437 protein-coding genes and 4 tRNA genes (2 of these 441 cut by a window edge) are annotated in these 456,364 nt (G+C 61.7%); 211 read left to right on the forward strand and 230 right to left on the reverse strand.

What is annotated here, in order from left to right; all coding sequences use genetic code 11:
- Window positions 1-155, reverse strand: the 5' end (the start) of a protein-coding gene (locus EP165_RS00545) for an RT0821/Lpp0805 family surface protein (RefSeq protein ID WP_127519615.1). It extends 298 nt beyond the left edge of the window; only the first 155 of its 453 coding nucleotides appear in the window; it begins with the start codon at window positions 153-155; its stop codon lies beyond the left edge, outside the window.
- Between the two features lie 41 nt (window positions 156-196).
- Here EP165_RS00545 and pdxH point away from each other — a divergent pair, with 41 nt between their 5' ends.
- The gene (gene pdxH / locus EP165_RS00550; protein WP_127519616.1) at window positions 197-811 is read left to right on the forward strand and encodes a pyridoxamine 5'-phosphate oxidase; all 615 of its coding nucleotides are present in this window, start codon (window positions 197-199) and stop codon (window positions 809-811) included.
- A 190-nt stretch (window positions 812-1,001) separates the two neighbouring features.
- Here pdxH and EP165_RS00555 read toward each other — a convergent pair whose 3' ends face one another.
- From EP165_RS00555 to EP165_RS00575, 5 genes are all read right to left on the reverse strand, one after another.
- Window positions 1,002-2,717, reverse strand: coding sequence for a pilus assembly protein TadG-related protein (locus tag EP165_RS00555; RefSeq protein ID WP_127519617.1), 1,716 nt, complete (start codon window positions 2,715-2,717; stop codon window positions 1,002-1,004).
- Between the two features lies 1 nt (window position 2,718).
- Window positions 2,719-3,153 carry a TadE/TadG family type IV pilus assembly protein gene (locus EP165_RS00560; protein ID WP_127520745.1) on the reverse strand — a complete coding sequence of 145 codons (435 nt, stop codon included), beginning with the start codon at window positions 3,151-3,153 and terminating at the stop codon, window positions 2,719-2,721.
- A gap of 168 nt (window positions 3,154-3,321) precedes the next feature.
- Window positions 3,322-4,071: a helix-turn-helix transcriptional regulator gene (locus tag EP165_RS00565; protein WP_127519618.1), complete on the reverse strand. Its 750-nt coding sequence runs from the start codon at window positions 4,069-4,071 to the stop codon at window positions 3,322-3,324.
- A gap of 264 nt (window positions 4,072-4,335) precedes the next feature.
- Window positions 4,336-5,085 carry a crotonase/enoyl-CoA hydratase family protein gene (locus EP165_RS00570; protein ID WP_127519619.1) on the reverse strand — a complete coding sequence of 250 codons (750 nt, stop codon included), beginning with the start codon at window positions 5,083-5,085 and terminating at the stop codon, window positions 4,336-4,338.
- A gap of 14 nt (window positions 5,086-5,099) precedes the next feature.
- Entirely contained in the window at window positions 5,100-6,863 is a 1,764-nt protein-coding gene (locus tag EP165_RS00575) for an acyl-CoA dehydrogenase family protein (protein WP_127519620.1), read from the reverse strand.
- Between the two features lie 128 nt (window positions 6,864-6,991).
- Here EP165_RS00575 and EP165_RS20605 point away from each other — a divergent pair, with 128 nt between their 5' ends.
- A complete protein-coding gene (locus tag EP165_RS20605) occupies window positions 6,992-7,195 on the forward strand; it encodes a hypothetical protein (protein WP_127519621.1) in 204 nt (67 codons plus the stop codon).
- An 18-nt stretch (window positions 7,196-7,213) separates the two neighbouring features.
- On the opposite strand, the gene EP165_RS00585 is transcribed toward EP165_RS20605, so the two are convergent.
- The 3 genes from EP165_RS00585 to purD are packed head-to-tail and all read right to left on the reverse strand — an operon-like array spanning window position 7,214 to window position 9,079.
- On the reverse strand, window positions 7,214-7,555 hold the full coding sequence (locus EP165_RS00585) for a type II toxin-antitoxin system PemK/MazF family toxin (RefSeq protein WP_127519622.1): 342 nt from the start codon (window positions 7,553-7,555) through the stop codon (window positions 7,214-7,216).
- The gene (locus tag EP165_RS00590; RefSeq protein WP_206075844.1) at window positions 7,542-7,769 is read right to left on the reverse strand and encodes a DUF8778 family protein; all 228 of its coding nucleotides are present in this window, start codon (window positions 7,767-7,769) and stop codon (window positions 7,542-7,544) included. Before EP165_RS00590 ends, EP165_RS00585 begins: the two co-directional genes overlap by 14 nt.
- Window positions 7,770-7,789: 20 nt before the next feature.
- Entirely contained in the window at window positions 7,790-9,079 is a 1,290-nt protein-coding gene (gene purD, locus EP165_RS00595; RefSeq protein ID WP_127519624.1) for a phosphoribosylamine--glycine ligase, read from the reverse strand.
- A 185-nt stretch (window positions 9,080-9,264) separates the two neighbouring features.
- On the opposite strand from purD, the gene ubiA reads away from it, so the two are divergent.
- Window positions 9,265-10,248: a 4-hydroxybenzoate octaprenyltransferase gene (gene ubiA, locus EP165_RS00600; RefSeq protein WP_127519625.1), complete on the forward strand. Its 984-nt coding sequence runs from the start codon at window positions 9,265-9,267 to the stop codon at window positions 10,246-10,248.
- A gap of 5 nt (window positions 10,249-10,253) precedes the next feature.
- Here the strand turns inward: ubiA and EP165_RS00605 are convergent, their stop codons facing one another.
- The 3 genes from EP165_RS00605 to EP165_RS00615 form a co-directional block, all read right to left on the reverse strand.
- Window positions 10,254-10,817, reverse strand: a complete 564-nt coding sequence (locus EP165_RS00605; RefSeq protein WP_127519626.1) for a DUF6101 family protein — start codon at window positions 10,815-10,817, stop codon at window positions 10,254-10,256.
- A gap of 180 nt (window positions 10,818-10,997) precedes the next feature.
- Window positions 10,998-12,428 carry an FAD-binding oxidoreductase gene (locus EP165_RS00610; RefSeq protein WP_127519627.1) on the reverse strand — a complete coding sequence of 477 codons (1,431 nt, stop codon included), beginning with the start codon at window positions 12,426-12,428 and terminating at the stop codon, window positions 10,998-11,000.
- Window positions 12,429-12,437: 9 nt separating this feature from the next.
- Window positions 12,438-13,415: an L-threonylcarbamoyladenylate synthase gene (locus EP165_RS00615; protein ID WP_127519628.1), complete on the reverse strand. Its 978-nt coding sequence runs from the start codon at window positions 13,413-13,415 to the stop codon at window positions 12,438-12,440.
- A 181-nt stretch (window positions 13,416-13,596) separates the two neighbouring features.
- Between EP165_RS00615 and EP165_RS00620 the strand changes: the two genes are divergently transcribed.
- Both EP165_RS00620 and EP165_RS00625 read left to right on the forward strand, forming a co-directional pair.
- Window positions 13,597-14,160 carry a hypothetical protein gene (locus EP165_RS00620; protein WP_127519629.1) on the forward strand — a complete coding sequence of 188 codons (564 nt, stop codon included), beginning with the start codon at window positions 13,597-13,599 and terminating at the stop codon, window positions 14,158-14,160.
- Between the two features lie 59 nt (window positions 14,161-14,219).
- Window positions 14,220-14,666, forward strand: a complete 447-nt coding sequence (locus EP165_RS00625) for a hypothetical protein (protein WP_206075845.1) — start codon at window positions 14,220-14,222, stop codon at window positions 14,664-14,666.
- Window positions 14,667-14,708: 42 nt separating this feature from the next.
- Here the strand turns inward: EP165_RS00625 and glyS are convergent, their stop codons facing one another.
- Complete coding sequence (gene glyS / locus EP165_RS00630) at window positions 14,709-17,120, reverse strand: glycine--tRNA ligase subunit beta (RefSeq protein WP_127519630.1); 2,412 nt, start codon at window positions 17,118-17,120, stop codon at window positions 14,709-14,711.
- 202 nt (window positions 17,121-17,322) lie between these two features.
- On the opposite strand from glyS, the gene EP165_RS20345 reads away from it, so the two are divergent.
- Entirely contained in the window at window positions 17,323-17,493 is a 171-nt protein-coding gene (locus tag EP165_RS20345; protein WP_164742914.1) for a hypothetical protein, read from the forward strand.
- A 25-nt stretch (window positions 17,494-17,518) separates the two neighbouring features.
- Here the strand turns inward: EP165_RS20345 and EP165_RS00635 are convergent, their stop codons facing one another.
- The 3 genes from EP165_RS00635 to EP165_RS00645 form a co-directional block, all read right to left on the reverse strand.
- Complete coding sequence (locus EP165_RS00635; RefSeq protein ID WP_127519631.1) at window positions 17,519-18,457, reverse strand: glycine--tRNA ligase subunit alpha; 939 nt, start codon at window positions 18,455-18,457, stop codon at window positions 17,519-17,521.
- Window positions 18,458-18,532: 75 nt separating this feature from the next.
- Window positions 18,533-20,467, reverse strand: a complete 1,935-nt coding sequence (locus tag EP165_RS00640) for a tetratricopeptide repeat protein (protein ID WP_245439887.1) — start codon at window positions 20,465-20,467, stop codon at window positions 18,533-18,535.
- A gap of 160 nt (window positions 20,468-20,627) precedes the next feature.
- Window positions 20,628-21,644: a polyprenyl synthetase family protein gene (locus EP165_RS00645; protein ID WP_127519633.1), complete on the reverse strand. Its 1,017-nt coding sequence runs from the start codon at window positions 21,642-21,644 to the stop codon at window positions 20,628-20,630.
- 134 nt (window positions 21,645-21,778) lie between these two features.
- Between EP165_RS00645 and EP165_RS00650 the strand changes: the two genes are divergently transcribed.
- From EP165_RS00650 to moaB, 6 genes are all read left to right on the forward strand, one after another.
- Window positions 21,779-22,000: a putative signal transducing protein gene (locus EP165_RS00650; RefSeq protein ID WP_127519634.1), complete on the forward strand. Its 222-nt coding sequence runs from the start codon at window positions 21,779-21,781 to the stop codon at window positions 21,998-22,000.
- A complete protein-coding gene (locus EP165_RS00655; RefSeq protein ID WP_206075869.1) occupies window positions 21,988-22,776 on the forward strand; it encodes a methyltransferase in 789 nt (262 codons plus the stop codon). Before EP165_RS00650 ends, EP165_RS00655 begins: the two co-directional genes overlap by 13 nt.
- A 39-nt stretch (window positions 22,777-22,815) precedes the next feature.
- Window positions 22,816-23,712 carry a S49 family peptidase gene (locus EP165_RS00660; RefSeq protein WP_501981641.1) on the forward strand — a complete coding sequence of 299 codons (897 nt, stop codon included), beginning with the start codon at window positions 22,816-22,818 and terminating at the stop codon, window positions 23,710-23,712.
- A gap of 86 nt (window positions 23,713-23,798) precedes the next feature.
- On the forward strand, window positions 23,799-23,984 hold the full coding sequence (locus tag EP165_RS00665; RefSeq protein WP_127519636.1) for a hypothetical protein: 186 nt from the start codon (window positions 23,799-23,801) through the stop codon (window positions 23,982-23,984).
- A gap of 4 nt (window positions 23,985-23,988) precedes the next feature.
- Window positions 23,989-24,864, forward strand: a complete 876-nt coding sequence (locus EP165_RS00670) for a 4-(cytidine 5'-diphospho)-2-C-methyl-D-erythritol kinase (protein ID WP_245439892.1) — start codon at window positions 23,989-23,991, stop codon at window positions 24,862-24,864.
- A 1-nt stretch (window position 24,865) separates the two neighbouring features.
- Window positions 24,866-25,423: a molybdenum cofactor biosynthesis protein B gene (gene moaB, locus EP165_RS00675; RefSeq protein ID WP_127519637.1), complete on the forward strand. Its 558-nt coding sequence runs from the start codon at window positions 24,866-24,868 to the stop codon at window positions 25,421-25,423.
- 3 nt (window positions 25,424-25,426) lie between these two features.
- On the opposite strand, the gene EP165_RS00680 is transcribed toward moaB, so the two are convergent.
- A complete protein-coding gene (locus EP165_RS00680; RefSeq protein WP_348629549.1) occupies window positions 25,427-26,032 on the reverse strand; it encodes a glycosyltransferase in 606 nt (201 codons plus the stop codon).
- 45 nt (window positions 26,033-26,077) lie between these two features.
- Here EP165_RS00680 and EP165_RS00685 point away from each other — a divergent pair, with 45 nt between their 5' ends.
- Window positions 26,078-27,229, forward strand: coding sequence for a PA0069 family radical SAM protein (locus EP165_RS00685; protein WP_127519638.1), 1,152 nt, complete (start codon window positions 26,078-26,080; stop codon window positions 27,227-27,229).
- A gap of 139 nt (window positions 27,230-27,368) precedes the next feature.
- On the forward strand, window positions 27,369-28,049 hold the full coding sequence (rnhB, locus tag EP165_RS00690; RefSeq protein ID WP_127519639.1) for a ribonuclease HII: 681 nt from the start codon (window positions 27,369-27,371) through the stop codon (window positions 28,047-28,049).
- A gap of 59 nt (window positions 28,050-28,108) precedes the next feature.
- On the opposite strand, the gene EP165_RS00695 is transcribed toward rnhB, so the two are convergent.
- From EP165_RS00695 to EP165_RS00730, 8 genes are all read right to left on the reverse strand, one after another.
- Window positions 28,109-28,600: a F0F1 ATP synthase subunit B gene (locus EP165_RS00695; protein WP_127519640.1), complete on the reverse strand. Its 492-nt coding sequence runs from the start codon at window positions 28,598-28,600 to the stop codon at window positions 28,109-28,111.
- Window positions 28,601-28,611: 11 nt separating this feature from the next.
- Complete coding sequence (locus EP165_RS00700) at window positions 28,612-29,205, reverse strand: F0F1 ATP synthase subunit B (RefSeq protein ID WP_127520749.1); 594 nt, start codon at window positions 29,203-29,205, stop codon at window positions 28,612-28,614.
- 100 nt (window positions 29,206-29,305) lie between these two features.
- Entirely contained in the window at window positions 29,306-29,533 is a 228-nt protein-coding gene (locus tag EP165_RS00705; RefSeq protein ID WP_075995725.1) for a F0F1 ATP synthase subunit C, read from the reverse strand.
- 74 nt (window positions 29,534-29,607) lie between these two features.
- Window positions 29,608-30,372: a F0F1 ATP synthase subunit A gene (locus EP165_RS00710; protein WP_127519641.1), complete on the reverse strand. Its 765-nt coding sequence runs from the start codon at window positions 30,370-30,372 to the stop codon at window positions 29,608-29,610.
- Between the two features lie 38 nt (window positions 30,373-30,410).
- Window positions 30,411-30,755 (reverse strand): AtpZ/AtpI family protein, encoded by a 345-nt coding sequence (locus EP165_RS00715; RefSeq protein ID WP_245439901.1) that lies wholly within the window; start codon window positions 30,753-30,755, stop codon window positions 30,411-30,413.
- A gap of 280 nt (window positions 30,756-31,035) precedes the next feature.
- Window positions 31,036-32,214, reverse strand: a complete 1,179-nt coding sequence (locus EP165_RS00720; protein WP_501981642.1) for a cell wall hydrolase — start codon at window positions 32,212-32,214, stop codon at window positions 31,036-31,038.
- A 99-nt stretch (window positions 32,215-32,313) separates the two neighbouring features.
- Window positions 32,314-33,732, reverse strand: a complete 1,419-nt coding sequence (der, locus tag EP165_RS00725; RefSeq protein WP_127519643.1) for a ribosome biogenesis GTPase Der — start codon at window positions 33,730-33,732, stop codon at window positions 32,314-32,316.
- 26 nt (window positions 33,733-33,758) lie between these two features.
- Window positions 33,759-34,424: a tetratricopeptide repeat protein gene (locus EP165_RS00730; RefSeq protein WP_127519644.1), complete on the reverse strand. Its 666-nt coding sequence runs from the start codon at window positions 34,422-34,424 to the stop codon at window positions 33,759-33,761.
- Between the two features lie 171 nt (window positions 34,425-34,595).
- Here EP165_RS00730 and EP165_RS00735 point away from each other — a divergent pair, with 171 nt between their 5' ends.
- Window positions 34,596-35,603 (forward strand): polysaccharide deacetylase family protein, encoded by a 1,008-nt coding sequence (locus EP165_RS00735; RefSeq protein WP_245439907.1) that lies wholly within the window; start codon window positions 34,596-34,598, stop codon window positions 35,601-35,603.
- 3 nt (window positions 35,604-35,606) lie between these two features.
- On the opposite strand, the gene sbmA is transcribed toward EP165_RS00735, so the two are convergent.
- The 9 genes from sbmA to EP165_RS00780 all read right to left on the reverse strand — a co-directional run bounded on the left by sbmA (window position 35,607) and on the right by EP165_RS00780 (window position 46,368).
- A complete protein-coding gene (gene sbmA, locus EP165_RS00740) occupies window positions 35,607-36,905 on the reverse strand; it encodes a peptide antibiotic transporter SbmA (RefSeq protein ID WP_127519645.1) in 1,299 nt (432 codons plus the stop codon).
- Window positions 36,906-37,027: 122 nt separating this feature from the next.
- A complete protein-coding gene (locus tag EP165_RS00745; RefSeq protein ID WP_127519646.1) occupies window positions 37,028-38,191 on the reverse strand; it encodes a YbfB/YjiJ family MFS transporter in 1,164 nt (387 codons plus the stop codon).
- Window positions 38,192-38,305: 114 nt separating this feature from the next.
- Window positions 38,306-39,895 (reverse strand): BCCT family transporter, encoded by a 1,590-nt coding sequence (locus EP165_RS00750; protein WP_127519647.1) that lies wholly within the window; start codon window positions 39,893-39,895, stop codon window positions 38,306-38,308.
- 374 nt (window positions 39,896-40,269) lie between these two features.
- Window positions 40,270-41,280 (reverse strand): ABC transporter ATP-binding protein, encoded by a 1,011-nt coding sequence (locus tag EP165_RS00755; protein WP_127519648.1) that lies wholly within the window; start codon window positions 41,278-41,280, stop codon window positions 40,270-40,272.
- A gap of 4 nt (window positions 41,281-41,284) precedes the next feature.
- Window positions 41,285-42,334: a Gfo/Idh/MocA family protein gene (locus EP165_RS00760; protein ID WP_206075846.1), complete on the reverse strand. Its 1,050-nt coding sequence runs from the start codon at window positions 42,332-42,334 to the stop codon at window positions 41,285-41,287.
- Complete coding sequence (locus EP165_RS00765; protein ID WP_127519649.1) at window positions 42,331-43,170, reverse strand: carbohydrate ABC transporter permease; 840 nt, start codon at window positions 43,168-43,170, stop codon at window positions 42,331-42,333. The genes EP165_RS00760 and EP165_RS00765 overlap by 4 nt, the downstream gene beginning before the upstream one ends.
- Window positions 43,171-43,179: 9 nt before the next feature.
- Window positions 43,180-44,106, reverse strand: coding sequence for a carbohydrate ABC transporter permease (locus tag EP165_RS00770; protein WP_127519650.1), 927 nt, complete (start codon window positions 44,104-44,106; stop codon window positions 43,180-43,182).
- Window positions 44,107-44,170: 64 nt separating this feature from the next.
- On the reverse strand, window positions 44,171-45,427 hold the full coding sequence (locus tag EP165_RS00775) for an ABC transporter substrate-binding protein (protein WP_127519651.1): 1,257 nt from the start codon (window positions 45,425-45,427) through the stop codon (window positions 44,171-44,173).
- A 47-nt stretch (window positions 45,428-45,474) separates the two neighbouring features.
- Window positions 45,475-46,368, reverse strand: coding sequence for an N-acetylmuramic acid 6-phosphate etherase (locus EP165_RS00780; protein ID WP_127519652.1), 894 nt, complete (start codon window positions 46,366-46,368; stop codon window positions 45,475-45,477).
- A gap of 186 nt (window positions 46,369-46,554) precedes the next feature.
- On the opposite strand from EP165_RS00780, the gene EP165_RS00785 reads away from it, so the two are divergent.
- The 4 genes from EP165_RS00785 to nagA are packed head-to-tail and all read left to right on the forward strand — an operon-like array spanning window position 46,555 to window position 50,433.
- Complete coding sequence (locus EP165_RS00785) at window positions 46,555-47,445, forward strand: glucosamine kinase nucleotide-binding domain-containing protein (protein ID WP_164742915.1); 891 nt, start codon at window positions 46,555-46,557, stop codon at window positions 47,443-47,445.
- The gene (locus tag EP165_RS00790) at window positions 47,442-48,212 is read left to right on the forward strand and encodes a GntR family transcriptional regulator (protein WP_127519654.1); all 771 of its coding nucleotides are present in this window, start codon (window positions 47,442-47,444) and stop codon (window positions 48,210-48,212) included. The genes EP165_RS00785 and EP165_RS00790 overlap by 4 nt, the downstream gene beginning before the upstream one ends.
- 23 nt (window positions 48,213-48,235) lie before the next feature.
- Window positions 48,236-49,246 carry an SIS domain-containing protein gene (locus tag EP165_RS00795; protein ID WP_127520753.1) on the forward strand — a complete coding sequence of 337 codons (1,011 nt, stop codon included), beginning with the start codon at window positions 48,236-48,238 and terminating at the stop codon, window positions 49,244-49,246.
- Window positions 49,243-50,433 carry an N-acetylglucosamine-6-phosphate deacetylase gene (gene nagA, locus EP165_RS00800; RefSeq protein WP_127519655.1) on the forward strand — a complete coding sequence of 397 codons (1,191 nt, stop codon included), beginning with the start codon at window positions 49,243-49,245 and terminating at the stop codon, window positions 50,431-50,433. The genes EP165_RS00795 and nagA overlap by 4 nt, the downstream gene beginning before the upstream one ends.
- Window positions 50,434-50,451: 18 nt before the next feature.
- On the opposite strand, the gene EP165_RS00805 is transcribed toward nagA, so the two are convergent.
- Together EP165_RS00805 and EP165_RS00810 are read right to left on the reverse strand one after the other, a co-directional pair.
- Window positions 50,452-51,234 (reverse strand): helix-turn-helix domain-containing protein, encoded by a 783-nt coding sequence (locus EP165_RS00805; RefSeq protein ID WP_127519656.1) that lies wholly within the window; start codon window positions 51,232-51,234, stop codon window positions 50,452-50,454.
- Between the two features lie 32 nt (window positions 51,235-51,266).
- A complete protein-coding gene (locus tag EP165_RS00810; RefSeq protein WP_127520754.1) occupies window positions 51,267-52,076 on the reverse strand; it encodes a ferredoxin--NADP reductase in 810 nt (269 codons plus the stop codon).
- A 129-nt stretch (window positions 52,077-52,205) separates the two neighbouring features.
- Here EP165_RS00810 and EP165_RS20350 point away from each other — a divergent pair, with 129 nt between their 5' ends.
- The 3 genes from EP165_RS20350 to fdxA (EP165_RS00825) all read left to right on the forward strand — a co-directional run bounded on the left by EP165_RS20350 (window position 52,206) and on the right by fdxA (EP165_RS00825) (window position 54,204).
- Window positions 52,206-53,066 (forward strand): nitroreductase family protein, encoded by an 861-nt coding sequence (locus EP165_RS20350; protein ID WP_164742916.1) that lies wholly within the window; start codon window positions 52,206-52,208, stop codon window positions 53,064-53,066.
- Window positions 53,067-53,078: 12 nt separating this feature from the next.
- Window positions 53,079-53,771 carry a nitroreductase family protein gene (locus tag EP165_RS00820; RefSeq protein WP_127519658.1) on the forward strand — a complete coding sequence of 231 codons (693 nt, stop codon included), beginning with the start codon at window positions 53,079-53,081 and terminating at the stop codon, window positions 53,769-53,771.
- Window positions 53,772-53,877: 106 nt separating this feature from the next.
- Complete coding sequence (gene fdxA / locus EP165_RS00825) at window positions 53,878-54,204, forward strand: ferredoxin FdxA (protein ID WP_127519659.1); 327 nt, start codon at window positions 53,878-53,880, stop codon at window positions 54,202-54,204.
- Between the two features lie 61 nt (window positions 54,205-54,265).
- Here the strand turns inward: fdxA (EP165_RS00825) and hutU are convergent, their stop codons facing one another.
- Genes hutU through EP165_RS00845 form a run of 4 tightly spaced genes read right to left on the reverse strand, consistent with a single transcriptional unit; the run spans window position 54,266 to window position 58,933 of the window.
- Window positions 54,266-55,930 (reverse strand): urocanate hydratase, encoded by a 1,665-nt coding sequence (gene hutU / locus EP165_RS00830; RefSeq protein ID WP_127519660.1) that lies wholly within the window; start codon window positions 55,928-55,930, stop codon window positions 54,266-54,268.
- Entirely contained in the window at window positions 55,927-57,132 is a 1,206-nt protein-coding gene (locus tag EP165_RS00835) for a CaiB/BaiF CoA transferase family protein (protein ID WP_127519661.1), read from the reverse strand. The genes hutU and EP165_RS00835 overlap by 4 nt, the downstream gene beginning before the upstream one ends.
- Window positions 57,132-58,109 carry an NADPH:quinone oxidoreductase family protein gene (locus EP165_RS00840; protein ID WP_127519662.1) on the reverse strand — a complete coding sequence of 326 codons (978 nt, stop codon included), beginning with the start codon at window positions 58,107-58,109 and terminating at the stop codon, window positions 57,132-57,134. The genes EP165_RS00835 and EP165_RS00840 overlap by 1 nt, the downstream gene beginning before the upstream one ends.
- Window positions 58,109-58,933, reverse strand: coding sequence for an IclR family transcriptional regulator (locus EP165_RS00845; protein ID WP_127519663.1), 825 nt, complete (start codon window positions 58,931-58,933; stop codon window positions 58,109-58,111). Before EP165_RS00845 ends, EP165_RS00840 begins: the two co-directional genes overlap by 1 nt.
- A gap of 123 nt (window positions 58,934-59,056) precedes the next feature.
- Here EP165_RS00845 and EP165_RS00850 point away from each other — a divergent pair, with 123 nt between their 5' ends.
- The 10 genes from EP165_RS00850 to EP165_RS00895 all read left to right on the forward strand — a co-directional run bounded on the left by EP165_RS00850 (window position 59,057) and on the right by EP165_RS00895 (window position 68,571).
- Window positions 59,057-60,034, forward strand: a complete 978-nt coding sequence (locus tag EP165_RS00850; protein WP_127519664.1) for an ABC transporter substrate-binding protein — start codon at window positions 59,057-59,059, stop codon at window positions 60,032-60,034.
- 101 nt (window positions 60,035-60,135) lie between these two features.
- A complete protein-coding gene (locus EP165_RS00855; protein WP_127519665.1) occupies window positions 60,136-61,041 on the forward strand; it encodes an ABC transporter permease in 906 nt (301 codons plus the stop codon).
- Window positions 61,038-61,832, forward strand: a complete 795-nt coding sequence (locus tag EP165_RS00860; RefSeq protein ID WP_127519666.1) for an ABC transporter ATP-binding protein — start codon at window positions 61,038-61,040, stop codon at window positions 61,830-61,832. Before EP165_RS00855 ends, EP165_RS00860 begins: the two co-directional genes overlap by 4 nt.
- A 23-nt stretch (window positions 61,833-61,855) precedes the next feature.
- On the forward strand, window positions 61,856-62,461 hold the full coding sequence (locus EP165_RS00865) for a carboxymuconolactone decarboxylase family protein (RefSeq protein ID WP_127519667.1): 606 nt from the start codon (window positions 61,856-61,858) through the stop codon (window positions 62,459-62,461).
- Window positions 62,442-63,479, forward strand: a complete 1,038-nt coding sequence (locus EP165_RS00870) for a pyridoxal phosphate-dependent aminotransferase (protein ID WP_127519668.1) — start codon at window positions 62,442-62,444, stop codon at window positions 63,477-63,479. Before EP165_RS00865 ends, EP165_RS00870 begins: the two co-directional genes overlap by 20 nt.
- Window positions 63,466-64,917, forward strand: a complete 1,452-nt coding sequence (locus EP165_RS00875; protein WP_127519669.1) for an FAD-binding oxidoreductase — start codon at window positions 63,466-63,468, stop codon at window positions 64,915-64,917. Before EP165_RS00870 ends, EP165_RS00875 begins: the two co-directional genes overlap by 14 nt.
- Window positions 64,914-65,216 (forward strand): DUF1330 domain-containing protein, encoded by a 303-nt coding sequence (locus EP165_RS00880; RefSeq protein ID WP_127519670.1) that lies wholly within the window; start codon window positions 64,914-64,916, stop codon window positions 65,214-65,216. The genes EP165_RS00875 and EP165_RS00880 overlap by 4 nt, the downstream gene beginning before the upstream one ends.
- A gap of 209 nt (window positions 65,217-65,425) precedes the next feature.
- Entirely contained in the window at window positions 65,426-66,844 is a 1,419-nt protein-coding gene (locus tag EP165_RS00885; RefSeq protein ID WP_127519671.1) for a hypothetical protein, read from the forward strand.
- 44 nt (window positions 66,845-66,888) lie between these two features.
- Entirely contained in the window at window positions 66,889-67,212 is a 324-nt protein-coding gene (gene fdxA / locus EP165_RS00890) for a ferredoxin FdxA (RefSeq protein ID WP_127519672.1), read from the forward strand.
- 48 nt (window positions 67,213-67,260) lie between these two features.
- The gene (locus tag EP165_RS00895; protein ID WP_127519673.1) at window positions 67,261-68,571 is read left to right on the forward strand and encodes an aspartate aminotransferase family protein; all 1,311 of its coding nucleotides are present in this window, start codon (window positions 67,261-67,263) and stop codon (window positions 68,569-68,571) included.
- Between the two features lie 87 nt (window positions 68,572-68,658).
- Here EP165_RS00895 and amaB read toward each other — a convergent pair whose 3' ends face one another.
- From amaB to EP165_RS00935, 8 genes are all read right to left on the reverse strand, one after another.
- A complete protein-coding gene (gene amaB, locus EP165_RS00900) occupies window positions 68,659-70,167 on the reverse strand; it encodes an L-piperidine-6-carboxylate dehydrogenase (RefSeq protein ID WP_127519674.1) in 1,509 nt (502 codons plus the stop codon).
- A gap of 126 nt (window positions 70,168-70,293) precedes the next feature.
- Window positions 70,294-71,211, reverse strand: coding sequence for a LysR substrate-binding domain-containing protein (locus tag EP165_RS00905; RefSeq protein ID WP_127519675.1), 918 nt, complete (start codon window positions 71,209-71,211; stop codon window positions 70,294-70,296).
- Window positions 71,212-71,299: 88 nt separating this feature from the next.
- On the reverse strand, window positions 71,300-71,749 hold the full coding sequence (locus EP165_RS00910; protein ID WP_127519676.1) for a gamma-glutamylcyclotransferase family protein: 450 nt from the start codon (window positions 71,747-71,749) through the stop codon (window positions 71,300-71,302).
- Window positions 71,746-72,810, reverse strand: a complete 1,065-nt coding sequence (locus tag EP165_RS00915; RefSeq protein WP_127519677.1) for an ABC transporter ATP-binding protein — start codon at window positions 72,808-72,810, stop codon at window positions 71,746-71,748. Before EP165_RS00915 ends, EP165_RS00910 begins: the two co-directional genes overlap by 4 nt.
- A complete protein-coding gene (locus EP165_RS00920; RefSeq protein ID WP_127519678.1) occupies window positions 72,807-73,667 on the reverse strand; it encodes an ABC transporter permease in 861 nt (286 codons plus the stop codon). Before EP165_RS00920 ends, EP165_RS00915 begins: the two co-directional genes overlap by 4 nt.
- A gap of 33 nt (window positions 73,668-73,700) precedes the next feature.
- A complete protein-coding gene (locus EP165_RS00925) occupies window positions 73,701-74,672 on the reverse strand; it encodes an ABC transporter permease (RefSeq protein ID WP_127519679.1) in 972 nt (323 codons plus the stop codon).
- Window positions 74,669-75,679, reverse strand: coding sequence for an oligopeptide/dipeptide ABC transporter ATP-binding protein (locus EP165_RS00930; protein ID WP_127519680.1), 1,011 nt, complete (start codon window positions 75,677-75,679; stop codon window positions 74,669-74,671). Before EP165_RS00930 ends, EP165_RS00925 begins: the two co-directional genes overlap by 4 nt.
- 52 nt (window positions 75,680-75,731) lie before the next feature.
- Window positions 75,732-77,345, reverse strand: coding sequence for an ABC transporter substrate-binding protein (locus tag EP165_RS00935; RefSeq protein WP_127519681.1), 1,614 nt, complete (start codon window positions 77,343-77,345; stop codon window positions 75,732-75,734).
- 388 nt (window positions 77,346-77,733) lie between these two features.
- Here EP165_RS00935 and EP165_RS00940 point away from each other — a divergent pair, with 388 nt between their 5' ends.
- On the forward strand, window positions 77,734-78,459 hold the full coding sequence (locus EP165_RS00940; protein ID WP_127519682.1) for a GntR family transcriptional regulator: 726 nt from the start codon (window positions 77,734-77,736) through the stop codon (window positions 78,457-78,459).
- A gap of 11 nt (window positions 78,460-78,470) precedes the next feature.
- Here the strand turns inward: EP165_RS00940 and EP165_RS00945 are convergent, their stop codons facing one another.
- The 3 genes from EP165_RS00945 to EP165_RS00955 are packed head-to-tail and all read right to left on the reverse strand — an operon-like array spanning window position 78,471 to window position 81,919.
- Entirely contained in the window at window positions 78,471-78,914 is a 444-nt protein-coding gene (locus tag EP165_RS00945) for a GNAT family N-acetyltransferase (protein ID WP_206075847.1), read from the reverse strand.
- A 23-nt stretch (window positions 78,915-78,937) separates the two neighbouring features.
- Window positions 78,938-80,209, reverse strand: a complete 1,272-nt coding sequence (gene ertE / locus EP165_RS00950; RefSeq protein WP_206075848.1) for an N-carbamyl-l-glutamate amidohydrolase ErtE — start codon at window positions 80,207-80,209, stop codon at window positions 78,938-78,940.
- Between the two features lie 9 nt (window positions 80,210-80,218).
- Complete coding sequence (locus EP165_RS00955; RefSeq protein WP_127519684.1) at window positions 80,219-81,919, reverse strand: thiamine pyrophosphate-binding protein; 1,701 nt, start codon at window positions 81,917-81,919, stop codon at window positions 80,219-80,221.
- Window positions 81,920-82,022: 103 nt separating this feature from the next.
- Between EP165_RS00955 and EP165_RS00960 the strand changes: the two genes are divergently transcribed.
- A complete protein-coding gene (locus EP165_RS00960) occupies window positions 82,023-82,784 on the forward strand; it encodes an IclR family transcriptional regulator (protein ID WP_127519685.1) in 762 nt (253 codons plus the stop codon).
- Between the two features lie 37 nt (window positions 82,785-82,821).
- Here EP165_RS00960 and EP165_RS00965 read toward each other — a convergent pair whose 3' ends face one another.
- The 4 genes from EP165_RS00965 to EP165_RS00980 are packed head-to-tail and all read right to left on the reverse strand — an operon-like array spanning window position 82,822 to window position 86,878.
- Window positions 82,822-83,547, reverse strand: coding sequence for a GntR family transcriptional regulator (locus EP165_RS00965; protein WP_164742918.1), 726 nt, complete (start codon window positions 83,545-83,547; stop codon window positions 82,822-82,824).
- Between the two features lie 56 nt (window positions 83,548-83,603).
- Entirely contained in the window at window positions 83,604-84,455 is an 852-nt protein-coding gene (locus tag EP165_RS00970) for a DMT family transporter (RefSeq protein WP_164742919.1), read from the reverse strand.
- A 60-nt stretch (window positions 84,456-84,515) separates the two neighbouring features.
- Entirely contained in the window at window positions 84,516-85,535 is a 1,020-nt protein-coding gene (locus EP165_RS00975) for a histone deacetylase family protein (RefSeq protein WP_127519688.1), read from the reverse strand.
- A 35-nt stretch (window positions 85,536-85,570) separates the two neighbouring features.
- On the reverse strand, window positions 85,571-86,878 hold the full coding sequence (locus tag EP165_RS00980) for an MFS transporter (protein WP_127519689.1): 1,308 nt from the start codon (window positions 86,876-86,878) through the stop codon (window positions 85,571-85,573).
- Between the two features lie 343 nt (window positions 86,879-87,221).
- Here EP165_RS00980 and EP165_RS00985 point away from each other — a divergent pair, with 343 nt between their 5' ends.
- From EP165_RS00985 to EP165_RS01020, 8 genes are all read left to right on the forward strand, one after another.
- Window positions 87,222-87,959, forward strand: a complete 738-nt coding sequence (locus tag EP165_RS00985; protein ID WP_245439916.1) for a FadR/GntR family transcriptional regulator — start codon at window positions 87,222-87,224, stop codon at window positions 87,957-87,959.
- Window positions 87,952-89,103: a PLP-dependent transferase gene (locus tag EP165_RS00990; RefSeq protein ID WP_127519691.1), complete on the forward strand. Its 1,152-nt coding sequence runs from the start codon at window positions 87,952-87,954 to the stop codon at window positions 89,101-89,103. The genes EP165_RS00985 and EP165_RS00990 overlap by 8 nt, the downstream gene beginning before the upstream one ends.
- 46 nt (window positions 89,104-89,149) lie before the next feature.
- Window positions 89,150-90,409, forward strand: coding sequence for an ABC transporter substrate-binding protein (locus EP165_RS00995; RefSeq protein ID WP_127519692.1), 1,260 nt, complete (start codon window positions 89,150-89,152; stop codon window positions 90,407-90,409).
- Entirely contained in the window at window positions 90,358-91,341 is a 984-nt protein-coding gene (locus EP165_RS01000; RefSeq protein WP_127519693.1) for a carbohydrate ABC transporter permease, read from the forward strand. The genes EP165_RS00995 and EP165_RS01000 overlap by 52 nt, the downstream gene beginning before the upstream one ends.
- A 9-nt stretch (window positions 91,342-91,350) precedes the next feature.
- A complete protein-coding gene (locus EP165_RS01005; RefSeq protein ID WP_127519694.1) occupies window positions 91,351-92,190 on the forward strand; it encodes a carbohydrate ABC transporter permease in 840 nt (279 codons plus the stop codon).
- Between the two features lie 4 nt (window positions 92,191-92,194).
- Window positions 92,195-93,274: an ABC transporter ATP-binding protein gene (locus EP165_RS01010; RefSeq protein WP_127519695.1), complete on the forward strand. Its 1,080-nt coding sequence runs from the start codon at window positions 92,195-92,197 to the stop codon at window positions 93,272-93,274.
- A gap of 45 nt (window positions 93,275-93,319) precedes the next feature.
- Window positions 93,320-94,549: an AGE family epimerase/isomerase gene (locus EP165_RS01015; RefSeq protein WP_127519696.1), complete on the forward strand. Its 1,230-nt coding sequence runs from the start codon at window positions 93,320-93,322 to the stop codon at window positions 94,547-94,549.
- 158 nt (window positions 94,550-94,707) lie between these two features.
- A complete protein-coding gene (locus tag EP165_RS01020; RefSeq protein WP_127519697.1) occupies window positions 94,708-95,337 on the forward strand; it encodes a TetR/AcrR family transcriptional regulator in 630 nt (209 codons plus the stop codon).
- 10 nt (window positions 95,338-95,347) lie between these two features.
- Here EP165_RS01020 and EP165_RS01025 read toward each other — a convergent pair whose 3' ends face one another.
- On the reverse strand, window positions 95,348-96,970 hold the full coding sequence (locus tag EP165_RS01025) for an AMP-binding protein (RefSeq protein WP_164742920.1): 1,623 nt from the start codon (window positions 96,968-96,970) through the stop codon (window positions 95,348-95,350).
- 110 nt (window positions 96,971-97,080) lie between these two features.
- Here EP165_RS01025 and EP165_RS01030 point away from each other — a divergent pair, with 110 nt between their 5' ends.
- Complete coding sequence (locus EP165_RS01030; protein ID WP_127519699.1) at window positions 97,081-98,016, forward strand: NAD(P)H-dependent flavin oxidoreductase; 936 nt, start codon at window positions 97,081-97,083, stop codon at window positions 98,014-98,016.
- A 6-nt stretch (window positions 98,017-98,022) separates the two neighbouring features.
- Here the strand turns inward: EP165_RS01030 and EP165_RS01035 are convergent, their stop codons facing one another.
- The 8 genes from EP165_RS01035 to EP165_RS01070 form a co-directional block, all read right to left on the reverse strand.
- The gene (locus EP165_RS01035) at window positions 98,023-98,517 is read right to left on the reverse strand and encodes a cupin domain-containing protein (protein ID WP_127519700.1); all 495 of its coding nucleotides are present in this window, start codon (window positions 98,515-98,517) and stop codon (window positions 98,023-98,025) included.
- Window positions 98,518-98,555: 38 nt separating this feature from the next.
- Window positions 98,556-99,365, reverse strand: coding sequence for a 2-oxo-hept-4-ene-1,7-dioate hydratase (gene hpaH / locus EP165_RS01040; RefSeq protein ID WP_206075849.1), 810 nt, complete (start codon window positions 99,363-99,365; stop codon window positions 98,556-98,558).
- A 16-nt stretch (window positions 99,366-99,381) separates the two neighbouring features.
- Entirely contained in the window at window positions 99,382-100,107 is a 726-nt protein-coding gene (locus tag EP165_RS01045; protein WP_127519701.1) for an ABC transporter ATP-binding protein, read from the reverse strand.
- On the reverse strand, window positions 100,104-101,864 hold the full coding sequence (locus tag EP165_RS01050) for a branched-chain amino acid ABC transporter ATP-binding protein/permease (RefSeq protein ID WP_127519702.1): 1,761 nt from the start codon (window positions 101,862-101,864) through the stop codon (window positions 100,104-100,106). Before EP165_RS01050 ends, EP165_RS01045 begins: the two co-directional genes overlap by 4 nt.
- Window positions 101,861-102,904: a branched-chain amino acid ABC transporter permease gene (locus EP165_RS01055; protein ID WP_127519703.1), complete on the reverse strand. Its 1,044-nt coding sequence runs from the start codon at window positions 102,902-102,904 to the stop codon at window positions 101,861-101,863. The genes EP165_RS01050 and EP165_RS01055 overlap by 4 nt, the downstream gene beginning before the upstream one ends.
- Before the next feature lie 54 nt (window positions 102,905-102,958).
- Window positions 102,959-104,083, reverse strand: a complete 1,125-nt coding sequence (locus EP165_RS01060; protein ID WP_127519704.1) for an ABC transporter substrate-binding protein — start codon at window positions 104,081-104,083, stop codon at window positions 102,959-102,961.
- Between the two features lie 37 nt (window positions 104,084-104,120).
- The gene (locus tag EP165_RS01065) at window positions 104,121-104,954 is read right to left on the reverse strand and encodes an alpha/beta fold hydrolase (RefSeq protein ID WP_206075850.1); all 834 of its coding nucleotides are present in this window, start codon (window positions 104,952-104,954) and stop codon (window positions 104,121-104,123) included.
- A 235-nt stretch (window positions 104,955-105,189) separates the two neighbouring features.
- Window positions 105,190-106,113: a DODA-type extradiol aromatic ring-opening family dioxygenase gene (locus EP165_RS01070; RefSeq protein WP_127519706.1), complete on the reverse strand. Its 924-nt coding sequence runs from the start codon at window positions 106,111-106,113 to the stop codon at window positions 105,190-105,192.
- A gap of 134 nt (window positions 106,114-106,247) precedes the next feature.
- On the opposite strand from EP165_RS01070, the gene EP165_RS01075 reads away from it, so the two are divergent.
- The 14 genes from EP165_RS01075 (at window position 106,248) to EP165_RS01140 (ending at window position 119,667) form a co-directional block, all read left to right on the forward strand.
- Window positions 106,248-106,607 carry a non-heme iron oxygenase ferredoxin subunit gene (locus EP165_RS01075; RefSeq protein WP_127519707.1) on the forward strand — a complete coding sequence of 120 codons (360 nt, stop codon included), beginning with the start codon at window positions 106,248-106,250 and terminating at the stop codon, window positions 106,605-106,607.
- Between the two features lie 32 nt (window positions 106,608-106,639).
- A complete protein-coding gene (locus EP165_RS01080) occupies window positions 106,640-107,212 on the forward strand; it encodes a 3-phenylpropionate/cinnamic acid dioxygenase subunit beta (protein ID WP_127519708.1) in 573 nt (190 codons plus the stop codon).
- Window positions 107,213-107,224: 12 nt separating this feature from the next.
- Window positions 107,225-108,019: an SDR family NAD(P)-dependent oxidoreductase gene (locus tag EP165_RS01085; protein ID WP_127519709.1), complete on the forward strand. Its 795-nt coding sequence runs from the start codon at window positions 107,225-107,227 to the stop codon at window positions 108,017-108,019.
- A gap of 29 nt (window positions 108,020-108,048) precedes the next feature.
- Window positions 108,049-108,513, forward strand: a complete 465-nt coding sequence (locus EP165_RS01090) for a PaaI family thioesterase (protein ID WP_127519710.1) — start codon at window positions 108,049-108,051, stop codon at window positions 108,511-108,513.
- Window positions 108,514-108,529: 16 nt separating this feature from the next.
- A complete protein-coding gene (locus EP165_RS01095; protein WP_127519711.1) occupies window positions 108,530-109,843 on the forward strand; it encodes an aromatic ring-hydroxylating oxygenase subunit alpha in 1,314 nt (437 codons plus the stop codon).
- Window positions 109,844-109,857: 14 nt separating this feature from the next.
- Window positions 109,858-111,081, forward strand: coding sequence for a CaiB/BaiF CoA transferase family protein (locus tag EP165_RS01100; RefSeq protein ID WP_127519712.1), 1,224 nt, complete (start codon window positions 109,858-109,860; stop codon window positions 111,079-111,081).
- Window positions 111,082-111,118: 37 nt separating this feature from the next.
- Complete coding sequence (locus EP165_RS01105; protein WP_127519713.1) at window positions 111,119-112,117, forward strand: FAD-binding oxidoreductase; 999 nt, start codon at window positions 111,119-111,121, stop codon at window positions 112,115-112,117.
- A gap of 648 nt (window positions 112,118-112,765) precedes the next feature.
- The gene (locus tag EP165_RS01110; protein ID WP_127519714.1) at window positions 112,766-113,674 is read left to right on the forward strand and encodes an ABC transporter permease; all 909 of its coding nucleotides are present in this window, start codon (window positions 112,766-112,768) and stop codon (window positions 113,672-113,674) included.
- The gene (locus EP165_RS01115; RefSeq protein ID WP_127519715.1) at window positions 113,671-114,462 is read left to right on the forward strand and encodes an ABC transporter permease; all 792 of its coding nucleotides are present in this window, start codon (window positions 113,671-113,673) and stop codon (window positions 114,460-114,462) included. The genes EP165_RS01110 and EP165_RS01115 overlap by 4 nt, the downstream gene beginning before the upstream one ends.
- A 73-nt stretch (window positions 114,463-114,535) precedes the next feature.
- A complete protein-coding gene (locus EP165_RS01120) occupies window positions 114,536-115,567 on the forward strand; it encodes an extracellular solute-binding protein (RefSeq protein ID WP_164742921.1) in 1,032 nt (343 codons plus the stop codon).
- A 97-nt stretch (window positions 115,568-115,664) separates the two neighbouring features.
- Window positions 115,665-116,846 (forward strand): ABC transporter ATP-binding protein, encoded by a 1,182-nt coding sequence (locus EP165_RS01125; protein WP_245439919.1) that lies wholly within the window; start codon window positions 115,665-115,667, stop codon window positions 116,844-116,846.
- A complete protein-coding gene (locus tag EP165_RS01130) occupies window positions 116,833-117,567 on the forward strand; it encodes a maleate cis-trans isomerase family protein (RefSeq protein ID WP_127519717.1) in 735 nt (244 codons plus the stop codon). Before EP165_RS01125 ends, EP165_RS01130 begins: the two co-directional genes overlap by 14 nt.
- A gap of 316 nt (window positions 117,568-117,883) precedes the next feature.
- Window positions 117,884-118,663: a DeoR/GlpR family DNA-binding transcription regulator gene (locus EP165_RS01135; protein WP_164742922.1), complete on the forward strand. Its 780-nt coding sequence runs from the start codon at window positions 117,884-117,886 to the stop codon at window positions 118,661-118,663.
- 320 nt (window positions 118,664-118,983) lie between these two features.
- Window positions 118,984-119,667 carry an HAD family hydrolase gene (locus tag EP165_RS01140; protein WP_127519719.1) on the forward strand — a complete coding sequence of 228 codons (684 nt, stop codon included), beginning with the start codon at window positions 118,984-118,986 and terminating at the stop codon, window positions 119,665-119,667.
- A gap of 1 nt (window position 119,668) precedes the next feature.
- Here EP165_RS01140 and EP165_RS01145 read toward each other — a convergent pair whose 3' ends face one another.
- The 15 genes from EP165_RS01145 to EP165_RS01215 all read right to left on the reverse strand — a co-directional run bounded on the left by EP165_RS01145 (window position 119,669) and on the right by EP165_RS01215 (window position 134,421).
- The gene (locus tag EP165_RS01145; RefSeq protein ID WP_127519720.1) at window positions 119,669-120,850 is read right to left on the reverse strand and encodes an amidohydrolase; all 1,182 of its coding nucleotides are present in this window, start codon (window positions 120,848-120,850) and stop codon (window positions 119,669-119,671) included.
- Window positions 120,851-121,180: 330 nt separating this feature from the next.
- Window positions 121,181-122,380: a mannonate dehydratase gene (gene uxuA / locus EP165_RS01150; RefSeq protein ID WP_127519721.1), complete on the reverse strand. Its 1,200-nt coding sequence runs from the start codon at window positions 122,378-122,380 to the stop codon at window positions 121,181-121,183.
- The gene (locus EP165_RS01155) at window positions 122,377-123,624 is read right to left on the reverse strand and encodes a mannitol dehydrogenase family protein (protein WP_127519722.1); all 1,248 of its coding nucleotides are present in this window, start codon (window positions 123,622-123,624) and stop codon (window positions 122,377-122,379) included. The genes uxuA and EP165_RS01155 overlap by 4 nt, the downstream gene beginning before the upstream one ends.
- A gap of 125 nt (window positions 123,625-123,749) precedes the next feature.
- Window positions 123,750-124,760: a zinc-binding alcohol dehydrogenase family protein gene (locus EP165_RS01160; protein WP_127519723.1), complete on the reverse strand. Its 1,011-nt coding sequence runs from the start codon at window positions 124,758-124,760 to the stop codon at window positions 123,750-123,752.
- 10 nt (window positions 124,761-124,770) lie between these two features.
- Window positions 124,771-125,109, reverse strand: a complete 339-nt coding sequence (locus EP165_RS01165) for a hypothetical protein (RefSeq protein ID WP_127519724.1) — start codon at window positions 125,107-125,109, stop codon at window positions 124,771-124,773.
- Window positions 125,109-125,963, reverse strand: a complete 855-nt coding sequence (locus tag EP165_RS01170) for a DUF6772 family protein (protein ID WP_127519725.1) — start codon at window positions 125,961-125,963, stop codon at window positions 125,109-125,111. Before EP165_RS01170 ends, EP165_RS01165 begins: the two co-directional genes overlap by 1 nt.
- 46 nt (window positions 125,964-126,009) lie before the next feature.
- On the reverse strand, window positions 126,010-127,074 hold the full coding sequence (locus EP165_RS01175) for an ABC transporter ATP-binding protein (protein WP_127519726.1): 1,065 nt from the start codon (window positions 127,072-127,074) through the stop codon (window positions 126,010-126,012).
- A gap of 9 nt (window positions 127,075-127,083) precedes the next feature.
- The gene (locus EP165_RS01180; RefSeq protein ID WP_127519727.1) at window positions 127,084-127,782 is read right to left on the reverse strand and encodes an SDR family NAD(P)-dependent oxidoreductase; all 699 of its coding nucleotides are present in this window, start codon (window positions 127,780-127,782) and stop codon (window positions 127,084-127,086) included.
- Window positions 127,782-129,200, reverse strand: coding sequence for an aldehyde dehydrogenase family protein (locus EP165_RS01185; protein ID WP_127519728.1), 1,419 nt, complete (start codon window positions 129,198-129,200; stop codon window positions 127,782-127,784). Before EP165_RS01185 ends, EP165_RS01180 begins: the two co-directional genes overlap by 1 nt.
- Window positions 129,201-129,228: 28 nt before the next feature.
- Window positions 129,229-130,056, reverse strand: coding sequence for a carbohydrate ABC transporter permease (locus EP165_RS01190; RefSeq protein ID WP_127519729.1), 828 nt, complete (start codon window positions 130,054-130,056; stop codon window positions 129,229-129,231).
- On the reverse strand, window positions 130,049-130,915 hold the full coding sequence (locus EP165_RS01195) for a carbohydrate ABC transporter permease (protein WP_127519730.1): 867 nt from the start codon (window positions 130,913-130,915) through the stop codon (window positions 130,049-130,051). Before EP165_RS01195 ends, EP165_RS01190 begins: the two co-directional genes overlap by 8 nt.
- A gap of 70 nt (window positions 130,916-130,985) precedes the next feature.
- Window positions 130,986-132,254, reverse strand: a complete 1,269-nt coding sequence (locus tag EP165_RS01200; RefSeq protein ID WP_127519731.1) for an ABC transporter substrate-binding protein — start codon at window positions 132,252-132,254, stop codon at window positions 130,986-130,988.
- Window positions 132,255-132,299: 45 nt separating this feature from the next.
- Window positions 132,300-133,211 (reverse strand): NAD(P)-dependent oxidoreductase, encoded by a 912-nt coding sequence (locus EP165_RS01205; protein WP_127519732.1) that lies wholly within the window; start codon window positions 133,209-133,211, stop codon window positions 132,300-132,302.
- A 6-nt stretch (window positions 133,212-133,217) separates the two neighbouring features.
- The gene (locus EP165_RS01210; RefSeq protein ID WP_127519733.1) at window positions 133,218-133,550 is read right to left on the reverse strand and encodes a hypothetical protein; all 333 of its coding nucleotides are present in this window, start codon (window positions 133,548-133,550) and stop codon (window positions 133,218-133,220) included.
- A complete protein-coding gene (locus EP165_RS01215) occupies window positions 133,543-134,421 on the reverse strand; it encodes a DUF6772 family protein (protein WP_348629550.1) in 879 nt (292 codons plus the stop codon). Before EP165_RS01215 ends, EP165_RS01210 begins: the two co-directional genes overlap by 8 nt.
- Window positions 134,422-134,789: 368 nt before the next feature.
- On the opposite strand from EP165_RS01215, the gene EP165_RS01220 reads away from it, so the two are divergent.
- Window positions 134,790-135,659 carry a MurR/RpiR family transcriptional regulator gene (locus tag EP165_RS01220; RefSeq protein ID WP_127519735.1) on the forward strand — a complete coding sequence of 290 codons (870 nt, stop codon included), beginning with the start codon at window positions 134,790-134,792 and terminating at the stop codon, window positions 135,657-135,659.
- An 82-nt stretch (window positions 135,660-135,741) separates the two neighbouring features.
- Here EP165_RS01220 and guaA read toward each other — a convergent pair whose 3' ends face one another.
- Together guaA and EP165_RS01230 are read right to left on the reverse strand one after the other, a co-directional pair.
- The gene (gene guaA / locus EP165_RS01225) at window positions 135,742-137,295 is read right to left on the reverse strand and encodes a glutamine-hydrolyzing GMP synthase (RefSeq protein WP_127519736.1); all 1,554 of its coding nucleotides are present in this window, start codon (window positions 137,293-137,295) and stop codon (window positions 135,742-135,744) included.
- A gap of 58 nt (window positions 137,296-137,353) precedes the next feature.
- A complete protein-coding gene (locus EP165_RS01230; RefSeq protein WP_245439934.1) occupies window positions 137,354-137,803 on the reverse strand; it encodes a MarR family winged helix-turn-helix transcriptional regulator in 450 nt (149 codons plus the stop codon).
- Between the two features lie 87 nt (window positions 137,804-137,890).
- On the opposite strand from EP165_RS01230, the gene EP165_RS01235 reads away from it, so the two are divergent.
- The gene (locus tag EP165_RS01235; protein ID WP_127519737.1) at window positions 137,891-138,211 is read left to right on the forward strand and encodes a hypothetical protein; all 321 of its coding nucleotides are present in this window, start codon (window positions 137,891-137,893) and stop codon (window positions 138,209-138,211) included.
- Here EP165_RS01235 and EP165_RS01240 read toward each other — a convergent pair.
- The 5 genes from EP165_RS01240 to katG all read right to left on the reverse strand — a co-directional run bounded on the left by EP165_RS01240 (window position 138,201) and on the right by katG (window position 143,473).
- Complete coding sequence (locus EP165_RS01240) at window positions 138,201-138,848, reverse strand: 5'-methylthioadenosine/S-adenosylhomocysteine nucleosidase (protein ID WP_127519738.1); 648 nt, start codon at window positions 138,846-138,848, stop codon at window positions 138,201-138,203. The two genes, EP165_RS01235 and EP165_RS01240, sit on opposite strands and share 11 nt — an antisense overlap.
- Window positions 138,845-139,309, reverse strand: coding sequence for a PaaI family thioesterase (locus EP165_RS01245; protein ID WP_127519739.1), 465 nt, complete (start codon window positions 139,307-139,309; stop codon window positions 138,845-138,847). Before EP165_RS01245 ends, EP165_RS01240 begins: the two co-directional genes overlap by 4 nt.
- A 75-nt stretch (window positions 139,310-139,384) precedes the next feature.
- Entirely contained in the window at window positions 139,385-139,837 is a 453-nt protein-coding gene (locus tag EP165_RS01250) for a TspO/MBR family protein (protein WP_127519740.1), read from the reverse strand.
- Window positions 139,834-141,129, reverse strand: a complete 1,296-nt coding sequence (locus EP165_RS01255; RefSeq protein ID WP_127519741.1) for an RsmB/NOP family class I SAM-dependent RNA methyltransferase — start codon at window positions 141,127-141,129, stop codon at window positions 139,834-139,836. Before EP165_RS01255 ends, EP165_RS01250 begins: the two co-directional genes overlap by 4 nt.
- Before the next feature lie 127 nt (window positions 141,130-141,256).
- A complete protein-coding gene (katG, locus tag EP165_RS01260) occupies window positions 141,257-143,473 on the reverse strand; it encodes a catalase/peroxidase HPI (RefSeq protein ID WP_127519742.1) in 2,217 nt (738 codons plus the stop codon).
- Between the two features lie 217 nt (window positions 143,474-143,690).
- On the opposite strand from katG, the gene EP165_RS01265 reads away from it, so the two are divergent.
- On the forward strand, window positions 143,691-144,683 hold the full coding sequence (locus tag EP165_RS01265; protein WP_127519743.1) for a hydrogen peroxide-inducible genes activator: 993 nt from the start codon (window positions 143,691-143,693) through the stop codon (window positions 144,681-144,683).
- On the opposite strand, the gene EP165_RS01270 is transcribed toward EP165_RS01265, so the two are convergent.
- A complete protein-coding gene (locus EP165_RS01270) occupies window positions 144,582-145,001 on the reverse strand; it encodes an MAPEG family protein (RefSeq protein ID WP_127519744.1) in 420 nt (139 codons plus the stop codon). The genes EP165_RS01265 and EP165_RS01270 overlap by 102 nt on opposite strands.
- A gap of 98 nt (window positions 145,002-145,099) precedes the next feature.
- Between EP165_RS01270 and EP165_RS01275 the strand changes: the two genes are divergently transcribed.
- Both EP165_RS01275 and EP165_RS01280 read left to right on the forward strand, forming a co-directional pair.
- Window positions 145,100-145,561 (forward strand): Rrf2 family transcriptional regulator, encoded by a 462-nt coding sequence (locus EP165_RS01275; RefSeq protein WP_127519745.1) that lies wholly within the window; start codon window positions 145,100-145,102, stop codon window positions 145,559-145,561.
- Window positions 145,554-146,450, forward strand: a complete 897-nt coding sequence (locus EP165_RS01280) for an NAD(P)/FAD-dependent oxidoreductase (protein ID WP_127519746.1) — start codon at window positions 145,554-145,556, stop codon at window positions 146,448-146,450. The genes EP165_RS01275 and EP165_RS01280 overlap by 8 nt, the downstream gene beginning before the upstream one ends.
- Window positions 146,451-146,463: 13 nt before the next feature.
- On the opposite strand, the gene guaB is transcribed toward EP165_RS01280, so the two are convergent.
- Entirely contained in the window at window positions 146,464-147,960 is a 1,497-nt protein-coding gene (gene guaB / locus EP165_RS01285; RefSeq protein WP_127519747.1) for an IMP dehydrogenase, read from the reverse strand.
- A gap of 232 nt (window positions 147,961-148,192) precedes the next feature.
- On the opposite strand from guaB, the gene EP165_RS01290 reads away from it, so the two are divergent.
- The 3 genes from EP165_RS01290 to EP165_RS01300 all read left to right on the forward strand — a co-directional run bounded on the left by EP165_RS01290 (window position 148,193) and on the right by EP165_RS01300 (window position 151,867).
- Window positions 148,193-149,293 (forward strand): YjgN family protein, encoded by a 1,101-nt coding sequence (locus EP165_RS01290; protein ID WP_127519748.1) that lies wholly within the window; start codon window positions 148,193-148,195, stop codon window positions 149,291-149,293.
- Window positions 149,283-150,353: a M48 family metallopeptidase gene (locus EP165_RS01295; protein WP_245439936.1), complete on the forward strand. Its 1,071-nt coding sequence runs from the start codon at window positions 149,283-149,285 to the stop codon at window positions 150,351-150,353. The genes EP165_RS01290 and EP165_RS01295 overlap by 11 nt, the downstream gene beginning before the upstream one ends.
- Before the next feature lie 116 nt (window positions 150,354-150,469).
- The gene (locus EP165_RS01300; protein ID WP_127519749.1) at window positions 150,470-151,867 is read left to right on the forward strand and encodes a DHA2 family efflux MFS transporter permease subunit; all 1,398 of its coding nucleotides are present in this window, start codon (window positions 150,470-150,472) and stop codon (window positions 151,865-151,867) included.
- Here the strand turns inward: EP165_RS01300 and EP165_RS01305 are convergent.
- On the reverse strand, window positions 151,851-152,543 hold the full coding sequence (locus EP165_RS01305) for an RlmE family RNA methyltransferase (RefSeq protein WP_127519750.1): 693 nt from the start codon (window positions 152,541-152,543) through the stop codon (window positions 151,851-151,853). The two genes, EP165_RS01300 and EP165_RS01305, sit on opposite strands and share 17 nt — an antisense overlap.
- A complete protein-coding gene (locus EP165_RS01310) occupies window positions 152,543-153,898 on the reverse strand; it encodes a Ppx/GppA phosphatase family protein (protein ID WP_501981643.1) in 1,356 nt (451 codons plus the stop codon). The genes EP165_RS01305 and EP165_RS01310 overlap by 1 nt, the downstream gene beginning before the upstream one ends.
- Window positions 153,899-154,106: 208 nt before the next feature.
- On the opposite strand from EP165_RS01310, the gene EP165_RS01315 reads away from it, so the two are divergent.
- Both EP165_RS01315 and EP165_RS01320 read left to right on the forward strand, forming a co-directional pair.
- Window positions 154,107-154,180: transfer RNA gene (locus EP165_RS01315), tRNA-Gln, on the forward strand.
- A gap of 74 nt (window positions 154,181-154,254) precedes the next feature.
- Window positions 154,255-154,527, forward strand: a complete 273-nt coding sequence (locus EP165_RS01320; RefSeq protein WP_127519752.1) for a hypothetical protein — start codon at window positions 154,255-154,257, stop codon at window positions 154,525-154,527.
- Between the two features lie 80 nt (window positions 154,528-154,607).
- Here EP165_RS01320 and EP165_RS01325 read toward each other — a convergent pair whose 3' ends face one another.
- The 8 genes from EP165_RS01325 to EP165_RS01360 form a co-directional block, all read right to left on the reverse strand.
- A complete protein-coding gene (locus tag EP165_RS01325; protein WP_127519753.1) occupies window positions 154,608-155,336 on the reverse strand; it encodes an SDR family oxidoreductase in 729 nt (242 codons plus the stop codon).
- A 32-nt stretch (window positions 155,337-155,368) separates the two neighbouring features.
- A complete protein-coding gene (locus EP165_RS01330) occupies window positions 155,369-156,430 on the reverse strand; it encodes an ABC transporter ATP-binding protein (protein ID WP_127519754.1) in 1,062 nt (353 codons plus the stop codon).
- Complete coding sequence (locus EP165_RS01335) at window positions 156,411-158,045, reverse strand: FGGY-family carbohydrate kinase (RefSeq protein WP_127519755.1); 1,635 nt, start codon at window positions 158,043-158,045, stop codon at window positions 156,411-156,413. Before EP165_RS01335 ends, EP165_RS01330 begins: the two co-directional genes overlap by 20 nt.
- 20 nt (window positions 158,046-158,065) lie before the next feature.
- Window positions 158,066-159,508 carry an FAD-dependent oxidoreductase gene (locus tag EP165_RS01340; protein ID WP_127519756.1) on the reverse strand — a complete coding sequence of 481 codons (1,443 nt, stop codon included), beginning with the start codon at window positions 159,506-159,508 and terminating at the stop codon, window positions 158,066-158,068.
- A 104-nt stretch (window positions 159,509-159,612) separates the two neighbouring features.
- Window positions 159,613-160,911: an ABC transporter substrate-binding protein gene (locus EP165_RS01345; protein WP_127519757.1), complete on the reverse strand. Its 1,299-nt coding sequence runs from the start codon at window positions 160,909-160,911 to the stop codon at window positions 159,613-159,615.
- A 26-nt stretch (window positions 160,912-160,937) separates the two neighbouring features.
- Complete coding sequence (locus EP165_RS01350) at window positions 160,938-161,771, reverse strand: carbohydrate ABC transporter permease (protein WP_127519758.1); 834 nt, start codon at window positions 161,769-161,771, stop codon at window positions 160,938-160,940.
- Window positions 161,764-162,636 (reverse strand): carbohydrate ABC transporter permease, encoded by an 873-nt coding sequence (locus tag EP165_RS01355; protein ID WP_127519759.1) that lies wholly within the window; start codon window positions 162,634-162,636, stop codon window positions 161,764-161,766. The genes EP165_RS01350 and EP165_RS01355 overlap by 8 nt, the downstream gene beginning before the upstream one ends.
- 42 nt (window positions 162,637-162,678) lie before the next feature.
- Window positions 162,679-163,782, reverse strand: a complete 1,104-nt coding sequence (locus EP165_RS01360) for a LacI family DNA-binding transcriptional regulator (protein ID WP_127519760.1) — start codon at window positions 163,780-163,782, stop codon at window positions 162,679-162,681.
- 256 nt (window positions 163,783-164,038) lie between these two features.
- On the opposite strand from EP165_RS01360, the gene EP165_RS01365 reads away from it, so the two are divergent.
- The 8 genes from EP165_RS01365 (at window position 164,039) to EP165_RS01400 (ending at window position 174,138) form a co-directional block, all read left to right on the forward strand.
- Window positions 164,039-165,271 (forward strand): ROK family transcriptional regulator, encoded by a 1,233-nt coding sequence (locus tag EP165_RS01365; RefSeq protein WP_164742923.1) that lies wholly within the window; start codon window positions 164,039-164,041, stop codon window positions 165,269-165,271.
- Window positions 165,272-165,292: 21 nt separating this feature from the next.
- Window positions 165,293-166,636 (forward strand): ABC transporter substrate-binding protein, encoded by a 1,344-nt coding sequence (locus tag EP165_RS01370; RefSeq protein ID WP_127519762.1) that lies wholly within the window; start codon window positions 165,293-165,295, stop codon window positions 166,634-166,636.
- Between the two features lie 87 nt (window positions 166,637-166,723).
- Entirely contained in the window at window positions 166,724-167,641 is a 918-nt protein-coding gene (locus EP165_RS01375) for a carbohydrate ABC transporter permease (RefSeq protein WP_127519763.1), read from the forward strand.
- Window positions 167,638-168,465: a carbohydrate ABC transporter permease gene (locus tag EP165_RS01380; RefSeq protein ID WP_127519764.1), complete on the forward strand. Its 828-nt coding sequence runs from the start codon at window positions 167,638-167,640 to the stop codon at window positions 168,463-168,465. Before EP165_RS01375 ends, EP165_RS01380 begins: the two co-directional genes overlap by 4 nt.
- Before the next feature lie 48 nt (window positions 168,466-168,513).
- Window positions 168,514-169,596 carry an ABC transporter ATP-binding protein gene (locus EP165_RS01385; protein WP_127519765.1) on the forward strand — a complete coding sequence of 361 codons (1,083 nt, stop codon included), beginning with the start codon at window positions 168,514-168,516 and terminating at the stop codon, window positions 169,594-169,596.
- Window positions 169,597-169,613: 17 nt separating this feature from the next.
- Entirely contained in the window at window positions 169,614-171,095 is a 1,482-nt protein-coding gene (locus tag EP165_RS01390; RefSeq protein WP_127519766.1) for a sulfatase family protein, read from the forward strand.
- Window positions 171,096-171,163: 68 nt separating this feature from the next.
- Window positions 171,164-172,648: a mannitol dehydrogenase family protein gene (locus tag EP165_RS01395; RefSeq protein ID WP_127519767.1), complete on the forward strand. Its 1,485-nt coding sequence runs from the start codon at window positions 171,164-171,166 to the stop codon at window positions 172,646-172,648.
- Between the two features lie 503 nt (window positions 172,649-173,151).
- On the forward strand, window positions 173,152-174,138 hold the full coding sequence (locus EP165_RS01400) for a LacI family DNA-binding transcriptional regulator (RefSeq protein WP_164742924.1): 987 nt from the start codon (window positions 173,152-173,154) through the stop codon (window positions 174,136-174,138).
- A gap of 110 nt (window positions 174,139-174,248) precedes the next feature.
- Here the strand turns inward: EP165_RS01400 and EP165_RS01405 are convergent, their stop codons facing one another.
- From EP165_RS01405 to EP165_RS01470, 14 genes are all read right to left on the reverse strand, one after another.
- Complete coding sequence (locus tag EP165_RS01405) at window positions 174,249-175,316, reverse strand: ABC transporter ATP-binding protein (RefSeq protein ID WP_127519769.1); 1,068 nt, start codon at window positions 175,314-175,316, stop codon at window positions 174,249-174,251.
- A 10-nt stretch (window positions 175,317-175,326) separates the two neighbouring features.
- Window positions 175,327-178,497, reverse strand: a complete 3,171-nt coding sequence (locus EP165_RS01410; protein ID WP_127519770.1) for an alpha-mannosidase — start codon at window positions 178,495-178,497, stop codon at window positions 175,327-175,329.
- 4 nt (window positions 178,498-178,501) lie between these two features.
- Window positions 178,502-179,329 (reverse strand): carbohydrate ABC transporter permease, encoded by an 828-nt coding sequence (locus tag EP165_RS01415; protein ID WP_127519771.1) that lies wholly within the window; start codon window positions 179,327-179,329, stop codon window positions 178,502-178,504.
- Window positions 179,326-180,219: a carbohydrate ABC transporter permease gene (locus tag EP165_RS01420; RefSeq protein WP_127519772.1), complete on the reverse strand. Its 894-nt coding sequence runs from the start codon at window positions 180,217-180,219 to the stop codon at window positions 179,326-179,328. The genes EP165_RS01415 and EP165_RS01420 overlap by 4 nt, the downstream gene beginning before the upstream one ends.
- 138 nt (window positions 180,220-180,357) lie before the next feature.
- Window positions 180,358-181,677 carry an extracellular solute-binding protein gene (locus tag EP165_RS01425; RefSeq protein ID WP_127519773.1) on the reverse strand — a complete coding sequence of 440 codons (1,320 nt, stop codon included), beginning with the start codon at window positions 181,675-181,677 and terminating at the stop codon, window positions 180,358-180,360.
- Window positions 181,678-182,139: 462 nt separating this feature from the next.
- On the reverse strand, window positions 182,140-183,183 hold the full coding sequence (locus EP165_RS01430; protein ID WP_127519774.1) for a TRAP transporter substrate-binding protein: 1,044 nt from the start codon (window positions 183,181-183,183) through the stop codon (window positions 182,140-182,142).
- Window positions 183,184-183,375: 192 nt separating this feature from the next.
- Window positions 183,376-184,656 (reverse strand): TRAP transporter large permease, encoded by a 1,281-nt coding sequence (locus EP165_RS01435; RefSeq protein ID WP_127519775.1) that lies wholly within the window; start codon window positions 184,654-184,656, stop codon window positions 183,376-183,378.
- A gap of 2 nt (window positions 184,657-184,658) precedes the next feature.
- Window positions 184,659-185,162, reverse strand: a complete 504-nt coding sequence (locus EP165_RS01440) for a TRAP transporter small permease (RefSeq protein ID WP_206075851.1) — start codon at window positions 185,160-185,162, stop codon at window positions 184,659-184,661.
- Window positions 185,162-186,262, reverse strand: a complete 1,101-nt coding sequence (locus EP165_RS01445; protein WP_127519777.1) for an alanine racemase — start codon at window positions 186,260-186,262, stop codon at window positions 185,162-185,164. The genes EP165_RS01440 and EP165_RS01445 overlap by 1 nt, the downstream gene beginning before the upstream one ends.
- Window positions 186,263-186,266: 4 nt before the next feature.
- A complete protein-coding gene (locus tag EP165_RS01450) occupies window positions 186,267-186,905 on the reverse strand; it encodes a TetR/AcrR family transcriptional regulator (protein ID WP_127519778.1) in 639 nt (212 codons plus the stop codon).
- A gap of 25 nt (window positions 186,906-186,930) precedes the next feature.
- Window positions 186,931-188,016 carry an ABC transporter ATP-binding protein gene (locus tag EP165_RS01455; protein ID WP_127519779.1) on the reverse strand — a complete coding sequence of 362 codons (1,086 nt, stop codon included), beginning with the start codon at window positions 188,014-188,016 and terminating at the stop codon, window positions 186,931-186,933.
- Window positions 188,017-188,024: 8 nt separating this feature from the next.
- Window positions 188,025-188,855, reverse strand: a complete 831-nt coding sequence (locus EP165_RS01460) for a carbohydrate ABC transporter permease (protein ID WP_127519780.1) — start codon at window positions 188,853-188,855, stop codon at window positions 188,025-188,027.
- Window positions 188,852-189,667 (reverse strand): carbohydrate ABC transporter permease, encoded by an 816-nt coding sequence (locus EP165_RS01465; RefSeq protein ID WP_501981650.1) that lies wholly within the window; start codon window positions 189,665-189,667, stop codon window positions 188,852-188,854. Before EP165_RS01465 ends, EP165_RS01460 begins: the two co-directional genes overlap by 4 nt.
- A gap of 178 nt (window positions 189,668-189,845) precedes the next feature.
- Complete coding sequence (locus EP165_RS01470; RefSeq protein WP_127519782.1) at window positions 189,846-191,099, reverse strand: ABC transporter substrate-binding protein; 1,254 nt, start codon at window positions 191,097-191,099, stop codon at window positions 189,846-189,848.
- Window positions 191,100-191,323: 224 nt separating this feature from the next.
- Here EP165_RS01470 and EP165_RS01475 point away from each other — a divergent pair, with 224 nt between their 5' ends.
- The 6 genes from EP165_RS01475 (at window position 191,324) to EP165_RS01500 (ending at window position 198,239) form a co-directional block, all read left to right on the forward strand.
- Window positions 191,324-192,490 carry an amidohydrolase/deacetylase family metallohydrolase gene (locus tag EP165_RS01475; protein ID WP_245439940.1) on the forward strand — a complete coding sequence of 389 codons (1,167 nt, stop codon included), beginning with the start codon at window positions 191,324-191,326 and terminating at the stop codon, window positions 192,488-192,490.
- Entirely contained in the window at window positions 192,490-193,941 is a 1,452-nt protein-coding gene (locus tag EP165_RS01480; protein ID WP_127519783.1) for an aldehyde dehydrogenase family protein, read from the forward strand. Before EP165_RS01475 ends, EP165_RS01480 begins: the two co-directional genes overlap by 1 nt.
- Before the next feature lie 17 nt (window positions 193,942-193,958).
- Entirely contained in the window at window positions 193,959-194,435 is a 477-nt protein-coding gene (locus EP165_RS01485) for a RidA family protein (RefSeq protein ID WP_127519784.1), read from the forward strand.
- Window positions 194,436-194,450: 15 nt separating this feature from the next.
- A complete protein-coding gene (locus EP165_RS01490) occupies window positions 194,451-195,287 on the forward strand; it encodes a fumarylacetoacetate hydrolase family protein (RefSeq protein ID WP_127519785.1) in 837 nt (278 codons plus the stop codon).
- Entirely contained in the window at window positions 195,284-196,939 is a 1,656-nt protein-coding gene (locus tag EP165_RS01495) for a GMC family oxidoreductase (protein WP_127519786.1), read from the forward strand. The genes EP165_RS01490 and EP165_RS01495 overlap by 4 nt, the downstream gene beginning before the upstream one ends.
- 151 nt (window positions 196,940-197,090) lie before the next feature.
- Window positions 197,091-198,239: a muconate cycloisomerase family protein gene (locus EP165_RS01500; RefSeq protein ID WP_127519787.1), complete on the forward strand. Its 1,149-nt coding sequence runs from the start codon at window positions 197,091-197,093 to the stop codon at window positions 198,237-198,239.
- A gap of 2 nt (window positions 198,240-198,241) precedes the next feature.
- Here the strand turns inward: EP165_RS01500 and EP165_RS01505 are convergent, their stop codons facing one another.
- Window positions 198,242-199,138, reverse strand: a complete 897-nt coding sequence (locus EP165_RS01505; protein ID WP_127519788.1) for a LysR family transcriptional regulator — start codon at window positions 199,136-199,138, stop codon at window positions 198,242-198,244.
- Window positions 199,139-199,241: 103 nt separating this feature from the next.
- Window positions 199,242-200,108, reverse strand: a complete 867-nt coding sequence (locus tag EP165_RS01510; protein WP_127519789.1) for a dioxygenase family protein — start codon at window positions 200,106-200,108, stop codon at window positions 199,242-199,244.
- A gap of 238 nt (window positions 200,109-200,346) precedes the next feature.
- On the opposite strand from EP165_RS01510, the gene EP165_RS01515 reads away from it, so the two are divergent.
- Both EP165_RS01515 and EP165_RS01520 read left to right on the forward strand, forming a co-directional pair.
- The gene (locus EP165_RS01515; protein ID WP_127519790.1) at window positions 200,347-200,730 is read left to right on the forward strand and encodes a hypothetical protein; all 384 of its coding nucleotides are present in this window, start codon (window positions 200,347-200,349) and stop codon (window positions 200,728-200,730) included.
- Window positions 200,727-201,569, forward strand: coding sequence for an alpha/beta fold hydrolase (locus tag EP165_RS01520; protein WP_127519791.1), 843 nt, complete (start codon window positions 200,727-200,729; stop codon window positions 201,567-201,569). The genes EP165_RS01515 and EP165_RS01520 overlap by 4 nt, the downstream gene beginning before the upstream one ends.
- Before the next feature lie 13 nt (window positions 201,570-201,582).
- On the opposite strand, the gene EP165_RS01525 is transcribed toward EP165_RS01520, so the two are convergent.
- Genes EP165_RS01525 through EP165_RS01550 form a run of 6 tightly spaced genes read right to left on the reverse strand, consistent with a single transcriptional unit; the run spans window position 201,583 to window position 207,717 of the window.
- The gene (locus EP165_RS01525; protein ID WP_127519792.1) at window positions 201,583-202,464 is read right to left on the reverse strand and encodes a LysR family transcriptional regulator; all 882 of its coding nucleotides are present in this window, start codon (window positions 202,462-202,464) and stop codon (window positions 201,583-201,585) included.
- A 44-nt stretch (window positions 202,465-202,508) separates the two neighbouring features.
- On the reverse strand, window positions 202,509-203,510 hold the full coding sequence (locus EP165_RS01530; RefSeq protein WP_127519793.1) for a ferredoxin--NADP reductase: 1,002 nt from the start codon (window positions 203,508-203,510) through the stop codon (window positions 202,509-202,511).
- 8 nt (window positions 203,511-203,518) lie between these two features.
- Window positions 203,519-204,121 carry an aromatic-ring-hydroxylating dioxygenase subunit beta gene (locus tag EP165_RS01535; protein ID WP_127519794.1) on the reverse strand — a complete coding sequence of 201 codons (603 nt, stop codon included), beginning with the start codon at window positions 204,119-204,121 and terminating at the stop codon, window positions 203,519-203,521.
- A complete protein-coding gene (locus tag EP165_RS01540; protein WP_245439949.1) occupies window positions 204,118-205,455 on the reverse strand; it encodes an aromatic ring-hydroxylating oxygenase subunit alpha in 1,338 nt (445 codons plus the stop codon). Before EP165_RS01540 ends, EP165_RS01535 begins: the two co-directional genes overlap by 4 nt.
- Complete coding sequence (locus tag EP165_RS01545; RefSeq protein WP_127519795.1) at window positions 205,455-206,195, reverse strand: type 1 glutamine amidotransferase; 741 nt, start codon at window positions 206,193-206,195, stop codon at window positions 205,455-205,457. The genes EP165_RS01540 and EP165_RS01545 overlap by 1 nt, the downstream gene beginning before the upstream one ends.
- 40 nt (window positions 206,196-206,235) lie before the next feature.
- Window positions 206,236-207,717: a glutamine synthetase family protein gene (locus EP165_RS01550; RefSeq protein ID WP_127519796.1), complete on the reverse strand. Its 1,482-nt coding sequence runs from the start codon at window positions 207,715-207,717 to the stop codon at window positions 206,236-206,238.
- Between the two features lie 301 nt (window positions 207,718-208,018).
- Between EP165_RS01550 and EP165_RS01555 the strand changes: the two genes are divergently transcribed.
- On the forward strand, window positions 208,019-208,456 hold the full coding sequence (locus tag EP165_RS01555) for a YqaA family protein (protein WP_245439950.1): 438 nt from the start codon (window positions 208,019-208,021) through the stop codon (window positions 208,454-208,456).
- 39 nt (window positions 208,457-208,495) lie between these two features.
- Here EP165_RS01555 and EP165_RS01560 read toward each other — a convergent pair whose 3' ends face one another.
- Together EP165_RS01560 and EP165_RS01565 are read right to left on the reverse strand one after the other, a co-directional pair.
- Entirely contained in the window at window positions 208,496-209,389 is an 894-nt protein-coding gene (locus tag EP165_RS01560; protein WP_127519798.1) for an ROK family protein, read from the reverse strand.
- Complete coding sequence (locus EP165_RS01565; protein WP_127519799.1) at window positions 209,386-210,249, reverse strand: cupin domain-containing protein; 864 nt, start codon at window positions 210,247-210,249, stop codon at window positions 209,386-209,388. The genes EP165_RS01560 and EP165_RS01565 overlap by 4 nt, the downstream gene beginning before the upstream one ends.
- A gap of 83 nt (window positions 210,250-210,332) precedes the next feature.
- Here EP165_RS01565 and EP165_RS01570 point away from each other — a divergent pair, with 83 nt between their 5' ends.
- From EP165_RS01570 to EP165_RS01670, 21 genes are all read left to right on the forward strand, one after another.
- Window positions 210,333-210,956, forward strand: a complete 624-nt coding sequence (locus EP165_RS01570) for a TetR/AcrR family transcriptional regulator (RefSeq protein WP_127519800.1) — start codon at window positions 210,333-210,335, stop codon at window positions 210,954-210,956.
- On the forward strand, window positions 210,946-212,061 hold the full coding sequence (locus EP165_RS01575) for an ABC transporter substrate-binding protein (RefSeq protein ID WP_164742925.1): 1,116 nt from the start codon (window positions 210,946-210,948) through the stop codon (window positions 212,059-212,061). Before EP165_RS01570 ends, EP165_RS01575 begins: the two co-directional genes overlap by 11 nt.
- A 5-nt stretch (window positions 212,062-212,066) precedes the next feature.
- Complete coding sequence (locus EP165_RS01580) at window positions 212,067-213,143, forward strand: ABC transporter ATP-binding protein (RefSeq protein ID WP_127519802.1); 1,077 nt, start codon at window positions 212,067-212,069, stop codon at window positions 213,141-213,143.
- Window positions 213,140-213,997, forward strand: a complete 858-nt coding sequence (locus tag EP165_RS01585; protein ID WP_127519803.1) for an ABC transporter permease — start codon at window positions 213,140-213,142, stop codon at window positions 213,995-213,997. The genes EP165_RS01580 and EP165_RS01585 overlap by 4 nt, the downstream gene beginning before the upstream one ends.
- Window positions 213,994-214,773, forward strand: a complete 780-nt coding sequence (locus EP165_RS01590) for an ABC transporter permease (protein WP_127519804.1) — start codon at window positions 213,994-213,996, stop codon at window positions 214,771-214,773. Before EP165_RS01585 ends, EP165_RS01590 begins: the two co-directional genes overlap by 4 nt.
- 156 nt (window positions 214,774-214,929) lie before the next feature.
- A complete protein-coding gene (locus EP165_RS01595) occupies window positions 214,930-215,586 on the forward strand; it encodes a TetR/AcrR family transcriptional regulator (protein ID WP_127519805.1) in 657 nt (218 codons plus the stop codon).
- A 57-nt stretch (window positions 215,587-215,643) separates the two neighbouring features.
- Window positions 215,644-216,708, forward strand: a complete 1,065-nt coding sequence (locus EP165_RS01600) for a C4-dicarboxylate TRAP transporter substrate-binding protein (RefSeq protein WP_127519806.1) — start codon at window positions 215,644-215,646, stop codon at window positions 216,706-216,708.
- Window positions 216,709-216,746: 38 nt separating this feature from the next.
- Window positions 216,747-217,256, forward strand: coding sequence for a TRAP transporter small permease (locus EP165_RS01605; RefSeq protein ID WP_127519807.1), 510 nt, complete (start codon window positions 216,747-216,749; stop codon window positions 217,254-217,256).
- On the forward strand, window positions 217,249-218,556 hold the full coding sequence (locus EP165_RS01610; RefSeq protein WP_127519808.1) for a TRAP transporter large permease: 1,308 nt from the start codon (window positions 217,249-217,251) through the stop codon (window positions 218,554-218,556). Before EP165_RS01605 ends, EP165_RS01610 begins: the two co-directional genes overlap by 8 nt.
- An 8-nt stretch (window positions 218,557-218,564) precedes the next feature.
- Window positions 218,565-219,560, forward strand: coding sequence for an MBL fold metallo-hydrolase (locus tag EP165_RS01615; protein WP_127519809.1), 996 nt, complete (start codon window positions 218,565-218,567; stop codon window positions 219,558-219,560).
- 2 nt (window positions 219,561-219,562) lie between these two features.
- Window positions 219,563-220,312 (forward strand): glutathione S-transferase family protein, encoded by a 750-nt coding sequence (locus EP165_RS01620; protein ID WP_127519810.1) that lies wholly within the window; start codon window positions 219,563-219,565, stop codon window positions 220,310-220,312.
- 24 nt (window positions 220,313-220,336) lie between these two features.
- A complete protein-coding gene (fahA, locus tag EP165_RS01625) occupies window positions 220,337-221,608 on the forward strand; it encodes a fumarylacetoacetase (protein WP_127519811.1) in 1,272 nt (423 codons plus the stop codon).
- Window positions 221,609-221,785: 177 nt separating this feature from the next.
- Window positions 221,786-222,673 (forward strand): SDR family oxidoreductase, encoded by an 888-nt coding sequence (locus EP165_RS01630; RefSeq protein ID WP_127519812.1) that lies wholly within the window; start codon window positions 221,786-221,788, stop codon window positions 222,671-222,673.
- 65 nt (window positions 222,674-222,738) lie between these two features.
- Window positions 222,739-223,533 carry a cyclase family protein gene (locus tag EP165_RS01635; protein WP_127519813.1) on the forward strand — a complete coding sequence of 265 codons (795 nt, stop codon included), beginning with the start codon at window positions 222,739-222,741 and terminating at the stop codon, window positions 223,531-223,533.
- Between the two features lie 83 nt (window positions 223,534-223,616).
- Window positions 223,617-224,126, forward strand: a complete 510-nt coding sequence (locus EP165_RS01640) for an OsmC family protein (protein WP_164742926.1) — start codon at window positions 223,617-223,619, stop codon at window positions 224,124-224,126.
- Between the two features lie 27 nt (window positions 224,127-224,153).
- A complete protein-coding gene (locus EP165_RS01645) occupies window positions 224,154-225,929 on the forward strand; it encodes an AMP-binding protein (RefSeq protein ID WP_127519815.1) in 1,776 nt (591 codons plus the stop codon).
- Complete coding sequence (locus EP165_RS01650) at window positions 225,919-227,118, forward strand: CaiB/BaiF CoA transferase family protein (protein WP_127519816.1); 1,200 nt, start codon at window positions 225,919-225,921, stop codon at window positions 227,116-227,118. Before EP165_RS01645 ends, EP165_RS01650 begins: the two co-directional genes overlap by 11 nt.
- A gap of 192 nt (window positions 227,119-227,310) precedes the next feature.
- On the forward strand, window positions 227,311-228,279 hold the full coding sequence (locus EP165_RS01655; RefSeq protein WP_164742927.1) for an ABC transporter substrate-binding protein: 969 nt from the start codon (window positions 227,311-227,313) through the stop codon (window positions 228,277-228,279).
- A complete protein-coding gene (locus EP165_RS01660) occupies window positions 228,279-229,064 on the forward strand; it encodes an ABC transporter ATP-binding protein (RefSeq protein ID WP_127519818.1) in 786 nt (261 codons plus the stop codon). The genes EP165_RS01655 and EP165_RS01660 overlap by 1 nt, the downstream gene beginning before the upstream one ends.
- The gene (locus tag EP165_RS01665) at window positions 229,065-229,832 is read left to right on the forward strand and encodes an ABC transporter permease (protein WP_127519819.1); all 768 of its coding nucleotides are present in this window, start codon (window positions 229,065-229,067) and stop codon (window positions 229,830-229,832) included.
- Window positions 229,829-230,599, forward strand: a complete 771-nt coding sequence (locus EP165_RS01670) for an ABC transporter permease (RefSeq protein ID WP_206075852.1) — start codon at window positions 229,829-229,831, stop codon at window positions 230,597-230,599. The genes EP165_RS01665 and EP165_RS01670 overlap by 4 nt, the downstream gene beginning before the upstream one ends.
- A 22-nt stretch (window positions 230,600-230,621) precedes the next feature.
- Here the strand turns inward: EP165_RS01670 and EP165_RS01675 are convergent, their stop codons facing one another.
- On the reverse strand, window positions 230,622-231,251 hold the full coding sequence (locus EP165_RS01675; RefSeq protein WP_127519820.1) for a TetR/AcrR family transcriptional regulator: 630 nt from the start codon (window positions 231,249-231,251) through the stop codon (window positions 230,622-230,624).
- A gap of 523 nt (window positions 231,252-231,774) precedes the next feature.
- Here EP165_RS01675 and EP165_RS01680 point away from each other — a divergent pair.
- From EP165_RS01680 to EP165_RS01730, 11 genes are all read left to right on the forward strand, one after another.
- Window positions 231,775-233,028, forward strand: a complete 1,254-nt coding sequence (locus EP165_RS01680; RefSeq protein ID WP_127519821.1) for an acyl-CoA dehydrogenase family protein — start codon at window positions 231,775-231,777, stop codon at window positions 233,026-233,028.
- A gap of 137 nt (window positions 233,029-233,165) precedes the next feature.
- On the forward strand, window positions 233,166-234,242 hold the full coding sequence (locus EP165_RS01685; RefSeq protein WP_127520763.1) for an ABC transporter substrate-binding protein: 1,077 nt from the start codon (window positions 233,166-233,168) through the stop codon (window positions 234,240-234,242).
- Window positions 234,243-234,345: 103 nt separating this feature from the next.
- On the forward strand, window positions 234,346-235,470 hold the full coding sequence (locus EP165_RS01690) for an ABC transporter ATP-binding protein (protein WP_127519822.1): 1,125 nt from the start codon (window positions 234,346-234,348) through the stop codon (window positions 235,468-235,470).
- A 4-nt stretch (window positions 235,471-235,474) separates the two neighbouring features.
- Complete coding sequence (locus tag EP165_RS01695) at window positions 235,475-236,362, forward strand: ABC transporter permease (protein ID WP_164742929.1); 888 nt, start codon at window positions 235,475-235,477, stop codon at window positions 236,360-236,362.
- A gap of 4 nt (window positions 236,363-236,366) precedes the next feature.
- Window positions 236,367-237,200, forward strand: a complete 834-nt coding sequence (locus EP165_RS01700) for an ABC transporter permease (protein ID WP_164742930.1) — start codon at window positions 236,367-236,369, stop codon at window positions 237,198-237,200.
- Window positions 237,193-237,702, forward strand: coding sequence for a flavin reductase family protein (locus EP165_RS01705; protein ID WP_127519825.1), 510 nt, complete (start codon window positions 237,193-237,195; stop codon window positions 237,700-237,702). Before EP165_RS01700 ends, EP165_RS01705 begins: the two co-directional genes overlap by 8 nt.
- A gap of 1 nt (window position 237,703) precedes the next feature.
- Window positions 237,704-238,816: a M24 family metallopeptidase gene (locus EP165_RS01710; protein WP_127519826.1), complete on the forward strand. Its 1,113-nt coding sequence runs from the start codon at window positions 237,704-237,706 to the stop codon at window positions 238,814-238,816.
- A gap of 10 nt (window positions 238,817-238,826) precedes the next feature.
- Window positions 238,827-239,975: a M24 family metallopeptidase gene (locus tag EP165_RS01715; RefSeq protein ID WP_127519827.1), complete on the forward strand. Its 1,149-nt coding sequence runs from the start codon at window positions 238,827-238,829 to the stop codon at window positions 239,973-239,975.
- An 8-nt stretch (window positions 239,976-239,983) separates the two neighbouring features.
- Window positions 239,984-240,652, forward strand: a complete 669-nt coding sequence (locus EP165_RS01720) for a GntR family transcriptional regulator (RefSeq protein ID WP_127519828.1) — start codon at window positions 239,984-239,986, stop codon at window positions 240,650-240,652.
- 60 nt (window positions 240,653-240,712) lie between these two features.
- Window positions 240,713-240,994 carry a DUF1330 domain-containing protein gene (locus EP165_RS01725; protein ID WP_127519829.1) on the forward strand — a complete coding sequence of 94 codons (282 nt, stop codon included), beginning with the start codon at window positions 240,713-240,715 and terminating at the stop codon, window positions 240,992-240,994.
- 22 nt (window positions 240,995-241,016) lie between these two features.
- Window positions 241,017-242,180 carry a M20 family metallopeptidase gene (locus EP165_RS01730; RefSeq protein ID WP_127519830.1) on the forward strand — a complete coding sequence of 388 codons (1,164 nt, stop codon included), beginning with the start codon at window positions 241,017-241,019 and terminating at the stop codon, window positions 242,178-242,180.
- An 83-nt stretch (window positions 242,181-242,263) separates the two neighbouring features.
- Here EP165_RS01730 and EP165_RS01735 read toward each other — a convergent pair whose 3' ends face one another.
- Both EP165_RS01735 and EP165_RS01740 read right to left on the reverse strand, forming a co-directional pair.
- Window positions 242,264-243,178: a ribokinase gene (locus EP165_RS01735; protein WP_127519831.1), complete on the reverse strand. Its 915-nt coding sequence runs from the start codon at window positions 243,176-243,178 to the stop codon at window positions 242,264-242,266.
- 41 nt (window positions 243,179-243,219) lie between these two features.
- Window positions 243,220-244,065, reverse strand: coding sequence for an AraC family transcriptional regulator (locus EP165_RS01740; protein ID WP_127519832.1), 846 nt, complete (start codon window positions 244,063-244,065; stop codon window positions 243,220-243,222).
- A 131-nt stretch (window positions 244,066-244,196) separates the two neighbouring features.
- On the opposite strand from EP165_RS01740, the gene EP165_RS01745 reads away from it, so the two are divergent.
- From EP165_RS01745 to EP165_RS01785, 9 genes are all read left to right on the forward strand, one after another.
- Window positions 244,197-245,009: a phytanoyl-CoA dioxygenase family protein gene (locus EP165_RS01745; RefSeq protein ID WP_127519833.1), complete on the forward strand. Its 813-nt coding sequence runs from the start codon at window positions 244,197-244,199 to the stop codon at window positions 245,007-245,009.
- Between the two features lie 133 nt (window positions 245,010-245,142).
- Window positions 245,143-245,853: an ECF transporter S component gene (locus EP165_RS01750; protein ID WP_127519834.1), complete on the forward strand. Its 711-nt coding sequence runs from the start codon at window positions 245,143-245,145 to the stop codon at window positions 245,851-245,853.
- Between the two features lie 67 nt (window positions 245,854-245,920).
- Window positions 245,921-246,775, forward strand: coding sequence for an energy-coupling factor ABC transporter ATP-binding protein (locus EP165_RS01755; RefSeq protein WP_127519835.1), 855 nt, complete (start codon window positions 245,921-245,923; stop codon window positions 246,773-246,775).
- 1 nt (window position 246,776) lies between these two features.
- Window positions 246,777-247,655 (forward strand): energy-coupling factor ABC transporter ATP-binding protein, encoded by an 879-nt coding sequence (locus EP165_RS01760; protein WP_127519836.1) that lies wholly within the window; start codon window positions 246,777-246,779, stop codon window positions 247,653-247,655.
- 13 nt (window positions 247,656-247,668) lie between these two features.
- On the forward strand, window positions 247,669-248,562 hold the full coding sequence (locus tag EP165_RS01765; protein WP_127519837.1) for an energy-coupling factor transporter transmembrane component T family protein: 894 nt from the start codon (window positions 247,669-247,671) through the stop codon (window positions 248,560-248,562).
- A 17-nt stretch (window positions 248,563-248,579) separates the two neighbouring features.
- Complete coding sequence (locus tag EP165_RS01770; RefSeq protein ID WP_127519838.1) at window positions 248,580-249,368, forward strand: nucleoside phosphorylase; 789 nt, start codon at window positions 248,580-248,582, stop codon at window positions 249,366-249,368.
- Window positions 249,365-250,111 (forward strand): nucleoside phosphorylase, encoded by a 747-nt coding sequence (locus EP165_RS01775; RefSeq protein WP_127519839.1) that lies wholly within the window; start codon window positions 249,365-249,367, stop codon window positions 250,109-250,111. The genes EP165_RS01770 and EP165_RS01775 overlap by 4 nt, the downstream gene beginning before the upstream one ends.
- A complete protein-coding gene (locus EP165_RS01780) occupies window positions 250,102-251,418 on the forward strand; it encodes an MFS transporter (RefSeq protein WP_127519840.1) in 1,317 nt (438 codons plus the stop codon). Before EP165_RS01775 ends, EP165_RS01780 begins: the two co-directional genes overlap by 10 nt.
- Before the next feature lie 13 nt (window positions 251,419-251,431).
- Window positions 251,432-252,352, forward strand: a complete 921-nt coding sequence (locus EP165_RS01785; RefSeq protein WP_127519841.1) for a nucleoside hydrolase — start codon at window positions 251,432-251,434, stop codon at window positions 252,350-252,352.
- Window positions 252,353-252,389: 37 nt separating this feature from the next.
- On the opposite strand, the gene EP165_RS01790 is transcribed toward EP165_RS01785, so the two are convergent.
- The 7 genes from EP165_RS01790 to EP165_RS01820 all read right to left on the reverse strand — a co-directional run bounded on the left by EP165_RS01790 (window position 252,390) and on the right by EP165_RS01820 (window position 259,362).
- A complete protein-coding gene (locus EP165_RS01790) occupies window positions 252,390-253,091 on the reverse strand; it encodes a class I SAM-dependent methyltransferase (protein WP_127519842.1) in 702 nt (233 codons plus the stop codon).
- A gap of 32 nt (window positions 253,092-253,123) precedes the next feature.
- Window positions 253,124-254,764, reverse strand: a complete 1,641-nt coding sequence (locus tag EP165_RS01795) for a class I adenylate-forming enzyme family protein (protein WP_127519843.1) — start codon at window positions 254,762-254,764, stop codon at window positions 253,124-253,126.
- Between the two features lie 2 nt (window positions 254,765-254,766).
- The gene (locus EP165_RS01800; RefSeq protein WP_127519844.1) at window positions 254,767-255,543 is read right to left on the reverse strand and encodes an enoyl-CoA hydratase/isomerase family protein; all 777 of its coding nucleotides are present in this window, start codon (window positions 255,541-255,543) and stop codon (window positions 254,767-254,769) included.
- Window positions 255,543-256,331, reverse strand: coding sequence for an ABC transporter permease (locus EP165_RS01805; protein ID WP_127519845.1), 789 nt, complete (start codon window positions 256,329-256,331; stop codon window positions 255,543-255,545). The genes EP165_RS01800 and EP165_RS01805 overlap by 1 nt, the downstream gene beginning before the upstream one ends.
- Window positions 256,332-256,335: 4 nt before the next feature.
- The gene (locus tag EP165_RS01810) at window positions 256,336-257,181 is read right to left on the reverse strand and encodes an ABC transporter permease (RefSeq protein ID WP_127519846.1); all 846 of its coding nucleotides are present in this window, start codon (window positions 257,179-257,181) and stop codon (window positions 256,336-256,338) included.
- A 62-nt stretch (window positions 257,182-257,243) separates the two neighbouring features.
- Entirely contained in the window at window positions 257,244-258,305 is a 1,062-nt protein-coding gene (locus EP165_RS01815) for an ABC transporter substrate-binding protein (RefSeq protein WP_127519847.1), read from the reverse strand.
- A gap of 22 nt (window positions 258,306-258,327) precedes the next feature.
- Complete coding sequence (locus EP165_RS01820) at window positions 258,328-259,362, reverse strand: ABC transporter ATP-binding protein (protein ID WP_127519848.1); 1,035 nt, start codon at window positions 259,360-259,362, stop codon at window positions 258,328-258,330.
- On the opposite strand from EP165_RS01820, the gene EP165_RS01825 reads away from it, so the two are divergent.
- The 4 genes from EP165_RS01825 (at window position 259,354) to EP165_RS01840 (ending at window position 263,874) form a co-directional block, all read left to right on the forward strand.
- Window positions 259,354-260,124, forward strand: coding sequence for a TetR/AcrR family transcriptional regulator (locus EP165_RS01825; protein ID WP_206075853.1), 771 nt, complete (start codon window positions 259,354-259,356; stop codon window positions 260,122-260,124). The genes EP165_RS01820 and EP165_RS01825 overlap by 9 nt on opposite strands.
- A 16-nt stretch (window positions 260,125-260,140) precedes the next feature.
- Entirely contained in the window at window positions 260,141-260,665 is a 525-nt protein-coding gene (locus EP165_RS01830) for a MaoC/PaaZ C-terminal domain-containing protein (protein ID WP_127519850.1), read from the forward strand.
- Between the two features lie 238 nt (window positions 260,666-260,903).
- Window positions 260,904-263,045 carry a methylmalonyl-CoA mutase gene (scpA, locus tag EP165_RS01835; protein WP_127520764.1) on the forward strand — a complete coding sequence of 714 codons (2,142 nt, stop codon included), beginning with the start codon at window positions 260,904-260,906 and terminating at the stop codon, window positions 263,043-263,045.
- 385 nt (window positions 263,046-263,430) lie between these two features.
- Window positions 263,431-263,874 (forward strand): hypothetical protein, encoded by a 444-nt coding sequence (locus tag EP165_RS01840; RefSeq protein WP_127519851.1) that lies wholly within the window; start codon window positions 263,431-263,433, stop codon window positions 263,872-263,874.
- Between the two features lie 24 nt (window positions 263,875-263,898).
- Here the strand turns inward: EP165_RS01840 and EP165_RS01845 are convergent, their stop codons facing one another.
- Both EP165_RS01845 and EP165_RS01850 read right to left on the reverse strand, forming a co-directional pair.
- Entirely contained in the window at window positions 263,899-264,180 is a 282-nt protein-coding gene (locus EP165_RS01845; protein ID WP_127519852.1) for a MoaD/ThiS family protein, read from the reverse strand.
- Window positions 264,181-264,213: 33 nt separating this feature from the next.
- Window positions 264,214-265,296 (reverse strand): WD40/YVTN/BNR-like repeat-containing protein, encoded by a 1,083-nt coding sequence (locus EP165_RS01850; protein ID WP_127519853.1) that lies wholly within the window; start codon window positions 265,294-265,296, stop codon window positions 264,214-264,216.
- 109 nt (window positions 265,297-265,405) lie between these two features.
- Between EP165_RS01850 and EP165_RS01855 the strand changes: the two genes are divergently transcribed.
- Complete coding sequence (locus EP165_RS01855) at window positions 265,406-265,852, forward strand: MarR family winged helix-turn-helix transcriptional regulator (protein ID WP_127519854.1); 447 nt, start codon at window positions 265,406-265,408, stop codon at window positions 265,850-265,852.
- Here the strand turns inward: EP165_RS01855 and EP165_RS01860 are convergent.
- From EP165_RS01860 to modA, 4 genes are read right to left on the reverse strand one after another with little or no spacing between them, the layout of a single operon-like run.
- Window positions 265,842-266,189 carry a winged helix-turn-helix domain-containing protein gene (locus EP165_RS01860; RefSeq protein ID WP_127519855.1) on the reverse strand — a complete coding sequence of 116 codons (348 nt, stop codon included), beginning with the start codon at window positions 266,187-266,189 and terminating at the stop codon, window positions 265,842-265,844. The two genes, EP165_RS01855 and EP165_RS01860, sit on opposite strands and share 11 nt — an antisense overlap.
- Before the next feature lie 13 nt (window positions 266,190-266,202).
- Window positions 266,203-267,300, reverse strand: coding sequence for a molybdenum ABC transporter ATP-binding protein (modC, locus tag EP165_RS01865; RefSeq protein WP_127519856.1), 1,098 nt, complete (start codon window positions 267,298-267,300; stop codon window positions 266,203-266,205).
- The gene (gene modB, locus EP165_RS01870) at window positions 267,297-268,001 is read right to left on the reverse strand and encodes a molybdate ABC transporter permease subunit (protein ID WP_127519857.1); all 705 of its coding nucleotides are present in this window, start codon (window positions 267,999-268,001) and stop codon (window positions 267,297-267,299) included. The genes modC and modB overlap by 4 nt, the downstream gene beginning before the upstream one ends.
- 6 nt (window positions 268,002-268,007) lie before the next feature.
- Window positions 268,008-268,808, reverse strand: coding sequence for a molybdate ABC transporter substrate-binding protein (modA, locus tag EP165_RS01875; protein ID WP_127519858.1), 801 nt, complete (start codon window positions 268,806-268,808; stop codon window positions 268,008-268,010).
- Between the two features lie 149 nt (window positions 268,809-268,957).
- On the opposite strand from modA, the gene pcaD reads away from it, so the two are divergent.
- Genes pcaD through EP165_RS01905 form a run of 6 tightly spaced genes read left to right on the forward strand, consistent with a single transcriptional unit; the run spans window position 268,958 to window position 277,121 of the window.
- Window positions 268,958-269,740, forward strand: a complete 783-nt coding sequence (gene pcaD, locus EP165_RS01880; protein WP_127519859.1) for a 3-oxoadipate enol-lactonase — start codon at window positions 268,958-268,960, stop codon at window positions 269,738-269,740.
- Window positions 269,741-269,771: 31 nt separating this feature from the next.
- Complete coding sequence (locus tag EP165_RS01885) at window positions 269,772-271,862, forward strand: 3-hydroxyacyl-CoA dehydrogenase NAD-binding domain-containing protein (protein WP_127519860.1); 2,091 nt, start codon at window positions 269,772-269,774, stop codon at window positions 271,860-271,862.
- Window positions 271,863-271,866: 4 nt separating this feature from the next.
- Window positions 271,867-273,534 carry an AMP-binding protein gene (locus tag EP165_RS01890; protein ID WP_127519861.1) on the forward strand — a complete coding sequence of 556 codons (1,668 nt, stop codon included), beginning with the start codon at window positions 271,867-271,869 and terminating at the stop codon, window positions 273,532-273,534.
- Window positions 273,535-273,549: 15 nt separating this feature from the next.
- Complete coding sequence (locus EP165_RS01895) at window positions 273,550-274,731, forward strand: acetyl-CoA C-acyltransferase (protein WP_127519862.1); 1,182 nt, start codon at window positions 273,550-273,552, stop codon at window positions 274,729-274,731.
- A 12-nt stretch (window positions 274,732-274,743) separates the two neighbouring features.
- Entirely contained in the window at window positions 274,744-275,943 is a 1,200-nt protein-coding gene (pimC, locus tag EP165_RS01900; RefSeq protein WP_127519863.1) for a pimeloyl-CoA dehydrogenase large subunit, read from the forward strand.
- Between the two features lie 32 nt (window positions 275,944-275,975).
- Window positions 275,976-277,121 carry an acyl-CoA dehydrogenase family protein gene (locus EP165_RS01905; protein WP_127519864.1) on the forward strand — a complete coding sequence of 382 codons (1,146 nt, stop codon included), beginning with the start codon at window positions 275,976-275,978 and terminating at the stop codon, window positions 277,119-277,121.
- A 13-nt stretch (window positions 277,122-277,134) separates the two neighbouring features.
- Here the strand turns inward: EP165_RS01905 and EP165_RS01910 are convergent, their stop codons facing one another.
- Window positions 277,135-277,473: an ArsR/SmtB family transcription factor gene (locus EP165_RS01910; RefSeq protein WP_127519865.1), complete on the reverse strand. Its 339-nt coding sequence runs from the start codon at window positions 277,471-277,473 to the stop codon at window positions 277,135-277,137.
- Window positions 277,474-277,542: 69 nt separating this feature from the next.
- Between EP165_RS01910 and EP165_RS01915 the strand changes: the two genes are divergently transcribed.
- From EP165_RS01915 to EP165_RS01935, 5 genes are all read left to right on the forward strand, one after another.
- The gene (locus tag EP165_RS01915; RefSeq protein WP_245439951.1) at window positions 277,543-277,974 is read left to right on the forward strand and encodes a YeeE/YedE family protein; all 432 of its coding nucleotides are present in this window, start codon (window positions 277,543-277,545) and stop codon (window positions 277,972-277,974) included.
- Between the two features lie 2 nt (window positions 277,975-277,976).
- Window positions 277,977-278,420: a DUF6691 family protein gene (locus EP165_RS01920; RefSeq protein WP_127519866.1), complete on the forward strand. Its 444-nt coding sequence runs from the start codon at window positions 277,977-277,979 to the stop codon at window positions 278,418-278,420.
- 22 nt (window positions 278,421-278,442) lie between these two features.
- On the forward strand, window positions 278,443-279,333 hold the full coding sequence (locus EP165_RS01925; RefSeq protein ID WP_127519867.1) for an MBL fold metallo-hydrolase: 891 nt from the start codon (window positions 278,443-278,445) through the stop codon (window positions 279,331-279,333).
- A gap of 33 nt (window positions 279,334-279,366) precedes the next feature.
- On the forward strand, window positions 279,367-279,699 hold the full coding sequence (locus tag EP165_RS01930; RefSeq protein WP_127519868.1) for a protein tyrosine phosphatase family protein: 333 nt from the start codon (window positions 279,367-279,369) through the stop codon (window positions 279,697-279,699).
- 100 nt (window positions 279,700-279,799) lie between these two features.
- Window positions 279,800-281,551: a SulP family inorganic anion transporter gene (locus EP165_RS01935; RefSeq protein ID WP_127519869.1), complete on the forward strand. Its 1,752-nt coding sequence runs from the start codon at window positions 279,800-279,802 to the stop codon at window positions 281,549-281,551.
- On the opposite strand, the gene EP165_RS01940 is transcribed toward EP165_RS01935, so the two are convergent.
- The 4 genes from EP165_RS01940 to EP165_RS01955 form a co-directional block, all read right to left on the reverse strand.
- A complete protein-coding gene (locus tag EP165_RS01940; protein ID WP_127519870.1) occupies window positions 281,520-282,842 on the reverse strand; it encodes a TRAP transporter large permease in 1,323 nt (440 codons plus the stop codon). The genes EP165_RS01935 and EP165_RS01940 overlap by 32 nt on opposite strands.
- A complete protein-coding gene (locus EP165_RS01945) occupies window positions 282,839-283,369 on the reverse strand; it encodes a TRAP transporter small permease (protein ID WP_127519871.1) in 531 nt (176 codons plus the stop codon). The genes EP165_RS01940 and EP165_RS01945 overlap by 4 nt, the downstream gene beginning before the upstream one ends.
- Before the next feature lie 158 nt (window positions 283,370-283,527).
- A complete protein-coding gene (locus EP165_RS01950; protein ID WP_127519872.1) occupies window positions 283,528-284,577 on the reverse strand; it encodes a TRAP transporter substrate-binding protein in 1,050 nt (349 codons plus the stop codon).
- A 101-nt stretch (window positions 284,578-284,678) separates the two neighbouring features.
- Window positions 284,679-285,152 carry an Lrp/AsnC family transcriptional regulator gene (locus EP165_RS01955; protein ID WP_127519873.1) on the reverse strand — a complete coding sequence of 158 codons (474 nt, stop codon included), beginning with the start codon at window positions 285,150-285,152 and terminating at the stop codon, window positions 284,679-284,681.
- A gap of 125 nt (window positions 285,153-285,277) precedes the next feature.
- Between EP165_RS01955 and hppD the strand changes: the two genes are divergently transcribed.
- On the forward strand, window positions 285,278-286,390 hold the full coding sequence (gene hppD / locus EP165_RS01960) for a 4-hydroxyphenylpyruvate dioxygenase (RefSeq protein ID WP_127519874.1): 1,113 nt from the start codon (window positions 285,278-285,280) through the stop codon (window positions 286,388-286,390).
- 40 nt (window positions 286,391-286,430) lie between these two features.
- Here hppD and EP165_RS01965 read toward each other — a convergent pair whose 3' ends face one another.
- The 6 genes from EP165_RS01965 to hmgA are packed head-to-tail and all read right to left on the reverse strand — an operon-like array spanning window position 286,431 to window position 291,886.
- Entirely contained in the window at window positions 286,431-286,628 is a 198-nt protein-coding gene (locus EP165_RS01965) for a DUF2783 domain-containing protein (protein WP_127519875.1), read from the reverse strand.
- The gene (locus tag EP165_RS01970; protein ID WP_127519876.1) at window positions 286,625-288,247 is read right to left on the reverse strand and encodes an FAD-dependent oxidoreductase; all 1,623 of its coding nucleotides are present in this window, start codon (window positions 288,245-288,247) and stop codon (window positions 286,625-286,627) included. The genes EP165_RS01965 and EP165_RS01970 overlap by 4 nt, the downstream gene beginning before the upstream one ends.
- Window positions 288,247-288,555: a hypothetical protein gene (locus EP165_RS01975; RefSeq protein WP_127519877.1), complete on the reverse strand. Its 309-nt coding sequence runs from the start codon at window positions 288,553-288,555 to the stop codon at window positions 288,247-288,249. The genes EP165_RS01970 and EP165_RS01975 overlap by 1 nt, the downstream gene beginning before the upstream one ends.
- 3 nt (window positions 288,556-288,558) lie before the next feature.
- Window positions 288,559-289,509 (reverse strand): MBL fold metallo-hydrolase, encoded by a 951-nt coding sequence (locus EP165_RS01980; protein ID WP_127519878.1) that lies wholly within the window; start codon window positions 289,507-289,509, stop codon window positions 288,559-288,561.
- Between the two features lies 1 nt (window position 289,510).
- Complete coding sequence (locus tag EP165_RS01985) at window positions 289,511-290,527, reverse strand: fumarylacetoacetate hydrolase family protein (protein WP_127519879.1); 1,017 nt, start codon at window positions 290,525-290,527, stop codon at window positions 289,511-289,513.
- Window positions 290,528-290,569: 42 nt separating this feature from the next.
- Window positions 290,570-291,886, reverse strand: coding sequence for a homogentisate 1,2-dioxygenase (gene hmgA, locus EP165_RS01990; protein WP_127520766.1), 1,317 nt, complete (start codon window positions 291,884-291,886; stop codon window positions 290,570-290,572).
- An 87-nt stretch (window positions 291,887-291,973) separates the two neighbouring features.
- Here hmgA and EP165_RS01995 point away from each other — a divergent pair, with 87 nt between their 5' ends.
- Window positions 291,974-292,426 (forward strand): MarR family winged helix-turn-helix transcriptional regulator, encoded by a 453-nt coding sequence (locus EP165_RS01995; RefSeq protein ID WP_127519880.1) that lies wholly within the window; start codon window positions 291,974-291,976, stop codon window positions 292,424-292,426.
- Window positions 292,427-292,436: 10 nt separating this feature from the next.
- Here the strand turns inward: EP165_RS01995 and EP165_RS02000 are convergent, their stop codons facing one another.
- Together EP165_RS02000 and EP165_RS02005 are read right to left on the reverse strand one after the other, a co-directional pair.
- A complete protein-coding gene (locus EP165_RS02000; protein WP_245439953.1) occupies window positions 292,437-292,955 on the reverse strand; it encodes an HPP family protein in 519 nt (172 codons plus the stop codon).
- A gap of 49 nt (window positions 292,956-293,004) precedes the next feature.
- Window positions 293,005-294,192 carry a glycine C-acetyltransferase gene (locus EP165_RS02005; RefSeq protein ID WP_127519881.1) on the reverse strand — a complete coding sequence of 396 codons (1,188 nt, stop codon included), beginning with the start codon at window positions 294,190-294,192 and terminating at the stop codon, window positions 293,005-293,007.
- Between the two features lie 126 nt (window positions 294,193-294,318).
- On the opposite strand from EP165_RS02005, the gene EP165_RS02010 reads away from it, so the two are divergent.
- Window positions 294,319-295,302: an isopenicillin N synthase family dioxygenase gene (locus EP165_RS02010; protein ID WP_127519882.1), complete on the forward strand. Its 984-nt coding sequence runs from the start codon at window positions 294,319-294,321 to the stop codon at window positions 295,300-295,302.
- A gap of 62 nt (window positions 295,303-295,364) precedes the next feature.
- Here EP165_RS02010 and EP165_RS02015 read toward each other — a convergent pair whose 3' ends face one another.
- On the reverse strand, window positions 295,365-296,570 hold the full coding sequence (locus EP165_RS02015; protein ID WP_127519883.1) for an acyl-CoA dehydrogenase: 1,206 nt from the start codon (window positions 296,568-296,570) through the stop codon (window positions 295,365-295,367).
- Between the two features lie 170 nt (window positions 296,571-296,740).
- Here EP165_RS02015 and mutL point away from each other — a divergent pair, with 170 nt between their 5' ends.
- Window positions 296,741-298,516 carry a DNA mismatch repair endonuclease MutL gene (gene mutL, locus EP165_RS02020; protein WP_127519884.1) on the forward strand — a complete coding sequence of 592 codons (1,776 nt, stop codon included), beginning with the start codon at window positions 296,741-296,743 and terminating at the stop codon, window positions 298,514-298,516.
- Between the two features lie 103 nt (window positions 298,517-298,619).
- A complete protein-coding gene (locus tag EP165_RS02025) occupies window positions 298,620-298,853 on the forward strand; it encodes a DUF2093 domain-containing protein (RefSeq protein WP_127519885.1) in 234 nt (77 codons plus the stop codon).
- A gap of 11 nt (window positions 298,854-298,864) precedes the next feature.
- On the opposite strand, the gene EP165_RS02030 is transcribed toward EP165_RS02025, so the two are convergent.
- The 6 genes from EP165_RS02030 to EP165_RS02055 all read right to left on the reverse strand — a co-directional run bounded on the left by EP165_RS02030 (window position 298,865) and on the right by EP165_RS02055 (window position 304,313).
- Window positions 298,865-299,317 (reverse strand): hypothetical protein, encoded by a 453-nt coding sequence (locus EP165_RS02030; protein ID WP_127519886.1) that lies wholly within the window; start codon window positions 299,315-299,317, stop codon window positions 298,865-298,867.
- Window positions 299,318-299,352: 35 nt separating this feature from the next.
- Entirely contained in the window at window positions 299,353-300,381 is a 1,029-nt protein-coding gene (locus tag EP165_RS02035; protein WP_127519887.1) for a tetraacyldisaccharide 4'-kinase, read from the reverse strand.
- Window positions 300,382-300,429: 48 nt separating this feature from the next.
- Window positions 300,430-301,749, reverse strand: coding sequence for a 3-deoxy-D-manno-octulosonic acid transferase (locus EP165_RS02040; RefSeq protein ID WP_127519888.1), 1,320 nt, complete (start codon window positions 301,747-301,749; stop codon window positions 300,430-300,432).
- A 67-nt stretch (window positions 301,750-301,816) separates the two neighbouring features.
- Complete coding sequence (locus tag EP165_RS02045; protein ID WP_127519889.1) at window positions 301,817-302,074, reverse strand: DUF4170 domain-containing protein; 258 nt, start codon at window positions 302,072-302,074, stop codon at window positions 301,817-301,819.
- 105 nt (window positions 302,075-302,179) lie between these two features.
- Window positions 302,180-302,983 (reverse strand): 3'(2'),5'-bisphosphate nucleotidase CysQ, encoded by an 804-nt coding sequence (locus tag EP165_RS02050; RefSeq protein WP_127519890.1) that lies wholly within the window; start codon window positions 302,981-302,983, stop codon window positions 302,180-302,182.
- Complete coding sequence (locus tag EP165_RS02055; RefSeq protein ID WP_127519891.1) at window positions 302,970-304,313, reverse strand: TldD/PmbA family protein; 1,344 nt, start codon at window positions 304,311-304,313, stop codon at window positions 302,970-302,972. The genes EP165_RS02050 and EP165_RS02055 overlap by 14 nt, the downstream gene beginning before the upstream one ends.
- Before the next feature lie 166 nt (window positions 304,314-304,479).
- On the opposite strand from EP165_RS02055, the gene EP165_RS02060 reads away from it, so the two are divergent.
- Window positions 304,480-305,907 (forward strand): MATE family efflux transporter, encoded by a 1,428-nt coding sequence (locus EP165_RS02060; RefSeq protein WP_245439954.1) that lies wholly within the window; start codon window positions 304,480-304,482, stop codon window positions 305,905-305,907.
- On the opposite strand, the gene EP165_RS02065 is transcribed toward EP165_RS02060, so the two are convergent.
- The 5 genes from EP165_RS02065 to EP165_RS02085 all read right to left on the reverse strand — a co-directional run bounded on the left by EP165_RS02065 (window position 305,908) and on the right by EP165_RS02085 (window position 311,496).
- On the reverse strand, window positions 305,908-306,768 hold the full coding sequence (locus EP165_RS02065) for a patatin-like phospholipase family protein (protein ID WP_127519892.1): 861 nt from the start codon (window positions 306,766-306,768) through the stop codon (window positions 305,908-305,910). It lies immediately after the preceding gene.
- A gap of 34 nt (window positions 306,769-306,802) precedes the next feature.
- Window positions 306,803-308,164 carry a M16 family metallopeptidase gene (locus tag EP165_RS02070; RefSeq protein WP_245439958.1) on the reverse strand — a complete coding sequence of 454 codons (1,362 nt, stop codon included), beginning with the start codon at window positions 308,162-308,164 and terminating at the stop codon, window positions 306,803-306,805.
- Window positions 308,164-309,522, reverse strand: a complete 1,359-nt coding sequence (locus tag EP165_RS02075; protein ID WP_127519893.1) for a M16 family metallopeptidase — start codon at window positions 309,520-309,522, stop codon at window positions 308,164-308,166. Before EP165_RS02075 ends, EP165_RS02070 begins: the two co-directional genes overlap by 1 nt.
- A 71-nt stretch (window positions 309,523-309,593) precedes the next feature.
- A complete protein-coding gene (gene rsmD, locus EP165_RS20610) occupies window positions 309,594-310,148 on the reverse strand; it encodes a 16S rRNA (guanine(966)-N(2))-methyltransferase RsmD (protein ID WP_245439960.1) in 555 nt (184 codons plus the stop codon).
- On the reverse strand, window positions 310,129-311,496 hold the full coding sequence (locus EP165_RS02085) for a pseudouridine synthase (protein ID WP_245439961.1): 1,368 nt from the start codon (window positions 311,494-311,496) through the stop codon (window positions 310,129-310,131). The genes rsmD and EP165_RS02085 overlap by 20 nt, the downstream gene beginning before the upstream one ends.
- Before the next feature lie 75 nt (window positions 311,497-311,571).
- On the opposite strand from EP165_RS02085, the gene EP165_RS02090 reads away from it, so the two are divergent.
- Window positions 311,572-312,036, forward strand: a complete 465-nt coding sequence (locus EP165_RS02090; RefSeq protein WP_127519895.1) for a nucleoside deaminase — start codon at window positions 311,572-311,574, stop codon at window positions 312,034-312,036.
- Here EP165_RS02090 and EP165_RS02095 read toward each other — a convergent pair.
- From EP165_RS02095 to EP165_RS02120, 6 genes are all read right to left on the reverse strand, one after another.
- The gene (locus EP165_RS02095; protein ID WP_127519896.1) at window positions 312,033-312,677 is read right to left on the reverse strand and encodes a hypothetical protein; all 645 of its coding nucleotides are present in this window, start codon (window positions 312,675-312,677) and stop codon (window positions 312,033-312,035) included. The two genes, EP165_RS02090 and EP165_RS02095, sit on opposite strands and share 4 nt — an antisense overlap.
- A gap of 130 nt (window positions 312,678-312,807) precedes the next feature.
- Entirely contained in the window at window positions 312,808-315,744 is a 2,937-nt protein-coding gene (gene ileS, locus EP165_RS02100; protein ID WP_127519897.1) for an isoleucine--tRNA ligase, read from the reverse strand.
- 253 nt (window positions 315,745-315,997) lie between these two features.
- Window positions 315,998-316,759, reverse strand: coding sequence for an SDR family NAD(P)-dependent oxidoreductase (locus EP165_RS02105; RefSeq protein ID WP_164742932.1), 762 nt, complete (start codon window positions 316,757-316,759; stop codon window positions 315,998-316,000).
- Window positions 316,747-317,445 carry an SDR family NAD(P)-dependent oxidoreductase gene (locus EP165_RS02110; RefSeq protein ID WP_127519899.1) on the reverse strand — a complete coding sequence of 233 codons (699 nt, stop codon included), beginning with the start codon at window positions 317,443-317,445 and terminating at the stop codon, window positions 316,747-316,749. Before EP165_RS02110 ends, EP165_RS02105 begins: the two co-directional genes overlap by 13 nt.
- A gap of 47 nt (window positions 317,446-317,492) precedes the next feature.
- The gene (locus tag EP165_RS02115; protein WP_127519900.1) at window positions 317,493-318,485 is read right to left on the reverse strand and encodes a bifunctional riboflavin kinase/FAD synthetase; all 993 of its coding nucleotides are present in this window, start codon (window positions 318,483-318,485) and stop codon (window positions 317,493-317,495) included.
- Between the two features lie 15 nt (window positions 318,486-318,500).
- Window positions 318,501-319,361 (reverse strand): TIGR01459 family HAD-type hydrolase, encoded by an 861-nt coding sequence (locus tag EP165_RS02120; RefSeq protein ID WP_127519901.1) that lies wholly within the window; start codon window positions 319,359-319,361, stop codon window positions 318,501-318,503.
- Window positions 319,362-319,536: 175 nt separating this feature from the next.
- Between EP165_RS02120 and EP165_RS02125 the strand changes: the two genes are divergently transcribed.
- The 8 genes from EP165_RS02125 (at window position 319,537) to hisG (ending at window position 330,025) form a co-directional block, all read left to right on the forward strand.
- Window positions 319,537-320,742, forward strand: a complete 1,206-nt coding sequence (locus EP165_RS02125) for an EAL domain-containing protein (RefSeq protein ID WP_127519902.1) — start codon at window positions 319,537-319,539, stop codon at window positions 320,740-320,742.
- Between the two features lie 108 nt (window positions 320,743-320,850).
- Window positions 320,851-322,752: a VWA domain-containing protein gene (locus EP165_RS02130; protein ID WP_127519903.1), complete on the forward strand. Its 1,902-nt coding sequence runs from the start codon at window positions 320,851-320,853 to the stop codon at window positions 322,750-322,752.
- A 176-nt stretch (window positions 322,753-322,928) separates the two neighbouring features.
- Window positions 322,929-324,881, forward strand: a complete 1,953-nt coding sequence (locus EP165_RS02135; RefSeq protein ID WP_127519904.1) for a pilus assembly protein — start codon at window positions 322,929-322,931, stop codon at window positions 324,879-324,881.
- A 56-nt stretch (window positions 324,882-324,937) separates the two neighbouring features.
- On the forward strand, window positions 324,938-325,483 hold the full coding sequence (locus EP165_RS02140) for a hypothetical protein (RefSeq protein ID WP_127519905.1): 546 nt from the start codon (window positions 324,938-324,940) through the stop codon (window positions 325,481-325,483).
- A gap of 81 nt (window positions 325,484-325,564) precedes the next feature.
- Complete coding sequence (locus EP165_RS02145; RefSeq protein WP_127519906.1) at window positions 325,565-326,197, forward strand: LysE family translocator; 633 nt, start codon at window positions 325,565-325,567, stop codon at window positions 326,195-326,197.
- Between the two features lie 357 nt (window positions 326,198-326,554).
- Window positions 326,555-328,045: a histidine--tRNA ligase gene (gene hisS / locus EP165_RS02150; RefSeq protein ID WP_501981651.1), complete on the forward strand. Its 1,491-nt coding sequence runs from the start codon at window positions 326,555-326,557 to the stop codon at window positions 328,043-328,045.
- A gap of 184 nt (window positions 328,046-328,229) precedes the next feature.
- The gene (locus EP165_RS02160; RefSeq protein WP_127519909.1) at window positions 328,230-329,336 is read left to right on the forward strand and encodes an ATP phosphoribosyltransferase regulatory subunit; all 1,107 of its coding nucleotides are present in this window, start codon (window positions 328,230-328,232) and stop codon (window positions 329,334-329,336) included.
- Window positions 329,333-330,025: an ATP phosphoribosyltransferase gene (hisG, locus tag EP165_RS02165; protein WP_127519910.1), complete on the forward strand. Its 693-nt coding sequence runs from the start codon at window positions 329,333-329,335 to the stop codon at window positions 330,023-330,025. The genes EP165_RS02160 and hisG overlap by 4 nt, the downstream gene beginning before the upstream one ends.
- On the opposite strand, the gene EP165_RS02170 is transcribed toward hisG, so the two are convergent.
- The 4 genes from EP165_RS02170 to EP165_RS02185 all read right to left on the reverse strand — a co-directional run bounded on the left by EP165_RS02170 (window position 330,022) and on the right by EP165_RS02185 (window position 333,898).
- Complete coding sequence (locus tag EP165_RS02170) at window positions 330,022-330,420, reverse strand: DoxX family protein (protein ID WP_127519911.1); 399 nt, start codon at window positions 330,418-330,420, stop codon at window positions 330,022-330,024. The genes hisG and EP165_RS02170 overlap by 4 nt on opposite strands.
- 97 nt (window positions 330,421-330,517) lie before the next feature.
- Entirely contained in the window at window positions 330,518-330,904 is a 387-nt protein-coding gene (locus EP165_RS02175; RefSeq protein WP_127519912.1) for a DoxX family protein, read from the reverse strand.
- A gap of 106 nt (window positions 330,905-331,010) precedes the next feature.
- Window positions 331,011-332,396, reverse strand: coding sequence for a class II fumarate hydratase (fumC, locus tag EP165_RS02180; RefSeq protein WP_127519913.1), 1,386 nt, complete (start codon window positions 332,394-332,396; stop codon window positions 331,011-331,013).
- Between the two features lie 104 nt (window positions 332,397-332,500).
- Complete coding sequence (locus EP165_RS02185; protein ID WP_127519914.1) at window positions 332,501-333,898, reverse strand: MATE family efflux transporter; 1,398 nt, start codon at window positions 333,896-333,898, stop codon at window positions 332,501-332,503.
- A gap of 322 nt (window positions 333,899-334,220) precedes the next feature.
- Here EP165_RS02185 and EP165_RS02190 point away from each other — a divergent pair, with 322 nt between their 5' ends.
- Window positions 334,221-335,708: a tetratricopeptide repeat-containing protein gene (locus tag EP165_RS02190; protein WP_127519915.1), complete on the forward strand. Its 1,488-nt coding sequence runs from the start codon at window positions 334,221-334,223 to the stop codon at window positions 335,706-335,708.
- A 220-nt stretch (window positions 335,709-335,928) separates the two neighbouring features.
- On the opposite strand, the gene groL is transcribed toward EP165_RS02190, so the two are convergent.
- The 3 genes from groL to EP165_RS02205 all read right to left on the reverse strand — a co-directional run bounded on the left by groL (window position 335,929) and on the right by EP165_RS02205 (window position 338,750).
- On the reverse strand, window positions 335,929-337,572 hold the full coding sequence (gene groL, locus EP165_RS02195) for a chaperonin GroEL (protein WP_127519916.1): 1,644 nt from the start codon (window positions 337,570-337,572) through the stop codon (window positions 335,929-335,931).
- A 65-nt stretch (window positions 337,573-337,637) separates the two neighbouring features.
- Window positions 337,638-337,934, reverse strand: a complete 297-nt coding sequence (gene groES / locus EP165_RS02200) for a co-chaperone GroES (RefSeq protein WP_127519917.1) — start codon at window positions 337,932-337,934, stop codon at window positions 337,638-337,640.
- Window positions 337,935-338,114: 180 nt separating this feature from the next.
- Window positions 338,115-338,750 (reverse strand): DNA-3-methyladenine glycosylase I, encoded by a 636-nt coding sequence (locus tag EP165_RS02205; protein ID WP_127519918.1) that lies wholly within the window; start codon window positions 338,748-338,750, stop codon window positions 338,115-338,117.
- A gap of 219 nt (window positions 338,751-338,969) precedes the next feature.
- Between EP165_RS02205 and EP165_RS02210 the strand changes: the two genes are divergently transcribed.
- Together EP165_RS02210 and EP165_RS02215 are read left to right on the forward strand one after the other, a co-directional pair.
- Entirely contained in the window at window positions 338,970-339,776 is an 807-nt protein-coding gene (locus tag EP165_RS02210; RefSeq protein WP_127519919.1) for a L,D-transpeptidase, read from the forward strand.
- Between the two features lie 185 nt (window positions 339,777-339,961).
- Window positions 339,962-340,825 carry a bile acid:sodium symporter family protein gene (locus EP165_RS02215; RefSeq protein ID WP_127519920.1) on the forward strand — a complete coding sequence of 288 codons (864 nt, stop codon included), beginning with the start codon at window positions 339,962-339,964 and terminating at the stop codon, window positions 340,823-340,825.
- Window positions 340,826-340,828: 3 nt separating this feature from the next.
- On the opposite strand, the gene glcF is transcribed toward EP165_RS02215, so the two are convergent.
- The 6 genes from glcF to EP165_RS02245 are packed head-to-tail and all read right to left on the reverse strand — an operon-like array spanning window position 340,829 to window position 345,988.
- Window positions 340,829-342,145: a glycolate oxidase subunit GlcF gene (gene glcF, locus EP165_RS02220; RefSeq protein ID WP_127519921.1), complete on the reverse strand. Its 1,317-nt coding sequence runs from the start codon at window positions 342,143-342,145 to the stop codon at window positions 340,829-340,831.
- Window positions 342,146-342,160: 15 nt separating this feature from the next.
- Window positions 342,161-342,538 (reverse strand): DUF4870 family protein, encoded by a 378-nt coding sequence (locus tag EP165_RS02225; protein WP_127519922.1) that lies wholly within the window; start codon window positions 342,536-342,538, stop codon window positions 342,161-342,163.
- A gap of 38 nt (window positions 342,539-342,576) precedes the next feature.
- Entirely contained in the window at window positions 342,577-343,779 is a 1,203-nt protein-coding gene (gene glcE, locus EP165_RS02230) for a glycolate oxidase subunit GlcE (protein ID WP_127519923.1), read from the reverse strand.
- On the reverse strand, window positions 343,776-344,183 hold the full coding sequence (locus EP165_RS02235) for a type II toxin-antitoxin system VapC family toxin (protein WP_127519924.1): 408 nt from the start codon (window positions 344,181-344,183) through the stop codon (window positions 343,776-343,778). Before EP165_RS02235 ends, glcE begins: the two co-directional genes overlap by 4 nt.
- Entirely contained in the window at window positions 344,180-344,434 is a 255-nt protein-coding gene (locus tag EP165_RS02240) for an AbrB/MazE/SpoVT family DNA-binding domain-containing protein (RefSeq protein WP_127519925.1), read from the reverse strand. The genes EP165_RS02235 and EP165_RS02240 overlap by 4 nt, the downstream gene beginning before the upstream one ends.
- Window positions 344,435-344,491: 57 nt before the next feature.
- Window positions 344,492-345,988: an FAD-linked oxidase C-terminal domain-containing protein gene (locus EP165_RS02245; RefSeq protein WP_127519926.1), complete on the reverse strand. Its 1,497-nt coding sequence runs from the start codon at window positions 345,986-345,988 to the stop codon at window positions 344,492-344,494.
- A 124-nt stretch (window positions 345,989-346,112) separates the two neighbouring features.
- Here EP165_RS02245 and EP165_RS02250 point away from each other — a divergent pair, with 124 nt between their 5' ends.
- From EP165_RS02250 to EP165_RS02265, 4 genes are read left to right on the forward strand one after another with little or no spacing between them, the layout of a single operon-like run.
- Entirely contained in the window at window positions 346,113-346,883 is a 771-nt protein-coding gene (locus tag EP165_RS02250; RefSeq protein ID WP_245439962.1) for a (Fe-S)-binding protein, read from the forward strand.
- 6 nt (window positions 346,884-346,889) lie between these two features.
- Window positions 346,890-348,326: a LutB/LldF family L-lactate oxidation iron-sulfur protein gene (locus tag EP165_RS02255; protein ID WP_127519927.1), complete on the forward strand. Its 1,437-nt coding sequence runs from the start codon at window positions 346,890-346,892 to the stop codon at window positions 348,324-348,326.
- A complete protein-coding gene (locus tag EP165_RS02260; RefSeq protein ID WP_127519928.1) occupies window positions 348,323-349,000 on the forward strand; it encodes a LutC/YkgG family protein in 678 nt (225 codons plus the stop codon). Before EP165_RS02255 ends, EP165_RS02260 begins: the two co-directional genes overlap by 4 nt.
- On the forward strand, window positions 348,997-349,740 hold the full coding sequence (locus tag EP165_RS02265) for a metallophosphoesterase family protein (RefSeq protein WP_245439964.1): 744 nt from the start codon (window positions 348,997-348,999) through the stop codon (window positions 349,738-349,740). Before EP165_RS02260 ends, EP165_RS02265 begins: the two co-directional genes overlap by 4 nt.
- On the opposite strand, the gene EP165_RS20730 is transcribed toward EP165_RS02265, so the two are convergent.
- Window positions 349,721-349,852, reverse strand: a complete 132-nt coding sequence (locus EP165_RS20730) for a hypothetical protein (RefSeq protein WP_281039985.1) — start codon at window positions 349,850-349,852, stop codon at window positions 349,721-349,723. The two genes, EP165_RS02265 and EP165_RS20730, sit on opposite strands and share 20 nt — an antisense overlap.
- Window positions 349,853-350,096: 244 nt before the next feature.
- Here EP165_RS20730 and EP165_RS02270 point away from each other — a divergent pair, with 244 nt between their 5' ends.
- Window positions 350,097-350,750, forward strand: a complete 654-nt coding sequence (locus EP165_RS02270; RefSeq protein WP_127519929.1) for a hypothetical protein — start codon at window positions 350,097-350,099, stop codon at window positions 350,748-350,750.
- Here EP165_RS02270 and EP165_RS02275 read toward each other — a convergent pair.
- Window positions 350,747-351,307 (reverse strand): hypothetical protein, encoded by a 561-nt coding sequence (locus EP165_RS02275; protein WP_127519930.1) that lies wholly within the window; start codon window positions 351,305-351,307, stop codon window positions 350,747-350,749. The genes EP165_RS02270 and EP165_RS02275 overlap by 4 nt on opposite strands.
- A 217-nt stretch (window positions 351,308-351,524) precedes the next feature.
- Here EP165_RS02275 and EP165_RS02280 point away from each other — a divergent pair, with 217 nt between their 5' ends.
- The 3 genes from EP165_RS02280 (at window position 351,525) to EP165_RS02290 (ending at window position 354,662) form a co-directional block, all read left to right on the forward strand.
- A complete protein-coding gene (locus EP165_RS02280; RefSeq protein WP_127519931.1) occupies window positions 351,525-352,265 on the forward strand; it encodes a 16S rRNA (uracil(1498)-N(3))-methyltransferase in 741 nt (246 codons plus the stop codon).
- A gap of 100 nt (window positions 352,266-352,365) precedes the next feature.
- Entirely contained in the window at window positions 352,366-353,739 is a 1,374-nt protein-coding gene (locus EP165_RS02285) for a glutamate--cysteine ligase (protein ID WP_127519932.1), read from the forward strand.
- Window positions 353,740-353,816: 77 nt separating this feature from the next.
- Window positions 353,817-354,662 carry a DUF937 domain-containing protein gene (locus EP165_RS02290; RefSeq protein ID WP_127519933.1) on the forward strand — a complete coding sequence of 282 codons (846 nt, stop codon included), beginning with the start codon at window positions 353,817-353,819 and terminating at the stop codon, window positions 354,660-354,662.
- 102 nt (window positions 354,663-354,764) lie between these two features.
- Here the strand turns inward: EP165_RS02290 and EP165_RS02295 are convergent, their stop codons facing one another.
- Complete coding sequence (locus tag EP165_RS02295; protein WP_127519934.1) at window positions 354,765-355,064, reverse strand: DUF1127 domain-containing protein; 300 nt, start codon at window positions 355,062-355,064, stop codon at window positions 354,765-354,767.
- A gap of 175 nt (window positions 355,065-355,239) precedes the next feature.
- Between EP165_RS02295 and EP165_RS02300 the strand changes: the two genes are divergently transcribed.
- On the forward strand, window positions 355,240-356,196 hold the full coding sequence (locus EP165_RS02300) for a LysR substrate-binding domain-containing protein (protein WP_127519935.1): 957 nt from the start codon (window positions 355,240-355,242) through the stop codon (window positions 356,194-356,196).
- Window positions 356,197-356,229: 33 nt separating this feature from the next.
- Here EP165_RS02300 and EP165_RS02305 read toward each other — a convergent pair whose 3' ends face one another.
- Window positions 356,230-356,673 (reverse strand): GNAT family N-acetyltransferase, encoded by a 444-nt coding sequence (locus EP165_RS02305; protein WP_127519936.1) that lies wholly within the window; start codon window positions 356,671-356,673, stop codon window positions 356,230-356,232.
- Between the two features lie 213 nt (window positions 356,674-356,886).
- Here EP165_RS02305 and xseA point away from each other — a divergent pair, with 213 nt between their 5' ends.
- Window positions 356,887-358,452, forward strand: coding sequence for an exodeoxyribonuclease VII large subunit (gene xseA, locus EP165_RS02310; protein ID WP_127519937.1), 1,566 nt, complete (start codon window positions 356,887-356,889; stop codon window positions 358,450-358,452).
- A 5-nt stretch (window positions 358,453-358,457) separates the two neighbouring features.
- Here the strand turns inward: xseA and EP165_RS02315 are convergent.
- Window positions 358,458-358,534 (reverse strand) — tRNA-His (locus EP165_RS02315).
- Between the two features lie 220 nt (window positions 358,535-358,754).
- Entirely contained in the window at window positions 358,755-359,216 is a 462-nt protein-coding gene (locus EP165_RS02320) for a phasin (protein ID WP_127519938.1), read from the reverse strand.
- 234 nt (window positions 359,217-359,450) lie between these two features.
- On the opposite strand from EP165_RS02320, the gene EP165_RS02325 reads away from it, so the two are divergent.
- The 3 genes from EP165_RS02325 (at window position 359,451) to EP165_RS02335 (ending at window position 366,463) form a co-directional block, all read left to right on the forward strand.
- Window positions 359,451-363,407, forward strand: a complete 3,957-nt coding sequence (locus EP165_RS02325; protein ID WP_127519939.1) for a PAS domain S-box protein — start codon at window positions 359,451-359,453, stop codon at window positions 363,405-363,407.
- Between the two features lie 208 nt (window positions 363,408-363,615).
- Window positions 363,616-364,671, forward strand: coding sequence for a Fe(3+) ABC transporter substrate-binding protein (locus tag EP165_RS02330; protein WP_127519940.1), 1,056 nt, complete (start codon window positions 363,616-363,618; stop codon window positions 364,669-364,671).
- An 88-nt stretch (window positions 364,672-364,759) separates the two neighbouring features.
- On the forward strand, window positions 364,760-366,463 hold the full coding sequence (locus EP165_RS02335; protein WP_127519941.1) for an ABC transporter permease: 1,704 nt from the start codon (window positions 364,760-364,762) through the stop codon (window positions 366,461-366,463).
- Between the two features lie 258 nt (window positions 366,464-366,721).
- Here EP165_RS02335 and EP165_RS02340 read toward each other — a convergent pair whose 3' ends face one another.
- Complete coding sequence (locus EP165_RS02340; protein ID WP_127519942.1) at window positions 366,722-368,680, reverse strand: acetoacetate--CoA ligase; 1,959 nt, start codon at window positions 368,678-368,680, stop codon at window positions 366,722-366,724.
- Between the two features lie 216 nt (window positions 368,681-368,896).
- On the opposite strand from EP165_RS02340, the gene EP165_RS02345 reads away from it, so the two are divergent.
- Window positions 368,897-370,726: an AsmA family protein gene (locus EP165_RS02345; protein WP_245440049.1), complete on the forward strand. Its 1,830-nt coding sequence runs from the start codon at window positions 368,897-368,899 to the stop codon at window positions 370,724-370,726.
- A 3-nt stretch (window positions 370,727-370,729) separates the two neighbouring features.
- On the opposite strand, the gene EP165_RS02350 is transcribed toward EP165_RS02345, so the two are convergent.
- The 7 genes from EP165_RS02350 to EP165_RS02380 form a co-directional block, all read right to left on the reverse strand.
- Entirely contained in the window at window positions 370,730-371,554 is an 825-nt protein-coding gene (locus tag EP165_RS02350; RefSeq protein ID WP_127519944.1) for an ABC transporter permease, read from the reverse strand.
- 8 nt (window positions 371,555-371,562) lie between these two features.
- Window positions 371,563-372,525, reverse strand: a complete 963-nt coding sequence (locus EP165_RS02355; RefSeq protein ID WP_127519945.1) for an ABC transporter permease subunit — start codon at window positions 372,523-372,525, stop codon at window positions 371,563-371,565.
- A gap of 11 nt (window positions 372,526-372,536) precedes the next feature.
- A complete protein-coding gene (locus tag EP165_RS02360; protein ID WP_127519946.1) occupies window positions 372,537-373,679 on the reverse strand; it encodes an ABC transporter ATP-binding protein in 1,143 nt (380 codons plus the stop codon).
- 60 nt (window positions 373,680-373,739) lie between these two features.
- Entirely contained in the window at window positions 373,740-374,837 is a 1,098-nt protein-coding gene (locus EP165_RS02365; protein WP_127519947.1) for a polyamine ABC transporter substrate-binding protein, read from the reverse strand.
- Window positions 374,838-374,946: 109 nt separating this feature from the next.
- Window positions 374,947-376,305: a glutamine synthetase family protein gene (locus EP165_RS02370; RefSeq protein WP_245440050.1), complete on the reverse strand. Its 1,359-nt coding sequence runs from the start codon at window positions 376,303-376,305 to the stop codon at window positions 374,947-374,949.
- 180 nt (window positions 376,306-376,485) lie between these two features.
- Window positions 376,486-377,178 carry a hypothetical protein gene (locus tag EP165_RS02375; RefSeq protein WP_127519948.1) on the reverse strand — a complete coding sequence of 231 codons (693 nt, stop codon included), beginning with the start codon at window positions 377,176-377,178 and terminating at the stop codon, window positions 376,486-376,488.
- Between the two features lie 255 nt (window positions 377,179-377,433).
- On the reverse strand, window positions 377,434-378,882 hold the full coding sequence (locus EP165_RS02380) for a helix-turn-helix domain-containing protein (protein WP_127519949.1): 1,449 nt from the start codon (window positions 378,880-378,882) through the stop codon (window positions 377,434-377,436).
- A 217-nt stretch (window positions 378,883-379,099) separates the two neighbouring features.
- On the opposite strand from EP165_RS02380, the gene aceA reads away from it, so the two are divergent.
- Both aceA and EP165_RS02390 read left to right on the forward strand, forming a co-directional pair.
- Window positions 379,100-380,389: an isocitrate lyase gene (gene aceA, locus EP165_RS02385; RefSeq protein ID WP_127519950.1), complete on the forward strand. Its 1,290-nt coding sequence runs from the start codon at window positions 379,100-379,102 to the stop codon at window positions 380,387-380,389.
- A gap of 60 nt (window positions 380,390-380,449) precedes the next feature.
- On the forward strand, window positions 380,450-380,695 hold the full coding sequence (locus EP165_RS02390; protein WP_127519951.1) for an SMc00767 family acetate metabolism repressor: 246 nt from the start codon (window positions 380,450-380,452) through the stop codon (window positions 380,693-380,695).
- 60 nt (window positions 380,696-380,755) lie between these two features.
- Here the strand turns inward: EP165_RS02390 and EP165_RS02395 are convergent, their stop codons facing one another.
- Window positions 380,756-381,391, reverse strand: coding sequence for a DUF1062 domain-containing protein (locus EP165_RS02395; protein WP_127519952.1), 636 nt, complete (start codon window positions 381,389-381,391; stop codon window positions 380,756-380,758).
- 382 nt (window positions 381,392-381,773) lie between these two features.
- On the opposite strand from EP165_RS02395, the gene EP165_RS02400 reads away from it, so the two are divergent.
- The 5 genes from EP165_RS02400 (at window position 381,774) to EP165_RS02420 (ending at window position 387,009) form a co-directional block, all read left to right on the forward strand.
- The gene (locus EP165_RS02400; RefSeq protein WP_127519953.1) at window positions 381,774-383,207 is read left to right on the forward strand and encodes a glutamine synthetase family protein; all 1,434 of its coding nucleotides are present in this window, start codon (window positions 381,774-381,776) and stop codon (window positions 383,205-383,207) included.
- Between the two features lie 264 nt (window positions 383,208-383,471).
- On the forward strand, window positions 383,472-384,743 hold the full coding sequence (locus EP165_RS02405) for an NAD(P)/FAD-dependent oxidoreductase (RefSeq protein ID WP_127519954.1): 1,272 nt from the start codon (window positions 383,472-383,474) through the stop codon (window positions 384,741-384,743).
- Between the two features lie 102 nt (window positions 384,744-384,845).
- Window positions 384,846-385,217, forward strand: a complete 372-nt coding sequence (locus EP165_RS02410; RefSeq protein WP_127519955.1) for a YciI family protein — start codon at window positions 384,846-384,848, stop codon at window positions 385,215-385,217.
- Window positions 385,214-386,476, forward strand: coding sequence for an RNA polymerase sigma factor (locus EP165_RS02415; RefSeq protein WP_127519956.1), 1,263 nt, complete (start codon window positions 385,214-385,216; stop codon window positions 386,474-386,476). The genes EP165_RS02410 and EP165_RS02415 overlap by 4 nt, the downstream gene beginning before the upstream one ends.
- A gap of 68 nt (window positions 386,477-386,544) precedes the next feature.
- Window positions 386,545-387,009: an SRPBCC family protein gene (locus tag EP165_RS02420; RefSeq protein ID WP_127519957.1), complete on the forward strand. Its 465-nt coding sequence runs from the start codon at window positions 386,545-386,547 to the stop codon at window positions 387,007-387,009.
- 3 nt (window positions 387,010-387,012) lie between these two features.
- Here the strand turns inward: EP165_RS02420 and EP165_RS02425 are convergent, their stop codons facing one another.
- The 5 genes from EP165_RS02425 to EP165_RS02445 all read right to left on the reverse strand — a co-directional run bounded on the left by EP165_RS02425 (window position 387,013) and on the right by EP165_RS02445 (window position 391,753).
- Window positions 387,013-388,779 carry an SLC13 family permease gene (locus tag EP165_RS02425; protein WP_127519958.1) on the reverse strand — a complete coding sequence of 589 codons (1,767 nt, stop codon included), beginning with the start codon at window positions 388,777-388,779 and terminating at the stop codon, window positions 387,013-387,015.
- Window positions 388,780-388,843: 64 nt separating this feature from the next.
- Window positions 388,844-389,593, reverse strand: coding sequence for an SDR family oxidoreductase (locus tag EP165_RS02430; RefSeq protein WP_127519959.1), 750 nt, complete (start codon window positions 389,591-389,593; stop codon window positions 388,844-388,846).
- Complete coding sequence (locus EP165_RS02435) at window positions 389,594-389,947, reverse strand: HepT-like ribonuclease domain-containing protein (protein WP_127519960.1); 354 nt, start codon at window positions 389,945-389,947, stop codon at window positions 389,594-389,596. It lies immediately after the preceding gene.
- Window positions 389,937-390,233, reverse strand: a complete 297-nt coding sequence (locus EP165_RS02440) for a nucleotidyltransferase family protein (RefSeq protein WP_127519961.1) — start codon at window positions 390,231-390,233, stop codon at window positions 389,937-389,939. Before EP165_RS02440 ends, EP165_RS02435 begins: the two co-directional genes overlap by 11 nt.
- A 44-nt stretch (window positions 390,234-390,277) precedes the next feature.
- Window positions 390,278-391,753, reverse strand: coding sequence for an aldehyde dehydrogenase family protein (locus tag EP165_RS02445; RefSeq protein WP_127519962.1), 1,476 nt, complete (start codon window positions 391,751-391,753; stop codon window positions 390,278-390,280).
- 215 nt (window positions 391,754-391,968) lie between these two features.
- Here EP165_RS02445 and zwf point away from each other — a divergent pair, with 215 nt between their 5' ends.
- From zwf to EP165_RS02465, 4 genes are all read left to right on the forward strand, one after another.
- Complete coding sequence (zwf, locus tag EP165_RS02450) at window positions 391,969-393,438, forward strand: glucose-6-phosphate dehydrogenase (RefSeq protein WP_127519963.1); 1,470 nt, start codon at window positions 391,969-391,971, stop codon at window positions 393,436-393,438.
- Window positions 393,435-394,142, forward strand: coding sequence for a 6-phosphogluconolactonase (pgl, locus tag EP165_RS02455; protein WP_127519964.1), 708 nt, complete (start codon window positions 393,435-393,437; stop codon window positions 394,140-394,142). The genes zwf and pgl overlap by 4 nt, the downstream gene beginning before the upstream one ends.
- A 15-nt stretch (window positions 394,143-394,157) precedes the next feature.
- Window positions 394,158-395,972, forward strand: coding sequence for a phosphogluconate dehydratase (gene edd, locus EP165_RS02460; protein WP_127519965.1), 1,815 nt, complete (start codon window positions 394,158-394,160; stop codon window positions 395,970-395,972).
- A gap of 131 nt (window positions 395,973-396,103) precedes the next feature.
- Window positions 396,104-397,711, forward strand: coding sequence for an EAL domain-containing protein (locus EP165_RS02465; RefSeq protein ID WP_127519966.1), 1,608 nt, complete (start codon window positions 396,104-396,106; stop codon window positions 397,709-397,711).
- A gap of 188 nt (window positions 397,712-397,899) precedes the next feature.
- Here the strand turns inward: EP165_RS02465 and EP165_RS02470 are convergent, their stop codons facing one another.
- On the reverse strand, window positions 397,900-399,669 hold the full coding sequence (locus tag EP165_RS02470; RefSeq protein WP_127519967.1) for a VWA domain-containing protein: 1,770 nt from the start codon (window positions 399,667-399,669) through the stop codon (window positions 397,900-397,902).
- 222 nt (window positions 399,670-399,891) lie between these two features.
- Between EP165_RS02470 and EP165_RS02475 the strand changes: the two genes are divergently transcribed.
- Both EP165_RS02475 and EP165_RS02480 read left to right on the forward strand, forming a co-directional pair.
- Window positions 399,892-400,908, forward strand: a complete 1,017-nt coding sequence (locus tag EP165_RS02475; RefSeq protein WP_127519968.1) for an ATP-binding cassette domain-containing protein — start codon at window positions 399,892-399,894, stop codon at window positions 400,906-400,908.
- Window positions 400,905-401,714, forward strand: a complete 810-nt coding sequence (locus tag EP165_RS02480) for an ABC transporter permease (protein ID WP_127519969.1) — start codon at window positions 400,905-400,907, stop codon at window positions 401,712-401,714. Before EP165_RS02475 ends, EP165_RS02480 begins: the two co-directional genes overlap by 4 nt.
- 55 nt (window positions 401,715-401,769) lie before the next feature.
- Here EP165_RS02480 and EP165_RS02485 read toward each other — a convergent pair whose 3' ends face one another.
- The 5 genes from EP165_RS02485 to EP165_RS02505 all read right to left on the reverse strand — a co-directional run bounded on the left by EP165_RS02485 (window position 401,770) and on the right by EP165_RS02505 (window position 406,922).
- Window positions 401,770-402,834, reverse strand: coding sequence for a TRAP transporter substrate-binding protein (locus EP165_RS02485; protein WP_127519970.1), 1,065 nt, complete (start codon window positions 402,832-402,834; stop codon window positions 401,770-401,772).
- Window positions 402,835-402,855: 21 nt separating this feature from the next.
- Window positions 402,856-404,400, reverse strand: a complete 1,545-nt coding sequence (locus tag EP165_RS02490) for a TRAP transporter large permease (protein WP_127519971.1) — start codon at window positions 404,398-404,400, stop codon at window positions 402,856-402,858.
- Complete coding sequence (locus EP165_RS02495) at window positions 404,397-404,918, reverse strand: TRAP transporter small permease subunit (RefSeq protein WP_206075854.1); 522 nt, start codon at window positions 404,916-404,918, stop codon at window positions 404,397-404,399. Before EP165_RS02495 ends, EP165_RS02490 begins: the two co-directional genes overlap by 4 nt.
- A 57-nt stretch (window positions 404,919-404,975) precedes the next feature.
- The gene (locus tag EP165_RS02500) at window positions 404,976-405,938 is read right to left on the reverse strand and encodes a GlxA family transcriptional regulator (protein WP_127519972.1); all 963 of its coding nucleotides are present in this window, start codon (window positions 405,936-405,938) and stop codon (window positions 404,976-404,978) included.
- A gap of 84 nt (window positions 405,939-406,022) precedes the next feature.
- Entirely contained in the window at window positions 406,023-406,922 is a 900-nt protein-coding gene (locus EP165_RS02505) for a bifunctional methylenetetrahydrofolate dehydrogenase/methenyltetrahydrofolate cyclohydrolase (protein ID WP_127519973.1), read from the reverse strand.
- A gap of 169 nt (window positions 406,923-407,091) precedes the next feature.
- On the opposite strand from EP165_RS02505, the gene proC reads away from it, so the two are divergent.
- Window positions 407,092-407,901 (forward strand): pyrroline-5-carboxylate reductase, encoded by an 810-nt coding sequence (proC, locus tag EP165_RS02510; RefSeq protein WP_127519974.1) that lies wholly within the window; start codon window positions 407,092-407,094, stop codon window positions 407,899-407,901.
- A 78-nt stretch (window positions 407,902-407,979) separates the two neighbouring features.
- Here the strand turns inward: proC and EP165_RS02515 are convergent, their stop codons facing one another.
- Window positions 407,980-409,296, reverse strand: a complete 1,317-nt coding sequence (locus tag EP165_RS02515) for an NAD(P)H-dependent oxidoreductase (RefSeq protein ID WP_127519975.1) — start codon at window positions 409,294-409,296, stop codon at window positions 407,980-407,982.
- 211 nt (window positions 409,297-409,507) lie between these two features.
- Between EP165_RS02515 and EP165_RS02520 the strand changes: the two genes are divergently transcribed.
- Both EP165_RS02520 and EP165_RS02525 read left to right on the forward strand, forming a co-directional pair.
- Window positions 409,508-410,266, forward strand: coding sequence for a WecB/TagA/CpsF family glycosyltransferase (locus tag EP165_RS02520; protein WP_127519976.1), 759 nt, complete (start codon window positions 409,508-409,510; stop codon window positions 410,264-410,266).
- Window positions 410,267-410,269: 3 nt separating this feature from the next.
- Window positions 410,270-411,412 (forward strand): glycoside hydrolase family 5 protein, encoded by a 1,143-nt coding sequence (locus EP165_RS02525; RefSeq protein ID WP_127519977.1) that lies wholly within the window; start codon window positions 410,270-410,272, stop codon window positions 411,410-411,412.
- On the opposite strand, the gene EP165_RS02530 is transcribed toward EP165_RS02525, so the two are convergent.
- From EP165_RS02530 to EP165_RS02540, 3 genes are read right to left on the reverse strand one after another with little or no spacing between them, the layout of a single operon-like run.
- Entirely contained in the window at window positions 411,406-412,974 is a 1,569-nt protein-coding gene (locus tag EP165_RS02530; RefSeq protein WP_127519978.1) for a glucosamine inositolphosphorylceramide transferase family protein, read from the reverse strand. The genes EP165_RS02525 and EP165_RS02530 overlap by 7 nt on opposite strands.
- Entirely contained in the window at window positions 412,971-414,170 is a 1,200-nt protein-coding gene (locus EP165_RS02535; RefSeq protein WP_127519979.1) for a glycosyltransferase family 4 protein, read from the reverse strand. Before EP165_RS02535 ends, EP165_RS02530 begins: the two co-directional genes overlap by 4 nt.
- A gap of 48 nt (window positions 414,171-414,218) precedes the next feature.
- Window positions 414,219-415,757: a hypothetical protein gene (locus EP165_RS02540; protein WP_127519980.1), complete on the reverse strand. Its 1,539-nt coding sequence runs from the start codon at window positions 415,755-415,757 to the stop codon at window positions 414,219-414,221.
- A gap of 168 nt (window positions 415,758-415,925) precedes the next feature.
- On the opposite strand from EP165_RS02540, the gene EP165_RS02545 reads away from it, so the two are divergent.
- The 5 genes from EP165_RS02545 (at window position 415,926) to EP165_RS02565 (ending at window position 422,586) form a co-directional block, all read left to right on the forward strand.
- Complete coding sequence (locus tag EP165_RS02545) at window positions 415,926-417,551, forward strand: GumC family protein (RefSeq protein WP_127519981.1); 1,626 nt, start codon at window positions 415,926-415,928, stop codon at window positions 417,549-417,551.
- A gap of 353 nt (window positions 417,552-417,904) precedes the next feature.
- Window positions 417,905-418,840, forward strand: coding sequence for a cupin-like domain-containing protein (locus EP165_RS02550; protein ID WP_127519982.1), 936 nt, complete (start codon window positions 417,905-417,907; stop codon window positions 418,838-418,840).
- A 29-nt stretch (window positions 418,841-418,869) separates the two neighbouring features.
- The gene (locus EP165_RS02555) at window positions 418,870-419,982 is read left to right on the forward strand and encodes a GNAT family N-acetyltransferase (protein ID WP_127519983.1); all 1,113 of its coding nucleotides are present in this window, start codon (window positions 418,870-418,872) and stop codon (window positions 419,980-419,982) included.
- Window positions 419,972-421,363, forward strand: a complete 1,392-nt coding sequence (locus EP165_RS02560; RefSeq protein ID WP_127519984.1) for a lipopolysaccharide biosynthesis protein — start codon at window positions 419,972-419,974, stop codon at window positions 421,361-421,363. The genes EP165_RS02555 and EP165_RS02560 overlap by 11 nt, the downstream gene beginning before the upstream one ends.
- A 104-nt stretch (window positions 421,364-421,467) precedes the next feature.
- A complete protein-coding gene (locus EP165_RS02565; RefSeq protein ID WP_127519985.1) occupies window positions 421,468-422,586 on the forward strand; it encodes a GNAT family N-acetyltransferase in 1,119 nt (372 codons plus the stop codon).
- Between the two features lie 23 nt (window positions 422,587-422,609).
- On the opposite strand, the gene EP165_RS02570 is transcribed toward EP165_RS02565, so the two are convergent.
- Window positions 422,610-422,684: transfer RNA gene (locus tag EP165_RS02570), tRNA-Thr, on the reverse strand.
- Window positions 422,685-422,855: 171 nt separating this feature from the next.
- On the opposite strand from EP165_RS02570, the gene EP165_RS02575 reads away from it, so the two are divergent.
- The 11 genes from EP165_RS02575 (at window position 422,856) to EP165_RS02625 (ending at window position 430,145) form a co-directional block, all read left to right on the forward strand.
- Window positions 422,856-423,035, forward strand: a complete 180-nt coding sequence (locus EP165_RS02575; protein ID WP_127519986.1) for a hypothetical protein — start codon at window positions 422,856-422,858, stop codon at window positions 423,033-423,035.
- A gap of 110 nt (window positions 423,036-423,145) precedes the next feature.
- Window positions 423,146-424,435 (forward strand): UDP-N-acetylglucosamine 1-carboxyvinyltransferase, encoded by a 1,290-nt coding sequence (gene murA / locus EP165_RS02580; protein ID WP_127519987.1) that lies wholly within the window; start codon window positions 423,146-423,148, stop codon window positions 424,433-424,435.
- A 90-nt stretch (window positions 424,436-424,525) separates the two neighbouring features.
- Entirely contained in the window at window positions 424,526-424,960 is a 435-nt protein-coding gene (locus tag EP165_RS02585) for a DUF2948 family protein (protein WP_127519988.1), read from the forward strand.
- A gap of 10 nt (window positions 424,961-424,970) precedes the next feature.
- A complete protein-coding gene (gene hisD / locus EP165_RS02590) occupies window positions 424,971-426,260 on the forward strand; it encodes a histidinol dehydrogenase (RefSeq protein WP_127519989.1) in 1,290 nt (429 codons plus the stop codon).
- 9 nt (window positions 426,261-426,269) lie between these two features.
- Window positions 426,270-426,752: a UPF0262 family protein gene (locus EP165_RS02595; protein WP_127519990.1), complete on the forward strand. Its 483-nt coding sequence runs from the start codon at window positions 426,270-426,272 to the stop codon at window positions 426,750-426,752.
- A gap of 54 nt (window positions 426,753-426,806) precedes the next feature.
- On the forward strand, window positions 426,807-427,271 hold the full coding sequence (locus EP165_RS02600; protein ID WP_127519991.1) for an arsenate-mycothiol transferase ArsC: 465 nt from the start codon (window positions 426,807-426,809) through the stop codon (window positions 427,269-427,271).
- Between the two features lie 85 nt (window positions 427,272-427,356).
- A complete protein-coding gene (infA, locus tag EP165_RS02605) occupies window positions 427,357-427,575 on the forward strand; it encodes a translation initiation factor IF-1 (protein ID WP_006200926.1) in 219 nt (72 codons plus the stop codon).
- A 39-nt stretch (window positions 427,576-427,614) separates the two neighbouring features.
- Window positions 427,615-428,241 carry a Maf-like protein gene (locus tag EP165_RS02610; RefSeq protein WP_127519992.1) on the forward strand — a complete coding sequence of 209 codons (627 nt, stop codon included), beginning with the start codon at window positions 427,615-427,617 and terminating at the stop codon, window positions 428,239-428,241.
- Between the two features lie 4 nt (window positions 428,242-428,245).
- Window positions 428,246-428,452, forward strand: a complete 207-nt coding sequence (yacG, locus tag EP165_RS02615) for a DNA gyrase inhibitor YacG (protein WP_245439965.1) — start codon at window positions 428,246-428,248, stop codon at window positions 428,450-428,452.
- 259 nt (window positions 428,453-428,711) lie between these two features.
- Window positions 428,712-428,787, forward strand: a tRNA-Phe gene (locus EP165_RS02620).
- Between the two features lie 164 nt (window positions 428,788-428,951).
- Window positions 428,952-430,145, forward strand: coding sequence for a tyrosine-type recombinase/integrase (locus EP165_RS02625; protein ID WP_127519994.1), 1,194 nt, complete (start codon window positions 428,952-428,954; stop codon window positions 430,143-430,145).
- A 6-nt stretch (window positions 430,146-430,151) separates the two neighbouring features.
- Here EP165_RS02625 and EP165_RS02630 read toward each other — a convergent pair whose 3' ends face one another.
- Window positions 430,152-430,694: a hypothetical protein gene (locus tag EP165_RS02630; RefSeq protein WP_127519995.1), complete on the reverse strand. Its 543-nt coding sequence runs from the start codon at window positions 430,692-430,694 to the stop codon at window positions 430,152-430,154.
- Window positions 430,695-431,397: 703 nt separating this feature from the next.
- Here EP165_RS02630 and EP165_RS02635 point away from each other — a divergent pair.
- On the forward strand, window positions 431,398-433,416 hold the full coding sequence (locus tag EP165_RS02635) for a toll/interleukin-1 receptor domain-containing protein (protein WP_127519996.1): 2,019 nt from the start codon (window positions 431,398-431,400) through the stop codon (window positions 433,414-433,416).
- A 63-nt stretch (window positions 433,417-433,479) separates the two neighbouring features.
- Here the strand turns inward: EP165_RS02635 and EP165_RS02640 are convergent, their stop codons facing one another.
- The gene (locus EP165_RS02640; RefSeq protein WP_127519997.1) at window positions 433,480-433,818 is read right to left on the reverse strand and encodes a DUF3768 domain-containing protein; all 339 of its coding nucleotides are present in this window, start codon (window positions 433,816-433,818) and stop codon (window positions 433,480-433,482) included.
- A 77-nt stretch (window positions 433,819-433,895) separates the two neighbouring features.
- Window positions 433,896-435,059 carry a type IV secretory system conjugative DNA transfer family protein gene (locus tag EP165_RS02645; RefSeq protein WP_127519998.1) on the reverse strand — a complete coding sequence of 388 codons (1,164 nt, stop codon included), beginning with the start codon at window positions 435,057-435,059 and terminating at the stop codon, window positions 433,896-433,898.
- A 370-nt stretch (window positions 435,060-435,429) separates the two neighbouring features.
- Between EP165_RS02645 and EP165_RS02650 the strand changes: the two genes are divergently transcribed.
- A complete protein-coding gene (locus EP165_RS02650) occupies window positions 435,430-437,121 on the forward strand; it encodes an ATP-dependent nuclease (protein WP_127519999.1) in 1,692 nt (563 codons plus the stop codon).
- Between the two features lie 151 nt (window positions 437,122-437,272).
- Here the strand turns inward: EP165_RS02650 and EP165_RS02655 are convergent, their stop codons facing one another.
- From EP165_RS02655 to EP165_RS02690, 8 genes are all read right to left on the reverse strand, one after another.
- The gene (locus EP165_RS02655; protein ID WP_127520000.1) at window positions 437,273-438,868 is read right to left on the reverse strand and encodes a recombinase family protein; all 1,596 of its coding nucleotides are present in this window, start codon (window positions 438,866-438,868) and stop codon (window positions 437,273-437,275) included.
- A 653-nt stretch (window positions 438,869-439,521) separates the two neighbouring features.
- Window positions 439,522-440,196, reverse strand: a complete 675-nt coding sequence (locus EP165_RS02660) for an AroM family protein (protein ID WP_127520001.1) — start codon at window positions 440,194-440,196, stop codon at window positions 439,522-439,524.
- A 5-nt stretch (window positions 440,197-440,201) separates the two neighbouring features.
- Window positions 440,202-441,260, reverse strand: a complete 1,059-nt coding sequence (locus EP165_RS02665; RefSeq protein ID WP_127520002.1) for an ABC transporter ATP-binding protein — start codon at window positions 441,258-441,260, stop codon at window positions 440,202-440,204.
- Window positions 441,257-442,309 carry an ABC transporter substrate-binding protein gene (locus EP165_RS02670; RefSeq protein WP_127520003.1) on the reverse strand — a complete coding sequence of 351 codons (1,053 nt, stop codon included), beginning with the start codon at window positions 442,307-442,309 and terminating at the stop codon, window positions 441,257-441,259. Before EP165_RS02670 ends, EP165_RS02665 begins: the two co-directional genes overlap by 4 nt.
- A 24-nt stretch (window positions 442,310-442,333) precedes the next feature.
- Window positions 442,334-443,116 (reverse strand): ABC transporter permease, encoded by a 783-nt coding sequence (locus EP165_RS02675; protein WP_127520004.1) that lies wholly within the window; start codon window positions 443,114-443,116, stop codon window positions 442,334-442,336.
- Window positions 443,117-443,120: 4 nt separating this feature from the next.
- Window positions 443,121-443,957, reverse strand: a complete 837-nt coding sequence (locus EP165_RS02680; RefSeq protein WP_245440052.1) for an ABC transporter permease — start codon at window positions 443,955-443,957, stop codon at window positions 443,121-443,123.
- 562 nt (window positions 443,958-444,519) lie between these two features.
- Entirely contained in the window at window positions 444,520-445,200 is a 681-nt protein-coding gene (locus EP165_RS02685; protein ID WP_127520006.1) for an AroM family protein, read from the reverse strand.
- A 74-nt stretch (window positions 445,201-445,274) separates the two neighbouring features.
- Window positions 445,275-446,195 (reverse strand): AroM family protein, encoded by a 921-nt coding sequence (locus tag EP165_RS02690; RefSeq protein ID WP_127520007.1) that lies wholly within the window; start codon window positions 446,193-446,195, stop codon window positions 445,275-445,277.
- 187 nt (window positions 446,196-446,382) lie between these two features.
- Here EP165_RS02690 and EP165_RS02695 point away from each other — a divergent pair, with 187 nt between their 5' ends.
- From EP165_RS02695 to EP165_RS02710, 4 genes are all read left to right on the forward strand, one after another.
- A complete protein-coding gene (locus EP165_RS02695; RefSeq protein ID WP_127520008.1) occupies window positions 446,383-447,462 on the forward strand; it encodes an S-methyl thiohydantoin desulfurase family protein in 1,080 nt (359 codons plus the stop codon).
- Window positions 447,459-449,012: a hydantoinase/oxoprolinase N-terminal domain-containing protein gene (locus EP165_RS02700; protein WP_127520009.1), complete on the forward strand. Its 1,554-nt coding sequence runs from the start codon at window positions 447,459-447,461 to the stop codon at window positions 449,010-449,012. Before EP165_RS02695 ends, EP165_RS02700 begins: the two co-directional genes overlap by 4 nt.
- Window positions 449,013-449,502: 490 nt before the next feature.
- Window positions 449,503-449,853, forward strand: a complete 351-nt coding sequence (locus EP165_RS02705) for a helix-turn-helix domain-containing protein (protein WP_127520010.1) — start codon at window positions 449,503-449,505, stop codon at window positions 449,851-449,853.
- Complete coding sequence (locus EP165_RS02710) at window positions 449,850-450,323, forward strand: hypothetical protein (RefSeq protein ID WP_127520011.1); 474 nt, start codon at window positions 449,850-449,852, stop codon at window positions 450,321-450,323. The genes EP165_RS02705 and EP165_RS02710 overlap by 4 nt, the downstream gene beginning before the upstream one ends.
- Before the next feature lie 43 nt (window positions 450,324-450,366).
- Here EP165_RS02710 and EP165_RS02715 read toward each other — a convergent pair whose 3' ends face one another.
- The 6 genes from EP165_RS02715 to EP165_RS02740 form a co-directional block, all read right to left on the reverse strand.
- Window positions 450,367-451,203, reverse strand: a complete 837-nt coding sequence (locus EP165_RS02715) for a replication-relaxation family protein (protein ID WP_127520012.1) — start codon at window positions 451,201-451,203, stop codon at window positions 450,367-450,369.
- Between the two features lie 278 nt (window positions 451,204-451,481).
- Entirely contained in the window at window positions 451,482-451,745 is a 264-nt protein-coding gene (locus EP165_RS02720; RefSeq protein WP_127520013.1) for a hypothetical protein, read from the reverse strand.
- A 25-nt stretch (window positions 451,746-451,770) separates the two neighbouring features.
- The gene (locus EP165_RS02725) at window positions 451,771-452,652 is read right to left on the reverse strand and encodes a DUF6671 family protein (protein ID WP_245439970.1); all 882 of its coding nucleotides are present in this window, start codon (window positions 452,650-452,652) and stop codon (window positions 451,771-451,773) included.
- Complete coding sequence (cysD, locus tag EP165_RS02730; protein ID WP_245439971.1) at window positions 452,652-453,554, reverse strand: sulfate adenylyltransferase subunit CysD; 903 nt, start codon at window positions 453,552-453,554, stop codon at window positions 452,652-452,654. The genes EP165_RS02725 and cysD overlap by 1 nt, the downstream gene beginning before the upstream one ends.
- Entirely contained in the window at window positions 453,551-455,971 is a 2,421-nt protein-coding gene (locus EP165_RS02735) for a YbcC family protein (protein WP_127520015.1), read from the reverse strand. The genes cysD and EP165_RS02735 overlap by 4 nt, the downstream gene beginning before the upstream one ends.
- A gap of 21 nt (window positions 455,972-455,992) precedes the next feature.
- On the reverse strand, window positions 455,993-456,364 hold the end of the coding sequence (locus EP165_RS02740) for a proton-conducting transporter transmembrane domain-containing protein (RefSeq protein WP_127520016.1). The gene runs 1,188 nt beyond the window's last position; 372 of the gene's 1,560 nt are visible here — the last part of the coding sequence; the start codon falls outside the window, past its right edge; the stop codon is at window positions 455,993-455,995.

The following is a 456,364-nucleotide window of genomic DNA, read 5'->3' on the forward strand; positions in this document are numbered from 1 at the left end:
GAATTGGTTATGATCGAGCGGTCGGTACCGAGACGGTCAAGGTCAACGCCGCCGGCACAGCCGCTGACAATGGCGGCCAACAGAAGCCCGACTGCAGGGCGCGGCAAGGCGAACGCATGGCACAGCACCCGCAACACTTGCGCACGACGCGACAATCAGCCATCTCCCCGGAAACAGAAATCCCAAGGCTGCGATTATGACTGAAACAGGGTTAACAACCGATGACTTCGCGGCGCGCGCAGAGCCGATCGCGCTGTTTTCGGACTGGCTGGCGGATGCCGCAAAAAGCGAGCCGAACGACCCCAACGCGGTCGCGCTCGCAACTGTCGACGAAGACGGCCTGCCCGACGTACGCATGGTGCTGCTCAAGGGGCATGACCAGCGTGGCTTTGTCTTCTACACGAATTTCGAAAGCGCCAAGGGCACCGAAATTCTGGGGTCGATGAAAGCCGCGATGTGCTTTCACTGGAAGAGCCTGCGCCGGCAGGTGCGCGTGCGCGGCCCGGTGGAAAGGGTGAGCGACGGCGAGGCCGATGCCTATTTCGCGTCGCGCCCGCGCGGCAGCCGCATCGGAGCCTGGGCCTCCAAACAGTCTCGGCCGCTGGAAAGCAAGCTGGCGCTGGAAAAGGCGGTCGCCGAATACACGCTGAAATACCCCATCGGCGACATCCCCCGCCCGCCCTACTGGTCCGGTTTTCGCATTCTGCCCAGCCAGATCGAATTCTGGCACGACCGGCCATTCCGGCTGCACGAGCGGATTGTGTTCACGCGAGAGGGGGACGGATGGGGGAAGACGCGGTTGTATCCGTGAGTTTGACCGCCTGATTTCGCACTTTGGCCGGGGGCCCATAGTAGTAGGGTTGCGGCTTCGCCTGCCATACGGAAAGCGCACCTGACCCTCCCACATTCGGGAGGGCCCGTCTTGAGCTTGTCGGGGCGAAATGGACATCCCGGCTCGCGACGCTCGCCGACACCAGCGTCCGCCACCGCTTACTGGCCACCTACTGCACCAGCACCGCCTGGTTGCAGGCCAGGCCGCCGACCTGCACATCCGCCACGCCGATCCGAACGCCGGCCAGCGCCAGCACCTCGACAATGGCCTTGTCGAGGTGCTGCGCGACGGGACGAATGGCGTTGGCGACCAGGTTCATCGCAGCGTCGGGGGTTGTCAGAGCAATTCCGCCAACCTTCACGTCCAGTCTCATATTGTCGACCAGCGATCCGACAAGCGACTGAACCGCCGTGGTGGTCGAAACCTGCTTGATAACACCCGTTCCGATGTCGGCTGAGCGAAACACAACGGTCTCGGCGGCGGTATTTCCTATGTCGACGTTTGCGATTGCGTGCGCACGCAGAAAGGCGGTGTCAATGATCGTGGCGCTGTTCACCCGCGCAGGCGTTTCGAAATCCGACAGCGAAACCGACGCGACGTCACCCAACCATGCTTCGGCCAACCCGGGGCGCACAGCCACCTCCACTCTCGGCTTCAGCCACCCGCCGGAGTGGCACTCGGCCGATTCAATGGCCGCTTCGGCATAAGCGAGCTGAAGATAAACCGGCAACCTCACCCGGACCACGCCTGCGTTGATATCGGCCAGCAAAAACAGCCGGGTCTGTGCCGTCCGCACCTTTTCCCCGTTTTCGCCAATTGACAGCCAATGCGCTTCCTGCGGCCGCTCACCGATTGCAAGCTTTGCCGTAAGTTGAGCGATTCCCGGGATCGAGGCCCCGAGGTCCAGCTCTATTTGATGGGTGCCGGTTGCACCGGCGGCAGCCATCAATGCATCCATGACGGGCATGGCTGACTGAAAAGCGGCCTGTCCGTGCCCCACCGCGAGCGAACCGTAGCGGCCGAGGTCGATTATCCTGGCGAGACGAACGCGACTTCGGCCCGCGGCGGGATCCGACCAGATCTGCCGCAGCGCACGGCGTGCTCCGACCTTGCCGACCAGACCTTCGGCGACCTTGGCAAGCTGCGCCAGTGAAACTTCGGCCTCAAGCAACTCATCATAGGAAAGAGCCTCCAGTTCCAGTTCGCCCGTCAACGCATCGAAGAACTGGAAAAGACCGATATCGGCCTGAACCAACGACCGGTAGTCCGCGAGCTGAAGCGAGACATCGGTGCCGAGCACGCCGTTCAGGATGGCGTTGGCTATGCCGCCATCCAAACTCAGCAAGGTGGACCCGACCGACATCGATGCCGGGTTGGCAATCATGGCGGTTCCGGCGGCCGAAACTTCGACCGCGTCCACGATTGCGCGCCCGAAAAAGAGCCCGCCCTGGCGTTTCATCGTAATGCGGACAGCGTTGGGCCGCGTTTCACCCGGTACAAAGCGGGCTTCAGGCACAAGCTGTGCGTCGGCATTGTACCGGCCGATCTCGACGAGCACGGCGGTAAGATCGGACAAATCCGCCGGGGTATCGACGGGCTGCTCCCATTCTCCGAGGCTGACGGACACGTTTTTGTATCCATTCGCCCCCAGCATTTCACGCGCGATATCTTCAGCCTTCGACAGCTGCGATGCGACGGCTATCGCCGTCAGGTCCGCAGTGTTCTGGGCATGCCGGCGCTCCAGATAGATCGAACCGCTGTCGACCGCCACCGCGGCGAGTGCTATCGCCACAGACAAGAACAGCGACCCCGCCACGGCAACGTTGCCGGACGTGTTGCTTGCGGCATTGCGGGCCGTTCCCGCGAGGGCCAGCAGGGCCCCCATTTCAGATTCCCCCGATCCGGATCGTCGAGGATCGCCGTATCACCTTGCCCGGCAGGGGCAGCGGGATATGCATGTTCCAGATCGGAAGCCGCTCGGCATCGTACGATATCGAGACATCAAATTGCGAGCGGCTGCGTTCACTGGAAGTGACATCGACGCTCACATGGCTGCCATCAAGCAACATATAGCCGGAAGCATTGTCGTTAATGTAAGACGCAGCCAGCTTCCGGCGTTCGTCTTCATCGAGCCCGGCAATGCTTGCACGGGCAGCATCTGCGGCCAATTGCTGTACCGAATTGGCAGCTCCGAAATAGACTCCGTATGCGACCAATCCAAACAGGATCAGCACGAATACAGGCAATATCAGAGCAAATTCTATTGCGGACGTTCCCCTTCGGTCCGACAAGAAACCGGTTACATTAAGCCACCTTATCATCTGCACAGCGCTTCCTCCAACGAATTGCCGCAATTCAACCCGCTGGTCAGCTTCTGCTTTGCCTGTTTCGCCTTTCTATATTGCTGCTCGGATATTCAATCCGATTTACTGTCGTAATACATCCAGTCTTGCGGCCAGAATTCATTTCGAAAAGCAGGCAATACTTCGTTAACCACCTGCAGTACGAAACAGCCCCTTCATACAGGCTATGGCGACCGCATGCGCCGGTGTTTTAGCCCCCAGCAGAGCCAGCGCACCACGCAGGTGGTAACTGACCGTGCTTGCAGAAATGCTGAGTTTGCCAGTCAACTCTTTCGAGTTATGGCCTTCCGCCAGCAGCTGCAGAATCGAAATCTGAGTCGAACTCAGCTTCTCGACGGCAGAGCTGCGAGATTTGACAATCTGGTTCAGCGGCTCGTGAAAATGGTTGCAAAGGTAGGCAACTTCCATGACCACCTGAGCCGAGGGACTTTCCCCGCGCCCGGACAGTGCTACAGAACCATTGAACTCCGTCAGGCTTCTGAGCGGCAGAAAAAGCGCGAAATCGTGCCCATATTCCTGGAAAATCTCATTTATTCCTCTTTCGCCGGTGTTCTCGCTGAGATCATCGAAGCGAAGGACTATGGGTATATTTGAAGACCGCACCTGAACCACAGAGACGAAACTACAGAAATCGGGAACCGCGGAAATACGCTCTACCAATTCAGGATGCCAGTTATTTACAAATACCCTGAGTTTGTACGTTTCCTCTATTGGAGACGGAAACGAGGCAATAGAGAACCATTCAAAACCATAAATAGAGCATAGATCTTTCAGGTTCTTGAATATATCGAAACCGGTTTTCGCCTCCGCAAATTCATTCGCATATTTTTTAATTCTAATACCAACATCGCTTCGTTCATGAAACGAATCACACATAATCTAAGCACCCGCCGCCAATGTATTTAGAAAATAGATGATTCTCGCTAATTATATTTCATAACGATTAGCACCACCTCCCCAAAACAGAAGCCCGACTTACTACGCGCGCTTTCCACCCCCGCCGACTACGACCTCGTCCACGTAAACGAGTCCGCGGAGGTTGCCGTTAGAATATTTTTACAACCGGGTGTGTCAAACGGAATTCTGATTGAAAAGCGTCTGGTGCTTTTCAATCAGCGTGCGTGGCGCAAGGGCGGGTGGCTACTTCTTCCGGGACATAAAGCTCATGAAGGCCTGCCTAGCCTCGTCGGAAGCAAGCAATTTGCGAAAATGCTGCCCCTCCTCGGTAATGCGGGCAACCAGCTTTTCGGTATCGCCCGCCATCAGCCGGCGTGCGGTGGCGAGCGCCGTTGGCGGCTTTTCCGCGATGCGGGCCGCGGCGGCCAGCACTTCGGCTTCCAGCGCGTCCTCGGCGACGACCTTGTAGATCAGGCCCACCTGATGCGCCCTGTCCGCCGGGAAAGGCTCGCCGAGCGCCAGCATGGCAAATGCGGCCTGCCGCCCCAGAAGGGCCGGGCCGATCAGCGTCGAGCCGGCTTCCGGGATGATGCCGAGATCGGTGAAGGGCGTGTGGAAAACCGTTCGAGGGGTGGCAAAACTCAGATCGCAGTGAAACTGGATCGTGGTGCCAATGCCGACGGCGACACCGTCGACCGCCGAAATCAGCGGTTTCTTCAGCGTCGCCAGCGCGCAGAGGAAATCGAAAACCTCGGTGCCGCCGTCGCCGCCGGTGGCGATGACCATGAAGTCGGCGATGTCGTTGCCGGCCGAAAACGCGCCGGGCACGCCCATGATGACGTTGACGCGGATTTCAGGGTCGTCATTCGAGGCATTCAGCGCCGCCGCCATAGTGGCGTACATCGCGCGCGTCAGCGCGTTCTTCTTGTCGCCCCGGTTCATGCGGATGATCTGCGCGGCGCCCTGGCGCTCAACGATGACGTGTTCGCTCACGGTTGTTCTCCCGTTCAGGCTGCGTCGGCGGCGGCGAGGCTGGCCGCGCCATCCACGACCGCCGATTTGAGGGCCGCCGTTTCCGAAATCATGTTTTCGGCGAAGAAGCGGCACGTGCTGGCACGTTCCCCGCCGCCGGCAGCGACAGCCGCACGCGCGAGATAGGCACCGCCAGCAGCCAAAGCAAACAAACGCAAATACGGCGTCGCACCGGCAAGGGCCGTCTGCGTTTCGCCCGCCTTTTGCTGCTCCTGAATGAAGCGGGTCGCTCCCTCGAAATCATCGAGTGCTGCCGAGATGCGGTCGGCCGAACGCCCAAGTTCCGGCAGGTTCGACTTACGCAGCGCCTCGACATCCTCGCGCAGCTCGGCGATGTAACCGTGGACATGCTCGCCGCCGGCAAGCGGCAGTTTGCGCATCACGAGATCGATGGCCTGAATGCCGTTGGTGCCTTCATAGATCGGCGCGATGCGGGCATCACGCAGCAGGCTCGCGGCACCCGTTTCTTCGATATAGCCCATGCCGCCATGAACCTGGACACCCATCGAGGCCACGTCGACACCGACATCGGTGGAGAACGCCTTGGCGATAGGCGTGAGCAGGTTGGCGCGCTCGTTCCAGTGGCGGGCGTCATCGCCTTCGCCGGCATGCGCCATGTCGATCGCATGCGCGCAGGAATAGGATATCGCGCGCGCAATGCGGGTCAGCGCTTTCATGGTGACCAGCGTGCGCTTCACATCGGGGTGCATGACAATCGGGCTCATGCCCTCCGAGGTATCGCCCTCGGCGCGACCCTGCCGGCGGTCCTGCGCGTAGGCCAGTGCGCGCTGATAAGCGGCTTCCGCCACCGCGACACCCTGCATGCCGACTGCAAGGCGGGCATTGTTCATCATGGTGAACATGCAGGCGAGGCCGCGATTTTCCTCGCCGATCAGCCAGCCGATGGCGCCCGGCTTGGCGCCGTGCGTGCCGTCGCCATAGATCATGGTGCAGGTGGGCGAGGCGTGAATGCCGAGCTTGTGCTCGATCGAGGCGCAGACCACGTCGTTGCGCTCGCCCAGCGAACCGTCGTCATTGACGAAGAATTTCGGCACCAGAAACAGCGAGATGCCACGCGTTCCGGCCGGTGCGTCGGGCAGGCGCGCCAGCACCAGATGCACGATGTTGTCGGTGAAATCGTGCTCGCCGTAAGTGATGAAGATCTTCTGGCCGAAGATACGGTAACTGCCGTCGCCAACCGGCTCGGCACGGGCACGCAGCGCATTGAGATCGGAACCGGCCTGCGGCTCGGTCAGGTTCATGGTGCCCATCCACTCGCCGGAGACGAGCTTTTCCAGATAGGTCGCCTTGAGGTTGTCGGAGGCGTGTTTGTCGAGCGCTTCGATGGCGCCCATTGTCAGCGTCGGGCCAATGGCAAAGGCCATGGCACCGGAGTTCCACATTTCGAGTGCTGCGACGTGCAGCATGTTGGGCAGGCCCTGGCCGCCGAAATCGACGGGTGCGGCGATGGAATTCCAGCCGCCTTCGCACCAGCTTTTGTAAAGCTCTTTCCAGCCGGGCGGCGTTGTGACTTCGCCGTCCTTGAGCACCGCGCCATGCTCGTCGCCAATTCTGTAGAGCGGCGCGACTTCCTCGGTCGCAAAGCGGCCGGCCTCGTTGAGGATCGCGTCAACCAGATCTTCCGACAGATCGCCCAGCCGGCCGCCTTCCAGCGCGGTTTTCATGCCCGCGACGTGGTTCAGCGTGAATGCGATTTCCTCGACGGGTGCACGATACATGCCGAACTGCCCTCCTCTGGCGCGCTTCGGAAAATATGCAGGAACTCACCGTCACCCGCTAGTGGCTTTTTACGTAAACGTCAATTCATGAGCTTGGCGTAAGGCGGCGCTTCGGCTATGCGTGCGGCATGCTTGCACGCCCGGAAATCACCCGCTGTATCGAATGCGGCCTTGCCTATGGATCGCCCGGTTTCGCGCTCGATGGCGATGGACCCGCCTACTGGTGCGACCGGGGCGTCTTGTGTTCACCCCGATGCTCGCTTGCACACCACAAAATGCGCACAGCGGAAGGGACGCTACCGGCCCGACCTGCGCCCGATCCTTTCGGCTAAGCTTGCCTTTTGTCGGATTCAGCCCAATCCGAGTTGCGTGCTTATCGCCCGTTCGACTGCCTTGATGTCGCTATCGCTTAGGCTTCCGATGCGCTGTCTCAGTCGCTGCCTGCTGGCAGTTGTAAGCTGGTCGGCCAAGGCCTTGCGGCGTTCACCATTCAAGAGAACAAGCGCTTCCGAAGGGAACACCCTGTCAACATTGCTTGTCAGCGGCACGACCTGAAGTCGGTTCAGGTGTCGGTTTGAAGCATCATTTGAGACAACTATTGCCGGACGGGTTTTGCGAATTTCACCACCGACCGACGGGTCGAAAGAGATCCACCAGACCTCGCCCCGGCGCGGCGTGTTATCGGGGCTCATCGGCGACGTCCGCGATCATCGCCTCCGACCACACCAGCGCATCCTGCTCGCGCTCTTCATCAGCGGCCATGTCGCGGTATGCAGCGTCGAGTTCGTCGCCAATCACATGGGGACGTGCAAGATCATTCAGGAACTTGCTTATCTTCCGCTGCCCTATGCGACGGTGCAGGCCCGAATAGACTTCGTCATCGACTGTGATCGTAAGCTTTCTCATAATACGTATAATTACACGTATTAACGGGCTTTTTCAAGATTCTCCCGTGCCACCGCGCGCCAGCCGATGTCGCGGCGGCAGAAGCCACCCCGCCAGTCGATCTTGTCGACGGCGGCATAGGCAGCGGCGCGCGCTGCAGTCACGCTGGCACCAAGTGCCGTGACATTGAGCACGCGCCCGCCGGCCGCGACCAGGTTCGCGCCGTCCAGAGCGGTGCCGGCATGAAAAATCTCCACACCCTCGGCTGCGTCCGCGGCGTCGGTACCCCCGATCACCGATCCCTTGTCCGTCCTGCCCGGGTAGCCGTTGGTGGCCATGACCACCGCCAAAGCCGCTTCGTCCCGCCAGTTGGCCGAGACGTCCGCAAGCCTGCCATCGGCCGCGGCGGCCAGCAGCGGCAGGAGGTCGGTGTCGAGCCGCATCATCAGCACCTGGCATTCGGGGTCGCCGAAACGGACATTGTATTCGATCAGCTTCGGCCCATCCTCGGTGATCATAAGCCCGGCGAACAGCACGCCGGTGAAGGGCGTGCCCGTCTCGGCCATGCCGCGCAGCGACGGCTCCACGATCTCGCGCATCACGCGCGCCGACATTTCCGGTGTCATCACCGGAGCCGGGGAATAAGCGCCCATGCCGCCGGTGTTGGGACCGGTATCGCCCTCCCCGACAGCCTTGTGGTCCTGCGCCGTGCCGAAGGGCAGCGCGGTCGTGCCGTCGCAGATGAAGAAGCAGCTCGCCTCTTCGCCAACGAGCTTTTCCTCGATGACGACTTCCGCCCCGGCGTCGCCGAACGCGCCTTCGAAACAGTCATCGACGGCGGCAAACGCCTCGTCCAGAGTTTCGGCGACGGTTACTCCCTTGCCCGCGGCGAGGCCGTCGGCCTTGATGACAATCGGCGCGCCGACCTGACGCAGATAGGCTTTCGCCTTTGGAGCATTGTTGAAGCGCTGCCAAGCGGCGGTAGGGACACCGCAGCGGTCGCACAGTTCCTTGGTGAAACCCTTGGAGCCCTCAAGCTTGGCTGCTTCAGCGGAAGGCCCAAAAACCTTGATGCCTTCCCTGGCGAGTGCATCCGCAAGGCCGGCAACGAGCGGCGCCTCCGGGCCGACGATCACAAGCGCAATCTCGTTTTGCCGGCAGAAACCGGCAACGGCATCATGATCGGTGACATCGAGCGCCAGACAGCTGGCGTGTTTCGCGATACCGGGATTGCCCGGCGCGGCAAAGAGCGTGCCGAGCAATGGGGATTGGGCAAGTTTCCAGGCAAGCGCATGTTCGCGCCCGCCGGAACCGATCAGAAGAACGTTCATGAAACCTCGCGGCGGCGGTTGGCTAAGCGTTGCGCTATTGCCACTGCGGCCCGGGGTCAAGGGTTTGCCCGCCAGCTTTGGACAGGTTTTACCTGGAACCGTGGCGCGGCCCGCTCGTTGTGCTGACGAGAGCTGGACAACACGCCAGCTTGACGCTGCGCCAACCGCCTGCCACTTGCTCACACATGGACACCATCCAATCCAAAGGCGTTCGCGGCCGGGTTTCCGATGCTCCGTCGGGGCACTGGGTCTATCGCGTGCTGCCCCGTGCGCTGTGGCCGCATGCGCAACTCGCGCGCTGGGACAGACCGATCGGCTGGCAGCTTCTGCTTTGGCCCTGCTGGTGGGCCACCGCGCTTGCCGCGCTCGCCTATGCGAAGCCGGGTGCGGCAATCCTCGACGTTATGCCCTCGCCCTATCACCTCGTGCTGTTTCTGATCGGCGCGCTGGCGATGCGCGGCGCGGGCTGCACCTATAACGACCTGGTCGACGAGAACATCGACACACAGGTCGAGCGTACGCGCTCGCGCCCGCTGCCGTCCGGGCAAATCACCCGCAAACAGGCCTGGGTTTTCCTGGTCGTTCAGGCGCTTTTTGGTTTGGCAGTACTCATTCAGTTCAACTGGTTCACAGTTCTGCTGGGCGTTGCCTCGCTCGGTATCGTCGCGCTTTATCCCTTTGCGAAGCGCTTCACCGACTGGCCGCAGTTTTTCCTCGGGCTTGCCTTCTCATGGGGCGCGCTGATGGGCTGGGCGGGGCATTTCGGCAGCCTTTCACTGGCACCTTTCCTGCTTTATTCGGGCTCGATCCTATGGGTGATCGGCTACGATACGATCTACGCGCATCAGGACAAGGAAGACGACGCGCTGGTGGGCGTACGCTCCACCGCTCGGCTGTTCGGCGCGCGAACGAAGCAGGCTTTGGTGTTACTTTATGGCGGTGCGCTGCTGTTTTTCGCGGTGGCATTCGCGCTTGCCGCGGTGCCGATGCCCGCACTCGCCGGGCTGGTGGCCGCCGGCGCGCATATGGCGCGGCAAATCCGGGTTCTCGACATCGACGACCCGGATCAGTGTCTGCAGCTTTTCAGATCCAACAATGTGGTCGGCTGGCTGATATTCCTCGGCCTTCTGGGCGGAGGAGCCTGGGCCGTTATCAGCCCAAGCTTCTAACCCGATCAGCTGCGGGCGATGATCTCTTCGCCCTTGACCACCAACCGCAATCCAAGCTGGCCGCATTTGCGGCGCGCAAGGAAGCGCGGGCGGCGACGCACTGAAGCCTTGCCCTGGCGGCGTTCATGCACCGGCGCGACTTGGCGTTCGCCGATCGTGTCTTCCAGCACACGGGCAACACCGTCGGCCTCGACCAGCATCATCGGCAGGCCATAAGCCTCCGACCATGCACGCCAGTCGGCCGCCACATCGTCCAGATCGCTGGCGACAAGCAGCGGCACCGACAGCGAATCGTCGGCGTGGAGCAGTTCCAGCGTTACCGTCACCTCGCCGCTGTCGTCCTCGATTGCACGCGCTGCGACGCCGCGGAAGGCCGACGCCGGAATCGCAATGCTGACCGGCAGGCGGGAATTCTTCAGATGACGTTTGATCGTCGCGCCGCGGCGGTCGATGGTGAAAAGCACGTCGCCGTGCTCGTCGCTCAGCGCGTAGGTCACGACCTGCGGCAGACGATAGGGGTCGAGCCGCATATTGCTGCCCGCCCAGACTGGCATCAGTCCGGTGTTCATATTGTGCCTTCCTGTCTCTCCTGAGAGCCGTAGCCGGATCCCTGAACGGGTTTGCCCCGTTTCTTGATTGGGAGAGTAGCGCCGGCACCTTACCGGCAGGCGAAGAACTTCGGTTAACAATCGCTGATCGGAACGATGGTTAGCGAAAGCTCACTGAGGCCCGTTCATCTTTGCCGATTGTCAGATGACCTTGTTGGGGTTCATGATTCCCAGCGGGTCGATCGCACGTTTGACTGCACGCATGAGTTCCGTGGCGACCGGCGGCGCGGTGGCGATCAACTCATCACGCTTCAGCCTGCCAATGCCATGTTCGGCGGAAAACGAACCGCCCAGATTGTGCACCAACGCGTGTACCGTCTCGTTCATCCGGCCGTAAAGAGCCTGGAAGGCGGCACTGTCGCCGCCGACAGGTTCCGAGACATTGTAGTGCAGATTGCCATCGCCCATGTGGCCGAAACAGACGACGCGCGCGCCCGGTGCCACTTGTTCGACCAGATCGGCGCCCTCGGCGATGAACCGCGGAATTGCCGCAACGGGCACCGAAATGTCGTGCTTGATCGAAAATCCTTCCGGCTTCTGCGCTTCCGACATGTTTTCGCGCAGGGCCCAGAAATCGCTGAACTGCTGGCCGCTTGCCGCAATGGCGGCGTCGAGCACGACGCCCTGCTCCATCGCCGCCGTCAGAATGTCCTCGATGAGTTCACGCGCATCGCTCGCCGAACGGACGGAAGAAATTTCCAGCATAACGTAGCAGGGATAACGCTCCGCCAGCGGCCGCTGTGCGGACGGATTGTGCCTTAGCAGGAATTCGAGCGGCGTTTCCATGACAAGCTCGAACGCGGTGACCGAGGGGCCGCCACGGTCCTGCGCGAGGCGGTAAAGGCCAAGCGCTTCGTCCGGAGAGTTGAGCCCGGCCCAGGCGATCTCCCGGCTTTTGGGCCTTGGGAACAACTTCAGCACCGCCGCGGTGATGATGCCAAGCGTGCCCTCACCGCCAACAAAAAGGTCCTTCAGGTCGTAGCCGGTGTTGTCCTTCTTCAGCTTGCGCAGATCGTCGAAAATGCGGCCGTCGGGGAGCACGACCTCCAGGCCGAGGCAAAGCTCGCGCGCATTGCCGTAGGCAAGCACGCCAGTTCCACCGGCATTTGAGGAAAGGTTGCCGCCGATCTGGCAACTGCCCTGCGAGCCGAGCGAAAGCGGAAACAGCCGGTCGGCGCCATCTGCCGCCTCCTGCAGCGTCTGCAATACGACACCCGCCTCGGCGGTGATCGTGTTGGACGTCGTGTCGATTTCGCGAATGCGGTTCATGCGTGAAAGCGAAACGACGATTTCCCTGCCGCTGCCATCCGGCATCTGGCCGCCGACAAGCCCGGTGTTGCCGCCTTGCGGAACGACGGGGGTACGGGTCTCGCTGGCAAGCGCCATGATGCGGCTTACCTCGTCGGTGCACCCTGGCCTCAGCACCAGCGGCGTGCTCCCGCCGAACAGGCCCCTGCGCTCAACCGTATAGGGTGCGATATCCGCCTCAGCGGTCAGTGCATATCTGTCGCCGACAATCCCGGCAAAACTGCGGATCAGCGTTTCATCGAGCGGTTGGGCGGGCGCGTCCATCACCAAACGCTACTCACCTTGCCCTGTCATGTCACGCGGGGCGGCGGCCCTGCGCAAACGATCGTTGATCGCCTCGCCAAGCCCCTCTTCCGGAATTGGTTCGACGGCAATTGCCGTCGCTTGCGCGCGGTCGAGTTCGCGCATGGCGGAAAACAGATTGGCCGCCGCTTCGCGCAGATCACCCGCCTCGGAGAGGTTGACGGTCGCTGCGGCTTGCCCGGAGCCTTGTGCGCGCCGCGGGCCGAATGCCAGCAGCGCCTCGCCGGAGTTCACCTCCCGCGCTCCCAGCCGCACAGGCAGCTGCGGCGCATAATGCGAGAGAAGCATGCCTGGTGCCTGCACCGTGGCGCCTGTTACTGCCTCAAGCCGGGTTTTCACAACATCTTCAATAGCTTCGCGTGCAACCCCGCCCGGCCGAAGCAACGTCACCCGGTCATCATCTACCTTCACGATGGTGGATTCCACGCCGACCTGCGCGGAGCCGCCATCGACAATCAGCTCGATGCGATCCCCTAGCTCGGCGTCGACCGCGGCTGCCGTGGTCGCGCTGATGCGGCCCGACCGGTTGGCGCTGGGCGCGGCCAGCGGATGATCGAGTTCGGCGATCAGTGCGCGCGTGAACGTGTTTTGCGGAACCCGGATCGCCAGCGTGTCGAGCCCGGCCGTTACAAGCGGATGAACCGGCGAAGTTGCGGTCATGGGCAGCACCATCGTCAGCGGTCCGGGCCAGAACTTTTCAGCCAGCGCACGCGCCCTGTCATTGAAGACGGCCAGCTCCGTCGCCATGCCGATATTGGAGACATGCGCGATCAGGGGATTGAAGCGCGGCCGGCCCTTGGTTTCGAATATCTTCGCAACCGCCTCGCCATTGAACGCGTCGGCGGCCAGCCCGTAGACCGTTTCGGTCGGAATGGCGACTACGCCGCCGGCACCGAGCAGTGCCGCCGCCTCGCGCAGCGCCTCTTCTTGTCGAATGATCCTAGCCAAGCTCGTTCACGCAGTTTTGCTTGTCGGTACAGCCACTTGAACCTTGCGGCAAGGGCCGCCATTCGCGCCCCGACGTCACCGCTTTGTTAATCATTAACCACTACTTTTCCGTGCGATGTGGCCGCGAAAGCGCGCTGCAGGCGCCGCAATTGGGTATTGAGCCGGACAGCCGGGAGTTTCGATGCGTTTAGTCTTCGCGACCATATTGATGGCTTTTGGGGCCACAAATGCCGCGAACGCTTCGTCTTTCGTTGTGCTGGACCCGCTCGAGAAGACAGAAAGCCCATCGATCATCGTGCTTGGAAAGCCTGAATCCGGCTCTTTCACCGCCGCGGGAGAGCCCCGGCACGCGGCCATTCCGATGCCAAGCTTCGAGCGTTTCGGCGGCGCGCCAGCCGCAGAACCGAAATTCATCACCGTTAGCCCATCCGTCATAGCCATGGTCGACGCGCCGCAACCAATCGCGATGGAGAACGTGGCCTCGATCGGCGATCCAGGGCGCAGAAAGCGTTCGCCGCACACGCTGCCGATGGTCATCCGCGGCGGTATTGTCGGCGATGCATTCGCAACGCGTTCGGCGCCATCGGTTCCCGTCTACAGCGAGCAGCCGCAGCAAGAGGTGAGTTCCGCGCCTCGCTCACCCAGCCCGCGCCAGGCCCCGCGCGCGCCAGAACCGCCATCGCCCGATCAGCTGCCCAAATCCGCGCTGCCACCCCCTGCGCCGCCGACGGGCCGCATGGAATAGGCCGGCGTTTTTCGGCCGCCGGGCGCGTGTTATGCTGCGTGCACGGGAGTAGCACAAAGATGATCAAATCCACAGCGAACCTGGCAGCCATGTTGGCTCTGTCGCTTGCTTTCGCAGCGCCTGCGCTGGCCGATACCTATCTTGGAAGCTACATGGCCCGGCTCTCGGAGCGCGACCATTTCGCCAGTGACGGCTACCGGCTCGACACGGCAGCGCAGGTGGTTCGGCAGGACCGCGCCAACGTGCACCGTTTCAAGAAGATCGACGCCGAAGACGGTGACGACCCGTGGTTCGGCAAGGCGAACGCCCGCAACACGCTGGAGCAGTTCCTGAACCGCAGGGAAGCGATGGACGAAGCGACGCGTTCCGCGATCCACAACGGGACGCCGCTGGTGCAGGTCGATGTCTACCAGAACTCCGCAGTGGTCACGATCATCGGTTCCGGTGGAGGCGGAGGAAGCGGCGGCATCTCGGGCGGTTCGCAGGGAACCATACCTTCAAACTAGCGGCCGATTTTCACGTAACCGGCAGTCCCTGCACGAATTGTCCTAGCCGGCGATCCTGGAGAAATCGGCCACCTTGCCGGTCGCCTCGCGGATGCGGGCAAGCAGTGCAAGCCGGTTGGCCCGCACATTCTCGTCCGGATCGTTGACAAGCACCTTGTCGAAGAACGCATCGATCGGCGCCCGCAGGCTGCTGAGCGCACGCATCGCGGCTTCGTAGTCCAGCGCTTCGATTGCGGTTGCGGCCTGGGTTTCTGCCGTGGCGATGGCATCAGCCAGCGCCTTTTCCTCCGGATCCTTTAGCAGCCCGGCGTCGACGGCGTCCGCAACTGCCGTACCCTTCTTCTCTTCGGCCGCGAGAATGTTCGCAGCGCGCTTTGTGCCGGCGAGCAGGTTCTTGCCGTCCTCGGTTTCCAGCAAGGCTCCGAGTGCCGCGACCCGGCGGACGATGAGCAGGAGGTCGTCCGACGCAGGTGTAATCACCGCGTCGATCAGATCGTGCCGTGCGCCCTGGTCGCGGAGATAAACCTTCAGGCGGTCGTGGAAGAATGAGAGGAGGTCCGTGAGCCTACTGTCGGTCTGCGCCACAATGGGGCGAGGCAGTTCTAGAGAGCGCCCCTCATTTTGCTCGACTTCACGACCGAGTGTGGAAATGAACTCTTGGAGAGCCTTTGCAGAGGTAGCCTTCGTATCGGGCTTATCCGAAAGAAGCTCTTTGGTGAAAAACTCCAGCACGGACTGCGAGGCTGTCCTCAGCTCGTTGTTGATATAAGTGAGGCGCATGAAGAATAAGCGCAGCCAAAGAAGCTGTCTCAATCCCAACCGCACCCCGTTCTCGACCACAATCCTGATCACACCCAGCGCCGCACGTCTCAGAGCGTAGGGATCCTTGGAGCCGGTCGGCTTTTCATCGATGGCCCAGAAACCGACCAGCGTATCGAGCTTGTCAGCCAGCGCGACCGCGACCGAAACCGGTTCGGTCGGCACGACATCGGTCGGGCCGAGCGGCTTGTAGTGTTCCTCGATGGCGGCGGCGACCGCCGGTTCTTCGCCTTGCAAAAGCGCATATTTGCGACCCATCGCGCCCTGGAGTTCCGGGAACTCGCCGACGACCTCGGTCTGCAGATCGGCTTTCGCCAGAAGTGCGGCGCGCCGGGCAAGCTCCGGATCAGCGCCGACAACCGGTGCCAGTTCCTCCGCCAGCCGCGCGATGCGCTCCACCCGCTCTCCCTGCGTGCCCAGCTTGGCGTGGAAGGTGACGTTCAAATGGTCGAGCCGCGCCATGCGCTGGTCGAGCGGCTTTTTCAGGTCGAGCCCCAGCTTCTCGGCCGATGCTGACAGCTCGCCGAGGTCCGGCAGGTCGGCCTGGTCGGTCTTCCAGAAATAGAGCGCGTCGGAGAGGCGCGCACGCACCACCTTGCCATTGCCCTCGGCGATGACTGTGCCCCCGTCGCTCGCTTCGATGTTGGCAGTGAGCAGGAAGTGATTTGAGAGTTGCGGTTGGCCGATCTCCCCCCTTGAGGGGGAGATCGAAGCGAGCGGCCGAGTGACGAAGCATTTCTGATTGGCGCGGATGGTGAGGCGGATCACCTCGGCCGGAATGTCGAGATAGTCCTTCTCGAACGTGCCCATCAGCACGACCGGCCATTCGACCAAGCCCGAGACCTCGTCGAGCAGCCCTTCGTCCTCGACCAGTTCAAGCCCGTTGGCAAATGCCAGATTTGCGGCGTCGCTGCGGATGATCTCCTTGCGGCGCTCTGCATCGAGAACGACCTTCGCGGCTTCCAGCTTCGACACATAATCGTCGAAGCGGCGCACCTCGAATGCCTCCGGCGCGTGGAAGCGGTGGCCGTAGGTGACGTTGCCGGCGCGAATGCCGTCGACCTCGAAGTCGACCACAACCGGCTCTTCGGTCTCGGGGCCGAATGTGCAGACAATGGATTGCAGCGGGCGCACCCAGCGCAGGCTTTCGCTGCCTTTGGCCTCGTCACCGTAAAAGCGCGTGCCGCGCGGCGCAGAGGCTTCGCCCCAGCGCATCGACTTCGGCCAGGGGAAGCTGCGGATCAGCGCTGGCAGCGCCACGGCGATGATTTCCTCGGCAGCGCGGCCGGGCTTTTCGATCACGGCTACGTAGAAGTCGCCCTTCTTGGGGTCGGTCTGGATTTGTGCCTGGCTGACATCGGACAGGCCCGCCGAACGCAGGAAGCCCTGCACCGCCTGTTCGGGCGCCTTGGTGCTTGGGCCTTTGCGTTCCTCGCGCACATCCTTGGAACGCGCGGTCACGCCACGAATGTCGAGCGCCAGCCGGCGCGGCGTCCAGTATTCTTGGCACCCCTCGTAGGTCAGCCCGCCATCGACCAGCGCATCGGTGACCAGCTTCTTCAGGTCGCCAGCCGCCTTGCGCTGCATGCGGGCTGGGATCTCTTCTGAGCGAAGTTCTAGCAGGAGGTCGGGCATCGGGGGCTCGCGGCGAAAAATGGTTCGCCGGGCGAATAGCAACTCCGCCGCGCGCTGTCACGCTTCCCGCGCTAAAACCGCCGCAAGCTTGAACGCCACATGAACCGGCGGCCCAGCACTGGTTCAGCGTGTTCCCACCAAAGTGCGTCCATCAGCCTCCAGAAGCGAAGGAGCCAACCGGGAGGCGAAAGGGACCAGACCAATGAGGGCCGCATCCAGACTTATCCAGATCGCCGCATTCGCTGCACTGTTCAGCGCTTACGCCTATGTACACCCCGCAACCGGCCTATCGGGCGTCCGCCGCGCGCTGCAGACCATCGGAACGGCAGTGGAACTGGATGCAAGCGCCGCAAACTACGGAGAAATGGCCTAACCGCCTCGATAACCGCAGATTGGCCTCAGGCGGTCGCGCCGCCCGCCTCGGTCAGCAGAAACGCCTCGCCGCAGGCCTTGGCCAGATCGCGCACGCGCAAGATGTAGCTCTGCCGCTCCGTCACCGAGATCACGCCACGCGCATCCAACAGATTGAAGACATGGCTTGCCTTGATGCACTGGTCATAGGCGGGCAGCACCATGCGGTGCAGTTTCGCGTCGCCGGCCGGCGCGCCGGCCTCGAGAAGCGCGCGGCATTCCTTTTCCGCGTCGATGAAATGCTGGTGCAGGATCGCGGTGTCTGCGTGCTCGAAATTGTGACGCGAATATTCCTGCTCGGCCTGCAGAAAGACATCGCCATAGGTGACCTTGCCCGGCCCTTCTACGCCGTTGAAATTCAGGTCGTAGACATTGTCGACGCCCTGCACATACATGGCCAGCCGCTCAAGCCCGTAGGTCAGCTCGCCCGAAACGGGCGCACATTCGATGCCGCAGACCTGCTGGAAATAGGTGAACTGCGAAACCTCCATGCCGTCGCACCAGCACTCCCAGCCGAGCCCCCAGGCGCCGAGCGTCGGGCTCTCCCAATCGTCTTCAACAAAGCGGATGTCGTGCAGCGCGGTGTCGATGCCGATCGCCTCAAGCGAGCCGACATAAAGCTCCTGCAGGTTGGGCGGATTCGGCTTCAGGATCACCTGATATTGGTAATAGTGCTGAAGGCGGTTCGGGTTTTCGCCATAGCGGCCGTCCTTGGGCCGGCGTGAAGGCTGAACGTAAGCCGCATTCCAGGGCCTGGGGCCAAGCGAGCGCAACGTGGTGGCCGGGTGGAAAGTACCAGCGCCGACTTCCATGTCGTAAGGCTGCAGGATCACGCAGCCGCGCGCCGCCCAATAGGCGTGAAGCGCGAGGATAAGACCCTGAAACGACTTGGTCGGGTCCAGGTCGGCGGGCGGCTGTGCCGTCATGAAATGCCTCGGAACGGTACAAGAAATTCGGCACCCTCGTAGTCGGGCGCCGTACGAGCGTCAAGAAACGCCAATTCAGTTGGTGGTCGGCAGGCGCAATTTCTGGCCCGGGAAGATCGCATCCGGCGAGCCGCCAAGCTCGGGGTTGAGCTCGATGATCTCTTCGTAGCGGCTGCCACGGCCCAAACGGTCTGCAGCAATGGACCACAGGCTCTGGCCGGGCTGCACGACATAGTCGCTGTCCGCCAACGGCGAAGCGTCGGTCCGCGTGTCGGTTATGCCTTCGGCCATAGCGACCTCAACATGATCGTTGGCATTCGCCTGGCCTGCCACCTGCGGCAGACCATCGGACAGTTTCTTGAGCACTTCGGCCAGAAGGTCAGGCTCCGGGTCGAGGTCGCGCGCATGGTTCCACTGGAACCGTGCCTCGAGCCTTCTTCCGACGCGCCAGTAGGCGTCACCCAGGTGATCATTCAGGATCGGATCGTCCGGCATCAGACCGACCGCGCGCTCCAGCTCCCTCGCTGCCTCGCCGTAGCGACCGAGCCGGTAATAGGCCCAGCCCAGCGAATCGACGATATACCCGTCGCTCGGTCGCAGCTCGACCGCCTTGCGGATCAGCTCCAGGCCCTCTTCGAGATTGCGGTCCATATCGACCCAGGAATAGCCGAGGTAGTTCAGCACCTGCGGCTGATCGGGATAAAGCTCCAGCGCCTTGAAGAAGTTGGGCTCCGCCTTTTCCCATTCTTTCAGGCGCTCATAGGCGATGCCGCGCTGGTAGAAGATGTTCCAGTCGGCCCGGCCGGGCTCGCCGATCGCCGCGACAGCGCGGTCATAGACATTGGCAGCCGCACGATAGTCCATGCGCGACGAGTGAACGCTTCCGAGCGCGAGAAAGGCACGGCGGTCGTCGGGCGAACTCGCAAGCACCGCTTCCAGATGTGCGATCGCTTCGTCATAACGCTTCAGGTCGGCGAGGTTCAGGCCGAGCTGAAGTTCGGCGAGTTCCTTCTGCGGCGCGGTGTCCGGCACCTGCTCATAAAACGCCACCGCCTCCTCAGCCTTGCCGGTCTGCTCCGCAAGTGCGGCGAGTTGCATGAGTGCCGGCACGTTTTCCGGCCTCAACGCCAATGCCATACGCAGATAAAGCCGGACAAAGTCCTCGCCGCCGCCACGGTTCAGCGCCGTGCCGACGTTCAACAGAACTTCGGATGCTCCATGAATGGAGTTGCCGACCAGCGGTGACAACGTCTCGCCCGCTTCGAGCCGACCGCGCAGTTCGGCCATATCCAGGCGGCCGAGGTGAATCTTCTCCACCTCATCGATCATTTCCAGCGCAGCTTCGATTTCGCCGCCGCTGGCGAGGAACCCGGCATAGGACTCGATCGCGCGCAAGAAGGTCTCGGGCGCCGCCGTCGCTGTCGCCGGGTTGGTAACGATGCGCTCGTAGGCCTTTTTGGCCGCATCGTAATCGCCGCTGCTCTCGGCAATGAGCGCAGTATGGTAGGCTGAAAACACCTCGAACCAGGCGGGCCCTTCAAGCGTGGCTGCCCTTTTGACCGCAGCTTCGCCGTCACCGGCGCCGTATTCGGCCCAGGCCGACATCAGATTTGTGATCAGGCGGTCGAGGTCCGATTCCAGCGTTAGTTTGAGAAGAAACTTCGCGTCTTCGAACTCGGCCTTGCGGAAGGCATCCACTGCAAGCGCCACACGCGAAAAACGTTCAACCTCCGCGACTTCCTTCAGATCGCCGGCATAGATCAGCGCCCGATCGAACTCGCCGCTCGAAATCAGCGCCACCATCAGGTTCTGCTTCAGGCTTTCGTTGCGCGGATCGAAAGCGAGTGCGCGGGTATAAAAGCCGATTGCATTTGCGAAGTCGGATTCGTTTTCCGCCACGCGAGCGGCAAGGAAAGCACCGGCCAGCGAATTGGCCCGGACCTGCTGGGTGTCGGATTGCGCCAATGCAGTAACCGGCCACGCAAGTGCCAGCGCCATTGCCGTCGTCACTAAAGGTTTCGCCGATCGCCGCATCCGATTTCTTCTGCCTCGCGGTTTGAGCCTACCCCAGTCGCAGCTCACTCTCGGCACCAAGCATGGCCTTTTTGCGGAGCCGCTTCAACCAGCACGGATACCGCGCCGGACCGATATCATTGCCAGTGCTATCGACTCAGTTAACGCGGTTGACGCAGAAGTCTATCACTTCCAGCAGCGCTGATTTGTGCGCAGAGGCCTCCATCGGCGCGAGGCCGTCGCGGGCGATACCGCCAAAATGGCGAGCGCGCGCCACAGTGTCGGCGATCGCGTCGTATTTGGCGATCAGGCCGCAGGCCTGTTCCAGCTCCTCATCGCCGTTCTGGTCCTGCTCGATGGCGCGGCGCCAGAATTCTCGCTCTTTCTCGCTGCCGCGGCGATAGCTCAGGATCACCGGAAGCGTGACTTTGCCCTCACGGAAATCGTCACCGACATTCTTGCCCAGGTCCTTGGCGCTGCCGCCATAGTCCAGCGCGTCATCGATGAGCTGGAATGCGAGGCCGAGATTGGTGCCGTAGGAGCGCAGCGCGGCGCGGTCATTCTTGCTGGCCGCCGCGATCACGGGGCCAACTTCGGCGGCAGCCGAAAACAGCGCCGCCGTCTTGGCCTTGATAACGGAAAGATATTCGTCTTCGGTGGTTTCCAGATTGCCGGCCACGCCGAGCTGCATCACTTCGCCTTCAGCGATAACCGTGGCCGCGGCCGAAAGAATGTCCAGACAATCCAGAGAGCCGACTTCGACCATCATGCGGAAGGCCTGGCCGAGCAGGAAATCGCCGACGAGAACGCTTGCCTGATTGCCCCAGATGGTGCGCGCGGTCTTCTTGCCGCGGCGCATGCCGCTTTCGTCCACAACATCGTCATGCAACAGGGTGGCTGTGTGCATGAACTCGACGCTTGCGGCGAGCTTGACGTGGCTGTCGCCGGAATAACCGAACATCTGCGCTGCTGCCAGCGTCAGCATCGGACGCAGACGTTTGCCGCCCGACGAAATCAGGTGATTGGCGACTTCAGGGATCATCTCCACGTCGGAGCCGGCCTTTGACAGGATCAGCTCGTTGACGCGGCCCATATCGGCGCGGGTCAGCCCGACGAGCGCAGCGATCGACGCCTGGCCACGCTTGCCTTCTTCCATTGATACGACAACACCCACGCGGACTTCCTTTGGTTTTCCAAGCCAGCAGGACCATATTGCGGCGATCGTTTCGACCGCAAGGGGCGAATTGGCGCGGGTTGCCTCGCCCGCCCGGCGTTTACAAGCTTCCGCCAAGCTGCAAGGTAGCCATTATGATCGAACTTGTGCGCACCAACGACCCCGTGGTCATCTCCTTTATCGAGGCGCTGATGCGCGACGCCGATATCGTGTGTCTGGTCGCCGACCAGAATATGAGCATCGTGGAAGGGTCGCTGGGTATCTTGCCGCGCCGGGTTCTGGTCGACGAGAGCGACCTTGCCCAGGCCAAGCGCATTCTGCAGGATGCCGGCATCGCCGACGAATTGCGCAAGTGAACGCAGACAGACCCGAAACGACAATCGACGCCTTTCACCGCGGCAAGTTCTGGCTCGTGCAGCCGGCACGGGGGGCGCATCGCGCCGGCCTGGATACGATGCTGCTTGCTGCGGCAGTGCCGGGCGATTTTCCGGGCGTTGTGGCCGATTTCGGCGCCGGCGCGGGAGCGGCCGGCCTCGCCGTCGTCGCACGCTGCGCAAAGGCGCGGACGCTGCTTGTGGAACGTTCGCCGGAGATGGTGGAATATGCCCGGTCAGGGTTAGCGCTTGAAGAAAACGTTGCGATTGCCGACCGCGCCAGCGTTATTGAAGCCGATGTTACAGCGCCTGCAGCCGGGCGGATGGCGGCCGGGCTCTCCGACAATTGCGCCGATTTCATCATCATGAACCCGCCCTTCAACGACGAAAGCGATCGCGCGACGACAGGCGCGCTGAAACGGCAGGCGCATGTCATGGACACGGAGCTATGGGAACGCTGGCTGCGCACGGCAGCAGCACTTGCCAGGCCGAAGGCCGGGCTTGCGCTCATCGCGCGGCCAGCCTCGCTCCCCGAGATATTGCCTGCGCTGAAAGGGCGCTTCGGGGCGGCGCAGCTGATTTCGGTACACCCGCGCGAGGATCGTGCCGCAATCCGCGTCATTGTCCGCGCCTGGTATGGCGCGCGCGGCAAACTGTCCGTCGTCCCTCCCCTCGTGGTGCACGGTCCTTCGGGCAACCGCTTCACAGCGCGCACCGACGACCTCTGCAACGGCGCTGCATCGCTCTTCGGCGACTGAATTTTCCCACGCCATTGCGGTTTCGCGGCGCATTCCTAAATGAAGGGAACCGCACAGGAGACGGCCTTGAGACGATTGCTATCGCCCATTCTGCCAAAATCGATGCGCCCTGAGGGGGTAACCATACCCGTGGTGCGCCTGCACGGTACGATCATGCCGAGCGGCGGCCAGTTTCGCCCGACGCTTTCGCTCGCCTCGACCGCCGGCCTGCTGCAGAAGGCGTTTTCGGTCCGCGATGCGCCGGCCGTGGCGATTTCAGTCAATTCGCCCGGCGGCTCTCCGGTTCAGTCGCGCCTGATCTACAAGCGCATCCGGGATCTGGCCGAAGAGAAGAACAAGCTCGTCATCGTGTTCGTGGAAGATGTCGCTGCATCCGGCGGCTATATGATCGCGGCCGCGGGCGACGAGATCGTTGCCGACCCGTCTTCCATCGTCGGTTCTATCGGCGTGATTTCGGCAGGCTTCGGCTTCACCGAACTGATCAAGAAGATCGGCGTCGACCGCCGCGTCTACACGGCCGGCAGCAACAAATCCGTGCTCGACCCGTTCCAGCCGGAAAAGAAGGACGATGTTGCACGGCTGAAGACCCTGCAGCTTGATGTGCACGAGACATTCATTGAACTGGTGAAGGAGCGTCGCGGAGGCAAGCTTGCCGACAATCCCGACCTGTTCACCGGTCAGTTCTGGACCGGCAAGGCCGGACGCGAGCTGGGGCTTGTCGACGAACTCGGCGACATGCGCTCATTCCTGAAACAGCGCTATGGCGAAAAGACGCGGCTGCGGCTGATCAGCGCCCCGCGCGGCCTTTTCGGGCGCAGGCTGGGGCTTTTCGGCAGCGGCGCGGACGATATGCCGGCGCAGGCTGCGGCGGGTCTGGTGATGGGTCTGGCGCAAGAAGTGGAGGAACGGGCGCTCTGGGCACGCTTCGGTCTTTGACCGCCAGCCCATCGGCGCTAAACTAGGGCGCGCGCAAATTGCGTGTGGAATACGGAAAATTGCCCGTCATTCCGGGAGAACAGTTGATGCCGCAGCTTATTTTCTTTGCCGCAGTCGGTGTGGCGGCCGTTGTCGGCTATCGCGCATTCATGCGCGAAGCGAAGCGCGTCACCGCGCGGGCACGCCGTGCGGAACAGGAACGCGCGACAGGTACCACCGGGACTCTGGTCAAAGATCCCGAGACCGGCGAGTATTACCTCGCCAAAGACTGACACCTTGGCGAGAAGAAGCATCACCCGCATGGCGCCGGCCAAGCTGAACCTGGCGCTGCATGTGACCGGGCAACGCGCGGACGGCTATCATCTTATTGAAAGTCTGGTCGCCTTCGCCGACTTCGGCGACGAAGTGACGGTGGAACCAGCGGAGACAGACGTGTTCGTCGTATCCGGGCCATACGCGTCATGGGTTCCTATCGACGGCGGCAATCTCGTGATCGCCGCCCGTGACCTCGTGCGCAGCCTGCTTGCAGGCAGTGACACGCCGCCGGTGTGCATCACGCTCGACAAACGCCTTCCCGTGGCTTCCGGCGTCGGCGGCGGATCGAGCGACGCAGCGGCAGCGATCAAGGCGCTGATCGCGCTGTGGGGCGTACAGGTCGACGAAAAAGAGCTTGCAACCGCAGCCTTATCGCTCGGCGCCGATCTTCCCATGTGCCTTGCCGAGCGCCCGCTTATCGCACGTGGCATCGGAGACGAGATCGAGCCACTGCGCAGCTTCCCGGCAGTGCATGCCGTTCTGGTCAATCCCGGCGCGCAGATTTCGACGCCGGAGATATTCAGGGCATTGGAGAAGCGCGACAACGATCCGCTTCCCGCGTGGGCCGCAGCCGGCGACGCGCGGCAACTTGCGGGAGCGCTGACCGGACTGCGCAACGACCTGCAGCGCCCGGCAATCGCGCAATGCCCGGCGATCAGCAATGTGCTGGAGGCGCTGCATGCCAACGGGGCTGCGCTTGCCCGCATGTCCGGTTCCGGCGCGACCTGTTTCGGCATCTTCGACAATCCTGGACCAGCATTCGCCGCCGCCGATGTGATAAGCAAAAGGCAGCCAGGCTGGTTCGTGGAACCATGCCTGATCAGAGGAACCGACTGATATGGCCGGAATTGACGAGACAAGGCCTTTCGTGGCCGTCGGCATCGCTGTGCTCACGGTGTCGGACACACGCAAACCGGACAATGATCGTTCAGGCGACACGCTGGCAGAGCGCATCACGCAAGCCGGTCACCGACTGGCCGCCCGCGATATTGCGACAGACGATGCCGAGGCGATCCGCGCAGTCGTCAAAAAATGGGTAACCGACGAGAAGGTCGACGTGGTGATCACCACCGGCGGTACCGGCTTCACAGGTCGTGACATCACGCCGGAGGCGCTGGAGCCGCTGTTCGACAAGCGCATGGACGGCTTTTCGGAAGTGTTCCATCGCATCTCGTTCGACAAGATCGGCACCTCGACAATCCAGTCACGGGCAACGGCAGGCCTGATCGGTACGACGTTTGTATTCGTGCTGCCGGGTTCGCCCGGCGCCTGCCGCGACGCCTGGGACGGCATATTGAAAGCACAGCTCGACTACCGGCACATGCCCTGCAATTTCGTGGAAATCATGCCGCGGCTGGACGAGCACCTGAAGCGCGGGGCTGGCGCCAGCGCCTAACGATCAGCGCGGCGGCGCGACCGCCAGGCGTGCTGCTAGCCGTTTCGTCGCCAGGCCGCGCGCCAGATTGTCAGCCGTCTCGGCCTTGCGCGCCAATCCCGCCGCTTGTTTGCGGGTTATCACCAGTCCCTCGCTGAGCGCGCGTTTGGACGAAAAGACACGCGCCAGAAAGGCAAGCCGGTCCTCCGCGGAACGTGAGAAACGCGCGGCCATCGTCTGCCCCGCGATGTGCTGAGCGACGTGCTCGGCCCAGCCATCCAGCGGGCGGGCACCGGGCTCGATGATCAGCAGCCAATCGCTTTTCGCCTGATCGATCGCCTGTGCAATCGTGCTTTGCGCAAGGAAGGTGCAGCCGGCGATATCGGCGACCTTCTCCGAGCCATCGGTCGAGCCGCGATCGCACACGATCACCTCGCGCACCGCGCCCTCTACTGCCGGACCCACCAGCGAAGAAAGCGTGCGCGCGAGCGGGTCTTCGTCGTTCAGCGTTTCGATGACCACCGACAGCATGGAGACCCGCATATCGCAAAGGCCCGGCAAAGGCCAGTTTGCGCCATGAGCAAGAAAGTTCTTGCTTTGTTCCATTTCTCGAAATAGGAATAGTTTCATGTCCGGCGGTCGATTCCAGCCGGCCCCGAAAATCGGAGACAAGCGATGGAACCCATCGTCAGGGCAGATAGCGCCGCTTTTGCGGGTGGCGCGGAACTCGCCAATACGGTGATCGACGGAAGTGGCTTCCGCCTGCCGGGAGAACGGCGCCGCGGGCGTGGTTCCGCCGTCAATCCGAGCGGTCGCTACGAGGCGCTTTCCCGGCATGTGTTCGACGATGGCTGGAACAGCCTTGAGGAGCTGCCGCCGTTCAAGACCGATGTGCAGATCGAAAAGCCCCGCGCCATCATCACGCGCAACGCCTCGCCCGACATCTCATTCGACCGCTCCATTAATCCGTATCGCGGCTGCGAGCACGGCTGCGTCTACTGCTTCGCGCGCCCGACTCACGCCTATATGGGCCTGTCGGCGGGGCTTGATTTCGAATCAAAGCTTTTCGCCAAGCCGGATGCCGCCAGGCTTCTGGAGCGCGAATTGAGCCGCGAAGGCTACGAGCCGCGCACCATAGCCATCGGTACCAACACCGATCCGTACCAGCCTATCGAGAAGCAGTTCCGCATCATGCGCGAGGTCCTCGAAGTGTTGGACGCGCACGACCACCCGGTCGGCATCGTGACCAAATCGGCGCTGGTAATGCGCGACATCGATATCCTGTCGCGAATGGCCGAAAAGGGGCTCGCCAAGGTAGCGCTTTCCATCACCACGCTCGACCGCAAGCTGGCGCGAACGATGGAGCCGCGCGCCGCAACCCCGCCTCGCCGGCTGGAAGCGCTGCGGACACTGGCTGACGCGGGTATACCCGTTTCGGTGATGATCGGGCCGGTTATCCCCGGTCTCAACGATCAGGAGATCGAGCGCATCCTGGATTCAGCGCATGCAGCGGGCGCGCGGGAGGCCGGTTACATTCTGTTGCGGCTGCCGCTCGAGGTGAGCCCGATCTTCAAGGAATGGCTGCTCAGGCACTATCCGGACCGCTACCGGCATGTGATTTCGCTGATCCGTTCCATGCGCGGCGGCAAGGATTACGACTCTGAATGGGGCAAGCGGATGCGCGGCAGCGGTCCTTACGCCTGGCAAATCGGCCGGCGTTTCGAGATCGCCGCCAAGCGGCTCGGCCTCAACACCGACCGGCGCAAGCTCAGAACCGACCTGTTCCGTGCGCCGGAGCCGGCAGGAAAGCAGCTGGCGCTGTTCTAGAATATGCGGCCGCAAGGCCGCGACGATACCCGTTCGGCGTTCCCCGATCCCCATGCCGACGGTGCCCTTCCCCGCCCTGCCCCCTCTCGGCCGGGAAGGACTTGCGGAGAATCGGAGCCGGTGCGAGCATCGCCGCACAATGGCTCGCCCGGCATCCGATTCTCCCCCCCTCTTCGCGCTTCCAGACAAGCCTGATTTTGCGATCGAGGCACGTGCGATCGCGCGGGGCAGCGTGCCGGTAGCGGGAATGGACGAGGCCGGACGCGGGCCGCTCGCCGGCCCGGTTGTCGCAGCGGCGGTGATCCTCGATCCTGACCGCATTCCTGATGGTCTGGACGATTCCAAACGGCTGACGGCGGCAACGCGCGCCGAGCTGTTCGATGCCATTTGCGAAACCGCCCTGGCGGTCTCGGCAGCCTCGCTGTGCGCATCGTCGATCGATGCGACCGACATTCGCAAGGCAAGCCTGGAGGCGATGCGCAGGGCGTGCGCAGGGCTCACCTCGGCACCCGTACTCGGCCTCGCCGACGGACGCGACGTACCGCCCGGCCTCGGCTTCGAATGCAATGCAATCGTGAAAGGCGACCGTATCTCTGTTTCGATTGCCGCAGCCTCGATCATAGCCAAGGTGACGCGCGACCGCATGATGGCCAGACGCGGACAACTCGATGGGCGTTACGGCTTCGAGCGACATATGGGGTATGCGACCGAGGAACATCGCGACGCGATCGGCTCATTCGGCGCCGTGCCGCGGCTGCACCGCATGACATTTGCGCCACTCAGGCTCGAGCCGCATGCCGCGGATCAGGCCGCAGAATGAAAAACGCCGCGCGGGCTGAGCCGGCGCGGCGTTGGTCTCTGGGGTAGAACCCGGTCCGCCTAGTTGAGGCGCGAGCGCACATCCTTGAGCGCCGACTTGAACAGCTCGCCGCGCGCTTTCGCGTCAACCTTGGTGGCAAGCAGATCGCCGGCAGCTGCAACAGCGACATCGACTGCGCGTGCACGCACTTCGTTGACGGCGTCACGTTCGGCCTGCGCGATCTTGTGCTCAGCCATGGCCGTGCGCCGGGTGACGTATTCCTGTGTCTTCTGCTTGGCATCATCCAGAAGCAGGCTTGCGTCGCGCTTGGCGGCGGCGACGATGTCGCTGGCTTCCTGCTCGGCTTCCTTGCGCTTGCGCTGGTATTCGGCCAGCAGCTGCTGCGCTTCTTCACGCAGCTTGCGCGCTTCATCGAGCTCATCGCGGATGCGGTCTGCCCGGTCGTCAAGCGACTTGAACACGGTCGCCGGTACCTTCAGGTAGACGACGATGCCGAGGAAGATGATGAGCGCGACCAGCGTCCATACAGTGGCGAGTGATGTTGCGTCCATGTCAGCCAGCCCTAGTTGCGTGCCCGCGAGACCGCGGCCTGGATTTCGGCTTTGGTCGTCTTGCCACCGGTCAGCGCCTCGATGATCGTTGAGGCGGTGTCCTCGGCAATGGTGCCGATTTCGCTCATCGCCGCGTCCTTGATCTTCTCGATCTGGGCAGCCGAACCCTCTAGCTTGCTTTCAAGCTCCGCCTCGGCGGCCTTGCGCTCCGCATCGGCTTCGGCCTTGGCGCTGTCGCGCGCCTGCTGGCCGATCTCGTTGGCCTTGGATTTGGCGTCTGCCAGTTCCTGCTCGTAAGCGGCAATGGCTTCATCAGCCTCATCACGCATGCGTGCTGCCTGATCGAGATCCTGGGCAATACGATCGCTGCGTGTCTCGAAGATCGCGCCGATGCGCGGCAGAACGACCTTCTGCAAGAACAGGTAGAAAAGGCCGAACGTAATCGCCAGCCACAGGAGCTGCGACGGGAACGTCGAAGAATCGAACGGCGGGAATGCGCCGGACGCGCCCTCGTTGTGCGGCACCTCGGTGCCGGCTGCGTGCGCGTCACCCTCTGCGGAGGCTTTGCCCCCGGTCTCCTCAGCGTAAGCCTTGGCCACGAACATCTGTTCTTCCTGTCTCATTCACGGAATGTAGCCGTGCCACGTTCCGAATTGGTTTCAGCCTGCCGCCCGAGGCGGCAGGCTCGAACCGCTTCCGCCTATATTAGACGGCGAAGAGGAGCAGAAGCGCGATGAGCAGGGCGAAGATGCCCAGCGCCTCGGTCACGGCGAAGCCGAAGATCAGGCGGCCGAACTGACCGTCTGCAGCCGAGGGATTGCGCAGTGCGCCCTGGAGGAACTGTCCGAAGAGGTTACCAACGCCGATGCCTGCGGCACCGGTGCCGATTGCTGCGAGGCCAGCGCCGATCAGCTTTGCTGCTTCCGCTTCCATTTTGAACTCCTTGTTGATCTGTCGAAATCTGCGGATTGGTTTGTGGCGGCAGGCCGCCGGTGAACATTATCCGGTCAGTGTCCCGGATGAATTGCGTCGTTGATGTAGATGCAGGTCAGCATCGCGAAGACGTAGGCCTGCAGGAAGGCAATCAGGAACTCCAGCGCGGTCAGGCCGACAGCCATGCCAAGCGGAAGGATCGCGCCGACGAAACCGACCGCCCCCATGGAGGTGAGCGAAACGACGAAGCCGGAGAAGACCTTCAGCGTGATGTGGCCGGCAAGCATATTGGCGAACAGACGCACAGAGTGCGAAATCGGCCGGGTCAGGAACGAGATCACCTCGATCGCCACAACCAGCGGCATAAGTACGACCGGGATGCCGCTCGGCACGAACAGCTTGAAGAAGCCAAGGCCATTGCGCCACAGGCCGGCAATCAGGACCATGAGGAAAACCACGACGGCCAGCGCCGCGGTCACGATAAGGTGGCTGGTGACGGTGATAAAATAAGGGAACATGCCCAGCAGGTTTGCCACCAGGATGAACATGAAGAGCGTAAAGACGAACGGAAAGAACTTCATGCCCTGGCTGCCGGCGGAGTCGCGCAGCATGGAGGCTATGAACTCATAGAGAATTTCCGAAATCGACTGCGCCCGTCCCGGCACGATGCCCCGCGAGGACGTCGCAAGGAACAGAAAACCGCCTGCCAGCACGACTGAAATGACCATCAGCAGCGACGAGTTGGTGAAGGAGATATCGTACCCGCCAACCTCGATCGGAATCAGCGTGTTGATATGGAACTGATGGATCGGATCAACCTTGGTAGGATCGCCAGCCAATTTCCAACCTCGTTTTCGTCGCCTGTGCGCCTGAGCGCCTATTCATGTTTACCGGACGAGCCCTCGCCGTCCGCTGACTTTGTGCCGGGCTCGGCAACCAGACCTGCCGAACGAAGAACATTGAGCACACCGGCGCAGAACCCCAGAAGGAAGAAAATGATCAGTCCCCAGGGCGATGTGCCCGCAAGCCGATCGATCAGCCAGCCAATTCCAGTACCGACAAGAATGCCTGCAATGAACTCGCTGGAGAGACGCAGCGCAACCGCATAACCGGCCGCAGATCCCTTCCTGCCTTGCTGTTCGTCCGCCTGCCGCTGCGGCCGCCTTTCGGCGAGCGCTTCATCGAGCCTGCGGCGCCGTCGCTCAAACTCCTCGTCGTTCACTGGTCGAAGGCCCACCAAAACCGGGATTTTGCCTTGTTTGACTTCGACGGTCCGTTCGACGACCCGCGAATTCCTGCCCCGGTCAAGCGAAACCGCCTGCTTCCCTGCAAAATCGCGCGCAACATAGTTTGTAGGCCCTACCCAGTCAAGCTGAGGCAGGGTTCGGCCCATGCGCCAAAAATATAAATGTTATCAATATCTTATTGCGGTGCGACAATGCGCCCGTGGGAGAATGGGAGCGACTCGCTCCGCGCAGCCCGCGACTCCCTGAATCTGCCGCTCAGTTCCAGCCGCCGCCATAGGTGCGATAGAAGACATGCAGGCCGATTTTCTTCATCTTCTCCATCGCGCGCGACCATCGCGGGTTCACATAAGTCGCGTGATAGTGCGTCGCGGAGCCGACTTCGGTCAGAAACACCTTGCCTGACGACACAGCCAGCGCAACCTCGTGAGCCACTTCATAATGCTGGCGGCTGGCGATTCGGTCGCGAATGCCGTCGCAGGCAAACGAGAACTGGCACCGGTTGCGCCAGGTGCGGTTCTGGTAAACGACACCGCAGATGGTGTTGGGATAGGTTGGGTTGCGAACGCGGTTGAGAATGACCTGCGCCACCGCTGCCTGCCCTTTTACGCTTTCGCCGCGCGCCTCGAAGTAGATACCTTCGGCCAGGCACCTCTGCTCGGCATCGGAAAAGACAGAAGCCGGCAGCGGCCGGCTCATCCATTCATGATCGTTCTTGCCGAGTGGCGGAATAAACCGCCCGCCGTTGGGATCCTCGTCCTGCAAGATACTTGCAAATGGAGACGCCTCGGCAAAATCGGGCTGCGGCGGCGCATAGGCCGTCGCCAGAATGTCGGGCTTGTCGTTGTTGACCAGCGAAGCAAGGTAGACCGGCACATCGGGCGATACCCGTTTGTCCTGTTTGACATAGAAGGTTCCGGCGATCTGCAGTTCCTTGCCCTTGATGTCCGGCTGGACGAACGCCATTGCCGGCGCATCCTCGGCCGTGTCGCCCAGCATCGAGGTCCGCTGGAGGACCGAGCCGGCGTTGAAGGCCTTGGGCGGAGCGACTGGCGTGACGTTGACCAGCCGGCCGCGTTTTTCGTTGCGGTTGATGCGCACTTCATCGGGCGTTTCGGCAGGCGCACTCGCTTTGGTGCGGAACGCGACTTCGCCAATGCCGGGCGCCTTGAGGCCGGCGCCGGAGATCGACCCGGTGGCCAGACTGTCGACAAAGGGAATTTCGGCGCTGTGAACGGACCCGGCGACCGAGCGCTCCACCACGGCACTCCAGCGCTGGGCCGGCGAATCGGTTCCGGCGACCATGCTGGACACATCCTGCATCGCGAGCCCGGTGGGAAACCCGACCCAGATGCCAAGTCCGAGAATAAAGGGGGCAAGAAACGAACGCTCAACCCGCGGCGCAGAATACTGCCGCATCACTCCACGTCGACGCACGAACCACTCTCCAACGCAACGTACACCCAACTTCGGAGAGAATGATCGATTAACCTTGATCAGAGGTTAAAGCGGCGCAGATTGCATGTGGCGTTGCATTCAGCGGCGTTTTGCGCGCCCTGCATACGGGTTGTCGGAAGTGCGCAGCGCGACACGAATGGGAACGCCAGGCATATCGAAAGCATCGCGTAACCCGTTGACGAGATAACGCACATAAGCAGCTGGCATAGCCTCCGGCCTCGAGCAGGAGATGACGAAGCCCGGGGGACGGGTCTTCACCTGGGTCATATATTTGACCTTGAGCCTGCGGCCGGCGACGGCGGGCGGCGGATGAGCGGAGACGGCGCGTTCCAGCCAGCGATTGAGCTTGCCCGTCGATATCCGGGTGTTCCAGGTTTCGTGCGTGGCCAAAACCGCCTGCATGAGCTTGTCGAGCCCGCGCCCCGTCTCAGCCGACACCGTAACAGCACGGATGCCGCGTATCTGCGGCAGCAGCCGGGTGGTCTTTTCGCGCAGCTCCGCCAGGAGTTCCTGTGGTTCGTCGATCAGGTCCCATTTGTTGAACGCAATGACCGGTGCCCTGCCCTCGCGCACGATCAGGTCGGCGATCTGCAGGTCCTGCTTTTCGAACGGTATCGTGGCGTCCAGCAGCACGATCACCACCTCGGCGAAGCGTACCGCCCTCAGGCCGTCGGCCACTGAAAGCTTTTCCAGCTTCTCCTGCACCTTGGCCTTGCGCCGCATGCCCGCGGTGTCGAACAGCTTTACAGGCCGGCCGCGCCAGTCCCATTCCACTGAAATGGAATCGCGGGTGATGCCGGCCTCGGGCCCGGTCAGGAGACGCTCCTCGCCAATCAGCGCGTTGATCAGCGTCGATTTGCCGGCATTCGGGCGGCCGACAATGGCAATCCTCAACGGACGGGTCGGATCGTAGGCCGGCTGCACCTCGGCGTCGGGGTCCTCGATGTCCTCACCGATCAGATCGGCCTCGGGCACCGCGGCCACCGGTTCACGATCGAGCGCGGCCGGAAACGCGGCTACCAGCGCGTCGCGCAATTCGTTCATGCCGATGCCGTGCTCGGCGGAAATCACGATCGGTTCACCGAGCCCGAGTTCCCACGCCTCGGCGGCGCCGGCCACCGCGTCCCTGGCCTCGGCCTTGTTGGCCGTCAGCACAACAGGCTTGCCGGCGCTGCGCACCTGGTCGGCAAACGTTCGGTCGTCCGGCAACAGGCCGGTGCGCGCGTCGACCATGAACAGAACCACATCGGCTTCAGCGATCGCAGTTTCCGTCTGCTGCCGCATACGCGCGGCGAGCGATTCAGGGGCGGCGGTTTCAAGGCCCGCGGTGTCGATTACCTCGAAACGCAGATCGAGCAATCTGGCAGAGTGACTGCGACGGTCGCGCGTAACACCAGGCGTGTCATCCACAAGCGCCAACCGGCTGCCGGCCAGCCGGTTGAACAATGTCGACTTACCGACATTTGGCCGACCGATGATTGCGAGCCTGAAGCTCATGAGCGTTCTTTCAAGCGTGAAGGTGCCTAGGAGGCGGCGGCGGTGCCCCGCAGAAGCTCGACCATGACGGTTGCCCGCTGGCGCGCGTTGCGCGGCGCAGTATCATCGCCGGTAATCTGCTCGAACAGTGCAAGCGCGTCGGCGGAACGTCCCTCGCGCCACGCGGAAAGGGCAAGCGCCTCGCGCGCCGCGTGGCGCAGGCTGGCGGAATCGGCCGTCAGCACTTCAACCCGGGCGGCAACGTCGTCATAGGAGCCGCTGTCGACCAGCACGTAACCGGCCCTAAGACGCGCCATGTCGCGAATGGAAGCAGGAACCGATCCGTCGGCAGCAACGGCATCGAACTCTGCGACTGCGGCATCCGCTTCGCCCCGTTCGGCCAATACGGCCGCCGTCCGCAGCCTGGCGAGAACGGGATATGCGCCATAACCATCGGCCTGCAGTGCTTCAAACGCCGCCTGCGCCTCGTCGAGCTGCCCATCGCCAGCCAGTTCCAGCGCGGCAGAAAAACGGTCGCCGGAGGCGTTGGCGCGCGACTGGGTCCAGTAGTCGTAGCCAACCCAGCCGGCTGTTGCGGCAACGACCAGGACGGCCGCTCCGATGAGGGCTGGACCATAACGGCCCCACAGCGCTTTTGCCTGATCCTGGCGAAGTTCTTCATTGACTTCGCGGATGAAACTGTCGTCGGACATCAAGAACACCTTTGCGGAAAACGGGCTATCGCCGTTATCCCATCATTGCGGCAGCCTTTTAGCGGTTTTTCGCCGGCATGGAAGGCCCGTGATCAAATCAGCTCTTCGCGCCAACGAACACGGGCTCGGCCGGCACCGCAAGTCCGCCACATTCGAATGCCTAATGGCGGTATGTTTCGGTTCCGGTTCAAGCGCGTTCTGTCGGGTGCGGTGTTTGCCTTATTCGCGGCGATGCCGAATGGGGGGCATGCTGCGGAACGCCCTGTCCAGTTTGTTGTGATTTCGTTCGATGGCGCCCGCGAGATCGAACAATGGAACCGCAGCCGAGAACTGGCACGCAAGGCGGGCGCGAATTTCACCTTTTTCCTGTCCTGCACCAACCTGATCGCCGCTGAAAACAAATTCGACTACGCTCCGCCAGGTCACAAACGCGGCGCATCGAATATCGGCTTTGCTGAATCGCGCGAGGATATCGCGGCCCGGCTGCGCCAAATCTGGACAGCGCGGCTCGAAGGCCACGAGATCGCGAACCATGGCTGCGGCCACTTCGATGGCGGCGGCTGGAGCAAAGGCCAGTGGATAGCCGAGTTCGGCGCGTTCACCTCATTTCTGCGCGACGCGTGGAGTATAAACGGCATCCCCTTCGCGCCCGCGGGCTGGACGAAATTCGTCGAGACCGAAATCACCGGCTTCCGGGCACCGTATCTGTCCGTTGGCAGCGCGCTAGAGCCGGCTCTTGCCGAAGCCGGGTTCACATATGACGCCAGCACCGTGTCACGCGATCCGCAGCAGCCCAGCGGCGGCAAGGTGGTCGGGTTCTCGCTGCCGATGATCCCGGAGGGCCCCAATGCACGGCGCATTCTGGCCATGGACTACAATCTTTACGTTCGCCACTCGGCGGCGATGGAGCAGCCAAGCAAATCGGCGGAATTCGAGGAGCGTGCCTACCTGGCATTCAGAGGCGCATTCGAGCGCCAGTATCGCGGCGACCGCGTTCCGTTGCAGCTCGGCTTTCACTTTCGGCTGATGAACGACGGCGCTTACTGGCGTGCACTCGAACGCTTCGCGATGGAGACCTGCAGCCTGCCCGAGGTGCGCTGCGTCTCCTACCGCGATCTGCTTCGGCAGCAGAATAGCGCGACACTTAGCGAGGCCGGCGCAAAACCTGTTACCGACTAGGCCCTACTCCGCAGCCCCAGGCGCATTGGCGTCGCGCTGCATGTATTCGCGATCGATATCGGGTAGCGGCTTCCCGTCTATCGCGGCTTCGAATGCCTTGAGGCGTTTGTAGATCGACATCAGCTCCACGATCGTCGTCCAGGAGTTGATGAGATACTGGAACGAGCCTTCGACGCGCGAGAATGCGCGGATGATCTGCTGCATGACACCCAGCGTGATCGTGCCGGCGATGATGGTCGGACCCAATGCGATGTAGGGAACCAGATTGCCGATCTGCAGGTAGAATATGCGCACGAGGTTGAAATACATGTAGTTGAAATAGAGGCGGAAATAGTTTCGGCGTACGTTTTCGAACAGCTCGCGGAGCGTCAGCGGTTCCGCCCTGTCCTCATGATCCTCGCCGTAGACCAGCTCCTTCCGGTAAGCCGCCTCGACCCGCTGGTTGCGGAATTCAAGCCCCGGCAGACGGATACCCGCCGCGGCGACAATTGCCGTGCCGAGCACGGACCAGAGGATCGCCGTGAACACCAGGCCCTGACTCACCTCGCCGATAAGCGGCAAGTGGGTTACATGCGCGGACAGCCCCCATAGCAGCGGCAGGAACGCAATCAGCGTCATCAGCGAATCGACCAGGCTTATGCCCAGGCTTTCGGTGATCGATGCAAAACGCATCGTATCTTCCTGCACGCGCTGCGCCGCGCCCTCAATGTGGCGAAGCTGCTGCCAGCGGTCGGTGTAGTACTGGTTCATCGCCGTGCGCCAGCGGAAGATGAAGTGGCTGACGAAAAAACGGAACATCGTAGCCACAAACACGTAGACGAGCGCGATCTGCAGGAAGGTTGCGATCTGCCAATAATAATCGGACGCCTCGACCGAGCCGGGCTCGCCAAGTGCCTTTTGCACCAGGTCGTAGAACGTGCCGAACCATTCGTTGATCATCACATCGAGCTGGACGAGAAACCAGTTGACGAAGAAGATCAGCGCCGACCCCCATATCGACCAGCGCTGCCAGGGGTGCGGCTCCAGGCGCGACCACGCAGCGACGAAGACAACAATCGATACGATGAAATACTGATAGAACCAGAAGCCTCCGGCGTCGGCCTGCAACTCCTGCAATGCAAGGGTCGCCGCTTCGTCAGCTCCGGTCAACGCTTCCGGAAAGCCGTATCCGAAAAAGCCACCCACCGAGAGCGTCGGCCCCCAGTCCCGTGCGACCAGATACCAGAAGAGCACGCAGAAGAGCGCCCATGCCGTCGCTGAGATGAAGAGCAGCCTCGGTCGCGGAAAAAACGAAACGAACATGATTGCGCTTTCGGGTTCTAGAGCTGAATCCGGTCAATGACCCACAGCCTATTTAGGCGATTTGCGGGCCTGCCCTTCATAGAACCCGGTCAAACAAAATAAAATAGTCGTGCGTGGCGGCTTCAACCTCGGCCGGGCACGGCGATATTGGCCACCAGGATTGCGCAAAGTCCCAGAGCCGCCGCCGCTACCAGCGACGGAAGCACGAAACTCCCCGTCCAGTCGGCGAGATAACCGGCCATGACGGGTCCGACGATCTGGCCAAGCCCGAAGGCAGCCGTCATCAGCGCGATGATGCGGCGCGGGGCGTGCGGAGCCAGGCGCCGAGCAGCCTGCAGGCCAAGCGCAGTGACGCCGATAAAGGTTGCTCCAAGCAGCACCCCGCCGATGAGCGGACCGGCATAGCCGCCAAGCGTAACCGACACGACCACACCTACGAGCTCGACCGCACAGCCGGCTGCGTAGGCGCCGAACAGACCGATGCGCGTTGCAACGGTGTTCCAGAGCCAGACCGAGGGTATGCCCGCCAACCCGGTTGCCAGCCAAACCCAGGCCTCGAACAACCGACCGCCTTCGCCCAGGCGGACGATCGCAACGAGGAAGGTAGCCGTAACCACATAACCGAACCCGAAAAGGCCGTAGGAAAGAACCAGTCGCGCAAGTTTTAGGTCGAGGCGTAACGGCGGCTCCGCAGCTATCCTGTTGCCGCTGGGGCCCGGGTTCCTGACCATACCGACCAGCGCCAGAGCCGCCGCGAGCGACGCTATGCCAGCCCAGATCCAGCCCTGCCGCCAATCGGCACCGGCGTGAAGCAATGCGGCGATCAGGAGCGAAGACAGGGCGATACCCAGGCCGACCCCGCCGAAATGCAGTGCCGTCAGCCCCTCGCGACCCGCTCGCCCTAAACGGTCGAACACGATCGACGACAGAAAAATCATCACCAGCGCGCTTGCAACGCCGGCGGCAAAACGGATCGCGAGAAAGGCGCTCATGTCGACGGTCATCGCCATGGCCGCTGCAAGTGCGGCGCTGGCGAACATGCCGCTCAGGATCACCAGGCGCTCACGCCCGGCACCCCAGCCTCCGGATGCCACGAGCGCACCGGCCAGGTATCCCAGATAGTTAGCGCCCGCGATCAGGCCGCCGTCAGCGGCCGAAAGCGACAGCCCGTCCATCATGCCTGGAAGGATGGGGGTGAATACGAACCTGCCGATGCCCATGACTGCGGCCATGCCGATCATCCCGGCAAGCGCAATCTTGAGGGCGGATACGGACTCGGTGCTCATTCCCCATGATCGGCTGACAGACGGTTGCGCCACAACCCGCCAGCGCGCGCCCGGGCATTGGCCAGAAAAAATGCCCCGCCGAAGCGGGGCATTTTGTTAGCCTACCGTTCGCCGCTACCGCTTTTCCGATCTCAGCGCGCGGAATGTCGCGTACATCATCAGCAGCATCAGTATCGCGAAGGGGAATCCGGTCGCGATCGCGCCTGCCTGCAGGGCCGCGAGGCCGCCGCCAAGCAGAAGCACGATGGCCACGAGGCCCTCGAAGATTGCCCAGAACACACGCTGCGCAACCGGGGCGTCGACCTTGCCGCCGGCGGTGATCGTGTCAATCACCAGGGAACCGGAGTCCGATGAGGTGACGAAGAACACGATCACCAGGATGATGCCGACCAGCGAAGTCAGCCCTGCCAGAGGCAGTTCGGCAAGCATCCGGAAGAGCGACAGCTCCGGCACATAGTCGACCACAGTCTGCTGAACGCCGGTGTAGCCATCGGCCAGGAACTGGTTGAGCGCCGTACCGCCGAAGGTTGTCATCCACAGAATGGAGACCAGCGTCGGAATGATCAGCACGCAGATAATGAACTCGCGCACGGTACGACCGTAGGACACGCGGGCGATGAACATGCCGACAAATGGCGACCAGGAAATCCACCACGCCCAGTAGAACGTGGTCCAGCCATGCAGGAAGCCAGTGTCCTCGCGGCCGATCCAGTTCGAGAGTTGCGGCAAGCGGGTTATGTAGTCCCAGCTATTGCTGAAGAAGCCCGTGATGATGGCGAGGGTCGGCCCGAGAATGATCACGAACAGCAGCAGCACCAATGCCAGCACCATGTTGATTTCGGAAAGCCGCTTCACGCCGGCTTCCAGACCTGCAACGACCGAGACCAGCGCCACGGCGGTGATGCCCAGAATCAGTAGTACTTTCATCGTGTCGGTATTGGGCACGCCATAGAGTTCGTTCAGGCCCGCCAGGGCCTGCGATGCCCCGAACCCGAGCGACGTGGCCAGGCCGAACAGCGTGGCAAATACCGCCAGCGTGTCGATGACATGCCCGATCCAGCCGCGAATACGTTCGCCGAAGATCGGATAAAAGGCGGAACGAACCGACAGGGGAAGCTGCTTGTTGTAAGCCGCCAGGGCCAATGACAGTGCCACCACCGCGTAGATTGCCCAGGGATGCAGACCCCAGTGGAAGATCGTTGCCGACATGCCAACCTCGCGGGCGGCATCGACGGCTTGGGGGTTCACCATGCCATCGGTAACCGGAGCAGCTACGCCGAGCGGCGGATTGTTGAAATGGTACATCGGCTCAAGCACGCCGAAGAACATCAGGCCGATGCCCATGCCGGCGGCAAACAGCATCGCGAACCAGCCGGAATAGGAGAAATCCGGTTTCGCATCGGCGCCGCCGAGCCGCACCTTTCCGAGCGGCGATACGACAATGGCGATGCAGAACAGGACAAAGAGATTACCCGCGAGCATAAACAGCCAGTCGAAGGTAGATGTCAGCCAGGTTCGCAAGCCGCCGAGAACTTCGCCTGCGCTGTCGCGGAAAATCAGCGTGACGATGACGAAAGCCACGATCACAACCGCGGAGAAGAAGAAGACAGGGTTGTGAACGTCGAGCCCCAACACTTTCACGTTGTCTTGTCCCGGCTCGAGTCCGTGATCGGGGACCTCGGTCTTGAAATCGGTTTCAGCCATAGTGTTTCTTCCCTCCTTGGTCGGGGCCCCGTGGCAGCACCAAAGCGGCAGGATTACCGAACAGCTGGTTGCTGTGCGCGGCGACCGAAGCGCTTAGCTCTTCGCTCGATCGCTGGGCCGCATTTGCGTCACGCGACGAGCCCGAAACGGCTGCGCGGCGACGCGCATCAACGGTGGCGCAAGTGCGATAGGCAACGTGGCCTGATCGCGACGGAATGGCGTTCCTTTTCCGACCTTGTAGCGAAAACGACGCCCAATTTCACGGGATCAGGGCAAAAAACACCGGGCTGCCTGGGGAAAACCGACTCAAACCCCTGCTGAACGCTGAGGAAAGCGGGCCGGCAGCGATGTCGCATTCAAGCCAGTTGTTCCTCCTATTTGGAGAGACGGATGCGCTTTCCTTCGGCATCGAAGCGGAAGATACGAGAATCGTCGATCACCAGTTCATGCCTGGAGCCGACCTCGAATGCGTGCTCGCCGAACATGCGGACGCCGACCAGCCCCGCGTCGGCGCAATTTACGTAAATGTTGGTCTCGCCGCCGAGATGTTCGATATGCGAGATTTCGCCGCCAAGCCGGCCGCCCGACGATGCAAGCGTGATGTGCTCGGGCCGCAGGCCCGCGGTCTCCGCATCCTTTATGCCAACCAGCCCGGCGTCGACAAAGTTCATCTGCGGCGAGCCGATAAACCCGGCGACGAATTTGTTGGCCGGGTCGTTGTAGAGCTCCATGGGCGAGCCGACCTGCTCGATAACACCCGCATTCAGGACCACGATGCGGTCGGCCAGCGTCATCGCTTCGACCTGATCGTGCGTCACATAGACCATCGTGGAGCCCAGCTGCCTATGCAGTGCGGCGATCTCCAGCCGCGTATTGACGCGGAGCGCTGCGTCCAGGTTGGAGAGCGGCTCGTCGAACAGGAAGAGCTTCGGCTGGCGCACGACAGCGCGCCCGATCGCGACACGCTGGCGCTGGCCGCCCGATAGCTCAGCCGGCCGGCGCTCCAGATATTCCTCCAGCGACAGCATGCGCGCCGCCACCGCCACGCGCTCCTCGATGACCGATTTCGGACGGCCTGCCTGCTTGAGGCCAAGGCTCATGTTTCCGCGTACGGTCAGGTGCGGGTAAAGCGCATAGGTCTGAAACACCATGGCGATGCCGCGTTCGTTCGGCGGCTTGGCATTGACCACCGCGCCGTCAATCTCGATGGTGCCGGACGAAGTGTCCTCAAGCCCGGCGATCATGCGGAGCAAGGTCGACTTCCCGCAGCCGGACGGGCCGACAAAGATTATGAACTCGCCGTCTTCGACATCCAGATCGACGCCTTTGATGACGTCGACATTGCCGAATGATTTGCGGACGTTCCTGAGGCTCAGCGTACCCACTATCTCAACCCTGACTCTTGAGTTCGATGACCTTGCCGGTGCGAATGCTCTCGTCGGCTGCAAGGCAGATGTGCAGCGACGCGACGGCGTCTTCCATATGCCGGGTCAAGTCCACATCGTTGCGGATCGCGTCGATGAGATAGGCCTGTTCGGCATCACAGAGTTCCTGATGACCCGGCTCGCCCGGAAAATCGACGTCTGTATCCTGGCCACCTGCGCTGTGAATGCGCAGCGCACCGACCTTGGTATGGCCCTCCACGCTGTCGGAATCCGGATGCATGCCCGACAGGATCGAAACGGCGCCGTTGGGCGAAATGACATCTTTCACGAAATACGCAACTTCGGACATCATCGGACCCCAGCCGGCTTCATACCAGCCAGCCGAGCCGTCTTCGAAAATGACCTGGAACTGGCCGTAATTGTACATGCCCTGGTCGATCTCGTCCGACAAACGCAGGCCCATTCCATGTACACGCACGGGTTTGGCGTCGGTGATCTGGCACATGACGTCGACATAATGAACGCCGCAATCGACGATCGGCGGCGTCGTTTTCATCAATGATTTGTGCGTTTCCCAGGTTGCGCCGGTCGACTGCTGGTTGAGGTTCATGCGGAAAACATACGGGCCGCCAAGCGCGCGCGCTTCCGTAACAAGGCGCTGCCAGGAGGGGTGGTGGCGCAGAATGTAGCCGATCACCAGCTTGCGCCGGTTGGCTTTGGCGCAGTCCACGACGCGGCGCGCATCCTCAACGGTGGTCGAGAGCGGCTTTTCCACGAAAACATGCGCCCCCGCTTCCAGTGCCATGCAGGCATAGTCGGCATGGCTGTCGGAATAGGTAGCAACGACGACAATGTCGGGTTTCTGCGCCCGGAGCGCCTCGGCGAAATCGGTGTAAAGCGGGTAGCCAGAGAGCTCGTCCGGCAAGGCGACGGGCGAACGGTTGACCAGTCCGACAATCTCGGCCTCGCCGTGCTTGTGATGCGCCAGTGCATGGCTGAGGCCCATATTGCCCAGGCCCGCAACCACCACTCTCAACTTGCCGTTCGAACTCATTTAACTGCTCCTGCGGTGATGCCCCGGATCAACTGGCGCGAGAAGATCAGGTAAAGCACCAGCACAGGCAGGATCGCCAGCGAAAGCGCTGCAAGGACGGCATTCCAGTTGGTTACGAACTGGCCGATGAAGACCTGCGATCCCAGTGTGATCGTCTTGGTCTGTTCGGCGGGCGCCAGGATTAGCGGGAACCAGAGGTCGTTCCAGATCGGGATCATGGTGAAGACGGCCACGGTTGCCATTGCCGGCCGCACCAGCGGCAGGACGAGCCGCGCGAAGATGCGATATTCGCTGAGGCCGTCGATCCGGCCGGCGTTCTTCAGATCGTCGGAAATATTGCGCATGAACTCCGATAGAATGAAGATCGCGAGCGGAAGCCCCTGCGCTGTGTAGACCAGTATGAGCGCCGTAAGCGTGTTCACCAGACCGGTTGCCACCATCAGCTGCAGTATCGCCACGGTGCCCAGCCGGATCGGGATCATGATTCCGAGCGCAAGGTAGAGCCCCATCAGCGAGTTACCCCGGAAGCGGTATTCAGACAGCGCGAACGCAGCCATCGCTCCGAACAGGAGCACCAGCGTCAGCGAGACGACCGTCACGATGAGGCTGTTCTGGAAATAGAGCAGGAAGTCGCCCTGTTTCAGTGCGGTTTCGTACCCGACGAGACTGAAGGTCTCGGAATTGGGCAGCTCAAGCGGCGAACGGAAGATCGCCTTGCGGGCCTTGAACGAGTTGATGACGATCACAAACACCGGGAACAAGGCAATGACGGTGTAGGTGATCAGGATCGCGTGGGCGGCGATCGATCGTCCGGCTGAGTGACGTGCGGTGCTCATAGCGGCGGCCTAAAACTGGTAGCGGCGCAGCCGCGTCTGAATGCCGAAGAGGTAGATGCACACCCCGCACAGGATGATGATGAACATCGCCGTTGCGATGGCGGAGCCCATATTCGGGTCGCCAAGCTGCAATTGGAAGCCGAAGAAGGTGCGGTAGAGGAAGGTACCGAGCACATCGGTCGAGAAGTTGGGTCCTGCGAGCGCCCCCTGCGCTGTGTAGATCAGGTCGAAAGCGTTGAAATTGCCGACGAAGGTAAGCACCGAAATGATCCCGATGGAGGGCAGGATAAGCGGCAGCTTGATACGCCAGAACTGCGCCATGCCGGTAATGCCGTCGCATTCGGCGGCCTCGATGATTTCGTCCGGGATCGACAGCAGGGCTGCATAGATCAGCATCATCGGTATGCCGACGAACTGCCACACCGATATCAGGCTGAGCGTGGTGAGCGCGTATTCTTCCTTGCCGAGCCATGGCGCAAACAGGCTCTTGAGGCCGACAGCATCAAGCAGCGTGGGCGCGACGCCCCAGAGCGGGCTCAGGATCAGTTTCCAGGCGAAGCCGACAATAACGAAGGACAGGATAGTCGGGATGAATATCGCGGTCCGGTAGTATGCGGCCATGCGAAGCTTCGGACTGCTCAGCAGCGCCGCCAGCAGAATACCGACCGGGTTCTGCACCAGCATATGGACGATAAAGAACCAGGTGTTGTTCCAGAGCGCGTTCCAGAAACTATCCGACCAGCGCGGGTCTCCGAACAGGGTTTTGAAGTTGGTCAGGCCAACGAAAACCTGCTCGTTGTCGACTTCCCTGAAAAGCGCAAGCTGTAAGGTTCCGAAGAGCGGCAGGATCATGATTGCCGTGTAGACCAGCACTGCGGGCGCCAGGAAAACGGCAATGTGCCAGCGCCTCGAGCGCTTGTGCGTTTCCCCGTCCATGATCCGAGCCCCCCTGGTGTCCGACACGGGCCGCGCAGTCGCGGCCCGTGCCGTTAGTGTAAGCCTATTGCTGCGGTGCGTACCAGGAGGCCAGGCCGTCCTGCAGCCGCTTGCCGGCATCTTCAGGCGATTCCGCGCCACGGATCACGTTGGCGGAGGCGTTCCACGTCTCGTTTTCCAGGTTCGGCGTACCGCGCGACAGGATCTGATAGGTCGAGCGGATCGTCGAATTGCACTTGTCGCGCCAGGAGACGAACTCCTGCGCAAGCGGGTCTTCCATCGCCACCGGAGACGAATTCAGCGAGAAGAAGCCCGGCAGTGCATTGGCGTAGAGCGATGCGAATTCAGCCGACCCGACCCACTCCAGGAAGGTGCGGGCTGCGTCTGCATTCGGGCTTTTCGCATTCATGCCGATTGCGATATCGGTGTGGTCGGAGATGTAGCATTCGTCGCCGGCGTTCTGAACCGGCGGGGCAAAGGCGCCCATCTCGAAGTCGGCCTGCGAGTTGAAGCCGGAAATCTCCCACGAACCGGCCGGATAGATTGCCGCCCGTCCGAGCGTGAACATGTTCTGGCTGTCCGGATAGGTCTGAGCCTCGTAGCCATCGCCCAGATAGTCGGCCCACTTTGCGAGCTGACGGTAGGGCGCAACCCACTGGTCGTCGGTCAGTTTCTGCTCGCCCTTGATGAGCGCCAAACGACCTTCTTCGCCGCGCCAGTAGTTCGGCCCGACATTGTTGTAGCCCATGGTTGCAGCTTCCCACTGGTCGTTGGTGCCCATGGCCATCGGAACATAGGTGCCGTCTTCCTTGATCTTGTCGAGAGCGGCGAAGAACTCGTCGACCGTGGCCGGAACTTCGACACCGACCTCGGCGAAGGCATCCTTGTTGTAGATGAAGCCATGGATGACCGACGCCATCGGCACGCAGAACGTTGCCGAGCCGTCGTCGGTCTGCCAGGCCGATTTGGCAACGTCGGAGAAGTTTGCCATCGCTCCGAGATCCGACAGGTCTGACAGGTGACCGGAATCGTAGAGCGCCAGAGAGGCGTCAAACGGACGGCAGGTGATGAGATCGCCAGCCGACCCTGCTTCGAGTTTCGAATTCAGCACTGCGTTGTATTCAGCCGGCGCCGACGGTGTGAAATTGACCTTGATACCCGGATTGGCGGCTTCGAATGCCGGAATCAGGGTGTCCTGCCAGATGCCGAGATCGTCGTTGCGCCAGCTTTCGATGGTCAGCGTGACGTCCTGGGCGATGGCCTGATTGCCCGCCAGCACCGAGGTGCCCAGCAAGGCCAATGCGAAAGTTCTGAACTTCATTTCTCTCTCCCTTTGTGTGCCCCTTGCGGGTGCTGCGAAGTTGCTGATTATCCCCTCTCCACCGAGGCCAGGGCCTTTCTCAGCTTGCCCTGATGCTGGCGGAGCAGGTCGTCTGCGGACCGGGCATCGGATACACCCGCCGCCATGAGGATTGCGTGCTTTACCGAGCCCTGCGAACGCGACAGAAGCTGCTGCGACGTGACCTCGTCGCACCCGCCTATGTCGGCGACGATACGGCTGGCCCGCTTGTTCAGCTTGGCATTGTCGGCGCGTAGATTGACCATGTGGCCATCGTGAACATGACCGAGTTCGACGGCCATGAGCGTCGACATGAGATTGAGCGCGGCCTTCTGCGCGGTGGCTGCGCCCATGCGCGTCGAGCCGCTGATGAGCTCGGGCGGCGTCGGCAGCAGAATTGCGATATCTGCCGCTTCCAGAAGCTCTGCGCCGCTGTTGTTCGCAACGCCCACCGTTGAAGCTCCGGCCCGCGCCGCAGCCCGCAAGGCGCCCAGAGTGTAAGGGGTCGTTCCACTGGCGGAGACGCCAATCAGGCAATCTCCCCGACCCAGCCCGGCCGCACCGACATCGCGGGCGCCCTGCTCCGCATCGTCTTCGGTCGACCCGGCAAGGTCGCTAAGGCTGGCCGCGCCGCCGGCAATGAGGCACTTCACTCTCGCAACGGGAATGCCAAAAGTGCCTGGCAGTTCCAGGCCGTCGGCCATCGTCATGAGCGCCGAACTGCCCGCCGCTGCATAGGCAATCGTACCACCGCCGCGTACGCAGGCTGCGAGCCGCGCCGCGGCCTCAACGATCTGGGGGAAGGCCGACGAAACGGTGTTGAGCGCGCGCAACTGACCGTCAAGCAGCAGCGCGAGAATGCTCTCGGGCTGCTGAAGATCGAGGCCGAGCGACCTGCTTTCGACACCTTCCGTTGTTGTCATTCGCGACAAATCCTCCTGCGGCTCATTAATACCATTTTAGTACCACTTGTCCAGCGGATTTTAACCAATTGATGTCTTCAACTTCGCTGCGCCGCACATAACGCAAGTGTTTCAGTGATTTATTCGGAAAATGAGGGTGCACGAAAAAACGCTTGGTTAATGGTTATAAATTGGTATTATATTGGCATGACACATGTCACAGCTCCGATTTTTGGCATCGATGGCGGCGGCACAGGCTGCCGGGCGATTGCATTGTCCGAGCGGGGCGAGTTTCTGGGTGAGGCCGAAACCGGCTCGGCAAATGTGATGACCAATTTCGCCGGTGCGGTCGACAATGTCACCAAGGCTTGCCGGCTGGCGCTGTCCGCGGCCGGGCTTTCCGAAGCGCTGATCGCGAAAGGACATGCATTCGTCGGCGTGGCGGGGGCGAATGTCGGCAGCCGCGGCGCCGACTTCGAACAGGCACTGCCCTTCGAAAAAAGCATTGTGGAAACCGATGCGCGGATTGCACTGCAGGGCGCTGTCGGCGATGCGGACGGCGTCGTCGCAATTATCGGAACGGGTTCCGCGTTCATTGCCAAGTCAGGCAAAGCGATCAGGACGGCCGGCGGATGGGGATTCGTCGTGGGGGACCTGGGCAGTGGAGCGCGGCTCGGACGACAGCTTCTCGAAGAAGCGCTCCTGGCCCACGACCATGTGCGCGCAACGACACCGATCACCGCCCACGTACTGAACGACTTCCGCAACAATCCGCAGACGGTAGTCGAATATGCGCATTCTGCGAGCCCCGGCGATTTCGGCCGGTTCGCGCCGCTTGTGCTGGAATTTGCGGAGCGCAAAGATCCCACCGCCCAACGCATCATGGCATTGGCGGTTCAGGACGTCGAAGAAGCACTGAGTGCGATCGTCGACGACAAAACCGAACGGCTTTGCCTTCTCGGGGGGCTGGGCAGGCGCTATCGCGGTTTCCTGTCGGAGCGGTTTGCCAAAATTCTGGCAGACCCGCAGGGGTCGGCCGTTGACGGCGCAGTGGCTCTTGCGCGTCAGAACTTCCTGGCCGGGAGCACCGCCCGATGACGGACGATCTGGCGCAGATGCTTGACCAGGAAAGCTGGAACCGCAAGGGCGGCGGGCCGCTCTATGTGCAACTGCGCGGCCATATCGAGAGCGCGATCAGGGCCGGCGCACTGAAGCCCGGACAGGCTCTTCCCTCCGAGCGCGAACTCGCCGAGCTGAGCGGCATTTCGCGGATTACGGTCCGCAAGGCGGTGCAGGACCTCGCCCGCAGTGGCCTGGTGGTCCAGCGCCAAGGCTCAGGTACATCGGTTGCGCCGACCCTCAACCGTGTCGAACAGTCCCTGTCGCGCCTCACCTCCTTCAGCGAAGATATGGCATTGCGCGGCAAGGAAGTGCGTTCGCAGTGGCTGGAACGCGGCCTGTTCGCTCCTTCGGTGAATGAAACGGTAGTGCTGGGTCTCAAGCCCCACGGGCAGGTGGCGCGCATTTCACGGCTTCGGCTCGCCGACGACATTCCACTGGCGATCGAGCGCGCTTCGCTGTCTACCGACCACCTGCCCGACCCGGAAAACGTGCAGAGTTCGCTCTACGCCCATCTCGACAGCCGGGGCTGCAAACCGGTCCGCGCGATCCAGCGAATCCGGGCTGTCAGCCTGGACCCTGCCGACGCGGCCCTGCTCGACGTGGAGGAGGACGCAGCGGGGCTGAGCATCGAGCGCGTATCCTACCTGGCCAGCGGGCAGGTCGTGGAATTCACCCAATCCAAATATCGAGGCGATGCCTATGAGTTCATCGCCGAGTTGCAGATACCTGGAGGGACGCATTGACCGACGTGCCCAGCGCCACTTTGATGCGGCAAGAGGTCGGCGAAATTCCCGACGCCATCGGCCGGCTGCTTGACGCTGCGCCTGCGATGATCGAGCCGGCCGCGATCGAAATCAGACGCACGCGGCCGAAGCTGATCGCAACGATCGCACGCGGTTCGTCCGATCACTGCGCCACCTATCTCAAATACGCGTTCGAAATCGAAGCCGGCATTCCCGTAGCCTCGCTCGGCCCGTCGGTCGCTTCGATCTACGGTTCGCGGCTGCGGCTCAGCGAATGCGCCAGCATTTCGATATCCCAGTCCGGCATGAGCCCCGACATCGTGGAGGCTACGCGCGCCGCACGGGATGGCGGCGCCGTGGTCGTGTCGATTACCAACACTTCGCACTCACCGCTTGCGGCCGTTTCGGACCATACGTTCGATATCGCCGCAGGCCCCGAAAAAAGCGTTGCGGCCACGAAGACCTTCGTAAACTCGCTGGTCGCAGGCCTGCTCCTGCTCGGTTACTGGCGTGCCGATCAGGAGTTGCTCGAGGCTCTTGCCAGATTGCCCGAACAATGCGGTCGCGCGCTGGCGTGCGACTGGAGCCCGCTGCTGGAGCGCCTGAAGGCTGCCGATTCGCTCTATGTGCTGGGCCGCGGCCCATCGTTTGCCATCGCAAATGAAGTCGCGCTCAAATTCAAGGAAACCTGTCAAATCCAGGCCGAGGCGTACAGCGCCGCGGAGGTGATGCACGGGCCGGTCTCGATCGTTCAGGCCGGCTTCCCGGTCCTTGCCCTTGCCGGCCGGGACGCCTCGCTCAACTCGACATTGAGCGCGGCCGATTCGCTTGCCGCCAACAAGGCAGACGTGTTCGTGACAGCTGACGGAGCTGAGGGGCCCGCGCTGCTGGACACGGTTGCGTCCGGCCATCCGCTGACCGATCCCATTCTGACCCTGGTGAGTTTCTACGCGTTTGTCGAGGCGCTGGCCCGTGCAAGGGGACGCAACCCCGATACGCCGCCAAATCTGAAGAAAGTGACGCAGACGGCATGAGCGGCACGGCGAACATCACCGCGCGGCGCCTGTTCGATGGCGAGACGATGCATGAAAATGCAACGCTGGTGATCGAAGACGGCCTTGTCGCGGAAATCGTTCCGGCCGACCGGGCACAAGCCGGGGAAAACGGCCCCGGCTTCACGACCGGTATGGTTGTCCCCGGTTTCGTCGACCTTCAGGTCAATGGCGGCGGCGGCTATCTGCTCAACGACGATCCCTCCGTGGAAACGATACGTGAGATCTGCGCAGCTCATATCCGCCTCGGCACGACATCGATCCTGCCGACGCTGATCACCGACGGCGTCGACAAGGTGCGTGCCACAATCGACGCGGCGATCGCAGCGCACCGTGCAGAGGTGCCGGGCTTTCTCGGACTGCATCTTGAGGGACCGCATCTCTCGATCACACGCAAGGGTGCCCACTATGCCGCCCTGATGCGGGAGATGTCGTCTCAGGATATGAAGCTGCTCATCGACGCGGCAGCGCAGTTGCCGCATCTGATGGTTACGCTGGCGCCGGAAGTGGTTTCAGCAGAACAGATAGGGGCACTCGCCAGGGCCGGCGTGGTGGTCAGCCTCGGTCATTCCGACTGCAGCGCCGCCGTTGCCCTTGAAGCCGCCGAAGCGGGCGCAAGCTGCGTGACACATCTCTTCAACGCCATGAGCCCCCTTTCCCACCGCGAACCGGGTCTTGTGGGGGCTGCGCTCGAAAGCGGCAAACTGAGTGCCGGTCTCATCGCCGACGGTTATCACGTCGATCCGATAGCCATAAGGGTCGCCCTGGCGTCCAAACGCCGTCCCGGCCACCTGTTCCTGGTCAGCGACGCAATGTCGGTGACAGGATCGGACCTCACCTCGTTCACGCTGGCGTCGCAGAAGATATTCCGCCGGGACGGGCGCCTGACCCAGGAGGACGGTACGCTGGCAGGCGCGGATCTCGACATGCGCATGGCGGTCAAGTTCATGGTCGAGACAGTCGGACTGGGCGTCGAGGAAACCTTGCGGATGGCGACCGGATATCCGGCAGCGTGCATGCGCGGGTCGGCCAGAGCCGGCCATCTGAAGCCCGGTTCGCCGGCGGACTTCATTCATCTGAGCGACGCATTCGATCTGGAAGGCGTATGGCTGCGCGGCGGCGCCGTCCAGAACCTCAATCCGCGTCCGGAACTTTCGCCTTCTGCCTGATCGCGGCAGCGGATCGCATCATGCCTTGTAGCGCGCCATGAGCTCGCGCAGGTTCGAAACATTCATCCGGCGATAGGCGTTCTTGCGGTGCGTGATAACCGTGGTTTCCGCGATGTCCAGAATTTCTGCTATCTCGGCAGCGGTGCGGCCCTTGATCGCCATTGCCGCCACTTCGCGCTCGCGGTCGGTGAGGGCCGGATAGTTCAGCGCCAGCCGGACCTGGATATCGTTTCCCCGCCACACCGTCCCTTTCAGCGTGAAGGCGACATGACGCTCCGTTGCCGCGAGCATGACACCGAGCACCGCGATCAACCTGTCATAGCCGCTCTCTGCAAACGCCTCGTTTTCCTGCGCACGGTAGAGACTGATTGCCATGCCGTAATCGCGGCGACGCCTGATCAGCGATATCCGCGACCCGATGCCGGCCTGCTCGTAGCAGTCGCGTCTATAGGTAAATGAGGTAATGCTCTGCGCGGTCTGCACCGTGAATATGTCGCCGCTCCAGTCCCGGCTGGTCAACAGAGTGGAATTACGGTCATCGGCGGCGTGCCGGCTGTAGTTCCGCGCCGCTATTTCGGCGCGGCGCTTCCCGGCGACGGAAGCTGTCCCGACAAGAAGCGGTGTGTCCCTGTCGCCCATGCAGAACACCGAAACCAGATCGGCGGCGGCGGTTGCCTGGCCGAAAATCATCAGGGCATCGACGAATTGCGGCTGACCGATCGCCGCCATCAGGGCGGAGACGACCCCGGTTTCAAGATTGGCGCTGGGCAACGCACCTGAAAGCCGCCGTTCGAGCAACATGCGGCTAGCTTCCACCAGACCGGCGTCTCACGCTAGCCCACGAATGCCCTCTCGATGACAAACTGGCCCGGATCCGCGTTCGAGCCCTCCTGAAACCCCCTGCCCTCGCATACCGCTTTCAGCGTCTGAAGCATGGCCATTGACCCGCAGATCATGACCCTGTCGGTCTCGGGCGAGAGCTCCCCACCAGCAATTCCGGCCAGCCGCCCATCCTCGATCCAGGCATCGATCCGCCCGCTGTTTTCGAAAGGCTCCCGCGTTGCGGCCGGGATGTGATGGAGTTTGTCGCGGCAGAGTTCGGCGAGAAACTCGTGCTCCCTCACCGATCGCACAAGGTCAATCCCGTATTGCAGTTCAGCTACTTCCCTGCATGTTTGAAGCAGGAACACGTGGTCGAATTTTTCGTAAACCTCAGGGTCGCGGATGATGCTCGCGAATGGCGCAATGCCGGTTCCGGTCGAAAACAGAAAAAGCCGCTTGCCGGGCAGCAGCGCATCGAAAACAAGCGTGCCGACAGGCTTCGGGCGCATCAGAATATGGTCGCCCGGTGCAATCTCCTGAAGCCGGGACGTCAGCGGCCCATCCGGCACCTTGATCGAATAGAATTCCAGCTGCTCCTCCCAGTTGGGGGATGCTATCGAATAGGCGCGAAGCAGCGGCTTGCCGTTCACCTCGAGCCCGATCATCACGAACTCGCCCGACCGGAACCGAAACGACGCCTGCCGTTCGGTGGTGAATGCAAAAAGGCGGTCCGTGTAGTGCCGGACCGAGAGCACGCGCGGCGCGAGAAAGCCGTCTGGCGGATTTGCCGGGTCAATTTTCGCCGCTACCGATTGGCTCATCGTCTTTCTCCCAAGGCCGTCGCTTTTCCGACAGCTAGCGGCGGCGGCCTCCGGTCCACTATCCTCATTAATGAGGAATGCGCGACCCGGCGCCGCTGCCTAACACTGGCCGAAAAGGGAGGAACTGTGGTGGAGCAATCATTCCAACAGGTGATCCGCAATCGCAGGAGCGTGCGCAAGTTCGAACCGGGCAACGCGGTTGGCCGGGAAGTTCTTGAGCGCATCGTGGATTGCGGGCGCTGGGCGCCATCGGGTGCCAATGCCCAGTGTTTCGAGTTCATTGTCGTCGACACGCCTGACCTGCGCAATCAGGTCACCGAAGTTTTCCTGCGGCAGGCACAGCGGCTGGTCGACCACGCCAAGGGATTTCCCGCCGTCAAGAAGACCTATCTCGCCAACACCGTGGCTATTGTCATTGTGCTTGGCGACCCGCGATGGAAAGTCTGTTTTCCGCAACCGACGACGGATGGCTGGGAAGCGGAGTACCGCGACAACAACGAGGCGATCTTTCTGTGTTCGCTGGGCGCCGCCATCCAGAACATACAGCTCGGAGTGGCCGCGGAAGGGCTGACTTCAGCGTGGCTGTCCGGTGGCGGCGAAGACATAACCAACAAGGAACTGGCGGACCTTCTGGGCTATCCTGAGTGGATGAAGGCCTATGGAACGATCCCGATCGGCATACCGGCCGCGACGCAGGACCGTCGCTACCGCAGGCCGCTGGCGCAATGCCTGCACTGGAACGGCTACAATCCGGCCCAGTTCCGCACCCATGAGCAAGTGGACTTCTTCGAAAGCACCTTGCGACCGTTCGCCATGTACCGCGACCGCGAGAATTTTCAGGACTGGGAAGATCGAACCGAGAAGCTCGGCGAGTGGGACGCCGCGTTCACTTCGGCCACACCCAATCCATCGGGAAAACTGCAGCCTGAAGCGGATTTCTCCGCACCGCGCACGCTTGGCCAGGCCACGAAACGGCGTCAGAAAGACTGAGGAGACAGCAGAATGTTCGCCCGCGAGCATATTAAATACGAACCCGTCGATCTTCCCGACCGCGCGAACATGTCGGACGAGGAGATGCGCGCCGCCGCCAAGGCGTTTTATGAAAACATGCGGCGGCGCCACACCGTGCGCGACTATTCGGACCGCCCGGTTTCGCGTGAGATCATAGAAGACTGCGTTCGTACCGCCGGCACCGCACCGTCCGGAGCCAACCATCAGCCATGGCATTTTGTGGCAATTTCCGACCCGGCCTTCAAGAAACGCATCCGCGAGGCTGCCGAGGAAGAGGAGCGTCGATTCTACGAAGGCGGCGCGGGCGACGAATGGCTGAAAGCGCTCGAGCCAATCGGCACCAACGATCACAAGCCGCATCTGGAAGAGGCGCCGTGGCTGATCGTGATCTTCGCGCAGCGCTGGGGGCAGTTCGAGGACGGCACCAAATACAAAAACTACTACGTGCCCGAGAGCACAGGCATAGCCTGCGGCTTTCTGCTCGCGGCGCTTCATCAGGCGGGGCTTGTGTCCCTCACCCACACACCGAACCCGATGAAGTTTCTAAACCAGATGCTCTCGAGGCCCGACTCCGAAAAGCCGATCATGATCGTGGCGGTGGGCCACCCTTCAGAAAACGCGAAGGTTCCTGCCGTCGCCAAGCTGAAGCGCCCCCTCAACGACATTCTCACCATCGCTGAATAAGAGCGGCCGCGTACCGGCGAATGCGTCCGGTGCCCCTGTCGAAAGAACCCGAAACGGCCGGCATCACCCCATGATGCCGGCGACGACCAAGGCATGGAGCGCTTGAATGACCTATGTCGTGACCGACAATTGCGTTGCCTGCAAATATACCGACTGCGTGGAAGTCTGCCCCGTGGACTGCTTCTACGAGGGCGAGCTCATGCTGGTCATCAACCCCGACGAATGCATCGATTGCGGCGTCTGCGAACCGGAGTGCCCGGCGGACGCCATAAAGCCCGATACGGAAGGTGGGCTTGAAGATTGGGTGGCAATCAACCGCGATCTCTCAGCCAGGTGGCCGGTCATCAACACACGCAAAGACCCGCTTCCCAAAGCCGACGAGATGGACGGCGTCCCGAACAAATTCGAGACGCTCGTCGCCGCGAAGACCTGAATTCGCCGGTACGCGGCTATCAGCGTGAGCCTGGTCCTGGTTGCCTGGCGCGGCTGCCGCCTCAGGCTTGCATCGGAAGCCAGAGGCCATTTTCGCGCGCGCATTCGACGGCGATCTCATAACCGGCATCGGCGTGGCGCATGACGCCGGTCGCCGGGTCGTTCCACAGCACACGACCGATCCTGGCCGCAGCGTCGGGTGTACCGTCGGCCACGAGCGCGATGCCCGAGTGCTGCGAATAGCCCATTCCGACCCCTCCCCCATGATGGAACGAAACCCAGTCGGCGCCGCAGGCGGAATTCAGCAGGGCGTTCAGGATCGGCCAGTCGGATATGGCATCCGAACCGTCGAGCATGCCCTCCGTCTCCCGGTTCGGACTCGCAACTGAACCGGAATCCATATGGTCCCGGCCGATGACCAGCGGCGCCTTCAACTCACCGCGCGCGACCATTTCATTGAAGGCAAGTCCGACCCGGTGCCTGTCACCGAGGCCGATCCAGCAGATGCGCGCCGGAAGGCCCTGGAACTTGATGTTGGTCTGCGCCTTGTCGATCCAGTTGTGGAGAAGCTCGTCGTCGGGCAGCAGTTCGCGGATTTTTGCGTCGGTTTTGTAGATGTCCTCGGGGTCGCCCGACAAAGCCACCCAGCGAAACGGCCCCTTGCCCCGGCAAAAAAGCGGTCGAACATAGGCCTCTACAAACCCCGGATAGGAGAATGCGTCCTCGACGTTCTTCTCCTTCGCCATCGCGCGGATGTTGTTGCCGTAATCAAGCGCGATCGCACCCATGTCGCGCATTTTCAAAATTGCCCGCACCTGCTTGGCCATGCCCTCCTTGGCAGCGTCCGAAACCGCGGCGGGTTCCCGCTCGCGACGGCGCTCCCACTCCTCGACCGTCCAGCCCGAGGGCAGGTAGCCGTAGACAGGATCATGCGCGGATGTCTGGTCGGTCACGACATCTGGCACAATGCCGCGTTCGGCGACTTCGGCAAAGACGTCGGCGGCATTGCCAAGCAAGCCAACGGAAACCGGCTCGCCTTTGGCATTTGCCGCTTCAATCATCTCGAGCGCTTCGTCGAGCGTCGAAGCGGACTTTTGCAGATAGCCGGTGCGCTGGCGGAATTCGATCCGCGATGGCTGACATTCGACGGCGATGATCGAAGCGCCCGCCATTGTGGCGGCCAGCGGCTGCGCGCCGCCCATTCCGCCCAGACCCGCAGTCAGGAACCAGCGCCCGGCCAGCGTACCGCCAAAATGCCGGCGACCGATCTCACCGAAGGTTTCGTAAGTGCCCTGAACAATGCCCTGCGAACCGATATAGAGCCACGAGCCGGCCGTCATCTGGCCGTACATGGTGAGGCCCTTTCGATCCAGCTCGTTGAAATGCTCCCAGTCCGCCCATTTGGGAACGAGATTGCCGTTCGCGATGATCACCCGTGGTGCGCCCTTGTGGGTCGGAAACACGCCCACCGGCTTACCTGACTGGACGAGCAGCGTCTGGTCGTCGCCAAGTTTTTTCAGAACGTCGACAATGCTCTCATAAGCCGCCCAGTTGCGAGCCGCCCTGCCGATCCCGCCATACACGACCAGTTCGCCCGGCCGTTCGGCAACGTCCGGATCCAGATTGTTCATCAGCAGCCGCATCGGCGCTTCAGTCGCCCAGTAGCGGGCGTTGAGCTCCGGACCTGTCGGGCTCCTGACGACGCGGATGTTTTCAAGGCGGGTCATGAAATCACTTTCCTCTCACGCAGTTCTTCGATGCGGCTGGCGGTCAGCCCGAGCAGGTCGGCCAGCACCTTGTCGGTATCCTCGCCTATCAGCGGCGCACGCGCGCAACCCGGCTCCGGCGCCGCCTCGAAGCGGACAGGCTGGCGCACCAGCGGAATGTCGCCCAAGACGGTGTTGGAGCCTTTGGAAACGAGTTTTCGCGCCTGCGCATGCGGGCTTTCCACGACATCGCCAAGCGACCAGACGGGGCCGCTTGGAACGCCCGCCTTCTGGAGCGCAGCCACAGCCTCTTCGCGGCTCAGCCGCTTTGCCCAGTCGGCAATGATCCCGCGCAATTCCGCTTCATACTCGTTGCGTGCGACATTGTTCGCGAAGCGCGGGTCGTCGACAAGTTCCGGCCTGCCGATGGCGGCCATGATCGAGCGAAAAGCAGAGTCGGAAAAACCGACAAGCACGAAGTCGCCGTCCGCGGCCGAAAAGCTGTCGACGGGGTAGGTCTCGGGATGCCGGTTGCCGACGCGGCGCGCCTTCGCGCCGGTGAAGAGCTGACGGCTAAGGCCCGTCAGCAGCATGGAGAACACGGAATCGAGCATCGCGACTTCCAGGTAACGCCCTTGGCCCGTTCGCTCCCGGTCGAAAAGGGCTGCAAGTATGCCCCATGAAGCGAACATGCCAGTTGCAACGTCGGCCATGCTTTCGCCGACGGCCATAGCGCGGCCTTCGCGCTCGCCGGTAATGCTCATCAAGCCGCTCATCGCCTGTATGACCAGGTCGAATGCGGGCCAGTCGGACATCGGTCCTTCCTGTCCGAAACCGGAGATCGAGGCGTAGATCAGCCGTTCGTTTTCTGCCCGCAAGGTCTTGTGGTCGAGCCCAAGCCGTGCTGCGACGCCGGGCCGGAAGTTCTCGACGACAATGTCGCTTTTCGCAGCGATATCGCGGGCGATCTTGACCGCCTCGGCTTCCTTGAGGTTGAGCGCGACGCTTTTCTTGCCCCTGTTGAGCAGCATGAAATATGTGCTCAGATCCTCCTTAAAGGGCGCGAAATGGCGGCCTTCCTCGCCGAAACCCGGCATCTCGATCTTGATGACCTCGGCTCCCAGATCGGCGAGCATTGCGGTGCAGTAAGGTCCCGACATCACACGGGTCAGGTCGAGTATCCGGACACCCTCGAGCAGATTTCTGTTACCAGCGGCACCCATCAGGCGTCGTCTCCAATCTCGATTATGACCTTGCCGAGTGTTTTGCGCGCGGCCAGATCGGCCAAGGCCGCTGGCACCGCCTCCAGCCCGTGCCGGAGGTCGATGACCGGCCGTATGGCGCCGGACGCCAGATCGCCGCTCATACGTTCGTTCACCCGGACCAGCATCTGTGCGTCGGTGTCGTGGTTCCAGTACACCCCGATGGCAGCAGCCCGCTTCAGGAGCAGGCGATTTGCGGGGATTTTCGGGATCTCGCCGGACGCAAATCCGACAATCAGAAGCCGTCCGTCGAGGGCAAGTGCGCGCAGGCTCTCCTGCGTGACATCGCCGCCCACCGGATCAACGATGACATCGGCCCCGCGCCCGCCCGTAAGCTCCTTGATCCTGGCGGACCAGTTTGCCACGCCCGGATCGATCGCCCAGGTGGCGCCGTTGGCGAGTGCAGCCTGGCGCTTCGCTTCGCTGCCCGCCGACGCGATCACCTTGGCGCCGCGGGCGACGGCAACCTGGACCGATGCCATGCCGACGCCGCCTGCCGCCGCGTGGACAAGCACAACTTCATCCTTCCCGACGGTGGTGCATTCGGTCAGTGCCACATAGGCGGTGGTGTAGACGACGGGCAGAGCAGCAGCTTCGGCGAAGGACGATGCCTTGCCGATAGAGATAGCCATGTCGTCGCGCAGGACAGCGTGGGACGCAAAGCCGCCCCACAGAAGTTTGCCCGCGACACGGTCGCCGACCGCGTGCCGTGCCCCCTCACCCGCAGACATGACTATTCCGGCAATCTCCTGACCGGGCGTGAAAGGGCGCGGCGGCCGAACCTGATATTTGTCGTCGATCATCAGCAGATCGGAAAAATTCAGCGCCGCCGCACACACCTTGACGCCGAGTTCGCCTTTGCCCGGCTGCGGCGGAAAAGCCTCCTTTATCCGCAGTTCGGCAAGCCCGGCTTCGGCTGATATCCATCGACGTGGCACTAAGTTTCTCCCTTGTTTGTCGGCTCGGCCTTTCCAGCGAGGCGACCGCTCAGCAGATGCACGGCCGCCGCCACACGTTGCCCGATGTCGGCGACATGCGCTTCGGGCATCCGTTGAAGCGGCGCCGCGATCGCGATGCTGCCAAGCGGAATCCCGCTCGGGTCCAGAATGGCCGCCCCCACACCGGCGACGCCGGGATAGGTTTCTTCCTGGGAAACCGCATAGCCGCGTTGGAGTATTTCACCCAATTCGACCCGCAATTGCTCGCTTCGGGGCACAACAGCGGGATTGATGGCCGGCATGGGCGCCTGAAGCACACGCTCGATGACGTTGTCCGGCAAATGGGCAAGCACCGGCTTGGCCGACGCACCGGCGTAAAGTGGGAATGTCGCGCCAATCGTTTCGTAGACGCGCAGGCCGCCGTGCTGGCTCGGAATCTGATCGAGACACACAACGTGCATCGCCGACGGGTTGAAGCCGGTTAGCATGATCGTCTCGCGCGTGCTCCGCGAAAGGTCCTCGAGAATGTCGGCGGCAATCGATGCCAGATCGAACTGAAGCTGGGCCCGCCGGCCAAGCTCAATGGCCGAAAGGCCAAGCGTGTAGCGACCGCTTCGTTCGTTGAACGCGAGATAACCTCTGCTGCACAGATAGCGGACCAGCCGGCTGACCGTCGAACGCGGCAGGTCCGCTGCCTTGCCGATCTCGACCTGAGTCCATGCAGGCTGCTCCGCGGTAAAGAGCTCAAGCATCAGCACGGCCTTATGCAGAAGGCCGACGCCTTTGATTTCCTGCTCCTGTTCGCTCTTGACAACCCGCGTCAATTTGATCTCATATTGTGGTACGTTGATCCTACAATATGAGACTTATCGGATGAATTCGAGTTTCGTCAAGTTGGTTCGACACAGCAAAGGGCATCCATGCCCTGCATAAATGGGAGGAACATTATGAGGATCCGTACACCGCTGGGAATTCTGGCTGCGGCATCTTTCGCATTCGTCATCAACGCCCACGCCGAAGACATGAAGAAGCTGGCCATCTCCACAATCGTCGAGGTGCCCGCTCTGCTTGAAACGAAAGAAGGCGTGTTGAAAGGCCTTGCCGAAGAGGGTTTCGTCGAAGGCCAGAACCTGGAAGTCGACTACCAGAACGCCAACGGCAACATGCCGACGCAGCAGCAGATCGCCAAGAAGTTCATTGGTGACAATCCAGACGTCATCGTGCCCATCACTACCCCGACATCGCAGGCGGTGATCGCAGGTACCGACACCATCCCGATCGTGTTCACCACGGTTACCGACCCGATCAAAGCGAAACTCATCTCGCAATATGAGAAGCCGGGCGGCAACGTGACGGGCGTGTCGGACGCAGCGCCGATCCAGCAGCAGGTTGCGCTGATGCAGGAGCTGGTGCCCGACCTCAAGACTATCGGCTACATCTACAATCCGGGTCTCGACAACGCCCTCGCAACGCTGGAAGTGCTGAAGCGTGAAACCGAGGGTCTCGGCATCACGATCGTTGAGTCCGCTGCTCCGACAACCAACGAAGTCTCGATCGCGACCAAGAAGCTGATCGGTGAAGTTGATGCGGTTTATGTGCCGAACGACACCACCGTGGTTGCGGCGCTCGAATCGATCATCAAGGTGGGCGAGGATGTCGACCTGCCGATCTTTGCCGGTGAGACCGGAGCCGTCGCACGCGGCGTGATCGCGTCTGTCGGGCTCGACTATGTCGAGGTCGGACGCATTACCGGCCATATGGCGGCCCGCGTTCTGCGCGGCGAAAATCCGGGCGATATCGACGCTGTCATTGCCTACCAGGTGCTGACGGACTTCAAAGTTGCGGTCAACAAGAAGGCCGCCGCTGCGATGGGTGTCACGATACCCGACGCGGTGCTCGCCCGCGCTACCGAGATAATCGAGTAAGCCCCCCCGAGCACACCCGGGCGTCGTTGCCATCATGGTCGGCGCCCTACCTGCCGATCCGGACAACCGGATCGGCCCCTTTGCGGGAGCATTGACACACGATGTCACTCTACGAACTTCTCGGCACACTCGAGACAGGCTTCGTTTTCGGCCTGGTCGCGCTGGGTGCCTACCTGACTTTTCGCATACTTGATTTTCCCGACCTCACGGTCGAAGGTAGCTTTCCGCTTGGAGCCGCCGTTTGTGCCGCGCTCATCGTTACGCTGGGGTGGAATCCCTGGCTTGCGACAGGTGTTGCCGCCGTCGCCGGTTTCGCGGCGGGCTGGACCACAGCCTATCTCAACGTCAGGTTCAATATCCTTCACATCCTTGCCGGCATCCTGCTGGCGATATCGCTCTATTCGATCAATCTGCGGATCATGAGCGGCCCGAACAAACCGCTCCTGGGTGTCGACACCGTGTTCGACACGTTCGGCGGGTTCGGTGTCGCCGGATATATCATCAGCCCGATCTTCCTCGGCGCGGTGACGCTGATCGTCCTGATCATGGTCAATCTGTTCCTCCATACCGGTTGGGGGATCGCAATGCGTGCCGCCGGCGCCAACCCCGCGATGGCGCAGGCCAACGGCATCAATGTGGGAAGCATGAAGCTCTTTGGAGTGGGGCTCGCCAACGCAATGACCGCCCTGGCCGGCGCACTGTTTGCCCAGATATTCGGCGCCGCAGACGCCTATATGGGCATCGGCGTGATCATCGTGGGCCTCGCCTCGGTCATCGTCGGTACCAGCCTCCTGCCATCGCGGACCATCCTTCAGGCGACGCTGGCCTGTATCGTTGGTGCGGTGCTCTACCGCTTTGCAGTCGCGCTGGCGCTCAACGCCGACTTCCTCGGCCTGCGCGCGTCGGACGTTCAGCTGGTCACGGCGGTTCTGGTTGCGCTCGCACTTATCGGCCAGGTGTCCGGTCTCGGCATCAAACGCTTTTTCAAGACATCGAAATCGAAATGATCGAACTCAAAGACATCCACGTCACCTTCAACAAAGGCACGCCACTTGAAACGACTGCCCTGCGCGGCGTCGACTTCAAGGTGCCGACCGGGCAGTTCGTTACCGTGATCGGCTCCAATGGTGCCGGCAAATCGACCAGCCTCAATGTGCTGGCCGGCATTGTGCCCGTGGAACGCGGTACCGTGACCCTGGGCGGTGAGGACATCACCAACTGGCCGGTACACAAGCGCGCGCGAATGATCTCGCGCGTGTTTCAGGATCCGAAGATCGGCACATGCGAAGATCTGACGATCCTCGAGAATTTCGCGCTCGCGCATGGACGAACCGCACCGCGCGGAATTCGTTTCGCCATCGAACGGTCGATGCGAGCTGCAACAGCCGAAAGGGTCAAGGTTCTCGGGCTTGGCCTCGAAAACAGGCTCGATGACAAGGTCGGCCTGCTTTCTGGCGGACAGCGTCAGGCGGTCAGCCTGCTGATGGCGACAACCGGCCAGTCCAGCGTGCTGCTACTCGACGAGCACACGGCGGCCCTCGACCCGAAGACGGCAGATTTCGTGCTTGAGACAACACGCACGATCGTAGAGCGGCTCGGGCTCACGGCCGTCATGGTTACACACTCCATGGCGCAGGCTCTTTCCACCGGCGAGCGGACGGTGATGTTTCACCGCGGCAAGATCATCTTCGACGCATCCGGCAAAGAGCGCGCTGGCATGAAGGTCGAAGACCTCCTGCACCTATTCAAAAAGACACAGGGCGAAGAGCTAAGCGACGACAATCTGCTGCTTGGCTGACACCTATTCAAATCGGATCAAAAATGACCTGGATACAAACAGTCCCTTATGAGGACGCGACCGGCCGGCTGAAAATGCTCTATGACCGCGTCAAAGGGCCCGACAACAACGTCGACAACATAATGATGGCGCACAGCCTGCGTCCGCACACGATGGACGGACACATGGCGCTCTACAAATATGTGCTTCATCACTCCGCCAACACCATTCCCAAATGGTTCCTGGAGGCGATCGGCGTTCTGGTCAGTTCGCTGAATGCCTGCAGCTACTGCGTGGAACATCATTATGCCGGAATGGCGCGGCTCATTGGCGACGAGAACCGTGCGCGCTCCTGCAGGAACGCGCTCGAATCGGGGAACTACGCCGACGCATTCGATACGCGAGAGCAGGCCGCACTCGACTACGCGGCGAAACTGACGCGCAAAGCGTCGGACGTCTCCAGCGGCGATATCGACAAGATGCGCCTGGCCGGATTCGACGACGGGCAAATCCTCGAAATCAACCAGGTCGCAGCGTATTTCTCCTACGCCAACCGAACCGTGCTTGGCCTCGGCATCAACACCGACGGCGATATCCTCGGTCTGTCTCCCAACAATTCGGACGACCCGAATGACTGGTCCCATCGCTGAGATGCATATGCCGAGGCGGATGCATCTGAACGAAAGCCCGCTTGCGCCCTCACCCGCTGTGGTGGCCGCCATCGCGGAGGCGGCCGCAGTCGCAAACCGCTATCCCGAGCAGGACGACCCGCGCTTCTACGAGATGCTGGCCGCATATGCAGGCGTCGAAAAGGACCGGCTGGCGGCAACCTCGGGATCCAACGAGTTCCTGCATCTGCTGCCGCTGGTCGCCGGGGCGCCAGGCGCCGGTATGGTGGTTCCCGAACCAAGTTTTCCGACCTACAGGAAAGTTGCCGGTTTCCACGACATCACAATCCAAGCGGTTCCGGTCCGGGCCGATGGCGTTCCGGATGTGGACGCCATTCTCGGTGCGATTACCGAGCACACACGTCTTGTCTGTGTGCCCTCGCCCAACAATCCGACGGGCGGCCTGCTGACGGAAGCTGAGATCGTCCGGCTGGTGTCCGGTGTGCCTGCGTCGATATTCCTGCATTTCGATGAAGCCTACTACGAGTTCGGCCGGGAAGCCGGCGGCGTCGAGACGCTGCCGATACTCGAGCAGCGCAATGGGCCATGGGCATCGTCGCGCTCATTTTCGAAAGCCTTCGGGCTCGCCGGCATACGGCTTGGCTATACGATCGCCAGCGACGTTGATCTGGCCACGCGAATACGCGGCCTGCGCCCCAATTTCTGCGTCAACGCGCTCGCTTGGGCTGCGGGGAAAGCAGCGTTGTCCGATCTCGCGCATGTCGAGGCAGGTGTTGCCGGCGTCGCACATGAACGCCGCCGGCTGTCCGACGGGCTGAGTGAGCTTGGGCTCTCGCCGCTGCCCTCGGCGGCGAATTTCGTTTCGTTTCCAGTGCCTCCGGATCGTCCCGACCTGGCGAACGCGATTCAGGCGGCAGGCATTCTGACGACAACTTTCACGTTGCCGAACGGCACCCCTGCGATCCGCGTCACTGCCGGCACGCAAGCCGACACGGACGCCTTTCTTGCCACTCTGGCGGCGAGTTATGGACACCGCTGACCTCATAGAAGTGCTGGCTGACCGGCTTGGGCCCGCGTCGGTGCTGACCGCTCAAAGCGAGCTTGAGGCCTTTCAAGCCGACCTTCTGAACAAATACCGGGTTCCGGCACTTTGCGTCGTCAAACCAGCCAATACCGAGGAAGTTGCGGCAACTGTCAGGCTCGCAAGGGAAGCCGGCGTAAAGGTGACGCCTGCAGGCGGCCGCACCGGCTTCGCAGGAGGAGCCGTAGCGCGGGAAGGCACAAGCCAGATAGTCGTTTCGCTCGAGCGCATGCGCTCCATTCGCGCGCTGAGCCCGGTTGACGACGTCATCGTTTGCGATGCCGGTGTCACATTGGCCGAAATCCGGCAGGCGGCAGAGGCAGCCGACCGCTATTTTCCCGTCAGCCACGGCGGCGAAGGAACGAGCCAGATAGGCGGCATGGTCGCAACGAACGCTGGCGGCAACAATGTCCTGCGATACGGCATGGCTCGGGCGAACATTCTCGGGCTGGAGGTCGTGCTTGCGAGCGGCGACGTCTGGGACGGGCTGCGTGCCCTGCGCAAGGACAATTCCGGCTACGATCTGAAGCAGATGTTCGTCGGTTCGGAAGGCACGCTCGGCATTGTCACCGCGGCGGCGCTCCGGCTTCAGCCCCGTCCGCGCGAACGGGCCTCGGCCCTTTGTGCAGTACCCGGCCCACAGGCCGCGCTCGAACTCTACAATACGGTCCGCAGCTCGGCCGGCGAACTCCTGAGCGCGTTCGAACTGATGCCACACAGCGGGCTGGAACTTCACCTCGCCCGCGCCGAAACAACCCAGGTACCATTGTCCGGCCGCCATGAGTGGATGGTTCTGCTCGAAGCCGAGACCTCCATTCCCGATCTCGATCTAGGCGGCCTGCTGGAGCGATTGCTCGGCGAAGCACTGGAACAAGGGTTGATCGAGGATGCCGCGGTTGCCCGCTCATTAGCACAGCGCAATGCGATGTGGGCGCTTCGCGAGGGGATGGCCGAAGCACAGGCGTCCAGCCGGTTGGTGATCAAGAGCGATACATCGGTGCCTGTCAGCGCTGTTGCCGAATTCGTCGACCGCGCCACCAAAGCCATTCACGCTCTATTGCCCGACGCCGTGCCGATACCGTTCGGTCATATCGGCGACGGCAACATACATTTCAACATCGGCGCCCCGCCTGGAATGAGCGCCGAGACCTTCGCATCCAACGAAGCCCGTCTGTCGGACGCAGTTTGCGATACGGCAATTCAACTCGGCGGTTCGATCTCGGCAGAACACGGCATCGGGCAGCTGAAGCTGGACAAGCTTCGGAAGGCCAAGTCGAAGACTGAACTCGAAATGATGCAACGGCTCAAGAACTCGTTCGATCCCGACAATCTGATGAACCCGGGAAAGATCGTCGAAGCCGATGATCCAGCACTCAAACAGGAGGCGCAATCGTGACCGCATACATAATCTCACGGGTATCGATTTCCGACCACGAAGCCATGTCTGGATACGTGGCCGATGCACCGGAAAGCGTGCACGCCTATGGCGGCGAGTATCTGGTGCGTACGGGCGACATTACGGCGCTGGAGGGCGACGCGGCTTACGAGCGGGTGGTCGTCGTCAAGTTTCCGAGCAAAGAAAAGGCACTCGGCTGGTACAACTCCGAGGAGTACCGCGAATTGCGCGACATTCGCTGGAAATCCGCCGACGCACACATCATCTGCGTGCCAGGCGAGAACCCGCTGCCGGTGTGAGAGCTGGCGAGTGCCGGCGACCGACAACAGCCTGCAACCATTGAGGTTTTGCGGCTGGCTGCGCCATCCATAACTATTGATTATGAAGTGGTGACTATTCCTCGTTTGTAATCCCGACGGTCATCCCCGACGATTTCGCCGATATTCAAGGCAATCGTCGTCGCCCAGCCGAGCTGAAGCGGTGATGACAACCCAAGGGAACAAACCGCGTGTCCTCCACTGCAAAACATATCCCGTCGCCGCGTGAAGAAGCGTTTCTGGCGCAAGTTACGAACGGCAAATACGACCGCCAGATCATCAGCGACATCACCAAGTTCGCATCGGGCGACGTTCCGCAGGACATGCAGAACTTCTATTCGCGCGAAGAGCTGGACGATATCCTGTCGCTGAAGGGCACAGACCGCGATCTTCAGGCGCGCATGCCCATCAAGATGACGCGGCACTATTTCGAGCAGGCGCAGAACAGCCGGCCGATGCAGGTGCTGGTCAAGGCAAGCCCCCGCGAAACGCTCGATCTTTCAGGCGCGGAAGACCCCGGCAAGCAGCTGACCTACAGCCCCTGCGAGGGCCTTATCCATAAATACGAGCTCGGCCTGCTTTATGTCGCGGCGACATGCTCGGCCCATTGCCGCTTCTGCTATCGCGAAGAGCTGATCGGGCGAAAAGAGATCGTGCGAGAGGACGGCACAACCGCGCCCAAAGGGCTGGCCCAGCTAGGCGAAGTGACCCGTTACATCAAGGAGCACAACCGTCTCGTCGCCGACAATGGCGGCCGCCATCCCGAAACCGGACGCGAGCGCCTGCGCGAGATCCTGATGTCGGGCGGTGACCCGATGGTGCTTGGCAACAAGAACATCGCCGGCTGGCTGGCCGGCCTAGCCGAAGCCGGAATCGAAAACATCCGCATCGGTACAAAAGAGCTTGCCTTCTATCCGGAGCGTTTCGACCCGACATTCTTTGCGATGCTGGACGCTTTCCACGAGGCCTATCCGGAAGTGAACCTGCGGATGATGGTGCACTTCAATCATCCCGACGAATTTCTGCGCAAGGCGCCGGACGGAGCATATATCGACAATCCGAAAGGCGGACTTGAGTGGATCCCGGCAACCCGCCATGCGGTCAAGGAGCTGGCCCGCCGCGACTGGATCAGCATCGACAACCAGTCGCCGATCATTCGCGACATCAATGACGATCCGGATGCGCTGCGCATCATGCAGCGCGAAACGCGCCGCAACGGCATCGAGAACCACTACTTCTTCTGCGGCCGAGATATCGTCGGCTACAAGGCATTCAATGTGCCGATCGAGCGCGCCTGGCACATTCTCAACGAGTCCCAGAAGGGCCTGTCGGGCGTCGAGGCGCATGCGCGCCTTTCGATCACTCACTACAAGGGCAAGACCGAAGTCGCAGCCGTGACCAATGAACCGATGCCGGGCGTGCGCGGCGCGGAAAACGGCGTGCTGATCTTCAAGCTTCTGCGTTCGGCTGCCGATGCCTCCGAACGGTGCAAGGTAACGATCGTCGGCCGCAATCCGGATGCGATCTGGTTCAACGACTACGACGACCGCGTCATCTTCGACGAGGCCGGCCTCTATTCCATGTACGGCGTCAAACCCGCCTTCCTGTAAGCCGCCGAGTAATCCACCAGCGAATAGAGAGCCGGCACGCCACCATGACCTATGTCGTCACCGAGAACTGTATCCGTTGCAAATACACGGACTGCGTAGATGTATGCCCGGTCGATTGCTTCTACGAAGGGCCCAACTTCCTGGTCATCCATCCCGACGAGTGCATCGACTGCGATGCCTGTGTGCCGGCCTGCCCGGCCAAGGCAATCTATCGCGACACCGATCTGCCGGACGCGATGCAGCATTTTTTGGGCTTGAACGAGGAACTGTCCCGGATCTGGCCGAACATCACCGACCAGAAAGACCCCTTGCCCGAGGCTGCAACCTGGGACGGCGCCGAAGGCAAGCTTGCTCACCTTGAGCGCTGACTTCGGCGTCGGCGGCCCACGACGACAATCAACAACCGAGTACGCTCCATGACAAAAAGTGCCGCGCTGTTCGAACGCGCGAAAGCGGTGATGCCGGGCGGCTGCAGCCGCAATACGATCCTGCGCAAACCGCATCCCATCTACGCCCTGCGAGGCGAAGGCTGCTACGTCTATGACGTCGAAGGTGTCGAACGTATCGACTTTGCCAACAACGTTGCCTCGCTGATTCACGGTCACGCGCACCCTGCAATTGTTGCGGCCGTAAGTGACCAGCTTTCCCGCGGCACCGCCTTTACGGTCGGCACCGAGGCCGAAATCGCACACGCGGAACATATGTGCGGCCGCAACGAGACGTTCGAGCGTATCCGGTTTGTGAACTCCGGCACGGAAGCTGTGATGGGCTCGCTGAAGGCGGCCCGCGCATACACCGGACGCCCGAAAATCGCCAAGGTGGAAGGCTCCTATCACGGGCTCTACGATTACGCGGAGACCAGCCAGACGGCGAAACCCGAGACCTGGGGCCCCGAGGAGCGGCCCGCCTCGACGCCGGTTTCGCGCGGCACCCCGCAGCGGGCGCTGGACGACGTGGTTGTCATTCCATTCAACGACCCGCAACGCGCCATCGAACTTCTCGACGCACATGCCGATGAGATCGCCTGCGTTCTCGTTGACGTTTTGCCGCACCGCATAGGTCTCATCCCTGCAAGCACGGAGTTTCTTTCCGCGCTGCGGAAATGGACGCAGGCCAATGGAGCACTGCTTGTATTCGACGAAGTGATCACCTTCCGCTCCAGCCATGGCGGTGCGCAGCAGTGGTACGATGTGCAGCCCGACCTCACCGCGCTTGGCAAAATGATCGGCGGCGGGTTTCCCGTCGGCGGCATCGCCGGCCGAGCGGAGGTCATGGAAGTGATGAACCCGCTGAACGGCCCAGCGGCATTTCCGCTCTACGGAACATTTTCGGCCAACCCGGTGACGATGACCGCCGGCAGAACGGCAATGACGCTGTTCGACACGGGTGCCGTCGCCGAGATCAATGCGCTCGGCGAGGCTGCGCGCACGAGCCTGCGCGAGGCAATTCGGATCGCGGATGTGCCCGCATGCGTGACCGGCCGCGGCTCCATGTTTCGCTTTCATCTCAGCGAAAGCGCGCCGCAGAACTACCGGGAAGCTTATCTCACTCCGGACCGGGCGTCGCTTCTGGCTCGCTTTGTGGGCCACCTTTTCGACGGCGGCCTGCTGATGGTGGAGACCGGCACCGGCATTCTATCCACTGCGATGGGTGGGAAAGAGATCGACCGCCTGGCAGAGATCGCGCTCGGCTCACTGCGCAAGATCAAGCCCGAACTCAGCCGCTGAAAGCTGCATGTTCCGAAGGTACGGAGGCCCGCTGGCCTCCGTACCGATCGTTGTTGGGCCGATAACTTTTCGGCCTGATGCGATGTCTCAGTCGATTTCGAAAGAGACACCCTGGGCCAGCGGCAGTTCGCTGGAATAATTGATCGTGTTGGTGCTGCGGCGCATGTAGCCTTTCCATGCGTCGGAGCCGGACTCGCGCCCGCCGCCGGTTTCTTTCTCGCCGCCAAAAGCACCACCGATTTCGGCGCCGGAGGTACCGATGTTGACGTTGGCGATGCCGCAATCGGAACCGGCTGCGCTGAGGAACCGCTCCGCCTCCCTCACATCGGTCGTGAACACGCTGGACGAAAGCCCGGCATTCACACCGTTGTGCAGCTCGATCGCCTCGTCGAAGTCCTTGTATTTGAGAACATAGAGGATCGGCGCAAAAGTTTCTTCGAGCACAATGCCTGACTGACCCGGCATCTCCACGAGCGCCGGGCGGGCGTAATAGGCATCGGCATCGCCGGTATCGACACGCTCGCCGCCAACCACTTTGCCGCCCAGCTCCCGGGCGTGTGCGAGGGCCGACTGCATGCCATCAAACGCGGCCTTGTCGATCAGCGGCCCGACCAGCACGCCATCCTGAAGCGGGCTGCCGACCTTGACGGTTTCGTAGGTCTTGATCAGCGCCGGCACCAGCGTGTCGTAAACCGATTCATGCACGATCAGGCGCCGCATCGTCGTGCAGCGCTGGCCTGCCGTGCCCATCGCACTAAAGGCTACCGCACGCAATGTAATCGCCAGGTCGGCCGAAGGGCATACGATACCGGCATTGTTGCCGCCGAGCTCGAGGATGCAGCGGCCGAAGCGGTTGGCCACACGGGGACCGACAGCGCGGCCCATCCGTGTCGAGCCGGTGGCTGAAACCAGCGCAACCGACGGGTTGTCCACCAGCGCCTCGCCGATATCGCGGTCACCGATCAGGACGGACGCCAGTCCATCGAGGTCCATGCCGAAGCGCTCCACCGCGCGGCGGAATATCGCCTCGCAGGCAAGTGCAGTCAGCGGCGATTTCTCCGACGGCTTCCAGACGACCGAGTTGCCGCAGACGAGCGCCAGCGCCGCGTTCCACGACCACACCGCGACCGGAAAATTGAACGCCGAGATGACGCCGACCACACCCAGCGGGTGCCACTGTTCCATCATCCTGTGGCCTGGGCGCTCGGTCGCAATCGTCAGGCCGTATAGCTGGCGCGACAGGCCGACGGCAAAGTCGCAGATGTCGATCATCTCCTGGACTTCACCCTCGCCTTCAGAGGGGATCTTGCCGACCTCGAGCGACACCAGGCGCCCGAGATCCTGCTTGCTCTTGCGCAATTCCTCGCCCAGCAGGCGCACGAGCTCGCCGCGCTGCGGCGCGGGCACATTACGCCACGTCTGGAATGCGCGTTTTGCCTTTTCGATCGCTTCGGCCGTTGCGGCGCCATCGATGACGGGGAGCTCTGCAAGCTTCTCACCGTTGATCGGCGACTTCACGACGAGACCGCCTTCTGCCTCCCCCAACCGCACATTCAAGCGCTCGAGAATAGATTTGACTTCTGCCTTAACTGACATGTTGGGTGCCTCGGTACTGCTGATAGGAGATTTGAGATACGCCTGTTACCGGCGTGGCTGATTGCAGGGTAGCCGCTACAATGGGTCTCTAACACTGAAAATTGCGACTGACTTATTGACCTTTCTTCATGCTGCTCTTGCGGCCGTTGCCATGAGCCAGCGTGTAAAAATGGCTACGTCAGGATTGGCGTCTCCGGCCGCGCTGACGATGTAGTAGCTGTTTGCGGTGGTCAGCTCACGGTCGCTCAGCTGCACCAGGTCACCAGCCTGGATTTCCTTTTCGATCAGATAGGATGGCAGCAAAGCCGCGCCATGCGAGGCCGCTGCAGCCGCTATGATCATCGAGAACTGATCGAAACGCTTGCCTCTCTGTATGGCGTCAGACCTGAGGTCGTGGAGTGCGAACCAGTCGCCCCATGCGCGCTCCCGGCTTACCAGGTGCAGAAGCGGCGCAGACATCAACCTTTGCAGATCCTTGGCCCCGTGCCGCTCCACATAGGAGGGCGAAGCCACTGCTATCATGTTCTCACCGAACAGCCTGTTCATACGCGCACCCGGCCAGTCGGTGTCGCCAAAGTGGATCGCGGCATCGAAGCGCTCCTTCTCGAGATCGAACGGAACGGTCCGCGTCGTGATGCTGATCTCGATGTCAGGATGGCGCACATAAAAACTCTCAAGCCTCGGTATCAGCCAGCGGCTGGCAAAAGTGGGAAGTACGGCTAGCCGAAGTACCGAGCCGCTGCTGCCGGCGGCAATGGCCCCGATCACCGTCTGTTTGAGGTTCTCCAGGTCGTTGGCGAGGCGGGCGGCGAAACGCTGCCCAGCCTCGGTCAGCACCACCCGCCGGCCAGCGCGGCGAAACAGTGCAAAACCCAGAAACTCCTCAAGTTCCTTCACCTGGCGGCTGACGGCACTCTGAGTCAGGTGCAATTCTTCCGCCGCCAGCGTGAAACTCTCGTGGCGCGCCGCACATTCAAAGCTGCGCAGCAGTGCATAAGAAGGCAAACGGCGTTGGCCCGGAACCCCTGCATCCTGCTTGCTCATGAGTCCAACTCATTCAAATCGCCTGTAGCTGTCGCCCCGTACATAGATGAGAGCAGACCGTCAACTCAGGCTCCTTGAGCGGCGGACGTTATGCGGCCTCTTCCAGCGTCTGCTCGACCTTGCGAACATAGTCGGCGGGAAGCCTGGTGGTTTCGAGCCCGGCTTTGATTTTGCCAAGGTAATCGTCGCCGGGGGTGAATGCCGGCGGCGTACCGGGAATCGTGTAGGTATTGGACTCCACCCTGTTGCCCGTTTCATCAAGAAGCCTCACCGGCAGGTGCGCCCACAGTCCCTCGGGTATGCCGCTTGCCTTGTCCATCCGCTCCATGTCCTCATCGCTGAGTTCGTACTGAACACCGTAGACGCTGCCGCCGTCGACCGGCCTGAGCCAGCAGCCGCCTTTGCCGGCGACATGCGTCTCGCCGAAACCCAGCTCATAGCCTTCCAGTCGCATGACTCCGACCGGCTTTGCCGACGGTGCGAAATCACGCATCGCCTTTTCCCCGAGCAGCGTTCCGTAGGCGAAATAGAACTTCATTCTTCAGTCTCCTCAGATTTCACGGCCACCTTGGCCCATGTCTCAATCTTTGCTGCCTCGGCGCGAAGCGCAGGCATTTCCGCGTGGCGAATGCAGGCGGCACGATGCCCGGTTCCGACCGACACCAGTTCGGGCTTGGTCCGCGTGCACTCGTCCTGGGCAAAGGGACAACGCGGCGCGAAGCGGCACCCTTTCGGCATCTCGATCGGATCAGGCGGCCCGCCCGGAATGGCAATCGGCTCGGAAACGGCGTCGATGCGCGGCAGCGAGTTCTTGAGGCCGAGTGTGTAAGGGTGAAACGGCGTGTTCACGACCTGATCGACCGGCCCTTCTTCCACGACCTGGCCCGCATACATGACGGCAATGCGGTCGCAGTTTTCGATCACCACGCCGAGGTCGTGCGTCACGAGCAGCAGCGAGAAACCCAGCTCCTCCTGCAGCGACCTTATCTTGCGGAAGATCTGGTCCTGCACGATAACATCCAGCGATGTCGTGGGCTCGTCGGCAAGCACCAGGTCGGGCGACAGCACCAGCGACATCGCAATGATGGCGCGCTGGCGCATGCCGCCGGAAAACTGGTGCGGATATTCGCGTGCCCGCTTCGGATCGACGCCGACCAGCTGCAGCATCTCTTCTGCCCGTGCCCAGGCATCCTTGCGCGACATGTTGCGATGCGCGCGGATGGCCTCGACGATCTGATCGCCGACTTTCTTCACCGGGTTGAGCGCGTTGAGCGCGCTCTGCGTTATCATCGAGATACCCGCCCAGCGCTTCTGGCGCACGGTCTCGGCCGACGCGTCGAGCAGGTCGAGATCGTGGTAATAGACGCTGCCGGCGGTCACTTCCGCATTCTCGGCCAGAACGTCGATCGCCGCTTTCATCAGCGTGCTCTTGCCACAGCCAGATTCGCCCACCAGCCCGACGCTTGAGCCCTGCGGGATCGTCAACGACACATGATCGAGCGCGTCGGCAATGCCGCGTTTTGTACGAAAACGGACGCAAAGATCACGAATATCGAGAACGTGCGGCATCGTGGATTTGGTTTCTGCCTGCGCACTCATTGTCCGGCCAGCCTCGGATTGACGACATGCTCGTAGGCGCGGCCGAGGAAATAGACGGCCGAAACCAGGATCATGATCGCGATGCCGGGCGGAATGACCCACCACGGCGCCTGGTACATCATCTGCGAGGCATAGGCGTCGTGGATGATCGTACCCCAGCTTGTCGCCTTGGGGTCGCCATAGCCCAGGAAGCCGATGCTGGCCTCGGTGATGATCGCCCATGCAAGCGAGAAAGCCACGTTCACCAGCGCAATCGGCATGATATTCGGCGCGATCTCGCGGTAGATGATGCTGAAGTCGCCGCCGCCGGTGGTGCGCGCCGCCGCGACGAACGGCGCCTGTTTGATGGACAGCACCTGCGCCCTGATCACCCGCGCCGCCGAGCGCCACATGATCAGCGTCATCGCGATAATGATCGTCGTGGTGCTGCGCCCGGTGATCGCGAGCATAACGATGATGAAAGGCAGGAACGGCAGACCGAGAAAGATGTCGGTAATGCGCATCATCAGTGAATCGATGCGCCCGCCGTAGAAGCCGGAAATAAGCCCGATGTTCACACCGATCGCAACGACGCCGAATGCGGTGGCGAAACCGACAATCAGAGCCGGACGCGCGCCCCACAGCATCTGGCTGAACACGTCGCGGCCATAGAGGGTCGTGCCCAGCCAGTAGTCCGCCGTCGGCGGGCTCAGGCGCACCAGCCTGCCATCGACATCGTAAATGCGCTCGAACGGTCCGTAGGGAGCGATCCACGGCCCCACGACTGCCACCAGAATACAGGCCAGCACGACGTAGAAGCTGATCCGGCCGGCACGCGTCTGATGCACGGCTTCCACAAAATGGCGCAACCAGGTCATCGGGGCGCCTTCCGGCGAAATGTGGCGGGCAGGTCAGTCATAGACGATCCTCGGGTCGAGCAGTCCGTAAAGAAGGTCGGCTGTGAAGGTGCCGATGATGGTGAGCACCGCGATCAGGAAAAACGCTGCCTGAACGACCGGAAAGTCCGAGCGCTGCACACCCTCGATCATGAGTTTGCCGAGCCCCGGCCAGGAGAAGACGGTTTCGATCACCACCGAGCCGGCGAGTGCCCAACTCAGGATCATCGGGATCGTCGTCGCCACCGGCAGCAGCGAATTTCGGGCGGCATGGCCAAACAGGATCTTGCGTTCGCGCAGGCCCTTGATGCGGGCGAACTCGACAAAATCCTCGCCTATCGTTGCCAGCATGCTGGAACGCATCAGAAGCAGCGGAAAGCAGATCTGATATGCGGTGTGGACGAGGAAGGGCAGCGCCAGATGGTGCAGGAAATCGGCTGACACATACATGCGCAGATCCTGATCCGGGAACATGCCCGGCGTGACCAGATGGCCGGGCGGAAACCAGCCCAGATTGATCGAGAAAAGCAGGATCGCGAGCATGCCGAGCCAGAAAACCGGCGCTGCCTGCAACGCGGTTGCCACGAACACGACCGAGGTTTCGAAGCGACCGCCCCGGTACCAGCCGAGCAGCGCTCCCAGCAGCGCGCCAAGACCGTAAGCCACGATCATCGACGGCAGGATCAGCACAAGCGTATTGACGATACGGCCGCTCAGCAGCTCCGAGACCTCGCGCGAGCTGTGGAACGAATAACCGAAATTGAGCGTGGAGTAGTTCTTCAGATAGATCAGATACTGCTCGATCAGCGGCTTATCGAGGCCAAACTGTGCCCGCATCGCCTCCTGGGCCTTCGGGTACATGGCCGAGCTGATCATGGTCATGGTCGGATCGCCCGGCAGCAGGCGGAACATAAAGAACATGATCGTCATCATCGCAAACAGCGTGATGACCATGTGGACGAGCCGTCGAACGATATACCGCCTCATGCCGGAACACCCTTTGCCGATACTGCGGAATTGGCCTCAAACGGTTTGTGACAGGCGACCATCCGGCCCTCGACCGGCTGGAGCATGGGGTCGACGTCGAGACATTTCTGTTCTGCGATCGGGCACCGGTCGGCGAACCGGCAGCCTTTCGGCAGGCGGATTGCGCTGTGAACGCTGCCCTTGATTTCGACTGCCTGACGTTTCTTGCCCGGTATCGGAGACGGCACCGCGGAAACAAGAGCCCTGGTGTAGGGATGAGCCGGCTTGCGCAAAATATCGAGTGTCGGCCCGGTCTCGACGATGCGGCCGATATACATGACCGCGAGACGCTGGCAGATCGTCGGCACACTCGCCAGATCATGCGTGATGTAGATCATCGAGAGCTTTTCGTCGGCGACCAGATCGCGCAGCAGCCGGATGATTTCCCATTTGATCGAAACGTCGAGCATCGAGATCGGCTCGTCGGCGACAAGAAAGCTCGGCTTCAGAATGATGGCACGGGCGATACAGAGCCGCTGGCGCTGGCCGCCGCTCAACAGATGCGGGTGTTTGCCGAGATAGATTTCGGGCGGCGTAAGACCGACGCGGCGCATGGCCCACAGGACACGCTCGCGTATCTCGTCCTGGTTCTTTATCCCCTGGTAGACAAGCGGCCGCGAAATGACGGTGTAGACATCATGGCTCGGATTGATTGAGCCATAGGGATCCTGAAACACCATCTGCACCTTGCGGTAGAAAGCCTTGCGGTCGCGCTGGTGCAGGTCGCGCAAATCCTCGCCGTCGAGGGAAAGGCTGCCGCTGGTCGGGCTTTCCAGTCCGACCAGCATTTTTCCCGTGGTCGATTTTCCACACCCGCTTTCACCGGCGAGGCCCAGCACCTCGCCGGCGGCCACTTCCAGGTCCACGCCATCGACGGCGTGGACTACGCTGGCTCGATCCCCCGAAAAAAGGGAGCGCAGTCCGGTGACCACCGGGTAGTGCTTTACGAGATTCTGGGCCTTCAACATGGCATTCAAATCCGGCGATTAGGTGTGGTTAGCTGGGCTTCCGGTCCCGGCGCTATTGCGCCGGGAAGTGAAGCCGACCCTCGGCATCCCAGGTGAAGCCGGCTTCTTCCAGGATCTGCCTCGCCTTTTCCAGGTCGTATTTCGGCGCCGGCAGATTTGGATTGTGCCAGTAAGCATTGACCGGGGTGATCTGCGTCGACGTCAGCGCGGCCTTGCCGTCGTAGATTTCGTCGACAATGCGCTGATACGGAATGGCGTGGAAAAGCGCCCGACGCAGATCGCGGTTCCAGAACACCGGACCGGTGGTCTTGTAACGAAGCGAGTTGATACCGTTCGACTGGGCTTCGTACACCTCGATGCTTTCATCGCTTTCGAGCTCCGCCACCGCGGTTGGCTGCAGCGGCTGGAACGATACATCGATCGAACCGGTCTTCAGCGACTGGGTAACGATTTCGGCCGAGCCATAGACCACGTACAGAAGGTCCGAGAGCGGCGGGTCGAAGTGATCCTCGCGGCGCTCGAGATAAAGCTCGGTGCCCTCGCGGCGGTATTTCACCTTGTAAGGTCCGCTGCCGACCGGCTCGTTGTTCGCGAATTGCTGCGGATTCTCAATCCCGAGGTCTTCGACCAGCGGCTCCCAGACATGTTTCGGCAGCACATACATCTGGCCCAGCGTGTTCATGATAAACGGCGCGTAAGGCTCGGTGAGCGTGAAGCGGATTTTCGCCGGATCGACCACCTCGACCTTTTCGACACGCGACAGATGCTGGGTGAAATAGGGCGCTTCCCACTTCTTCATATAGTCGAAGGAGAACTTCACGTCCTCGGCAGTCACCGGCTTTCCGTCGGAGAAGGTGTGGCCGGTACGGATCGTTACCTCGATCTCCGTATCGCTGAGCGATTCAATCTTCTCGGCGAGACGGTAATCGAGCGAACCGTCGGCGCCGATCCACAGAAGGCGGTCATAGAGGAGAGCCGCGATTTCGGTTTCCTCGATCGTGCGCGCCGCGGTCGGATTGAGCACGCTGTATTCCAGCGTCCAGCCGATACGGACCAGGTTCTGATCGCGCTTGGAGCGCATGTCGATCTGGTTGACGTTCGCCCGCACGCCCTGCGGATTCGGCTCGTAGCCGTCGAACTCCATATTGTCCTTATTGACCGCGAAGATCTGCACCTGCGAGGACAGGACAGCGTCGGGCTGATCCTCAACGAGGATTTCCTGAAGCCGGTAGATGATCTCACGACGCTTCTCGTTGTCGTAGATTTTCACTTGCTCATTGCCGAGCTTGTCGAACTCAGGGTTCGAATATTCGCCGACGTTCCAGCTGCCCGGCGAGGAGTTCGCCGAATTGAACTGCGAATTGGTGAAGAAGTCGGGTTCTAGCCGGTGCGGTGCGCCAGACAGGCTCGACAGAACCACGTCGAACTCGTGGTCGGTGAACCACATCTGCAGCATTGGGTTGGGGAAAGCCTGCTGGTCCATGCGGATCCTCAGACCGAGCTTTTCCCACTCCTCGGCAACGTAATTTCCGGTTTCGGCAAAGTTTGCATAGGTCGCCGACGGCCAACTCAGAAAGTGGACCTCCGGAACCAACTCGCCTTCCTGCGCGTAGAGCGGAGTGGCAACGAGCCAGGCCCCAAGCGTAATTGCAATATTCCTAGTCATTACAGTTCATCCTCCCGACGTTTTTGGGCCGCCGCGCCCACCAAAGTGACACCTCAGCGTGTCGAACAGCACCTCACCTCACAGCCATCCTCAGGCCGGTCCCGGCCAGCCGCGGGCAATGCGCATTTTCTTCTCCCGGCGACAACCTAACCCATCGCCGACAGAGGCATTCTGATCGCCTTCAAATCAAAATGCAATTCAAAACTCATAACTACACTTCCAAGTGAATACACTTTGCGATACAAAGCGACACCCGCCCCGACCGGGGACGTTTCGTGCGGCGCGACAGCTTGCGCGCGGCATGTGCGATACGCTCCTTTTCGATACGCGGTCATTGACACGTTGCTGTATTTGAACAACAGCACCACAAAAGGGCTTGGCATCGGCGATGGATAAACGCGCGGATAACAGCAACCCGGGCGAAGGCCGCAAGGGCCGATCGGCCGATACCGGCTTGCGCGTCTATGAAATCCTTCGCCAACAGGCGATCGAATACGGCTTTCGCCCCGGCGAGCGGGTCAACGAAGTCAAACTCGCTGCCGAGCTGAACGTCAGCCGAACCCCGGTTCGCGCCGCGCTTAACCGGCTCGTCAGCGAAGGGCTTCTGACGCTGGTTCCCAACAAGGGTTTCTACCGTCAGCCTATCGACATCGACGCGATCCGCTCGCTGTTCGAACTGCGCGGCGCCATCGAAACCATGTCGGTCAGGCTTTTCTGCCAGCGCGCCACCGAAAGCGACATCGAAGCGCTGGAACGGCAGTGGCAGGATTTTCTCCAAGAGCGGCCGAAACTCGCGGCGCGGCAGATTGTCGAGCATGACGAGGAGTTTCACGAAGCGATTGCGCAGGGGTCGCGCAACTCCGAGGCGCTGCGGCTTCTCAGAGACATCAATTCCAGGATTCGTTTCCTGCGCGTCGTGGCGCTGGAGCGCGACAACTGCAAGACAGTCACCTCGGTCGAGCACGGCCAGATCCTGGCCGAGATCAAGGCGGGCAATACCGAAGCCGCGGTTTCGCTGATGTCGCGCCATATCAGCCTGATGCTGGGCGACGTCACCGAGATCGCGCGCGAAGCGGTCGTGCGCATCTACCTTGGCGAGGATGCGATCGCCTGATCTGGCGGGCACTACAGGCATTTCTCGTAACACCGGCTTTTGGGGTTGTCGGCGCTTTTGCCCCAGCATGGGATCGAGCGGTAACCGCACTTCTCATAAAGTGCGATCGACTCCGGCTGCGACACGCCGGTTTCAAGCACCAGCCGCTTGAAGCGCCCGGCTGCTCTCGCCTCAAGCGCGCTCATGACCGCGGCCCCGACGCCGTTGCGCCTGGCGGATGAGTCGACAAATATCCTGCTCAATTCGCCGGTATCGGCCTCAAGCGGGACGACCGCTCCGCAGCCAACGGCCGCGCCATCCAGAAAGCCGGCAACGAATATCACTCCGGGCTTTGCCAGTTCCGCCAGGGGCAGTCCGCCGTCGCGGCCATAGCGGTCGATCTGTTCCTGCGACAAACGGCGAAACAAGCTGACACCGTCATTCGAAAATGGATCTATCGTTTTTACTTCGAGCACCGGCTTCTCTCCCGTTTCAACCGTCACGCTTCGCCCCGGCCCGCCGCGGAACCGCCTGCCTCGCCGTCGAGCGCAAGCACCGCATTCAGCAATGTGCGGGCACCGCGCGCGATCTGGTCCGTCGACGACCACTCCTCCGGGCAATGGCTCCTGCCTTCCCGGCAGGGAATGAAGATCATGCCGACCGGGCAGATGCGCGCCATGAACGCGGTGTCATGGCCGCCGCCGCTCGGCATTTCCTGCATTGCGAGACCGGCATCCGCTGCTGCCTTGGCCAGCCGCAAACGCAAGCTCTCGTCCATCGCGACCGGCGCACCGGACGACAAGGGAACGATGCTGCCGCGAACACCGCGCTCTGCTTCCAGTTTCGCCACCATGCTCTCCACCCAGGCAAAGAACGCGTTGACCGTATCCATGCCGAGCGCGCGAACTTCCAGTGTCAGCACCACCCGCCCGGGAACCGCATTGGCGGCGTTGGGAAAAACCTGCATTTTGCCGACAGTGGCTACGTGGCCATCTTCGCCGCTCTTGCCCGCCCGCTCCTCGACCGCGGCAACAAACTGCGCTGCCGCCACCAGTGCATCCTGCCGCCGGTTCATCGGGGTGGTGCCCGAATGATCGGCGCGCCCCGAGAAGGTAATTTCGGCGCGGCTGATGCCGACGATGCCGGTGACTATGCCGACATCGTCTTGCTCAGACTCCAGCCGGATGCCCTGCTCGATATGGAGTTCCATGAAGGCCCGCATATGCGCAGGTGAAAGAAGCGGCCGGTCGAGCTCCCGGGGATCGCCGCCCATTCTGGCGATGCCTTCTGCAAGGGTTTCGCCTTCGGGAGACGCGACCTGCAGCATCTCCGCCGACAATTCACCGGCTATTGCGCGGCTGCCGACACAGGAAAGGCCGAAACGGTTCGGCTCCTCCGCCAGAAAATCGAATATCGCGAGTGGATGCTGTAGATGCAGCCCCGCATCCTTGATCGCCTGGGCGACCTCCAGCGCGGCAATTACACCGGCAATTCCGTCGAAACGGCCGCCGTCCGGAACGGTGTCGATATGCGAGCCCAGGCCCAGTGCACCCAGCTCGTTGCGCTGTCCCGGCAACGTGCCGATCAGATTGCCGCCGGCATCGATTTCGGTGCTCAAACCGAGCGAGCGCATCTCGGCCTGCAGCCATTGCCGGGCGTCCGCATAGAGCGGCGAAAACGCGGTGCGGGTCCACGGGCGGCCGGGTTCGGTGAAACCCGACAGCGCCTCAATGCGCCTGGCAATGCGTTCCGGATCGATCCGCGGCGACATCATCGTTCCTCAGTGAGCCGCGTCGGCTGCCAGGACGGTCTCGAAGCCGACAATGGGCGCTGTCGCGTCCGCATCGATCACAACATCGACGACATAAGGAGCGTTGGCCGCAAGTCCGCGTTCAATCGCAGCTTTGATTTCGCCGGGGTCGGTCACGCGTTCGCCCTGGCACTTCAGCGCCCGGCCGACTTCCGAATAATCGACATCGAGAAAATCGCATTCGCGGTAGGAGCCCATCACCTTCTGCTCCCAATGACGCTGGAAGCCCAGGGTGGCGTTGTTGAATACAACGACAACCAGGGGAACTTTGACCCGGGCGGCCGTCTCAAGCTCGTTGATGACATATCCGAATGCGCCGTCGCCGCTCATGCAGATCACACTGCGGGAAGGGTCCGCCAGCTTGGCGCCGATTGCGGCCGGTAGGCACCAGCCAATGCCGCCCGTACCGCGCGGGGAGAGAATGAAACGGCCGCTCGCAGGAACGTCGATGTGGCTCATCGCCCAGCCGGTGATGTAGCTGGCGTCGGTGACCAGAAGCGACTTCTCGTCGAGCAGCGCGGAGATCTCGCTCAGCAGACGTTCCGGCCGGATCGGTTGAGCGCTGCTCGCAGCCACGGGTTCGAAGTCGGCCAGCCATTCATTGGTGAGGCGCTCGATCTCCGGGCGCGGGTCAGGCCGATCGCCGGCGCCGTTGCTCGTGACGATATGGGCGAGATCACGCAGCGTTTCGCGGACATCGCCGACCAGCGCGATCTCAGTTTCGAAATTGCGGCCAACCTCCACCGGATCGATGTCCAGGTGGATGACTTTTGTATTCGGCCCCGGCAGCGTCCAGTCGCTGTAGCAGATCTGGCCGGTACGAGTGCCCATCAGCAATGCCACGTCGGCCTGAGCCAGCATTTCGTTGGCGACACGACCGCGCCCCAGCCGGCCGCCGGTGCTGGTGCCGAGCGGGCCGACCGAAAGCGGGTGGTCATCCGCCACGGTTCCACGGCCGGTCATCGTGGTCGCCAAGGGCGCGTCGAGCTTCTCGGCAAGGCTTACGATTTCGCTGGCCGCTCCCGAAATAATGCTGCCGCCGCCCGCGACGAGGATGGGCCGCTTTGCACTTTTCAGCAGCGCGGCCGCGCTGGCGATATCATCCAGCGGCGGCCGCGAGCGCGTTGCCGGCGCATGCGTGTAACGCTCATCGCCAACGATATTGCCGCTCTCAACCGACTGAGCCATCACGTCGGTCGGGCAGAGCACGGCGACAGGACCGGGCCGCCCGGTCGTCGATATCCGGAAGGCCTTGCGGATCACGTCTTCGGCCTGCTCGGGAAGATCGATGCGCATGACCGCCTTCACGAACGGTGCCAGCGACCGCTCATGGTCCATCGCGCTGCTGGCGTGTTTTCCCTTCACCGCAAGTCCGTGATCCTGCACCAGCGCAATCACCGGCACCGATGACCGCTCAGCTTCCAGCAATCCGGTGATGAGATTGGTCGCACCCGGTCCGAACGTCGAAGTGCAAATGCCGGGACGGCCCGTCGCCTGGGCATAGCCATGCGCCATGATGGCGGCATGCTTCTCGTCGCGCACGGTAACGATGCGTACGAACTCCGGATCGAGCGTGTGGAAGATGTGGATCGGGTCTTCCATGCCGAACACACAGGTCACCCCGTATGCCTTGAGGGTATCGCTGATGATGCCGCCTGCTGTGCGAAGCATTCTGTCCTCTTGACTTCGATTATCTGTTGCGTATTATGCAACATGTTGCGTATATCGTTACGCAATTTGATGTGGCCGTCAAGAGACGCTGCGAGGGACGCGGATGCAGTCAGTGGAAAGAGCCGTTAAGGCGTTGAAATTAATGGTAGAACAGGGCGGCGAGGTGTCGGTTTCGCAAGTCGGCCGTCATATCGGCGTCACGCGCAGCACCGCCTCTCGCATTCTGGCGTCGCTCGCCCGGGACGGCCTTATCGAGCAGAATCAGGCCACCCAGCGCTATCAGCCGGGCATCCTTTCACTGCAGCTCGCGTCATCGTTCGGGCGCAATATCGACCTGGTGGCGCAGGGCGAAACGGAGTTGAAGCGGCTGTCCGAAACCACCGGGCATACATCCTGGCTCGGCCTGCTTTCGGGAACCGAGGTCGTGGTGCTGAAGACGGTCCGCGGCAGCTTTCCGATTCACTTTTCGGTTGAACCCGGACAGCGCCTGCCCGCCCACGCCGCGGCGCTCGGCAAGGCTCTCCTTGCGCTCAAGGACGACGCCGAGATACGCGAACTCTACGCGCAGGGCATGCCGGCCAGTACCGGCAAGACCATTACCGATATCGATGCATTGCTTGGAAAGCTCGCGGCGGCACGCGAGAGCGGTATTGCACGTTCGGATCAGGAGTTGTTCGAGGGGGTCAATGCCATGGCTGTCGGGATACGCGAGGCCGTCAGCGGCCGCTCGATCGCCATCGGTCTTTCATACCCGGTTTTCGCCATGGCCGACGATGCCGACAAACAGATGATCGACGCGCTATTGAGCTGCGCGCGCGAGTTAGGCAGACGCGTCGGCGACAACAGATGGGCCGGGATCAGCTGACCGACGTTTCTACGGCTCGCAAGCTGACAACCGGCCGTCAGGCTTTAATCGAGATCCCTGCAGTCAGGTTCTCCTGAAGACTGCTCACATAGCGGTCGACAAAGAGTTTTGTATGATTGTGAGCAAGCTTCTCGGCAGCGCCCGCATCTCCGTCTGATATTGCCTTTATGATCTGGCGATGGTCTTCGGCCTGACGTTTCAGATCCGGACTGTCGGTCCGGCCGTAAATATGGCGGCTGCGCAAAATCCGCAAACCCAGGGTCAGCAGGTGATCGTAGTGCGCGAAAAGATACGGATTGTGGCAGGCTGCAGCGACAGCCGAATGAAACCGGCGGTTTGACTCGGTCAAACTAAGGGGATCGCCACTTGCTATTGCCGTCTCGAAGGCAGCGGCCGCTTCCGTCATTGCCTCCAAATCAGCCGGTTCACGCCTGCGGGCAGCCAAGTTGACGACCGTGCGATGGGCCAGATCCACCGCCTCCACGTAAAGTGGAAGTTCGCGCATATCCAGGGGAGCGACCTGCGCCTGCCGGTTGGGTTGCATGATAATGAGGCCATCGGCAGCCAATCGCACAAAGGCTTCATGAATTGGCGTGCGCGATAAATTAAGGCGTGCAACTTGCTCGCGCTCGTCCAAAAAGGCGCCTGGTTCGAGCGTCAGGTCGAGGATGTCCGACCTCAGTCTTTCGTAGGCTTCACCAACACTGGTTCCTTTAGCCCGTTGGCGTTGCGCCGGATCAATATTCCGCTGTCGTTTAGCCATCATTCCCCTGCAGTACACGGACATGGCAGAGCGAGGGTGACCAGCCCGATTCGGGATCAGCCGGTTCGACCCGGTCCGTCGCTCCAATGCACAACCGCTACACCAGCGAGCGCGATCACGCCACCGGCAAGCATGCTTGCCGAAACCGTCTCGCCGAGAAAGAGCACGCCTATTGCCGTCGCCAGCGGAGGAATAAGGAACAAAAGCGTTGCAGCGCGGCCGGCCGGAATCGCCTTCAAAACCCTAAGCCAGGTAATCTGGCCAAGGGCTCCCGGCAACAGAGCGAGCACGAAAACGATCAGCACGGCGTAGCCGGGCGCCTCGACCGCTGCGTTAACGGCATCCGGCGAGAATGGCAGCAAAAACACGGCGCCCAGAACCATCAGCCATCCGGCAGTCTCGAACGGCGTGAATGAGTGGACCAGCCGCCGCTGCAATACGATATAGATGGCCGAACAAAGGGCTCCCGCCAGCACCAGCATGGTACCTGAACCGAACGAAAAGCCGCCAGGCTGACCGGAAGCCAGAATCACAACCCCAACGAACGCCAACAGCATGCCAGCGACCACTTTCCATCCCGGACGTTCGGCATTGACCGCGAAGGACAGCAGCGCCGCAAAGATTGGAATGGTGTTGGTGAGAAAACTGGCGGCTCCGGCGCTCAGGGTCACAAGCCCCCAAGACAGGAATATATTGTAGAGCGCCACACCAAAGAACGCGCAGAAGGCAAGCGCGGCGAACTCTTTGGGTTTTGGCAATCTCGGCCGCGTGAAAGCAAATGCCGCCGCCAGAGCCGCGCCTGTGATGATCATGCGCAGCGTTACCAGCTCAAGCGGGCCGAACCACTGGAGGCTATAGCGTGTAAGCGGAAAAATACTCGCCCACAAAAAGACCGTTGCTGCGGCCATCAACGCAACACCTACCGGAGCACCCGCCACGGAATATCGATCTGTTGACGTCATCCTGGCCTAGCCGCCAAAACCGCCCAGGAATGCCCCGAGACACGCGGCCAGATTTGGACTGAGATAACCGCCTTCCTGAACAAGCAGTACAGGCAGCCCCGTCGCGGCAAGTCGCCCTGAAATTTCACCAAAGGCCTCATTGCTGAGCCGGAAGGTTTGGACAGGGTCGTAGGCAGATGCATCAAGCCCGGCAGAGACCACGATAGCTTTTGGTGCAAACCGAGCCACGCTCGCAAGCACCTCGTCAAAAGCGGCAAGATAGGCCCGGTCGTCAGTGCCGACCGGCAGCGGCTTGTTGAGATTGAGACCCCGTGCTTCGTCTCCACCTGTTTCATCGGCATAGCCCGCATAGTATGGCGGTCCGAAATCGGGATCGACGTGCAGTGAGGCAAAAAACACATTGCTGTCGGACCAGAAGATGTCCTGAGTGCCATTGCCGTGATGCACATCGATGTCGATTAACGCAACCCGCCCCATAGCCTGGGAAAGCCGGCGCGCCGCGATTGCCGCGTTGTTAAAGAAACACACGCCGCTCATCAGATCGCGATAAGCATGATGGCCGGGCGGCCGACACAGTGCATATGCCGGTCCGCCATCGGCCATCAGCCGGTCCGCCGCATGAACCGCACTTGCCGCGCTGGCGAGGGCCGAAGCATACGTACCCTCGCCTATCGGACATGAGGTCGAGTTCGAATACCAGCCGAGCTCGCCCAGAAGGTCCTTGGGTTTGCGGTGCATGCGTTGCGTCGGATGAACGCTCGGCACCACCTCAGGCCCCGCATCCGGGATGGCCCGCCACCGCTGCCAAACCGTCTGCAGAAACTCTACATAGCCCGCATCATGCACCGTCAGCAGAGGTTCCGTGCCGCAAAGCGGCGCCTCGACTACCTCGCTTGCATGTTTGCAAGCTTCGCTGAGGAACAGGCGATAGCGGTCCGCACGATCTGGCTGCGGCAGGAACCGTCCCATTCTGAATACATGCTCGGGGTCGTGCCGGGCTTCGTCAGGATGATGAACTACAAGCATGGAGGCGTATCCTCACTCGACCGGCGCGACGCGCCTCAGTCGAGTTCCTTTCCCTTGGTTTCGGGCGTTACGAAAAGGTGCACAAGAACCGAAATCAGGCAGATCGCCATGATGTAGTATGCGATGAACTGGTCCTGGCCATTCTTGATGAAATAGGTTGCGATCAGTGGCGACGTACCGCCGAAAACTGCGACGCAGATCGCATAGGGAAGCCCGATACCGGTTGCCCTCAAGCGGGTCGGGAATATCTCCGAGAATACCGTCCCAATAACCGAATTGTTCATCGCGATGAAGAAGATGCCCGTCATCTGGATGAACAGGAAGGTAGTGAAGTCCGCCGTTTTCAACATCTGCAGCATCGGATACGCGAGAACAAGGAACCCAAGCGCGGAACCAATCAGCATCGGCTTGCGGCCTATCCGATCCGAAAGCGCCGCAAGAGGCGAAACAATGACCGTGTAGAAGCCGAGGCTGATCATTCCGGCAAACAGACCCTCTGCAATCGGCAAGCCGCTCGAAAGGTTGGCAAACGTCGCGAGGAAAATCATCCAGATGTAGAACTGAACGCCCGAAGCCTGCACGACAACGACAATCAGAGATTCCTTCGGGTACTCGATGAACCCTGCGAAGACAGACCGGAGCGACAGAGGTTCGCGGGACGCCTTCGCTTTGAACGATGGCGTTTCAGGGATCGCTCGGCGCAACCAGAGTCCATAAAGCGAGAGCGCCGCGCCGAGGAAGAACGGTACGCGCCAGCCCCATGAATCGAGGATTTCCTTCGGGAAGAGTTTGGTCGTGAGTGCCGCAACTCCCATCGCAAAGAGAATTGCCAGTCCCGTTGAAACCATCTGGCTCGAGGCGGAAAAAGCACGCCGCTCGCGCTTTGCATGTTCATTCAGGAACGCGGCTGCCGTCTGATATTCACCGCCTGTTGCAAAACCCTGGAGCATACGCGCCAGCAACAGGATGACCGGCGCCAGAAGCCCCGCCTGCTCATATGTCGGCGCTATGCCGATTATGAGGCTGCCAACGCCCGCCAGCACGATCGTAAGCGCCAGAATTTCACGCCGGCCGTAACGGTCGGCGAGCGGCGACAAGATGAACGATCCGACGGGCCGCATCAGAAAACCAGCCGCGAAAGTTCCGTAGGCAGCTAGCAGCGCGACTATGGGATCATGGCCGGGAAACATCTGCGATGCGAAGACGGCAGACAAAAGTCCATAGATTGTCCAGTCGTACCACTCGATAAAGTGCCCAACTGCGCCTGCGACGACGGTCGAGCGCGGATTTGCGGTTCCGTGCTCCGGATCCCGACCCTCGGCAATTGCTCTTTCACTAGCCATGAAAGCCTCCCAGAAAATTCCCCTCCAACGGCGTTCGCCCTCAGAGCGGCGCCAGCATGGTCAGCCAATCACATAATGCGCACACTGTCAATTTAGTGTGCATTTACGGTGCGTGCAAAAACCTCCGAGCCTACCGCCGCCATGGTGCGACCCGCGGGCCGGAACAAGGCAGCCTCATTTCACATGCCAGTGACCGCTGCCCGAACTTACGGTCGAGATGGCCGCTCCTCAGACGATTTCAACTTAAACTATTGATTTTACAATGCTATTTAATGACAGACATTATATTGATTTTGTCGGACAATATTGTAAGTTGAACGTCTTCAAACCGAACGAGCCCGCCTTGTCCATCCAAACGCAGATAAAGCCGACATCGAGAGCGCTGGACCTTCTGGAGGCGAGCGACCGCAGCAGAGACGTTTTCGAGGCGCTGTCTCTGATGATCGAGCGGGCCAAGCTGGGCGTCGGCGACCAGCTGCCTCCCGAGATCGAGATTGCCAGGAAGCTGAATGTCGGGCGGGCCAAGGTGCGCGAAGCGCTGATCGCCTGGCAGAACATGGGGCTCGTAACCCGCAACAAGAAAGCCGGCACCCGGCTCGCCGCAGAGATATCGTCAACGGCGATCCATATTCCCGTCACCCTGAAGCTTGAGGGAGAGAGCCTGTTGCGGACACATGCGGTTCGCCGGCCTCTCGAGATCGAGTCCGTACGGCTCGCCGCGCGCCACGCCACGGAACAGCAGGCACGTGTCGTCCGTGCTCGCGCAGCCGAGCTCATGGCCGTATACGAGGCGGGAGAAGACTGGCGGGCCGCCGACAAGCGCTTTCACAGCGAAATTCAGAACGCGACCGGCAATCCGCTATTCGAACAGCTGATCCAGCAGATCCAGCACGCGTTCAACGAAATCTACGAAGCGCCCTTCGGCCAGCCGCATCTTGGGCAGGCAACGATCCCGCTGCATCCGGGTCTGGCCGAGGCAATCGCTGCACATGACGAAGCCGCTGCAACAGAAATCATGAGCACCATTCTCGACATGGTCGAAGAAGAGGTTCGCAAGGTCATGCGAGGCCTGCATGCGTGACAAGGCACACCTGAACACCCTGCTGGCGGCCATATCCGACGACCCTGCGGGATCAATGCCGCCTCCGATCGTGCAGAGTTCGCTGTTCGCCTTCGATTCCTACAAGGCATTCGAAGACCGGATGTCGGGCAGAACCGGGCAGCCGATCTATACGCGGGTACAGAACCCAACCGTTGCGGCGTTTGAAGCGTTAATGGCCGATGCCGAGGCCGGGGAAGCCGCCGTGGGCTTTGCCTCTGGCATGGCGGCGATCAGTTCCACACTGCTGGCGTTCCTCAAGCCCGGTGACCGGGTGGCATGCATCGAGCACGTCTATCCCGACACCTACCGCTTCCTGGAACGCATGCTGCGTCCGCTTGGCATCGAGATCAGCTATCACAGCGCGGCCGCGTTCGAAGACGAGCCCGACCTGCTGCGCGGTGTCCAGCTCGCTTATCTGGAAAGTCCGAGCTCGGTCATTTTCGCGCCGATGGATCTGCCGCGCGTGACCGGGCATGCCAGGCGGCACGGCGCGTTGACGGTGATCGACAATTCCTGGGCGAGCCCGGTGTTTCAAAAGCCCATCGCACTGGGTGTCGACATCGTCGTCCATTCCGCATCGAAATACATCTCGGGGCACTCCGACACGGTTGCCGGCGTGGTCATCGGCTCTCAGGACCACATCGGACGCATCCGCGACCTGACATTGCCGCTGCTTGGGGCAAAGCTCGCCCCGTTCGAGGCGTTTCTCCTGATCCGCGGCCTGCGCACGCTCGGCGCGCGCATGAAGTACCACGAGGCCACGGCCAACATGTTCGTGGACCGGCTTGCGGGCCAGGCGGGAGTAAGGCGGGTTTTCAGCCCGGGCGCCAATACGGTTCCCGGCCTGACCGGAAGGTCCGGACTTATGTCGGTCGAGTTCGACGACACTGTCGATATCCCGCGCTTCTGCGATGCCCTCGGCATCTTCCATCTCGGTGTGAGCTGGGGCGGTTTCGAGAGCCTGATCCTGCCGGCCCGCGTTGGCCTGGCACAGGCCGGCCAACACAATTCGATGCAGAAATTCAACGTGTCCCCGAACCTGGTTCGTCTCAGTCTCGGACTGGAGGACGCGGAAGATCTCTGGGCCGACTTCACCCAGGCCCTGAGCCAAGGTGCATGCTGAAACACTGAAAAAGGGCAGCACAAAAACCGAAATACGGGAGGATAAAGTGAAAAAACTGCTGATCGGATTAAGTGCGGCAGCGTCGCTGGTTGCGTCGTCTGCCATGGCCGAAACTACGCTGAAGCTTGTTGAAGTCATCACCAGCCCCGAACGGACCGAGGTGCTTCAGGGTCTGGTCGACAAATACGAGGCCGACAATCCCGGCGTGACGGTCGAGATCGTCAGCCTGCCCTGGGGGCAGGCCTTCGAGAAGCTGGCTACGATGGTGGCTGGCGGCGATGTCCCCGACGTGGTTGAGATGCCAGATAGCTGGGTCGCGCTCTATGCGGGGTCGGGACAGCTGGCAGACCTGGAAGACCGGATCGCCGGCTGGGAGCACGGCGCTTCCCTGACCGACAAGACGATGGCGATGGCGCGTCAGGCCGGGGAAGCCTACATGATCCCCTACGGCTTTTATCTGCGGGCGATGTTCTACAACAAGAAGCTGCTCGCCGAGGCCGGTGTGGATGCCGCGCCCAGAACCATGGATGATTTCATGGCCGCGTCGGCGGCCGTCTCCGCGCTCGACGGCAAATCCGGCTACTGCCTGCGCGGTGGTCCCGGCGGAACCAATGGCTGGATCATGTTCGCTTCGGTCATGAACGGCACCAACGAGTTCTTCACCGAAGACGGCAAGAGCCGCATCAATGAACCGGGGTCGGTTGCCGGTATCCAGTTCATGATCGACATGTATCAGAAGGGCTATGCGCCCAAGGACAGCGTGAACTGGGGCTTCAACGAGATCGTCGCCGGCTTCTATTCGGGCACCTGCGCATTTCTCGACCAGGATCCGGACGCGCTTATCGCCGTTGCGGAACGTATGCCGGCAGAGGACTTCGCCGTTATCCCGATGCCCGTGGGGCCGGCCGGCAAGGCATTTCCCACCATCGGCTTCGCCGGCTGGTCGATCTTCAAATCGACCGAACACGAAGATGATGCGTGGAAGCTCCTCGCCGCCCTCTCAAGCCCCGAGGCCAACGCAACCTGGGCCAAGCGCGTCGGCGTGATTCCCGTCCACAAGGGTGCCGATCAGGATCCGCACTTCCGGACCGAACAGTTCAAGGGCTGGTTCGACGAGTTGAACGGCGAGGAATACGTCCCGACCGTGATGCCCACCTATCTTGAGCAATGGGGATATTTCTCCAGCACCGTTCTGCTGGAGAGCAGCCAGGAGGCACTTCTGGGCCAGCGCACGGCACAGGACGTCGCCGACGAATGGGCCGAACTGCTGACCGGCGAATACGCGAAGTGGAAAGCCAAGCAGTGACACCGCGCACTGCGCAACAGGCCGCGCCCGGAATATTCCGGGCGCGGCGTTCTCTCTACCTGCAATATCTGGTGGAGCCTTTTGTCTACCTGTCGCCCGCGATCGTGCTGATCGGCGTTGTGATGCTGATACCGCTGATAATCGGTATCTCCTATTCCTTCCAGGCTATCGACCTGCTGCGGCCGTTCAACACCGGCTGGATAGGGTTTGCGAACTATCTGGCGCTGTGGAGCGACCGGAAATTCTGGATTGCGCTGGAAAACACCTTCACCTGGACGTTCTGGTCCATCACCTTCCAGTTCCTGCTGGGGCTTGGCCTCGCACTGCTGCTCAACACGCAGTTTCACGGCAAGAAGCTGTTCCAGGCGCTTGTATTTTTGCCGTGGGCGGTTCCCACCTTCCTGTCTGCGCTGACATGGGCATGGCTGTTCAATCCGGTGATCGGCCCGCTTCCGCACTGGCTGGCCGCGCTCGGCATACTGAGCGAACCCTACAACATCCTCGGCGATCCGGCGCTCGCGATGTGGGGACCCATCGTCGCCAATATCTGGTTCGGCGTGCCCTTCTTTGCGATTACGCTGCTGGCCGCACTGCAGTCTATTCCATCGGAACTTTATGAAGCTGCCGAGATCGACGGCGCGACAAGCTGGCAGTGCTTCACCAAGATCACCCTGCCCTTCCTGGCGCCTATGATCGCCATCACCGTGATGCTTCGCACGATCTGGATCGCCAATTTTGCCGACCTGATCTTCGTGATGACCGGCGGCGGCCCGGCCAACTCGACCCACATTGTGAGTTCCTACATTTTCACCACGGCGTTCCGTAAACTCGATTTCGGTTACGCTTCGGCTGTCGCCGTGGCCCTGCTCCTGCTTTTGCTGGTCTACGCAGTTGTTCTGCTGTGGCTGCGCAAAAAACTCGTGCGGATTTGAGGACAGGCCATGGCCCGAAACCGCTCTCACCCGGTTGCCACGGCAGGCAAATATGTGGCCCTGGCTCTGTATCTCGCCTTCGCGCTGCTGCCGCTTTATTGGCTGCTCAAGATTGCCGTCACGCCAGACCGGCTCATCTTTACCGACGGTGTGGAACTCTGGCCCTCGGCACTGACAGCCGACAATTTCCGTTCCGTCCTCTTCAAGACGGATTTCCTGGCCTATTTCGGCAATTCACTCTTTGTCTCGCTCGGAACGGCCGCCGCCACAACGCTGATCGCAGCCGGCGCGGGCTACGCGTTCTCGCGTTTCACCTTCGCGGGCAAGCGCATCATCATCGCCGTCATGCTCGTCACGCAGATGTTCCCTCTGCTGATGATCATCGCGCCGATTTACCGGATCGTGGCGAATTTCGGCATGTTGAATTCGCTGACGTCGCTGATCGCCGTCTACACAGCTTTCAACATCCCGTTTGCAACCTTCCTCATGCAATCATTCTTCGACGGCATTCCCAAGGACCTGGAAGAAGCCGCGATGATGGACGGATGCACCCGCTTCCAGGCTCTTCGGAAGGTGATCTTCCCGCTGACGCTGCCGGGGCTCGGCGCGACCCTTGGCTTCGTCTTCACCGCAGCCTGGTCGGAACTGCTCTTCGCACTCATGCTGATCAGCAAGAACGACGCGATGACGTTTCCGGTGGGGCTGCTGACATTCGTGTCGAAGTTCTCGGTCGATTGGGGACAGATGATGGCCGCGGGCGTTCTGGCGCTGATCCCCTCCTGCCTGTTCTTCGTTTTCATTCAACGCTACCTCGTTCAGGGCCTGACGTCCGGCGCGGTGAAGGGATAAATCCATGGCTCGCATCGAACTGAAGGGCGTCGCAAAACGGTACGGGTCGGTCGAAGTGCTGCGCGACATCGACCTAGAAATCGGCGACGGCGAGTTTATCGTGCTGGTCGGCCCGTCCGGGTGCGGCAAGTCAACGCTTCTGCGCATGATTGCCGGCCTGGAACCCATTTCAGGTGGCGACTTCTTTATCGACGGAACACGCATGAACGATGCGCGCCCGCGCGAGCGCGACATAGCGATGGTGTTTCAGTCCTATGCCCTCTATCCGCATATGGACGTCGCGCGGAACATGGGATTCTCGATGGAAATCCGCCGGCGCCCGCCGGCAGAACGCACCAGCCGGGTGAAGCAGGCCGCCGAAACTCTCGGACTGTCGGCGCTGACCGAGCGGCTGCCCCGAGCCCTTTCGGGCGGCCAGCGCCAGCGCGTGGCCATGGGCAGAGCAATCGTCCGGGACCCGAGGGCGTTTCTTTTCGATGAGCCGCTATCCAATCTGGACGCGGCCTTGCGCGTAGAAATGCGCCTCGAGATAGCCCGGCTGCACAAGAGGCTCGGGGCCACGATGGTCTATGTGACACACGATCAGGTGGAAGCGCTTACACTCGCCGACCGGATTGTCGTACTGGACGGCGGCGATATCCAGCAGATCGGTACACCGCTTACGCTTTACGAGCGCCCGGCAAACAAGTTTGTCGCCTGCTTTATCGGCTCACCCACAATGAATGTGGTGCCGGCAACCGGACGGGACCGCACGCTCTCCCTGAAGAACGGTGCACAAATCGCCCTGCCCCAATCCGCCGGTCTCGAACGCGCCGCGGAACTGGGCATCCGGCCAGAACATATCGACCTCGTCGCGCCCGAAGACGCCGACCTCACCGGCACGGTGGACCTCGTCGAACACCTGGGTTCCGACACCAATGTTTATGTGAGCATCGGAGATGTAGGAATGCTGATGGTGCGGCGGCGCGGCAACGCGCCGATCCGTTCCGGCGAACGCATCTTCCTTCGGCTTCAAAGGGAGAATACCCATGTCTTTGCGTCCGACGGTTCCGCGCTTGCGCATGCCTCTGCCGAGGCTGCCTGATATGGCGGCAGGCACAATCAGTTCACCGCGCTTTGCAGGACGATCATGAGCGCATTTTCGCCGGGCAATTCCCTGCGGTCGCCGGGCTTCTGGCTCGACGACCCGGCGCACCGCCGATGGCTGGCCGACAATGCCGAAAGCCAGTTCGCCTTCTTCCGGGCAAGCCTCAGGCCCGACGCCGGTTTCCACACTCTTGACGTCAACGGGCGCGCCTTGCCGAACAACGTGCAGGAGTTGCACACGACAACGCGTCTCATTCATGCCTATGCGCTGGGTGTGCTGCGCGGGATCGAACAATCCATGGAGATAGTCGATCACGGTATCGACTATCTCAACAGCCACCACCGCGACACTCGCGATGGGGGCTACTTCTGGGCGCTTGACGGTGCCGGCGTCTTTGACGGCCGCAAACTGGCCTACGGGCATGTCTTCGTACTGCTGGCCGCAGCCAGCGCCCTGCAGGCCGGGCATCGCCACGCAGAGAGCCTTCTTGCCCGGGTCTGCGATGTGCTCGATGAACACTTCTGGGAGGAAGACCACGGGCTTTTTTGCGACGAGTTCGAGGCCGACTGGACGCCGTTCTCGACCTATCGCGGCATGAACGCCAACATGCACGGGGTGGAGGCTCTGCTGACTGCATATGAAGCTGTCGGCGAGCGGCGGTTTCTCGACCGCGCCGGGCGGATACTCGACTTCTTCGTCGCACGCATAGCACCGAACGAAGGGTGGCGGCTGCCGGAACACTACACCGGTGGCTGGCGGATCGACCGCTCCTATGCCGGCAACCCGATGTTCAGGCCCGCCGGCACAACCCCCGGTCATTCATTCGAACTCGGGCGGCTTTTGCTCCAGTATTGGGATCTTCGCGGCAGACCCGACGACGGCTCACCCGCTTCGGCCCGGCGGCTGATCGAACAAGCCTGCAAGGATGCATGGGACAATCAGCGCGGCGGTTTTGCCTACACGCTGAATTTCGACGGAAGTGTCGCAATCGCCGACAGGTACTGGTGGCCGGTAACCGAAGCGATCGGCGCTTTTGCAAGCCTGATCAAACTTGAACGGCGGGAAAGCGACGAAGAATGGTACCGTCGCCTTTGGGTGTTCTCAGACAGAGTTCTGATCGACCATGACCGCGGTGGCTGGTTCCCGGAGCTTGACGCGATAGACCGGCCAACCGACAGACAATTTCAGGGCAAGCCGGACATCTACCATTCCATACAAGCCTGTCTTTTTCCGCTGGCTCCCGGACTTTCCCGGCTTTCGCGCGCCGGGTAGCGGCACGCAGCCCGAGGCGGGCAGCCCAATTGCTGCTTCGGCTTGATCCTGCCCTCACCCGAGCCGCATCAGTGGCTGGCCCGCGTAGTGGGATCGGCGCTGCAATATGCTACGAATTAAGGGCAGGAATCAGCGGCCGGACTTGATAAGAAGTGTCTATGAAGAAGAAACGATTGACGCGCCAGGATTGGATCGATGCGGCTATCAAGCGGTTGATCAAGAGCGGTGTCGACGCCGTGCGCGTCGAGCCTCTTGCCGAAGAGATCGGCGTCAGCCGCGGAAGTTTCTATTGGCATTTCAAGAGCCGGCGGGAACTTCTGACCGCTATCCTGGAAGACTGGCGCCAGCATCAGACCCGCAGGATTGTAGAGCGCATACGCAGGGATGGAAGTCTTTCGCCCATAGAGCGCGTGGTAAGGCTGCGCATGCTGCCGCCGCGCACCAAGACGACGAGCGCCGCCGCAACCTTTGAACTGGCCATTCGCGCATGGGCCATGCGCGACAAATTCGCGAGCAAAATCGTCAACGAGGTCGACAGCGAGCGCCTTGCTTTCGGAACGGCGCTGCTCGCCGATGCCGGCATGTCCGATGAAGAAGCCGGACACTGGGCACTTATGGGCTACGCTTACACGCTGGGAGAATCCTTGTTGCGCGACGCCTTGTCAGATCAGCAGATCCACGAAAGCCGCACGCGCTTCCTGATGGCGCAGGCGCGCAATCTCGACGACGGAGTGGCGGCGACGGGCAGCGTGATCGAAGAGCTGACCGACGACACCACAACCAATTGACGTCCGGGCGTTAAGACAGCTTCGTGCGTTTCAGCGCGATGCCGTGCGCTTCGCGGTCCCAAACGTCTGCGCTGACTTCATTGCCCCGCAGTTCGTGTTTCTTGATCTTGCCGGTCGAGGTTTTCGGCAGGCTTTGCATGGAGCGAATGAACCGCGGTACGGCAAAGTGCGGCAAACGCTCCGCAAGGTGTTCGATTAGCGTGGCCGGCTCGACATTGCCGCCCTCGGCGGTCGCTATGATAGCCATGACATCATCGTCGCCATGTGCAGTAGGGACGCCGATGACCGCCACTTCCGTTATTCCGGGGAAGGCAGCGATTTCGAGTTCGACTTCGATGGAGGAGATGTTCTCTCCGCGCCGGCGGATCGCGTCCTTCAGCCGGTCGACGAAGTAGAAATTTCCATGCTCGTCCTGCCTGAACGCATCGCCAGTATGGAACCATCCATTGCGCCATGCCGCAGCTGTCGCCACCGGGTCGTTCAGATAGCCAACATTCATGGTCCAGGGGAGATCGCTGCGCACGATCATCTCACCAACCTCGCCTGGCGCGACATCATTGTCGTATGGGTCCACCAGGCGGCACTCGATTCCATCGCGCTGCCGGCCGCAACTTCCATACACCTCGGAGTTCACGGGCGATATGATCGGCACCGAGATCTCGGTCATGCTGTAAGCGGCGAAATAATCGAAAGACTGCGCCTTGGCGAATTCGGCCGTGTCGGGTGTGATCGGCGACATCATTGCAAAGTCGAACGGACACCGCTCGCCGGCCGGCAAGGTCTTGGCCAGATAGCTGGTCATTGAACTTATGAGGCCGAGAATACGATTGCAGCCGGCGGCCCGAATGTCGTGCCAGAACGTCCGCGCGTGGAAGCTGTCGGCAACATGAACGGACGCCCCTTTGCCCAAAGCCGCATACACCGCCGACATGGCGACTGTGTGGAATAGTGGCGTGAAGATGTAGATGCGGTCGGTGGCTCTCAGATAACCATGTGCGGCGAGGCCTGCGGTCGAAAGCTGCGCATATGGAACCAGCACCCCCTTGGCGAGCCCCGTGGTGCCCGACGTGTAAAGTACCGCAGCGATATCCCAGGGCTGCAGTTCGGGCTGGCCGTTCAAAGCCTGCGCCTGCGAAAGCACCGTTTCGGACACCATCGAAACGCCCGCGACGGGTTCAATTTCGTCGCCGCCACACACGATGATCCGCCGCAGGCCGGACAAGTCGAGGGTCTGCAGTCTTTCTACCAACTCGTGATGTGCGATCAGCACGGACGCCCCGGAATTCCGGATCAAGTGTTCGATCATGCTGCCCCGCAGGGCGATGTTCATGGGTGTGTAGACCGCGCCCAGCGTGCTGATGCCGAACCAGGCGCGGATCAATGCCGGGCCGTTCGGAAGCCAGACTAGCACCACCTCGCCCTTTTTTATGCCGAGCTTGCCGAGGGCGGCCGCAGCCTCCCGCGCCTTCGACCATGCGTTGCTGTAGCTCCACTCCTCGTCGTTGTCGAAGCGAACGCACAGCGCGTCAGGCGAGGCCGTCGCCCATTTCGCCAGCATCGCGGGCAGAACGGCTTCGTCCCGCCCCAGCGGAGCCGATCGAAACCAATGGGGGTGGTTTTTATTCTGGTTCATCGAGGTAGCGCGCACTTTTCGACCTTTTGGAATGGCTGCAGCCAATTTCAGATGTTGAAACGAGATTGGCAATACCATACACAAGTGTATGGTTGAAGGAGCAAATTGCGATGACACGTGAAAAGAAGATAGCCGATCTCAAAAACCGAGTCCGCGTGCCTGTTATCGCAGCGCCGATGTTCCTGATATCCGGCGTCGAACTGGTGTGCGCCGCATCGCGCGCCGGCATCGTCGGGTGTTTCCCGGCCGCCAATGCGCGCACGATCGAGGCGCTTGACGAATGGTGCACAGAAATCGCGGAACGCTGCGATGGCGGCGGGCCATGGTCGATGAACATGATCACCAACAGCTCCTATGCCCGCTTCGCGGACGAGTTGGAGCTGGTCGCGCGCCATCGGCCGTCTCTCGTGATTACGGCGCTCGGGTCTCCGGCGCGCGTACTCGAGACCGTGCACGCCTATGGCGGCCTCGTGTTCGCCGACGTCACAACGCCGTCGCTCGCGCGCAAAGCGATCGATGCCGGAGCCGACGGGCTTGTGCTCGTATGTGCCGGCGCTGGCGGGCATACCGGCTCATACAACCCGTTTGCCTTCATTGCGGCCGTTCGCGAGTTCTGGGACGGGCCGGTTGTGCTTTCGGGAAGCATCGCCAATGGCGCAAGCGTTCTTGCCGCGGAGGCGCTGGGAGCCGATTTTGCCTATATGGGCACCAGGTTCATTGCCTCGCGGGAAAGCCTCGGCGATCAGGCCCGGAAGGGCATGACAATAGCGGCAACGATGGAGGATATAGTCACCAGTGCTGCGGTTACGGGCGTTCAGGCAAACTGGATGTGGCCGAGCCTGGCTGCCGCGGGGTTCAAGCGCGAGGATCTCAAATCCGAACGCAAGATGGATTTCACCACCACCGAAAGCGCCAAACCATGGAAAAACATCTGGGGCGCCGGGCAGGCTGTCGGCGCCGTCCGTGGCAGTGAGCCGGTCAGCGAAATCGTCGACGGGCTGGTCGGAGAATATGAGGCGTTGAAGGCGGCCAGGCGCTGTGCCTGATGCGGCTCAGCGAGCCTGCTCTCCGCTTCCGAGAGAGCCGGGCCTTTTCGGCTCGGCATCGATCATGACAAAAACAATACGCGCCGGCGTCGTGCCGCGATTCACCCATCGGTGATCGGTGCCGCTTTGGACCGCGCAATCGCCTTGCCGCAGAGTAACGGTTCGGTCGGCAAGTTCGATATCCACTTCGCCTTCGAGACAGATCAGATAGTCGACCGTGTCGGTCTTGTGCAGCGGGTATCGCTGGTTGCCGGGCGCAATATCCAGGACGCCGATGCGGCTTCCCCCCGCCGGAGGAACGGTGCCTGTCACCATCTCACGCAGGTCGCCGGTTTGCCTCAGGTCAGCCGGCGAACGATCCGTCAGCCAGAGATGGGTCGACAGAAACTTCTCGTCGATGCGGCGAAGCGGCATGACCTCAGCGTCGGAGATGACACAGGACTGACCATCCGGGTTCTCGCCCAGAACGATCCGGCGGATTGGTCTGGGTTCAAAGGTCACGACGGCCTCCAGTTCGGCTTGAAGCGATCGCGGCAGGTTCAGGGCCGCGAAAATCGAAACGTGACATTGCCCAGTTCGCCGTAATCGACGTGGAATACATCGCCGGGGGCAGCATCGACAGGGCGCGTGAAGGAACCCGCCAGCACGATCTGGCCTGCCTCAAGACGCACGTCGTACTTGGCGAGCTTGTTCGCGAGCCAGGCGATACCGTTGCCCGGATGGTTGAGTACACCTGCGGCAACGCCCGTCTCCTCGATTTCGGAATTGCGGTAACACAGGGCGGAGGCCCAAAGCAGGTCGACCTCATCCGGCTTCACCGGCTTGCCACCTGTGACAATGCCGCCATTGGCGGCATTGTCGGCGATGGTATCGAATACCCGTCGGGGTTTGCCGGATTCAGAGTCCATGCGCTCGATGCGGGCATCGATGATCTCGACGGCCGGAAGCACATAATCGGTAGCTCTGAGGACATCGACCAGCGTGCAGTTAGGCCCCATGAGCGGCTCGCCGAGGATAAATGCCAGCTCGACTTCGACGCGCGGCTCGATGAAGCGCTTGAACGGGATCGTCGAGCCGGTTTCGAAAAACATGTCGTCCAGCAACACCCCGTGGTCGGGCTCGTCGATCTGGGAATAGACCTGCATTGCCCTTGAGGTAAGACCGATCTTGTGGCCCCGAACGACGCGACCCTCCCCCGTTTTGATGGCGACCCAGGATTTCTGAACCGCATAGGCATCGGCGATGGTCATCTCGGGGTGCGCCAGCGACAGGTGACCGATCTGACGGCGCGTCCGCTCGGCGTCATGCAGCCGCCAGGCCGCACTTTCTATTTCGGCAGGTGTCATCATCCAACCTCTTCTCGGATCAATAGGCCTGCCGGCGGCCGAGATAGGTGTCGATGACACGCGGGTTATCGATGAGATCCGATGCGGCCCCCTCCATTGAGACGCGGCCGTTCTCCAGAACATAAGCGTAGTCAGACACTTCCAACGCCGCTCTTGCATTCTGCTCGACCACCAGCAGCGACACCCCATTGTCGCGCAGCCGCGAAATGATGTGAAATATCTCACGCACGATCAGCGGCGCGAGACCGAGGCTTGGTTCGTCGAGCAGCAAGAGACGCGGTGCCGCCATAAGGGCCCGTCCGAGGGCAAGCATCTGACGCTCGCCGCCGGACAAGGTGCTGGCGTCCTTGTCCTGGCGCTCCCGCAGCCGCGGAAAGCGCTCGAACACCTCTTCAAGGGATTCCCGCAGCTGGCGTTCCCCGCGCATCCAGCGGCTGAAGCCACCCAGTTCGAGATTGTCGGAGACAGACAAGTCGCCGAACAGTTCCCGTCGTTCTGGCACCAGGCAAAGCCCGCGCGCAACGCGGTCCTCGACGCTGACATTGGCCATCGGTTCACCGAAATAGGAAACCGTTCCGCGCGCAGGCAACAGGCCAGTAAGCGCCAGGAGCAGCGTCGTCTTGCCGGCGCCGTTCGGGCCAACAAGCGAGACAATTGCGCCCTCATCGACCTTGACGTTGACACCGTCGAGAACATCGGCCTTGCCGTAACCGACCTTGAGGTCCTTCGCTTCGAGCGCGATCATTCGTTCACTCCACCCAGATATGCCTCGATAACAGCCGGGTCCGCCTGCACGGCCTCTGGTGTGCCTTCGGCGATCTTCACCCCGAAATCCATCACGACCACCCGGTCGACCAGGTTCATCACGAACTCCATGTCGTGTTCGACCAGAAGCAGCGTCACACCCTCTGCCCGCAGTTCACGGCACAGCTTTGCGAGCACCACTTTTTCCTCGTAACGAAGACCCGCGGCAGGCTCATCGAGCAGCAGCAGATGCGGATCGCTGGCAAGCGCACGCGCGATCTCCACCAGCCTCTGCTGCCCGAGAGGCAGGCTGTCGGCCAAGGTGTTGCTGTGATGCGCGAGGCCGACACGCTCAAGTTGCACCTTGGCCTCATAAAGCAGCTGTGCTTCCTCGCGGCGGTCGAGCCGCAGCGCCGCCTTGATGAGGCCGGTGCTGCCGCGCGTATGCGCGCCCAGCGCAACGTTTTCGAGTACGGTCAGATGGGGCCTGAGCAGCGTATGCTGGAACGTGCGCGCAATACCCAACCGAAGCACTTCGCGCGAGTGCATGTTGTCGATACGTTTCCCACGGAAAGACACGACACCCGATGTCATGGGAAGGACCCCCGTGATCAGGTTGAACATCGTCGTCTTGCCGGCGCCGTTGGGGCCGATAAGGGCAACGATTTCGCCCGCCTTGACGTTGAACGAGATGTCATCAACCGCAGCCAGTCCGCCGAAGTTCTTGCGCGCGTTCTCGATCTTCAGCATTTCGGTCACAGGCTCAGCGCGCTCGCGCTGAGGCAGCCGTTCGGCTTCGGCCACCGAATGATGAAAATGCGCCCGCTTGCCGAACAGTCCCAGAATTGACGGGGCTAGTCCCTGCCGGGCGTAGTGGAGCATGAACATGACCACAAAGCCGAAGATGATAACGTCGAAATGTCCGACGCGACCGGTCAGGGCCGGGATCAGCGTTTGCAGCCACTGCTTGCTGACGATGTAGAAGGCGGCACCGATAATGGCGCCCCAGATGCTGCTGAGGCCCCCGATTACAGCCATGAAGAAATATTCGATGCTGATCGTGAGGTTGAACGCAGTCGGATTCACGAAGTGCAGGAAGTGGGCATAGAGCCAACCCGACAGACACGCCAGCAAAGCCGAGAAGATGAAGATCGTCAGCCCGACACCGGTCGTGTTGACGCCCATGGCCTCGGCCATCGGGGTCGCGCGGCCACCTGAACGGATTGCGCGGCCGATGCGGGAATCGAGAATGTTGGAGATCGACACCATCGCCAGTACGACGACGACCCAGTTCAGATAAAAGAACGTGGTCTTGCCGTCGAGGTCGTAGCCGAATGCCGAGATCGCCGGAATGCCGGAGAGGCCGTCATGACCGCCGAAGCCCGGCAGGTTGGCGAAGACGTAGTAAAAGCTGATCCCCCACGCCAAGGTGCCAATCGGCAGATAGTGACCTGTAAGGCGCAAGGTAAGCACGCCGAGCAAAAGAGCCATTGCAGCGGTCACTGCCAGCCCGACCAGCAGCGCCAGCCAGGGCGATGCTCCGTAGTTGAGGGTCAGGTAGCCGGTCGCATATGCGCCGATACCGACAAACGCGGCCTGGCCGAATGACATCAGCCCACCGGCGCCGCCCAGCAAAATGAGGCCGAGCACGACGATACTGGCGAGTGCAACATAGTTGGCCAGTGTCACGTAGAACGGAGGCAGCAGCCATGGCGCCACCGCAATGATCGGCAGCGCGAAAAGTAGCGGATTTCTCACAGCTCATGCCCTTCTTCGTTAGGCGTGGAACGCAGCGACAACCAGAGCAGCACGGGGATGAATGCCGAGAACACGATCGCCTCGGTGAATGCACTTGCCCAGAAGGCGCCAAACCCTTCGAGAATACCCACCCCGATCGAGCCGATGATCGCCGCAGGGTAACTCACCATGCCGCCGCTGATCGCGCCGAGCACGGACTTGAGGCCGATAAGCAGTCCGGAGTCGTAGTAGATGGTCGTCGACGAGACGATCAGCACTCCCGACACGCCACCTATGAACGCGGTGAGGAGGAACGCCAGTTTGCCGGCGAGATCCGGCTTGATGCCGACGATACGGGCACCGACGCGGTTGACCGCAGTCGCGCGCAGCGCCTTGCCCGGGATCGTGTACCCGAAAAACACGTAGAGAAGAGCGGTAAACAGAGCGAGTGTCCCCACAATTAGAATGGCCTGCGCCTTGATGATGAGTGAGCCGACTTCGAAACTCGCATCGATCATGGGATCGACCCGGAAACCTTCGGCGCCGAAGAACAGCAGTCCGAAGCCCTGGAATACGAAGTGCAGGGCGATCGCGATGACGAACAGCAAGCGGACCGAGCCGCTGGAAACCGGCTGGAACGCAATCCGGTAGACGAGCGGCCCCAGCAGCGTGACGATGGCGACCGAAACGGCGGCCTGAACGAGCATGGGTGCACCCAGCGGAGCAATCCAAATAGTTAGCGCTATGACGGCGAAGGGAGCCACCAGATAGAGCCCGACGGTTCCCGGTATGCTCTTGAAATCCTTGTCCGAAACAGCTCGATAGATTTCAATCGCGGCGGCGATCACCGCAAGCAGGCCGAGCAACCATATGATCTGCGGCACCAGCCCGATCTGAAGACTGGCGAATGTCAGCGCCGAAAAGGTAACAAACTCGCCCTGGGCCACGAACAGGATGCGCGTGGTGGTAAACACCAGCACCATCGTTACCGCGAGAAGGGCGTAGATCGCACCGTTTGCAATCCCGTCTTCAAGGAGAAAGAAGAATATCTGAAAGTCCATTAGGAGCACCTTTGTGGGCCGACCCCGGATGTATCCGGGGCCGGAAACACCGGATCAGTCGACCGGGTGGAACTCGTTGTCCTTGACCGTGACCATGACACGAGCGCGCTCGTCGAGACCGTTGTGGTCGTCCTTGGTGATCCGATAGACGGCGCTTACACCGGTGACGTCCTCGCCTCTTTCAATCGCGTCCTTCAACGCAATCCGAAACTCTTCGGTTCCGGGCGCGGCCTTGTCCAACGCAGCCGGCAGAGCCGCCTTGATGATCTCATATGCGTCCCAAGCGTAGGCGGAAAAGGAACTCGCTTCCTCACCGAACTTTGCGCTGTAGGCTTCCATCATCTCGATCGCACCCTTCTTGATAGGGTTGCTGTCAGGCAGAGCGCGCGCGACCGAGAACGGGCCCGCGGTAGCGTACGTTCCTTCGATCGACTTGGCACCGACCCTGAGGAACGGCCGATTGATGACGCCGTGCAGGAAGTAGGACATGCCTTTGTAGCCGCGGCCTTTCAGTTCGATCTGCGGCAGCGCTGCGGGCGTTCCCGACGCGCTGATAAACACCGCGTCCGGCTTGGACTGCATCACGCGCAGCACCTGAGCGGTCACGCTGGTGTCATTGCGCGCGAAACGCTCGTTGGTCACGACCTCGATGCCGGCCGGTTCCGCATATTTTGTGAATGCATGATAGTTGTGATCGCCGAGACTGTCGGCAAATCCAAGATAGGCGGCGCGTTTCACGCCCTGCTCCTTCATGTGAAGGACCAGACCTTCTGCCATGAGATCGGCGGTCTGCGGCAGGGAAAACACGAAATCAGTAGCCGGGATCGGCGCAAGTGCGATCTGCGGCGTCTTGGTCTGGTTGGCGACCTCGCCGATGGCAAGCGAGTTCGGAATGGTTGTCGAACCGATGATCACATCGGCATTGTATTCTTCCACGAGCTGCCGTGCGTTACGCACTGCGCGCCCCGGGTCGCCGCCATCATCAAGAATAATGTAGCGGACCTTAACGTCGCCGATGGTCTCGGGCATCAGCTCGATGGCGTTCTTTTCCGGAATGCCGAGAGATGCGGCAGCGCCGGTCGCGGTGATTGTTGCGCCGATGGTGAGAGTGGTCTCTTGCGCGTGTGCCGCCCCGGCGAACAGTGCCGTGGCCAGCACCAGGCTGGATACAATTCTCATTCTTCTCCTCCTTGAAATCCTGGTTTGGTTTATTTTCCTAGTCGGCCTCGAGCAGGAAGCCGAGGCTGATTTCGTTGAATTCGTCGGGCTTCTCGAATTGGCCCCAATGCTTCACCTGCTTCATCTCCACGACCCGCGCGCCGGTGACGAGATCGCGTATCCGCATGGCGGTGTTGTAATATTCCTCGCGGTCATCCGGTGCCGCGATGACCAGTATCTTCGCTACGATCCTGCGCCAGTCGTCTTCCGGAATGAGGTTCCGCGCACGGATTTCTGGATCCTGCAGGCACAGAATATGCTCCATCGCCCGCTTCATCTCCGGCTGGCGGTATGTGGCCTGCCGCACCGCGACAAGATCGTCGATGCGATTGCGTTCGTCATAGATAAGGGTGTCGAAGATCGATTTGATCGACGACCAGGTGGGGTTTTCGACCGCTTTTGTGCGCGCACTGCGGATGGAGCCCATCGTCTGTGCGTTGGCGATCATGCCGGAGGACGCCAGAAGAACCAGCTTGTCGATGATGGCCGGGTGGCTGACGGCAAGGCGGCACGCCACCCAGGCGCCGAGCGACACGCCGATGACGGATGCGCGTGCGATGCCCATCGTGCGCATGAATGCGCGAACGTGATCGACATAGACGTCGATCTCATAGTCTTTGTCCGGCTTATCGGAAAAGCCGCTTCCCACTATGTCAATCGCATAGCAGTTGAAGTGTTTTGCATGCGCCATGAGGTTCGGAGAAAAACACTCCCAGGTGCCAGCCGTACCATGAAGCATGACGATGGCCGGGCGTCCGGGATCGCCGGCCTGAACAAAGCGCGTGCGAATACCATCGACGTCGATCCAATCCTGACGGAATGGCACGGCCATCAGATGCTTCCAGATACTCCGGTATTCTGTCTCGTCCGCAGCCGTCATCGTTTGCCCCAGCCAACATACGGCATCGTGCCGGTATTCATGCCAACATCGATAAGCCCGCCATCTGCAGGCAAATCGCCATACCATACATATATGTATGGTTTTTTGCCGGCGCACCTATCCCCTATCATGTTGTTCATCGGTATCCTCTGTTCGGGAGTTTTTTCCGAGCCGGCTAACGCCGATATTACCGACCGGCGATGCAGCCCATGCCGGTTACCCATTGCGGTACGGGTTCATATGCCATGACCTCGACACCACCGCCCCACGCTCCGATGGCCGAAAGCCAGGCCCGGACCTCATGTGCGCCGTTGCCGGCCTGCCTCTCAACTTCCTCGGAATCCATCGAAAGCAACGGCTCCATATCGCCGGACGCGAGCGTGTCCAGAAACCAGCGATCCCATTCGGGATTTACCTTGCCGTCGACCGCTTCGCTCTTCCTCGCCGCGAGGCTCGCATCTCTCATTGCGCTGTACTCGACAACACGTTCGCGCCCGTTGATCACATAGTCGCGGATCTCGGCTGGCGTCTGCGGATTGTCCTCCGACACCGGCGCGACCCAGTGGGAAAGTCCACCTGATCCGAGGATCATCACCCGCCCGGCATTGCTTGAGGCGCGGATTGCGTCACCGACGGCGCGGCCGAAATCATAACAGCGGCGGAACGAAGGACGCGGCGCACCGCCGGCGTTCACCATCACCGCCACCACGGGCGTACTGCGCCCCTGATCGAGCGCGGCATAAGGCTGACTAATGCCGTGGTCCACGCCCATGTTGAGCGAAAAGGCCGGATCGAAATCCTGCCCGCTCACCGCTGCATGTATTTCACGCCCCAGAGCCTCGGCCGAAGGAATCGCACCTTTCGGGCTCCCGTAATCTCCAAAACCTGTGATCTTTTCGACGCCAATGCAGAAAGGCGGCAGCACGTCGTAGAAAAAGTTGCGGAAGTGGTCGGGGCCAAAAATCACCAGGGCGTCCGGCTCCTGTTCGGCAATCAGATTGCGCGCGGATTCAACCCCGCGAACGAACTCGGACCCAGGTCCGGAAACGTCGAAAGACAAATCCCAGAATGGCGAATGCGACAGCGCAACGAGCCCGACGATCTGAGCCATGCCTTCCTCCCTTGTTCCAGCCTTCAATACAGTACTGTATGGAAATTACAACCCCCCAATAAACTGTCGAAAGGCATTGACACCAGCAGGCTGCCTCCATTAATCCATACACTACTGTATTGTTAGGTGGCGAGATGGACGAGAAATTTACGCGGCTGATCGAAGCGGCCGAAGTGGCGCCGGATGAGGGCCGGCGCGTTCGAATCGACGGGCTTGAACCGATCGCCGTGTTCAATGTCGACGGCGAGTTTTTCGTCACCCAGGACACCTGCTCGCACGCCAAGGCATCTCTCTCGAAAGGCTGGGTCGAAGGATTCGAGATCTGCTGCCCGGTGCATGACGGCCGGTTCGACATGCGCTCGGGCGCCGCGCTCTGCTTTCCGGCTACCGACCCCATTCGGACCTATCCGGCAAAGGTGCATGAGGGCGCTGTCTGGGCCGACCTATCCCAGGCACCCGCCCAGGTCAGACCGCCGTTGCGCGCGCGGACGTGAAATCGAAGCCACAGCTAAATTGAGGTACCAGTATGGCCGTCAATCTCGGCGAATCCCCGATCCACCGCAAAGCGAAGCTGAGTGAACCCGTCACTCTGCCGCCCCGAGAGCTGGTCTACGAGGTCGAGCAGTTCCTGTTCCGCGAAGTACGGCTGCTCGAAAGCGAGCGTTACGAGGACTGGCTCGGCACAATGACGGAGGACATCCAGTACTGGATGCCCGGCATCCAGTCGCGGTTCCGCAAGGACAAAGCGCCCAAATACTCGCATTCGCGCATGGCGCTGTTCGACGACGACCTGTTCAACCTCCGGCGCCGGGTAACGCGCGCCCTGCACGATACCGCCTGGGCCGAAGATCCGCCGACGCGCACATGCTATTCGGTTTCCAACGTCGAAGTCGAGCCGATCGAGAACACGGATGAGATGACGGTGCATTCCGTCATTCTTGCGGTACGAGGCAGGAACGAGACCGAGCAGGACTGGCTGATCGCACGGCGCAAGGACCGGCTGAGGCGCATCGGCGAAGGTCTGCTAAGGCTTTCGCGGCGCGAGATTTACATTACGCAGTCCGTGATCCTCTCCAAGAACCTCAACATCTTTCTGTAGAGGCAGCGCGACGTGGGCTGGCTAGAAGGTTATGTTGCGGCGATCACCGGCGGCGCCAATGGGATAGGCCTCGCGGTTGCGCGGCGTTATCTCGCTGAAGGCGCTGCCGGTGTCGCGATCCTCGATCGCGATACCAGCGGCATTGCCACCCTTTCAGACGCGTTTCCCGGCCGTGTCACGGCGATTGCCGGCGACGTTCGCGATCCAGCTTCCCACAGTGCGCTGATCGGCAGCGCGGTCGAAAACCACGGGCGCCTTGACGTGCTGGTGGGAAATGCCGGCGTGTTCGACTTCAGGCGCCCGCTGGCAAGCTACGAAGCCGGTTCGCTCGGAGAGACCTTCGACGAGATTTTCGGGATTAACCTCAAAGGCTACATGCTCGCGGCCCTGGCGGCCCGCGATGCGCTGTCGCAAACCGGCGGATCGATGATCTTCACCGGCTCGGTGGCCAGCCAATATGCCGGAGGCGGCGGCATTCTCTACACCGCCGCGAAACACGCCATCGTCGGCTTCATTCGCGAGCTGGCACGCGAACTGGCGCCTTCGATCCGCGTCAATGGCGTCGGACCAGGCGGCACCCTCACCTCATTGAGGGGAACGGCGGCCCTCGGCCAACAGGACAGGTCGCTGGCCGACAACCGCGAACAGCTGGAAGCGCGACTCTCGGCTGCCGTTCCACTGCGCTTCGCTCAAAGGCCGGAGGATCATTGCGGTCTCTACGTGCTTCTGGCGAGCCGCGAGAACAGCCCCGCCGTGACCGGCGAAATGTACATGAGCGACGGCGGCGTGGGCATTCGGCCGCTGTGAACGAGACGCAAAGTCAAAGGACCGGGAAATTGGAGAGCGAGAATCTTGCGGGGTTTACGGTGTTCGGCGAACCGGGCGGCTTCGTTCACCGAAACGGGCCGCTGTACATCCGCAACGATGGCGACCGGACGTTGCTCAAAATTCTGCTCCAGTCGGTTCACGTCAACCGGCTCGGCGTGGCCAGCGGCGGACTGCTGATGATGATGCTCGACATCACGCTGGGCACCACCGTGAGCGCCAAGGTAGGTTACGAGGGGATCTGCCCGACCATGCAGATCAACTGCAACCTCGTTGCGATGGCGCGCAAAGGCGACTGGCTCCACGGCGAGGCGGAGGTGACACGAGAGACGCGGTCACTCGCATTTGCCACCGGGCGCCTGTTCGTGGACGGCGAGACGATCGCCACGGCAAGCGCAGTTTTCAAAATCCCGTCATTCGTGCGCGAAGCACAGGACAAAAACGGCAACCGCGCCGTGAGCGCGCGTCAAGCATAACGAAGGAGGATCGCCGATGGCCACGTCGGGCAAAACCACGAGTCGACTGCAATCCAATGCGGCTTTCGACGTGAAGGAACTGGAAACGCTAGTCGATGCCGAGAACGGAACAATCGACAGGCGGATTTTCTGGGACGAGGCAATTTACCAGCTCGAGCTGGAGAAGATATTCGCCCGCTGCTGGCTTTTCGTGGCGCATGAGTCCCAGATCGCCAATCCGGGCGACTTCCTCACCACCTATATGGGCCAGGACGCGGTGATCGTCTCACGCGGACGGGACGACAAGATCGGCGTGTTTCTCAACTCATGCCCGCATCGCGGCAACAGGGTCTGCTTCGCGGAAGCCGGCAACGCCCGGCGTTTCACCTGCAACTATCATGGCTGGTCGTTCGGCAATGACGGGCGCCTGCTGGGTGTGCCGGCCGAGGATCTGTACGAGGAAACCTGCCCAAGCTTCGCGTCGCAGGACCTCGGCCTGCACCCGGCACGCGTTGCTTCATACAAGGGTCTCGTATTCGCGACGTTCGACGAAGAAGCGCCATCACTCGACGACTACCTTGGCGACTTCCGCTGGTATCTCGACATCATTCTCGACAACGACGAAGGCGGAACAGAGTTCCTCGACGGCAACATCCGCTCGAACGTCCAGTGCAACTGGAAATATCCGGCGGAAAACTTCATCGGCGATTCCTATCACGCCGCATGGACACACAATTCCGGCGCCCACGGCATGCTCGGATCGTCCGTTGGCAAGATCAAGCAGGAAAACTCCTACCATGCCAACATGAACGGGCATGGCTGGCAGTTCGGCCTCGACATGGTCGGCAATGCGATGGCGCTGGGCGAACAGGATATCATCGACTACCTGAAAGCACGCGAAGAAGAAGTTGCCGAACGGCTGGGCAAAATACGCTCCCGCATGGTCGGCTCGGTAGCGTCGGCCACAGTCTTTCCAAACCTGTCGTTCCTGCCCGGGCACAGCACGTTTCGCACCTGGATGCCGAAGGGGCCGCACACCACGGAGATCAATACCTGGGTGCTGGTCAACAAGTCGGCCAGCTACGAGATCAAGGAGAAATACCGCAAGGGTGTCATGCGCACCTTCTCGCCGTCCGGCGTGTTCGAGATGGACGACGGCGAAAACTGGGAGCATGCGACCCAGGTTAATGTCGGCGTCGTCACCCGTCGGCAGAAACTTCATTACGGGCTGGGGCTGAACAGCGCGACAGAGCACCCGGAACTGAAGGGCGCGGTTCATCTGCGCAAGTACAACGATGCCAACCAGCGGGCATTTTACCGCCGCTGGCTCGAACTGATGATCGCGCCCTAAGGAGACCGGCAGCAATGACATTGCCGCTTGCGGGCATACGCATCCTCGATTTGACGCGCGTCCTCGCCGGGCCGTGGGCCACGCAGCTGCTGGCCGACCTGGGCGCGGAGGTCATCAAGATCGAGCGACCGGGCGTGGGCGATGAAACGCGCTCGGCCGGGCCGCCCTTTCTCAAAGCCCGCGACGGCTCCGACACGCGCGATGCCGCCTACTATCTCAGCGCCAATCGCGGAAAGAAGTCCGTTGCGGTCGATATCGCCTCGGCCCCGGGACAGGAGCTGATCCGCCAGCTTGCCGGAACATGCGACATATTCATCGAAAATTTCATGGTCGGAAAGCTGGCTGAGTACGGGCTCGACTATGCCAGTTTGCGCAGCTCCAAGCCCGACCTGATCTACTGTTCCATCACCGGCTTCGGCCAGACAGGGCCATACCGCAACCATCCCGGATACGATTTCGTATTCCAGGCCATGGGCGGGATGATGAGCATTACGGGCGAAGCGGGCGGCACGCCCCAGAAAGTTGGCGTGGCTTTCGCCGACCTGATGACAGGCATGTATGCCTCGACCGCGGTACTCGCCGCGCTGCGGCATCGCGACAAGTGCGGCCAGGGCCAGCATATCGACCTGGCGCTGCTAGATGCGCAGGTGGCGGCGCTGGCAAACATGAATATGAACTATCTGATCTCGGAGCGGGTTCCGAAGCGGATGGGCAATGCCCACGCCAATCTGGTGCCGTATCAGGTGTTTCAGTGTGCGGACGGCGACGTGGTTGTGGCCGCCGGTAACGACAATCTCTTCCGCGGCCTGTGCCGCGGTCTGGAGCGCGCCGACCTCGCCGCCGATCCGCGTTTTCGTACCAACCCCGACCGGGTGAGAAACCGCGAAGCGCTGATATCGATCCTTCAGGGCATCTTTGCTGTACGGCCGGCGGCAGAATGGGTTGGCCGCCTGCGCGAGCAGTCGGTTCCGGTCGCGCCGATAAACGATCTCAGCCAGGTGTTCGAGGATCCGCAGGTGGTCAGCCGCGCGATGAAGGTCACTGTCGAGCACCCTGCGGCGGGGTCCGTGCCGCTTGTGGCCAACCCGATCCGGCTTTCCGAAACGCCGATCGCCTACGACGTGCCGCCGCCCATGCTTGGCGAACATACCAGCGCGGTACTTGCTGGTCTTCTTGGGCTGTCAGACCCGCAGATTGCCGAGCTCGCCGCGCAGAAAATCGTTCAGCTCGGCAACTGAACCGATCCGCAGCATTGTGAACAGGGAACTGGCCTAGATGCCGATTGTCACACTGGCTTTTACCAATGGCGAAAAGGTTCGTTGCGAAGTTCCGCGCGGCCAGACGATCCTCGAGGCGGCACAGGCGGCCGGTATCGTACTGGCCAAGGAATGCGAAAACGGCGCGTGCCAAACATGCCGCGGCACACTCAGGTCCGGGCAGGTTGAGGAACTCGACGTTACCGAACTTTCCGAAGAGGATTTCGATGCCGGGGCCGTGCTGGTGTGCTCAACCGGGCCGCTGAGCGACGCCGAAATCGAATTTCCCTATGCACCCGAGGAGCTGATAACACCTGCACCGCATCAAATGACCGTACAGGACGTCACGCTCTTGAGCCCGACAACGGCCCGGCTTCGCGGGCAGTTGCCGCGCAGAAACGACTTTCGCTTCCGGCCGGGCCAATACGTCAACATCTCTCTGCCGGGCCTGCAGGCAAAACGCTCCTATTCGATGGCCAGCCCGCCTTCAGACCCGCGCAATGTCGAATTTCACATCAGGCTGCTCCCTGGCGGGCTGATGTCGGCTTACGTGACGGACGAGGCAGCGCCAGGGGCAACCCTGGATATTGTCGGGCCATACGGCGCCTTCTATCTGCGCGAGGCGGACGGGCCGGCGGTGATGATTGCGGGTGGCACGGGGCTGGCGCCAATGATTTCGATGCTGCGCGCCCTGGCGCAACGCAATGCGACCCGGCGCATCGCACTCTATTACGGCGTCACACGTTTCGAGGATTTATACGGGCTCGATGAGCTTGAGGGACTGAAGGCGCGCCTGCCGGGGCTTTCCGTGCATTGCGCGGTGGCGGAAGCCGACAACCGATGGACCGGCCGGACCGGCTATGTCACCGATCTTTTGTCGGGGCCGGACCTGCCGCCAGCCGAACAGGTCTATGTCTGCGGGCCGCCGGCAATGATGCACGCTGTCCGCGATCTGATCGCGCAACGGTTCGCCGCCGATGTGGACGTCTTCTACGAGGAATTCGCTCCGGTTTCCTGAGGACGGCCTTATCCCTCATTCACCGGACAATGGCCCGGTTAGAGCGCGGGCACCCTCGAATTTGGCTCGAGCTGCCGGCAGGCGCCGCCCAAGCTCAAACGGGACCCCGCGACCGGTACGGTGAAATGAACCGGCGCCGGTCGACGAAACACAGGCCCGCCGGCTATTCGCCCCAGACACCTTTGAGAACCCGCAACCAATTGGCGCGCGACACCATCTCGATGTCTCCGGCGGAGTAGCCGCGTTTGCGCATTGTCAGCCGGCCGCCGGGCCAAACGGATGTGGCTGCACAACCGGTGCCGCCCCATGCAGACAATCCCTCCCGGGCATCGCCAGGCAGACGTTCGACCGGCTTCACCGTCAGCGATTGGTCACAGCATAAACCGACCAGACTTGGCCGCCGATAAATGATCGGACGGCTGGCAAGGTTCGGCGCGGCTCGTTGAGCCATCTATGCGCGAAATGTCACCGCGCGAACCTTCACTGAAAGGCGACGCCGAAAGAAGCGCACCCGCAAAGCTACAGGCATAGCGCCAGGCAACAACATAAGCACACAAAACCACGTATTCGAACGTTAAGTTCCGTTGACTCTTGATGTATTGTGAGCAATGTTGTGATAATATGTTCATTTGGGAGGGGTTACGGTAGATGACGCATGCCATTCCCAATGGCGGTTCGCTGCAACTAGGGCGGCTGGGCCACAAAACGGTTGGCCTGCTCCTGGTTTCACCGGCAGCACTGTTCCTGCTGGCGTTTTTCATTATCCCCAACCTGCTTCTCGTGGCCTACAGCTTCACTGCTCAGATGCGTGATGGCGTACTTGTTACCGGGCTTAACCTGGAAAACTACCGGCGCGCCTTCGAGGTCGATCTTTACTGGCGGGTTTTGCTTCGCACGGTGCGCGTAGCTGTAACGGCGAGCGTGGTTGCGGCATTCTTCGCTTATCCGCTTGCCATGGTGATTTCGCAGCGCGGACGCTTCGCCAAGATCGTGACCCTTGTCGTGGTTGCGCCGCTGCTGGTGAACGTGGTGATCCGTTCCTATGCCTGGGCGCAGCTGCTCAGCCGCCAGGGCGCGCTGAACTGGGTTCTGGATCAGGCGGGGATCGCGGAGAACGCACCCCAGCTTCTTTATACCGAATGGGCCGTTCTGATCGCCTCGGTGCATGTCTTCCTGCCGTTTCTGGTGCTGCCGCTTGCCTCGGCGATGGAGAAAGTGCCGAGCACCGTGGTCGACGCGGCGCGCGTTGCCGGTGCAACGCCCTTTGCCGTTTTCCGGCGCATCATCCTGCCGCTCAGCCTGCCCGGCCTCGTCGTCGGCATGTCGCTGGTTTTCTCGCTGACCGCCGCCGCCTACGTGACCCCGCAGATCCTCGGCGGCAATTTTGCACCGCTGGTTGGCACACTCATCGAACAACAGGTGCTCAGTCTGAACGACTGGCCCTTCGGCGCGGCTCTCGCGACGCTCCTTATCCTCACCGTTCTCACGGTCAACCTGGTATTCCTCAAAGCTGTCGAACGCAGGACGTCGTCCTGGACGGCCGGAGCACGCGAATGATTGTCCGCCCCAGCCTGCTGAGTATCGTCACGGTACTCATTCTGGGATTGATCATCGCGCCGCTGATCGTGCCTGTGATGATGTCGATCTCCGACACGCCCTATATGACCTTTCCACCAGTCGGCTTCACGCTTGACTGGTACGTCAAGGTTCTGTCGGATACGGAGGTCCACACCAGCCTCATCGTTTCGCTTAATCTTGCCGTTACGGCGACGGTCGGCGCATTGCTGCTTGGCCTGTCATGCGCGATGGGACTCGTGCGCTATCGCTTTCCCGGGCGCAATCTGATCCTCGGCCTCGTTATTTCGCCGCTCATCGTCCCACTGCTCGTCACCGGGCTCGCGCTGCTGCAGTTCTTTTCGCAGATGGGCAGCCGCTGGACGTTTGCACATCTTGCGATTGGGCACATCCTGATCTGCCTGCCTTATGTCGTGCGCATGGTCTCGGCCAGTCTGCTGCTCATAAATCCCGACCTGGAAAACGCAGCGCGGGTAATGGGTGCCAATCCCTGGCAGACTTTCTGGCGTGTTGTCTGGCCGCAAATCAAGCCCGGCGTTGCTTCGGGAACGGTCTTCGCCTTCATCGTTTCGTTCGATGATTTTCCGATATCGATGTGGCTCAGCGACGCGACCCAGTTCCCGCTGCCGTTATTCCTGCAGACGGCAATATCCCGCTACTTCGATCCCAGTATCGCAGCGATTTCGACGCTGATGATCATTTTCGCGATCTTCCTGATCATGGTCCTGGAACTTCTCCTGGGCGTTCGGGTCAGGAAAATCGCGGGATGAGAATACCGATGAAACACCAATGGAGGAACAACCAATGAGCAGAGTTAATCGCCGGACATTCGGCAAACTTGTATTGGGTGCCGGCGCTGTTGCACCTGTGTATTTCAGCAAGAACGCCTGGGCACAGGACAAAACCATCACCATTGGCATCTGGGGAGGAAGCCAGGGCGAGTTCATCAAGAAGAACGTCATCCCGGCATTTCAGGCGGACTTCGGCTGCACCGTGCTGGCCGAAGAGGGTGCGACGCTGAGCAACGTCTCAAAGATGCGCGCGACCCAGAGCAACCCGAAATACTCCGTGATGTTCGTCGACGATGTCGTCGTGTCGCTGTGCAAGGCGGAGGGGCTGACTGAACAGCTGCCGCGCGAAAAGATGCCGGCGTTGGCCGAGGTCTTTCCGCAGTACATTTACGACGACTACTACGGCACCGGTCTGGGAATCTCGATGGCCAGCCTGTTCCACAACAAAGCCATCACGCCGCCTGCCTCGTATGCGGATTTGTGGAAGCCGGAATGGGCCGGCAAGATCAAGCTGGTCAGCCCGCGTAACACGCCGGCAATGCTGTTCCTCATTGTCGCGGCGGCTGTAAAGACCGGCAAGCCGTTCCAGGACGCCCAGTATCTGATCGGTGACGCGTTCGACAAAGTCGCCGAGCTCAAGCCGAACGTACAGAACCTTTACGACAGCGGCGTCCAGGCGGCCAATGAAGTTGCGCAGGGACAGGCCGATGTTGGCCTGATCGAGTACTCGAAATACATCTACCCCTACACGGAGAAGGGCGCTCCCATCGATCTCGGCTTCCCTTCGGAGGGGACGTTCGCCGGTACGAACTGCCAGGTGCTGGTAAAAAATGGCCCCGAGCAGGATCTCGCAGCCGCCTTTATGAACCGCATGCTGGAGCCTGCGGTGCAGAAACCGCTGTCGGAATATGCGCTTATGGCGCCGCCGGTTAACGGTGTCGAACTGTCCGATACGGCGCTCAAATACGTAGCTTATCCGGAAAGCGAGATGGCGAGACGCAATTTGTTCACGCCAGACTGGGCGTTCATCAATCAGCATCGTGCCGACTGGACGGAGCGCTTTAACCAAATATTCTCGGCGTAAACCAATCCAGCATGATGTTAAGTCTTGCAAGGCCGATACATGATCACGATGGGTCGTCTCGACCTGTCGTGATCAACCTCAAAATCGTTTCCAGCACGTGATCGGGGAAATGCAGGTGTCTATTTCTCCCAATCACGTGCCGGAGGCACGTAGCGGCAGCGGTTTGCTCAGCGTCCGCAATCTCACAAAGAGCTATGGCGCGCTCACGGTCGTCAGCGACGTTTCGCTGACGGTCGAGCGCGGCAAGATCCTTGCTCTGCTCGGGCCATCGGGCTGTGGCAAGACCACTCTGCTGAAAATGATCGCCGGGCTGACGGGACCGTCGGCCGGCGAAATCACCGTAGACGGTGAGCCCCTGGGCGGAGTACCCACGCATCGGCGCCGGTTCGGAATGCTTTTTCAGAACTATGCGCTGCTCCCGCATCTCAACGTCATGTCGAACGTGGCTTTCGGCCTCGAGATGCAGGGCTTTCCCAAAGCCGACATCCAGCCCCGCGTATACAGCGCACTCAGCCGCGTCGAACTGTCTGAGTATGCAAAGCGCATGCCTCATGAATTGTCTGGCGGCCAGCAGCAACGCGTCGCGCTGGCCAGGGCGCTGGTATACGAGCCGCGGCTTCTCTTGCTGGACGAGCCCTTTGCAGCTCTTGACAAAAAACTGCGCGAGAGCATGCAGCTGGAGCTGCGGTCGATCTGCAATCAGCTCGAGCTGACGACAATACTCGTCACCCACGACCAGGACGAAGCCCTAACGCTGGCCGACGAGATTGCCGTCATGCGTGACGGTCGCATCGAGCAGATCGGCGTATCGCGCGATATCTACGAACGTCCTCGGACGCCCTTCGTCGCTGATTTCGTCGGCAAGTCCAATTTCTTTCCGGGAACAGTTGTCGGCCGCGATGGTTCAATGGTTTCGGTACGGACCGAAGACGGCGTCACCCTGCAGGCAGAATGCGTCGTCCCGATCGATGCCGATGTTGATACTGTTTTGGCCGCGGTCAGGCCAGAAGCGATCTCGCTGCTGCCTCCCGGTACTGCGCCCCAAGGAAATCACGCTGTGGGCGAAATTCGCCAGGTCGTGTTCAGGGGATCAACAATAACGACGATCCTGGCGCTGGCGGACAATGCCGAATTTGTGTGTTCGACGCCGGCCGGAAGCCTGGAGAGGCTTCCGAAAGTCGGCGAGCGATGGGTGGCTTGCTGGCCGGTATCGCGAACGATCGCCATGCCGCAGCAAAAACCGCAGTCCCCGGAGAATAGAACGAATGCAACTGCTTAGCGAACGCGCTTTCGGCGTCGTCGTGCCTTCTTCCAACCGCGTTGTCGAACGCACGACCGAAGCGATCATCGGAAAGTTCACCGGTCTTGCCGCCTGCTATGCCCGCATACCGCTGTGGGCCAATGGCTCGGGGCAACCGGCCGACGGCTACAATGTGGCCGCACTCGACGATGCCATCGAAATGCTGCGTCATGCCGAAGTCGAGCTGATCTGCTGGAACGGCACCAAAGGCGCCGGCATCGGTTTCACGCCAGATCGCGAGTTCTGCTCGGCAGTCAAGGAGCGTTCCGGCATTCCCATGGTCAGCACGGCGCTTGCCACGCTCGATGTGCTGAAACTGCTTGGCGCGCGCAAGATTGCAATCGTCAGTCCGCTTCCGCGTGCGAATATCAACGCCATGTCGGTGAATTTCAACAAGCAAGGCTACACCGTCGTTGGCCAGCTGGGCATGGACCTCCTCGACAATTTTGCTTTCTCGACGGTTCCTCCGGACGCCATAGCCGACGCCGTCCGCAGCATCCACGAACAGTCGAAACCCGATGCCATACTCATCTTCAATACCAACTTCCGCGGCCTCTCCGTCATGGCGCCGCTGGAGGCCGAACTCGGAATACCGGTACTCGATTCCACCGCTATCGGCGTATGGGCAGCCCTCACAGCTATGGGCACGGACCTGACGCCCGCGGCGGCGCTCGGTAGCCTCTTTACTGTAGCCCCCTAAAGAACACCGGGCTGAAGTGTCGAAGGAGACGGAAGCTTGGGTCTGAACGCAAAACATGCCCGATCGAGGTCAGATCGAACCTTGGTTCCGACCAACCAATCAGACAATGTTCGTTTCTCTTCGAATCCGATACAGTGTGTTTGAAGGCAATGAATTCGTAATCGTGGCGCAAACGAAGAGCGCCGACGACCTCCTGCCAGGCTGGGGCCACGATGAGGAATTGTGACAAGGCGGACCTGTGAGCGCGATGCCGGGCAAAAGAACAACCGATAATGAAGAGCGAGCTCTCACACCCCCTGGCCGCATGATCGGCCGCGTGCGCAAGGCTCGAATTGAACAGCTCATCCAGCAAAACGGCTCCATGTCGATTGGCGCGCTGGCGTCAGAATTCAATGTCTCGGAAATGACAATCCGGCGCGACCTCTCGGAGCTCGAAACCCGTGGGCATATCCAGCGCACGCACGGCGGTGCCGTCATCGAACGGATGGGGACGGTCCGCCAGGCCGCGGAAGAACGTTTCTTCGATGAACGCCGCAACACCAATCGTGCTGCCAAGACTGCAATTGCGCGAAAGGCGATGGAGCTGCTCGCTGCCAGCCAGGCAGTGGCGCTGGATGTGGGAACGACCAACTACGAACTCGCGTCGCTGCTTGCCGAACGGACCGACATCCGCGTCTTCACCAACAATTTGAGGATCGCGGCTCTGATGGGCCAGAGTCAGGCTGAGATCTATCTCTTGGGCGGGCGGGTACGCCAAAAGGAGATGTCATTGTGCGGCCCGGTCGCCGTGGACCAGGCACGTCGGCTATGGTTCGACATAGCCTTTCTGGGAGTGTCGGCGGTTTCTTCGAGCGGCATCTTCGACTTCGCATTCGAAGAGATCGAACTCAAGCACGCCTATATCGAACGCGCCAAGAAGCGGGTCGTTCTGGCCGACAGCTCGAAATTCGACCAGACATCCCTTATCCAGATATCCGGGTTCGAAGAAATAGATGCTCTGGTAACAGACGCACAGCCTTCGGCTCGTATTGTCACAGCGCTGGAAGCTGCCGGCGTCGAGATAATTCTCGCTCCTGCCGTACCCGATCCAAACTGACAGATTTCTCGCTGCAGGACAGCTGACGGGCAGTGCCGTGAGGCACTCTTGAATATGTCCTATTTTGTGCGATTTTGTTTGATATTGGCTGAATGCTGTCTTATGCAGGACGCGCGTATTCGCCGGGCCTACCGCGGGGCAATTGACCAGCGTCGGCTCCAGTGCCGGTTAGTGCGAGCGTCACAAGTAACCTCGGCGAGGATTTAGGAAGCCATGTCAAATAATCTCGGCCGATACGCCGCCATTCACATGATGCCGGCGCGGACGTTTGGTCGCGCGCAGCTTTGTGAATTGCACTACCGGAGCACGGAGTTTGACGTTTGACGGAACGGTTCAAGGCGATCGCCTGGGATGTCGACGGGACACTGGTCGACAGCGAGCCTCTTCATTATCAGGCGTTGGTTGATGTGTGCGGCCGCTACGGTTACCGCATCAACGGCATCGATGAAGAGACATTTCTCGGTGTCAGCATCACTGACGTTTGGGAACATATCCGCGACAACCTGCCAGAGGACCTGCTCAGGGAAGACTGGCTGGTTGCGATCGACCGCTATTATGTCGAGCACAGCAGAACAATCGGCGTGCAGAAGGGGGCTGCGGAACTGATCGAAAGATCGGCGCGCGCCGGAATTCGCCAGGTATGCGTTTCCAATTCCAATCGGGAAGTTGTCGAGGCCAACCTGGCTGTGATGGGTGTGGCGCAGCATATGGAATTTCTCGTCTGCCTCGACGAGGTAACGAATGGCAAGCCAGCGCCGGAACCCTATGCGCTCGCATGCCGCAAACTCGGCATCGCGCCCCGAGATGTGCTGGCAGTTGAAGACAGCCGGACGGGTGCTGCTTCGGCATTGGCCGCAGGGCTTCCGGTCGCGATTGTGGGCAGCATGGCCTCATCCGGCGCTGCTACGTTCGGGCGTTTCGTTTCGCTCGTGGAGCTCGGTTATGCGCTGTTTGGCGCAAGCGCCCCCAAAGGACTTCGTGAGCCTGTTTCGGCCGGCCAGTGAGCTAGATCAAAACCTCGCCGTCTTTGACCACCAAGCGCCCACGCCGAATTACGTGCAGACGCCGCGCACGATTGATAACCGCTTCTTCAACGCTGGGTGCGTCCAGCACCACCAGGTCGCTCAGGTCTCCCTGCGCGATTCCGTAGGGCGAAATACTCAGGGCGCGGGCGGGCGCCGTCGAGATCATCTCGAACGCGCCACGGATATCCTCATTTGCAAAGAACTCCTGCCGTTGGCAGACGATCGACGCACGGTCCAGCAGGTCGCCGTTTCCAAAGGGCGACCAGCAATCCCTGATGTTGTCCGATGCCGCGAAAACGTTCACGCCGTAGCCTCGCAGGCGAGCTACCGGAGGGACCGGCACGGGCGGCGGACTGGATGTCATGATAGAAATGCCGGCCTCGGCCAGTTGAGCGGCGGTTTGTCCGAAAGTCAGTTCGTCGACCATGCCCAGTGAAAATGCGTGGCTGACTGTCACCCTGTCGTTCAGCCCATGGGCTTTCGTCCTTGCCGCAATGTCGCGCAGTTCCCCGGCGCCAATCGCACCTCCATCGTGAAGGTGGATATCGATGCTCTTTCCATGCCGCGCGGCAAGTCCGAATACAACGTCGAGATGACCATCGATATCACCATCAATGCCGTGCGGGTCGAGGCCACCGACGAGGTCAACGCCGGCGGCGAGAGCGGCATCCATCAGGTCCGCGACCCCGGGATCGCGGACGATTCCGCTTTGCGGAAATGCCACCAGCTGGATGTCGACGATATCCCTCAGCTGCTCGCGGACCGCAAGCAAAGCATGGACGTTGGCTAGCTTGATGTCGCTGTCGATATCGACATGGCTGCGTATCCGCGTCGTTCCGAAGGAGAGCATTCTCAGGATGAGATCCCTTGCCCTTTGTTCCACCGGCCGCGAAACCTTGTGGCGCAAAGTGCGCTCGACTGCGATGCGCGTTTGGACGTCGGGCGCACCTTCATGGGGCACGAGTTCGGCGCCGAAATGCGTCTTGTCGAGGTGCACATGACCTTCGACAAATGCCGGCGCCAGCAGTGCCCCTTCGATATCCAGCACGTCCGTTTTCGGCGCCGACAGGCTGCCGGGTTCACCTAACGCTACTATCCGCCCTTCATCGGTTGTCACATCCCGGACCTGTCCGCCGGGCAGCAGGGCATTGCAAATCAGCATGTCGCTTCTTTCGAAATTCTGCGGCCGCCTTTCACGCGGAACCACTACGATCTCAGAATATCACTTTTTCAAACATAATGCGACATATGCGTTGACGAACCCTGCTTGTCATTCGGGCGGGCAAAGCCTCGAGAAACCTCTCCCCCCGATCGAATTGCATACGCTGCCCGTCTCGGGGGTCCAAGCCACAGCGCGATTCGATCCCGTATCGGCGCCACTCCGCATCTCGGATTTCGCGCACAATCACGGCAATCAGCTCCAGCAACCCACAAACCCAAAGCCGACCAGACGCTACCGCCCAGGTTCAAACGACCAGGATACTCAGGCAGCCTATGCGCCGGATATACCCATGATCAGCCCGCGGAGCTCGGCAAGGCCACGCAGGCGGCCGATCGCCGGGTAACCAGGTTGGGCGTCAAACCCGGAATCATGAAGGATTTTTTGCCCATGGTCGGGCCGGAAGGGCATTTCCCAATCCTCCCGGCCTTCCTGTTTTCTGCGTTTCTCCTCGTCCAGCACTGCGACGACGAGTCTTCGCATGTCGGTATCGCCGTCCAGATGCTCAGCCTCGTAGAAAGAGGAACCCAGCGCATCGCCTTCGCGCCGGACATTGCGCAGATGAATGAAATGCACCTTTGATCCCAGACGCCGCATCATTCCGGGCAGATCATTGTCAGGCCGCGCGCCAAGCGAACCCGAGCAAAGCGTGACACCGTTTGCCGGTGAATCCACCGCATTGAGGATGTAGTCATAATCCGCTTCGGTCGACATGATGCGCGGCAGCCCCAGAAGCGGAAACGGCGGATCGTCTGGATGACAGCATAGGCGCATACCGAGAGCTTCGGCGGTCGGCACCACCTGTTCGAGGAAGTCGACATAGTTGCTGCGGAGACGATCAGCGGAAATATCGCGATACGATGCCAGTGCGTCGCGGAAGTTGTCTGCGGTGATACCCTTGGCAGCGCCCGGCAAGCCGCACACCAGCCGATTGAACATCGCCTCGCGGTCAGCCTCCGACCAATGGGCATATCGCTGCTCGGCTTCGCGAATAGTCTGTCTGCTCAGGCCGGCCCCGGCACCCGGCCGTCGGAGTATGTAGAGGTCGAACGCGGCAAAATCGATCGCGTCAAACCGCATTGCGGTTCCGCCATGCGGCAGCCGGTACTCGAACTCGGTCCGGGTCCAGTCGAGCACCGGCATAAAGTTGTAGCAGATCGTATGGATTCCCGCGTCAGCGAGTTTCCCGAGGCTCTTGCGCCAGTTCTCGACATGAGTGCGCCAATCCCCTGACTGGGTCTTGATGGCCTCCGAGACCGGCAGACTTTCCACTACGGCCCATGAGAGCCCGGAGGGCGTTCCATCGGCGAAATGCTCAATCTCGGATTGACGCGTTTCGATCGCTTCGCGGCTCCATTCCTCGCCGGCGGGATATTGGTGCAGCGCGCTGACCACCCCTTCGACACCGGCCTGCCGCATCCAGTCCGTGGAAACCAGATCATCCGGACCGAACCATCGCCAACATTGTTTCACTTTAACGCCTCCAGGATACTCGCCGCATCGGCCCCTTGCTGTATGAACAGCCTTAGTTCGGTCGCGGAGGGATCGTGCAGGTCCCGCCCGCACTCGATTTCCGCCTCAAGAAACCGCTGCCATGCCGCAAGCAGCGCTTCGCAGCCCGGGGACGGCAGCCCCATCGCAGCACGCGCTTCAATGACGGGCAGGACCCTGAGCGGCAGCTTCACCGATCCGTCATTGGTGATCTGCCGCAGGCCGTGATGAAGAAACGGATTCTCGAATCGCCGCAAAAGACTGGCTTTGTGAGCTGCTCCGTCGTTGCGCGACCGAGGCGGCAAGGTTGCCATTGCCTCGTCCATTATCAGTTCCGTCACCCGGCGGATCACAGGGTCGGCGATGGCTTCGTGCACATATGCGTAACCGGCAAGTATTCCGGCATAGGCCACATAGCTGTGCGGCCCGTTCAGCATCCGCAGCTTCCGCAGTTCAAACGGTGCGACATCGTCCACGAAGGAAACGCCTGCCAGCTCCCACTTCGGGCGCGGCCCTGAAAAGTCGTCCTCGATAATCCAGTCGGTGAACATCTCGGCGGACACGGGTGCTCTGGGCGGAAGCGTTGTCTCGGCCACACGGGCCTCCAACGCGGCGTCCGTCGCCGGTGTAATCCGGTCAACCATGGTGCAGGGAAACGAGACGAAACGATCAAGATAATCGGCTATGCCCATGCCTGCGAGTTCTGAAAACTCCAGTACCGCCTGGCGCAATTGTCTGCTGTTTCGCGGAAGGTTGTCGCAGCTCATGATCGTCAGTGGCGCGTTCCTGCTGGAACGCGCTTTCAGCGCTGTGGCCAGCAGGCCAACCATGCTGCGGTGCGTCCCCTGTTCGAGGTCGGACCGGATATTCGCGCTTTCCCTGTTCAGCCGCCCGTCCGCTTTGAGGTCGTAACCTTTCTCCGTCACGGTAAGGGTTACAATCGCGGTGTTCTCGTCAGCGATCGCCGAGATGACCTTCTGCGGCTCCTCTGCGGCGACCAACACTGAATCCAACACTTCGATTTTGTGCATTTGCCGGCCGCCGACATCGCTGATCTCGAGCGTATAGGCGCAGTCCTGCTGGACCAGCATGTCCCGCAGGAGCGGGCGTCGCATGCATACGCCGGTGATGGACCAGTGCTGCGAGCTCTCGCGGTTGGCCCGGTCGGTATACCAGGCCTGATGCGCACGAAAAAAATTGCCGAGGCCGAGATGGACAATTCGCACTTCACTCTCCCAGCTTGCGCCTTGCGGAATTGAGGTTGAAATTCGGATGCCGCGCCGACGTGTGCGCGACGTACCGATCCTCGTCTCGGCACATCGGGCCCCGTTTCGGCGGGCTATCGGGCCGGTCAGCCGATCTCGACCAGCGCCTTGATCGTGCCGGAATCGCTGCGGACCAGATTTGGCATCTCACGGGGAAGATCTTCGAACGCGACCCTGTGCGTATTCATCGCCCGGGTGGGAACCCGGCCGTCACGAATGGCTTTGACAACCAGCTCGAAATCCTGGGGCTGCGCGTTGCGCGAGCTCAAGAGGTTCATCTCACGCTTATGGAATTCGGGATCCTCGAAACCGATCCGCGCATTGACGATGCTGACCAGGGTGTAGGTCCCGCCGTGTGCGACATTGGAAAAACCAGCTTCCATCGCTGCCGGGCTGCCTGTCGCATCGAACACGTTTGCAAACATCTCTCCCGCGGTTCGGTTCAGCAAACGGTCCCTCAACCCCTCCCCCAGCTGCTCGGTCGTTACCGCCAGGTGGCTGGCGCAAAAGCTCAGGCGTTCCTCGCGGATATCCACCACCGTGACGTCGGCGCCCCGCAGACTGGCAAACAGCGCCACGCCTATGCCGATTGGACCGCTTCCGGCAACCAGCACACTGGCCCCCTCGCGCACCTGTGCTCGCGCGACGGCATGTGCTCCGACAGCCAGAAATTCGACCATCGCGGCTTCGTCGGCATCTAGTCCGTCAGCCTTCACGACATTCTCTGCGGGCAGGCTGAGGTATTGCGTCAATCCGCCGTCGCAATGGACCCCCAGAACGGAAAGCCTGACACAGCAGTTCGTTTTTCCCGCCCGGCAGGCGACGCAGGAGCCGCAGGCGATATAGGGGTTGATAAAAGCGAGATCACCGGCACGAAGACCGCTATCCGGATCGGCTTCCAGAACCTCGGCGCTCAACTCGTGACCGATTACGCGCGGATACTCGAAATAGGGCTGATTGCCCCCATAGATATGCATATCCGTGCCGCAAATGCCGGCGCGCAACATCCGCAACAACACCTCGCCGTTGCCGCGTTGCGGAACAGGTCGGTCAATCAGAGTGAGTTGACCGGGTTTCGTACATTCGATGGCTTGCATCGGCTTGCCTTCACGCCTTCAAGGATAATGTTGCGAGCATGAAAGCGCTGTCGCCATCTGCCATGTCGGCTACCAGTCTCAGGTAGCCGGGGAATCCGGTGAGCCGTGCAAGAGCAATCTTGCCGACCTCCGACGGTATTTCCACGGTCGTGCCTTCATCGATCCAATGGAGGCCATCGAGCGATATCTGCACCCTGGCGCTGGCGTCGCCGCTAACCGGTGCCGGCTCGAGCCTGCGAAGCGAAATTGCGGCCTCCCGCGCCCAGCTGGCCTCATACGGTTCTGTGGCAGACCCGTCGGTCCAGTCCTCTCCGCGCGCGATTACCGCCGTATAACTCTCCGCAAGCATCACCAGTCACCCGAAAGAAGAATTGAGTCGAAGTAGAGGAATGCCCTCTTCCGGGAGTCGGTTTCGACAAACGGAATAACGTTGAACAGGTTGTTCAGATTGGGCATCGCATCGAATTTGAGCATTTCCAGTCCGGAAAGGTCGAGAACCAGATCATTGCACTGCAGCTCGGTGTATCTCAGCGTCCGAATGTCGAACCCAAGCCGGAAGTAGTGCCAGTTAATCTTGGTGGGTATCTCGTTGTAGCAAAGGGTCTGGTAGCCGCCAGGAATGTCGACCCAGTTTTCCTCGCCATAGTGATAGAGCGTGACCGTACGGTCGCCCACATCGTTGAAAACGGTGGTTCGAGGCTTGTACTGCCACTTGTTTGCCAGCGCCCCATCGATCGCATTGAGGTATCGTATCTGAGGAAGCACCCGATGCTGTTTGGTCTGAATGTCGAGCACGAAGCCGAAGGAGCGTACATCGCGATCGGAGAGTTCGAGCTCCGTCGCTTCCGGCTTGAAGGTCAGATAGGCTTCCACCTGCATTGTGCAGGCCCTGGGAAACGTCAAACGCTTCAAGGATACCGTTTGCGCCCCAACGTCGGGGCGGGTTGCAAGCTTGAGCGCATAGGAGCCCGAAAGGCCGCCATGCGTTCCCCCGTCCCATTGGGTCAGGTTGCTTAGCATCGGTGGCGTGAACTGCCGGTAGCCAGGATGCATGTTGCGCAAACTGCCCGTGTAATTGCCGGTAAGAACCGTCCAGCCGGACATGCCCTGATTGAAGTCGTCGTAAAACATGACCCTGGGCAGAGGATCGAACCGGCTCAGGTCCATTTCCCGCGGGCCAGCGTCAATAGCGTGTCTGTTCATGGGCGTACTGCTTCCATGTCCTGGATGAGGGGCTCTCAATTCGCGATCACGAGACCGGCAGCCGGTCCCCCGTTTCGGCATCGAAAAGGTAGAAGCTGTCTTGTTGAGGCCGCACGCGAGCGATTTCGCCGTGCTTGAAGACAAGCCGGTCGCGGAACACGACGACCATGCTCTTGCCGTCCACTTCGCCGACAACCTGTATTTCGGCGCCCGTCGGTTCGACGACATTGACCCTCATGGGAATGCCGTCATCGGCAATTTCAAACTTGTCCGGCCGGATGCCGACCTCAAGCCCTTCCCGGTCCGGTTGATCCGGTAACCCGGCGATGGCGACGCTGTCCGGTCCCGCCTCCACCAGGAGTTTGCCTCCGGAAATTCGGGCCGGAAGGAAATTCATGGGCGGCGAACCGATGAACCCGGCAACGAACTTGTTGACCGGTTCATCGTACAATTCCAGGGGCGTGCCGATCTGCTCGACCAGGCCGTCGTGCATGACGATGATCCGGTCGGCCATGGTCATGGCTTCGATCTGGTCGTGCGTGACATAGATCATCGTGGCACGCAGCCGCAGGTGAAGCGCCTTGATCTCGGTGCGCATTTCGGTGCGCAGTTTGGCGTCGAGATTGGACAGCGGCTCGTCGAACAGGAAAACGGCCGGGTCCCGGACGATGGCCCGTCCCATGGCCACCCGCTGGCGTTGTCCGCCTGAAAGCGCGCGAGGGAACCGGTCGAGATAGTCGGTCAGCCCGAGAATCTCGGCGACTTCCTTAACCCGTTTGTCCATCTCCGCTTTGTCTGCGCGCGCCAGCCGGAGCGCGAAGCCCATGTTCTGAGCCACCGTCATGTGCGGATAGAGGGCGTAATTCTGGAACACCATCGCGATGTTCCGCTGTTTCGGCTGCATGTCATTGACCACTTTGGAGCCAATGGAAATCTCGCCGCCGGAGATTTCTTCAAGGCCTGCGATCATCCGCAGCAGGGTCGATTTTCCGCAGCCCGAAGGCCCCACCAGAACGACAAACTCACCGTCTTTGATTGAGGCGGAAATTCCCTTGATGGCTTCCACCGCGCCGTATCTCTTGAAGACATTCGATATGCCAACTTCGACCATGTCTAACTCCTATAATGTGTCTTCGAGCCGACAGTTCACGAGCAGTTCGGCAACAGAGAAGTTTGAAGGGGCGCTGGCGAGGTGCAACACGGCCTCGGCAAGGTCGTCGGGACTGATCATCTCTTCCCTGGCGATCGCGGTAACGCCGTCGTTGAAATCAGTGTCGATGTAGCTGGGGCAAAGCGCGGTGGCGCGCACACCGTCATTCCATGCGATGCGGCGCGTTGCATGGGTCAATGCCATCAGCGCGTGCTTTGTCATGGCATAGCCTACATTTGTATGGTTGATCCGCTTGCCCGACAGGGAGGAGACGTTGATCACGCGCCCCTGCCCCGATGCAATGAGATACGGCAAGGCGGCGCGGGTTACACGAAGAGGCCCCTTGAGGTTGACCTCCAGCAGCGTGTCGAGCGCAGTCTCGTCGTCGTCCGTGAGCGCGTATTGGAGGCCGATGCCGGCATTGTTCACAACGGCATCGATGCGACCGAAACGTTCAATGGTTTGGTCCACCCAGCGACCAGCCGAACCCTGCTCGAGCGCATCATAGGTGCAGCAGATCGTATCGATGCCGCCGGGCAAGCTTTCCTGCAGCCGCTCGGGAGTTCTGACACCGAGGCTGAGCCGCCAGCCGGCAGCAGCCATGCGGCGTGCAACCGCATTTCCAAGGCCCCGCGACGCGCCGGAAACCATGGCGACACGATCGGCCATTACAGCTGGCCCTTCCACTGCACCGAGCTCTGACGCGTCAGCTCCAACAGAAGCTCCTGACCGTATCCATGGCCGAGACCGCTGGCACCCACGGGCTCCGAGGTGCCGCCCGGCGCCTTGCGCGGGGGCATGTTGATTTTGAGCATACCGGCCCTCAACTCATGCAGCGCCTTGACCGCACGCGAGGAGGAATTGGTGCAAACCACGCCCGCGAGCCCAAAGCGGCTGGAGTTGGCCATCGCGATCGCTTCATCGAAATCGTCGAACGGAACGATTGGAGCGACTGGCCCGAAAGTTTCTTCCATCATGATCGGTGCGTCAGCCGGCATACCGGTGACGACCGTTGGCGGAAAGAAATAGCCCTTTCGGTCCAGTCGGGTGCCGCCGCAATGAATTGTAGCGCCTCGCGCGCTCGCGTCCGACACATGGTCGATGACACGCTCGAGCTGCAGGTGGTCGACCATCGGCCCCATGCCGACGCCGTCCATGAGACCGTCATCCTGCACGATGGCGTTGGATTGTTTGACCATCTCTTCCACGAACGGCTCGAATATCTGGCGCGCGACATAGACACGTTCGGTGGCCGTGCAGAGCTGGCCGGCGTTGAAGTAGGCAGCGTCGATAGTCAGCGCAGCCGCCTTGGCAATATCCACGGTCTCGTCGACGACCAGAGCGTCTTTGCCGCCAAGTTCCAGAATGGCCTTTTTGAGATTTCGGCCGCAGCGCTCGCCGATCCGGCGACCTGTTCCTTCCGAACCGACAAACAGGATCGCATCGACATCTTCATGCTCAACCAGCGCGGCGCCGGCCGTTCCATCTCCCAGCACAAGGTTGACGACGCCCGCAGGCAGGTCACCGAACACCTTCTCGGCGATGACACGGGACGAAAGCGGCGTCTTCTCCGAAGGCTTCCACACCACCGTATTGCCGACGGAGATCGCGGCGGCGATGTTTTCGACCCCAAGTGCGACCGGGTAATTCCAGGGCACGATACACCCCACGACACCGCGGGAATATCGCTGCTGAAAGTTGAGCTGGCCGGAAGCCGCCAGCTGGCTACCGGCGCGCAGGTGTACCGAGAGTTCCGCGAACATCCGGGCAGCCGAAGCGGCGCCCGCAACCTCTCCGCGCGAAAGGAAGAGGGGTTTTCCGTTTTCCTGAGTGATCAGGCGCGCCAGCTCTTCATGCATTGCCATCAGCTTGTCGGCCGCGCCAAGCAGGGCCGCCTTGCGTTCGACGGGCGCCAGGCCGCTCCAGCCCGCATGTGCCGCCCTGGCCGCCTTCACCGCCGCGCTGACATCCTCGCTTGCCCCCCGCGGGATGAGGTCCATGACCTCCTCGCTTGCGGGATTAACGACTTCGATCGAGTCTCCCGAACGGGAGGGTGTTGCAGCGTTTGAAATCCAGTTGGTGAGCATTCTGTTGGTCTTTCATCGAATGGAGTGGCTAGCCCTTCACGGCGCCCGCCGTGAGCCCAGCCACGAGCTGGCGCTGCAAAACGAGCACTAGGAGAACTACCGGGATGAGTTGGATTGTGGCGGCCGCAAACAGGACGCCGTAATTTGTGCCGGTCACGGAATCCATGATCTCGGCGAGTACCAGCGGCGTGGTCTTGGCGTTCTGAATCGTGAAGATGAACGCGTAAACATATTCATTCCACGAGAACACGAAAACGAAGACCGCACAGGCAACCATTCCCTGCGCCGAAAGGGGCAGGATGATATGGCGGAGCAGCTGCCATTCACCGGCGCCATCGATGATGGCCGATTCATCAAGGCTGCGCGGAATCTGGTCTATGAATTCCTTCATGATCAGAACGTTGAGCGGCAGCCAGAAAGCGGCATAGAGCGCGATCAGGACCCAATAGGTATCGGCCAGACCCAATATGTTGACCCAGGGGAACAGGGGAATGGTGATTACCAGCGGCGGAAGCAGGCGGATGGCGACCAGATAAAATGCGCTGGCAGCAAGGGCCTTGCCGCGGAAGCGGGAGTAGACGTACCCGGCGAGCGCGGAAGCTATGACACAGACCAGGGTCGCCGCGACCGAAATGACAAGGCTGTTCAACATATAACTGAAGAACTGCGGATAGATTTCGGCAATGGCGATGAAATTGTCGAATGTCGGTGTGAAGAAAATCTCCGGCGGGAACACGAAAATGTCCCGGTGCTGCTTGAACGCATTGAGCACGACATAGGCGATCGGAAACAGCGACCAAACCGAAATCAGCCCAACGGCAAGCGCCTTGCCAACATGTCCGGCGAGTTTACGCATCGCGGAACGCGCTCCTGTAGATCGCCCTGAGATAGATTGCTGCCAGCAACAGCGAGCCCAGAACCATGAGCCAGCCCGTCGCGGCTGCGCCGCCGAAATCGGAGTATCTGAAGCCGGTGCGGTAGAGATAGGTTCCCAACACCTCCGTCAGCCTTATGGGTCCGCCCTGCGTCACCAGCCAGACTTCGGAGAACATTCTGAAGGCAAACACGTATCTGAAGATGATCGCGAGGAGAGCGGCAGGCACGATAATCGGAGCCGTGATCAGCCAGAACTCCTGCCACTTTGTGGCTCCGTCGACGCGGGAAGCCTCATAGAGTTCGCCCGGCACGGAGATGATGGCGGCGTAGATAATGACAAAAGAAAACGGCAGGTGATGCCAGATGCTGATGGTGGTGATCAGCACCAGCGCCGCTTCCGGATTGAGTGTCCAGTTGAAGTCTATGCCGATCATGGCGAGCGTCTTCGTGATCAATCCGACGCTCGGATCAGCCAGAAATCGCCAGGAAAGTACCCCTACAACCTCACTGATGCCGTAGGGAACGAGCACGACGGCGAACATCAGCATCCGCCCGGTCTTCAGACTGGCAATGACAAGCGCGACCAGAACCGCCAGCAGCAGCTCGATGTAAACGACGGCATTCACGACGATGAAGGTGTTCCAGGCCGCGGTCCAGAAATACCGGTCCGTCAGGATGGCCGCGTAGTTCTGCCAGCCTACGAACTGGGGATTCTGCCCGAAATTGGACACCGTGAAGCTGAGCCAGAGCACATACACGGCGGGACCAGCCAGCATGAATGTGACCATCGCCTGGGCAGGCGTCAGGAATATTAGGTGGACTGGTCGAATACGATTCATGACCCGGGTTCACTTTGCTCGGCATATCCGTGTGGGCAGGAAACCCTGCCCACACGGAAGTTGGAGGTGCCTACTTGGCCGGCAGCAGAGGCGAAATTCGCGCCTGCATGTTTGCCGCTGCCTCGGCAGCAGTCTGACGGCCCAGCAGCATTGCGTCGGCTTCCTCGCTCAGGATTTCCTGGGCGCGAGCCGCCTGATCAAAGCCGGGGAAAGCCACCCGTGCAGATGCCACCGACTGTGCCTCTTCTTCCGCCGCAGGATTTGCAGCGACGATGCGGGGATCTTGGTAGGCTCCAGACCGAACCGGACCATTGCCATTGAGAGCCTCGCGGACAGTTGCCTCGGGAGAGGATAGTGCCCGAATAAGGCTCCAGGCCAGTTCCTTGTTGGTCGAGTTTTTCGGGATGACCAGATACCAGACTTCGGTCTGCGCCGGCGTCACGCCGTTGGGGTCGGCCGGAACCGCCACTGCTTTGATATCCCCCGGGAAGCGCGAGAGCGCGGCATCGTTGAGAACCGCCACCCGGCCGAAAGGATTGAGTGACAGCGCCGCTCGACCTGCCTGCATGTCGGCAATGATGGTGTCGAGGTTCCCTGAAATGTAGTCGCGAACCAGACCGCCATTGTCGTACAGGCGCTTCAGCGTCTCAAGCGTTTCGATGAACTCCGGCGTTTCCGCGTTGAGCGTGTAGTCGGGTTCAAGGAACTGGACGCCGTGAGCGAGTGCCAGGTTGAGAATGAAGGTCGGCGACGTACCCGAGTGATTGGCAAAGCCATAGACTTCCGGGTTTTTCTCGTGAATGGCGATCGCCAGATCAACCAGTTCAGCGAACGTCTCCGGAATGCTCTCGATACCCTGATCCGCAAGGATCTTCGAATTGTAGATCAGTGCGTTCGTGGCATGACGAAACGGGATGCCATAGAGCTTGCCATCATAGGTCATCGCATCGCGCATGCCCTGGCTCAGCCCATCAAAGCCTTCGATCGGGTTTTCGGCCTGATAACCATCGAGTGGTTCCAGGAGTTCGAAGACGTCCGGCGATACGAAGCGATTGAGGAAAAACGCAAGGTCGATATTGCCTGCATCCAAGGTCATTTCCCTGAATAGGCGATCGTGAATCGGCGTTACGTCGGCTGTAATCCAGTTTATATCGCCGTTATCCGACCGCCAGGCCTCGGTGACATCCCCACCCGTCGTGCCCGCGCTTTCGCCCGTCGACACGGATTGGTGAACACGGTGACCCAGTACATTAATGCTCTGGGCCGATGCGGGGGACACTGCGAACACACTCAAGCTGAGCGATGCTGCAAGCGCCAACAGTCCAATAGATTTTTTCATTGGTCTCCTCCTTTGGTTTACCGCGTCGCGGTGTAGCGGCCCGGGCTAATTTCCCTTGAGCCGAAGCTTTGTGTCGGCCTGTTTCTCAACGAGCCGCATGAGCGATCCCATGTAGTCCTCCGCCGGGAAGGCCTCTTCGCATGCCGCGTAGCGCGCCATGACAACCTCTCCGACCGGGAGGTCGACCCCGAGATCCTTGCCCAGTTTCAATGCGAGCCGCTGATCCTTCGCAGCCAGCCGCGAGGCAAAGCCGGGGGTGTAGTCGGCAAGGAAGGCCTTGGCCGGCAATACGGTGTTCAGGATCTTGTTGGACGTTCCGGTACGGTCAGACAGGTCGATGATCTGCTCGACGGTCAGTCCGGATTTCACGCCGAGTGCAAGAGCCTCGGCGATCGTCGCAATGATACCGCCACCCAGAAAATTATTGACCAGCTTGATTGCCGAACCCGCACCGAGCGATCCGACGTGCAAGATTTCCGAGGACATCACCTTGAGGACCGGCCTGACCTCAGACAACAGGTCCGCGTCGCCGCCGACCATGAAGGTGACCGTTCCCGCCTCGGCTTCGGCAACACCTCTGCCGACCGGTGAATCAATCATCCTGATGCCAACCTCGGCCAGCGCCGCACCCACCGCCCGTGAGGTCGTGGGGTCGATCGTGCTCATGTCAATATAGATGAGGTTCTTGTTCCCGCTCTCAATGAGCCCGCCCGCGTCGAGCGTTATCGACCGCACGTCAGGCGCATCTGGTACCATGGAGATTGCGATATCGACTTCAGCACCGAGCTCGGCCGGGCCCGCCGCAATACGGGCACCGGTCTTTGAGGCGAAAGCCTCGGCTGCGGCGGGCATCCGATCCCAGACGACAACGTCATAGCCGGCCCTGGTGAGATTGCCGGCCAGGCCGCGCCCCATCGCGCCCAACCCGATAAATCCGATCTTCTTGTTCGCTGGCATTCCATTCTACTCCTTCAGCGAGAACGTAAGCAGTGCCTTGAAACTCGACCCCTGCGGCAGGACGGTCATTACACGCATAAAGGCACCGAAACCGCGGATCCGGGCGCTCTTCAGACCGCCCTCCCTGGGGATCTCGAGCAATGTCCCTTCGTCGACCCAGTTGAGCCCGTCGGGAGAGATCTGCACCCACGCCCGGGCAAGCTCCGGCGTTCCCGTAGACCCGAGATTTCGCAGAAAGATTACAGCCTCGGACGCCCACGCCACCTCGTAAGGCTCGCTGGTGGCAACGCCTTCCCAAAGGTCGTTTCGAGCAACGACGGCGGATATCGATTCACGCATCGGCCCAGTCTCCCGAAACGAGAACAGAATCCAGATAGAGGTAGGCCCGCTTGTTGCTGTCGCTCTCGATCGTCCAACAGACGTTCAGCATGCAGTTGAGGTTCGGCCAGGCGCCCATACGCATCGGCTCCAGGGTCGAAACATCGAACACCCTGTCGTTGCACTGCAGGTGAGTGAAGCTCATCGACGCCAGGTCGAAACCGAGCTTGAAGTAGTGCCAGTTATATTTGGTCGGCACCTCGTTGTAGCAAAGCTCCTGTGCGCCGCCCGGGACATCGACCCACCCATCAGCACCAAAATGGTGATGCGAGCGCGTCTCGCCGGTGGAGGCATCGCCACCGACCTCGTGGGGTGTCTCCAGCATGCTTTTGTACTGCCACTTCTGCTGCCGCTTTCCGTCAAAAGCGTTGAGGTAGCGGACATGAGGCATGATCCGGCGCTCATTGTCCTGAAGGTCGAGGACCAGGCCAAACGCACCGACATCGAGGTCAGACAAGAGCATGTCCGTCGCCTCGGGCTTGAGCGCGAAATAGGCCTCGATCTGGATCGGACAGGCTTTGCGGAAGGTCATGCGCTTGAGCGCCATATTTACCGACCGCGGACGGGGACGGGACGCAATCTTGAGCGCATAGGTGCCACTCAGCGCACCGTGGGTACCGGTTTCCCAGTGGCTGCCGTTGCTGAGCATCGGCTGGTTCATGTCCCGGAACCCGGGGAGCACATTGTCGAGCGTGTACTCGTAGTTGCCCACAAGGGCCGTGTATCCGCGCATGCCGTCGGAAAACTTGTCGAACGCCATAATCCTTGGGAGGGGGTCAAATTTGGACAACTCCGGGTCACCCCAGTGAGCTGGTCGTGTAGGCATAATCATCAACCTCGTTCATTCTTGTTGTTTTACTACAACGTAGCGAGATTGCGAGTCAATCAGCCTGATCGAAAAGACCAGCAATTTCTTGCATTCACTCGATTTGATACGGCATAATTTATTGAAAAATAATGCTTATTTTCTCTATCGGGCATAGATCGAATTCGGATGCGTCTCCGGCCCGGCTTGCAAAGCGCGCCGGAGATATGTAGTATCACTACATGATATCCCATTGCAGCTTGCCGAGGCATTTTATAAAATGATGATAAGAATATTTGGCTTTCCTGCCCATATTCACGGCATCATTCGCATTATTGATTGACTTTATTTAGTATATTTCACAGATGTAGTAAAACCACAACTCTGGAGATGGCATGCCTATAGATGGAAACCACTCTTCTCTCTCGATCTATATTCTTCGCCACCTGGATGAATTGAGGCCATCGGAGAAGAAAGTCGGTGAAATCGTCGTCAGCGAGCCGGAGAAGGTGATGCGCATGAGCATCTCGGCTCTTTCCGACAAAGCGGGAGTCAGCGAACCGACTGTTCTGCGTTTCTGTCGCCAACTCGGCTTGAGCGGGTTCACCGATCTGAAACTTGCACTGGCAACGGACGCCGCTACCGGCCTGCCGTTTGTCGACGCCGAAGTCAGCATGGCCGACACACCCCAGATCGTCGGCGACAAGATGCTGGGGACCGCCATGAAACAGCTGAACCTGGTGAAGAGCCAACTCAACTACGACCAGGTGGTCGCCGCAGCCGACGTGATCGGCAGTGCGCGAAGGATTGATATTTGCGGCATCGCGCAATCCAATTTTGTTGCCGCGGAGGTTCAACACCGCCTCGCCCGAATGGGCTACTGCGCCATCGCCATGGCAGACCCGCACATGCAGCTACAGGCGGCGGCATCCATGGAGGCCGGCGACGCGGCGCTTATCATGTCGTTTGCCGGCCAGAGCAAGGAGACCGTAGACGTCGCCCGGCTGGCAAGACGCGTGGGAGCCAAGGTCATCGTAATCTCCCGCTCCACTTCCGCGCTGGCCCAGGAGGCCGACATCCTGATCAATGTCGATTCGGACGAACAGACCTTCCTCTACTCGTCATCTTCCACACGCATTGCCCACATGATGGTGATCGACATTCTGACAACGATCCTCGCCATTAAGGTCGGGGAACCAATGATCGAACGCCTGCGCCGTTCGCGACTTGCGACAAACGAATACTGGATCCCGGCCAGCAAGTGACGATGCTATCCCCTGGTGCAGGATTTCCACTCCACATGCGACGGGCACTCTAAACTTCACGCCCGACGAGATTGGAGAACCGCTATTCCCACTCGATGGTGCCGGGGGGTTTTGAAGTCACGTCGTAGACAACGCGGTTGATGCCATGCACCTCGTTGATGATGCGGGTAGCGGCGGCGCCGAGGAAGTCCATGTCGTAGTGGTAGAAGTCCGCCGTCATGCCATCGACAGAGGTGACGGCACGCAGCGCGCAGACAAACTCGTAGGTGCGCCCGTCGCCCATGACGCCGACGGTCTGCACCGGCAGGAGCACGACGAATGCCTGCCAGATCGCATCGTAGAGGCCGGCCTTCCTGATCTCATCGAGATAGATCGCATCGGCCTCGCGCAGGATGTCGAGCTTCTCGCGCGTCACGCCGCCGGGGCAGCGTATGGCCAGACCCGGCCCCGGGAACGGGTGGCGGCCGATGAAATGGTCCGGCAGGCCGAGCTCGGCACCGAGCGCCCGCACCTCATCCTTGAAGAGCTCGCGCAGCGGCTCCACCAGCTGCATGTTCATGCGCTCCGGCAACCCGCCAACATTATGGTGGGACTTGATGGTGACCGAAGGCCCGCCGGAGAACGAGACGCTCTCGATGACATCGGGATAGAGCGTTCCCTGCGCCAGGAAATCCGCGCCGCCCAGTTTCTTGGCTTCTTCTTCGAACACTTCGATAAAAAGGCGGCCGATCGTCTTGCGTTTGGTTTCCGGGTCGGCCTCGCCCTCGAGCGCATCGACAAACCGGTCCGACGCATCGACCAGAATCAGCTTCAGATTGTAGTGCTCGCGGAACATGGCGACGACGTCGGCAGCCTCGTTCTTCCGCATCAGGCCGTGGTCAACGAGAATGCATGTCAGCTGGTCGCCCACGGCTTCGTGGATCAGCAGCGCCGCGACTGAGGAATCCACCCCGCCCGACAAGGCGCAGATGACCTTGCCCTCGCCTACCTGCTCGCGGATCTGCTCAACCGCGCGCTCGCGATAGGCGGCCATCGTCCAGTTGCCTTCGATGCCGGCGATGTTGTGCACGAAATTGGCGAGAAGCTTCGCGCCGTCCGGTGTGTGCACCACTTCCGGATGGAACTGGACGGCGTAATATTTGCGTTCCTCGTCGGCGATCGCCGCAAAAGGAGCACCGGTCGACGTGCCGACCACACGGAAGCCCGGCGGCAGCGCCGTGACCCTGTCTCCATGGCTCATCCAGACCTGGTGGCGCGTACCCTTGGCCCAGACATCCTCGAACAGCGCACAATCGTCTGCGATATCCAGAAAGGCGCGGCCGAATTCGCGGTGATGGCCGCCCTCGACCCTGCCGCCAAGCTGGGCGCAGATCGCCTGTTCGCCATAACAGATGCCAAGGACGGGAACGCCGGACGAAAAGACGATGTCGGGCGCGCGCGGAGACCCGATATCCACTGTCGAGGCCGGACCGCCGGACAGGATGACCGCGCGGGGGCCGATCCTGTGGAATGCCTCTTCGGCGCTCTGGAAGGGAACGATCTCGGAGTGGACACCCGCTTCGCGCACCCGGCGCGCAATCAGCTGGGTGACCTGGCTGCCGAAATCGACGATGAGGACGGTGTCTGTGGTGCTCATGGCGAGGCTCTAGAGAAAGATACGATTCGGCGCAATGGCGGCACATCGCCGCTTGCCGTCACTCCACGTCTTCGGCTTTGTCCGTCATCGATCTCAGCGCCCGCATCAGTGCCTCGAATGCCTCGGCACCGAGGAGGCTGTGGTATCCAGCCTCGATTTCGCGTTTGATGCGATCAGCATCGCGCATGGCACGCAGCCCGGCGGCCGTATGGCGCACGATGCGGGAGCGGCTGTCTTTCGGATCGGGCACGCGCTCCAGAATGCCCTCACCCTGTAGCCCATCGATGAGCTGCTGCACGGCCTGTTTGGAAATGCCCATGCGCGCAATGACGACCGCTTGCGGTGTGCCGCCGCGGGCAATGTGTCCGAGCAGGTTCGCCCGCGCGTCGGTGAACCAGTCATGACCCGCCCGGCGCATCGCCTCCACAAATCGCGCCTGCCATTGCCGGTTCGCCAGCCAGAGGCGCCAGCCGAGGTGATCCGGCAAAGTCTGCTCATTTTTCGTCAAGACACTTGACCGTAATGAAAAACCGATTTAGTCAAGATACTTGACGAAACCGGTTATGTCGAACCCGAAACTCCGCAGGAGATTACGATGAAAATTCTGGAGAGAGATACCCTTGAGGCCATGTTGCCGGGCGCCACCCACAGGCTGGATATGGGTGGTGTGGAAGCGGTCATCTATTACGAGGATGCGTCGCGGGCACATATGCTGCTGCCCGAGGGCAAGAGCTATTCGGGCGATTGGCGGCTGCATGATGACGGCTATACGGTGGATTGGACGAATGGCCCCAGCGCGCGATGGAAACTTGGGCGCGCGGAGGACGGCATCCACTATATCGACGCCGAGGGCACGTCGCGTGCGCGACTAACCGGCATCGACTACTCCAATGCGGCCGGATTGCCTAAAGCCTGATCGTGCCGTCCGCGATTGCCGCCTCAAGCTGGCCGACAGCTTCGGCCAGTTTGACGTCGATGATGTGAAGATACTCGGTCCAGTCACCGACATGAGCAAGTTCGGCCACGCCATCGGAAATGCCGCGCAACGCGATCATGGGCACCTCGAACCGCTGGCAGGCGCGCAGCACTGCGAAGGTTTCCATGTCGACCATGTCGGCCTCAACGGCATCATAAGCAGCGCCGGAGACGATGTTTGCACCTGTGGAAAGCGTGGCCTCTGCGATGCCTGGAATGCGCAGCGGCAGATCCACCACCGGCGGCAGATCGAGAAACGGCGTTACGCCTTTCGGAAATCCCAGCGCAGAAGCGTCCATGTCGCGGTATGACACTGAAATTGCCTGGTAAATTCCGGTCTGCTCAAGCGTCCGGCTACCTGCTGAACCCAGCGAAACGACAAGGTCTGGCAAATTGCCGGCCGTCTTGAGATCGGCAAGCGCCACGCCAAGGTTCACACCGGCCTCGACCGGGCCGACACCGGTCATCAGAGGGGAGAAAAGCTCTCGGAGCCGCGGTCCGTATTCGGCGTCGGCCGCCATCACGAACAGGAGCTTGCTGCCGCCGACATCTGCCAGGAGCGATGCCGGATCGCTCATCCCGAGATGCCCTGACGGTCGCGCACGGTCATGATCGTGCCGGTCATCGTCGCGAACAGCTTGGCGTCGCCATCGGGACCGTAGGCATAGGCCTGGCCGTCAGCCACCATGATCGTGCGGCCGGGCTTGGTGACCGAGCCGCGAAACAGGAACCGCTCGCCCTTGCCTGGCGCCAGCAAATTCACCTTGAACTCGATCGTCAGCACCGCAGCGTCGGATGGCATCAGCGAGAAGGCCGCGTAGCCGCAGGCAGAATCGAGCGCGGTGGAAACGATGCCGGCGTGGAGAAACCCGTGCTGCTGCGTGAACGCGGGGTCGAACGGCATTTCGATCTCGACCGTGCCGGGGGTGACCCGGGTCAGCTCCGCGTTGATGGTTTTCATCACGTGCTGGCGCGCGAAACTTTCTCGTACCCGCGTCGCGAAATCGGCGTCAGCCACGGAAGTACTCTGCGATGCCATGGGGGTTCCCTCTCCACAGGGTTATGGCAAACGCCTTTAACCGGCGCAAGAAACAATTGTGCAGTGCACAAGCCGCTAGTTGAGATGCACGATTGCTCCGTTGAGAACCGTGGCGAAAGCGACCCAAGCAAGATAGGGCAGGAAAAGCAGTGCCGCCGTGCGGTCTTCGCGCCATGCGCTGGCGATGAAGCCGATGATCACCACGAGCAGCGTGAAAATGATGATCAGCGCAACGCGCGGCAGCTGCGCCGCGAAGAAAACCGGCGACCAGGAGAAGTTCAAAGCCAGTTGCATGAACCACAGCGCCACCGGGCCGCCAACGGGGTTCAAACGCCAGACGCGCCAGCCCGCTATCGCGATGAGTATGTAAAGCGCGGTCCAGACTGGACCGAATATCCAGTTCGGCGGATTGAAGGACGGCTTGGCGAGGCTTTGATACCATTCGCCTGGTATGGTGGCGGTGCCAATCAGCGTACCACCCAGAACCACGCCGACGATAAAAAGGGCAAGCGAGAAGTAGCGGGTCATTCCCCGGTCTTCCGTTTCAGGATCGCAACATAGAAGCCGTCTGTATCGCTGGAATGCGGCGTCATTCGTATCCCGCCGGCCCTGTCCGCAAGCGGCGGCACCGGTATGGCGGGAAGGCTGGCCTGCCATGCGGCAACGGCATCGGCGTTCTCGAAGTTCCGGTTGCGGTCGCGGAATGCGGCGGCCTGTTTCCCGTTCTCTTCATCGAATACGGAGCAAGTCACATAAACCAGTGTGCCGCCCGGCCGCACGAAACTGCCTGCGTCGTCCAGGATCGCCGACTGTTCGGCCATGCGCTGCTCGAGCTGCTTTTCGGTAAGCCGCCATTTGGCGTCGGGCCGCCTGCGCCACGTGCCGGACCCGGTGCAGGGTGCATCGACAAGCACAATATCCATGCTGCCGTGAAGCGGTTTCAGCGCCGAACGATCCGGCGTGGCCTGCACATTGCGGCTGCCGGCGCGTTTCAGGCGCTCGAAAATAGGCGCCAGGCGCTGCTTTTCGGCATCGAATGCGTGTATCTGGCCGGTGTTTTCCATAGCCGCCGACATAGCGAGCGTCTTGCCGCCGGCCCCGGCGCAAAAGTCGAGCACACGCATGCCGGGCGCGGCTCCCGTCAGTTGAGCGGCGATCTGCGATCCCTGGTCCTGGACCTCGAACCAACCCTTCTGGAATGCGGGTTCGGCCTGCACATTAGGGTGGCGCCCTGCTCCCGCGACAGGCGGAATACGAATGGCGTTGGGTGCCAGCTGGGCCGCCTGTGCGCGCTGCCTGGCAAAGATGCGCAGCAGCTTGTCACGGTCGGATTTGAGCGTATTCACCCTGAGGTCGAGCGGCGGCCGGTCTGAAAGAGCAGCCGCCTCTTCCACCCATGCCTCGCCGAAAGCCGCCTCCAGGTGCTGGCGGCACCAGTCCGGACTGTCGGCACGGACTTCGTCCGGAGGGGTGGAGGCAAGCCGCACGGACACGAGAGACTGCTCGTCCGCGGAAAGCGGATCCGGGGCGAACCTGTCGCCATCGATAGCGGCGTTCACGCTTTCGGCCGTCTCGGACATTTCCAGAATAACGGCGCCAAAGGCCAGGTGGCGCGGCGCATCGCTGTCAAACAGCCAGGCGGCCGAGCGTTTGCGGCGCAGTGCGTCGTAAACGATGTTGCCGATGGCGGCGCGGTCGCCAGAACCGGCGAAACGGTGCGAAAGGCCCCAATCCTTCAGTGCTTCCGCCGCGGGGCGGTATCGTGCTTCGATATCCGCCAGAATTTCGATGGCTGCCGCCAGTCTGCCGCCGAGACGCATGATGACATTCCTGTATGCCGGTTGACCCGAATGGCAAATGCCTATCCGGCCAGGCACCAACGCGCAAGCGCAATAGGAAACGGGCGGGTAAACCCGCCCGTCTCAAGCCCGGTCTGCCGGGTACGGCTTATGCCGACAGGTCGAAGCGATCCGCGTTCATGACCTTCGTCCACGCGGCGACGAAGTCCTTGACGAACTTCGCCTTGGCGTCTTCCTGCGCATAGACTTCGGAGAGCGCACGGAGCTGGGAGTTCGAACCGAAAACAAGATCGACCCGCGAGCCGGTCCATTTCAGTTCGCCGCTCTTGCGGTCGCGCCCCTCGAACTCTTCCTCGTCGCCGCTCACGGCTTCCCAGACGGTCCCCATATCAAGCAGATTGACGAAGAAATCATTGCTCAGGGTTTCCGGTTTGTGGGTCAACACGCCGTGCCTGGAACCGCCATGATTGGCGCCGAGCACGCGCAGGCCGCCAACGAGGACGGTCATCTCCGGTGCCGTCAGCGTGAGAAGCTGGGCCTTGTCGACCAGCAACTCTTCAGCGGTGACGGTGAAACGTGTCTTCCGGTAGTTGCGGAACCCGTCGACGACCGGCTCGAGTACGCCGTAGCCTTCAACGTCGGTTTGCTCCTGCGTTGCATCCATCCGGCCCGGCGTAAACGGCACTTCGATATCGTGGCCGGCAGCCTTGGCTGCCTTTTCAATGCCGACGGAACCGCCGAGCACGATGAGATCGGCCATGGACACTTTCTTGCCGCCCGACTGGGCGCCGTTGAATGCACTTTGCACGCCTTCGAGGGCAGCCAGCACCTTCTTGAGCTGATCGGGCTGGTTTGCTTCCCAATCCTTGGCCGGCGCGAGACGAATGCGCGCACCGTTCGCGCCACCGCGCTTGTCGGAATCGCGATAGCTGGCAGCGGAAGCCCATGCCGTCGACACAAGCTGCGAAACGCTCAGCCCCGTGTCGGCGATCTTCGCTTTCAGCAGCGCGATGTCCTTCGGTTCGATCACATCGTGATCGAGCTCCGGGATCGGGTCCTGCCACAGAAGATCTTCGGCAGGCACCTCAGAGCCGAGATACCGGACCTTGGGGCCCATGTCGCGGTGGGTGAGCTTGAACCAGGCGCGCGCAAACGCGTCGGCGAATTCCTCCGGATTTTCGTGGAAGCGCTTGGAGATCGGACCGTAAATCGGATCCATCCGCATCGCCATGTCGGCGGTCGTCATGAAAATGCGATGCGTGCGCTCGCCGGTTTCCGGATCGGGTGCAAAATCCTCCGGCTTGAGGTCCTTCGGCGTCCATTCCCAGGCGCCTGCCGGGCTCTTGACGAGCTCCCACTCATAACCGAACAGCACATCGAAATAGCCATTGTCCCAGACGGTCGGGTTCGGCGTCCAGGCACCTTCGATGCCACTGGTGATGGCATCGCGGCCTTTGCCGGAACCGTGGCTGGAAAGCCAGCCCAGCCCCATCGCCTGCAGCGGAGCCGCCTCCGGGTCAGGACCCACAAGGGCGGCATCGCCCGCGCCGTGCATCTTGCCGAAGGTGTGGCCGCCGGCGGTGAGAGCAACGGTTTCTTCGTCGTTCATTGCCATGCGCGCAAAGGTTTCGCGGATGTCGCGGCCGGAAGCTATCGGGTCCGGATTGCCGTCCGGGCCCTGCGGATTCACGTAGATCAGACCCATCTGCACCGCTGCAAGCGGCGTCTCCAGCTCGCGGTCGCCCGAATAGCGGCTGTTCGCCTGGTCACTGGTTGCGAGCCACTCCGTTTCGGCGCCCCAGTAAACGTCTTCTTCCGGCTCCCACACATCGGCACGGCCACCTGCGAAACCGAAAGTCTTGAAACCCATCGACTCAAGGGCGACGTTGCCGGCCAGAACCATAAGGTCGGCCCAAGAGAGCCGATTGCCGTATTTCTGCTTGATCGGCCAGAGCAGGCGGCGCGCCTTGTCGAGATTGCCGTTGTCCGGCCAGGAATTGAGCGGAGCGAAACGCTGCTGGCCGGCGCCGGCGCCGCCACGGCCGTCAGCGGTGCGATAGGTGCCGGCACTGTGCCATGCCATGCGAATGAAAAGCCCACCGTAATGGCCGTAGTCGGCCGGCCACCAGTCCTGGCTGTCGGTCATCAGCGCGGTGAGATCCTTCTTCGCCGCCGCCAGATCGAGCTTCTGGAACTCCGCCGCATAATCGAAGCCGGACCCCATCGGATGGGAGAGCGCCGAGTTCTGATGCAGTATCTTCAGATTGAGCTGGTTTGGCCACCAGTCCCGGTTGGAACGCATGTTCATGCTGGTTGCGCCATGCGCAACTGGGCACATGCCGGATTTATCTACCTTGGTGTCCATTGTGACCTCCGATTTACGATCTGTGCTCACCACCGACGCCACTACGTAAGCGCCGTGACGGCCATATGTCGCTGCTGCCTCGGGGCCTGTTCCACCTTGCGGGAAAATGCCCAGGCACCGCACCACAGGGCCGCGGAAAACTGGAATGATTCAAAACTAGACGGCGGCTTTGATAAATTCAAATTGCATTTTCTGTTTCTTCCCATAATTTCTTCTTATGATCAGCTTCACCATTCGCCAGATGGAATATTTCGATGCGCTGGCACAGGTCGGCCATTTCGGCCGCGCGGCAGCCCAGGTCGGCGTGACACAGCCGGCGCTCTCCGCGCAGATCGCGGAAATGGAGCAGCGGCTTGATTGTAAGCTCTTCGAGCGCGGCGGGCGCGCCGTGCGGCTGACCGAACCCGGTCGGCAATTGCAGCCGCGCATCGAGAGACTGTTGAGCGAACTGCGTGATCTGGGCAGCATCGCGCAACGCGGCCGCAGTGCCATGCAGGGCCGCTTCAGGCTGGGGATCATTCCCACGGTCGCGCCATACCTTCTACCGCGCCTGCTGCCGGAACTGCGTGCGCACTATCCCGGCCTCGAGGTCGAATTGCGCGAGGCAATCACCGGCACTTTGATGGAAGAAACGGTAAGCGGGCGGCTCGACGGCTTTGTTGCGGCCCTGCCCATCGATCAGCCGCGGCTAATGTGGGAAGAGGTATTCTCCGACCGGTTTCTGCTGGCGCTGCCGAAGGATGACCCCGAGCTCACGTCCCCGCCGGTACAGCCCGAAAGCCCCGTGCTTGAGCGGATGATGCTGCTCGAAGACGGGCATTGCATGCGCGAGCAGGCCCTTGCCGTTTGCGGCAGGGTGCGGCCGGTGGCGATGGCAAATTACAGCGCAACCAGTCTGACCACGCTGCTGCATATGGTTGCACACGGACATGGCGTGACTCTGATACCGGAGATTGCAGCCAAAGCGGACAAGGCGGCGGGCGATCTGAAGATTGTACCGTTCGCGGAACCGGCGCCGATGCGACGCATCTGCCTTGCCTGGCGCGTCAACAGCTCGCGGCAGGACGAATGCCGGATGCTGGCGGAAATCGTCCGTGCAATCGCCGGGTCAGGCAGCGCGCAAAAGCACGGCGACCAGCCCGATCCACATGCCGGCGAGCGACAGGTAGCCGAGCGTGAATATCGGACGGCGGTACCGGATTCGATTTGAGGTAACGTGCACCCAGGCGTGCGCGACGCGCGACAACGCAAAGAACCACGCCAATGCGAGCGTGACGACCGTCACACCGCCGGTCACGAATAGCGACAGGCAGGCGGCATAAAATAGAACCGGCAGTTCGAACTGGTTCGCCAGATTATTGCGCACGAAGATGCTCTCGGGCGGTTCGATCTGGTTTTCCCGGAACTGGCCCGGTTTCGCACTGCCGGCTTTGACCGCAGCAATGCGCCTTCGCGAGATGAGAACATAAACGGCATACACCAGCGCCACCTGCAGCAGCATTGGCCAGAAAATCGCTGTCTGGTTCATTGTGCCTCCCCCTTTTTGCCTGATGCCAATGCTCCTAATCCGGCTGTCGTGCCGCGACAAGGCTTGACATTTCCCTCTCACGTAACTTTATAAGTTTCATGAGATTCGATACGCGACTGTCCGGCATGCTTCACGTTCTCCTGCATATGGTGGAGAGCGGGAAACCCGTTACCTCCGAAGCCATGGCCGGCTATCTCGGCACCAACGCCGTTGTCGTGCGCCGCACGATGGCCGGCCTGCGGGACGCAGGGCTGGTTCGTTCAGAAAAGGGGCATGGCGGCGGTTGGGTGGTCGCGCGGGCGCCCTCCGATGTCAGCCTTGGCGATGTCTATTCGGCGCTGGGATCGCCGACGCTGTTTGCAATCGGCAACCGCAATGAAAACCCGAACTGCCTGGTGGAAAAGGCCGTCAACGCCTCCCTTGGCGAAACGCTCAGGGAAGCGGAGGCGCTGGTCGTTGCGCGCCTTCACAACATCAGTCTGGCCGATGTCGCGGATACCGTCGGGGGAGGAATGGAAGAATTCAAACGTGTCATGAGCAAAGGTTTCAAAGATGTATGATGTGCTCGTCGTCGGCGGCAGCTATGCGGGCATCGCCGCCGCGCTTCAACTCGCGAGAGCCCGCCGCAAGGTGGCTGTGATCGATGCCGGAAACAGGCGCAACCGGTTTGCATCCGCCGCGCACGGCTTTCTGAGCCGCGACGGTCACACCCCCGATCTGATCGCGCGGCAAGCCCGCCGTCAGCTCCTCGCCTATCCCAGTGTCGACTGGATCGAAGACACCGTTTCACGCTGCAGCGGTTCGCTCGACGCTTTCGAGGCAACCACCACGCGCGGCGAGGTATTCCGCGGACGCCGGCTTATCCTTGCCACCGGCGTCAACGACGAACTGCCCGAGGTACCAGGGCTCGCGGCGCTTTGGGGGCGAAAGGTGTTTCACTGCCCCTACTGCCATGGCTACGAGCTCGAACGCGGATCGATCGGCGTTCTGGCGGCTGGCGAGATGGCGTTCCATCATGCCGTCGTCGTCTCCGAATGGGGGCCGACAACCCTGTTCGCAAACGGTGTCTTCCAGCCCGACCTCGAACAGCAAGGCGTGTTCGGCCAGCGTGGTATCGCAATAGAGCCGGCCCGGCTTGCTGGCGTTCAAGATACCGGCGCCGGAATTTCCGTCGAACTCGAAACAGGCGGCACCGTGGAACTGGCGGGGCTGTTCGTGCAGGCGCGTACATCGCCCGCCTGCCCGATCGCCGAACAGCTGGGCTGCAATATCGAAGAGAGCCCGATGGGCACGCATGTCGGCACCAACGGCACGCAGGAAACGAGCGTGCCAGGCGTCTTCGCGGCTGGCGACACGGCGCGGGCCGCCGGCAACCTGACATTCGCCGTCAGCGACGGCGCCATGGCCGGCGCCGGCGCGCATCGCTCACTGATATTCCCGCCGGTCTGAACCGGCGCGAGGCTCAGCCGGAGTAGTTCGGGCTTTCCCGCGTGATGGTAACATCATGCGGGTGGCTCTCGCGCAGGCCCGCCGCCGAAATGCGGATAAACTCCGCCTTCGTGCGCAGTTCCTCCAGATCGGCGGCACCGACGTAACCCATCGCCGCCTTCAGGCCGCCGACGAGCTGATGCAGGACGCCGGAAACCGGACCCTTGTACGGCACCTGCCCTTCAATGCCCTCCGGCACCAGCTTCAGCGTATCGCGTACCTCGGCCTGGAAATAGCGGTCTGCCGAGCCGCGGGCCATTGCGCCCACCGAACCCATGCCGCGATAGGCTTTAAAGGAGCGGCCCTGGTGCAGGTAGACCTCCCCCGGGCTCTCGTCCGTACCCGCAAGCAACGAACCGACCATCGCGCCGCGCGCGCCGGCAGCCAGCGCCTTGGCAAGGTCGCCGGAGAACTTGATGCCGCCATCGGCGATGACCGGAATATCGGACCTTTCGGCTTCTTCTGCCGAGGCCATGATGGCTGAAAGCTGCGGCACGCCGACACCTGCCACCACCCGCGTCGTGCAGATCGAACCCGGGCCGATGCCGACCTTGATCGCATCCGCACCGGCATCGATGAGCGCGCGGGTTCCATCGCGCGTGGCGACATTGCCGGCCACGATGCGCACGGCGTTCGACAGTTTCTTGATACGACCGACAGCGTCGAGAACACGCTGGGAGTGGCCGTGGGCTGTGTCGACAACCAGCAGGTCGACGCCCGCGTCGAGCAACCGCTCGGAACGCTCGATGCCGTCTTCGCCGACGGTGGTTGCGGCAGCGACACGAAGGCGACCCTGACTGTCCTTGGACGCGTGCGGGTTAAGCTGCGACTTTTCGATGTCCTTGACCGTGATCAGGCCGACGCAGTTTCCGTCACCATCCACCACCAGCAGCTTTTCGATGCGGTGCTGGTGAAGCAACCGCTTTGCCTCGTCATGGGCCACGTTCTCGTTCACGGTAATCAGCGACTGATGCGTCATCAATTCCCGCACGAGCTGTGCCGGATCGGAGGCGAAGCGAACGTCGCGGTTGGTCAGAATGCCGACAAGCTTGCCGTTTGTGAATCCGCCCTGCCCGCCGTTCTCGACGACCGGAATGCCGGAGATACCATGCGCCCGCATCAGCGCCTGGGCATCGGCCAGCGTCGCGTCGGGGCCGATCGTGACCGGGTTGATCACCATGCCGCTCTCGAATTTCTTGACCTGGCGAACTTCCTCCGCCTGCTGTTCGGGCGTCATATTGCGATGGACGACGCCGATACCGCCGGCCTGCGCCATGGCGATGGCGAGCCGCGATTCGGTAACCGTATCCATCGCCGAGGAGAGGATCGGAATGTTGAGGTCGAAGTCGGCGGCGATGCGCGTCGCCACACTTGTCTCGCCGGGCATGACCCGAGAGTGACCGGGCTGCAGCAGCACGTCGTCAAAGGTAAGCGCGTGCGATCCGGTCGCTGTTTCGATGATTTTGGCCATGTCCAATCCCTGCTTTCGATCGGGTAATACGGAAGCCGCGCCGGCCCCGGAATGGCCGCGCCGACTCATCGGCTCCGTCGGTGGATTGGCGCTGGCTGGTACCATGGATGGATGGGGAAGGAAAGCGGCGGCTCCGCAACTTCCCCGCCATCCGCGCCAGCTCAAAAAGGGTCCGCTATATACCCGCCGCCACAGGTGATGATATGGAGGCCCGCATCAGCTGGGCGAGGTTATGGACATACAGGAAGCAGAGGCCGGCGCGCCGCCCACCCCATCCATGCGGCGTGAACAATTCACCTTCACCGGCACGGGGCGGGAATATTTCGGCATCTGGATCGTCAACATACTTCTGACGATCGTGACGCTGGGCATCTATTCGGCCTGGGCAAAGGTACGGCGCAACCGCTATTTTTACGGCAACACCAGGCTCGCCGGCGCGAGCTTCGACTACCACGCACGGCCGGTCCAGATTCTGATCGGGCGCATCGTCGTGCTGACAATCCTGATCCTCTACAATCTGGCCGCAACGTTCTTTCCGGTCGCCGGCGGTATCCTCGGTGTCCTGTTCCTGCTGGCGCTGCCGTGGCTGGTCATGCGCGGGCTGCGCTTCAGCGCCCGCATGACAAGCTTCCGCAATGTGCGTTTCGATTTTACCGGAGGATATGGCGGGGCGTTTCTGGCCTACATACTTGGCGGCCTGCTCACCTGGGGTTCGCTTGGCATTCTGGCGCCGATCGCTTCACAGTGGATGTGGCGCTACACGCTCGACAATCTGCGCTATGGCGACCGGCCGATCGATTGCGACCCGCGGCTTGAGAAGCTCTACGGGCAGTTCGTGATGCCGGCGGCTGTGTTCGTCATAGGCCTGGTTGTGGTTGTTGTGCTCGGGGTGTCGATCTTCAGCCTCGCCAGCGGGATCGGCCTCGACCTGGAAGATTTCTCGTCCGACTTCGCGGTTGGCGGCATCCTGCTGGCAATTTACGGCGCCTTTCTGCCGTTCTTCCTGCTGTTTGTTCTGGTCAGCCTGCTCTACTCGGCAGGCGCCCGTAACGTCGCACTTTCGGAGACGGTAATCGACGGGCAGCATCTGCTTGCCTCGCATATCGGGCGCTGGCGCTATGCATGGATCGCCATCTCCAACTTTTTCGCCACGCTGTTCACGCTCGGCCTTGCCCGCCCCTGGGCCGCGGTGCGCATGTCGCGTTATCTCGCCGGCGTCACGGTGCTCTATTCCGCGGGTTCGCTCGACGACTTCTTCTCGACAGTGAAACAAAGCGAAGGCGTCGTTGGCTCTGAGTACATGGATATCGAGGGCCTCGACTTTGGCTTCTGAGGCTGAAGACGGGCAGGCTATCAGCGGCGTCTGGTATGCGCCGCAGACCAGCCGTGCGATGACCGCGACACTGCGGCTTGAAGACGGCGGGCGGCTTACGGCACGCGACGAGGCAGGTGCAGTCCTCGCCTCCTGCGAGCTGCCGGCCGCCGCCTTCTCCGACCGTGTCGGCTCGATACCGCGACGCATCGCGTTTGCCGACGAAAGTGCGTTCGAAACCGACGACAATGACAGCGTCGACAGGCTGATGCAGCCACTGGCCAAGCGCGGTTCGGGCCTCGTCCATTCGTTGGAGCGGTTCCATCCGCGACTGGCTGTGTTTGTGGTTCTGGTCGCATTGCTGGCGGCCGCGATCTACCGTTTCGCCGTGCCGGTGCTTGTCGAGGTGGCGGTGCTCGTTACGCCCCCCGTCGTACCTGAACTGCTGTCATCGTCGACAATGACCACACTCGACAACACCGTCTTCGAGCCGTCGAAGCTGGATGCCGAAACGCAAAAGGATATCGCCGAGGGGTTCGATAAACTCGCAGCCGCCTCGGCTGGCGGCGCCGACGGCTATTCGCTCAATTTCCGCAAGGGTGGCCACATCGGCCCGAATGCATTTGCGTTGCCCGACGGCACGATCGTGCTTACCGACGAACTGGTCGAGATGGCCAATGACAACGAGACAATCCTTGGTGTTCTTGCCCACGAAATCGGCCATGTGGACCATGACCACAGCCTGCGGCAAGTCTATCGCGCTGCGGGTGTGACCGGGCTCATCCTGCTGATCGGCGGCGATGTCGGAGCGGGTGTCGAGGACATTCTCATTCAAGGCTCGGCTCTGTTACAACTAAGGCACTCGCGCAGCGCCGAAGCCGAGGCCGACAGATTCAGCATCGAGCTTATGCACCGGACGGGCCATGACCCGTTGGCGATTTCGCGCTTTCTGGAGCTCATTCGCGACAAGCTCGGCGATACATCCGAATCCGATTTCCTTTCGACGCATCCGGCCACGCCGTCGCGTATCGAAGAGACGAAGCGCTATGCCGAGGAGCTGATGGCGACGATGCCGGACTGATCGTTCTGGACCAGCCGATTTCGCGCCGGGATCGGCCCGCAAACGGGACAATGATCCGAGGGCATGCTAACTCTCGGTCCTTCTGACACATTGTCCCCCGCCGCCCGGACCACGCCTTGAACCGCACTCTTCCCATCGTGCTGGCCGTCGCCCTGTTTATGGAGCACATGGACTCGACGGTGATTGCGACATCGCTGCCGGCGATTGCGCTGGACATCGGCACGAGCCCAGTCGCGCTGAAGCTGGCACTGACCTCCTATCTGGTTTCGCTCGCGATCTTCATTCCCGTCAGCGGCTGGATGGCCGACCGCTTCGGCGCCCGAAAGGTGTTTCGTGCCGCAATCGCCGTTTTCGTAGTCGGTTCGATATTGTGCGCGATATCCGGCTCGCTCGGTGCGTTCGTTGTGTCGCGCTTCGTTCAGGGCATGGGCGGTGCGATGATGACACCGCTTGCGCGCCTCGTTCTGGTACGGGCCACGCCACGCAGCGATCTGGTGAATGCGATGGCATGGCTGACCGTGCCGGCTCTGATCGGCCCGATGGTTGGGCCTCCGGTCGGCGGCTTTCTGACCACCTATGTCTCATGGCACTGGATATTCCTGATCAACGTGCCGATCGGAATTGCCGGCATTCTCGTCGCGGGGCGTGTACTGCCCGACATCGAGGGCGAGGCCGATCGCAAGATCGACTGGCGCGGTTTCTTCCTGGCGGCTGTTGCGGCGTCAGGCATCGTATTCGGGCTGTCGGTCATCAGCCTGCCGGCGCTTCCGCCGGTGTTCGGTGTCACTGCAGTGATCGTCGGCGCAATCGCCGCTATCGCCTACCCTTTCCATGCACGCCGGACGCAGCGTCCGCTTCTCGATCTTGGCCTGTTTTCGAACCGCGCATTCGCTTCGTCGATCTATGGCGGTTTCTTCTTCCGGGTCGGAACCGGAGCGACACCGTTCCTGCTGCCGCTGATGTTTCAGCTGCTGTTCGGGCTGACCCCGTTCCAGTCCGGCCTGCTCACCTTCGTCACGGCTTTTGGCGCAATCGGCATGAAGTTCATTGCCAGCGGCACATTGCGGCGTGCCGGCTTCCGCACCGTGACGATCGCAAGCGCTGCGCTCGGCGGCCTCTTAATCGGCGCCAATGCGCTCTTTACGTCCGACACGCCTTATGTGGTGATCGCCGTCATCCTGTTCGCGGCAGGGCTGGCGCGGTCGCTGTTCTTCACCAGCACAAATGCGCTCGTGTTTGCCGAGCTCTCGGACAAGGATGCGGCACAGGCCACCGCCATCGCCTCGGTCAGCCAGCAGATCAGCATTGCGCTGGGGGTCGCGGTTGCGGGCGGATTGCTGGAAATCGTCCAGGCGGTGACCGGCTCCGGGCTCGACCGGACCGCCTTTGTCGTGGCGTTCGGGATCGCAGCAATCGCGTCCGTGCTCTCGGCGCTCTTTTTCGTACGCCTGCCGGCCAATACCGGAAGCCTGGTGTCGGGGCACGGAAGGCGCGGAGCTAATCGCGACCCTTGAAGCCTTTGGCGAGCAGGTAAAGCTCGACCGATTCATCGCGCGAGGCGGGCGGCTTGACGTGATGGACCGACTTGAACCCGCGTTTCAGACTGTCGAGCAGGGCGTTTTCGGTGCCGCCCTGAAAGGTCTTTGCCAGGAAATGACCACCGGGTTTGAGCACCGAAAGTGCGAAATCCGCCGCAACCTCGCACAGGTGCATGGTACGGATATGGTCCGTGCGCCTGTGGCCGGTCGTCGGCGCCGCCATATCGGAAAGCACGATATCCGGTTCGCCGCCCAGAACTTCGATCAGTCTTGCGGGCGCCTCGTCGTCGAGAAAGTCCATCTTCAGAATGGCCGCACCCGGAACCGGGTCCATGTCCAGATAGTCGATCGCGACAACGCGAATATCGTCCTCGGTGGATCCGGTGCGCGCAACCGCCACCTGCGTCCAGCCACCCGGGGCCGCGCCCAGGTCGATCACCCGCATACCGGGTTTGATGAGTTCGTAGCGGTCGTCGATCTCTGTCAGCTTGAATGCCGCGCGGGAGCGGTAGCCCTCGTTCTTCGCTTTATGGACATACGGGTCGTTCAGATGGCGCTCGAGCCAGCGGCGCGACGAATTTTTCAAGCCGCTTCTTTTCTTGATGCGCGTCTTCAGCACGCGCCCGCCGCCCTTGTTTCCCGATTTCGACATCAGCGCCCGCCCCTGCCACGCAATCGGCGCCGCCGCCAGACGCCGTCATCGGCCATCAATTCGCTCAGCATGCCCTCGCGCAAGCCGCGATCGGCGACACGCAGCCGCTCGGCGGGCCAGACCTGCCGGATGGCTTCGAGGATCGCGCAACCGGCCAGGACCAGATCCGCCCTGTCGGCCCCAATGCACGGATTGGCCTTGCGCTCTTCGAAAGAAAGTCCGAGCAGTCTTTCCATGATGCCGTCAACCTGCTGGCTGCTCAGCCACAGCCCGTCGACCCGGCGGCGGTCATACCGTTCCAGTTCCAGATGCACGCCGGCGAGCGTCGTGACCGTGCCGGAGGTCCCGAGAAGATGGAAGCCGGAGCCCGCCGCGAGGCCGCCCAGCCTGTGCCTGTCTTCGAAAGCGGAGAGCATCTCGCCAACGGCGGCAACCATTGCCGCAAAACTCTCGCGCGTCACCTCGCGCCCGCCAAAGCGTTCAGCCAGCGTCACCACGCCCACCGGCAGCGACGTCCACGACACGATATGGCTGGCAAGACGCGGCGAGCGCCGCTCCGAGACATCGACGAGCGCGATTTCGGAGGATCCGCCGCCGATGTCGAACAACACAACTGCGTCGGTGTTACGCTCAACCAGCGATCCACAGCCGGAAACCGCCAGCCGCGCCTCGGTCTGGCGGTCGATGATCTCGAGATCGAGGCCGGTTTCTTCTTTCACGCGGGCAAGAAAATGCTCGCCATTCTCGGCCGCGCGGCAGGCCTCGGTGGCGATCAGGCGCGATCGCCTGATCTCGCGGACGGCGAGTTTCTCGGCACAGACCTTGAGCGCCTCGACGGCACGGTCCATCGCCGCGTCCGACAGTCGTCCCGACGACGTAAGCCCCTCACCGAGCCGCACGATGCGCGAGAAGGCATCAATGACACGAAACTGCCCCGGGCGCTGCGGAACCGCAACGAGAAGGCGGCAGTTGTTGGTTCCAAGATCGAGCGCCGCGTAAACGGGACCGCGCTTGGATTGCGGAATATTGCGATAACGCTGAGGGCCGCTCTCCGTCTGCCGCTGCGGCTCTGCCGGCGGCGGCTGCACCGGTTTGACGCCGGCCTGGCCGGCAGCGTCACCGCTCTGCGCGGTTGCCTCGCGGGCGAAAACCTTGCGGTTTCGTCTGCGCTTTCTGCGCCGCCCACGTTTCTTGTTCTGTCCGGGCGCGTCGTCCGGCTGCGAACCGGGCGCTGGCAGAGGCAGGTCAACCTCAGACCGGTGCGCCATGTCCGCCTCGCCGGGCAGACGCTTCGTCCGTTCCGGCTCAGGCGACGCCCCGCCCGGCGCCAGAACGCCGGTGTCGGGATCTTCCAATTCAATCCACCTCTCGCGCCGCGCTGCTGCCGGAACGGGCCGGCGCCGCCGCAGGCGCATAAATGGTTACGTTGGCCGCACGATAGCAGCAGGCCCCGATTTCACCAAGAGCGGCAAACGGGTTGAACCGAAGACGATATTGACTATTTTTGATAGCAGACTAGAACGCGCTCATCGCAAGCGCTTCGCAGCGCCTTGTGGCAGGCTTTGGGGAATAGGTTAACGGTAGACCCACGGACTCTGACTCCGTTAGTCCTGGTTCGAATCCAGGTTCCCCAGCCAACAATTTCAAGGACTTAGCGAAAACTTCCAGAATCTAGTCTCGGATTGGTCTCATTTACCTGCGGGGGAAGTCCTTGGCCAGCAGCCAGAAGCGTGACAGGCACGGAGCCTCCGACGTTCGAAAAGACCATTGGCCCAAAGGGGTCTACGGCATCTCCATCGACGGCTTCGAACACCTCGGTGTCCACGAGGACACGGGGCAGCTCTTTTGGGATGGGAAGGAGATTGTCACCAAGCGGGTCGTGACGCTCCACCTGTATGAGCAAATTCTGGCTACCGTCGTCGCTGTCGGGAGCTTCGGGTACTTCGTGCTCGAAGCGGGCAAAACGATTGGCTGGTGGCAGTAGGTGCTCTGACAACTGGGTAGGGTCAGTTTCTAGCTATTAGTACTTCCCCGATGACCTTCTCGACAGTGGAGCCGTTCTCCTTAGAGGTCATTGCCCTGCGGCAGGATGACGAGGTCGCGGATGGTGACGTTGCGGGGCCGCGTCAGCATGAACAGCACCGCGTCGGCCACTTCGCTTGCCTCCATAAGCCCGCCATTGACGAGTTCAGCGTCGAGCTTGTCCTGCGGCCAGTCCTTGATGAGTGCTGTGACGACCGGCCCCGGCAGCACCGCGCCGACCCGGATCTTGTGTTTGGCCACCTGCCGGCGAACCGTGTGGACGAAGGCCTGTACGGCATGTTTCGAGGCGGTATAGATCGGCTCGTGCACAACCGGCACGACGCCGGCGATCGAACTGGTGACGATAATGTCGCCGGTGCGGCGCTCGATCATGTGCGGCAGCACGGCGTGTACGCTGCGGAACACGGCGTTGATGTTGAGATTGAGCATGCGGTCCCACGCGTCGGGGTCGCCGTCGACCACCTCGCCGCCGACATAAGCCCCGGCGTTGGCGTGGAAGATGTCGAGTTGGCCGGCACGATCGACGATTGCGGGAAGCATCTTTTCCACGCTCGCCGCGTCTGTAACGTCGACGACGAGCGGTATCGCCGCATCGCCGAGGGCGGCACAGGCCTCGCGCAGTGCGTGTTCGGCGCGGTCGACCAGCACGACGCGCGCGCCCGCATCGAGCATCGCCCTGGCGCATTCGAGGCCGATGCCGGATGCCGCGCCGGTGACGGCCGCCACCTTGCCCAGCAGACTGGAACCCATGGTCAAACTCCCTTCGTTGCCGTCGCCGGGCATCAGGCCGCGAACAGGTGGGCGGCGCCCGGATCGAAGCCAAACGTCACGGCGCTGCCCGGCTCGTATGTCGCGTCCTGCGGAATGGCCGCCAGCGCCCGCTCGCCCGACGCCGTGTCGAGGCTGACAATCGTCTCGTGGCCGAGCCGCTCGACCAGCGAGACATGGCCTTTGATCGACCCTAGCGCCGTCGCTCCACCGTCGCGCAGTGCCTGCGGCCGCACGCCGAGCACGGCACGGTCACCGGCAGCGAAGCCGCTCGCCTGAACGGCGACCGGCGCGACGGAAGGCGATTCCACCTGCGCCGAACCGTCGGCGACCCGTGTCACCGTCACGTCGAGAAAATTCATCTTCGGCGAGCCAATGAATCCTGCGACGAAGCGGTTTGCCGGCTTCTTGTAGAGCTCGATCGGTGCACCGACCTGCTGCACCTTGCCGCCATCGAGCACGACGATCTTGTCGGCCAGCGTCATCGCTTCCACCTGGTCATGCGTGACGTAGATCATCGTCGCGCCGAGCTCCTTGTGCAGCCGTGCGATCTCCATGCGCATGTCCATGCGCAGCGCCGCGTCCAGGTTGGACAGCGGCTCGTCGAACAGGAATACGGATGGCTTGCGCACAATGGCGCGGCCAATGGCTACGCGCTGGCGCTGACCTCCCGAAAGCTGCGCCGGCCGGCGATGCAGCAGTTCCTCCAGCTTCAGGATGCGCGCTGCCTCACGGACGCGCGCCTCGATCTCGGCCTTGGGCCGCCGGTCGAGTGTGAGCCCGAAGCTCATATTGTCGAACACGGACAGATGCGGGTAGAGCGCGTAGGACTGGAAGACCATGGCGATGCCGCGCTCGCGCGGCTCCATCTCGTTGCAGCGCGCGCCATCGATGAACAGGTCGCCCGCGGTAATGTCCTCAAGGCCGGCGATCATACGCAGCAGCGTGGACTTGCCGCAGCCCGAGGGGCCGACGAAGACGACGAATTCGCCATCAGAGATATCGAGGTCGACGCCCTTGATGATCTCGATCGCGCCGAATTTCTTGCGCAGGTTCTCAAGCCGCAGGCCGGCCATGCTGGTCTCCCCGTGTGGTGATGTTGCGCAGCGAACGGGCGGTCTGCTGCAACGTTGCGAACGCCTCGAAGCGGCGCTGGTGTGCGGTGGCGGTTTCGTCGCTCGGACGGAAGATATCGGCTTTGCCGGTCATCGCCGCCATCGCGGAAGGGAGGTCGGCGAACTTCCCGGCGGCCGTTGCCCCGAGCATCGCTGCGCCCAGCAGCACCGGCTCGCTCTGACGTGAGACGCTGACGGCGACGCCGGTGCAATCGGCCAGCAATTGCTGCACCAGCGCATGCCTTCCCGCGCCGCCGCTGAGCGCGATCGTCTCAATTGAGGCGCCCCTTGCGCGGCTCGCCTCGACGATCTGGCGCAGGCCATAGCCGATGCCGAGCAAGGCGGCGACGTAGAGCGCGACGAGGCTGTCGAGATCGCGTTCCATCCCGAGTCCTGCGATCAGCGCCCTCGCCTCCGGATCGGCGAAGGGCGAGCGGTTGCCGAGAAAGTCGGGAACGACGATTAGCGCGCCCGCAATGTCGACTGCAGTCTGCCCGGGCTTCATCCTGTCCGCCGCCATGCCGGCCAGAAGGTCGGGCAGCGAGATGCCACGTGATTGCGCCAGCGCGCGCGCTTCCGATGCGGCGGGGTGCAGGGCGATGGCCTGCTCGATGGCTGCGCCGGCGCTCGACTGGCCGCCTTCGTTGAGCCACAGGCCGGGCACCATCGCCGAAAAGTACGGCCCCCAGACACCAGGAATGAAGATCGGCTCGGTGCTCGATGCCATGGTGCAGGCCGATGTGCCCAGTACATAAGCCATGGTCGATCTGGCGACCGCACCAACGGAGCCGATGCCCCCGGCATGGGCGTCAATCAGTCCGGCGCCGACTGCGGTGCCAGGTCTGAGATCAAGCTCGGCCGCGGCGGCTTGCGTCAGGCCGGCACCAAGCGCTTGCCCGGCCGGCACGATCTCGGTGCCGACGCGGTCGAAATCATGGTCGGCGAGATCGCTGAGCCCGATCTGGCGAAAATAGCCCGCGTCCCAGCGGCTCTCGTGGGCCAGGTAGGTCCATTTGCAGGTCACGGTGCAAATCGAGCGCGCCAGGCTGCCGGTCGCGCGCCATGTGAGAAAATCCGCGAGGTCGAGGAACTGCCATGCCCCTCGATACGCCTGCGGCAATTCCTCCTTCAGCCACAGCAATTTCGGCGTTTCCATCTCCGGCGAGATCGTTCCGCCAACATAGTCGAGAACTTTATGGCCCGTGGCGTTAATGCGCCGTGCTTGGTCGGTGGCGCGGTGATCCATCCACACGATGATGTTGCGCCGGTCATCGCCGTGCGGACCGACCGCGAGCGGCCTGCCACCGTCTCCCAGCACAACCAGCGAGCATGTCGCGTCGATGCCGATGCCGGCGATTGTCTCGGGCGCGACTCCGGCATTCGCCACCGCCTCGCGCACTGCCGCACAGACCGAGCCCCAGATGTCGTCGCTCGACTGCTCGGCGATGCCAGGCCCGTCCTGCCATAGTGCTATGTCGCGCTTCGCCGTGGCGAGCAACGCGCCGCTGGCGTCAAATAGACCGGCGCGGGCGCTGCCCGTGCCGACGTCGATGCCTATGAAGTAGCAGGGTTGCATAGCGGCCTTGCCTGCTTCGCCTAGGCCGCCGGGGCGAGATCGTTCGGTGTTGCGCGGCCGCCTTGCGGATTGCGCAGATAGACGCCGTGCTCCAGCTGCTGGCGGCGCAGTTCTCTGATGTCGATGTCGGCCGGCGCGCGATTGCCCCGGATCGAGATCTTTGCGGCGCGGCCTGCCGCCTCGCCCATCGCCATGCAGGTCGCCATCACGCGGATCGCGCCCATAGCTTCGTGTGTAGCCGAGATGGAGCGGCCGGCGACCAGCAAATTCTCCACCTTTTGCGGCACCAGCGAGCGGTAGGGGATGTCGTAGCAGTCGCCGCACCAGATCAGCGTGCAGCCATCGTCGGCCGGGCGGTGAATGTCGATCGGATAGCTGGCAACGGCGATCGCGTCATCGAAGTGGCGGCAGGCGAGCACGTCCTCCTGAGTCATGACGTACTGGCCGACGATGCGGCGTGTCTCGCGTATGCCTAGGAACGGCGCGGTTTTGGTGAAATACGAGCCCTCGAAACCGGGAACGTAGCCGATCAGATAGGCGACGATGTCGTCGATCTGGGCACGGCCCTCGATCTCACCCTTGGTCAGGCTCCGCGCGTCGGTGCCGTCGGTGCCCTTGACGCGCGTCATGTTGATCCACACCTCGCCCTTCTTAAGGCCGGTGATGATGATCGTGCGCTCGTTGGGGATTTTCAGCCCGCGCTCCTGCTTGGCCTTGGCCATCAGTTCGCGCAGGCCGACCACGATGAACTGGTGGTTCTGGCCGAAATATTCGGCCGGGATGAAATCGGTGAGGTAGGTGCGGGCCTCCGGAGGCGCATTGGCGATGGACATGCGCAATTTGTCGGTGTCGACGCCGCCGAGGCAGAACATCAGCGTCGGCGGCTGCATGCCGCCCTGCTCGTTGCCCTTTTCGGTCGGAACGCCGGCGCGGTAGGCGACATCGGCGTCGCCGGTACAGTCGATGACCACCTTGGCCACGATTGCCTGGCGGCCACTCTTACTCTCGGTAATGATGCCGCCGATACGGTCGCCGTCCATCACGACGCCGGCAAAGAAGGTGTAGAAAAGCACCTCGACGCCTGCTTCCGTCAGCATTTCTAGCGCCGTCGTCTTCACCGCCTCCGGCTCGACAAGTGTGATGCCCATGTGCAGCGGACATGGGCGGTGCTCGCTGGCGCCGTCACGCTCGCGGCGCAGCCGGGAGATGAATTTCTCCGGCAGGCCGTCAATGATCTGGTTGCCCTTCTGGCCGAGGAAACCCAGCACCGGCAGGCCGATCGTCATGTTGCCGCCGACGAAGCTGCGGCTTTCGACAAGGCCGACGCGCAGGCCGTCTTCGGAAGCTGCAAGCGCGGCGGTGAGGCCCGAAGGCCCCCCACCGACGACGAGCACGTCATATTCGGCGGCGACGGGAATGGAGCGGGCCGGTTCCTGGATGGAGCGGGCGGCGGTGGCGGACATTTCGATACCCTCGTGGCGTCCACGGATGGACTATGTTGCTTCGTTTCAGATTGGCCATCCGGGCCGAGCCCCGGCCCGGATGCGCCGTCCGTCCTATGGGAGGATCAGGACGGCATGAGCGGTTTGACCCGCTCTATAATGGCCGCGACGGCTTCCTTGACAGGCTTGCGGCCGATGACGGCCAGCTGCACCTCCTCCAGCATCGTCGCCTGCGCGCGGGCAGCCTCCGGAAAGGGCGGGAAGGCGCCGCGCGCCGTGGCCAGCACCTCTGCTTCCACCTCGGCGACCGGATTCTTCTCGATTAGCGCCGGGTCGGCATAGCTCGATACGCGCACCGGACCGTTGCCGTTGAGCGCCATGCCGGTGGTGACGCGCTTGCTCGACACTTCCTTGATGTAGGACCAGGCGAGTTGCTTGTCGCCGGCATTCTTCGGCACCACCATCGCCCATGCTTCGGTGACCGCGGCCATCGGCGTGCCGGATGGCAGGCTCGACGAACCGGGGAAGGCGGTCGCCTTGATCTTGCCCGGATATTTGCTTTGCTCGGGATTGTTGAGCTGGGCGTTGCGGGCAAAGGGCAGTACCGTGAAGGCGGCGCGGCCCTGCTGAATCCAGGTCACCATGTCGTCGTTCTTGGTGGTGGCGTAGCTGCGCGGCAGCGAGCCGGCCTCGAACATGCCGCGAAGCGTATCGAGCCCCTTCTCCATCGCTTCCGGGCTCGGAACCAGCTCAAAATCCTTGGTGATGAAGTCGCCGCCGTAGGCACGGGCGAACATCACCGGGAAAACGGCGAGGTCGCTGGCCAGGATCATACCGGTCACCGGCGTGCCGGCCGATGAGGTGAAGGTCAGCTTGCCGGCCTGCTCGACCAGTTCCTCCAGCGTGGTCGGCGGGGCGGAAATTCCAGCCTCCTCAAGCAGCGCCTCGTTGTAGAACAGGCCCTGCGTGGCGTGGCGAACCGGGATGCCGATCAGGTTTCCGTCGACCGTCATGCCCTGCACGAGGCCAGGCGCAATGTCGCCAAAATCCTCGATCGGATCGTCCTTCTGGTAGCTGTCGAGCGGCTCGAAGAGCGAGGCGATCTCAGACGTCGGACGGTTGTCGACCATGTAGCCGACGCCGTAGTCGGTCGAACCGAGGCTGGCCTCGCGGAACAGGCGGTCCATCAGCGGGTTGGAGTCGAAGGTGGTGAACGCGGCCTCTGCGTCCTGCGCGCTTTTCCACTCGGCGAGCAGGTTCTCGCCGCCGTCGGGCATCAGCACAGCCTGATGCACGCGATGGCTCAATATGTTCAGCGTGTTGGCCTGGGCGAAGGACGGACCTGCGGCCAGTGCGGCGGCGCCGCCAAGCGCCGTGCCTAGGAAACCGCGCCTGGTGATATCAAACGTAACCTTGTCTTTCATGGGTACCTCCCTTGCAGACGGATAATTCATCCCTTGGTGGCGCCGGCCGTCAGTCCGGCGACGAGATAGCGGTTCATGAGCACGACGAAGATCAGGATCGGCGCGAGCTGCGTGGTCGACGCCGCGAACAGGATTCCCCAGTCGACACCGTCGATGGAGCCGATCATCTCGGAGATCACCAACGGCGCGGTCTTGGCCTTCGTGGCCGTGAAGACGAAGGCGAACAGGAACTCGTTCCAGGCGAACACCACCACAAACACCGCGACCGCAAGGATGCCGGGTGCCGCCAGCGGCACGATTACCCGGCGAAGGATTGTCAGCCGACCGGCTCCGTCGATCTGCGCGGCCTCGTCGAGTTCCCGCGGGATCTGGTCGATGAAGGTGCGCATCAGCACCGTGCCGAGCGAAACGAAAAACGTCGCGTAGAGCACCATCAGCACGATGTGGGTGTCGTTCAGCCCCATGATGTTAACCAGCGGGAACAGCGGCAGCGTTACTACGATCGGCGGAATCAGCCGCACGACGATGAGGAACATGACGCTGGCGTTCAGGAAGCGGCTGGAATTGCGCGAATAGACGTAGCCTGCGCAGGTGCTGGCGATGATTGCCAGCGCAGTCGCGCCGGCAGTGATGATCGCGCTGTCGATCAGCCCGTCGAAGAACTGGCCCCAGCGCCGCCAAAGTTCGGCATAGTGCTCCAGCGTCGGCTCGAATGCATAGACCGTCGGCACGGCAAAGATTTCCTGCCCCGGCTTAACCGACGACATGACCACAAAGGCGATCGGCACCAGCGACCATGTCAGCAGCGCGGCGACCGCGACCGCCTTGCCCGCGACGACGAGGATGCGACCGCTACGCATTGGACGTCACCTGCCGGCGCAGCAGGAACACATATCCGGCGGCGAGAAGCAGCGATGCAACCACCATGATCCATGCTGTCGCGGCCGCCGTGCCGAAGGCGTTGTAGGAAAACGCTTCCTGGTAAAGATAGACCGCCACCACCTCGGTCGAGCGGGCCGGCCCGCCGCCGGTCAGCAGCCAGACTTCGGAGAAGATGCGGAAGGCGAAGATGTAGCGGAACAGCAGTGCCACCACGATCGCCGGCCCCAGCAGCGGCAGCGTCACGCGGCGGAATGCCTGCAGCGGCGTCGCACCGTCGATTCGCGCGGCCTCGTAGAGATCGGAGGGAATAGCTAGCCGCGCGGCATAGAGGATGATGAAGGTGAAGGGCAAATGCAGCCAGATCGTCAGCAGCCCAATCAGGATCATCGCGTGCACCGGCTCGAAAGACCAGTCGAGGATCGGCAAGCCGATCGCCTGCAGCGCCAGCGTCACCGGCCCAGCATCGGGATCGAACAAATAGCGCCAAGCGACGACGGCGATGACTTCGCTGACGGCATAAGGCGCCAGCACCGCGACAAGCAGTAGTCGCCGCAGGAGCAGACCGCTGGCGAAAAGCAGCGCAACCAGCAGCCCGACGGCCAGTTCGATGTGGACGGCGAAGACGACGATGACGACCGTGTTCCACAAGGCGCCGTGGAAGGCGGGGTCGGCCAGCACACGCGCGTAGTTGGCAAGCCCGACCCAGGTCGGCGCCTGCCCGTAGGTCGACTCCGTCACGCTGAGCCAGATCACAAAGATCGAAGGCAGCACGATGACGCTCAGGATCAGAATGTGAACCGGAGCGACCAGCGGCATCAGCTCGGCCAGACTTCTCGTACGCAAGCGGTTCTCCCTGTCCCTGCTTTCGCGCTTCGTTTCGCCCGGTCAGTGGACCGCGGGCAATTCTCCGTCGGGTTGCTCGTCGGCGTTCGGGTCTTCGACCCCAAGCGCCGTCTCCACGGCCATCCCGGCCTTGGCGGCGGCGAGGTTGCGAACCGAATCGCGCACCTGCAGCGACGTGTTGAGGACGACAGGCTGCGGTGCGGCGGCGTTGCCGCCGATGCGCGCCAAAAGCCGCTCCCAGATCGCCTGTGCCATCGCGTCAACCGGCTGGCGGATGGCGGTCAGCGCGGTCTTGCGCGCGCTCATCCACGGATAGTCGTCGAAGCCGATGATCGAAATGTCCTCGGGCACGTCGATGCGGCGCGCCGCGAATGCGGACAGCACGGCGAGCGTGATGACGTTGGTCAGCGCCAGCACCGCCGTCGGGCGCGCGTGGCGGTCTAGCCAGTTGGCGAAGTGCTCGGCGCCGCGCTCGCCGTTGGAGCCGAGCTCGACCACGATCGCCGCCCGTCCGGTCCTCCGTCGCAGGAAGGCGTCGGCACCCTGAATACGCTCGCGGATCGGCGCGACCGACAGGTGTGAGGCGGCAATGACAATGTCGCGATGTCCCATCGCGAGGAGATGGCGAGCGGCGATCTCACCGGCCTCCCGATTGTCGATGGTGACGGTGTCGGCGATTGCGCCTTCTGTAACGACGCGGTCGGCCAGCACGATCGGCAGCCGGTGCGCCTCGTCGGCGAGTATCACCGGCACCGCGTCGGTACACGGCACCGCGACCAACGCCGACGGCCGCCAGCCGAGTAGCGCACGCAGACGCGACAATTCGAGTGCCGGGTCGTCGCGCGAACTCGCGACGATCACGTCGTAGCCGTCCTGCTGCGCCCGCACCTCCAGCCGCGAGACCAGCGAGGTGAAGAAGACGTCGTCGAGGTCCGGCACCAGCACGCCGATGACCTTTGTCTGGCCCGACCGGAGCTGCGAGGCTGCCCGGTCAACCTGGTAGGACAGGTCACGCGCGGCCTTCTCGACGCGCGCGCGCAACTTCGCATTCACAGGCTTGGAGCCGGAAAACACGTTGGACACGGTGGCGATGGATACGCCCGCCAATGTCGCGACATCCTTGATGGTCGAGCGCCTGCTGCTCATCGAACGGCCTGTTAAACGTTTTACTGTTAAACGTTTAACACTCCCTTCTTAGCCCTGCAAGAGCCTTTATGCGGCGTTTGGAGATATTCTCCGCGATCGCGATCTCATCGAAAGACACACCGCGCTTAGGGCGCTGACAGGGCGTCTCGAAGCGCGCTGCTGGATAGGAACAGGTAACCTGAGCCTCGCAGCCGTCAAAACCGGTTGCTTTGTTAGTAAGTTTATGACATTAACTAACTCAATCTGGAGATGTAAGTTGGATACGAGCGTTGGACATATCCTGGGTTCCGTCGACCGGCACGGCGAATTGGCGCGCCATTCGATAGCGGAAATGACTGGCCTGACCCGAGCCACCGTCTCGAAGGCAGTGCGCGTGCTGCTTGAGAAAGGTCTGGTTTTCGAAACGGAGCGGACTCAGGCATCGAGTCGGGGCGGACCCCGCCCGATCTTGCTCACTATCAACCCCCGTGCGCTCAGTTTCGTTGGGCTCGATATCCGTCGCGAGAAGATCACCGGCGCCCTGATCGATCTACGCGGAGCCATGATGGCTTCAACAAGCCGTCGGCTACAGATTGGTGTGCCGACCAAGATCATCCTTGATGCCATTGATTCGATTCTCTCGGAACTCGCGAGCGCGTCGGAAAGCCCCACTGCGGGCATCGGTATCGGCTCGGTTGGGCCTATCGTCCCTCAAAAAGGCATGCTTCGGTCACGCCACTTCACCGAGCTCAACGGCGTGCCTCTTGTGGAACGCCTGGAGCAGGCCTGGGGCGTCAGCGTCGACCTTCAGATCGGCGCGGTTGCAGCCGCTCACGGCGAAGAGCGCCTGATGCGCACACCTGACTACCTGCCCAGATCGATTGCATTCGTAGTGATCGATTACGCCGGCATCGGGTTGGGCCTGACATCCGGCGGTGAGGGCTGGATCACCGAGCATGGCGGCGTCGGCGAACTGGGACATGTTTCAATAGATATGAATGGTCGCCCGTGTAGTTGTGGCCGCAAGGGTTGCCTAGTGCAATACGCATCCGGTCGCGCGCTCCTGCAAGAACTCAAAGCCGATCTGTCGGAAGACGCCGGAGCCGTTCTGTCCCGGGTAGCCGAGCGGGCGCGCGAAGGTGAAAGTCTCGCTCGGGAGTCCCTGCTTGAGGCCGGTGAATATCTCGGCCACGGACTGGTGGACGTTGATCGGCTCCTGCGCCCCGAACATGTGGTGATCGGCGCCTCACACGATTTCATGGCCGATTGGTATCTGAAAGGGGCGTCCAGATACATCGGTCGCCTGCCTGAGGCGGCTGATGAGCGGCGGCTAAGCGATCGTCTTCACGTCGCCAGTATGGGCAGCACCGCCATTGCTTACGGGGCGGCCGCACTTCAACTCAAAAAATTCCTGCATGCGCCGGGAGGCATCATCGACCGGATGCCGCTGATCGCGCGGGATCAGCCAGCGAGCCAGGAGACCAGCTTCCCGTTCGCGGGAGGAATATGAAAATGTGGAGGAAAGTGAAACATGACCCGAATTGGATCACTGATAGGCGCCACCATACTGGCGACCGCCGGCATAGCCGGCACAGCGCAAGCACAGGATTTTGATTTGCGCCAATTCGAGGGGACGACCCTCGACCTGCTCTATGCCGAAATCTCTTTCATTCCCGGCTTGAAAGAACTCCTGCCCGAGTTCGAGGAACTCACAGGCATTCACGTCAATATCGAAACGCTCTCGGAAGCCGCGGCGCGGCAGAAGGCACAGATCGAATCTGCTTCAGGCAGTGGTGCCTTCGACATCGTCGGCATTCAAAGCGGCAATCTTCCCCTTTACGTCCAGAATGGCTGGTTGAAGCCTGTCAGCGACTACTTCGGAAACCCGGCGGTTTCCAACCCGGATCAACTGGATATCGACGATTTCATTCCTTCTACGCTCCAAGGCATGGCCGTCGATGGCAATCAATATTGCCTGCCATTCTTCGCTGCCACCGTCATGCTCTATTACCAGATCGACAAGTTCGAGCAGGCCGGCATCACTGAACCGCCGAAAACCTTCGAGGATCTGCTGGACGTCGCCAAGCGCGTCCACACACCCGAAGTACCCGCAATTGCGCTGCGTGGCAGCCCACCATCATCGGCAGGCAATATCTGGACATTCAATCTTTTCCTTTATGGCGAGGGCGGACGCTACTTCGCCGACTATCCCAATGACCTTAGCGTCACCGTGGATTCCCCCGAAGCTTTATCGGCGCTCGAAACCTTTGTGACGCTCAAGCGCGGCTACGCGCCCGAAGGCTCCGTCAACTTTGTTTTCGATGACGTTGTCACGGCCATGCAGCAGGGCAACGTGGTGATGGCCATCGACGGCGCGCCACTTGCAGGTCGCATCCTGGATCCGGAACAATCCAAGGTTGCCGGCAATCTCGGTTTCGCTGTCGTACCCGGCGGCACCGCCGGCCCCAAGCCATCCTTCGCATCGCACGGACTGTGTATTTCGGCCGCCTCGGACACGCCGGACGCAGCCTATCTGTTCCTCGAATGGGCGACCAGCGCCGAGACTATGGTCAAGATTTCGCAGAACTCGTCCTACCTGGCGACACCGCGCAACGCAGTCTGGGAAAACGAGGCATTCATCGAAAAGTACAATTTCGACTTTGGCGGCGGCTCGTTTCTCGCTGCCTATCAACAGAGCCTAGCGGTAGCACCGGCCGATTATTACCCACCCATCCCGGTATGGGGACTGATCAGCGACCGGATGGGACAGGCTGTGCAGGCTGCGGAAATCGGTCAGCAGACCCCTGCCGAAGCCCTAGCGGCGGCAAGTCGCGATATCTCCGATATCCTTAAAACCGAAGGCTATCGCAACTGACGCCACAGCTGTCCGTGGCGTCAGATTTTGCGCCACGGGCACGCTCGGCTGGCGATCACTTGTTTCTTAAATCAGCAGAGAAATGCAATGAGCCCATCTCAGGCATTGTACGAACCATATTGGAAGCGCCGAAACCGCTCGTTCAGGCCGTTCCTGTTGCCGGCCCTGGCCTTGATCCTCGTTCTTACGGTGATTCCTCTGCTGATCTCCTTGGCGATCAGTATGACCTCGCTATCCTATGTTAGCGTGCGCGGACCCCGGTTTATCTGGTTCGATAACTATATAAACCTGTTCGGCGATCCCCGGTTCATCCGCAGTCTATGGCAGAGCGCCGTCCTTATTTTTGGCCCGCTGCCGTTCCAGCTTCTTTTCGGCTTCCTGCTGGCCGTGGTGATGAATGAACGGCTGCGCGGGCTGGGGTGGCTCAGGGTCATCTTTATCGTCCCCATGTTCTTTCCTCCCATCGTGATGGGGCTGATGTGGAAAGTGTTGTTCACCCCGCAACTGGGGGGCATCAACTACTATCTTTCACTCTTGGGCATCAGCGGCCCTACCTGGTTGGCCGATCCGACATATGCGCTCATTTCCATAGTGATTGCCACCGTATGGGGATGGACTCCTTTCGTGGCGATCATGTTTTACACCGCGATGCAAACCTTCCCCTCGGATCTCTACGAGGCGTCGCGTATCGATGGAGCCAGCTGGCTACAGCAGAACCGCTTCATTACCCTGCCATTGCTCCAAAACACCGCACTGGTTGTCATAGTCTTCAGGATCATGGAGGGCTTGGCCATCTTTCCCATCATTTACGTGATGACTGCAGGAGGCCCCGCCGGCTCGACCGAGACCACGAACTTCTATGCCTTCGTCTCCGGGTTCGAGTTCCTCAAGGTCGGCTATGCGAGTTCAATCATTTTGACCTTCCTGGCGATCCTTTTGATCATACTGGCACCGTCGATCCGGATGCTTCTGGGTAATGTTCAACCCCGGGAGGCGAAGTTATGAACCCGCGTAGCAAGGGTATCGTCGTCGCACTATACGGATTCGCCATATTCTGGGGCGGAGTTATTCTGGTACCGTTTTTCTGGCTGGCGGCTTTGTCGGTCAAAACACGGATCGACGCTTTCTCGGTCCCTCCCAAGTTATTCTTTGAGCCGACCTTCGTCGCCTATTCGGAAATTCTCCGGGACAGCAAGTTTCTTAGCGCCGTTCTGAACAGCGTCATTATTTCGGTCAGCGCCGTTACCCTGTCGCTGCTGGTGGCCGTGCCCGCTGCCTATGCGCTGCGAAACATGGTGGGTCCATTCCGGCGCAATTCCACGCTGGTTTTGCTGTTGCTTCGCATGGTGCCAGGCATGGTCTACCTGCTGCCCTATTTCGTGCTTTATGACCGAATTGGGTTGCTCGACACCCATATCGGGCTGATTCTCGTGCACCTAATCTTCAACGTTCCGCTCATCATCTGGATGTTGCTGCCGATTTGGGCCGCGATTCCCGACGATTTGGGCGAAGCAGCGCGTATCGATGGCGCGACCCTTCTGCAGACTCTCTTCCTGATCGACCTTCCGCTGCTCAAGGGAGGCATTCTCGCAAGTTCAATTCTCGCGTTCATCTTCTCCTGGAACGAATTTCTGTTCGCCTTGATCCTGGGCAGGCGCGAGGTGATCACGCTGCCGGTTGCGATCGTCAATTTCCTGGCCTTCGAGGGAACCGAGTGGGGCAAGATCGCGGCCGCATCCATGTTCATCGTGCTGCCCGCCATTATCTTCGGCTTCTTCGTCCGGCGCTACATGATCGCCGGCATGACTGGGGGGGCGGTCAAGGGATGACGCCATCATCAACTAAATTGGCTCGGCAGACAGGTGGAGGACAAGAACATGGCTGATATCTCGCTGACTAACATCACCAAGACATACGCCAATGGCGTAACCGCACTCGCGGAACTTGATCTACATGTGCAGGATGGCGAGTTCCTCGTTCTTGTCGGGCCTTCTGGCTGCGGGAAATCCACTCTGCTCCGCATGATCGCAGGTCTGGAGGAAATTTCCGGCGGTGAACTGAAAATCGGCGGGCGGCTGGTCAACCAGCTCGAGCCGAAAGAGCGCGACATTGCGATGGTCTTCCAGTCCTATGCGCTCTACCCCCACATGACCGTCGCCGAAAATATCGGCTTTCCGCTTCGCCTTGCCAAAATGCCGGCGGTGGAAATCGAGCGCCGCGTCGCCGATGTCGCCCAATTGCTGGAGCTGACACCGTACATAGATCGCCGCCCAGCAAACCTTTCGGGCGGACAGCGCCAGCGCGTTGCGATGGGGCGTGCCATTGTGCGCAAGCCATCGGTCTACCTGCTAGACGAGCCGCTCTCCAATCTCGATGCTAAGCTACGCGACCAGACACGTAGCCAGATGGTCGACCTGCAGGCACGTCTCGGTGTTACCACCGTCTATGTCACTCACGACCAGGTTGAGGCCATGACGATGGGACACCGTGTTGCCGTGTTGAAAGACGGCGTTCTACAGCAATGCTCAACGCCTCGCGAGCTCTACAGAAATCCCGTGAACAAGTTCGTCGCCGGTTTCATCGGCATGCCGTCGATGAATTTCATCAAGGTGACCGCGAGCGGCGAGATGGTGAATATGGGCCCACACAGGCTTGACGTTCCGCCCGCGCTTCAAAACGAAATCGTCCGGCTCGAGGGCCGGACCTTTACACTCGGCATCCGTCCAGAACACCTCGAATTGTCGGAGGCCGGCGTGCCCCTTGAGGTCACCGGTGTCGAGCACTTGGGTGCCGAGACCATCCTGCGCCTCGTCCTAGGCGACAGCGAAGGCGCCACGCAGATCGTGGTGCGCGTTGACGGCGACAAAAGGATCGAGCGGGGGGAGACGGTTCGCATCAAACTCACGGAAAAGCTCCACTTCTTTGCAGCAGACGGTGTCCGCATCGGCCCCGCATTCTGAATCGTGAGACAACATTAATGAACAGACCGAATATTCTCTGGATTTGTACCGATCAGCAGCGCTGGGATACTTTGTCGTATCTCGGCCATCCGGGGGCCAGAACACCCAATCTCGACAAGCTCGCGCGGCAGGGCGTGCTGTTCGATCGCGCATATTGCCAAAGCCCGATCTGCACACCGAGCCGCGCCTCGTTTCTCAGTGGCAAATACCCCATCGCGCACGGTGTTCACAAAAACGGCAATGCGGGATTTCCCAACCACACCACACTCGTTCCAAAATTGTTTCGAGATGCCGGCTACCGTACCGGCTTGATCGGCAAACTACATCTGTCCCGTGCCGAAGGCGTTGTCGAGGAGCGTCCAATAGACGACGGGTATGATGAATTTTACTGGAGCCATCATCCCGATCCTGATTGGCCCGAAAAGCACGACTATCACGATTGGCTGAAAGACAAGGGCATAGATGCTGCTGCTATCTACGATCCGTCTCGCGCCTATGGGGCCGGTGTCGATAGCAATCTGCACCAGACCAGATGGGCCGGCGATCGCGCGAAGTCCTTTATCAGGCGGCACAAGGGAAAACCGTGGTTCCTGAGCATGAATCTTTTCGATCCCCATCCGCCCTTTGATCCGCCGTTGGAATACCTGAAAAAGTTTGACCGCAATAAAATGCCCGGTCCGATTTTCGCCGAAAGCGACATCGCCCATCAGCAACGTTTCGTGGATGTGGACCAGCAGGCGCGCGTGGCTATCGACCCACGGCGCGGAGACCCGGATAATCAACTTTATGAAGGCACGCCTGAGCGCGATGCCTCGGCGACACATGATACTCCACCCGACATCTATGACGCCAAGCAGATACAGGCCTGCTACCACGCCATGATCGCCTTCATCGACGACATGGTGGGCGAACTGATGGACGAACTGGACCTGACAGGCCAGCGTGGCGACACGATTGTCCTGTTCATGAGCGATCACGGCGAACTGCTCGGCGATCACGGCCTGATATACAAGGGATGCCGGTTCTACGAAGGCCTGACCAGGGTGCCGATGATGTTCTCGTGGCCCGAAAAAATCAGGGACGGGGTGATCTCGCGGGCATTGGTTGAATTGGTGGATATCCCCCAGACGCTACTCGAGGCCGCCGGCCTGCCCGAGCCGTTGGGTATGCAAGGAAGATCGCTTTACCCCTTGTTGAGCGGCGTCCTGCCGGCAGACCGCCACAAGTCGCATGTTCTTTGCGAGTATTTCGACGCACTCGGTTTGCCGGAGGGGCGCAAGAGCCGAGCGACGATGTATTTCGATGGCCGTTACAAGCTTTGCATCTATCACGGCGTCGACCTTGGGGAACTCTACGATCTCCAGCAGGATCCTCAGGAGCTGAACGACCTATGGGAAAGCCCGGACTTTGCCGAGCTCAGATGCCGCCTGATAGCGAAACACTTTGACGCAATGATGCTGGCAAGTGAGCCTGGGCCGGTGCGGGTGGCAAGCTACTGAGCGGAATTTCCCCGAACCGATAGTTTCGGCAGCGGCGCACAGATCGGCCGATCATTTTTGGAGCTTCCATGACCCGGCTTTCCTTGGACAATCTCGACACGATAGCGGCAACCGCGAGCGTCCCTACCTATGCGCAGCGGAGTCTTTCAGCAGGCATCGTCCATTTCGGTGTGGGCAATTTCCATCGGGCACACCAGAGCGTCTATCTAGACGATTTGTTCAATGCCGGTCTCGACCATGACTGGGCTGTCATCGGTGCAGGCACTCGCACCGAAGACCTCAAGATGAAATCAGCACTAGAGAACCAGGATTTTCTGAGCACCGTGGTCGAGCAGGACGCGTCAGCGGCTCGTGCCCGAGTAACGAGCGTAATGATCGGCATGATCACACCCGGCGAGACGGCCCAGGTGGTCAGGCAGCTTGCCGACCCAAAAATCCGCATCGTATCGCTGACGGTGACCGAGGGAGGGTATTATATCGACTCGACAACGCAACAATTCGATCCGACCCACCCCGAAATTCTCGCAGACGCCCGCAATCCCGAAGACTGCCGAACGGTTTTTGGCCTCATCTATCTGGGCCTCAGAGCACGCAGGGATGCAGGAATTGCGGCGTTTACGGTTGTATCATGCGACAATATCCCGGGAAACGGCCGCGTAACTCGCGACGCCGTTGTCGGATTGGCCCGGTTGATGGATTCCGAAATGGCCGAGTGGATCGTCGCCAATGTGGCTTTTCCCAGCGGGATGGTGGATCGCATCACGCCCGCAACATCGGACCGCGAGCGCGCAATCGTAAGCCGCGAGTTCGGCATTGAAGATGCAGCGCCGGTTTTTTGCGAGGAGTTCCGGCAGTGGGTGCTAGAAGATCATTTTCCGGCTGGCCGGCCGGCGCTGGAAAAGGTCGGCGTCCAGTTCGTACCCGATGTCGAGCCATTCGAGCTGATGAAAATCCGTATTCTCAACGGGGGGCATGCCACCATCGCCTACCCGGCGGCGCTCATGGACATCCATTTCGTTCATGATGCGATGAATGATCCGTTGATACGGCAATTCCTTCATCGGGTGACATGTGACGAAATCATTCCTGTGGTGCCGCCCGTGCCTGACACCGATCTGGCAGACTACTGTCGATTGATCGAGCAGCGCTTCGCCAACCCGAGAATTGGCGACACAATATCCCGTCTGTGCCTTGATGGTTCGAACCGACAGCCGAAGTTCATTCTACCGTCATTGCGCGACCGCCTGCGCGACAACGCATCGATCGAAGGACTGGCGCTTGTTTCGGCATTCTGGTGCCGATATTGCTGCGGAACGACAGATGCGGGAAACGTGATAGCGCCCAACGACCCCAATTGGGACCGCCTGACCGCCCGGGCAAGACTGTCGAAGGACAACCCCGCCAATTGGCTGGCCATGGACGACATCTACGGCTCATTGGGGCAGGACAGCCGATTTTTGGGAGCGTTTGCGGCTGCGCTGACCATGGTATGGCGTGAAGGCACGCGCGCAACCTTGCAGACCTATCTGGCCGAACCCGGCAGACGCTATTAACATGTTCTCCAGCTCCACGACTGCGCGGGAGTCGGCAAGATGTCTTGCTCGCAACCTATGATCCGGAGCGCGCGGGCATGCGTAATTTGCCTTGTCGACTCTGGTCAGATCCGTCCAAGCCCATGAACGCGGCGAAGGCCGAACCGCCCGCGGCCTTGTTCATTGCAGCCGACTCCTTCTGGAATGCGCCATCAAAGCCCAGGATCGAACATCTCGTTCAGTAGGTGGAAGTGGGCCGATCAGCGCCTATTCCTCGAACGCCAATCCGGTCCGTTGGCCCAATGTGTAGCCTCAAATGGTAGCCTTCAATCAAAGCCGGCTTTCGCAGTCGGCCTGCGCCCACGAATGCTAGACCTCGGGTTTGCCATGCATTAAGTTCTTTGGAACCTGAATGCGCGCGGCCGCTCGGTCGTTTGAGCGTGTGACCGCCTCTCCAGGAAACCAGACCCAAGGCCGCCATGGCGCAGCATAAGCGAACAGGCACGGTCGGAAATCGCCCGACTTTGAAGTCGATCGCCGAAAGGACGGGGCTGGCGATCACGACGGTATCCAAAGCCCTGCGGGGTGACGGTAATTTCAGCGCCGAGACCGTTCAGCGCATTCGTCAGGTCGCCAATGAGATCGGCTATCGTCCGGACCGTTCGGGCGTTGGTCTGCGTACGGGAAAAACCTACACGATCACGGTAGCCTTCGATCATTCGGAGGATATTTCGGATTTCGAGCGCCAGATTGTGTCCGGTGTTGCTTCGGAACTGAGCGGGACACGTTATGAACTCTCCTTGACGCCGGTATTCAAGGGCATGAACGAAGTCAGGCTGTTTCGCGGCATCGCTGCGATGCGGCGCGCGGATGGAATAATCTTCACCAACACCTCACCGCAGGATGTCCGGGCGCGGCTGCTCATGGAAATGGGGTTTCCGTTTGTCACCCACGGTCGCACGGCGCTGCAGCCCCAACATCCCTATTACGATTTCGACAATGAGAGCTTTGCGTATTTCGCGGCCCGCAGGCTTGCCGCCAAGGGACGCCAAAGGCTGGCATACACGTCGGGTTCCACGGGCCTCACCTATCTGGAGCACACCTTGGCCGGTCTGGAGCGCGCCGCGTCAGAAACGGGTGTAGAGATCGGACAAGTATTTCCCAGCTCGGGCGTTTCCCCATACGCAGCAGCTCTGCATCAGGCGATTTGCGACGCCGCGCGTGCAGACAGGCTGCCGGACGGCATCATCTCCTCGAGCGACGTCGGCACGCTGGCCATGGTCGATGCGCTGCACGGAGCCGGTGTGGAGATCGGCAGGGACATCGACATCGTTTCCCGCAAGACGTCTTCCATACTCGACTTTTGCCACCCGCGCGTCGAGACGGTCTCAGAGGATCTTATGGAGGCCGGGCGCGTGCTCGCCCGGTTCCTACTACGCAGTATCGATGGCGAGCCGGCGGAAGATCTGCAAATTGTGGGCGCGCCCGTTTTCAGTTGGCGGCAGGAATAGCCGAAGGCGCCAACTGGAAACCCACGATCGACGGTTGTTCCAGCTTCGCAGGGATAAATGGGATCGGTCCGATACCCGCTGGGTCGCCTTGGAAGGTCGGGTACGTGCTGCTATGCCAGGCGCTGGCCAGCCTGGTCGAACATGTGGGTATTCGCTTCCCTGAAACCCAGCCGGACCTCCTGGTCGACCCTGCACTCGGCTCCATAGAACGCGCGCGCCGTGATCTTCTGTGTGCCGGAAACGAGATGGACGATGCTCTCATCGCCCAGATTCTCGATCAGGTCGACCCGCGCCATGAATGCCAGTTCACCCTCTTTCCCGCCAATGCTGACATGCTCCGGCCGCACGCCGATCGTGGCTGCATGGCCTATCCTGTCCGATGAAAGGCCAGCAAAGCTGATCGTGGCTCCCTCTTTGGTGACAAGCGTCTTGCCATCGACTTTGCTGACTTCGAAAAGGTTCATTTGTGGCGAGCCAATAAAGCCGGCGACAAAAGGATCGGTCGGCGCGTCGAACAGTTTCTTGGGCGTATCGAACTGACGGATCTGCCCCTTCTCCATCACCGCGATCCTGCTGGCCATCGTCATCGCCTCCACTTGATCGTGGGTGACATAGATAGTCGTGATGCCATGGTTACTGTGAAACTTCATCAGTTCCATCCGCATCTCGACGCGCAGCTTTGCATCGAGATTGGAGAGTGGCTCGTCGAACAGGATGATGCGGGGCTTGCGAACGATCGCCCGGCCGATGGCAACCCTCTGGCGCTGTCCGCCTGAAAGCTGTGCCGGCCTCCGGTGTAGCAACTCTCCCAGCTGCAAAGCGTCGGCGACATCGCCGACACGCTGCTTGATTTCGGCCTTGCTGCAACCCTCCAGCTTCAGCCCGAAGCCGATATTCTCGCTAACGCTCATATGCGGATAGAGCGCGTAGGATTGAAAGACCATGGAAATGCCACGCTCGCGCGGGTGCAGATCGTTGGCCAGCCGCCCGTCGATGAGAAGCTCTCCGCGCGTGATATCTTCGAGACCGGCTATCATCCGCAGAAGTGTGGATTTGCCGCAGCCCGAAGGCCCGACCAGAACGGTGAAGTCGCCTTCCTGAATATCAATACTCAGATCGGGGATCACATTGACCGCCCCGAAATCCTTGCAGAAGTGCCGCGCCTGGAGAAGAGCCATTGAATTTCCTTCAGTTTCCGTCGCGCATCGCGGTGAAAGCGAGTGTCTGAATCTCAAACGGCCTGAATGTGAGGTGGAGCGTTCGGTCTCCATCCAGTACAAGATCGGATATCTGGCGGTTCAGGAGATCGATCCGGCGTGCCCTTGCGATGGGAAATTGCGTCTCTACCGCGACGGTGACGGGTCGGTTTCCATCCTCGACAAAGCGGACGATGATCTCGTCCTTGTTCTCGCCGGGCAGAACGGCGTGAATGGCGATGTTGGACGCATCGCATCTGAGAATGCCATTTGTGGCTGCTACCTGTGCGACGGTCGGCGCAGAACGAGGATGCCCAGTGGCCACGGCGGGGAATGCCTGCAATGGATGGCTGAATGCCTCTGCTGCGCGTGCAACGCGTTCGAGAGGTGAGGCCCCGCGTGCGACTGTTATGCCGTAGCGTATCCTGTGGGTCTCGCGATCGGCATCGGCAAGAGGGTGGACCGCCGATTTTATCAGGGTGAGCCGCAGCCTGCCTCCACGCGCGTCATAACCATATTTGCAGTCGTTGATCAGCCCGATGGCGAGTTCCGGCTCGGCGCGTGCGACCCAGCGGTGCATGCTCGCCTCGAACCGCGCCCAGTCCCAACTGGTATTGGCATGGGAGGCGCGCGTGACATGCCCGAACTGGATCTCCGAGTGAACCTGGCTGGTGGAGAGCGCAAAATCGAACCCAGCCTTGAGGACTGTCTGACTTTCCTTCCAGTCCACGAATGTGTCCAACTCGATCGTGTCGGCATCGTGGGCCAGCGAGACAATCTGGACAATGCGCGAGGCGTTGTAGACACGCTCGATCCGGAGCGCCGCGCGGTACGGACCGTCCTCCGCGATCTCGAACCGTGTCAGCGTATCGATCGGCCAGCTCTTCTGGTCGAAATACCAGTCGATATCCCAGGCGTCCCAGTTGACCGGCTTGTCCTCGAAAGCCGTCAGTTCATTCGCCCGCCCGCCGGGTTCCAGCATCTCGCGTTCGAGCTGCCGGTCGTAGAGCGAGATGATCTCGCCGGCATCGTTGAAGACCACACGCAGCTTTCCATTCTCCAGCAAGCGCTCGCTCACTGAGAGATCCGACGACCAATTGGGCGTCGCGTCCGGTCCCGCGACGGGCGCAAGGCCCGTCAGACCGAGCGGCGCAACCGATGGCAAAGGTGCCAGAAACGCCGTCGTTCCATCGGCGCGGGTGATCTGCTGCGCCGGCAATTCGCCTTGCGGCGTCGCCACCCTGTTCTTCCCGTCCATCAGCTCGACCGGGATTGCCGCCAGCTCTCCATCGCGCGCCGTGCCGGTCGCGTTGATCACGGCGAGCGGAGCGTCGGTCAGTAGCGGGAGTTGACGGTGCAAAAGCGCCTGCGTGTTCGAGAAAAGCGCTTCATAATCGCGGTCGCTGTCTTCATAGACCTCGCGGATCGAGGTTCCCGGCAGAATGTCGTGGAACTGATTCAAAAGGACGATGCGCCAGAACTCGGACATTTGCCCGAGGCCCGAATCCGCCTCGGGATCGATCAGGCGCAGGAGCGACTGAAGCAGTTCCAGCTCCTTCATGCGGTTTTCGGCCAGGCGGTTCTTGAGCTTGTTGCGTGCAACGGATGTCAGGGTGCCGCGATGGTATTCGAGGTAAAGCTCGCCCACCCATTCCGGAAACCGCGGCTGGTTCGCGTCCATGGCACTTCCCAACCGTTCCAGGAATGGTGCGATGCCTTCGAATTTCAGCTTCGGGCTTCCGGGGATGCCGCGCTCCATTCGGCGCGCAATCTCGATCATCTGCTGATTGACGCCGCCGCCGCCGTCGCCGTGGCCGTAGGGTATCAGGTAGTTGTCGTTCAGGCCCTTCGGCTCGTAACGCTGCCACGCGCCTTGAACGTAGGACACGTCGAGGCTCGGCCCGTAATTTGTGCGGATCGTCGGCGCGTCGTCCTTCTGGGTGGTGATTAGATAGGCCTTGACCTTCGTGCCGTCGATGCCCTGCCAGAAGAAGGTGTCATAGGGCATGCGATTGGTGTCGTTCCAGGAAAGCTTGCTGGTCACCAGGAACTCGATGCCGGACTGCTGCATGATCTGGGGCAGCGCAGCGGAGTAGCCGAAGGTATCCGGCAACCAGAGGATTTTCGGGTCGATGTCGAAACGATCGCGATGGTAGCGCTTGCCGCGCTGGATCTGCCGCACCATGGATTCGCCGGAGATGATGTTGACATCCGGTTCCAGCCACATTGCGCCTTCGATCTCGAAGCGGCCGGATTTCACATGCTCCCTGATTCTGGCGAACAGTTCAGGGGCGTCCTGTTCCAGATAGTCGAACAGAACGCACTGGTTGTACATGAATACGAAATCCGCGTTTTCGTCGAGCAGCTTGAGCGCGGTCGCCATGGAGCGCACCATCTTTTCCCTTGTCTGGGAAACCGGCCACAGCCAGGCCACGTCTATGTGGGTGTGGCCAACACAGCTCGCCGTCGGTTTGTCGTCCGTGTCGGACATGGCGTAGATTCCGGCAGCAATCGCCGCAGCGTGCGGAACCGATGTCGAGAATTTGGCGCGGTCCCTGAAGTCCAGCGCCAAAAGCGCCCGGTCAATGAGGTCGAACATGCGATGTTTGCGCAGATCGGTGTCCGGCAGGCGTATGGCCACCTCGAAGGGCACCGAAAGATCGTAGTAGAGCGCGGTGGCCGCGATATCGCGCCACAAAGTCTCGATCCCATATCCGCAAAGCAGCGTATCGTCTGCGGTGCAGTGGTTGATCTTCAGGACGGCGGTTTCGCCGGGCCATATCCGGTCGCCAGGCACGATTTCGGCGTGGTAGCCGTCTACTGCCTGAAGAATCTCGCCGTTCAACCAGACAAGACCCTGACCTTGCGTACGGCCCATAAGAACGTCGTTCTGTACGTTCACCATGAGCAACAGTTCGCAGCCCTCGGGGGGGACTGGCATGACGATCTCAGCCGCAAACCAGTGGTGGCACCGCGTACCTCCGAAAACGAGATCTGCGGGCGCGACCGGCCAGGTTCTCCAGTCCTCGGCAAGGACATCGTTCTGGCCCGCTTCGGTGGATTTATGATGCAATTGTACGGCGCTGCCGTCCCGCCATTGGCAATGTTCGCGCAGCTCGCTGAGAAACCGGAGAAGCTTCTCCTGCTGCTTGGCGATGTTCATATTGTTATCCCTTGACGCCTACGCCGGCAAAACCGGTCGTCAGATTCCGCTTGAGGAGGAAGTAGACCAGAACGGCGGGTGCGGCGTAGATGATCGAATAGGCCGTCAGGAACCCGTAGTCGGTCGTTCCATACTGTCCGAACGCCGCATAAAGACCCACGGCCATCGGGAATTCCTGGTCGCTTCGCAACATCACGAAAGGAAACAGGAACTCGTTCCATGCGCTGGTGAAGGCCATGAACCAGATGACGGCCAGACCCGCGCGCGAAAGGGGAAAAACAACGTGCAGCAGGTTCTGAGTCAGGGTGGCGCCCTCAATATAGGCCGCCTCCTCAAGCTCGGTCGGTATCGTGTCGAAGAAGTTCTTCAGCAGAAGAATGGCGAAGGGCAGGTTCATCAGGGTCAGGATGAGAACCACCCCGCCGGCGTTGAGAAGTCCGAGTACACGGCCTGTCAGAAACACCGGTATGATGATTGCCGTGGACGGCAGAATGCGCAGCAGCGCCAGGCTCCATAGAAGCGTGTCCTTGTAGGGAATTTTGAGCCGTGAGAACGGATATGCGGCCATACAGGCGACCGCCGTCGTCAGCATGGCCGTCGCAAGGGCGATGACCAGCGAATTGATGAACTGACGCAGCGATGTGCCCGAGAGGACGACTGCGAAATGTTCGAGGCTTATCCTGCTTGGAACAGAGAAACTTCCCGAAGCCTCGGGGTCGACCGAGGTCATGATTAGCCAGCTCATCGGGCTGAGCCACACGATGATGACGGCACCCAGCAGCAGATTGACCGAGATGGTACGCGCCGGAGAAGGTCTGATCCCGGCAATCATCTGAGTGCGTCCTTGCCCTGGCGAACGTACAGAACCGAAAGTCCGGCAACTATCAGCATCATGGCTATAGCAATCGCAGAACCATAGCCGAGCTTCCCAACCTCGAATGCCTGTTTGTACATGTAGATGGACAACACTTCGGTGTCCCGGCCGGGGCCGCCGCCGGTAAGAGCCCAGATCAGCGAGAAGAACGCATAGGTCCAGATTGTCACAAGCAGGAGATTGGTGGCGATTTGCGGCCTGAGCAGTGGCACGAGAACGTATCGCAGGCGCTGCCAGGCATTGGCCCCGTCGACATAGGCAGCCTCCACCACTTCACGGGATACGGTGTCGAGCGCGGCAGAAAACAGGAGGTAGGACCAGGCTGTGCCTTTCCAGATGTTCGAAATGACGACCAGTTCCATCGCATAAAGATTGAGAAGATGAACACGTTCGAAGCCGAGCGGCCGAAGAATTACCGTGTTCAGCAGCCCGTCAGGGCTCGCAAGCGCGCTCCACATGAAGGCCGCCACCACATCGGGTGCAAGCCAGCCGAAAAGCAGCGAGAATTCAACGATCCCGCGCAGTCTCTTTTTTCCACCCTTGAGTATCACCGCCAGCAGAAAGCCAATGCCACACTGGCCGACGATCGCGGAGAAGAAGGTGAAGACAGTGGTCGTCCACACCGCACCCAGAAAGCCGTCGCGCGCTACGAGCCGCACATAATTGTCGAAGCCGACGAAACTGGGTTCGATCGCCTTACGCCCCAGAAGGGCAAGGTCGGTAAAGCTTACGGCGATCGTCCAGCCCGCATAGACGCCGAACAGCATGATGAAAAGAATGGCCGGCAGCGCACCGACCACCAGTGGTGCCGCTGAGCGGCGGAGCCAGACGTGTGAGGTGGCGATCAACGTGCTCTCGCTGTCTCAATGGTGTTTTCATATTGGCGCGCAGGGGACCGTTTCGAGCAGGCCCGCCGAAACGCGCCTGCCGTTTTTTTTGCGGCACGACCCGTGTCGGGCCGTGGGGTGTTCGCGGCGATCCGAACGCTACTGGATGACCTTAACCTCGTCCGCGCCGAACTCGTCCTCAAGACTTGTCCGGTAGGCGCCGACGGCATCATCGATCGACTGCCCGTCGAGGATCGCCGCCGTGGCTTCCTGAATGAATGCGGAAACGGATGAGTATCCAGGGTAAGTGTCCCGGCCTGTCGTGCGCTCAAGCAGCGGGGACAGCGAACTCAGATAGGCGTCGGCTTTGTACTCAGGTGCCTCCAGCGCGTCCCTGCGCACGGCTACACGGCCCTGCTTGGCCACCCAGGCGGCGTATTTGGGCCCATCCAGAATGGTCTCGATGAGTTTCCATGCGGCGTCTTTCTGGGTTGATTGTTCGCTGATGCCGAAATTCCAGCCGCCGGAGATGTTGCTGAACTCCGGAGCCCCTTCAGAACCGTCTCCCGGGAAGGGTGCCCAGGCCATGAAAGCATCGATTTCCGCAGGTGTCTTCTCGGTCCCGACAGCACGCCAAACGCTGCGGTACTCCCAGGACCCGTTGGCCATAATGCCGATCTTGCCTTCCGCAAAAGCGCGGCGCATGTCACCCCATACATCCGGGGTATAGTAGAGCTCGCGGGCGGAAAGACCACGTTCCACGAAAATGTCCTGGTAAAGCCCCAGAACCTTGCGGATCGCCGGACTGTCGCCGATCCACACGCCCTCATTCCAGTCTCTCAGACGGTTGCGACCACCCTCACTGGCGTCGGCGCCCAGAAGGGCCATGTAGAAGCCTTGCATGGTCGTGGCTTCGCCCATCTTCGTTCCGACGGGGAAATAGAGTGGATACTCAATCTCCGGCAGGGCGGCCTTGATCTTCTCTGCGGTGTCGAGAACCTCGTTCCAGTCAACCGGCTTCCACGGTTCCTCGATACCCGCCTGCTCAAATATGGCGCGATTATACCAGAGCATGCGCACATCGGTGTAATTGGGGATGCCACGCACGGAGCCGGAGATGGTCGATATCTCCTTCAGAGAGCCGAAGTAGAGCGGCCAGTCCTCCCAGTTTCCCACATAGCCGGTCAGGTCCGCCAGATAGCCGCTTTCCGTGTATTCCGAGGTGCGGTAGCTGTCGTAGACGACGACGTCCGAGGCCGCGCCGCCCGCGAAGTCGACCACCAGCCGCTGATCGATGTCTTTCGGCACGACCACCGAAACGACCTTCTCACCCGTCTCGCTTTCAAACTGGCGGAAAGCGGGTTCGAGCAGCTCCTCCCAGCCCGACGGATAGGTGACGGTGACGTCGGCAATCGCCGACGAAGCGAAACTGCCTATCGCGGTAAGGGCAGTTGCGCCGAGAATTAGCAATCTACGCATTTTCTTCCTCCCAGAAGTTGAGTTGCCACAACCGTTTTTTTGGACTAGTACAACGTTGTACTAGCGCTGTCAATTTGTGCGCAAGGAGAGCCAGTACATCGACCTGAAGATTTAGCGGCAGTCGAAGATGCACATTGTACGAAAGGCGAAATCAGCTGCAGATCGGCCCGCTTGACCCGAAATTCCCTGTAAATTTCCGGTAAATGCACCCGAGACCGGTTCTCTGGCGTGTGGACCCACAGCCAACCATCTTCGTGTTTCCGGCATTTCCAGTTTGGACGGCAAATGGCTGCAAGGTATCGGTGGTTTAGCCGAGCGAGCCTCAAACGGAGACCGCCACCAGGCCTCCAATCCGACCGTATTTCTCGCAAAGTCTCTGCCGACCATTTCCGGACTGACAGTTTGGCGGCCCCGCATCGGCCGACGCCGGGGCCGATCCCGCCCCCGGCGCGCCTAACTAGGTTAGTGCGTTCCGTTGGCCCGCTCGAGCCGCTCTTTCATCAGCGAAAGCAACTCGCCGGCCTTCTGATCGAGATTGGCCTCGACATGCGCCTCAAAAGCCGGTTGCGTGGCCGCCTTCATCGCTGCGCGTTCATCGGCGGTGAACGCGGTCACCTCCATTTCCTTCTTCAGGCCGGCAAGGCCGCGGTCGGATGCCTCGATGATGCGCGACAGCCCCCTGCTCGCCGCAATGCAAGACGTCGCGGCATATCCCAGGATACGCTGCTGCCCGGGCTCGAGCCCGTCCCAGAAGCTCTTGTTGAGGATGAAGGTGTATGGCGAGAACAGGTGATTGGTCAGCGTAAGATACTGCTGCACCTCGGAGAAATTGGAAAAAGCGATGATCGGGATCGGGTTCATCTGCCCGTCGATCACCTTGGTCTGGAGAGCCGAATAAACCTCGCCCCACGGCAACGGATAGGCTTCCGCTCCAAGCGCCTGAACAATCGTCTGGTGTGACGGCAACGTCATCGTACGGATGCGGACATTCTCGAAATCGGCCAGCTTTTCGATCTTGCGCCGCGAATTTGTTACCGCAAAGAACCCACCGGTATCGGGAAAGCCCAGAACCACGACGTCGCCCAGCGTATCTTCGATATCCGAAGCCAGTGCTTCGCCGAAAGGCCCATCGAACACCTCATAGGTCGCGGCGTTGGAATCGAACGCGAACGGCAGGTTCAGCACATCGATCCGTGGATAATAGGAAGCCAGGGGACCGGTAGACGATAGAGTGGCCTGAATGACGCCATCGCGCACGAGCTGAACATGTTCAGTGGCGGTGCCGAGCTGGGCAGTGGGAAAGATCTCCACCTTGATCGATCCATTGGTGTCGGCCTCAACGATATTGGCGAACACCGCCGCGCATGCATGCGCCGGATTGTCATAGGGATCGGCCTTGGTGTCGTGGCCGAATTTCAGCACGGCGTCGGCCATGGCTGTCGAAGCAATGCTTGCGCCGAACAATGTTCCGGCTAGCAGACCGAGTGCGAGATTTCTGGTTTTCATGGTTTCCTCCACGAGGTTGAGGATGCGGAACATCCGGAATTAACTGACTAGTCGGTTAATCTTGCAGCTGTCCTTTCGTTGCGTTGATTGGTTCGTGAACAGGTTCATGTCAGGCGTATTAGTGCCGGCACAGCGGCGCGAGGCCTGATCCGCGGCAACATGCCTTTGCGGGCAGGCCGGGCGCGATGAGGCTCACAGGAACCCCAGCCATTCAGGCAACAGCAGCGCAAGCCCCGGCCAGAATGCAATCAGCAGCAGTATGGCCAATTCGGCCAGCAGGAACGGCCAGAGCTGTACGGCAATGCGCTCGATGCGCTCTCCGGTGACGGAAGACAAAACGAACAGGCACGCGCCGACAGGCGGCGTCATCAGCGAGACATTCAGCGCCAGAACGAAGACGATACCGGCATGCAGGGGATCGAGTCCGACCTGCACCGCCAGGGGTGTAAGCACCGGTGCCAGGATGATCAGGATGGCCGTGATGTCCATGACCATGCCGATAATCAGCAGAACACCTATGATGAGCAGGATCGCAATATAGCCATTGTCGGAAATCCCCGTAACTGCACCTGCGATCGCCTGCGGCAGCTGGTTGAAGCTCAACCACCATCCGAAAATGCTGGCAAATGCGATGATGGCAAAGACAACGCCCGTTATGCGGGCCGTGCGCACAAGCATCGCAAACAGCGCCGCGACGGTAAGCGTCCGGTAGACAAAAAAGCCAATGAAAGCGGCATATGCGACCGCCAGTGCTGCCGCCTCGGTCGGCGTGACGACACCGCCGAGGATGCCAGCCAGAATGATCGCCGGCATCATCAGCGCTGTGATGGAATCGCGTATCACCTGCAAGGTTTCGGCGCGCGATGCCCGCGTTTCGGCGCGTGGCAGGTTGCGCCGCCGGGCACCGACGGCAATCACCGCCATACAGGCGGCGCAGATCAGCAACCCCGGCAGGATTCCGGCTGCAAACAAGCCGCCAATTGAGACGCCCATAAGCGACCCGTAGACGACCATTAGGCTGGATGGCGGAATGGTCGGTCCGATGATCGATCCGGCGGCCGTCACCGCGCAGGCATAGTCGCGTCGATAGCCCTGCTTGACCATCTCGGGAACCAGCGTCCGGCCGAAGGCCGCAGCATCCGCAGTGGCGGCACCCGTGAGCCCCGAAAAAAAGACCGACGCCATCATATTGGTGTGCGCGAGGCCGCCGCGCAGACGGCCGACCAGGAGGTTCGCAAGCCCGATCAGCCGCGTGGTAATGCCGATATGCGACATGATTTCACCGGCGAGGATGAAGAACGGCATTGCCAGGAACGGAAAGATATTCAGGCCGTTGAACATCTTGGACGGGCCGAGCGCCACAAACTGGTCGCCGCCGATGGTAATTAGGCCAAGGACGCCTGCAAGCCCGATCGCGAAACTGATCGGCATTCCCAATACCAGCAGTCCGACAAACACCAGAACGACAAGCATGCTTACAGGTCCTCGATCTGACTGCCGGCGTGATGTTCGCCGAGATCACGGAACAGGACCAGCGTCAGCTGCAGAAATGCGAGAGCTGCCGCGACCGGGATGGCCGCAAAAGCGGGCGCCAAAGACATGCCGAAGATCATCGCCTGTCTGGAAGCGCCACTTATTGCGAACGCGATGCCATACCAGAACAGATAGGCAAACAGCCCCATCGCCAGAATATCCAGGAGCAGGAAGACGCCGCGACGCATGCCGCCCGGGAGCTTGTCGGCCAACATGGTGAGGCCGATATGTTCCTGGCGCGCGATACCGCAGGAGACGGCGAGCAGCGCCGCCCAGATCATCAGATAGCGGGCTACCGCCTCCGGCCAGGGCAGCTGCCAATGGAACAGATAGCGGTCGACGACGCCGATCCACACAACCACGACTAGAAGTGCCATCAGGAGCCCGACGACTATCTCCACCAGCCTGTTGACGGACGCACTCAGGCGGCCGGCGACTTCGCGCATCATCCCCTCCCCCTCGCCTCGACCCGCTTGCGGGCCGCGAACCGGTCGCCGCGGACCAGGATGACCTCGTCAAACAAATGAGTGACGACGCATGCATGGTTTGGAATAACGCGCAGACGGTCGCCCACACGCGGAGGTTTTTCCGATCCGAGCAACACGTGGCCGTGTTCTTCGCTCAGCGCATGGATATCGGCTCCGGCAAGGCCGCGAATGAGACCGTGGCCGGTCAGGCCGAACAGATCGGCCGAAAGGCTTTTCGAACCGGCATCCAGCGTGATGCGGCTCCCGTAGACGCCAATCACGGTCGTCAGAACCGTCAGCGCGCAGTCTGCCTCGGTGCAGGCGCCCCGCGCGACCAGCGAACGGTCATTGTAGATGTAACTGCCCGGCCGGTATTCCGTCATCACGCCGTCGGCCTCGACGTAACGCAGGTCGGGCGTTCCGCCACTGGAAACCGTCCGCACGTCCAGGCCGGCATTGCGACACGCCGAAGCTGCCGAAGCGAGTGCGGCCGCGGCAGCGCGCCCATTGTCGGGTGGCGGGTAACCCATCACCCCTGCAAATGTAAGGCCCGGCGACCCGTCAATCAGCGTCGCAAGCGCGGCCGCCTCGTCGGCACTGCGTACACCGCAGCGCTTCATGCCGCAGTCGAGCTCCACCAGCACATCGATCGCGGCGCCGTTTGCCGACATGGCTCCGGACAACCCGACAACCACTTCCGCGCTGTCGGCCGTCACCGTTATCTTTGCTCTCGCCGCAAGGTCGGCAAGACGCTTGTGTTTGGCTGCGCCGAGAACGTTGTAGCTGATCAGGATATCGCTGATGCCGGCGTCAGCCATGACCTCGGCCTCAAACAGGGTCTGGCAAGTAACCCCGGCAGCGCCGGCAGCGATCTGCGCATGTGCGAGGTCCGGCAGTTTATGGGTCTTGATGTGCGGGCGGTTGGCGAGACCGCGCTCTGCAAGGTGCCTGGCCGTATTCTCGATATTTGCTTCCACCACATCGAGATCGACCAGGATCGATGGCGTGTCCGCAATGTCCGCCCAAAGCTCATCCGTGGCTTGAGGCAAGGCATAGCCGGTCCGGCGATCCGCATTCATGGCGTCAGTCACCGGGATGCCGCAGGTAACCCAGGATAAGGTCTTCCATGTGCTTCTGGCGCTTGGGGATGGCGTCCTCGGCAAACATGTCCTGATCGAAGACGATGGAAAGCGTATGCCGGTTGGACAGGAAGAAATAGCCAAGTGCCACGATCGACACGTAGAGCTCGGTCACATCCACATCACGACGGAACAGACCCTGTTCCACGCCTCTCTTTATCAGTTCCCCAAGCCGGGAATTGAGCGGCCCGAACATTTTTCCGATGCTGTCGGATTTCTTGAGGTGCTGCGCCCGCATGATGTTTTCCGAATGCACCAGGACGATGAATTCCGGATTTTCAGCGAAATAGCGGAAGGTGTGATCGATCAGCCGCCGGATGCCCTGCTCGGGCTCGAACTCGTCCAGGATCAGCGCTTCATTCTGTTCGCGCAATTCCTGATAGATGTCCTCCAGAACCGCCAGGAACAGCTTATCCTTCGAGCCGAAATAGTGGTAGATGAGGCCTTTGCTCATCTTTGAACGTTCGGCGATCTTGTCGACCCGCGCTCCTTCGTAGCCGGCCTTCGCGAATTCGCGCCGCGCTGCCCGCAATATCACGCCTTCGGTCCGTTCGGGATCGCGCTTTCTTGCCGTTCCAGCCATCAAAGTGCTCCTCGTTAGGTTCCGTTCACAGCCGCTTTTCAGTCTGTTTGTCAAACAGGTGGACACGCGCCGGATCGAGCCTCAAACGAATTGCGTCCCCTGTCGCCGCCAAAACCCGGTGGTGGGACTGGATCGTCCACTCCACATCCCCGAATGCAACTATGAGATTCGTTTCGCAGCCGGTTTGCTCGATTGCGCGAACTTCCGCGTCGATCACGCCGTCCTGCACATCCTCGCCCACGATTTCGATATGTTGAGGTCGCATCCCCAGCACAATTTCAGCGCCTTCATCGAGCGAACCGGTATCGGGCAAAGGCAGTGTCCGCGGACTGACCTGGAGGGCGATGCGCAATTCGCCGGCATCGTCCCGAACAACTGCGCCACCGGAAAAGTTCATCGTCGGCGCCCCAAGAAAGCCGGCAACGAATAGGTTGGCCGGCGTATCGAAAAGCTCGATCGGCGTTCCCACCTGCTCGATCCTGCCCGCATTCATGACAACGATACGATCGGCCATCGTCATGGCTTCGACCTGATCGTGCGTCACATAGACCGACGTGGCACCCAACGCGTCGTGGAGCTGGCGGATCTCGATACGCATGTGAGCCCTGAGCTTGGCGTCCAGGTTCGACAGGGGTTCGTCGAACAGGAAGGCGCTGGGGTCGCGCACAATCGCCCGCCCCATTGCAACGCGCTGACGCTGGCCACCCGAAAGCTGCCTTGGATAGCGGTCGAGAAGCGCCGTCAAATGCAGGCGGCGGGCCGCGTCCAGAACCGCTTCGCGCACTTCGCCCGCAGGGCGATTTCGCAGCTTGAGGGAGAATCCCATATTTTCGGCCGCAGTCATATGCGGATAGAGCGCATATGACTGGAACACCATGGCCAGGTCACGCTCCTGCGGGCCGACCTCATTGACACGCCTGCCGCCGATGGCGACTTGCCCGCCCGAGATCGATTCCAGCCCGGCGATCATGCGCAACAACGTGGATTTGCCACACCCGGAGGGGCCGACAAGGACAATGAATTCGCGGTCTTTGACCTCGACATCGATCCCGTCGAGCACTTTCACAGCGCCAAACGTTTTGACGACCTTGCTGATTTCAATGGCAGCCATGTGAGCCCCTATTTCACGCCGCCAAGGGACAGGCCCCGGACGAGGTAGTTCTGAATCGACGCGAAGATGATGGCGACAGGTACCGTAGCCATCAGCGTTGCAGCCATGATGATGTTCCACTCGGTCTCGTAGAGCGTGCCCGTCAGGAAGGCGATTTTCACCGGCGCAGTCTGGCTTGATGCATCGCGCAGCATGGTGAGCGACATCGCGTATTCGTTCCAGGAATTGACGAATGTGAACAATGCGGTCACCGCAACACCCGGCAGGCACAACGGCAGGAACACGCTGATGAAGGCCCGGGTTCGGCTGGCGCCATCAAGCCAGGCGGCTTCCTCGAGATCCTTCGGAATGGTGTCGAAATAGCTCTGCAGCATCCACACCGCGAAAGCCATGTAGAAGGCGCTGTGAGCTATGATCAGCGCATGCGGGTCATTGATCATTCCGAAATAGGCGAACATGCGGAACAGGCCGATGATCAGAACGATCGGCGAGATCATCTGCGTGATCAGCAGATAGTTCCGGAACGCGCCTTTGCCCGGCATCCTGAGCCGCGAAAGAGCGTAAGCTGCCGGAATGGCAACCGCCGAGGACAGAAGCGTCGCCCCGACGCTGATGTAGAGCGAGTTGAAGATGGCTTGTCCGAAACCACGTTCGAACAGGAGATCGGCGAAATTGCCGAGATAAAATTCTCGCGGCCACCAAGTCTGCTCGAACGTGAAAATCTCGTCTTTATGCTTGAGAGCGGTCGATAGCATCGTGGCATAAGGAAACAGGATCACCACGACGATCGGCGACAACGCACCCCAGCAGATCAGGCTCTTCCTTGCCTTGGAGGTCATTGCTGCACCTCCCGCGAGCGCGTCATGTAGAGATAGAGCACCGAGAAGGCGAGCAGCATGGCGAACATGACAACCGATCCGGCAGCCGCCGTCCCCAGCTTCCCGAAGCCGAATGCCTGCTTGTAGACATAGGTGATCAGGATGTCGGTCCGGTTCGCAGGTCCGCCATTGGTCATGATCCAGATGATCGGGAATGAATTGAAGACGTAGATCACGTTGAGCACGACAGCGATCTGCAGGAACGGGCGCAGCAGCGGCAAGGTGATGTGCCTGAAGCCCTGCAGGCCTCGGGCGCCGTCCATGCGCGATGCTTCGTAAAGCGTGTCAGGTATGGCGGTCAGGCCGCCCATAATGATCGTGACGGTGAATGGCATAGACACAAGAATGCCGACAAGAATTTCGATACCGAAAGCCGTGCTGGCATCAGCGAGCCATGGAAAATTGTCGAATGGCAGCCCGAGCGCCGACAGCGTGGTGTTGAGGGTGCCGAAATCGCCGTTGACGACAAAACGCCATACCAGTGCAGTCATCGCCAGCGACACCGCCCAGGGCAGCAGAATGATGGTACGCGCCACTGTGCGGCCGTAGAATTCTTCATTGAGGATGATGGCGATAGGCACCGAAATCAGAACCGTGCCGCCAACGACGCAGAAGGTCCAGATCAGGGTCTGCCACGCCGATTGCAGGAATATCGGGTCGGTGAATGCCGCGAGGAAGTTGTCAAAGCCGGCAAAGCCGAGAACACGGCCGAACCGGTTCACATCCGCCACCGACATGCGAAGCACGTCGAAAATCGGGTAGCCGATGACCATTGCCGACAGCAGCAGGCTTGGCAGGATCAGCAGCAGTGCGCCTGGAATTGCCTTGGACAGGCGCAGTCCGCGAGGCGAAGGCGGAACTAAGGTGGTGGTCGAAGCCGTCATGCAGCGATCCTTGTGCGCGGCGACGGCAAACGGGAGCCGCCGCCGCACAGTCTAGGCGAAAGTCGGCCTATTCGTTGAGGAGAGAATTCATCTTGTCCGCGGCGCCTTTGAGGGCGTCCGCCGGAGCCGAGTCGCCGCCATACGCTGCCGCGAGCGAAGATTTCAGAGCCTCGGCCATTTCTTCCCAATGCGGCACCAGCGGCGCGAACTTGGCGACCGGTGACATTTCGAGAAACACTGACATCTTCGGATTGTCGGTGAAGAAAGGCTCCTTGGACATCGACTTCAGAACCGGCACGAAGCCTTCGAGTTTGCCGAATGCGAGACGGTTCTCATCATTGAACATGTACTCAAGGAACTTCATCGCAGACTCCTTGACCTCCGAACCAGCCAGGATCGAGATGGTGTCGGTGACGCCATACGTCGCCGCAGCCGTCTCAGTCGGAATCTGCGAGATACCGTAAGCCAGATCCGGCGCTTCGTCAGCCAGCTGGGTATTCAGCCATGGACCCGACAGCACCATGCCGAGCTTGCCTGCGGAGAACAGGTTCTGGAGGTCTTCGCGGTTGGAGCCAAGCACACCGGGCTGGGTGACACCGGCTTCAATCAGATCGATGTAAGTCTGGGTCGCTGCCACAGCCTCCGGCGAAGCGAAGCCGCTTTTGCCGTCGGCATTGAAAATGTCGCCACCATGGGTCCACAGCGAGTAGAACCAGTATCCCTCCGTGTCGAGACCGGTACCCTGCATGCCGATACCGTAAATGTCGTCACCAAGCGCGGAGACCTTCTTCGCGGCTGCCAGCGCGTCGCCCCATGTCGCCGGCGGACCCTCGACGCCGGCGCGCTCGAACAGTGCCTTATTATAGAAGAGGCCACGTGCCGAAGCAGCGATCGGCAGACCCCAGGTGTGACCGTCCAGCTTCTGCAGATCGAGGAACGTCGGTACGAAGCTATCGGTGAATTCCTCCGACATCAGGCCTTCGATCGGCGCAAGGGCGCCATCTTTTGCAAAGCCTGCCATCCAGCGCGTCGCCATATGCGAGATGTCGGGGGCAGTCCCCGCCGAAATGTCGGTAATCAGCTGCTGCTGCATTTCAGGCCAGGGCAAATGCTCAATCACGACTTCGATGTCTTCCTGGCTGGCGTTGAAGCGATCAGCCATTTCGATAAAGAAGTCGCCGGTGTTTGTGCTGTATTCGGCGATGCGAACACGCACCGTGTCCTTGGCCAGCGCTGCTTCAGCCAGACCCAGGGTAGCGAAGGCGGCGCAAGCGGTGCCCAGCACCAACCCCCGCCAGAAGCCATTTTTCCGGATGCTCATCCAGTTCCTCCCAAAATTTGTTCGTATCGCCGGGATACGCCCCGCCGATAACAGAACGGCTACTGCTCTTTTTAGCGAAAGTCAATATTGACTGACTAGTCAGTTTATGATTTTTGACCGACCAGTTTGTTAGTTACGGAAATTCGTGCTGCCGTATCCAGCAGTATGGAATGCGCTAGGATGGCCGGATCAAAAGGGCTTTCAAGGACAATGGGCTGTCGAAAATGACACGTACGATTCTGTTTGGCGCAACTGTCCACACCATGGACCATGCCGGAACGTTCAAAGCCGACCTGGCGATCGAGGACGGCAAGATCGTATCGATCGGCGATGTCGACATCCAGGATGGCGACGTGCGGATCGATTGCAGCGGCAGGATGATCGCTCCTGCCCTCACCGACATTCACACGCATATATATTGGGGCGGCACGGCGCTGGGGGTGAAACCCGAACGCGTCGCACGCCGGTCGGGCACTGGTGTCTTTGTGGATGCCGGGTCGTCAGGTGCGGGGAATGTGCTTGGCCTCGACACATTCATTTTCCGTCCCTCCCCCTTTTACACCTTCGCCTTCCTCAACGTCTCCTTCCCGGGGATCTTCGGCTTCGCCAAGGAAGTGATGATCGGCGAGGCGGAAGATCTGCGGCTTCTGGACAAGTCGGCCTGCATAGAAGCCGTCAGCCGCCACAAGGACATTCTCGTCGGACTCAAGGTTCGCGCCGGCAAGCTTGCCGCCGGCGAGAACGGCGGCAGAGCGTTGGAAATCGGCCTCGAAATCGCCGAAACGGCCGGTCTGCCGTTGATGTGCCATGTCGATTTCGAGCCGCCGACGATCGAAACGATCCTCGATTCATTGCGCCCGGGCGACATCATCACCCATTGCTTCCGGCCTGCGCCCAATGCCCCGGTCAAAGACGGGTTGGTCAAGCGCGCGGTTTGGGCGGCCCGGGAGCGCGGCGTTCATTTCGATATCGGGCACGGCATGGGCGGGTTCTCCTTCGAAACCTGCAGGATCATGCTGGGCGAAGGCATGCTGCCGGACCTGATCAGTTCAGACATTCACTGCCTGTCGATTGATGGACCCGCCTTCGACGTACTCACCACACTGAACAAGCTGGTCGCGCTCGGCCTCGATCTCGATACCGCGCTCAAAGCGGCGACGTCGACGCCCGCCGCCATTCTCAAGCGGCCGCCGCTCGGCCGCATCCGGGCCGGCGAACAGGCCAACCTGGCAATCCTCGCCCCCGGCGATGAACCATCCAAGCTTACCGACGCGACAGGCGAAACACTGATACTCGACCGCCCGCTGACCTGCGCGGGGCTGGTGGTGAAAGGCATGGCAATAGATGCAGACGGCTTGCCGCACCCGATCCGTGAACTGAAAGAATGCTGATGTCAGAATTGCGCGAAATCCACCACTTCATCGGGGGGCGTTGGACGCCTTCGAAGGCTGGCGAAACGGTGGAGGCGGTCTCCCCCGCCACCGGCAAGGTGCTTGCCAGCATCGCCGAAGGCGAGCGTGAAGATGCACGCCTGGCAATCGCTGCGGCGCGCAAGGGACATGAGGCACTGGCGGCACTTTCGCGCTGGGATCGAGCCCGAATGTGCGCCCGCATCGCCGACGAGATCGACAAGCGCCGCGACCGCCTGGCGAAGACGCTCGCCGAAGAGCAGGGCAAACCGCTGCACACCGAAGCTTATGGCGAGATCGATGCCGCTGCCTCGGGCTTCCGTGAGGCCGGCGAGCTGATCAAATGGATGGAAGGCGAGTTCATTCCGGTCGAGACACCCGGCAAGCGCGTTATCTCCTACCGCCAGCCGCGCGGTGTCTACGCCGTCGTCACGCCATGGAACTTCCCTATCAACATACCGGTCGAGTATCTCGCGCCTTGCCTTGCCGCGGGCAACGGAACCGTCTGGGTTCCAGCTCCCTCCACCGCCATTTGCGCAGCTGAACTTATGGCCTGCATTGTCGAGGCCGATCTGCCGCCTGGCGCAATCAACCTCGTGTTCGGCCCGGGTCCAGTGGTCGGCGACGAAATTGTCGGCAATGCGGGCACCGACGGCATTGGATTTACCGGCAGCCCGCAAACCGGCGCTGCCATCGCAAATCGTGGTGCCGGCAAGCCGATGCTGCTCGAACTGGGCGGCAACGGTCCCGTCATGGTGCTGGATGATGCCGATCTCGATCGCGCGGCCGATGCCGCTGCGTTTGGATGTTTCTTCAATGCGGGTCAGGTATGCGCAGCAAGCGGGCGTATCCTGGCAACGCGCAAAACCCATGAAGCGCTTGCCGATCGTCTGCGCGGGATTGCGGAAGGGCACGTCGTCGGCGATCCGCTTGCCACCGGGACGACGATGGGTCCGCTCAACAATGCCGCGGTTGCCGCCAAGATCGACGAACATATTGCCGACGGCCTGAAGAGTGGCGCGCGCCTGGTGACAGGAGGCAAGAGACTTCCCGACCTTGGCTCCCCGCTTTTTTATGCTCCTACCGTCATAGACAACGTCGCGCCCGACGCGGCGCTCAACACGGCGGAGACCTTTGGCCCGGTCGCGCCGATCGTCGTCTGCGAGAGCGAAGAGGACATGATCCGTGTCGCCAATGCGGGCAGTCACGGGCTCGCGGCGAGCGTGTTCACAAAAGACCTGGCCAAGGCCTTCCTCTTCTCGGAGGCGATCCAGGCCGGGCTCGTCAACGTCAACAGTCCCACCTGTTACTGGGAACTTCACATTCCGTTCGGGGGTGCCTCTGGAAAGAACAGCGGCCTCGGGCGGATCGGCGGCAAGCATACGCTTCGCGAAGTCACCGAAATCAAAACCATCACCTTTGACATCAATTGAACTCTTGAGGAGCCACTATGGGACGTATTGAATCGCGACTGAAGGAAATGGGCGTCGTTCTGCCCCGACCGCCGAAGCCGGTGGCGCAGTATCTGCCCGGCGTGCGCGTCGACAACATCCTTTACGTGTCCGGCACTATTGGCACGACCGTTGACGATAACGACAACGACATCCTGCCTTTCGCAGGCCAGGTCGGCGATATCTCTCTGGACGATGCCTATCAGTCGGCCCGATTGACCGCGATCAACCATCTGTCGATGATCAAGGCCGTTATTGGCGATCTCGACCAGATTGTCCGTATTGTGAAGATGATCGGCTATATCAACGCTGCTCCCGGCTTCAAGGATGCGCCGCAGGTGCTGAACGGTGCCTCGGACTTCTGGATCGAGCTGCTGGGCCGCGAAAAAGGCGCTCATGGGCGGGCAGCACTTTATCAGAACCAGCTGACCTCTGACGCCCCGATCGAAATCGAGATGACCGTTCAGGTCGCTTGAGGAAGGTCACGGAAGATGAAGTTTGTTTCCTTCGAACATGAAGGCAAAACCGGTATCGGCGTGGTGGATAACTCCACCATTGCCGAAATCGCCGGCGCCACCGGCCTCAAGCAGCTGATTGGCGAAGGCAGCCTCACAGTTGCGGGCGCAAACGCACTCGAAACGCAATCCAACCGCATCGCAATCGATGCCGCGCGCCTGCTGCCCCCGATCCCCGACCCCGACAAGATCGTGTGCGTGGGGCTCAACTACGAGGAACACCGGGTCGAAACCCGGCATGCTCCCACGACCAAACCGACGCTCTTTACGCGATTTGCCAATTCGCAGTGCGGCCATGAGGCGCCGCTGCTTCTGCCCGAATGTTCGCGCGAGTTCGACTACGAGGCCGAGCTGGCGGTAGTGATCGGCAAATCCGGCCGCCACATCGCCCGCGAGGACGCTCTGGCGCATATCGCAGGTTATTCCTGCTACAACGATGGCTCAATTCGCGATTGGCAGACCCACACTACCCAGTTTCTGCCAGGCAAGAATTTTCCAGGCACCGGCGCCTTCGGCCCGAATCTTGTGACGCCGGATGAGGTGGGCGACGCGCAAAACCTTGCGATCGCATGCCGTCTCAACGGAAAGGTGGTCCAGGAAGCCCGAACCGACCAGATGATCCATTCGATCGCCGACCAGATCGCCTATATCTCCGCATTTACCGAACTCGTTCCCGGAGACGTCATTGTCACCGGAACGCCGGGCGGGGTCGGCTTCACCCGCAATCCGCCCCTGTTCATGGCCGATGGCGACACGGTTGAAGTCGAAATCGAAAAAGTGGGGCTGCTGCGCAACCCGGTTCGAGCGGCATGAGCAAAGAGAACGCATCCCGGCGGGCGGGCCTCGACCCTGCAGCAACCGGCGATGCCGGCGAATGGGATTACATCATCGTCGGCGCAGGGTCGGCGGGGTGCGTTCTCGCCAACCGGCTGACGGCATCAGGCCGGCATTCCGTGCTGCTCATCGAGGCCGGCGGAAAAGACACCTACCCGTGGATCCACATTCCGGTCGGCTATCTCTACACGATGAACAACCCCAGAACCGACTGGTGCTTCTCCACTGTGCCGGAGGCCGGGCTGAACGGCCGAGCCCTCCCGTACCCGCGCGGAAAAGTGCTCGGCGGATGTTCCTCGATCAACGGCATGATCTACTCGCGCGGGCAGGCTCGCGACTATGACCGTTGGCGGCAGCGGGGCAACGCCGGTTGGGGCTGGGGGGACGTCCTGCCCTATTTTCTGCGTTCGGAGGACCATTTCGCTGGGTCTTCGGAGTTCCACGGGACCGGCGGTGAATGGCGCGTCGACGAGCAGCGCTTGTCCTGGCCGATCCTGGATGCGGTTCGGGAAGGTGCGGAAGAGCTCGGCATTCCCAAAGTATCTGACTTCAACACCGGCAATAATGAAGGTTCGTCCTACTTTCAGGTCAACCAGACCGGCGGCTGGCGGCTCAGTACCGCCGGCGCATTTCTCAAACCCGCTAAACGCCGCGCCAATCTGACGGTATTCACCAACTGCCTTGTCGAGAGCGTGCGGTTCGATGGCCGCAGGGCAACTGGTATTGTTCTTCGACAGGGCGGCGTCCAAAAGGCCATCCGCGCCCGCACCGAGGTAATATTGTGCGCGGGCGCCATTGGAAGTCCGCAGCTTCTGATGCTGTCCGGAATAGGCGCAGCGGAGGATCTGCGCCGGCACGGCATCGCTGCAATTCGCGATCTTCCCGGCGTCGGCCAAAACCTGCAGGACCACCTTCAGATCCGGACGATTTTCCGCATCAGCGGCGCCCGCACCCTCAACGACATGTCCGCAAGTCTGCTCGGCAAAACGCGGATCGCACTGGATTATGCGCTTCGGCGGCGCGGGCCGATGTCCATGGCGCCGAGCCAGCTGGGCATCTTTGCCAGATCCCGGCCGGGCGTTGAGACGCCGGATCTGGAATATCACGTGCAACCTTTGTCGCTCGACCGTTTCGGCGCCCCGCTGCACCGCTTCCCTGCGATTACGGTGTCGGTCTGTTCGCTGCGGCCAACAAGCCGCGGCGAGATCCGGCTGAAATCGAACCAGCCCGGTACAGAGCCGGAAATCCGTCCCAACTACCTTTCGACTACCGAAGACCGCGATACAGCCGTGGCGGCGATCCGTCACGCTAGGCGACTGATGGCAACCAAGCGCCTGGCAGCCTATCAGCCGATCGAAATTCTGCCCGGCCCACGCGTCGAAAGTGACGAGGAGCTGGTTCGTGCGGCAGGCGACATCGCCACCACGATATTTCACCCCGTCGGCACCGCAAGAATGGGGCCGCGGGACGACAAAAATGCGGTTGTCGATACGCAGCTCAAAGTTCACGGCCTTGAAGGGCTGAGGGTCGTTGACGCTTCGATTATGCCTGACATCACTTCGGGCAATACGAACTCGCCGGTCGTCATGATCGCGGAGAAGGCCGCGGACATGATCCTTGGGAGTGCGTAGCGCCGCCGGATGCGACTTTGCCGGGCGCGTGCGCGTTTCCGACGTAGATGTCTAATCCAGAGGTATCGGCTGAGACCGCCGCCGCAATGGACCGGTGCGCGTGAGTGATCCATTCTCGGGTGTAAATGCCCCCCGGATTTGGAGTTCCAGAATGGTCACGATCGACAGAATTGACGCCGCAATTTTGGACATCCCGACCATACGCGGCCACGTGCTCGCCATGGCGACCATGCGCCAGCAGTCCTTCGTGCTGGTGCACGTCAGGTTTTCGGACGGCTCGACCGGACTGGGCGAAGGCGCGTCCATTGGCGGGCTGAGCTACGGAAACGAGAGCCCCGAGAGTATCCTCTCCGCCGTCAGGGATTTCATTGCTCCGTGTCTGAACGGCTTACCCGCAGACAATGTGAACGGCGCCATCCTGAGGATGGAGAAGGCCGTGAAGGGCAACTTCATCGCAAGAGCGGCTGTCGAAATGGCGCTGTGGGATGGCTTGGCGCGGCGGCGAGGCTTGCCATTGGCCGACTTGTTCGGCGGCGCTGTTCGCACGTCAATGCCGGTTGCGTGGACGCTAGCAAGCGGCGTGTCTTCCACCGATATCGAGGAAGCAAAAGAGCTGATTGCAGCCGCCCGTCACAATATCTTCAAACTCAAGATCGGCACCCGCAATGTCCGCGACGACATCGCCCATGTGACCGCGATCAGACAGGCACTCGGCGACGGCATCGGCATCCGCGTCGATGTCAATCAGGCCTGGTCGATGCACGACGCCCGCTGGGGTACAGCCGGCCTCGAAGAGCTTGGAGCCGAACTTGTCGAGCAGCCGCTGAGCGCGTCCGACACAGCCGGCATGGCAGAGCTTACCGCTTCCAGCCGCATCGCGATCATGGCCGATGAAGCGCTTAACGGTCCAGTCGACGCGCAGGCCCTCGCCTGCCGGCGCGCAGCCGATGTTTTTGCGGTCAAGGTCGCACAGTCAGGCGGCCTGAAAAGGGCGCGCGAGGTTTGTGCGATAGCTGACGCCGCAGGGATAGGAACCTATGCAGGCACCATGCTCGAAAGCGGAGTCGGCACGGCGGCATCCCTTCATCTCTTTGCCACCGTCGACAAGTTGCAATGGGGGAGCGAGCTGTTCGCGCCGCTGCTGTTTGCAGACGAGATCTTGGCAGAGCCGATCCGCTACAGCGACTTTGCCGTGCATGTACCGGACGGCCCCGGCATCGGCGTCGAGCTCGATCCGGACAAGCTCGCACATTACCGGCGCGACAGCCGCAAGAGCAGTCTCCACGCGCTGACGAACTGAGCTCAGATCGTCTTTCGCGCCACACGTTGAGCGATGGTGATAAAGTTGCGTACATGCACCCCCTGCTCGTCGAGACGGTGATTCACCGACAGCGATGTCTTCGTCAGCGGCAGGGCGATTTCCGCAAACTTGATACCGTTGCGCTGCGCGCTGGCAACGGACTGCGGAACCACACACGCACCCTCGCCTATCGCGACAAGGCTAAGCGCAGTCTGCAGATCCATCGTGAACACGCGGTTCGAAAACTCGACGCCCTGCGCCTCGAAATTTCCGAGCACGAAGTCGGCATAACTCGGCCGCGGAAACTCGGGATAAAGGATCATGTTTAGCCCGGCGATCTCTTCACCCGATATCTGTCCGGGCACCTGCGTCGTCACCGTATCGGGGATCGCTGCGACCAGTGCCTCTTCCGCCAGACGCCGCGTCACGAATTCCACATCCTCGAGTGCCGGGCGTGCAAAGGCGACGTCGATCTCGCGCCTGACCAGTGCACGGTGCAACCGCGAATTGTTCATCGGTATGAGACTGAGATTGACCGTCGGATAGTTGGCCCGAAAGGACTTGATGATGGTCGGCAACAGACCGAATGTCGACGAGCCGACGAAGCCGACGCGCAGCCGCCCTTCCGCGCCCTGTCCTATCCGCCGGACTTCGAGCTTGGTGTCCTCGATGTCTGTGAGGATCGACTGAAGACGTTCATACAGACGCTCTCCGGCCTGGGTCAGTGAGATGGCGTTCCTGCCGCGATTGAACAGAAGAGCGCCTATGTCTTCCTCAAACTGCTTGATCTGCCGGCTGAGCGGCGGCTGGGCCATATTCAGCCTTTCCGCTGCGCGCCCGAAGTGCAGTTCCTCGGCGACCGCCACGAAATAGGTCATCTGTTTGAGACTGAGGCTCATCGGTGGCACCCGCGCTTGAATTCGCCTTCATCTTGGCCACAAGCCCTTGAAAAGAAAAGCCCCGGCCGAAGCCAGGGCTCGATGGTTCACCGCTTCTGTGGGCTTAAGCGGCGATGGCTTTGTCCGCGCCTTTGAGTACAAAATCGAACTGGACATGAAGGTCGGTATCGAGATCGTCTCCGGCGGCTTCGAATTTGCCGATCAGGCTCTCTTTCACCGCGAACACGCTGTCGTTTTCGAGCCACTCGCTGTCACTGTCATAGACTTGGCTCACCAGAGTCCGATAGCCGTCCTTGGACAGAATGAAGTGGATGTGCCCGGGCCGGTTGGGGTGATGGCCCATCGCCCGAAGCAGTTCGCCTGCGGTTTCGTTGTCCGGGATCGGATAAGGAACGGGCCGCACCGCGCGGAACGCGTAGTGCCCGTCCTTGTCGGACTCGAAACGCCCCCGCAGATTGTAGTCCGGCTGTTCCGGATCGTGATTCTCGTAGAGCCCGTTCGGGGCATCCTCCCAGACATCGACCGTGACGCCCTCTATCGGGGCGCCGTTGACGTCGCGGATGTGGCCTTCGAAATAGACCGTTTCTTCGCCGTCGAACTGCTTCTGCGCGGTCGACGCGCCCTTCGGCAGGACCGGCGGGTTCTCGCGATAGAACGGTCCGAGCACCGTCGATTCACTCTCGACGCCATCGATGCGGTTGGTCAGCATGTCGACCAGAACCTCGACACCCAGAATGTCTCCAAGAAGAATGAACTCCTGCCGTTTGTCATCGCACGTTTGGCCGGCACGGGCGAGGAAATCGCAGGCGAAGAGGAACTCGTCGTGCTGCAGATTCACATCGCGGCAGAAATCGTGCAGGTGCCGGATGAGCGCTGTAAGAACCTCGCGACCCCGGTCCGAAATTTCGCCGTTCTTGCCGAGTGAACCGATGACGACGTCCGTGACGCTGTCGATGGTGACATTACGCATTTTTCCTCCTTTTCGGGCGTGATACCGCGGCCACATCTGACGTTTTGGCCCGGCCTGCATCCTCGCCATCATGTTCACAAACCGCCGTGATCTCTCCAATGCACCTGCCAGTATCGGACAATACTTTTCGGCCACCTCGTCTCCCGCATGAGGTATGGAGGGATACCCGGCCCAACATTGCCGACCACCCTCCCCGAGCGTCATCCTTGCGCCAACGAGCCGGATGGAGTGGCAAGGCATGTTGGACAGGTTGGAAGCAATGGCGCTTGAGCTTGAGCGCCGCCCGCACCTTCTGCGGCTGGGAAGGCTGTTCAGCGAGACCATCCTTCTTCAGGTCGACGCGGAAGAATATCTGCTGCATTTCGAACGCGGCCGCATAGCCGGCATCGAAACCGGTCCTGATCGCAAGATACCGTGGCGCTTTGCATTCAAGACTGAGTTCGAGGCGCTGCAGGCCTTCTGGCAACCGGTCCCCGCGCCAGGGTTCCACGACATTTTCGGACTGGTGAAGATCGGCAGGGCGCGCATCGACGGCGACATCCTGGTGCTGGTCAAAAATCTCCGCTTCTTCAAGGAATTCATGGCCCTGGGCCGGCAGCGAGATGGAGTACATTCGGCATGATCGAGCCAATTTGCGGGCGTTATGTCACCATTGAGACGGGCGGGCGAAAGAACCGCATCTATTTCGAAGAGGCGGGCAGCGGCCGACCCGTTCTGTGCCTGCACACGGCCGGCGCCGACTCGCGCCAGTGGCGGCATTTGCTGAACGACGGCGAAATCACCGCATCCAACCGCCTCATCGCGTTCGATATGCCATGGCACGGCAAGTCGCTTCCGCCCGAGGGGTTTGAAACCGAAGAGTATCTTCTGACGACGGACAGCTACATCGAAACCATTCTGGACATGGTGGAAGCGCTTCAGCTGGAGAAGCCGGTTCTCGCTGGCTGTTCGATGGGCGGCCGTATCGCGCTGCAGCTTGCCGCCCTGCATGGCGACAAATTCTCCGGCTTCATAGCCATCGAGGCGAGTGACTTTCAGCCGGCCTGGTACGATATCGACTGGTTCCACCGGCCAGATGCTCATGGCGGTGAAATGGGCGCAGCGTTGGTCTCCGCCAACATTTCGCCCCATGCACCGGCGGCGGAACGCTGGAACACGCTGTGGATGTTCATGATGAGCGGCCCCGGTGTATTTCGCGGCGACCTGAGTTTTTATACGCGCGACGACAGTCTGATTGGCCGGCTCGGCAGCATCGATACCGCGCGCGCACCGGTCCACATTCTGGTTGGCTCCTACGATCTGACATGCACGCCGGAAGATGCACGCCGAACCGCCGACGCCATTCCCGGTGCGACGATCACCGTGATGGAAGAGCTCGGCCACTTCCCGATGAGCGAGCATCCGGAGGCTTTCAGGCCGTTCTTCGTTGACGCGCTTGGCCGTATGGCGCGCAGCCCGTAGACCTGTCATTGCGTTACAGTGCGCGCGCGCACGCCTTGACCAGCATATGTAGCAGATCCTGCTGCCAGGTGGCCTTCAGATCCAGCCTGCTGACCAGCCAGAACTCAGCTGTAAGCGGCCCGACAGCGACCGGCAGCTGTTCGAGCTCAGGGTGCTCGCGCGCCAGGAAGTCGGGCAAAAGAGCCACGCCGCCGCCATTGGCGCAGAGTTTGGCCGTCGAAGAAACATCGTCGGCCCACAGCGAGACATCGCCGGAAATCCCGAGCTTCTTCCAGTCGACAGCGCTGTAAACGAATTCATGATCCTGACAGGAGAAATGCGTACTCGTGCCGATCAGCCGATGTGTGGTCTTGCCGTCGGCCGCCGCCTGCGTCTGCTCAAGATACTTCCTGCTGCCGTAGAGATTGAGGCCGATGTCGCCGATTTTGCGGATCTTCAGCGAATTCATATTCGAAACCGGGCGCGCCAGCCTTAGTGCGATGTCCACCCCGCCGCGCTCGAGATCCACGAAATGCGATTCCGTCGTCACATTGATAACAAAACCGGGGTAACGCTCCTGAAAGCTGAGCAGCGTTGGCGCGATAAAAGGCAGGAATACGTCCAGAAGCGAAATGCGGATTGTCCCGGTGCGCGCACCGCCGGCGGATTCGAACCGCCGTGCCGCGGCTTCCATACTGAGTGCCGCCTCGAGAAGCTCACCCTGTCCGGGGGCAATCACGAGACTGCCTTGATCGCGCAGAAAGAGCGAGCTTCCAAGGCTGTCTTCCAGAAGCTTTATCTTCCGCCTGAGTGTGGAGTCGTCGACGCCCTCCTGCTCGGCGGCGGTCTTGTAGTCGCCATAGCGATAGAGCGCCAGAAACGCTCGAACCAGGTCCCAGGAAAGTTCTGAATTCAACTCCGCTGTCAGGCTCGCCTCCTAAGCTGGCGTACAGGTTCCTCTCATGGGAACTTCACGGTCAGTTTTTCAGATTCGGGCTTTGACCGGCAGGCAAGAACCCAACCGTCTGCGATATCGTCCTCATCCAGCACCGAATTCTCGCCAAGATTCACGTTTCCCTCGACGAGCTCACACATGCATGCCGCGCAGTTTCCGGCCCGGCACGAATTGGGAGCATTCAATCCTTCACGCAACATGCAATCAAGCAGATGCTCATCCCTCCCGCATTCGACGTCGATGAGCGAGCCGCCGATATCGACCGTCATGCTTACCATTTCGCCGGACGGGGCAACGCTTTCTGTTTCGCCGGCCCCCAGCTCGAAAAGCTCAAGATGACACCTGTCTTCGGCAACGCCGATGTCCTTTGCCGCCGTTTCCGCAGCACGCATGTAAGGCTCTGGCCCACAGATGAAGCAATCTGCGCCGGCGAAACCGCTCCCCATGTCCGCGAGATCGGATACGCTGGGAAAGCCCCTTTCCGCATCCAGCCAGTGAACGACCGAAAGCCGCTCCGGGTACCGCTTCACCCAGGCGTCGATCTCCTGTCCGCGGGCGACATATTCCGCAGCACGGTTTGCGTAGACCAGCCTCACCTTGCCGGAACCCCGGATCAGCGCCGATTTCAGGATCGACAGAACCGGCGTGATCCCACTGCCACCCGCGTACAGAAGAAAGTCGCGATTGAGGTCGGCGGGCACGAAGGCCCCGGCGGCCGGCAGAACTTCGATCGTCGCGCCGGCTTTTAGATTGTCCGCGATCCAGTTCGAGCCCAACCCGTCCTCGACGCGCCGCACCAGAATGGCTGGCGGTAGGCCTTCGTAAGGGCTCGTGGACACCGAATAGCACCTGAAGATCGTCCCGGAAGCATGCGGGATCTTCACTGTCAGATACTGGCCTGGCTGGTAGTCGACCCGACCCGACGGCTGCGGCCCACCCAGCTCGATAAACACCGTGTCCGGCGTTTCGGCCATGACGGATCGCACCTGGAGCTTTTGAAGTCTCATGACAACGCCTAGAGGAAGAAGGAGTTGTTGCCCTGAGGCTCGTCCGCGTCGATCAGGTTGACCTGCTTGACAACGATGCGCAAACCTTCGTCGGTCTGGCGCAGAACGTAACCATTCCAGCCTGAAAGCACGCGATTTTCACCAGCCCGGGTTTCGCCCATGACGAAGGGAGCCCTTGCCCGAATATGGCCTCTGCCATCTTCGTGCTTCCAGATCTCGGGCATGCCCAGCACCCGCGCCGTACGCGACGGCGGCAGCTGCGAATAGGCAAGGCCGGTGCCGAGCCGGTCGACGCGGTCGATCAGCCGTCGCCGGTCGTGGAACTCGAGGCTGACTGTGAGCGCAGCGCTCGACGCCGGCCAGTTGGACGGCACCCAATAGACGCAGTCTGCGACGTAAAGGTCCAGCCACGGCCCGAACGCCTGGTCATCCAACGCCCGCGCTTCGCTTGCGAGCAGGGAATGAACGCCGTCGATTTCGGCGACCCGGCCTGGATCGAAAGCTCGAAAATCCTCAGACGCCGCATCAAGCCACGTGTAGAGTTCGGCGTCGATATAGGTCGAAGCAGGCTGCGGAGCAGCTTTGGCCTCAGGGCTCGTTTGTTCGTTCATTGCGCGTCGCCCTCCGGTCGGGTCTGGATATTCGGTTTCACTTTCATCAGCTCCTTCCACCGCCGGAAGTAGGCCCGAAGGTGCAGGTCGGACGTCACGGGACCCGAGACAATGCCGTCACGCTCGGCGCGGTCGGTATTCGTCGTCACATGGCGGCTGATATCGACCCATTCTTCTTCGGGGATCGACATCAGGCCTTGCTGGCAGGCTTCGAAATTGGCTGCGTCGTCGGTCTCGCCTAGAATCGGGAAGTCTTCCTGCGTGCGCATGCGCATCACATTCACTTCCTCATCCACGCCGTCGAGGGTGGTGGCATACCAGGTCAGAATGGTCTCTCCGACAGACAGCGGCTCGATCACCTGGATCTGGTTCCCGATCAGCAACAGATTCGGGAAAATGTTGAGGTTCATGCCGCTGCCGACTGCCATGTCGAGTGTCGACGACTGCTCGTCCTGCGGCTTTCTGGCGGCGACCGATCCTTCAAATGTCTCTCGCCCCGGCTGCGGACGCTGCTGCTTCCAGGCCGAGGGATTGTACATCTCCTCGCGCTGATCGATCAGTGTATGGCCGTTACCCAGGTCGTAGACGCGCATTGAGCTTTTGTCGGCATCGCCGAAATAGGTCATGTCGCCGCCGCCATACCGGTCGGCAGTCATCTTGAGCAGCGACTGGTGCGAAAACGGAACGTGATAGCCGTCGCCGGCATTGTCGAAGATCAGCTTCCAGTTGCATTTGAGATGGAAGCGGTGCGCGCTCGACTGCACGACCAGCCCGTCGCCGCCGCCCTGGTCAAGCCACTGGTCGATGAAGAACCGCGCCTGGCCCAGATGGGTCTCGAGGTCCGGAGCTTCCTGATTGAGAGTTGCAAAGACAAACCCGCGATAGCTCTCGACGCGCGGGGCCCGGCCGAGTGAAAACCGGTCGCGCGAAAACGCATTGCCATATGCGTCACGGCCCGGCACACCCATCAATTTGCCGTCGTTCTTGAAACGCCATCCGTGGTACGGGCAGGTAAAGGTCGCTGCCTGTCCCGACTTTTCCCGGCAGATCGTCGCGCCACGATGCGTGCAGCGATTCATCAGGACATGCAGCTGGTTTTTCGCGTCGCGAGTGACGATAACCGGCCTGGACCCCAGCCGCGCAGCGCGAAAATCATTGGCGTTGGGTATCTCGCTTTCATGGAGAAGATAGACCCATGTGCCGGCGAATATGCTGGCCATTTCGTGCTGAAAGATCGAAGGGTCCGCATAAACCGACCGATGCACTCGCGTGTCGGTTACCACCTGATCCCAGGCGCCATCCGTTCGATCGGTCGTTGCCAGTTCCATATTCATCAACTCGTCACCTTTCGCATCCGGGGCAGCGTACCGTCGGCCAACAAAGACCTGCAGAGCGCAAGCAGCCCCTCAACTGTTGTTTCGCGTTCAAGCGAGCGCCGCGCATCGACCGCATCGGCAGCACTCAGGTTTCCATCGGAAAGGTGCAGCGGCAGCACCACTTCGTTCATCGTTCGCAGGCTCATTTCAGGATGACCCTGAATGCCGAGCATCGCCGTACCGAGAGAAAAGACCTCGACTGCCGCCGTCTCCGACCGGGCCAGCAGCTCGGCGCCGGGCGGCAACATGCTGATGCACTCGCCGTGGCTTTCCAGCACCCGCGGCCTTCTGTTGAAACCCGCTTCGGCGCACCAGCTGCCGAGTGGCTCCAGAAGCTCTATCGTTTCGCCTCCGAGCATGAACCGGCCGGAGGGATTGCTGCTGACTTCGCCACCCATCGACTTCGCAACCATCTGGGCCCCGAAACAGATGCCAACCAGCGGCTTTTTTTCCACCCAAGCGTGCCTGATCAGAGCGGACAGTGTGGCGTGCCAGGGCTGGTCGGTCTGCAGCGCCGATTTCTCGCTGCCGCTGATTACAAAGCCGTCAAATGCGACAGCCTTTTCGGCGAGCTCCGGGTCGGAGAGGGACACGATCTCCCATGCCCCTTCTCCACTGTCGAATGCCGCGAGCATTTCTTTCTGATAGTCCGGCAGTGTCTGATGCGAGCACCAGACGAGCAGGTAGCGCTCCGGCATTTGCTTCTCCAGAACTAGGGTTTCAGCAGCAGCCGCCGGCTTACATGAGCTCGAAATACTCCCGATGTTCCCACTGCGTTACATTCTCTCCGCCGGCTGCGTCAGCGCCCTCGGCAGCAATGAACCGGTCCCATTCGGAATTCCGCAGCTGCAGCCAGTAGTCGATGAACATGTCGCCCATGGTTTCGCGGAAGAAAGACGAGCCCTGGAGCGCGTCGAGCGACTGCTTCAGCGTGCCCGGCAGAACCGTCACGTCTGCAGCATAGGGTTCCTCCTGCAGCGGGCCGGGATCAAGCCGATTGCGCAGCCCGTCGAGGCCGGAGAATATCTGCGAGGCCATATAGAGATACGGATTGGCCGCCGGTTCACCGATGCGGTTTTCGATACGGCTGGCGGAATCTCCGGGGGCTGCGATTACGCGCACCATCGCCGCCCGGTTGTCTTCCGCCCAGCAGGCGCGGTCGGGAGCCAGCGAGTAAGGCCGCCGGCGGTGATAGCCATTGACCGTCGGCGTCGTGAAGCTCGACGCCTCGACCGCGTGAGCCAGCAGGCCCGCCGCATAATGACGCCCGACACCCGACACCGGTTCACCTTCGTTCGGAACGAATGCGTTGCGGCCCGACTTCAGGTCTGTGAGCGACTGGTGCATGTGCCAGCCCGAGCCATAGAAGCTGGGGATTGCCGGCTTGCACATGAAACTGGCCAGATAACCCATTCGGCGCGCCATCTGCTTGACCGCGGCCTTGAACAGAACCGCGGCATCCGCAGCCTCGAGCCCTTCCATGACATCGAATGTCGTTTCGACCTGGCTAGGCGCCCACTCATCCTCGATCGAGCGCAGGGGCAGGCCGAGTTTGATCAGGTTGCGCCGCATCTCCACCAGCAAGGGGTCGATTTCGTCGAGGTGGTTCTCAAGAAGATAGGAGTATCCGTGCGCAACCGGCATGACCTTGGGAGGATTGGCCGGCGAACCCGGCCCGCCGAGACCCTCGGGTTCGAGTGACGGATCGACGATCTTGGTCAGATACCATTCGATTTCGAGCCCGGCGGTGAAGCCATAGCCTTCCTTCCGCAGCTCCGACAGAGCGTTGCGCATGATGTTGCGCGGGCTGAGCGGGAACGGCCGGCCGTCGCGATAATAGAGGTCGGCGAGCATCCAGCCCGTCTTGTCGGCCCAGGGCAGTACCTTGAACGTGGTCGGGTCCGGCACCATCACCACATTCGGGCTTCCGCTCAGCTCGGCGCGGCCAAAGCCGCCGCCCTTGGTGAACGGGTTGAATGCAATCGCGCTCGCCGTGTCGAAGAAAAACGGCGCCATCGTGATCTCGGAGCCGCTCTTGAAAGCGGATAGAAGTGCCGGAACCGTCAGCGCCTTGCCGCGCAGAAGGCCGTACTGGTCGGGCCATGACAGCCGGACGATCTCCAGCCCTTCGGCCTTGATCTGCTTTTCGACCTTGGCCGCAGCTCTCCTCTGCTCGTCCGTCCAAAGACCGTGTTTGTCGATAAACTTCTTCTCTCCCATGGGTAGCCCTCCTCCCTGTGGGTCATCTGTTTCGACCGATAGGTAAGCGAGAAAGAGAAAGCGGGTCCATGACGAACCCGCGAAAGCAATTCTCACAAATGCGAACGCAGCCGCTGCCCAAAGAATGGCGAGTTGAGGAGAGGCACCGTATTGCGCTGATATGCGACATGCCTTCCATTCAACGGCCGAGATACGCACCTTCAGCAGCCCACATGTACCGACAGGAAACTCCGGCACCTTCTGCACTCGAGGCAACCGGCCGGAGCATCGAAAATTCGTCTGCCGTCAGGAGGCCCGGGGAGTGGAACACCTTGTCGCTTTTGCAGCCTTGTTTGGTATTGCCTTCGCCTCAGCGACGCTGCTTCCGGCGCAATCGGAAGCTGTGCTCGTCGGTATGCAACTGGCCGGCTATCCGGTCGTTATTTTGATAGCTGTCGCCAGTCTCGGAAATACGCTTGGCGCGGTGGTGAACTGGGCACTCGGCCGGGGTGCGGACAGGTTCAGCGGACGCAGCTGGTTTCCTGTCTCTCAAGCGTCGCTCGCGCGCGCTTCGGGGTGGTATCGACGATGGGGAAAGTGGAGCCTTCTGCTCTCGTGGGCGCCGATCGGCGGCGACGCACTCACGGTTGTCGCCGGCGTTCTGCGTGAACCTCTCTGGAGCTTCCTGCTGCTGGTCGGCATCGCCAAGACCGGTCGGTATGTGGCGGTAGCAGCGGCAACGGCCGGTCTGATCGGATAGGTGCTGATCAGGTGCCAGCGGCGGAGGATCCGCAGTCACCTAGGCGCCTTTTTCCTTCTTCTGCGGGGCTGCCAGGAGCGCGGCACCGACAAGGCCCGATTCGGGGCCGAGGCCAGCCAGGCGGAGCTCCGGGCACAGCGGCGCCGGGCGCCACAGGCTTTCATCGAGCGCGCGCCTGCATGCGGCAAGATAGGTCGGGCTCGCCGAGGGCAACCCGCCGCCCAGAACAACTGCTTCCGGATCGAGCACGTTGGCCAGAAAGCCCAGCGCGCGCCCGAGCAGTGCGCCGGCATTCGCGACGATACACCGCGCTGTTTCCTCACCGGCTTCCGCCTCGCCGATCAATGCCGCCACGGAGGTCATGGAAAGCCCTGCCGCGTGGGCGCGCGACAGCATGCCCGCGCCGCCTGACACCTCTTCCACGCTCACATGTTTGCCGCCCGGGTTCTCTTCGACCAGATGGCTCATGCCCAGCCCTATCGCCCGGCCACGACACCCGAGATAAGGCACCGCGCCGCGCATCACGACATTTGCAATGCCCGTCCCTGCATTGGCGTAAAGCCAGTCGCCCAGTCCGCGACCGACTCCGAAAGACGCTTCAGCGACGGCAGCGGCACGGACATCGGAATCGACCGCCAGTACCGGGGCAAACGAAAACGCTTCACGCAGCTGCGCCGAGGTCCAGGGTACGCGGTGGGAACTGACAATCTCGCCTGCCGTATCGACAGCTTCGCAAATGCCAACTCCAAGCGGCAAATCGGCACCGGACGCCAGCGCGCGTGCTTCGGCAGCGACCCTGCCGAGAAACTCGCTGCCGGCGCGCTCGCGAGCCGGAGTTTCAAGGCGCACGGAACGGTCGACGCGTCCACTGACGGCATCGACCAGACCGATGACGGTTTTGCTGCCGCCGACGTCAATGCCGATTATGTTCATGCGCCGTCAGCTACACCCAGTCCGGGGCCAACGCCATAGACGAAGCTTGCCGGCTCGCCGCGCAGATTGGCGTATTGATGACGTGCACCGTCGGGAAAGAAGAAGCCGTCACCGGGATTCAGCTCGAACCACACCTGGCCGTCCCTGTCAGGGCACAGCACGTGCAGGCAGCCCGACGTCACGTAGAGGCACTCGTCGCCCTTGCGCGTGATCATCGAGGATTTGCGTCCGGGCAGCACGGTCGTCTTGCCGCTTTCCAGATGCTCCGTGGCCGCATAGAGGCCGGTGATGACGCCCTGGTCCTCGGGGTCGAGCTCCCAGAGCAGGTCCGCGTCTCGCATGAGCTTGATGGTCGCGGTCTGTTTTTCCTCTTCGGCAGCCATCGGCCAGCGACCTATGAAGCGCTCCTGACGATAGGTCGAGGTCTCGAGATAGGGGCGTGTGCGGGCATAAGCACCCGATGCGCCGGTCGACGGCGGCGGCGAGAAATACTCGAGCACCCGCACCGGCTTGTCCGATAGGCTGAAGCCATGGTGCCAGGTGTCCTTGCGGAAGAATACGGCCTCGCCCTCCTGCACCACACGGACTTCCCCCGTTTCCGGATTGGCCGCACCGAACGTGCCCGACAGGACATAGAGCACCTCGTCCGCGCCAAACACGGTGCGGTAGTCTTCCGAGTGCTTGAAGTTGCCGCCACCGGCGAGGCTGAAGACGAGCTGGTGGATTTTGTCGGTCGAGGCATAGATCAGGTCGTCAACGAGCCCGGCTCCGGCATCGCCCCACACATGACGCGTAACCTCTGCATAAGGGATGTGGGTCGGCCTGTCGAAAACAGGCCGCGGCGACGATTTGTAACCCATTAAAAACTCTCCGGCTGAAGGGTGCTTCAAGGCGCGAGCAGTTCACCCCTTGTTTTTGTACCGTCCGGACAGTACAAAGAACTATGAGCAAGCGCAAGACCTCACAACCGACGGTCCAGAAATTGCTGGACACCGCAGAGACCATTGTTGCCAGAGACGGCCTGGTGGGCCTCACATATGACCGGGTTTCCAAGGACGCCGGCGTCGCAAAAGGCACGGTGCTTTATCACTTCGCCTCGAAAGAGGACCTCATCACAGCGGTGATCGAACGGCTTGTGTCGCGCTTCGATGCCGCGCTTTCGCATGCGATGAGTTCCGACCCCGATGCGAGCGGCCGCGCTGTGCGGGCCTACATAGCCGCCACCCATGAAGGCGACGCTTTCACCGGCGAATATTTCGACCGGGTGAACGGCGCCATCACGGCAGCACTCGCCAACACGCCTGAACGGCTTGCCGCCGTGCAGGCACAGGGCCGGCGCCACCAGGACGCCATCATCGCGGATTCACCGGATCCAGTACTCGCCACCATCGTGCGCATGGCGATCGACGGCCTGTGGTTCGCCGAAAGCCTGGGCCTGATGAACTACGACCCGGCCCTCAAGGCGGCGGTTCTCGCCCGCCTGAAGTCGTGGACCTACGACAAGGAAACCGCGGCCGCCAATGACGCATCCAAGAACAATGAAAAGGGAGAAAAGAATGCCAAGTAGTCATGTCAAACCGCGCCATGGACTCCACCGCCGCGGCTTCCTCGCCGCTGGCACGGCGGCTGCGGCAGCACTTATGCTGCCACGCTCGGCCATGGCCGGCACGCAACTGTCGTGGATCGGATGGCAGGGCTACGACGAGCCGCTCAAAGCCGGCGACTTTCTGAAAGACAACGACATAGACCTGTCGACGACCTATATCGGTTCCAACGAGGAAATCATCACCAAGCTGCAGGCCGGCGGAGCCGGTCAGCTTGACCTGATCTCAATCTATTTCGGGCACATCCCGATCCTGGCAGGTGCAGGGCTTATCGAACCTATCGACGAAGCCCGCGTGCCGGGCATCGACAAGATATTCCCCGATTTCCTTGACATCGACACCATCCGCATGGACGGCAAGCTCTATGCCGTGCCCTTCACCTGGGGCACTCTGTCCATGATCTACGATCCCAATGCGATTGCCAAACCGGTCTCGTGGAACGACTGTCTGAAGGACGAATACAAGGGCAAGGTGTCGCTTACCGACGACATCACAGGCCTCATCACGACATGGGCGCCGATCGTCACCGGGACAAAGACACCCACGCGCCTGACAGCGGCACAGCTCAAAGAGACGATCGACTTCCTCATCAAGATCAAGCGCGAACACGCCCGCACCCTGTCGCCCAACTACGGCGAGGCAACCGACCTTTACGCACGCGGCGAGGTCGTCATCTCGGCAATCGGCTGGGACGCGCAGGTGGCCTTTGCCGCCGACAAAGGCAAGGAGCTGGCTTTCGTGCGTCCGCAGGAAGGCGTGATGGTGTTCATGGACACCCTGGCCGTTCCAAGTGGAGCGCCCAACCGCGACGCCGCATACAAAGCGCTGGCGCAGGCGATATCGGCAGCCGGGCAGACGGTCCTGGCTTCCGATCTGACGCAGGCGGTCGTGAACAGTGACGCAGTGCCGCTGGTCGATGACGTCAACCGCGACGTCTATCAGTATGGCGACTTCGAAAACCTGTTCCGGAGCGCCCGGTTTGACCCGTTCTGGCCGTTGCAGGACGATGGCGAATACGCCAGCTACGACCAGGTTCAGGAAGAGTATCAGCGCTTCCTGCGAGCCTAGCCCAAATGCGCGGCTTCGAATCTGAAGACCCGATCCTGCGGCTGGCAGGATTGGGCAAGCGCTTCGGTCACGCCGACGTGGTCAAGGATATCGAGCTTACGATCCCGCGCGGATCGTTCACCGCGATCCTTGGCCCGTCAGGCTGCGGCAAATCCACCTTGCTGAGGATGATCGGTGGCCTGACGCTGCCGACATCCGGCCGCATCGAAATCGATGGCGAGGACGTAACATATACGCCACCGCAGAAGCGGCCCACAAACACCGTGTTCCAGAGCCACGGCCTGTTTGCGCATATGAGCGTGCACGAAAACGTAGCTTTCGGCCTTTCGCTCGCCGGGCGGCCCCGCGAGGAAATATCCGACCGGGTTGCCGATGCTCTGAAGCTGGTCAGACTGAGCGGTTTCGAAGGGCGCACGGTCGACCGCCTTTCGGGCGGCCAGCAGCAGCGCGTGGCGCTGGCACGAGCTCTGGTGATGCGGCCCAAAATCCTTCTACTCGACGAACCTCTCTCGGCCCTCGACCTCAAATTGCGCCAGGCAATGCAGGAAGAACTGCGCGCCATCCATCTGGACACCGGCGGCACATTCATCTTCGTCACGCACGATCAGGCCGAGGCATTCGCGCTGGGCGATCGTCTCATAGTCATGAACCAGGGCCGAATCGAACAGGCCGGACCGCCCGGCGAGGTTTATGCGCGTCCCCGCAGCCGGTTTGCGGCTGAATTCGTCGGCGACGCAAATTTCCTGACGGGCAAACGCAACAACGGCCGGGTCGCGCTCGACATAGGTGTGCAATTCGACCTGCCGGGGCCGGACGGCATGCTTAATCTCATGTTGCGCCCCGAAGCCGCACGCCTCCACACAGCCGGCGCCGACAGTCGGGAGGACGGTCGGATCAGCGTAGAGGGTGTAATCAAAGAGGTCGTCGACCTCGGCCCGTTTGCACAATGCCGGTTCGATCTGGGCGGCGGGCACCATATCGAGATATCGGGTATCCCCAGGACAATGATCGGCGAGATCGCGGTCGGCAGCCGTGTTTCCGCAAGCTGGCCCAAATCCGCACTGGTTGACGTGACCCCATGAGTGACGCCAGCGCACCGCAACGCAGCACGGGCGGCGCCCTGCTCGCTGCCCCCGCCTTCGCGATCCTGGCGGTGCTTTTCATCGTGCCGATGATACTGCTCTTTGTTGTGAGCTTCTGGCGCGTGCGCAATTTCGCGCTCACTCCGGATATGTCCCTGGATGCCTACACACGTGTCTTCGTTACCTATGGCGACGTGCTCGTTTCCACCATGGCGAACGGGAGCGTTACGGCGCTGATCTGCGTCGGCCTCGGCTTCCTGTTTGCCTATGCGGCGCGATTTCGTGCCGGGCGCTGGGGCGACGCCCTCATTCTCGTTGCGATCATCACGCTTTTTGGCGGCTATCTGGTCAAGATTTACGCCTGGAAAGCGATCCTGAGCACGGATGGATTCCTGAATGCCATTCTGGTTGCCACCGGGGTGTCAGCAGAGCCACTCGATACGCTGCTTTACAATCGCGGCGCCGTCATTGTGGCGCTGGTCCATTTTCTGCTGCCGTTTGCCATTCTGCCCATCTACGGCCAGCTGCGCAGTGTGAACGACATACAGATCGAGGCAGCGCACGACCTCGGGGCCAGCGGACGCCAGACATTGATCCGTGTCATCATCCCGCAATGCCGGATCGGGCTTTTCGCCGCTTTCGCAATCTCGTTTCTGTACGCAGCAGGCGACTACATCACACCTCGCTTTCTCGGCGGCGGATCGGGCACGATGATCGGACAGTTCATCGCCCAGGAATTCTCGACCCGTTTCAACTGGCCCGCAGGTGCGGCGATGTCATTCGTACTGATGGCGGCAAGCCTTTTGGTGCTCGGGCTGGTCGGCATCCTTTTCGTCAGGAGAAAACCGTCTTGAGACAGTTCAGGGCCCTGCTCTGGTTCGCTGTGATTGCGATGCTGGTTCTGTTCATGCTTGGACCGCTCGCGATCGTCGTGGTGTTTTCCTTCAATTCCGGCGCACTGGTCAGCCTGCCGCTGACCGGCTTCAGTCTCGACTGGTACCGTGAACTGTTTTCATCGGACGAGTTCTGGGCTGCGTTCCGCAACAGCCTCGCCGTGGCAGTCCCGACGGCGTTGCTGGCAACGGTGACCGGCACAATGACGGCACTCGCGCTGACGCGCAAAAGCGCCTCGGCGAGCGTGCCGCTGCTGACGGCGCTCTCGGTTCCCATCATGATCCCGCCACTGGTCGTCGCGATCGGTCTGGTCGTGCTTTATGTACGCTGGCTGTCGATCCCGCTTGGCATCGGCGCCGTCATCGGCGGGCACCTGCTATTGACGCAGCCACTGGTCGCGCTGGTGGTCAGTGCCCGCATGGCAAGCTTCGACCGTGTTGCGCTCGAGGCGGCTCGCGACCTTGGCGCAACACCCTGGCAGGCCTTCCGATATGTGACGCTTCCGCAGATCAGGGCAGCGCTCGTGGGCGCGGCGCTGCTCGCCTTCGCCATCTCGCTGGACGAATTCATCATCACGATCTTCACGATCGGTTCCGGCAACACACTGTCGACTTTCGTGTGGGGCAAGATGCGCACCTCCCTCGACCCCTCCATCAATGCCATCGCAACCCTGCTGCTCGTCGTCACGATAGGCTCGACCGCAATTGCTTTGCGTATGACGCGCTACCGCGGCTGAGCCAATCGGCAGCGAAAAAGGCCAGCACTTACCGTTTCCCATGAACTGACAGTCGCCTCTGCTGAAGCCGGGGCGCATGGCAGCCTGAGGCATTGACAAATTCAAACAGATGTTTGAAGTTTGGAAATGAAACACCTGTTTGAAACGGCTGATTGAATGACTGAGAGAGCAATAACGGCTTCAGGCGCGACGCGGCTTCGCATCAAATCCGCTGCGCTTGATCTCTACGCTGCCAAGGGGCTCGACGGCGTGACGATCCGGTCGCTGACGGAGCACGCAAACGCCAATATGGCAGCCATCAACTACCATTTCGGCAGCAAGGATCAGCTCACGTTCGAGATATTCCGCGACATCGCGCGCAAGTCGGCGCAAGCCCGTATTGCAATGCTCGATGAGCTGCAGGCCGAATGCGCCGCCGCCGAACGCACGCCAAAGATCCGCGAGATTATCGAGACTTTTGTCGCTCCCTATCTCGACGAAAACGACCCGCGCTCCGGTGTGCTGCTTGCGCAACTGATCATGAAACACCGCGCCGGCCCCAACGCCTGGACCGAGGCAGTGGTACGCGAAGAGCTCGACGGGATGGCGCTGCGCTACATCGGTCTTCTGCTCGAGGCGGCGCCGCATCTGACGAGCAAGGCCGTTCACTGGCGTTACCATCTGATGGTCGGCGGCATCGTCCTCGCGCTGAGCGACAGCGCCTCAAGCAACCGTCTTGAACGTCTTTCCGGAAAGGCCATGGCGCCGCAAGACATCGCTTCAAAGCGCCGCGAGATCGTCGATTTTCTCGTCGCCGGCTTCGGAGGCGACTGACCGCATTTCCACCCCCGGAATTCAGCTGGGGAAAGCAATCCAAACGGGAGGAATAGTGTGAATAAGAATAGCGTTATTGCATTGGCAGCCGTGTTGGCGGCGAGCGTTGCCGGCTCGGCGCAGGCCGAAGAGTTCCGCATCACCGTGGCAGCCGGACACCCGCCAGTCAGCCTCGGCGTTGCCGGTGTCCAGAAGTTTTTCATCCCTGAAATCAATCGCAGGCTCGCCGAGATGGGCGGGGAGCACAGCATCGAGTGGACAGAGGCCTATGGCGGCTCGCTGGCCGACTTCAACGGTGTGCTGGAAGCGGTCGAAGACGGTATCGCCGACATGGGCTACGTCGTTCATCTGTTCGAAGGCGACAAGCTTCCGCTTGAGCAGGTCAGTTATGTCACGCCGTTCGGGACCAACGACACGGCGCTGATGATGAACGTGATCTCCAAGCTCCACAAAGCCATTCCGGAGATGGGCGCAGCTTGGGAAAAGCACAACCAGATGGTGCTCGCGCCCACCGGCATCGACACCTACCATCTGCTGTCGAACTTCCCTGTCAACGAGCTGGGCGATCTCGACGGCCGCCGTATCAGCGTCAGCGGCCTGGCCACCAAGTGGTTGAGCGGCACCGACGCCGTGCCGGTCAGCGGGGCCCTGCCCACCTACTACAACTCCATCGCGACCGGTCTGACCGACGGCATGCTGACCTTTGAATCGGCTGTCGCTTCCTACAAATTCTACGAAGTGGCGCCTATCGTCACCAAGGTGAGCTTCGGCGCGCAGTATTCGAGCGGCCTTACCATCAATCTCGACACCTGGAACCGCTTTCCCGAGGAAGTGAAATCGGTTTTCCTGGAAGTGGCCGATGCCTATCGCGACCGCACCGCGCAAGCCTACACGTCGGCTGGTGAAAAGAGCCTGCAGGCCGCAGTGGATGCAGGAGCGGAGATCGCCGAGGAGAACCCGGATCTGCGCAAGCAGCTGGCGGCCAACCTGCCGAACATCGCCCGCGAATGGGCCGCTGCGCTGGACGCCGAGGGACTTCCCGGGACGGAAACTCTCGAAACCTATATGAGGCTTTCCCGTGAGGCCGGTGTCGAGTTCGCGCGCGACTGGAGCGCCCAGTAAGCGTGACGCACCCTTCATCTGGAAGTGGAGCAGCCGCGATGCGGCTGTTCCATTCACTCGCCTTCGTCATGGCTCTGCTCGGCGGCATCGGCACGCTGGCCATGATGGTGCTCATCAATGTCGATGTGGTTGGGCGCGGCTTCTTCGGTATGCCGTTTCCCGCGACCGCCGAAATCATCAGCGCCAGTATTGTGGGGATCGTCTTTCTTCAGCTGCCCTACTGCACACTGAAAGGCAGGAATATCCGCTCAGCCATGCTGCTCGACCGGCTTGCCGGGCGGGGGCATCGCGCGGCCCGCATTCTCGACGGGGTGCACTATCTGATCGGCGGCGTCATGCTCGCGATCATCGCCTGTTACGCCGTGCCGGAAGTCGTCGAAATGATCGTCGATCGTGAGACCGTCGGCATTCGCGGCATCATGACACTACCGCGCTGGCCCTTTGTCGTCTCCGTCGCGATTGGCGCGATCCTGACGACCATTGCGTTCTTCATCATTGCCAAACGCCGTCTCATCAGCCCGGAATCGATTGGGGACGACGATGAGTAACGTCGAAATCGGACTGGTCTCTCTGGTCGTCATCGTAGCTCTCATACAGACCGGGCTGCACGTTGCGGTGGCTCTTGCGCTGGTCTCTTTCGTCGGCGTTTTTCTGGTACGCGGCGACATGTCGATCGCCGGCGCGCTGCTGACGCATGCAGCGCTGGAAAGCGTCGCGCGCTACTCGTTCGGTGTCATCCCGCTCTTCGTTCTCATGGGAGTTTTGGTCGGTGTTTCGGGGCTCGGCCGGGATATTTTCGACGTAGCCGGGCAGCTGTTCAGGCGCGTGCGCGGCGGGCTTGCCATCGCCACCGTTTGTGCAAATGCGGTTTTTGCCGCGGTGAACGGAACCTCGATCGCTTCGGCATCGGTGTTCACCAAGGTTGCCGTGCCCGAGCTCATGAAACAGGGCTACACGCCCCGCTTCTCCGTCGGTGTCGTGGCAGGGTCTTCGGTGTTGGGCATGCTGATCCCGCCCTCGCTGCTGCTCATCCTCTACGGCATCATCGCCGAGGTCTCGATAGGCGCCCTGTTTACCGCCGGTATCGTGCCGGGGATCGTTCTGGCCTTCTTCTTTATCCTGCTGATCCTATTCCTGACGACCTTCTTCCCCTCCTTCACTGGCGTCCCGAACGAACCCGCAGGCCAGGAGCTGATGTCGCCGACCGTTCTGTTTGTTAAGGCGGCGCCGATAGCATTTCTCGTGCTTCTGGTTCTCGGCGGCATCTATGGCGGCTTCTTTACGCCGACCGAGGCGGGCGGCGTCGGCGCGATGGGCGCATTGGTCATCGCGATCGCGCGGCGCAGTCTGTCGTACAAGCAGTTCGGCAAGCTCCTCATTGAAACCGGTCAGGTTACCGCCTCGATCACGTTCCTGATCATCGCCGCGCACATGTATTCGCGCCTGCTGGCGCTGACCGGCGTGCCGGGTGCGATGGTTGGCATGATGGAGGCTGCCGGGCTCGGATTCTTCGCGGTGATGGCGCTCTATTTGCTGGTCATCATCATACTGGGCACCATTCTCGACAGCGCCTCGATAATGCTCATTCTTCTGCCGCTGATGGTGCCGGTTGTGGCTCAGTTCGACGTCAACCTCATCTGGTTCGGCATCGTAACGGTCATCGCCGTGGAGGTGGGGTTGCTGACGCCGCCGCTTGGCGTTGCCTGTTTCGTCATCAAGGCCAATCTCGACGACAAGTCGATAAGTCTGTCGAACATCTTCAGCGGTGCCGGTCCCTTTGCGCTCGTGATGGTGGTGATGACGGCACTCATTCTTTTCGTACCGGGCATTGCCCTTCTGCTGCTCTAGGGGGAACCGTGCCTGTTCAACCAAAAACCGACCTCGTCGAACTCGGCAACGGCCTGTTCGCCTATATTCAGGAAGACGGTTCCTGGGGCTGGAGCAACAGCGGCCTGATCGTCAGCGAAGGGCAAAGCCTGATGGTGGACACGCTTTTCACGGGTTACCTCACCCGTGATCTGCTCGATGCTTACCGCCGCGTGGCGCCCGAAGCCGCCGAAATCGACGTCCTGGTCAACACGCACTCCAACGGCGACCACACATTCGGCAACTACGTTGTCGAGACGGCGCGCATCGTCGCCTCGACGCGGTGTGCGCAGGAGATGGCTGAACGGCCGGCCGAAGTCTTCTCCAGAAATATTGCGGACTGGCGCAATCAGGGCGCCCACTGGGAATTTCTCCATGAGGTCATGGGAGCCCGCTTCGATTTTTCCGATATCGTCTACTCGCCGCCAAACGAACTGTTCGACGGCCAGAAGACACTGATGCTGGGCGGCCGCAAGCTGGAGCTGCGCGAGTTCGGCCCCGCGCATACGAGGGGTGACATCGTCATCCACATTCCGGATGCAAAGACAGTTTTCGTCGGCGATCTGCTGTTTTCCGGCAGCCACCCGATGATCTGGGACGGTTCGATCGCAAACTGGATTCGCGCCTGCGACGAAATCCTGACCTGGGATGTTGATGTCGTCGTACCGGGCCACGGCCCGGTTGGCGACAAAACGCAGCTTGCAGGCATGCGCGCCTATTTCGTCGATCTGATGGAGGCCGCACAGGAGCGATATTCCGGCGGGCAGCCATGGCAGGATGCCGCAGCCGAGATAGGGCTTTCGAAATATGACAGCTGGCTCGATCGCGAACGCGTGGTCGGGAACGTGGCGGCCGCCTATCGAGAGCTTTCGGGTGGGGCGATCCAGCCCGCGCGGGAAGCCGTCGTTACAGAGATGATCAAATTCCACAGAGGCGGCGAGTGCGCACACGGCGACGAGTGCGGTTGTCACGACAGGAAGGTGTGAAGATGGAACTCGAACTGATCAATCATAACTATTCCACCTGCTCCCAGAAGGTCAGGTTGTGCCTTCATGAAAAGGGGCTGCCGTTCAAACACACCCAGATCGACTTCCGCGCCAAGGATCACCTCAAGCCGGAATATCTGAAGCTCAATCCCAACGGCGTGGTGCCGACGCTTCTGCACAATGGCCGGCCAGTGATCGATAGTTCGGTCATCATGGAGTACCTGGAAGAAGTATTCCCCGAAAAGCCGCTGCAGCCCGACAATCCATATGACCGCGCGCGCATGCGCGCATGGCTGCGTTTTATCGAAGAGGTGCCGACGGCAGCGATACGGGTGCCGTCATTCAATGCCGCATTTTCCCGGCATTACCGCGACATGTCGGATGCCGAGATCATGGCAAATGCCGATGACCGTCCGCTGCGGCGTGAATTCTACCGGTCGATGGGACGCGAAGGTTTCGAGGATTCCGCCGTCCAGGATAGCAACGACCGCCTGCGCAAGACCGTCATTCGCATGGACAGCACGCTGGCGGACAGCGCGTGGCTGGTTGGCGACGATCTCAGCCTCGCGGACTTCTGTGTTGTGCCGACGATCGACCGGATGATTGACCTCGGGCTGGATTTCCTGCTCGACGATGCGCCGCATTTCGCGCGCTGGTGGGCGGCGATCCAGAGCCGCCCCGCCTATGACCGCACCTACATTCCCGGATCGCGGGTATCCCATGTTTATCAGGATCTGGCCCGTAGCGCCTGATCTGCAACTGCCGTCGGAGGAATAATGTCGGACCTGCTGCCCAGCTGGCTTGAGTCTGCAAACGCGCCAGGATGCCCGTTTCCGCTCAACAATCTGCCCTATGGGGTATTCTCCGCTGCCGGCGATACGCCAAGATGCGGTATCGCGATCGGCGACCGGGTGCTGGATATTCCGGCGCTCGCGCGCGCGGGAGCGATCGAATTCGATCCGGGCTTGTTTGTCGAGCCAGCCTGGAACGCTTTCATGCAGGCTGGGCCTGAAAGCTGGCGAAAGCTGCGGGCGCGTCTTCAGGATCTGCTTGGTGCGAACGGCGATCCGCGTCTGCGCGACGACAAGGCGCTGGTGGAAACGGTGCTTGTGCCGCTGGATTCCGTAAAACTTCACGCCCCCTTCAGGGTGACCGAATTCACCGACTTCTTCGCCAGCCGCCACCACGCGCAAAATGTCGGGGCCCTTTTCCGCGACCCGCAAAACGCCCTGCCCCCAAACTGGCTTCACATTCCCATCGGCTATAACGGGCGGGCATCCAGCGTCGTCGCATCGGGCACGGCAATCCACCGGCCCTGGGGGCAGTTGAAGGCCCCCGACGCTGACGCGCCGGTGTTCGCACCGTCGCGGCGTTTCGACATCGAGCTCGAGCTGGGCGCGGTCATAGGTTCGCCGCTAGGCGGTCCCTCGAGCGTTCAGGAAGCCGACGATGCGATCTTCGGGTACACGTTGCTCAACGACTGGTCGGCCCGCGACATCCAATTCTGGGAATATCAGCCACTGGGACCATTTCAGGCCAAAGCGACTGCCACGTCGATCGGCGAGTGGATCGTTCCCAAGGCTGCGCTCGAGCCGTTCCGGGTCGACGCGCCGGCAAGGGAAAAGCCACTCCTCGAATACCTCAAGGAGCCGGGCCCGATGCTCTACGATATCGATCTTGATATCTATCTTCGCGGCGCTGACGGTGAGGAAACCAGGATATCGCGTACCAACTACCGGCACATGTATTATTCGGCGGCGCAGCAGATCGCTCACCATACGGCCTGTGGATGTCCTATGCGCATTGGCGATTTGACCGGGTCGGGAACTATCTCGGGGCCCACTGACGACAGTCTCGGCTGTCTGATCGAGATGACCAAGGGCGGTCGCGAACCGCTTGTGCTGAAAGATGGACAGCCCCGCACTTTTCTCGAAGACGGCGACACGGTTCGTTTGACAGGCGCCGCGAAAAGGAACGGCATTGCCATCGGTTTCGGCAATTGCGTGGGCACGTTGCTCGCGCCGCTCCAGGAACCTTACGCCCGCTGAAGGCCCGGATTTGCGTCGGGGCCAGACGGTTCTCGTCCGGCCCGACCGTTGCAATCGGCTTTCTCCGCAACCTCTGGATCGCCGTAGAAAATGCTGGACATCGCTTCGGCCATCGGTCAATCTTAACACTGTAAGAATTGGAGCGAAATTGCGCATGGCGCGATATTGAGAGGGCATATGTTTCAGGACGAATTGTTGAAGGGTAAGCGGATACTGGTGACCGGCGGCGGCACCGGGCTCGGCCGCGTCATTGCCGAGAAGTACCTCTCACTCGGCGCCGATATCTACATCTGCGGACGGCGCGGGAACGTTCTGGAAGAGACCTCAGCCGAAATGATGGCTGAACATGGCGGTACCGTTAAATTCAAAGCGGTCGACATTCGCGACGCGGACGCGGTGGATGCGATGGTCGGCGAGATATTCGACGATGGCGGCCCCCTGACCGGGCTCGTCAACAACGCGGCCGGCAATTTCATCAGCCGCACCGAAGACCTGTCCCACCGCGGCTTCGATGCGATCGCCGACATCGTTATGCACGGTACGTTTTACGTCACCCATTCAGTGGGCAGGCGGTGGATCGAAGCCGGTGTCCCCGGGTCGGTCGTTTCCATACTCGTAACCTGGGTATTCAACGGCGGGCCTTACGTCGTTCCGTCCGCCATGTCCAAATCGGCCATCCGGTCGCTGACCCAATCGCTCGCGCTCGAATGGGGTCAGCACGACATTCGCCTTAACGCGATCGCGCCGGGCGAGTTTCCGACCGAAGGGATGAGCGCACGCCTTTTGCCGGGCATGAAAAGCGGCCGCGCTGACGATAATCCGATGCGGCGGGTCGGCCGGATGCCGGAACTTCAGAACCTCGCAACGTTCCTGATGGCCGACGGCGTGGACTGGATCAACGGCCAGACCATTACGATCGACGGCGGGCAATGGATGGCCGGCGGCGGCAACTTTTTCAGGTTTCGGGACAAAACGGACGAAGACTGGAACAATATTCGCGATCTGATCAAAGCGCAGAACGCCAAAGACAAGGCGCAGCGCACGGTCGACCCTGCGAAAGCCTGATCGAGGCTGCTTGCGAATACCGGATGCGGGCGCGGAGCCTGTTTCCGCCAACCGGGAGAAATGTAATGCCGCGCCGTTTTGTTGACATCTCCGTCGCGCTGGATCCTGTGCTGGCGTCCGATCCGCCGATCATGCAGCCGCAGGTCGAATACATGGATCATCAGGCCACCGCCGATCAGATCAAGTCCTTCTTTCCCGGACTGGAGAAGGATCAACTGCCAGACGGCGAGGGTTGGGCTGTCGAACGCCTGACGGTGTCGAGCCACAATGGCACGCATCTCGATGCGCCATACCACCATCATTCGACTATGAACCGCGCCCTCAAGCCAGGAGGCGAGCCGGCATCGACAATCGATGAGGTGCCCCTCGAATGGTGCTTCGCCCCTGGCGTGAAGCTCGACTTTCGTCACATGGCGGATGGCTATGTAGCCACCGCGGGCGACGTGGAGGCCGAGCTCAAGCGGATAGGCCATGAACTCGCCCCTCTCGACATCGTCCTGGTGAATACCGCAGCCGGCGAACGCTACGGGCACCCCGACTATGTCGGTCGCGGTTGCGGGCTCGGGCGCGAGGCTACGCTTTATCTGCTCGAACGCGGCGTTCGCGTGACCGGCACCGATGCCTGGTCGTGGGATGCGCCATTTTCGGCTACGGCGGCGCGTTGGGCGAAGGAAGGCGATCCCTCGATCATCTGGGAGGGGCACAGGGCATCCATGGAGATCGGATATTGCCACATGGAGAAACTGGCCAATCTGGACCAGCTTCCCGGTCATGGATTCCTGGTCTCCTGTTTTCCCTACAAGATCAAGAAGGCTTCGGCAGGCTTCACCCGCGCGGTCGCCATTTTCGAAGACACATGAGCCAAGGCTCGAACTGACGACGCCACTGGGGGTCGCAGGACCCACCAATGCCACTGCACCCATTGCCCTGCGGGAGGATCAAAATGTCCAACAACACTACCGGCGCTGAAGCCGCACCCAGAACCCAGATTCAGTTCGACTGCGTGGGCACTGCGACCGGCAAAATGCGCAACGAGCTGAATGTGGTCATGAGCCGGCCGTCGCCGGATGGCCCCTGGGAACTGGCAAGCGACGAAGGAGCGTTTCATGGCGGCGACGGTTCAGCCCCTCCGCCGCTGGCGCTTTTCGTTGCCGGACTGACCGGCTGCATCATGACCCAGATGCGCGCTTTTGCGAAACGCCTGAGCGTTTCACTGGACGATCTCAAGGTCGAAACCCGCGTCGTCTGGGATTGGCAGGCAGCGGGGCGGATCTATGAAACCGCGCCTCACAGTTTCGAGATCGACATTCTGCTGACCAGTTCCGATGACGCCAGCAAGGTAGTCGAGCTCATCGAAGCGGCAAAAAAGGGCTGCTTCCTCGAGCAGACACTGGGCACCCGCAACGTCATCAAGCACCGGCTGAAGACAGCCGACGGCTGGCTGACAGTCTAGCTGCCGGGCCGGCCAGGGGGAGCCGCAGTGGTTTCTTTTCGTCCAACGCTTTTTCCGGACCAATCATTCGATGTTCAGCATCGCGACGATGGAGCGATTCTGATCAGGTCCGATCTCGCCCTGCCCGGCGACCGCGAACATGTGATTGCGCCGGTCATGGAATGGGCGAAGCTGAAACCCGGCGCCGCCGCATTTGCCGAACGGAAGGATGAAGACGCCCTGACCTGGCGCTTCCTGACCTGGTCCGCGCTTCGCAACGATATCTACCGTTTCGGGAATGCGTTGCTGGAAAACGGCCTGGGCCAGCATAGTCCGCTCGTCATGGCGTGCCGCAACAGCCTGGATGCCGCACGCCTGATCTGCGCGGCTCTCTACGTCGGCGTGCCGGTCGTGCCGGTCACGCCAGCGATCCTGAACGCCGGTGATGATCGCCTGCGTACCGTTCTGGAAAAGGTCGCTGCCGGCGCCGTTTTCGTCGATGACGGCAATCGGCTTGCAGGCTTCGGCGACTTGATCCTGCGGCTTGCGTCGCGTTCCCAGATGACGGGTGTAACGCCGCTGGCCGAGTTGTCGGCATCAACACACGGCGCCGAAAGCGTGGACGGGGCACACGCGGCGCTCAAACCGCATCACCGTGCGAAGATCATGTTTACCTCGGGTTCCGCAGGGAATCCCAAGGGTGTTGTCCAAACGTTTGGCATGCTGGCGGCAAACCGCACGGCAAATGCCATGATAACCGCGAGCCGCCCAATAGAGAACGCGCAGTTCATTGACTGGATGCCCTGGTCGCACGTGATGGGCGGCAACATCATCTTCAACCGCAGCCTGCTGGCCGGGGCAACGCTGTATATCGACGACGGCCGCCCCGTTGAGGGACAGTTCGCGCGGACGATCGAGAATTTGAAGTCGGTCAGCCCCGACAGCTTCACCTCAGCGCCTCTGGCGTTTTCGATGCTGATCGATGCCTTTGAACGGGATGCCGACCTTGCCCGCGGGTTTCTGCGGAATATGCGTTTCATGACGTTTGGCGGCGCAGCGATGTCGACGGTTGTTGCCGGCCGCTTTCACGCGCTGGCAGAGCGGCTGTTTGGTGAGCGCATTACTCTGTGCTCGGGCTACGGAGCCACGGAAGCCAGCGGCAGCGCGCTGCTGCAGACTGGAGCATTCCACCGCTCCGACCTTCTGGGTCTGCCCATACCCGGTCTGACTGCCAAGCTCACGCCCGGCGATGGCGGGTATGAGTTAGGGCTGAGCGGCCCCATGGTGTTTTCGGAGTATCTCAACGATCCCGATGCAACGGGGGCGGCATTCGACGATGAGGGCTTCTTCAAGACGGGCGATCTGGTCACGTTCGACACGATCGAGGATGGGCTGGTTTTCTCCGGGCGGGCATCGGTTGCCTTCAAGCTCGACAGCGGAACATGGGTCAACGCCGACGGACTGAGGCGATCGCTGATCGAGACCTTGGCGCCGCTTGCCCAGGACGCAATAATCTGCGGTGAGGGAAGGCGCGACGTCCGGGCTCTCATCTTGCCGCGCGAAGAGGGCTTCAAGGCCGAGTTCGGCTGCAGCGCTGGAGAAATGCTGGAGAATGGACGGCGCACGCTTGAAGCGTTCGTGCGTAAACGCCTGCAGCAGGCAAACGCAGGATCGGGAAGCAGCCGGCGCATCGCGCGCGCAGCGTTCCTGGACAAACCGGTGTCGAACGCGGCCGGTGAAATCAATGACAAGGGCCACGTGAACCAGCGGCGCTGCCTGGCGACCCGCCGTGCACAGGTCGAGGAGCTCTATCGTGACTGCTGAGCGCAAGTCGCTTCCATTGGCCGGGATCAAGGTCATCGATTTCGGCCGCTACATTGCCGGTCCATACTGTGCCGCGCTGCTTGCCGATCTTGGAGCTGACGTCATTCGCGTCGAGAAGGTCGGCGGCGGCGAGGACAGGACGATCCTGCCGCTGACGTCATCGGGCGATGGGCCGATGTACCTGCAGATGAACCGCAACAAACGGGCCATGACGCTCGACCTGAGCTCCCCGGCGGGGCGCGCGATTTCTCGCAGGCTTATCGAGAAAGCCGATGTCGTGATCGCAAACCTGCCACCCAGGGCCCTCGCCCGGCTCGGTATGGATTGGGACACGGTTTCGGCCATCAATCCCGCCGCAATACTGGTCGTCGCCACCGCGTTCGGACTGAACGGCGGCTATTCGGACAAGGTCGGGTTCGACACCGTGGGACAGGCAATGTCCGGCGCGGTTCACCTGACAGGTACGCCGGAGCAGCCGTATCGCACGCCTGTCCAGTACGTCGATATCGGGACCGCGACTGCCTGTGCCTACGGCGTCTTGGCAGCCCTTATCGACCGGCAGAAAACCGGTCTAGGGCAGCTGGTCGAAGGGTCGCTGCTGCGCACCGGCGTGATCAACACCAATGCCCTTCTGCTGGAGGAGGCACGTACCGGAATTGCCCGAGAAGCGACCGCGAACCTTGGGTTCACGGGCGCACCGGTGGATATATTCCAGACGACGACCGGCTGGGTTGTTCTCCAGGTTCTTGGTCAGCCGATCTTCAAGCGCTGGTGCACGATGATAGGCCGGCCGAAGCTCGAAAGCGATCCGCGCGGTACGGACGATCCGACGCGAGGCGCCAACGCCGAGTTTTTCAGCCAGATCATGCGGGAATGGTGCGCAACCCGCACGCGGGAGGAAGTTCTCGATGCATGCGCTCAAGCGCGCGTCCCCGTAGCGCCGGTGCTTTCGCCGCGCGAAGTGATAGCCGATCCCAACATCACAAACGCCGGTCATCTGGTGTGGGGAGAGGTCGCGGACGAAGACGCGCTGGTTCCGCTTGCGGCACCGCCAATCGCGTTCTCTGCTATCGATGCCGCAATCCGCAGCCCTGCGCCCAGGCTCGGTGCACATACCGACAGCATTCTACGCGATCTCGGCTACTCGGAAACGCAGGTCGGGCTTTTCAGAGAGCAAGGTGTGGTTTAGCGCAACCAATTGAACACACAGCATTTTCCCAAGGAAGCAGCGTGGCGGGCGGACATCCGGCGAGAAGCCGACCATTGTCCCGGGTCATTTGTCTCAAGGATGAAGGGTTCAACACAGTTAGCGCCTTTACGACGAGTCTTAACAGTGTAATGATTGATCAGATCAGCAAGACAACCGATGAGGGAGGAATTCATGATTAGCAGACGCGGGTTCGTAGCAGGGACGTTGGCGGCGCCGTTCGTAACCTCGACACTAAGTGCACGCGCCGAGCAGAAAAATCTGCGCATCGCCTACAGCGCCGTATCGCATTGGGCCGGTTCGTTCACCGCCCAGGAACAGGGGTTTTTCGCCGAGCGCGGTATCGATGCGGAGTTCGTGCTTACGCAGGTCTCGTCCAACGTACCGGCTGTACTTCTCTCCGGTTCGGTCGAAATCGGGTGCCTCACGCCGCCGACCTTCTTCCAGGCCATCGAAGGCGGCCTGCCGCTCAGGGCCGTGTGCGGCGCGACAATCAGTTCGCCAAACCCATCCGGCACCGACTCCGCGCAGGTTGTCGTCGCAAAGGGTTCGGGCATCAGCGGCCCGCAGGACTTTGCCGGCCGGAAGGTCGCTACACCCGGCTTCGGATCCGTGCTCGACATCGTATTCCGCGCATGGTTGATCAAGGGCGGCGTTGATCTGGCATCCGTAAGCTTTTCCGAGACGGCTATGCCCAACCTGCCCGACGTTCTGCGTGGCGGCACAGTCGACGCCGTTGTTGTCGCCGACCCGTTCCTAAGTCGTATGGTCGCCGGCGGTATGGGCGAGAAAATGATCTTCATTTCCGAGACCGTCCCGCCAGGGACACTGATGACCATGTATGCGACGACCGCCGAATATGCGGCCCAGAACAAAGACGTCATCGAAGCTTTTCAGGCCAGTATCCAGCAAGCCAACAGCTTTATCGAAGCCGGCGGCGAGAACCTCGTCCAGGCGCGTCAGGCCATCGGCCAATATCTGAAGCTGCCGCCCCAGGCGTTGGCAAATCTTCCGATTGCCGATCTCCAGGCCCTGGTGGATCAGGAACAGGTCACGCGCTGGTATGATATCCTCGAACAGCAGAGCCTCGTCACGGCACGGCATCCGGCCGACGAGATAGTGCTGCCTCTCGGAAGAGCTTGATGAGCCAATCGGCAGTTGCCACATCGCAGGCCGCGCCGGAGATTTGCTTCGACGGCGTGGACCTGTCGCTCGGCGGGTTGGAAATCCTCAAGGGTATCGACCTTGAGATTCGACGCGGCGAGTTCATCTGTGTGATCGGCCCGTCCGGCTGCGGCAAGACAACCATGCTGCGGCTGATCGCCGGATTTCACCGCGCAACTGCAGGTGCGGTGATGCATGAAGGGCGGGCCGTCAACGGCCCGTCCCCCGACATCGCCATCGTCTTTCAGGATTACGGCAAAGCGCTGCTTCCTTGGCGCAATGCCGCAGACAATGTTGCATTGGCGCTCGAGGCGATGCGCGTGCCCAAGTCGCAGCGCGCGGACATGATCACCGGGTTTCTGGGCAAAGTGGGTTTGGCCGATCACGCCCAGAAGTTCCCATCCCAGATGTCAGGCGGCATGCAGCAGCGGCTGCAGATCGCACGGGCGCTGGCGCAGAATCCGTCGGTCCTGCTCATGGACGAGCCATTCGGCGCACTTGACGCCATGACGCGACAGACCTTGCAGGACGAGTGCCTCAACCTCGTCGAGAACATGGGCACGACAGTGTTTTTCGTCACCCACGATATCGAGGAGGCTATCTATCTCGGCGACCGGGTGGTCACGCTTTCACCCAATCCCGGGCGCATCGCCGACATCCATACGGTCAACCTGCCGCGCCCACGCAACCAGCTCACGACCCGCGAAGACCCGGAGTTTCTCAGGCTTCGACGCGTGCTGTTCGATTTTATCCAAGGGCACTGAATGAGCGCCTTGCTATCCATGCGCGGGCTGCTGGTTCCAGCGTTGCTGCTCCTCGGGGCAGAAGTGCTGGTCAACGCCGCCGATTTGTCCAGCAACAACATTGCGCCGCCGTCCGCCGCGTTTGCCGCGCTGCTGCGCATCATGCTCGACGGAACTCTGTTCGTGTCGACTGGCCAGACGCTACTTGCAACCGCGATGGGGCTGGCAGTTGGCGGAAGCCTCGGATTGGTTGCCGGTATTCTGCTTGGTCTTTCCAGGACCGCCTCGCGGCTGATGACGGTGTCGCTGGAGTTCTTCCGGCCTGTTCCGGCTGTAGCGCTGATCCCGATCTCAATGCTGGTGTTCGGCTTCGGCTACGCGATGGAAGTCGCGGTGGTCGCCTTCGCTGCCTTCTGGCCAATGCTGATCTATTGCAAGGGCGCCATCGAGGCGGTTGAGCCGCAATTGCTCGAAGTCGCGCAAATGCTCAGGCTTTCCTATTTCGATACGGTGCGCAAAATCGTGCTTCCGGCGGCCTTGCCGCGTATTTTCGTGGCGTTGCGCACTGCAACCGGCATTGCGCTGATCCTGGGCGTTACGACCGAAATCCTCTCCAACCCCCAGGGGCTCGGCTTTGCGGTCATGAGCGCGCAACAGTCACTGCATCCCGACAACATGATTGCCAACATCTTCTGGCTGGGCGTTCTTGGCGTGGTCGTCAATTCGGGCCTGTTGTGGCTGCAAAGCCGGCTGTTCGGCAACGCCGGCCGCCCGGGAGGTGGCCGGTGAAGCGTGCATCGAACTTTCTCTGGTTCCTCGGTTCAGTCGGTGTCTTCGCGCTGCTGCTCTTTGGATGGCACCTGATCGCACAGTCAGGGATGGTTTCGCGCGTTTATCTTGCGCCGCCCGACAAGGCATTCGCCGCGATCACAAACGGATTTACGGGACCAAACGGACTCGGCAGCTCGATGTGGGCCACCGTCCAGCGCATGCTGTATGGCTGGGTTCTGGCTTCGATGGTCGGCATCGTGCTCGGGTCGATCATCGGCATATCGGCGATTGCGCGCATCTACCTCCAGCCGATGCTTGAGTTCCTGCGGCCGCTTCCCGCGTCGGCAATCGTGCCGCTGGCCATTGCGTTCTTCGGCCTCAGCGAAAGCATGGTGCTGTTCGTTATCGCGTTCGGCTCGTTCTGGCCGGTCCTGCTCGCGGCCGTGCAGGGCGTCTCGTCAGTCGAACCGCGGCTGTACGAGGTGGCGCGCGCCCTCAACATGTCTCGGCGCGAAACCATCTGGAAGATCGCGTTGCCAAACGCGCTGCCTGATATCTTTGCCGGCATGCGTATCGGGTTGGCTGTCGCGCTGGTACTGACAGTCGTCGGTGAATTCGTCGGCGGTCAGAATGGGCTGGGCCTGGAGATCCTGCGGGCATCCCGCCAATTTCAGGCACCCAGGATGTTCGGCGGCGTGATCCTGCTCGGCGTCATCGGCTACAGCTGCGCCGTGATCATCAGCAACGTTGAAAGGTACCTGATGCGGTGGCGCGCCAGCCGCTAACGAAGTGGAGGCGCGCACGGACCTAGCCGCGGCGCAGGCCGGCCAGAAGGTTTTCCATCATTGCATCCAGAAGCACCTGATCCGACAGGTTTTCGGGCCGCTCCTGAGCCGACGGAAAGTCCACCAGCAGCGATGACAGGCCGTGGGCCGCAGACCAAACGACCCACGTCGCCGTATTGCCGTCCTTCTCGACGCCGACGTGTTCCAGATAGGCCTGCACTTCGGTCTTTAGTGCGCGAAACGAGCGCAGCCCGGCTTTCTTGAGGTCGGGATAGTTTTCACGCGGTGCAATGAGGGGGCCGAACATCAGATTGAAGATGGCAGGTTTCTCGATTGCGAACCCGACATAAGCCTCAACATAGATCCTGAGTCTTTTCTCCGGCGATGTCTGGCCTTCGACCAGGCGCTCGCGGCGCGATATCAACTCTTCGAAGCCGCAGATCGCGACTGCGGCAAGCAAAGCCGATTTGTCCTTGAAATGGTGCAGGGCGGCCGGCCCCGATACTCCGGCCCTGCGCGCGGCCTCGCGCAATGAGGTCTTTGTAGGTCCGAGCTCGGTGATCGCATCGGTCGCAACGGTGATGAGCGTCCTGCGCAGGTCGCCGTGGTGATATGTTTCGCGCACGGGATATGTAGTGGTTGTCTCGGCCATGAGCTGTACCGTTGAGTATAGCGTCTTTTCGGTCGAAGCGGCGCATCTGGCAAGCTGTTAACACGGAATTCGCGAGCAGATGCTCGACGGGCCTCTGTCGCCGTCCATGCTCAACCCGAGACCTGTACCGGACAGCATTTCGAACCAGCTCAGTTCCGGCCCGTTATTCTGCTGGCCGCGGTGAACCCGGGCAGATACATCTCAGCTCGATTGGCCCGCCGTCGAGTCCGAACAGTCTCGGTATGAGCGTCGCCACGCGCCGGAAGCCGAGATCGCGGCATCGCCACGCGTCTCGGTTCCTCCGGCCGCCTGCGTCTGCGCGTCAGCCGCAGGGATTGTCCCGCCAGGCCGATCGCTAACGGCTCACCGCGGACGGTGCGCTGCACCAGCCCCATCCACCCTTGATTTCCAAGGTTGTCCACATCTGCCGGCTTCCAGTCGAAGCAACGGCCGGACGAGCTTGACGATTGTCATGCCCGAATGTATACAGTGCACAGAATACAGAACCTAAGGACCCCCGAGAATGGATTTTGCACTCAACTCCGAACAACGCGAATGGATAGCCAAGGCGAGCGCACTCAAGCCTTTGCTTGCAGCAAACGCGGATCGATACGACGCCGAAGCCGCGTTTCCGGCAGACAATTTCGTGGAGATGAAGAAACAGAAGTTCCATCATCTCATGGTCCCCAAGGAGTATGGCGGCCTTAATCCGCAGCCCAAGGGCAGCCTTGGAATGGCGCAGTTCGCCGTTGCGGAAGAGCTTGCGCGCATCTGCCCGACCACGGCATGGAATCTGCTGATCCACTTTCACCAGGTAGGCCTTGTGTGCCGCATGGGCAGCGAGGAACAGAAGCAGCGGTTCCTCGGCCAGATCGTGAATGAAGACGCGTTGATGGGCTCGCTCGGCAGCGAAGTGAACCCGCGTCAGATCAAAGCCGACAATGTTGCAACCAAGCTGACTTTCGATTCCCTCTTCGAACCGGTCGAAGGCGGGTTCAAGGCATCGGGCGAAAAGCACTTCTGCTCAATGGCGCCCGCAGCAGACCTGCTGGCGTTCTGGGCACTCGCTCCGGGCGCCCGCACCAACGGCGAAGGGCTGACGATTTCGATCGTCCCCAAGACGTCGCCCGGCCTGACTTTCGAAGACAGCTGGAGCGACGCAATAGGGTTGCGCGGCACGGTGAGCTGGACCGCCAAACTCGACAATGTGTTCATCCCCTGGAAGAACGTCATGGGCGAGCCCGGAGACTTCGTCCAGAAAGATCCCTACACGTATGAATGCTCGCATGCCGCTCACCTGGTCGGCACAACGCAAGGCATTATCGACTATCTGGTCGAGTTCATCGGCGGACGCGATTATCTGGCGAAAGACCCGGTGCTGATGTATGCTCTGGCGGAGATCGACAGCGGCATCCAGGCAGCGCGCGCTTCCTACCGGTACGCGGTCTGGCTCTGGGATGAAGCGCGCTACGATGAAGCCATGCTCGGCTCCTATCGCGCCCTGCACACGGCCAAGAAGGTAGCAGGTCACGCAGCCGAGAAGGCTTTCGAGATCGTCGGCGCCCGTTCGTTGTTCACCTATCTTCCGATCGAGCGTTTCTGGCGTGAAGCCAAAGCAAGCACGCTGCATACGCGCGACACGCAGCTGATGGCTCAGCTTGCACAAGGCGTACTGGCCGGCGGACGGCAGTTCTCGAAGACCAAATATGGCGAGCAGCTGGACACGCCCAAGACGTGGGCCGACTTCGGCTTCACCCCGGAGCGGGAGCCAGCCTGAACGAACGCGTTCGCGAACCGTGCGCCGGCGGCGCTGGCGCAACAAGTAGTGGCGAATTCGTAACGTGCACCGAAACGCTTCGGAGGAAGGCGGTGCACGCCCCCCCCCCCACCTCAAAAACGTTGAAGGGAACTGACATGAAAGCTGACAAAAGCCACCGCGGCCGAGGCATATCGCGCCGATCGTTCATGACGCATACGGCCGTCGGCGCAGCGGCGCTGGCAATGCCGAATATCGTACGGGCCCAGACCGGCGGTCGTGTGCTCGTGCGCACGTCGGGCGGCTCCTATCAGGAGGCTCTTCAGCAGGGGACGTGGAACGAGTTCACCAAGATCACCGGCATCGAAGTTATCGGCGTTCCCGCGAATACGGGCAAGCTGCTGACGATGGCCGAAGCGGGGTCGCAGGAGCTCGACATCGTTGAAGCCAATGCGATCGCCATGCTCACCCTTCAGGACCGGGGCGTCCTTGAGGAGATCGACTACTCGCGGTTCGAATACACCGACGTCAACGACGTGAGCACGGTCGAACCAACCTATCTCAGCTACTGCGCGTTCGCGGAAGCGATCTGCTACAATACCGAAGCGTTTCCCGACGGCGGGCCGGCAAACTGGGCGGACGTCTGGGACGTCGAGAATTTCCCGGGCCGCCGCATGCTTCAGGACGCCAAGGCGATCTCTCCCAACCTCGAGTTCGCTCTCCTGGCGGCAGGCGTCAGCAAGGAAGAACTCTATCCGCTCGACGTCGACCGTGCATTCGACATGCTGCGGCAGATCCGTCCGCATGTCATCAAGTTCTTCGACAGCGGGGCGCTCGGCGCATCGCTGCTGGCTGAACGGACGGCGGTTCTCGGCGCGCTGTGGACCAACCGTGTCGAAGCGCTGCGGAAGGAAGGCGCCCCTGTTGCAATCGAATGGAACCAGGCGATGCGCGTGACCGAATACACCGGCATCCTGAAAGGTTCGCCCAACTACGACAACGCGATGCGTCTCATCGATTATTCTTCGAGCCCGAAGGCGCAGGCATTGTCGCTGCCGCAGATCGGCCTCAGCCCGGAAAACATCCGCGCATTCGACCATATTGCGCCTGAGGTGGCCGCCATTCTTCCGACCAGCCCCGTGCTCAAGGACAAGGGGTTCGAACAAAGCGCAGCCTGGTGGATCGCAAACCGCGACGATATCGCTCGGCGTTGGGAAGAATTCCTGCTCGAGTAGTCTTCCTTCCGGGTCTAAGCCCGATCCGCGCAACTTATGAAAACATCAGGCATTGGAACCGGCGCACCCCCCAATCTGCGCCGGTTCCGGTGGAAGGAACACGATGAAGGCATCAGCGGGAAACTCAATCGTTCTCGACAATCTATGGAAGACCTACGGCAGTTTTGTAGCTGTCGGCGGCGTCTCGCTCTCGATCGAGGCAGGGAAATTCTGCACGATCCTTGGCCCAAGCGGTTCCGGCAAAACCACTGTCCTGATGATGCTGGCGGGATTTTCCGAACCCCTGCGCGGCAACATTCTGATCGACGGCAATGATGTAACGCGTCTGCCGCCGCAAAAACGCAACCTCGGCGTGGTGTTTCAGAACTACGCGCTTTTCCCGCACATGACTGTCCTCGGCAACGTCGCTTTCCCGCTCAAGATGCGTGGCATGAATGCGGCGGAAATCAATCTGAAATGCCGCCAGATGCTCGATGTCGTCGAGCTCGGCGATTTTGCCGGGCGCTATCCGGGCGAGCTTTCCGGCGGCCAGCAGCAGCGCGTCGCACTGGCTCGGGCACTGGTGTTCGAGCCGCGCGTACTGCTCATGGACGAGCCGCTGGGTGCACTCGACAAGAGACTGCGCGCTGCACTTCAGGTCGAACTGAAAGAACTGCAGCGCCGCATGAACGTGACGGTTGTCTACGTCACGCACGACCAGGAAGAAGCCCTGACCATGGCTGACCAGGTGGTCATCATGAACCACGGCAAAATAGAACAATTCGGAACCGCTGACGACCTCTACGACCGGCCGACAACCGAGTTCGTAGCCGGTTTCATGGGCGATACGAACCTCATCGAAGGCGTGGTCACCGCCAAAGGCAATGACGGCGTGTTGCGCGTCGAACATCCGACCGGCCGCACCATTCTTGCGCAGAACAATGCCAGTTCCGTCGGTGATTCAGTTTCGGTTTCGCTGCGTCCGGAATGCCTCGCCCTCGAAGCCCGCAAAGACAGTCCCACCGAAGAAGCCAACGGCTGGAACGGCCGTATCGTCAACGCGGTCTCCCTGGGCGATGCGATGAGATACACAATCGTCGTCGGCGAGAACCGGCCGTCGCTGCAAATTCAGTTGCAGGCCAAACTCGGCCGGCGCGGCGCACATGGGCACCGGTTTTATCCAGCCGACGAAGTGCGCTTGAGCTGGAACGCCAATGATGCGCGCGTGCTGCCGCGCGGCAAGAGGTGAGACGGTGAGCGCGCCCTCCCCCAACACCGAGGCGGCAATCGGCGGAACTCGCCGCAAGTGGACGCCCAGGATCACCTCGCTCTGGCTTCTCGTCCCGGCACTTGGGTTTCTGGCCGTCTTCTTCGCCTATCCGCTTGCATCTATTGTCCTGCGCTCGTTCGACGGAGGTGCTTCCGGGCTCACGCTGGAACACTATTCGACCTTCTTCACCGTCCCGGTCTATCCGCGCATCCTGTGGCAAACGATCGAGATTTCTCTGCTGACGACCATCCTGTGCGTCCTGGTTGGCTATCCGCTCGCTTACGTGATGGCGAACAGTTCGCCCGCGGTGCGCAACGTGATGCTGCTCATGGTCATGCTGCCGTTCATGACCAGCGTACTTGTGCGCACATATGGCTGGATGGTGATCCTGAGGCCGACGGGGCTGTTGAACCACGTAGCGCAGCTGTTCGGCCTGCCGGCCGTCGAGCTGCTCTACAACCGGCCGGGCATGCTGATCGGCCTCGTCTACACGATGACGCCCTACGTCGTACTCACGCTCTACAGCGTCATGCGGGGTATCGACGGGCGGCTGGTGGCGGTGGCACGCAGCCTCGGAGCCAGCGGGTGGTCGGCTTTCTGGCGCATCTATTTTCCTCTTAGCCTGCCTGGCGTAGCCGGGGCATCGCTGCTCGTCTTCATTCTATCGAGCGGCTTCTACATCACCCCGCGTCTGATGGGCGGCGACAGGGATCAGCTGCTGGCATCGATCATTGCCTATCAGGTCGATGTGCTCCTGAACTTCGAATTCGCATCTGCAATCGCAGTCATATTGCTGGCGATTACGCTGGTCTGCTTCGGCATCTATGCGCGCGCAGTCGGGCTCAAGCAGCTTCTCACGAGCAGGACCTGAGCAGATGTCGATCAACGCCTCCATAAAACCTAACCCGGCCGTACGCGTGTTGGCATGGTGCGCAATCGCCTTTCTGATCGCACCGATCCCGATCATCATCCTGGTGTCGTTTAGCTCGGCCCAGTACCTGACGTTCCCGCCGCCTGGCCTGTCCTTGCAATGGTACGAACGCTTTCTCGGCAGCAGCGAGTGGGTTCAGTCGATCTGGATCAGTCTGCAGGTTGCCGTCTTCTCCGCCATTCTGACGATGGTGCTGGCAACCATGGCGGCGATCCCGATGGTCAGGGCCGACTTCGGGCGCAAGTCGATCATCTATGCCATCCTGCTGGCACCGATGATCATCCCGGTCATCATCACCGCAATCGCGATGTATTTCGTGTTCGCGCAGGCAGGTCTCACCGGGACCGTTCTGGCAATCACCATCGGCCATACTATCGTGGTGCTGCCAATCGCCTTCGTGGTTCTCTCATCGACCCTGCAAGGCCTCGATCCCAGGCTTGAAAGGGCTGCGATCAGCCTCGGCGCAACGCCCCTGGTTGCATTCTACAAGATTACGCTGCCGCTGCTCGCGCCTGGCATTCTTACCGCCGGCCTGTTTGCGTTCCTTACGTCATTCGACGAACTGATCATCCCGCTTTTCCTTGGCGGCCCGACAACGCAGACCCTGGCCGTGCGCATCTGGAACAGCGTCGTCATGGAGATCGAACCAACCATTTCCGCTGTCGCGGTGTTCCTGATCGGGACGACTGTCCTCGTCATGGTTCTTGCCGCGCTGGTGTCACGCGCGTTCCAGCGGAAAAGCTCAAGCAGTTCTCATCAGGAGGCTTCTCATGCGTGATCGTGTAAACGGCACTTCCCCCCAGCCTGTGCCGTCACAGCTTTTCCGTTCCGTCATGGGTTCGTTCCCGACAGGGGTCACCGTCATCACAACAGTCGCCGAAACCGGCGGGCCGGTTGGCATGACCGTGAACGCCATCACCTCGGTGTCGCTGGAGCCGCCGCAACTGCTTATCTGCCTGGCCAAGAGCCGCTACACCGCGTCGGCCATCCAGTCGTGCGGAAGGTTCGCCGTGAATTTTCTCAGCAACGACCAGAAAGAGGTCGCGGGCATCTTCGCCTCCAACGCGGAGCAGAAGTTCAGCACCGTCGGTTATCACGAGGGCGTCCTGGACCTGCCGCTTATCAATGGCAGCCTGGCGATCGCCGAGTGCGAGGTGTCCAACGTCATCGATGCTGGCGACCACCTGATCTTTATCGGCGAGGTGGTGAGCGGCAGAGCAACCGACGGCATGCCGCTGGTGTTTTTCAGACGCAACTACGGGATCTGGAAGGCAGCTTGAGATGACCGCGGCAGTGAAACTCTACGCTTCGCGTATCGACGCGGTACGCGCCAACATGAAGGCTGGCGGCATCGACGCCCTCGTGATCGGCGCCACATCCGATATGCAATACCTGACCGGCAAGAAGCTCCCCAACACGGAACGCTTCAATGCGCTTGTGATTTCCTCGACGGGAACCCCCCATCTCGTAGTGCCGCAGCTTCAGCGCCCGCTTGTATCGGAACTCGAGGGAAGCGTGGAAATCGTGACCTGGGAAGAAACCAGCGATCCGGTCGCGGTGACTGCTGACTTGCTGGCAAGCCTTGGCGCCCGTTCGCTCGCCGTGGACGGCCTGATGCGCGCTGCCTTTCTGCTGCGGCTTCAGTCACAGCTCGGGCAGAGCGTCAGCTTCAGCGATGCCACGCCGGTTTGCGCACAGGCGCGCCTTTGCAAAGACAGCGACGAAATCGCCATTCTGAAGGATGCAGGTGGCCGTTTCGACGCCATCTGGCAGGAATTCTGGAGCAAGGGGCGCCTCGTCGGTGTCAGCGAGCGCAATGTCGTCGAGCAGATCCGCAAGCTGCTCCACGCCCATGGCTTCGACACGATGGAGTGGTGCGACGTGGGCAGCGGTCCCAACGGCGCCTCGCCCCTGCATCATCATTCCGATCGCATTATTGAACCCGGCGACCCGGTTGTCATCGACTTTGCCGGCACCATCGGCGGCTATTTCATGGATACCTGCCGCACGCCGGTCGCAGGAACGCCGCCGCCGGAATTTCTGGAAATCTACAACGTCGTACAGCGCGCCCACGTCGCAGCCAATGTGGCGGCGAAGCCGGGCATTGCAGCGCAGGAAGTGGATCGGGCCGGAAGAGATGTGATCACGGCTGCAGGCTTCGGAGACAGGTTCATCCATCGCCTTGGCCACGGGCTTGGTCTCGACGCTCATGAAGAACCTTACATCGTCTCGGGAAACAAGCTCACGCTGAGGCCGGGTATGGTCTACTCGAACGAGCCAGGCATCTACATCGACGGGAAATGGGGCGTGCGCATCGAGGACATCATCCTGATGACCGATGAAGGCGCGCAGTCATTCAATACTGCCACCCGCGACATCGTCAGCATGAACTGAGGACATCACAGTGACAATCACAGCCAAGGTGGCGCCGTCGGACGCAATGTTTCCGCTTTCGGAGTACCAGGACCGCATTGCACGGACCCGGTCGAAAATGGCCGAGCTGAAGGCCGACGTCCTTCTGATCGATTGCGTTGAGCACATGGTCTACCTCTTCGGCTATGCGCCGCCCGCGGCAATCTATCAGGTGGTGCTGCTGCCACTCGAAGGGGACCCGGTCGGTATCGTGCGCTCGCTCGATGCCACCACATTCGCCGAACAGTCTTGGGTGCGCGAGGCGATCCATTTTGCCGACGATCAGAACCCGATTGCCATCATCTCCGAGGAGGTGAAGCGGCGCGGCTGGAGCGGTGCGAACATCGCTATCGAGCTGGATTCGCACTTCCTTCCCGCTAAACGCTTCATACAGCTGCAATCGGCGCTGCCCGACGCGCATTTCGTCGATTTCTCTCAGGTCCTGTGGGAGATGCGGCTGATAAAGTCGGATCATGAGATCGCCATGATGCGCGAAGTCTCGCGGATCGCCGATGCCGGCATGATGGCCGCAATCGAGACTGCGGCCGAGGGTGTCAGCGAACGCAAATGCGCGGCCGCGCTTTATGCAAGGGTGATCGAGGAAGGTGCGGATTCCATGCGAAGCGCGCTGATGTCTGCGGGCGCGCGCACTGATTCCCTCCACGGACGCCTAGGAAATCACATCTTGCGAAAAGGCGATGTGATGCATGTGGAATCCATTCCCCTGTTGAGGGGGTATGGGGCACGGCTGATGCGTTCCAGCGTCGTCGGGGAGCCGGCAGCAGACCTCGCAAACGCGGCGCAAGTCATGCTTGCCGCGCAGGAAGAGCAGTATGCGGCGATGCGTCCGGGAGCCCGAGCGTCCGACGTCGACGGCATCCTCCGCGACCGCATTCTCAAATCGGGCCTGCGCAAGACATATGAAAATTTCACCGGCTACACGCTGGGCTTCATCGGACTGCCCATTACAAGCGATTTTACCCGCGCATATCTCCGGACCTCTGATTGGCTCCTTGAGGAAGGCATGGTATTTCACATGTATACATACGCCGCCGGCATTGCGTTCAGCGACACCGTTCTTGTTACAGATACGGGATCGGAGAGATTGACCAGAACCGAACGAAAACTCTTCGTCAGGTAGGATATTCAATGTTGAGTTTCGACAAGGTCGAGACCCGCAGCACCGTCGTGTTGCAAGTCTACCAGCAGATGAAGCGAAGCATCTTGCGTGGCGAGCTACCGACCGGATACCGGATTGTCGAAGTGAACATTGCAGAGGCGTTCGGCGTGAGCCGGACACCTGTCCGCGAGGCCATTTCCAGGCTCATCGCCCAGGGCTTCATTAAAGAGCAGGGCAACGTAAAAGTCGTAGCCGACATCTCTGTGAGCATGAGCGAGATCAACGGCATTCGGACCGTTCTCGAGAGCTACGCGGCCAGGCTCGCGGCAGAGAATGCCACCGATGAAGATCTGCGTGTGATCTCGGAATATTGCAATTCGAGCGTGCTGGTCGATGGATCGTCGCCGCTCGAAAAACGAGCGATGCTCAACGATTCCTTCCACGAAGCAGTGGCGCGAGCATCCTACAATGAACGCCTGATCAAGATGATCGCCGATTTCTACGAATACGCGCTCACCGAGGAAATGCTGGTCTACTACAGCAAAGCCGATACGGAAGCCCACGCAGAGCAGCACCGCTCGATAGTGAAGGCGCTATGCGAACGCGATCCCGATGCAGCGGAAGAGGCGATGCGCGCCCACATCACTTCGATCGGCCGGGTGATCGAACGCGCGATCACGCAGATGAAGCCTAAATAGCCGCCGATCGCACCAAGCCAACCAAGTCAATTCATCGCATTGAGTTCCGGGAGGGAATACATGCCCGCGCACATCGTTATTGAAGTGGAAGTCACCGACAAGGAACTCTACGAGGATTACCGGCACAAGCTGCCGCCCACCATGGCGGAGTTCGGCGGCAAGCCCATCGTCAGGGGATTTGCGCAGCTTCTCGAGGGGGAAACCGCGATGGACCGGATTTCGGTGATCGAGTTTCCCGACAGCGAGTCGGCACTCGCCTGGTATCGCAGCCCCAATGTTCAGGCACTGGGCGACCAACGCAGAGCATCGGCGAAGGTAACAATGCGGCTGGTTAATTCCTGACGGCCGGCAGCGGAGACGAGACATGACATCGGAAGACAAGGTCGCCGGCTGGCTCGAGGCGCGGCGGGAGGCGATGGTCGAGCTGCTGCGCGACCTCGTCAACACGGACAGCCATACGCCGGACAAGCAAGGCGTCGACGCCGTCGTGGATCAGTTGCAGAAGTTTCTGGAATCGGAGGGTGTGGCAACGCGGCTCGACGAACAGCAGGCCGCGGGAAACCTTCTTCACGCCGACATATGCCCCAGGGGTTTCAACGGCAAACCGGTCTTCCTGATGGGGCACTGCGACACGGTATTTCCGAAGGGCGAAGCGGCGAAACGGCCGTTCGCGATTTCGGGCGACCGCGCCTACGGCCCCGGCGTTGCGGACATGAAGGGCGGACTTGTCGTCAACGCCTTCGTGATCGCGGCACTGAATGCGCAATTTCCCGAAGGCGTGCCTGTGCGGGCGCTGTTTACCTCGGACGAAGAAATCGCATCGCCAGTGTCTCGCCACGAGATCGCAAGGAGCACGCAAGGCGCGCTTGCCGTGTTCAACAGCGAGCCCGGAAGGCCGAGCGGAAACGTCACGGTTGGCCGGAAGGGCGGTGTTTTCATGCGCGTCGACGTCGCGGGGCGAGCTGCACATTCGGGATCGCACTTCACACACGGCATCAGCGCGGTCGAAGCGCTGGCGCGCAAGATCACCGAACTTCACGGGCTGACCGACCTTGAGATCGGCGTGACCGTCAATGTCGGCGTGATCAGGGGCGGCCTGACGCTCAACACCGTAGCGCCCGAAGCAAGCGCAGAGTTCGAGCTGCGCTATGTCGATGAGCGGCACCGCGATGAATACATGGCGAAGATCGAGCAGATAGTCGCCACCGAGCACGTTGCGGGGTCCAGCGCTGAACTGACCATAACCGGGGAGTTCCTGCCACTCGTTCAGAGCGAAGCCTGCAAGGCGCTGTACGAAACATATGATGCCGCGGCGGGCAGCCTCGGCCTGCATTTCGGCGAGGAATTCTCAGGCGGGTGTTCCGATGCCGGCATCCCCTCCAGCCTCGGTGTCCCGACCATATGCGGCACAGGACCGGTCGGCGGCGGATCGCACACGGTCGAGGAATATATCGAGATCGATACGCTCCTCACCCGGGCGCAGACCCTGGCAATCGCGGTCATGCGGGTTGCGGCAAGCGGCGGCTGAGCCGGCGATTTGCTTCGGCGTCCCGGGCTTGCGGACCGTGCCGTTGTCCCCCGGGTGTCGAATTGCGGCGCCGGCGGACCCGGCTAGATCAGGCGGTCTACCGTGGCTCGTGCGGGCAAAGCGGGAATTACTCCCACTTTGGTGCAGGCCTGTGAACCGCACACAGCGGCAAAGCGCACGGCATCGGTGAGGCTGCGCCCCTCGGCCAACGCAACGCCGAGACCGGCGTTGAAGGCATCTCCGGCACCCGTCGTGTCGACAACCTCTACGGGTACCGACGGCACGATTTCATCAATCTCGTCGGTCAAGACCAGCACACCCGCACGCCCCATGGTCACCAGCACATTGCGCACGCCGCGGCGTCTCAGTTCGCGGGCAAGTTCATGCGTGGGTCGCCCGTCGTCGGCTTCCAAGCCAAGCAGGATGCGCAATTCGCTTTCGTTGGGCGTCAGGTAGTCGACATGACGGAAGATGGAATCCGGCAGCGCCACCGCCGGCGCCGGATTCAGCACCGTGATCGCTCCTGCCCGTTTGCCGAGTTCCATGGCGCGCTGTGCCGCGGCTACCGGAATTTCCAGCACACTCATCACGACGTTGCTGCCGGCGATCCTGTCCGCCGCCTTGTCCACGAAGCCGGCATCCATGAGCTCGTTCGCGCCCATGTCGAGCACGATGAAGTTGTCCCCCTGCTGGTTCAGAATGATGAGCCCGGCTCCGGTGGCACGCTCGGCGGTCGTCAGGACATGCGCGGCATCGACGCCTTCGGATTCGTATAATTCGGTCGCTATCGTACCCAGTTTGTCCGCCCCGATCACGGCCACCAGCGAAGCGTCGCCGCCAAGACGGGCAATGGCCACGGCCTGGTTCGATCCCTTGCCGCCGGGCCCCATGTCGAAGTCGGAACCGGGCATGGTCTCGCCGAACACCGGCAGCCGCGACGCGCGAATTGTCATGCCGACCGCAAAGCTGCCGACCACTGTAATCTTCGGTTTTGTCATGCACCCCGCCTCCCGACTTCGCCCGCATCGCGGTAGCTATGTCACTTCTTTCCAAGTTCGTTGTTGCGCCAGGCCGCCGGTCCGATACCGACCAGCCGGCGGAAGGTCCTGCTGAAATGATAAACGTCGCAGAAGCCGCACCGGTCGGCTATGTGGAACGCGGACTCGTCGGTTTCCGCCAGCAAACGCTGCGCAAGCGTCAGGCGCTCCCGCGTGACCCATGCCTTGGGGCCGGTTCCCACATAGCGATGGAAGAGACGGCGGTTCTGCGACGGGCTGAGACCCGTATATGCCGTGATGTCGGACGGTTTCCAGGCGTCGCCCGGCCTGGCGCGCATGGCATCGAGGACCAGACGAAGCCGCTGCGGAACGCTCGTCTCGCTGTTTTGGACATCCGGTTCCCCCAGCCGCCAAACGAGCTCGCCTACAAGCATGTTCAGCTGCAGGTCGATGCCCGGGCCGTGACTCTCCAGCGTGGCGAACAGGCGCTCGAACCATTTGGTGACAAAGGCCGGATCGGGAAAGGTGACAACGGGCAGCGACTCGTTGAACAATTTGCGGCGCAGCGCTTCCGCGTTCGGCCCATCGATGCGGCACCACAACACCGTCCAGGGGTCGCGCTGATCGGCCGAATGGCGATGCGGTACCTCGTTCGCAATCCAGACAAACTGATTTGCAGAGACCGTAAATCGGCGGCCAAGCGTCTCGACCGTCCCGCCCCCCGAGATGCAGAAGATCAAATCCTGCCCCTGAAAAGCACTGCGCGAGACCACGTAATCGCGGCTCGCCCTGAGGTGACCCGCCCTCACAACCGTGTAGGCAGTTTCGGTCCAGCGGGGTGCCGGAACGAAATGATGCGTTGCCAGGATTTGTGGTTTTTCCACCATGCGTGTTTTTTACAAAGTTTTGCCCATTATGTCCATTTACCGGTCAGTATGTCGCACATAGCCTGACGTCACATTACTCGCTTCTAAGTGCTCCCTCCCCCTCTGTTTGGAGCACGAAGGGCCGCGCAAAGGTGGAACTTGATCAATTGTTGACTCAATCGACGCAATCAAGCTCTGCCTTCGCGCCGTCCGAGGCTGAAGCCGACACTTATAAGCGGGACGGTTATTTTATTCGAAAGAGCCTGTTCTCACCCGACGAAGTTGCCAATTTCCGTGACTACGCGCGGCAGCGCCTCGAAGCAGAGGCGGCCAGCGACAAGGTCATGGCAAAAGGCGACAGGGACGGCCGATCGACCCTCCTGAAAATGTGGAACAGTGCCGGCGACGACAAATACGGCATGGTTGCCCGTGATGAGCGGCTGGTGACCCTGGCCACCGCGGCAATCGGCGAGCCGGTTTATCTCTACAGCCACAAGATGACGATGAAGCAGCCCCACGAAGGCGGCGCATGGGAGTGGCACCAGGATTTCGGCTACTGGTACAATTATGGCTGTCTGGCCCCGCAGATGATGAGCATCTACGTGGCGCTCGACAAATCCACCCGAGAAAACGGTTGCCTGCAGGTTCTGGAGCGCACACATGAGCTCGGGCGCCTCAATCACGAACGTGATGCAGATGGGCAGACCATCGTGCAGCAGGAGCATCTCGATGCTGCGCTTACCCGCTTCAAGCATATTTACGTGGAAATGGAGGCCGGCGACGCGCTGGTTTTCCACGGAAACCTGCTGCACCGTTCGGATGCGAACCGCAGCGATACCTACAGGTGGGGCTATATCTGCTCCTACAACGCCGTAGCCAACGCGCCGTTCAAACGGGTTCGCGACTACGGCAATTTCGAAGAACTTAAAGTGGTGCCGGCCGGGAGTTTCCAAACGGCATCGTGAGGATGCGCGCGGTTTGCGCCGCGTGTTGTGAGCTCGTCCGAGGAAGGTCGCGTTCAGTTTGCAGTTGTCCGGCAGGGCAGAGTTGCAGCGTGATGCGGTTCACAAGGCGAGGCAACCTAGGGGGAGTAAGACCATGAATTCCAATACATCAGCGCCGACACTCAAGAAGTCGTCCGGCGGACAACTAAACATCCCGACCACGTTCATCGTGACGCTGATCCCGGTCTGCGTGGCCCTGAACATCGTTGGCGGCTTTATCGCACATGCGTTGCGCCTCCCGGTCTATCTGGACATGATCGGCACCGCCATCTCGGCCATCGTGCTCGGCCCCTGGTGGGGCGCACTCGTCGGTATTCTGACCAACACCGGCTCGTCGCTCATCAACGGCCCAGTCAGCCTGCCTTTCGCACTGGTCAATATCGCCGGCGCGCTTGTGTGGGGTTATGGCGTCCGTTCATTCGGCCTCGGCCGCACCTTGCCCCGGTTTTTCGCGCTCAACATCATTGTTGCGATCGTTTGCACGATCATCGCCGCGCCGATCATCGTTCTGGTCTTCGGCGGCGCGACCGGCAACACCGCTGACGCTCTGACCGGCGTGTTCCTTGCGGTTGGCCAGAACCTCGTCGGTTCGGTTCTGTCGTCGAACATTCTGACATCACTCGCGGACAAGATCATCGGCGGTTTCGTGGCCCTTGCGGTGATCGAAGCAATGCCTCGATCTCTGACAGCCGACCTCGATCTTGTGAAATCGACACCGCTGAAGGGCATACTTTATGCACTGGTTGGCGTGCTTATAGGTGTCGTGATCATTGCGATATTCCTCGCCATGGGATCGGGCGGCTAGTCCGGCAGTCCAGCAGTTTTTACGGCGCCGGCTGCAAACGGCCGGCGCCAATGCCCGAGAATAAAGAATGTCAAATCCAATTATCCAATTCGACGACGTATCGTTCAGTTACGCCGGTACCGACAGCTTCGCGCTTCAGTCGGTAAGCCTTGAAATCAAGGAAGGCGAATACGTCGCCATCCTTGGCCTCAACGGGGCCGGCAAGACAACGCTCGGCCTGTGCGTCAACGGTATCGTGCCGACCATGCTCGGCGGAAACCTGACCGGGAAAGTGACCGTCGGAGGGCTCGACGTTTCCGAGTACCCGGTTCGCGAACTCGCCAAGCTTGTCGGCATTGTGTTCGACAACCCCGAGTTCCAGATGAGCCAGATGTCCGCGGCCGAGGAAGTCGCGCTCGGGCTCGAGCATGCCGGCGTTCCGCACGAGGCAATGCACGAGATCGTGTCCGATTCGCTGGCAATGGTCGGGCTCGCCGGTTTCGAAGCCCGCTCGCCGCTCGGTCTGTCAGGCGGCCAGCAGCAGCGTCTCGCCATCGCCGCGGTGCTGGCGATGAAGCCGCGCATTCTCATCATGGACGAACCGACATCCAACCTCGACCCGATCGGGAAACAGGAAGTGTTCGACATGGCAGCAAAGCTGAATGGCGAACAGGGCATGACGGTCATCGTCATCGAGCACGAAGTGGAGGTCATGGCACGCTACGCCGACCGCGTGATCGTGATGGATGGCGGCCGGGTTGTGATGAACGGCACACCTCAGGAGATATTCAGCCGCGTAGACGAACTGGCCGCGCTGAAGCTGAGGGTTCCCGAAGCCGTTGCCCTTGCCAAACAACTCGAAGCGCGGGGCGTCTGGAAGGGCGATTTTCCTGTGCGCACCGAAACCGCGGTCGACCGCGTCAATGCGATGCTGAAGGCATAAAATGGCTGACGAACACCCCATCGCCGCTGATGCCGATGCACCAGCCATTCTTGTCGAGCAGGCGCACTACACATATGCGAACGGCAATGTCGTTGCGCTCTCCGGCGTCGACCTGAGGGTCGAAAAGGGCGAGATCATCGGCATCATCGGCCAGAACGGCTCTGGCAAGACGACGCTCACCAAACTGTTCAACGGCCTGCTGAAACCCTCATCCGGATCCGTTGTCATCAATGGCGTGAACACGGCGACGCAGTCGGTTCAGCAGATGGCGCAGCATATCGGCTACGTTTTCCAGAACCCCAACCATCAGCTGTTTGCGCGCACGGTGGACGACGAACTGCGCTTCGGACCGCGCAATATCGGAATGAGCGAAGACGAGATCGATCAGCGCGTAGCTGAAGCGGTCGAGTTCTTCGGCCTGCGCAACGTGATCGACGAGCATCCCTATCGCGTCAGCTTCCCGATCCGGAAGCTGGTCGGCATCGCCTCGATTGTCACGATGCGCCCGTCGATCATCATCTTCGACGAGCCTTCGACGGGCCAGGATCATGACACGACCAAGGTCATCAACAACCTGATGACGGGTTTGCGCGAACAGGGAACGACCGTCGTGTGCGTTTCCCACGACATGCCTCTTCTGGCTGACGTCGTGGAGCGCGTCATCGTCATGAAGGATACCAAAATCATTGCTGACGCATCGCCGCGCGATGTGTTTGCCGACGCCGCTCTGATGCAGCGGACAAACCTCATGGCTCCGCAGGTCACCGAAATCGCACTTCAGACGACCGTGCCTCTCGGCGGGGCCATTGCATTGACGCCCGCAGAGCTGGCTGACGATATCGCAAATCGTCTCAAGCCGCGCGCCAAGACCGGATCGTGAGGACAATTCAGAGATGTCGATAAGCAACCCATTGCCGCTTGCGCTGGTTCCTGGCAACTCCTTCATTCACAACGTCAGCCCCGGTCCGAAGATGATCCTGGTGGTGGGCTACGTCATCCTGGCCTTCTCGACGCAGAACATCATCATTCTCTACTCGATGGCGGCGATTGCGTTCATTTTCGCTATCTGGGCCGGAATTCTCAGAACCTTCCTGAAGGGCCTTCTGATCCTGTTGCCCATCGGCTCGTCGCTGCTGGCGCTGCAGATTCTGGCGCCGGCGGTGGAAAAGCCGTGGACCGCCGCTGCCGAGCTCGGACCGGTCACTCTCTATATCGACGGGCTCTATTACGGGTTCGTGCTGCTGGGACGAATTTTCGCTTCGCTGGCGATTGCGCTCGTGATGCTGATGACGACGCATCCCAGCGACATGTTCACCACATTCACCAAGCTGCGCGTCCCCTACACGCTCAACTTCATGCAGGCGATGACGCTGCAGCTGATCCCGGTCTTTCAGCGCGAAGTCGGCATCATCCTGAGCGCCCAGAAATCACGCGGAATGAAAGGCAGCGGTTTCTCCGCCGTCCTCCCAAGCTTTATTCCGGTGTTTGTCGGCGCGATCGAACGCGTGCAGCAGCTCTCCATTTCGCTGGAATCGCGCGGCTTCGGCTCGACCGGGCACAAGACCAGCTACCGCAAGGTCAAGGGCAAATGGAGTGACACGGCTATCGCTGTCTGCTCGATCGTCATCATGGCGACGCTGGCGGTGATGTCGATCATGCGCGGCTCGTGGAATCTGAGCGACCAGATCACGTTCAGCGCCAACTTCGTGCTCGGGCTCTTCCTGCTCGTCGCCGGCACCTTTCTCACAATCGTGACGATCACGATTGCCTTCATGTTCCGCAAGTAGAATTCCGGAGATCTGTCATGCCCGTCAGCGGTAAAGACGAACCGCAGCATCATATTCGCCTGAAATCCGGCGATGTCGGCCGCTACGTGTTCCTGCCGGGCGATCCCGGCCGGTGCGAACCCATTGCACAGCTGTTCGACAATCCGCGTCTCGTCGCGGCCAACCGCGAATATACGACATGGGCCGGCACGCTCGACGGCGAACCGGTCGCGGTTACGTCGACCGGCATCGGCTGTCCGTCCGCGGCAATTGCCATCGAAGAGCTGAAGAATGTCGGCGCCGACACCTTCATTCGCGTCGGAACGTCCGGAGCCATGCAGCCGGACATCAAACCCGGCACCCTGGGCGTGATCAGCGGCGCAATCCGTGACGAAGGCACGTCGAGCCATTACCTGCCGATCGAGTTTCCGGCTGTCGCAGACCTTGAGGTTACGCGCGCGCTCGCGCTCGGCGCCCGCAAGACCGGCCAGCCCTACCGCATCGGCATCGCCCAGTCGAAGGACTCCTTCTTCGGCCAGCACGAGCCCGGGCGCATGCCCGTCGCGAACCGGCTGAAGGATCGCTGGAGCGCATGGGTTGCCGGCGGCGCGATCTGTTCGGAAATGGAGGCCGCGGGGCTTTTCATCGTCGGCTCGACGCTGAGAGTGCGGGTTGGCGGGATCATGCAGATCCTGGGCCACCACGACCAGTCGCCGATGACGGCCGAGGAAAAGGCGTCCGTCTCGCTCGACGACCTCCTTACGACAGCGGTAGCCGGCCTGCGCGAACTGATTGCGCATGACCGTGCGGAAGCAGGTTCGCGATGAGTGAGGAGCCGCAATATCACCTTCAGCTGCGCCGCGGCGATGTCGGCCGCTACGTGCTTCTGCCTGGAGACCCCGGGCGGTGCGAGCCGATCGCCGCATTGTTCGACAGTGCCGAACATGTAGCGTCCAACCGCGAATATACGACGTATACCGGCTTGCTGAACGGTGAGAAGGTAAGCGTCGTTTCGACCGGTATCGGCTGTCCATCCGCGGCGATCGCTGTGGAAGAGCTGATCAAGATCGGGGCGGACACCTTCATCAGGGTCGGCACCTCGGGCGCAATACAGCCCGGCACGCCAGACGGCACGCTTGCCGTGGTGACCGGCGCAATCCGCGACGAAGGCACCTCATCGCACTATCTGCCCATTGAGTTCCCGGCCATCGCCGACCCGCAGGTCGTCGATGCACTGGCTATCGCCGCCAAACGTCTCGAGATTCCACACATGCTGGGCGTGAGCCAGTCGAAGGATTCGTTCTACGGCGAAACCGAACCGGAGCGCATGCCGCTTGCGGGTCAGCTCGCCGACCGGTGGAACGCATGGATCGGCGGCGGTGCCATCTGTTCCGAAATGGAGGCTTCGGCGATCTTCGTGATTGCCTCCATTCACCGTGTGCGGGCAGGCGGCGTGATGCAGATGCACTCGGGCGACGGCACGGTCGGCCGGGAACTTCTGCTCAATTCGGCCGTCGAGGCGCTCCGGGTTCTCATCGAAGCAGATCGAAACCAGCAACAATGGCCGTAAGTGCAGACGTATCGCGGTTGCACGCGGCCGCGCCAGACTACGCCCGGGAAATGGAACTTTACCAGAAGCGGAACTTCGCGCTTCTGGTGCTGGATGGCGCCTGCTTCGCCTTTGCCATTTCACTGCTGTCGGAAACAACCATCATTCCCGCCTTTGTGCAGGCGCTGAGCGGCAGCACGCTTCTGGTCGGGCTTGTCGCCGCCACGTTCGCGGTCGGGCGCTACCTGCCCCAGCTCGTGGGGGCCCATCTGGTGCAGGGCCGCAGCCGGCGCAAGCCGCTGCTGCTCGCAATCGTGCTCGCCGAGAGGGTTGGCATCCTGGCGATCGCCATTGCCGCGCAGCTGATCGGCGTCATCGACGAATCTGCCGTGCTCGTGCTCTTTTTCATCGCCTTTTGCGGCTATGCCATCACCACGGGACTGATCGGACCGGTTTACGGCGACTTTGTCGCAAAATCGCTGACCCGGGGACGCGGTGTCTTTTTCGGTACGGTGCAGCTTCTCGGCGGCCTGCTCGGTTTCAGCGCCGCCATGGTGGCCGAGTACATCATCAAGACGTCGCCTTTTCCGACCGGAAACCAGCTGTGCTTCTGGATAAGTTTCGGCCTGTCCTTCCTGTCCATCGCATTCGTGGCTTCGCTGCGTGAAATCCCCTACCCGCATGTGCAGCCGCGCGGCCGGTTCTGGGCCACGGTTGCGAGCATTCCCGGACTTCTGGCCGAAAACGAAGCCTATCGGCGTTTCCTCGCAGCCCGCATCATGTTTGCCCTGGCAACATGCGGCGTCGGCTTCGTGGTCGTGGACGGCATGGGTGACGTTCTGGCGCTCTCCGATGCCGCGTTGCTGGCGGCCGTCTTCATCTTTTCGCAGGCCACACTCGGATTTGCCCTTGGCGTCCTCGGCAATTATTTCGGATGGAAGCTGATCGTCTTTCTGGGCGGCTGCCTCGTCGCCATCGGAATGTCGGGGGCGCTGCTCGCCCATTCGCTGCCGGTCTACATTGTCATCTTCATTGCGCTGGGCGGTGCCAATGCCGTGACGGTGATCGGCGACCCCAACATGTCGATCGAGATGGCGCCGGCAGAACGCACGAGCCTTTACCTGGGCACGACCTCGACGCTTCTTGCGCCGTTTTTCATCTTCGGCCCGCTGATCGCCGGTGCACTGATCGACGTGGTCGGATACGACGCCATTTTCGCGGCGGCCCTGGCTTTTGCCGTCGTCGGAATGGCGCTGGCGCTGCGCATGCCCGAACCCCGCAAAATCGTAGAACCTGATGCAGTCGGACAGCCCGGCGCCATCCCATGAAAGTGAGGCCGCCATGCGCCGAATGATTATCGACACCGACACCGCCGCCGACGACAGCTTCGCCATCCTGATCGGATTGCTGCACCCACAGGCAAAGCTCGAAGCGGTCACCATCGTTGCCGGCAATGTCGACTTCGATCAGCAGATCGAGAACGCGTTGATCACCATTGAAGCCGCGGGCCGCGGCGGCGAGGTTCCGGTTTTCCCGGGGGCGCGTGTGCCGCTCATGCGCCCGTGGCGCGGAGCCAAAGCGCATGGCGACGGCAAGGGCAATCACGACTTCCCCAAACCGAAGCAGAAACCCGAAGCCGAACATGCCGCAAATGCGCTGGTGCGTATCGTGAACGAAAATCCCGGCCAGATCGACATCGTTGCGATCGGCCCGCTCACGAACCTGGCCACCGCAATCGCGCTGGACCGGGACTTCCCGTCCAAGGTTCGCGAACTGCGCATCATGGGCGGCTGCGACAATTCGGTCGGCAACATCACCGCGGCGGCTGAATATAACTTCTACGTCGATCCGGAGGCGGCCGAGATCGTGCTGCAGGCCGGGTTCAACACGACGATCGTGACCTGGACGCTGACCCTGTCCCACGCACTCTGGAGCAAGGAGCAACTGGACAGGATCGCACGCAAGAAGACCAAGCTTTCGGAATTCTTCACGATCCTCGACACGCCCAATCTGGCTTACAACCAGACCAAGGACATCATGGGCAGCACGCACCCGGACTCGCTCAATGCGATGCTGCTGGTGCGCCCGGACCTGGTGAAATCGGAAAGCCGCAAGTTCGTCTCCGTCGAGACCGTCAGCGAAATGACCCGCGGCTATTCGCTGTTCGACCACCGCCCGGAGCGCAATGCTCCCAACGCCACCGTCATTCATGACGTCGATGCCGAGGGTTTCTACGAAGCTTTTTCGGAACTCCTGAGCTGAACCGCCGGCACGCAAAAAGTGCCACCGCTCCCGACCCTCACCCCGAGATGACGCGGGCCTTCATCCAGAGAAAAAGCGGCAACCGCTGCCACTGAGCCAGGTGTTCCCGCGCCGGGGTGATCTCGGGCAGCGGCTCGCGCAATGATGTGATGCCGAGACCGGCCGCCTCCAGGGCAGAGGCATAACGCTCCAGAGACTGTGTCCAGCCGGAAAAGTGCATCGTCAGGCCGTTGCCCTTTGCTTCGGTCTCGAACTTGCGGCGTTCAAAATAATTGTCGCCGGCGCCGATGGTCTGCAGGTCCGCAAGCGGGTGTACAATCGAGATCACCAGCGTGCCATCGTCGCGCAGCACGCGCCGGAATTCCCGCACCGCGGCCGGCAGGTCCTCAACGTCCATGAGCATGTTGTAGGAGATGACGGTGTCGAAGCTTCCGGTCGCAAAAGGCAGGTCGGTCGCGGGCGCGACTATATAGTCGGCGGCCGATTCAGCACCCTTCGCAGCGTCGACAAGTTCTGCGACCGCGTCGACTGCCGTAATACGATAGCCGAGCGGCTTCAGCGTACGGGCAACCCTGCCCTCGCCGCAGCCGATGTCCAGCAATTCGCCCGAGCCGGCCCCGACGAACTCCGCGAAAGCAGACTGATAGGCCCAGAACGCGTCATGATCGGGCGACCGGGCCCAGTCGATCCACTCGCGGGCAAACCGCGACCAGTGCTTCTGATCGTCGCCGACCGTCATTTCGCGTTCCTTTCAAAGGCAGGGCCGGACGCCTATCTCCAAACGCCCTCCACCCGGTCGAAACTGTCCTTGCGCAGGTCCTCGCTCGCCGCAATCAGTTTTTGCTTGGCAATCTTGTGCGAGGGTGTACGCGGATAGTCATCGATGAAGGCGACATAACGCGGCACCTTGAAGGCCGCGAGTTTGCCCTTGCTGTGCTCGAACAGCGCGTCGAGCGAAAAGCCGTCCCGCGCCACACCGGGCTTGAGCTTGATATAGGCCTTGACCTCTTCCTTGCGCAGCGGGTCGGGCACCGGCACAACCGCCACTTCCTCCACCTCAGGCAACTCCTCCAGGACCGCCTCGACTTCCCGAGCCGAGATGTTCTCGCTGGATCGACGCACCATGTCCTTGATGCGCCCGACAATCGACAGGTATCCGTCCTCGTCGCGGATGAACAGATCGCCGGTGCGGAACCAGTCGCCGTCGAAGCTGTCGGCGTTGGCGTCGGGGCGCTTGTAATAGCCCTGCAGGATCGAGCGGCCGCGGATCTGCAGTTCGCCGGGCTCGCCCGGGGCGCATTCGCGCCCGTCTTCGCCAACCACCCGCGTCTCGCGGAACGGCGCGGCAATGCCGCATGTGCGTTTGTCGAGCTTGTGGGTCGCGGCAACCGGGACCATCATGCCGGCACCGATCTCCGTCATGCCGAAGGAATCGCGCGCAACGACACCGAACCGTTCCTCCGCTTCCTTCACGGAGGCAGGCGACCAGCCGAAGGCATTGATGTAGCGCAGGGACATTTTTGCGTCGGCGGCGCTCGGCGGCAGCGTTTTCAGCGCCGCTTCAGGGAAATAGGTGTAGTTGATCTCAAGGTCGCGGGCCCAATCGAAGAACCGCGTCAGACTCATGCGCCGGGCGATATAGGCAGTGCCGCCGAGCTGCATGGTCATCAGAAGCTGCCACTGCGGGTCCATATAAAAAAACGGCGCCCAAAGCAGCGACCGCTTCACCTCGTCCGCACCCATTCCGGCCGCGGCCGAAAGCGCAAGCAGCAGCCAGTAATCGTGGCTGAGCATGCATCCCTTCGGAAAGCCTGTCGTACCCGACGTATATTGCAGGCTCATCAGATCGGTCGGAGCAACCGGCCAAGGGGCTTTCCACTGACGGTTTTCAGCCATCAGCTCTTCGATCGAGACATAGGGCGCCCCGCCGCCTCGCACGAAAACACGCGCATCGTCGAGAACGGCCGGCCGTTTCGTCATGCCTTCCAGCGCCGGCAAAAGAGCAGCGTCTGTGATGATTGCCTGCGCGTCCGACTGGTTGAGCAGAAAGTCGAGCTCGGCACTTGTGTAGCTGTTGTTGGTCGGAACCAGAACCGCGCCGAGCTTGGCGAGCGCGAACCAGGACACCACGAACTCCGGCACATTGGGCATCATCAGAGCGACATGCGCGCCTTTGCGAATGCCTCGCGCCAGAAGTGCTGCCGCCATCGTGTCGGAACGCTTGTCCAGCTCGGCATAAGAAAGGCTGATCTCGTCCTCGAACCAGATCGCAGCGGGTGCATCGCCCATCGTGGCCGCACGTTCGGCCACGAATGCGCCAATCGAAGCCGGAAAGTCCAGGGCAGCCAGCTTTTCCGCCACGCCCTGCATCTCGGCGATGCCCGGGTCGATGGTTGCGCTGTTGAGGCTCATGGTCACTTCTCCTTGGCGGCGAGCGGCGGGGTCTTGTCGAAAGTGGCCCGCACGAGGTGGTACATGTGACCCGCGAGGGCCATAGCGTTGTCGCGGTCGAGATCGAGCGCGCGATAGAACGTCTCCATCTCGACACGCACGGCGCGTGGCGGAAGAGAGGCGATGCGGCCCGCAATTTCACCCGCCCGTGCCATCAGCTTGCCGGGATCGACGATTTCATTGATCAGGAAACAGCGCCGCGCCTCCTCGGCGTCGATTGCCTCGCCGGTCAAAGCCATCCAAAGCGCAGCCGATTGCGGGATCTGGCGACCGAGCCGGGTCACGCCGCCGGCACCGGGCATGCCGTAGGCGATTTCGGGCATGCCGAACCTGGCGCCTGGCACCGCGATGCGCAGGTCGGTCAGTAGCAACAGGTAGATCATCCCCTGGCCCATGCAGGGCCCGTTGACCGCCGCAATCATGGGCTTGGTGCGGCGCAGCGAAAGGATTTCCGTCTCCCAGCCCGGATATTCGGCCGTATCGCCTGAACGGCGCGGCGTCAGATGGCGGTCGACGATCTCGGCCGTGGTGCGTTCCTGTCGTACGCTCTTCACGTCGTCGCCGGCGCAATAGGCGCGTTCGCCGGCGCCGGTCCAGATGCCGCATCGCACCTCAGGATCGGAATAGAAATCCTTCAAAATGCCGTAGAGCTGCTCGTGCAGTTCCGGCGTCAAGACATTGACCGGCGGATTGTCCAGGGTGAGCACCGCAACCCCGTCCGATTTTTCGTACCTGAACATCAATTGTTTCCCTGTCTTCTGGTTGCGCGGGCGCGCAGGAATTCCGCCAGCCCCATAGCCAGGGCGGTGACGATGACAAAAAAGGTCGAGATCGCGGCGATGGTCGGATTGATCTCGAAACGCAGGTCGTTCCAGATGCGGACCGGCAGCGTTTCGGAGCCGCCCATCAGGAACAGCGCGATCACCAGCTCATCGAAGGACACGAAGAACGCGAATATGAATGCCGCGGCGATGGCCGGCACAAGCGGCGGCACCGTTGCGGTCCAGAATGCGCGTAGAGGACCCGCGCCGAACACGCGGGCAGCCTTTTCCAGCGTCGGGTCGGTCTGACGATAGGCAGCCCCGACGATCATCACGACGAACGGCAATCCGACCGCGGCGTGCGCGAAGATGAGCGTCACCTCGCTGTCGGTCGAGCCGAAGCGCAGCGCCAGCATGAATATTCCCAATGCAATGATGACGTTGGGAACGATAGCCGGCGCCAGCATCAGGCCGGTGAACCCGGCGCGCCAGCGCGATGAGAATCGCGACAGTCCGACAACCGCTGCGGTGCCGGCCAATGTGGCAATCAGCGCCGATACGGCGGCCACTCGCAGCGAGCGCCAGGTCGCAGCCAGCCAGACGGGGTCTGAGAAATAGGCCTCATACCAGATCAGGCCCCAGCTCTTCGGCGGAAAGCCGAGGAACCGGTCGCCGCTGAACGACATCGGCGCGACAATCAATATCGGGAAAAAGAGAAACAGCACGCCCAGAGCAAAAAGAACGGTCGGCAGGAGGCGGTTCTTCACGGGATCACGCCTCCCGCGGGGAGTAGAGGAACCGCGCCGCCACGAGGCGCACAAACGCCAGAAGCACAACCGTCGAAACCAGAAGAACAATCGCCATGGCTGCTGCAAAACCCCAATTGGCCTGCGCGATCTGGTTGACGATCATGTTGCCGAGCAGCACGTCGCGGCGACCGCCGACAAGCGCCGGGACAATGAAGAAGCCCATCGAGAGGATGAATATGACCGACCAGCCGGTGAGCGCGCCTTCCAGGCTCAGAGGCAGGAAGACCCGGCGGAATGCAGCAAATGGCGATGCCCCGCACACGCGCGCCGCGCGCACAAGGCCCGGATCGATCTCCGTCATCGCCGAATAGCAGGTGACCACCATGATCGGCAGAAGGATCTGCACCATGGCCACATAGACCGAGCCAGTGGTGAACATGAGTGTCAGCGGCTGATCTATGATCCCCGTCCACTGCAGTGCGCTATTGACGATCCCCTCGCGACCCAGAACCACCATCCAGGCATAAGTCCGCACGAGAATGCTCATCCACAGCGGCACCAGAACGAGGAAAAGCAGCAGCGGCCTGCGGCGCACGGGCTGGCTGACGATGAAGAGCGCCATCGGATAACCGATCAACAGGCATATCGAAGCCACCGTCGCTGAAACGAAAAGCGTGTTCCAGTATACCGTCAGGTAAACCGAGCGCGTGAAGAAGCGTTCGAAATGCGCCAGCGAAAATTCCGGCGCAAAAGCCGCCTCGACGAACACGAATGCAACCGGCACCGCGAACATCGCAAGTACAAGCACAAGCGCGGGTACGAGAGGAAAACGGCGGCTGAAACGCATCGCGGTCAGAGAACCTGTCATGTTTCAAGAAGACGGTGCGGCGGCAGACCGCAATTTGCGTTTCGCCGCCGCACGGTGCCGGCTCAGTCGAGCAGCCACTCCTGCCAGCGCTCCTGAAGCGCGTCCAGGTTCTTGGCCCAGAACACGGCGTCGACAACGAACTGGCCGCCAATGTTGTCGGGATGGGTCGGCAGCTCGCGACCGACAGCGGGGTCGATATGGTCGTAGAGACCCTTCACCATGCCGGGATAGGCAACCATCTTTGCAAACTCCGCGCTGCGCTGCGGATCGCCGATCATGAAGCTGATGTACTGCTCGGATTCCTTCTTATGTTTGGTACCCTTGAGGATACCGACATAAGACGGCTTCAGCGCACCGCCGTTCCACACGGTTTCGACCGGCACACCCTCTTGCTTCAGCTGGGTGATGCGACCGTTCCAGGCGGTCGTGAATGCCACCTCGCCATCCGCAAGCATCTGCACCGGCTGGGCGCCCGCCGTCCACCAGGCCACGACATGCGGCTTGATCTCGTCGAGTTTTGCGAAAGCCCGGTCCACGCCCTCTTCGGTGGCAAGTATGGAATAGACCTCCTTGGCGTCGACGCCTTCGGCTAGCAGCGCAAATTCCAGGTTCTCCATCACCGAGTCCTGCAGCGCGCGCGGGCCGGGGAACGTTCCTACATCCCAGAAATCGGCCCAGCTGGTCATCTGCTTGCCTTCCGGCAGCTTGTCGGTGCGCTGAGCGATAACGGTCGAATAGGTTGCCGCAATTCCGGCATCGGCGAGCTTGGCATCGTCGGGCAGAAGATTGCCCGGGTCGGCCACTGACCAGTCGATCGGCTCAAGCCAGCCCTCGAGCGAAGCGGTAGCGTAGTCGATGGGCGTCAGTTCCGCGACGTCCCAGATCGGATTGCCGGCCTGCATCATGGCACGCATGGCCGACACGCGATCTGTCGTGGCCAGCGCCTTGATGCGGATTCCCGTCGCCTCGGCGAAAGGCTTGTCGAACAACATGTCCATCACCTGCGCCAGTCCGCCGCCGGACCCGGCATAGGTAAGTTCGACATCCTGCGCAGCGGCGCCAACCGTTGCCAATGGCATGGCAACAACCGCGGCAAGAAGACTTCTTCGTGTCAGACTATTCATCACTACTCTCCCAGTTGTTTTGTCATTCGTAGAGCGAGGTCGCGTCCTGCCGTGCGAAGCCGGCCGAGATCGTTTCACCGCGCGCAGGCAATGGCAGCGCGCCGCTTCGCGGTTCCGACATGCGCAGCAGAAGGCCGCTGGCGAGACACAAGCGCAGTTCCGTCGTCGCACCGCGGAAAGCCACATCCTGTACGGTTGCATCGAAGCGAACATCGGACGGGCCGGGCGAACGGGTCAGCTTCTCCGGCCGGAGGCTGAGCGCCACAACCTTGTCTGGCGCCGCATCGAGCCCGACAGCCGAGACGTGCGAGCCGTCGTCCATGGGCACGATGTTGGTGCGGCCGATAAAGTCGGCGACAAAGCGACTGGCGGGCTTGTCGTAAAGGGCGCCGGGCGTATCGAGCTGGCAGATCGTGCCGGCATCCATCAGCGCGATACGGTCCGACAAGGTCAGCGCCTCGCCCTGATCGTGGGTAACGAACACCACGGTGGTGCCGAACTCGCGATGCAGGCGGCGGATTTCTTCCTGAAGCTCTTCGCGCAGTTTAAGGTCCAGCGCCGACAGGCTTTCGTCCATCAACAGGACGGGCGGTTCGGCGACGACGGCGCGAGCGAGCGCCACCCTTTGCCTCTGCCCTCCGGAAAGCGCGGCCGGCCGCCGCGGGCCATATCCGGCGAGTTGCACCATCTCCAGCGTGCGCTCAACGCGTTGCCTGATCTCAGGACCGGGAACCCGGCGCATGCGCAGCGGGAAAGCGACGTTCTCGAACACGCTCATATGCGGAAACAGCGCGAAGCTCTGGAAGACCATTCCGACATTGCGCTTTTCCGGCGGAAGAGCCCCGACGGCTCTCTCTCCGATATAAACTTCGCCGGAAGTCGCGCGGTCGAAACCGGCGAGAATATTCAGCGCGGTTGTCTTGCCCGAGCCGCTCGGCCCCAGCAGCGTAATGAACTCACCGGCATCGATATTCAGGCAGAAATCATCGAGTGCGACCACGCTTCCGAAGCTGCGTGACACGTTCTGGAACCTGACCGGCGCTCTTCCTTGATTCATCGTTGGATCAATTTTCCGACGTTAGCGTCATTAATGACATTGACGTCATTTATTGAACGAGTCAATATCCGCGAGATGACTGGTCGCGTGGAACCTGTTGCCGGCGAAAGCCGGCCCGACAATTTGGCTTTCGACTATGCGGAGCTGATGGCGCTGCGCGCCGATGCGCTGCGCGGCCGGCCGAAGCGCGTGCGAACGCGAGCCCGTATTCTCGCGGCAGCGGTGCGCGAACTGGCTGCCGGCGGCTATGAGGGCCTTACGGTGGATGGCATCTGCGCCGCCGCCGATATCGCCCGCGGAACATTCTATCTCTATTACTCGGACCGTGCGACGGTCGCCGTCGCGGTCTACCGAATGTTCTGGACCGCGGTTTATCAGCTCAGGCCACGGGTGCGCGGCCACAATTTGGACCAGCGCATCCGCGTCGCCAACGCGTTTTACCTGTCGCTCTATTCACGCAACGCACGGTTGCTGGCCGGCCAGGCGTCATTGTCGCGCGAGCGGCCGGATTTCGCCCGCTGGCACGACAACATGAACCACCGTTGGGCGCAGATCATTGCCAGCAACATGCCCGGCACCCTGCCCCACGAAGAGAAATTGCTGCGTGCCCATGCCCTGGTTGCGATGGCCGACGAACTTCTGAGCAGTATCTTCACCGAACGCACCCGCAGCCTTCTGCACTGGAAGGAACACCCGGAAAAACTCGCGGATTGCCTCAGCGCGATCTGGAGCCGGGTCGTGATCGGCGCGGACCGCGGCTGAGAACAGGAAACCAGGCATGCCGGACGCTCCATTCCCCACGGCGGAGGCTCAGCGCGCCCTCAATGGTCTGATCGGCCATGAGAGCTTTACGACCTGGCGCGCCATCGACCAGGAGACCGTAAACATATATGCGGCCGCCTCCGGCGACGGAGAGGGCGAGTGGATCCACCTGGATCCGGAACGCGCTGCGCGCGAAGCCCCTTATGGCGGGACCATCGTTCCGGGTTTTCTCCAGGTGGCAAATCTGACGCGGCTCTTCGGCGAAGCCGTCACCGCGTTCACCGGCATCGACCCCAACCATGCACTCAATTACGGCTTCGACAGGCTCCGTTTCGTTGCGCCCCTGCCCGTTGGCGCGCAGTTTCGTGCACGCATCAAGGTGAACGATGTGCGCCCGCATTCCACGGGCGGCTTTATCGTCAGGCAGGACGTGGCGCTCGAACGAAAGACGGACGGCAAACCGACGCTCATTGCGGAGTGGCTTTTCTACATCTCGCAGAAGGCGTTTCAGGCACCTGACGCCGCCACGCCGCAGGGCTGATCAGCCCCGCCCAGCACCTGCGCCACTGCTTCGGCAGCCAAGCCGACGACCTTGCCAGCCTCGGCGCGGCCGGTGCGCGCACCCTTTCGGTACGTCGCGGAAATGAAGAGCTTCCGGCTTCTGCGCCGGGCCCTCGCCCGCATGCACAGTGGGTGTGCAGCCCTGGTTCACACTCACGAACTATTCCATAGCGCGCCGGGGTGGTAATACGTGCGCAGCACGTTACGCGAGGCAGATGATGGACGGGAAACCCAAACTGGAAGCCTGGAAGGCGCTGGCCGAAAAGGAGATCAAGGGCGATCCCGACCGGCTTGTGTGGCAGACGCCCGAGGGCATTCCCGTCAAGCCGCTCTATACCGAGGCCGATCTCGACGGCATCGGCCATCTCGGTTCGCTGCCGGGGATCAATCCATATCTGCGCGGCCCGCGCGCGACCATGTATGCCGGGCGTCCCTGGACGATCCGCCAATATGCAGGCTTCTCGACGGCCGAAGAGAGCAATGCGTTCTACCGCAAGGCGCTGGCGGGCGGACAGAAGGGGCTGTCGGTCGCCTTCGATCTCGCCACGCATCGCGGTTACGACAGCGACCATCCGCGTGTCGAGGGCGATGTCGGCAAGGCCGGCGTTGCGATCGACAGCGTCGAGGACATGAAGATCCTGTTCGACGGCATTCCGCTCAAGGAGATGTCGGTGTCGATGACGATGAATGGCGCGGTGATCCCGATCCTGGCCTCGTTCATCGTCGCGGGACAGGAACAGGGCTGCGATGCGGCGGAGCTGTCGGGCACCATTCAAAACGACATTCTGAAGGAGTTCATGGTCCGCAACACTTACATCTATCCGCCCGAACCCTCGATGCGGATCGTGTCGGACATCATCGCCTATACGGCGGAGAATATGCCGAAGTTCAACTCGATCTCGATCTCCGGCTATCACATGCAGGAAGCGGGCGCGACGCTGGTGCAGGAGCTCGCCTTCACGCTGGCCGACGGACGCGAATATGTACGCGCAGCGATCGCGCGGGGGCTCGATGTCGATGCCTTTGCCGGCCGGCTTTCCTTCTTCTTCTGCATCGGCATGAACTTCTTCATGGAAGCGGCGAAGCTGCGCGCGGCCCGGCTTTTGTGGTCGCGCATCATGGCGGAGTTCAATCCGAAAAAGGCCTCGTCCTCGATGCTGCGAACGCACTGCCAGACATCCGGCGTGTCGCTGCAGGAGCAGGACGCCTACAACAATGTCGTGCGCACCGCATTCGAGGCGATGAGTGCCGCGCTCGGCGGCACCCAGTCGCTGCACACCAATTCCTTCGACGAAGCGATCGCACTGCCGACGGAGTTTTCCGCCCGCATCGCCCGCAACACGCAGCTGATCCTGCAGCATGAGACCGGCGTGACCAAGGTCGTCGATCCGCTTGCCGGCTCCTATTATGTCGAGAGCCTCACCAACGAGCTGGCCGAAAAGGCCTGGGCGCTGATGGAAGAGGTCGAGGCCATGGGCGGCATGACCAAGGCGGTCAATGACGGCTATCCCAAGCGGCTGATCGAGGAAGCGGCGACACGCAAACAGGCGGCTGTCGACCGGGGCGACGAGGTGATCGTCGGCGTCAACAAATACCGGCCCGACAATGACGACAATTTCGAAATCCTGACCGTCGACAATCATGCGGTGCGCGAGGCGCAGGTGAAGCGGCTCGACCGCATCCGCCGCCACCGCGACCCCAAGCAGCTTGAGGCCGCACTCGATGAACTGGCGCGGGTCGCACGCACGGGCGAAGGCAATCTGCTGGCAGCGGCGGTTGAAGCCGCACGCGCCCGCGCCTCAGTCGGCGAAATCACCGAGGCAATGCGACTGGCCTTCGGCGATCACAGAGCCGAACCCGAGGTGGTGCACGACGTCTACGGCCCCGCTTATCGCGACGAACCGGAATACAAGACGCTGGTCGAGCGCTTCAAAGCGCACGCCAAATCCTCAGGCGTTACACCGAAGATCATGGTCGCCAAGCTCGGCCAGGACGGGCACGACCGCGGCGCCAAGATCATCGCCTCGGCCTTCGGCGACATCGGCTTCGACGTGCTGGCAGGGCCGCTCTTCCAGACGCCTGAGGAAGCCGCCGCGATGGCAGTCGACCGCAAGGTGCATGTGGTCGGCATGTCGTCGCTGGCCGCCGGCCACAAGACGCTCGCCCCGCAACTGATCGAGGCACTCAAGGCACAAGGCGGCGAGGATATCATCGTCGTTGTCGGCGGCGTGGTGCCGAAACAGGATTACCAGTTCCTCACCGACAATGGCGTGGCAGCCGTCTTCGGGCCGGGCACCAACGTGCTCGATGCCGCACGCGCCGTGCTCGATCTGCTGGAGGGGAAGAGACGGAACGCCTAGGCCTTATGGTCCGGGCAGCCGGTTCGCGAAGCGAATTCGTCGTGCCGGTGGCACGATGGAAGGCCGGCGAGCGCCGAGGTTCCGGGTGGACGAGCGGGCCTCGGGGCCGTCATCCTCGGGCTAGTCCCGAGGATCTGCCATAAGCCAACCATTGCGGGACGTCGGCCCGTTGCGGCGAGACCTGCCGTGGCAGTAGATTCTCGCCACAAGGGCGAGAATGACGGCGCTTGGGGCCACGACCGCTGCGATTTCGGGGACAGTTTCGCCTCCGGAAAGGTTGTTTTCCCCGCCATCCCTTTGTCCCGACTGCCGACAACCGTCTCCTTTATCCACGCTTCCCGAACCTTCTCCACAATGGGTCCGCCATGCGAAAGGAGCGGCTGCGGTGGATTGGAAACGGGCGATCGAGGAGGAACGGGCGGCGCTGATGCGCATCGTTACCCTGCTTGGCGCGCTGGCCGGCCTGGCCGAGCTTGCAGCCAACCGTTCGCCTGTCGTGCGTGGTTTCGTACTTTGGGTTCTGCGCCGCGCCGAGGCAGCGGCGCGGGACTTCGTCGCCGGTAGCCCGGATCTTGAATTCGCATCGATGCCGGTCGAACCGGCGTGCGGGCGTTCGGCGGATGCTATGCGGCTGGCCGCCAGCCTTCGGACACTGGCCCTGCATCTCGAACGTCAGGCCGGGCTGATGCTTGGCATGCATGGCGGACGCGGCGCCGGGACAGAACCGCCGTTGGGCGCGATGCCTGCCATGCGCGATATCACAAACCTCTTGTCCAGCCTCGCGGCCTTCGCCGGATTGAATCCGCATACTGCGCCCGACACGTCTTAAGCCGCGATCACGCTTGGTAGCCCGTCACCCGCCGCTGATCGCGGTCAGCACATAAACGTCAGCACCTGGCGCGAGCGGCGTTTCCAGCGTTGCGCGCTCGCCCTCAACGAAGATGTTCATATGCTTGCGGATTTTCGGCGTGGTATCGCAGATGCGGTCGCGCATGCCGGGCCATTTCTCATCCAGCGCATCGACCATATGGTCGACATTGCCTGCGACGACCCTGGTGCGGCGCGGCGCGCCGGGAAACAAGTCGGCCAGCGGAGCGGCGAGCGTCACATTCACCTCGCCTGCATTGGCCTTCATTGTGCTATCTGCTCGCTGGTCCATGGCGCAACACTAAGTCCGAACGACCGCGGTTTCCACAGAGTGGATGGCCGGCAGATGGTTGGCAATCGCGGTCCAGCTGTCGCCCTCGTCATTGCTGGCGAAAAGCGCCCCACCGCCGGTGCCGAAATAAACGCCGGCCTTGTCGAGGCTGTCTGTCGCCATCGCCTGGCGCAGCACGCCGAAATAGGCGTTCTCCTGCGGCAGGCCGTTGCGCAAATCCTGCCAGGTCTTGCCTGCATCGCGCGTACGGTAAACGGCGCAAGCAGCGTCCGGCATGTAGCGGCCCTTGGAATCGCCATTGAGCGGCAGAAGGAAGAGCGTGTCGGGATCGCGCGGGTGCGCGGCGGCGGGAAAGCCGAAGGTGGAGGGCAGCCCGCCCTCTATGCTGACCCAGCTCCTTCCGGCGTCATCGGAGCGATACATGCCGCAATGGTTCTGCTGATAGAGGCGGTCCTTCATGCCCGGCGCTTTGACGATATTGTGCACGCACTGGCCGAAATCCGGGTAGCGCTGGTCTTCCGGCAGGAAGTCGGCGCGCGTGCCCTTGTTACGGGTCTCCCAGGTCTTGCCGCCGTCATCGGTGCCGAATACGCCGGCCGCCGAAATGCCGACCCAGATGCGTCCTTCGTCTTCCTGATCGGGCACCAGCGAATGCAGGATAAGGCCGGCACCACCGGGGTTCCAGTCGGGCCGTGTCGGGTGCTTTTGCAGCCCTTCCATATGCGACCAGCTCTTGCCGCTATCCCTGGAAGAGAAAAGACCCGCCGGCTGCACGCCGGCGTAAAGCGTGCCGTTGCGCCGCGCCAGGCTCCAGACCTGACTGACCGGTTCCTTGCCTTCCTCATAGGCAAGGCCATCGCTGGAATGTGTCCAGGTCTCGCCCAGATCGTCCGACTTCCACACCGCGGGGCCAAACCATTCGGAGCCGCCGCCGGCATAGATTGTGCCGGTCTCGGGGTCGGCGATCGCGTGGTTGATCGGCCAGTGCTCGCAATAGGGCCCGCGCAGCGCCCAGCTTTTGCGCGCGCCATCGCTTTCGGCGATGAAGAGACCTTTCTTCGTTCCGACGAGAACCAGTACCTTTTCAACCATGTGCTCCTCCAAGCGGTTGGCCATCTCTCCCGTCAAGGACGCATGGCAGCCCAGCGCTACGACATCTCATTCTGGACATTTAGGTTGATACCAACATATTCTGATTTTCATGTCAAAGCAGATCGAGCCCAGTTTCGCGACCACCCTTCACGTGCGCGACACCTGTATGTGCCTGCACGTCCAGAGAACCGCCCGGGCGCTGGCACGCCGGTTTGACGAAGCGCTCAAACCGTTCGGCCTCACCAACCAGCAGTTTTCACTGCTTATGTCGCTCAACCGGCCGGCGCCGCCGCGCATGAAGGAAGTTGCAAGCCTGCTTGCGCTCGACCGCACCACGCTCACCGCAAACCTCAAGGTCCTCGAGCGCCGCGGACTTGCGAACAGCACCTCCGATCCGGATGACGGCCGCTCCAGGCTACTCCTGCTTACGGATGCGGGGCGCAAAAGGCTGGCAGAGGCCCTACCGGCCTGGGTCCAGACCGAAGCAGAGGTGGAAGCCCTGCTGAAGTTCGGCACGCCCGACGAGGTGCGCGCCGACCTGCAGGCTATGAGCTAGTGCCCGTCGATAGATCGAGCATTGCATCGATGTGTTCCTGCGCAGCCTTGGCCGCAGCCATTTCCATCGCGCGGAAACGGGCAAGCAGGCGATTTCCTGCCTCCGTCAGCTGCGCTCCGCCGCCATGCGCGCCGCCGGCCCGGGTTTCCACCACCGGAGTGCCGAGCAGACGGCTCGTCTCATCGACCAGATCCCAGGCTCGCCTGTAGGACATACCCATCGTCCGCGCGCCGGACGAGATGGAGCCGGTCTCGGCAATCTTTTCCAGAAGCGCCACCTTGCCAGGGCCAATGCGTCCACCGCCCTCGAAGTCGATGCGCAGTCTGAGTACAGGCATTGCGAGGCCTCCTTCAGCTGGCGGCTGCTGCCAGTCCTGCCGGGCCGACGCTGACCGTCTTCACGACGGCGAAGACGCCCTGCCCGGGTTCGAGCCGCAGCCGCACCGCCGAGAGTTTGGTGATGCGCGCAACGATGATCTCGCCGCCGCAGTCGATGCGGGCATCGAACATGTTGTCGGTGACCGGCTCCAGTGCCGCGAGCGTCCCGGCCAGCACATTCTGGGCGCTCAGGCCCACGGGCTTTTCGGTCGCAACCATCACATCGCGCGCGCGAAGCCTGACACGGATCATCGTGCCCAGCGTCGCCGCCATCCGCGGCACGATGATCTCGCCGGCGGCGGAGCGCAGGCGCGAGACACCGAAAACCTGATCGTGGCCCGACACCCGCATTTCGAGCACAGCGCCGCCCTCGCCCATTTCGTCCGCGGGAAGCAGGTCGAGGCGCGAAAGGATAGCCGCAGCCGGTCCGGCAGCAGCCACCTTGCCCTCACGCATGACAACGACATCGGTCGCAAGCCGGGAAACCTCGGCAACCGAGTGACTGACATAAACGATCGGGATGCCCGCTTCGTCCCGCAGGCGCTCGACATAAGGCAGGATTTCGCCCTTGCGCGCTTCATCGAGCGAGGCCAGCGGCTCGTCCATCAGAATGAGGCGCGGGCTGGCGAGCAAGGCCCGGCCGATGGCCACACGCTGCTTTTCGCCGCCTGACAGACGCTCCGGCCGCCGCCCAAGCACCGGACCAATACCGAGCAAATCGACCACGGCATCGAAATCGGCGTAGCGCTCGCCGCGCGGCGCGAAGAAGCGGCCATAGCGCAGGTTCTGCGCAACGGTCAGATGCGGGAAGAGCCGTGCATCCTGGAACACATAGCCGATGCGCCGTTTCGATGCCGGCAACAGTACCCGGCTATCGGTGTCGGCCAGCGTGCGGCCATTAACAGCGATCCGCCCACTATCCGGCCTGATCAGCCCGGCGATCAGATTGACCAGCGTCGTCTTGCCGGAACCCGAGGCACCAAAGAGCGCGGTCAGCTTGCCGGCACTCTCGAATGACGCTTCAAGCGTGAAGTCGCCGAGCCGTCGTGTGACATCGACCGAAAGCATCACGCGCCTTCCCTGCGGCGTGCGATGCGGCGCGCCAGCAATTCGGAGCCGACCAGCGCCGCCATCGAAATCGCGATGGAAATGACCGTCAGCCGGATTGCCGCGCTCTCGCCGCCAGGAACCTGAAGGAAAGTGTAGATCGCGGTCGGCAGGGTCTGCGTTTCGCCCGGAATATTGGAGACGAAGGTGATCGTGGCGCCGAACTCGCCCATAGCCTTGGCGAAGGCGAGGATCATGCCGGCGAGAATGCCGGGCAGCGCCAGCGGCAAGGTGACCGTGGCGAACACCCAGATGCGGCTCGCGCCCAGCGTTGAGGCCGCGGCTTCAAGTTTCCGGTCGACCGCTTCCAGCGACAGGCGTATGGCGCGCACCATGAGCGGGAATCCCATCACCGCGCAGGCAAGTGCGGCTCCCGTCCAGCGGAACGAAAAAGTGATGCCGAGATAGTCTTCAAAGAAAGCGCCTGCCGGGCCCTTGGCACCGAAGCTCAGGAGCAGAAGGTAGCCGGTCACCACCGGCGGCATGATCAGCGGCAGATGCACCAGACCGTCGAGCAGTATGCGGCCCGGAAAGCGGCCCCGCGCCAGCACCAGCGCGATCAGAATACCAAAGGGCAGGCTGGCAAGCGTTGCCCAGAAGGCGATGCGCAGCGACAGGTTCACCGCGCTCCATTCGTCCGGGCCAAGGCCGAGCCAGTCGGTCATGCCGCTTCAGCCTCCCTGCTTTCTCAGCACTTCGAAGCCCTCGGCCTCGAAAATCGAGCGGGCCGTATCACCACGCAAAAATTCCATCAATGCGGCGGCGCCGGGATTTTCCGAACCGGACAGGATCGCCGCCGGGTAAACGATCGGAGGATGTGCCGTCTCAGCAAAGGTGTCCAAGATGCGGACGCTCGTGTCGGCATTCGCGTCCGTCTTATAGACGATGCCGAGCGGTGCTTCACCGGTAGAGACAAGTGCGAGGGCCGCACGCACATTCTCCGCCTGCGCCAGCTCACCCGAAACGGAACTCCAGAGACCGAGCGTTTCCAGCGCTGCCCTTGCATATCGGCCTGCGGGCACGGCATCGGTGTTGGCGACCGCCAGGCGGCCGCCCGCAAGCAGGGTGGAGAGGTCAAATCCCGGGGCGATCTCGACGGCGAGGCCGGAGCCGGAGGGCGCTACGAGAACGAGCCGGTTGCCGAGCAGCGCCGTTTCGCTTTGCCGGTCGATCAACCCGCGTTCGGACAGCCAGCCCATCCAGTCGCGATCGGCGGAGATGAAGATATCGGCCGGAGCGCCCTGCTCGATCTGCCGGGCGAGTGCGGAGCTGCCGGCATATGAGACGACCACGCGCTGGCCTGTTGTCGCCTGATAGGCGCCGGATACCTTGTCCAGCGCATTCTTCAGGCTCGCGGCGGCGAAAACCAGCAATCGCTCCTCGGCGGCAGCCGCGCGCGGCAGACCGGCGGCGCCAAGGAGCAGCCCAATTGCCAACAGGACCGCACCTATCCGGTTTCGTACATCGCTCACAGGGTGTACCAACAATCACAAATCGGGACCGTTATATACCCACACATATAACGGTCAATGTCGGACCATGCAGCCCCGTGCGGGGGTGATTGACCCCACCGCGCGATTGCAACATACTCGGTAGTATGTCCGCCTTGGGAGGAGAACGAATGCGGTTCGCGCGTGTAAACGGCGTCGTCATTCATCATGCGGTGCGCGGCGCGCCGGATCGACCCGCAATCGTGTTCTCCAACTCGCTGGGTACGGATTTCCGTATTTGGGAAGCGGTTGCCGACGCGCTGGCCGGTGACTATCGGCTCGTGCTTTACGACAAGCGCGGGCACGGGCTTTCCGAAGCAACCCCCGCCCCTTATGCGCTGACAGACCATGTTGCTGACCTCGCTTTGCTTCTCGATCATCTCGGCATCGAAAATGCGACCATTGTCGGCCTCTCGGTCGGCGGCATGATCGCTCAAGGACTTGCCGCGCTCAGGCCCGAGCTGGTGGAACGGCTTGTGCTTTGCGACACCGCGCACAAGATCGGCACCGACGAGTTGTGGAACATGCGCATCGAAGCCGTCACCAAAAGCGGCATTGCGTCGATCTCCAGCCAGATATTGGAACGCTGGTTCACTCCGGCGTTTCGCGCTCCCGGCAATGCGGATTTCATCGGCTACACGGCGATGCTGGAACGGACCACCGTCGATGGCTACGCCGGCACCTGTGCGGCGCTGCGCGATGCCGACCTGACGGAATCCACGCGCGCACTTAAAGTGCCGGTCATGTGCATCGTCGGCGATCAGGATGGGTCCACCCCGCCAGACCTCGTACGCTCGACCGCCCGCCTTATCGAAGGTGCGCGATTCGAAATCGTACAAGATGCCGGGCACCTGCCCTGCATCGAGCAGCCGGCGGCAACCGCCGCGCTGATCCGAAAATTCTTGCAGCAATAAAGTCCGTAGCGGCGGCACAACAGGAGAAAGAATGAGCAATATCGTTACGACGCGGCTCGAAGGCGACATCGCGGTCATCACGCTGGACAATCCGCCGGTCAACGCGCTCAGCTTTCGCCTGCGTGAGCCGCTTTATGCCGCGCTGGAAACGCTCGGCACCGATGACGGCGTGAAGGCCATCGTCATTGCCTGCGCCGGGCGCACCTTCATCGCCGGCGCGGACATCACCGAATTCGGGACGGAAAACGCGCTGAAGCGGCCGAACCTGCCCGATTTGTGCGCCCTGCTTGAAGACATGCCCAAGCCGGTCGTTGCCGCCATTCACGGTACCGCCTTCGGCGGCGGGCTGGAGCTAGCGCTCGCCTGTCATTTCCGCGTCGCGGTGCCGTCGGCCAAACTCGGCTTGCCGGAAGTGAAGCTCGGCCTGCTGCCGGGTTCCGGCGGCACGGCACGGCTGCCGCGCATTGTCGGCCCCGAAAAAGCGCTGAAGATGATCGTGTCGGGCAACCCGATCGGCGCCGCCGATGCGGCCAAGGCAGGCCTGGTTGACGCGATCGCCGAAGGCGATCTCGGAGAGGACGCCGTTTTGTTCGCGAAGGCCAAGCTCGCAGAGCACGCGCCGCTGGTACGGGTGCGCGACCGCGACGAAAAACTCGCTGAGACACGCGCCAACACCGGGGGCTTCGAAGGGCTGATCAAGGAAGTGACGCGCAAGGCGCGCGGTCTGGAAGCTCCGGTGATGGCGGCGGCAGCCGTCCGCAACGCGATCGAGATGGATTTCGACGCGGCGCTCAAGGCCGAGCGCGACGCCTTCATTCACCTGGTGCAGGGCGACCAGTCGCGCGCCCAGCGCCACCTCTTCTTCGCCGAACGCGAGGCAGCCAAGGTTGCGGACGTGGGCAAGGATGTGCAGCCGCGGCAGATCAAACGGGCCGGCGTCATCGGTGCCGGCACCATGGGCGGCGGCATCGCAATGTCGCTGGCGAATGGCGGCGTGCCGGTCACCATTCTGGAAATGACCGATGAAGCGCTTGAGCGCGGGCTCGGCATGATTGCGAAAAACTACTCGGTGTCGGTCGACCGCGGTTCGATAACTGCCGACGAAAAGGACGCCAGGCTCGGCCGCATCACCGGCACGACCGACTATGCCGACCTCGCAGATTGCGACCTCATCATCGAAGCGGTGTTCGAAGAAATGCCGATCAAGAAGGAAGTGTTCGGCAAGCTCGACGCCGTCGCCAAGCCGGGAGCGGTTCTGGCCAGCAACACCTCCTATCTCGACGTCAACGAAATCGCCGCCTCGACAAGCCGCCCGCAGGACGTGGTCGGCATGCATTTCTTCTCGCCAGCCAATGTGATGCGGCTTCTGGAGATCGTGCGCGGCGACAAGACCGCACCCGATGTTCTGGCCACCGCGCTCGAGGCCGGGCGGCGCATGCGCAAGGTGCCCGTCGTGGTTGGCGTGTGCCACGGCTTCGTCGGCAATCGCATGCTTTCCGCACGGTCTTCGGAAGGCGAAGCGCTGCTTCTGGAAGGCGCAACGCCGGAGGAGATCGACAAAGCGTTTCTCGATTTCGGCTGGCCGATGGGTCCGTTCCAGATGGGCGATCTCGCCGGGCTCGACATTGGCTGGCGCAACCGCAAATCGCTGGGCAAGACGGCGGCCATCGGCGACGCGCTGTGCGAGATGGGCCGCTTCGGCCAGAAGACCGGCAAAGGCTTCTACCTCTATGAGGACGGCTCCCGGAAACCGAAACCCGACCCTGAGGTCAACTCCTTGATCGAGGAGAAGGCGCGAGAGGCCGGCATCAACCGACGCGCCATTTCAGCCGAGGAAATCATCGAGCGCTCGCTTTATCCGATGGTGAACGAGGGCGCGAAAATTCTCGAAGAGAAGATCGCACAACGTCCATCCGACATCGATATCGTATGGACCAACGGCTACGGTTTTCCGATCGGCAAGGGTGGCCCGATGTTCTGGGCCGACCTCGTGGGGCTGCCGAAAATCGTGGAGCGGCTCGAATACTGGTACGGCAAGACCGGCAACGAAGTCTTCAAGCCGGCTGCTTCGATCAAACAGCTGGCAGCGACCGGCGGCAGCTTTTCGGCACGTCCCGCATAGGCTGATGGACCTCGCCAACGCCCCCTGGAAAGGTATCTATCCACCGGGACTTGCCCCGGACGCGAAACTCGATGCCTACCCGATCCACGACATCGTGGATCGGGCCGCGGCAAAGTGGGGCGACAAGACGGCGTTTCGGTTTCGCGGGCGTAAGACCAGCTTCGTCGCCTTGAAGGAGCTTGTCGACCGCTGCGCGCGCAGCTTCATGGCGGCAGGGCTGAAAAATGGCGACCGTGTCGCGCTCTTGCTGCCCAACACGCTCTACCATCCAGTCGCTTTTTTCGGCGCCGTCAAAGCCGGGCTCACGGTGGTGCATCTGTCGCCGCTCGATGGCGACATCGTGCTGAGGCACAAGATCGCCGACAGCGGTGCGCGCGTCCTCGTCACGACAAATTTCGAGAAGATGGCGGAGCGCGCTGCCGGCCTGCTTGCGGACCGCCGCGTGGAAACCGTCATCGTCGGCGACGATGCAGAGCTTGGCACATCCGACGGAACGGGACCGAAACCCGAAGGCGCGGGCATCGTCGATTTCACAACGTTTCTCGATCAAGCCGGCGATGCGTCCTTTCCCACGGTCTCCCCCGACGATCTGGCGCTGCTGCAATATACCGGTGGCACGACCGGTCTGCCGAAGGGCGCAATGCTGACGCACCGCAACCTTTCGACCTCGGTATCGAGCTACGATCTGTGGTTCGAACGGTTCGGCCTCATGCGCCCCGGGGAAGACCGCGTGGTGTTGTTCCTGCCGCTCTTTCACATCTATTCGCTGTCTGCTGTGATGCTGCGCGCAGTAAACAACGGGGTCGAAACCATCCTGCACACGCGTTTCGATCCTGAGACGGCGTTGCGCGAAATCGAGGCCGGTGCGACCAGCTTTCCCGGCGTGCCGACCATGTGGATCGCGATGGCCGCGCAACCCGATTTCGCCAGCCGGGATTTCTCCAGCCTGCGCTACTGCGCCTCAGGTGGAGCGCCGCTGCCAGTCGAGGTGGCGCGCAAGATCAAAGCCGGCACGGGCCACGACCTGCTCGGCGGCTGGGGTATGACAGAGACCTCGCCGGCAGGCACCAACATCCCGGTCACGCGGCCGGACATGGTGGGTACCATCGGCGTGCCGCTTCCGGGTATCTGGATGGACATCGTTGCGCTGGACGACCCCGACCGCGTGCTGCCGCCCGGCGAGACCGGCGAGCTGCGCATTGTCGGGCCGAATGTTGCGACGGGCTACTACAACCGGCCGGACGAAACCGCCGCCGCCTTCACGCCGAACGGCTTTCTCACCGGCGACATCGGTTTCATGGACGATGAAGGCTTCTTCACCATCGTCGACCGCAAGAAGGACATGATCCTGAGCGGCGGGTTCAACATCTACCCGCAGCTCATCGAGCAGGCGATCTACGAACATCCCGACGTCGAGGAGGCTCTCGTGATCGGCGTGGCCGACGATTATCGCGGCGAGGCAGCGAAGGCTTTCGTCAAGCTGCGCAAGGGCGCCGCGCCGCTGACGCTCGATGCACTGCGTGATTTTCTCAAGAACCGGCTTGGGCCGCATGAGCTGCCGGCGGCGCTCGAAATCCGCGATGCGCTGCCGCGCTCGCCGGTCGGCAAGCTTTCGAAACTCGAACTGAAACAGGAAGAGGCGGAGCGGCGCAAAGCCGTTCCGGCTTCGTAACCCGAGGAGAACAACATGACCGAGGCGGTTATCGTTTCCACTGCCCGCACGCCCGTCGGCAAGGCCTATCGCGGCGCCCTCAACGACACACCGGGCGCCACGCTGGGCGGCCATGCCATTGCCGCGGCGCTGCAACGCTCCGGGCTCGACGGCGGCGAGATCGAAGATGTGGTGATGGGCTGCGCGATGCAGGAAGGCGCGACCGGGCTCAATGTCGCGCGACGCGCGTTATTGACCGCAGGGCTTCCGGTCACTGTCGCCGGCACGACCATCGACCGCCAGTGCTCATCCGGTCTTCAGTCGATGGCGGTTATCGCCAACGCGATACGCAATGACGGGCTGACCGTCGGCATCGCCGGCGGACTGGAATCGATCAGCCTGGTGCAGAATGACAAGCGCAACACCTACCGGCTGGTCGATGAGAAGCTGATGGACATCAAACCCGATGTCTATCTGCCGATGATCGACACCGCCGAAAACGTCGCCAAGCGCTACGGCATCAGCCGCGAGCAGCAGGACGAATACGGTCTGGAGTGCCAGCGCCGCGTGGCCGCCGCCCGCGAGGCCGGCCGCTTCGATGCCGAGATCGCACCGATCGACGTGCGCATGGCCGTCATCGACAAGGAAACGAAAGAAGTCAGCCACAAGGAGCTGACAATGGCGCATGACGAGGGTCCGCGCCCGGAGACAACCGCCGAGGGCCTTGCCAGCCTGAAGCCGGTGCGCGAGGGCGGCTGCATTACCGCAGGCAATGCCAGCCAGCTGTCCGACGGTGCATCGGCCAACGTCATGATGAGCGCCAAGGAGGCCGAAAAACGCGGCCTTGAGCCGCTCGGCATTTTCCGCGGCTTCAACGTTGCCGGCTGCGAGCCGGACGAGATGGGCATCGGCCCGGTATTTGCCGTTCCGCGGCTGCTGGAGCGGCACGGGCTCAAGGTCGACGACATCGGCCTGTGGGAGCTCAACGAGGCATTCGCCGTGCAGGTGATTTATTGCCGCGACAAGCTCGGTATCGACCCCGAAAAGCTCAACGTGAACGGCGGCGCGATCGCGCTCGGCCACCCCTACGGCATGAGCGGCTCGCGGCTAGCGGGCCATGCGCTCATCGAGGGCAAGCGCCGGGGCGTGAAATATGCCGTGGTGACCATGTGCGTTGGCGGCGGCATGGGTGCTGCCGGCCTGTTTGAGATCAACTGACGGGAGGTCCTGATGGAACTGCGCTTCACGCCCGAGGAACTGGCATTCCGCGACGAGGTCCGGGCCTTCTTCGCCGAAAACGTGCCCGACGAAACGCGCGCCAAGATGAGCGAGGGCGAGCACCTCGACAAAGACGACATGGTGGAATGGACGCGCATCCTGAACGACAAGGGATGGGCGGTTCCGCACTGGCCCGAAGAATATGGCGGCACGGGCTGGGACCCGATGCGGCAATACATCTTCCTGGAAGAGCTGCAGCGCTATCCGGCCCCTTCTCCGCTGCCCTTCGGCGTGAACATGGTCGGCCCGGTGATCTACACATTCGGCAATGAAGAGCAGAAGAAGCGCTTCCTGCCGCGCATCGCCAATCTCGACGACTGGTGGTGTCAGGGCTTTTCGGAGCCGGGCGCCGGCTCCGATCTCGCTTCGCTGAAGACGCGCGCGGTGCGCGATGGCGACCACTACATCGTCAACGGCCAGAAGACCTGGACGACGCTCGCCCAATATGCCGACTGGATCTTCTGCCTCGTGCGCACCGACACTGAGGCGAAGAAGCAGGAAGGCATTTCCTTCCTCTTGATCGACATGAACACGCCCGGCATCGAGGTGCGTCCGATCATCACTATCGATGGGGGACGCGAGGTCAATGAGGTGTTCCTCACCGATGTGAAGGTGCCTGTCGAAAATCTCGTCGGCCAGGAAAACAAGGGCTGGGACTACGCGAAGTTCCTGCTTGGCAACGAGCGCACCAACATTGCCCGCGTCGGCATGTCGAAGCAGCGCATCGCGCGGGTACGCGAACTTGCGGCCAAGGAGATGTCGGGCGGGCGTCCGCTCATCGAGGACCCGCGATTCCGAGAAAAGCTGTCATCGATCGAGATAGACCTGAAAGCGCTGGAGCTCACCCAGCTGCGGGTTGTCGCGGCAGATGCCAAGCGCGGCAACACCGGCAGGCCCGATCCGGCATCCTCGATCCTGAAGATCAAGGGTTCGGAGATCCAGCAGGGCATCACGCATCTTCTGATGCAGGTCATGGGCCCGCACGCCCTGCCCTATCACGAGGATATCGAGGGTTCGAACGAACCGCCGATCGAGCCGGACTATGCGGGCTCGGCCGCGCCCGGCTATTTCAACTATCGCAAGGTCTCCATCTACGGCGGCTCGAACGAGATTCAGAAGAACATCATCGCCAAGGCGGTGCTGGGGCTTTGAGCCCCGGCCGATAGGGATATTCGGAACAGACCATGGATTTTGACCTCACCGAAGAACAGTCGATTCTCAAGGATTCGCTCGACCGGCTGCTGGCCGACAAATACGACTTCGAGAAACGCATGAAGATCATGGCGCAGCCGGACGGCTGGAGCGGCGAGATGTGGAACGCCTATGCCGAGATGGGGCTGATGGCACTTCCCTTCGCCGAAGAAGACGGCGGGCTTGGCGGCTCGCCCGTGGAGACCATGATCGTTATGGAGGCGCTTGGCAGGGCGCTTGTGCTGGAGCCCTATTTCGCCACCGTCGTGCTTGGCGGCGGCGTGCTGCGGCACGGCGCCTCGGCGGAGCAGCGGGCCGAGTTCGTGCCGCTGGTGGCGGGCGGCGAGCTCAAGCTTGCGCTTGCGCACACGGAACGCAATTCGCGTTACGATCTCAACCATGTCGAGACAGTTGCCAGGAGAGATGGCGACGGCTGGGTGCTTTCCGGCCAGAAAAGCGTCGTGCTGGGCGGCGACGCAGCGGACCACATCTTCGTCACGGCACGCACCGCCGGCGACATACGCGACATGAACGGGATCGGCATTTTCATGGTCGATGCCAAGGCCGAGGGTCTTGCACGGCGCAGCTACACCAACCAGGACGGTACGCATGCTGCGGAGATTTCACTCGATGGAGTGACGGTTCCGGCTGCCAGCGTAATCGGCGATCCCGGGGACGGGCTTTCAATCATTCGCCGGGTGGCGGACGAGGCGATCGCCGCACTCAGTGCAGAAGCGATCGGCGTCATGGAAAAGCTGCACGCGCTGACGCTCGAATATCTCAAGGTGCGCAAACAGTTCGGCGTACCTATCGGCGCATTCCAGGTTCTGCAGCACAAGGCCGTGGACATCTTCGTGGCGCTGGAACAGGCGCGTTCGATCACGCTCTACGCGACGATGATGGCCGACAGCGACGACGAAGACGAACGCAGCCGGGCAATGAATGCCGCGAAAGCCGAGATTGGGCGGGCGGGTCAGCTGGCCGGCGAAAACGCCATTCAGTTGCATGGCGGCGTGGGCATGACGATGGAATATGCCGTCGGCCACTATTTCAAGCGCATGACATCGATCGACCTCACCTTCGGCGATCACGATCATCATCTGCGGCGGCTTGCGGAACGTGGTGGCCTTTTCGGCTAGGACGCAAGTCAGATCAGGCAGTCACCGCCTGCCGGCTCTCCTGTTGCGCCTTTGCGGGGGCGCAATAGATCTCGTACAGCAGCGCCAGAACGCGCGACACTTTGTCGGACGCCACGCTGTAATAGATCGTGCGGCCTTGGCGGCGTGTCGAAACGAGCTTGAGCGCGCGCAGCTTGGAAAGCTGCTGCGAAAGAGCCGACTGGCTCATGCCCACAGCCTCTGCCAGCGGCAGCACCGCCATCTCGCCATTCAGCAAGTTGCAGAGGATCATCAGCCTGTTCGCGTTTGCGATCGCTGACAGCAGCTCCGCGGCCTCCTCTGCGGATTGCGACAGCTTGTCCAAATCAAGCATGCATTTCTCCTATTGCATATATGAACATATTATCATATTTGATGCCAATCGCAACCCAACGGAGTGATTATGGGCTCGATTACAGAATTCACGCCCTGGCTTTCATTGGCCGGCGGCGCACTTATCGGACTTTCGGCTGTTCTGCTCATGGCGCTACATGGGCGCGTTGCCGGCATGACCGCGATCCTGGGCGGTGTTTTGCCACCCGTGGCCAGCGATTGGCAATGGCGCGCCGCCTTCCTGGCTGGCGCCATCATCGCGCCGGTGATTTTTGTCGCGGCCGGCGGCGAGATCGGCTTCGCCGTTCCGCCGAGCACCGGCATACTGATCGCAGGCGGCGTCATTGTCGGCATCGGCGTGACATTCGGCTCCGGCTGCACCAGTGGCCATGGCGTGTGCGGTATGGCCCGGCTTTCGCCGCGCTCCATCGCCGCGACTGCGATCTTCATGGTTGCGACTTTCGCGTCCGTTTACGTCATTCGTCACGTGATTGGAGGCTGACCATGAACAAGCTTGTATCAGCCCTCCTCATCGGCGGCGTTTTCGGTATCGGCATTGCCATTTCAGGCATGGCGAACCCCGCCAAGGTGCTCAACTTCTTCGACATCGCCGGCACCTGGGATCCGAGCCTGCTCGTGGTCATGGTGAGCGCGCTCGTTGTTGCAGCAATCGGCTACCGGATCGTCTTCGGCCGGCAGACCAAGCCTGCCTTCGAGACCAGCTTCGACCTGCCGACGAAGCGTTCCATCGACTGGCAACTCGTCGGCGGCTCGGCTTTGTTCGGCATTGGCTGGGGCATGTCGGGTTTCTGCCCGGGCGGCGCAATACCCGCGCTTGGCCTCGGCTATTCCGAAACTCCGACCTTCGTCGGCGCCATGATTGCCGGTATTATCGTGGCGAGGTTTTTGAAGCAGCGTATCGCCCAGCCTGCCCCGGCGCGCAGCTAGACAGCATAGAAGGAGCATCAAGATGACCCTCCCCTTCCAGCCCGATCTGAACGTCAAGCCCGAAGTCGTAGCGTTTTTCGACGAGCCGACGAACACGGTGTCCTACATCGTGAAGGATCCGAACTCGGATGCCTGCGCCGTCATCGATTCAGTGATGGATATCGACTACGCCGCAGGCCGCATCACCTATGACGGTGCGGACGAGATCATCGAGTATATCCGTTCCAACGGCTGGAAGCTGGAGTGGATCATCGAGACCCATGTGCATGCCGACCATCTGTCGGCTGCGCCCTACATCCAGCAGAAGATGGGCGGCAAGCTCGGCATCGGTGAAAACATCACGATCGTGCAGGACACGTTCGGCAAGATTTTCAACGAAGGCACCGAATTCCAGCGCGACGGCTCGCAGTTCGACCAGCTGTTCAAGGATGGCGACAGCTACCAGATCGGCACGCTGACCGCCTATGCCATGCACACGCCCGGCCACACGCCGGCCTGCATGACGCATGTGATCGGCAATGCCGCCTTTGTCGGCGACACGCTGTTCATGCCCGATGGCGGCTCGGCCCGGGCCGACTTTCCCGGCGGCGACGCACGCGAGCTCTATCGCTCGATCATGCGCGTGCTTGAGCTGCCGGACGAGATGCGGCTCTTTATCTGCCACGACTACGGCCCGAATGGCCGCGACATCAAATGGGAAACCACGGTCGCGGAAGAGCGCGAGCACAATATCCACGTACACAGCGGTGTAACCGAAGACGAGTTCGTGGCGGTGCGCGAAGCACGCGACGCAACGCTTGCCATGCCGAAGCTCATCATCCCGTCGCTGCAGGTGAACATGCGCGCCGGGCAATTGCCGCCGAAAGATCGGGATGGCAAAACCTACCTGAAAGTGCCGGTCAACGAACTCTGACCCGCCCAGGCTCTATTCGAAAAGAGGAACATCATGGATATCAGACAGGTCGCGGACGGATTTTCGGTCTCGGGTCAGATCAGCCCTTCCGACGTCGCAACGCTCAAAGCAGCCGGCTTTCGCAGCATCATCTGCAACAGACCGGACAATGAGGACGGCGCCGTGCCGCACGCTCTGGTAGAAGCTGCGGCCGAGGAAGCCGGCCTCAACTTCCGCTACATCCCGGCAATCAGCGGCCAGCTCACCCAGGCCAATGTCGACGATATGGCAGCCGCGCTGGGCGAGCTCGATGGGCCGGTCTTCGCCTATTGCCGCTCCGGCGCACGCAGCACCAACCTCTACATGATGGCCAGCCAGAAAGGCTGAGCCCAACGGCCGGCGCTACGGCGCCGGCTTCCCTCAATCACACCGTGCCGGCATGCCCTTTTCGGGGGCGTGAACGGTCGAACTTGTCCTGAAGAACAATATGCGCGAACGGCTTTCGATACTGGCTTCCTGGCCTCCACTCGCCTGGGGTTCGAGCTATACGCGCGCCACGCTTTCGAGCGATCTCACGGCGGCACTGATCGTGACGATCATGCTCATCCCGCAGTCGCTGGCCTATGCGATGCTCGCCGGGTTGCCGCCGCAGGCAGGCCTCTACGCCTCGATCCTGCCGCTCGTCACTTATGCATTGTTCGGATCGAGCCGGGTGCTGGCCGTTGGTCCGGTCGCCGTGGTGTCGCTGATGACAGCGGCGGCGATCGGCAAGATAGCGCCGGCGGGGTCGAGCGAGGCGATCGCCGCCGCACTTGCCCTCGCCCTCATCTCGGGGCTCATGCTTCTGGCGCTCGGGATTTTGCGGCTTGGCTTCCTCGCCAATTTTCTTTCGCATCCCGTTATCTCAGGTTTCATCACAGCATCCGGTATCCTGATTGCCGCCGGCCAGCTCAAACACGTCTTCGGTGTTTCCGCATCCGGGCACACAGTTCAGGAGATCGCAATTTCGCTGTGGGAGAATGCCAGCGCGGCGAATCTGGCAACTGTGGTCATCGGGCTGGGCTCCGCTGCATTCCTTTTCTGGTCACGACGCAAGCTGAAGCCGCTTCTGGTTTCGTCCGGCATCGGCGCCCGATGGGCTGACGTCCTTGCCAAGGCATCACCGGTCGCCGCGGTCGCAGTCACCACAATCGCAGCATGGACCCTCGACCTCGGCTCGGCAGGCGTTCGTCTTGTCGGCGCCGTTCCGCAGGGTCTGCCACCACTCACGGTCCCGCCGATCGACACGGAGATGTGGCTGTCGCTTGCCGGTTCCGCGACGCTGATCACGATCGTCGGCTTCGTGGAATCCGTCTCGGTCGCACAGACACTCGCCGCCAAGCGCCGGCAGCGCATCGTACCCGACCAGGAGCTGATCGGCCTCGGATCGGCCAATGTGGCGGCGGCCTTTTCCGGCGGCTACCCGGTGACCGGCGGTTTCGCGCGCTCGGTCGTCAATTTCGATGCCGGTGCGGAAACACCCGCCGCAGGCATTTTCACCGCCGTGGGTATTGCGATAGCAACGCTCACGCTGACGCCGCTGCTTGCCTATCTTCCGCAGGCAACGCTTGGCGCAACAATCATCGTAGCAGTCCTGTCGCTCGTCGATTTCGGCATCTTCAAGCGCAGCTGGCGTTACGCAAAAGCTGATTTCGCCGCCGTGCTTGCAACGATGAGTGTAACGCTTTTTGTGAGCGTCGAGCTCGGCATCCTGGCCGGCGTCCTACTGTCGCTGCTCATCCACCTCTACAGGACGTCGAGGCCGCATGTTGCAGTTGTCGGCCAAGTGGCTGGCACCGAACACTTCCGCAACGTGTTGCGGCACGAGGTGATCACCAATCCCGCGATCCTCTCGGTGCGGGTCGATGAGAGCCTCTATTTCGCCAATGCGCGTTTCCTGGAGGACTTCCTGTTCAGCGCCGTTGCGCAAAAACCGGATGTCAAACACGTCATTCTCGTCTGTCCTGCCGTCAATGCCATCGATCTGAGTGCGCTGGAGTCACTGGAAAACATCAATCGCTCGCTGGCCGAATCCGGGGTCACGCTCAATCTCAGCGAAGTGAAAGGCCCGGTGATGGACCGGCTCAAACGCAGTGATTTCCTGGAACATCTTACCGGGCGCGTGTTCCTGTCGCAGCATCTGGCTGTCCAGGAACTTGCCGCCGGGATCAATAAAGCAGGCGCATCAGAAAAAGCGTGATCGCCGGGAACGCGGCCAGAATGATCACGCGGACGATGTCGGTAGCCACAAAGGGCAGCACGCCGCGATAGGTGTGCTGGATCGGCGTTTCCTTGGCCATCGAGTTGATAACAAAGAGGTTCATGCCGACCGGTGGCGTAATCAAGCCAACCTCGACCACGATCAGCACCAGGATGCCGAACCAGATGGCGAACTCTTCCGGCGACAGGCCGAAATCCAGCGCGGTGACGATCGGGAAAAAGATCGGCACCGTGAGCAGGATCATCGACAGCGAATCCATCACACAGCCGAAAATCAGGTAGAAAAACAGGATCAACGCCAGCACCATCCAGGCGTTGAAGCCCTGGGCGGTGACGAATTCGGCCGCCTGCTGAGGCAGCTGCGACAGCGCCAGGAAGCTGTTGAACATCGACGCGCCGAAGACAATGAAGAAAATCATCGCCGTGGCGCTGGCTGTCGACAATATGCAGGAAATGAACGTCGTGCGGGTCAATCCGCCATTTGCCAGCGCGATGATGCCGGTGCCTGCGGCACCCACAGCAGCACCCTCGGTTGGCGTAAACCATCCGAGATAGATGCCGCCGACCACGGTGACAAACACCAGCAGCACCGGCCAGACATCCAGCAAGGCCGCGAACCGCTCGGCATATGGCGCGCGTTCGCGCATGCCGGCCGACCCGGGGCTGACCCGCACATAAACCGCGATTGCGATCATGTAGCCGATGGCGGCCAGAATGCCTGGAATGAAAGCCGCGACAAACAGCTTGGCGATATTCTGCTCTGTCAGAATTGCATAGATCACGAGGATCACCGACGGCGGAATCAGGATGCCCAGTGTTCCGCCCGCGGCCAGCGTGCCGGTGGCCAGCGCCCCCGAATACCCGTAACGCTTGAGCTCCGGCAGCGCCACCTGGCTCATGGTGGCGGCGGTTGCGAGCGAAGAGCCGCAGATCGCGCCGAAGCCGGCGCATGCGCCCACTGCGGCCATCGCCACGCCGCCCTTCCTGTGCCCCAGCCAGGTTTCGGCGGCCTTGAACAGCGAACGGGACATGCCGCCCAGCGTGGCGAACTGGCCCATGAGGAGAAACAGCGGCACGATCGACAGCGAATAACTCGAGAAGGTCGAATAGGTTTCGCCCTTGAGCTTAGAGAGTATCGGGTTCCACGAACCGAAAATGATGTAGCTGCCGACCGTACCGCAGATCAGCATGGCAAGGCCGATTGGGATCCTGAGAAAGATAAGAAGGATCAGAACCGGGAACGACAAAAAGCCGAGCTCAAGATTGCTCAATGTACGCCCCCGCCGTTGCGGCTGGACAGCGGTTTGCCTCCAAGGGTGGCACGCGCTTGTTCAAATAGAAGATAGAGCGAGATTACCGCGCCGATGGCAGCCGCGACCATGCACGCGGCATAAGCCCACCAGACCGGAAACTGCAGGATGAAGGTTGTCTCGTTGTAGCGGATCTTGTCCAGCATCCCATACCAGAGCCGCCAGGCGACAATGACGATGAAGACCGTCATCAAAAATTCGGCAACGAGGTCGATGACGCGGTTGGCGCCATCGCTCAGGAAGTTCGTAAATATGTCGACGCTGGCGTGGCCGCGCACGAACTGGCACCAAGGCAGGAACGAAAAGATTGCGAACGCGACACCCGCCTCAACCATCTCGAAGTCGCCCGGAACGGGAGAAAGTCCGGCCCAGATCAAAGCCCGGCCGGTGATGCTCGTGACGGTCAGGATCGTAAGCGCGGTAAGGACGACGCCGCCGGAGACGGCAAGGCCACGCGCCAACTCTCGCATTATCGTTGCGAGGCTCATCCTTCCTCCCCAGTCAGTTCCCCGAATGGTGTTGCACGCTAGCGGCAAGCCATGGCCAGAGCAACGGCACGCAATTTCGTTATAGTATATAACAATTGAATATCAATGATGTGAATGGTCGGGCCTGGCGGCCCGACCGGTCAATGCGTTCAGGCCCGTCACTGCATCGCGGTGTATTTGTCGATCAGCGACCGGGCTTCGTCGATCAGCGCCTGGCCGTCCACGCCCTTGGCCGACATTTCGGCTATCCAGTTGTCGATGACAGGCTGCGCAGCACTCTTCCATGTCCCTGCATCATCGGCGCTCAGCTCGATGATGTTGTTGCCGCGCGACTGGGCAATCTCGAGACCCGGGGCATCGTATTCCTGCATCGTCTTGCCGGCCCAGGCGGAGAGCTCGGCTCCCGAATTGTCATCGATCACCTTCTTCAGGTCATCGGGAAGCCGGTCATAGCTGCCCTTGTTCATCGCCAGCACGAAGGTGGTCGTGTAGAGCGCATGATCGCCGCCGAAGGTCGTATGGTTGCCGACGAGTTCGGCGACCTTGAGCGCAGGCGTCACTTCCCACGGAATAACGGTCGCATCGATGACGCCCTTCGAAAGCGCCTCCGTCACCTGCGGCACAGGCATGCCGACCGGCGCCGCGCCAAGTTCGCTCAGCAGCGCATTGATGACGCGCGTGGGTGCACGCACCTTCAGCCCGTTGAGGTCGTCCAGATTTGTCACCGGCGACTTGGAGTGGATCACACCCGGCCCGTGGACCCATGTTCCGAGAATGTGAAGGTCCTTGAATTCGTTGTCCTTCATATGTTTTTCGAACATGTCCCAAAAGGCGCGCGACGTCGCTTCGGCGTTCGTCATCATGAAGGGCAGTTCAAACACCTCGGTGCTTGGAAAACGGCCCGGCGTGTAGCCCGGCAGGGCCCATACAAGATCGACGACTCCGTCCGTTGCCTGATCGATGAGCTGAGGCGGCGTGCCGCCGAGCGACATGGCCGAAAAGCGCTCGATCTTGATGCGGCCGCCGGACGCCGCTTCCACCCGGTCCGCCCACGGATCGAGTATGTGAGCCGGAACATTTGCCTGCGGCGGCAGAAACTGATGCAGCCGCAGCGTGACTTCCTGTGCCGCCGCGCCCTGCAGGCCCGCGATCGCGCCTGCTGCGGCCACAATGCCCGCCATCATGATGCGTCTGGTTACAGATATCATTTTATCCTCCCGAACTGATTCTTGCCGCTTCGCTGATGCGGCTTATGGCACGGCCATGTAACCGATAAAATATGTAACTAAAAAGGGCGCCGGCCGGCACGCTAGGTCTCAAGCGGCAGCGCGTTCGTTTCCTTCAGCGTTTCGAGCACGATCGCGGTCTTCACATGCTGAACGCTGTCATGCGGGAGCAATACCCCGTTGACGAAATCGGCCAGCGAGCGAAGGTCGGGCGTCACGACCTTGAGCACGTAGTCCATCTCGCCGGTAAGCGCGTGTGCTTCCTGAACTTCCGGCAATCGCTCCAGCAGCCGGGCAAAATGGCGGGCATTGTCGCGATTGTGGGTGGAAAGCGTGACAGTGATGATATTGACCAGCGGGAAGCCTAGACGCTCGCGGTCGAGAACGGCACGATACCCGCGGACGAAACCTTCGTCCTCCAGCCTTTGCCTGCGCCGCGAGCATTGCGACGGCGACAGATTCACCTTGGCCGACAACTCATTATTGGTCAGCCGCGCATCCTGCTGCAGAAGCGCGAGTATCTTGCGGTCGAAGCCGTCGAGCTGCTCGGAACTCATGTAAATCACTCCAGCGACGCGCGAAGCATGCGAAAAATGCCCACCAGAGGCATCAGAACGCAAACTCCGTGCGGAGGCAAGAGCGTATGATCGGGAAATATCGCGCCCCAACCCGGAGGAGAGCCATGGGTCCTTTCCCGCACGATGCACCGCCCGCCAAGATCGGCGGCGAAAACCCCGCCGGAACCGACGGGTTCGAGTTCGTAGAATTCGCGCATTCCGAGCCTGCAAAGCTAGAAGAGCTGTTCGCGCGCATGGGCTACACCAAAGTGGCCACGCACAAATCGAAAGCGATCTCGGTCTGGCGGCAAGGCGACATCAACTATGTCATCAATGCCGAGCCCGGCTCGCACGCCATGCGCTTTGTCGACGAGCATGGCCCGTGCGCGCCATCGATGGCCTGGCGGGTGGTCGATGCCAAACATGCTTTCGATCACGCCGTTTCCAAGGGCGCTACGCCGTATGAAGGCGACGACAAAGTGCTCGACGTGCCGGCGATCATCGGCATCGGCGGTTCGCTGCTCTATTTCATCGAAACCTATGGCGACAAGGGCTCCGCCTACGACACCGAGTTCGACTGGACCGGCGAGCGCGACCCGAAGCCCGAGGGCGTCGGTTTCTATTATCTCGACCACCTGACGCACAACGTGTTCCGCGGCAATATGGACAAGTGGTGGGATTTCTACCGAGACCTGTTCGGTTTCAAGCAGATCCACTTCTTCGACATCGATGGCCGCATTACCGGTCTTGTCAGCCGCGCCATCACGTCGCCCTGCGGAAAGATCCGCATTCCGCTGAACGAGTCGAAGGACGACACCAGCCAAATCGCGGAATATCTGCGCAAATACAAAGGCGAAGGCATTCAGCACATCGCGGTCGGTACCGACGAAATCTACGACGCGACCGACCGGCTTGCAGCCAACGAGCTCAAATTCATGCCCGGCCCGCCCGACACCTATTACGAGATGTCGTATGACCGCGTGAACGGCCATGACGAGCCGGTGGAACGGATGAAGAAACACGGCATCCTCATCGACGGCGAAGGCGTAATCGATGGCGGCATGACCAAGATCCTGCTGCAGATCTTCTCCAAAACCGTCATTGGTCCAATCTTCTTCGAGTTCATTCAGAGGAAGGGCGACGAAGGCTTCGGCGAAGGCAATTTCCGCGCACTGTTCGAATCCATCGAACAGGACCAGATCAAGCGCGGCGTGCTCAAGGTCGAAGCTGCGGAGTAAGCACACCCGGGTGCGTCTTTCGCCTCGGCGAAGGACGCATCTATTTCTTCGCGGCTGCCGCGAGCGCCTTTTTCAGCGTATCGGGATCGCCCACCTGGTTGGCGAGCAAAAGCACCAGCCGGGCATTCAGCTGCGCGCTTTCTTCAAAGCTCAGCCCTTCATGCGCGCCCATGAGCGCGGCGTAGAAATCGTCACCGGCTGCTCCCAGACGGTCGTGTCCGATATCGTCCGCGCTCATTGCGCCGTCCCTGTCGCACGCTCCAGCGCTGCCATGATTTCACCGACGGTCGGATTGCGGAAACGTGCGGCGACATGCTGGTCGGGCCGCAGAAGGTAGACATTGCCGGCGCCATACCGCCGCGCGACCAGCCCTTCCACATCGAACAGCGCCGACCCATCGTTGGTGCGGCGTGCCGGATCCCCCGTCACCGCGATGCGGTTGAGTTCGGATGGAAGACCATCCGGAATTTCAGCGTCGACCGACATGACCGCGAAGCCGCCGCCGCAGTGAGCGAGCAGCCAGTCCGGCCCCGCCTCGCCGTTGGCCACCGGCGCGTCCGGCATCGCTGTTCCTGGTTCGACGCCCTCGCCGCCGCGACTTGGCGTCTGCAATTGCATTCCGGCCAGTGAACAGGGTCGCGACAGCCTGCCGGAATTCACCAGGCGGCGTGCGAAGTCATGCTCTCCGGCCAGGTCCAGCACCGCTTCGCGGAACAGCTTCTCCATCTCGCTCTTCGGCGTCATGAATGAAGTCGCACGGGCGGAATTGGCGATGTTTTCGTCCGAGCCGTAGGTGCGCTCCTCATCATATGTCTGGATGAGGCTTTCCGGCGCTTCACCGCGCAATATTGCTGCCAGCTTCCAGATCAGATTGTCGGTATCCTGGATGCCGCCATTGCCGCCTCGCGCGCCAAATGGCGAGACGATATGGGCGCTGTCGCCGGCAAAGACCACCCGACCATGGACGAAGCGCGCCAGCCGGCGGCACTGGAAGGTGTAGACCGAGACCCAGTCGAGTTCGAAATCGGAATGGCCAAGCACCTTTTCGATGCGCGGGATAACGTTTTCGGGTTTCTTTTCTTCCTCGGGATCGGCGTCCCACCCGAGTTGCAGGTCGATACGGTAGATATTGTCGGGCTGTTTGTGCAGCAGCGCCGACTGGCCGGGATGAAATGTCGGCTCGAACCAGAACCAGCGCTCGGACGGGAAATCCGCCTTCATCTCGACATCGGCGATGAGGAAGCGCTCTTCGAAGATCCTGCCCTCGAAGTCGAGCCCCATCATGGTGCGCAAGGGCGACCGCGCGCCGTCGCAGGCAATGAGCCAGTCGGCCTCGAGGCTGTAAGCCCCGTCGGGTGTTTCTATCTCGACAGTCACTCCATCGTCGCGCCGTTCGAGCCCGGTAACCTTGTTGTTCCAGCGCAGGTCGATCAGGTCAGGGAAATCGGCCGCGCGTTCCACCAGATACTGCTCGGCGTAGTATTGCTGCAGGTTGATGAAGGCCGGCATCTTGTGGCCCGCCTCGGGCAGCAGATCAAAGTTCCAGACCTCGCGGTTGCGGTGAAACAGCCGGCCGACCTTCCAGGTCACCCCCTTTTCCACCATCCGTTCGCCAACGCCGAGCCGGTCGAAGATCTCAAGCGTTCTTTTCGACCAGCAGATGGCGCGGCTGCCGATCGAAACGACATTGTTGTCGTCGAGCACGATGCAGCGCACGCCGTGCAATGCGCAGTCGATCGCCGCCGCCAGGCCGACCGGGCCTGCTCCCACGATGATGACCGGCGCCCCGCTGGGCTTCGCTCCGCCAAGTTCCGGCGGCTTCTGATAGGCAAACGGCGCGTATTGGTAGCGTGGCATCAGCCAGCGCCCAGATTCGGCACCGCCAGCACGATGAACAAGCCGAAGGCCACGAAACCGCCGAGAATGATCAGCAGCCGCCGGTTCATCTGGCGCCGCAGTTCCTGGGTTTCGGCATCCTGGGCGACGCCCCGGTTCATCGCAACGGCCCAGATATTGGCGTAAGTCGGCAGTCCCCATTTCTGGCTGCCGGAAATGCCGGAACGCCGCTCGGCGGCGTAACACAGGCGGATCGCGTCAACGAAGTTGACGATCATCGCCAGGCCCCAGAACCCCGATACGAGGATGAAGATGTTACCGAAGTCCATTGGCTAGCCCTGCAAAGCATCCCACATCTGCCGGTCGCGTTCCGCGGTCCAGATGCGCGGCGTATCGATGTCCAGCGCCTCATCATAGGCGCGAGCGACATTGAAGGGCAGGCAGTGCTCGTAGATTGCGTAGTCGGCAAATTTCGGATCGCACTCGGCGCGGCAGGCGTCCCAGGCTTCCTTCAGCGAACCGCCGCCAAGAGCCACACGCGCCACCGGGCGGTAGGTCGAGCGCACGAAGTCGGCGGTGTTGTCCAGCGCCTCGTTGACGCGCTCGCGTCCTACAAGCGCGTCGCCACGGCCGGGCGCAATCGCGTCGAGATCCCAGGCCCTGATACGGTTCAGCGTGCCCGGCCAGTCGTGAAAATGGCCGTCGCCGCAATAGCAGGCCGAGTGATATTCCACGATGTCACCGGTGAACATCACATTTGCGTCCGGCACGAAAGCGACGATGTCGCCGGCCGTGTGGGCCCGGCCCATGAACATCAGGTCGACCCGGCGCTTGCCGAGATAGACCGTCATGCGGTCGTTGAAGGTCATGGACGGCCAGGTGAGACCCGGAATCGATTCGTGGCCCTGAAACAGCCGCGGAAAGCGGCCAAACTCGGAGTCCCAGTCCTCCTGTCCGCGCTCGACGACCATGGAGCGGGCCTTCTCCGACATGATGATTTCAGAGGCGCCATAGGCCGACGCCCCGAGCACACGCACCGCGTGATAATGCGTCAGTGTCACATATTTGATCGGCTTGTCGGTGACGGTGCGGATGTTCTCTATCACCTTGTTGGCCAGACGCGGGGTTGCCTGTGCGTCCACGATCATCACCGCATCGTCACCGATAATGACACCGGTATTGGGATCGCCCTCGGCGGTGAAGGCCCACAGATCCTTGCCGATCTCGGTGAAAGAGACCTTCTTTTCAGCGAGATCGCCAGCCGAGGCAAATTGCTTGGTCATGTCAGGCCTTCTCGTATTTCTTCACTGTCTGCTCGATTGCACCGAAGATCGAATGGCCGTCGCCATCCTTCATCTCGATACGCACGGTGTCGCCGAACTTCATGAATGGCGTGGACGGCTTGCCGTTTTCGATCGTTTCAATGGTACGGATTTCGGCGATGCAGGAATAACCCACGCCGCCCGCGGCGACGGGCTTGCCCGGCCCGCCGTCGAGCTTGTTTGACACCGTGCCAGAGCCGATGACCGCACCGGCGCCCAGAGGCCGCGTTTTGGCTGCATGGGCAATCAGGGTCGGGAAATCGAACGTCATGTCGATGCCGGCATTGGCGCGGCCGAAGGGCTTGCCGTTCAGGTCGACATTGAGCGGCAGGCTCAGTTTTCCGCCATCCCATGCTTCCCCCAGCTCGTCCGGAGTCACCGCTACCGGCGAAAAGGCCGAGGACGGCTTGCCCTGGAAGAAGCCGAAGCCCTTGGCGAGTTCGCCGGGGATCAGACCTCGCAACGATACGTCGTTGACCAGCATGACAAGCCGGATTGCGGCGCGCGCATCGTCCGGCGTCGCGCCCATCGGTACGTCATCGACGATGACGGCAACCTCGCCCTCCATGTCGATACCCCAGGCCTCGTCGCCGAGTTCGATCGGATCGCGGGGGCCGATGAAGGCATCCGAGCCGCCCTGATAGATCAGCGGGTCGGTCCAGAAGCTCTCCGGCATTTCAGCGCCGCGCGCCTTGCGCACCAGCTCCACATGATTGACGTAGGCAGAGCCATCCGCCCATTGATATGCGCGCGGCAGCGGCGACGCCGCGTCGTGTTCGTGGAACCGCTCGACCGGCACGGAGCCATGCTCGAGGCTCTCGGCAAGTGCTTCCAGATGCGGGGCAAAGCGCGCCCAGCCGTCCAGTGCCGCCTGCATTGTCGGCACCAGAAAGGATGCATCGGTGCAGCGCGTCAGGTCGCGCGAGACCACCACCAGGCGGCCGTCCCGCCGGCCATTCTTCAGCGTTGCAAGTTTCAAGCAATTCCTCCGTTTCGTACGCCGCCTATCTGCTGATTAAACTCATTTGATGCCCGGCGTGCCATCGAATTTGCGTTCAAGCCCGTCCCAGCACTCGACATAGTTGTCCTGCAGTGTTTCGAGCGTTGCCGCGTATTCCGTTACCTGCTGGGGATAGCGGGTCTCGAACATGAACGCCATCGTGTCGTCGAGTTTCACGGGTTTCAGTTCGCCTCCGGAGGCTTTTTCAAAGCCCATAAGGTCCGGCCCGTGGGGCAGCATCATATTGTGCAGGCTCATGCCGCCGGGCACGAATCCTTCTTCCTTGGCGTCATACTGGCCTTTGATGAGGCCCATGAACTCGCTCATGATGTTGCGGTGATACCAGGGCGGCCGGAAGGTGTGTTCGGCTACCATCCAGCGCGGCGGGAAGATGACGAAGTCGATATTGGCCGTTCCCTCTTCGCCCGACGGGGCGGTGAGCACGGTGAAGATCGACGGGTCGGGATGGTCGAACAGGATCGCGCCGACCGGCGAGAAGGTCGCCAGATCGTATTTGTAAGGCGCGTAATTGCCGTGCCACGCCACAACGTCGAGCGGCGAGTGGCCGATCTCGGTGACATGGAATGTGCCGCACCATTTCACATGCAGCCGGCACGGCGTTTCCTTGTCCTCGTACCATGCGGCCGGCGTCTTGAAGTCGCGCGGGTTGGCGAGGCAGTTCGCGCCGATCGGTCCGCGGTCGGGCAACGTGAATTTGGCGCCGTAGTTCTCGCAGACATATCCGCGGGCGCCGCCGCTGTCGGGCTCCATCAGCTCGACCTTGAAGATCATGCCGCGCGGCAAAACGCAAATTTCGCCGGGCACGACTTCCATCACCCCCATCTCGGTCTTGAACCGCACACCGCCATGCTGCGGCGCGATGAGCAGCTCGCCGTCCGCGTTGAAGAAATAGTCGTCCACCATGTCTTCGTTGAACGCGTAGACATGGGTAGCCATGCCGACCTGGGTCAGCGCATCGCCGGCGGTGGTGACCGTGTGCATGCCGGCCAGAAAACCGGTTTTCTCGTTCGGCAGCGGCACCGGATCCCAGCGGTACTGACCGAGCGGCAGCCCATGATCGACCATGTGCGGCGCGGTTTTCCAGCCGTCCAGTTTCTGGCTGGCAAAGCGCCTTGTGTGCCGGACGCTGGGGCGCATGCGGTAGAGCCAGGAGCGCTCGTTGGTGCCGCGCGGGGCGGTGAAGGGCGAGCCGGAAAGCTGCTCCGCATAAAGGCCGTAATTGCATTTCTGCGGGCTGTTCTGCCCCTGAGGAAGGGCCCCAGGCAGGCTTTCGGTCTCGAAATCGTTGCCGAAACCCGGCATGTAGGAATATTGCATCATTCGCCTCCCAGGCCGACGCCACGGATTGACAAGTTTGTTGCAGGCGTAACAATCGCTTTTGTAACTATCAACGGGGCAAACACCGTGAGTGACGTTTCCCTCGACCTCGAGACTTTCCTTCCCTACCGGCTCAACCGGCTGGCTGAAGCCGTTGGCCGCAGATTCTCGCAAGTCTACAAAGAGCGCTACGGGCTCACCCGTCCGGAATGGCGGCTGCTCGCCACGCTCGGACAGCACGGCACGATGACTGCCACCGATATCGGCGCTCACTCATCCATGCACAAAACCAAGGTGAGCCGCGCTGTCGTATCGCTGGAGCAGCGACGCTGGCTCGTTCGCCAGACACATCGCAGCGACCGTCGGGTCGAGAACCTGTCGCTGACAAAAGCCGGGCTCGCCGTCTATCGCGAACTTGTTCCGGTCGCGCGCGCTTTTGAAGAGGCGCTTCTCGGCGGTCTTGCAGACCCTGACCGGAAAGCGGTGGCGTCCGGGCTCGAAGCGCTGGAGCGGCTGCAGGGCAGCATCGCCGCCAGATAGGGGCCCGGGCCTAAAGCGGATACCGCCGCCGCGGCGGAATCCGGTGGATGACCAGCGCCAGCGCGACCAGAATACCCGCGCCGACAAACACCGTGAAAAACAGCTCCAGCCCGTGAAATGACGTGTCATAGCCAAGAATCGGCATGGCGCAAGCCGGAGGATGGGTGACGCGCGCCCAGCGCATGATGATGACCGCAAGCCCGACCGCGACCGCTGCCGCCAGCCAGGCATGCGGAAACAGCAGGAATGCCGCGTCGCATGCGATTGTTGCGATCAGATAGCCGCCCATCACGTTGATGGGCTGAGCGAGACGGCTTGTCGGCTGACCGAAGAGCAGTGCACTCGTCGCGGCGAAGGGCGCCAGAAGCAACGGCAACCCGGTCACATTGGCCAAGCCGCCAACCATCGCAACACCGGCGATGGCACCCAGGCCGCCCTTCACGATCCCGGAAAACTTGATCCGCCTTTCGCGCCTTTGAAGCAGCGACTTCAGATATTCCCTTGCGGTGCGATGCGTTTCAGGGGTCATGGTTTGTCAGCCAGCACATTGCGGTTCGCACCGGACGCCTGCCTCTTCGTTATTCAACAATTCCCAACTCGCGCCCGACCGCGGTGAATGCGTCAACCGCGCGGTCGATATCGCTCGGTGAGTGCGCGGCCGACATTTGCGTTCTGATACGCGCCTGACCCTGCGGCACGACGGGGAAGGAAAAACCGATCACATAGATGCCGCGCTCGAGCAGCTTTTCGGCCATCTGCTGCGCAAGTGCCGCATCGCCGATCATGACCGGAATGATTGGATGCCCGTCGCCGGCCAGTGTGAAGCCCGCCTTGGTCATCGCGGCGCGAAACCGGTCGGCATTGGCATAAAGCTTTGAGCGCAGCGCATCGCCGCCGTCGATGATGTCGAACACTTTGATTGAAGCCGCCGCGATTGCCGGCATCAGCGTGTTGGAGAAAAGATAGGGCCTTGAGCGCTGGCGCAGCCAGTCGACCACCTGTTTGCGCCCGCTTGTATAGCCGCCCGACGCGCCGCCGAGCGCCTTGCCGAGCGTCCCGGTGATCAAGTCGACGCGCCCCTCTACCCCGCAATGCTCGGACGACCCGCGGCCATGCGCGCCGACGAATCCCACCGCATGGCTGTCATCGACCATGACCATCGCATCGTATTTTTCAGCGAGGTCGCAGACGCCGCCGAGATTGGCGATGATGCCGTCCATGGAAAAGACGCCGTCGGTCGCGATCAGCCGGAAGCGCGCATCTTCGGCCTCCTTCAGCTTTGTCTCCAGATCGGCCATGTCATTGTTGGCGTAGCGGTAACGCCGCGCCTTGGACAGCCGAACGCCGTCGATGATCGAGGCGTGGTTGAGCGCGTCCGAGATGATGGCATCTTCCGGGCCGAGCAAGGTTTCGAACAGGCCGGCATTGGCGTCGAAACAGGAGGAATAGAGGATCGTGTCCTCCATGCCGAGAAAGCTCGAAATGCGCTCCTCGAGCCATTTGTGCTCTTCCTGAGTGCCGCAGATGAAGCGCACCGACGCCATGCCGTAGCCATAACGGTCAAGCGCTGCGCCGGCGGCTGCGCGCAGTTCGGCATTATCGGCCAGGCCGAGATAGTTGTTGGCACAAAAGTTCAGCACCTTTTCGCCGCCGGTTTCGATTTCGGCCGACTGCATGGAGGTAATCACACGCTCGGATTTGTAGAGTCCGGCCTTTTTCAGGCCGTCCAGTTCGGCTTCGAGGTGCTGGATAAAGGCCGTGGCCATTGTGTCATCCTCTTGTGCGCGCGTGGCAGTTCGGCAAGCCGCGCTCAATCTGGTGCCGGTTCGCAATTGGCGGCGCGCCGGAGGCACTCTACCATCGCCAGCGATGAATCAGGCGAAAGGTAAGCAATGTCATCCTCAGAGTTTCCCGTATTCGATCTCGGCCGTTTTGAGAAGGCGCAGGGAGCCGAACGCGACCGGCTTGCAGCCGAGGTGGATGCGATATGCCGCGCCACCGGCTTTCTGGCCATCGCCAATCACGGCGTGCCGCAGGCGGTGATCGACGCTGTTTGGCAGAAGGCGCATGATTTCTTCTCGTTGCCGCTGGACGAAAAGAAAAGGGCCTCCGCGCCCTACCCCGGTTACCCTTACGGTTATCTCGGGCCGGAACTCGAGGCGCTGGCAAGGTCGCGCGAAGCCGACAGCCCGCCCGACCTGAAGGAGAGCTTCAACGGCGGGCCGCAGTCCGTGCCCGCGGGCATGACCGACAAGGACGCGCTGTCTTTCTGCTATGCCGAAACCATCTGGCCCGGTGCGCCGGCGGGGTTTCGCGAGGCATGGACGGCCTATTATGCAGCGATGGAAGACCTGGCGCGGCGCATCATGCGGCTTTTCGCGGCTGCGCTGAAGCTGCCGGACGCCTATTTCGAGCCCTTTATCGATGCGCCGATCAGCGCATTGCGGGCACTCAACTATCCCGAGCAGCAGCATGTACCGAAACCCGGCCAGCTGCGCGCCGGCGCTCACACCGATTACGGCAGCCTGACCATTCTGCTGCCGCAAGCGGGGTCGCGTGGCCTCGAACTCGTCACACCTGACGGCGAATGGACGCCGGTGCCGCCGGTGCCGGGGGCATTCGTGATCAATATCGGCGACCTGATGGCGCTATGGACCAACGACCGGTGGGTTTCGACCCTGCACCGTGTGGTGAACCCGCCGCCCGAGCAGGGAGGCATGGACCGGCGGCAGTCGCTCGCCTTCTTCCACCAGCCGAACTGGGATGCTGAGATCGCGGTGCTCGACCAATGCGTTGCTGACGGCGAAACGCCGAAATACGAGCCGGTATTTTCCGGCCCGTATCTGATGGGCAAATTCCAGGCCACGACCAAGTAGCAGCTTGAGTCAGCCTGCCCGAGTGTAAAGCGAGGCGGCGGACCGCCTCGCTGCAGGTACGATCAGAAAAACGCCTGGATGCCGGTCTGGGCGCGTCCCAGGATGAGAGCATGCACGTCATGCGTGCCCTCATAGGTGTTCACGGTTTCCAGGTTCTGCGCGTGGCGCATGACGTGGTAGCCAATCTGGATGCCGTTGCCGCCATGCATGTCGCGGGCGGCGCGCGCGATGTCGAGCGCCTTGCCGCAATTGTTGCGCTTGACGATCGAGATCATCTCAGGCGCCATGCGGCCATCATCCATCAGCCGGCCGACACGCAACGAACCCTGCAGGCCGAGCACGATCTCGGTCTGCATGTCGGCGAGCTTTTTCTGGAACAGCTGGGTGCCGGCCAATGGCTTGCCGAACTGCTTGCGGTCGAGCCCGTATTGGCGGGCGCGGTGCCAGCAATCCTCGGCCGCTCCCATCGCACCCCAGGAGATGCCGTAGCGGGCACGGTTGAGGCAGCCGAAGGGGCCCTTCAGGCCCGACACGTTGGGAAGCAGCGCGTCCTCGCCAACCTCGACATTCTCCATGACGATCTCGCCGGTGATGGAGGCGCGCAAAGACAGCTTGCCGTCGATCTTCGGCGCCGACAGGCCCTTCATGCCCTTTTCGAGCACAAAACCTCTGATCTGATTGTCGTGCGCGGCCGACTTCGCCCACACCACGAACACGTCGGCGATCGGCGAATTCGAGATCCACATCTTGGAGCCGTTCAGCCGGTAACCGCCGTCGATCTTCTCGGCGCGGGTTTTCATGCCGCCCGGATCGGAGCCGGCATCCGGCTCGGTCAGGCCAAAACAGCCGATCCACTCGCCGCTCGCGAGCTTCGGCAGATATTTCTTGCGCTGCTCCTCCGAGCCGTATGCGTGAATCGGGAACATCACCAGCGAGGACTGCACGCTCATCATGGAGCGATAGCCTGAATCCACACGCTCAACCTCGCGTGCAACGAGACCGTAGGAAACGTAGCCCGCGCCCGCGCCGCCATACTCTTCCGGCACCGTCACACCCAGCAGACCTGCCGCGCCCATCTCGGCGAAAATCGACGGGTCGGTCTTTTCCTGCTGGTAGGCTTCCTCGATCCGGGGCAGCAGGCTGTCCTGCGCAAAACCGGCCGCGGCATCGCGGATCATGCGCTCTTCTTCGGTCAGCTGATCCTCGAGCAGAAAGGGATCGTCCCAGACAAAAGTGCCGAGCCCGGCGATTTTGGTTTGTTCGTTCATTGCGACTCTCCCGGTTTCGTTCGGGCTTACAAAGAAGCTGCCATTGTGCGATGGCGCCCTAGTATCACGGTGTTTCGGGCGCGCCCACATTTTAATCGATCCATAAGGCGATCCACAGACTGCGTTGGATTGACGCTGCATCGCCCGCCGAATCCGCCTAAGGTCGCCTCATGCCCATCCGCCAGCTCCCCGATACGATGATAAACCAGATCGCCGCCGGCGAGGTGGTCGAGCGTCCGGCGAGCGTGGTCAAGGAACTGGTCGAGAACGCGCTCGACGCGGGGGCGACGCGTATCGAGATAGCGACTGCGGGCGGCGGTCTCGGCCTGATCCGCGTCATCGACGACGGCGGAGGCATAGCGCCGGACGAGATGGCGCTCGCGGTCGGCCGACACTGCACTTCGAAACTCGACGCCGGCATCGACGAAATTCATACGCTCGGCTTCCGGGGCGAGGCGCTGCCTTCGATCGGCTCCGTGGCCAGACTGTCGATCCGCAGCCGCACGGCGAACGCCGATTCGGGTTCCGAGATCCGTGTCGAAGGCGGTGTCGCCTCGCCCGTGAAACCAGCGGCCACAAATCGAGGCACCACTGTCGAGGTGCGCGACCTCTTCTTCGCGACCCCGGCCAGGCTGAAATTCATGAAAAGCCCGCGCGCCGAGGCCGCGGCCATCACAGACGTGGTGAAACGCATTGCGATGGCGTTTCCCGCCGTCCGTTTCGTGCTCAGCGGCACAGACCGCTCGACACTCGAGCTGGCACCGGCAGGCGGCGACAACGCCATGCCGAAACGCATCGCCCAGGTACTGGGTGACGATTTCATCGACAACGCACTTGAGATTGACGCCTGCCGCGACGGCGTTCGTCTCGCCGGTTACATCTCCATCCCGTCATACTCGCGCGCGACCGCGCAGCAGCAATATGCCTTCGTCAACGGACGGCCGATCCGCGACAAGCTGGTCGCGGGTGCCGTGCGTGGCGCCTTCGCCGACATTCTGCCGCGCGACCGGCACGCGGTCACAGCGCTGTTCTTCACGCTCGACCCGGCCGATGTCGACGTCAACGTTCACCCGGCCAAGGCCGATGTCAGGTTTCGCGATCCCGGGCTGGTGCGCGGCCTGATCGTCGGCGCGATACGCCAGACACTGTCGGCCAGCGGCATTCGCGCTTCGACCTCGGCGGCGAGCGCGATGATGGACGCGTTCAGGACCGAGGGTGCGCCGAAATCCGGCCCTGTCGCATGGCGCCAGCCTTATGCGCCGCCGCCGGCGGGCGGTTTCGCGGAGGCCGGGCAGGCACTGTTCGAAGCCGGGCCTACGCTCAGCGCGCCGGTTGCCGAACCCGAAGTCGATGCGGCGTTGAAGGAAGCGCCACTCGGCGCGGCGCGGGCGCAAATTCACGAAAACTACATCGTCGCGCAGACGGCGGATTCGCTCGTCATCGTCGATCAGCATGCCGCGCATGAACGGCTCGTATATGAAGCACTCAAACGCGGACTCGAAAGCCGGCCTGTGGCGGCGCAGATGCTGCTGATCCCCGAAGTGATCGACATGCCCGAAGAAGATGCCGAGCGCCTTGCCGCGCATGCCGAGCTACTGGCTCGGCTCGGACTCGGGCTCGAGCGTTTCGGGCCGGGCGCGGTGGCGGTCCGCGAAACGCCAGCAATGCTGGGCGATACCGACGTGGTTGGGCTGGTCCGCGATCTCGCTGACGAAATCGCCGACAACGACACCGCCGAGACCCTGCGCGAACGGCTCAACAAGGTTGCCGCCACCATGGCCTGCCACGGTTCGGTTCGCTCGGGGCGGCGTCTCAAGCCCGACGAAATGAACGCGCTGCTGCGCGAAATGGAGGCCACTCCAGGTTCCGGCACGTGCAATCACGGCCGCCCGACCTATATCGAACTCAAGCTCGGCGACATCGAGCGGCTTTTCGGACGGCGCTAGCTGCGCTTGACGCAAAGTGCGATCTGTGGCGGTTAGACGGGTGACGGCTCAACGCCGCTGACTGGGGAACTCCCGTGCCGGCGCAAACTGGTGTGGACAGGCCATGAACCGCTTTGAAGGTCCCGGCGCCCGCGAGGCCCGGATCAGATATCTCGATGGTGACTTTCAGGTCGTGTCGCCTGGCGCATTCGTGCGCTGCGCGGTGACCAGCGAGAGCATTCCGCTCGACGAGCTGCGCTATTGGAGCGTGGCGCGGCAGGAAGCCTATCTCGATGCCGAGGTTTCACTGCGGGCCGAGATGGAACACGACCCGCAGCTTCGCAAGCGCGGCAGATAGACTGATTGCGTTCAGCGCAGAACGCCGGTCGAAGCCATGCGCCTGGAATAGAAATACAGCGCAATCGTAACCACCCAGATCAGGCCGCTGAACACCCATACGGCGACACCGCCGCCCATCAGCTCGGCGCCGTTCGTCAGCACGAAATTGTACAGCGTCGTGACAAGCAGGCCGACGATCGATAGCGCAAAAAGCCACACAGCCCAGCTGCGCCGCAGCAGCAGTGCGACGGAGCCCAGAAACGCACCCCAAACGCCGAGCGCCCAGCCGGCATCCGCCCAGACGGGGAAGCTATAGAAATATTCGAGCTGCTCTGGCGTGAATTCGGCCATGTACCAGTCGGCGCGGGTCTGCGTCATCAGATAGTCGAGAGCTCCCATCGCATTCCACAACAGCGATACGCCGCCCACGACCCACAGATGCCACGGCGTCCTCACCGTGCCCTCATTCGTTTCAAGGCTCATCAAGACCTCCTCTTCCTGAGTTGCACTTGCCGGCGTCAGGCTCCTCCGGCCTGCCGCCATCCGGCAATCGTTTCGTCGATCACCGTCCTCGCATTTTCCTCGACTTCGAATTCGACCCTCATGTCCAGCGCGGCCAGCCTGCCGCCGGCACCCGGAGGCATGATGTCAGCGTCCTCGATACGGATCATGTCCCGGCGCGTGGTCACGATCAAGGCGTCGTGGCGCTCGGCAGCCGAGACCATTTCGGCGAACTGGTCCGGCAACGGCAGATGACCTTCAGCCAGGAGGTGAGTGGCAACGAGGTCCGCACCGAAACCGGCAAGCGCCTGGAAGAACGTCTCCGGATCCTTGATCGACGAGAACGCGATGACCTTCCGGCCTTCGAGAGACGTTCCATTGCCATAGACCACACGCGCTTCGTAGACGGGCCGCGCGGCGCGCGCGGCTGCCCGAACCGCCGAGTTTCCGCCCAGGCCGGAACCGATGCGCAGCACGGCGTCTGCGCTGCGCACATGGTCGGTTAGGCGGCCCCGCAGCGGCCCGGCCGGGATCACACGTTCATTGCCAAGCCCGCGTGCGGCATCGACCACGAGCACGGTGTAGTTCGTATGCAGCGGCCAGGCGCTCAGCCCCTCTACCGCGACGAGAAAATCACACCCCTCGGCCGCCAGCATGCGGGCAGCGGCGGCCCGATCCGCGCCGATTGCCACGGGAGCAACCGCGGCCATTTCGATCGCCGCCTCGCCGACATGGCGGGCGCTGTCGTGGTCGGCGTCGACGAGATGCGGCTGCGAGCCGAAACCCGAAGGCGCCGGGCAAATCAGGCCCGGCCTGTGCCCCAGCGCCATGGCAGAGCGCGCGAAGGCCATCGCCGCCTGCGTTTTGCCCGGCACGGCAACGGCGAGATCTCCGACACGCAGGATCGGCAGGTCGACCACGGCTTTCGCGGGCCGCGAAAGGCGAATACGTGTCGCATTGGCGTAGACGGCGGCTGCGGGTGCGAGCGCGAATGCGCGCCAATCGGGCTTGCGCCACCAGAATGGCGGCGTTTCGCTGGTTCCCATTCTAGCGGTGTCCCCCGACCTGCATGGCTGGCACCTTTTCCGCAATAATCACCGCCGGTGTACCACGCCGGTTCCCAGCTTGGCCTTCACGACCAGCGGGTGAATGAAAGGCTCGAGCCCGCGTACGGTAACGTCCAGCGCCCCGCGCATCGTTTCCAGCGCCTTGGTGCCGGAATCGATGATGCGATGACGCGCATCGTCATTGCGCATCAGATAATTCACCGCCCCGGCAAGCATCTCCTTTTCCTTGATCAGCCGCACGCCCCCCTTGTCGACCAGCGGCCCATAGATATCGTTGCAGCGGGCGTGGTCCGGGCCGGACAGAACGGCAGAGCCCAGCGCAACGGCATCGATCGGATTTTCACCGCCCCCGCCGAACAACGAGCCGCCGTAAAAGACGATGTCGGCCAGCCGCAGGCTCAGTCCCGTCTCCTCGCGGTCGCAAAGCAGGATATGCGTCTTTTCCTCAACCTTGTCGCCGCGGCTGCGCCGGGCGACATTGAGCCCGAGCGCGGTCAATTCCGCTTCGATGGCATCGCTGCGTCTCGCGTCGCGCGGCATGATTACAGTCAGAACGTCAGTGAAACGTGCGGCAAGCAACTTCTGAACGTTGGCAGCGACCGCCTCCTCGCCCGGGTGCGTGCAAAGGGCGGCCCAGCGCTTCCGATTGCCGATCTGGCCAAGGACGCGGCGCAGCTCGAGTTCGTCGACCGGCGGCGGCTCGACGTCGGTCTTGAGGCTTCCTGACACGAGAACCGGACGTGCGCCCAGGGAACTGAACCGTTCGGCATCGCGCTCCGACTGCGCCGAGACCAGCGAAAAATTCTCAAACAACGCCTCGGACAGCAGCGGCCACCTGCGCCAACCCTCATAGGCGCGGTCCGACATGCGCCCGTTGACCAGAACCATCGGCACGCGCCGCGCGCCCAGTTCCAGGATGGTTGTCGGCCAGATTTCGGATTCGGCTATGATGGCCAGGTCGGGCCGCCAGTGATCGAGGAAGCGGCTCACCGCCGGCTTGATGTCCAACGGCGCATACTGGTGGATCACCCGATCCGCCAGACGCTCGCGCGCAACGCGCGCCGAGCCGACCGTGCCCGTCGTAAGCACGATGTTGAGCCCGAGCGAAAGAATGCGCCCGATCAGGCCCGAGACAGCGAGCGTCTCGCTTTCGTTCACGGCGTGTACCCAGATCACTGGTCCAGGGGGCCGCTTGGCGGCAGTCTTGCCATAACGCTCCTGGCGGCGGGGGCCATCTTCGGCCCCGCGGCTTGCACGCCAGGCCATGTAACCACCGACAAAAGGATAGGCTGCCGCGCCTGCCCAGCCGTAAGAGCGCAGAATCGAACGGGCCCAGCGGTCACTCATCCGCTGGCACTCCCATACGTTCGTGTCGCTGGTTTCTCCTGCCGGTCATTCCGGCATGCCCCGCGGGCTAACCGGCCAAACCGGCGTCGGTTTCGGGATCGAGAAGACGGTGCAGGTGAACGATGAAATAGCGCATATGTGCGTTGTCGACAGTTGCCTGCGCCTTGGCACGCCAAGCAACTTCCGCCGATTTGTAATCGGGAAAGACACCGACGATATCAAGTGAATCCAGGTCACGAAACTGAACGCCTTTGAGCGACGACAACTCGCCGCCTAATACGAGATGAAGCAATTGCTTTTGATCGGTAGTTTCAGCTTTGGACATCAGTATGGCCCTGACAATGCGGCAGTTTGTGTTTTTTTCGCCGCCCGCCCCAACGGTGCCGGATCACTAGACCAAAATCGCCCGCAATGAAACCGCCTTGGCGGCTCAATCCCGGTAATCGGCAATGGTTTTCACCATCGCATCAAGCAGCGGTCCGCTTCCGGCCGCGAGTACTCCAAGCACCGGGTCCGGCGTCGCATAGCGCAATGGGGCGCCGCGCGCATCCAGCACCCGGCCGCCTGCCTGCTGAAGAATCAGGTCTGCGGCGGCGAGGTCCCAGTCGTGCGAGTTCGGTTTGACGAATGTGCCGTCGATCGCGCCTTCGGCCAGCATCGCCACCCGATAGGCAAGCGAGGGAACATAAGGGTGCAAGGTCAGTTTGCCGCGATAGGCGCCGCCCAACGCGTCGGTCAGCGGGCGCGGCCCGGCGACGACCGGCGCGCCGGAAGGCTTCTTCACGGCAATAGCGGTGCCGTTCTTTTTCGCCATTCCGCCCGTGGCCGCCTCATAAACCTCCTGGCGCGCGGGGCAGTTCAACACGCCGCACAACGGCCGGCCATCTTCGACCAAGGCGATGCTCACGCACCAGACGTCGCGGCCATCGACAAAAGCACGCGTTCCGTCGATGGGATCGACCACGAATGTCCGGCGGGCCGACAGCCGTTCGGCGGAATCCACCGTTTCTTCGGACAGCCAGCCATAATCGGGTCTGGCAGCGCCCAGCGCATCGCGCAGAAACGCATCGACGGCGAAGTCAGCCTCGCTCACCGGCGACTTGCCATCCTTCATCCATACTTCGGGGTCCTTGCGGAAATAGCCGAGAGCGATACGTCCGGCTTCCGCAGCAGCCGAGCGGATCAGCTCCAGTTCATCGTCCAGCGGGCCCGGGCCGCCGTCAGGCGCCCGCAAGGGTCATGCCTTCAATGAGGATCGTCGGTGCCGCGGTGCCGAAATTCCTGTCGATGTCGCTCGCCGGCGTGGCATGCAGAAACATGTCCTTCAGATTTCCGGCAATGGTGACTTCCGAAACCGGGTAGGTCAGGACACCGTTTTCGATCCAGAAGCCCGATGCGCCGCGGCTGTAGTCGCCGGTCACCATATTCACGCCCTGGCCGAAGACCTCGGTAACGTAAAAGCCCTCCTTCAGGCCGCTCATGAGTTCCCCGGGCGTTCGTTCCCCGGGCTCGATCGCAAAATTGGTCGAGCCGGGGGTGACCGAGGTGCCGGAACGCACGCCGCGCCCGTTGGTCTCAAGCCCGAGTTCGCGCGCAACCGATGTCGACAAAAACCAGTGATGCAGCACGCCGTCGTCGATCATTGTCAGTGGTTCGCCTTCAACGCCTTCGCCATCGAAGGGGCGGGAGGCCTGACCTCTCACCTTGAGAGGATCGTCAGTGACCGTGATCGCCGAACTTGCCACCTGCTTGCCCATCATGTCGCGCAGGAAGCTCGTCTTGCGGGCGACCGAAGCGCCGTTGATGGCAGAGGCTATGTGACTGGCAAAACCGCGCGCAACGCGCGGGTCGAACACCACGGTCACTGGCCCGGTACGCGCCTTGCGGGCGCCAAGCCTGCGCACGGTGCGCTCGGCCGCCTCGCGGCCGATCTCCGCAGCGCTCCTGAGGTCGGCAAAATGCGGACGCGAGGAGAACTCGTAGTCGCGCTCCATCGACGTCCCCTCACCGGCCACGACGCTGATGGCGCGCGAAAAGCGCGAACCGGCATACTGGCCGACGAAACCGCCCGATGTCGCCAGCACCAGCCCGCCGAGGCCCGAAGAGGCGCTGCTGCCGCCGGAGTTGGTTACACCCGCAACAGCCAGCGCAGCCTCTTCCATCTCAAGCGCCGCGTCCCGCAGATCGTCGGCGGAGACCTCGGCGCGGTCGAGCAGATCAAGCTCCTTCTGAGTGGCTGCCAGGCGCGCCGGATCGGCAAGGCCCTGGTGCGGGTCTTCCGGCGAGACGCGCGCCATCGCAACGGCACGAGTGGCAAGCACCGCCGGGTCGGATGCAGCATTACCGGCTACGCTGGCGGCCCGTTTTCCGAGGAAAACACGCAGGGCTATGTCGTCGCTCTCCGACGATTCCGTTCCCTCCACCTTGCCAAGACGCACGGATACGGACGTGGATCGCCCGCGCACTGCCACCGCATCGGCAGCGTCAGCACCGGCTGCTTTCGCGGCTTCGACCAAAGCTGCAACGAGGTCTAAGAGGTGATTTGCGTCGCTGTCTGCTTGCATATCGGTTTTCCGGCACTCATCTTTGGTTGCTTTTGCGCATAAACAGTCCATCTATGGCCGAGCACCGTCCGGCGCAATGGTTGCGGTGTCGTTGGCACAGTTCTTCCGGGAGGGCGCACATCATGGCAAACGCTAGCCCGAGCCGGCGTTCCCGGCGCATTGCCGGATGAGCAACCCGGGCACCGGCCAAGGCGCCAAGTTCACCAGCGGCTCCACGATGTGGCATGTGGTGGTCATGACCGCCACAGGCTCAATCGGCCTGCTTGCCATCTTCATCGTCGACGCCTTGAACCTCTTCTACATAGCTTTGCTGGGTGTGGAAGAGCTGGCAGCGGCGATCGGCTTTGCCAGTGCGCTGATGTTCTTCACCATCTCGACCGCGCTTGGGCTCACCATCGCGACATCGGCGGTGGTTTCGCGCGCGCTTGGGCGTGGCGACCGCGACACGGCTGCCCGCCTTGGCGGAGCGTCGATGATCTTCCTCGGTGTGATCATGCTTGCGGTCGTGCTGATTGCGTGGCCGTTTCTGGAAAATCTTCTCTATTGGATCGGCGCGCGCGGACGCACGCTCGAACTTTCGACGCGTTTCATGCAGATCGTCCTGCCATCGACGCCCATTGTCGCCATCGGCATGGGCGCGACAGGCATTTTGCGCGCCGCGGGCGATGCGCGCCGGGCCATGTATGTCACGCTGATCAGCGGCATGGCCACCGCGGTTCTCGATCCCATCCTGATCTTCGGGCTCGATCTGGGCCTGGATGGCGCGGCAATCGCCACGGTTCTTTCGCGCATCGTGCTGCTCGCCGTCGGCATTTACGGCGCCCATTACGTTCACCGGCTGGTGAAAATTCCGACACGCGCCGAACTGGCGGCGGCCGTCCGGCCCTTCTTCGCCGTCGGGGTGCCGGCGATCATGACCCAGGTCGCGACACCGGTCGGCAACACCTATGTAACCGTAGAGATCGCGGAATTCGGCGATCAGGCCGTTGCCGGCTGGGCGATCGTAGGGCGCATCTTGCCTGTCGCATTTGCAGGCGTATTCGCACTGTCGGGCGCCGTCGGACCGATCATCGGGCAGAATGTCGGCGCACAGCATTACGACCGCGCCCGCGATGCGCTGCGCGATTCCAACGTGTTCATCATCGTTTATGTGCTGATTGTCTGGGCCCTGATGGCACTGGCCGCGGAACCTCTGGCAAGTCTCTTCAACGCAGAGGGCGAAGCGCGCGACATCGTTGTCTTCTTCTGCCGGATCGCCGCCGCTTCTTTCGTCTTTTACGGCATCCTTTTCGTTGCCAATGCCGCCTTCAACAATCTCGGCTACGCCACCTATTCCACGGTTTTCAGCTGGGGACGTTCGACGCTCGGCGTTATTCCTTTCGTGTGGGTCGGTGCGCAGTATTACGGCGCGCTTGGCGTCATCGCCGGCTGGGCGCTGGGCGCCGTGCCGTTCGGCATCGCAGCCATCATCGTTGCGTTCAGGGTTGTTGCTAAACTTGCCAGCGAGGGAGCCGGACCCGACGATGTTTTGCCCGGCCCGCCGCCGTCATCGCATTCGCCCTTCTCGACGGCAAAAGCCGCAACCTTCCACTGACTAGCCGATCTCCGGTACGGGCAGCGTTTCGCCGGCGAACGCGCGCTCGAGCTGGCGCTTCATCTCGTCTTTTATGGAAGCGGTTTCGGCCATCACCGCATCTACCTTCAGGAAGTCGAGCACCCTGAAGCGCGATACGGGCGGACGCAGCAGGATGTCCGGCCGCTGCATCTTGAGTTTCAGCGCCGTATTCGCCTGCATCATGAGCTGGCTTGTCCCGAACATCAGATCGATCGCGCTGGGCGCCGATTTACGGCCCGTGGTCGGTCCGCCGGCAACATCGACGGCGATGACGATATCGGCCTTGCCCTGCAGGAGATCGAACGGCACGGGGTTGCAGATGCCACCATCGACCAGAAGACGGCCATCCCGCTGCACCGGCTTGAAAAGGGCCGGTATCGCGGCCGATGCAGCGACGGCGGGCAGCAGTTCGCCCGAATCGAAGACCGTCGATTTGTGCCCGAAATAGTCCGTCGTGGTGACTTGTAGCGGTATCTTCAGCTCTTCGAACGTTTTCGGGATGGCCTCGGGAAGAAACGCCTGCAGGATACGTTCGATGTTCAACTGTGCTCGCAGGCCGCCAGACATCATCTCGGAGAGGCTGGTCGGGCGCGAGCGCCATATGCGGGCCATGACCTCACCGCGGTTGCCCAGATTTGTGCGCACAAATTCGTGCATGTCGCGACCGGTCATGCCTGCAGCCATGCCTGCGCCGACGATCGAGCCGATGGAGGACCCGGCGATTGCCACCGGCCGGATACCGAGTTCATCGAGCGTCTCGACAACATGGATGTGCGCCAGCCCGCGCGCGCCGCCCGCACCAAGCGCGATCGCGACCGTCGCTGGCGCGTTTGCTCTCATCGTCGCCCTCTTGCTGTTGCCTGTGGCTTCCAAACTAGTTGTCGCCCGTCTTGCGTGGACCAATCATCAGCACCGCCGGCTCCTCGCTCAACAGCCTGCGCGCCTGCGCGGCCGCCTGCTCGCGAGTTACGCCCCGAATGAGCGCGGGCCGACGTTCGATATAGTCTAGTCCGAGCTTCTCGAACTGCAATCCGACCAGTGTGTTGGCAATTGCGCCGGAGGAGTCGAGGTTATTGATGGCATAGGAGCCCAGAAGGTAACGCTTTGCGGCATCGAGTTCCGCTTCGGTGGGCCCATCCTCGGCCATCTTCGCCACCGTCTCGCGAATGACGCCGAGTGCCTCATCCGCCCGCTCCGGGTCGGTCGCAGTGCCGATGACCAGCAGGTCCGCATGACGGGAGTTCGACAGCGACGAGCCGATGCCATAAGCGAGCCCGCGCTTTTCGCGCACCTCGTCGAACAGCCGCGAGCTGAAGGCGCCGCCGCCGAGAATATGGTTCATCAGCAGCGCGGGGAAAAACTCCGGATCCTCGCGCTCTATGCCGCGATAGGCGAGCTGGAGCGATGTCTGCGGCAGCGGATATTCGACACTGACCATTTTGCCGAGCTTCGGTTCGACATCGGCAACCCGCACCAGGTCGGGGCTGGCGGGCAATTCGCCGAAAATGCGATCCAGCTCGGCCGCAAGCGTTTCGGCGTCGATGGCGCCGACAACGCCGACAATGAGATTTTCGCGCGCAAACAGCCGAGAATGCAGCGTGCGCAGGTCATCGCCGGTGATCGTCGCCAGCGTTTCCGGCGTGCCCTCGCTGCGCCGCGCGTAAGGATGATCGCCATAGACCGCCTCCGCGAAAGCGATCCGCGCCGCCGTTTCGGGATCACGGGCCCGCGACTGAATACCGGCGACAATCTGTGCGCGAATGCGATCGATCGGCGCCTGGTCGAAGCGCGGCTGCGTCAGCGCCAGCTTGAGCAGGCTGAAGGCTTCGCCGCGGGTCTCGGCCAGCGTGCGCATTCCGCCCGAGATAGCGTCGCGACCGGCGTCGAAACCCATTTCGGCGCCGGCGTCGTCCAGTTCGAGCTGAAAGGTGTCGGCGTCGAGATCGCCGGCGCCTTCATCGAAGAGGCCGGTCATGAGGTTGGCGAGGCCCTCCTTGCCTTCCGGATCCTGTGTCGAGCCGCCCTCGAAGATGAACCGGAGCGCCACGATCGGTACGGTGTAATCCTCCACCAGCCAGGCAGTGATGCCGCCTTTCGACCGCACTTCCTGAATGTCCACTGCCGAGTGCGCCGGGCCAAGTGCCGGAAAGGTCAGGAAAAACAGGGCGAGAACAACCGTCGCCAGCGCATTTTCGGCGCGTGTCGCAATCGGCATACGGGCAGTTTCGTTCGCCATCACTGATCAACCGTCCCCTGCGGCAGAAGATAGCCGGTCACATGCGTGTCGGCTGTCAGGTAACGACGCGCAGCGTTCGAAATGTCGGTGCCGGTAACGGCCCGCACGCGTCCGGGCCAGGCCTCGATATCCGCGATGCTCAATCCCGTTGAGAGCAGCGAACCATAAATGCGCGCCATGCCGGTCTGGTTGTCCCTGGCAAAGATCATGCTGCGCAGGAACCTGTTCTTGGCACGCCGCAATTCGTCGTCGCTGACGCCATCCTCAACCAGCCTCGCGATTTCGGCCTCGACTGCCTTTTCGACCGCGGCAAGGTCATTGTCTCCGCGCGGCGCCGCAAAGATGCTGAAGCTGGTATCGTCGAGGCCGGCCGCACGATAGCCCGCGCCGGCGGATGCCGCGATGCCGTCTTTCACAACCAGTTGCTGATAGAGGCGGCTGCGCACGCCGCCGCCCAGGATCTCCGCGAGAAGATCCAGCGTCTCGGCCTCGCCCGGTTCGGCGCTGGTGTAGGAGGGTACAACCCAGCTGCGCTGCAGGCTGGGCACGCCCACGCGAGGGTCGTACATGGTCACGGTTCGCGTCGTATCCTGCCGTGGTTCCTGCGGCCGGACACGCTGCGGGCGCTTCGGGCCGCGCGGCACCTTGCCGTATGTCGCTTCGGCCATTGCCCGGACTTCGCCCGGGCCTATATCGCCGGCGACCACGAGGATAGCGTTGTCAGGCGCGTAATGCAGATCGTAGAACTCTAGCGCCTGTTCACGGTCGAGTTTGACGATCTCGTGCATCCAGCCGATGACCGGGATGCGATAAGGATGGTTCTGGAACAGGGTCGCCTCGACTTCCTCTGCGAGCAGGGCGCCAGGGCTGCCTTCGACACGCGCGCGGCGCTCCTCGATCACCACGTCACGTTCGGGGGCAACGACCTCCTCGGTCAGGATCAGGCCGCGCATGCGGTCGGCCTCGAAATCCATCATCGCGGGAAGAGCGTCCGGGCTGACCTGCTGGTAATAGGCGGTGTAGTCACTTGAAGTGAACGCGTTGTCGTTGCCGCCGATCGCGGCGACTGCTGCGGAAAATTCGCCCGCGGCATATTTCTGCGTTCCCTTGAACATCAGATGTTCGAGGAAATGGGCGATGCCGGAGCGCCCGGGCTCCTCATCCGCGCTGCCGACCTTGTACCAGACCATGTGGGTGACCACCGGCGCCCGGCGGTCAGGGATGACGACGATCTGGAGCCCGTTGTCGAGCATGAAACTGGTGGCACCGTTGTCCGCATGCGCTAGCGCTACAAACAGCCCCATGACAGCTGCAACCAGGGCGAAACGCAGACGCTTGGCGATGTATCGGAGATGCATTCGTAATTCCCGGATGAGAATCGTGGGGCGGCATTAAATGCCGGAATCAGGTCACTGAATTTAGCGCAAAGTCAGGCAAGGTCGAGAAAACGAATGACGGTGTCGCCATATTCGCGCTCATCGGTGAGTACGAAACCGGCCGGAAGCGCGAATGCTGCGCTCGACGCCTCCTCCAGCACGGCACGCGCGCCGGGCTTCAACCACCCACCCTCGCGCGCGGCCGACAGCGCCGTCTCACCGAGGCCCTTGCCATAAGGTGGATCGGCGAAGACGAGATCGAAGGGCATGATGGTGCCCGCGCTGCCCAGGCTGGTGGCATCGCGCCGGAAAATCTTGGCGACGCCCGTCAGCCCGAACGCCTCGACATTGTCGCGAATGATACCGCGTGCCTCTGCCGCCTCTTCCACGAAAAGACATGCAGATGCGCCACGCGAAAGCGCTTCGATGCCCTGCGCGCCGGTTCCGGCAAACAGGTCAAGCACGCGAAGACCATTGAGCCCGCCCTCACGCGCATGCGCCAGAATATTGAACACCGCCTCGCGGGTGCGGTCGCTTGTCGGCCGGATCGCGGGAGAACTGGGCGTTACGAGCGTACGCCCACGCAGACTACCTCCGACGACCCGCATCGGGGCGACCTCCCTGCCTGCCACCCGGACGCTGCCCCTTCGGCCCGGGTTTGCTGAACGGTTTTCCGGCTGGCTTTCCGGCCGGTTTTCCCGGCTTGCCTGCTGATTTCCCGGTTGGCCGATCCGCTGATCTGGCTGCCGGTTTGCCGGCAGGATTGGCGCTGCGCTTGGACCCGTCCCGCCCGTCCTTGTCGGACTTCTTTGAAAAGCGGCGGTTGGGGTCGGCGAGCGGCGTTTTCGCGGCAGAGGAAGCGGCAGCCTTCGGCCCCGACGGGCGCGCGCCGGGAGCCATCCAGACGTTCGACGCACGAGAACGGCGTTCATCGTTCGGTCGTTTTTCGCCTTCCTTGCCGGCGGCGGCATCGCGGCGCGGCTCCTTGGTCGACCAGCGGGCAAGCGTTGCCTCACGCTTGTCGTCCCGGCCGCCGAAGCCCTTCGCATCGCGGCTGCGCGGAGATGGAGCGTCGCCGGCTTTTTCCGGATTGCGCTGATTGATGACGGGAGCCTCGAAATTCGCGCCTGCTTCGGCAATCAGTCTTTCGCCGAGCTGGTCGCGCAGCATGCGGCCCCGCAGTTCGCGCACTTCACCTTCAGCCATTTCGCCGAGCTGGAACGGCCCGTAAGAAATCCTGATCAATCGGGTGACTTCCAGCCCGAGCGCGGAAAGGATGTTGCGCACTTCGCGGTTCTTGCCTTCGCGCAGCCCAAGCGTGAGCCAGGCATTGGACCCCTGCACACGATCCAGCGATGCTTCGACTGCGCCGTAGAAAACACCATCGACAGCAATGCCGTCCCCGAGATCGGCCAGCGCCTTTTCGTCGACCTTGCCATGCACACGCACACGGTAGCGGCGCAGCCATCCAGTCGACGGCAATTCCAGGACCCGCGACAGACCGCCATCATTGGTCAGGAGCAGAAGACCCTCGGTATTGATGTCGAGCCGGCCGACCGTAACGACACGCGGCAGGTCGGAGGGCAGCGATTCAAATACGGTTTTGCGCCCCTGTGGGTCGCGGTTCGTCGTCACCAAACCGGCAGGCTTGTGGTAGAGGAAAAGGCGGGTGCGCTCTATCTCCGGGATCGGCGTGCCATCCACCTCAATCCTGTCGGAGCCGCCGACATTGAGCGCCGGGCTATCGATCACCTTGCCATTCACGGCAATCCGCCCCGCAGCGATCATCGCTTCCGCGTCCCTGCGCGAGGCAACACCGGCCCGCGCCAGGCGCTTGGCGATGCGCTCGGCCTCGCCGCCCGCCGGTGCATGCGGTTTCTTTGCCGGAGCCGGGCGTTTGCCCTTGCCGCTATCGAATTCGCGCCGCCTGGGCGGCTTTTGCCGATCTTGTGTCATGTGGCTTTCGCTGGTCAGGCCCGCTAACTAACAAAGGGCTGCTCAAGGTGCGAGGGAAATCGCGTGCGCCAGGACATGACCAAACGGAACGACCACATGCACGCCGCGCTCGACGAGGCGCGTGCCGCGGCCGGACGCGGCGAAGTGCCCGTCGGTGCGGTCATTGTCCGCACAGGCACGGTCATTGCCAAGGCCGGCAACCGCACCCGCGAACTCAACGACCCGACGGCGCATGCCGAAATTCTGGCGATCAGGCAGGCCTGCACCGCACTGGGCGTTGAACGGCTGACCGACGCAGATCTGTACGTGACGCTCGAACCCTGTGCGATGTGCGCCGCCGCCATATCGTTTGCGCGCATCAGGCGGCTCTATTTCGGTGCAGCAGACGAAAAAGGCGGAGCCGTTCTGCATGGCGGCCGGTTCTTTTCCTCGCCAACCTGCCATCATGCGCCGGAAGTCTACTCAGGCTTCAGCGAAACCGAGGCTGCGGCGCTGCTTGTCGATTTTTTCCGGCAAAAGCGCGGCCGGGCGGCCGACTAGAACAGCGAACGCCTGCCGCCTGCATCGCGCCGCGCCTTGCGTTCCTTCCGCCACTCGGATTCGCCGAGCTCATCGGTCGGCGCAGTTTCGGCCGGCTGCCGGTAGTCCAGCGGCGGTTCGCTCAGATATTTGCGCGAAGTCGGGTTGCCGCCCTGTGCATCCAACTTGCGCCGCCTGATCTCAGCGAGACGCTCGCGATTGCTTCCGTTGGAAAGCAGCGGGTCGCCATAGGTGATCTCGGTACCCTGCTCCCGCGTATCGTTGATGACGGAAGACCGGTAAACCGGATTGTCGGCGTTTTCGTCAGCTTCGGCACGAATTCGCGCGAGACGCTGCTCGGGCGATTCCGGCCAGGCCGGGTTTGACGCCGTGGTTACGTCGTCCTGCGGCTCGGGCAGCACGGCGGTGGTCTCAGGCGTCACCAGTTCGGGGCGCGGCTTGTAGGCAATCTGCGGCGTCTTCTTGCGCGAAGGGCCCAGCGCCAGAATACCGGATACGTCCTCCATCAACTGCTTGCCAGCGGTTTTGTCGGTGCCGTAGGTCGGCGAAGAAACACAGCCGGACAGGACAATTGCCGCCGCCGACACAATGCCGGCAACGAGCGCAACGCGTACTGGACGCACCTGATCGGAATTGACCACTGAGTTCCGCCTCTCACATCACCGGCATTGCTGCCGGTTACTCATCCACCCAAACCCAAACCGTACAAATCCGGCGACAAGATGACGCCGGATTTGGTGGCTTTCTAGCCGACGCGGCAGATTTGGGCAATCAAAGCCTGCCAACAGCCTTAAGTTCCCGCAAGGCCGCCGCGTCGCGCGCCGACACGTCGGGGAATTCCGGATCGGAGCCGACATCATCGGTGTAGCGCCAGGAGCGCGCGCATTTGGTTCCGCCTGCGCGCGCGAAGACCACGCCGACATCCGCAACATCGTCCAGGCGGTAAGCGTCCTCTGGCGCATCGGCCGCCTCGACCGAAATGCCGCTGGTAATGCAGATCTCGGCCATGTCGCGGTCGGCGATCGCAGCCTGCAGTTCAGTGTCTGCCACATAGACGACCGGTGCCGCTTCGAGCGAGGAACCGATGGTCTTTTCCTTGCGCTCGATCTCCAGCGCGCCGGTGACGACGCGGCGCACCTGCCTGATCTTGCGCCATTTGGCGGCCAGCGCATCGTCGCGCCATTCGCCAGGCACTTTGCGGAACTGCTCCAGATGCACCGAGCGGGCGTCCGGGTAACGCTCAAGCCAGGCCTCTTCCATGGTGAAGGGAAGCATCGGCGCAAGCCAGGTGACCAGAATGTCGAACAGGTGCCTTACGACCACCAGAGACGCCTTGCGGCGCGTGCTCGATGGCGCATCGCAATAGAGCGCGTCTTTGCGGATGTCGAAATAGAACGCCGAAAGCTCCACGACCATGAAATCAAGCAGCGAACGCACGATGCGCTTGAAGTCGAAATTGTCGTAACCCTTGTCAACCAATTCGCTGAGCTCGGCGAGGCGGTGCAGCATCAGCCGCTCAAGCTCCGGCATGTCGGCGACGGCGACGTCCTCACCCTCGTCATGGGCCAGCGTGCCCAGCATCCAGCGGATCGTATTCCGCAGCTTGCGATAGGCGTCGACATTGGTCTGGATGACGTTCTGGCCGAGCCGCTGGTCTTCCCAATAGTCGGTGGTCATGACCCAAAGGCGCAGAATGTCGGCGCCCGACTTCGCCATCACGTCCTGCGGGAACACCTGATTGCCGAGCGATTTCGACATCTTGCGGCCGTCCTCCGCCATGGTGAAACCATGGGTGATGACGGTGTCGTAGGGCGCGCGGCCCCGCGTGCCGCAGCTTTCCAGCAGCGATGAATGAAACCAGCCGCGATGCTGGTCCGAGCCTTCGAGATAGACGTCGGCCGGCCATTTCATGTCCGGGCGGTCTTCGAGCGTGAATGTATGTGTGGAGCCGGAATCGAACCAAACGTCGAGAATGTCGCGCACCATCGACCATGGTTCGTTGGCGCGGCTGCCGAGGAAGCGCTCGCGCGCGCCTTCGGCAAACCATGCGTCGGCACCCTCGGCCTCGAATGCTTCGAGGATGCGGGCGTTGACGGCATCGTCCTTCAAGACCTCGCCGTCTTCCGACACGAAGACGCAGATCGGAACGCCCCAGGCGCGCTGGCGCGAGAGCACCCAGTCGGGCCGCTCCTCGATCATGGCGCGCAGGCGCGTCTGCCCGGCCTTGGGCACGAAACGCGTGTCGTCGATCGCCCTCAGCGCGCGGCTCCGCAGCGTCGTGCCGTCGCCAAGGTCGAGATCCATATGGACGAACCATTGCGGCGTGTTGCGGAAGATGACCGGCTTCTTGGAGCGCCAGGAGTGCGGATAGGAGTGCTTCAGCCGCCCGCGCGCGAACAGCATGTTCTTTTCGATCAGAGCGGTGATGACTGCCTGATTGGCATCGCCCTTCTTGCCGTTGTCGTCGATGACGCGCGCCGGCCCGCCTTCGCGGTCGGGACCGAAGCCCGGCGCATCCTTGGTGAAGAACCCGGCATCATCGACCGTAAACGGGATCGCGGTGTCGATGCCGCGCCCGCGCAGCGCGGCCGCGCCATCCATCCAGGCGTCAAAGTCCTCGCGGCCGTGGCCGGGCGCGGTATGCACGAAGCCGGTGCCAGCGTCGTCGGTGACATGTTCGCCGGGGATGAGCGGCACGACGAATTCGTAGCCGCCGCCGAGGCCCGAGAGAGGATGCGCACAGGTGATGGCGCCGAGTTCGTCGGCGGGAACATCGCGCAAGCGTTTGTACTCGAGCTTTGCTTTCGCGAAGGATTCCTCGGCCAGCGCATCGGCGAAGATCAGCTTTTCGCCCGGCCGGGGGCCGAAATCGTTTTCAGCCGCCGTGACTTCATAGAGTCCGTATGCGATGCGCGGCGAAAACGAGATGGCGCGGTTGCCGGGGATCGTCCACGGGGTCGTCGTCCAGATGACGACATGTGCATCTAGCAAATGATCCAACTCGGATGACTCTTGACTCCACACACCATCTGCGACCGGAAACTTCACCCACACCGTGTCCGACTCATGGTCGGCATATTCCACCTCGGCTTCCGCCAGCGCGGTGCGCTCCACCACACTCCACATCACCGGCTTGGAGCCGCGGTAGAGCTGGCCGGACATGGCGAATTTCAGCAGCTCGCCTGCAATACGCGCCTCGGCGTGGAAGTTCATGGTCGTGTAGGGGTTCTTGAAATCGCCGACGATGCCGAGACGCTGGAACTCGCCGGTCTGCACGTCGATCCAATGCTGCGCGAAGTCGCGGCATTCCTTGCGGAACTCGTTGACCGGCACCTGATCCTTGTCCTGCCCCTTGGCGCGGTATTGCTCCTCGATCTTCCATTCGATCGGCAGGCCGTGGCAGTCCCAGCCAGGTACGTAGTTCGAATCGTAGCCGCGCATCTGGAACGAACGCGTAATGACGTCCTTCAACACCTTGTTCAGCGCGTGGCCGATGTGGATGTTGCCGTTGGCGTAGGGCGGGCCGTCATGCAGCACGTATTTGGGACGACCGGCAGCGTCATCGCGCAAGACACTATAAAGGTCCATCTCCTGCCAGCGGGCGACGATCTCGGGTTCCTTCTGCGGCAGCCCGGCGCGCATGGGAAACTCCGTCTGCGGCAGATAGAGCGTTTTCGAATAGTCGGTTTTATCGGCGGTTTCAGTCATGTCGGTCTCTCGGACCAGCAGGCGGCGCTTCGGCGCGTGGCGGCTGGTGTGAAATTCTAGCTAAGGTAGCGTATTCAAACGCGTTCGAATCCCGGACCTTCCCGCTCGTCAGAGCGCGCGGAAGGCCGGGCGGCTAATTCGCGATATGTGGCCGAAACCGGAGAAACGCCTTTTCATGGCCGGGCTTTTAGCCGAGCACGCCGCGCGAATAAAGAGGCGGATTTCCGGCTCGGGCGAGATCCTGCCCGGTTAATCACCAGACATCGCGGTCAAGCCTGTCAAAAATCACCCGGCGCATGGCGCGGATCGTCAGGTCCGGCATCAGCCGACCGGCCAGTGCCAGCATGCGCGCGCGTGCATCCGAATAAACCGCCGCCCTGCCCGCCAGCGCTGCACCAACAATGTGCCGGGCCGCAGCCGCAGGGTCGGTACGACGCTCAACGCTGGCGCCCGGCGGTGCGTGGCGGGCGGCGTGCGCGGTGCGCAGCGGGCCTGGATAGGCCACAGTGACCGAAACGCCGCGCTGCGCGAACGGCTTGCGGACGCTTTTTGCATATGCCGCCAGCGCGTCTTTTGAAGCGGCATAAACCGCCGCACCCGGATAACCGGTGAAATGCGACAGTGACGAAACGAAACAGAGGTGGCCGTTCACGGCGTCCGCATTCACCAGAGCAGACGCCAGAACCATCGGCGCTTCCGTGTTGACCGCTACCAGCCGCCGGTAGGCCTCCAGTGGCACTGCTTCGAACCTGCCGGTCGCGCTGACGCCGGCGTTGAACAGGACCAGCCGGTACGGCCCGGCGGCGACAATCGCGTCCAGATTGCGGTCGAGGGCAACGCGGTCGGCAAGGTCGCAGATGATGCCAACAGCCATGCTCGCCGCCGGCGGCGCGTTGCGGTCGACCGAAACGACGTCGTAGCCGCTTGCCAGCAGCAATTCCACAAACGCCCCGCCAAGCCCCTCGCTGCCGCCCGTCGCCAGCGCGCGCGGGCGGCGCCCGGTTATCTGAGCCACGGCGTCACCGCGGCGGCCAGGTAGCGAGGGAAGCTGATCGTGCGGCGGCTGCGGCGGCTTGCCAATGCCCGCTCGAGCAGCCGGGCCATCGTTTCGGGCGATGTAAAAAACCGCCGGGCACGGCCGGGGTCGAAACCCGCCTTGGCATGGATGTCCGTTCTCACCGGGCCGGGGTGGATGACTTGCACCTTTGTCCGGCCGCGCCATTCTTCGGCAAGCGAGCGCGCCAACCCGTCGAGACCGGCCTTGGCCGCGGCATAGCTGGCAAACAGCGGCGCCCCGCGCCGGGCCGTCGAACCGATCAGGACCAGCCGGCCGCCTGAAAGCAATGGCGACAGGCCATACGCAAGCGCAATCGCCGCGACAAGATTGGCTTCAAGCGTGTTGCGGATCGAACCGGCCGGTTCGCTGGCCGGATCGCCAGACCAGCCGCTGCCCGCATTGAGGACCGCCAGATCAAGCGATTCCCAACCCAATAGATCAAGCGCCGCCATGATGTTCGACGCCGCCACCTCAGGCGCCGACTGGTCGGCCACGACATAGTGTGCATTGGCGGGAAGGATCGGCATGGCCTCGAGCTCAGGCATTCGGCCGGCAAGAAGCAGCTCTGCGCGTCCGGCGTAGCGGGCGGCGAGCGCAGCCCCGATGCCGGAAGTCGCGCCGGTGATCAATATATTCGGCTTCATCGAAGCTCGTTAGAAAATGCGCCGCCTGGCGTCGAGCCACATTGGCTTCACGATATCGCGAAGCCAAGCCTCGCATCGAGTTCGCCGAGCGGCACCACACCGGCGAGCAGCGCCCGCGCCTCCTCCGCATCGGTTCGCATCTGGGCGACCAGCGGGTCGAGGCCGTCGAATTTCAGCTCCGGGCGCAGGAACGAGAAGAACGAGACTTCGCATTGCTGGCCATAGAGATCGCCCTCGAAATCGAACAGGAATGTCTCAAGCAGAACCGTTCCGTCATTCTCCACCGTTGGGCGGCGGCCGAAACTTGCGACGCCGTCGTGAACCGTGCCGTCGGCACGCCGGAACCGCACCGCATAGATGCCGTGGCGCAGATCGCTGCTGTCGGGAAGAGCCATATTGGCTGTCGGAAACCCAAGCGTGCGGCCGAGCTGTTTTCCCGCCGTAACTTCAGCCGCAACCGTATAACGATAACCCAGAATGCCGGCTGCAACCGCAACATCGCCCGCCGTCAGCATTTCGCGGACGCGCGTCGAAGAGATCACCTCGCCGCCTTCATCGGAGAACGGTTCGACGGTCGACACGCCGAAGCCCAGATCGCGGCCGGCTTGGCTCAGAAATTCCGGATTGCCGGCACGGCCGCGGCCGAAATGAAAATTATGCCCGGTCACCACGTGAGACGCTGCCAGGTCGCCGACGAGCACCGTGCTAACGAAGTCCATGGCCTCGGTCTGCGCAAAATCTCTGGTGAAGGCGATCTCGACCACGCCTTCGAGACCGAGCGCGGCCAAGATACGGGCACGCATCGGTGCCGGTGTCAGCCGGAACAGTTTGTGATCGGGCTGGAAGATACTGCGCGGATGCGGCTCGAATGTCAGTGCGACGACATGCACCCCAAGCGCGCGGCCCGTTTCCAGCGCCGACCCGAGTACGGCCTGATGGCCGCGGTGGACGCCATCGAAGTTGCCGATCGCGACAACCGCATTGCGCAGCTTCGCGGGGACTGCGCTTGAGCCCTGGTGGCGAACGAAGGTGTCTTCCATTTCGTCCGGCCTCGATCAGCGCAGCCGCGGCATCGTTGCGCGGGGCCACAAACCATGTGCGGTCAGAAACGCGGACAGGCTCGCCGGCGCGGGGTCGCCGCCGCCATATTCGGCGGCATGAATTCCGGCGGTGATGAAAAGCGCGTCATAACCGGCGGCCGATGCGCCTTTGATATCCGTGAGGATGCCATCGCCGATGGCAAGAACTCTCGGATCCACCAATTCATGGCCGGCTGTGTCCGCGGCTGCCTTGAGCGCGGCATCGTAGATCGGCTTATGCGGTTTGCCGGCAATGAGCGTCCGCCCGCCCAGCTGGGCATAGTCGCGCGCCAGCGCGCCGGCACACCAGATGAGGCGGTCGCCACGTTCGACAACGATATCGGGGTTCGCGCAGACGAAGGGCAGATCGCGGGCGCGCATGCGGCGAAGCGCTTCAGCATAGTCGTCCGGGGCTTCGGCCTCATCGTCGAACAAGCCGGTGCAGACGACCGATTGGGCCTCGAATTCTTCGACCAGTTCTATGTCGAGCCCGTCAAACAGCATGATATCGCGATCGGCTCCCAGGTGGTAAACCCGGCGGGCGCCCTCGGCGATCAGGTCGCGCGTTACATCGCCTGAAGTGACGAGGCGATCCCAAGCCGCACGCGGCACGCCGAGCGCATCGAGGCCCGCCTCCACTTCCCGCTTCAGACGCGGTGCATTGGTCACCAGCACAACGATCTTGCCGTCGACACGTGCGCGCTCCAGCGCCGCAGCGGCAGGAAGCGCCGCCTCGACTCCGTTGTGCAGCACGCCCCAGACGTCGCACAGGATCACGTCATAGTCGCCGGAGATATCGGCAAGCGCATCGATTTTTCGCGGCAGAGATGCCGTCATCGCTGAATAAATCCGTTCTGGACCGGCGGAGAGTTGTGGGTGACGAGCGCCCGCAATTAACCGAAGCCGTTCACCCTGTCACGAGCTTTTGCTTAACAGACGGCATGCCAGGTGGCAGAACAATCGCGAGGGGGCTTGGCCGCGCCGCAGGCGCCGGCAAGAGCGGTGTTGGGTAATGTTTGCACGACGGGGATTGTTTTTGTCGGTTCTGGCCATTGCGGCCATTGCCTTTTATTCGGTGTCCAACGGGGCTGAGGTGGCATCGCCACCGATCTCGGAAAATCTGTTTGCACTTGCGGCGTTTGCGGCCTCGCTTGTCGCGCTGGCGGCAATCGGCATCGCACTCTTCGCGATGAACCGCGTCGCCGCGCTGCGCGGTGAACTTCGCCGGTTCTCGCGCTCGGTCGAAACGACGCTTGATGAGATCGCCTCGCGCAGCACGCGCGATTCCGCGTCGATCGGCGAACTCAACCGGATGGTCGCCGACGAAATCCGTAGCATGTCGGCAAAAGCGCAGGCTGGCGACAACTCCCGACCGGCCGCCGCGGCAGAGACACGCAGGCCCCGGCCGGCACCGGTCGTGACACGTGGCGACCTGGCGCAAGATACGGGTTCCGACTTCAACGCTGCGATGGCTGATGCGCTGAAAATCGACGAACTGGTGGTCAGCCTGCAGCCCATCATTTCCGTATCCAGAAGCGTTGCGGCAGGGTTCGAAGCGCATGCGCATGTCGGAGACATGGAGGGCGGCCCCGCCCGGGACATTCGCCGCCTCACGAGTCCCGTTTCGGGACTCGACCAGGCGGGATTCGAGCAGCGCCTGCTCAAACACGCGATCGAGGCCGGGCGCCGTCAGCTCGGTTCCGAAAGCGAAAAGATGCCCTTCCATGTCGCGATATCGGGTGCCCTGCTCGGCAATGATGACGAGATGCAAAATCTCGCCCAACTGACCTCGCAGCACCGCTCGCTGGCCAAGTCGGTGGTGCTCTCTCTCGACGCGGACACGTTTGGCATGCGCGGGAAAGTGCGGGAAAACCTCGACAGTCTGACGATGGAGGGCTTCCGAATCGCGCTGGAGGATTGGGCAGGCAACGAAGACGAAGCAAAGGCCGCTGCCGCACGCGGCGTAAGGTACGCCAAGGTACCGGCCGGCCGCCTTTTCGACCGCAAGGGACGGCGGTCCGCCGAACCGGCGGGGGCCGATCTGATCGCCGCGCTTCAGGCGGCCGATATCGAAATCATTGCAACCGGCGTCGAGCGCGATGAAGACGCCGTCGGCCTTATCGACCTGGGCATCGACCTCATGGAGGGTGAGCGCTTCTCGGGCCCGAAGGTGCTCAAGGCGCCCGCGAAGCGCCGCACGGCGCTCGCCGCAACGTAAACAAACGGTGAAAGCCCCCGCCGCGAATAGAATTATTCGAAAACTCCGCTTTAAGGGGTTTGTGCGCATTATCCCGCCGAAATTGAGCCATGGTGGGGTAACCGAGCAATGTTGCGTCGTTTTCTTTCCGACACCCGCGGCAACTATCTGCTGATGACCGCGGCGGCAATCGTGCCGATCCTGGGCGGCATGGCTATTGCCGTCGATTACACGGAAATGTCGCGTCAGCGGCAGCTCACGCTGAACGCGCTCGATGCCGCCGGCATCGCGACAGCGCGACGTGTGGTCGACGGTGCTACGGACGCTGAACTGGTCGCCTATGCTCAGGATTTCTTCAGCGCCAACCTAGGTGATGATGCCAAAGCAACGCTGACTGTCGTCTTGCCGAAAAACAACGCCGGCGGCGGCACACTCAAGCTCACCGCCGATCTGAGATACAATCCTTACTTCCTGCCGGCGTTCGCAGCGCTGATCGGCGACGACAGCGCGACAAGCGAAATCCATTTCGATGCCGTATCCGAGATCCGGCTGAAGAACACTCTCGAAGTCGCGCTCGTGCTCGATAATTCCGGTTCGATGGACTATCTGGGCTCGGGCTCCGGCCAGAAGCGCATGTCCCTTCTCAAAAACGCTTCGAAGAACCTCGTCGACAAGCTGGCCGGCCAGGCCGGTCAGATGAAGCAGGTCGCGAAGCCGGTTCAGTTCGGACTCGTACCCTTTGCCTCATCGGTCAATGTCGGCCCGCAATACGATGAAGCGTCGTGGATGGATACAACCGGGATATCCCCCATTCACCACGAAAACTTCGCTTGGGGCTCGTTTCCTGAATCCAACAGGAAAATCCAGTTGTCCGGCGGCGTCTACGTCAAGAAGGGCAGCGACTGGGAGGACGAGGAAGGCGAGGTCGTCACCCGCTTCACCATGTTCGAAGACATGGAGCGCATCACCGGCGAGAAGTATGTCACCACGACCGAAAAGGTGTGCAAGAAGTGGAACAAAAAGAAGACCAAGTGCAAGAAGTGGCAATGGGAGACCTCGGGAAACTTGGTATATACCTACGGGCCCTATGCCAGCTGGCAGGGCTGCGTCGAAGCGCGCCCTGCGCCCTACAACCGCACGGATACACCGCCGTCGAGCGGCAACCCGGCAACCCTCTATGTCCCGATGTTTGCGCCCGACGAAACCGACCAGCGCGATGGATACAACCGGAGGGCCTATTCCAATTACTGGGACGACATGACCGGCAGTTCCAGTGACTACACGCGCATGAGGTATACGCCGAAATATTTCGAGCCGGCGCCGTTGGGCAAGTCCGCCGCCGGCAAAGGCGAAGGGCCCAATGCCAGCTGCACGACAAACCCGATCACCGCACTCACTGATGTGTCCACATCGGCGGGACTGAACTCGATCAAAGACGCCATCGACGACATGGACGCCAATGGCGGCACCAATGTCCCCGAGGGCATCGCATGGGGCTGGCGGGTGGTCTCGGGCGGCTTGCCCTTCAACGAAGGGCGCCCGGACAGCGAAAGGGGCAACGACAAGGTGGTCATCGTTCTCACCGATGGCGAGAACACCTACTACACGCCCGAATCGCTCGGCTATAACGACCTCGCCAACAGCGAGTCCATCTACTCGGCCTATGGATATGCCGGCAGAAACCAGCCCGGCGAATCCAAATCGCGTCTGTTCATGGACACCTCCGTGAGTTCGACAAACTACTCGAACGACAATTATTCGGCGGCGCTGAACCAGCACATGCTGGGCATCTGCAGCAATGCCAAGAGCGCCGGCGTGATCGTCATGACGGTGGCCCTCGATCTTTCGACATCGAACTCCGGCCAAGCGGCGCAGATCGCAGCGCTCAGGGAATGTTCCTCGGATTCGCGCTTCCGCAAGAATGCGTCGAACCAGCCCGCAAAGCTGTTCTGGAACGCCAAGGGCGGCAACCTGTCGGATGTCTTCGACGAAATCGCTGACGAATTGTCCAACCTGCGCATCGTCGGCTGATCTGAAACCAGCAACGAAAACGGTCTCGCTATCCAGGCGGGGCCGTTTTCGCTGACGCGTCGATTTCTTGGTAAACCGGCGCCTAACAGCCGGTTTACATTTTTTACACGAAGCTAAACGGCGAATTAGCAGCTCATCGGTCAAATGGCTGGCTGGGTTAGCTGGGGTTTGCTCGAATGCTTTTCCTCGATTTCTGTCGGGACAAGGCCGGCAATTATGCGATTGCCGTTGCGACCGCGATCGTGCCGTTGATGGGCGGTCTGGCGATTGCGGTCGACTATGCAGAGCTCAACCGCGAACGGCAGGCGCTGCTGAACGCGCTCGATGCCGCCGGCATCGCGACCGCGCGCCAGATCGTGTCAGGCGCAACGGACGAAGCGATCGTCGCGTACGCCAACGATTTCTTCCAAGCGAACCTCGGTCCGGTGGATCCCGCCGATGCCAATCTGTCGGTTGAGCTGCCGAGCAACCAGGCGGGAGGCGGTACGCTGAAGTTGTCCGCCACGCTCGACTACAAGCCCTATTTCTTTCCCGTCTTCCTCGACCTGATGAACCGCGAGGCTACGACGTCGATCCGGTCGAGCGCAGACACCGAAATCAGGCTCAAGAACACGCTCGAGGTGGCGCTCGTGCTCGATAATTCCGGCTCCATGGACTATGTGGGCTCGGGATCGGGATCGAAGCGTATCGACCTCCTGAAATCTGCGGCAAAGCAGCTCGTCGACACGCTTGCACTCCAGGCCGCGCAGATCAAACAGGTTGAAAAGCCGGTTCAGTTCGGTCTGGTGCCGTTTGCGGCGTCGGTCAATGTCGGCCCGCAGATGAGCGGAGAAAGCTGGATCGATACAGCCGGCATTTCGCCGGTTCACCACGAGAACTTCAACTGGTCGACCCTTTCGGAGCCGTTCCGCTACACCGAAAAGACTGGCGGGATCTGGTACAAGCGCGGCGAAGGCTGGGGCGCTGACGAAAACACAATCCTGAGCCGCTTTTCGCTGTTCAAGGACATGAAACAGGTCGATTCGCGCGAGTGGGTCGCAACCGGCACGGAATGGATCTGCACCCAGTATCGCTGGAACGGCACCTGCAAATCCGGCTACTGGAAAGAGACAGGCTACTGGGACGAAACGATCGGCACCTTTGCCAGCTGGCAGGGGTGCGTCGAGGCGCGCCCTCACCCCTACAATGTCTCTGACACGGTGCCGGATGCGGGCGTCTCCGAAATCGGCGTCGTTTACGGCAATCCCGCGACACTGTTCGTGCCGATGTTCGCTCCAGACGAAGCGGGCGACCGCTGGGCGACCGCGGAAGACCCCTCGCCCGACAGCTACTCCGCGCCCAACAATTGGTGGAACGACGGCAGCGAGGCCTCCGCGGCCACGCGGCAGGCAAACATGACCAAATATTTCGAGGTGCGTCCCTTTGGGGCTTCCAGCTCCTACGGCACAGGCCCGAACTACAGCTGCACCACCAATCCGATCACGCCGCTCACCGATGTGACCAACGAAGCGGGCATTGCCACTGTGAAAGGAGCGATCGACGCCATGCAGCCGAGCGGCGCTACCAACGTGCCCGAAGGGCTGGCCTGGGGCTGGCGCGTCGTTTCGAGCGGCGCACCCTTCACCGAGGGCCGGGCCGACAGCGAAAAGGGCAACGACAAGATCGTCATCGTGCTCACCGACGGCGTGAACACCTATTACACGCCAGGATCGCTCGGCTATTCCGATTCCGCATCCAACAAATCGACCTATTCCGCCTATGGCTATGCCGGCGTCGGCTACGACGGAACCGGCACATCCCGCCTGATGACAGGCACAAGCGGGCTCGGCCTCTACGACTATTCCAACGGCAACTACACCGCCGCGCTCAACCAGCACCTCGCCTCGGTCTGCGGTGGCGCCAAGGCGGCCGGCGTGATCGTGATGACGGTTTCGCTCGATCTTTCGACCGGCGACGCCGGCGAGAACCAGGCCATTCAGGCGCTCAAGGCCTGCGCATCGGATTCCCGTTTCCGCAAGGAGTCCTCCGGGCAGCCGGCCAAGCTCTACTGGAACGCAACCGGCGGCAGCCTGTCCGACACGTTCAGGGAGATCGGCAACGAGCTGTCGAACCTGCGCATCGTGAGCTGACGGTGTGCTTGACAGCCGTGTGCCTGCTTTTACCCTTGGCATGATCGGAGGTCATCATGGGCGCAACAAAACCGGCCGGCACGGACGCAATCGCCGACGGCACGGCACGCAGCTGGGACGAGTGGCTGTCATTTCTGGAGCGTATCGCCGCCGGCAAGATGCCGCATCCGGAGATCGCCCGACGTATCAAGGAGACCGGCGACGCCAATGGCTGGTGGGCGCAGGCAATCACGGTCGCGTTCGAGCAGCATATCGGACGGCGCAAACCGGGCCAGCGCAGCGACGGCAGCTACGAGGTTTCTGCCACCCGCACGGTCGACGGCGAGGTGGCGGGCATCTTCTCCAATCTTTGCAAGCGGCTCGACACCACCGCCGCATTTGACGGCGTTGCCCGCGCGGGCAACCCCCGCACCAGCGTGACACCCAAACGCAGTTACTGGCGCTGCGACCTTGAGGACGGCACCGGCTTCGAGTGCGCGCTTGAACAGAAAGCGCCCGGCAAGGTGCTTGTCGCCGTCACCCACAAGAAGCTGGGAAGTGAAGACGACGCCGCGCGCCGGCGTGGCTTCTGGAAACAGCACCTCCCCGCACTCACGGCCTAGGTCAGCTGAATTCCGCTTCTGCACCATTGGGTCGATGGAGGTGCGGTGCTACGCGGCTGCAAGCTGGCCGGAGCCGACCCAATGCCCGAACTCCACAACATCATCGCGTTCGCCTTGATCTCGCTCGGCATGGTGCTGACGCCCGGGCCGAACATGATCTACCTGATCTCGCGCTCGATCTGTCAGGGCCGAACGGCGGGGCTGATCTCGCTCGGCGGCGTGGCGCTGGGTTTCGTTGTTTACATGCTGGCCGCCGCCTTCGGCATCACCGCGCTGCTGTTTGCCGTGCCTTATGCCTATGATGCGCTGCGGCTCGCCGGTGCAGCCTATCTCGCATGGCTTGCATGGCAGGCAATCCGGCCCGGCGGGCGCTCGCCGTTTCAGGTGCGGCAGCTGGCGGCCGACAGCCCGCGAAAGCTCTTCCTGATGGGTCTGGTGACCAATCTGCTCAACCCCAAGATCGCGATGATGTATCTGTCGTTTCTGCCGCAGTTTATCGACCCAACAGCCGGCAGCATCTTCCTGCAGTCGGTCGTGCTCGGCTTCACGCAGATCGGCGTCGCGGTGACCGGCAACGCGACCATCGCAATCCTGGCCGGCTCCATAGCTGTATTTCTGGCGCAGCGCCCGTTCTGGCTTACCGTGCAGCGCTGGGCGATGGGCACGGTGCTCGGCGCGCTCGCCGTCAACATGGCGACAGAGGCGCGACGGTAATATCCTCCCGCTTGCAGGCAGAATGAGCACCGCCGTCATCCCGGAAGGCGAAGCCTGTCCGGGATCCATTCCGTCTGGTGCGGGCGCAATTCACAGCCGTTCCGGAATGGGTCCCGGCTCGCGGTCGCAAGCTCCCTTGGCCGGGATGACGCGCGGTGGTCTTGTCGCACTTGTCGTAACAGGTAGCGTCGGTTAGGACAGCCGCGCCCTTTTTGTCGATTTATGCGGCTTAATCCACTTCTCAAAAATCCTACGGACCTCGACGCGATGGCTGACAAGGCGGAAAAAATGAAAGCGCGGCTGCCGCGCGGCTTTGTCGACCGCGGCGCGGACGACATTCGCGCCGTCGACAAGATGATGCGCGCGATCCGCGACAAGTTCGAGCTCTACGGCTTCGAGCCGGTGGAGCAGCCCTTCGTGGAATATACCGACGCGCTGGGCAAGTTCCTGCCCGACCAGGACCGGCCCAACGAGGGCGTGTTTTCGTTCCAGGACGATGACGAACAGTGGCTTTCGCTGCGCTACGATTTGACCGCGCCGCTGGCGCGCTACGTGGCCGAGAATTTCGAGACGCTACCGAAACCCTATCGCAGCTACCGCTCAGGCTGGGTCTTCCGCAACGAGAAGCCGGGACCGGGCCGCTTCCGTCAGTTCATGCAGTTCGACGCCGATATCGTCGGCACGCCGGGTGTGGCCGCCGACGCCGAGATGGCGATGATGATGGCCGACACGCTGGAAGCGGTCGGCATCAACCGCGGCGACTATGTGATCCGGGTGAATAATCGGAAAGTGCTGGACGGCGTGATGGAAGCGGTTGGCCTTGGCGGCGAAGAGAACGCCGGCCGTCGGCTGACCGTGCTGCGCGCCATCGACAAGCTCGACAAGTTTGGCGTCGAAGGCGTGCGGCTGCTGCTTGGCGAAGGCCGCAAGGACGAGAGCGGCGATTTCACAAAGGGCGCGGGACTTGGTGACGAGCAAATCGGTAGGATCAGCGGCTATCTGGGGACTGCATTCAGGGAAAGTCGGGGCGACCTGACCTATGCGGGCGCCAAGTCTCCCATTGATAATTTGCCGGGAGAAGACACCTATCGATCGTCGAGCATGTCCTTTGGGTTTTGGAGAGATGCTGTCGCCGGTTCTGAAACCGGTGTTCAAGGCGTCAACGAATTGGAGGAAATGGCATCCCTATGTGCTGCGGCTGGCTACGACGTTGATCGCGTGATGGTTGATGCGTCCGTGGTCCGCGGCCTCGAATATTACACCGGCCCGGTCTACGAGGCAGAACTGCTGTTCGAGGTGCCGAACGAGAAGGGCGAGATCGTGCGCTTCGGCTCGGTGGCCGGCGGTGGGCGCTATGACGGTCTCGTCTCGCGCTTCCGCGGCGAGCCGGTGCCGGCGACGGGCTTTTCCATCGGTGTGTCGCGCCTCACCACGGCGCTGAAGAACCTCGGCAAGCTGGATACGACCGACGTCATCGCGCCGGTCGTGGTGCTTGTCATGGATCGCGATACCGACAGCCTCGGCCGCTACCAGAAGATGGTCACCAGCCTCCGCACGGCCGGCATCCGCGCCGAAATGTATCTCGGTGGCTCGGGCATGAAGGCGCAGATGAAATATGCCGACCGGCGCGGCGCGCCCTGCGTCATCATTCAGGGCGGCGACGAACGCGAAAAGGGCGAAGTGCAGATCAAGGATATGGCGCTCGGCGAGCAGCTTTCGAAGGAAATCGAGGACAATGCCGCGTGGCGCGAAGGCCGCCCGGCTCAGTTTTCGGTGAAAGAGGACGAGCTGGTCGAAGCCGTGCAGCGCGTGCTTGATGCACAAAATGCGGAGCGGGGGCAGAACTGATGTTCACCCCCCTCTGGCCTGCCGGCCATCTCCCCCTCAAGGGGGGAGATCAGCTCCCACTAACGACCACGCCAGTCACGAGCGTCGCGAAGGAGGCGAAGCTCTTGAGGCCGCCAATCTTCCCCCTCGAGGGGGAGATGTCGCCGAAGGCGACAGAGGGGGGTGTTTCCAGCGGAGAGCCGTCATGACCGCCCTCCCCGATTTCGCCGACGACATCATCGCGCAGCTTGAAGCGTGCGGCGCGCCGGCGACCGACGTCGCGATCCTGCAGCCTGCAGACCCGTTTCTCGACATGGCGGGCGAAGATTTGCGCCGCCGCATCTTCCTGACCGAAAGCGAAACCGGGTCCGCACTTTGCCTGCGGCCCGAATTCACCATCCCCGTTTGTCTCGATCACATCGCGCGCCGCGCGGCCACGCCGCGGCGCTACGGCTATCTCGGCGAGGTGTTCCGCCAGCGGCGCGAGGGCGGGGCCGAGTTTTTTCAGGCCGGCATCGAGGATCTGGGCGAAGCCGACATTGCCGCCGCCGATGCGCGCTCGGTGGCCGACGCGCATGCGCTTCTGACGCGCTTGCTGCCCGGCAAGGCGCTCGCCGTCACCATCGGCGACCAGTCGGTATTCGAGGCGGTTCTAGCCGCACTTGGCCTGCCACGTGGCTGGCAGAAACGACTGGCACGCGCATTCGGCTCGCCCGGCGCGCTGGAAGCCGCCCTTTCCGACCTTGCCAATCCGACCCGCGCTGCTGCGCTCGATGAACCCGCCGCATCGCTGCTTCTCGCCGGCGAGCCCGAGCCGCTCGCCGCCCACATCGCGGAGCGCATGGAAGCCGCCGGCCACTCACTGGGCGCGGGACGAAGCCCGCAGGAGATCGCCAAGCGGCTGATCGAAAAATCGGAACTGCGCAGCGTGCGGCTTTCCGACGAGGCGCTGGCCGCGCTGAAGGATTTTCTCGACATCCGCGCTCCGCTCGGCGAAGCGCATGCCGTTCTGGAAGCCTTCGCAAGCGAGGCGAAACTGTCGCTCGGTTCGGCGCTGACGAAATTCGGCGCGCGGGCCGACGCCATCGCCGCGCACGGCCTTGCCGGCGCATTCGAATATGACGCCGCGTTCGGCCGGCCGCTCGACTATTACACCGGACTTGTTTTCGAGATCGGCCTGCCGGGCGACACGCGCCCTCTGGCCGGCGGCGGCCGTTACGACCGGCTGCTTACGCTCCTCGGCGCGAAAGCGCCGATCCCCGGCGTCGGCTTCTCGGCCTGGATCGATCGCATCGCGGAGGCCAGGCCATGAGCGTCACGCTTGCGCTTCCCTCCAAGGGTCGACTGAAAGAACAAGCGCTGAAACACATGGCGGAGGCCGGGCTTTCGGTCGATCTGCCGGAGGATGACCGCCGCTATCGCGCGACGCTGGCCGACTGGCCCGAGATCGAGCTCGTTTTCCTGTCGGCGTCGGAGATCGCCAGCGAGCTCGGCCAGGGCAACATCGACCTCGGCGTCACGGGCGAAGATCTGCTGCGCGAAACGATCGGCGATTTCGATGCGCGCATCGAGATCGCAGCGCGTCTCGGTTTCGGGCGTGCCGATGTCGTCGTTGCCGTGCCTGACATGTGGCTCGACGTCGACACGATGGCGGACCTCGACGATGTCGCCGCCGACTTCCGCCACCGGCACGGGCGCCGGCTCCGCATCGCGACCAAATACTGGCGGCTGACGCAGCAGTTCTTCTCGCAACTGCACGGCATCCAGGTCTACCGCATCGTGGAAAGCCTCGGCGCAACCGAAGGCGCGCCGGCCGCCGGATCGGCCGATGTCATCGTCGACATCACCACCACGGGTTCCACGCTGCGCGCCAACCATCTCAAGGTCCTGGAAGACGGCGTGATCCTTCGTTCCGAAGCCTGCCTCGCCGCATCGCGCAAGGAGCGCGACGACGCGGACAAAAAGGCGATTGCGGAACTTGGGGCAGCGTTGAGGCGCTAGCTCCGCCGCGCATCCACCGACAACGGTCCCGAACCATGGATCGCGAGCAGGATCAACCCACCTGAAACTGCGATATCCTTGAGCAGCATCTGCTGGTGAAGGAAAACGAGCGTCGCCGTGTCGCCCTGGCCGTAATGGCCGAGGAACCCGGCTGAGATTGCGAACAGCGCGAGCAATGCAGCGACCGGTCGCGTGGCTGCGCCTGCAATCAGGCAAAGTGCGGCAAGCAGCTCGAACGCGCCCACCGCCCACGGCAAAAGGTCGGCTAAGGGCAGGCCCAGACCGGCGAAATAGGCTGCCGTGCCGGCCGGGTTCGACAAAGCGGCATAGCCACTTTGGGCGAACATGATTGCCAGCAGGACCCGCGCCAGAAGTGAGAGCAAAGCGGTCGTCATAAAGTCCTCAGCCGAGGCTCCAAACTACCACGGCGCCGTACACAAAAAAGCCCGGCGCGATGCGCCGGGCTTTTTTTCATGCATATCCGGGTGCGGATCAGGCGGCGCGGCGGCCGTCGACGGAAAGCGATCCCGGTCCGGCCGCATAAAGCGCCAGCAGGCCGCCGGCGATGGTGAAGTTCTTCATGAACATGATCATCTGCATCTGGTCGCCGAAATCGGCATGGAAGAAGACTGCCGTAAAGATGCAGAAGAGCGCGAGGAATGCGGTGCCGATACGGGTCTGGAAGCCGATCAGCACGGCGATACCGGCCAGCGTTTCGCCGATACCTGCTACCCAGGCACCCAGCGTTGCGGCCGGCAGGCCGACGGAACCGATATAACCGGCGGTGCCCGCAATATCGGTGAGCTTCTGCAGGCCCGACATGATGAACATGAGAGACAGCAGAATGCGGGCGACAAGAAGTACGACGTTGTTGGACATGGGCGTTCGGCTCCGGAAAGACAAAAGGAGCGCGTGTGATACGCAATTATCCGCGTTGCGATAGGCCGCAATTTGCGAACGCTGCGTTCATACCCGGCAGCGCGGCTCAGCCCGTCATGTCTTCGGGTCGCACCAGCCGGTCATAATCGGCCTCGGAGACGAGCCCGCTTGCCAGCGCTTCCTGCCGCAGCGTCGTGCCGTTTTTGTGCGCCGTCTTGGCGATCCTGGCCGCCGCGTCGTAGCCGATCTCGGGTGCAAGCGCCGTCACCAGCATCAGCGACTGGCGCATGAGTTCGGCGATACGCTCTTCGTTGGCCTCGATGCCGGCAACGCAATGGTCGGCGAAAGAGCGCATCGCGTCGGCCAGCAGCCGTTCCGATTGCAGCACCGCATTGGCGATCACCGGCTTGAAGACGTTGAGTTCGAAATGACCCTGGCTGGCGGCAAAGGTCACGGTCGTTTCGTTGCCCATCACCTGGGTCGCAACCATGGTCAGCGCCTCGGCCTGGGTCGGGTTCACCTTGCCGGGCATGATCGACGAGCCCGGCTCGTTTTCGGGCAGAACCAGCTCGCCAAGCCCCGAGCGCGGCCCGGAGCCCAGAAAACGGATGTCGTTGGCAATCTTGAACAGATCGGCAGCCAGCGCAGCGAGAACGCCATGGAATGCCGCCAGGGCACCGTGGCTCGCCAGCGCCTCGAACTTGTTGGCGGCAGAGCGGAACGGGATACCGGTCAGTTCCGCCATGCGCGCGGCAAAACCTTCTGCAAAACCCTTCGGGGCGTTGAGGCCTGTCCCCACCGCAGTGCCGCCCTGCGCCAGCGCATGCACGTCGCCCAGAGCGTGCCCGATGCGCTTTTGCGCCAGTTCAAGCGCCGCCACGTAACCGGAAAATTCCTGGCCGAGCGTCAGCGGCGTCGCGTCCTGGGTGTGCGTGCGCCCTATCTTCACGATGCCGGCAAAGGCTTCCTCTTTTGCAGCCAGCGCGCCCCGAAGATTCTCCAGCGCCGGCAGCAGCCGGTCGCGCGCCTCAAGCGCCGCCGCGACATGCATCGCGGTCGGGAAGGTGTCGTTGGACGACTGGCTCATATTTACATGATCATTGGGGTGAACCGGCGTCTTCGATCCCATCTCGCCGCCGAGCATTTCGATCGCGCGGTTGGCGATCACCTCATTGGCGTTCATGTTGGACTGGGTGCCGGAGCCGGTCTGCCATACGACGAGCGGGAAATGGTCGTCGAGCTTGCCGGCCGCGACCTCTTCCGCAGCTTCGGCGATGGCAGCTCCAAGTTTAGCGTCGAGTTTGCCCAGCGCGACATTGGTATCGGCCGCGGCCTGCTTCACCAGACCCAGCGCGTGAACCAGAGGCAGCGGCATACGCTCTGTGCCAATGCGGAAATTATTGCGCGAGCGTTCGGTCTGGGCGCCCCAGTAGCGGTCGGCTGGAACATCGATAGCGCCGAATGTGTCCGTCTCGCTGCGTTTTTCGGCCATGGCTCACCTCATAGTCGGCAACACAGCATATGGTGAAACCGGACCGAATGCGCAACGCAGGTTAAATGGTCCGGCGGGACGGAGAGCCCGCCCCGCCGGAAAGATCAGGCCATTTGCGTCTGGGATCGCAGCAAGCCCCAGCGGAAACCGCTGCTGCGTCGCACGCGAACCAGCACCACCGTCACGACAGCCAGCATCAACACCTCGGCTGCCGCGCCTGCCAACCAGATGCCGTCGGCACCCAGCAGGTACGGCAGGACGAAGATCAGCGGAATGTTGAACAGATATGTCCGCGTGACACTCAGGATAAGCGCTCGGCTGGCATCGCCTATTGCCTGGAAATATCCGGAGACGATCATCATCGGCCCCGACAGGAAATATGCCAGCGTGACCAGCGGCAATATGTGAGACAGCTGGACAATCGTCTCTTCGTCGTCGACGAAGAAACCGCCCAGCACGCCCCGGCTTGCGACCACAGTAAGCTGAACGGCGACACAGTAGACAAGTGCGGCGCCCAGCCCGAACAACAGCCCGCTATCGGTGCGCTGCCACAACCGTGCACCGAAATTGTTGCCGACGATCGTCTGCATGGCCATGCTCAGGCCCATCAGCGGCAGGAAGGTGAAGGTCATGACACGCGTGACAATGCCGAAGGCAGCGATCGTTGCCGCATAACCCTCCGGGTTCCACAGCTGGACCGCAGCGATCATCGCGCCCGATGACAGCGCAATACCGATGAAACTCAGGCTCTGGGGCGCACCGAGTGTGAGGATCTCGCCCCAGGACGAGCGCCACGCGGACATCGGCAGGCTCGAGAAGCGCAGCGCAGTGTCACCCCGGATGCGGTAGATCACGATGATCAAAAGCGCCAGCGCTTGAGCAAGCACCGTGCCCCAGGCCGAACCGGCCACACCCCATTCCAGAACCACGATGAGCAGGTAGTTGAACGCAATGTTGGACAGCGACACGAGCACCGTGGCGCCGGCCATCAGCGCCAGCTTGCCTTCGCTGCGCAAGGTGTCGCCGTGAACCGACAGCAGAAACACCAGCGGCGAGAACCAGACCATGATGGAGATATAGGCGTATCCCATGCGCGCCAGTTCACCGGATCCATTCGCCAGCCACGCGATCAGCGCGTGGCCGCCGGCCCAGAACACAGCGATCAAAAGCAGGCTGATGAGGATCGATATGCCGTGCGCGCCGACCAGCAGGCGGCGCGCGCCATCGTAGTCGCTCGCGCCCAAAAGGCGTGCCATCACGCTCGCAAGGCCAAAACCCACGAGCGTTGCCAGCGCGGTTATCGTCATGAACAGCGGGAACATCAGCGTCACCGCGGCGAGTGCATCCGCGCTCACGAACGCACCCAGAAAATAGGCGTCGATAACAGTCTGCACGCCGTTCATGCCCATCACGACAATGATGGGCGCAGCCGTCTTCAGATAAAGCGACGGCATTGATCCGGCCAGGAAGCTGTTCCCGCCGGAGGTTTCGGAGGTGGTCATTTTCGTCTCCCGTATCGCATCAAACGGAGACTGAATGGAGCCCGCATTACCATTTGTCCGATGCGTCGGTGCGACGAAAAATCGGGAGAGGCTTCACCATGCTTGCGCTGCGGGCGGCCGGCGCCTCTGGCCGGAGCGAGGCTTTTATGCCCGGCGTCCCGGGCTGTCAATGCAATGGAAGCACGCAATCACCGCCAACTGACGGCGCGATTTCCCCTGCGCTGAAGCCTGAATACGATCCGAGTTGGATTTCGTTACGCCAAGGTGTTGCTACAGCCCCCGGTAGCAGTAGTCTGCCCAAAGCGATGCCTGAGACACAACCATGCCGGAACTTTCTCCCCTCCTGACAGAGTTTTTCGATTTCTGGCCGCGCATGTGGGCCGCGTTCCTTGCGCGAACAGAGTTCGAGAAGGCTACGGATGCGGTAGCGCTGGCCGCTACATTCGGTCCGCTCCTGTGGGCGTTCATGAAGGTGATTTCCGGTCGGGAGCGGCGGCGGGCACTGCGTGAGCGCGCAAATCTTGAAGAACGGATCGCTATCCTGGAGGAGGCCAGAAAAGGGCTCGAAAACCGGCTCAAAAGCCGGGAATCTCAAATAAAGGAGATGTCATTTTCGGTTCCAGCGGACGCACGCAGGCGAGCCGATTCGCTGCGGGCTGACGGCAACGAAGAGTTGGCCATAGCCGCACTACGCGATTGCTTTGAGACCTTGCGGCCCGATTTGGTTTCCCTATGCAGCGAGCTTGCGCTGCATCATGTTTCGATTGCGCCCGATTTCGGCGAGCATCAGCTGGTGGAGGCCAAGCGCATGGCGGATCTGGCGTTTATGCTCGATCCCGGTGACGCGAGGGTTGGCGACATCCAAACCGAGCTGTCGGAGATTGACGCCCGGACGGAATTGACCGCGACGGCATACGACCCGCTCGATCCAAAATGGGACGATGCCCGCTTATTCATGCATCTCGGATCCAGCAAGGATGCCGAAGCGGCATTTGCCGCCTTGCTGGAAAAGGGCGAAGAGGCCAGAGAAGCCGGCAGCTACCTGCGTGCGGAACGCATTCTGGCGCGCGCGTACAGGATAGGCTGCAGGGTTTACGGAAAATATGACGAGCAAACGCTTCGTGCTGCCTGGCCCTGGTTGCGGACGCTCGCGACGTTGGATCTCTTCGCCCCCGCCCTGCAATTGGCGTCCGATCTATCGGCCAACCTTGAAGCAGGAACCGAAGCTAAGGCTGCGGCAGATTTCTATCGCGCGCAAGCGCTACAAGCGGCGGGACGGGTCCAGGAGGCACTTGGCATCGTCGAACAAACGGTGCGCGATTGGACTGAGCTTCGTGGGCAGGAAGACCGCGAGACCCTGGTAAACACCAGACTTTGGGTGCGGCTTTTGGCCGATTCCGGTCAGGTTCCCAGGGCGCTTCCGGAATCGGAGCAGCACGTGCATGTATGCGAAAGGGCTCTCGGCGCTGAGGCGCATGAAACGCTTCAAGCCCGCTTTCTCTATGCGGCGCTTTTGCACGATACAGGCGAAAGCGAAAAAGCACTTGCCGAGCTAAATGCGGTGATTGGGGTCGAAAACCGCGTAAGGGGACCAGGCCACCCAGCCACACTCAGTTCACGCAGTAGCCGTGCCGAAATCCTGGCACAAATCGGTGACGTTGAATCGGCCCGCAAGGAGCTCGTGGAGATACTGCCCATGATCGCGAACGTTCTAGGCCGAAGCCACAGTCAACACCAAGATGCCGCCGCGCTTCTCGACAAGCTCGCACTCGCCGGGAAAGACAGTACGGAGAGCTTGGCAGCAAACTGATATTTATGACGCTGGTCGATCAACGATTTCACGCCTGGCCGGAGACGTCGCGATCGCATCGATCGCCTCCACAATACCTTGATCGAAACAAGAAAGGGCGGCATCGCTGCCGCCCATTCCTAATGCTTGAAGGAGGTAGGACTTTGGAAGTCCATGCCGCCACTCAAGCCCGCCTGACGGGCTTGAGCAACTAAAGTGATGGGCGTGCTTTATGGGCTTCTTAGAAGCCCATGCCGCCCATATCTCCCATGCCGCCGCCAGGCATTGCCGGAGCCGGAGCGTCCTTCTTCGGCGCTTCCGCGATCATGGCTTCGGTGGTGACCAGCAGACCGGCAACCGAGCCGGCGTCCTGAAGCGCGGTGCGCACGACCTTCATCGGGTCGACGATGCCCATCTGGATCATGTCGCCATATTCGCCGGTCTGGGCGTTGTAGCCGAAGGTAACCGACTTGTTCTCGAGGATCTTGCCGGCAACGATCGAGGCTTCCGCGCCCGCGTTGGAGGCAATCTGGCGAACCGGTGCCTGCAGGGCACGGCGCACGATCTGGATGCCAGCATCCTGATCGGTGTTGGCGCCCTTCACGTTGATGCCTGCCGAAGCACGCAGCAGCGCCACGCCACCACCGGCAACGATGCCCTCTTCCACCGCGGCGCGGGTGGCGTTGAGCGCGTCATCGACGCGGTCCTTCTTTTCCTTGACCTCGATCTCGGTGGCACCGCCGACGCGGATGACGGCAACGCCGCCAGCCAGCTTGGCGAGACGCTCCTGCAGCTTCTCGCGGTCGTAATCGGAGGAGGTTTCCTCGATCTGCTGCTTGATCTGGCCGACGCGGCCCTGGATCTCGCCCTTCTTGCCGGCGCCGTCGACGATCGTGGTGTTTTCCTTCTCGACGCGGACGCGCTTGGCACGGCCCAGCATGTTGAGGGTCACGTTCTCGAGCTTGATGCCAAGGTCTTCGGAGATGACCTGGCCGCCGGTGAGGATAGCGATGTCCTCAAGCATGGCCTTGCGGCGGTCGCCGAAGCCCGGAGCCTTGACTGCAGCGATCTTGAGGCCGCCACGCAGCTTGTTGACGACGAGCGTGGCAAGAGCCTCGCCTTCGACGTCCTCTGCGATGATGAGCAGCGGCTTCGACGACTGCACGACCGATTCCAGAACCGGCAGCATGGCCTGCAGGTTGGAGAGCTTCTTCTCGTGGAGGAGGATGTAGCAATCCTCGAGCTCGGCAACCATCTTGTCCGGGTTGGTGACGAAATAGGGCGACAGGTAGCCGCGGTCGAACTGCATGCCTTCGACGACCTCGAGCTCGGTCTCGGCGGTCTTGGCTTCCTCGACGGTGATCACGCCCTCATTGCCGACCTTCTGCATCGCCTCGGCGATCATCTTGCCGACTTCCTCTTCGCCGTTGGCCGAAATGGTGCCAACCTGGGCGACTTCCTCGGAGGTCTTGATCTTCTTCGCCTGCTTGGCGAGCTGGGCAACGACGTTCTGGACTGCCAGATCGACGCCGCGCTTCAGATCCATCGGGTTCATGCCGGCCGCAACAGCCTTGTGGCCTTCCTGAACGATGGCCTGGGCAAGAACGGTCGCGGTGGTGGTGCCGTCGCCGGCAATGTCGTTGGTCTTGGAAGCGACTTCACGCACCATCTGTGCGCCCATGTTCTCGAACTTGTCCTCAAGCTCGATTTCCTTGGCGACAGTAACACCGTCCTTGGTGATGCGAGGCGCGCCGAACGACTTGTCGATCACGACGTTGCGGCCTTTCGGGCCCAGCGTGACCTTTACCGCGTCGGCAAGAATGTTGACGCCCTTGAGCATGCGCTCACGTGCGTCACGGGAGAATTTTACGTCTTTAGCAGCCATTTCTCAGCTCCTGGGCGCGAGGCCCGAATTTCTGGTGGGTTAGGTTCTGATGCGCAGGGCGGCGTTCAGCCGATGATGCCCATGATGTCGGATTCCTTCATGATCAGGAGATCCTCGCCATTGAGCTTGACTTCGGTGCCCGACCACTTGCCAAACAGGACGCGATCGCCTGCCTTGACGTCCAGCGGAACAACCTTGCCCGCCTCGTCGCGAGCGCCCGAACCAACGGCGATGACTTCGCCTTCGGACGGCTTTTCCTTCGCGGTGTCGGGAATGATGATGCCGCCGGTGGTCTTTTCTTCAGAGTCGACGCGACGTACGACGACACGGTCGTGAAGCGGACGGAACTTCGTTTTTGCCATTTGTGTGATCCTCGAAGCGGAATATGAAATACCGTTTTCCGGGCTCGCCGGATTTGTTGGCACTCACCAAGGATGAGTGCTAACGGGCGGTGAGATATGGATTGCCGCCGGCAGAGTCAAGAAGCGCGGGGAAAAGTTGCGGCTGCTGGGTGCCGTGCGCCGCCGCGCGAGGACCGGCTCTCAGGGCCGCTTGAACTGGCTCCGTTCCAGTTCCACCAGTTCCCTGCACACGCAGCCTTCCATGTGGTCGTTGACCAGCCCCATCGCCTGCATGAAGGCGTAGACCGTGGTCGGGCCGACAAAGGTCCAGCCGAGCGCCTTCAGTTCCTTCGATATCCGGGTCGAAACCGGAGTCGTGGGGTTCGCCCTGGCATAGGCGAGGTCGACAACCGGCGGCCGCTCATCCGCACCGGGCTCGAAAGACCAGAACCACCTGGCGAGCGACCCGTGCCTTTCGCACATTTCCACCGCCTTGCGGGCGTTGTTGAACACCGATGCAATCTTGCCGCGGTGCCGGATAATGCCGGCATTCAGCAGATGACGTTCCACTTCCGGGTCGCCATGCGCGGCGAGCTTCTCGAAATCGAAATCCGAGAAGGCTTCCCGAAAGTTCTCCCGTTTGCGCAGGATGGTGATCCAGGAAAGGCCCGACTGAAATCCTTCGAGGCAGATCTTTTCGAAGAGCCGCCTGTCGTCGGTGACCGGCCTGCCCCACTCATGATCGTGATAGTGAAGATAGTCGGGTTCGCTGCCGGGCCAGAAGCACCGCAAAGCGCCATCCGGCCCCACGATCAGCCCGTTATCTTCCTTGTCCATCCCCACCTCCAGGCCGCGGATCGATTCACCTGCGGTTTACCAGACATCTCAACGCCGCAGTAACCACACCGAAAGGTTCATGCAAAATCCGGCATTTTAGACAACCCGATTCATATTTCGGTTGCCACGTATCCTGACAATTGGCCAATCGATGCAGAGGGGCGGACCGCCTTTCCGGCATCGCGTGTTTTGAGTTTTGCGTAGCCAAAGAGTTGTCAGATGAAACGTGTCCTGCCGCTTCTTGCCGCCACCATTCTGGCCGCCGGCACCCTCGCCGCCGCGGCGAACGACCGATACGGCTCACGCCCGCCGCTGGTCGTCAGCCCGGACCTCAGCGCACCGTGGGTGCTGCAGCTGCAGCGCGCACCCGAGGGACAGCGGGTCAGCGGGTTGCGCGGCGTGCGCATGGGGCCGGCCACAACACGCACGGTCATACGCCGCGAGCGGCGCACCCAACAGCAGGTCCGGGTGCGGCAGCGGGTGCACGTCCCGCAGGCGACACGGCAGGTGCAGCGTCCAGTGCAGGTGGCAGCGGCACCGGCACCGGCACGCGGCGCGGCGGTCCAGATCGATCCGAAATTCCTGCCGCAGACGGTCGATTACGCCGGTTCGCACAAGCCCGGCACCATCGTCATCGATACCGCCACCAAGTTTCTTTATCTCGTCGAAGCCGGGGGACAGGCGCGCCGGTATGGCGTCGGCGTCGGCAAGGAAGGCTTCCAGTGGACCGGAACCGAGAGCATTTCGCAGAAAAAGCACTGGCCTGACTGGCGCCCGCCGGCGGAAATGATTGCCCGTGAGAAGAAGAAGGGGCGTATTCTTCCGGCTCACATGCCCGGCGGTCCCGCCAACCCGCTCGGCGCGCGGGCGCTTTATCTCGGATCTACGCTTTACCGCATTCACGGCACCAACGCTCCCTGGACGATCGGCGGCAACGTCTCATCCGGCTGCATTCGCATGCGCAACGAGGACGTTATGGATCTGTATGAGCGGGTGAAGGTCGGCACCAAAGTGGTCGTCATCTGATTTCGGTTGCGGGGGACGGACCGGCCTTGAGGGGATGAGCCGGACCGTCGCGAAAGGGCGACGCGGCCAGCCGGCTGCGTCGCCCTTTCTTATTCTGTGGACCGTTCTTCCGCGCGAATTCCATTCACCGCATGCGGCACTATCGTGTTGCACGGTTCGGCTCGACCGGGCTTTGGGAGGTGCATATGGACGTTCTGATCACCGTTTTCCTGCCGCTCGCGCTGGCAATCATCATGTTCTCGCTCGGGCTTGGCCTGACGCTGGACGATTTCCGCCGGGTGTTCGTCGCACCCAAGGCATTCGGGATCGGTGCACTGTCGCAGATCGTTGTTCTGCCGGTCGTGGCGTATGCCGTCGTGCTCCTGTTCCGGCTCCCCGCCGAACTGGCGGTCGGGCTGATGATCCTTTCCTTCTGCCCAGGCGGCGTGACCTCGAACATCCTGACCAAGTTTGCACGCGGCGACCTGGCTCTATCGATCTCGCTGACAGGCGTCGTCAGCCTGGTGTCCGTGGTCACGGTACCGCTTCTGGTTGCCTTCACTGCAGACCATTTCATGGGCGTGGAGGCGCCGCCGGTAAATGTCACGTCGCTTGCTGTCGCGATGTTCGCCATCACCGCCCTGCCCGTGGTGCTCGGTATGGTTATGCGCCACTTCGCACCCGGACTGACCGGCAGGATCGAGACCTTTGTCGAGCGGCTGGCGGTCATCCTGTTCGTGATCGTCGTTGTCGGGGCGCTGGCAGCCAACTGGACGCTGTTTGTCGACAATCTGGCGGTACTCGGCCCGGCAGTCGTGGTCCTCAACGCAGCCCTGCTGGCAATCGGCCTCGGCCTGGCACGGCTTTTCGCACTCGACGGCAAGCAAGCGACCGCAATATCCATCGAGACCGGAATCCAGAACGCGACGCTCGGCATCACGGTCGGTTCATTGATCGTGGAACAGGTTTCGGCCCTGCCGCCGTTCAGCCTGCCGTCGGGGGTCTACGGCATAACCATGTATGTCGTCAGCCTGCCTTTTGTTTTCTGGCGGCGGGGGCTGGCAGCATAGCTCTTATCTGGTTTCCGCGCCGTCCAGGGTAGCAGGCCTCGGACCGCCCCATGCCCAGTCGAGCAGTTCCACCGTGTGGACGGTAGGTATTCCGGCGCGGTCGGCAATCTGGGTGATGCAGCCGATGTTTCCGGCCGCAACGAGTTCGGCGCCGGTTGCCGCGAGGTTCTTCACCTTGCGGTCGCGCAGGCGTGCGGAAATATCCGGCTGCATGATGTTGTAGGTGCCGGCCGAGCCGCAGCACAGATGCCCCTCGCGCGGCTCGACAACGTTGAAACCAGCCTTGGCGAGAAGCGCCTTGGGCGGCCGGGTGATCTTCTGGCCGTGCTGCATGGAGCAGGCGGAGTGGTAGGCAACGGTCAGCCCGGTTTCGGCGGCAGGCTCGGGCAGGTCGAGGGCCTCCAGATATTCCGTCACATCCCTGGCGAGCGCGGAAACCCGCGCAGCCTTTTCGGCATAGGCAGGATCAAGCCGCAACATGTGGCCGTAATCCTTGATTGTGGTGCCACAGCCCGATGCGGTAATCACGATGGCATCCAGGCCGCCATTTTCCGCAGCGGAAATCCATGCATCGACGTTGCGGCGCGCGTTTTCAAGGGCTGCTTCCTCGCGGCCCATATGGTGCACCAGCGCACCGCAGCAGCCCTCCCCCTCGGCCACCACCACCTCGATGCCGAGGCGGGTCAGAAGCCGGATTGCCGCTTCGTTGATCGAAGGTTCGAGCACCGGCTGCGCGCAACCATTGAGCAGGACAACGCGGCCGCGCTTCTTGCCTTGCGCCGGGTGGACCGATGGGCGCGAAGATGGCGATGCAGGAGGAACGGACGCCGGCGCAAGCTTCAGCATCGCACCTACGGGCCGCAGCGGCTTCACCGTCTCCAACAGACCGGCGAATGGACGGCCCAGTTTCGCCAGCTTGAGCGCAGCCCGGAAGCGCGCGGGATAAGGCAGCACCGTTGCCAGCGTTGCCCGGATCAGCCTGTCGAAAAGCGGCCGGCGGTAGGTCTTTTCGATATGCGCGCGGGCGTGATCGACGAGATGCATGTAATTCACGCCTGACGGGCAGGTCGTCATGCAGGCCAGGCACGAGAGGCACCGGTCGATATGCGTGACGATCTGCTCGTCCGCCGGCCGGCCGTTCTCCAGCATGTCCTTGATCAGGTAGATGCGGCCGCGCGGACTGTCGAGCTCGTTGCCAAGCGTCACATAGGTCGGGCACGTCGCGGTACAGAAACCGCAATGCACGCATTTGCGCAGAATGCCTTCCGCCTCCGCAATGTGCGGATCGGCAAGCTGCTCGGCGGTGAAGGATGTCTGCACGTTATTGTTGCCGCTCTAGAGGACCCAGCTTTGCGGGTTCTTCATCGGCTCGTCGCGTGTCAGCGCCTGAAGGCCGAATATGCAGCGCAGAATGAACCACACCGCCGTCGCCAGCATCAGCAGGAAGCCGACAAGAACGAAAGCAAGAACGAAGCTGATCAACCCGTAAAGCAGACCGATCCAGAAAGTGCGGATCGCCCAGGTGTAGTGCGTCTCGATCCAGGCTTCGGCGCGGCCGCGATTTACGTAGGCCAGCACAATACCGATCAGCGGCGTGATGCCGATGATGAATCCCGCGAGATAAAGTATGTAGACCACCTGGACATTGGTCTTGCCCGGCTCGAGCCATGTGTCTGTCTGGCGCCCCGGTGGCGGCGTCTCGATCTCAGCCATCGCGGCCTCCTCTCGTCATTCGATCATACCTTAGCCGATCACGCTGTCGCGTACATTCGGCCAGGGTTGAGAATCGTACGTGGGTCGAACTCTTTGCGCAGCCGGGCAGAAAGTGTCGAAAGTGCAGTCGGCTGCGGATGGAAAACAGGCACCGAGTTACGGACATCAACCGGCGCGCGCAGCAGCGTTGCGTGCCCGCCGCCGAACTTCGCCACCGCCTGACGCACCAGTGACGCCTCGGCATCGCCCTCCATGCGCATCCATACGAGGCCGCCTTGCCAATCGTAGAAGACTGTCGCCGGGGCATGCTGGCGGATCGCCAGCGCCACGTCATGGCCGGCCGTCGGCGCAACGGATATGCGCCAGACCGGCTTTTCGGTTCCGTCCGCAAATGGCGCACAGTCGCGGATGCCGCGCCAGAGTGCGCGTGAGTTCTTGCCCGAATGCAGTTCGATTTCGCGGGCATCGGCGAACAGCTTCTTCAGCAAGTCCACCCGGCTTTTGACCGATGGCCCGAAACCCTCGACGCGCACAAGCGTTGCGGCATCGTAGCCAAGGCTGGTAACCGACCCGGCCACGCCTTCCGGCAAATGCGCAGCTGACGAAACCTCCGCACTCGATCCCATTGCTGCCGACATGACGACGCTAGCCTGCTCGTCGGTCAGGCCGCGCAGCGCCAGCGTGGTTTCGTCCTCCGCAGCCGGCAGCACCTTGAAAGTGACATCGGTGACGGCGGCCAGCGTGCCCCAGGAGCCGGCCATTGCCTTCGACAGATCGTAGCCGGTGACGTTTTTCACCACGCGCCCGCCGGACTTGAAAGCGTCGCCCCTGCCGGACACGGCGGCAATGCCGAGCACATGATCGCGCGCCGAGCCTGCCTTCAACCGCCGCGGACCTGCGAGGTTGGCGGCCAGCGTGCCGCCCAACGTGCCGCTTCCGCCACTGCCAAGGAGCGCGGAACAATCCATCGGCTCGAAGGCGAGCTGCTGCCCGTGCTTTTCGAGCAACGCCTCGATCTCGGCAAGCGGCGTTCCGGCGCGCGCGGAAAGCACCAGCTCCTCAGGCTCATAGAGCGTGACGCCCGTAAGCCCGGTGAGGTCGAGAACGTGTTCGGCCTCCACCGGCCGGCCGATGCCGCGTTTCGTGCCTGAGCCCAGCAGCTCAAGCGTCGTTTCCTCCGACACCGCCCATTTGACGGTATCGAGCACCTCGGCGGCGCTGGTTGGGGTGAATGTCGTCATGCAAGTTCGCCAGGGTGTTTGGCCGGTATCCCGATCTCGATCACGCGCGCGATTGCTTTGCGGTCGAACGAAACAAAAGTGTCAGCGCCCATCCCTGCGCCTGCTGCGGCAATCACCCCATCGGCGAAATCGCCGCCGGCGTCGAGCACGCGCAGACCGGCTTCTACCGCGACCCTGTCCACGATGACGGTTGCTCTGCTGATCATGCCTCGGATTGACGCCGCTATCCGCTCGCGGGGGAGCCCGAACGTGCCACCGAGAACCCAGACGAACTCGCAGAGCACGGGTAGCGGGAGAAAGACTGTGTCTGCTGCTTCGAGCAAATCAAGTGCCGCCTCAGCCTGCTCGATATCGTCGCGAACTATGACGCGCACGAGGACGTTTGTGTCCGCCGTAACCTTCATTTGATGAGGCCGGCCCAGCCCTTGCGGGTCGCCTCGTTCATCTCCTCAATGGTGGCAACCTTGTCAGTCTCACCTGCCAGCATTCCGTATACTTCTTTCCAGCCGCCTCCTGGTTTGGCCGCGCGCATCGCCAACTGCCCGCCCGGAACGGCGTCGACTTCCACCTTTTGCCCGGGCTGCACACCGAGGTGCTTCAAAAGCTCCTTCTTCAGCGTGACCTGGCCCTTGGCCGTGACTGTCAGCGTGGTCATGTCAAAACTCCATGCCTCCACCATCGAAAGTAAGGCAATTTTGCCTTACTTTCAATCTCAAAACCTCGGAATGTCCGGGAACGGGATCTGGCCGCGGCTGATATGCATGCGGCCGAGTTCGGCGCAGCGGCGCAGCTGCGGGAACACCTTGCCGGGATTGAGCAGGTGGTTGGGGTCGAACGCGCATTTGACCCGCATCTGCTGATCGAGATCGGCCTCGGTGAACATCTCGGGCATCAGGTCGCGCTTTTCCACGCCGACGCCGTGCTCACCAGTCAGCACCCCGCCAACCTCCACACACAGCCGCAAGATGTCGGAGCCGAAATCTTCCGCCTTCTCAAGCTCGCCCGGGCGATTGGCGTCATAAAGAATGAGCGGGTGTAGGTTTCCATCGCCGGCGTGAAAGACGTTTGCGACGCGCAGCCCGTATTTCTCCGACAGGTCGCGCATACCCGCCAGAACGCGCGGCAATTGCTTGCGCGGAATCGTGCCGTCCATGCAGTAATAGTCCGGCGAGATGCGGCCGACCGCCGGGAACGCTGCCTTGCGGCCCGCCCAGAATGCCGCCCTCTCCTCCTCCGAACCGGAAATCCGGCTCGTCGTGCAGCCGTTTTTGGCGGCGATTTCGGATACACGCTCGATCAGCCAGTCGACCTCGGCGCGCGGCCCATCGAGCTCCACGATCAGCAGTGCCTCGACATCGAGCGGGTAGCCGGCGTGGACGAAATCCTCAGCCGCGCGGATCGCCGGCCGGTCCATCATCTCCATGCCGCCGGGAATGATGCCCGCACCAATGATGTCGGCCACGCACTGGCCGGCAGCCTCGCTTGACGGGAAACCGACCAGCATGGCGCGCGCGGTTTCGGGCTTCTGCAGTATGCGCACCGTCACCTCGGTGACCACGCCAAGCAGCCCCTCGGAACCGTTCATGATGCCAAGAAGATCGTAACCCTCGGCGTCGAGATGCTTGCCGCCGAGCCGGATCACCTCGCCATTCATAAGCACCATTTCGATGCCGAGCACATTGTTGGCGGTGAGGCCGTATTTCAGGCAGTGCACACCACCGGAATTTTCCGCGACGTTGCCGCCGATCGAACAGGCGATCTGCGACGATGGATCAGGCGCATAATAGAAGCCGTCAGCCTGCACCGCGTGGGTGATGCCGAGATTGGTCACGCCCGGCTGCGCCACCACAACGCGGTTCGGATAGTCGATTTCGAGAATGCGGTTGAAGCGGCTCATCACCAGCAACACCGCATCCTCCAGCGGCAGCGCACCGCCGGACAGAGAAGTGCCGGAGCCGCGCGGCACGACACGAATGCTGCGCTCGTCGCAATATTTCAGGATGCGCGCCACCTGTGCCGTGGTTTCGGGCAGCACCACGACGAGCGGCAACTGCTTGTAGGCGGTCAGGCCGTCGGTCTCGAAAGCACGCATTTCGCGTTCGGTCTCGACAACCCCCTCGCCCGGGACGATCTGGCGCATGTCGGCCACGATGTCGGCGCGGCTGTCGAGCGTCGCTGCATTGGGTTTCGGCATCATGAGGCCGGACATGGACAATCCTCCAGACCGCTGGGCAAAGGCGCTTCCGTCACGCAGACCCAGCCGTTATAACGGCTGAATACCCAGTGGGTTAAGAGCAAATTGCCTTCAGCCCGAGCGAAATTGCGGAGTGACATTGACCCAAGCAGCATCGCCAGCACCCCGCGTCGGATTATTCGTCACTTGCCTCGTTGATCTCTTCCGCCCTTCTGTCGGGTTTGCCGCCGTCAAGCTGATGGAGGACGCCGGTTGCGTCGTGGATGCTCCGGCTGCGCAGACGTGCTGCGGGCAGCCGGCCTACAATTCGGGCGACAGGGACGACACGCGAGCGATCGCCGAGGCGACGATCGAGGCTTTCGAAGAGTTCGATTATGTCGTGGCGCCTTCAGGCTCCTGCGCAGGCATGCTGAAAAAGCACTATCCCGGGCTGTTCAAGGGCGACGAAGCGTGGGAAGCGCGAGCGCGGACCTTCAGCGACAAGGTGCACGAGCTGATCAGCTTTTTGACGGACGTGCTCGGGGTCACGCAGGTGCCTGCGAAAGCGGCGGGCAAGGTGACCTATCATGATTCATGTTCGGGCCTGCGCGAACTCGGCATTCACGACCAGCCGCGCAAGCTGGTGGCGAGCGTGAAAGGGCTCAAGCTCACCGAGATGGCTGACGCGGATGTCTGCTGCGGCTTCGGCGGCACTTTCTGCGTCAAATACGGCGAGATTTCCAATGCGATCGTGGAAGAGAAAGCCGCGAATATCGCAGGCTCCGGCGCCGACATGCTGCTTGCCAGCGATCTCGGCTGCCTCATGAACATGGCCGGCAAACTGAAACGGCAGGGATCGAATATCGAGGTTCGCCACGTCGCCGAGGTTCTGGCCGGCATGACCGATCAGCCGCCGATCGGGGGGAAGTAGCACGCGATGCAGATTACCTCGCCGACCTTCAAGGCAAATGCGCATGAAGCGCTGCACGATGCGCAGCTGCAGCGCGCGCTGGGCAATGTGCGTTCCGGCTTCATCGGCAAACGCGCGAAGGCAGTCGATGCGCTGCCGGAATTCGAGGAACTTCGCGACAACGCCAAGACGATCAAGGATCATGTGCTGGAGCATCTCGACATCTATCTCGAGGCCTACGAGAAGAAGGTCGAGGATGCCGGCGGCAAGGTGCACTGGGCCGAGAGCGCCGCCGAGGCGCGCGGCATCATCCTCGACATCTGCCGCATGAACAATGCGCGCACCGTGACCAAGGGCAAGTCCATGCTCACGGAGGAAATCGAGCTCAACGATTTCCTGGAAGCGTCGGGTATTCAGCCGATCGAGACCGATCTCGGCGAATACATCATCCAGCTGCGCGGTGAACACCCGAGTCACATCATCGCGCCTGCCGTTCACCTCAACAAGGACCAGGTGGAGAGTGATTTCCGCCGTGTTCACACCGACTTTCCCAAAGACCGCGACCTGACCGAACCGGAGCAACTTCTGTCGGAGGCGCGGCAGGTTCTGCGGCAGAAATATTTCGATGCCGATGTCGGCATTACCGGTGCGAATTTCCTGATTGCCGAGACCGGCACGTCGATCATCGTCACCAATGAGGGCAATGGCGACCTCACGCAGACGCTGCCGCGCGTCCATATCGTGCTGGCATCGATCGAAAAGGTCGTTCCGACGCTCGACGATGCGGCGCAGATCCTGCGCGTCCTGGCGCGCTCTGCGACCGGCCAGGAGATGAGCGTCTACACCACGCTGTCGACAGGACCGAAGCGCGCCAGCGATCCGGACGGGCCCGACGAATATCACGTCATCCTTCTCGACAACGGCCGCTCGTCCATGCTTGGCACCGAGTTCCAGGACGCGCTGCGCTGCATCCGCTGCGGTGCGTGCATGAACCACTGCCCGGTCTATCACGCGGTTGGTGGCCATGCTTATGGCTGGGTTTATCCCGGACCCATCGGTGCCGTTCTTACGCCGTCGCTTGTCGGCGTCGACAAGGCCGGCCACCTGCCCAACGCCTCGACGTTTTGCGGCCGCTGCGAAGCCGTGTGCCCGATGCGTATTCCGCTGCCGAAGATGATGCGGCACTGGCGCGAGAAGGAGTTCGAGCGCGGGCTCAACCCGGCGGTGGCGCGCTACGGCCTGAAATTCTGGCTCTGGTTTGCCAAACGGCCGCGCCTCTACCGGCTGACAACCTATCTGGCGATGCCGGTGATGGGTCTGTTCGGCGGGCGCAAGCGGCGCTACCGCTTTCTGCCCTTCGCCGGCGGCTGGGTTAGACATCGCGACCTTCCAGCGCCCGAGGGCCGGACATTCATGCAGCAATGGCGCGACCGCGATACCCTCAAGCAGGACGCGCACGCATGAATGGCCGCGACGCAATCCTGGGCCGCATTCGCAACGTCTTGAATGCAACCGACGCTGAAGACGACCCGCGAAGGGTCGCTGCTACAGCGCGCCTCGACTTCCCGCCGCGCGGCGTCATTCCGGCGCGTGGTCAGCTCGGGCTCGATGGCCGCGTCAAGCTGTTCAAGAAGATGGCCGAGGGTGCGGCCGCGACGGTGGAAAAGGTCACGTCGTCAGCCGATGTTCCGAAGCGGCTCGCAGCATATCTGCGCAAACACAATCTCGGCGCCAAGGTGCGGATGGGCGGCGACAAGCGGCTGCGCGCCATGCCGTGGGCGGAAGAACGCACTTTGCAGGTTTCGATCGGGCCGTCGGACGGGTCGGACGAGGTCGCCGTCAGCCACGCATTGGCCGGCATCGCGGAATCGGGAACGCTGGCACTGGTCTCGGGCCGCGACAATCCAACGACACTCAACCTCCTGCCGGAACATCACATTGTCGTCGTGAACGCCGCGGAAATTACCGGCGACATGGAGACGATGCTCGACATGCTGCGCGACAGTTTCGGCAAAGGCGCCATGCCACGCACGGTCAATTTCGTGACCGGCCCGTCGCGCTCGGCCGATATCGAGCAAACACTTCTTCTGGGGGCGCACGGACCGCGCGCACTCCACATCATCATCGTCGGGAAGTGACCGGCGTCCATTATCTCGACGCCAAAGGCCCGGCCGGAATGCGCATTTTCGCGGTCGGCGACATCCATGGCAGGCTCGATCTGCTTGAGGCGATCTCGCAACGCATTGCCGAAAATCTCGACGCCGACCCACCCGATGACTGGCGCATCGTCTATCTCGGCGATTATTGCGACCGGGGGCCCGACACGCGCGGCGTTATCGAACATCTGCTCAGCGAGTGCGGGGCAGATGCCCGTGTCGCGGCGCTGCGCGGCAACCACGACCAGGGATTGCTCGATTTCATCGGCGACGGCGATGCCGGTCTGTTCGTTCATCACGGTGGCGCCGATACCGCCGCATCCTACGGCGTATCGGCTGATTTCAGGTCTGAAGCAGGCCTGATCAAAACACGCGCTGCGCTCAGTGCCGCGCTTCCGCGCAGCCACCTGGCTTTCTTATCCGAGCTCCCGTATTCGGCCAGTTTCGGCGACTTCTTTTTCTGCCATGCGGGGATCCGTCCCGGTGTCGCGCTAAAGGACCAGAGGCCGGACGATCTGATCTGGATACGCGAACCGTTTCTCAACAGTCCCGAACTGCACCCGAAGGTGATCGTGCATGGTCATACTCCGGCTGCCGAACCGGAGATCATGCCCAACCGCGTTGGCGTGGACACCGGCGCTTATCGCAGCGGCGTGCTCACGGCGCTGGTGATCGAAGGCAGGGGAAAGAGGATACTAAGCGTCAGTGGTCAGTCAGGCTGATGCCGTAGCCGTCAGCCTGGGGTCGGTCGGCCGCCGCCTTGGTGGAATAGAAGCCGATCGCCGACATGGAGACCGCCGCGAGCAACAGCAAAGACAAAACGGCAGTTCTCATACTGACCATTCCCCAAATAACCCTCTACTTGATTGTGGACCGGCCATGGTTACCAATCCGTTCTCACATGGCCTCGAATGCGAGGCAATCGCCTAGGCCTGTGAGATGGCAGAAGCCAGTGACAAATGGATGTCGTGGTTAATCTGTTTTGGCCGCGTGCCAAAAATGCAACGGCTGCGCTTTCGGGTGGTCAATCAGGCGCCATTTTCGCAAGGTGCCGCGCAATCGAGCAGGACGTCCGCCGATGCCGCTTCAAAACCGCGTTGATCCGTTTGGCGACATTCTCACCAGGCCTGCGCGCGGCCTCTTCACCGGCAATCGCGGCGTGATCCACGACCCCGTCACCAAGACGCTGCGTAAAAGACGCTGGACATCGAAAGCCTGGATCATCTGCGACCTTGTTCATCCACGCGGTGCGACGCGCGAAGTGTTCGGCCGCAACACGCCGTCTGGCGGCGCTGGCTGGACGGAGCTGTTTTTCGCGGATGAAGTTACTGCCCTCGCCGCCGGTCACCGGCCCTGCTTCTACTGCCGCCGTGAAGCGGCAAAAAGCTACGCCGCCGCGTTCGCCCGGGCATTTGGACGTCAAGCTCCGAAAGTCCCCGAAATCGACACGCTGCTGCACAGCGAGCGACTGGCGGCGGGCGCCGATCCGCGCCCGATAACCGAAGCCGATGTGCGAACACTGCCCGACGGGGCGATGGTGGCGATCGGCTCGAAGCCCTTCGCGATGCGACAAGGCAAGCTGCTGCCCTGGAGTTTCGAAGGCTATCGCGGGCCGCCGTCGCTTTGCCGCAGCCTGCCGGCGCGTGCATTTCTGATCACGCCGCCGGCGACAGTCGGTGTACTGAAGGCCGGCTACCGGCCGGTCTGGCATGAGAGCGCGGGCAAGCGCTAACCGGCCCCGCGTTCAACCTGGCGGCTATAGAAAGCCAGTACAGCGGCAAAATATGCGGCAGGAACCGAAACGACGAGTTCGTCGCGCCGCCCGACGATCTTCACCGTGATGCCCTCGGCGGCGTAGATGTCCATATCGTTGCGCGACAGCTCGACCGCCACCGTCTCGACCGTGGTGCAATTGTATCCGCAATCAGTGCGCTCGCGGTCGAGCACCTTAGACTTCAGCTTCCGCCCCTTGGAATAGACGTCGCCGAGATAGACCCGTTTCGGAAACAGCCCGGCGATTTCGAGCGTGAAACGCGTCTTGCCGTCATCAATGCGTGCATGGACAGCATAAAAAGACAGGCGCGGCACAACGCCGTGCGGAACGATTGGCCCATAAACCTTCGTCCAACCGGTGTGCGGATCGGGCACCAGCTTGGTTTGCGCCAGGACCAGATTGTAATTCGCCGCACCGTGGCCCGAGATCCGGCCCGGTTTGTCGGCACCGGGCTGCGAGATGCAGCCCGTGAGAAACACGAGCGCGACAATCGCAAATACCGAACGCAAAGACATCGACCTGATCCCTGGAACCCCGGCTACGCCAACAACGCCGCCCTATACCGCCGCAACTTAGAATAAAACATGAACAAATAGTAAACATAAGCACTACAACATTGCAAGTTCTTCTTTCCGTTCACGCCGAATGCTCGGAAATTGCTTGCAAATTTCAGTCAGGTTCGGCCGCGACTCCGCTTGACCATTTGCGGTGCTCCGTCGCATCTCTGCAGCCATGCGTGCCAACTATAAACTTCAGCGACTTTTTGTGACCGACGACCTCGCCGCCGCAAGGCGGATCGGTCTCGACCGGCAACAAAGCCACTATCTTGCCAACGTGCTGCGCATGCGCGAAGGCGCCGAGGTGCTTGTCTTCAATGGGCGCAATGGCGAGTGGCTGGCGCGGATTTCGGGCGCCTCGTCAAAAAAGGCCGTGTCGCTCGACCTGATGGAGCAGGCGCGGCCGCAGCCGGAGCCGACCGACCTCCTGTTCGCCTTCGCACCGATCAAGGCCGGGCGGCTCGACTATCTGGTGCAGAAGGCGGTCGAGATGGGCGCCGGTGCGCTGCAGCCGGTGATCACACAGCACACCCAGCTGGCCAAAATCGGCACGGCGCGCCTGCAGGCAAACGTCATGGAAGCCGCCGAGCAGTGCGGCGTTCTGGCGGTTCCGCAGGTTCAGGAACCGATTTCGTTCGACACGCTGATTGCCGGCTGGGACGCGAGCAGGAGGCTGATTTTCTGTGACGAAGCCGCCGAAACTCACAATCCGCGACCCATTCTGGATAAGATCGCCGAGACGAAACTCGGTCTGCTGGTGGGCCCCGAAGGCGGCTTCTCCGATGCCGAGCGCACTCAGCTGCGCGCCCTGCCCTTTGTGACGCCGATCCCGCTCGGGCCCCGCATCCTGCGGGCCGACACCGCGGCGGTCGCGGCGCTGGCGGTGATTCAGGCTACGGTTGGCGACTGGCACTGATCGATCAGCAATGCGTTACCGAGCCGTCAGGATTTTTCACTTGATAGCACGCCGCGATTGCCGCAAGCAGGCGCTCGCTTGCTTGAAGGACTGAACGATCATGGCCCGCGATACCACAGACAGCCGTCCCATCGGCGGGCTTGACGATCTCGTCGGGTACCTCGCGGCCGGCTGCAAGCCGCGCGACGAATGGCGTATCGGAACCGAGCACGAGAAGTTCCCGTTCTATACCGACGGCAATGCACCGGTGCCGTATGAAGGTCCGCGGGGCATCAAGGCGGTTCTTGAAGGCATGCAACGCACGCTCGGCTGGGACCCGATCATGGATGATGGCCGCATCATCGGGCTTGGCGGGCCGACCGGCCAGGGCGCGATTTCGCTTGAGCCCGGCGGGCAGTTCGAACTGTCGGGCGCACCGCTCGAAACCATTCACCAGACCTGCCGCGAGGGTAATGCGCATCTGGCACAGCTGCGCGAAATCGCCCAGCCGCTCGGCATCGGTTTCCTCGGCCTCGGCGGCAGCCCCAAATGGACGCTGGCCGAAACGCCGCGCATGCCGAAATCGCGTTACGACATCATGCGCGCCTATATGCCCAAGGTCGGCAGCCACGGGCTGGACATGATGCACCGCACGTCGACCATCCAGGTCAATCTCGACTTTTCGTCAGAAGCCGACATGCGGCGCAAGATGCAGATCGGGCTCAAGCTGCAGCCGCTCGCCACGGCTCTGTTCGCGAACTCGCCGTTCACCGACGGCCATCCCAACGGCCTGCAGAGCTGGCGCGGCGATATCTGGCTCGACACCGACAATCAGCGCTCGGGCACCCATGAGGTGTTTTTCTCGCCTCAATTCGGTTTCGCCGACTATGTCGAGTGGGCGCTCGACATACCGATGTATTTTCTCATCCGCGAAGGCCGCTATCACGACTGTACGCACATCACCTTCCGGCAGTTCATGGATGGCGCGCTCGGCAACTCGCTTCCCGACCCCGAACCGACCATGGGCGACTGGACAAACCACCTCTCCACGCTATTCCCGGATGTGCGGCTGAAGCGTTTCCTGGAAATGCGCGGCGCCGATGGCGGCCCCTGGCGGCGGATCTGCGCACTGCCCGCCTTCTGGGTGGGGCTGCTTTATGACGAGGCGTCGCTCGACGCGGCCGAGACACTGGTCGCGGACTGGACGTTTGCGGAAGTTCAGGCAATGCGAGACGCGGTTCCGGCCGAGGCGCTCGATACGCCCATGAGGGGCGGCAGCCTGCGCGACATTGCCCGCGAGGTGCTTTCCATATCGCGCCAGGGGCTGCAGAACCGCAAGCGCCTCAACAATGACGGTTTTGACGAAACCGACTTCCTCGCGCCTCTGGAAGAAGTCGTTGCACGCGGCACAACCAGCGCGCAGGAAATGCTCAAATCCTACCGCTCGCGCTGGGATCACTCGATCGAGCCGGTATTCCTGGAATACGCCTACTAGTTTTCTCGCCTGCATCGGCAGTTTGCGCAGCAGCGCAGTTGGTCTACGCTGCTGAAAAGCACAGCGAGGAGACCACTATGCAGTCATTGTTCGACATGTTGACCAGCGCCCAGAACGGCGCCGCTGTGGAGCAGATGGCGCGGCAGTTCGGCCTCAGCCGCCAGCAGACCGAAGCCGCAATGGAAGCACTGATGCCGGCGTTCAGTCAGGGGCTGAAGCGCAACGCCGCCGATCCATACGGTGTCGGCGCATTTCTGTCGGCACTCTCAACCGGCCAGCACGCGAGTTACTATGAGGATATGCAGAAGGCTTTCCAGCCTGCTGGTATCGCGGAAGGCAACGGCATATTGGGCCATATTTTCGGCTCCAAAGATCTGTCGCGGGCCGTCGCCAAGCAGGCCGAACAGGCAACCGGCATCGGCCAGGATATTCTCAAACAGATGCTGCCGGTGCTCGCCTCCATGATCATGGGCGGGCTCTACAAACAGTCAACCGAACCGCAGCGCGCGCAGGCTTCCAGCGGCAATCCGCTCGGCGATATCATCGAACAGATGATGCGGCAGGGCGGCGCGCGCATGCCGCGCCCCGAGGCACCACAGCCTGGAATGAACCCGTTCGACAATCCTTTCGGCAAGGTGCTTGAAGGCATGTTCGGCGGCGCCGCCGGCGGTCAGGGCCGCGCGCAGCAAAGCCCTTATGGCAACAATCCGCTCGGCCAGATATTCGAGGAAATGATGAAGGGCGGAACGGGCCGTCAGGCAGCGCCCAAACCCAAAACCAATCCCTCGGGCCGCAAGCGCACGCCCTATGACGATCTTTTCGGCGACATGTTCGAAGCCGGCAGCCGCAACCGCGACGAATATCAGAAGAGCATGGAATCGATCTTCGACCAGTATCTCAGCGGCATGGAACGGCACCGATAGGTGCGAAAAAGCCCGGCTCCTTTCGGAACCGGGCAATGTGCAGGCGTTTCGGCTGGCGCCGAAGTGAGGGGAAGGGGAACCGCCTGCGAAAAGCAACGTGCCTCAGCAGACGCGGCGTGCCGCGTCCTCGGGCGTCTCGCACAGCGTTTCGCGCCGGCTGACAACCTGATTGAGATGCGCCGTAGGTTCGATATCGAGCCGGTGATGCCACACCATGCGCACATCATCGCGGGTCAGGCCGATATCGGCCAGTTCCCAGTCGGACATATCCCTGAGGCGGCGAAACTGGCGGCGGTTGTTCCAGTCGCGATAAATGGCGGCGGCCAACCCGGATACGCGCTTGGCGGCGGCAGTCCACGATGCGCCCGATACCAACGGTTCTCTGATTTCCGAAACAGCCATTGTCTTCTCCTGTGCATACGCCCGACGACAGCAGCCGCCCGGCGCTGGGAGGATGCGCCCGGGACGGATTGCGAAGCGGGTTGTCGCTTGAACAACCGCAATATCGGTTGACGCTATTGATTAGTCCAACGAATGTTTTTAATCTTTATCATCAAATCAGATGATGGTTTCGCCCATGGCTTCGCCTCTCGACCTCGATCAGATCCACACCTTCCTTGCGATCGCGGACACAGGTTCCTTCACGCGCGCCGCAGAAGAGGTCCACCGCACACAATCTGCCGTATCGATGCAGATGCGCCGCCTCGAAGAGCGGATCGGCAAATCGCTGTTCGCCAAGGACGGGCGCGTCAACCGGCTGACGGAGGACGGCGAGCGGCTGCTCGCCTATGCGCGGCGGCTGGTCAAACTCAGCCGCGAGACGCTTGCCGCCTTCGACGACTCCAGCCTCGAGGGCCAGATCCGGATCGGCATGCCGGACGATTACGCAGACCGTTTTCTGCCGGAGATCATGGGGCGGTTCGTGCGCACAAACCCGCGCGTGGAGCTTTCGGTCATCTGCGAGCCGACCGCCAATCTGACCGACCTGATCCGCCGCGGCAAGCTCGACATCGCGCTGGTTACGCAATGCGACGAGGCGCGCTCCAGCGAGGTGGTGCGGCGCGAGCCGCTGCTGTGGGTGGGATCGACCAGCCACATGGCACATGAAGAAGCCGTACTGCCGCTGGCGGTCGGGCGCGCGAGCTGTGCCTGGCGGCGCGCCGCGACCGAGGTACTCACTGCGCAAGGCCGCGAGCACAAGATCCTCTTTACCAGCTGGTCGGCGCAGGTGGTCATCGCAGCCGTGCTCGCCGGGCTGGCAATTTCGGTTCTGCCTGAATGCGCTCTGCGGCCAGGAATGCGCGTGCTGGGCGAGGCCGAAGGTTTTGTCACGCTTCCCGACGTGCAGATCGGCATCATGCGCGGCCACACCATGCGGCCGGAGATCGTCAACGCGATCGCCCGCCATATCGCCGACAGCCTGGACAATATCTCGGTTCCGGCGGCCGACGCAGTGCTCGGTTTCGATCCGGAAACGTCGGCACTCGCGCGGGCAAAATGGTCCAGGCAAAAGGTTCTGGAACCGAGCTGGTAAAGGAGCCGGGCCCGCAGGCCCGGCCCCAGAAGGCTATCGCCTCATGCGGACGGTCGCGTAAGGCAGGCCCTGATCGTCGGTCGGACTGCGGGAAACCTCAATGAACCCCAGCCCCTGATAAAAGCGCATCGCGCGTTCATTGAGGGCATAGACCTCGAGTTCAAGGCTCCCCTTGAGGTTCAGTGCGTGATCCATGAGCAGGCGGCCGACGCCTTTGCCCTGGCAGGTGCGATCCACAAACAGCCCGCCCACGAAACTGCCGGCAAGCCCGATAAACCCGACAGGTCCGGCGCTGTGCAGTTCGGCCACCCAGGTTTCGGATTGCGGCAGATAGTGTTGGGCCACCAGCTGCTTCTGTTCGATCAGCAGTTCCTCCGGCAAAAAAGCATGAGCCTCCGCCGAGGCGCCGTGCCAGATGTCGGCGAGCCGGCTGTTGTCGTCCGGCCGGTAGGGCCGAACATCGATAATGTTCGTCATTTCAGGATTCCATCATTTGGCGCGTCATGCGCGTGCGTTATCGTTCGGCCCGAAGGCCGTTCCCCGAAGGGTCAGATCGATCTCGACTTACAGCGCATAAAGCTCCTTCTGATGCTGGCGGTGACATAGTCCGGCAAACCGGCCGGGGCAAGTCCTGTCCACGAAATGGGCACAAGCGCTTGACGCCGCTCCCTCGCCGCGCCCCAATCGGGCATGAACTCAATACTCCCCAACGATTCGCCCACCAACGCCGCCGAGTTCACCGTGAGCGAGGTGTCGGGCGCGCTGAAACGCGTGGTGGAAGACGCCTTCGGCAATGTGCGCGTGCGCGGCGAGATCTCCGGCTATCGCGGGCAGCATTCCTCCGGCCATGCCTATTTCAGCCTCAAGGACGAGCGCGCGCGCATCGAGGCTGTGATCTGGCGCGGCTCCTTCGCGCGGCTGAAATTCAAGCCCGAGGAAGGCATGGAGGTGATCGCGTCAGGCAAGCTCACCACCTATGCCGGCTCGTCGAAATACCAGATCGTCATCGAACAGCTCGAGCCCGCCGGCGCGGGCGCGCTGATGGCGCTGCTGGAGGAACGGCGCAAGAAACTCGAGGCCGAAGGGCTTTTTTCGGCCGAGCGCAAGCGCCGCCTGCCCTACATGCCGCGTGTGATCGGGGTCATCACCTCGCCCACCGGGGCGGTGATCCGCGACATCATCCACCGCATCACCGACCGCTTTCCGCTGCATGTCGTCGTGTGGCCGGTGCGGGTACAGGGCGAAACGACCGGGACGGAAGTGGCGGCGGCGGTCGAAGGCTTCAACGCGCTTCCTTCCGGCGGTCCGATTGCCCGGCCGGACGTTCTGATCGTGGCGCGCGGCGGCGGCAGCCTTGAGGATCTTTGGGGTTTCAACGACGAGGCGGTTGTGCGGGCGGTCGCGGCGTCCGGCATTCCGGTCATATCGGCTGTCGGCCACGAGACCGACTGGACGCTGATCGACCATGCGGCCGACATGCGCGCGCCGACGCCAACAGGCGCTGCGGAACTTGCGGTACCGGTCCGGGCCGAACTCGAGGCGACCGTCGCCAGCCTCGGCGCACGGCTGCAAGGCGCAGCCTCTCGCGCCGCCGACCGGCGCAGGCAGGCGGTGCGCGCCGCCGCGCGCGCCCTGCCCTCGGTCGATTCGCTCCTGGCCATACCGCGGCGGCGCTTCGACGAGGCGGCATCGCGGCTCGAACGGGGCCTCAGCGAGAACACAGCGCGCAAGCGGGCACGTTTTGCCGGGTTGCGGCTTTCGCCGTTGATGCTGACGCGGCGACTCGGCGAGCAGAAACATCGGTCCCTCCAGGCAGAGCGGCGGCTGACAGCTTCGTTCCGCAGCATGGTGGGCAATGCGCGCGCACGTTTCGACCGCGATGCGGCGCGCATAACGCCGGTCGCCCTGAAGCGGCAGCTGGCGATCTCGTCGGAGGGCCTCGGCGTGCTCACAGCACGCGCCACCCGCGCCGAGGTGGCGAGGCTGGAGCGCCTCCGTGGCCGACTTACCCAATCCGCGCGGCTGCTCGAGACGCTCTCGCATCGGGCCGTGCTGGAGCGGGGCTATGCGCTGGTGATCGACAAGGATGGTGCGCTCGTCAAGCGCGCGGCCGCCCTGTCGAAAGGCGACGAGATCGCGGTCCGCTTCGCCGATGGCGATGTCGGCGCGCTGACGACCGGCGGCGAAACGGCTAGGCCGAAGCCCAAGCCCGCTCCGCAGGCGAAGCCGTCGGACGTGCAGGGCGATCTGTTCTGAGGGAATGGTACGGTTGGCTGGGGTCGAACCAGCGACCTCCGGATCCACAATCCGGCGCTCTAACCAACTGAGCTACAACCGCAGGGCTTTCGTTGGCGGTGCATAAGGCCAATCGCACCGAGATTCAAGCCATATCGGCAGGCGTTTGCCGCACCAGGAATTCAGGCAAAGAAAAAGGCCGGCGGGAGGAGGTGCCGACCTTTTTCTCTATGTCCGGCCAATGGGAGGAGGTATTGGCCTTTCATGCCGCGTTCCAGCGGGAGGAGGTGCCGGAAGCGCGGGATTGCTCCAGGTAACGCGTGTTAGGCGACCTGAAACTCCTTGACTGCCTTTTCGAAGGCGGTCTTGGCCGGCTTGGCAACGGACTCGGCGGCCTTGGTACCGGCTGCCTGCATGTCCTTGGCCTGCTCGACCATCATCTCGTAGCTCTTGCGCATGAATGCGGTCTGGAGCTCGAGGACTTCCGAGAGCGACTTCACGCCGACAAGGGCTTCCATGTGGGCGAGGTTGGCCTCGGCGCCGGCGCGCATCGCGGAGATCGACTTCAGTGACAGGTCGCCAGCTGCGGTCTTCGCGGTCTCGAAGGTCGATTCCCAGACTTTCTGGGCGTCTTCCATGCCGGTCTTCACTTTCGCGTATGCTTCTTTCGACTGCTCGACGCCCTGTTCGGCGAACACGCGGAACTGCTCGGTGGCCTGGCTCGGGTCGAAGGTCGGGAATTCGGCGGTTTCCGCCGTCTTTGTGGCTGCCTTGGTCATTTTCATTCTCCCTGTCGTGCGGTTGGGCACGTGGTGAATTCGATATGCAGCCTATATAGCGCAATTAATTGTGCAGTGCAATATCATTTGTTGCATTGCATCAAAGAAACAGCCGGGGCCGGTTAACCACGCCCTGAGGAAGGCACGCACGGGCCAAGCCAATTGTGGACTCTGCCGCGACCCTGATATTATTACCGATGTCTTAACGAAAGCGCGTAAGCCAACCGGACAGCAGGTTCCATGCCGCCACGGTCCTACTCATATCTCGATGTCTCGGCGCTCGATGGCGTGCGGGAAAAGATTGTCGAGGGCGCTGCCGCACTGGTTCTTCCTGCGACGTTGGACGAAGTGATTTGGGCAAACGGAGCGGGCGCCGCGCTGTTCGGCCACTCAGGTGTCGCGACATTCGTCGGCGGCGACCCCGAATTTGCGCCTGGCGCGAAGCGCCAGATCACCGCGACCCCCGGCTTTCCGGCGGTCCGCAGCGGGCGGCCGATCGCCGTGCGTCTTGCAAAGGGCGTTTCGAGCCAGACGGTGATGTTCCAGGCGGAAACCGTTGCGCTGCCGGACGGCGAGAAAGCCATCCTGCTTTCTGTACCCGACCCGCTCGCCGACACGCGAACCGCCGAGGAACGTGCCGGCCGCGCCATAGCCGGTCTTGCGACCGATGGCGGCGGCGTAGCCCTGGTCGACGCGACGGGCCGGATCACGGCCGCTTCGCGCGGTTTCGACGGCCTTGGGATTTCGGCGGGGACGCTGGAGGGCCTCGCGGTCGAAGTCGCGGGCGAAGCCGACCGTCTGGTCAAGCGGCTGGTGCCGACAAGCAAGGGCGAACTGCCGGCAGGAATTGTCAGGCTGGCAGACGTGCCTGCCCTCAGCCTGCTCATGATCGCCAATGACGCAGAGGAAGCTGCCGACGAAACGGCTGGCGACGCCGATGGCGGGGAAACCGCAGCCGCTCCGCCGGAAGAAAGCGCGGAGACTGAACCAGGCGGCAGCCAGGCTTCCAGAATCGACCCCGGCTCGCATGCCGAGACGAGCGAAGCCGGCAGCGACGGCACAGATGGCGATAACGAGCCCGAAGCCCCGGTCGACACAGCGCCTGCAACCGAGGGCGTCGTCCGCGGCACCGGCGAAGACAAGTGGTATTTCGGCAGCAACGGCGCACAAGCTGCAGCATCTTCAACCGACAGCCAGAAATCGCCGGCAGCAACGGAAACCGCGGCCAGCGGCGACACGATCGATGCCGATGAGATTGACACCAAGGTCGCCGGTGAAACCGCCGATATGGCAGCGGCGCCTTTGCGCTTCGTCTGGCGCACCGATGCGGAAGCCAAGTTCAGCGCCCTTTCCGATGAATTCCGGCAGGCGTTCGGGGCCGAAGCCACCGACATTGTGGGCCGCGACTTCGCCGATGTCGCGGAAGCGTTCGCGCTCGATCCCGACGGTGAAATAGCCGGACTGATGAACCGACGAGACACCTGGTCCGGCCGTTCGGTCCTGTGGCCGATCGCCGGTACGGATCTCGTCGCTCCGGTCGACCTGGCGGCGCTGCCCGTTTATGGCCGCGATGGGACGTTCGAGGGCTTTCGCGGCTTCGGCATTGCCCGGATGGGCGATGCAGTCGTCGACGATCACGCGCGCGGATTGCAGCTGGTCGGGGCCCTGCCCGAAACGGATGACGCCGGCGAGGTCGAAACAATCGTCGCGCCGGCCGACTTCGCGGCCGAAGACGACGACCCCTTCAAAGGCGAAACCCCCGCCCTTGCGATTGAACAGTCCCGGGAGCGGCGCGAAAACGACAAGGTGATCCGCCTTGCCGAGCGGCGCAACCAGCAGCCGCCAAAAGGCCTTTCCAGTGCGGAACAGGAAACGTTCCAGGAAATTGGCAAACGGCTCAAGGATGCCAGCAACCTGGATGAGGACGCCGAGGCCCGGGACGATGCCGCGGCGGCTGAAGAAGCGGAAAGCGATACCTCGTCCGACATCGGCTCAAACGAAGCACACGGCCTGATCGCCGGCAATGCAGGCGATGCGGATACCGGAGACGAAGCGGAAGAGCCATCGGCGGAGGCAACCGCTTCGGCGGCAGAAGAACGCTCCCCCGGCGACCACAGCGAAGACACGGTGCCCGCCAACAGCGATGAGACGTCCGAACCGGTGGAAGCCAAGGCTGCCGAAGGCTCCAATGCCGTGACCGGCGAAGCCGACGCTGCCGAAGGCGAGACGGACGGCGATGTCGACGCGGTTGCGGAAACACCCGGCGACAGTCCAGACGACACAATATCTGAGGTCGATGCCCCGGCCCGAGATCGGCAGGATGCAGCAGCCGATGCCGAGGTGACGCCTTCCGGCGAAACTGAGAACGCTTCGGCCGAAGCCGTCGAGAGCCCGGAGGCAGAAGCGCCAGCGGCCGTGGAGGCGACGAGCGGGGACAATACCCAAGACCAGATTCCGGATGGCGGTGCCGAGGGCGAAGAACAAGCCGGCGAAACAACGGGCTCCGACGATGCGCCTTCCGCCGATGCGTCGGACGAAATGCCGGCTGTCAATGACGCTACACGCGATGCGGACGGAGACGACGCCGCGCCCGGGAACGGAGAGCTTGCCGCGTCGAGTGAAGCTGCGCCGGAGCCTGCCGGGTCCGATGCCGGAGCGAGCGCAAAGCGCAAGGTCGGCTTGTCGGCCTTCCTGCCTTCGGCATTTTCGGTGGGCGGCATCGTTGATGCATCGGTCGGCATCGATTCCACCGTGCTGTCGCGGCTGCCGCTGCCGCTGCTTATCCACTCGGGCGACGAGCTGCATTATGCAAACCGCGAGTTCCTGACCCTCACCGGCTACCGGTCGCTCGCCGAGTTCGATCTCGCAGGGGGTATGGACGCCATTTTTGCCGGCTCCTACGAAGCCGACGGAACCAATGGCCAGACGCTGAAGCTGCGGGCGCGCGACGGCGACGAATTCCCGGTGCATGCATTCCTTCAGTCGATCGGCTGGCAGGGCGGCAAAGCCCTGCTCCTGGCGCTGCGCCGCGCCGACCCGCCTGAACCCTCCCCCCAGGGCGAACCTATCGAGGCCGGCAACCTCGAAACCCAGCTCGATGAACTGCGCACAATCATCGATACGGCGACCGACGGCGTGGTGATCATCGGCAATGACGGCACGATCCGCTCCGTGTCGAAGCCGGCGGAGGCGCTGTTCGGCTATAATGAAAACGATCTGCCCGGACGCCCGTTCACGTCGCTCTTTGCGATCGAAAGCCAGCGTCCGGCGCGCGAATATCTCGACGGTCTGGCGGGCAATGGCGTCGCCAGCGTGCTCAATGACGGCCGCGAAGTGATTGGCCGCGAAGCGCAGGGGCGCTTCATTCCGCTGTTCATGACAATCGGGCGGCTGCCGCATGAGAGCGGTTTCTGCGCCGTCCTGCGCGACATTACGCATTGGAAGCGCGCGGAGGAAGAACTTACCGAGGCACGCGCCGCCGCCGAACGGGCTTCCTCGCAAAAGACCGAGTTCCTGGCGCGTGTCAGCCACGAGATCCGCACGCCGCTCAACGCCATCATCGGTTTTTCCGAGCTGATGATCGACGAGAAGTTCGGGCCAATCGGGTCCGAGCGCTATCGTGACTATCTTTCCGACATCAACCGCTCGGGCAATCACGTGCTCGATCTGGTCAATGACCTGCTCGACATCTCGAAGATCGAGGCGGGGCAGCAGGAGCTCTCTTACGAAGCGGTATCCCTCAACGATGTGCTGTCGGAAGCCGTTGCGATGATGCAGCCGCAGGCCAACCGCGAGCGCGTGATCATCCGCTCGAGCTTTGCCTCCAGCCTTCCCGACGTGGTGGCGGATTTGCGCAGCATCCGCCAGATTGCGCTCAATCTGCTTTCGAACGCGATCCGCTATACCCCGGCAGGCGGGCAGGTTGTCGTCTCAACCGTTTATGAGGCCGGCGACATCGCCATGCGCGTTCGCGATACCGGCGTCGGTATGGCAGCGGCCGATATCGAGCAGGCTCTCAAGCCGTTCAAGCAGATCAACGCCCTGAAACGGCCGCGCGGCGACGGCACAGGTCTCGGGCTTCCTCTGACCAAGGCAATGGTGGAGGCAAATCGTGCCCGGTTCACAATCCAGTCGACGCCTGGCGAAGGCACGCTGGTCGAGATCACCTTTCCCTCCACCCGTGTTCTGGCGGACTGAGCTTGATGCTCCTCCGTCAATTTGCCGCAGTGGCTCAAGTGACTGAAAACCTGACAATTCTAGTTTAGAATAATTCTAAACAGCTGATTTTGTTATGATTTCCGTTGACGCGTGAGTGAATTTCTCCGAAATGGGGCCGCCTGCCGCATGAGCGGCCGGCGCATAACACCAATTCGGGACCTTGACCCCCGCAGTATTGGAGAGACCCATGTTCGTTTCTAAAGGCCGGCTTTCTGCTGGCATTGCCGGCGCAGCAATTGCGGCCGGCGTCGCTTTTGCGCCGGCCGCCGCCAGCGCCGAAGGCACCGTCAATATCTATTCCTATCGCCAGCCGGACCTCATCAAGCCACTGCTCGACGCCTTCACCGCCGAGACGGGCATCGAGACGCAGGTTCTGTTTCTGGATTCTGGCATCGACGAGCGCATTGCCGCTGAGGGCTCGAACTCGCCGGCCGACCTGATCTTTACAGTCGACATCGGCCGCCTGCAGGGTGCCAAGGACGCCGGCGTTACCCAGCCGCTCGAAAACGCCGCGATCAACGACAACATCCCCTCGCAGTACCGCGATTCGGAAGGCCACTGGTTCGGCCTCACCACGCGCGGCCGCGTGGTCTACGCCTCCAAGGACCGCGTCGAGCAGGACACGATCACTTATGAGGAACTGGCCGATCCGAAGTGGAAAGGCAGGATCTGCACCCGCTCGGGCCAGCACGTCTACAACATTGCGCTGTTTGCCTCGATGGTTGCCCATCACGGCGCCGACTATGCGGAGACCTGGCTTACCGGCCTGAAGGAAAACCTCGCCCGCAAGCCCGACGGCAATGACCGCGCCCAGGCGAAGGCAATCCATGCAGGCGAGTGCGATATCGGCCTCGGCAACACCTATTATGTCGGCCTGATGCAGAACAACGAAAAGGAGCCGGAGCAGAAGGAATGGGCCGCTTCGATGAAGGTTCTGTTCCCCAATAGCGGGGACCGCGGCACGCATGTGAACGTTTCCGGCATGGCCCTGGCAAAGCATGCGCCGAACAAGGAAAACGCGATCAAGCTGATGGAATTCCTCGCCAGCGCCGAGGGCCAGGAAATCTATGCGGAACGCGTTTATGAGTACCCGATCGGCCCTGGTACCGAACCGTCCGACACGGTGAAGGCTTTCGGCGAATTCAAGCCCGACACGCTGCCGCTGGAAGACATCGCAGCCAACCGCAAGACGGCATCCGAGCTGGTCGACAAGGTCGGCTTCGACGCGGGTCCGTCGAGCTGACGGCCATCCGCACATGTAACGACGAGGGGCTGGATCGCCGATCCGGCCCCTTGTGCGTTTTCGCAAACCGCCGTTCCGGGGCCCGGCGATGACCGCGCGCGCCCATCCCGCGGAAGGCGGCGGCGTGCCGCCGGTGCGCACCGTTGCACCCGGCCGCAACTACGGCGCACTCGCGCCCGCGCTCGTCGCAGCAGCGATCGCGCTCGTGCCCATTGCAGTGGTGATCGGCATAGCGCTTTCGGGCGACGGCTCGGACTGGCCGCACCTTGTCCGCAACGTGCTTCCGCAAGCCACGGGCGCAACGCTGCTCCTGCTGGTGCTTGTTGCGGCCGGAACCGCCTCGATCGGCGTAACAAGCGCGTGGATGGTCGTCGCCTACGACTTTCCCTTCCGCAAAGTGCTCGCCTGGGTTCTGGTATTGCCCCTCGCAGTACCGCCCTATCTCGCGGCCTATGCCTTCGCCGAGTTCCTGCACTTTTCCGGGCCGGTGCAAAGCGCGTTCAGGGCTCTCACCGGCCATGTGACGCCGCGCGACTACTGGTTTCCCGAAATCCGGTCGACCTACGGAGCCGCCATCGTGCTTTCGATGGTGCTGTATCCTTATGTCTATCTCACGAGCCGCGTCGTCTTCATCATGCAGGGCCGCCATATCGGCGATGCCGCGCGCACGCTGGGCGCCGCACCCCTGAAAGTATTGTGGGCCGTCCTACTGCCAGTCGCCCGCCCGGCCATCGTCGCCGGTGTTGCACTGGTCCTGATGGAAACGCTCAACGATATCGGCGCATCGAAATATCTCGGCGTGCCGACCCTTACCTACTCGGTCTACACGACCTGGCTCAATCGCGGCAGCCTGGAAGGTGCTGCGCAGATTGCCGTGCTCATGCTGATCATCGTGTTTGCGGTGCTCATGATGGAGAAGTGGGCACGGCGGCAGCAGCGCTTCCATGTCGGACGCGGATCGCAGATGAACGCCCGGCCGCCGCGGGTCAAACTGACGGGCGCCCGCGCGGCCCTCGCAACCCTTGCCACCGCCGCTCCGGTGTTCTGCGGCTTCGGCATCCCGCTTTATGTATTTGGCGATTACGCATCGCGCCGGCTTTATCAGCTCACGGAGCCCGACCTGCTCGACGCGCTCGTCAACAGCGTCATTGTCGCCACTAGCGCGGCTCTGATTACCGTGTTTGTCGCGCTTCTCCTGATCCACGCGGCGCGGCTCGACAAATCGCGGCCCGTTGCAGCTGTCACACGGCTGGCGATGATCGGCTACGCACTGCCCGGCACGGTTCTCGGCCTCGGGCTGCTTTTTACGCTGGCTTTCATCGACAATTCCATCGACGCATGGATGCGCGACATGTTCGGCGTCTCGACCGGACTGATCTTCACCGGTTCGGCCGCCGCGGTGGTGCTCGTGTGCTCTATCCGCTTCCTGGCGCTGGCGGAGGGTGCGGTACGAGGCGGCATTGAAAAGTTGCCACCGCACATCGACGAGGCGGCGCGCTGCCTCGGGCGTTCTCCCACGCGCAGCGCCACGACCGTTCTGCTGCCTCTGCTGCGGCCGGCGGTGTTCACGGCTGCTGTGCTGGTTTTCGTCGACACTGTGAAAGAACTGTCAGCGACCATTCTGCTGCGGCCGTTCGGTTTCAACACGCTGGCAACGTCGGTGTTCGAAGACGCCTCGCGCGGCGTGCCGGAGGATGGTGCTATGGCAGCGCTGGCAATCATCGCAACAGCGGTCATACCCGTTGTTCTTCTGTCGGGTGCGCTCACCCGCGACCGCGATGCTAATCTGTAAAAAAGAAGGCGCCCCGGAGGGCGCCTGAATAGAATTTCGTGGCTGTCTGAGCGGGCTCAATCACATGTCGAAATATCACCAATCTCGAGCGTGAATATCGGCGCCGTCCCGTTAACAAGTCCTTACCGCGCTGTTTAGAAATTTACGTTTCCGTACCCTCCGTGAAGTTGAGGTAAATTTCAGCGCTACCATTCGTTAACCTAAGGTGGCGTGGCCGGCCGCGCCGATGAGCGGCCGGGAACCTGCCCTGAAGGCCCGTCACGTCGCCAGCTTGGGGATATTGCGGTAGAGTTCGAGCGCCTCGGGGTTTGCCAGTGCTTCCTGGTTCTTGACCTGGCGGCCGTGGACAATGTCGCGTACGGCGAGCTCGGTGATCTTGCCGGACTTGGTGCGCGGAATGTCCGCCACCGCAACGATGCGCGCCGGGACGTGGCGGGGCGTCGCTCCGCTGCGTATCTTGGCGCGGATCCGAGCCTCGAGCGCCTCGTCGAGCTCCACGCCCTCGGCCAGCCGCACGAACAGCACCACCCGCACGTCATCTTCCCACTGCTGGCCGATGCAGATCGATTCCAGCACCTCTTCGAGCTGCTCGACCTGGTTGTAGATTTCAGCCGTACCGATACGCACGCCGCCGGGATTCAGCGTCGCATCCGAACGGCCATGAATGATCATGCCGCCATGCTCGGTCCATTCGGCGAAGTCGCCATGGCACCAGATATTGTCGAAGCGTTCGAAATAGGCGGAGCGGTATTTTGCACCGTCTGGATCGTTCCAGAACATGATCGGCATGGACGGAAACGCCCTGGTGCAGACCAGTTCGCCCTTCTCGCGCTCGATGTGCCTGCCATCATCGTCCCAGACGTCGGTTGCCATGCCGAGACCCGGACCCTGAATTTCGCCGCTCCACACAGGTTTGATCGGTATTCCCAGCACAAAGCATGCGGCAACGTCGGTACCGCCCGAAATCGAGGCCAGATGAACATCATCCTTGATGCCGGAATAGACGAACTCGAACCCTTCGGGCGAGAGCGGTGAGCCGGTTGAGGAAATCACCCGCACGGTCGAAAGATCATGCGTCTTTTTCGGCTCCAGACCTGACTTGCGGACAGAGTCGATGAACTTCGCCGACGTTCCGAAATAGGTCATCTTCTCCGCGTCTGCGTAGTCGAACATCGCGTTGCCGTCCGGGTAGAACGGCGAGCCGTCATACAGCAGCAGCGTCGCGCCCGTCGCCAGTCCGGTGACCAGCCAGTTCCACATCATCCAGCCGCATGTGGTGAAATAGAAGAAACGATCGCCGGGCTTGATCCCGGCGTGGAGCTGGTGCTCCTTGAGATGCTGCAACAGCATGCCGCCGGCCGAATGAACAATGCATTTGGGAATGCCGGTCGTGCCGGATGAAAACAGAATGTAGAGCGGGTGGTCGAAAGGCAGCCGCTCGAAGGTCATGGGCTGGGCGGCATAGGGCGCAATCGCCTGGTCGAGTGCGGTTGCCCGGCCGATCTGCGAAGCCGTCGCTTCTGACTTGCCGATATAATCGACAATCAAGGCAGCGCGCACCGAAGGCAACTGCTCCAGCACCTCCGCAATCTTGCCGCCTACATCAATGGTCTTGCCGTTGTAGTAGTAGCCATCGGCGGCAACGAAGACCGCCGGCTCGATCTGTCCGAACCGGTCGAGCACACCCTGGGTGCCGAAATCCGGCGAACAGGATGACCAGACAGCGCCAAGCGACGCCACGGCGAGCATGGCGGCGATCGTCTCGGGCATATTCGGTATCATCGCGGCCACCCGGTCGCCGGCTTTTACATCCTGATCCCGAAGGAATTGCTGGATGCGCGAAACCCTGTCGCGCAGCTCGTCCCAGCTCCAGCGCAGATCGACCTTGTCTTCGCCACGGAAAACGATCGCGTCACCCGATCCGCCACCCGCCAGCAGGTTTTCGGCGAAGTTCATTTTCGCTTCGGGAAAGAACCTTGCGCCCGGCATCTTGTCGCCGTCGGCAAGCACCGTTTCGCCACGGTCGCCCACAACCCCGCAATAGTCCCAGATGAGGCTCCAGAAGCCCTCGCGGTCCTCAATCGACCAGGTGTGAAGCGCGTCATAATCTTCCAGCGGCCGTCCGGCGCGCGCCGATGCCTGCTTCATGAAATCACCAAGGTTCGAGCTTTTCACCCTCTCCGGCGAAGGCGTCCAAAGCGGCTCTGCATGCGGCATCAGCTATTCTCCTCTCAGGCGGCTTGCTTATGGCGTGCGAACCAGGCGCGGGCAATAGGTTGAAAATACCAACAGGTCCTGCGTTTCATCCGACGCTGCCACTGTAAGGATGCGCCATCGCGAAGCCATAAATGCTTGAAATGCGTTGTGACTTGTTTAGGCAAGGAATGGGTTCCGGTGCCGATCAGGCACCGGTCAGGCAAACAAAGGGGCGTGATGCCGCAACCGGCGGTCAAGAGGCTGATCTGGCTGGGTGGAGCCGCCATCGTGCTTGCGGTGGCGCTGCTGGTTGCGCTGCCGTTCATCGCCTCGACCCAGATCGTCCGCGACCGTATCGCCCAGGAGCTGTCGCACTGGTCGGGCTACCAGGTGACTCTGGGCGCCGAGACCAGCATCGAGGTCTGGCCGGTCGTTACCGCGCGCCTCACAGACGTGACGTTCTCGGAATTCGGCGGCGGCGGCCGCCCGGTTGCCCGCGTCGACAGAATTGACGCCGCTCTGGCAGCACTGCCGGCGTTGCGCGGCGAGATCGTGTTTTCGCAGCTCCGCCTATTGCGGCCGACAATCACCCTGTCGTCGGGTAGATTGCCTGCGCCGCCGGCCGGTTTGCCGCCTGGCCGCATTGCAGATGCATTGACCGCAATGCGCTCGATCCTCGCCGAAAACGCGGCGGACCCCGACCTTTCGCAACTGCCCGGCGATGCGCTTCCCGGCGTCGAAATCGTGGAAGGCAAGCTTGCGGTACTGCACGACGGAAAGTCTGCGGAGTTGCTTTCAGCTGTCAGCGGCAGGCTGGCATGGCCCGCGTTCAACCGCGCCGCTTCGGTGACGGCTTCGGGTATCTGGCGCGGCGAACTTGTCGATATCTCCTTCGAGACCGCCCAGCCGCTTGCCCTTCTGGTCGGTGCTGCCGCTCCAGCAACCATCGGGCTCGATTCGGCGCCACTCAATCTCGATTTCAAAGGCACTACCAGCTTCGGCAACGACGGCTTCGTTCAGGGACAGGGCTCGCTTTCATCTCCTTCCCTCAGGCGCATTCTGGAATGGTCAGGCAACGAGATCACGCCGGGATCAGCGATCGGTGCCGTGTCGCTCGAAGCAAAAGTGAGCGGCTCGCTGCGCCGACTCAACCTTTCGGACGCCAGCGTAACGCTGGACGGCAACCCCAGCCGCGGCACGCTCGAAATCTCGCTCGGCGAAAAGATACCCACCGTCGCCGGCACGCTGGCGTTCCAGACCATCAACCTGCAATCATTCCTGTCGGCGTTCTCGGCGCTCACGCCGGACCGCTGGGGCCGCTACAGCACCATTGACGGGCAAGTTGCCGAGCAGATGAACCTCGACCTGCGGCTGTCCGCGGACACGGCCACCGCCGGCACACTATCCTTTACCGGTGTCGCCGCGACCGCGCAGATCAGGGGCGGGCTTGCAGCTTTCGATATTTCCGACGCGCGCGCATTCGACGGCGCCATACAGGCCGGCTTCCGTATCGACCAGCCGAACGCTGCCAGCCGTGTCGAAGTGCGCCTGCGCGGCGTCGGCATCGATCTCGGGGCACTCGCCCAGACCATGCAGGTCTCCTACCTCATGCCGATTGCACGCGGCGACCTGATGATCTCACTCAAGGGCGACGGCAACGACTGGACCTCGATCATGCGGACCGCGCAAGGGTCGCTGTCGCTCAATCTGGGAGCGGGCGCCATGGCCGGCGTCGATCTGGCGGCGTTTTCCGACAAAGCTCGCAAGGGCGAGTTCTTTCCGCTCAACGAAGCCTCGGGCGGCGTGCTCAACTTCGACAGCCTGGTGATGAAAGCGCGGGTGGAAAACGGCACAGCGCGGCTGCAGCGCGCCGAGGTGACCTCAGGCAATCAAAGGGTCGAGCTCAGCGGGCTGGTGCCCCTGCCTGGCCGGGGACTGGCACTCACAGGGACGATCGGCGCAAAGATGGAAGGCGATGAGAAAGATCCCGCACGAATGCAGTTCTTTGTCGGCGGGTCGTGGGACTCGCCCTATGTCTCGCCAGTCATTCCACCTGACCTGGAATAGACCTTAGCCGCCTTCCTTGCGCGCCGCCTGCTCATCGCGTGCGCGCTGAACCTCCCGCTGCTTGTTCAGCAATGAGGCGGCGATGACGCCCGTCGTCACAACCGCGATCAGGATTGTACAGACGGCGTTGATTTCCGGCGTCACGCCGAGCCTGACCTGGCTGTAGATTTTCATCGGCAGCGTGGTTGCGCCCGGGCCGGAGGTAAAGCTTGCAATCACCAGATCGTCCAGCGACAGCGTGAAGGCCAGCATCCAGCCCGAAATCACGGCCGGCAGGATAACCGGCAGCGTGACCTGGAAGAACGTCCGGACCGGCGTCGCGCCAAGGTCCATCGCGGCTTCTTCCAGCGACCGGTCGAAGGTCAGGAGCCTCGATTGCACCACAACGGCGACGAAGCACATCGAGAATGTGATGTGCGCCAGCGTCACTGTAAGGAACCCGCGATCGAGGCCGACTGCGACGAAAAGCAAAAGCAGGGAAAGGCCGGTTATCACCTCCGGCATCACCAGCGGCGCAAACACCATGCCGGTGAAAAGCACACGGCCGCGGAACCGCAGATGCCGGGTCAACGTGATCGCCGCCATGGTTCCGAGCACCGTCGCCACAGTTGCCGAAATCAGCGCAACACGGAACGTTACCCAGGCGGCGTCCAACAAACCCTGGTTCGAAAACAGCTCCACATACCATTTGGTCGAGAAGCCCGACCACACCGTCACCAGCCGTGATTCGTTGAAGGAATAGATTACAAGCAGCAGGATCGGCAGATAAAGAAACGCGAACCCTGCGACCAGCGACACCACATTGAACCGGGACAGACCGTTGTTCATAGCCGCCCCTATTCCTGCGCGCGGGCCTGCGCCCGCTGGAACAGCACAATCGGCACCACCAGTATCAGAAGCAGGATGATGGCCACCGCCGAGGCGAGCGGCCAGTCGCGGTTGTTGAAGAACTCGCTCCACAGCGTCTTGCCGATCATGAGCGTGCGGGACCCGCCGAGGAGGTCGGGAATGACGAACTCGCCGACAGCGGGAATGAAGACCAGCAGGCAGCCAGCCACGACGCCTGGCAATGACAGCGGGAAGGTGATCTTCCAGAAAGCCGACAAAGGCCGGCAGCCGAGATCCTGGGCGGCTTCGATCAGCGAATGATCGAGCTTCTCCAGCGCCGAATAGAGCGGCAGAACCATGAATGGCAGGTAAGAGTAGACGATACCGATATAGACCGCCGTGTTGGTGTTCATGATCACCAGCGGCTCGTTGACCAGCCCTATGTTGAGCAGCAGCTGGTTAAGCAGGCCTTCGGGCTTCAGAATGCCGATCCAGGCGTAAACGCGGATCAGAAAGCTGGTCCAGAACGGCAGAATGACGAGCATCAGCAAGGTCGGGCGCATCGACTGCGGCGCGCGCGCCATCGCATAAGCAACCGGATAGCCGACCAGCAGGGTCAGAAAGGTCGAAACCGCGGCGATCTTGAGGCTGGAAAAATAGGCCACCGAAAGATAGGGGCGCTCGAAGAAGTCGATGCTGAAACCGCCCTGGCAGAGATCCGCTCCAATGCCGATGTACCCCAGCAAGTCGCACATCAGGAGGTGATAGTTCTCCAAGTCGAACTCGGAGAGCCGGGCAAAGAAATCGCGCAGTCCTTCCAGGGCGGGTGTATATGGCGGCATCGATATCGCCAGGTCCGACAGCGATATTTTGAAGACGATGACGAAGGGGATCAGAAAGAAAAAGAGCAGCCAGGCGTAAGGTACGGCGATGACGACCCGGCTTGCGATTGCTGAGAAGATGCGCCGCATGGTTGTCGCCCTCACCGCGTCAGCACGACGCCGGCATCGGGAGCGAAGGTGATCCACGCCCGGTCATCCCAGGTCAACGGGTCTTCGACCAGCCGCGAGCTGTTCAACATCGCCGACTTGACCACCCGGCCGTCGTCGAGCTTGACGTGGTAGATCGTCATGTCGCCGAGATATGCGATATCCCACACCGCGCCCGACATCACATTGTCCGCCCCGGCTTCCGGCTTGCGGGATGCAACGCGCACCTTTTCAGGGCGAATCGCAAACGCCACCTGATCGCCGACCGCAGCGTCGCCTGCATTGTCTGCGGCGATCGTGAGGCCGTCGCCATAGGCGATGCTTGCCACGCTTCCCTGGCGCGCGCTGACGGAACCGTCGAACAGGTTCACGGAACCAACGAACTCGGCCACAAAGCGCGAGGCCGGTGCCTCGTAGGTCTCGGCCGGCGTCGCGACCTGCATTACCTCGCCCTTGTCGAGAATGGCGATCCGGTCGGCCATGGTCATGGCCTCTTCCTGGTCATGTGTGACGACAACGAAGGTGAGGCCCAGCTCCTGCTGGAGATCGGTCAATTCGAACTGCGTTTCCTCGCGCAGCTTCTTGTCGAGCGCGCCCAGCGGCTCATCGAGCAGGAGCACCTTGGGACGTTTGGCGAGCGAGCGAGCAAGCGCGACACGCTGGCGCTGCCCGCCGGAAAGCTGGTGAGGCTTGCGCTTGGCGAACTGCTCAAGCTTGACCATCTTGAGCATCTCGGCGACACGCGCCGCAATCTGGTCGCGCGGCATGCGGTCCTGTTTGAGCCCGAAGCCGATATTGGCCTCCACCGTCATATGCGGGAAGAGCGCATAGGACTGGAACATCATGTTGACCGGCCGCCGGTAGGGCGGAATGCCGCTCAGGTTCTGGCCGTCGAGAAATATCCGCCCTGCGCTCGGTTCCTCGAAGCCGGCGAGCATTCTGAGCAATGTCGTCTTGCCGCAACCCGAGGCGCCCAGAAGGGCGAAAAACTCGCGTTCATAGATGTCGAGCGACAGGTCGTTGACGGCAACGAAGTCGCCAAACTTCTTGGTCACGTTCTCTAAGCGGATATAGGGCGTGGCTGCCGGATCGTTCCAGGGCGCGAAGCTCCTCCGGATGCTGCCTAGCGACTTCATGATTTCCGTCCCGCCAGAATTGAAACCGGCCGCGCAATTGGCGCGGCCGGCAGAAGTTTTCTATTGGCCTGTCACGACGCGGGTCCACAGCCGTGTCATGAGCCGCTGCGTGCGTGGGTCAGGCGGGGTTGTCGTGAAGAGATTGTTGAGCGTTGCTTCGTCCGGATAGACCGCCGGGTCGCCGATCACGTCGGCTTCCAGGAACTCCTGCGAGGCCTTGTTGCCGTTGGCGTAGAAGACATAGTTCGATGCCTTGGCGATTACATTCGGGTCCATGATGTAGTTGAGGAAAATGTGCGCTTCCTCGACATTCTTGGCATCGGCGGGGATGGCCATCTGATCGAACCACATCTGCGCGCCCTCCTTCGGGATCGCATAGTCGACAGACACACCCTGGTCGGCCTCCGCGGCGCGGTCGCGGGCCTGAAACACGTCGCCTGACCAGCCGACGGCCACGCAGATGTCGCCGTTGGCGAGCGCGCTGATATATTCGGACGAGTGGAACTTGCGGATGTGCGGGCGAATCGACAGCAGCAGTTCTTCCGCCCTGGCCAGTTCGTCCGGGTCGGTGCTGTTGACGTCCAGCCCGAGATAGTTGAGCGCCGCCGGGATCATCTCGGCCGGCGCGTCAAGCATGAAGACACCGCAATCGGCGAGCTTGGCGATCATCTCCGGCTTGAAGATCACATCCCAGGAATCGACGCGATCGATGCCGAGCGCATCCTGCACCTTGCGGACATTGTAGCCGATGCCGGTCGTGCCCCACATGTAGTTGATCGAATATTCGTTGCCGGGATCGTAGCGCGCGGTACGGTCGGCGATCGTGCTCCACATATTGGCGATGTTCGGCAGCTTCGATTTGTCGAGCTTCTGGAACACGCCCGCCTGAATCTGACGTGCGAGGAATGTGCCGGTCGGAACCACGACGTCGTAACCGGTACTGCCGGCAAGCAGCTTGGTTTCGAGAATTTCGTTGGAATCGAAGACGTCGTAGACAACCTTGATGCCGGTTTCGGCGGTGAACTCTTCAAGGACCGACTCGTCGATATAGTCGGACCAGTTGTAGACGTTGACCACGCGCTCCTGAGCAGCAGCGGCCGCCGTAAACGCTACCACCGCGGCAAACGTACCCGAAACGAGGTATGACCTTCGTACCATCTTGTTCTCCCGTGTCAGTTCTTCCTGGCGCCCGTAGGATGCGGGCATGGCTTGGCTTAAGCCTATTGGCCTCATCGGCATGCGACAAGGCAAAATAAGCCCCGCGACATCATAGATAGGTGGTGCGTTCCAGCGGCGTGATTTCGCCCCAGAATGCCAGTATTTCGGCGCGCTTCAGGTCGCGGTAGACCTTGGCCAGCAACGGCCCCAACGCCCGGTCGATAAACTTGCTCCGTGCCGTCAGCTGCAGGGCATCGTCCATGTCGTCGGGAAGGTAGAGTCCGTCCTCGTCATACGCGTTTCCCTCCACAGGCGGCGGCGGCTTGAGGTTACCCTCGATGCCTTCCACCATGCCCTGCAAAAGCGCCGACATGACAAGATATGGATTGGCGTCCGCGCCGGCGATGCGGTGCTCGACACGCCGGTTCTCTTCGGTCGACACAGGGATGCGCAGTGCGACGGAGCGGTTGTTTTCGGCCCAGACGGCGCGTGTGGGCGCGTATGAGCCCGGCGTAATGCGGCGAAACCCGTTCCAGGTGTTGATGAACAACAGAAGCGATTCCGGCATTGTCTTGAGCAGGCCGGCCACGGCAGCCTCCAGCTTGCAGCGGCCGTCGTCGCCCGAAAATATGTTGTTGCCTTCGGCATCGAGCATGGAAGCATGCACATGCATGCCGTTGCCGGCATATTCCAGGAACGGCTTGGCCATGAAGGTGGCGGTGAGACCGTGCGCGCGGGCGCAGCCGATCACAATGCGCCTCAGCATGATCACATCGTCGGCGGCACGAAGCGGGTTCGAGCGGTGTTTGAGGTTGACCTCGAACTGGCCGGGCGCAGCTTCCTTGATAATCGTATCGATGGGCAGATCCTGCGCGCTCGCGGCATCGCGGATCATGTCGAACAGCTCCGCGTGCTCGGCCAGATCGTCGAGACCGTACATTCTCAGCCGGTCCGGCCCGCCCGCGGCCCCCACAGGCGCCGGCATGCCGTCGTCCCAGTCCGTGTCGGGATCGAGCAGATAGAATTCGAGTTCGAAGGCAACGACCGGAAACAAACCCTTGGCGTTGATCTCCGCCACTTTGTGCTTCAGCACCTGGCGCGGATCGGCCATGAAAGGTTCGCCCTCCGGCGAGAAGGTCTGCAGCAGCACCTGCGCAGTCTTGCGCTTGGCCCACGGCACGATCGACAGCGAACCGCGCGTCGCACGGCAATAACCGTCCTTGTCGCCGGTCTCGATGTGCAGCCCGGTTTCCTCGACCTCGCGGCCCCACACATCCAGGCCGTGCAGCGACATCGGGAAATTGACGCCTTCCTGAAACGCCTTTTTCAGCGCATCGCCCGGCGCCCATTTGCCGCGCATGACGCCATTGGGGTCGACCATCAGAAACTCGACCGCCTCGATGTCGGGATGTTCTGCGATGAAGCTTTCGTATTCGGCCCGGTGCTCGGGGGATATGAAGCCATCCAGGCTGGCTGAATCGGAGGCATTCGGCCCCGCAATGTCGGGAGCCGTGGAAGGGGCGGACGTTTCGGCGCTGCCGACTGCCGTATCGTGCAAGATGAGCCTGTTCAGACGTTAATGACGCCGACAGGTTGGCCCGCCCGCGTGAGAGCTGTCAATGGCGGATGAGGTGCCGCTCAAAAAGCCTTAGAAAAGCGTGTGCTGCAGGGCTTGCATCCATTCCATAGTAGCGTTTGCAGCAGCTTCAAGCGCCTGCAGTAGCTGTCGGCCGTAGAAGGTTAGTGCAACCGCGACGGGCGTAAGCAAATTGTCGATTTGGGCGTTCGCTCTGTCCCTTAGCCATCTGCCGACCACAGACGCAAAGCGCCTGAAAACTACAACAGAGCGGGTCGGTAGATCGACGTCGGGTTCCCGTTTTTCAGCTTCCTCTCGCAGCGTGCTGATTTCGGCAAGAACTTCCTCTCTTTCGACATCCGACAACGGCGGGATTTCAACAGATTCCGGAGGATTGTTGTGCCCTATCATCGCTCGACCGACATGGTCTCTGAGCAGGCTCTCCAAGTCGTCTAGCCTTTGATGTAGCTCGCCTTGCAGGTCAGCTAAACTACGCTGAGTGGCTATTGCATCCTGATCCTCATACGCGTCGTCTTCGTCGAAAATATCGGGGAGCGGTTCATCAACACTGTAGATACCGTCGTCGTCTTGATCTGGCCTTGGGCTCCAATCGAAACCGTCGGATTGTATTTCATTGACCGCAACTTGCATGGTTTCCCAGTCAGAAACCTCTGAGAATTCATCCTGAATTGCATCATCTGCTGAAATGGGACCCCCATATATCCACTGATAGCCGCCTTCCCTGGACTGGTAGGGAAGGCGCATCGCAGGATCCTCATATTCGCTGTGAAACCAGCGTATCATTAGTTCGACTTTTCGCTGCTTCGAAAGGCGTCGAAACTGCGAGGCCGTGTAACTTTCTTCGCCTATTTCGTATGTTCGGCTGCTTGTTTGCATTGGCTTAGCGCGTTCGAGTATCGGGCCAATATGCGACGTTCCTGAACTGGCCCGCAAGCCGGTACTCGAAGTTCTAATCTATCTGCTTTCAGTGCGAGTCCGATACGCACCTACTTGCCTCGCTTACTGGAAATCGAAAGCGCTGAGCCCGGTGACCATCTCATCCAGCCCGAGCGGCCGCGTCACCGGCGGCTCGGCGCGGGCCAGACAGCCCTGCCGTTCGCACAGCCTGCACGCGGGTCCGATTGCAGTTGCCGGAACCACCGCCTGCTTGCCGCCCGAACCGGGCGCGGCGGCCGGCAAGGCGCTGCCATAAACGATCTCTTCCCTGAAGCCGATGTCGCAGGCGAGCAGCAGTGCCGTGCGCCGCGGACGCTCCGAGAACGCGCCCTGCGGTCCTTCCAGCGTGCGGGCAAGCGTCAGGAATTCCGCGCCGTCCGGCATTTCGACGGCTTCCACGATGATCTGGCCGGGCTGGCCGAAAGCCGCGTGCACGGCGAGTTTGGGACAGCCGCCGCCGAAGCGGGCCTGCGGAAAGCCGCGCGCCCCGGCGCGGCGAAACCGGTTTCCCGCATTGTCGACTTCCAGCATGAAGAACGGCACGCCCGCCGCACCCTCCCGCCCCAGCATTGTGAGCCGGTTGGCCGCCTGCTCGAAGGAAACGGAAAAGCGCGAACGCAGCACGTCGATATCGTAGCGGGCGCGCTGCGCGGCCTCCAGAAACGGCTTGTAGGGCATCATCAGAGCATGCGCCGCATAACGCGCGAGCTCGAAGCGGGCCAGCCGCCGCGCCTCGTCCGACGACAGTTTCAGCGCCTTCAATTCGGCGCCGACCGCCACCGACATGCGCATCAGCGACGCTTCCATTGCGACTTCGCGCAGCTGGTCGAAGGGCGACAGGCGTTCGGAGATGAAAAGACGCTGCGAATGCCGGTCATAACGCCGGCGCCAGTTGGGCATGGTGGCGACCGGCAGCACCCGCACCACAATGCCATGCTCCGATTTCAGCCAGGCCTTGAGCGCCGCCAGCAGGTCGTCGCCGGGTTTCAGCAGCGCAGTAAAGGCTTCGGCCTCCTCCTCGATACCCGCGAAATGGTTCGGACGCTTCTCGAAGGTCTCGCGCATTTCGTCGATCGGCAGCCGCGTGCCGGCGATCGATGTGGTGCGCCCCTCGCGCGCCAGAAGGTCGGAGAGGTCAGTCAGACGCTCGGCCTGTTCGCGGTAGGCGCGGAAGAGCTTGACCATGGCGGCCATCGCGTTGGGCGCGGCCTCCGCCACCTCGATCAGCTCGGCATCGCCCGGCAGTTCGCCCGCCAGCAGCGGGTCGGCAAAAACCTCGCGCAGTGCCGCCACGTTCGGCCCCGCATCCGCCTGCAGCTCCTCAGGCTCGACCTTGTAGACCGACGACAGCTTGAGGATGAGCTGCACGGTCAGCGGGCGCTGGTTGCGCTCGATCAGGTTGAGGTAGGACGGCGAGATGCCCAGCCCCTCCGCCATCGCGGTCTGGGTCAGTCCCTTGTCGTTGCGGATGCGCCGGATGCGCGGCCCCGCGAATATCTTCTGATCAGCCATTTTTACAGACTTTACACGTTACGTTCGCGATCGGAGTTTTACATCTTTTACAAATTTACACGCCAATCCTGTCAAAGACAACACAGGCTTACCCGATTTTGCACCACGATTTCAGGTATTTTCTCGATTATGACGCGCTGCAATGTAAAAAACATACCGAACGAGGCGCCCCAAGACCGCCTCATCAGTTCTAATTCAGCTTCGATCGGAGATCGCCATGACCGATTTTTACAACCTCGTTCCCTCTGCCCCCGAAGGCCGTTATGACGGCATCGAGCGTCCCTACGGCACCGCAGACGTGCAGCGCCTGCGCGGCTCTGTCCCGATCCGCCACACGCTGGCCGAGAACGGCGCCAACCGGCTGTGGAAGCTTATCCACGAAGAGGATTTCGTGAACGCGCTCGGCGCCCTTTCCGGCAACCAGGCCATGCAGATGGTCCGCGCCGGCCTGAAGGCGATCTACCTGTCCGGCTGGCAGGTCGCGGCAGACGCAAACACCGCGTCGGCAATGTACCCCGACCAGTCGCTCTACCCGGCCAATGCCGGTCCCGAGCTTGCCAAGCGCATCAACAAGACGCTGCAGCGCGCCGACCAGATCGAGACCTCGGAAGGCAACGGCCTTTCGGTCGACACCTGGTTCGCTCCGATCGTTGCCGACGCCGAAGCAGGTTTCGGCGGTCCGCTGAATGCGTTCGAGCTTATGAAGGCCTACATCGAAGCGGGCGCAGCAGGCGTCCATTTCGAAGATCAGCTGGCATCGGAAAAGAAGTGCGGCCATCTCGGCGGCAAGGTTCTGATCCCGACCGCGGCTCACATCCGCAACCTCACCGCCGCGCGGCTTGCCGCGGACGTGATGGGCACGCCGACGCTGATCATCTGCCGCACCGACGCCGAAGCAGCGAAGCTGATCACGTCGGACATCGACGAGCGCGACCAGCCCTTCGTTGATTACGATGCCGGCCGCACGGTCGAGGGCTTCTACAACGTCAAGAACGGCATGGAGCCCTGCATTGCCCGCGCGATTGCCATGGCGCCCTATTCGGACCTGATCTGGATGGAGACCTCCAAGCCCGACCTCGAACAGGCGAGGAAGTTCGCCGAGGCGGTGCGCAAGGAGCATCCGAACCAGCTTCTGGCCTACAACTGCTCGCCGTCCTTCAACTGGAAGAAGAACCTGGACGACGCCACGATCGCCAAGTTCCAGCGCGAGCTGGGTGCGATGGGCTACAAGTTCCAGTTCATCACGCTGGCCGGCTTCCATCAGCTCAACTACGGCATGTTCGAGCTGGCACGCGGCTACAAGGACCGGCAGATGGCAGCCTATTCGGAGCTGCAGGAAGCCGAGTTCGCGGCCGAAGCCAATGGCTACACCGCGACCAAGCACCAGCGCGAAGTCGGTACCGGCTATTTCGATGCGGTTTCCATGGCGATCACGGGCGGCACCTCGTCCACGACCGCGATGAAGGAATCGACCGAAACCGCACAGTTCCGCCCAGCGGCAGAATAACCAGACGATGCGGGCCGTCCCCCGGGACGGCCTCACGGGACACGCCGAAAGGAGAAGACCATGGCACCCAAGACACGCGTCAAAGAACGTGCCGAAGAGCAGTCTTCGGCAATGAACGGGGATCAGCAGGCGGCGATCCGCATGGTCGCCAACGACCTGCACCGTCTCAACCAGTCGGTCATGAAGGCGGTGGAATCAGGTGTCTCCGTGGAACTCGTGCGCTCCGCACGCCACCACGGCGGCAAGGGCAACTGGGGCGATCTGCTCATTCCGGTCGTCGTCGCCGGCCAGGCGGCCGCCGAATAGGCACCTCGACAGCAATGCAATCGGGTGCCGCCGGGTTCGTCCCGGCGGCACTTTTTTGCGCTAGGCCATATGTCCGGAAGCCCGGCTTGCAACCTCCGTTGACTCAAGACCGGACAGACCAATCTTCACCTGTGTTCCGTCGCACACCGACCGGCGCAATGCGCGGGCGGCATTCGATCCTGCAACAAGCAGCAACCCTTCCTGCACAAGTCTGTCGACACGGCTGCGCGAAAGACCCAGCTCTTCGGCCAAAAGCCGGTCCAGCCTGAGGGAAACAGGCTGCGGTACCGCAAGCGCGATGCACAGCACGGCCGGCCGGCACATGTCTCCCGACAGCATCGATTTCATCACGCTGACGCCTACAGCTCCCTTCAGCTGCGGCGCGTGGCGCCGCAGATCCTCAGCGTCCGACGCGAATTGCGCGACCAGCTCGGCGTCGTTCGCCACGAGCTTCGACAGAAATTCCGGTTCGATCGCGCCGACCGGCCGCCGCTCCAGCAGCGGGCGATTCCAGGTGCCCTCGCAGGTGGCGCATCTGTAGATCAGCCATGCGTCGATGCGTTTACCATTGGCGTTGACCCTCACCTTGCCGCCGGTGCGGAAGGGTTTGATCGAGCAGCATCGCCTGCAATGCAGCAGCGGTTGCGGGTATTCGTTCGCGGTGATCGTCCATTTGACGCAAAGAGTTTCGGACATGCCGGTTCGCGCTTCCAGTTGGGAAGCTCGCCAGGCGACGACCGACGACGCGGAGTGACAGGGAGATGTTCAAAGTGGCGGCCGGGCAGAAAGCCGGCGCGGTTCAGCCATGCCAAACCGGTCTCGAGCCGCCACCATGAAAAGCTTCATGCAATACATGCACGGCGGCGCGATTGGCGCTGCCGCGTTTTCGATGTGGAACTGGAGACCGGCGGTTACGTTGGCAAAGCTGGGCTGACCGTTGGTAATGGGATGCGGCTTTATAGAAGCTCCCAGGTGGAGAGGAAAGTGCTTTGACCCGGGTTGCTGGTGTCGCCTGCCCTTCCCATCCCCGCGCCGCGCCAGCTATATTGGCGCATCCGAAATAGCTCACTGGTGATTGATGCCGCCTGCAAAGAAGGAAGCTCGCCCCGCAAGTCGCGGCGGCAGTGTTCGCAAGCCTGCCTTTCTCAAAAGCCCACGCGGCGTGAAAAGCTGGAAGGAGGCGGCGGCGTGGCTGGAGTGGCGCGGCATCGAGGATGTCGAGTGCATCACGCCCGATCAGGCCGGCGTGGCGCGCGGCAAGATGATGCCGTCGAAGAAATTCACCTCCAATACCTCGCTGGCGCTTCCTTCCGCTGTGTTCATGACCACGATCACCGGCTCCTACCCCGAAGACGGACATGGCTTCACCTATCCCGAGCATGACGGCGACCTGAAGCTGATGCCCGACCTTTCCACCCTTTCGGCCGTGCCGTGGGAGAGCGATCCGACCGCGCAGGTGGTGTGCGACCTGGTTCATCAGGACGGCAAGGAGATCGAATTCACGCCGCGCAACGTGCTGAAGCGCGTCGTACGGGCCTATGAGGAGCGCGGGCTGAGGGCGATCGTTGCGCCCGAGATCGAGTTCTACCTCGTGCGCAAGAATCCCGACCCGGACTACCCGCTCACACCGCCGATCGGTCGTTCGGGAAGGCCTATCGGCGGCGGCCAGGGCTATTCGATCGCCGGCGTCAACGAATTCGACGAGCTGATCGACGACATTTACGAGTTCTCCGAAAAACAGGGACTGGAGATCGACACGCTGATTCACGAGGAGGGCGCGGGGCAACTTGAGATCAATCTGCGCCATGGCGACCCGGTGGAGCTCGCCGATCAGGTGTTCATGTTCAAACGCACGATCCGCGAGGCCGCGCTCAAGCACGACACCTATGCGACCTTCATGGCAAAGCCGATCCAGGGGCAGCCGGGATCGGCCATGCATATCCACCAGTCGGTGGTCAACAAACGCACGGGCCGCAATATCTTTTCCGACGCCAGCGGCGAGGAGAGCACGGACTTCCGCCATTTCATCGCCGGCATGCAAAAGCATGTGCCGTCGGCACTGGTCATGTTCGCGCCTTACGTGAATTCCTACCGCCGGCTGACGCGCGGCGCCTCCGCACCCGTCAACACCGATTGGGGCTACGACAACCGCACCACCGCGTTCCGCATCCCACGCTCGGACCCCTCGTCTCGGCGCGTGGAAAACCGCATTCCCTCCTCCGATGCCAACCCCTATCTGGCGCTCGCGGCGTCGCTCGCCTGCGGTCTCGTGGGCCTGATCGAAGCGCAAGAGCCGGAGCCCGCCGCCACGACCACCGTGAACGAGGACGAGATCGAGCTGCCGCGCAGCCTTCTGGAAGCAGTGGCCCTGTTCGAAGAAGACACCGCCCTCACCGGTATCCTCGGCAAATCATTCGTTTCCACCTATGCGGCGATCAAACGGGCCGAGTTCGAGACCTTCATGGAGGTCATCAGTCCGTGGGAGCGGGAGTATCTGTTGCTGAATGTGTAGGGCGTTTGGGGAGTGGTGAGTAAGGGAGTAGGGGAATATGGCCAGTCGGGAGAGGCCTGCACCTAGCCCAAATCTCATCAGAGAACTCGAAACCCACCTCATCGTTTCGCAGCGCATCGAAATCTTTGAAGAGAAGTCTGCTGCCGCAGTTGCTCCGCGAGTGCGAGAGCGTCGGCAAGTTGCTCAGGCTTCTTATTCGCAAGCTTTCTGGAGATACCCAATGACCCTACTGCCTTATTGCCCTACTGCCTTACTGCCCTGACCATGATCTCCCCCGGCCACTCCTGGTACGAAGCAACCGCTGGAAAGCGGCCGCAATATCCGGCGCTCGACGGCGATACGCGCTGCGACGTCGTCATCGTCGGCGGCGGGTTTACCGGCCTGTCGGCGGCCGTGCATCTTGCAAAGGCCGGGGTCGATGCGGTGCTCATCGACGCCAACCGCTTCGGTGACGGCGCGTCGGGCCGCAATGGCGGACAGATGGGCACCGGCCAACGTGCCTGGCCGGAGGAACTGGAAGCCGAGCTCGGTTTCGAGCGTTCCAGGGCGCTGTTCGATCTGGCCGAGGAAGCCAAGGCGCATCTGCTGGAATTCGCCGAGACCAACAAGATAGAGATCGACTATCAGGCCGGACAGATTTCGGCCGCACACAAACAACGCTATGTGCGCGACTACCGCGCGCACGCCGATATCATGGCCGAGCGATACGGCTACCCGCATATCCGCTTCATGGAGCGTGACGAGACTGCGGCGGCGCTCGGCACCGACCGCTATTTTGGCGCCGTGCGCGATACGGGAACCGGCCACATCCACCCGCTGAAGCTGGTGATCGGGACCGCCAAGGCGGCAAAGAAGGCCGGGGCGCGCATTCACGAGATGACGCCCGCGGTCGCGATTCGCCGCGCCTCGGGCAAGATCGTGGTCGAAACAGCGACCGGCAGCATTACCGCCGACAGGGCCCTGCTCGCCACCAACGCCTATGGCGGCGGGCTGGAGCCGGTGAGTGCGGCACATATCATGCCGATCGGCTCTTTCATCGGAGCTACCGCGCCGCTCGGCAAGGACAGCCCGGTGATACCCGGCGGCGAGGCGGTGGACGATTCCCGCTTCGTGGTGCGTTATTTCCGCAAATCGAAAGACGGGCGGCTGCTGTTCGGTGGGCGCGAGATATACGCGGTTACCGACCCCAAGGGCATGGCCGACCAGATCAGGCGGCAGATCGCCGAGGTCTATCCCGGCCTTTCCGATGTCGAGATCACCCATGCCTGGGGCGGTTACGTGGGCATCACCCTGCCGCGCAAACCTTTCGTGCGCGAGGTGATGCCTGGCGTTATCTCGGCCGGAGGCTATTCCGGCCACGGCGTCATGCTGTCGAACTTCACCGGCAAGCTGTTCGCAGAAAGTGTGACCGGCAACCGCGACCGGCTGAAGCTTCTACGCGAACTCAAGGTCCCGGCATTTCCGGGCGGCAGCTGGCTGCGCCAGCCGCTGCTTTTCCTGGCGCTCAACTGGTACGCTCTCAGAGACCGCATCTGAAGGCCGCTAGCGGCCGCAGACCTGACCACAGACGTAATTTTTCTCCAGCCTGGTGTCGGCTAGTGTGCCGGCTGAACGTCCTTGCCCGCAGAAAGGCCCGACATGCAGTACGCGATCCTTTGCTACAACCATGAAGAGATCACTTCCGCCTGGACCAAGGAGGAGGACGATCTGTGCATGAAGCAATTGCTGGCGGTTCAAGAGCCTCTGAAACAGCAGGGCAAACTCGGCCCGGTCGCTCGCCTCTTGCCGACCTCGGCGGCGACCACGCTGCGCAAGACCAATGAAGAACCGCTCGTCATCGACGGGCCTTTCGCGGAGACCAAGGAGCAGCTTCTGGGCTTCTACGTGGTCGACGTCGAAAATCTCGATGAGGCGCTGGGCATTGCCCGCGACCTCGCCAAGGCCAACCTCGCTATGGGCTCCTACGAAATCCGGCCCATACAAATGTTCATTCCAAACGAGCTCAAATGACCGACATTGCCTGGATCGACAAAGCGCTGACCGCTGCCCGCCCGCAGGCCATGGCCGCCTTGCTGCGCTATTTCCGCGACCTCGACACGGCCGAAGAAGCGTTCCAGGAAGCCTGCCTGCGCGCGCTGAAGAACTGGCCGAAAAACGGGCCGCCGCGCGATCCGGCGGCGTGGCTCATTTTCGTCGGCCGCAATTCGGGCATCGACACCATCCGCAAGAAAAGCCGGCTGACCGAGCTGCCGCCGGAAGACCGGATTTCGGATCTCGAAGATCATGAAGCCGGCATGGCCGAACGGCTCGACAATGCAGACTACCGTGACGACGTGCTGCGGCTGCTTTTCATCTGCTGCCACCCCGATCTGCCATCCACGCAGCAGACCGCGCTGGCGCTGCGCGTCGTTTCAGGGTTGTCGGTCAAACAGATCGCACGCGCTTTCCTCGTCAATGAACGGGCGATGGAGCAGCGCATCACGCGCGCGAAAGGGCGCGTGGGCAGCTCCAACGTCTCGTTCGAAACACCCGGCCCGGCCGAGCGCGCGGAGCGCTTCGCGGTGGTCGCCGCTATGGTCTATCTCGTTTTCAACGAAGGCTATTCCGCCACCGGCGAGGACTGCACGTCCCGTATTCCGCTGTGCGAGGAAGCCATCCGCCTTGCCCGACTTCTGCTGCGGCTCTTTCCCACCGAGCCGGAAATGATGGGGCTTTTGGCACTCATGCTTTTGCAGCATTCGCGTATGCCTTCGCGCTTCGACGCGGAAGGGCAGATAATACTCCTGGAAGATCAGGACCGGTCGCTCTGGAACCGGCCGATGATCAATGAGGGCCTTGCCCTGATCGACAAGGCGATGCGCCGTGCCGAACCCGGCCCTTACCAGGTGCAGGCGGCGATCGCGGCACTTCATGCGCGGGCGCCAACCCCTTCGGACACTGACTGGAAGGGCATCGACCAGCTTTATGCCACGCTGGAAGTCATGCAGCCGTCGCCGGTAATCACACTCAACCGCTCCGTTGCCATTTCCAAGCTAAGCGGCGCGGCAGACGCGCTGGCGATGATCGAGCCGCTGGCGCCCAAGCTCGGCAATTACTTCAACTTTCACGGCGTGCGCGGCGCCTATCTCATGCAGCTGGGGCGCCGGGGCGAGGCGCGCGAAGCCTTCGACATGGCGATTGCACGCGCAAATTCAGCCGCGGAAGCAGCGCATATCCGCATCCACCTCGACCGCCTCATGCAGGAAGGCGCGGCACCGGCAAAAAACTAGCCGGAGATGTCGGGTTCCAACTCATTCATGCGTCCTAGATGCACAACCCCGTTTCAAGGAGACCTGTTATGACCGATCACGCCAACGACCTCGTTCTGGAACGCCTCATCGACGCGCCACGCGAAAAGGTGTTCCGCTGCTTCAGCGATCCGAAACTTCTCGAACAGTGGTTCGCGCCGAAGCCCTGGTCGATCAAGGATGTCGATATCGACCTGCGCCCGGGCGGCGCCAGCAAGTTCACCATGCACGGCCCGGAAGGCGAGGCGTTTCCGGTTTCGGGCGTTTATCTGGAAGTCGTGCCGAACGAGAAGATCGTCACCACCGATGCCTATTCGGCTGGCTGGGTGCCCTCGGAAAACCCGTTTTTCACCGCCGTCATGACCTTCGAGGACGCCGGCAACGGCAAGACGAAATACAAGGCGGTCGCGCGCCACTGGCGCGCCGAAGACAAGGCGACGCACGAACAGATGGGCTTCCACGAAGGCTGGGGCCAGACGGCCGCCCAGCTTGAGGAACTCGCGAAGACCTTGTGATACCTATAGCGGCCAGAAGAACAGGATTGCCGGGACGGATACGACGATGATCAGCACTTCGAGCGGCAGGCCCATGCGCCAGTAGTCGCCGAAGCTGTATCCGCCCGGGCCCATGATAATGGTGTTGTTCTTGTGGCCGATCGGCGTGAGGAACGCGCAGGATGCGGCAACCGCGACACCCATGAGGAACGGGTCGGGGGAAACCCCGAGCCGTTCCGCAACCTGCATGGCGATGGGCGCTGCGATCAGGGCTGTTGCCACGTTGTTGAGGAAGTCCGACAGCGTCATCGTCACGATCATTACCGCAGCCAGCACCGCCCATGCCGGCAATCCGCCGGTCGCCGACACGATGAGGCCTGCGATCAGTGCCGTGCCGCCGGATTGCTCGAGAGCGAGGCCGAGCGGGATAAGGCAGGCGAGGAGCACCAGCACCGGCCATTCGACGCTTTCATACACTTCGCGCGGGCTGATCAGGTTGAACGCTGCATAAACGCAAACCGCGCCGGCGAGCGATATCGCCAGAGGCAGCAACCCGATCACCGACAGCCCGACAGCGACTGCAAACGTGGCGATCGCGAAGACCGCCTTGCTGCGCTGGATCATGATATGGTTTCTGTCGGCTATCGGCAGCACACCCAGCCATTCGGCGGCGTTGGCCAGCCGCCCCTCGGGACCGAGCAGCAGAACCACATCGCCCGGTTTGATCGTCAGCTTGCGTACGCGCTCGCGAAACCGCCGCCCCTGGCGCGACACGCCGAGCAAGGTCACGCCGCGGCGGTAAAGCAGGCGCAGATCGAGCGCGGTGCGGCCGGCCATGCGTGCGCCCTCCGGCACGATCGCCTCGATCATGGTCAGCGACTTTCCGGTCAGGCCGCCGTGATTTTCGGCACCCGCGGCCGCCAGTCCCGCGGCACCGATGAAGGTTTCGATGGATTTCGGATTGCCTTCGAGAACCAGAAAATCGTTCTTGCGGATTTCCTCGCCCGAGGCCAGGCCCGGCAGTCTTTTGCCTCGACGCACCAGACCGACGATCGCAACATCGTGCTCTTCGCTGAGTTCGTAGAGCTCTGAAACCTGTTTGCCGAGCGACTTGGATTTCTCCAGAACCTTGGCCTCGGCGAGGAAGCTGCCGGCCTCGGCCTCACCTGCCGCCTTCTGCCCGGTCTGCGGGATAAGCCGCCAGCCGACCAGCGCCACGAAGGCTATGCCGGCCACGGCGCAGACCAGCCCGACAGGCGAAAAATCGAACATCGAAAACGGCTCGCCCAGCGCCCGCTCGCGGAACTGGGCGATGACGATGTTGGGCGGCGTGCCGATCATGGTGATCATGCCGCCAAGAATGGTTGCGAAGGAAAGCGGCATCAGCGAAAGCGAGATCGCCCGCTTCGCCTTCTTCGCGGTTTCGATGTCCAGCGTCATCAGGATCACCAGGGCGGCGACATTGTTGATCACCGCCGAAAGTGCGGCCCCTGCCACCGACATGACGCTGATATGCGCCGGAAGCGAGCGGTCCGGCGAGACCACGAATTGCGCGATCAGTTCCACCGCGCCGGAATTCAGCATGGCGCGCGAGACGATCAGCACCAAGGCGATGATGATCACCGCCTCATGGCCGAAACCGTCAAATGCATGGTGCGCATCCACCACACCGCCGGCCACGGCGATGATCAGCGCCGCGAATGCCACCAGATCGTAGCGCACCCGGCCCCAGACCAGCATGACGAACACTGCGCCGAGCAACGCAAAGAGAAATATCTGGTCGCCGGTCATGCCGTCCCTGCCTGTCTGTCGGGATTATTTGGTTGCGCCACGCCGATCCAGGGCATGTTAGGGGTCAAATGCAGCGTCCGCCATCGACTTCAAGTGCCACGCCGGTGATGAACTCGGCTTCGTCGGATGCGAGCCAAAGCGCCGCATTGGCGATGTCGAGCGGTGTCGACAGCCGGCCGAGCGGGATGGAGGCGCGAAACTGAGCGCGCTTCTCAGGCGTATCCTCGCCCATGAATTTGGCCAGCATGCCGGTTTCGCCGGCGACCGGGCACAGGCAATTCACGCGGATGTTTTTCGGCGCCAGCTCGACCGCCATCGATTTCGTCGCCGTGATCGCCCAGCCCTTGGAGGCGTTGTACCAGGTCAGGCCCGGCCGCGGCCTCAATCCGGCCGTGGAGGCCGTCGTGATAATCACACCGCCGCCCTGCTTCTCCATCACCGGTACAACGACGCGGGCGGCGCGGTAGATTGCCTTCATGTTGACGGCGGTGATGAGGTCGAACTCTTCCTCCTCCACCGCCAGCATGTCGCCGTTCGGATAGGTGTAACCGGCATTATTGACCATGATATCGACGCGGCCGAAGGTCTTCATCGTCACGTCCATCATCTCGTCGAATTCGGATTTCTGCGAGACATCGGTCTGCACGCAGACGGCGTTGCTGCCGATCGCCTTGGCCACGCGCTCGGCGCCGCGGAAGTTGATATCCGCCACGACGATCTTCGCGCCCTCTTCGGCAAAACGCTTTGCCATGCCCTCGCCGAAGCCCGATGCGGCACCGGTGATGATGGCAACCTTGTCTTTCAGTCTTGGCATTCAGCGCTCCGTCGTTTGTCGATTGATTTCGGTCCCCAGTGCCTGTTCCAGGCCACCCAGATGTTTGTGGACCGTATTCCAAAGCAGGCTGGCGAGGACATCCTCGTAATCGTGCCGGTAAACATTCCCCGACCCGGCGATCTGCGTCCAGGGGATCGCAGGGTGGCGCGCCTTGATGTCGTCTGGCAAGCGACGCGAAGCTTCCGAAACGATTTCCAGGCAGCGCGTCACGGCATAGATCGTCCGCTCGTCGGCAGCAAAACTCTCAAGCGTGTGGCCTTCGACAAAACGCCTGGCAAGACCGATATTATGCAAAATCGTCTGCAGGATGCGGGCGGCGTCTTCAGAAGGCATATACGGTGTCGGCGAGTGCTGGCTTCCTGACATAAGACTTGAGGCCCTGCCGGTTCACGACGTCGACGGGCGCGTCGAACAAGCCCGCGATGAAGTCCTTCACATCGACATAGTCGAACACGCTCAGTTCGGCGGCCGGATCGAGATCAATCAGGATGTCGATATCGCTGCCGTGCCCCTGTTCGCCGCGCGCAAAGGAGCCGAACAGCGCAGCGTGGGCAACGCCTTGCCGGTTAAGTTCGTCTTTGTGACGCCGAAGCGTTGCGATGATACCGTTTCGATCCATGGGTTGAGGATAGTCCTCCGCCGGCCGGAGTTCAATTCGGCGCCTCAGCCGTGATTGAACACGATCGTCTTGGTGGCCGACATGTCGTAAAGCGCCTCGAAACCCTTTTCGCGGCCGTGGCCGGACTTCTTGAACCCGCCGAAGGGCAGCTCGATGCCGCCGCCGGCGCCATAGCCGTTGACAAAGACCTGGCCGGCGCGGACGCGCTTGGCGACGCGGTGCTGACGCCCGCCATCCTTCGTCCAGATGCCGGCGACAAGGCCGAATTCGGTGTCGTTGGCGAGCCGGACTGCTTCTTCTTCACCCTCGAAGGGGAAGAGCGAAAGGACCGGGCCGAATACTTCCTCCTGCGCAACCGCCGCCGCAGGATCGACTGCACCGAAAAGAGCGGGGGCGAAATAGAAGCCGCCTTCCGGTGCCTCGGCATGCACGCTGCCGCGCGCAAGCACCTCGATGCCGGCTTCCTCGGCAGCGGCAACGAAACCCGAAACCCGCTCCTTTTGCTTAGCGTTGATCAGTGCGCCGAGATCGAGATCGGCATCGTGCGGCCCCGCAACAAGCCTTGAAAAACGCGCCGTCAGTTCGCGCGCAACCGCTTCGTAGACCGGGCGCTCGATCAGGATGCGGCTACCGGCCGAGCAGGTCTGGCCGCCATTCTGGATGATGGCGTTGACCAGCACCGGCGCGGCGGCTTCCAGATCGGCATCGGCGAAGACGATCTGGGGCGACTTGCCGCCCAGTTCCATCGTCACACCGCGATTGTTGCGGGCTGCCGCCGACTGGATTGCGGTGCCTGTCAGGGGCGAGCCGGTGAAGGTGACATAGTCGACCAGCGGGTGTGCCGAAAGCGCAGCGCCAGCTTCCGCGCCATAGCCGGTCACCACGTTGAACACCCCGGCGGGGAAGCCCGCTTCCAGCGCCAGCTCGGCAATACGAATGGAGGTAAGCGAGGCGTCCTCCGCCGGCTTCACCACCAGCGTGTTGCCCATGGCCAATGCCGCGCCCGCGACCCGCGCCAGAATCTGCAGCGGGTAGTTCCACGGAATGATGCCGGCCACCACACCGTGCGGTTCGCGCAGGGTCAGCGCCGTGTAGCCGTCGAGGAATGGAATGGTATCGCCGTGCACCTTGTCGCCGGCGCCGCCGTAGAACTCGTAATAGCGCATGGTGGCTGTGACATCTGCACGGCCCTGGCGCGCCGGCTTGCCGGTGTCGCGCGATTCCAGAGCGGCCAGCTCATCGCCATGTTTCTCGACCAGGTGAAACAGCCGCGTCAGGCAGCGGCCACGCTCCACCGCAGGCATGCGGCTCCACGGACCCTCGTCGAACGCCTTGCGTGCCGCCCTCACCGCCCGGTCGACATCCGCCTCGTTCGACGCGGGGATGGTCGCGAAGACCTTGCCATTGGAAGGCGAAACCACATCGATGCGCTTGCCCGACAGCGCATCCGAAGGCTTGCCATCGATGATGTTCATGGCCGCGAGAGTTTCGGCGGCCGCCTGTTTGCCTTGGCTTCCCATGCGAATACCTCTGGTGCTTCGCTTCGTCGCAAGGCTAAGCTGCGCCCCGCGAAAACAGCGCTTTGATGCGTTGTCAAAGGTGAAACCCGGCGCCGGGCGCAGTGTCAAGGCCGGTTGGCCGATGCAAGGGCACTGGCTAACTTAAATCGATTAGATTATACGCTGCACTGCTTCGCACCGAATGTTCAACCGGCCACGAAGGTGGGATCAATATCATGACCAGCCAGACAATCCCGGTCGATCCGTTTGACTTCATCGTCTTCGGCGGCACGGGCGACCTGTCCGAGCGCAAGCTGATCCCGGCGCTTTACCAGCGCCAGCGTGCGGGCCAGTTCTCGGAACCGACGCGCATCATCGGCGCGTCGCGCACCAAGCTGTCAGGCGAGGAGTTTCAGGCCTTCGCGCGCAAGGCGATCGACGAACATGTGCCCGAGGCGGATCGGGACGCGCGCGAAATCGACGCCTTCATCGCACGGCTGAGTTATGTGCCGGTCGATGCCAAGACCGGCGACGGCTTTTCCGAACTGGCCGCCCTGGTGGGCGGCAGCGAGGCCGTGCGGGTTTTCTATCTGGCGGTGGCGCCGGGCCTGTTCGACGATATCGCGCAACAATTGCAGGGCTGCGGCCTCGTCACGCCTGCATCGCGCATCGTCGTCGAAAAGCCGATCGGCCGCAGCCAGGCCTCGGCGCGCGAACTCAACGACGCGATCGGCCGTGTCTTCGATGAACACCAGATATTCCGCATCGACCACTACCTCGGCAAGGAAACGGTGCAGAACCTGATGGCGCTGCGCTTCGCCAACAATCTGTTCGAGCCGTTGTGGAAATCGGCCCACATCGACCACGTGCAGATCACGGTCGGCGAGACCGTCGGGCTGGAGGACCGGATCAGCTACTACGACCGCGCCGGCGCACTGCGCGACATGGTGCAGAACCACATTCTGCAGCTTGTCTGTCTGGTCGCGATGGAGCCGCCCTCCTCGCTCGACGCCGACGCGGTGCGCGACGAAAAGCTCAAGGTTCTGCGCTCGCTCAGCCGTATCAACGGCGGCCAGGCCAGCAAGTCGACGGTGCGCGGGCAATACCGCGCCGGCGCATCTTCCAGCGGCGCGGTGAAGGGTTACGTCGACGAGCTCGGCTCCGAAAGCGACACGGAAACCTTCGTCGCCATCAAGGCAGAGATCGAGAACTGGCGCTGGGCCGGCGTGCCCTTCTATCTCCGCACCGGCAAGCGGCTCGCTTCGCGGGTTTCGGAAATCGTGATCGAGTTCAAGCCAATCCCGCATTCGATCTTCGAGGAAAGCACCGGGACGATCTCGCCCAACCAGCTGGTCATTCGCCTGCAGCCCGACGAAGGCGTGAAGCAGTGGATCATGATCAAGGATCCCGGCCCCGGCGGCATGCGGCTGCGCCACGTCTCCCTCGACATGTCGTTCGCGGATTCCTTCGAAGACCGTAATCCCGATGCCTATGAACGGCTGATCATGGACGTCGTGCGCGGCAACCAGACGCTGTTCATGCGCCGCGACGAAGTGGAAGCCGCATGGTCGTGGATCGACCCGATCCTTGCCGCATGGGAGGAGAACCGGCAGCCGGTGCAGGGCTATACCGCCGGCACCTGGGGGCCGTCGGGCTCGGTTGCGCTCATCGAACGCGACGGACGCACCTGGCACGAGAGCACATGACCGCACCCTTCAAACAGCGGCTCAAATGGAACGAGTTCGCCTCGCCGGATGGCGTCGCTGAGGCTCTGGCGAAGACGGTGGGGCAGGCGCTCAAGCAGGCGATCGCCGAACGTGGCAGAGCGACACTCGCGGTTTCGGGCGGCCGCACGCCGAGGCTCATGCTCCAGGCCCTTTCCCTGGCGGCAATCGCCTGGGAGAAGGTGACCGTCGTGCTCGTCGATGAACGTTTCGTTCCGTCCGGCAGCGCGCGTTCGAACGAAAAGCTCGTCAGGGACCACCTGATGCGCAACCGGGCCGGGCGCGCAGCCCTCATGCCGCTTTTCCGGGCAGATGCTTCGGTGGAAGAAGCCGCGACGCTTGCGAGCGTCGCCGTCGACGCGCTTCCACTGCCGCTCGATGTCGCGATCCTCGGCATGGGACCTGACGGGCACACCGCCTCGTTCTTTCCGGATGCGCCAAACCTGGAGGCCCTGTACGAAAATGCCGAGGGCCGCACCGTGCTGCCCGTCCACGCGGAAAGCGCAGGCGAGCCGCGGCTGACCCTTTCGATGCAGGTGCTGGGCGCGGCGCGGCTTCTGGCCGTGCATATTGAAGGCACCGAACGCAAAACCATCCTCACGCAGGCCGTCGCCGACGGCAAACTTCCGATCGCGCGGGTACTCGCCGCGGCCGCGAGCGCACCGCAAATCTACTGGGCCCCCTGAACTCCGGACCGGACCATGACAGCCAAACGCGAAATCCAGACCGTAACCGACCGCATTATCGAGCGCTCGAAACCCGGACGCGAAGCCTATCTGGACCGCATCGCCAGCGCCGCCGGCAGCAGCGCCCATCGCGGGGTACTCTCCTGCGGCAACCTTGCCCACGGATTCGCGGCATGCGCGGCGGGAGACAAGGCCGCGCTCACCGGCGACCGGGTGCCGAACCTGGGTATCATCACCTCCTACAACGACATGCTGTCCGCGCATCAGCCGTTCGAGACCTTCCCCCAGCTGATCAAGCAGGCGGCGCGCGAAGCCGGCGGGGTTGCGCAAGTCGCTGGCGGGGTTCCCGCGATGTGCGACGGCGTCACCCAGGGCCAGCCCGGCATGGAGCTGTCGCTGTTTTCGCGCGACGTGATCGCCATGTCGGCGGCGGTTGGGCTGTCGCACAACATGTTCGACGCCGCGGTCTATCTCGGCGTCTGCGACAAGATCGTGCCGGGGCTTGTCATAGCAGCGCTCAGCTTCGGCCATTTGCCGGCTATCTTTATCCCGGCGGGTCCAATGACGTCCGGCCTTCCGAACGACGAGAAGGCGCGCATCAGGCAGCTTTTCGCGGAAGGCAAGGTCGGCCGCGACGAGCTCCTGGAGGCGGAGTCCAAGTCATATCACGGCCCGGGCACCTGCACCTTCTACGGAACCGCCAATTCCAACCAGATGCTGATGGAGATCATGGGGCTGCACTCGCCGGGCGGCACTTTCGTCAACCCCGGCACGCCGCTGCGCGAAGCACTGACGCGCGAAGCCGCCAAGCGGGCGCTGGCGATTACCGCGCTGGGCAACGAATACACGCCTGTCGGCCAGATGATCGACGAGCGCTCCATCGTCAACGGCATAGTCGGCCTCAATGCCACCGGCGGTTCGACCAACCACACGATCCACCTGATCGCGATAGCGGCGGCGGCAGGCATTTCGATCACCTGGCAGGATATTTCGGAGCTTTCCGATGTCGTGCCGCTACTGGCGCGCGTCTACCCGAACGGGCTGGCAGATGTGAACCATTTCAACGCCGCCGGCGGTCTTGGCTTCATGATCCGCGAGCTTATCGACGCCGGGTTGCTGCACGAAGACGTGCGCACCGTGTGGGGCGGCGGGCTGCGCAACTACGCTGTCGAGGCGCGCCTCGGCGAGGACGGTAATGTCAGCCGAGCGCCGGCGCCGGCAACCAGCGGCGACGCCAAGGTCCTGACCACTGCAAGTGAACCGTTTCAGCCCAACGGCGGGCTCAAAGTACTCAAGGGCAATATCGGCAACGCCATCATCAAGGTCTCCGCCGTGAAACCGGAAAAGCGCGTCATCGAAGCGCCTGCGAAGGTGTTCGACAGTCAGGCCGCGCTTAACGACGCCTTCAAGGCCGGGGCGCTCACCGGTGACTTCATCGCCGTCATCCGGTTCCAGGGCCCCAAGGCGAACGGCATGCCGGAATTGCACAAGCTGACAACCGTGCTCGGCGTGCTGCAGGATCGCGGACAGAAGGTGGCGCTGGTCACCGACGGGCGCATGTCGGGCGCGTCCGGCAAGGTGCCCGCGGCGATCCACGTGACGCCGGAAGCGCTCGACGGTGGCGCAATCGGCAGGATACGCGACGGCGACATGGTGCAGCTCGATGCCGATGCCGGCACGCTCGAGCTGCTCGTCGACGCCTCCGCGTTTGCGGCCCGCACGGCGCCTGTGCCCGACCTGTCGGACAACCATTTCGGCTTCGGCCGCGAGCTGTTCGGCGGGTTTCGCGAGCGCGCGGCACGGGCCGACCGGGGCGCGGCTGCCTTCTAGCGGCAGTTGCTCCCGGCAACCCGTCCTGCAAAAGATAAAATACAGAGCAATTCCGCAAGCAAACCCATAAAATAACATACCATACTGCACCGAAACGAAATCTTGACGACCGCCACAGATAATTCGGCCGTATGGATATGTTTCGCAACTTCCTGCGCTGGCAGGTGATCGTCCGGACCCTAGTCGTTCTGGTTTCGGCCGGTACCTTTCTGCTTTACGGCAACTTGATTGCAAACCACATCATCAAATCGGAACGCGACCGCCAGCTGAGCGAACTGGCGCAGTTGGCTTTGCGCAAATCGGAAGCGATTATCAGCAAGAGCGCCAGCGCGTTGCACGATTTCATCGCGCGCGGGGCGATCGACTGCAGCAGCGAACCGCTTCAACGCGTCCGCTTCTTCATCTATCGCGACAGCTATATCAAAGACGCGCGCATCGTACGGCCTGACGTCACCATGCTGTGCGCGGCGTTTACCGAAACAATCGAGTTCGACCGGGGTTGGGTCACGGGTTCGGATGCCCTGCCTTCGGAAGGCGACACAACCGTGCGCCTGTTCCAGGTCAGGCAGTTCATGGCGACCCCGCTGGGGATCGTCATCAATATCGACGACCAGATCAGCCTTGCCGGCATAATGCCGATAGACGGAACATTGCTGGATGTAATGCCCGATAGCCTGCGGGATTACAGCATGGTTTCGCTGTCACTGACCAACGGCGCCGTTCTGTCCCGCCAGGGCTCCTGGAGCAATCTCGGCCGGACAAGCGACACATATGACCTTACCGTCGAGTCTGAACGGTTTCCGATACGCACCACCATCAGGGTCAACAAGGCCTCAATGACAAACTGGAACCCCGCGCCATTCGTCCCGATTCTGATATCGACAGGCATTCTGGGCGCTATTTTCGGTCTGCTTCTGTCGCGGAATCTTTTCCGGCCCAAGTCGAGGCTGGAGGAATTCGACATCGCGCTCGCGCAGGGGCAAATCACTCCGTTCTTTCAGCCGATTTTCGAACTAGACAGCGGCACTATCACCAGCGCAGAGGTACTTGCGCGCTGGGTAACGCCGGACGGTACGATCATCCCGCCGGTGCGCTTTATCGACCTGGCCGAGGAAAACGGCCGCATGCCTCAAATGACGTGGCATCTTCTTGCCACGGCGCTGAAAGAGATGCGGCAACTCATGGCCGTCAACACGACGTTTTGTCTGTCGATCAACATCGCACCCTCGCACTTCCTTGCGGCGGATTTCGTATCCAAACTACGCACCACCGTGGCCTCAGCCAATTGCGCCCCGGAGCGGGTGATGCTCGAGATAACGGAGCGTGAGGAGTTTCCAGACCTCGACGCTGCCGCTGCGATCGTGGAGCAGTTGCGCGGCTATGGCTTCAAATTTGCGATCGACGATGTCGGGATCGGCCACAGCGGCCTGTCACAGATCCAGCGGCTTCGCGGAGACCGATTGAAGATCGACAAGTTCTTCGTCGATTCTGTCAATCATGACGTCGTGTCGTCTTCGATGATCGGAATGCTGGTTCGTCTTGCCGAGGAACTGGACATGGATGTCGTTGCCGAAGGCATAGAAGACCGCGCCCAGGTCGATGCACTTCTCGCTTGTGGAATTCACAAGGGACAAGGCTATCTCGTGTCACCCCCGGTGGCGGCCAGGCACTTCATACAGCTCGTTGCCAAGCACAACGCCGGTCCGACCCAGGAGCTGGCCACTGCACGCGCGGCTTAGGATGGAGCTCGACGCCAGCGAACCGTGACGGAGCGTTGCGTCAGGCGATGTCCGTCGTCACTTGTCCCGTGAAAGTAACTCAGTTCGTATCCTCCCCGGCGGTAAAGCAGGCGAAGCGGTTGCCTCGGTCACCTGCAACGTCGCCGCCACCAGCCGCGCCGCCATGGCCCGATCCGCGAAGAACGGTCCTATTGCACTGAAATCGGCACGCGCGCGACAACCTTGCGCCCGCCTGCTGCCTCCAGCACGTAGCGGATATCGTACTCGCCGGCTGCCTCCGGCGCAGTCAAAGTGCCGGTTTTCCCGTCCTGCGACATGTCGGTGTAGAAATAGGCGAGTTCTCCGCTCACCTCGGTGTAACCTCGCGGAACCAGATCCACATAGTCTCCGCCGGAATTCGGCCCCGTCCATTCGAATGCGAAGCTCGTTCCCGCTTCGACTGCTTCGGGCGCGGCGATACTCGCCTGCGCCGGAGTGAGGACCAGCGGTTCAGCGGCGAGAACGCGCCTTCCGTCAGGGCCTTCGAGCACATAACGCACAAGGTAGCTGCCGGCGTCACCGGCGGTCTTGACGCTCGCACTTTCGCCGTCGGAAGAATTCTCAACGTAGAAATATGCCAACTCACCGCTGACATCGGTGTAGCCGGCCGGCACGAGGTCGATATAGTCGCCAGCTGCGGCAGGGCCCGTCCAGTTTATGTCGAGCACGGTTCCGGCCATGACCGTCGGCTGGAAAGCCAGGCTTGCCCGCGCTTCGACAACGGTGAGAGGCACCTCGGCGAGCAGCTTGCGGCCGTCGGGCGCCTCCAGCACGTAACGCAGCGCGTAGTTGCCTGCGTTTCCCGGCGCGCGAATGGAGACCGGGTTCCCGCTTTCGACATATGCGTAGGACAGCTCGCCGGAAAACTCGGCATAACCGGCCGGCACGATATCGATGTAATCGCCGGCCTGGCCCGGCCCCTTCCATGTGACCTCAAAAGCCTTGCCGATCGGTACGGTCGCTGGCGCCACAAGCGCGGTATCGCTGTCGGCAACATCGATGGTCACCGCGGCAAGAACATGCCGCCGGTCCGGTCCTTCCCAGACATAACGCAGCGTATATTGGCCGACCTTCCCGGGCGCACGGATCCGGAGTGGCGATCCCGCTTCGACATAGGCATAGGCGAGTTCGTTGCCGATCTTTTCGGAGCCGAGCGGCACAATGTCGATATAGTCACCTTCCGCTCCGGGGCCCGACCATTCGACATCGAGCGGTGCTCCGATCGAAGGCGTGCCCTTTGGCGCAACCGTCGCAGGCGGCAAGACGACCTCAGCCGCCTCCTCCTTGGGAGCAGGCTTTGCCGCCACCGTGTCGGTCAGCGCATCGCCAAGTTCGGCCTCGTTGCCGGCCTGAATATAACGCCCACCCGTTTCCTCGGCGAGGCAGGCCACCTGCCTGCCTTCCTCGCGGCTGAGACCGAACCCGACGACATGGGCGGTGAAATCAACGCCCGTATTCTCAAGCTCGACGCCAAGCGCGCACGGATCGGCGTTGCAGGTCTCGATACCGTCCGTGATGAGCACGACAGTCGCCCTGTCTTCGGTATAGCGCAGAGCTTCGGCGGCCTGTTTCACGGCTTCCGAAAGCGGCGTCTTGCCCAGGAAGCGCAAATCATCGGCGGCCTCCGCAATCGCGGATGCCGACCCGGCAGCCGGCGGCACCAGAAGTTCGATATCGGAACAAACGCCTTTCTGGCGGTGCCCGTAAGCCATCAGCCCCAGTTCAAGGTCGGCGGGCAGGTCGCCAAGAACGCTGCGCAGCGTTTCGCGCGCAATCTGCAGCTTGGGCCGACCGTCGATCTGCCCCCACATGGATCCTGAGGCATCGAGCACGATGATTGCCCGGTCGGCGGCGTTGGCCGGGCTTGCAAGTCCGAGAAACGCGGCAAGGCCGGCAAATGCCATCGGAAACTTACGCATGTGTACTCCTGATATCTTGATGGGTCCGGTGCAGGGGAGCGCCGGCGACTCACACCTAATCAGCACCGCGGGGAGCGTCAATTTCATTTCCGTGCCTATGTCGGAAAGCGCACGCACCAGCCGTCCTTGTGTCAGCAGCAAGGAACGATCCACTCGACGCACGCCCGGTGCTGATGCAAATAGGCGCGCTGACACAACCAACCGAATGCCCGGAAAGGCAAGATGAACGACGCAAAATCACCCCTTGGCGGCAGCGCCGCAATTGCCGCCGCAGAACTCGCGATCTCGGCCCGCGGGCTGGTCAAGCATTTCGGCGACGTCAAAGCCGTCGACGGCATCGATCTCGAGGTGCCGCGCGGTACGATCTTTGCGATTCTCGGTCCCAACGGCGCCGGCAAAACCACCTTCATGCGCATGCTTGCGACGCTGTCCAGGCCGGACCGGGGCGAAGCGAGCATCATGGGGCACGACCTCATCGCCGAACCCGATGCAGTGCGGGCCGCAATCGCAATGACCGGCCAGTTCGCCTCTCTCGACGAAGACCTGACCGGCCGCGAGAATATGATCCTGCTCGCACGCCTGTGGGGCTTTCGCGGCAGCCGCGCATCGCGCCGGGCCGACGATCTGCTTTCGGCATTCGACCTCGCCGATGCCGCGCACAAGCAGGTGAAAGACTATTCTGGCGGCATGCGCCGGAGGCTCGATATCGCCGCGTCACTGATCGTCACGCCGGGCGTGCTGTTTCTCGACGAACCCACTACCGGCCTCGACCCCAAAGCGCGGCAGGGTGTTTGGCGCATGATCCGTCGCCTGGCGGGTGCAGGCGTTACCGTCCTGCTGACCACGCAATATCTCGATGAAGCCGACCAGCTCGCAGCCCGCATTGCGGTCATCGATCACGGCAGGAAAATCGCGGAGGGTACCAGCCGGGAGCTCAAGGCGGCGACGGGATCGGGGTTCCTCAACGTAACGGTCGCCGACCAGGCCCGGATTGGCGATGCCATGCGATTGCTTGAAGAGACACTTGGGGCACAGCCGCACGAGAGTGCGGAAGGCGGGCAGATTTCCGTACTTGCCAACACCGCGGGCGCTGCCAACGGGGCTATCGGCAAGCTGCTCGCAGCCGGTATCGACCTCACCGACTATTCAATGGGGCAGCCGAGCCTCGACGACGTGTTTTTCGCGCTCACCGGCCATCCGGCCGAAGCCGACCAGACACAGGAAGCAGAGCCAGCATGAGCGACACAAACGCAGTATTGAAACTGGGCACCGCGGAGCGCCCAAGCCCGCCATCGGCATTCTCAAACGCGCTGGTATTCGGCTGGCGCGCGATGCTGAAATTCAAGCACCTGCCCGAACAGCTGTTCGATCTGGTGATGACCCCGATCATGTTCACGCTGCTGTTCACCTTCGTGTTCGGCGGCGCGCTTGCCGGTTCGACGGCCGACTATCTGCAGTTTTTCCTGCCGGGCATTCTGGTCCAGACCGTCGTCTTCAACTCGGTCTATTCCGGCATGGGTCTTTCGACCGATCTCAGCAAAGGCTTGTTCGACCGCTTCCGTTCGCTGCCCATCTGGTCGCTTGCACCGTTTGCGGGGCTGATGGTCGGCGACGTACTGCGCCACCTGATCGCCGGTATGATCATCCTGACAATCGGCCTCATTCTCGGCTACCGGCCCGAAGCCGGTGTCGCCGGCGTCGTGGGTGCATTTTTAATGCTGATCGCGATCGGTTTCGGCATGGGCTGGGTCTTCATCGTTCTCGGCCTGCTCATTCGCACACCGACCACGGTCATGACCGTCGGTTTCAGCTTCCTGTTCCCGCTGGTGTTCGCGTCCAACATCATGGTGGAACCTGCCACCATGCCGGGCTGGCTGCGCGCCTTTGTCGAGGTCAACCCGGTGTCGCTTATGACAACGGCCCTGCGCGGGCTCATGGGCGGCGGCATCACCGCATCCGAAATCGGCCTGGCGCTGATCGCACCTGTCGTGCTGACGCTGCTGCTTGCGCCGCTGACGCTGTGGATTTACCTGCGGCGCGAATAATGCCCAACGCCGGTAACCTCCCGGGCCGGTGCCCGGGAGGTTTGTGCGTCCCGGATCAGCCGCGGCCCGAAAGCATCGGCTCCGTCATCGCGGCGGAGTATGCGCGCGCGCTGGTGAGATAGGCGTCGTAGCTCTCGACCGTACGGGCGACATCGCCGCCCTGGGCGACAAGTTCGGCCTTCACCTCTTCCCAGGCGCCGCGCATGGCGGTGACCACATCGTCGGGGAAGTTGAGGAATTCGACACCCTCATCCTTCAGCGACTGCATCGCCTGGGCGTTGAAATAATCGAACTGACCATGCATCTCGAGCGCGGCCTGTCCGGCCGCAGCCTCGCAGATGGCCTGCAGGTCGGGCGACAGCTCGGCCCATGCGTCCTTGTTGAACACCACGGCCACGCCTGCGCCCGGCTCGGCAAAGGCCGGCACGTAACACAGATTGGTGACACGCTGCAGGCCGAAGGCCTGGTCGAGCATCGGGCCCACCCATTCGGCCGCGTCGATGGCGCCCGACTGCAGCGACTGGAAGATTTCCGTCGGCGGCAACAGCACGGCGTTGACGCCCAGCTTGCGCAGCATCTCGCCGCCAAGGCCGGCGATGCGCATGTTGAGGCCCTGCAGGTCGGCCAGGCTTTCGATGCGGTTCTTGAACCAGCCGCCTGACTGCGTGTTGGAGTTGCCGGAATAAAAGGGTTTCATGTTGCGCTGGGCGTAGATGTCATCCCAGATTTCCTGTCCGCCGCCCCATTTCAGCCACGCAACCTGTTCGTTGGACGTCATGCCGAAGGGCACGCCTGTATACCAGTGAAGCGCGGCGTTTTTGCCCGCGGCGTAGTAGGTGGGGCCGTGGCCTACCGGCGCATTGCCCTGCTGGACGGCGTCTTCCACGCCAAAAGGCGGCACCAGTTCGCCGGCGCCATAGACGGTCAGTTCGATGCGACCGTCCGACATTGCCGAGACCAGTTCGGCATAACGTGTCACATTGGTGCCGACGCCGGGTGCGGCTTTCGGAAAGGCCGAGGCGAGGTTCCACTGGATCTTGCCCTGCGCGACAGCCGGTGCCGCAAGGGTCGTAGCGGCGGCAAGACCGGCGCCCGAGGCAAGGAATGTTCTACGTTTCATGCGTTCCTCCAAAGGTGAAAGCTATCCGAAAATCTTTGCCGGCAGCCAGGTGGCCAGTTCCGGCACCGCGACCAGCAATGCCAGCGCCGCAAGCTGCAGAAGCACAAACGGTATCACGCCACGATAGATCGCACCTGTCGAGATGGAACGCGGAGCCACGGAGCGGAAATAGAATAGGGCAAAGCCGAATGGCGGGGTCAGGAAGGACGTCTGCAGGTTCATCGCCAGGAGCACCCCGAACCAGACCGGCGAGATATCCGTGCCCAGGATCGCCGGCCCGAGCAGCGGCACGACGATATAGATGATCTCCACCGCCTCGAGGATGAACCCGAGCAAAAACACAACCGCCATCACCACCATCAGTGCGCCGAACTGACCTCCGGGCAGCGCTTTCATGAGCTCAGCCACCAGATGGTCGCCACCGAATCCGCGGAACACCAGCGCCAGCATCGACGCGGCGATGACAATGCCGAACACCATGCCGGATATCTTCACCGTTTCGGCAAGCACCGAGGCCAGCAGGCCCGAGCGAAGCAGCTTCGAACCGGCGGCCAGCGTACCGGCGGCGATCAGCACCGCGGCCAGCACCGCCAGCGCGCCTGCGGGGGTGTCGGCGCCGGCCCGGCCGAGGCCGAGGATACGCAGAGCAACCAGCGCGAAGGCAGCGACGCCCGCCGCCACCAGCACGGCACGCAGCATCCGGTTGCCGGTGGACACGAATGCCGCCATCAGGAGCGCGCCTATGGCGCCAAGCCCGGCAGCCTCGGTCGCCGTCGCGACGCCGGCAAGGATCGAGCCAAGAACGGCGAGAATCAGCAGCATGGGCGGCAGGAAGGTGAACAGGATTTCGGCCACCGGAACACGCTGCCGTGTCGCCTGTTTGCGCGTGCCCGGCGCGGACCGAAGCACGACCAGCAGATAGGCTGCGTAAAGCGCAACAAGCACCAGGCCTGGCACCAGTGCGCCGGCAAACAGGTCGCCGACCGAAACCGCGGCGGGTGCGAAATTGCCGGCCTTCTGCTGCGCCTCCAGATAGGTGTTGCCGATCTGGTCGCCCAGAAGCACCAGCAATATCGATGGTGGAATGATCTGGCCAAGCGTTCCCGACGCGCAGATCAGCCCGCTTGCGCGATGCTGCGGAATGCCGGCCTCCAGCATCGGCTTCAGCGCAACCAGCACCAGCATCACCACGGTCGCGCCGATGATGCCGGTGGCGGCGGCGATCATCGCCGAGAACAGCAGCACCGAGAGCCCCATGCCGCGCGGGCTGCCGCCCATCATGCGGGCAAGAACGCCGAGCATCTTTTCGGCCAGATTGGAGCGCTCGAGAAAAACGCCCATCAGCACGAAAAGCGGCACAGCCATCAGCAGGCTGTTGGACATGATGCCCCAGATGCGAGCCGGAAAGAAATTCAGGAACGAGAGGTCGAAGGCGCCGAACAGACTTCCGATGACGGCAAACACCAGCGGCACACCCGCGATCGCCAGCATGGCCGGAACACCGCTCAGAATGCCGGCAAAGAGGCCGAGGAACATCAGGATGAGGAAGAGTTCCTGCACCGTCATTGTCCGGCACTTTCCCCGGCGCCGCTGCGCAGCGCAGCGGCAATGCCCTGCACGATCATCAGCGCGGCCGAAACCGGAAGCGCGGTCTTGACCAGAAACAGGCCGCCCAGCCCGCCGGTTTCGACCGAGGTTTCGCGGATCGACCAGCTGTAGCGAAGATCTGGCCAGTTAGCCCAGATAACGAGGCCGAAGACCGGCACCAGGAACAGAACCAGCGCGACGAAATCGGCCCGCCTCAGATAGGATGGCGACAGCATTTCGGAAAACACCTCGACGCGGACATGACCGCCGCGCGCCAGGCAGGCCGGCACCGACAGAGCCAGGAACACCGCGAAGGCGTAGTTCGCCAGATCCTGCAAGGCGATACTGCCTGCCGCGAAGCCGTATCGCAGCACAACGACCGTTAGAACGACAACCGTCAGAACCGCCAGCGCCGCCATGCAGGCGAAGCTGGTCATGCGGTCGAGCGCGCCGGCGAAACGGAGAAACAGCTTTCTGGCGCGCTCCAGCGGTGTCATGCGGCACCCAGGCCAGATGCGCGCCAACGATGTCCGCCCCAACCGCACACGCTCATCTCAATATGTCGTCCTGCGTTCCTCGCTCGGCGGGCGGCCGAACTGAAGCCGGTAGCTCTGGGCGAAATAGGAGTGCGATGTGAAGCCGGTGGCAATCGCCACGTCGAGGATCGGCATATTGGTCTGGCGCAGCAATTCGCGCGCCCGCTCCAGCCTGAGCCGCATGTAATAGCGGCCCGGCGTCATGTTGAGATGGCGCAGGAAAAGCCGCTCCACCTGGCGCACCGAAAGCCCTGCCGATTTCGCCAGTTGCCCCGCCGACAGCGGCTCGTCGAGATTGTCGGCCATCAGTTCGACGATCCGGCGCAGCTTGTCGGACTTGCCGGTCAGGTCGCGCTCCGGGCCGATGCGCTGGCGGTCGCTCGCGGTGCGGATGCGCTCGTGCTGGAACTGGTTGGCGACCTCGTTGGCAATGCCTGCACCGAAATCGGCGCGCACGATTTCAAGCATCAGGTCGATCGAGGTGGTGCCGCCGGCGCAGGTGTAGCGCTTGCGGTCGATCTCGTAGACGCCGCCTGTGCATTCTATGTCGGGGAAATGTTCCTTGAAGCCGGCGCGGTTTTCCCAGTGGATCGTGCAGCGGTAGCCGTCGAGCAGACCGGCCTCCGCGATCAGATGCGCGCCGACCGACAGCCCGCCCAGCGCGCCGCCGCGCCGGCTCCAGGAGCGCAGCGCGCCAAGTAATTTGCTCTTGCCGGGAAACTCGGTCGTCAGGCCGACGCAGACAAACAATATGTCGGCTCGCTGTATGTCCGTGACCGAATAGTCGATCTTGATCGGCAGGCCGTTGGAGGCCATCACCGCCTCGCCATCGACCGAAACCGTTGTCCAGGAATAATAATCGTAACCGATGGCGCGATTGGCCGAGCGCACGGTGTCGATCGCCGCGGCAAGCGAGAACATCGAAAACTTGTCGACCAGCAGAAATGCGAAATGCCTGCCGGCTTGCGCGGGTTCGTTCATGGCCGCCGGTTCTAGCCGATTGGTCGGCAGCCGACCAGATGCGGTGTTGCGAGGCGAAAGGGCCAGGCATCCGGCCCCTGATTGTCAGAAGCGCGGTGGTGTTTTGCCCGCGGCGCGGTAGGCCGAAGTCACCGTCGCCGCCATCAGCATGGCGATGGTCATCGGGCCGACGCCGCCCGGCACCGGGGTGATCGCACGGGCGATCTTTTCGGCTTCCTCGAACGCGACATCGCCGACGAGCCGCGTCTTGCCTTCGCCCTTCTCGGGCGCCGGTATGCGGTTGATGCCGACATCGATCACGGTGGCGCCCGGTTTCACCCAGTCGCCCTTGACCATTTCCGGGCGGCCGACCGCCGCCACCAGTATGTCTGCCCCGCGCGCCACCGCCGGCAGATCGGCGGTGCGGCTATGGGCGATCGTCACGGTCGCGTTGGCGGCGAGCAACAGGTTCGCCATCGGCTTGCCGACGATGTTGGAACGGCCGATCACGACCGCGGACAGACCGGAGAGATCGCGACCGCGTACCCGCTCGATCATCAGCATCGAGCCGGCAGGCGTGCAAGGCACGAACGCCTCGTCGAGCGCGCCGGTGCCGAGCCGGCCAACGTTGATGTAATGAAAACCGTCGACATCCTTGTCCGGCGAGATCGCCTGGATCACGGCGTCGGCGTCGATGTGGTCCGGCAGCGGCAGTTGCACCAGAATGCCGTGGATGGCGGGGTCGGCGTTGAGCTCAGCGACCAGCTTCAGCAGATCGTCCTGCGTCGTGGTGTCGGCATCCAGATTGTGCTGAACGGAATGAAATCCGCATTCCTTGGCGCGGCGGCCCTTGGAATTCACATAGACCTGGCTTGCCGGATCCTCGCCGACCAGCACAACCGCGAGGCCGGGCGTAATGCCGGAACTTACGAGTGCTGCCGTAGACTCGATCACTTTCACCACGACGCTTTCGGCAATCGCCCTGCCGTCAATGATCTCTGCCATCGCTGCCCTCCTCGTCGTCTGGTCCGCACCCGGGGCATATTGCCCGCGCCCCAGGATTGCAATGGCATGGAAACGCCGTTTAGGCGCTCATATCCGACAAGCTGCCGCGCCGCGCAATTGCCTTGTCGGCGCCTGCTCTATAACCAAACTGGCAACACGGAGGTTCGACATGGCGGAAAAGCGCGTGATCCTGGTCGGCTGTGGCAATATGGGCCGCGCCATGCTCGAGGGCTGGCTCGATGCCGGCCGGCTGAAGCCCGGCCAGGTGGATGTGGTCGAACCCACGGACGCACTGCGCGAGCACGCCACAGCACTCGGCGTCAATGTTCACGCTTCGGCCGAGGGCCTGGCACTGGCGGGCGACGCCATCGTCATTCTGGCCGTCAAGCCGCAGGTCATCGTCAAGGTGGCAGAGGGCTATCGTGGCTTCGCGCAGACAGGTGCGACCTTCGTTTCGATTGCCGCCGGCACGCCGGTTTCCGCACTTGAAGGCGCACTGGGCGCCGGCACGGCGATCATCCGCTGCATGCCCAACACGCCGGCTGCGATCGGCAAGGGCATGATGGTGGTCTACGCAAACTCGCACGTTGCGTCGTCCACGCTCGACGAGGTGAAGCTGCTGCTATCGGCCTCCGGCATGGTCGAGACCATCGACGATGAGGAACTGATGCACGCCGTTACCGCGGTATCCGGCTCCGGCCCGGCCTACCTGTTCCACTTCATCGAGTGCCTGACCGCAGCCGGCGAAAAAGCCGGCCTGCCCGCTGAAACAGCAGCACAACTTGCCATGCAGACCGCCTATGGCGCCGCTTCGCTGGCGGCGGCCAGCGACGATCCGCCTTCGCGTCTTCGGGAACAGGTAACCAGCCCCAACGGCACCACTGCGGCAGCACTCGGGGTGCTGATGGGGCCTATGGGGACGCTGATGGACGAAGCAGTCGAAGCGGCGCGGAAGAGGTCGGAGGAACTGGGGAGGTAGGGCGAGCCGCCTCGAACCTCGGCGCGTCGTCGCGATGACGAAGCACATCTATTCTCCCCAATGGTGGGGGAGAGGCAGTCACCCCGCCAAAACCAGCTCATCCTGCCTTTGCCGCAGCTCGACCAGCTTCGATGCCGGGTCGGGGGCAACGTTCGCATAGGTCAGCAGCTCGCCCTTCCTGACCGCCGCAGTCACCTTGCCGCCTTCGAGCACCCCGCACGGAACCGCCTGCGACTGGCGCGCGTCGGGTACGGTCATGATCCAGGAGCGGTACATGTATTCGCCAATCGCATCGAGCGTTTCGCCGGGCTTGAGATCGCGCTTGGCGAGCGCGCAGACTTCTGCGACTGGCCGGTCAAGCGGCACCATGTCGGCCTTGCCGTAAAGCACGGCCCGGGCGCAGGTCAGCGGCACTTCGAGGCTGGTGAGATGATAGGGCCGGAAAAAAGTGTAATACGGACCGGCGCCGAGCTTGAGGTCGTTCATACGCTCGCGCAGGCGCGGATGGTCCATCTCGGCGATCACGAAGACGCCCGGCGCCACACCCTTGCCGATGGAGAAGTCCACGCAGCCGGTGCGTGACAGCACGCCGCCATCCGCAACCGGGCACAGTACCGACGAAAGTTCCTCGCGCGTGGCGGCCGGGCCGTGCATGCCGGGTTTGTCCGGAACCAGACCGGTCGCGTTGGCGATCGCCGCCATTTCGACCATCGTCTTCGAACCGTCGACGAACTCGACCAGCATGCGCGGGTTCATGTTGCGCCGCCGCGCCTCCTCCTCGTAATCGTCAGGCGTTGCATCATGGTTGAGCGGATTGTTCTTGCCCTTGCCGGCAGCAACGATGTCATGCCCCATCGCCGACACGAACTCGATCAGCTCCATGCAGGAAGACGGCTCATCGCCCGCCCCCAGCGAATAGACGACATCGAGCTTGCGCGCCGCATCCTTCAGATAGGCGCCGATGGTGACATCGGCCTCGACATTCATCATAACGAGGTGCTTGCCGTGCTCCATCGCGGTGAGGCCGATCTCGGCACCGACGGCCGGCTTTCCGGTGGCATCGATCACCACATCGACCAGGTCGCTGGTGGCAGCGAGCAGCGGATCGCCGACGATCGCTGTCTTGCCTGCCTCTATCGCTGCCAGCACGGCACCGGCGCTGTCGGCCTCGACCGCGCTTTCGGCCGCCCTGCCGGCTATCGATACCGCCTCAAGCCCGCGACCGGGGCGCGTGTCTGCAATCGCCGCCAGTTCCAGACCGCGCATGCGCGCCACCTGGGTGACAATGTCGGTGCCCATCTCGCCGCAGCCGATCAAACCGATACGGACCGGCCTGCCGGTGTCGGCTCTGATTGCAAGGTCCCTGGCGAGGCCCACGGGGGATACGTTCGTCATTTCTCGTCCTTTGCGCTACCCATCCAAAGACGGAGGCGTTCTGCTTTGTCAATCTGCAGCCGGGCAGCGCCGGCATTAACCCTCGATTAATCATGACCTTGAAGAGATTGCACATTCCGCTGTTTATGGCTGCATATGGCAGGCGCCTTGCATGACCGGGGCCATGCACAATCGAATGGTTCAAAACGTGACAGCCAATATGCAGACCAGAATGACCGAATGGCCGACCTCCACGCTGGGGCGGCTTCCCATCGTGCGCGCGGACATCGCCACGACGGCTGAGGCTTTCGTCCGGGAGTCCCTGGACAAACGCGGCAAAGCGGGACGGCCGTTCTATTCGACCTCCGCCAACGGCCAGGTTCTGGCGATGTGCGGCAGCGAGCCGGAGTTTCTGGACCTGATGCTGGCGGCCGACCAGATCCACGCCGACGGCATGCCGATGGTCACCTATTCGAAGCTGTTTTCAGCCAATCCACTGCCGGAGCGTGTCGCGACGACCGATCTCGTGCAGGCGGTTGCGCGCGAGGCCGAGGCCAAGGGAGCGACGTTCTATCTTCTCGGTGCAAAGGAAGAGGTGAACCGCAAGGCCGTCGAGATGCTCAAGGCAGATTATCCCGACCTTGTTTTTGCCGGGCGCCGTAACGGCTATTTCACGCGGGACGAAGAAGACGCGGTGGTAGACGAGATCAATCGGGCCGCACCGGACATTTTGTGGGTCGGCCTCGGCATCCCGCTGGAGCAGCAGTTCGTGGCACGCAATATCGAGCGGCTTACCAATGTCGGCGTGATCAAGACATCCGGCGGCCTGTTCGACTTTCTGTCCGGCAAAAACACCCGCGCCCCGGGCTGGATGCAGGCGGCCGGTCTGGAATGGGTGTATCGCGCCTGGCTGGAACCGCGGCGGCTGGCGATGCGTTACATCACCACCAATCCGCAGGCCATTTCCGCGCTGTTCCGCCATTCGGCCTGAGCGATGCGGCGAGGCGCAATAGCGAAAACGGCGCTCTACGGCGCAATCGCCGCCATTGTGCTTGTGACGACACCGGCCGCGGCTGCGTGCAAGCCGCCCGAAGGCTTTCCCAACCCCGCCCTCGTTGCCACCATGCAGCGTGGCGTCAACCTGCCGAACTGGGATCATCCGGACCCAGCGGCACGTCCCACTACGGAACAGCTGCGCGCGGTACGTGGCCACGGCTTCACCCATATCCGGCTGCTGGTCGAGCGGCCGCCTCTCGCCGACGGCGAAGCCCAGCAGGTATTCGCTCAAGAGCTCTTCGAGCAGATCATCCTGCTGCTCAGCATGGACTACACCGTCAGCGTCGATCTGCACGCCGGCCATCTCGCGGAGCCATATCTGGCGAAAGGCCCGGACGCGGCGCGTGCGTTCCTGTCCGACATCTGGCGGCGGCTGGCGCCTGTGATACGGGTCTTCGACCGCGAGCAAGTTGCGGTTGAATTGCTGAACGAGCCGCCAGCGAATTCCGAGGTCTGGGAGGAGACGGCACGGGGCCTTGTGTCCGACATCAGGCAATGGTTGCCGGACCACACGATCATTGTCGGCCCCGCCGGCCCGCAGCGCTTCGACGCACTGGCCCAAATGGAGCCGCTAGCGGACAAAAACATCGTCTACGCGGTGCACTATTACGACCCGTTCCTCTTCACCCATCAGGGCGCGACATGGGGCGGGCCGGACGACCCGCTGCAATATCTTGCCGGATTGCCCTTTCCCGCGCATCTCGACGACGAGGCCGTACAAGCCAACATTTCGGCACTTGAGAATGGCGGGCGGTCGGACCTGGCCGGCGAACTGGCAAAGCAACTCAGACAGCCATGGACGGAGGGCGGCATCGCCAAGGCGTTTGCGAGCATGGCGGATTGGCGCCAGCGCACCGGGCAGCCGGTGGTTGTGAACGAGTTCGGAACGCTCAGCTTCGTTGCACCGCGGCAGTCGCGGCTTGCATGGCTCGCTTCCGTCGGCCGCCAGGCCGAGGCGGCGTGTATCGGCTGGACGCACTGGGATTTTCAGGATGGTTTCGGCCTTATGGACCCGGAAACCGGGCTTCCCGACCCTGGCGTGATCGAAGCGCTGGCCCCGGCCAAACGGCAGGATTACTGAGCGCCGGGCGCAAAGCGGTTTTCGACGAAACCGGCCAGGAGTTTCATTTTCGGGCGAATGACACTGCCGTCGATCGTTTCAATCCGGCCGTTGCCGTTCAGCGTGTGCAGCTTGCGGCCCGGCCATTCCGCGCAGGGGCGCAGCACGGTCTCGACCGTCTGCCCGAAGCTGCGTGTCGTCAGCCTGTCCACCCGCGCCAGGCCAAGTGCCGCGCCATAGCCGTTGCGGCAGTCCTGGACCGGACGCCAGAGCGCGCCGGCGCGCACGACCATGTTGCCGGCCGGGCGCGCGCAGCGGTCATCGACCAGAAGCGGGTTGCCGCTATGCGGCTTCCAAGGGCCAAAAAGCGCCTGGGCGTGCCAGATCGCCAGCGTGTCGGAATAGCCGCCGACGCCGTCGCGGACCACGGCGAACATCCAGTAACGCCCGCCATGGCGGATGACCGTGGCATCGGCAGCTTCAACGCCGGAGACCAGCACGGCCTCCTTTCGCCAGCCGGACGGAAAGGCGGTCGCACGGTAAATCGAGATTTCGCCCGACAGCGAAGCCTCGGGGATCATGTAGACTTCGCCCTCCTCCTCGATGAGGAAGGGGTAAGAGAGATGCCACGGTTCTTCCAGAACCACTTGCGCATCGCCCGGTTCGCCGCCGTCACCGAATGCAGCAACCGAAATCACGCCTTTGCCGGTCTTGTGGTCGAGGTCCTCGAAGAAGAGATAGTCTTGGCCTGCACGACTGAAAGGGAACGGGTCGGCGTAAAAATGATCGCCGGGGTCGGTGAGCACCTGCCATTGCCCGCCGCCGAGGTCATGACGTGACCAGACATCGCTGCCCTCTACCGCCCTGCGCCAGCCGACCCGCCAGTGCGGCGCATGGCAGCACAGGCGATAGGCAGCGCGGGCGGCGGCCTGCGCCACCGTCCTCGCGCCATAGCGCGCTATGTTGGCGGTCGAGATCTGCCTGACATCGCGTGATGCCGGATCGGCCAGCTGCGCGCTGGCGCCGAATATATTGTGCGCCTTGACGATCAGCGGGATGACGCGAGACCACACCGCCTCCATGGCCCCGCCGACGCCTTCCGCAGCTTCCAGTGAGGCCATGCCGGACGCAGCGATGCGCGCGTCGCCGTCACCTCGCGCGGCCGATATTTCCACATAGGGCGTACCGCCGAAAAACAGCGCGGCGGCGAGCGCGGCTTCACCCGTTGCGCCATTGAAGCGCGGCTGGAGCACCAGCGTATCGGCAGGCCATATTTCCGCGGTGTCGTGACGCAGATCGACAACAACGTCATAGGCCGGGGCAGCGTCTGCTTCGGCCCGATCGGCGATTTCCGCGCGGTCGATTCGGTCGCTCCAGCGCGGACGGCTGCGATGCAGCACCATGCGCTCCAAAGACAGAAGGGTCATCAACGCCGAATTGTCCGAAGGTCCGCCGGCCAGGCGGATGCGCACATCCGCCCCCCAGTCACGGGCAAGCCGGTTTGCCAGCAGCGGCACCCAGCGCGCCAGCGCGCCGGCTTCGACGACGATCAGCGCCGCAACGGTCTTCTGGCGAGGTTTCATGCGCCGCTGCTTGTCGGGGCCGCGCCAGCGATGGCGGCAGGCTTTGCCTTCGCCGCTGTGTGGCCGTTCTCGATCAGGTCGCGATAGGCATCGACCATCGCCTCGAGCGAGTGCCGCCTGGACAGTTGCCGGCCGAGTGCCGACAGCCCGGCCGACCGGTCACGATCCGACAGCAGTTCCTTGACAGCCGCCGCAAATGCCGCCTTGTCCGCCGTTTCGACAAGCGACGCGCACGGCACGCCATCGACCTCCAGAACCTCGCGCAAAACCGGGATGTCGTTGGCGACAACAGGCACGCCCGACTGCGCCGCTTCTACCGCAGCGAGGCCAAAGGTTTCGGCGCTCGATGGAAATACGAACAGGTCCAGCGCTGCGAGGAAATCTCCGACGCGCTCCGGTTCCATTTCGCCGGCGAAATGGACACGGTCCTCAATGCCAAGCTCACCAGCGATGCGCTTCAGGCGCCCAGCGTCAGGCCCCTGTCCGGCAATCGCGATATGACATTTTGGAAGCGCGGGCATGATCTGCAGTGCATGGTCGAGACATTTCAGCGGGTGGAGCCGTGCGACCGAGCCGATCACTTTGGCCCTTGGCGGGAGACCGAAAACGGCGCGCGCAGCGGTCTTGCCGAGCTTCGAGCTTCGCCCGGCAAATCCGTGCGGCACCAGCACCATTCGGCGCGCATAGGACGCCGGATAGCCCTGATAGTCCTGCCAGGTCTGGCGCGAATTCGCGGTGATGACATCGTAAATGCCCATGCGGCCGATCCAGCGATCGACCTTGCGCACCGCAGGACTGATCGTCGCCGGCGCGGAGACGTGATTTGCGATGACACGCGGTACACCGGCCAGCCGCGCCGCTGGAGCGGCAACGATATTGCCGAAATGCTGGAACGTCAGCACCACGTCGGGTTTCAGCCGGCGCATCGTCCTGAAGAGCCGCCAGAGGAAGCCGGCAAGCGCCAGTGGACCCGACGGCCGTTCGCGGCTGACGAAATGCACGCCGGGCATGTCGTCGAAGGCTGCGGTCTTGCGGTAGAGAAACAGGTGCTCGATCTCAAAGGCCGGTTCGCCGCCGCGCCTCACCTGCGAAAGCCCCTCGCCCAGCAAGCGCGATATTTCCTGAGCGCCGGCCATTTCGGCCTGCGTCTGAACAAAAAGAAGCTTGAGTGGCCGGTTGCGCGTGCCGCTGGTCATAGCCGTCCGCCGATTGGGTTCGAGGCCGCACAGTGTCCCAGCCAATGGTCAAGAAATGATTGCCTGGAGGGATATACGGTTTCTTGCGGCCGCACCGAGAATCATGCCGGCCAGTCCGAGAAACAGCGCCAGAGCCAGCGGCGCAAAATAGGCTTCTTCCTGGAAAAGACCGTTGACGACCATGGACATCAGGCCCAGCGCCGCCGCGGCATGGAGGTTGTTGCCGGTAATGCGTGCAAGCTTCATCACCTGCCAGGCTGCCCAGGTGTAGAAAGCGATGACCGCAAAAGCGAACACGCCCATCTGATGCAGCAGCACGGCAACCGAGCTCTCGACGGCAAAGGGCGTGCGCCCGTTGCCCTGTGCTGCCGACCAGTCGATAGTTTCAAAATCGGGAGACAGGTTGCCACCCGAGCCAATGCCCCAGCCGACCGGGTTGAGCGGAAAGTCGGAAAGACCCGCCATCAAGCCAAGCACGTGATAGTCCTCGATGTCGAGGCCGACGAGAATTCCGAGCACGGCGTAGGCGCTCAGGGCGATACAAGTGGCGACAAAGCCGATGCGCGCACCGAGCAGGCGAAACACGACCCAGCCCGCGCCGACCAGAAGGAACACGATCAGCGGCCCCTTGGCGTTACAGAGCACCATCAGAATGAACAGCAGCGCGGCAAGGCCGAAGCGCGCGCGGTACAGGCAGAAAATGCTGAAGAACACCAGCGCGTAGGCAAAACTGATCGCATGCATATTGGGGCCGAAGAGGCGCAGCACTTCGATCTCGAAATCCGCCAGCAGCGGCGAGTTGAAGGCTGCTATGCGGAATGTGTCGACAAGCCCGGTCGCAACCAGACCGCTTTCGCGTGCCGCCTTGTCGTACGCCAGTGTGATCCAGTTGGCGTCGCCGGCGAGCTCCCAATAGGCGCGCCCGTTGGTTGCGGCCAACCAGAAGTCGCGTCCCAGAAACTCAGTAAACCCGGCAATGATTGCCAGCACGGCCAGACCGGACAGGGCCGCGCCGATATTGATATGGCGCTGCGAGAAAAGAACCAGGCATACCTGAAACAGAAGCAACGGCGTCACGATGTTGCGCAGGTAGATGACCGCTGTCATCCCGGTCCGGGAATAGCCGTAGATGAAATAGATCCCGATGATGAACAGCAGCGAGATGGAGAATTTCAGATACGGGTCCAGCAGCCGGTTGCGCTCTCCCCAGCTGGCCAGAAACCGGACCGCGGTGACCAGCCACACCGAGGCCAGCGTCAGGAAGTTGTAACCCCTGATGATGTCGAAATCGGCTGTCGAAATCTGGCTTGCGAGGAGCGATACGATTAGGTTCTGAAACAGAAACGCGAACGGAATCGCGACAAGCGCCGCCTGCGGCATTCGCAAGGCGCACGAGCCTGCAATTATCAGCGCCGAAACAATGCCGACCGCAGGGTGGAGCACATGCAGCGTGAGAGGTATCGCCACCACGGCAAATGCTATGGCCAGCAGCGCCATCGCCTCCAACGCCGCAGCGAGGGCGGTGCCGGCGCGCAGCGCGCGACCGTTCCCGGCAGATTGTGCGTAAGAGGTGTCGGCGATCGTCATGTATATTCCGGTGGCTCAGGGCAGTTTCCTAGCTGAACCCGATCCACACTAGAACCTATCGTCTCACCGCGAGGTTAACCGCGCATTCAACATTTCTGTTTACGCATTGGTCATAGTTAGAACTTTGCAGGTTGCCTGCGGGCGGCAGCGATCAAGCAGGAGTGCTGAATGCGTTCGGAGTGGGATATGCCGCGCCCGGCAGAGCACATGACGAGCGAACGGCAGCGAAGCCGTGCATTCGACGCGCCCGCAAATGACGGCGGTGGGCGCGACGGCATCCTGGAGCCCATAGCGCTGATCTCACTCCTTGTCCGCAAGGCGGTTCCCATCGGCATCATTGCCGGATTGATCACCGCCGCATGTTTGGCGGCGCTGCTTGTTTACCCCTTTCCGTACAAGGCGACGGCGATCGTTCTCGCCGACCCGCGCGAGCAGCGCGTCACGCTGCAGGAAGACGTTCTGCCCGCCATCGGTGCCGATGCCGCGGTGCTTGAAAGCATGGTCCAGATCGTAAAGTCGGACGGGTTCCTCCTCGCCACAATGCAGGAACTCGGACTGACCGGCGAAAACGCCGCCGCGGACCGGTCCGGTCAACTCGAGGCCCTCGGCAAGTTCCGCAAAGGGCTCTCCGTGGAACGCAAGGGCGCAACCTATCTGGTCGAAATTTCCTATTCGGCCAAAAGCGGCGACGAGGCCGCACGCATCGCCAACGGCGTTGCCACCGCCTTTGCCGACAGCCAGAATCAGTCACGCAGCTTGGCAACCGAAAACGCAGCCAAATCCCTGGCATCCCGCCTGGTCGAGCTGCGCGCAAAACTCAACGCCTCGGAAGAGGCCGTGGCGAAATTCAAATCCGAAAACGGCATTGTATTCATCGATCAGACCAATACGCTGCAGATGCGGCAGCTCACGGAACTCAGCCAGCAGATGGCGCTTGCGACCACCGCGACCGAGGAAGCGCGCGCGCGCTACGACGAACTGAAGAACGGCGGCAGCATTGCAATCTCGTCGCAACAGAGCGGCGAAAGCAGCCAGCTGTCGTTCCTGAGGCAGCAGCGTGCCGAACTTGCACAATCGCTTGAACAGCAACGTCAGATCTATGGTCCGCGGCACCCGCGCATCATGCAGACCCAGCAGATGATGCGGGGCCTCGACAGCCAGATCGCGGCGGAGCGGCGCCTGCTCGAACAGCAGCTCAAGGCGACGCTGGACGTGGCGGCCAACAAACAGGCCGAGCTCGAGCGGCAGATCGCCTCGCTCAGCTCGGGGGTGAACCTCACCGAGGCGGCGCAGGTGCAACTGGATGCACTCGAACGCGAAGCAGCCGCCAACCGCGACATCTACCAGCAGTTTCTGGCCCGCAACAAGCAGACAGACGAACTGGCGCTGCTGGTCGAGGACAATGTGCGCATCGTCTCGGAGGCGGTGCCGCCGCTGCGGTCAACGCGCCCTTCCCTTTCGCTGGTTGGCCCGGCAATCGCGATGCTGGGACTGATCATCGCGACCATTGTCATCCTCGGTTTCAATTTTGGCGCGATTACCAGGAAGGCGATGCGGATACGCAACCCGCAGCGTGGAGAACGCAATCCGGCACCGGCATTTGCCGTGAGGCCGAAAGCCCGCGCCCCGCGCAAGCAACCACGCAGCGAACCACTGTCGCTGCTGGAGGGCTGGCATGGCGACGAGACCGAAGCGCACGATCCAGCCGATATGTGGCGGGGACTGCGGGACCCCGGGCGCGGGGACCGGCATGCCGGTCGGGTTTCAAATCGGGACTATCGTCGCGCCGGATAGCCAATCCGGGCCAGCCTGTCCTCAAACGGCACATTTTCCACGGAACCTTTCGCGCAGCCTGTATCAAGACGGCAGGCGGCACAGCCGACAGCGTTTGGATCAACCGTTCCGTTTCGGTCGGCAAATGGCGCAAAATCGGCCTGCAGGCCCTCTTTGGGGCGACGGCAGACACCGAACTTAACCAGCCATTAACCGCCCCATCAACGCAGCGCGCCGAATAACCGGTTCGGCACGGTTTTCGCGGTACGCAAGCATACATCGCGGCCTTTGTATCCAACTGGGACAGGGACGCTATCCGGAACTTCGGCACACGACCGGGCGCCGGCAAGGAAAACGTTAGAGGAGCGCATCAAATGAACTCGATGGTCATGAACCGGGACATCATCACCAACTGGGCACCGCGCCATGAACGCCTGTTCGGCCGCGAACTGGTCCAGCTTCAGCATTCGCTGCGTGAAACGGGCATGTTCACCCGCGACGCAATCGCCAAGCTCATCGACAATTGCCCGGCCGGCGATCTCGGCCTGGAATCCATGTGCGTGGAAACCGACCGGCCCGACCGCATCTACGGTGTGCTCGACGGCGCATCAGGCAAGGACGCAATCAAGGCCATCGAGAAGGGCCGCATGTGGATGAACCTGCGCCGCGTGATGGACTGGTCACCCGAATACAAAAAGCTGCTCGACGAAATCTTCGACGAGTTCGAAGCGCGCATGCCGGGCTTCAAGACCTTCAAGCGCAACATGCACATCCTGATTTCGTCGCCGAACGCCAAGGTGTTCTACCATGCCGACATTCAGGGCCAGTCTCTGTGGCAGATCGAGGGCGTGAAGAGTGTCTATCTCTATCCGCGCTCGGAAGCTTTCATGAGCCCGCAGAGCGTGGAGAAGATCCTGCTGCGCGAGACCGACGAGGACCTGGAATACCAGAACTGGTTCGACGACTACGCGACCAAGGTCGACCTGGAGCCGGGCAACATGATCACCTGGCCGCTCTACGCGCCGCACCGGGTGCAGAACCACGACTGCCTGAACATCTCCGTCGCAATGGAACATTGGACCAAGCCGATCTGGAACTCCTACGCCGTGCATTACGGCAACGGCGTGCTGCGCCGCACGGTGGGCGTCGGCACAAAGACCACCAACGACTACGGCATGCATGTCTATCCGAAGGCTGCGGCTGCGTTCATGTGGAAGAAATTCGGCGGCCAGATCGCCGGCGACGTTGTGAAAGCGCGCCATTTCCGCATCGATGCCTCCGCGCCCGAGGGCCGCGTAGACATCGCTTAAGAAGCAACCGCCGCCAAAGGAACGCCGTAATGCTGCATACTGCCCCCAGTGCTTTCTCCGGTGAGGTCGAGATCGGCGTAGAGCCATCGTTCGACTTCCTCACCGAAGAATATAGCACGCTTTTCAAGAGCAGCTGCGCGTCGGCGTTCCAGGCCCCGCACTGGCTGGCCGGCCTGCACACCAGGCTAGCGCCGGAGCTCGGTGCGCAACAGCACACGGTCACTGTCCGCGCGAAGGCCGACGGCACGCTCCTCGCCGTCTTTCCCTTCGTGCGGCAGTCGACTGCCGGGATCATAATCGTGCAGCCGGCGGATTTCGGTTTGTGCGACCGCAACGAACCGGTTGCGTCCCGCGAAACGCTGGAAATGCTGGCGGGTTCCGCGGAGCATATCAAGGCGCTGGCGGCGGCACTCGGCAGGCCGGACCTACTTCTCATACGCAAGGTCTGGGAAGAGAGCTTCGACATTACACGCCTCTTCGGCGGCGCACGCGCCCTGCCCGCACCCAACAGCGCCTTTCTTTGCGAAACCGGCGAGGAATTTGCCGGCTGGAAGCAGGAGCTGCGCAAGAAGTTCACGAAGGAACTCGACCGGCTGCAGCGGCAGACCGCACGCGAAATCGGCACGTACCAGCATCGCGCTGTCACCGATCCAAACGAAATCAAGCTCGCATTCGAGTTTCTGCGGCTGGCGCGCCTTGGCCGTCACAAGGGCGATGTGCTCGAGGACGACCGCTTTTACGAATTCTACCGCGACTACGCGATCGAAGGTGCGCGGACCGGCGAAGCAATCACCTATGCAAGTTTTGTCGATGGCTACCCCGTCGCGGTGCTTTTCGGCCTGACGGGCGACGGCGACTACCACGCCGTTCTGATCGGTGCCGATTTCGGCAAGCTGACGCGGCAGTCAACGGGCATCCAGCTCCTGTACCGCGTCATCCAGATGCGGATTGCGCAGGGCTACACCGTGTTCGACATGGGGCTTGGCGACCCTGGCTACAAAGCGCATTTCCGGCCGCGCACCGTCAAGGTCCGCAATGTCACGAAGCCGATGACGCCGACCGGCCACGCTATCGCGCTGATCTACAATCGCTCGAAGCCGCTCAAGGACTTCATCAAAGGGATCCTGCCGAATGTCCACTGACAAGACCGGCACGCAATATACATTATCCTCGCTCGCCGCGAAGCTGAGCGCAGGACTGCGCGCGCTGGCGGCAAACCCGTCGATGCGCGGCATTGCAGGCGTGCTGGTGCTGAAGGCCTCCATGATGGTCTTCAACTTCGCTCTTATCGCGCTCGCCGCAAATGTGCTGCAGGAAACGCAGTTCGGCATCTACTCGATCCTGTTTTCCGCAGTCGGCCTTGTCGGCATCGTCGCGACGGTCGGACAGCAGATATTGCTGATGCGGAGCTGGAACGAATATTCGGCCAATGACGACGCAGCCACGCTGAAGGGCGCCCTGAAGTTCAGCGCGCTGTTGTGGCTTGCCGGCACAATGCTGGCGACCTGTATTTTCTACTTCTGGGCCGATGCGTCCTACGGCGCGGCACTTGCGCGCGCGGCCACCGTTTATCTCGTTCTCTATGCGGCCATTCAAACCACCGCGCACCTGTTGAGGGCGTCACGCGGCGTCGGTGTCGGCGACGGCTACGGCAATCTGCTGCCGGTGCTGCCTGCGATCGGTTACCTGGCATACGATCTTGCGACACATTCGGCGGCGGACGTTTCCACGGTCCTGTATCTGCTGGCTGGCGGATCGGCGGTCGGACTGGCAATTCACGCTTTCGCCTTCCGGCGCCGTCTATCGGCGCGCTTTCCGGATTTCCGCAAGGTCCGTTCGCGCAGCGAAACACGGGCCTGGGCCGGACGCTCGGCGCGCCTGTGGCTATCGACCGGGCTCGAAGCGGCCAATCAGTTTCTCGATGTGATCGTGATGGGCATACTGACCACGCCCGCGATAGCCGGCGGCTATTTCGTCACGACGCGCTTCGCGAACATTTTTGCATCGGCATCGGACGGCATGCATCTGTTTGCGAGCCGGCATGTGCCCGATCTCTATTACCGCCGCGAGTATGAAAGCCTGTCGCGTATCCTAAACCTGATCGCACTGATGCTTGCGGCGATGATCGCAGTCGGCATCATCGGAATAGCGCTGGGCGGCAAATTCGTGCTCGGCCTCATCAGCGCCGACTATGTGCAGTATTTCCCGGCGCTGATCGTGCTGTGTCTGGGCACCGCGGCGGCGGCGGCGGCACAGCCCTGCGCGCCGATTCTGATGCTGACGGGACATGAGGGCCGGTACCTGGCGATCATAGCAACCAGTGTGCTGCTGCGGGTTGCAGGCTTTTTCCTGCTGGTCCCCTCCTACGGGATCATGGGCGCGGTGACGGCATCTGCGCTGTCTTTCGTGGTTCTGGCGGGTGCGCTCAGCTATTCCGCACACCGTCTTGCGGGTTTCGACGGCTCGGTGCTGCGGCTTTTTCGTCGCAACACCGGAACGGCGCAACCTTTGGCGGCCGAATAAACAAACTATCAATATTGGACCATTACTAGGGGATATCTTGCATCGACCGTTTCGGGGCAGGGCGACAGCAGGAGCAAAGAGGGGGCGCTTTGGCGCAAGTCAACATGAATGCTCATTTCAACAGGCGGGTGGGGCCTGGTGAAACGATCGCAATCGGCATCGAGAACGGTCTCGATTTTACGTCGGAGACGTATCGGCAACTCTACGCAAGATCGGATGTCACGGGCTTCCAGAGCCCGCTATGGCTTAACCGCCTTTATGGCACTCTGGTTCCGGCAGTTTCTGCCGAACCATTTATTGTCACCGTCCGGCGGGGCGCAGACCTGACCGCGGTCATGCCGATGGTGGTCCAGAGAGCGGCCGGCGTAACAATTCTTCAGGCCGCCGATCTCGGTGTTTCAGACTACAACGCGCCGGTTTGTTCCGCCGACACGCTCGCTGAGCTTGCAGGATCGGATACGGTCCGCAAGACGCTCGCGCAGTTGATTTCCTTCGCCGATGTCCTGTTCCTGCGCAAGGTGGCCTGCGACGTGGATGCGGTTGACCGGTTGTTTGGCGGCACCACACGCTCGGCTTCCGAAAACAACGCTTTCGTCATCGACCTGGCACCCGGCGAATTCGACGACTGGCGCCGCGAAAACCTGAAGAAGGGCTTCCGCAAGAACATCGACCGGCGGCGGCGCAGGCTCAACGAAGAACATGGCGCGGTGGACTGGCAGACCTTCGTGGAGCCGGACGATGTCGCCCGTGCGATCGATTTCATCCGGGCCGAGCGAACGGCCAAGTTCAAGGACGATATCCTCGCCACCGACAGCTATTTCGAATTCTACAGGGACTGCGCGCTTGCCGGCGCGGCAAGCGGAGAGACTGTAACGTCGGGGGTCGTGGTCGACGGCGAGCTGGCAGCGGCGGATTTCGGCGTGATGGGCAAGGATTGCCTGCACTCGATCCTGTGCGCGGCCGATGTCGAGAATTTCGGCCAGTACGCTCCGGGCATCCAGTCGCTCCACGATCTTATCCGCGAGCGCTTCGAAAAGGGCGACAGCCGCTTCGACGCGGGTATCGGCAATTCTCGCTACAAAAGTGACTTTTCCGCCCGCGAGATCGCGCTGGAAAACCTGTCGCTCTCGCTCAGCGCCAAGGGGCAGGCCGTGTCGACGATCTATCACCGCGCCAAGCCGCTGAAGAACTTCCTGCGCAACATCGTGAAGACGGTGCACTAAGCAGGCTTGCTGTGGTGCGAAGCTGGTGCTGCCGGAGAGATTTGAACTCTCGACCTCTCCCTTACCAAGGGAGTGCTCTACCCCTGAGCTACGGCAGCTCCGCGAAAGTGCGGCGCTTCTGCCACAACCCACCGGCCAGCGCAAGGCGGATGCGGCGAATTGCGCAAGCTCGTGAGAATGTGCAAATGAACCCGGCCGGTCCGGACTGCGGCAGAACCAGCAACGGGCGGCGCCGTGAGCGGCAGATAGACGGGGAAGCACCGGAGCCGATGAACCACAAACCGCCAAAGGACCCACGCAAGGACCGCCTGGCCAAACAGCTGCGGGCGAACCTGCAGCGGCGCAAGGAACAGGCGCGAGAACGCTCGTCCGACGATGCCGACACTGCCGGCGCAGTTGAACCGGACCGGGATCAGCCTTTGCGCGGCTCCGACACAGGAAAACCATGATCGGCGATAGACAGTCCGCGCCGACCGCCTGTTCTTGAACCAACCAATTCATTGGTCTAGACCGGCACACCATTTTAGTGCGGCCCATATCGCGGCCGGAAAGGCGCAGCATGGACCGGATCAAAATCGTCGGCGGCAACCAGCTTAACGGCACCATCCCGATATCGGGCGCCAAAAATGCCGCACTGCCGCTGATGATTGCCGCACTGATGACGGACGAAACGCTGACGCTGGAGAACGTCCCTCACCTTGCCGATGTCGAGCAGCTGATCCGCATCCTCACCAATCACGGGGTCGACTATTCGGTGAACGGCCGCCGCGAGGAGCAATCGCAGCGCTATTCGCGCACAATCCACTTTACCGCCCGCAATATCGTCGACACCACCGCGCCCTACGAGCTCGTGTCGAAGATGCGAGCCAGCTTCTGGGTGATCGGGCCGCTGCTCGCCCGCATGGGCCAGGCCCGCGTTTCGCTGCCGGGCGGCTGCGCCATCGGGACGCGCCCCGTCGATCTCTTCATCGACGGACTGAAGGCGCTCGGCGCGGACATCGATATCGACAATGGCTATGTGAACGCGACGGCGCGCAACGGGCTTGTCGGCAACAGATATGTCTTCCCGAAGGTTTCGGTGGGTGCGACCCATGTGCTGATGATGGCCGCCGCCATGGCCAAGGGGCAAACGGTGCTCGAGAACGCGGCGCGTGAGCCCGAGGTCGTCAATCTCGCGGAATGCCTGAACGCAATGGGCGCCCGCATATCGGATGCCGGCAGCAGCACGATCGTCATCGACGGCGTGGACAGGCTTTCAGGCGCACAGCACCGCGTCATCCCCGACCGCATCGAAACCGGCACCTACGCGATGGCCGTGGCGATGACCGGCGGCGATGTGCTGCTGGAGGGTGCGCGTGCCGACATTCTGGAATCCGCGCTCGACACCATTTCGCAGACGGGAGCCGAGATCACCCAGGTGAACTCCGGCATCCGCGTCCGCCGAAACGGCTCGGGCATCAACCCCGTCGACGTGACAACAGAGCCTTATCCCGGCTTCCCCACCGACCTGCAGGCCCAGTTCATGGGGCTGATGACACGGGCGCGCGGGCGCTCGAAAATTACCGAGACGATCTTCGAAAACCGCTTCATGCACGTGCAGGAACTGGCGCGCCTCGGGGCTCGTATTTCGCTTTCGGGCCAGACGGCCACGGTGGACGGCGTCGAAAACCTTCGCGGCGCGCCGGTGATGGCGACCGACCTGCGCGCCTCGGTTTCTTTGGTGATTGCAGGGCTGGCAGCCGAGGGCGAGACCATGGTTCACCGGGTTTACCATCTCGACCGCGGCTTCGAACGGCTGGAAGAAAAACTGGCGCATTGCGGCGCGCAGCTGGAGCGGGTCGGCGAATAAGGCCGGCAGGCGATGGGCCCGCTAGTTGCACCGCAACACAAGAACGCCTAACACAAAACCTGAAACCGCAGCGAAGAAGCGTGTTCCGACATGCAAGCCCTCCGACTTGTCGCCCTTGACGGGGAAGACCTGAGTATCGTTTCCGCGCATGTTCAGGATGCCGTGACCAAGGTCGGCGAAATCAAGTTCGATGCCGCAGACAAGCAGCTCGTGCTGCCGGTCAACCGCTACGCCTGGGAAAAGAAGCGCGGCCTGTTCTCGCGGCGCGGCGAACGGCGGCGCAGCGTGCTGCATTTCAAGCGTGTGCTCGGCGTGCGCGCCAGCGGTATCGACCAGTCGAAAGGCGATACCGTTCTTTCACTGCTGGCAATCGAGTTTGCGCCTTCCGATTCACCGGCCGGAACCATCGAGCTGACCTTTGCGGGCGGCGGCGCAATGGCGCTCGATGTCGAGGTGATCGAAGTTCAGCTCGCGGATGTCGGCGGCGCCTGGGAAGCCGCCGCGCGCCCGCGGCACGGCGTCTAGGACAGGTCCGTTGGCAGTTCGTCTCGACAGCACCAGCCCGGACTTCGAAGAGCGTTTCGCTGCGCTGCTGGCGGCCAAACGCGAAGTATCGGAAGATGTCGATCAGGCCGTGCGCGACATCATCGAAAGAGTGCGCAGCGATGGCGACGAAGCACTCATCGAATTTTCCCGCAAATTCGACCGGGTCGATCTCGGCCAAACAGGCTTGCGGGTCACCCGGGCCGAGATCGAGGCGGCGGCAGCCGAAATCGATGCCGAGACACGATCGGCTCTGGAAACCGCCCACCGGCGTATTCGCGCCCATCACGAGCGGCAGGTGCCGAAAGACGAACATTATACCGATGCGCTCGGCGTCGAGCTCGGCTGGCGCTGGAGTGCGATCGAGGCGGTCGGCCTTTACGTGCCGGGCGGCAGCGCAAGCTACCCGAGCTCGGTGCTGATGAATGCGGTGCCGGCCCGGGTCGCCGGTGTGGAACGCATTGTCATGGTGGTGCCGTCGCCCGGCGGTGTCATCAATCCGCTGGTGCTCGCGGCAGCCGACCTCGCCGGTATCGACGAGATCTACCGCGTCGGCGGCGCACAGGCCATTGCGGCGCTGGCTTACGGCACCGAAACCATCCGTCCCGTCGCCAAGATCGTCGGCCCGGGGAACGCCTATGTCGCGGCCGCCAAGCGCCGCGTGTTCGGCACCGTGGGCATCGACATGATCGCCGGACCCTCGGAGGTACTGGTTGTCGCCGACGGGCAAAACGACCCCGACTGGCTCGCGGCCGATCTTCTGGCGCAGGCAGAACATGACACGGCGGCGCAGTCCATCCTGATGACCGACGACGCCGACCTCGCGGCAGCAGTCGAACAGGCCGTCGAGCGGCAGCTCGCACTGCTTCCCAGGCGCGAAACCGCCGCAGCAAGCTGGCGCGATTTCGGTGCCGTGATCTTGCTCGGCTCGCTCGATGAAGCGCCCGCGCTTGCGAACCGGATCGCCGGCGAACATGTCGAACTCGCGGTCTCCGACCCGGAGGCACTGGCTGCCCAAATCCGCAATGCGGGCGCGCTGTTCCTAGGCCGACACACGCCGGAGGTAATCGGCGATTATGTCGGCGGGTCCAATCACGTTCTGCCGACGGCGCGTTCCGCGCGCTTTTCGTCGGGCCTGTCGGTTTCCGATTTCGTCAAACGCAGCTCGGTTCTCAAGCTCGGGCCGGACCAGCTGCGGGCGCTCGCCCCCGCGGCGATCAGGCTGGCGGAGGCCGAGGGGCTGAGTGCACATGCGCGATCCGTCGCGCTTCGGCTGAACTAGGTCCGCGCGATGGCGGAGCAGCTTCCCGACAAGGCCCGCCTCATCGACGTCGTGCTTGACGAGTCGATCGGACGTTCCACGCCCGATATCGAACATGAACGGGCGGTGGCGATCTTCGATCTGATCGAAGAAAACAGCTTCGGCCCGGTCGGTCATGACGGGGGGCCGTTCAAGCTCAAGCTGTCGCTTGCCGAATCGCGGCTGGTGTTTGCCATCAGCGACGAAGCGGACAGGCCGGTCGTCACCCACATCCTTTCGCTGACGCCGTTCCGGCGGATCGTGAAAGACTATTTCCTCATCTGCGAAAGCTACTACGAGGCGATCCGCACCGCCACGCCGAGCCAGATCGAGGCGATCGACATGGGCCGGCGCGGTGTCCATAACGATGGCTCGCAAACATTGATGGACAGGCTTGCGGGCAAAATCGACATGGACTTCGACACTGCGCGCCGGCTGTTCACGCTGGTATGCGTGCTGCACTGGCGGGGTTGAGAATGACCCGTGGTTCCTTGCCTTTCCACGCCAGCGCCGGGGACTGATACCGGCATGGGGGGAGGAGACAAACAGGAGCTGCCCGGTTCCGTGCTTTTTCTGTGCGGCATGAACTCCGTGCGCTCGCCGATGGCCGAACAGTTGGCGCGCCGGCTGCTGCCACGCTCTATCTTCGTCGCCTCGGCCGGCGTTCGTGCCGGCGAACGCGATCCTTTCGTGGACGCTGTTCTGGCGGAAAAGGAGATGACCCTCGGGGAGCGCCAGCCGCAGATGCTGGAAGACCTCGAAGACAGCTATTTCGACCTCATCGTCACGCTATCGCCCGAAGCCCACCATGCGGCGCTGGAACTGACGCGTTCGCTGGCGGTCAATGTCGAATACTGGCCAACCGCTGACCCGACGGACGTGCGCGGCACCCGTGAGCAGATTCTCGACGCCTACCGCGGCGTGCGCGACCGCCTAGAGACCCAGTTGAAGGCAAGATTTGGCGCGACGAAGCGCTCGCGGACGGCGGGATAATGCGTGTTCACAAATCTGGGCTAATCGTATAGGTTCCGCGCAAATTCCGGCCCGGCGCCGGATTTTCTCTTAAAAAAGGTATGGAATGCCGAAGGAAGAAGTACTCGAATTTCCGGGCGTGGTGACCGAACTGCTGCCCAATGCAATGTTCCGTGTGAAGCTGGAAAACGAACACGAGATCATTGCCCACACGGCCGGTCGCATGCGCAAGAACCGTATTCGCGTCCTGACCGGCGATAAGGTTCTGGTCGAGATGACCCCCTACGACCTCACCAAAGGCCGTATCACCTATCGTTTCAAATAGACTTTCGAGCGCGGGCGTTGCGCCTGTGACGGGACACCGATGAGCGTATTCCAGAAACTGGTGCTGGCATCCGGGTCGCCGCGCAGGATCGAGCTGCTGCAGCAGGCCGGCATCGAGCCGGACCGGCTGATCGCAAGCGAGATCGACGAAACGCCGAAGCGGGCCGAACATCCCGCCTCGCTGGCCAAGCGCCTTTCGCGCGAGAAGGCCGAACGGGCACTCGAGATCTACCGCAAGGACCCCGACGAAGGCGAAGCCTTCCTTGTGGCCGCGGACACAGTGGTTGCCGTCGGCCGGCGTATCCTGCCCAAGGCGCAGCTCGCGGAAGAGGCGGCAAACTGTCTGCGCCTGCTTTCAGGCCGCACGCACCGGGTCTACACCGGCGTGTGCGTGATCGCGCCTTCGGGCAAGGTGCGGCAGAAACTTTCCGAGACGCGGGTGCGTTTCAAGCGGCTCTCCCGCGAAGAGCAGGAGAGTTACCTCGCGTCGGGCGAATGGCGCGGAAAGGCCGGCGGTTACGCCATTCAGGGCCTAGCCGGAACGTTCGTGGTCAAGCTTGTGGGCTCTTATACCGGCGTCGTGGGCCTGCCGTTGCATGAAACGGTCAACCTTCTGGTCGGCGACGGCTACAAGGTGCATTTCGCCTGGTTGTCGGCGCGGAGCTGAGGTGGTGGCGGGCGCACAGCCGGAAAAGGTAACCCCGCTCAGGCCACGGCGCCCCTGCCCCGAATGCGGGCAGCCCTCGGCGCGCGACACCTATCCTTTCTGCTCCAAACGCTGCAAGGACGTGGATCTCAACCGCTGGCTTTCGGGCGCCTATGTGCTGCCCGGACGCGAGGAGGAACCCGGCAGCTCCGAGGATGGCGGGCAAGGCTGAGGCCCTCGAGGGGCCATGGATGCGCCGGTTGCGCTTTCACGCCCCTGCCCTTCTGAGGTTGCTGGCGCGCCGGCGTCTTCGCGGCGCGCCTCGGCGCCAATACTGCGTGAATTCACGGTCCGCGCACGGCCATTTCCCGGCGGCCGAGAACAGCGCTGGACAGCGTGAAAACACGTGCTATAACGCGGCCCGCTTCAGTGGAAAACCAACACCGCAGGCCTTCACCGAGACATCGCTCCCGGCGGCCCGAAGCCCGGATGCCCAGGTAGCTCAGTTGGTAGAGCAGCGGATTGAAAATCCGCGTGTCGGTGGTTCGATTCCGCCCCTGGGCACCAGACAACCTTCTCCTCGCTGAACATAACTTCTCAGAAACCCTTGTTTTTCAAGGCTTTCAGCGATCCTATCTGACCTTAGCTGAACACGCCTACCCCTTGCTTCGCATCAAATTGGGGGTATCGTGTGGGGGTATTTTGAAACCTGCGGGAGGCGATACCCCCAAATGCCCCTGTCTGAATTCAGCGTCCGCAATGCCAAGCCGCGCGAGAAGCCGTACAAGCTTGCCGACAGCGGTGGCCTCTACCTCGCCATTCAGCCCAGCGGCTCGAAACTCTGGCGGCTCAAATACCGGTTTGCGGAAAAGGAAAAGACCCTCTCCTTCGGTCAGTACCCGCTCGTCTCGATCGCCGATGCAAGGCGACAGCGCGACGACGCGAAGCGCCAATTGCTAGCTGGCACCGATCCCTCAATGCAAAAGAAGCTGGATCGGATCGCGGCCACAACTGCAGCCCGTACCACCTTTGGACTGATTGCCGAGGAATACATCCATCGGATGAAGGCGAACGGCGCAGCCGAAGGAACGATCGCTAAGACTGAGTGGCTACTTCTGGATTTGGCGAAGCCGCTCGCAAAGCGACCAATCAAGGAGGTCACTCCGGCTGAAATCCTTGACCTTCTGCAACGCATTGAAAAGAGCGGTCGGCGCGAGACCGCGCGCCGGCTCCGGGGCACGATCGGCGCAGTCTTTCGGCTGGCGGTCGTGACACTGCGAGCAGAAGGCGACCCCACAACCGTTCTCCACGGCGCACTTCAACCGCCGAAACCAACCTCCCGACCTGCGATCACAGATGAGCGCGAGTTCGGCAAACTGCTTTCCGTGATTGACGAGTACGACGGTTGGCCGACCATCAAGGCGGCACTTCAGTTCCTCGCCCTGACGTGTGTGCGGCCAGGCGAAGTGCGACACGCTCTGCGTGGAGAGTTCGATCGCAAGAAGGCAATCTGGCGTATACCGGCTGAACGGATGAAAATGCGGCAGCCGCATGATGTGCCACTCTCCCGGCAGGCACTCCAGGTTCTAGAAGAAGTGTGGCCGCTGTCCGATCCTGACGGATTGGTTTTTCCATCGATCCGAACAGCCAGGAAGCCCCTGTCCGACAACGCGCTCAACAGTGCGCTTCGGCGCATGGGCTATTCCAAGGATGAAGTGACAGCCCACGGGTTTCGGGCCAGTGCCAGCACGATCCTTAACAACCGAGGCTACGATCCCGATGTCATCGAAGCTGTGCTGGCACACCAGGATCGGAATGCCATTCGTCGCGCCTACAACCGTGCGTCGTATTGGGATCAGCGAGTGAGGCTGATGCAGGAGTGGGCCGATCTTACGGATAACCTAGCAGGCGGTAATCTGACATGAGATAATTTATCTCGTTTCGAATAATAACTTAAAGCTAAGATACAGCCCTTCCACGTTTAGCTTTGCCTTCTTTATTAAAAATATCGTATCGTCTACGACCTCGCGGGAAATATTGTAAACTGGATCAATCCCGTGCCCGTGATCCTCTCTTTTCTTATAATACTTAGATATGTCATACCCTAGGCGAAAGGCACAAAGTTCGCGTCCGCGTGTTGATAGATAATCATGCAAGTCACGGTGTTCTTCTCCAGAAATTGACTCGCGGGCTTCAACCATCAGCTCCCATTTCGAAACAGGTGGCTCTCGATAGAGCCAATATGTCAGCGATGCAGCGCGCTTGTATTGGCATGGCTCACCTCCTAGAAGGCGCCGAAAATTGTCAACCTCTTCCAACCAAAATTCGTGGGCTAATGCTAAGTTTCGCTCGGCAAACGAAATCGCGATGCCGCTGTCCTCGGCCATGTATTCGTAGTACCCCTTGACCAGGGAGCAAAAATAGTCGCCGGACTCCATTCTGCGGAGTTCATCACCTTTGAATGAAAACGCCATTGTTGAGTGGACCCGCCTAGACGAAAGAAGCAAAAAAAAGGAGGCCTCAAGCCTCCCCTGAATGCAATATGCGCATTCAGTTATCTGCCGACAACCTTGTCTTTGTAGTCTAAGACCATTTCGTGGTCGTCCGGAATCGTGATCATCCCATTGGCGGACAGCCGTGGCCCCAGCTTTCTACCGCTTGTCTCCTTGCGATCGACAGAGGAACCAACACGACTTACGCTATTCGTTTGACCTAGCATCTCCATTCTCCTCAAAAGAACTCTCAACCCTAAGTGTTGCAAAAATACAACACATTGTCAACAGGTTGCCTGTTGACAACTAGGTGGGTTTTCGATGCCCAAAATTAGTATGTTGGTCTACCTTGCACATTCTGCCCGCTGCCTACCACCGCGCGCCAAACGGCGCGCACCGTCTGGTACGTTGAAATCTAGCGCGAAGTACTTAATGTTTGGTTTGATTGATGTCAATCGGCCACGCAAAATTCGATGGTCGGTCGTGTCTCTTGCGATCTCTCCGTCACTTGCAGCACGTTACAGCAGACAGGGTGGGCAAAGACACTAAGCTAATCATCATAGCACAGCGGGCCAAAATCTGGTCACGCCTCAGCCTCGACACACATGGCGTATGCCACTTGCCGGCAGCTTTTACCATGTCAGGATAGGTGCGACCATGATTTAGAGCGCGCGGGGAGGATGAATTGGAAAAACTACTAAGGGCTGCAACGATTGCCAACATCATTCGCAAATTGAATCAGAACAAGGGCCTGCACGAACGGTCGGCGATCCAGCACTTCGTCGAGTTAGAATTCGATCAACTAAAGAAATCCGGCATAGACCCATCCTCGATGAGGATCGATGCTGCAGACTTCAAAGCCCAAGATGTCGCCGACCCTATATTTTTACAGCAAGTACGCGAAATCCGTCCACACCTATTTCTGATAAATTCCCAGTTTGGGACATTGGGACGACTAGTAGAATTTATTGAATCTCTAAATATTCGTTTCTCAAGGAGCATCGTATTTGGCGAATGGGATATGATAATTGTTATCTGGTCAACAAATAATGTTGCAGAAAAACTTCTAAGTAATATCGAATCGCAATCACTATATCGCGTTCAGTATATGACTTGCGGAAAATGTTCATATTCTTTTGGCGTACCAATAGATATAGATAAGGAAATTGTTAACACGGAACTCGTTGAACCGTCGGATACTGATGACGCATTAATCATTCCCCCCGATTCACAAGCCTTTCTCAGGCGATGGTGGGAGCATGTTGAAGTGCCCGCTGCTCAAATATTCGCGTATGTTGGTATTAGCGTCTCTGGAACAACCGAAGAAATAGGATCCGAAACACTCCTGGAGAGGCTGATGAAAGTGCCGTTGATTCGGCTGAGTGTCCTGGATTTTTTCGAAATCGAGCAAGGACGACCATATCATTTCATCGTGAAAGTCGCTGTTAGCAACGTTGGGGAGTTGGACGAGATTACCGATGCGATTGGCTTCCTTCGACTCGGGAGGGCGAAGTTTGATGGTGCAACGTTCGTTGTTGCCTCCGACCACACTGTTCCTCCATCACCATTCGGTACTCAGATTGGCCTGTTGGAAGACACGCCCAATTTCGATGGCTTGAGCGAAGCTGCCACCTCCTTGCTGGCACGTATTGGCCCAGGTGCGCCCAAGGAGTTTAACGCACTTCCGCCGGATCGCCAGCTGCTCGTATTGAGTTGCTTGATGGAAATTGCGGGAGAACTCCACCGGGAGCCGCAGTGGGATGACATACGAGCAGAAGAGCTCAACGGAATATTTGAGAGCCTGGCGGCTGGAATTCTGAAGAGTGACGGCATCACCTTAACAGGACCTGCGGTGAGCTTGGGCGTTTGCATCGAGAGATACGCCAAGCACGTGTTTAGGAGAACTGTGGAAGCTGTCTATGACAAAGATTATGCGGCAGCACAGGAGGAATTGAGGCTGCCCACAAGCGATTTTCGAAAGATGTCTCTGGGCAAAATACACACTGGATTTCAAAGCATGGCTAAGAGTGACAAGTTTGAGTTTATGGCAGAATCGTTGAGTCAATCGCGCTTGGATTTGCTGAATAGATTCTCATCTTTTAGAAATAATTGGGCACATGACGGTGCTTCGGCACACGCTTCCGTACAAAGTCAGATTGAGAACGTTCGCAGAATGTTTGGCGATGGTCTGAATGTCTGCCGCTGGCTGGGGGGCGCGATAGTTCCGAAGTTGGAGTTGCATCCCTCTCGCGGTGCGGAGGATGTTCGGGTGCCACAAATTCCGACACCTGTTGCCACAGGGCGAAAAAGCGGAATTTTCCTTAGTCACTCTACCAAAGATCGAAGCCTGGCAGAGAAAATTGCGCGTGGCGTGCAGGCTCTCGGAAGGGACATATGGTATTCGGATTGGTCGCTTGGTCCGGGAGATTCAATCGTTCAAAAGATTTCTGAAGCACTCAAAGCGAACGATACGCTGGTTGTGCTTCTAAGCAAAAGCGCTGTTGAATCGGCTTGGGTTAGTCGCGAATTGAACAGCGCGTTGATGGACAAGCTCTCGGGACGAGACATACGAATAATCCCTGTCTTGGTCGAAAAATGTGAAATCCCGACAATAATCAAAGATATCATGTACATAGATATGTCTGTTGACTACCAAGAGGGATTGATAGAACTACTTAATTTTCTTCGAAAACATAAACTATAATTTCGGCATATAATAGGGAAACGAGAAGCACCCGCTTTCGCGGGTGCAAGGTGAGTGTTGCCCTCAATATTCTTCGGCCAACATGATCGTCATGACCCGCCGGGTCTTCGCGGGATCAGTCGGATCATCGGAGTGGTAGAGCATGGATGGATCGAAATAGTCGATCTTCCAGATGACGCGGAGGCCATCGACTTCAACCACGGCGCAATCATGCTCACCGTATGGATCGTTGTCCGACGTGAAGTTTTGGAACTCCGCCACCGCAACAATCACCTCCGCCCAGACCCTCCTGTCCAAGGCGGCGATGCCGCGCGATACGGTCACCATGCCACCTTTGTGGAAGCGGCGTAGATTGTCGTTGAGGGCAGCGATCACTCTGCTCTCGGAAACCAAAGAACTCATGGAAAGAACTCCTTCTCTCTTCCGCTTGGCTCGACCATTCGAGCGAAGCGGCGAGCGAACGAGCCCTGACGCGACAATTACGGTGGTGGCAGTGTCCGGGCGGAGAACGGCTTGCTCTGCACCCCGTCCACCATCAGCTTCATGAACACCTCGTGGTTGGCGAGGTTCACCAGATCGCGAGGTCGCGGAATATCCTCGCCGAACTGGCGCGCCAAAATTGCCGCGTCGGTTGCGCCGACGCGGAAGGATATGAGCGTCCCGACATTGCCCAGGATTGCTTCGCGCACGTTTGGCTCGATGCGGGAAAAATGCTGCGTAGTGAGCACAAGGCCGACACGGTACTTCCGCAGCTCTGACAGCATGTCCGCGAAGGCGGAAGTGGTGAAGGAATGGAACTCGTCAACGTAGAGGAAGAACGGTCGCCTTGCGACTTCAGGCTGGTTCTGGCGGCTGTATGCGGCGCGGGCGATGCCGGACACGATCATGCCACCGAGGACATTAGAGATATCCGCTCCCAGCCGTCCCTTGGCCATGTTTACGATCAGCATCCCGCCCTGGTCCATGATCTGGCGGAAGCGGAGCGGCTTCTCCGGATCGCACACTGCCTTCCGCACAACAGGATGCGCTAGGAAGGCACCGAGCTTGTTGGCGATCGGCGAAACGCCGTCCAGCGTGAACTGGTACCGCAGCTTGCCGTATTCGACGGTCCAGAAGTGCCGTACCTGCTCGTCGGAGATCCTGGTCACCACCTCTTTCCGGTATTCTTTGTCCAGAAAAAGCGGGAGGATATCCGCGAGCGTGGCGTTCTCCTTCTCCAGGAGCGCCAGCACCGCAAAGCGAAGCAGGTGTTCCATACGGGCGCCCCAGGCGTCTGGCCACTGCTTCTTCAGCATCTCCACCAATCCGGAAGCCGCGACCGGCCGCAACTTGGCCGACACCTTGGACAGCGGGTTGTATCCGCATGGACAGAATGGATCGACGGCGTTCCAATATGTGGCGTCCTCACCAATCGTGTCGGCTACCTGTTCGGCTAGATCGCCGTGCGGGTCGATCAGGCAGAAACCGCGTCCCTGCTCTATGTCCTGGCGGACCAAAGAAGCGATCAGGGTCGTCTTGCCGGTGCCGGTCTGACCGATGGCGAACAGGTGAAAAAGCCTATCCGGCTGCCGGATGCCGAATGGCTGACCATCTCTGCGGCCAAGCGTCCTGCCGAGGGTTGTGATCTGATTGCGATGGAACACATAGGCATCGTATGCCCGCCGAAATGAGGACCATAGAAGTCGAAAGTTGCTGGCTCACCCTTAACTCTCAGACTGACTGTTCACCGCATCGTTGATGTGTTCGAACTCTGCGGACCTTGCCGCTGTCATCAACGCCCGTATTCGCTCGCCCTGCAACTTTCCAGTCCTTCGAGAATTGTCTCGAGAATGGGCACACTTCAGGACAGTTTTCTAGAAGCTGAAAATACAACCGCTATTGGCCACGGTTTTGGTCTGACTGGTTCGAGACATAGCTGATTTCAGCCTGTCCCTTTCCCGGACATCGAACCAGTATGCAAAGGAGTACGAGCGCTTAGTAGCGCAATTCCGGGAGTCCTGTACAATCTGCGACATGGCAGAGCGGCTAAAAATCCAACGAATTGTCTTCCGCGCTGGAAGTGCCCCAGGACAGGCGCCACTAGACATTGCTACACCCAACGTCACCGTACTTGTTGGGCCCAACAACTCGGGAAAGAGCTTAACACTTCGGGAACTGGAACAGTGGTGCCAAGGCTTCAACCCCCAATTTTCAGTAATTGATCAAGTGGAGGTTGCACTACCGGACACACATGATGAATTGAGATCGATGCTCAGCGTTCATGAGGCAGAACCGCCTCCGAACCAGCTTGCCCAAGCTGGGCACTTTTGGGTTGCGCGCCCTGTAGTGCGGCATGGCGAACAAGCGCTACACCAGCAAGTTGGCGAGGCCGACCTATCGCAATGGTTTCAAAATATGAATTTGGAACCACTTCGACAGGTCTTTGTCAGACTTTTCACGTTGCGATTGGATGGGAGAACGCGGTTCGACCTGGTTGAGCAAAAAGGTGCCGGGCCTCTCGAAGGGAATGCGCAAAATCACCTCTGGGCATTATTTGTAGATGATGAAGGGCGCGAAAAGGTCCGGCAGTTTACTGAGGAAGCCTTTGGGAAACACTTTGTGATCGATCCTACTGGGATGACCCATTTTAGGGTGCGTCTCAGCGATCGAGCGCCTCAGTCAAAGGCCGAGGAGCAAGCATTGGACGCTACGGCAAGAGCCTTCCATGCTGACGCGCCGTTAGTCTCAACTCTTGGCGATGGTCTACGCACCTCAATCGGTTTGGTCTCGGCGGTTATGAGTCTGTCTCAACGCATTCTTCTCATTGATGAGCCAGAAGCGTTTCTTCACCCGACGCTTGCCAGGCGCGTCGGCCGAGTTCTGGCAAGTACCGCGCGAGAGCGAGATGCGTCACTTGTGGTGGCAACCCACAGCGCCGACTTTCTGATGGGCTGCATCCAGGCAACGCCAAATCTCCGTTTGGTACGACTAACCTACTCAAACAACCAGCCGACCGCGCGTTCGATCGAGCCTTTAGAGATTGTGACTCTAATGAACGATCCCCTACTGCGGTCAACGAACGCGCTACGTGCTCTCTTTCACCGAGGTGTAATAATCGCCGAGGCGGACGCGGACAGAGCCTTCTATGAAGAGATCAACTACCGCCTGGTTGGCAGCGGACGTGGCGTTGAAGATGGTCTCTTTTTGAACGCTCAGAACTGGCAAACAATTCCACGTATCACAACACCGCTGCGCCGATTGGGGATCCCCGCAGCCGCTGTTTTCGATTTCGATGTGCTAATGGATGCGGCCTTTCACCTCGTTTGGCCTTTACTCCATACAGACGCTGGAACGCTGCAAACACTTCAAAACGAAAGAGTTGCTGTTGCACAGCTTATGAACGCAGCGGGACGCCAAGCCTGCAAAGCTAGCGGATTAGGTGCATTTCAAGGAGCAGATCAACAGAGAATTCAGGCCTTTATCGCTCGCATGGCAGAATTCGGCCTCTTCTTTGTTCCTGTCGGTGAACTTGAGTGTTGGCTCCAGAACCTCGGTGTTCAACGCACAAACGACAAGCCAGCATGGCTGACCAATGTTTTCACTCGACTTGGTGCTGATCCGAGCGCGCAAGGCTACATCGTCCCAGGCAACGATGATGTGTGGGATTTCGTGTCGAGCATCGAGCGGTGGGTGGCCGACCCACAACGACTAGGTATCCCTGCTTAGTCGGCTACTCATGAAAGGCAGGCTCGTCTTCCCATGGCCACTCCCCAGTTTCCACCATACGGTCGAAGATGCGTTTGCAGAGCGCAATGTACCGCTCCAACTCAGGTGAGATATCGGGATTGAGTTCATCAGATTCCATCCGCCAAAGCTATCAGGCGGCGAGCTCTAGCGAATCTTCCGAGTCATCAAATTGTGTGGTGTGATTGCGAATATCTTCCAGTTCGGCCATCGCCTCCTCGGCGTCTTTCGACCTAATGGCGCTTACTAGCTGGTCGTATTGCTCCTTCTGCAACTTTCCAGTCCTTCGAGAATTGTCTCGAGAATGGGCACATTCCAGGACAGCTAGCGCATCCTGTGCTGCCCTGAGCCAATTTGACGGCTCTAAATATACGGTTTTGCCGAGCACGGTTCGGTTCGAGGTGGCGATTTCGACGATCTGCCGTTTTTCGTCCGGTTGAGCGAAAACGTAGTGTTCTGCAAGGCTTTTTATACGTTCGAGAAATGACCTCACCTGGGTTGGGCTGACCGTCTGCCGATCAGCTTCAGCCAGCTTCCCTTGGAGTTCGGCCTGCTCCAGCAGAAGGGTTTCCTTCCGGCGATTGAAGGTGTCCTTGTCGATCAGGCGGTCGAGGAGAGCGTCGGTCAAGCCGTCCATACGGCTTTCCAGTTTTCGCTGCCGCAAAGTAAGAGCCTTGCGATCGGTCGGATTGCTAAGTTTCGCTGTCCACCGCTCCACCCTCGCCGTCGTTGCAACAATCGCGTCTTCAGGGAATGCGAACTGGCTGAGAATGGTCGAAACGGCTTCCTCCAATGCCTCCTCGCGAATGGAGTTGCTGGGACAGTCCGGTTGCTGGCAGCGGTAGTAGACGTGGCCTTTCTGGCGTTCGGGGATCATCGACCAGCCACAGCGCCTGCAACGGAACAAGCCACGATAAGTGTGGTTGTGGCGCGTGACCTTTTTCCCGGCCTTCCCGTTTTTCACTTCCTGTATGGCCTTGTAGGTCGCCACCGAGACCAGCGGCTCATGGATGCCCTTGAAAGTTTGGCCGCTTCGACCGATGCGGATAATGCCGGCATAGAACGGATTTCTAAGCAACGTTTCAACCGCGCCCTTCGATAGCGGTCTGCCACCGTCGTTCCGCAACCCCATCTGCTCCAATTCTGTCTGGAGTTTCCTGATGGAGTGCTGGCCTCCGGCATAGAGTTCAAGAGCACGCTGCACGAGCGGCCCGCGTTCAGGGTCGATCGTTTTCACCTTGCCGCCTCCATTGTCGAGGTAGCCGATCGGTGCCTTGAACGGGTAGATGCCCTGCTTGAGGCGGCCATAGAGACCTTTGATGGTCTCATCGCGAAGGTTGCGGATGTAGTCGGCGGCGATGACCGCCTGGATGTCGGCCGTGAGCCGACCTCCGCGCGAGCGAAAATCAATGTTCTCAGCCGCGAAGTGGACATCTACGCCAGCGTCGGACAATTCACCGATCTTCGCCCAGTCAGCAAAGTTTCGGGCTGAGCGATCGATCTTGTGCATGACGACGCCATCGGCGCGGCGCTTGCGCAGTTCCCGCAGCATGGCGTTGAACACCGGACGACCGCTCTTGGCTGCCGTTACTTTCTCTTCGAACCACTTGGTGATCGAGATATCGCTTCGCTCGGCGAAGGCGATAATTGCGTCCCGTTGGGCTTCAAGCGATACGCCTTCGCCTTGCTTGACCGTTGATACACGGACGTAGCCAAAACACTTTTTCATACATCGGTTGGATTACCCTCAGAATCTACCACATCCTCGAAATCTGGCGAATCGGACCAAGGCCATTCGCCGGTCTTGACCATGCGTTCGAAGATACGTTCGCAAAGCGCCAGGTAGCGCTCCAGCTCCGGCGGGAGTTCGTTGTGATTTGTTCGGTTTTGCATGCTGTCAGCTTAGCGAGATGACAGTCATGAGCTAGAAGGCCATATGTGGCTCGATCAGCAATTTTCGTCTTCTAGTATTCGGATGCTGGTCGGCTAGATTTGTCCATACCAACACCATCAAGATCACCACGCTCGCTGACGACGCCGGACCAGGGCTATTCAAAACAAGCCCTGGGGAGAGCGGAGGAATGTGAGCGTGGTGATCTTGAAAATGCGGATGTCGAATGCACTGGCTTTTGCATCGGCAGCTATCCAAATATGCCAAGCTGAATTGCAGCATCGGGCATTGCTTTGGACCTAAAATGCGCGGCGCTAGCTTCATGCCGCCAATGCCACCTGAGACCACGAACGCCTCGCCTATTTGGCCAGTCTAGGATGTTCGCCAAGCCGAAGAACCCTGTGATTGCGATGACTATCGCCAAGCCTGTCCTCCTGACTTCAGCGTCGCAGGTCGCATCGATAGGCAGGGGGCTGCCATGCGGTTGACCCCTAAGCCACCAGTTCTTCAAGGACACGGCCGGATGCCGACATGGCCGTGATTATCGGGCCTTTGAAGATTGAGCGCACGATCGCCCGTTCGGAGGCGGTGTAAGACATGCAATCCATGACAATGATATCGGGTGACTTTTCAGCAAGCGATTTCGCAGCCGCTTCGATGGCCTCCTCAGTTGATCCGGGGGCTGCCGCCTCGACGACGACTTCGACCCCTTCGCGCTGCCATTTGCGTGTGAGGTGTCCGGTCTGTTCAGCGAGCGGGATCAGCAGGCCCAGACGTCCCTTAGGCAGGGCCGCCGCAGCCAAACCAGACAGTATGCGTACCGGTTCGATTAACCGCACTTTGCTATCGAAGGCAGGAAACGCGCCGGAACAGCAGAGTAGTGAGACTTGGACACCGCTCGCCTCAAGCGTGTTAAGGCAACTGCCCACGAGACGGAATATTTCCTGTTTGGAAACATGAATATCTGTTCCGTCAGGTAGCGTAGTGAACAGTGTATCATTATCGTCTTTCGGGCTCAGGGCGGCAATTTCGGTGCTTGATAGTCCATCAAGGGTACCAATTTGCACGATGCGTATGTTTGACGAACAACCCTGTAGCAGCTCTTCGGTCAAGCTCGGGCGGGGCGTTTGACCAATTACGATCAGCCCGATAGCCGGATCCTGCATTCTTGTCACTCCTTCAAAACAACGAGATCTGACTGCGCCCAGGACAAAGACACAGAGGTGCCGACGTCCATCACAGGGACTTCGGACCGATTAGAGACCTGTGCAAGGACACGCTGGCCAGCGCGTCCGATCCGGACCCGGTAGAGAACCGATCCGCCGAGGAAATTCACATTTTCGATTTTGCCTGGAATTCCGTCCCGGGCTGCGTCGGCAGGGCGGACTGTCACCCGCTCGGGGCGCAGCGCCACAGTGCAGGCCTGGTCAACTCCCAGAGGAGGCTCGATCGGTGTACCGTCGTCCAGCTCCCATGCGCCACTGACAGCCGATGGTGTGCAAGTCAGGACGTTGGCGTCACCGATGAAATCGGCCACGAAGCGGCTGTGCGGTGCGTTATAGATTTCGGCGGGTTTTCCTATCTGCTCTACCTTGCCTTCATTCATCACCGCTAGGCGGTCAGACATCGCCATGGCTTCTTCCTGGTCGTGCGTCACGAAGACCGTCGTTAGGCCTAGTGTTCGCTGGAGCTCTTTGAGTTCGAACTGCATTTGCTGGCGCAGTTTTTTGTCGAGCGCGCCGAGCGGTTCGTCACACAGTAGTACGGCGGGCTCGATCACAATGGCTCGCGCGAGGGCCACGCGTTGCTGCTGCCCGCCCGACAATTGGTCTGGGCGGCGCTCGCCGTATCCTCCAAGCGAGACCAGCTCGAGCGCCCAAGCCACCTTGCGGTCAATCTCGGCCTTTTGCATGCCGCGCATCCGCAGGCCAAATCCCACGTTTTGCTTAACCGACCGATGCGGAAACAGGGCGTAATTCTGGAATACCATGCCCATGTCGCGTTTGTGAGCCGGAACTCCGGTGATGTCGCGTTCGCCCAGCAGAATCTGGCCCGAACTCGGCGCATCGAAACCTGCGATCAGCCTCAGTGTCGTGGTCTTGCCGCATCCGGAGGGGCCGAGAAGAGAGAAGAACTCTCCTGCCTCGATCCGGATGTCGATGTTATCGACGGCGCGGACGGCGCCGTCGAAAACCTTGGTTGCCTTTCTTAGGCTGATGCTTGCGCTCATGCACGGAAAATCCGGGCTACGCGCGCGTCAATGGCATCCTTGTTGGCATTGTACCATTTCCAGTCGACCTGAACGAGCGTCGCCACTTTTTCAGGTGTCGTCAGCAGACGGTTCTGGAATTGGTCTTCGAGAACAACCTTGCTGTTGGCGGGTGAATACCAAACGGCTTCAGCCATGGTCTTCTGCACGTCAGGACGCAGCATGAAATCGATGTATGCATATGCCAGCTCCTTCTTCTTTGTGCCCGCGGTCACGCTTAGAACCTGTTCCAGCGCGAGCACACCCTCCTTGGGAGAGGCGAATTCAAGGTCGGGATTTGCTTCGAGATTCCGGAACACACCACTGTCATGGATGATTCCGAGCGAGACCTCCCCGCCGAGGAGCATCTTTTCCATCGAGCCGGTGAAGTCCACGAGTTTGACGGGTTTCAACTTCTCTAGCGCGGCATAGGCCGCTTCGAGATCATCTGGACCTGATCCGTATATCGAGGCCGTCATGGTCAGGAAAGCCTGACCAAGGCTGTTGACCGAGATCACATACGCGCCGCGCCTGTCGGCGTATTGCTCAAGCCACAAGTCGGTCCATGACGCCGGCGGTGCCGAGACTAAATCCTTGCGGTAGCCGAGCCCAATGGCAGAAGTGAACATAACGACGCCTGCGACTTTGTCGCTCTTCGCGTAATCATATAGGTCGGCCATATTCGGGACTTGGTCCGCCGGCACCACAGGCTCTATCAGCCCCATCTCCGCAGCGGCCCACTGTTCGTTGTTGTTGGTATGAAGTACGTCGTAGATCGGGTCGCTGCGCGAACTTGCCTGCAACTTGGGCAGAAATGGGAAGCTCGTATCGCGCTGCAGCTTGCCGCCAGTTTCGGCCTCAAACATCGCAGTCAGATTCTTGTCGAACTCGTCACCCCATTTGCCGCCCCAGCCAGTGACGTTCAGCGTCACAGCCTGGGCATTTGCGATGTATGGAGTGGCTAACACCATCGCGCCGGCGGCCACACCGGTCGACAACAGCGTGCGTCTGGTCACTTTCTTTTCCAACATTTTTTTCTCCTGTTGGTTGGTGGGCTAAAGTTTTGCATAAGTCCGCAACCCGACAGTTCGGTCGAGACCGATCACCACCACAATCGCGAGCAGGATTGAAACGATGGATGCGGCCGCGATCGTTCCGTCGAGAGCGAAGCGGAGGTAGTTGAACAGCGTGATTGGGAGTGTCTCGGTTCCCGGGCCGACGAGGAAGAGTGAAACCGGAAATTGGTCGAACGACACGATGAAGGCGAATATTCCACCGGCGATAACACCGGGCTTTATCAGCGGCAGGGTTATCTCGAAGAAGACCCTCGGGGGTGATGCACCGAGATTGGTTGCGGCCTCTTCAAGCCGTGTATCGAAGTTCGCAAGTACCGCCAGAGTGGTGCGCACAACATAGGGCGTTGTGATTATGGTATGCCCCATCACGAGCCCCCAGAGCGGCCGGCCGACATCAATCAACACATAGGTCTGGAACAGAGCGAGCCCTGTCAGGATCGCGGGCAGCATCAGCGGGGAGAGAACGAAAGCCGTAATGGTGGAAGCGCCGGGCAGGTTGCCGCGCGCCAGCGCTAGGGCCGCAGTGGCGCCAAAGAACACCGCTAGTACTGTTGTGTAGGCAGCTACTTCAAGGCTCAGGATGAGGGCCTGAGTGAAATCAGACGAAGCGAAGAATTCCCGAAACCAGATCAGCGATACGCCCTCGGGCGGGAAGTTGATGTAGGGGGCGGGATTGAGCGCGAAGACGAAGACGATGGCAATCGGAGCCAGCAAAAAGAACATCGTCAGAACGTTGATCGCTTTATAGAGAAACCGTCCCATCTGCTCACCTGCCTCCCGTGACAGACATGATGGTGCGGTTGTAGGCACCCACTAGAAGAAGCGAGATCACCAGAAGAATCATGCCGAGAGCGGCGGCGTAGCTGACGTTGAACGAGGACGACACCTGCTGATAGATCATCACGGGCAGGGTCGTTACCTGGAAGCCTCCCATTAAGATTGGTGTCACGTAGCTGGAAATCGCGAGAGAAAAGACAAGCAGGGATCCTGCGATGATTCCCGGCAGCGACAATGGAAGGGTCACCTCTAGAAACGCGCGGAACGGCGTTGCACCCAGGCTCACCGCCGCATGCTCCAGGCCGACATCGATGCGTCCGATGACACCCGTCAATGTCAAAACCATGTAGGGTATGAAGATGTGGGTGAGGCCCACGATAATGCCGAACTCGTTGTACATGAGCGGCAGAGGTAGCTCTATCCAGCCCAACCAGCTGAGCGTCTGGTTGATTACACCGTTGTCCGCCAGAAGCGTCATCCAGGCAAAGGTCCGAACTACGATACCTGTTAGCATCGGAGTTAGGACGGCCATAAGCAGGATCGCATGCAGCGCTCGGCTGTGGACACGGGCCATCAGATGCGCGATCGGGTACCCGATAGCGAGCGCAGCAACCGTGGTCCAAAGGCCGATGCGCAAGGTCGCCCAGAGCACCTCCCAATTGTACCAGTCCCCGGCAAATCGGACGTAGTTACGAACCGTAAAGGACACATCCTCATCGACTACTGGGTTACCGGTTAGGAAGCTCATGAGGGCCATGAGACCTATCGGCAGGACAAAAAATAGTGAGAACAGTAAGGCACACGGCACGATGAGGAGACCGAGCATGTTGCGTGCGACCCAACCAGCCCCAGACCCACCTACCTGGCGTTCCGTCTCAGAATTGGATGCCAAGGTCGACGTCATGCTGACAGTCTCCGGTCGAAGACTAGGTTGCCGATGCGACCCGCGCCTCTCTGAACCTCCGCACATGGCTCGGAGTTAGACCCGATGTCGGCGGGTTCCGACCCTATGCTTCGGACCAGACCAAAGACGCACCCTTGCCAGGTTGTAACTTGTTGAACCTGGCCCTTTAGTGAGGCGAAAAGCCTGTCAAGAGTAACTTTGTAGGCGTGGGTCATCGCATTCATGCGCTCCGATTGGCCTTCAGCCTATGCGCTTTGCGACTTCGCACAATACGGGTGAACCCCTAGGTAGCGTTCCCGCGAAGGTGCTGTAACGGAAGGGTGATCCAAATGACGCAGCCGCCATGTCGACCGCATCCGTTGCGCTACTCCGCTGACTCTCCTCTTTCGCCTAATCGAAGCTTCCTGAGGTCGACCTGCGACCTACTCCTGCCTTCTTGTCGCCATGGCCTGCTACTGTTCGTTGTATATTTCGCCCGGCGCGACTAGAGGAATTGCCGGACGAAACTCGCGACCAATCCCCGCGCGTGCAGCACGTGGTTAGGTAGGGCGGCTCGTAGTTCGTCTCGCATCGCTCGCGAGTAGCCCATGCAGTGCATCACGGTCACCTTGCAGTCCGCAATTGAACCGACGCGCGACACAAGCGACGCACTGTCATAGGGCGAAGCGGCTACAAAGCGCGTATTCCCAGCTTGGGAGCTCTGCCCGAACAGCGACTCGATCTGGTTTTGGTATGGGACCAAAATACCGAGGGGGATGTTTTCCGCTCTAAGGGCGTCAATTGCGCTGTTTACGACCCGCTGGGCTTCAATGATGGGCGTGTTCGCGGGTGGATTTATGCGCGTTCCGGTGCACAAAAGGACGATCAGGTTGAAACCCAATGTATCGACCCGTGAAAGCAGGTCGGCTAGGCGGCGTTCAGTGCGATCGACCGAGACTGAAATCTCTTTTCCGTCAAAACACCGGGTGGCGAACTCCGGTTCTCCGGGAGCGGCCTTCATTGCGTCCAGAGCCACGCCTTCTAGTCCGTCAAGTACGCCGAACTCCGCGATTTCGATACATTCGGGCGAGCGACCTCCGATGATATCTGAGACCATCTCGGGGACGATGTCTGGTCTCGGGCTGTAGCCGATCGTAACGAATGCGATGCGAAGGACAGGGGGCATGTCGACTCCAAACCACGACGTGGCTCCACCCTAGATACCTGACCAAACCACGCAATACGGGCAAACCCCTAGCGTCAATCATAGCCTGCCTTGACGATCAACCTGATGAGTGCCCCGGACGAGGGTACCTGCATTTTCCGTAGGATGTTCGACCGATGGATTTCGACGGTCTTGTGACTGATGTCGAGTTGCCTTGCTATCGCTTTATTCGACAGTCCTTCGCAAACAAGTGACATAACCTGACGCTCGCGCGCTGTGAGGTTTTCCAATCGCGAGGGGAGGCCAGCCATCTGGCCAGCGACCGGTGACAGAGCAAGACTGCCCAAGATCAACCGAATTGAGTTCATCACGATCCGGCGTGGCAGAATGACCGGTTTGCCGGTCAGCTGGGCGATAGTTAACCGGTCTGATTCTCTGTAGCCCACCGAATTCAGCACTATATAGGCGCAATCCTTGAGCGAGACCGCCGCCTTGGTTAGCTCTTCAATGTCCTGATGTGCTGCGTAAGCATATCGCGTATCGAACAGCGACAGCGCCGGCATCTCCACTTCATCAATCTGGCGTTCGAGGGGAAACACGATCCCAACCGTATCGCCCTCGGCAGCCAAAGAAATTACTGCGGCATCAAGAGCGCGCTGTGCGTTCACGGTTGGGCAGGTGCTTTCGAATTCGCGAAATATCCCGGTCGACATCAGCACCACTAGCTCGAAATCACTTTTGGCTATAGCTGCGAGCCGATCGTCGACGAGTTTGCTGATCTTGCGTCGCGACAAGTTGACCCACGATCCGCTCGCGAGCCGCGCGACCACAGTCGCGTGTCCCGTCTCCGTCAGGAACTCCCCGATCTCGGAGTCGCTCAAACTGTCTAGAAGCCCGATCTCGGATATTGTTGCCTGCACCCCCAACCCGTCTCGGAGATCAGGCAGAAGGTCCTGCCGCGGCGACTGACCGAGTGTGATGAACAGTATCCGCGGGGGCCGCTCTTCGTTTCGCAATGCAGCTCCTCGGAACTGTCTTCTCCGCTTGGCAACAACCTCGCATTGTCTGAGCCAGCGCTGCCGTCATTCAAGAGCCTCTCACAACTCCGCGGCACGAACAACATTGTCATACGCCTAGGGGCACACCCTTATACACGCCACATGGTCGCTGAGGTAGCGTCGCACGTGTTACGCGGAGGCAGAGATGGCAGAAGTATTCCCCAAAGAAAGCATCGACGCCCTGGCCATAGGTGCCTGGATTCTCGGTACCGGTGGAGGAGGAAGTCCTTATCTCGCGCAACTCAACCTCAAGCACCTTTATGCGCAGGGGAAGCGTTGCCGACTGATCCAGCCTGAAGACTTGGCCGATGACGACATCGTCGCCGTCGTTTCACAGATGGGAGCACCTTTGGTCGCGCAGGAACGGCTTGTCGACCCAACGTACCTCGCCCGTGCGGTCAGGTTGATGGAGGAGTACCTTGGCCAACGGTTCGCGGCAATCATGGCTGTCGAGATAGGCGGCGGAAACGCCTTCTCGCCCTTCCTCGCTGCCGCGTTACTGGACCTGCCGGTGGTGGATGCCGACGCGATGGGACGCGCCTTTCCCGAGGCGCAGAACACCAGTTTCGCGATCGGCAACCTAAAAATGTATCCGCTAAGCCTTGTCGATTGCCGCGACAACGAGGCCATCGTATCCAAGGTGCCCTCCTGGATCTGGATGGAAAGGATTTCGCGAAAGATCACCACCGAAGTTGGTTCCATTGCCGCGACCTGTAAAGCGCCGCGGACCGGGGCGGAAGTGAAGGAGTGGGGAATCCTCCACACCGTAACCAAGGCGATCGGGATCGGAGAGGCCGTTCTCAAGGCGCGCCGCGTTCACGCTAATCCGATCACATCAATTCTCGACCAGGAAGGCGGCATCCAACTTTTCGCCGGGAAGGTGACTGACGTGGACCGCATCACCACCGGGGGATTCCTTAGGGGCAGCGCTCAATTCGCAGGGCTCGGTGAAAGTCAGGGACAACGATTCGTTTTAGAGTTCCAGAACGAATGGCTGGTGGCGCTAGGGAATGACGAACCTCTAGCGATGTCGCCCGATCTGATCTGTGTCCTCGACACTGATAGCGGCGAGGCGATCGGAACGGAGACCGTCCGGTACGGTCAACGCGTGACCGTCGTTGTGCTGCCCTCGCCCGATATCTTGAGAACTACGCAGGGGCTTGAGAACGTCGGTCCCCGCGCTTTCGGCTACGACTTCGATTACAGATCGGTATTTTCACAATGAAACGCATCGGAATTGACGTCGGCGGCACCAACACTGATGCCGTCTTGATCGACGGGACACGCATTATCGCTTCGATGAAGGTCCCGACTACCGCGGACGTGATGACCGGTGTCGTCAACGCGACGCGCGGCTTGATGGAGCGTGATCCGAGCTCCGGCGGCAGCCGAGGGCAGACCGTTGATGCGGTGATGCTAGGTACTACACATTTCACCAATGCAGTGGTCGAACGTGCTAACCTCGAGCGGATTGCGGTGATCCGGATATCGCTGCCGGCCGCCGCCTCACTGCCGCCCGGGGTCGACTGGCCAGCCGACATCCGGGAGACGGTGAACCCAATGATATTCATGGTCGATGGCGGGCACGAATACGACGGCAGGCCGCTGGTACCGCTGGATCGTAAGGCGATTGCCAAGGCTGCCTACCGGATCGCGGATGCTGGCATTAAGAGCGTCGCGATCGTTGCGCTGTTCTCGCCACTGACGACCGCGTGCGAAGAAGAAGCCGCTGACATCGTCCGGTCGATTGTCCCGGACGTTCGCATCACCCTATCCAACACGCTCGGACGGATCGGTCTGCTCGAGCGCGAGAATGTCGCCATGTTGAATGCCGCGCTGCAGGCCATCGGCCGGAAGACCGTCGATGCCTTCGGAAAGGCCTTGTCAGAAGCGGGGATCGACACGCCGTTTTATTTGACCCAGAACGATGGCACTGTGGTCATAGCCGAAGTCGCAGCGCAAAGCCCGGTTTACTCCTTTGCCTCTGGACCAACGAACTCAATGCGAGGCGCGGCCCTGCTGACTGGTCTGCAGGATGCGATCGTCGCCGACGTTGGGGGGACGACCACCGACATTGGCTGCCTAGTCAACGGCTTCCCTCGAGAGGCGAACAACATAGTCGAAGTGGGCGGGGTCCGGACGCTGTTTCGGATGCCAGACCTTCTCCCGATTGGACTCGGCGGCGGCTCCATCGTCGACCTAGAAACCGGACGCATCGGTCCACGCAGTGTGGGCTATCGGATCACTGATGAGGCCCTCGTGTTCGGTGGCACAATCCTCACAGCGAGCGATCTCGCGGTGGCGGCCGAACGCGCCGACTTCGGCGATCGCAGGCGCGTACGCAAGCTTGATTCTGGGCTGGTGCGGCATCTATTAGACCGAACGGTCACGATGTTGGAAGAGAACATCGACCGGATGAAGACCTCGGCCGACCCGGTCGATCTGATCGCTGTCGGCGGCGGGGCCTTCTTGGTGCCCGACAAGCTCGCGGGCGTCGCGAGAGTTTTAAGGGTCGAACACTCGGATGTAGCAAACGCCATCGGCGCGGCAATGGCGCAAGTCTCAGGCGAGATCGATCAAGTCTTCAGCGGCGTGTCTCGCGATGTAGCCCTCGCTGAAGCAGAAAATATCGCAAAAAGCCGTGCGCGCGAGGCAGGTGCGCGACCAGACAGCCTCAAGACGATCGAGGTTGAAGATATTCCGCTAGCCTACTTACCCGGCGGCTCCCGCAGGGTTCGGGTGCGCGTGGTCGGCGATATCGCTTATGGGGCATGACCAGCAACGAGTTGTCATAGGCGCATGCTCGGCGGTACAACAACAGTTCCGGTGCTCTACCGCCAGCAGCCTGCGCAAGCCTAACTACCGCGGTGGATGCCGCCGTAGCGAACGTTGCTTGACTTCAAGCAACGCAGTCGCCGCCTTTTTTTGGCGGGCCAATCTCAGCAACCATGGCTCCACCATGGCGGAAGATATAGTGGGCCCTCGTCCGGTGGCAATGGAATTTGATCTTCCCATCCGTGAAAAGCCCCCTCGATACAAAACCGGCCGTGCAGTGCTTATCCACATGCGCAGGCTGATGCTGCAACTTTGGGTGCCTATTGCCGCTCATGCGCAGCGGTTATGCTCGAGTAGTACCATTTGCCGTTCGTACCCACATCGTTGCAGTTGTCCGAAGTTGAAAACCGGCGATCGCGGCACGAGGTCCGATGCGTGGTCCGGGACGGATCGGCTGGTGCGTTTATCAGCCTAAGTTCTTTTCACAACTATGAAGAACCAAAGCATTGCCCTGGACCTCAGGGCGTGGCGCCGAAAGGCTGGCCTCTTGCAGGCCGACGTGGCGCATTTATTGGGGATCGAGCGGGCGCGCATTTGCGATATGGAGAAAGGTCGTCTCCTGCCAACCGCCGATCAACTGGTCGCGCTCTCGCTCATCTACGGCAAGTCGCTTGATGCGCTTCTTGCCGGCTTCCTTGATGAGACGGTCGATAGTTTAGTCGAACGGCTTCAAAGACTGCCGGCTGCGGCGAGCACAGGCGAGAAGCCAGGCTTCAACCGGGCCCACAGGCTTTCCGATCTATCCCGCCGATTAGAAATGGTAGCCAACCGGACGGTATGAGACGGGCCAAAGTACTGGGTATTGCCGCTGGTACCGGGCGGATCGCCTATGTGTTTCTTGTCGGCAAGCAACTCCGCTATTGGCATGTTTCCTATTCAGCCAGCTACTCGCCGAGCGATGCGGCGAGCCATGCCAGAGGATGGATAGCGCAGATGCAGCCGGACGTTCTGGTTATCCAACGACGCGGCAAGGGCTACCGGAAAGGCCGGCAAGCCGGTGCAAATATGGAAGCCATTGCACGAGTTGCGGAGCAGCAGGACCTGATCGACATCGAAGTGGAGAAACGGCGTCGGTTCCCAAACAAATATTCTGAGGCAAAGGCTCTCGCAACGCGGTTCCCAGAACTACAGCGGTGGGTGCCCAAGGCTCGGCGGCTCTGGGATCCTGAGCCGAAGAACATCACGATCTTCGAAGCGCTGGCGCTAGCGTTAGAGGTCGTCGATCCTCATCCAGAGCCCAAGAAGCCGTGACCATAGTAGCACCTCGAGCGGCGTCTTCAGGCGCCGCTTTTTGTTAGTGGGCGCAATCGCCTCGCTTGATCACCCGCACCTCAAGGTTTGGGATGCCCCATGCTTTGCGAAATCCCCGCTCGGCGATGAATGCTTCATATGCGGCACGCTTCAGAGCAGTGCTGGATAAGCGTGTTGTCGATCTCCGATGTGGATTCTTGAATTCGCATTCGAGCGCGTAGAAACGATATCGTTTCTCTCCATCAATCAGGTGCTCAATGCCGTACAGTGCGTCTGGGATCAGGTGCGTTGCCATCGGCTTCGTAGCAGATGGCATATGCGGGTTGGGCCGGATCGTTACCGGAGCGGCGAGCGGATGCCTTGGTGCACCTCGATCCGCTGAGCGTGCTGGCAGTCGTTCCAATATCTCATCGACCGGCACGAAACGCTGACCCGGCGCTTTCCGCGTCTCCAATTCAGCCTCTACCAGCGCGTCGACGATCATCATGGCATGCTCGAACTGTGGTGCGGGGCTTACCTTTGCGCCAACCGAAAAGGTAACGGCGCGTGGCGGTGGTTCTCCCTGACTATAGAGCAAAGCCAATCCCTTTGAGGAGAGTTCGTACACGATCGGCTGATAGCGTGCGTCGAACCGACGCCATTGAGCCGTCGGCCGGTTGATCAACCCAGCCTCATGATAGAGATCGCCCAGGCGCTCGATGAACCGGTTTTGGGACTGGGGTTGGAGTAGTGAAGCGAGCTGCGTAGCCCGCAGATATCGGTAGCGGTGCAGCAATTGCAGGATGGCAAGATCACGCTCAGTAAAGAATAGCCGCTTGCCCCTCGCCACGCGACGAAAGCGGGTCCGGCGACCGATGCTATCTTTGGCCAATTTCTGCATACTGCACGATCAGGGCATCAGCAGAGTTGGGTCAACGTGCGCTATGTGGCACAAAGGTCGGTGAGGCGCCGAGTTGGACAGGAATATTCAGCGATCACATTTTTCCTGAGTGCGACCGATGTCTTGGCCGGGGTCGGATGTTGATACTGAAGCTCTAGGATGCCAACGGCGGCAATGCGGACAAAGCTACCATTGTTCTTGCCCGACGCGATGTCGGCAATGGGGCCGATCACGGACTGGCAGCTTTCAGACCGATAATGGGCTCAAGCGTCCAGGATTTATCGCGGCCATCCTCCGGGCTCCATCGGTTCACCGGATGAGTGACTCAAGCGGGACAAGGAAATCTCGATCTGAGCTTCAGCGCGTCTTTTCAAGAGTTGATCGAGCACCGCCAGGTCGTTGAGCAAATCTTCTGGATCGCGCTTGCGCGCACCGCGCAATGCATCTTTAAGCCAGTCGCTCATTTTTGGATGCGACAGTACCCACTCGATGCGATCATCCGCATCTTTCAAGTACCCTGCAAGCGACTGATTTCTGGCCATCCCGTTCCCTCCGTAGGATCGTGCATCATGGATTGCAGCCCAGACACTGCCCAGGATCTGCGGTTCTCGGTTCAGCGGGCCGCTCGATACGATGCCCGCACCCCGAACAGGTCGACACCTCCGCGCGCAGCGCGTGAGTCGGCTCTCCGCACCAGGCGCAGGGCAGTCCGTCGAGACGTTCGGTGACCGCGAAGCCAGGGCGCGTGCAGCGCGGACAAGCGCTGCGGTAGCACCGCACAAGATCGATTGTCGCGCGCTTGATCGCGCGCATCCGGGTCGGGTTGCGGTGCGCGCGCATATCGGTTTCGACATGCGCCGCGCCGCACAGCGCTAGCGCCTCCGACACGCTCTGGCTCAACTCAGGGAAGGTCCAAGTGTCCTTGCGAAGGTATTTCTCCGGCGCCGGATTTGCGTCCGACAGGCCGATAACGATCAGGCCATGCTGGGGAAAGCCAATCCTCTCGGCGAAAACCCTCGCGGCCTCGACGGTCTTGACTGTCTCGTGGGAAAAGTTCGTCGACAGGTCGGCGTGATGGCCGATCAGTTCAAGACCTGACTCGCGGTCTCGAAGAACAACGATCTCGCGTCCGAGTGGTACGAACGGGATGAAGGGATGCGGTCCAAAGCTGCCCTCGCTGGCGATTGCGACTTGCGCTTGTCGGTCATGTTCGAATGAGGCCTCGATCTTGGCGCGCGCCGCGCCAAGCTGGCTGCCGGTCCGCTCGATCTCGCGACTGAAGGTGCCGAACCGGTCGGTATCGAACCCCGCCGGCAAGACGATCTGGAGGCCCAACCCGCCTTCAAGCAGCGGGCGGATGACCCGCTCCTTATCATGCATGGTGGCGAGGATCGCGCGCTTGTATGCAACGGAGAATTGAGACGCAATTTCCATCTGCGCGACCGCCATCAGAAATAGCCCTTACGTTTCTGGCGCTCAAGCGAGCGGGCGCCGTCACGGTCCGACGGCCGGCCCTCACGCTCCGAGGCGCCGGCGGTCAGCGTCTCGCGGACGACGGATGCGAGGTCACGGGCCTCCGAGCGAATCGCTGCGGTGACCAGCCAGCAGCCGAGCGTCCGAAATCGCACGGTTTCAGTTGTGGCGTTTTCGCCGGGCTGCAATGGCAGGCGGGCGGGCTTGTCGACGACGATCAGCGCGCCGTCGCGCTCGATCACTGGCCGTGGTTCGGCAAAGTAGAGCGGCGCGAGCGCGTAGGTCCAGATGTCCGTTTCGGTCCAGTTTGACAGCGGGAAGACCCGCAACGACTGGCCCTTGCTGAGCCGCGTGTTGAAGATTCGCCAAAGTTCGGGGCGCTGCTGGCGCAGCTCCCAGCCATGATGTTCGTTGCGCACCGAGAAGATGCGTTCCTTGGCCCGCGACTTCTCCTCGTCACGACGCGCGCCGCCGAAGACGATGTCGTTGCCGCCGCGATCGAGCGCCTGCTTCAGCGCGTCGGTGCGCTTGGCGGACGTGTAGGTGTCGCCATGCTCGAACGGGTTCAGACCGGCCGCACGGCCCGCCTCGTTGGCGTAGACGACGAGTTCTAACCCGTGCCGTTCCGCGAAGGCGTCGCGGAATGCAAGCAGCGAGCGAAACTCCCAGGGCGCACCGACATGGAGCAGCGGAAAAAGGGGCGGCGACGGATAGAAGGCGCGCACCGCCAGGTGCGCGAGAACTGTCGAGTCCTTCCCCGCCGAGAGCCGCATCACCGGGTTGCGGCCTTCGGCGACGCCCTCGCGCAGGATATGGATCGCCTCCGCCTCGAGCCCGTCGAGATGCGAAAGGCGCGATTCTGTCTGCGTCGCCGTCACGCGACCGCCTTGAGCCGACGGGCGACGGTTGCGGGTTCGACCGGCTCCCATTCAAGATCGCCTGCATAGCGCCAGGCGAGCCGGCCTTCGCCGTCCATCGCGAAGAGGTGGAGCCAGCGATTGTCGAACAGGGCGCGCACCCCTTCGTGGCGCTCCAGGATGTCGGTCATCGCCTCACGCGGCGCCTCGATGCAGACCGAAAGGCGCAGCGGATCATGAACGTAATCTTCGCCGTCATGCACGGACTGCCAGGGCAGCCCGGCGCGCATATTGCCGCCATTGCCCTCGAGGACGCCGATGCCGCCGACAACGTTGTGCAGCAGCTTGTTGCCCGATCCAAAGGTCCCCGGCGCGACGGTTGACCCGTAATATTGCAGGCTGATCCAACTGGCGACGACGACCGGCGCGGTCATGATTAGTTCGAGCACGCCGAAGCCGCGCTCACCGTCCTGCTTCCAGTCATAGTCGTGCAGGAAGGCGCGACCTTCGAGGCTCCGGCCGGCCGTGCGGGTCCGTGGCGCTGCAATGAAGGCCTTGCAGCCGGCGAGCGCCCATTCGGGCCGGACCTCGGCCCAGTCGCGGGCGCGCATGCCGATATCGCGCTCGTCGCCAGCGCGCGGCAGGCGCAACGCGCGTTCGCCGCGCGTCACCTTGCCGGCGGCTTCGAGCCATTGTCGGACTTGCTTGAGATCAGCAGCATGAGCGTCGGCCGCGACGTCGCGATCGTAGAGCGTAACCCGGTCGGTGGTGGTGTCGTGCAGCGCGGCGACGAACAGCGTGTCCTCTGGCACCGTGATGCCGCGCCCGACCAGGCCTTCGCGGACCTCGCCGTCGTTCAGGAGCCCGGCCAGCAGGCGCGCGTTGACCTCGCCCGAATACCCTCCGCAGGCGCCGCAGTGCAGGCCACTCGCATGGGGGTTGTTGACGACGTTGGCGCCGTGGCCCGCAAGCAGCACGACCCGCGCGAAGCCATCGGTCAGCGACATCGCGCGGAGCACGGTCTCGGCCGCACCGATACGGGTTTCGAGATCGAGCTCGGGGTCGAAGCGCGGCGGCGGATCGTTCGGAACCGGCGTCGGGCTGAGGCCGAGCCCGTCGCGCACCAGCTTGCCGATATAGACCGGCCCCATCGCCTCGACGAAGGCGAAGGATGAGACGGCGGCGAGCTTGAAGCGGCCCCACGCACGTTTCGCCCGGGCCTTGTAGCGAGCTGCGAGATCGTCGGCCTCGTTGTCGCCGCCGGAGGAGGATGTCACGGTCGGGTTGAACAGCACCGGCAGGCGCAGTTCCTCGACATCGGAGGCGAAGCGCCGATGCTTGGCGAACAAGCCGAAGAAGCCGGCAAAGCCGAGCGTGCGGGTCGACGGGTCGACCGCTTCGAGCGCGCGGCGGAAGACCTCGGAGCGCACGTCGATGCAGAAGGCCGCCTGTATCGCGGGCCGGTCCTCGTTGGTATCGGGCGCCGGGCCGGCGAGCGTGTCGGCGAGGCCGCGCTGGGCAGCACGTTCCGCCGCCTCTTGCAGGATTTCGTCGACGATACCATCCTCGGTCGGCGCGATGGCCGCCTCGTGGGCAGTGCGCGTCGCCGCCCATTCGTCGCCGATGGCCGTCTCGTGCTGCGCGAACAGCGCCTCTTCCCAGAGCAGCCGGATCGCCAGCAAATCGGTGATCGTCGTATCGGACCCCTCTGCCAGTTCGGCGCGCCACAACTCATAGCGCGCAAACTGCGCCCAGGCGCCGAGCGACAACAGCAGCTGGTGGAAATACGTAGCGAGGGCTGCTTCGCCGAGGCCCAATCGTTCCACTGCGCGCGCGATCACTTCGGTCGGTTTTTCCGCCGCATCCGCCACGAAAGCCGCGAACCCGTCGAGGCCCATGATCTCGGGCGTCAGATCGTGGCTCGCGTAGGCGCGCCAGGCGGACCATGCCGACCGGCCGCGCGGCGCCACCCACAGCGCCTGCCCGCGGTCGAAATAGCCCCCCGCCCAGACACCGACGCGATCGGCGACAATGCCTGGCCAATCTATGCCACTTGCCCTAGACGCCAGCTCGGCGACCGTCGGTAGCGTGGCGAGCGCCGAAGGTTCTTCAGCGGCCGCTGCCTTCAGCGCCGCGACGTGGCCCAGCTTGGGGGAATGCGGCGAGGCGGAAAGCGCCGCGGCGAGGTCGTCATCCTTGATTTCGGCGGCGGCGATCCGGTCCAGGTACCAGCTCCGTGGCATCGTTACCGGGATGCCGCCGACGCGGGCGAGCCGCGCACCGGTCTCCGCGAGCGTTCCATTTGTCTGACCCAGAAAGGGATTGACAGCGACATAGGAGGCGAGTGGCCAGAGCGGCGGGATCTGCCGCGCTGCCGCGTCGCCAGCGGTTTTGAGCGCCTGGAGGTCGAGGGATATGTTTTTGGTATCGGCTTTCATGAGTTCATCGTCTCCAGAGGGTCAGGATGGGCGCCGGGCAGACCAGTTGCGGACCAGACGGTCGAACACCGCATTGGCGTAGAGGCCGTTCGACAGGTGCACGCGCAGACCCGCCGCCGCCGGGTGGTTCGACCAGAGCGGGAACATCGCCTGCGCGAACGCGACAAGGCCGAAGCTGACCAGGGCGAGCACGATCAGCGCCCATTCGAGCGGCCCGGGCGCGGGCGTCGTCGGCAGCGTTCCGGCGGTCAGCCATTCGGCGCCGGTCTGCAGCGCGAAGTAGCTGACCGAGGCGGCGACGGCATAGAGTGCGGTGCGCCGGGTCAGCACCCGGGGCGCGGCGTCGGCGAGCCCTTGCGCCAGGAGATAGGCGACGCCGAAGATCAGGATCGC

The sequence above is a fragment of the Mesorhizobium sp. Z1-4 genome, from assembly GCF_004000235.1.
Lineage (GTDB): Bacteria > Pseudomonadota > Alphaproteobacteria > Rhizobiales > Rhizobiaceae > RCIO01.

Excerpts from the sequence above, each read along its gene's own strand:
- pdxH (WP_127519616.1), top strand. The coding sequence starts at position 197 with ATGACTGAAACAGGGTTAACAACCGATGACTTCGCGGCGCGCGCAGAG.
- EP165_RS00555 (WP_127519617.1), bottom strand. The coding sequence starts at position 2,717 with ATGGGGGCCCTGCTGGCCCTCGCGGGAACGGCCCGCAATGCCGCAAGC.
- EP165_RS00560 (WP_127520745.1), bottom strand. The coding sequence starts at position 3,153 with ATGATAAGGTGGCTTAATGTAACCGGTTTCTTGTCGGACCGAAGGGGA.
- EP165_RS00565 (WP_127519618.1), bottom strand. The coding sequence starts at position 4,071 with ATGTGTGATTCGTTTCATGAACGAAGCGATGTTGGTATTAGAATTAAA.
- EP165_RS00575 (WP_127519620.1), bottom strand. The coding sequence starts at position 6,863 with ATGTATCGTGCACCCGTCGAGGAAATCGCATTCACGCTGAACCACGTC.
- EP165_RS20605 (WP_127519621.1), top strand. The coding sequence starts at position 6,992 with ATGCTTGCACGCCCGGAAATCACCCGCTGTATCGAATGCGGCCTTGCC.
- EP165_RS00585 (WP_127519622.1), bottom strand. The coding sequence starts at position 7,555 with ATGAGCCCCGATAACACGCCGCGCCGGGGCGAGGTCTGGTGGATCTCT.
- EP165_RS00590 (WP_206075844.1), bottom strand. The coding sequence starts at position 7,769 with ATGAGAAAGCTTACGATCACAGTCGATGACGAAGTCTATTCGGGCCTG.
- purD (WP_127519624.1), bottom strand. The coding sequence starts at position 9,079 with ATGAACGTTCTTCTGATCGGTTCCGGCGGGCGCGAACATGCGCTTGCC.
- ubiA (WP_127519625.1), top strand. The coding sequence starts at position 9,265 with ATGGACACCATCCAATCCAAAGGCGTTCGCGGCCGGGTTTCCGATGCT.
- EP165_RS00605 (WP_127519626.1), bottom strand. The coding sequence starts at position 10,817 with ATGAACACCGGACTGATGCCAGTCTGGGCGGGCAGCAATATGCGGCTC.
- EP165_RS00610 (WP_127519627.1), bottom strand. The coding sequence starts at position 12,428 with ATGGACGCGCCCGCCCAACCGCTCGATGAAACGCTGATCCGCAGTTTT.
- EP165_RS00620 (WP_127519629.1), top strand. The coding sequence starts at position 13,597 with ATGCGTTTAGTCTTCGCGACCATATTGATGGCTTTTGGGGCCACAAAT.
- EP165_RS00625 (WP_206075845.1), top strand. The coding sequence starts at position 14,220 with ATGATCAAATCCACAGCGAACCTGGCAGCCATGTTGGCTCTGTCGCTT.
- glyS (WP_127519630.1), bottom strand. The coding sequence starts at position 17,120 with ATGCCCGACCTCCTGCTAGAACTTCGCTCAGAAGAGATCCCAGCCCGC.
- EP165_RS20345 (WP_164742914.1), top strand. The coding sequence starts at position 17,323 with ATGAGGGCCGCATCCAGACTTATCCAGATCGCCGCATTCGCTGCACTG.
- EP165_RS00635 (WP_127519631.1), bottom strand. The coding sequence starts at position 18,457 with ATGACGGCACAGCCGCCCGCCGACCTGGACCCGACCAAGTCGTTTCAG.
- EP165_RS00650 (WP_127519634.1), top strand. The coding sequence starts at position 21,779 with ATGATCGAACTTGTGCGCACCAACGACCCCGTGGTCATCTCCTTTATC.
- EP165_RS00660 (WP_501981641.1), top strand. The coding sequence starts at position 22,816 with ATGAAGGGAACCGCACAGGAGACGGCCTTGAGACGATTGCTATCGCCC.
- EP165_RS00665 (WP_127519636.1), top strand. The coding sequence starts at position 23,799 with ATGCCGCAGCTTATTTTCTTTGCCGCAGTCGGTGTGGCGGCCGTTGTC.
- moaB (WP_127519637.1), top strand. The coding sequence starts at position 24,866 with ATGGCCGGAATTGACGAGACAAGGCCTTTCGTGGCCGTCGGCATCGCT.
- EP165_RS00680 (WP_348629549.1), bottom strand. The coding sequence starts at position 26,032 with ATGAAACTATTCCTATTTCGAGAAATGGAACAAAGCAAGAACTTTCTT.
- EP165_RS00685 (WP_127519638.1), top strand. The coding sequence starts at position 26,078 with ATGGAACCCATCGTCAGGGCAGATAGCGCCGCTTTTGCGGGTGGCGCG.
- rnhB (WP_127519639.1), top strand. The coding sequence starts at position 27,369 with ATGGCTCGCCCGGCATCCGATTCTCCCCCCCTCTTCGCGCTTCCAGAC.
- EP165_RS00695 (WP_127519640.1), bottom strand. The coding sequence starts at position 28,600 with ATGGACGCAACATCACTCGCCACTGTATGGACGCTGGTCGCGCTCATC.
- EP165_RS00700 (WP_127520749.1), bottom strand. The coding sequence starts at position 29,205 with ATGTTCGTGGCCAAGGCTTACGCTGAGGAGACCGGGGGCAAAGCCTCC.
- EP165_RS00705 (WP_075995725.1), bottom strand. The coding sequence starts at position 29,533 with ATGGAAGCGGAAGCAGCAAAGCTGATCGGCGCTGGCCTCGCAGCAATC.
- der (WP_127519643.1), bottom strand. The coding sequence starts at position 33,732 with ATGAGCTTCAGGCTCGCAATCATCGGTCGGCCAAATGTCGGTAAGTCG.
- EP165_RS00730 (WP_127519644.1), bottom strand. The coding sequence starts at position 34,424 with ATGTCCGACGACAGTTTCATCCGCGAAGTCAATGAAGAACTTCGCCAG.
- EP165_RS00735 (WP_245439907.1), top strand. The coding sequence starts at position 34,596 with ATGTTTCGGTTCCGGTTCAAGCGCGTTCTGTCGGGTGCGGTGTTTGCC.
- sbmA (WP_127519645.1), bottom strand. The coding sequence starts at position 36,905 with ATGTTCGTTTCGTTTTTTCCGCGACCGAGGCTGCTCTTCATCTCAGCG.
- EP165_RS00745 (WP_127519646.1), bottom strand. The coding sequence starts at position 38,191 with ATGAGCACCGAGTCCGTATCCGCCCTCAAGATTGCGCTTGCCGGGATG.
- EP165_RS00750 (WP_127519647.1), bottom strand. The coding sequence starts at position 39,895 with ATGGCTGAAACCGATTTCAAGACCGAGGTCCCCGATCACGGACTCGAG.
- EP165_RS00760 (WP_206075846.1), bottom strand. The coding sequence starts at position 42,334 with ATGAGTTCGAACGGCAAGTTGAGAGTGGTGGTTGCGGGCCTGGGCAAT.
- EP165_RS00765 (WP_127519649.1), bottom strand. The coding sequence starts at position 43,170 with ATGAGCACCGCACGTCACTCAGCCGGACGATCGATCGCCGCCCACGCG.
- EP165_RS00770 (WP_127519650.1), bottom strand. The coding sequence starts at position 44,106 with ATGGACGGGGAAACGCACAAGCGCTCGAGGCGCTGGCACATTGCCGTT.
- EP165_RS00775 (WP_127519651.1), bottom strand. The coding sequence starts at position 45,427 with ATGAAGTTCAGAACTTTCGCATTGGCCTTGCTGGGCACCTCGGTGCTG.
- EP165_RS00780 (WP_127519652.1), bottom strand. The coding sequence starts at position 46,368 with ATGACAACAACGGAAGGTGTCGAAAGCAGGTCGCTCGGCCTCGATCTT.
- EP165_RS00785 (WP_164742915.1), top strand. The coding sequence starts at position 46,555 with ATGACACATGTCACAGCTCCGATTTTTGGCATCGATGGCGGCGGCACA.
- EP165_RS00790 (WP_127519654.1), top strand. The coding sequence starts at position 47,442 with ATGACGGACGATCTGGCGCAGATGCTTGACCAGGAAAGCTGGAACCGC.
- EP165_RS00795 (WP_127520753.1), top strand. The coding sequence starts at position 48,236 with ATGCGGCAAGAGGTCGGCGAAATTCCCGACGCCATCGGCCGGCTGCTT.
- nagA (WP_127519655.1), top strand. The coding sequence starts at position 49,243 with ATGAGCGGCACGGCGAACATCACCGCGCGGCGCCTGTTCGATGGCGAG.
- EP165_RS00805 (WP_127519656.1), bottom strand. The coding sequence starts at position 51,234 with ATGTTGCTCGAACGGCGGCTTTCAGGTGCGTTGCCCAGCGCCAATCTT.
- EP165_RS00810 (WP_127520754.1), bottom strand. The coding sequence starts at position 52,076 with ATGAGCCAATCGGTAGCGGCGAAAATTGACCCGGCAAATCCGCCAGAC.
- EP165_RS00820 (WP_127519658.1), top strand. The coding sequence starts at position 53,079 with ATGTTCGCCCGCGAGCATATTAAATACGAACCCGTCGATCTTCCCGAC.
- fdxA (WP_127519659.1), top strand. The coding sequence starts at position 53,878 with ATGACCTATGTCGTGACCGACAATTGCGTTGCCTGCAAATATACCGAC.
- hutU (WP_127519660.1), bottom strand. The coding sequence starts at position 55,930 with ATGACCCGCCTTGAAAACATCCGCGTCGTCAGGAGCCCGACAGGTCCG.
- EP165_RS00835 (WP_127519661.1), bottom strand. The coding sequence starts at position 57,132 with ATGGGTGCCGCTGGTAACAGAAATCTGCTCGAGGGTGTCCGGATACTC.
- EP165_RS00850 (WP_127519664.1), top strand. The coding sequence starts at position 59,057 with ATGAGGATCCGTACACCGCTGGGAATTCTGGCTGCGGCATCTTTCGCA.
- EP165_RS00855 (WP_127519665.1), top strand. The coding sequence starts at position 60,136 with ATGTCACTCTACGAACTTCTCGGCACACTCGAGACAGGCTTCGTTTTC.
- EP165_RS00860 (WP_127519666.1), top strand. The coding sequence starts at position 61,038 with ATGATCGAACTCAAAGACATCCACGTCACCTTCAACAAAGGCACGCCA.
- EP165_RS00865 (WP_127519667.1), top strand. The coding sequence starts at position 61,856 with ATGACCTGGATACAAACAGTCCCTTATGAGGACGCGACCGGCCGGCTG.
- EP165_RS00870 (WP_127519668.1), top strand. The coding sequence starts at position 62,442 with ATGACTGGTCCCATCGCTGAGATGCATATGCCGAGGCGGATGCATCTG.
- EP165_RS00875 (WP_127519669.1), top strand. The coding sequence starts at position 63,466 with ATGGACACCGCTGACCTCATAGAAGTGCTGGCTGACCGGCTTGGGCCC.
- fdxA (WP_127519672.1), top strand. The coding sequence starts at position 66,889 with ATGACCTATGTCGTCACCGAGAACTGTATCCGTTGCAAATACACGGAC.
- EP165_RS00895 (WP_127519673.1), top strand. The coding sequence starts at position 67,261 with ATGACAAAAAGTGCCGCGCTGTTCGAACGCGCGAAAGCGGTGATGCCG.
- amaB (WP_127519674.1), bottom strand. The coding sequence starts at position 70,167 with ATGTCAGTTAAGGCAGAAGTCAAATCTATTCTCGAGCGCTTGAATGTG.
- EP165_RS00905 (WP_127519675.1), bottom strand. The coding sequence starts at position 71,211 with ATGAGCAAGCAGGATGCAGGGGTTCCGGGCCAACGCCGTTTGCCTTCT.
- EP165_RS00910 (WP_127519676.1), bottom strand. The coding sequence starts at position 71,749 with ATGAAGTTCTATTTCGCCTACGGAACGCTGCTCGGGGAAAAGGCGATG.
- EP165_RS00915 (WP_127519677.1), bottom strand. The coding sequence starts at position 72,810 with ATGAGTGCGCAGGCAGAAACCAAATCCACGATGCCGCACGTTCTCGAT.
- EP165_RS00920 (WP_127519678.1), bottom strand. The coding sequence starts at position 73,667 with ATGACCTGGTTGCGCCATTTTGTGGAAGCCGTGCATCAGACGCGTGCC.
- EP165_RS00925 (WP_127519679.1), bottom strand. The coding sequence starts at position 74,672 with ATGAGGCGGTATATCGTTCGACGGCTCGTCCACATGGTCATCACGCTG.
- EP165_RS00930 (WP_127519680.1), bottom strand. The coding sequence starts at position 75,679 with ATGTTGAAGGCCCAGAATCTCGTAAAGCACTACCCGGTGGTCACCGGA.
- EP165_RS00935 (WP_127519681.1), bottom strand. The coding sequence starts at position 77,345 with ATGACTAGGAATATTGCAATTACGCTTGGGGCCTGGCTCGTTGCCACT.
- EP165_RS00940 (WP_127519682.1), top strand. The coding sequence starts at position 77,734 with ATGGATAAACGCGCGGATAACAGCAACCCGGGCGAAGGCCGCAAGGGC.
- ertE (WP_206075848.1), bottom strand. The coding sequence starts at position 80,209 with ATGTCGCCGCGGATCGATCCGGAACGCATTGCCAGGCGCATTGAGGCG.
- EP165_RS00955 (WP_127519684.1), bottom strand. The coding sequence starts at position 81,919 with ATGCTTCGCACAGCAGGCGGCATCATCAGCGATACCCTCAAGGCATAC.
- EP165_RS00960 (WP_127519685.1), top strand. The coding sequence starts at position 82,023 with ATGCAGTCAGTGGAAAGAGCCGTTAAGGCGTTGAAATTAATGGTAGAA.
- EP165_RS00965 (WP_164742918.1), bottom strand. The coding sequence starts at position 83,547 with ATGGCTAAACGACAGCGGAATATTGATCCGGCGCAACGCCAACGGGCT.
- EP165_RS00970 (WP_164742919.1), bottom strand. The coding sequence starts at position 84,455 with ATGGCCGCAGCAACGGTCTTTTTGTGGGCGAGTATTTTTCCGCTTACA.
- EP165_RS00975 (WP_127519688.1), bottom strand. The coding sequence starts at position 85,535 with ATGCTTGTAGTTCATCATCCTGACGAAGCCCGGCACGACCCCGAGCAT.
- EP165_RS00980 (WP_127519689.1), bottom strand. The coding sequence starts at position 86,878 with ATGGCTAGTGAAAGAGCAATTGCCGAGGGTCGGGATCCGGAGCACGGA.
- EP165_RS00990 (WP_127519691.1), top strand. The coding sequence starts at position 87,952 with ATGCGTGACAAGGCACACCTGAACACCCTGCTGGCGGCCATATCCGAC.
- EP165_RS01000 (WP_127519693.1), top strand. The coding sequence starts at position 90,358 with ATGGGCCGAACTGCTGACCGGCGAATACGCGAAGTGGAAAGCCAAGCA.
- EP165_RS01005 (WP_127519694.1), top strand. The coding sequence starts at position 91,351 with ATGGCCCGAAACCGCTCTCACCCGGTTGCCACGGCAGGCAAATATGTG.
- EP165_RS01010 (WP_127519695.1), top strand. The coding sequence starts at position 92,195 with ATGGCTCGCATCGAACTGAAGGGCGTCGCAAAACGGTACGGGTCGGTC.
- EP165_RS01015 (WP_127519696.1), top strand. The coding sequence starts at position 93,320 with ATGAGCGCATTTTCGCCGGGCAATTCCCTGCGGTCGCCGGGCTTCTGG.
- EP165_RS01020 (WP_127519697.1), top strand. The coding sequence starts at position 94,708 with ATGAAGAAGAAACGATTGACGCGCCAGGATTGGATCGATGCGGCTATC.
- EP165_RS01025 (WP_164742920.1), bottom strand. The coding sequence starts at position 96,970 with ATGAACCAGAATAAAAACCACCCCCATTGGTTTCGATCGGCTCCGCTG.
- EP165_RS01030 (WP_127519699.1), top strand. The coding sequence starts at position 97,081 with ATGACACGTGAAAAGAAGATAGCCGATCTCAAAAACCGAGTCCGCGTG.
- hpaH (WP_206075849.1), bottom strand. The coding sequence starts at position 99,365 with ATGATGACACCTGCCGAAATAGAAAGTGCGGCCTGGCGGCTGCATGAC.
- EP165_RS01045 (WP_127519701.1), bottom strand. The coding sequence starts at position 100,107 with ATGATCGCGCTCGAAGCGAAGGACCTCAAGGTCGGTTACGGCAAGGCC.
- EP165_RS01055 (WP_127519703.1), bottom strand. The coding sequence starts at position 102,904 with ATGGACTTTCAGATATTCTTCTTTCTCCTTGAAGACGGGATTGCAAAC.
- EP165_RS01060 (WP_127519704.1), bottom strand. The coding sequence starts at position 104,083 with ATGAGAATTGTATCCAGCCTGGTGCTGGCCACGGCACTGTTCGCCGGG.
- EP165_RS01065 (WP_206075850.1), bottom strand. The coding sequence starts at position 104,954 with ATGGCCGTGCCATTCCGTCAGGATTGGATCGACGTCGATGGTATTCGC.
- EP165_RS01070 (WP_127519706.1), bottom strand. The coding sequence starts at position 106,113 with ATGGCTCAGATCGTCGGGCTCGTTGCGCTGTCGCATTCGCCATTCTGG.
- EP165_RS01075 (WP_127519707.1), top strand. The coding sequence starts at position 106,248 with ATGGACGAGAAATTTACGCGGCTGATCGAAGCGGCCGAAGTGGCGCCG.
- EP165_RS01080 (WP_127519708.1), top strand. The coding sequence starts at position 106,640 with ATGGCCGTCAATCTCGGCGAATCCCCGATCCACCGCAAAGCGAAGCTG.
- EP165_RS01095 (WP_127519711.1), top strand. The coding sequence starts at position 108,530 with ATGGCCACGTCGGGCAAAACCACGAGTCGACTGCAATCCAATGCGGCT.
- EP165_RS01100 (WP_127519712.1), top strand. The coding sequence starts at position 109,858 with ATGACATTGCCGCTTGCGGGCATACGCATCCTCGATTTGACGCGCGTC.
- EP165_RS01105 (WP_127519713.1), top strand. The coding sequence starts at position 111,119 with ATGCCGATTGTCACACTGGCTTTTACCAATGGCGAAAAGGTTCGTTGC.
- EP165_RS01110 (WP_127519714.1), top strand. The coding sequence starts at position 112,766 with ATGACGCATGCCATTCCCAATGGCGGTTCGCTGCAACTAGGGCGGCTG.
- EP165_RS01115 (WP_127519715.1), top strand. The coding sequence starts at position 113,671 with ATGATTGTCCGCCCCAGCCTGCTGAGTATCGTCACGGTACTCATTCTG.
- EP165_RS01130 (WP_127519717.1), top strand. The coding sequence starts at position 116,833 with ATGCAACTGCTTAGCGAACGCGCTTTCGGCGTCGTCGTGCCTTCTTCC.
- EP165_RS01145 (WP_127519720.1), bottom strand. The coding sequence starts at position 120,850 with ATGCTGATTTGCAATGCCCTGCTGCCCGGCGGACAGGTCCGGGATGTG.
- EP165_RS01160 (WP_127519723.1), bottom strand. The coding sequence starts at position 124,760 with ATGCAAGCCATCGAATGTACGAAACCCGGTCAACTCACTCTGATTGAC.
- EP165_RS01165 (WP_127519724.1), bottom strand. The coding sequence starts at position 125,109 with ATGCTTGCGGAGAGTTATACGGCGGTAATCGCGCGCGGAGAGGACTGG.
- EP165_RS01170 (WP_127519725.1), bottom strand. The coding sequence starts at position 125,963 with ATGAACAGACACGCTATTGACGCTGGCCCGCGGGAAATGGACCTGAGC.
- EP165_RS01175 (WP_127519726.1), bottom strand. The coding sequence starts at position 127,074 with ATGGTCGAAGTTGGCATATCGAATGTCTTCAAGAGATACGGCGCGGTG.
- EP165_RS01180 (WP_127519727.1), bottom strand. The coding sequence starts at position 127,782 with ATGGCCGATCGTGTCGCCATGGTTTCCGGCGCGTCGCGGGGCCTTGGA.
- EP165_RS01185 (WP_127519728.1), bottom strand. The coding sequence starts at position 129,200 with ATGCTCACCAACTGGATTTCAAACGCTGCAACACCCTCCCGTTCGGGA.
- EP165_RS01190 (WP_127519729.1), bottom strand. The coding sequence starts at position 130,056 with ATGCGTAAACTCGCCGGACATGTTGGCAAGGCGCTTGCCGTTGGGCTG.
- EP165_RS01195 (WP_127519730.1), bottom strand. The coding sequence starts at position 130,915 with ATGAATCGTATTCGACCAGTCCACCTAATATTCCTGACGCCTGCCCAG.
- EP165_RS01200 (WP_127519731.1), bottom strand. The coding sequence starts at position 132,254 with ATGAAAAAATCTATTGGACTGTTGGCGCTTGCAGCATCGCTCAGCTTG.
- EP165_RS01205 (WP_127519732.1), bottom strand. The coding sequence starts at position 133,211 with ATGCCAGCGAACAAGAAGATCGGATTTATCGGGTTGGGCGCGATGGGG.
- EP165_RS01210 (WP_127519733.1), bottom strand. The coding sequence starts at position 133,550 with ATGCGTGAATCGATATCCGCCGTCGTTGCTCGAAACGACCTTTGGGAA.
- EP165_RS01215 (WP_348629550.1), bottom strand. The coding sequence starts at position 134,421 with ATGATTATGCCTACACGACCAGCTCACTGGGGTGACCCGGAGTTGTCC.
- EP165_RS01220 (WP_127519735.1), top strand. The coding sequence starts at position 134,790 with ATGCCTATAGATGGAAACCACTCTTCTCTCTCGATCTATATTCTTCGC.
- guaA (WP_127519736.1), bottom strand. The coding sequence starts at position 137,295 with ATGAGCACCACAGACACCGTCCTCATCGTCGATTTCGGCAGCCAGGTC.
- EP165_RS01235 (WP_127519737.1), top strand. The coding sequence starts at position 137,891 with ATGAAAATTCTGGAGAGAGATACCCTTGAGGCCATGTTGCCGGGCGCC.
- EP165_RS01240 (WP_127519738.1), bottom strand. The coding sequence starts at position 138,848 with ATGAGCGATCCGGCATCGCTCCTGGCAGATGTCGGCGGCAGCAAGCTC.
- EP165_RS01245 (WP_127519739.1), bottom strand. The coding sequence starts at position 139,309 with ATGGCATCGCAGAGTACTTCCGTGGCTGACGCCGATTTCGCGACGCGG.
- EP165_RS01250 (WP_127519740.1), bottom strand. The coding sequence starts at position 139,837 with ATGACCCGCTACTTCTCGCTTGCCCTTTTTATCGTCGGCGTGGTTCTG.
- EP165_RS01255 (WP_127519741.1), bottom strand. The coding sequence starts at position 141,129 with ATGCGTCTCGGCGGCAGACTGGCGGCAGCCATCGAAATTCTGGCGGAT.
- katG (WP_127519742.1), bottom strand. The coding sequence starts at position 143,473 with ATGGACACCAAGGTAGATAAATCCGGCATGTGCCCAGTTGCGCATGGC.
- EP165_RS01265 (WP_127519743.1), top strand. The coding sequence starts at position 143,691 with ATGATCAGCTTCACCATTCGCCAGATGGAATATTTCGATGCGCTGGCA.
- EP165_RS01270 (WP_127519744.1), bottom strand. The coding sequence starts at position 145,001 with ATGAACCAGACAGCGATTTTCTGGCCAATGCTGCTGCAGGTGGCGCTG.
- EP165_RS01275 (WP_127519745.1), top strand. The coding sequence starts at position 145,100 with ATGAGATTCGATACGCGACTGTCCGGCATGCTTCACGTTCTCCTGCAT.
- EP165_RS01280 (WP_127519746.1), top strand. The coding sequence starts at position 145,554 with ATGTATGATGTGCTCGTCGTCGGCGGCAGCTATGCGGGCATCGCCGCC.
- guaB (WP_127519747.1), bottom strand. The coding sequence starts at position 147,960 with ATGGCCAAAATCATCGAAACAGCGACCGGATCGCACGCGCTTACCTTT.
- EP165_RS01290 (WP_127519748.1), top strand. The coding sequence starts at position 148,193 with ATGGACATACAGGAAGCAGAGGCCGGCGCGCCGCCCACCCCATCCATG.
- EP165_RS01305 (WP_127519750.1), bottom strand. The coding sequence starts at position 152,543 with ATGTCGAAATCGGGAAACAAGGGCGGCGGGCGCGTGCTGAAGACGCGC.
- EP165_RS01325 (WP_127519753.1), bottom strand. The coding sequence starts at position 155,336 with ATGGGTTCCAGTCTGCTGGGCAAGGTGGCGGCCGTCACCGGCGCGGCA.
- EP165_RS01330 (WP_127519754.1), bottom strand. The coding sequence starts at position 156,430 with ATGGCCGGCCTGCGGCTTGAGAACCTGCGCAAGAAATTCGGCGCGATC.
- EP165_RS01335 (WP_127519755.1), bottom strand. The coding sequence starts at position 158,045 with ATGCAACCCTGCTACTTCATAGGCATCGACGTCGGCACGGGCAGCGCC.
- EP165_RS01340 (WP_127519756.1), bottom strand. The coding sequence starts at position 159,508 with ATGTCCGCCACCGCCGCCCGCTCCATCCAGGAACCGGCCCGCTCCATT.
- EP165_RS01345 (WP_127519757.1), bottom strand. The coding sequence starts at position 160,911 with ATGAAAGACAAGGTTACGTTTGATATCACCAGGCGCGGTTTCCTAGGC.
- EP165_RS01350 (WP_127519758.1), bottom strand. The coding sequence starts at position 161,771 with ATGCGTAGCGGTCGCATCCTCGTCGTCGCGGGCAAGGCGGTCGCGGTC.
- EP165_RS01360 (WP_127519760.1), bottom strand. The coding sequence starts at position 163,782 with ATGAGCAGCAGGCGCTCGACCATCAAGGATGTCGCGACATTGGCGGGC.
- EP165_RS01370 (WP_127519762.1), top strand. The coding sequence starts at position 165,293 with ATGACCCGAATTGGATCACTGATAGGCGCCACCATACTGGCGACCGCC.
- EP165_RS01375 (WP_127519763.1), top strand. The coding sequence starts at position 166,724 with ATGAGCCCATCTCAGGCATTGTACGAACCATATTGGAAGCGCCGAAAC.
- EP165_RS01380 (WP_127519764.1), top strand. The coding sequence starts at position 167,638 with ATGAACCCGCGTAGCAAGGGTATCGTCGTCGCACTATACGGATTCGCC.
- EP165_RS01385 (WP_127519765.1), top strand. The coding sequence starts at position 168,514 with ATGGCTGATATCTCGCTGACTAACATCACCAAGACATACGCCAATGGC.
- EP165_RS01390 (WP_127519766.1), top strand. The coding sequence starts at position 169,614 with ATGAACAGACCGAATATTCTCTGGATTTGTACCGATCAGCAGCGCTGG.
- EP165_RS01395 (WP_127519767.1), top strand. The coding sequence starts at position 171,164 with ATGACCCGGCTTTCCTTGGACAATCTCGACACGATAGCGGCAACCGCG.
- EP165_RS01405 (WP_127519769.1), bottom strand. The coding sequence starts at position 175,316 with ATGGCTCTTCTCCAGGCGCGGCACTTCTGCAAGGATTTCGGGGCGGTC.
- EP165_RS01410 (WP_127519770.1), bottom strand. The coding sequence starts at position 178,497 with ATGAACATCGCCAAGCAGCAGGAGAAGCTTCTCCGGTTTCTCAGCGAG.
- EP165_RS01415 (WP_127519771.1), bottom strand. The coding sequence starts at position 179,329 with ATGATTGCCGGGATCAGACCTTCTCCGGCGCGTACCATCTCGGTCAAT.
- EP165_RS01425 (WP_127519773.1), bottom strand. The coding sequence starts at position 181,677 with ATGCGTAGATTGCTAATTCTCGGCGCAACTGCCCTTACCGCGATAGGC.
- EP165_RS01430 (WP_127519774.1), bottom strand. The coding sequence starts at position 183,183 with ATGAAAACCAGAAATCTCGCACTCGGTCTGCTAGCCGGAACATTGTTC.
- EP165_RS01435 (WP_127519775.1), bottom strand. The coding sequence starts at position 184,656 with ATGCTTGTCGTTCTGGTGTTTGTCGGACTGCTGGTATTGGGAATGCCG.
- EP165_RS01440 (WP_206075851.1), bottom strand. The coding sequence starts at position 185,162 with ATGCGCGAAGTCGCCGGCCGCCTGAGTGCGTCCGTCAACAGGCTGGTG.
- EP165_RS01445 (WP_127519777.1), bottom strand. The coding sequence starts at position 186,262 with ATGAATGCGGATCGCCGGACCGGCTATGCCTTGCCTCAAGCCACGGAT.
- EP165_RS01450 (WP_127519778.1), bottom strand. The coding sequence starts at position 186,905 with ATGGCTGGAACGGCAAGAAAGCGCGATCCCGAACGGACCGAAGGCGTG.
- EP165_RS01455 (WP_127519779.1), bottom strand. The coding sequence starts at position 188,016 with ATGGCTGCCATTGAAATCAGCAAGGTCGTCAAAACGTTTGGCGCTGTG.
- EP165_RS01460 (WP_127519780.1), bottom strand. The coding sequence starts at position 188,855 with ATGACCTCCAAGGCAAGGAAGAGCCTGATCTGCTGGGGTGCGTTGTCG.
- EP165_RS01465 (WP_501981650.1), bottom strand. The coding sequence starts at position 189,667 with ATGGTCATCGGCTACCCGATTTTCGACGTGCTTCGCATGTCGGTGGCG.
- EP165_RS01470 (WP_127519782.1), bottom strand. The coding sequence starts at position 191,099 with ATGAGCATCCGGAAAAATGGCTTCTGGCGGGGGTTGGTGCTGGGCACC.
- EP165_RS01475 (WP_245439940.1), top strand. The coding sequence starts at position 191,324 with ATGACACGTACGATTCTGTTTGGCGCAACTGTCCACACCATGGACCAT.
- EP165_RS01480 (WP_127519783.1), top strand. The coding sequence starts at position 192,490 with ATGTCAGAATTGCGCGAAATCCACCACTTCATCGGGGGGCGTTGGACG.
- EP165_RS01485 (WP_127519784.1), top strand. The coding sequence starts at position 193,959 with ATGGGACGTATTGAATCGCGACTGAAGGAAATGGGCGTCGTTCTGCCC.
- EP165_RS01490 (WP_127519785.1), top strand. The coding sequence starts at position 194,451 with ATGAAGTTTGTTTCCTTCGAACATGAAGGCAAAACCGGTATCGGCGTG.
- EP165_RS01495 (WP_127519786.1), top strand. The coding sequence starts at position 195,284 with ATGAGCAAAGAGAACGCATCCCGGCGGGCGGGCCTCGACCCTGCAGCA.
- EP165_RS01500 (WP_127519787.1), top strand. The coding sequence starts at position 197,091 with ATGGTCACGATCGACAGAATTGACGCCGCAATTTTGGACATCCCGACC.
- EP165_RS01505 (WP_127519788.1), bottom strand. The coding sequence starts at position 199,138 with ATGAGCCTCAGTCTCAAACAGATGACCTATTTCGTGGCGGTCGCCGAG.
- EP165_RS01510 (WP_127519789.1), bottom strand. The coding sequence starts at position 200,108 with ATGCGTAATGTCACCATCGACAGCGTCACGGACGTCGTCATCGGTTCA.
- EP165_RS01515 (WP_127519790.1), top strand. The coding sequence starts at position 200,347 with ATGTTGGACAGGTTGGAAGCAATGGCGCTTGAGCTTGAGCGCCGCCCG.
- EP165_RS01520 (WP_127519791.1), top strand. The coding sequence starts at position 200,727 with ATGATCGAGCCAATTTGCGGGCGTTATGTCACCATTGAGACGGGCGGG.
- EP165_RS01530 (WP_127519793.1), bottom strand. The coding sequence starts at position 203,510 with ATGAGACTTCAAAAGCTCCAGGTGCGATCCGTCATGGCCGAAACGCCG.
- EP165_RS01535 (WP_127519794.1), bottom strand. The coding sequence starts at position 204,121 with ATGAACGAACAAACGAGCCCTGAGGCCAAAGCTGCTCCGCAGCCTGCT.
- EP165_RS01540 (WP_245439949.1), bottom strand. The coding sequence starts at position 205,455 with ATGAATATGGAACTGGCAACGACCGATCGAACGGATGGCGCCTGGGAT.
- EP165_RS01545 (WP_127519795.1), bottom strand. The coding sequence starts at position 206,195 with ATGCCGGAGCGCTACCTGCTCGTCTGGTGCTCGCATCAGACACTGCCG.
- EP165_RS01550 (WP_127519796.1), bottom strand. The coding sequence starts at position 207,717 with ATGGGAGAGAAGAAGTTTATCGACAAACACGGTCTTTGGACGGACGAG.
- EP165_RS01560 (WP_127519798.1), bottom strand. The coding sequence starts at position 209,389 with ATGAACATAATCGGCATTGACGTCGGCGGCAGCAAAACCGTCATCGGT.
- EP165_RS01565 (WP_127519799.1), bottom strand. The coding sequence starts at position 210,249 with ATGGGTTACAAATCGTCGCCGCGGCCTGTTTTCGACAGGCCGACCCAC.
- EP165_RS01570 (WP_127519800.1), top strand. The coding sequence starts at position 210,333 with ATGAGCAAGCGCAAGACCTCACAACCGACGGTCCAGAAATTGCTGGAC.
- EP165_RS01575 (WP_164742925.1), top strand. The coding sequence starts at position 210,946 with ATGCCAAGTAGTCATGTCAAACCGCGCCATGGACTCCACCGCCGCGGC.
- EP165_RS01580 (WP_127519802.1), top strand. The coding sequence starts at position 212,067 with ATGCGCGGCTTCGAATCTGAAGACCCGATCCTGCGGCTGGCAGGATTG.
- EP165_RS01585 (WP_127519803.1), top strand. The coding sequence starts at position 213,140 with ATGAGTGACGCCAGCGCACCGCAACGCAGCACGGGCGGCGCCCTGCTC.
- EP165_RS01595 (WP_127519805.1), top strand. The coding sequence starts at position 214,930 with ATGACTGAGAGAGCAATAACGGCTTCAGGCGCGACGCGGCTTCGCATC.
- EP165_RS01605 (WP_127519807.1), top strand. The coding sequence starts at position 216,747 with ATGCGGCTGTTCCATTCACTCGCCTTCGTCATGGCTCTGCTCGGCGGC.
- EP165_RS01610 (WP_127519808.1), top strand. The coding sequence starts at position 217,249 with ATGAGTAACGTCGAAATCGGACTGGTCTCTCTGGTCGTCATCGTAGCT.
- EP165_RS01620 (WP_127519810.1), top strand. The coding sequence starts at position 219,563 with ATGGAACTCGAACTGATCAATCATAACTATTCCACCTGCTCCCAGAAG.
- fahA (WP_127519811.1), top strand. The coding sequence starts at position 220,337 with ATGTCGGACCTGCTGCCCAGCTGGCTTGAGTCTGCAAACGCGCCAGGA.
- EP165_RS01630 (WP_127519812.1), top strand. The coding sequence starts at position 221,786 with ATGTTTCAGGACGAATTGTTGAAGGGTAAGCGGATACTGGTGACCGGC.
- EP165_RS01635 (WP_127519813.1), top strand. The coding sequence starts at position 222,739 with ATGCCGCGCCGTTTTGTTGACATCTCCGTCGCGCTGGATCCTGTGCTG.
- EP165_RS01640 (WP_164742926.1), top strand. The coding sequence starts at position 223,617 with ATGTCCAACAACACTACCGGCGCTGAAGCCGCACCCAGAACCCAGATT.
- EP165_RS01655 (WP_164742927.1), top strand. The coding sequence starts at position 227,311 with ATGATTAGCAGACGCGGGTTCGTAGCAGGGACGTTGGCGGCGCCGTTC.
- EP165_RS01660 (WP_127519818.1), top strand. The coding sequence starts at position 228,279 with ATGAGCCAATCGGCAGTTGCCACATCGCAGGCCGCGCCGGAGATTTGC.
- EP165_RS01665 (WP_127519819.1), top strand. The coding sequence starts at position 229,065 with ATGAGCGCCTTGCTATCCATGCGCGGGCTGCTGGTTCCAGCGTTGCTG.
- EP165_RS01675 (WP_127519820.1), bottom strand. The coding sequence starts at position 231,251 with ATGGCCGAGACAACCACTACATATCCCGTGCGCGAAACATATCACCAC.
- EP165_RS01680 (WP_127519821.1), top strand. The coding sequence starts at position 231,775 with ATGGATTTTGCACTCAACTCCGAACAACGCGAATGGATAGCCAAGGCG.
- EP165_RS01685 (WP_127520763.1), top strand. The coding sequence starts at position 233,166 with ATGAAAGCTGACAAAAGCCACCGCGGCCGAGGCATATCGCGCCGATCG.
- EP165_RS01690 (WP_127519822.1), top strand. The coding sequence starts at position 234,346 with ATGAAGGCATCAGCGGGAAACTCAATCGTTCTCGACAATCTATGGAAG.
- EP165_RS01700 (WP_164742930.1), top strand. The coding sequence starts at position 236,367 with ATGTCGATCAACGCCTCCATAAAACCTAACCCGGCCGTACGCGTGTTG.
- EP165_RS01705 (WP_127519825.1), top strand. The coding sequence starts at position 237,193 with ATGCGTGATCGTGTAAACGGCACTTCCCCCCAGCCTGTGCCGTCACAG.
- EP165_RS01710 (WP_127519826.1), top strand. The coding sequence starts at position 237,704 with ATGACCGCGGCAGTGAAACTCTACGCTTCGCGTATCGACGCGGTACGC.
- EP165_RS01720 (WP_127519828.1), top strand. The coding sequence starts at position 239,984 with ATGTTGAGTTTCGACAAGGTCGAGACCCGCAGCACCGTCGTGTTGCAA.
- EP165_RS01725 (WP_127519829.1), top strand. The coding sequence starts at position 240,713 with ATGCCCGCGCACATCGTTATTGAAGTGGAAGTCACCGACAAGGAACTC.
- EP165_RS01730 (WP_127519830.1), top strand. The coding sequence starts at position 241,017 with ATGACATCGGAAGACAAGGTCGCCGGCTGGCTCGAGGCGCGGCGGGAG.
- EP165_RS01735 (WP_127519831.1), bottom strand. The coding sequence starts at position 243,178 with ATGACAAAACCGAAGATTACAGTGGTCGGCAGCTTTGCGGTCGGCATG.
- EP165_RS01740 (WP_127519832.1), bottom strand. The coding sequence starts at position 244,065 with ATGGTGGAAAAACCACAAATCCTGGCAACGCATCATTTCGTTCCGGCA.
- EP165_RS01750 (WP_127519834.1), top strand. The coding sequence starts at position 245,143 with ATGAATTCCAATACATCAGCGCCGACACTCAAGAAGTCGTCCGGCGGA.
- EP165_RS01755 (WP_127519835.1), top strand. The coding sequence starts at position 245,921 with ATGTCAAATCCAATTATCCAATTCGACGACGTATCGTTCAGTTACGCC.
- EP165_RS01760 (WP_127519836.1), top strand. The coding sequence starts at position 246,777 with ATGGCTGACGAACACCCCATCGCCGCTGATGCCGATGCACCAGCCATT.
- EP165_RS01765 (WP_127519837.1), top strand. The coding sequence starts at position 247,669 with ATGTCGATAAGCAACCCATTGCCGCTTGCGCTGGTTCCTGGCAACTCC.
- EP165_RS01770 (WP_127519838.1), top strand. The coding sequence starts at position 248,580 with ATGCCCGTCAGCGGTAAAGACGAACCGCAGCATCATATTCGCCTGAAA.
- EP165_RS01775 (WP_127519839.1), top strand. The coding sequence starts at position 249,365 with ATGAGTGAGGAGCCGCAATATCACCTTCAGCTGCGCCGCGGCGATGTC.
- EP165_RS01780 (WP_127519840.1), top strand. The coding sequence starts at position 250,102 with ATGGCCGTAAGTGCAGACGTATCGCGGTTGCACGCGGCCGCGCCAGAC.
- EP165_RS01785 (WP_127519841.1), top strand. The coding sequence starts at position 251,432 with ATGCGCCGAATGATTATCGACACCGACACCGCCGCCGACGACAGCTTC.
- EP165_RS01790 (WP_127519842.1), bottom strand. The coding sequence starts at position 253,091 with ATGACGGTCGGCGACGATCAGAAGCACTGGTCGCGGTTTGCCCGCGAG.
- EP165_RS01795 (WP_127519843.1), bottom strand. The coding sequence starts at position 254,764 with ATGAGCCTCAACAGCGCAACCATCGACCCGGGCATCGCCGAGATGCAG.
- EP165_RS01800 (WP_127519844.1), bottom strand. The coding sequence starts at position 255,543 with ATGTTCAGGTACGAAAAATCGGACGGGGTTGCGGTGCTCACCCTGGAC.
- EP165_RS01810 (WP_127519846.1), bottom strand. The coding sequence starts at position 257,181 with ATGACAGGTTCTCTGACCGCGATGCGTTTCAGCCGCCGTTTTCCTCTC.
- EP165_RS01815 (WP_127519847.1), bottom strand. The coding sequence starts at position 258,305 with ATGAATAGTCTGACACGAAGAAGTCTTCTTGCCGCGGTTGTTGCCATG.
- EP165_RS01820 (WP_127519848.1), bottom strand. The coding sequence starts at position 259,362 with ATGAATCAAGGAAGAGCGCCGGTCAGGTTCCAGAACGTGTCACGCAGC.
- EP165_RS01830 (WP_127519850.1), top strand. The coding sequence starts at position 260,141 with ATGCCGGACGCTCCATTCCCCACGGCGGAGGCTCAGCGCGCCCTCAAT.
- scpA (WP_127520764.1), top strand. The coding sequence starts at position 260,904 with ATGGACGGGAAACCCAAACTGGAAGCCTGGAAGGCGCTGGCCGAAAAG.
- EP165_RS01845 (WP_127519852.1), bottom strand. The coding sequence starts at position 264,180 with ATGAAGGCCAATGCAGGCGAGGTGAATGTGACGCTCGCCGCTCCGCTG.
- EP165_RS01850 (WP_127519853.1), bottom strand. The coding sequence starts at position 265,296 with ATGGTTGAAAAGGTACTGGTTCTCGTCGGAACGAAGAAAGGTCTCTTC.
- EP165_RS01855 (WP_127519854.1), top strand. The coding sequence starts at position 265,406 with ATGTCAAAGCAGATCGAGCCCAGTTTCGCGACCACCCTTCACGTGCGC.
- EP165_RS01860 (WP_127519855.1), bottom strand. The coding sequence starts at position 266,189 with ATGCCTGTACTCAGACTGCGCATCGACTTCGAGGGCGGTGGACGCATT.
- modB (WP_127519857.1), bottom strand. The coding sequence starts at position 268,001 with ATGACCGACTGGCTCGGCCTTGGCCCGGACGAATGGAGCGCGGTGAAC.
- pcaD (WP_127519859.1), top strand. The coding sequence starts at position 268,958 with ATGCGGTTCGCGCGTGTAAACGGCGTCGTCATTCATCATGCGGTGCGC.
- EP165_RS01885 (WP_127519860.1), top strand. The coding sequence starts at position 269,772 with ATGAGCAATATCGTTACGACGCGGCTCGAAGGCGACATCGCGGTCATC.
- EP165_RS01890 (WP_127519861.1), top strand. The coding sequence starts at position 271,867 with ATGGACCTCGCCAACGCCCCCTGGAAAGGTATCTATCCACCGGGACTT.
- EP165_RS01895 (WP_127519862.1), top strand. The coding sequence starts at position 273,550 with ATGACCGAGGCGGTTATCGTTTCCACTGCCCGCACGCCCGTCGGCAAG.
- pimC (WP_127519863.1), top strand. The coding sequence starts at position 274,744 with ATGGAACTGCGCTTCACGCCCGAGGAACTGGCATTCCGCGACGAGGTC.
- EP165_RS01905 (WP_127519864.1), top strand. The coding sequence starts at position 275,976 with ATGGATTTTGACCTCACCGAAGAACAGTCGATTCTCAAGGATTCGCTC.
- EP165_RS01910 (WP_127519865.1), bottom strand. The coding sequence starts at position 277,473 with ATGCTTGATTTGGACAAGCTGTCGCAATCCGCAGAGGAGGCCGCGGAG.
- EP165_RS01915 (WP_245439951.1), top strand. The coding sequence starts at position 277,543 with ATGGGCTCGATTACAGAATTCACGCCCTGGCTTTCATTGGCCGGCGGC.
- EP165_RS01920 (WP_127519866.1), top strand. The coding sequence starts at position 277,977 with ATGAACAAGCTTGTATCAGCCCTCCTCATCGGCGGCGTTTTCGGTATC.
- EP165_RS01925 (WP_127519867.1), top strand. The coding sequence starts at position 278,443 with ATGACCCTCCCCTTCCAGCCCGATCTGAACGTCAAGCCCGAAGTCGTA.
- EP165_RS01930 (WP_127519868.1), top strand. The coding sequence starts at position 279,367 with ATGGATATCAGACAGGTCGCGGACGGATTTTCGGTCTCGGGTCAGATC.
- EP165_RS01935 (WP_127519869.1), top strand. The coding sequence starts at position 279,800 with ATGCGCGAACGGCTTTCGATACTGGCTTCCTGGCCTCCACTCGCCTGG.
- EP165_RS01945 (WP_127519871.1), bottom strand. The coding sequence starts at position 283,369 with ATGAGCCTCGCAACGATAATGCGAGAGTTGGCGCGTGGCCTTGCCGTC.
- EP165_RS01950 (WP_127519872.1), bottom strand. The coding sequence starts at position 284,577 with ATGATATCTGTAACCAGACGCATCATGATGGCGGGCATTGTGGCCGCA.
- EP165_RS01955 (WP_127519873.1), bottom strand. The coding sequence starts at position 285,152 with ATGAGTTCCGAGCAGCTCGACGGCTTCGACCGCAAGATACTCGCGCTT.
- hppD (WP_127519874.1), top strand. The coding sequence starts at position 285,278 with ATGGGTCCTTTCCCGCACGATGCACCGCCCGCCAAGATCGGCGGCGAA.
- EP165_RS01965 (WP_127519875.1), bottom strand. The coding sequence starts at position 286,628 with ATGAGCGCGGACGATATCGGACACGACCGTCTGGGAGCAGCCGGTGAC.
- EP165_RS01970 (WP_127519876.1), bottom strand. The coding sequence starts at position 288,247 with ATGCCACGCTACCAATACGCGCCGTTTGCCTATCAGAAGCCGCCGGAA.
- EP165_RS01975 (WP_127519877.1), bottom strand. The coding sequence starts at position 288,555 with ATGGACTTCGGTAACATCTTCATCCTCGTATCGGGGTTCTGGGGCCTG.
- EP165_RS01980 (WP_127519878.1), bottom strand. The coding sequence starts at position 289,509 with ATGACCAAGCAATTTGCCTCGGCTGGCGATCTCGCTGAAAAGAAGGTC.
- hmgA (WP_127520766.1), bottom strand. The coding sequence starts at position 291,886 with ATGCAATATTCCTACATGCCGGGTTTCGGCAACGATTTCGAGACCGAA.
- EP165_RS02000 (WP_245439953.1), bottom strand. The coding sequence starts at position 292,955 with ATGACCCCTGAAACGCATCGCACCGCAAGGGAATATCTGAAGTCGCTG.
- EP165_RS02005 (WP_127519881.1), bottom strand. The coding sequence starts at position 294,192 with ATGGCCACGGCCTTTATCCAGCACCTCGAAGCCGAACTGGACGGCCTG.
- EP165_RS02010 (WP_127519882.1), top strand. The coding sequence starts at position 294,319 with ATGTCATCCTCAGAGTTTCCCGTATTCGATCTCGGCCGTTTTGAGAAG.
- EP165_RS02015 (WP_127519883.1), bottom strand. The coding sequence starts at position 296,570 with ATGAACGAACAAACCAAAATCGCCGGGCTCGGCACTTTTGTCTGGGAC.
- mutL (WP_127519884.1), top strand. The coding sequence starts at position 296,741 with ATGCCCATCCGCCAGCTCCCCGATACGATGATAAACCAGATCGCCGCC.
- EP165_RS02025 (WP_127519885.1), top strand. The coding sequence starts at position 298,620 with ATGAACCGCTTTGAAGGTCCCGGCGCCCGCGAGGCCCGGATCAGATAT.
- EP165_RS02030 (WP_127519886.1), bottom strand. The coding sequence starts at position 299,317 with ATGAGCCTTGAAACGAATGAGGGCACGGTGAGGACGCCGTGGCATCTG.
- EP165_RS02035 (WP_127519887.1), bottom strand. The coding sequence starts at position 300,381 with ATGGGAACCAGCGAAACGCCGCCATTCTGGTGGCGCAAGCCCGATTGG.
- EP165_RS02040 (WP_127519888.1), bottom strand. The coding sequence starts at position 301,749 with ATGAGTGACCGCTGGGCCCGTTCGATTCTGCGCTCTTACGGCTGGGCA.
- EP165_RS02045 (WP_127519889.1), bottom strand. The coding sequence starts at position 302,074 with ATGTCCAAAGCTGAAACTACCGATCAAAAGCAATTGCTTCATCTCGTA.
- EP165_RS02055 (WP_127519891.1), bottom strand. The coding sequence starts at position 304,313 with ATGCAAGCAGACAGCGACGCAAATCACCTCTTAGACCTCGTTGCAGCT.
- EP165_RS02060 (WP_245439954.1), top strand. The coding sequence starts at position 304,480 with ATGAGCAACCCGGGCACCGGCCAAGGCGCCAAGTTCACCAGCGGCTCC.
- EP165_RS02065 (WP_127519892.1), bottom strand. The coding sequence starts at position 306,768 with ATGAGAGCAAACGCGCCAGCGACGGTCGCGATCGCGCTTGGTGCGGGC.
- EP165_RS02070 (WP_245439958.1), bottom strand. The coding sequence starts at position 308,164 with ATGGCGAACGAAACTGCCCGTATGCCGATTGCGACACGCGCCGAAAAT.
- EP165_RS02075 (WP_127519893.1), bottom strand. The coding sequence starts at position 309,522 with ATGCATCTCCGATACATCGCCAAGCGTCTGCGTTTCGCCCTGGTTGCA.
- rsmD (WP_245439960.1), bottom strand. The coding sequence starts at position 310,148 with ATGCGGGTCGTCGGAGGTAGTCTGCGTGGGCGTACGCTCGTAACGCCC.
- EP165_RS02085 (WP_245439961.1), bottom strand. The coding sequence starts at position 311,496 with ATGACACAAGATCGGCAAAAGCCGCCCAGGCGGCGCGAATTCGATAGC.
- EP165_RS02090 (WP_127519895.1), top strand. The coding sequence starts at position 311,572 with ATGACCAAACGGAACGACCACATGCACGCCGCGCTCGACGAGGCGCGT.
- ileS (WP_127519897.1), bottom strand. The coding sequence starts at position 315,744 with ATGACTGAAACCGCCGATAAAACCGACTATTCGAAAACGCTCTATCTG.
- EP165_RS02110 (WP_127519899.1), bottom strand. The coding sequence starts at position 317,445 with ATGAAGCCGAATATATTGATCACCGGCGCGACTTCCGGCATCGGGGCT.
- EP165_RS02115 (WP_127519900.1), bottom strand. The coding sequence starts at position 318,485 with ATGGAAGACACCTTCGTTCGCCACCAGGGCTCAAGCGCAGTCCCCGCG.
- EP165_RS02120 (WP_127519901.1), bottom strand. The coding sequence starts at position 319,361 with ATGACGGCATCTCTGCCGCGAAAAATCGATGCGCTTGCCGATATCTCC.
- EP165_RS02125 (WP_127519902.1), top strand. The coding sequence starts at position 319,537 with ATGTTTGCACGACGGGGATTGTTTTTGTCGGTTCTGGCCATTGCGGCC.
- EP165_RS02130 (WP_127519903.1), top strand. The coding sequence starts at position 320,851 with ATGTTGCGTCGTTTTCTTTCCGACACCCGCGGCAACTATCTGCTGATG.
- EP165_RS02135 (WP_127519904.1), top strand. The coding sequence starts at position 322,929 with ATGCTTTTCCTCGATTTCTGTCGGGACAAGGCCGGCAATTATGCGATT.
- EP165_RS02140 (WP_127519905.1), top strand. The coding sequence starts at position 324,938 with ATGGGCGCAACAAAACCGGCCGGCACGGACGCAATCGCCGACGGCACG.
- EP165_RS02145 (WP_127519906.1), top strand. The coding sequence starts at position 325,565 with ATGCCCGAACTCCACAACATCATCGCGTTCGCCTTGATCTCGCTCGGC.
- hisS (WP_501981651.1), top strand. The coding sequence starts at position 326,555 with ATGCGCGCGATCCGCGACAAGTTCGAGCTCTACGGCTTCGAGCCGGTG.
- EP165_RS02160 (WP_127519909.1), top strand. The coding sequence starts at position 328,230 with ATGACCGCCCTCCCCGATTTCGCCGACGACATCATCGCGCAGCTTGAA.
- hisG (WP_127519910.1), top strand. The coding sequence starts at position 329,333 with ATGAGCGTCACGCTTGCGCTTCCCTCCAAGGGTCGACTGAAAGAACAA.
- EP165_RS02170 (WP_127519911.1), bottom strand. The coding sequence starts at position 330,420 with ATGACGACCGCTTTGCTCTCACTTCTGGCGCGGGTCCTGCTGGCAATC.
- EP165_RS02175 (WP_127519912.1), bottom strand. The coding sequence starts at position 330,904 with ATGTCCAACAACGTCGTACTTCTTGTCGCCCGCATTCTGCTGTCTCTC.
- fumC (WP_127519913.1), bottom strand. The coding sequence starts at position 332,396 with ATGGCCGAAAAACGCAGCGAGACGGACACATTCGGCGCTATCGATGTT.
- EP165_RS02185 (WP_127519914.1), bottom strand. The coding sequence starts at position 333,898 with ATGACCACCTCCGAAACCTCCGGCGGGAACAGCTTCCTGGCCGGATCA.
- EP165_RS02190 (WP_127519915.1), top strand. The coding sequence starts at position 334,221 with ATGCCGGAACTTTCTCCCCTCCTGACAGAGTTTTTCGATTTCTGGCCG.
- groL (WP_127519916.1), bottom strand. The coding sequence starts at position 337,572 with ATGGCTGCTAAAGACGTAAAATTCTCCCGTGACGCACGTGAGCGCATG.
- groES (WP_127519917.1), bottom strand. The coding sequence starts at position 337,934 with ATGGCAAAAACGAAGTTCCGTCCGCTTCACGACCGTGTCGTCGTACGT.
- EP165_RS02205 (WP_127519918.1), bottom strand. The coding sequence starts at position 338,750 with ATGGACAAGGAAGATAACGGGCTGATCGTGGGGCCGGATGGCGCTTTG.
- EP165_RS02210 (WP_127519919.1), top strand. The coding sequence starts at position 338,970 with ATGAAACGTGTCCTGCCGCTTCTTGCCGCCACCATTCTGGCCGCCGGC.
- EP165_RS02215 (WP_127519920.1), top strand. The coding sequence starts at position 339,962 with ATGGACGTTCTGATCACCGTTTTCCTGCCGCTCGCGCTGGCAATCATC.
- EP165_RS02225 (WP_127519922.1), bottom strand. The coding sequence starts at position 342,538 with ATGGCTGAGATCGAGACGCCGCCACCGGGGCGCCAGACAGACACATGG.
- glcE (WP_127519923.1), bottom strand. The coding sequence starts at position 343,779 with ATGACGACATTCACCCCAACCAGCGCCGCCGAGGTGCTCGATACCGTC.
- EP165_RS02235 (WP_127519924.1), bottom strand. The coding sequence starts at position 344,183 with ATGAAGGTTACGGCGGACACAAACGTCCTCGTGCGCGTCATAGTTCGC.
- EP165_RS02240 (WP_127519925.1), bottom strand. The coding sequence starts at position 344,434 with ATGACCACGCTGACAGTCACGGCCAAGGGCCAGGTCACGCTGAAGAAG.
- EP165_RS02245 (WP_127519926.1), bottom strand. The coding sequence starts at position 345,988 with ATGTCCGGCCTCATGATGCCGAAACCCAATGCAGCGACGCTCGACAGC.
- EP165_RS02255 (WP_127519927.1), top strand. The coding sequence starts at position 346,890 with ATGCAGATTACCTCGCCGACCTTCAAGGCAAATGCGCATGAAGCGCTG.
- EP165_RS02260 (WP_127519928.1), top strand. The coding sequence starts at position 348,323 with ATGAATGGCCGCGACGCAATCCTGGGCCGCATTCGCAACGTCTTGAAT.
- EP165_RS20730 (WP_281039985.1), bottom strand. The coding sequence starts at position 349,852 with ATGAGAACTGCCGTTTTGTCTTTGCTGTTGCTCGCGGCGGTCTCCATG.
- EP165_RS02270 (WP_127519929.1), top strand. The coding sequence starts at position 350,097 with ATGCCGCTTCAAAACCGCGTTGATCCGTTTGGCGACATTCTCACCAGG.
- EP165_RS02275 (WP_127519930.1), bottom strand. The coding sequence starts at position 351,307 with ATGTCTTTGCGTTCGGTATTTGCGATTGTCGCGCTCGTGTTTCTCACG.
- EP165_RS02280 (WP_127519931.1), top strand. The coding sequence starts at position 351,525 with ATGCGTGCCAACTATAAACTTCAGCGACTTTTTGTGACCGACGACCTC.
- EP165_RS02285 (WP_127519932.1), top strand. The coding sequence starts at position 352,366 with ATGGCCCGCGATACCACAGACAGCCGTCCCATCGGCGGGCTTGACGAT.
- EP165_RS02290 (WP_127519933.1), top strand. The coding sequence starts at position 353,817 with ATGCAGTCATTGTTCGACATGTTGACCAGCGCCCAGAACGGCGCCGCT.
- EP165_RS02295 (WP_127519934.1), bottom strand. The coding sequence starts at position 355,064 with ATGGCTGTTTCGGAAATCAGAGAACCGTTGGTATCGGGCGCATCGTGG.
- EP165_RS02300 (WP_127519935.1), top strand. The coding sequence starts at position 355,240 with ATGGCTTCGCCTCTCGACCTCGATCAGATCCACACCTTCCTTGCGATC.
- EP165_RS02305 (WP_127519936.1), bottom strand. The coding sequence starts at position 356,673 with ATGACGAACATTATCGATGTTCGGCCCTACCGGCCGGACGACAACAGC.
- xseA (WP_127519937.1), top strand. The coding sequence starts at position 356,887 with ATGAACTCAATACTCCCCAACGATTCGCCCACCAACGCCGCCGAGTTC.
- EP165_RS02320 (WP_127519938.1), bottom strand. The coding sequence starts at position 359,216 with ATGAAAATGACCAAGGCAGCCACAAAGACGGCGGAAACCGCCGAATTC.
- EP165_RS02325 (WP_127519939.1), top strand. The coding sequence starts at position 359,451 with ATGCCGCCACGGTCCTACTCATATCTCGATGTCTCGGCGCTCGATGGC.
- EP165_RS02330 (WP_127519940.1), top strand. The coding sequence starts at position 363,616 with ATGTTCGTTTCTAAAGGCCGGCTTTCTGCTGGCATTGCCGGCGCAGCA.
- EP165_RS02335 (WP_127519941.1), top strand. The coding sequence starts at position 364,760 with ATGACCGCGCGCGCCCATCCCGCGGAAGGCGGCGGCGTGCCGCCGGTG.
- EP165_RS02340 (WP_127519942.1), bottom strand. The coding sequence starts at position 368,680 with ATGCCGCATGCAGAGCCGCTTTGGACGCCTTCGCCGGAGAGGGTGAAA.
- EP165_RS02345 (WP_245440049.1), top strand. The coding sequence starts at position 368,897 with ATGCCGCAACCGGCGGTCAAGAGGCTGATCTGGCTGGGTGGAGCCGCC.
- EP165_RS02350 (WP_127519944.1), bottom strand. The coding sequence starts at position 371,554 with ATGAACAACGGTCTGTCCCGGTTCAATGTGGTGTCGCTGGTCGCAGGG.
- EP165_RS02355 (WP_127519945.1), bottom strand. The coding sequence starts at position 372,525 with ATGCGGCGCATCTTCTCAGCAATCGCAAGCCGGGTCGTCATCGCCGTA.
- EP165_RS02360 (WP_127519946.1), bottom strand. The coding sequence starts at position 373,679 with ATGAAGTCGCTAGGCAGCATCCGGAGGAGCTTCGCGCCCTGGAACGAT.
- EP165_RS02365 (WP_127519947.1), bottom strand. The coding sequence starts at position 374,837 with ATGGTACGAAGGTCATACCTCGTTTCGGGTACGTTTGCCGCGGTGGTA.
- EP165_RS02375 (WP_127519948.1), bottom strand. The coding sequence starts at position 377,178 with ATGCGCCTTCCCTACCAGTCCAGGGAAGGCGGCTATCAGTGGATATAT.
- EP165_RS02380 (WP_127519949.1), bottom strand. The coding sequence starts at position 378,882 with ATGGCTGATCAGAAGATATTCGCGGGGCCGCGCATCCGGCGCATCCGC.
- aceA (WP_127519950.1), top strand. The coding sequence starts at position 379,100 with ATGACCGATTTTTACAACCTCGTTCCCTCTGCCCCCGAAGGCCGTTAT.
- EP165_RS02390 (WP_127519951.1), top strand. The coding sequence starts at position 380,450 with ATGGCACCCAAGACACGCGTCAAAGAACGTGCCGAAGAGCAGTCTTCG.
- EP165_RS02395 (WP_127519952.1), bottom strand. The coding sequence starts at position 381,391 with ATGTCCGAAACTCTTTGCGTCAAATGGACGATCACCGCGAACGAATAC.
- EP165_RS02400 (WP_127519953.1), top strand. The coding sequence starts at position 381,774 with ATGCCGCCTGCAAAGAAGGAAGCTCGCCCCGCAAGTCGCGGCGGCAGT.
- EP165_RS02405 (WP_127519954.1), top strand. The coding sequence starts at position 383,472 with ATGATCTCCCCCGGCCACTCCTGGTACGAAGCAACCGCTGGAAAGCGG.
- EP165_RS02410 (WP_127519955.1), top strand. The coding sequence starts at position 384,846 with ATGCAGTACGCGATCCTTTGCTACAACCATGAAGAGATCACTTCCGCC.
- EP165_RS02415 (WP_127519956.1), top strand. The coding sequence starts at position 385,214 with ATGACCGACATTGCCTGGATCGACAAAGCGCTGACCGCTGCCCGCCCG.
- EP165_RS02420 (WP_127519957.1), top strand. The coding sequence starts at position 386,545 with ATGACCGATCACGCCAACGACCTCGTTCTGGAACGCCTCATCGACGCG.
- EP165_RS02425 (WP_127519958.1), bottom strand. The coding sequence starts at position 388,779 with ATGACCGGCGACCAGATATTTCTCTTTGCGTTGCTCGGCGCAGTGTTC.
- EP165_RS02430 (WP_127519959.1), bottom strand. The coding sequence starts at position 389,593 with ATGCCAAGACTGAAAGACAAGGTTGCCATCATCACCGGTGCCGCATCG.
- EP165_RS02435 (WP_127519960.1), bottom strand. The coding sequence starts at position 389,947 with ATGCCTTCTGAAGACGCCGCCCGCATCCTGCAGACGATTTTGCATAAT.
- EP165_RS02440 (WP_127519961.1), bottom strand. The coding sequence starts at position 390,233 with ATGGATCGAAACGGTATCATCGCAACGCTTCGGCGTCACAAAGACGAA.
- EP165_RS02445 (WP_127519962.1), bottom strand. The coding sequence starts at position 391,753 with ATGGGAAGCCAAGGCAAACAGGCGGCCGCCGAAACTCTCGCGGCCATG.
- zwf (WP_127519963.1), top strand. The coding sequence starts at position 391,969 with ATGACCAGCCAGACAATCCCGGTCGATCCGTTTGACTTCATCGTCTTC.
- pgl (WP_127519964.1), top strand. The coding sequence starts at position 393,435 with ATGACCGCACCCTTCAAACAGCGGCTCAAATGGAACGAGTTCGCCTCG.
- edd (WP_127519965.1), top strand. The coding sequence starts at position 394,158 with ATGACAGCCAAACGCGAAATCCAGACCGTAACCGACCGCATTATCGAG.
- EP165_RS02465 (WP_127519966.1), top strand. The coding sequence starts at position 396,104 with ATGGATATGTTTCGCAACTTCCTGCGCTGGCAGGTGATCGTCCGGACC.
- EP165_RS02470 (WP_127519967.1), bottom strand. The coding sequence starts at position 399,669 with ATGCGTAAGTTTCCGATGGCATTTGCCGGCCTTGCCGCGTTTCTCGGA.
- EP165_RS02475 (WP_127519968.1), top strand. The coding sequence starts at position 399,892 with ATGAACGACGCAAAATCACCCCTTGGCGGCAGCGCCGCAATTGCCGCC.
- EP165_RS02480 (WP_127519969.1), top strand. The coding sequence starts at position 400,905 with ATGAGCGACACAAACGCAGTATTGAAACTGGGCACCGCGGAGCGCCCA.
- EP165_RS02485 (WP_127519970.1), bottom strand. The coding sequence starts at position 402,834 with ATGAAACGTAGAACATTCCTTGCCTCGGGCGCCGGTCTTGCCGCCGCT.
- EP165_RS02490 (WP_127519971.1), bottom strand. The coding sequence starts at position 404,400 with ATGACGGTGCAGGAACTCTTCCTCATCCTGATGTTCCTCGGCCTCTTT.
- EP165_RS02495 (WP_206075854.1), bottom strand. The coding sequence starts at position 404,918 with ATGACACCGCTGGAGCGCGCCAGAAAGCTGTTTCTCCGTTTCGCCGGC.
- EP165_RS02500 (WP_127519972.1), bottom strand. The coding sequence starts at position 405,938 with ATGAACGAACCCGCGCAAGCCGGCAGGCATTTCGCATTTCTGCTGGTC.
- EP165_RS02505 (WP_127519973.1), bottom strand. The coding sequence starts at position 406,922 with ATGGCAGAGATCATTGACGGCAGGGCGATTGCCGAAAGCGTCGTGGTG.
- proC (WP_127519974.1), top strand. The coding sequence starts at position 407,092 with ATGGCGGAAAAGCGCGTGATCCTGGTCGGCTGTGGCAATATGGGCCGC.
- EP165_RS02515 (WP_127519975.1), bottom strand. The coding sequence starts at position 409,296 with ATGACGAACGTATCCCCCGTGGGCCTCGCCAGGGACCTTGCAATCAGA.
- EP165_RS02520 (WP_127519976.1), top strand. The coding sequence starts at position 409,508 with ATGACCGAATGGCCGACCTCCACGCTGGGGCGGCTTCCCATCGTGCGC.
- EP165_RS02525 (WP_127519977.1), top strand. The coding sequence starts at position 410,270 with ATGCGGCGAGGCGCAATAGCGAAAACGGCGCTCTACGGCGCAATCGCC.
- EP165_RS02530 (WP_127519978.1), bottom strand. The coding sequence starts at position 412,974 with ATGAAACCTCGCCAGAAGACCGTTGCGGCGCTGATCGTCGTCGAAGCC.
- EP165_RS02535 (WP_127519979.1), bottom strand. The coding sequence starts at position 414,170 with ATGACCAGCGGCACGCGCAACCGGCCACTCAAGCTTCTTTTTGTTCAG.
- EP165_RS02540 (WP_127519980.1), bottom strand. The coding sequence starts at position 415,757 with ATGACGATCGCCGACACCTCTTACGCACAATCTGCCGGGAACGGTCGC.
- EP165_RS02545 (WP_127519981.1), top strand. The coding sequence starts at position 415,926 with ATGCGTTCGGAGTGGGATATGCCGCGCCCGGCAGAGCACATGACGAGC.
- EP165_RS02550 (WP_127519982.1), top strand. The coding sequence starts at position 417,905 with ATGAACTCGATGGTCATGAACCGGGACATCATCACCAACTGGGCACCG.
- EP165_RS02555 (WP_127519983.1), top strand. The coding sequence starts at position 418,870 with ATGCTGCATACTGCCCCCAGTGCTTTCTCCGGTGAGGTCGAGATCGGC.
- EP165_RS02560 (WP_127519984.1), top strand. The coding sequence starts at position 419,972 with ATGTCCACTGACAAGACCGGCACGCAATATACATTATCCTCGCTCGCC.
- EP165_RS02565 (WP_127519985.1), top strand. The coding sequence starts at position 421,468 with ATGAATGCTCATTTCAACAGGCGGGTGGGGCCTGGTGAAACGATCGCA.
- EP165_RS02575 (WP_127519986.1), top strand. The coding sequence starts at position 422,856 with ATGAACCACAAACCGCCAAAGGACCCACGCAAGGACCGCCTGGCCAAA.
- murA (WP_127519987.1), top strand. The coding sequence starts at position 423,146 with ATGGACCGGATCAAAATCGTCGGCGGCAACCAGCTTAACGGCACCATC.
- EP165_RS02585 (WP_127519988.1), top strand. The coding sequence starts at position 424,526 with ATGCAAGCCCTCCGACTTGTCGCCCTTGACGGGGAAGACCTGAGTATC.
- EP165_RS02595 (WP_127519990.1), top strand. The coding sequence starts at position 426,270 with ATGGCGGAGCAGCTTCCCGACAAGGCCCGCCTCATCGACGTCGTGCTT.
- EP165_RS02600 (WP_127519991.1), top strand. The coding sequence starts at position 426,807 with ATGGGGGGAGGAGACAAACAGGAGCTGCCCGGTTCCGTGCTTTTTCTG.
- infA (WP_006200926.1), top strand. The coding sequence starts at position 427,357 with ATGCCGAAGGAAGAAGTACTCGAATTTCCGGGCGTGGTGACCGAACTG.
- EP165_RS02610 (WP_127519992.1), top strand. The coding sequence starts at position 427,615 with ATGAGCGTATTCCAGAAACTGGTGCTGGCATCCGGGTCGCCGCGCAGG.
- EP165_RS02625 (WP_127519994.1), top strand. The coding sequence starts at position 428,952 with ATGCCCCTGTCTGAATTCAGCGTCCGCAATGCCAAGCCGCGCGAGAAG.
- EP165_RS02630 (WP_127519995.1), bottom strand. The coding sequence starts at position 430,694 with ATGGCGTTTTCATTCAAAGGTGATGAACTCCGCAGAATGGAGTCCGGC.
- EP165_RS02640 (WP_127519997.1), bottom strand. The coding sequence starts at position 433,818 with ATGAGTTCTTTGGTTTCCGAGAGCAGAGTGATCGCTGCCCTCAACGAC.
- EP165_RS02650 (WP_127519999.1), top strand. The coding sequence starts at position 435,430 with ATGGCAGAGCGGCTAAAAATCCAACGAATTGTCTTCCGCGCTGGAAGT.
- EP165_RS02655 (WP_127520000.1), bottom strand. The coding sequence starts at position 438,868 with ATGAAAAAGTGTTTTGGCTACGTCCGTGTATCAACGGTCAAGCAAGGC.
- EP165_RS02660 (WP_127520001.1), bottom strand. The coding sequence starts at position 440,196 with ATGCAGGATCCGGCTATCGGGCTGATCGTAATTGGTCAAACGCCCCGC.
- EP165_RS02665 (WP_127520002.1), bottom strand. The coding sequence starts at position 441,260 with ATGAGCGCAAGCATCAGCCTAAGAAAGGCAACCAAGGTTTTCGACGGC.
- EP165_RS02670 (WP_127520003.1), bottom strand. The coding sequence starts at position 442,309 with ATGTTGGAAAAGAAAGTGACCAGACGCACGCTGTTGTCGACCGGTGTG.
- EP165_RS02675 (WP_127520004.1), bottom strand. The coding sequence starts at position 443,116 with ATGGGACGGTTTCTCTATAAAGCGATCAACGTTCTGACGATGTTCTTT.
- EP165_RS02680 (WP_245440052.1), bottom strand. The coding sequence starts at position 443,957 with ATGCTCGGTCTCCTCATCGTGCCGTGTGCCTTACTGTTCTCACTATTT.
- EP165_RS02685 (WP_127520006.1), bottom strand. The coding sequence starts at position 445,200 with ATGCCCCCTGTCCTTCGCATCGCATTCGTTACGATCGGCTACAGCCCG.
- EP165_RS02695 (WP_127520008.1), top strand. The coding sequence starts at position 446,383 with ATGGCAGAAGTATTCCCCAAAGAAAGCATCGACGCCCTGGCCATAGGT.
- EP165_RS02700 (WP_127520009.1), top strand. The coding sequence starts at position 447,459 with ATGAAACGCATCGGAATTGACGTCGGCGGCACCAACACTGATGCCGTC.
- EP165_RS02705 (WP_127520010.1), top strand. The coding sequence starts at position 449,503 with ATGAAGAACCAAAGCATTGCCCTGGACCTCAGGGCGTGGCGCCGAAAG.
- EP165_RS02710 (WP_127520011.1), top strand. The coding sequence starts at position 449,850 with ATGAGACGGGCCAAAGTACTGGGTATTGCCGCTGGTACCGGGCGGATC.
- EP165_RS02715 (WP_127520012.1), bottom strand. The coding sequence starts at position 451,203 with ATGCAGAAATTGGCCAAAGATAGCATCGGTCGCCGGACCCGCTTTCGT.
- EP165_RS02720 (WP_127520013.1), bottom strand. The coding sequence starts at position 451,745 with ATGGCCAGAAATCAGTCGCTTGCAGGGTACTTGAAAGATGCGGATGAT.
- EP165_RS02725 (WP_245439970.1), bottom strand. The coding sequence starts at position 452,652 with ATGGCGGTCGCGCAGATGGAAATTGCGTCTCAATTCTCCGTTGCATAC.
- EP165_RS02735 (WP_127520015.1), bottom strand. The coding sequence starts at position 455,971 with ATGAAAGCCGATACCAAAAACATATCCCTCGACCTCCAGGCGCTCAAA.